The 373,703-nt window shown below is 58.2% G+C and carries 296 protein-coding genes, 1 tRNA gene, 1 other RNA gene, 4 pseudogenes and 4 riboswitches (1 of these 306 only partly in view); of the genes and pseudogenes, 142 read left to right on the forward strand and 160 right to left on the reverse strand.

The features are described from left to right. The 6 genes in view from JK202_RS00210 to JK202_RS00235 are tightly spaced (at most 56 nt apart) and all read left to right on the forward strand, a layout consistent with a single transcriptional unit that may run on beyond the window. A protein-coding gene (locus tag JK202_RS00210) for an MFS transporter (RefSeq protein ID WP_211556898.1) crosses the window boundary here: on the forward strand, positions 1–932 show its 3' portion. It extends 439 nt beyond the left edge of the window; 932 of the gene's 1,371 nt are visible here — the last part of the coding sequence; its start codon lies off the left edge, out of view; its stop codon occupies positions 930–932. Continuing rightward, positions 929–2,449, forward strand: coding sequence for an aromatic amino acid lyase (locus JK202_RS00215; protein WP_211556899.1), 1,521 nt, complete (start codon positions 929–931; stop codon positions 2,447–2,449). Before JK202_RS00210 ends, JK202_RS00215 begins: the two co-directional genes overlap by 4 nt. Continuing rightward, a complete protein-coding gene (locus JK202_RS00220) occupies positions 2,442–3,794 on the forward strand; it encodes a dihydroorotase family protein (RefSeq protein ID WP_211556901.1) in 1,353 nt (450 codons plus the stop codon). The genes JK202_RS00215 and JK202_RS00220 overlap by 8 nt, the downstream gene beginning before the upstream one ends. Next, positions 3,791–5,044, forward strand: coding sequence for a Zn-dependent hydrolase (locus tag JK202_RS00225; RefSeq protein ID WP_211556903.1), 1,254 nt, complete (start codon positions 3,791–3,793; stop codon positions 5,042–5,044). Before JK202_RS00220 ends, JK202_RS00225 begins: the two co-directional genes overlap by 4 nt. 56 nt (positions 5,045–5,100) lie before the next feature. Beyond that, positions 5,101–6,213 (forward strand): DUF917 family protein, encoded by a 1,113-nt coding sequence (locus JK202_RS00230; RefSeq protein ID WP_211556905.1) that lies wholly within the window; start codon positions 5,101–5,103, stop codon positions 6,211–6,213. Positions 6,214–6,216: 3 nt separating this feature from the next. Then, entirely contained in the window at positions 6,217–7,860 is a 1,644-nt protein-coding gene (locus tag JK202_RS00235) for a urocanate hydratase (RefSeq protein ID WP_211556909.1), read from the forward strand. A gap of 70 nt (positions 7,861–7,930) precedes the next feature. On the opposite strand, the gene metF is transcribed toward JK202_RS00235, so the two are convergent. Both metF and metE read right to left on the reverse strand, forming a co-directional pair. Beyond that, positions 7,931–8,812, reverse strand: coding sequence for a methylenetetrahydrofolate reductase [NAD(P)H] (gene metF / locus JK202_RS00240; protein ID WP_249199479.1), 882 nt, complete (start codon positions 8,810–8,812; stop codon positions 7,931–7,933). Positions 8,813–8,903: 91 nt separating this feature from the next. Further along, on the reverse strand, positions 8,904–11,201 hold the full coding sequence (metE, locus tag JK202_RS00245) for a 5-methyltetrahydropteroyltriglutamate--homocysteine S-methyltransferase (RefSeq protein WP_211556911.1): 2,298 nt from the start codon (positions 11,199–11,201) through the stop codon (positions 8,904–8,906). Between the two features lie 109 nt (positions 11,202–11,310). Then, a riboswitch (cobalamin riboswitch) is annotated at positions 11,311–11,512 on the reverse strand. A 62-nt stretch (positions 11,513–11,574) separates the two neighbouring features. Between metE and JK202_RS00250 the strand changes: the two genes are divergently transcribed. Together JK202_RS00250 and JK202_RS00255 are read left to right on the forward strand one after the other, a co-directional pair. After that, entirely contained in the window at positions 11,575–12,528 is a 954-nt protein-coding gene (locus JK202_RS00250) for a metalloregulator ArsR/SmtB family transcription factor (protein WP_211556913.1), read from the forward strand. A 125-nt stretch (positions 12,529–12,653) separates the two neighbouring features. After that, on the forward strand, positions 12,654–14,867 hold the full coding sequence (locus tag JK202_RS00255; protein WP_249199480.1) for a TonB-dependent receptor: 2,214 nt from the start codon (positions 12,654–12,656) through the stop codon (positions 14,865–14,867). A 171-nt stretch (positions 14,868–15,038) separates the two neighbouring features. Here JK202_RS00255 and JK202_RS00260 read toward each other — a convergent pair whose 3' ends face one another. Next, positions 15,039–15,827: a deaminated glutathione amidase gene (locus tag JK202_RS00260; protein ID WP_211556920.1), complete on the reverse strand. Its 789-nt coding sequence runs from the start codon at positions 15,825–15,827 to the stop codon at positions 15,039–15,041. Between the two features lie 634 nt (positions 15,828–16,461). On the opposite strand from JK202_RS00260, the gene JK202_RS00265 reads away from it, so the two are divergent. Next, complete coding sequence (locus JK202_RS00265) at positions 16,462–18,270, forward strand: hypothetical protein (protein ID WP_249199481.1); 1,809 nt, start codon at positions 16,462–16,464, stop codon at positions 18,268–18,270. A 21-nt stretch (positions 18,271–18,291) separates the two neighbouring features. Here the strand turns inward: JK202_RS00265 and JK202_RS00270 are convergent, their stop codons facing one another. The 3 genes from JK202_RS00270 to JK202_RS00280 are packed head-to-tail and all read right to left on the reverse strand — an operon-like array spanning position 18,292 to position 23,840. Next, complete coding sequence (locus JK202_RS00270) at positions 18,292–21,369, reverse strand: efflux RND transporter permease subunit (protein ID WP_211556927.1); 3,078 nt, start codon at positions 21,367–21,369, stop codon at positions 18,292–18,294. A gap of 9 nt (positions 21,370–21,378) precedes the next feature. Then, the gene (locus JK202_RS00275) at positions 21,379–22,548 is read right to left on the reverse strand and encodes an efflux RND transporter periplasmic adaptor subunit (protein WP_211556928.1); all 1,170 of its coding nucleotides are present in this window, start codon (positions 22,546–22,548) and stop codon (positions 21,379–21,381) included. Beyond that, positions 22,545–23,840 carry a TolC family protein gene (locus tag JK202_RS00280; protein WP_249199482.1) on the reverse strand — a complete coding sequence of 432 codons (1,296 nt, stop codon included), beginning with the start codon at positions 23,838–23,840 and terminating at the stop codon, positions 22,545–22,547. The genes JK202_RS00275 and JK202_RS00280 overlap by 4 nt, the downstream gene beginning before the upstream one ends. 181 nt (positions 23,841–24,021) lie before the next feature. Here JK202_RS00280 and JK202_RS00285 point away from each other — a divergent pair, with 181 nt between their 5' ends. Next, positions 24,022–24,705, forward strand: coding sequence for a Fe2+-dependent dioxygenase (locus tag JK202_RS00285; RefSeq protein ID WP_211556930.1), 684 nt, complete (start codon positions 24,022–24,024; stop codon positions 24,703–24,705). 364 nt (positions 24,706–25,069) lie between these two features. Next, on the forward strand, positions 25,070–26,785 hold the full coding sequence (locus tag JK202_RS00290; RefSeq protein WP_349291804.1) for an EAL domain-containing protein: 1,716 nt from the start codon (positions 25,070–25,072) through the stop codon (positions 26,783–26,785). A gap of 55 nt (positions 26,786–26,840) precedes the next feature. On the opposite strand, the gene JK202_RS00295 is transcribed toward JK202_RS00290, so the two are convergent. Continuing rightward, on the reverse strand, positions 26,841–29,147 hold the full coding sequence (locus JK202_RS00295) for a TonB-dependent receptor (protein ID WP_211556932.1): 2,307 nt from the start codon (positions 29,145–29,147) through the stop codon (positions 26,841–26,843). A 233-nt stretch (positions 29,148–29,380) separates the two neighbouring features. On the opposite strand from JK202_RS00295, the gene JK202_RS00300 reads away from it, so the two are divergent. Continuing rightward, on the forward strand, positions 29,381–31,705 hold the full coding sequence (locus tag JK202_RS00300) for a TonB-dependent receptor domain-containing protein (protein WP_211556934.1): 2,325 nt from the start codon (positions 29,381–29,383) through the stop codon (positions 31,703–31,705). A gap of 15 nt (positions 31,706–31,720) precedes the next feature. Here JK202_RS00300 and JK202_RS00305 read toward each other — a convergent pair whose 3' ends face one another. Further along, complete coding sequence (locus tag JK202_RS00305) at positions 31,721–32,374, reverse strand: TetR/AcrR family transcriptional regulator (protein WP_211556936.1); 654 nt, start codon at positions 32,372–32,374, stop codon at positions 31,721–31,723. A gap of 128 nt (positions 32,375–32,502) precedes the next feature. Next, on the reverse strand, positions 32,503–32,979 hold the full coding sequence (locus JK202_RS00310) for a cytochrome c (RefSeq protein WP_249199483.1): 477 nt from the start codon (positions 32,977–32,979) through the stop codon (positions 32,503–32,505). Between the two features lie 163 nt (positions 32,980–33,142). Here JK202_RS00310 and petA point away from each other — a divergent pair, with 163 nt between their 5' ends. From petA to JK202_RS00325, 3 genes are read left to right on the forward strand one after another with little or no spacing between them, the layout of a single operon-like run. Further along, complete coding sequence (gene petA / locus JK202_RS00315; protein WP_211556939.1) at positions 33,143–33,775, forward strand: ubiquinol-cytochrome c reductase iron-sulfur subunit; 633 nt, start codon at positions 33,143–33,145, stop codon at positions 33,773–33,775. An 11-nt stretch (positions 33,776–33,786) separates the two neighbouring features. Further along, complete coding sequence (locus JK202_RS00320) at positions 33,787–34,950, forward strand: cytochrome b N-terminal domain-containing protein (protein ID WP_211556941.1); 1,164 nt, start codon at positions 33,787–33,789, stop codon at positions 34,948–34,950. Beyond that, positions 34,947–35,648, forward strand: coding sequence for a cytochrome c1 (locus tag JK202_RS00325; RefSeq protein ID WP_211556942.1), 702 nt, complete (start codon positions 34,947–34,949; stop codon positions 35,646–35,648). Before JK202_RS00320 ends, JK202_RS00325 begins: the two co-directional genes overlap by 4 nt. Before the next feature lie 15 nt (positions 35,649–35,663). Here the strand turns inward: JK202_RS00325 and JK202_RS00330 are convergent, their stop codons facing one another. Then, positions 35,664–36,011, reverse strand: coding sequence for an STN domain-containing protein (locus JK202_RS00330; RefSeq protein ID WP_211556943.1), 348 nt, complete (start codon positions 36,009–36,011; stop codon positions 35,664–35,666). 219 nt (positions 36,012–36,230) lie between these two features. After that, on the reverse strand, positions 36,231–36,773 hold the full coding sequence (locus tag JK202_RS00335; protein WP_211556944.1) for a cupin domain-containing protein: 543 nt from the start codon (positions 36,771–36,773) through the stop codon (positions 36,231–36,233). Positions 36,774–37,058: 285 nt separating this feature from the next. Between JK202_RS00335 and JK202_RS00340 the strand changes: the two genes are divergently transcribed. Then, positions 37,059–37,409, forward strand: coding sequence for a hypothetical protein (locus tag JK202_RS00340; protein WP_211556945.1), 351 nt, complete (start codon positions 37,059–37,061; stop codon positions 37,407–37,409). Positions 37,410–37,415: 6 nt separating this feature from the next. Here the strand turns inward: JK202_RS00340 and JK202_RS00345 are convergent, their stop codons facing one another. The 3 genes from JK202_RS00345 to JK202_RS00355 form a co-directional block, all read right to left on the reverse strand. Next, on the reverse strand, positions 37,416–38,210 hold the full coding sequence (locus JK202_RS00345) for a sulfite exporter TauE/SafE family protein (RefSeq protein WP_211556949.1): 795 nt from the start codon (positions 38,208–38,210) through the stop codon (positions 37,416–37,418). Further along, on the reverse strand, positions 38,191–39,879 hold the full coding sequence (locus JK202_RS00350) for a bifunctional protein tyrosine phosphatase family protein/NAD(P)/FAD-dependent oxidoreductase (RefSeq protein WP_211556951.1): 1,689 nt from the start codon (positions 39,877–39,879) through the stop codon (positions 38,191–38,193). The genes JK202_RS00345 and JK202_RS00350 overlap by 20 nt, the downstream gene beginning before the upstream one ends. A 61-nt stretch (positions 39,880–39,940) precedes the next feature. Then, complete coding sequence (locus JK202_RS00355) at positions 39,941–40,867, reverse strand: MBL fold metallo-hydrolase (protein ID WP_211556953.1); 927 nt, start codon at positions 40,865–40,867, stop codon at positions 39,941–39,943. Positions 40,868–40,974: 107 nt separating this feature from the next. On the opposite strand from JK202_RS00355, the gene JK202_RS00360 reads away from it, so the two are divergent. The 4 genes from JK202_RS00360 (at position 40,975) to JK202_RS00375 (ending at position 43,684) form a co-directional block, all read left to right on the forward strand. Further along, entirely contained in the window at positions 40,975–41,622 is a 648-nt protein-coding gene (locus tag JK202_RS00360) for a peroxiredoxin (RefSeq protein ID WP_211556954.1), read from the forward strand. Further along, positions 41,619–42,008, forward strand: coding sequence for a helix-turn-helix transcriptional regulator (locus JK202_RS00365; protein ID WP_211556957.1), 390 nt, complete (start codon positions 41,619–41,621; stop codon positions 42,006–42,008). Before JK202_RS00360 ends, JK202_RS00365 begins: the two co-directional genes overlap by 4 nt. Before the next feature lie 127 nt (positions 42,009–42,135). Further along, positions 42,136–42,393 carry a hypothetical protein gene (locus JK202_RS00370; RefSeq protein ID WP_211556958.1) on the forward strand — a complete coding sequence of 86 codons (258 nt, stop codon included), beginning with the start codon at positions 42,136–42,138 and terminating at the stop codon, positions 42,391–42,393. 220 nt (positions 42,394–42,613) lie between these two features. Then, the gene (locus tag JK202_RS00375; RefSeq protein ID WP_211556960.1) at positions 42,614–43,684 is read left to right on the forward strand and encodes a LacI family DNA-binding transcriptional regulator; all 1,071 of its coding nucleotides are present in this window, start codon (positions 42,614–42,616) and stop codon (positions 43,682–43,684) included. A 20-nt stretch (positions 43,685–43,704) separates the two neighbouring features. Here the strand turns inward: JK202_RS00375 and JK202_RS00380 are convergent, their stop codons facing one another. Genes JK202_RS00380 through JK202_RS00400 form a run of 5 tightly spaced genes read right to left on the reverse strand, consistent with a single transcriptional unit; the run spans position 43,705 to position 49,480 of the window. Next, a complete protein-coding gene (locus JK202_RS00380; protein ID WP_211556963.1) occupies positions 43,705–44,370 on the reverse strand; it encodes an HAD family hydrolase in 666 nt (221 codons plus the stop codon). 60 nt (positions 44,371–44,430) lie between these two features. Continuing rightward, entirely contained in the window at positions 44,431–46,605 is a 2,175-nt protein-coding gene (locus JK202_RS00385; RefSeq protein WP_249199484.1) for a family 20 glycosylhydrolase, read from the reverse strand. A 36-nt stretch (positions 46,606–46,641) separates the two neighbouring features. Further along, entirely contained in the window at positions 46,642–47,634 is a 993-nt protein-coding gene (locus JK202_RS00390; protein WP_211556965.1) for an ABC transporter substrate-binding protein, read from the reverse strand. An 8-nt stretch (positions 47,635–47,642) separates the two neighbouring features. Further along, positions 47,643–48,425, reverse strand: a complete 783-nt coding sequence (locus JK202_RS00395) for an ABC transporter ATP-binding protein (RefSeq protein ID WP_211556966.1) — start codon at positions 48,423–48,425, stop codon at positions 47,643–47,645. Beyond that, on the reverse strand, positions 48,422–49,480 hold the full coding sequence (locus tag JK202_RS00400) for an iron ABC transporter permease (RefSeq protein ID WP_211556968.1): 1,059 nt from the start codon (positions 49,478–49,480) through the stop codon (positions 48,422–48,424). Before JK202_RS00400 ends, JK202_RS00395 begins: the two co-directional genes overlap by 4 nt. A 432-nt stretch (positions 49,481–49,912) precedes the next feature. Between JK202_RS00400 and JK202_RS00405 the strand changes: the two genes are divergently transcribed. From JK202_RS00405 to JK202_RS00420, 4 genes are all read left to right on the forward strand, one after another. Further along, positions 49,913–51,247 carry a cytochrome c gene (locus JK202_RS00405; RefSeq protein ID WP_211556973.1) on the forward strand — a complete coding sequence of 445 codons (1,335 nt, stop codon included), beginning with the start codon at positions 49,913–49,915 and terminating at the stop codon, positions 51,245–51,247. A gap of 25 nt (positions 51,248–51,272) precedes the next feature. Continuing rightward, positions 51,273–51,749, forward strand: a complete 477-nt coding sequence (locus JK202_RS00410; protein WP_211556975.1) for a (2Fe-2S)-binding protein — start codon at positions 51,273–51,275, stop codon at positions 51,747–51,749. Continuing rightward, positions 51,742–54,057 (forward strand): xanthine dehydrogenase family protein molybdopterin-binding subunit, encoded by a 2,316-nt coding sequence (locus JK202_RS00415; RefSeq protein WP_211556977.1) that lies wholly within the window; start codon positions 51,742–51,744, stop codon positions 54,055–54,057. Before JK202_RS00410 ends, JK202_RS00415 begins: the two co-directional genes overlap by 8 nt. Positions 54,058–54,251: 194 nt before the next feature. After that, complete coding sequence (locus JK202_RS00420; protein WP_211556979.1) at positions 54,252–54,845, forward strand: DUF4339 domain-containing protein; 594 nt, start codon at positions 54,252–54,254, stop codon at positions 54,843–54,845. A gap of 4 nt (positions 54,846–54,849) precedes the next feature. Here JK202_RS00420 and JK202_RS00425 read toward each other — a convergent pair whose 3' ends face one another. Both JK202_RS00425 and JK202_RS00430 read right to left on the reverse strand, forming a co-directional pair. Then, the gene (locus tag JK202_RS00425) at positions 54,850–55,890 is read right to left on the reverse strand and encodes a glycosyltransferase family 4 protein (RefSeq protein WP_211556981.1); all 1,041 of its coding nucleotides are present in this window, start codon (positions 55,888–55,890) and stop codon (positions 54,850–54,852) included. Between the two features lie 39 nt (positions 55,891–55,929). Next, on the reverse strand, positions 55,930–56,469 hold the full coding sequence (locus tag JK202_RS00430; protein WP_211557399.1) for a hypothetical protein: 540 nt from the start codon (positions 56,467–56,469) through the stop codon (positions 55,930–55,932). 166 nt (positions 56,470–56,635) lie between these two features. Here JK202_RS00430 and JK202_RS00435 point away from each other — a divergent pair, with 166 nt between their 5' ends. Beyond that, positions 56,636–59,338, forward strand: coding sequence for a pitrilysin family protein (locus JK202_RS00435; RefSeq protein WP_211556983.1), 2,703 nt, complete (start codon positions 56,636–56,638; stop codon positions 59,336–59,338). Between the two features lie 152 nt (positions 59,339–59,490). On the opposite strand, the gene JK202_RS00440 is transcribed toward JK202_RS00435, so the two are convergent. The 6 genes from JK202_RS00440 to aroA form a co-directional block, all read right to left on the reverse strand. Beyond that, a complete protein-coding gene (locus tag JK202_RS00440) occupies positions 59,491–60,519 on the reverse strand; it encodes a glycosyltransferase (protein ID WP_249199485.1) in 1,029 nt (342 codons plus the stop codon). A 48-nt stretch (positions 60,520–60,567) separates the two neighbouring features. Then, positions 60,568–63,555 (reverse strand): glycosyltransferase, encoded by a 2,988-nt coding sequence (locus tag JK202_RS00445; protein ID WP_211556985.1) that lies wholly within the window; start codon positions 63,553–63,555, stop codon positions 60,568–60,570. Positions 63,556–63,579: 24 nt separating this feature from the next. Then, the gene (locus JK202_RS00450) at positions 63,580–66,927 is read right to left on the reverse strand and encodes a glycosyltransferase (RefSeq protein ID WP_211556988.1); all 3,348 of its coding nucleotides are present in this window, start codon (positions 66,925–66,927) and stop codon (positions 63,580–63,582) included. A 245-nt stretch (positions 66,928–67,172) separates the two neighbouring features. After that, positions 67,173–68,885 carry a 30S ribosomal protein S1 gene (gene rpsA / locus JK202_RS00455; protein ID WP_211556990.1) on the reverse strand — a complete coding sequence of 571 codons (1,713 nt, stop codon included), beginning with the start codon at positions 68,883–68,885 and terminating at the stop codon, positions 67,173–67,175. Positions 68,886–69,139: 254 nt separating this feature from the next. Further along, positions 69,140–69,781, reverse strand: a complete 642-nt coding sequence (cmk, locus tag JK202_RS00460) for a (d)CMP kinase (RefSeq protein WP_211556992.1) — start codon at positions 69,779–69,781, stop codon at positions 69,140–69,142. Beyond that, positions 69,778–71,106: a 3-phosphoshikimate 1-carboxyvinyltransferase gene (gene aroA, locus JK202_RS00465; RefSeq protein WP_211557410.1), complete on the reverse strand. Its 1,329-nt coding sequence runs from the start codon at positions 71,104–71,106 to the stop codon at positions 69,778–69,780. Before aroA ends, cmk begins: the two co-directional genes overlap by 4 nt. Positions 71,107–71,278: 172 nt before the next feature. On the opposite strand from aroA, the gene JK202_RS00470 reads away from it, so the two are divergent. Together JK202_RS00470 and JK202_RS00475 are read left to right on the forward strand one after the other, a co-directional pair. Beyond that, positions 71,279–71,608 carry a TIGR02300 family protein gene (locus JK202_RS00470; protein WP_211556995.1) on the forward strand — a complete coding sequence of 110 codons (330 nt, stop codon included), beginning with the start codon at positions 71,279–71,281 and terminating at the stop codon, positions 71,606–71,608. Continuing rightward, positions 71,580–72,143, forward strand: a complete 564-nt coding sequence (locus JK202_RS00475; protein WP_249199486.1) for a hypothetical protein — start codon at positions 71,580–71,582, stop codon at positions 72,141–72,143. The genes JK202_RS00470 and JK202_RS00475 overlap by 29 nt, the downstream gene beginning before the upstream one ends. Positions 72,144–72,147: 4 nt before the next feature. Here JK202_RS00475 and JK202_RS00480 read toward each other — a convergent pair whose 3' ends face one another. From JK202_RS00480 to JK202_RS00515, 8 genes are all read right to left on the reverse strand, one after another. Beyond that, the gene (locus JK202_RS00480; RefSeq protein WP_211556996.1) at positions 72,148–72,906 is read right to left on the reverse strand and encodes an SDR family oxidoreductase; all 759 of its coding nucleotides are present in this window, start codon (positions 72,904–72,906) and stop codon (positions 72,148–72,150) included. 2 nt (positions 72,907–72,908) lie between these two features. Beyond that, positions 72,909–73,505, reverse strand: a complete 597-nt coding sequence (gene recR, locus JK202_RS00485) for a recombination mediator RecR (RefSeq protein ID WP_211557000.1) — start codon at positions 73,503–73,505, stop codon at positions 72,909–72,911. Positions 73,506–73,559: 54 nt separating this feature from the next. Beyond that, on the reverse strand, positions 73,560–73,883 hold the full coding sequence (locus JK202_RS00490; RefSeq protein ID WP_211557001.1) for a YbaB/EbfC family nucleoid-associated protein: 324 nt from the start codon (positions 73,881–73,883) through the stop codon (positions 73,560–73,562). Between the two features lie 14 nt (positions 73,884–73,897). Next, entirely contained in the window at positions 73,898–75,850 is a 1,953-nt protein-coding gene (locus JK202_RS00495; RefSeq protein WP_211557003.1) for a DNA polymerase III subunit gamma/tau, read from the reverse strand. Between the two features lie 107 nt (positions 75,851–75,957). Beyond that, an RNA gene (ffs, locus tag JK202_RS00500) (signal recognition particle sRNA small type) lies at positions 75,958–76,054 on the reverse strand. A 74-nt stretch (positions 76,055–76,128) separates the two neighbouring features. Next, positions 76,129–77,928, reverse strand: coding sequence for a gamma-glutamyltransferase (ggt, locus tag JK202_RS00505; protein ID WP_211557005.1), 1,800 nt, complete (start codon positions 77,926–77,928; stop codon positions 76,129–76,131). Beyond that, entirely contained in the window at positions 77,925–78,725 is an 801-nt protein-coding gene (map, locus tag JK202_RS00510) for a type I methionyl aminopeptidase (protein WP_211557007.1), read from the reverse strand. The genes ggt and map overlap by 4 nt, the downstream gene beginning before the upstream one ends. Positions 78,726–78,816: 91 nt before the next feature. Next, positions 78,817–79,863: a D-alanyl-D-alanine carboxypeptidase family protein gene (locus JK202_RS00515; protein WP_211557009.1), complete on the reverse strand. Its 1,047-nt coding sequence runs from the start codon at positions 79,861–79,863 to the stop codon at positions 78,817–78,819. A gap of 244 nt (positions 79,864–80,107) precedes the next feature. Between JK202_RS00515 and clpS the strand changes: the two genes are divergently transcribed. Together clpS and clpA are read left to right on the forward strand one after the other, a co-directional pair. Further along, positions 80,108–80,539: an ATP-dependent Clp protease adapter ClpS gene (gene clpS, locus JK202_RS00520; protein WP_211557010.1), complete on the forward strand. Its 432-nt coding sequence runs from the start codon at positions 80,108–80,110 to the stop codon at positions 80,537–80,539. A 129-nt stretch (positions 80,540–80,668) separates the two neighbouring features. Next, entirely contained in the window at positions 80,669–82,984 is a 2,316-nt protein-coding gene (gene clpA, locus JK202_RS00525; protein ID WP_211557012.1) for an ATP-dependent Clp protease ATP-binding subunit ClpA, read from the forward strand. Between the two features lie 56 nt (positions 82,985–83,040). Here the strand turns inward: clpA and JK202_RS00530 are convergent, their stop codons facing one another. Together JK202_RS00530 and JK202_RS00535 are read right to left on the reverse strand one after the other, a co-directional pair. Next, positions 83,041–83,535 carry a DUF3465 domain-containing protein gene (locus tag JK202_RS00530; RefSeq protein ID WP_211557014.1) on the reverse strand — a complete coding sequence of 165 codons (495 nt, stop codon included), beginning with the start codon at positions 83,533–83,535 and terminating at the stop codon, positions 83,041–83,043. Positions 83,536–83,656: 121 nt separating this feature from the next. Next, on the reverse strand, positions 83,657–84,358 hold the full coding sequence (locus JK202_RS00535) for a polymer-forming cytoskeletal protein (RefSeq protein ID WP_249199525.1): 702 nt from the start codon (positions 84,356–84,358) through the stop codon (positions 83,657–83,659). A 314-nt stretch (positions 84,359–84,672) separates the two neighbouring features. Between JK202_RS00535 and JK202_RS00540 the strand changes: the two genes are divergently transcribed. Then, complete coding sequence (locus JK202_RS00540; protein ID WP_211557016.1) at positions 84,673–85,653, forward strand: adenosine kinase; 981 nt, start codon at positions 84,673–84,675, stop codon at positions 85,651–85,653. 39 nt (positions 85,654–85,692) lie between these two features. Here the strand turns inward: JK202_RS00540 and hpnK are convergent, their stop codons facing one another. The 4 genes from hpnK to JK202_RS00560 all read right to left on the reverse strand — a co-directional run bounded on the left by hpnK (position 85,693) and on the right by JK202_RS00560 (position 89,967). Beyond that, the gene (hpnK, locus tag JK202_RS00545) at positions 85,693–86,529 is read right to left on the reverse strand and encodes a hopanoid biosynthesis-associated protein HpnK (protein ID WP_211557019.1); all 837 of its coding nucleotides are present in this window, start codon (positions 86,527–86,529) and stop codon (positions 85,693–85,695) included. 75 nt (positions 86,530–86,604) lie between these two features. Then, the gene (gene hpnJ, locus JK202_RS00550; protein WP_211557025.1) at positions 86,605–88,029 is read right to left on the reverse strand and encodes a hopanoid biosynthesis associated radical SAM protein HpnJ; all 1,425 of its coding nucleotides are present in this window, start codon (positions 88,027–88,029) and stop codon (positions 86,605–86,607) included. Continuing rightward, positions 88,026–89,237: a bacteriohopanetetrol glucosamine biosynthesis glycosyltransferase HpnI gene (gene hpnI, locus JK202_RS00555; protein ID WP_211557033.1), complete on the reverse strand. Its 1,212-nt coding sequence runs from the start codon at positions 89,235–89,237 to the stop codon at positions 88,026–88,028. Before hpnI ends, hpnJ begins: the two co-directional genes overlap by 4 nt. A gap of 58 nt (positions 89,238–89,295) precedes the next feature. Then, complete coding sequence (locus tag JK202_RS00560; protein WP_211557416.1) at positions 89,296–89,967, reverse strand: ABC transporter substrate-binding protein; 672 nt, start codon at positions 89,965–89,967, stop codon at positions 89,296–89,298. 323 nt (positions 89,968–90,290) lie between these two features. Between JK202_RS00560 and hpnH the strand changes: the two genes are divergently transcribed. After that, positions 90,291–91,487, forward strand: coding sequence for an adenosyl-hopene transferase HpnH (gene hpnH, locus JK202_RS00565; protein ID WP_211557034.1), 1,197 nt, complete (start codon positions 90,291–90,293; stop codon positions 91,485–91,487). A 153-nt stretch (positions 91,488–91,640) separates the two neighbouring features. Beyond that, positions 91,641–92,933 (forward strand): hemolysin family protein, encoded by a 1,293-nt coding sequence (locus JK202_RS00570; protein ID WP_211557035.1) that lies wholly within the window; start codon positions 91,641–91,643, stop codon positions 92,931–92,933. A gap of 9 nt (positions 92,934–92,942) precedes the next feature. On the opposite strand, the gene JK202_RS00575 is transcribed toward JK202_RS00570, so the two are convergent. The 3 genes from JK202_RS00575 to JK202_RS00585 are packed head-to-tail and all read right to left on the reverse strand — an operon-like array spanning position 92,943 to position 94,776. Then, positions 92,943–93,377 (reverse strand): flagellar protein FlgN, encoded by a 435-nt coding sequence (locus tag JK202_RS00575; protein ID WP_211557037.1) that lies wholly within the window; start codon positions 93,375–93,377, stop codon positions 92,943–92,945. Beyond that, on the reverse strand, positions 93,374–93,676 hold the full coding sequence (locus JK202_RS00580) for a rod-binding protein (RefSeq protein WP_211557039.1): 303 nt from the start codon (positions 93,674–93,676) through the stop codon (positions 93,374–93,376). Before JK202_RS00580 ends, JK202_RS00575 begins: the two co-directional genes overlap by 4 nt. Continuing rightward, positions 93,676–94,776 (reverse strand): flagellar basal body P-ring protein FlgI, encoded by a 1,101-nt coding sequence (locus JK202_RS00585; RefSeq protein WP_211557040.1) that lies wholly within the window; start codon positions 94,774–94,776, stop codon positions 93,676–93,678. The genes JK202_RS00580 and JK202_RS00585 overlap by 1 nt, the downstream gene beginning before the upstream one ends. Before the next feature lie 276 nt (positions 94,777–95,052). On the opposite strand from JK202_RS00585, the gene dksA reads away from it, so the two are divergent. Together dksA and JK202_RS00595 are read left to right on the forward strand one after the other, a co-directional pair. Then, positions 95,053–95,466, forward strand: a complete 414-nt coding sequence (dksA, locus tag JK202_RS00590) for an RNA polymerase-binding protein DksA (protein ID WP_041112617.1) — start codon at positions 95,053–95,055, stop codon at positions 95,464–95,466. 52 nt (positions 95,467–95,518) lie between these two features. After that, positions 95,519–95,593, forward strand: a tRNA-Thr gene (locus JK202_RS00595). A gap of 227 nt (positions 95,594–95,820) precedes the next feature. Here the strand turns inward: JK202_RS00595 and JK202_RS00600 are convergent. From JK202_RS00600 to tsaE, 6 genes are all read right to left on the reverse strand, one after another. Further along, a complete protein-coding gene (locus JK202_RS00600) occupies positions 95,821–96,519 on the reverse strand; it encodes a GcrA family cell cycle regulator (RefSeq protein ID WP_211557041.1) in 699 nt (232 codons plus the stop codon). 130 nt (positions 96,520–96,649) lie between these two features. Then, positions 96,650–97,840 carry a ribonuclease D gene (rnd, locus tag JK202_RS00605; RefSeq protein WP_211557043.1) on the reverse strand — a complete coding sequence of 397 codons (1,191 nt, stop codon included), beginning with the start codon at positions 97,838–97,840 and terminating at the stop codon, positions 96,650–96,652. 90 nt (positions 97,841–97,930) lie between these two features. Continuing rightward, positions 97,931–98,257 carry a thioredoxin TrxA gene (trxA, locus tag JK202_RS00610; protein ID WP_062029874.1) on the reverse strand — a complete coding sequence of 109 codons (327 nt, stop codon included), beginning with the start codon at positions 98,255–98,257 and terminating at the stop codon, positions 97,931–97,933. Positions 98,258–98,341: 84 nt separating this feature from the next. Next, a complete protein-coding gene (gene addA / locus JK202_RS00615; RefSeq protein WP_211557044.1) occupies positions 98,342–101,917 on the reverse strand; it encodes a double-strand break repair helicase AddA in 3,576 nt (1,191 codons plus the stop codon). Beyond that, a complete protein-coding gene (addB, locus tag JK202_RS00620; protein WP_211557046.1) occupies positions 101,914–104,964 on the reverse strand; it encodes a double-strand break repair protein AddB in 3,051 nt (1,016 codons plus the stop codon). Before addB ends, addA begins: the two co-directional genes overlap by 4 nt. Beyond that, positions 104,961–105,410, reverse strand: coding sequence for a tRNA (adenosine(37)-N6)-threonylcarbamoyltransferase complex ATPase subunit type 1 TsaE (gene tsaE / locus JK202_RS00625; RefSeq protein WP_211557048.1), 450 nt, complete (start codon positions 105,408–105,410; stop codon positions 104,961–104,963). Before tsaE ends, addB begins: the two co-directional genes overlap by 4 nt. A gap of 102 nt (positions 105,411–105,512) precedes the next feature. Then, positions 105,513–105,713: riboswitch (cobalamin riboswitch) on the forward strand. A 108-nt stretch (positions 105,714–105,821) separates the two neighbouring features. Between tsaE and JK202_RS00630 the strand changes: the two genes are divergently transcribed. Continuing rightward, complete coding sequence (locus JK202_RS00630) at positions 105,822–108,050, forward strand: TonB-dependent receptor plug domain-containing protein (RefSeq protein WP_211557050.1); 2,229 nt, start codon at positions 105,822–105,824, stop codon at positions 108,048–108,050. 10 nt (positions 108,051–108,060) lie between these two features. Here JK202_RS00630 and JK202_RS00635 read toward each other — a convergent pair whose 3' ends face one another. Then, entirely contained in the window at positions 108,061–109,131 is a 1,071-nt protein-coding gene (locus tag JK202_RS00635; RefSeq protein WP_211557052.1) for a glycosyltransferase family 4 protein, read from the reverse strand. A gap of 41 nt (positions 109,132–109,172) precedes the next feature. On the opposite strand from JK202_RS00635, the gene JK202_RS00640 reads away from it, so the two are divergent. Then, positions 109,173–110,195 carry an NAD(P)/FAD-dependent oxidoreductase gene (locus JK202_RS00640; RefSeq protein ID WP_211557053.1) on the forward strand — a complete coding sequence of 341 codons (1,023 nt, stop codon included), beginning with the start codon at positions 109,173–109,175 and terminating at the stop codon, positions 110,193–110,195. Between the two features lie 92 nt (positions 110,196–110,287). Beyond that, entirely contained in the window at positions 110,288–111,544 is a 1,257-nt protein-coding gene (locus JK202_RS00645; protein ID WP_211557054.1) for a D-amino acid dehydrogenase, read from the forward strand. Between the two features lie 125 nt (positions 111,545–111,669). Here the strand turns inward: JK202_RS00645 and JK202_RS00650 are convergent, their stop codons facing one another. Then, positions 111,670–112,005 (reverse strand): hypothetical protein, encoded by a 336-nt coding sequence (locus JK202_RS00650; RefSeq protein WP_211557055.1) that lies wholly within the window; start codon positions 112,003–112,005, stop codon positions 111,670–111,672. A gap of 221 nt (positions 112,006–112,226) precedes the next feature. Continuing rightward, entirely contained in the window at positions 112,227–114,047 is a 1,821-nt protein-coding gene (typA, locus tag JK202_RS00655; RefSeq protein WP_211557060.1) for a translational GTPase TypA, read from the reverse strand. A gap of 170 nt (positions 114,048–114,217) precedes the next feature. Here typA and queF point away from each other — a divergent pair, with 170 nt between their 5' ends. Beyond that, complete coding sequence (queF, locus tag JK202_RS00660; RefSeq protein WP_211557062.1) at positions 114,218–114,718, forward strand: preQ(1) synthase; 501 nt, start codon at positions 114,218–114,220, stop codon at positions 114,716–114,718. 5 nt (positions 114,719–114,723) lie between these two features. Beyond that, a complete protein-coding gene (locus tag JK202_RS00665) occupies positions 114,724–115,536 on the forward strand; it encodes an aminoglycoside N(3)-acetyltransferase (RefSeq protein ID WP_211557064.1) in 813 nt (270 codons plus the stop codon). On the opposite strand, the gene JK202_RS00670 is transcribed toward JK202_RS00665, so the two are convergent. The 4 genes from JK202_RS00670 to JK202_RS00685 form a co-directional block, all read right to left on the reverse strand. Continuing rightward, positions 115,533–116,009: a flavin reductase family protein gene (locus JK202_RS00670; RefSeq protein ID WP_211557066.1), complete on the reverse strand. Its 477-nt coding sequence runs from the start codon at positions 116,007–116,009 to the stop codon at positions 115,533–115,535. The genes JK202_RS00665 and JK202_RS00670 overlap by 4 nt on opposite strands. 77 nt (positions 116,010–116,086) lie before the next feature. Next, positions 116,087–117,352, reverse strand: a complete 1,266-nt coding sequence (locus JK202_RS00675) for an outer membrane beta-barrel protein (protein WP_211557067.1) — start codon at positions 117,350–117,352, stop codon at positions 116,087–116,089. Between the two features lie 81 nt (positions 117,353–117,433). Further along, positions 117,434–118,273 (reverse strand): aldo/keto reductase, encoded by an 840-nt coding sequence (locus tag JK202_RS00680; protein WP_211557068.1) that lies wholly within the window; start codon positions 118,271–118,273, stop codon positions 117,434–117,436. Positions 118,274–118,351: 78 nt separating this feature from the next. Next, complete coding sequence (locus JK202_RS00685; protein WP_249199487.1) at positions 118,352–121,975, reverse strand: PAS domain-containing protein; 3,624 nt, start codon at positions 121,973–121,975, stop codon at positions 118,352–118,354. Between the two features lie 172 nt (positions 121,976–122,147). On the opposite strand from JK202_RS00685, the gene JK202_RS00690 reads away from it, so the two are divergent. Further along, positions 122,148–122,942, forward strand: a complete 795-nt coding sequence (locus JK202_RS00690; protein ID WP_211557069.1) for an SDR family NAD(P)-dependent oxidoreductase — start codon at positions 122,148–122,150, stop codon at positions 122,940–122,942. On the opposite strand, the gene JK202_RS00695 is transcribed toward JK202_RS00690, so the two are convergent. Continuing rightward, positions 122,943–124,784 (reverse strand): FUSC family protein, encoded by a 1,842-nt coding sequence (locus JK202_RS00695; protein WP_349291805.1) that lies wholly within the window; start codon positions 124,782–124,784, stop codon positions 122,943–122,945. It lies immediately after the preceding gene. 95 nt (positions 124,785–124,879) lie between these two features. Next, positions 124,880–125,785, reverse strand: a complete 906-nt coding sequence (locus JK202_RS00700; protein ID WP_211557071.1) for a LysR family transcriptional regulator — start codon at positions 125,783–125,785, stop codon at positions 124,880–124,882. Positions 125,786–126,111: 326 nt separating this feature from the next. On the opposite strand from JK202_RS00700, the gene JK202_RS00705 reads away from it, so the two are divergent. Then, positions 126,112–127,518: a sugar porter family MFS transporter gene (locus JK202_RS00705; RefSeq protein ID WP_283091764.1), complete on the forward strand. Its 1,407-nt coding sequence runs from the start codon at positions 126,112–126,114 to the stop codon at positions 127,516–127,518. A gap of 68 nt (positions 127,519–127,586) precedes the next feature. Here the strand turns inward: JK202_RS00705 and JK202_RS00710 are convergent, their stop codons facing one another. Further along, a complete protein-coding gene (locus JK202_RS00710; RefSeq protein ID WP_062497689.1) occupies positions 127,587–127,772 on the reverse strand; it encodes a YqaE/Pmp3 family membrane protein in 186 nt (61 codons plus the stop codon). Positions 127,773–127,842: 70 nt separating this feature from the next. Continuing rightward, positions 127,843–129,987 (reverse strand): glycogen debranching protein GlgX, encoded by a 2,145-nt coding sequence (gene glgX / locus JK202_RS00715; protein WP_211557072.1) that lies wholly within the window; start codon positions 129,985–129,987, stop codon positions 127,843–127,845. Positions 129,988–130,192: 205 nt separating this feature from the next. Here glgX and glgA point away from each other — a divergent pair, with 205 nt between their 5' ends. From glgA to treZ, 3 genes are read left to right on the forward strand one after another with little or no spacing between them, the layout of a single operon-like run. Next, the gene (gene glgA / locus JK202_RS00720) at positions 130,193–131,830 is read left to right on the forward strand and encodes a glycogen synthase GlgA (RefSeq protein WP_211557075.1); all 1,638 of its coding nucleotides are present in this window, start codon (positions 130,193–130,195) and stop codon (positions 131,828–131,830) included. Positions 131,831–131,839: 9 nt separating this feature from the next. Beyond that, positions 131,840–134,065, forward strand: a complete 2,226-nt coding sequence (gene glgB, locus JK202_RS00725) for a 1,4-alpha-glucan branching protein GlgB (RefSeq protein WP_211557077.1) — start codon at positions 131,840–131,842, stop codon at positions 134,063–134,065. Then, a complete protein-coding gene (gene treZ / locus JK202_RS00730; protein WP_211557078.1) occupies positions 134,062–135,816 on the forward strand; it encodes a malto-oligosyltrehalose trehalohydrolase in 1,755 nt (584 codons plus the stop codon). Before glgB ends, treZ begins: the two co-directional genes overlap by 4 nt. A 4-nt stretch (positions 135,817–135,820) precedes the next feature. Here the strand turns inward: treZ and JK202_RS00735 are convergent, their stop codons facing one another. From JK202_RS00735 to JK202_RS00775, 9 genes are all read right to left on the reverse strand, one after another. Continuing rightward, positions 135,821–137,308: a glucoamylase family protein gene (locus JK202_RS00735; RefSeq protein WP_211557424.1), complete on the reverse strand. Its 1,488-nt coding sequence runs from the start codon at positions 137,306–137,308 to the stop codon at positions 135,821–135,823. Between the two features lie 164 nt (positions 137,309–137,472). After that, a complete protein-coding gene (xdhC, locus tag JK202_RS00740) occupies positions 137,473–138,345 on the reverse strand; it encodes a xanthine dehydrogenase accessory protein XdhC (protein WP_211557084.1) in 873 nt (290 codons plus the stop codon). Positions 138,346–138,347: 2 nt separating this feature from the next. Continuing rightward, positions 138,348–140,663: a xanthine dehydrogenase molybdopterin binding subunit gene (gene xdhB, locus JK202_RS00745; protein ID WP_211557087.1), complete on the reverse strand. Its 2,316-nt coding sequence runs from the start codon at positions 140,661–140,663 to the stop codon at positions 138,348–138,350. Next, on the reverse strand, positions 140,656–142,116 hold the full coding sequence (xdhA, locus tag JK202_RS00750; RefSeq protein ID WP_211557089.1) for a xanthine dehydrogenase small subunit: 1,461 nt from the start codon (positions 142,114–142,116) through the stop codon (positions 140,656–140,658). Before xdhA ends, xdhB begins: the two co-directional genes overlap by 8 nt. A gap of 103 nt (positions 142,117–142,219) precedes the next feature. After that, positions 142,220–143,152, reverse strand: a complete 933-nt coding sequence (locus JK202_RS00755) for an ABC transporter ATP-binding protein (RefSeq protein ID WP_211557090.1) — start codon at positions 143,150–143,152, stop codon at positions 142,220–142,222. After that, positions 143,149–144,102, reverse strand: a complete 954-nt coding sequence (locus JK202_RS00760; RefSeq protein WP_211557093.1) for an ABC transporter ATP-binding protein — start codon at positions 144,100–144,102, stop codon at positions 143,149–143,151. Before JK202_RS00760 ends, JK202_RS00755 begins: the two co-directional genes overlap by 4 nt. Next, the gene (locus JK202_RS00765; RefSeq protein ID WP_211557095.1) at positions 144,092–145,075 is read right to left on the reverse strand and encodes an ABC transporter permease; all 984 of its coding nucleotides are present in this window, start codon (positions 145,073–145,075) and stop codon (positions 144,092–144,094) included. Before JK202_RS00765 ends, JK202_RS00760 begins: the two co-directional genes overlap by 11 nt. Then, positions 145,075–146,043, reverse strand: coding sequence for an ABC transporter permease (locus JK202_RS00770; protein ID WP_408872123.1), 969 nt, complete (start codon positions 146,041–146,043; stop codon positions 145,075–145,077). The genes JK202_RS00765 and JK202_RS00770 overlap by 1 nt, the downstream gene beginning before the upstream one ends. Before the next feature lie 82 nt (positions 146,044–146,125). Beyond that, positions 146,126–146,323, reverse strand: a complete 198-nt coding sequence (locus tag JK202_RS00775; protein ID WP_211557097.1) for a hypothetical protein — start codon at positions 146,321–146,323, stop codon at positions 146,126–146,128. A 322-nt stretch (positions 146,324–146,645) separates the two neighbouring features. Here JK202_RS00775 and cysK point away from each other — a divergent pair, with 322 nt between their 5' ends. Then, complete coding sequence (gene cysK, locus JK202_RS00780; protein WP_211557099.1) at positions 146,646–147,641, forward strand: cysteine synthase A; 996 nt, start codon at positions 146,646–146,648, stop codon at positions 147,639–147,641. Between the two features lie 125 nt (positions 147,642–147,766). After that, positions 147,767–148,435 carry an alpha/beta hydrolase gene (locus JK202_RS00785; RefSeq protein WP_211557101.1) on the forward strand — a complete coding sequence of 223 codons (669 nt, stop codon included), beginning with the start codon at positions 147,767–147,769 and terminating at the stop codon, positions 148,433–148,435. A 21-nt stretch (positions 148,436–148,456) separates the two neighbouring features. Here the strand turns inward: JK202_RS00785 and JK202_RS00790 are convergent, their stop codons facing one another. The 4 genes from JK202_RS00790 to JK202_RS00805 form a co-directional block, all read right to left on the reverse strand. Next, positions 148,457–150,832, reverse strand: coding sequence for a heavy metal translocating P-type ATPase (locus tag JK202_RS00790; protein WP_211557107.1), 2,376 nt, complete (start codon positions 150,830–150,832; stop codon positions 148,457–148,459). Positions 150,833–150,898: 66 nt separating this feature from the next. Beyond that, the gene (locus JK202_RS00795) at positions 150,899–152,617 is read right to left on the reverse strand and encodes an ABC transporter ATP-binding protein/permease (RefSeq protein ID WP_211557109.1); all 1,719 of its coding nucleotides are present in this window, start codon (positions 152,615–152,617) and stop codon (positions 150,899–150,901) included. Beyond that, entirely contained in the window at positions 152,604–154,955 is a 2,352-nt protein-coding gene (locus JK202_RS00800; RefSeq protein WP_249199490.1) for a TonB-dependent siderophore receptor, read from the reverse strand. The genes JK202_RS00795 and JK202_RS00800 overlap by 14 nt, the downstream gene beginning before the upstream one ends. A 154-nt stretch (positions 154,956–155,109) precedes the next feature. After that, entirely contained in the window at positions 155,110–155,322 is a 213-nt protein-coding gene (locus JK202_RS00805) for a heavy-metal-associated domain-containing protein (protein WP_211557111.1), read from the reverse strand. 300 nt (positions 155,323–155,622) lie between these two features. On the opposite strand from JK202_RS00805, the gene JK202_RS00810 reads away from it, so the two are divergent. The 4 genes from JK202_RS00810 to JK202_RS00825 all read left to right on the forward strand — a co-directional run bounded on the left by JK202_RS00810 (position 155,623) and on the right by JK202_RS00825 (position 159,040). Further along, the gene (locus tag JK202_RS00810) at positions 155,623–156,015 is read left to right on the forward strand and encodes a hypothetical protein (RefSeq protein WP_211557463.1); all 393 of its coding nucleotides are present in this window, start codon (positions 155,623–155,625) and stop codon (positions 156,013–156,015) included. An 87-nt stretch (positions 156,016–156,102) separates the two neighbouring features. After that, on the forward strand, positions 156,103–157,911 hold the full coding sequence (locus JK202_RS00815; protein WP_211557116.1) for a copper resistance system multicopper oxidase: 1,809 nt from the start codon (positions 156,103–156,105) through the stop codon (positions 157,909–157,911). Further along, positions 157,908–158,681: a copper resistance protein B gene (locus JK202_RS00820; RefSeq protein WP_211557117.1), complete on the forward strand. Its 774-nt coding sequence runs from the start codon at positions 157,908–157,910 to the stop codon at positions 158,679–158,681. The genes JK202_RS00815 and JK202_RS00820 overlap by 4 nt, the downstream gene beginning before the upstream one ends. Before the next feature lie 41 nt (positions 158,682–158,722). Further along, the gene (locus JK202_RS00825) at positions 158,723–159,040 is read left to right on the forward strand and encodes a hypothetical protein (RefSeq protein ID WP_211557126.1); all 318 of its coding nucleotides are present in this window, start codon (positions 158,723–158,725) and stop codon (positions 159,038–159,040) included. A gap of 13 nt (positions 159,041–159,053) precedes the next feature. Here JK202_RS00825 and JK202_RS00830 read toward each other — a convergent pair whose 3' ends face one another. Further along, the gene (locus JK202_RS00830; protein ID WP_249199491.1) at positions 159,054–159,395 is read right to left on the reverse strand and encodes a metal-sensitive transcriptional regulator; all 342 of its coding nucleotides are present in this window, start codon (positions 159,393–159,395) and stop codon (positions 159,054–159,056) included. A gap of 409 nt (positions 159,396–159,804) precedes the next feature. On the opposite strand from JK202_RS00830, the gene JK202_RS00835 reads away from it, so the two are divergent. The 4 genes from JK202_RS00835 (at position 159,805) to JK202_RS00850 (ending at position 163,859) form a co-directional block, all read left to right on the forward strand. Further along, entirely contained in the window at positions 159,805–160,047 is a 243-nt protein-coding gene (locus JK202_RS00835) for a FeoA family protein (RefSeq protein ID WP_211557432.1), read from the forward strand. A gap of 5 nt (positions 160,048–160,052) precedes the next feature. Continuing rightward, entirely contained in the window at positions 160,053–161,921 is a 1,869-nt protein-coding gene (locus JK202_RS00840; RefSeq protein WP_211557128.1) for a ferrous iron transporter B, read from the forward strand. Next, the gene (locus JK202_RS00845; RefSeq protein ID WP_211557129.1) at positions 161,921–162,109 is read left to right on the forward strand and encodes a hypothetical protein; all 189 of its coding nucleotides are present in this window, start codon (positions 161,921–161,923) and stop codon (positions 162,107–162,109) included. The genes JK202_RS00840 and JK202_RS00845 overlap by 1 nt, the downstream gene beginning before the upstream one ends. Before the next feature lie 277 nt (positions 162,110–162,386). Beyond that, complete coding sequence (locus JK202_RS00850; protein ID WP_211557137.1) at positions 162,387–163,859, forward strand: discoidin domain-containing protein; 1,473 nt, start codon at positions 162,387–162,389, stop codon at positions 163,857–163,859. Positions 163,860–164,128: 269 nt separating this feature from the next. Here the strand turns inward: JK202_RS00850 and JK202_RS00855 are convergent, their stop codons facing one another. Next, on the reverse strand, positions 164,129–165,727 hold the full coding sequence (locus JK202_RS00855; RefSeq protein ID WP_211557140.1) for an alkaline phosphatase: 1,599 nt from the start codon (positions 165,725–165,727) through the stop codon (positions 164,129–164,131). Positions 165,728–165,966: 239 nt separating this feature from the next. On the opposite strand from JK202_RS00855, the gene JK202_RS00860 reads away from it, so the two are divergent. The 4 genes from JK202_RS00860 (at position 165,967) to hpnR (ending at position 172,087) form a co-directional block, all read left to right on the forward strand. Continuing rightward, positions 165,967–166,440 carry an RNA polymerase sigma factor gene (locus JK202_RS00860; protein WP_211557141.1) on the forward strand — a complete coding sequence of 158 codons (474 nt, stop codon included), beginning with the start codon at positions 165,967–165,969 and terminating at the stop codon, positions 166,438–166,440. Between the two features lie 12 nt (positions 166,441–166,452). Then, positions 166,453–167,370 (forward strand): DUF4880 domain-containing protein, encoded by a 918-nt coding sequence (locus JK202_RS00865; protein ID WP_211557144.1) that lies wholly within the window; start codon positions 166,453–166,455, stop codon positions 167,368–167,370. 99 nt (positions 167,371–167,469) lie between these two features. Next, positions 167,470–170,154 (forward strand): TonB-dependent receptor, encoded by a 2,685-nt coding sequence (locus JK202_RS00870; RefSeq protein ID WP_211557145.1) that lies wholly within the window; start codon positions 167,470–167,472, stop codon positions 170,152–170,154. A 379-nt stretch (positions 170,155–170,533) separates the two neighbouring features. After that, positions 170,534–172,087, forward strand: coding sequence for a hopanoid C-3 methylase HpnR (gene hpnR / locus JK202_RS00875; protein WP_211557146.1), 1,554 nt, complete (start codon positions 170,534–170,536; stop codon positions 172,085–172,087). A 3-nt stretch (positions 172,088–172,090) separates the two neighbouring features. Here hpnR and tmpT read toward each other — a convergent pair whose 3' ends face one another. After that, entirely contained in the window at positions 172,091–172,753 is a 663-nt protein-coding gene (gene tmpT / locus JK202_RS00880) for a thiopurine S-methyltransferase (RefSeq protein ID WP_211557434.1), read from the reverse strand. Positions 172,754–172,851: 98 nt separating this feature from the next. Between tmpT and JK202_RS00885 the strand changes: the two genes are divergently transcribed. Beyond that, entirely contained in the window at positions 172,852–174,174 is a 1,323-nt protein-coding gene (locus JK202_RS00885; protein WP_211557147.1) for an ATP-dependent RecD-like DNA helicase, read from the forward strand. On the opposite strand, the gene JK202_RS00890 is transcribed toward JK202_RS00885, so the two are convergent. Then, positions 174,146–175,066 (reverse strand): bile acid:sodium symporter family protein, encoded by a 921-nt coding sequence (locus JK202_RS00890; protein WP_211557148.1) that lies wholly within the window; start codon positions 175,064–175,066, stop codon positions 174,146–174,148. The two genes, JK202_RS00885 and JK202_RS00890, sit on opposite strands and share 29 nt — an antisense overlap. Positions 175,067–175,329: 263 nt before the next feature. On the opposite strand from JK202_RS00890, the gene JK202_RS00895 reads away from it, so the two are divergent. Beyond that, the gene (locus JK202_RS00895) at positions 175,330–176,538 is read left to right on the forward strand and encodes a diguanylate cyclase (RefSeq protein ID WP_211557150.1); all 1,209 of its coding nucleotides are present in this window, start codon (positions 175,330–175,332) and stop codon (positions 176,536–176,538) included. Positions 176,539–176,847: 309 nt separating this feature from the next. Here the strand turns inward: JK202_RS00895 and JK202_RS00900 are convergent, their stop codons facing one another. From JK202_RS00900 to JK202_RS00910, 3 genes are read right to left on the reverse strand one after another with little or no spacing between them, the layout of a single operon-like run. Beyond that, on the reverse strand, positions 176,848–178,314 hold the full coding sequence (locus JK202_RS00900) for a PepSY domain-containing protein (RefSeq protein WP_211557152.1): 1,467 nt from the start codon (positions 178,312–178,314) through the stop codon (positions 176,848–176,850). Then, positions 178,314–178,631: a hypothetical protein gene (locus JK202_RS00905; RefSeq protein ID WP_249199492.1), complete on the reverse strand. Its 318-nt coding sequence runs from the start codon at positions 178,629–178,631 to the stop codon at positions 178,314–178,316. Before JK202_RS00905 ends, JK202_RS00900 begins: the two co-directional genes overlap by 1 nt. Further along, complete coding sequence (locus JK202_RS00910; RefSeq protein ID WP_349291806.1) at positions 178,631–180,811, reverse strand: TonB-dependent siderophore receptor; 2,181 nt, start codon at positions 180,809–180,811, stop codon at positions 178,631–178,633. The genes JK202_RS00905 and JK202_RS00910 overlap by 1 nt, the downstream gene beginning before the upstream one ends. Before the next feature lie 613 nt (positions 180,812–181,424). Between JK202_RS00910 and JK202_RS00915 the strand changes: the two genes are divergently transcribed. Beyond that, complete coding sequence (locus JK202_RS00915) at positions 181,425–182,606, forward strand: MFS transporter (RefSeq protein WP_211557153.1); 1,182 nt, start codon at positions 181,425–181,427, stop codon at positions 182,604–182,606. Between the two features lie 13 nt (positions 182,607–182,619). On the opposite strand, the gene JK202_RS00920 is transcribed toward JK202_RS00915, so the two are convergent. The 9 genes from JK202_RS00920 to JK202_RS00960 form a co-directional block, all read right to left on the reverse strand. Further along, the gene (locus tag JK202_RS00920; protein ID WP_249199493.1) at positions 182,620–183,096 is read right to left on the reverse strand and encodes a hypothetical protein; all 477 of its coding nucleotides are present in this window, start codon (positions 183,094–183,096) and stop codon (positions 182,620–182,622) included. Between the two features lie 134 nt (positions 183,097–183,230). Further along, a complete protein-coding gene (locus tag JK202_RS00925) occupies positions 183,231–184,199 on the reverse strand; it encodes an arsenic resistance protein (RefSeq protein WP_211557155.1) in 969 nt (322 codons plus the stop codon). 119 nt (positions 184,200–184,318) lie between these two features. After that, positions 184,319–185,089 (reverse strand): SDR family NAD(P)-dependent oxidoreductase, encoded by a 771-nt coding sequence (locus tag JK202_RS00930; RefSeq protein ID WP_211557157.1) that lies wholly within the window; start codon positions 185,087–185,089, stop codon positions 184,319–184,321. 10 nt (positions 185,090–185,099) lie between these two features. Further along, entirely contained in the window at positions 185,100–185,879 is a 780-nt protein-coding gene (locus tag JK202_RS00935; protein WP_408872124.1) for an amino acid ABC transporter ATP-binding protein, read from the reverse strand. Continuing rightward, on the reverse strand, positions 185,869–186,840 hold the full coding sequence (locus JK202_RS00940; RefSeq protein WP_211557158.1) for an NAD(P)-dependent oxidoreductase: 972 nt from the start codon (positions 186,838–186,840) through the stop codon (positions 185,869–185,871). The genes JK202_RS00935 and JK202_RS00940 overlap by 11 nt, the downstream gene beginning before the upstream one ends. Beyond that, the gene (locus JK202_RS00945) at positions 186,837–187,517 is read right to left on the reverse strand and encodes an amino acid ABC transporter permease (RefSeq protein WP_211557160.1); all 681 of its coding nucleotides are present in this window, start codon (positions 187,515–187,517) and stop codon (positions 186,837–186,839) included. Before JK202_RS00945 ends, JK202_RS00940 begins: the two co-directional genes overlap by 4 nt. 12 nt (positions 187,518–187,529) lie before the next feature. Further along, on the reverse strand, positions 187,530–188,195 hold the full coding sequence (locus tag JK202_RS00950) for an amino acid ABC transporter permease (RefSeq protein ID WP_211557162.1): 666 nt from the start codon (positions 188,193–188,195) through the stop codon (positions 187,530–187,532). Between the two features lie 56 nt (positions 188,196–188,251). Next, positions 188,252–189,238 carry an ABC transporter substrate-binding protein gene (locus JK202_RS00955; RefSeq protein WP_249199539.1) on the reverse strand — a complete coding sequence of 329 codons (987 nt, stop codon included), beginning with the start codon at positions 189,236–189,238 and terminating at the stop codon, positions 188,252–188,254. Further along, the gene (locus JK202_RS00960) at positions 189,207–192,080 is read right to left on the reverse strand and encodes a TonB-dependent receptor domain-containing protein (protein ID WP_211557440.1); all 2,874 of its coding nucleotides are present in this window, start codon (positions 192,078–192,080) and stop codon (positions 189,207–189,209) included. Before JK202_RS00960 ends, JK202_RS00955 begins: the two co-directional genes overlap by 32 nt. Positions 192,081–192,380: 300 nt before the next feature. Here JK202_RS00960 and JK202_RS00965 point away from each other — a divergent pair, with 300 nt between their 5' ends. Further along, positions 192,381–193,646 (forward strand): hydantoinase/carbamoylase family amidase, encoded by a 1,266-nt coding sequence (locus tag JK202_RS00965; RefSeq protein WP_211557169.1) that lies wholly within the window; start codon positions 192,381–192,383, stop codon positions 193,644–193,646. Between the two features lie 9 nt (positions 193,647–193,655). Next, a complete protein-coding gene (locus JK202_RS00970; RefSeq protein ID WP_211557171.1) occupies positions 193,656–194,582 on the forward strand; it encodes a polysaccharide deacetylase family protein in 927 nt (308 codons plus the stop codon). A gap of 30 nt (positions 194,583–194,612) precedes the next feature. Here the strand turns inward: JK202_RS00970 and JK202_RS00975 are convergent, their stop codons facing one another. After that, a complete protein-coding gene (locus tag JK202_RS00975) occupies positions 194,613–195,584 on the reverse strand; it encodes a D-2-hydroxyacid dehydrogenase (protein WP_211557175.1) in 972 nt (323 codons plus the stop codon). Between the two features lie 101 nt (positions 195,585–195,685). Between JK202_RS00975 and JK202_RS00980 the strand changes: the two genes are divergently transcribed. Then, entirely contained in the window at positions 195,686–196,624 is a 939-nt protein-coding gene (locus JK202_RS00980; RefSeq protein WP_249199494.1) for a LysR family transcriptional regulator, read from the forward strand. A 12-nt stretch (positions 196,625–196,636) separates the two neighbouring features. Here JK202_RS00980 and JK202_RS00985 read toward each other — a convergent pair whose 3' ends face one another. The 3 genes from JK202_RS00985 to JK202_RS00995 all read right to left on the reverse strand — a co-directional run bounded on the left by JK202_RS00985 (position 196,637) and on the right by JK202_RS00995 (position 201,277). Beyond that, positions 196,637–197,959, reverse strand: coding sequence for a dihydroorotase (locus JK202_RS00985; protein WP_211557444.1), 1,323 nt, complete (start codon positions 197,957–197,959; stop codon positions 196,637–196,639). An 11-nt stretch (positions 197,960–197,970) separates the two neighbouring features. Next, a complete protein-coding gene (locus JK202_RS00990; protein WP_211557177.1) occupies positions 197,971–198,726 on the reverse strand; it encodes a class II aldolase/adducin family protein in 756 nt (251 codons plus the stop codon). Positions 198,727–198,823: 97 nt separating this feature from the next. Further along, positions 198,824–201,277, reverse strand: coding sequence for a TonB-dependent receptor (locus JK202_RS00995; protein WP_211557179.1), 2,454 nt, complete (start codon positions 201,275–201,277; stop codon positions 198,824–198,826). Between the two features lie 425 nt (positions 201,278–201,702). On the opposite strand from JK202_RS00995, the gene JK202_RS01000 reads away from it, so the two are divergent. The 5 genes from JK202_RS01000 to JK202_RS01020 all read left to right on the forward strand — a co-directional run bounded on the left by JK202_RS01000 (position 201,703) and on the right by JK202_RS01020 (position 206,651). Then, the gene (locus JK202_RS01000; protein WP_211557181.1) at positions 201,703–203,304 is read left to right on the forward strand and encodes an amidohydrolase family protein; all 1,602 of its coding nucleotides are present in this window, start codon (positions 201,703–201,705) and stop codon (positions 203,302–203,304) included. A 72-nt stretch (positions 203,305–203,376) separates the two neighbouring features. Further along, a complete protein-coding gene (locus JK202_RS01005) occupies positions 203,377–204,144 on the forward strand; it encodes an ABC transporter substrate-binding protein (RefSeq protein ID WP_211557182.1) in 768 nt (255 codons plus the stop codon). Between the two features lie 5 nt (positions 204,145–204,149). Then, entirely contained in the window at positions 204,150–204,809 is a 660-nt protein-coding gene (locus JK202_RS01010; protein ID WP_211557183.1) for an amino acid ABC transporter permease, read from the forward strand. 1 nt (position 204,810) lies between these two features. Then, complete coding sequence (locus JK202_RS01015) at positions 204,811–205,551, forward strand: amino acid ABC transporter ATP-binding protein (protein ID WP_211557184.1); 741 nt, start codon at positions 204,811–204,813, stop codon at positions 205,549–205,551. Beyond that, the gene (locus tag JK202_RS01020) at positions 205,548–206,651 is read left to right on the forward strand and encodes a mandelate racemase/muconate lactonizing enzyme family protein (protein ID WP_211557186.1); all 1,104 of its coding nucleotides are present in this window, start codon (positions 205,548–205,550) and stop codon (positions 206,649–206,651) included. Before JK202_RS01015 ends, JK202_RS01020 begins: the two co-directional genes overlap by 4 nt. Before the next feature lie 62 nt (positions 206,652–206,713). On the opposite strand, the gene JK202_RS01025 is transcribed toward JK202_RS01020, so the two are convergent. The 8 genes from JK202_RS01025 to JK202_RS01060 form a co-directional block, all read right to left on the reverse strand. Then, positions 206,714–207,427 (reverse strand): amino acid racemase, encoded by a 714-nt coding sequence (locus JK202_RS01025; RefSeq protein WP_211557188.1) that lies wholly within the window; start codon positions 207,425–207,427, stop codon positions 206,714–206,716. Next, positions 207,411–208,091, reverse strand: a complete 681-nt coding sequence (locus tag JK202_RS01030) for an aspartate/glutamate racemase family protein (protein ID WP_211557190.1) — start codon at positions 208,089–208,091, stop codon at positions 207,411–207,413. Before JK202_RS01030 ends, JK202_RS01025 begins: the two co-directional genes overlap by 17 nt. Before the next feature lie 36 nt (positions 208,092–208,127). Further along, a complete protein-coding gene (locus tag JK202_RS01035) occupies positions 208,128–209,069 on the reverse strand; it encodes an N-carbamoyl-D-amino-acid hydrolase (RefSeq protein ID WP_211557191.1) in 942 nt (313 codons plus the stop codon). Positions 209,070–209,198: 129 nt separating this feature from the next. Continuing rightward, on the reverse strand, positions 209,199–210,809 hold the full coding sequence (locus tag JK202_RS01040) for an ABC transporter ATP-binding protein (RefSeq protein WP_211557192.1): 1,611 nt from the start codon (positions 210,807–210,809) through the stop codon (positions 209,199–209,201). Continuing rightward, positions 210,806–211,666 carry an ABC transporter permease gene (locus tag JK202_RS01045; RefSeq protein ID WP_249199495.1) on the reverse strand — a complete coding sequence of 287 codons (861 nt, stop codon included), beginning with the start codon at positions 211,664–211,666 and terminating at the stop codon, positions 210,806–210,808. The genes JK202_RS01040 and JK202_RS01045 overlap by 4 nt, the downstream gene beginning before the upstream one ends. A gap of 2 nt (positions 211,667–211,668) precedes the next feature. Beyond that, a complete protein-coding gene (locus JK202_RS01050; protein ID WP_211557193.1) occupies positions 211,669–212,712 on the reverse strand; it encodes an ABC transporter permease in 1,044 nt (347 codons plus the stop codon). Between the two features lie 2 nt (positions 212,713–212,714). Next, entirely contained in the window at positions 212,715–214,337 is a 1,623-nt protein-coding gene (locus JK202_RS01055; protein ID WP_211557195.1) for an ABC transporter substrate-binding protein, read from the reverse strand. 4 nt (positions 214,338–214,341) lie between these two features. Then, the gene (locus JK202_RS01060; RefSeq protein ID WP_211557197.1) at positions 214,342–215,808 is read right to left on the reverse strand and encodes an NAD(P)-binding domain-containing protein; all 1,467 of its coding nucleotides are present in this window, start codon (positions 215,806–215,808) and stop codon (positions 214,342–214,344) included. A gap of 231 nt (positions 215,809–216,039) precedes the next feature. Here JK202_RS01060 and JK202_RS01065 point away from each other — a divergent pair, with 231 nt between their 5' ends. Further along, positions 216,040–216,825, forward strand: a complete 786-nt coding sequence (locus JK202_RS01065) for an SDR family oxidoreductase (protein ID WP_211557199.1) — start codon at positions 216,040–216,042, stop codon at positions 216,823–216,825. Beyond that, complete coding sequence (locus JK202_RS01070) at positions 216,822–217,997, forward strand: alpha-hydroxy acid oxidase (RefSeq protein ID WP_211557201.1); 1,176 nt, start codon at positions 216,822–216,824, stop codon at positions 217,995–217,997. The genes JK202_RS01065 and JK202_RS01070 overlap by 4 nt, the downstream gene beginning before the upstream one ends. 8 nt (positions 217,998–218,005) lie before the next feature. Here JK202_RS01070 and JK202_RS01075 read toward each other — a convergent pair whose 3' ends face one another. Then, on the reverse strand, positions 218,006–218,875 hold the full coding sequence (locus JK202_RS01075) for a LysR family transcriptional regulator (protein ID WP_211557202.1): 870 nt from the start codon (positions 218,873–218,875) through the stop codon (positions 218,006–218,008). Positions 218,876–219,059: 184 nt separating this feature from the next. Between JK202_RS01075 and JK202_RS01080 the strand changes: the two genes are divergently transcribed. From JK202_RS01080 to JK202_RS01110, 7 genes are all read left to right on the forward strand, one after another. Next, a complete protein-coding gene (locus JK202_RS01080) occupies positions 219,060–219,485 on the forward strand; it encodes a VOC family protein (protein WP_211557203.1) in 426 nt (141 codons plus the stop codon). A gap of 694 nt (positions 219,486–220,179) precedes the next feature. Then, entirely contained in the window at positions 220,180–221,070 is an 891-nt protein-coding gene (locus tag JK202_RS01085) for a LysR family transcriptional regulator (protein ID WP_211557204.1), read from the forward strand. Between the two features lie 137 nt (positions 221,071–221,207). Continuing rightward, a complete protein-coding gene (locus JK202_RS01090) occupies positions 221,208–222,812 on the forward strand; it encodes a serine hydrolase (protein WP_211557205.1) in 1,605 nt (534 codons plus the stop codon). Positions 222,813–223,072: 260 nt separating this feature from the next. Further along, positions 223,073–224,293 carry an FAD-dependent oxidoreductase gene (locus JK202_RS01095; RefSeq protein WP_211557209.1) on the forward strand — a complete coding sequence of 407 codons (1,221 nt, stop codon included), beginning with the start codon at positions 223,073–223,075 and terminating at the stop codon, positions 224,291–224,293. A 17-nt stretch (positions 224,294–224,310) separates the two neighbouring features. Next, on the forward strand, positions 224,311–226,698 hold the full coding sequence (locus JK202_RS01100; protein WP_211557211.1) for a penicillin acylase family protein: 2,388 nt from the start codon (positions 224,311–224,313) through the stop codon (positions 226,696–226,698). Further along, positions 226,695–227,978 (forward strand): serine hydrolase, encoded by a 1,284-nt coding sequence (locus JK202_RS01105; RefSeq protein ID WP_211557213.1) that lies wholly within the window; start codon positions 226,695–226,697, stop codon positions 227,976–227,978. Before JK202_RS01100 ends, JK202_RS01105 begins: the two co-directional genes overlap by 4 nt. A 5-nt stretch (positions 227,979–227,983) precedes the next feature. Continuing rightward, the gene (locus JK202_RS01110) at positions 227,984–230,056 is read left to right on the forward strand and encodes a prolyl oligopeptidase family serine peptidase (RefSeq protein ID WP_211557215.1); all 2,073 of its coding nucleotides are present in this window, start codon (positions 227,984–227,986) and stop codon (positions 230,054–230,056) included. A gap of 74 nt (positions 230,057–230,130) precedes the next feature. Here the strand turns inward: JK202_RS01110 and JK202_RS01115 are convergent, their stop codons facing one another. Beyond that, a complete protein-coding gene (locus tag JK202_RS01115) occupies positions 230,131–230,595 on the reverse strand; it encodes a nuclear transport factor 2 family protein (RefSeq protein ID WP_211557216.1) in 465 nt (154 codons plus the stop codon). 92 nt (positions 230,596–230,687) lie between these two features. Between JK202_RS01115 and JK202_RS01120 the strand changes: the two genes are divergently transcribed. Next, entirely contained in the window at positions 230,688–231,635 is a 948-nt protein-coding gene (locus tag JK202_RS01120; protein ID WP_211557218.1) for a GlxA family transcriptional regulator, read from the forward strand. Positions 231,636–231,873: 238 nt separating this feature from the next. After that, the gene (locus JK202_RS01125; RefSeq protein ID WP_211557221.1) at positions 231,874–232,980 is read left to right on the forward strand and encodes a DUF563 domain-containing protein; all 1,107 of its coding nucleotides are present in this window, start codon (positions 231,874–231,876) and stop codon (positions 232,978–232,980) included. Between the two features lie 97 nt (positions 232,981–233,077). Here the strand turns inward: JK202_RS01125 and JK202_RS01130 are convergent. Further along, positions 233,078–233,920: pseudogene (locus JK202_RS01130) on the reverse strand (transposase); the annotation flags it as partial. 215 nt (positions 233,921–234,135) lie between these two features. Between JK202_RS01130 and JK202_RS01135 the strand changes: the two are divergent. Next, positions 234,136–235,986 carry a hypothetical protein gene (locus JK202_RS01135; protein ID WP_211557223.1) on the forward strand — a complete coding sequence of 617 codons (1,851 nt, stop codon included), beginning with the start codon at positions 234,136–234,138 and terminating at the stop codon, positions 235,984–235,986. 92 nt (positions 235,987–236,078) lie between these two features. Here the strand turns inward: JK202_RS01135 and JK202_RS16540 are convergent. Then, positions 236,079–236,524: pseudogene (locus JK202_RS16540) on the reverse strand (IS481 family transposase); the annotation flags it as partial. Between the two features lie 313 nt (positions 236,525–236,837). Then, positions 236,838–237,653, reverse strand: a complete 816-nt coding sequence (locus JK202_RS01140) for a biliverdin-producing heme oxygenase (RefSeq protein ID WP_349291807.1) — start codon at positions 237,651–237,653, stop codon at positions 236,838–236,840. Positions 237,654–237,673: 20 nt separating this feature from the next. Between JK202_RS01140 and JK202_RS01145 the strand changes: the two genes are divergently transcribed. The 4 genes from JK202_RS01145 to JK202_RS01160 are packed head-to-tail and all read left to right on the forward strand — an operon-like array spanning position 237,674 to position 242,725. Beyond that, on the forward strand, positions 237,674–239,953 hold the full coding sequence (locus JK202_RS01145; protein ID WP_211557225.1) for a TonB-dependent hemoglobin/transferrin/lactoferrin family receptor: 2,280 nt from the start codon (positions 237,674–237,676) through the stop codon (positions 239,951–239,953). Beyond that, on the forward strand, positions 239,953–240,897 hold the full coding sequence (locus tag JK202_RS01150; RefSeq protein ID WP_211557226.1) for a hemin ABC transporter substrate-binding protein: 945 nt from the start codon (positions 239,953–239,955) through the stop codon (positions 240,895–240,897). Before JK202_RS01145 ends, JK202_RS01150 begins: the two co-directional genes overlap by 1 nt. Beyond that, positions 240,894–241,922: an iron ABC transporter permease gene (locus JK202_RS01155; RefSeq protein WP_211557227.1), complete on the forward strand. Its 1,029-nt coding sequence runs from the start codon at positions 240,894–240,896 to the stop codon at positions 241,920–241,922. The genes JK202_RS01150 and JK202_RS01155 overlap by 4 nt, the downstream gene beginning before the upstream one ends. After that, complete coding sequence (locus tag JK202_RS01160) at positions 241,919–242,725, forward strand: heme ABC transporter ATP-binding protein (RefSeq protein ID WP_211557228.1); 807 nt, start codon at positions 241,919–241,921, stop codon at positions 242,723–242,725. Before JK202_RS01155 ends, JK202_RS01160 begins: the two co-directional genes overlap by 4 nt. A 114-nt stretch (positions 242,726–242,839) precedes the next feature. Here JK202_RS01160 and JK202_RS01165 read toward each other — a convergent pair whose 3' ends face one another. Continuing rightward, complete coding sequence (locus tag JK202_RS01165) at positions 242,840–243,595, reverse strand: anti-sigma factor (RefSeq protein ID WP_211557233.1); 756 nt, start codon at positions 243,593–243,595, stop codon at positions 242,840–242,842. Beyond that, positions 243,592–244,098 (reverse strand): RNA polymerase sigma factor, encoded by a 507-nt coding sequence (locus JK202_RS01170; RefSeq protein ID WP_211557235.1) that lies wholly within the window; start codon positions 244,096–244,098, stop codon positions 243,592–243,594. Before JK202_RS01170 ends, JK202_RS01165 begins: the two co-directional genes overlap by 4 nt. 173 nt (positions 244,099–244,271) lie before the next feature. On the opposite strand from JK202_RS01170, the gene JK202_RS01175 reads away from it, so the two are divergent. The 9 genes from JK202_RS01175 to JK202_RS01215 all read left to right on the forward strand — a co-directional run bounded on the left by JK202_RS01175 (position 244,272) and on the right by JK202_RS01215 (position 252,918). After that, positions 244,272–245,357, forward strand: a complete 1,086-nt coding sequence (locus JK202_RS01175; RefSeq protein ID WP_249199497.1) for a catalase family peroxidase — start codon at positions 244,272–244,274, stop codon at positions 245,355–245,357. Continuing rightward, positions 245,354–245,881, forward strand: coding sequence for a cytochrome b (locus tag JK202_RS01180; protein ID WP_211557237.1), 528 nt, complete (start codon positions 245,354–245,356; stop codon positions 245,879–245,881). Before JK202_RS01175 ends, JK202_RS01180 begins: the two co-directional genes overlap by 4 nt. Positions 245,882–246,087: 206 nt before the next feature. Beyond that, the gene (locus JK202_RS01185; RefSeq protein WP_211557240.1) at positions 246,088–247,017 is read left to right on the forward strand and encodes a LysR family transcriptional regulator; all 930 of its coding nucleotides are present in this window, start codon (positions 246,088–246,090) and stop codon (positions 247,015–247,017) included. 569 nt (positions 247,018–247,586) lie between these two features. Then, the gene (locus JK202_RS01190; RefSeq protein ID WP_211557246.1) at positions 247,587–248,525 is read left to right on the forward strand and encodes a cupin domain-containing protein; all 939 of its coding nucleotides are present in this window, start codon (positions 247,587–247,589) and stop codon (positions 248,523–248,525) included. Positions 248,526–248,812: 287 nt separating this feature from the next. Beyond that, on the forward strand, positions 248,813–249,262 hold the full coding sequence (locus tag JK202_RS01195; protein WP_211557451.1) for a nitrate reductase associated protein: 450 nt from the start codon (positions 248,813–248,815) through the stop codon (positions 249,260–249,262). A gap of 53 nt (positions 249,263–249,315) precedes the next feature. Continuing rightward, positions 249,316–251,619, forward strand: a complete 2,304-nt coding sequence (locus JK202_RS01200; protein ID WP_211557247.1) for an FdhF/YdeP family oxidoreductase — start codon at positions 249,316–249,318, stop codon at positions 251,617–251,619. A 102-nt stretch (positions 251,620–251,721) separates the two neighbouring features. Further along, complete coding sequence (gene fdhD / locus JK202_RS01205; RefSeq protein WP_211557248.1) at positions 251,722–252,531, forward strand: formate dehydrogenase accessory sulfurtransferase FdhD; 810 nt, start codon at positions 251,722–251,724, stop codon at positions 252,529–252,531. A 24-nt stretch (positions 252,532–252,555) separates the two neighbouring features. Then, positions 252,556–252,654, forward strand: a complete 99-nt coding sequence (locus JK202_RS16545; RefSeq protein WP_408872127.1) for a transposase — start codon at positions 252,556–252,558, stop codon at positions 252,652–252,654. 9 nt (positions 252,655–252,663) lie between these two features. Further along, the gene (locus tag JK202_RS01215) at positions 252,664–252,918 is read left to right on the forward strand and encodes a hypothetical protein (protein WP_211557249.1); all 255 of its coding nucleotides are present in this window, start codon (positions 252,664–252,666) and stop codon (positions 252,916–252,918) included. A gap of 227 nt (positions 252,919–253,145) precedes the next feature. Here JK202_RS01215 and JK202_RS01220 read toward each other — a convergent pair whose 3' ends face one another. After that, on the reverse strand, positions 253,146–254,054 hold the full coding sequence (locus JK202_RS01220; RefSeq protein WP_211557250.1) for a LysR family transcriptional regulator: 909 nt from the start codon (positions 254,052–254,054) through the stop codon (positions 253,146–253,148). 98 nt (positions 254,055–254,152) lie between these two features. Between JK202_RS01220 and JK202_RS01225 the strand changes: the two genes are divergently transcribed. After that, entirely contained in the window at positions 254,153–255,022 is an 870-nt protein-coding gene (locus JK202_RS01225; RefSeq protein WP_211557251.1) for an oxidoreductase, read from the forward strand. Between the two features lie 535 nt (positions 255,023–255,557). Here the strand turns inward: JK202_RS01225 and JK202_RS01230 are convergent. Continuing rightward, on the reverse strand, positions 255,558–256,205 hold the full coding sequence (locus JK202_RS01230; protein WP_211557253.1) for a glutathione S-transferase: 648 nt from the start codon (positions 256,203–256,205) through the stop codon (positions 255,558–255,560). Positions 256,206–256,354: 149 nt separating this feature from the next. On the opposite strand from JK202_RS01230, the gene JK202_RS01235 reads away from it, so the two are divergent. Next, positions 256,355–256,918, forward strand: a complete 564-nt coding sequence (locus tag JK202_RS01235) for a TetR/AcrR family transcriptional regulator (RefSeq protein WP_249199498.1) — start codon at positions 256,355–256,357, stop codon at positions 256,916–256,918. 108 nt (positions 256,919–257,026) lie between these two features. Here the strand turns inward: JK202_RS01235 and JK202_RS01240 are convergent, their stop codons facing one another. The 5 genes from JK202_RS01240 to JK202_RS01260 all read right to left on the reverse strand — a co-directional run bounded on the left by JK202_RS01240 (position 257,027) and on the right by JK202_RS01260 (position 260,660). Then, positions 257,027–257,917, reverse strand: coding sequence for an aldo/keto reductase (locus JK202_RS01240; RefSeq protein ID WP_211557255.1), 891 nt, complete (start codon positions 257,915–257,917; stop codon positions 257,027–257,029). 42 nt (positions 257,918–257,959) lie between these two features. After that, positions 257,960–258,673, reverse strand: a complete 714-nt coding sequence (bdcA, locus tag JK202_RS01245; protein ID WP_211514821.1) for an SDR family oxidoreductase — start codon at positions 258,671–258,673, stop codon at positions 257,960–257,962. Beyond that, positions 258,670–259,122, reverse strand: coding sequence for an SRPBCC family protein (locus JK202_RS01250; protein ID WP_211557257.1), 453 nt, complete (start codon positions 259,120–259,122; stop codon positions 258,670–258,672). Before JK202_RS01250 ends, bdcA begins: the two co-directional genes overlap by 4 nt. 31 nt (positions 259,123–259,153) lie before the next feature. Continuing rightward, positions 259,154–259,915, reverse strand: coding sequence for an SDR family NAD(P)-dependent oxidoreductase (locus tag JK202_RS01255; protein ID WP_211557259.1), 762 nt, complete (start codon positions 259,913–259,915; stop codon positions 259,154–259,156). 163 nt (positions 259,916–260,078) lie between these two features. Continuing rightward, positions 260,079–260,660: a TetR/AcrR family transcriptional regulator gene (locus JK202_RS01260; RefSeq protein ID WP_211557454.1), complete on the reverse strand. Its 582-nt coding sequence runs from the start codon at positions 260,658–260,660 to the stop codon at positions 260,079–260,081. 697 nt (positions 260,661–261,357) lie between these two features. Here JK202_RS01260 and JK202_RS01265 point away from each other — a divergent pair. Further along, on the forward strand, positions 261,358–262,482 hold the full coding sequence (locus JK202_RS01265; RefSeq protein ID WP_249199499.1) for an esterase family protein: 1,125 nt from the start codon (positions 261,358–261,360) through the stop codon (positions 262,480–262,482). 296 nt (positions 262,483–262,778) lie between these two features. Here the strand turns inward: JK202_RS01265 and JK202_RS01270 are convergent, their stop codons facing one another. Then, positions 262,779–263,564, reverse strand: coding sequence for a LysR family transcriptional regulator (locus JK202_RS01270; RefSeq protein WP_249199500.1), 786 nt, complete (start codon positions 263,562–263,564; stop codon positions 262,779–262,781). Positions 263,565–263,725: 161 nt separating this feature from the next. On the opposite strand from JK202_RS01270, the gene JK202_RS01275 reads away from it, so the two are divergent. Beyond that, complete coding sequence (locus tag JK202_RS01275; RefSeq protein WP_211557261.1) at positions 263,726–264,715, forward strand: amidohydrolase family protein; 990 nt, start codon at positions 263,726–263,728, stop codon at positions 264,713–264,715. Between the two features lie 887 nt (positions 264,716–265,602). Here the strand turns inward: JK202_RS01275 and JK202_RS01285 are convergent. After that, positions 265,603–267,273, reverse strand: a complete 1,671-nt coding sequence (locus tag JK202_RS01285) for a DUF563 domain-containing protein (RefSeq protein ID WP_211557265.1) — start codon at positions 267,271–267,273, stop codon at positions 265,603–265,605. A gap of 906 nt (positions 267,274–268,179) precedes the next feature. Here JK202_RS01285 and JK202_RS01290 point away from each other — a divergent pair. The 3 genes from JK202_RS01290 (at position 268,180) to JK202_RS01300 (ending at position 274,161) form a co-directional block, all read left to right on the forward strand. Continuing rightward, the gene (locus JK202_RS01290; RefSeq protein WP_249199501.1) at positions 268,180–271,068 is read left to right on the forward strand and encodes a TonB-dependent siderophore receptor; all 2,889 of its coding nucleotides are present in this window, start codon (positions 268,180–268,182) and stop codon (positions 271,066–271,068) included. A gap of 117 nt (positions 271,069–271,185) precedes the next feature. After that, positions 271,186–272,700: a D-alanyl-D-alanine carboxypeptidase/D-alanyl-D-alanine-endopeptidase gene (gene dacB / locus JK202_RS01295; protein WP_211557267.1), complete on the forward strand. Its 1,515-nt coding sequence runs from the start codon at positions 271,186–271,188 to the stop codon at positions 272,698–272,700. Between the two features lie 165 nt (positions 272,701–272,865). Further along, the gene (locus JK202_RS01300; RefSeq protein WP_211557269.1) at positions 272,866–274,161 is read left to right on the forward strand and encodes an exo-beta-N-acetylmuramidase NamZ domain-containing protein; all 1,296 of its coding nucleotides are present in this window, start codon (positions 272,866–272,868) and stop codon (positions 274,159–274,161) included. Positions 274,162–274,215: 54 nt separating this feature from the next. On the opposite strand, the gene JK202_RS01305 is transcribed toward JK202_RS01300, so the two are convergent. Next, positions 274,216–274,794 carry a TetR/AcrR family transcriptional regulator gene (locus JK202_RS01305; protein ID WP_211557270.1) on the reverse strand — a complete coding sequence of 193 codons (579 nt, stop codon included), beginning with the start codon at positions 274,792–274,794 and terminating at the stop codon, positions 274,216–274,218. Positions 274,795–274,914: 120 nt separating this feature from the next. Here JK202_RS01305 and JK202_RS01310 point away from each other — a divergent pair, with 120 nt between their 5' ends. Together JK202_RS01310 and JK202_RS01315 are read left to right on the forward strand one after the other, a co-directional pair. Beyond that, positions 274,915–275,895 (forward strand): SDR family NAD(P)-dependent oxidoreductase, encoded by a 981-nt coding sequence (locus JK202_RS01310; RefSeq protein WP_211557272.1) that lies wholly within the window; start codon positions 274,915–274,917, stop codon positions 275,893–275,895. 102 nt (positions 275,896–275,997) lie between these two features. After that, positions 275,998–277,113, forward strand: a complete 1,116-nt coding sequence (locus JK202_RS01315; RefSeq protein WP_211557279.1) for a metallophosphoesterase — start codon at positions 275,998–276,000, stop codon at positions 277,111–277,113. A 243-nt stretch (positions 277,114–277,356) separates the two neighbouring features. Here JK202_RS01315 and JK202_RS01320 read toward each other — a convergent pair whose 3' ends face one another. Continuing rightward, positions 277,357–278,550 (reverse strand): MFS transporter, encoded by a 1,194-nt coding sequence (locus tag JK202_RS01320; protein ID WP_211557280.1) that lies wholly within the window; start codon positions 278,548–278,550, stop codon positions 277,357–277,359. A 191-nt stretch (positions 278,551–278,741) separates the two neighbouring features. On the opposite strand from JK202_RS01320, the gene JK202_RS01325 reads away from it, so the two are divergent. From JK202_RS01325 to JK202_RS01335, 3 genes are all read left to right on the forward strand, one after another. Beyond that, positions 278,742–279,374, forward strand: a complete 633-nt coding sequence (locus tag JK202_RS01325) for a TetR/AcrR family transcriptional regulator (RefSeq protein WP_211557281.1) — start codon at positions 278,742–278,744, stop codon at positions 279,372–279,374. 446 nt (positions 279,375–279,820) lie between these two features. Then, positions 279,821–280,204: an SDR family oxidoreductase gene (locus tag JK202_RS16180; protein ID WP_349291810.1), complete on the forward strand. Its 384-nt coding sequence runs from the start codon at positions 279,821–279,823 to the stop codon at positions 280,202–280,204. Beyond that, positions 280,201–280,641, forward strand: a complete 441-nt coding sequence (locus JK202_RS01335) for an SRPBCC family protein (protein ID WP_211557456.1) — start codon at positions 280,201–280,203, stop codon at positions 280,639–280,641. Before JK202_RS16180 ends, JK202_RS01335 begins: the two co-directional genes overlap by 4 nt. A 71-nt stretch (positions 280,642–280,712) precedes the next feature. Here the strand turns inward: JK202_RS01335 and JK202_RS01340 are convergent. Beyond that, positions 280,713–281,682: pseudogene (locus JK202_RS01340) on the reverse strand (carbon-nitrogen hydrolase family protein). 631 nt (positions 281,683–282,313) lie between these two features. Here JK202_RS01340 and JK202_RS01345 point away from each other — a divergent pair. Continuing rightward, complete coding sequence (locus JK202_RS01345) at positions 282,314–283,048, forward strand: DUF72 domain-containing protein (protein WP_211557282.1); 735 nt, start codon at positions 282,314–282,316, stop codon at positions 283,046–283,048. A gap of 332 nt (positions 283,049–283,380) precedes the next feature. Here the strand turns inward: JK202_RS01345 and JK202_RS01350 are convergent, their stop codons facing one another. The 3 genes from JK202_RS01350 to uca all read right to left on the reverse strand — a co-directional run bounded on the left by JK202_RS01350 (position 283,381) and on the right by uca (position 288,912). Further along, positions 283,381–284,097, reverse strand: a complete 717-nt coding sequence (locus JK202_RS01350) for a hypothetical protein (RefSeq protein WP_249199503.1) — start codon at positions 284,095–284,097, stop codon at positions 283,381–283,383. A 6-nt stretch (positions 284,098–284,103) separates the two neighbouring features. Beyond that, a complete protein-coding gene (locus JK202_RS01355; RefSeq protein WP_211557283.1) occupies positions 284,104–285,099 on the reverse strand; it encodes a sterol desaturase family protein in 996 nt (331 codons plus the stop codon). A 213-nt stretch (positions 285,100–285,312) separates the two neighbouring features. Beyond that, positions 285,313–288,912 carry an urea carboxylase gene (uca, locus tag JK202_RS01360; protein ID WP_211557284.1) on the reverse strand — a complete coding sequence of 1,200 codons (3,600 nt, stop codon included), beginning with the start codon at positions 288,910–288,912 and terminating at the stop codon, positions 285,313–285,315. A gap of 106 nt (positions 288,913–289,018) precedes the next feature. Continuing rightward, a riboswitch (guanidine-I (ykkC/yxkD leader) is annotated at positions 289,019–289,122 on the reverse strand. 131 nt (positions 289,123–289,253) lie between these two features. Beyond that, positions 289,254–289,354: riboswitch (guanidine-I (ykkC/yxkD leader) on the forward strand. Between the two features lie 96 nt (positions 289,355–289,450). On the opposite strand from uca, the gene JK202_RS01365 reads away from it, so the two are divergent. The 11 genes from JK202_RS01365 to JK202_RS01415 all read left to right on the forward strand — a co-directional run bounded on the left by JK202_RS01365 (position 289,451) and on the right by JK202_RS01415 (position 304,757). Beyond that, positions 289,451–291,046, forward strand: coding sequence for an amino acid permease (locus JK202_RS01365; RefSeq protein WP_211557286.1), 1,596 nt, complete (start codon positions 289,451–289,453; stop codon positions 291,044–291,046). A gap of 51 nt (positions 291,047–291,097) precedes the next feature. Continuing rightward, a complete protein-coding gene (locus JK202_RS01370) occupies positions 291,098–291,835 on the forward strand; it encodes an urea amidolyase associated protein UAAP1 (protein ID WP_211557288.1) in 738 nt (245 codons plus the stop codon). Between the two features lie 13 nt (positions 291,836–291,848). Next, positions 291,849–292,484, forward strand: a complete 636-nt coding sequence (locus JK202_RS01375; RefSeq protein WP_211557289.1) for an urea amidolyase associated protein UAAP2 — start codon at positions 291,849–291,851, stop codon at positions 292,482–292,484. Positions 292,485–292,510: 26 nt separating this feature from the next. Beyond that, positions 292,511–294,337: an allophanate hydrolase gene (atzF, locus tag JK202_RS01380; protein WP_211557291.1), complete on the forward strand. Its 1,827-nt coding sequence runs from the start codon at positions 292,511–292,513 to the stop codon at positions 294,335–294,337. A 134-nt stretch (positions 294,338–294,471) separates the two neighbouring features. Further along, positions 294,472–295,452, forward strand: coding sequence for a DNA-binding response regulator (locus JK202_RS01385; protein ID WP_211557293.1), 981 nt, complete (start codon positions 294,472–294,474; stop codon positions 295,450–295,452). Between the two features lie 65 nt (positions 295,453–295,517). Next, on the forward strand, positions 295,518–297,092 hold the full coding sequence (locus JK202_RS01390) for a sulfotransferase (RefSeq protein ID WP_211557297.1): 1,575 nt from the start codon (positions 295,518–295,520) through the stop codon (positions 297,090–297,092). 171 nt (positions 297,093–297,263) lie between these two features. Beyond that, the gene (locus tag JK202_RS01395) at positions 297,264–297,686 is read left to right on the forward strand and encodes a DUF1636 domain-containing protein (RefSeq protein ID WP_211557298.1); all 423 of its coding nucleotides are present in this window, start codon (positions 297,264–297,266) and stop codon (positions 297,684–297,686) included. A 116-nt stretch (positions 297,687–297,802) separates the two neighbouring features. Further along, entirely contained in the window at positions 297,803–299,983 is a 2,181-nt protein-coding gene (locus JK202_RS01400) for a molybdopterin cofactor-binding domain-containing protein (protein ID WP_211557299.1), read from the forward strand. Positions 299,984–300,267: 284 nt separating this feature from the next. Further along, the gene (locus tag JK202_RS01405; RefSeq protein WP_211557301.1) at positions 300,268–302,778 is read left to right on the forward strand and encodes a TonB-dependent receptor; all 2,511 of its coding nucleotides are present in this window, start codon (positions 300,268–300,270) and stop codon (positions 302,776–302,778) included. A 134-nt stretch (positions 302,779–302,912) separates the two neighbouring features. After that, positions 302,913–303,863 carry a YncE family protein gene (locus tag JK202_RS01410; RefSeq protein WP_249199504.1) on the forward strand — a complete coding sequence of 317 codons (951 nt, stop codon included), beginning with the start codon at positions 302,913–302,915 and terminating at the stop codon, positions 303,861–303,863. A gap of 147 nt (positions 303,864–304,010) precedes the next feature. Then, complete coding sequence (locus JK202_RS01415; protein WP_211557302.1) at positions 304,011–304,757, forward strand: glucose 1-dehydrogenase; 747 nt, start codon at positions 304,011–304,013, stop codon at positions 304,755–304,757. A 315-nt stretch (positions 304,758–305,072) separates the two neighbouring features. Here JK202_RS01415 and JK202_RS01420 read toward each other — a convergent pair. Further along, a pseudogene (locus tag JK202_RS01420) lies at positions 305,073–305,805 on the reverse strand (SDR family NAD(P)-dependent oxidoreductase). A gap of 275 nt (positions 305,806–306,080) precedes the next feature. Here JK202_RS01420 and JK202_RS01425 point away from each other — a divergent pair. Further along, a complete protein-coding gene (locus JK202_RS01425) occupies positions 306,081–306,974 on the forward strand; it encodes a LysR family transcriptional regulator (protein ID WP_211557303.1) in 894 nt (297 codons plus the stop codon). Here JK202_RS01425 and JK202_RS01430 read toward each other — a convergent pair. Then, positions 306,964–308,196, reverse strand: coding sequence for an FAD-dependent monooxygenase (locus tag JK202_RS01430; protein ID WP_249199505.1), 1,233 nt, complete (start codon positions 308,194–308,196; stop codon positions 306,964–306,966). The two genes, JK202_RS01425 and JK202_RS01430, sit on opposite strands and share 11 nt — an antisense overlap. Before the next feature lie 90 nt (positions 308,197–308,286). On the opposite strand from JK202_RS01430, the gene JK202_RS01435 reads away from it, so the two are divergent. Further along, the gene (locus tag JK202_RS01435) at positions 308,287–308,886 is read left to right on the forward strand and encodes a TetR/AcrR family transcriptional regulator (RefSeq protein ID WP_211557305.1); all 600 of its coding nucleotides are present in this window, start codon (positions 308,287–308,289) and stop codon (positions 308,884–308,886) included. A 91-nt stretch (positions 308,887–308,977) separates the two neighbouring features. On the opposite strand, the gene JK202_RS01440 is transcribed toward JK202_RS01435, so the two are convergent. Further along, complete coding sequence (locus JK202_RS01440; RefSeq protein WP_211557306.1) at positions 308,978–309,868, reverse strand: SDR family oxidoreductase; 891 nt, start codon at positions 309,866–309,868, stop codon at positions 308,978–308,980. 94 nt (positions 309,869–309,962) lie between these two features. Here JK202_RS01440 and JK202_RS01445 point away from each other — a divergent pair, with 94 nt between their 5' ends. Further along, positions 309,963–310,811, forward strand: coding sequence for a helix-turn-helix transcriptional regulator (locus tag JK202_RS01445; protein WP_211557307.1), 849 nt, complete (start codon positions 309,963–309,965; stop codon positions 310,809–310,811). 878 nt (positions 310,812–311,689) lie between these two features. Here JK202_RS01445 and JK202_RS01450 read toward each other — a convergent pair. From JK202_RS01450 to JK202_RS01535, 18 genes are all read right to left on the reverse strand, one after another. Continuing rightward, complete coding sequence (locus tag JK202_RS01450) at positions 311,690–312,562, reverse strand: hypothetical protein (protein WP_211557308.1); 873 nt, start codon at positions 312,560–312,562, stop codon at positions 311,690–311,692. A gap of 159 nt (positions 312,563–312,721) precedes the next feature. Beyond that, entirely contained in the window at positions 312,722–315,217 is a 2,496-nt protein-coding gene (locus JK202_RS01455; RefSeq protein ID WP_211557309.1) for a S8 family peptidase, read from the reverse strand. Further along, on the reverse strand, positions 315,210–316,376 hold the full coding sequence (locus JK202_RS01460) for an AAA family ATPase (RefSeq protein ID WP_249199507.1): 1,167 nt from the start codon (positions 316,374–316,376) through the stop codon (positions 315,210–315,212). Before JK202_RS01460 ends, JK202_RS01455 begins: the two co-directional genes overlap by 8 nt. Before the next feature lie 232 nt (positions 316,377–316,608). After that, entirely contained in the window at positions 316,609–316,827 is a 219-nt protein-coding gene (locus JK202_RS01465; protein ID WP_110581213.1) for a DUF2274 domain-containing protein, read from the reverse strand. Then, complete coding sequence (locus JK202_RS01470; RefSeq protein WP_211557314.1) at positions 316,824–318,020, reverse strand: TrbI/VirB10 family protein; 1,197 nt, start codon at positions 318,018–318,020, stop codon at positions 316,824–316,826. Before JK202_RS01470 ends, JK202_RS01465 begins: the two co-directional genes overlap by 4 nt. After that, entirely contained in the window at positions 318,017–319,018 is a 1,002-nt protein-coding gene (gene trbG / locus JK202_RS01475; RefSeq protein WP_211557315.1) for a P-type conjugative transfer protein TrbG, read from the reverse strand. The genes JK202_RS01470 and trbG overlap by 4 nt, the downstream gene beginning before the upstream one ends. Then, positions 319,015–319,698 (reverse strand): conjugal transfer protein TrbF, encoded by a 684-nt coding sequence (trbF, locus tag JK202_RS01480; protein WP_211557316.1) that lies wholly within the window; start codon positions 319,696–319,698, stop codon positions 319,015–319,017. The genes trbG and trbF overlap by 4 nt, the downstream gene beginning before the upstream one ends. 5 nt (positions 319,699–319,703) lie before the next feature. After that, a complete protein-coding gene (trbL, locus tag JK202_RS01485) occupies positions 319,704–321,098 on the reverse strand; it encodes a P-type conjugative transfer protein TrbL (protein ID WP_211557318.1) in 1,395 nt (464 codons plus the stop codon). Between the two features lie 5 nt (positions 321,099–321,103). Further along, on the reverse strand, positions 321,104–321,841 hold the full coding sequence (trbJ, locus tag JK202_RS01490; protein ID WP_211557320.1) for a P-type conjugative transfer protein TrbJ: 738 nt from the start codon (positions 321,839–321,841) through the stop codon (positions 321,104–321,106). Then, a complete protein-coding gene (trbE, locus tag JK202_RS01495; RefSeq protein ID WP_211557322.1) occupies positions 321,838–324,279 on the reverse strand; it encodes a conjugal transfer protein TrbE in 2,442 nt (813 codons plus the stop codon). Before trbE ends, trbJ begins: the two co-directional genes overlap by 4 nt. Positions 324,280–324,292: 13 nt before the next feature. Next, positions 324,293–324,571, reverse strand: coding sequence for a VirB3 family type IV secretion system protein (locus tag JK202_RS01500; RefSeq protein WP_211557324.1), 279 nt, complete (start codon positions 324,569–324,571; stop codon positions 324,293–324,295). Then, complete coding sequence (locus tag JK202_RS01505; protein WP_211557325.1) at positions 324,571–324,903, reverse strand: TrbC/VirB2 family protein; 333 nt, start codon at positions 324,901–324,903, stop codon at positions 324,571–324,573. The genes JK202_RS01500 and JK202_RS01505 overlap by 1 nt, the downstream gene beginning before the upstream one ends. Further along, complete coding sequence (gene trbB / locus JK202_RS01510; protein WP_211557326.1) at positions 324,900–325,877, reverse strand: P-type conjugative transfer ATPase TrbB; 978 nt, start codon at positions 325,875–325,877, stop codon at positions 324,900–324,902. The genes JK202_RS01505 and trbB overlap by 4 nt, the downstream gene beginning before the upstream one ends. Before the next feature lie 172 nt (positions 325,878–326,049). Next, a complete protein-coding gene (locus JK202_RS01515) occupies positions 326,050–326,487 on the reverse strand; it encodes a CopG family transcriptional regulator (protein ID WP_211557327.1) in 438 nt (145 codons plus the stop codon). 8 nt (positions 326,488–326,495) lie between these two features. Next, positions 326,496–328,484 (reverse strand): conjugal transfer protein TraG, encoded by a 1,989-nt coding sequence (locus tag JK202_RS01520; protein WP_211557328.1) that lies wholly within the window; start codon positions 328,482–328,484, stop codon positions 326,496–326,498. Positions 328,485–328,601: 117 nt separating this feature from the next. Beyond that, positions 328,602–328,898, reverse strand: a complete 297-nt coding sequence (locus JK202_RS01525; protein ID WP_211557329.1) for a DNA -binding domain-containing protein — start codon at positions 328,896–328,898, stop codon at positions 328,602–328,604. 350 nt (positions 328,899–329,248) lie between these two features. Beyond that, positions 329,249–330,154, reverse strand: a complete 906-nt coding sequence (locus JK202_RS01530) for a LysR family transcriptional regulator (protein ID WP_349291808.1) — start codon at positions 330,152–330,154, stop codon at positions 329,249–329,251. A gap of 313 nt (positions 330,155–330,467) precedes the next feature. Then, positions 330,468–331,163, reverse strand: coding sequence for an SDR family NAD(P)-dependent oxidoreductase (locus tag JK202_RS01535; protein WP_211557333.1), 696 nt, complete (start codon positions 331,161–331,163; stop codon positions 330,468–330,470). A gap of 143 nt (positions 331,164–331,306) precedes the next feature. On the opposite strand from JK202_RS01535, the gene JK202_RS01540 reads away from it, so the two are divergent. Beyond that, positions 331,307–332,170, forward strand: a complete 864-nt coding sequence (locus tag JK202_RS01540; RefSeq protein ID WP_249199548.1) for a LysR family transcriptional regulator — start codon at positions 331,307–331,309, stop codon at positions 332,168–332,170. 275 nt (positions 332,171–332,445) lie between these two features. On the opposite strand, the gene JK202_RS01545 is transcribed toward JK202_RS01540, so the two are convergent. The 7 genes from JK202_RS01545 to JK202_RS01575 form a co-directional block, all read right to left on the reverse strand. Further along, complete coding sequence (locus JK202_RS01545) at positions 332,446–334,656, reverse strand: relaxase/mobilization nuclease domain-containing protein (RefSeq protein WP_408872125.1); 2,211 nt, start codon at positions 334,654–334,656, stop codon at positions 332,446–332,448. Positions 334,657–334,735: 79 nt separating this feature from the next. Beyond that, positions 334,736–335,389 carry a lytic transglycosylase domain-containing protein gene (locus JK202_RS01550; RefSeq protein ID WP_211557460.1) on the reverse strand — a complete coding sequence of 218 codons (654 nt, stop codon included), beginning with the start codon at positions 335,387–335,389 and terminating at the stop codon, positions 334,736–334,738. Positions 335,390–335,393: 4 nt separating this feature from the next. Then, positions 335,394–335,729: a DUF736 domain-containing protein gene (locus tag JK202_RS01555; protein WP_211557340.1), complete on the reverse strand. Its 336-nt coding sequence runs from the start codon at positions 335,727–335,729 to the stop codon at positions 335,394–335,396. Continuing rightward, complete coding sequence (locus JK202_RS01560) at positions 335,713–336,318, reverse strand: S26 family signal peptidase (protein WP_211557344.1); 606 nt, start codon at positions 336,316–336,318, stop codon at positions 335,713–335,715. The genes JK202_RS01555 and JK202_RS01560 overlap by 17 nt, the downstream gene beginning before the upstream one ends. Continuing rightward, positions 336,315–336,830 carry a DUF2840 domain-containing protein gene (locus JK202_RS01565; protein WP_211557346.1) on the reverse strand — a complete coding sequence of 172 codons (516 nt, stop codon included), beginning with the start codon at positions 336,828–336,830 and terminating at the stop codon, positions 336,315–336,317. The genes JK202_RS01560 and JK202_RS01565 overlap by 4 nt, the downstream gene beginning before the upstream one ends. Further along, on the reverse strand, positions 336,827–337,945 hold the full coding sequence (locus JK202_RS01570) for a replication initiator protein A (RefSeq protein WP_211557347.1): 1,119 nt from the start codon (positions 337,943–337,945) through the stop codon (positions 336,827–336,829). The genes JK202_RS01565 and JK202_RS01570 overlap by 4 nt, the downstream gene beginning before the upstream one ends. Continuing rightward, entirely contained in the window at positions 337,946–338,215 is a 270-nt protein-coding gene (locus tag JK202_RS01575; RefSeq protein ID WP_211557349.1) for an AlpA family transcriptional regulator, read from the reverse strand. A gap of 305 nt (positions 338,216–338,520) precedes the next feature. Between JK202_RS01575 and JK202_RS01580 the strand changes: the two genes are divergently transcribed. Together JK202_RS01580 and JK202_RS01585 are read left to right on the forward strand one after the other, a co-directional pair. Further along, entirely contained in the window at positions 338,521–340,140 is a 1,620-nt protein-coding gene (locus tag JK202_RS01580; RefSeq protein ID WP_211557351.1) for an anti-phage dCTP deaminase, read from the forward strand. Beyond that, a complete protein-coding gene (locus tag JK202_RS01585; RefSeq protein WP_211557353.1) occupies positions 340,133–340,648 on the forward strand; it encodes a hypothetical protein in 516 nt (171 codons plus the stop codon). The genes JK202_RS01580 and JK202_RS01585 overlap by 8 nt, the downstream gene beginning before the upstream one ends. Before the next feature lie 31 nt (positions 340,649–340,679). Here JK202_RS01585 and JK202_RS01590 read toward each other — a convergent pair whose 3' ends face one another. The 4 genes from JK202_RS01590 to JK202_RS01600 form a co-directional block, all read right to left on the reverse strand. Next, on the reverse strand, positions 340,680–341,165 hold the full coding sequence (locus JK202_RS01590; protein ID WP_211557355.1) for a DUF2285 domain-containing protein: 486 nt from the start codon (positions 341,163–341,165) through the stop codon (positions 340,680–340,682). A 49-nt stretch (positions 341,166–341,214) separates the two neighbouring features. Next, positions 341,215–341,664, reverse strand: a complete 450-nt coding sequence (locus tag JK202_RS16550) for a transcriptional regulator domain-containing protein (RefSeq protein ID WP_408872126.1) — start codon at positions 341,662–341,664, stop codon at positions 341,215–341,217. A 109-nt stretch (positions 341,665–341,773) separates the two neighbouring features. Then, positions 341,774–342,454, reverse strand: a complete 681-nt coding sequence (locus JK202_RS01595; RefSeq protein WP_211557357.1) for a DNA methyltransferase — start codon at positions 342,452–342,454, stop codon at positions 341,774–341,776. 344 nt (positions 342,455–342,798) lie between these two features. Continuing rightward, on the reverse strand, positions 342,799–343,713 hold the full coding sequence (locus JK202_RS01600) for a LysR family transcriptional regulator (protein WP_211557359.1): 915 nt from the start codon (positions 343,711–343,713) through the stop codon (positions 342,799–342,801). Between the two features lie 101 nt (positions 343,714–343,814). On the opposite strand from JK202_RS01600, the gene JK202_RS01605 reads away from it, so the two are divergent. Further along, positions 343,815–344,618, forward strand: coding sequence for an NAD(P)H-dependent oxidoreductase (locus tag JK202_RS01605; protein WP_211557361.1), 804 nt, complete (start codon positions 343,815–343,817; stop codon positions 344,616–344,618). A gap of 91 nt (positions 344,619–344,709) precedes the next feature. Here the strand turns inward: JK202_RS01605 and JK202_RS01610 are convergent, their stop codons facing one another. Continuing rightward, positions 344,710–345,426, reverse strand: a complete 717-nt coding sequence (locus JK202_RS01610) for a DUF2726 domain-containing protein (RefSeq protein WP_211557461.1) — start codon at positions 345,424–345,426, stop codon at positions 344,710–344,712. A 137-nt stretch (positions 345,427–345,563) separates the two neighbouring features. On the opposite strand from JK202_RS01610, the gene JK202_RS01615 reads away from it, so the two are divergent. The 11 genes from JK202_RS01615 to JK202_RS01665 all read left to right on the forward strand — a co-directional run bounded on the left by JK202_RS01615 (position 345,564) and on the right by JK202_RS01665 (position 360,808). Continuing rightward, the gene (locus JK202_RS01615) at positions 345,564–345,770 is read left to right on the forward strand and encodes a hypothetical protein (RefSeq protein ID WP_249199509.1); all 207 of its coding nucleotides are present in this window, start codon (positions 345,564–345,566) and stop codon (positions 345,768–345,770) included. Positions 345,771–345,872: 102 nt separating this feature from the next. Continuing rightward, positions 345,873–346,196 carry a type II toxin-antitoxin system HigB family toxin gene (locus tag JK202_RS01620; protein WP_211557365.1) on the forward strand — a complete coding sequence of 108 codons (324 nt, stop codon included), beginning with the start codon at positions 345,873–345,875 and terminating at the stop codon, positions 346,194–346,196. After that, positions 346,186–346,566 carry a type II toxin-antitoxin system HigA family antitoxin gene (locus JK202_RS01625; RefSeq protein WP_058988011.1) on the forward strand — a complete coding sequence of 127 codons (381 nt, stop codon included), beginning with the start codon at positions 346,186–346,188 and terminating at the stop codon, positions 346,564–346,566. Before JK202_RS01620 ends, JK202_RS01625 begins: the two co-directional genes overlap by 11 nt. 13 nt (positions 346,567–346,579) lie before the next feature. Continuing rightward, complete coding sequence (locus JK202_RS01630; protein WP_211557367.1) at positions 346,580–348,304, forward strand: recombinase family protein; 1,725 nt, start codon at positions 346,580–346,582, stop codon at positions 348,302–348,304. A gap of 743 nt (positions 348,305–349,047) precedes the next feature. Next, complete coding sequence (locus JK202_RS01635) at positions 349,048–350,229, forward strand: NarK/NasA family nitrate transporter (RefSeq protein WP_211556018.1); 1,182 nt, start codon at positions 349,048–349,050, stop codon at positions 350,227–350,229. Further along, complete coding sequence (locus JK202_RS01640) at positions 350,229–351,875, forward strand: alginate export family protein (RefSeq protein WP_211556020.1); 1,647 nt, start codon at positions 350,229–350,231, stop codon at positions 351,873–351,875. The genes JK202_RS01635 and JK202_RS01640 overlap by 1 nt, the downstream gene beginning before the upstream one ends. Before the next feature lie 26 nt (positions 351,876–351,901). After that, positions 351,902–354,802, forward strand: coding sequence for a nitrite reductase large subunit NirB (gene nirB, locus JK202_RS01645; RefSeq protein WP_153431051.1), 2,901 nt, complete (start codon positions 351,902–351,904; stop codon positions 354,800–354,802). A 6-nt stretch (positions 354,803–354,808) separates the two neighbouring features. After that, a complete protein-coding gene (locus JK202_RS01650; RefSeq protein ID WP_211557369.1) occupies positions 354,809–358,732 on the forward strand; it encodes a bifunctional nitrate reductase/sulfite reductase flavoprotein subunit alpha in 3,924 nt (1,307 codons plus the stop codon). A 15-nt stretch (positions 358,733–358,747) separates the two neighbouring features. Beyond that, on the forward strand, positions 358,748–359,329 hold the full coding sequence (locus JK202_RS01655) for an ANTAR domain-containing response regulator (protein ID WP_211557462.1): 582 nt from the start codon (positions 358,748–358,750) through the stop codon (positions 359,327–359,329). After that, positions 359,326–360,306, forward strand: a complete 981-nt coding sequence (locus tag JK202_RS01660) for a CmpA/NrtA family ABC transporter substrate-binding protein (RefSeq protein ID WP_153431053.1) — start codon at positions 359,326–359,328, stop codon at positions 360,304–360,306. The genes JK202_RS01655 and JK202_RS01660 overlap by 4 nt, the downstream gene beginning before the upstream one ends. 28 nt (positions 360,307–360,334) lie before the next feature. Continuing rightward, positions 360,335–360,808 (forward strand): nitrate reductase associated protein, encoded by a 474-nt coding sequence (locus JK202_RS01665; protein ID WP_153431054.1) that lies wholly within the window; start codon positions 360,335–360,337, stop codon positions 360,806–360,808. Between the two features lie 286 nt (positions 360,809–361,094). On the opposite strand, the gene JK202_RS01670 is transcribed toward JK202_RS01665, so the two are convergent. Further along, positions 361,095–362,201: a Fic family protein gene (locus JK202_RS01670; RefSeq protein WP_153431055.1), complete on the reverse strand. Its 1,107-nt coding sequence runs from the start codon at positions 362,199–362,201 to the stop codon at positions 361,095–361,097. Between the two features lie 190 nt (positions 362,202–362,391). On the opposite strand from JK202_RS01670, the gene JK202_RS01675 reads away from it, so the two are divergent. The 6 genes from JK202_RS01675 to JK202_RS01700 all read left to right on the forward strand — a co-directional run bounded on the left by JK202_RS01675 (position 362,392) and on the right by JK202_RS01700 (position 370,970). Further along, entirely contained in the window at positions 362,392–362,988 is a 597-nt protein-coding gene (locus JK202_RS01675; protein WP_211557372.1) for a restriction endonuclease subunit S, read from the forward strand. A 35-nt stretch (positions 362,989–363,023) separates the two neighbouring features. Continuing rightward, positions 363,024–364,550, forward strand: a complete 1,527-nt coding sequence (locus JK202_RS01680) for a type I restriction-modification system subunit M (RefSeq protein WP_211556024.1) — start codon at positions 363,024–363,026, stop codon at positions 364,548–364,550. Further along, positions 364,540–365,748, forward strand: a complete 1,209-nt coding sequence (locus tag JK202_RS01685; RefSeq protein WP_153431057.1) for a restriction endonuclease subunit S — start codon at positions 364,540–364,542, stop codon at positions 365,746–365,748. Before JK202_RS01680 ends, JK202_RS01685 begins: the two co-directional genes overlap by 11 nt. 31 nt (positions 365,749–365,779) lie before the next feature. Further along, complete coding sequence (locus JK202_RS01690; RefSeq protein WP_211557374.1) at positions 365,780–369,076, forward strand: type I restriction endonuclease subunit R; 3,297 nt, start codon at positions 365,780–365,782, stop codon at positions 369,074–369,076. A 2-nt stretch (positions 369,077–369,078) separates the two neighbouring features. Beyond that, positions 369,079–369,816: a M48 family metallopeptidase gene (locus JK202_RS01695; protein WP_211557376.1), complete on the forward strand. Its 738-nt coding sequence runs from the start codon at positions 369,079–369,081 to the stop codon at positions 369,814–369,816. Positions 369,817–369,992: 176 nt separating this feature from the next. Further along, positions 369,993–370,970, forward strand: a complete 978-nt coding sequence (locus JK202_RS01700; protein WP_211556028.1) for a hypothetical protein — start codon at positions 369,993–369,995, stop codon at positions 370,968–370,970. A gap of 241 nt (positions 370,971–371,211) precedes the next feature. Here the strand turns inward: JK202_RS01700 and JK202_RS01705 are convergent, their stop codons facing one another. Both JK202_RS01705 and JK202_RS01710 read right to left on the reverse strand, forming a co-directional pair. Continuing rightward, entirely contained in the window at positions 371,212–372,105 is an 894-nt protein-coding gene (locus JK202_RS01705) for a hypothetical protein (RefSeq protein ID WP_153431060.1), read from the reverse strand. A 445-nt stretch (positions 372,106–372,550) separates the two neighbouring features. After that, positions 372,551–373,339 (reverse strand): DUF6602 domain-containing protein, encoded by a 789-nt coding sequence (locus JK202_RS01710; RefSeq protein ID WP_211556030.1) that lies wholly within the window; start codon positions 373,337–373,339, stop codon positions 372,551–372,553. Positions 373,340–373,703: the final 364 nt, after the last annotated feature.

The raw sequence follows: 373,703 nt of genomic DNA on the forward strand, positions 1-373,703 counted from the left end.
CAGGCAGCCGAAGTGTAACGGCCTCGTTCCTTCAGGCCACCATGGGACTGTCCAACATGCTGGGCGCCACCGTAGCGACCCTCGCGACACTCTGCCTTGACCAGGCACAGATGATCTCCTGGGGATGGCGCCTGCCGTTTGTTGTTGGACTGCTGATCGTTCCAATGGGATTGATCCTGCGGCGCGCACCTGCTTTCGCCGGAACTGGCATTGCTCCGCACCAGTCGGAAATGCCGGTGCTGAAAACCCTGCTGAAACAGTATCGCCCGTCTCTGGGCGTAGCGTTCGGGGTCTCTGTCCTGTGGACCGCGGCCCCCTATGCGCTGGTAATTTACCTGCCGCTCTACATGCAAACAGCGTTCGGGGTTTCTTCCCATACCAGTTTTGCAGCCTATCTGGCTGCGAATGTCGTGCTGGTACTCACGTCGCTTCTTTCAGGCAGACTGGCCGACCGATATGGGGCACGGAATGTCATGCTGGTCGGGATGCTGCTGGTGGTCCTCGCGCCGGCACCACTTCTTCTGCTGGCAGGGGCGTTCAGCAATCCGTCAGTCATTACCCTGGTGATGATGGGGCTGTTCGGCACGGTCGGGCTTTTTGCCGGTGCCGCTCCAGAGAGTCTGGCGGCCCTGTTCCCTCCCGAGATACGCGCCACCGGTATTGCAGCCCCCTACAATGTAGCGGCGGCCTTATTCGGAGGCTTTGCTCCCATGTTCCTGACGTTTCTGGGGCCGCACTGGCATGGAATACCATCCCCTGCACTCTACATTCTGTTGGCGGCCGTTCCAGCTGCACTGGCGCTTTTGTGGCCACGGAGCCAGGGCCAGCTCAGGCCTGACACCGCTATAGGACGTGCAACAGAAAGCATACCCTCTCACGACCCGGATGATGGGACAGTCCGTACAGGATCACGGAAGGGAGAGCAGTTGTGAACGACGTCACACTGACGGGCAGAACCCTGCCGCTCGCCGATCTGGTCAGCATTGCAGATGGCAGACGGATCAGGCTTGCAGAGGCAGGCTTAAGTCAGGTCCGGGCAGGCCAGAACGCACTCGCCGAGGCACTGGCACGTGGCGATGGTGTTTATGGCACGACAAGCATGGTCGGGGCCTTCAAGGACGCCGTGGTGACACCGGAAGACCGTCCACACCACACGCTGCGCCTCATGCGCTCGCATCAGCTTGGCATGGGCGCGCCACTGCCCGTTCGCACTGTCCGGGCCGCCATGGCCATCCGGCTGAATGGTATCCTGAGTGGCCAGACGGGAGCCGGACCAGATCTCGCGCATGCACTGGCGGCTCTGCTCAATGCCGGCATTACGCCGGTTGTTCCGGAATATGGATCCATTGGCTGCGCGGATGTGGGACTGATGGGGCATGTCGGGGCGGTCCTGATGGGCGAAGGCGAGGCTTTCGCGCCGGATGGGACGCGGATGCAGGCTGCTGGTCTGTTGGACCGCTGCAGTCTCAAGCCATTCGTTCCCGGCCCCAAGGACATGATGACCGTGCTGTCCAGCAACGCCCTTGCCGTAGCGGGCGTTGCACTGATCGTGGCGGAGGTCCGCGCGCGGCTGCCGCTCTGGCTCGGGGTCTATACCGTATCCTGCGCCGGGTTCGGAGCGTTCCGGATCCCCTGGGAAGCCGCCAGGCGCACAGGAATGCTGACGGAACAGCGGGTCGCCCGTTTTCTCGAACGCGTCAGCGGGGACGGTGGCTGGACCCCGCGCCGCAATCTTCAGGACCCGCTGAGTTTCCGTTGCATGCCGCAGATCGGCGGCGCGTTTCTGACGGCTCTGGAACGGGTGGAGGCCTCCCTCGCCTATAGTTTCAGCCATTGCGACGACAATCCGATCCTGCTGGACGGACGGGCCCTGACATCGGGAGCCTCGCTTCCGCTTTCTCTGGCGCTGGACGCGCAGGCCTTCGTGCTGGCCCTGTGCCATTACGTCCGGGGTGTTCTGGGGCGCATTCTGGCGCTGTGCCGCAATGACCTGTCCGGTCTTTCACGCAACCTGACTTTCGAACCGGGGCGACAGGTCGCATTCGGCGCGGCCACCAAGCTTGCGGCCGATCTGGCGACATCCATCCTGCGGGAGTCCACACCGGCCTCGCTTTATCAGGTTCCCGTCGCCAACGGCTTTGAGGACGAAGCCAGCTACCTGCCGTCCATCGCCCGCGCACTCAGGCTGCAATGCACGCTTCTTGAACCCCTTGTGGCGCTGGAAGCCATGGCGGGACGGCAGGCTGTCCGGCTTTCAGGCGCCCTGCCCGAAGGCCTGCCCGGCGCGATCATCGCGGCTCTGTCGCAGGACGTTCCCTGGCTCGACGACAGCCACGCGGTGGGAGACGTCGTACAGGCAACCGCGGCTGTCCTTGCAGAGTTCCCGATCCCCTCTGCCCCTGAATTCGCTTCTTCCCAGTCTGACCCGATGGAGTGCCTCTATGCATGACGTATTGCTGAAAGGAACGGTCGTGACCCCTGCGGCTGTTCTGGAAAATGGCTGGGTTGCCATTGATGGCGCCACGATCAGCCGCCTGGGTCAGGGAACACCACCTGCAGCGCGCGAGGTGCATGACCATGGCACGAACCTCATCCTGCCAGGCGGAATTGATGCACAGGTGCATTCGCGCTCCCAGAAGGGACAGGAAGACTTCATCTGGACCACCCGCGCCGCCGCCGCAGGGGGCATCACGACAATCGCCGACATGCCCTATGACGAGGGCTTTCTTGTCTGCACCGCAGACCGGCTGAAGCAGAAAACCGCGGAAGCGGAGGAACAGGCCCGTGTGGACTTCGCCCTGTGGGGGACGATCGCACCGGGCGACAGCCTGCACCATATTGGCGAGATGGCCGAAGCCGGAGCCTGCGGCTTCAAGTTTTCGACATTTGGAACCGATCCCAAGCGCTTTCCGCGAATACCGGCCGATCTTCTGGCGCGCTGTTTTGAAGCCGTGCGCGAGACCGGGCTGATTGCGGGCGTCCATAACGAGGACGATGAAATGGTCCGGGCGCGGCTGGCACAGGTGACGGAGGCAGGCATTACGGACTGGCGGGCGCACGGGCTGTCCCGTCCTCCACTGACCGAAACGCTCGCAATGGCGCAGATCTATGAAACGGCGGCAGGCACCGGATGCGCGGCGCATGTGGTGCACTGCTCCGTCGCGCGGGGCTATGCCCTATGCGCGTCTTACCGCCAGCAGGGGTTCGAGACGACCGCCGAGGCCTGCATTCATTATCTGGTTCTGGATGAAGAGCATGACGTGGCCCGGTTGGGCGGCCGCGCCAAGATCAACCCGCCCGTCCGTCCAAGGGTGGAAGTGGAAGGCCTGTGGCACCATCTGGCCGCCGGGAACGTGACAGTCGTCTCCACGGACCATGTCTCATGGAGTCTGGCCCGGAAATCCGATCCGGACATGCTTAAAAATGCATCGGGCGGCCCCTCGCTTGAAGTGGTCTACCCCCTGTTCCTGACGGAGCTGGGGCGGCGCAACCTGCCCTGGACACATGCCGCACGTCTGCTGGCGGAAAATCCGGCCCGGCTGTTCCGCCTGACCTCACGAAAAGGGGGGCTTGCCGCGGGACGTGACGCAGACATCACGATCGCCCGTCACGAGGAATGGGTTTATGACCCGAAAGCCAGCGGCCACGCGTTCGAAAACTGGAGCCCTTATGAAGGGCGCACGCTGGACTGGCGCATTTCCGAAACCTGGCTTCGCGGAGAGCGCATTTTCGCGGACGGCACCGTTCTGGCCAGGCCGGGGCATGGGCGCTTCGTGAAGCCGGAACAGCCATGAACGCCGCAGAATTCGTCCAGCCGGATCGCCTATGGGCCGATCTCATGGCGCTTGCGGAGATCACTGACCCGGAGCGTCCGCATACCCGCCGCTCCTTTTCCGAACGCTTCCTCGATGGACGCCGCTGGCTGGAACAGCGCTTCACCGAGGCCGGTCTCACCTGCCATCTGGACGACGCTGGCAACCTGATCGGACGCCGCGCCGGTGCCGTTGACGGAGCCGGAACACTCATGAGCGGGTCACATTCGGACACGGTCCCGGACGGGGGGCGTTTCGATGGCATTCTGGGCGTGCTCTGCGCACTTGAAGCCGCCCGCGCCTTCCGGGATGCAGGTCTGGTCCTGCAGCACGATTTCGAAATCGTCGATTTCCTTGCCGAAGAGCCCAGTGATTTCGGGCTATCTTGTATTGGCAGCCGAGGCATGGCGGGCGCGTTGACAACAGAACAGCGCGCTCTTGTCGCCCCGTGGGGAGAGACGCTGGCGCAGGCCATGACGCGGATGGGAGGACGGCCCGAGCATCTGGACACGCCGCGCCGGACCGACCTGCGGGCCTTTCTTGAGGTTCATATCGAACAAGGCATTGTTCTGGAACAGGACGGCCTGCCGATCGGAGCCGTCACGGCCATCGCCGGCGTCACGCGTATCGAAATTCTTTTTGGCGGCCGCGCGGACCATGCGGGCACGACACCGATGGACCGCCGGCAGGATGCCGCCGTGGCAGCAGCGTCTGTCATCACATTCGTCAGCCGGCGGGCGGGTGAACTGGCGCAGTCCGGTCAGGGACATGTGACAGCCACGTGCGGGATCGTCGAGATCTCGCCCAATGCTTCCAATGTTGTGCCGCGTTCGGCGCGGATCGTGGTCGATATCCGGGTTTCGGAACGTGCCGTGGTCGAGGGCTTTGCGGAAGAACTGGAAGCCGCCTGTCGCTCGGCCGCCTCAGAGGCTCATGTGCGGCTGGAGCGTTTCATGCGCCTGTCGGACACAAAGCCGGTTGCCTGTGATGCAGGTCTGGTCCGGAGGATCGGGCAGGCCGCCGGGCAGCTTGGACTGAAATACCGTCTGATGGTGTCCGGAGCAGGCCATGACGCTGCTTTCGTGGCCCGGCTGTGTCCATCAGCGATGCTCTTCGTGCCGTGCCGGGACGGGCGCAGTCATGACCCGGAGGAATGGTGCACGCCGCAGGATGCCGCGAATGGCGCGCGCGTCCTGACGCAGGCGCTTCAGGATATCGATCGCGATTTTTGAATGACGCGCTCTCCCGGGAATGCCGGTGAGACGCAGGACGACAAGGATGACGCAGGATGGGTAGAATTCTGGTTGCAAAAGACGTGGAGGCCGCAATCCTTGGCGGATCGGTCTTCGCCTGTGGTGGTGGTGGCTGGGTCGAGCACGGCCGGATGTTGGGCACGGCAGCGGTCAATACCGGACAGCCGGAACTTGTCTGTGCGGAAGAGATTGAAGACGATGCCATTATTGCCACGGCAGCGGCGATCGGTGCGCCTGCAAGTACAACGGAATGGCAGATGCTGGGTGTCGACTACGTCAACGCCGTAAAGCTCGTCCAGAAAGAACTGGGACAACCGATTTATGGTCTTATGATCGGGCAGAACGGCAAGTCCAGCACGCTCAACGCCTGGCTGCCCGGCGCGATTCTGGGCACGAAAGTCGTCGATGCGGTCGGAGATATGCGGGCCCATCCTACCGGTGACATGGGCTCCATCGGCATGGCCAACTCCCCCGAGACGATGATTCAGGCGGTCGTTGGCGGCAACCGCTCCCGCAATGCCTATATCGAGATGGTCGCAAAAGGGGCGACCGCGCGGATTTCGCCCATCCTGCGGACCGCGTCCGATATGTCAGGCGGCTTTATCGCATCCTGCCGCAACCCGCTTCCCGCATCTTACGTCAAGCGCCATGCCGCGTGGGGGGGCATCTCCCGCGCGCTCGCACTGGGAGAAGCCATTCTCGAAGCATCCGGCAAAAGCGGAAGTGCCGTGATCGATGCCATTGTAAAAACGCTCGACGGAACCATTCTCGCGCAGGGCAAGGTCAGTCGCAAATCGGTCACATACACGTCCGAAGCGTTCGATGTCGGGACCATCACGGTCGGACAGGGCGCATCTGCCGTCACGCTGCATGTCATGAACGAATACATGGCCGTTGATGATGCGCACGGTCAGCGTCTGGCGTCCTTCCCCGACATCATCACGACACTCACGCCGGACGGTTACCCCCTGAGCGTCGGGGAGATCGAGGACGGCATGGAAATCCTTGTCCTGCACGTGGAAAAATCAAAGTTCCCCCTCTCGTCGAGTGTCGTGGATCCCAGCGTTTACCCGCCCGTCGAACGCGCTCTGGGCATCGATCTTGCAAGCTATGCGCTCGCTCCCTCCCCCACTGGCAAGGACTCCTGAGACATGACCAACCGAACTTTCGACGTCACGTCCGGCAACACGCTGCGCTGTCGGGGATGGCGACAGGAAGGGCTGCTCCGGCTTCTGGAAAACGTGCTGTCCGTCGGGGAAGATCCCGACAACCTTGTGGTCTACGCCGCTCTGGGAAAAGCCGCCCGCGACTGGCCGTCCCATGACATGATCGTGCAGAGGCTGAAAACCATGCGTGACGACGAGACGCTCATCGTCCAGTCCGGAAAGCCGATCGGCGTGGTCCGCACGCATGAGCGCGCGCCCATCGTGGTCATGGCCAACTGCAACATGATCGGGCAATGGGCCAAGGCGGACGAGTTCTACAGGCTGGAGAAGAAAGGCCTGATCTGCTGGGGCGGCCTGACGGCTGGCGACTGGCAATATATCGGCTCTCAGGGTGTCATTCAGGGAACCTATGAGATCTTCCGTTGCATCGCCGAGCGCCATTTCAGTTCGAACCTGTCCGGCAAGCTGATCCTGACATCCGGTCTGGGCGGCATGGGCGGCGCGCAGCCTCTCGCCGGACGTCTGGCCGGTGCCGTGATCCTTTGTGTGGAAATGGACAGCACGCGCATCAACAAGCGTATGGAAGCCGGTTATCTGCAGCATCGGGCAGAAACACTCGATGAAGCCCTGACACTGGTTGCTGAGGCCCAGCGCAAGGGCGACGGCTGTTCGATCGGCCTGCTTGGCAATTCAGCCGACATCCTTCCCGAGATCCATGCCCGCGGGATCGTTCCCGACATCGTCACGGACCAGACATCCGCGCATGATCTGGTTTACGGTTATATTCCTGCCGGACTGTCCATCGCAGACGTTCAGACCCTGCGGGAAAAAGACCCCGAACAACTCGCCGGGCTCTCGCTGACATCCATTGCCCGCCATGTTCAGGCCATGCTGGATTTCCAGTCAGCCGGATCGATCGTCTTCGACAACGGCAACCTGATCCGCACGCAGGCCAAAAAGGCGGGGATCGAGAATGCTTTCGATATTCCGATCTTTACGGAAGCCTATCTACGCCCGCTTTTTGCCCGCGCGATTGGACCGTTCCGCTGGATTGCGCTGTCGAACGATGAGGACGACATCCGCAAAATCGACGATTATCTGCTGGAAACATTCGCGGATAATCCGTCCGTTGTGAACTGGATCACACTGGCCCGGGTGCATGTCCCGTTTGAAGGACTTCCCGCTCGTATTGCCTGGCTGGGTCATGACGCCCGAACGCAGGTTGGCCTCGCCGTTAACAGGATGGTTCGTGAGGGCGTTCTGGCAGGGCCTGTCGCCTTCACACGCGATCATCTGGACGCCGGTGCCATGGCCCATCCGAACATCATGACGGAAAACATGAAAGACGGTTCGGACGCCATCGCAGACTGGCCATTGCTGAATGCGATGCTGGCGTGTTCTTCCCAGGCCGATCTGGTTGCCATCCATTCCGGAGGGGGCGGCTATGCCGGCTACATGACCAGCGCAGGCATCACGATCGTTGCCGACGGGTCCAGCGAGGCAGATGAACGGCTACGGATCGCCCTGACGAACGATACCAGTCTGGGCGTCATGCGCTATGCCGATGCCGGCTATAAAGACGCGCATCATGAAGCGGAAGAGCGCGGCATCCGCTGGCTTTCCCTGTAGCCAGACGCCAAGCGTCCTGTCGGCTCACTTTACTGGTCTTCTGAACAGGACCCGCCAGTGAAGTGGCTTTTCAGTTCGCATCTTCCAGCCCGAGAAGCCGACACAGGGCAATCCCCGGTTCAGCCCGGTTCAGCGTATAGATGTGAAAACTCTCGACCCCATGTTGTTGCAATGCGCGGCACATCATGGCGGCCAGCGCAGTCGTGATCTGTGCACAGATTTCCGGCTGTTCCTCCAGGTCACTCACCTGCCTCAGCAGCCAGTCCGGAATATGCGCTCCACACATTCCGGCAAATTTCCGCGCCTGCGACACATTACCGATCGGCAGAATGCCCGGAACAATCTCTGCGGTAATTCCTGCCGCGATGGCGGCGTCCCGAAAACGGAGAAATGCTTCGGGGGTAAAGAAAAACTGCGAAATGGCGCGCGTGGCCCCTGCATCCAGCTTGCGGCGCAGGTTATCCAGATCCGCCTGCGCGCCCTGCGCCTCCGGATGAACTTCCGGATAGGCCGCAACCGAAATCTCGAATGGCGCCACGTCCCGCAGTCCCCGCACAAGCTCCGCAGCCGAGCGATAGCCATCCGGATGGGCTACAAAACCCGCTTTCATATCCGGCGCATCACCCCGAAGTGCCACAATATGCCGCACTCCTGCCTCCCAGTAGGCGCGCGCCACATCATCAACCTCCTGACGGGACGCCCCTACACAGGTGAGGTGTCCTGCGACCGGAACGCCTGTTTTCTGCCCCAGACGCTCGGCCGTGCGGATGCTCCTGTCGCGCGTGGAGCCCCCTGCCCCATAGGTGACGGACATGAACCCGGGCCCATAAGCGGCAAGACGGCGGCCCGTGCTCTCCAGCGCCGCCTCCGAAGCCGGTGTTTTGGGCGGGAAAAACTCGAATGAAACCCTGGGCTTGCGCAACGGCGCCAGCATTGAAAGATCAACGGACATATCATCCTCGGACAGGACTGAAAGATGGAAGACTACAGGCCGAAGAGGAGGCAGCCTGAGCCACCTTCTCTTCGCCTCACGAAACAAAAAATCAGGAATCCACTGCGGTCCGCAAAAGACGCGCCGCAGCCACCATGTTCGCAATCGCAGGCTCGACTTCAGGCCATCTGCGGGTCTTGAGGCCGCAATCCGGATTAACCCAGATCTGCCGGTCTTCCAGACGTACCCGTGCCGCACGCAGCAGTTCGGCCATTTCCCCGACAGTCGGAATGCGGGGGGAATGAATGTCATAAACCCCCGGACCGATTTCAGCGGGATAGGCATCCTGCACAAAGGCGTCGAGCAGCTCCATCTTCGACCGCGCGGTCTCGATGGAAATGACATCCGCATCCATCGCCGCAATGGCGACAATGATGTCGTTGAATTCCGAGTAACACATATGGGTATGGATCTGCGTGCGATCCGCGACCCCTGATGCCGTCAGACGGAAGCTTTCCACGGCCCAGTCCAGATAGGACTTCCAGTCCCTGCGCCGCAGCGGGAGCCCCTCCCGCAAGGCCGCTTCATCAATCTGGATCATTGCGGCACCAGCCACTTCCAGGTCCAGAACTTCGTCACGTATGGCAAGCGCAATCTGGCGGCATGTCGTTGCACGCGGCTGGTCATCACGAACAAACGACCAGTTGAGGATCGTGACCGGCCCCGTCAGCATCCCTTTCACAGGACGCTCCGTCAGGGACTGGGTATAGCGCCACCACTCAACCGTCATGGAGTGCGGACGCGATACATCGCCGAAAATGATCGGCGGCCGGACGTACCGTGATCCATATGACTGTACCCATGCGTGCTTCGTAAACACGAAACCAGAGAGCTGCTCGCCGAAATACTGCACCATGTCATTGCGCTCGAACTCGCCATGCACCAGCACATCCAGCCCGACCTCTTCCTGCCAGCGCACAGCCTTGCAGGTTTCTTCCCGCAAAAATGCCGTATACTGATCGTCTGAAAGAACGCCCTTCGCATGGGCAGCACGCGCAACGCGGATATCCGGCGTCTGGGGAAACGATCCGATGGTGGTCGTCGGAAACAGGGGCAGACCCAGCCGGGCCTGTTGCTCTTCACGACGGGTGGAAAACGCCGCATTGCGGCGGCTGAGTTCCGGCGTGACGGTCATAAGACGCGTCTGAACCGCCAGATCATGAATCCGCGGCGAACTACGCCGCAGACTGGCGGCACGGTCCGAAGCCTCCAGAACATCCCGCACGGCATCCCGCCCCTGCTCCAGTGCCGTCGCCAACGTGCGCAGTTCCCCGATCTTCTGCACGGCAAACGCCAGCCACTGGCCGATTTCCGGGTCCAGATCAGTCTCACGCGCGAGATCGATCGGCACATGCAGCAATGAACATGACGGCGCGAGCACAAGATTGCCGCGCGCCCTGAAAGCAGGCTCAAGCCCGTCCAGCAGCTGGCTGAGATCAGCCCGCCAGACATTGCGGCCATCGACAACACCCAACGACAGCAGAAGATCCGGCCGCGCCTTGCCCAGCACCTCTGCCAGCTGTTCCGGCGCCCGGATCAGATCCAGATGCAGCCCATGAACCGGCAACGAAAGCGCAGTTTCGAGATTATCGTCCAACGCCCCGAAATACGGCGTCAGCATGATCTTCAGAGCCGGAGCAGCCTCCGTCAGAGCTGCATAGGCCGCCTGAAACGCCTCCCGCGCCATATCATCCAGGTCAAGCACCAGCCCCGGTTCATCGAATTGAACCCAGTCCGCCCCTTCTGCGACCAGCTGCTTCAGGACCTGCTCGTAAACAGGCAGGACACGCTGCAGAAGTCCGAGCGGATTGATGTTCTGCTCATCACGGATTTTAGCCAGAAGCAGATAGGTCACAGGGCCCAGCAGTACCGGCCGCGTCTGGATATCCTGCGCTTTTGCCTCCCGATATTCGTCCACAACCTTTGATGTAGACAGCTCGAATATCTGATCCGCCCTCAGATCTGGAACGAGATAATGGTAGTTCGTATCGAACCACTTCGTCATTTCTCCGGCAGTTACGCCGTGTGCACAATCCTTCTGCCCCCCGCGGGCCATTGCGAAATAGGTGAGCGGATCGACAGTCCTGCCTTTCCAGCCATAGGCCTCGGGGACGGCGCCAAGCATGGCCGAAATGTCCAGAACATGGTCATAGAGCGAAAAATCGTTCGACGGCACGATATCCGCGCCATGCTCCTTCTGGCAGGCCCAGTTGATCTTGCGCAGATCTGAGGCGGTGCACAAAAGCGCATCAAGATCCGAACGACCCGACCAGTAGCTTTCCAGTGCGGTCTTGAGTTCACGACGCAAACCGATGCGCGGAAATCCGAGTGAGGCGACACTGACGCCCATGATGACATTACTCCCAAATTACCGGCCGAAGCCGTTTGGGCAGCAGGAGCCATGCGCATCCGACCTTTCCGGACACGGTGGTTCCCTCACTATCCGGACACCCCGCCGGAAAGCGTGCTGCGGCCCTGGCAGGTCTCCTGACTTGCGGGTCATCATCGTCATACCGTCTTCCCGGATACGAAAATCCAGTGACATCGTGGCACCGACTCACCGCTTACAGTTGCGGGGACAGTGCTGGCCTCACACCAGCTTCCCTCTTGGCTCCACCCGGATTCACACCCGGCTGGAGAACCATGGCGTCCCGAGATAGAACCATCCAAAACACACTGTCAAACTAATTGCGTATATAATGATACTGTTATATAGTTAGTTCATGACACAGTCTCTGATCCTCTTCCAGGCGCTGGCCGACGCTACGCGCCTCCGCATCATCGCTCTCCTGCGCCAGATGGAACTCTCTGTGGGCGAACTCGCGCAGGTCCTTGGACAGAGCCAGCCACGGGTGTCACGTCATCTGAAAATCATGGATCAAGCCGGGCTGATCTCCCGCCGCAAAGAGGGCAACTGGGTCTTCCTCACCCTCGGCGACCGGCAGACAGTAGCCCCCGCCCTCGCTGCCATGGACGTCTGGGATCAACATCCTGACGCCGAGCGCCTTGCCGACTGCGCGCGCCTCACGGCCGTGAAAACCGTTCGTGCCACCGAAGCCGAAGACTGGTTTGAAGCTCATGCCGCCGAATGGGACAGTCTGCGTTCCCTGCACGTCCCTGAAGAGCAGGTAGAGACGGCCATCCTGCATAGTCTGGTGGCACAGCCCCTGGGACGCCTGCTGGACATCGGCACGGGAACGGGCCGTATGATCGAACTGCTAGGCCCCGAAGCGGAGCGGGCCATCGGCGTAGACCGTAGCCCCGCCATGCTCAGGCTGGCGCGATCCAAACTTGATGAAAACACGTCCCCCCGCATCGAGTGGCGACAGGGCGACCTCTACGCTCTTCCACTCGGCGCCGCCTCCGTTGATACGGCCGTCATGCATCAGGTGCTGCATTACGCCCAACATCCGGGGGCCGCAATCAACGAAGCCTACCGCGTCCTGACCCCCGGCGGCCGCCTGCTGATTGTAGATTTCATCACCCATAATCACAGAGAGCTCCGCGAACAGGCGGCCCATGCATGGCTTGGCTTTTCAGACGAAAACATGCACCGCTGGCTTCAGGATGCAGGCTTCGAAAACATCCGTACAACCACACTGAAAGGCCAACTCGATGTCATGCTGTGGCTGGCCGAGTGCCCCCCAGCCTCAATCGTGGAAAGCCACAGGTCATAAATATAGCATATTGAATAATATAACGCACATGCTTTAAGGATATCCTGCCCCATCACCATGATGGCTGAAACCCAGTCCGCAGGTTGCCTCTTATGTGTTCCAGTTTGTATAGCAGTTGCTATTTTATGATTGTCTTGCTATTTTCTCGAGCGCGCTTCCACACATATGGCTGGATGGCGATCAGCCTGATCCTTTTCTGCGCAGGCCACGCCTTTGCCGCAACGTCCGAAAAAAAATCCCGGACCGATGAAAAATCCACTTCTCCGAAAGTGCTCCCAGCCTCCGAACGAATCAGTGTCACAGGACATCTGAACGATGAACGCGCCCGCATTTTCCCGGGCCTCGGCGCCGTGGATTACAACATCGACCAGCGCCAGATCACGACCACCCCCGGCGGACAGAACGCAGCCTTCAGCCAGATCCTCCTCCGCGTCCCCGGCGTGGTTCTCGACAGCTATGGCGAAGTCCATGTCCGCGGCGAACATGGCGGCCTGACCTATCGCGTCAACGGCGTGCTGCTGCCGGAAGGGCTGAACGGTTTCGGACAGGAACTCGACACGCGCATCATCCAGTCCGTGGACCTGCTGACGGGCACGCTGCCCGCCCAGTTCGGCTTCCGCACCGCAGGCGTGGTGGACGTCACGACCAAGACCGGCGACAGCCTCAAACACAACCAGGTCTCGCTGTATGGCGGCAGCTACAACACGTTCGTCCCGTCCGTGCAGTTTGGCGGCCAGCATGGAAAACTGGACTATTTCACCACCCTGTCCTTCACCCGCAACAATATCGGCATCGAAAACCCGAGCAACACGTTCCGCGCCATCCATGACGTGACCGAACAGGAAAAAGCCTTCGCGTATCTGTCCTACCATCTCGACGACGCAAGCCGGATCACGCTGCTGACGAGCGCCTCCTACGCGGATTTCGAAATCCCCAACTCGTTCAAGACATTCGATACGACCAGCCCGGACTACACGACGCTGTACAACGTCGCGGGCGTCAATCCGCATGACCCGTCCATGAACTGGGCCAATCTGAACGACAGCCAGACCGAACAGAACTACTATGCCGTGCTGTCCTATCAGCGCACGACCGAGAAGCTGAACCTTCAGGTCTCACCCTATTTCCGCTACGGCCGGATCGACTACACACCGGACCGGGACCGCGACCGCGACCGCGACCTGATCTATCAGGGCGTCTCGGAACATGAAGTCAACGACTTCACCACCGGCGGCATACAGGCCGACCTGTCCTACGACATCGCCCCCCATCACACCCTGAGGGCCGGTCTACTGGGGCAGTACACGTCCGAACGTCTGGATACCAATACGCTGGCCTTTCCCGTGGACGACGCCGGAAACCAGAAATCCGACATCGCAAAACGCATGATCGACAATACCGGAAACTGGTCCGTCGAAGCGGGCGCCTATATTCAGGACGAGTACAAAATCACCCGCACCCTGACCTTCAATTACGGCATCCGTTACGATCGTTTCGCCTCGTCTTTCGACAATGAAGGACAATTAAGCCCACGCGCGAACATGGTCTGGAAGCCCAGCCGCACCACGACGCTGCATCTCGGCTATTCGCGCTATTTCGCCCCGCCTTCCCCGCAATATGTCTACCCGTCCACACTCGCGCGCTTTGCAGGCACCACCAACGCGGCCGCGAACACGATCAACAGCGCTACAAAAGTCGAGAAATCGCATTACGTCGATGGCGGCATCCTCCAGCGCATCACACCCGAGTTCCAGATCACGCTCGATGCCTACGCCAAATGGGCGCATGACCTCACCGATCTCGGACAGTTCGGCCGCGCGGTCATCCTCGCCCCCTTCAGCTACAAACGCGGCCGCGTCTATGGCGCGGAATTCGGCAGCTCCTGGCGGCACGGAGCATGGTCGCTGTTCGGCAATTTTTCGTACGTCAAAACCTCGGCCCGCGACATCAATTCGGCGCAGTACCAGTTCGATCTGGCGGAACTCGCCTATATCCGCAACCATGCGATCCAGCTCGACCATCAGGGCGAATTCACCGCCACCGCAGGCGCCTCATGGACCACGAAACACGACATGGCCTATGTCGATTTCGTCTATGGCTACGGCCTGCGCAGCGGCTTCGCCAATCTGGAAAAAGAGCCGCAATACGACGTCTTCAACGTCGGCTACCAGCACACCTTCATGAAAGTTCCGGTCGGCCATGACATCAAAATCCGCGCGGACGTCATGAACCTGTTCGACAAACGCTACCAGCTCCGCAATGGCAGCGGCGTCGGCATTTATCAGGCCCAGTACGGCCAGCGGCGCGGCACGTTTTTCTCAGTTGTCTCGGAGTTCTGAAACACCTGAGCATGAAGCCCTTATGATCACCCGAGACATCCAGTCCGGCCAGCAGCAATGTAAAACTTACGCTGCATGCTGGCATGTTTTCTACCAAATGCTTGCGACAAGGTGACTTAAAGCAGGCGCTAACGCCTTCTTGGATGATGTATCACAGGTTATGCCTTCGCCTTACTGAGCGGCGAGAACAGGTGGAGCGAAACGACGGTTTTCCAGCACTGGAAGAACATGACGCGCATGAGCAATCCGCTCGCGGTCCAGCGTGGCGAAGCCCAGAGCCGGCGCTTCCCCCAGTGCCAGCGTCACGACACCCAGCGGATCGACAACCATGCTGAATCCGGTATTCCGCGTCCCACACTCCCCGACAGCCACGACGTAGCACGTGTTTTCCAACGCCCGCGCCACCGACATGATTTCCCAGTGACGTTCCTTGCCCGGCCCCCGCACCCATGCGGCTGGCAACAGCAGAACCTCCGCACCCGCAAGCGCCAGATGACGCGCGAGTTCAGGGAAACGCACATCATAACAGGTCATCAGACCAATCTTCATGTCTCCGATCTGCACTACGGGCGGCAGTTCCAGACCGGGAGACGTCCGCTGGGATTCTTTCATGCTGAAAGCGTCATAGAGATGCAGCTTGCGATACGTCGCAATAAAGGCTCCATCACGCAGTACAAACTGCGTGTTGTAAAACCGACCCTGGCCATCAGGAACGTTCACACACCCTGCGACGGCGATACCCTGACTGGCCGCGCGCAGACCTTCCATGAACGGACCATCAAGCGGCTGTGCCGTCTGGGGCAGAAGTTCCGGATTGTTGATGTCCTGCGCCAGGATCCCTTCCGGCAGGACCAGAAGTTCAGCCCCGCCCGCCCGCGCCTGCGCTATCAGATCGAGACACTGCCGCTGGTTGGTTTCCCAGTCCGGCGCGACTGCAAACTGTCCAAGAGCAACCTTCATCACTGCATCCCATTTTCAAAAAAGCTGTTCATGCGTCGATATCTGTCGCGCCAGCATGCCTGACCTGCACGACGGGGTGAAGACAAAAGGCTTTGATACTTTTTCTTACAGGAACAGATCACCTTGCTGAAAATCAGAAGAAAAGATGAATTTGAAGATAATCCGAAGTCGACTTACCGGACGGAGGAACAGATTTAAAGTCTGCAGGATGGTGTCAGACACACACCTGAACAATACAGAAAGTTATTCAGTAACGTAGTTTGCTTATTTTTCCTTTCTACCCCTTTGGGAGCCCATACCCGCATTCGTCCCTTTTAAAATAACTTCACAATTCCGTTACCGGCCCTGCAAAACCGTCAGGAATATTTCCTCCTTCCCCGCCTACCTCCGCAGGCCGTAGAGCTGCAACGCGCACCTGAAAATATTTTTAGGAGCTATCGCACACGAGTTCATGCACATGTTCAGGACATCTTTTGACATGGGGGATTAATTGACTCTGTTGACCTTCCGCACGCTGCGGTCCCTGCGGGTATCGGGACGCGGATATCTGTTTCTCGGAACGACCCTGGGCGTCTTTCTTATTGGAACATCGGCCCGGGCCGATGATGATCTCGTTTCGAGGATGGAACAGGAAATGAGCCGTCTGCAGGCGGCACAGGCTCATGTGCAGGAAGAACAGCGCGCCATCAATCATGATATGGCCGTGCTGAAAGAGGAAATTGCCAAACACCACGCTTCAGGCACTTCTCCGTCCCGCTCCAGTTCGCCTCATGCTGAACAGATTGCCGCTCAGCCAGACCATTACGGGCGTGTTACAACTGCATCCGTCCGCCGCCGTGGTAACAAAACGCCACAGCCATTTGAGCCTTCGGGTTCTGGTCATGAAATGACGGCCGCATCAGGGCAGGAGCCAGTCCGTGGCGCTCAGGCCCGTCGTGACAGGATGTCGCTCTCACCGACGGGACGAGGACTTGTCGACAACGACAAGGGATCAGAGCTCGACGTCGTCGGCCACCGCGCCGAGGATGTTGTCGTTCGTTTTGCTGAAAACGGTGTCGGCCCTCATCCGCGTGAAACGCTGGGCGCACAGGCCGCAGGTGCCGTCGGCGATCACGGCGTTTTCCATCTCGGCCCCGTAACGCTCATGCTCGGCGGCTTCGTCGATACGGCTGCCGTGCTTGAAAACCGGCATGTGGCGTCTGACACGTTCAATTACTGGCAGGACATGCCGTATCCGAACCAGCCGCGTTACCACACCAACAATTTCGACGGAGGCGCACGCTACAGCCGCCTGTCCCTGCTGGCACGCGGCAATATCGACTCTGAATCCACGATCTCCGGCTTCTTTGAATCCGATTTCGGCGCTGGTGCCGTTACGACAGACCCGTATGAGAGCAACAGCTATTCCTTTCGCATGCGTCAGGCCTATCTTGCCTATGACGACAACAAGGAAGGCTGGCATTTCCTGGGAGGGCAGGCCTGGAGCCTCCTGACACCGGGCCGTGCGGGTATCGTTGCCCGTCAGGAAAGCCTTCCGGAAACGATTGAAGCCTCCATGCTCGCGGGCCAGACCTGGTCGCGCCAATGGCAGGTCCGTATCGTGAAGGACTTCTTCCATCATCGTCTGTGGACCGGTCTCTCGATCGAAAACCCTGCCACGCTGTATGATACGACCGGATTTTCCGCAGCCAACGGTGCGGTGTCGATACCCAACGGTTCCACCGTCACGATCGGTGAGAACGGCGTTGGCCTGACCAATGACACGACCAATTTCTCCAATGAGATCGCCCCGGATGTCATTGGCAAGGTCGCCTACGATCCCATCTGGGGTCATTATGAAATGGAAGGCATCCTGCACTTCCCCCATGACCGCGTGACGATGGGCAATACCGGGCATAACAACACCGCCATCGGCGGCGGCACGGGCGGATCAATGATCCTGCCGCTCATTCCCGGCAAGCTCGAACTGCGCATGGCCGGGCTCGCGGGCTGGGGCATTAACCGTTACGGCTCCGTCCTGCTGCCCGATGCCACGCTCAAGGCCAATGGCAGCCCCGATCCGCTCTTTGGCGTGCAGGCACAGGCGGGTGTCATCGCGCATCCTAACCCGCGCATCGACGTCTACGGCTATTTCGGCACGCAGCGCGTCGGCCATTCCTATTTCAACGACAATGGCGCCTCTTACGGCTACGGCAATCCCGGATATTCCAACGCGGGCTGCCTGCAGGAGCTGTCTTCCCTGTCCTGCACGGCCAACACCCGCAGCGTGTCCGAAATCACGATCGGCGGCTGGTGGCGCTTCTTCAAGGGCAAGTTCGGCACTGTGGAAGCAGGCACGCAGCTCGCCTATTCGCGCAGGCAGATCTGGTCCGGCATCGGCGGCGATCCGCATACCAGCATGAGTCAGATCTTCTTCGACTTCCGCTACCTGCCCTTCCAATGAGGGTACACGCTCCGGAGAGGCTTACGCCTTGTCCGGAGCTTCCCGGCCTTCACGGCCGAAGAACCGCGCATAAAGCGTCGGCAGTACGAACAAAGTCAGCAGCGTCGAAGAAATCAGCCCCCCGATTACAACCGATGCCAGCGGCCGCTCCACTTCCGCGCCGGATCCGCCAGAAAACGCCATCGGGAAGAACCCAAGACTAGCCACGGATGCGGTCGCCAGCACCGGTCGCAACCGGCTCCGCGCGGCCTGAAACGCCGCCTCCGCCGCCGCAAGTCCTTCCTGCCGGAACACCCGGATCTGGCTGACCAGCACCACGCCGTTCAGGATCGCCACGCCAAACAGCGCAATAAACCCGATCCCCGCCGCAATGCTGAACGGCAGCCCCCGGATCGCTAGGGCGAAAATGCCGCCCGTCGCCGCCATTGGCAGATTGGCGAAGACCAACGCCGCAGCGCCGAACGATCCCAGAGCCGCCACCAGCAGCAGGAAAATCAGCGCCAGCGCGATCGGCACGACAATGAACAGACGGTGCAGCGCGGATTGCAGGTTCCGGAACTGCCCGGCCCAAACCATCCGGTAGCCCTGAGGCATTTTTATCTTCTGCGCCACGGCCTGCTGCGCCGCCGCTACAAACGAACTCACGTCCCGCCCGCGAATATTGGCCTGCACGATCACCCTGCGATGGATATTGTCCCGGTCAATCCGCGACACCCCATCCGACAGCACGATATCCGCCACCTGCGACAGCAGAACCCAGCCCTGCCCGTCCGCCCTGCGCACCTGCAAATGCCCGATCCTGTCCACGGAACTGACCGCATCCGCCCGCAGCCTCACCTGCGTCGGAATGATCGCGCCCTGTACCGTCACCGGCTTGCCGACATGTCCGCCAATGGCCTCCACAACCGTCAGGATATCCGGCACCGACACACCGAGCCGCGCCGCCGCATCGCGGTTCACATCGATATGCAGGAACGGCACCGTACCACTCCCCTGCAACGCAACATCCGCCGCGCCCTGCACGCTCCGCAGTGTCTCGACCACCTGCCCGGCAATCCGGTTCAGTTCCGAGAGGTCATCGCCATAGATCGAAATCGCAAGCTGCGTCCGCACACCGGCGAGCAGATCGTCCATCCGCATCTGGATCGGCTGCGACCACGAATAGGCCGCATCCGGGCGTGTTTTCTGCAAGACATCATTGATTTTCGTAACCAGTTCCGCCTGCGTGGAGGCCGTTTTCCATTCTTCACGCCGGCGGAGAAAAATGAACGTATCGGTCTCGTTCGTACCCATTGGATCGGTCGGGATCGCCGCCGTTCCCGTACTGCTCACGACCGTCCGGACTTCCGGGAAGGACCGCAGGATCTTCTCTTCTGCCGTCACCCCGTCCAGCACCGTATCAAGCGACGCCCCCGGCAGGCGCGTCGAGGTCAGGACCAGCGAGCCTTCCTCAAGCTGCGGCACGAACTCCCCGCCAAGCCGGCCGCCGATCAGCACCGCCGCCAGAAACGCCACAGCCGTAACGATCAGAAGTCGCCCGCTGTGATGCTCCGTCCAGCGCAGGGCCGGTTCGTAATACCGCCGCACCACCCGCACGAAAGCGGTCTCCCGGTCCGGCTGAACCTTACGCATCAGCATCGCCGCAAGCACCGGAACACAGATGAAGCAGTAAGCCAGTGAGGCCAGCAGCGCCATGATGACCGTCTGCGCCATCGGCCGGAACATCTTGCCCTCGATGCCCTGAAGCGTGAGCACCGGCAGATAGACCATGATGATGACGAAAATCGCGAAACTGACCGGCTGCACTACGGCGCGAGCAGCATCCGCCGTCAGGGCCGCGAAGGAGTGTGGCCCCCTGCTCTCCCCGCGCTCGACCATGATGTGCTCCACCACGACGAGCGAACTGTCCACGATCATCCCGAAATCGATCGCGCCCAGACTCAGCAGATTGGCCGACACGCCAAACAGCCGCATCCCCGCCATCGCGGCGACCAGCGACGCCGGAATAACGGACACGATCACCAGCGCCGCCCGCCAGTCCCCCAGCACCACGACGAGCACAAACAGCACCAGAACCGCGCCGATCAGCAGGTTTTCCTTGACCGTATGGATGGTCTGTCCCGTCAGACTCGCCCGACTGTAGAACGGCTCCAGCGTCACGCCCGGCGGGAGGGACTGCCGGATTGTCGGCAGCACGCGGCCGATCGCATCCAGCGTCGTATTCGAGCTCGCCCCGGTCTGCATCATCACGACGCCAATGACCGCCTCACCCTGCCCGTCGCGCGTCACGGCTCCAAGCCGCGTGCGGGGACCAGCCGAGACAATGCCCATGTCCCGCAGCCGGATCACATGACCGCCCATGCCGAACTTCACGGGAATGGCGCCAAAATCCGCCAGACCGCCTACAAGCGCGCGGCCCACAACGACATTCTGCTCGGCATGATGCGCGATCCAGCCGCCACCGGAGGACGCATTGTTCGTATCGACAGCCTGCACGATATCGCCGACTGAGACGCCGAATGCCCGCATCCGAGCCGGATCAACCGCCACCTGGTATGTCTCGACCGACCCGCCATTGACGTTGACGTCCACCACGCCCGGCACCAGCCGAAGCTGCGGCACGACCGTCCAGGTCATGAGACGGTTCAGTTCCATCAGCGACAGACCGCCGCCCCGGATCTGAAGCTGCATGATCTCACCCATGCCCGTCGCGAGCGGCCCCATCGCGACACTCACGCCCGGCAGGGTGATGCTGTCCCGCGCCGCCTGCAAGCGCTCTGAAACCCGCGTCCGGTCCAGATCGATATCCGTCGCGTCATCGAACTGGAGATAGACCGCCGACACCCCCGTCCGCGACACGGAGCGCAGATCCGTCACGCCGGGAATCCCCGTCAGACTGGCCTCGACCGGGAAAGTGATGAGCTTCTCGACCTCTTCCGTCGCCAGTCCGGGTGCCGTCACGGAAACCATGACCTGTTTGGGCGAAATATCCGGCACCGGCTCGACCGGCAGACCCGGCACGGTCATCACCCCGCCGATCATCAGCGCGACGAGCAGGCCCAGCAGGACGAAACGGTTGGACTGGAAAAAATGCAGCATGAAACCCGGTCAGTCCGTATCCAGCCCGCTGACGAGCGACATGGATTTCAGGGCAAAACTCCCTTCCGTCACCACAGCATCCCCTGCCTTCAGATTCCCCTGAACGACAGCACTCTCATCCGTCGCCAGCCGCACCCGCACCTCGCGCGGGGCATACTGGCCCTCGGCGGTCTGCACATAAACTAGGTCATGCCCCTCGATCGTCTGCACCGCGTTCGACGGCACGATCATGCCGTCCACGGCCTCGCTGGTTTCAAGCGCCGCATCCAGCATGATCCCAGGTCGCAGAAACGCCACCGGCCGGTCCACGACACAGACGACCTTTACGAGCCCTGTCATCGGATCGGCCACGCCGTCAATTGTCGTGATAACCGCCCGGAACGGCTCGACCCGTGCATTGCCGGACGGCCGAACCGTCACAATGCCACCGGGCACCAGCCGGGACACCTCATCCGGCCGCAGATCCGCGACAATCCACACCCCCGACAGATCCACGACCGTCGCCACAGCCTGCCCCGGCGTCACATCCGACGCCACGGAGGTCTGGATGGATTGCACGACACCCCGAACCGGCGAAATCAGCGTGGACGCCTCATCCTGCACGATTTTTTCCGTCACGGAGGTGAACTCCTCCGTCAGGCGATGCTCGATCAGCCCGATATCCGCTTCCCGCGCCACAACCATGCTGCGCGCCTGCTGCACCGCCGCCTGACGCCGCCGCACTTCACCAACGGACACCGTACTGCCCACAAGCGACTGCCCGCGCCGGCATGCCAGTTCAGCCTCCCCGAGCGTGGCCTTCGCAGAGGCCAGCGCCGCCTGATCCTGCTCCATCTGAAGATGCAGCACATGCAGCGAATGATCCGTGTAATCGATGAGCGCCTGCCCCGGCACCACGTTCTGCCCGGGCGTCACCCGCACCGCCGTGACCTTGCCGTCCCCACTCGTGCGGATCACGACCGTCCGGGACAGATCCGCACTGACCCGGGCCAGCGCCGAGACCGTGTCATGCAAAACGCCCTGTCTGACGGGAGCGGTCTGAAGATGTTCGGCCGTCCGCGCTTCGGACCCAAGTTTCAGCGTCTGCATCCAGCCCGGCCCGTCCACGGCCCGCACAGGAGCGCAGGCAAGAGCACATAACGCCGCGCCACCGAGCAGAAAACGCACAAACCGGCTCATGGAATGGTCCCCGTCGCAACACCCATCCGGATGATCGCCGCGTGCCAGGCGATTTCCGCACGATTCAGATCCAGCAGCGCCCGATATGCATCCATCCGGGCCCGCAACGCCTCGATCAGCGGGGTCTCGCCCACCCGCCAGGAGCGCTCCATCCCATCCGCGCGGTGCAGCATGGAACTGGCCTCGACCCGCGAATTGGACAGCGATCCCGTCGCCGCCACCAGATGCGCCCGAACCTGCGCCATCTCGTTCCGCACGGCCCGGCGTGCCTCGACTTCCTGCCGCGTTGCCGCCGCCATACGGTCGCGCGCCGCAGATTCCTGCGGCGTATTCGTCACAGCACTCGGCAGCGGCACCCGCAGATTGACACCCACCTGCGTATCCCACGGGCTGCCAAACTGCCCCTGATCGATGGCATCGACGCCCACTTCCGGATTGGGCATGAAGCTTTTGCGCGCCAGTTTCATCTGGTTCTGCGCCGCAATCACGGCCTGATGCGTCGCCCGTACGCGGGGATCAACATCCTCGACCCAGCGCGCATCATTGGCCCGCGTCAGCCCCAGCCAGTGCTCGTCCGCCTGCGTGATGTCCGGAACACCCGGCAACCCCGTCAGCGTCCGCAACTGGCTCGCCGTAGTCTCGATTTCCTCAGCCGCCATGTCCGCTTCGCTGCGGGCCTGCGCCAGTTGCGCCTCTACCGCCTGCTGGTCCGACACCGCGATCTCGCCCACATGCCCGGCCCGCTGCACATCGGCCTCGATCCGCCGCAGTGCCGCCACTGTCGCCAGCGCCGCTGTCTGCCGGCGCATGGCCATGATCGCAGCGCCTGTCGCATCCACGACCCGCACCGCAATGGACATGCGCTCGACATCAAGGCGGACCGTTGCCGTCTTCGCCTCGGCTTTCGCCACGTTCTCGGTCGCCGTCCCCTGACCCGGCAGCCAGAGCGGCACGGAAACACCGCCCTGCCAGGTGATATACCCATGATTGTCCCCGCTGATGCGGTCATCATAGTAATCGCCCGTCAGCGTCGGACCTCCCGCGAACCAAGACTGCGCCGCCTTTGCCCGTGCGTCGGCAGAGTCCTGGTTAACCTCAAGCTCGATCCGCACGGGGTCGGTTTTCCAGGCGGCGGCGATCGCATCATGAACCGAAAGTGGCGCTACGATACCGCCTTCGGCGCGGCTCTGTTCCGCACCGGCAATACAGACCACCACCATGAGCGCCACGCCGGTCAGCAACCCACGCGACACCCCTGCACACCGCGCAACGCAAAGGGAATGAAATGCCATATTCCGTCTCATCCCCCGTCCCGCCGGACGTGTCAACGAAAGGAAATAAGACCATTGCTCCCTGCTGCGGAACGCAATACCCGCCTCCCGTTCCGATTGCTCCCCTCTCCAAAGGGCCTTATGACTCCATGATAAGAGTCATTCTCATTTCAACTCCGCCCGTTTTCAAGGCCCGACGCTCATGCTGATCCACATCCCGAATGTCCTCTCTCCCGAAGAAGTGCGCTATTTCCGCGACAGGCTGGAAGCGGCGGAATGGACGGATGGGCGCATTACGGCCGGGGAGCAGTCCGCGAAGGCCAAGCTGAACCTCCAGATCCCGCAGGACTCTCCCGAATGTCGTGAACTCGGCGAGATCGTCCTGCGGGCACTCGGCCGCAACCCGACGTTCAACAGCGCCGCCCTGCCTCTGCGGGTCTACCCGCCGCTCTTCAACCGCTACGATACCGGCATGCATTTTGACGCTCATGTGGATAACGCCATCCGCCCCATCCCGGGCGCCGGAATGCGCATCCGCACGGATGTATCCTCCACACTGTTTCTCACCGGGCCCGATGAGTACGAAGGTGGCGAACTCGTCATTCAGGACACTTACGGCATCCAGAGCGTGAAGCTTCCAGCGGGCGACATGGTGCTCTACCCCTCGACCAGCCTGCACAGCGTCAACCGGATCACGAGCGGCAGTCGCTGGGCCTCGTTCTTCTGGTCCCAGTCGATGGTCCGTGACGACACGAAGCGCAGGCTGCTCTACGACTTCGACTGCTCCATCATCGAAACCCGCAAGGCCCTGCCCGACAGTCATCCCGCCGTCCTCGGCCTGACCTCGACCTACCACAACCTGCTCCGTCAGTGGGCGGAACTCTGAATACAATGGAGTGACTTACCGCAAAGTCACGATCCATCAGGCGGCCGGGGAAGCCGATGGAATAGCGGCAGAAGCGCTCGCTCTTTTTTCACGCGCCATGCCTGGAGGTCGCAGGAAACCTAGCCTTGCACAAACACACTGATAAAAAACGTACCTGCCGAGGTAGATCAAATAAAACCTGACCACCTCAATATAAAAAAGACCAAGACATTGCAAAAGATTTCGGGAAATCGAGCTTCAGATCTCCGTAAAGCCTTTTAACGAACGTTTAATTATTGTATGATATTACTCAGGTCTCCTATCGAGAGAGTCAACCTGGGTGATGGAAAAACAAGAGGATGATTTCAGGAAAAGCCTGAATTATGTGAAGAACTGGCCCCAAGAGGCCCGTGATGACTTCGTACTTCACGCTCTGGACTGTTCCGCCATTGTTGCCATTACCGATACTCGCGGTCGTATTCTTTCTGTTAACAGCCGCTTTGAGGAAATCAGCGGTTACACCCGCGAAGAGCTCATCGGCAACGACCATCGAATGTTGCGCTCGCAACAGCACGACAAAAAATTCTTTCGTCAGATGTACCGCACTATCGCTTCTGGTCAGGTATGGCATGGCGAAATCTGTAACCGTCGCCGCGACGGCGCCCTGTACTGGGTCGACACAACAATCGTACCCCATATTTCCGAAAGCGGAAAAGTCACAAGTTACGTGGCAATCCGTTTTGACATCACAGCCCGCAAACAGGCTGAAAACCATTTGAAATCAAGCCGCCAGAAGCTTCAGAATGCTGTCAATACTGACTTCCTGACAAAAATATCTAACCGTCTTCATTTCTCACACACTCTGAGAAAAACACTTCGCACGAGTACCGAAAGTCACATTTGTCTGGCTTTGCTCGATCTCGACACATTCAAAACCATTAATGACACGTCCGGTCATGATTCCGGCGATCGGCTATTGCGCAAAGTTGCCGAAAAACTCCGCGCTTTCCAGAAAGACGGCTGTTTCATTGCCCGCATCGGGGGAGATGAGTTTGCCATCCTCATGACCGGCAACACACCGGCCCTGTTTGAAACGGTGCTTCTGAACATTCTCGAGCAGATGCGTTTCAGCTTCCGAAACCGCACCATGACACATGCCTGCACCGTCAGTATCGGTTACGTCTCCGTCCCTCTTCCCGATGCAAGGGAAAAAGCCCTTCTGAAATGCGCCGATCTTGCGCTCTATGCCGCCAAGACGGGCGGACGCAACCGCATCCGTAAGTACCATCCCGTCATGGAAGAAAAGCTCGATTTCGCAGCACGCCTCCGCAGAAGCGTCCAGACGAACCTGCGCAATCAGAGCATCCAGGTCTTCTATCAGCCCATCTTTTCCCTCAGCATACCTGGCCGTGTTTCTTTCGAAGCCCTCCTGCACTGGGACCACCCGCATCACACGGTGCTTTCCCCTCAGCATTTCCCGGAAGTTTTCGAAGACCCCCGACTGACCCTGACACTGAACACTTTCGTCACCCACCAGGTCATGCGGGATATGCGTCAGTTCCGCGAACAGAACATCCATTTCGAACGCATCGCCATCAACATTACTTCCTGCGACTTCGAAGGCGCCGATTTCTTTAAAAAAATCAGCTCTCTCGCTGACGAAATGGCTGTTCCCCTGAACACACTTGCGCTCGAAATTACTGAGAACATGTTCTCTCGCCCTCATCACAAACAGATTGAGCAGGAACTTGACGTCCTTCACCAGAAAGGAATCCAGATCTCTCTGGATGACTTTGGGACAGGATTTGCGTCCCTGACGCATCTCAAGACCATCACGTTCGACTATGTGAAGATCAACCGGGCATTCGTAGAGGGTCTTGAAAGACACGGAACGGATGCTGCGATTATCAAAGGCGTGATTGATATCGTCCACAGTCTCGGACGCAAGGTCGTGGCTGAAGGCATTCAGAGCGCGGCGCAGGTCCGCGCGCTGTTGGAAATGGAATGTGATTTCGTTCAGGGAGATTTTCTGTGCGAGGCGGTGCCGGTCATGGATATTCCGGCAGCGCTGGAAAAAATCCGGTACAAGGCGCTGCTGTAAACGCCCAGTCTCCGAATTGACCTGACGGGTCTTTTAACCCGTCAGGCTGGTGTCTTCAGAAACGCTGATCAATGCCGGTCAGGATTGTACGACGCAGACCGTACTGCGGCGCGCCCACACCAATGCCACTGCCGTCACGCAGCAGATAGGTCCGGTCGAACAGGTTGGTCACGTCAAGACGAAGCTGGGTCCGCTTGAGGAAAGGCACCTGGAACAGATCCTTGAAGGACTGGACCAGTGACAGGTTGAACGTCGCATACTGCGGAACGGAATCACCGTTCGGCGTGGCACCGTCAGCCCGCAGACCGCTGCCATAGACCATCGTCGCAGACAGACGCAGCGGATGACCCGTCCTGTGGAAGAACGAATAGCTTCCCCCAGCCGAAGCCGTCCAGCGCTGATCATGATCCAGATGGATCCAGTGCTTGCTGGTATAGGCCAGATCGTCCGGATCGAAGTTCCACTGAGCAGTGGTGATGTCCTTGCCGATGGCCCGCGACCAGGAGAAATTCCCGTACACGCTGAAGGCGCCGCGGGTATAATCGGTAGCGAATTCGTAGCCGTTAACCTGTCCGCGACGGTAGTTGAACGCCGACAGGATGACGGGAGAGCCGAACTGCCCTTCATCGATCATGTTCTTGGCCAGCTTCACATACGCATCGAAGGAAGCATGCCAGCCCGGCAGGATCGTCTGGGAGAAGCCCGCATCGAAGTAATGATCGCGCTCGGCCTTCACGTTACTGTTCTGGAATGTACCCGGAGCAGCAGAGGTGTTGGCGAACTTGTTGAGCGATGTTCCGCCCACCAGTTCGAACGGCGGCGGCGTGAAGTAACGGGAATAACCTGCATGGAACGTCCCGCCATGCCAGGGTTTGTAGACGATATTCAGGCGCGGGCTGACCTGCTTGGCATGGGTATATTCATCCACGCCATCAAACCGCAGACCATAATTGATCGTCAGGTTCTTCACAGGGCGCCACTCGTCCTGGGCATAAAGTCCATACATCCAGCCGGTACGGCCCGTGCCATCATGAATGGTGAGCGGGTTGTCGGAATAGACCGCATTACCGTCACCATCCTCACCGCTCTGGGGGTAGACAGTGGAATCCGATTTGGAAACGTTTCGTTCCACATAGATCTGATAGCCGAAGCGGACGGTATGATCCTTCGCGGCCTGCCATGTGGCATCCGACTGCGTTCCGGTCGAGAAGACCGAGCGGGCCGCACGCTGCGCAATACCGTTATAGACGAGATCACCCAGCGGATCGGGCGAGTAACGCAGGGAGCTGTAACGCATGACGGCGGACGTCTGGAAGCTCAGCTTGCCCATGTCCTTCTGCAGGGACAGGATGCCGAAATCCGTGATTTCCTTCTGATGCTCGGTCAGGCTCGAACTGTCGCCATTGCCGGAAAGCTGCTGCGACAGGTCGCTGCCGGCAAAGGAGGGATTGGCGAACTGGCGCTGCTGTCCCGGATTGTTGGGGAGCTGGTATTCGGCATTGGACACACCGGCCGTGAAGCTGATCCGGGTGTTCTCATCGACCGTGTAACGACCATGACCCAGGAAGTGATACTGGTTCGTCAGATCGTGGATCGCATTGAAGCTGGGCGTCGTATTTTCAATGCCCACACGATTGTGCACGAAATCACCCGTCGCGAACCAGTCCCACTTGCCGTGATGGCCGCCAAACTGCACGGACGGGAAGAAATAGTCGCGCGCACCGCCATAGATCGACACGTCACCGCCGGCATCGGAATAGCCGTTCTTGGTGTTGATATCGATTACGCCGGCCTGAAGAAATCCATACTCACTCGGCAGCGCACCAGTGGTGAGCGACATGGAGTGGGCGAAGCGCGTCATGAGCGTCTGTCCGAAAACGCTCATGCCTTCGGGAAGCGCCACACCGTCCAGACGGAACTGCACTTCGTTATGATCGCCGCGAACGTGGATCTGGCCGTAGCTGTCCTGTGCCACACCCGGTGCCTGAAGCAGCAGGGTGTTCATCGTTGCATTATCGCCACCCGGATTGGTTTCGATGGCCTGCCGCGAGAAATTATAGGTGGTTGCGCCCGTTGAAGGTTGCAGCGCAGCGCGGGCGCGTTCGAGATGGGCGTTGACGGTAATGTCATCCGCACCTGTGCGACTGGTTTCCGTCGTTGTCGTTCCATGCTGGTCATCGGTATGGCCAAAGCTGGAACGTGCGGCAGAAGCCTCATCGTCCGTCTGTGTTTCAGCAGGAACCGCAGCCGTCTGGGTAGACGTGGAAGACGGCGTAACCGACTGGGCAAAGGCGGAATCGGCAAGGGCGGTGGTGCAGCCCAGTAGCAGAAGAAAGGAACGGGCAGACACGATAGACGGCATGAAACCTCCGGACAGGAATGCGGCAGAGACGAAGGATTGTCAGAGCGGCTCTCTTATTATGTTATATCATAACAGTTCAAGCGAAATCTGCGTTCCTGGCCGTCCTCGTGCATCGAGCGTTGGCGCTGTTGCACGAGTGCCATATAAGCACCCTGATTTTTCGGGCTTTCCTGTCCTTTTTCAGGCAGGCTACCCACGCTGATACTCCCCTTTTCAGGAAACCTGCCCTTTCCATGACGCTTCGCAAGGCCCTTCTCCTGAGCGCCAGTCTCCTTGGCCCATCCTTTGCTCTCGCGGCCCCGCCGGAGAAGGCAAAGCCTGCGATGGATAAGGCTGGCGCGCGCCAGCCTGCGAGCTCCCGTCCTGCCTCTGCGAAGGCTTCTCCCCGCAAAGCCCCACCGCAGTCCATTCAGGCCCGTGACACCGAGACAATCGCCGTCACCGCCCGCCGCACGGACTTCGCCTTCGCCGCAGCCCAGCACAGCCCCGATGCCGATACCCGCCTGACCGCAGACCGCCTGATCCAGCGCGGCGTCGTAACGCTGCGCGATCTGGAGCGTGTAGCCCCCAACCTGACGATCCAGTCCATCAACGGAACGGCCTCGACCAATTTCTATCTGCGTGGCGTCGGCTTCAACGACTTCACGATGAACAACATCCCCACCGTCATGACCTATTTCGATGACGTACCCTTCGCGTTCTCGACCATGTCGAGCGGCCTGATGTTCGATCTGGCGGATGCCACCGTTACCCCCGGCCCCGTTGGCACCACGCACGGGCAGTCCGACACCGGCGGCGAAGTCCGCCTGCGCACCGCCGACCCAACCAGCACCCTGCATTACAGCGCCAGTCAGGACATCGCCTCCTACGCCCGCAGCCGAAGCGAGGCCTATATCTCCGGCCCAATCGCCAAAGGTCTGGATTTCCGTCTCGCCGGACAGATCCGTCAGGGTGGCGGCTGGCAGACCGATCCGCAGAACGGTGCCCATCTCGGAGATGCGGATTCCTATGCCCTGCGCGGCAAGCTGCGCTGGCACTCGGATGACAACCGCACCACGATCCTGCTCTCCGGCCATTTCGTGCAGGACAACAGTCAGGTCGTTACCAGTCAGGCCATCCATCGGCTGATCGGCACGACCGGCCTGCCCCAGCTCGGTCAGACGCAGGCCGAATGGTCCTCCCGCCCGCAGTTCGCCAACTTGATCGGACGTCCCGAAGGCCTCAAACCCAGCGAGCACAACCAGTTCTGGGGCTGGGATCTGCACATGGACCATGATTTCGGATTTGCGAAAGTCACGTCCGTCACGGCTTTCGAGACCGAGCGGCAGGGCGAATACACCGATCAGGACGGCACCTCACGCTCTGAAGCGGATACCTACCGCACCATCAGCGCCAATGCTTTCACGCAGGAACTGCGTCTGGGATCGAGCAATTCCGACAGCCGCCTGCAATGGGTCGTCGGCGCGTTCTACCAGCGCAGCCGCATGAAACAGCGCTTCTTCTTCGACTATACCGACTATGCGGCGCGCGGTTACATGATGGCCACGTCTTTCACCATGAATCAGGAAAGCACGTCCGAATTCGGCCATGTCAGCTATCGCCTGCCGCATAACGTGACGCTGTTCGCGGGCTTGCTGCACGAGATCGACGACCGAAGCCTGCCCGGCCTCACGTCAGAAATCTTCGGCGGCAAGACCACATCCTTCCAGGGTGAAAGTACGGCTTCGGCGCAGTTTGCGGGGCAAGTCGGCGTGTCTTGGCAGGCGACGAAGAGCACGCTCGTCTATTACAAGATGAGCAAGGGCTTCAAACCCGGCGGCTTCAGCGCCAACAACACCCAGATCCAGGCCCAGCTCGACCCGTTCGGCCCCGAGACGGTGCTGACCTACGAACTCGGCTTCAAGAGCGACCCGATCCCCAACGTCCTGCGCCTCAACGGGGCGGCGTTCTATAATGATTTCCACAACCAGCAGGTCGTGGGCACCGTGCTGATCCCGAATTATGGTCCGCTTAGCGAGATTACAAACGTCCCCAAATCCGAAAGCTGGGGCTTTGAAGGCACGATCGAACTTCACCCGGTGCGCCATGTCTTCGTGACGCAGAATATCGGCTGGCAGCGGGGAAATTATCAGGACTTCCTGAACGTCAACCGGGCCGCCACCAACGCGGCCTATGCCAAGACAGGCGTCTGGCAGGCCGTGAACAGCAATTTTGCTGGGGTGGATAACGGTCAGCCCAAACTAACCCTGAACGGTCAGGCCGAGTGGCGGCAGGCGCTCACACCGGGACTTGGCTTCGATATTGGGCCGGACTGGTCGTATCGCGGCAGTCAGGCCATCGCCGTTGGCGGCACCGGCTTCTATCGCCTGCCGCCATATTTCCTGCTCGGCGCCCACGCGACCCTGCGCCCCTCATCGGGGAAATGGGAAGCCACGATCTACGCATCCAACCTGCTCAACCGCAGCTTTTTCGAAAGCGGCGGCATGGCGACGACGACCTATTTCTACATTCCCGGCCCGCCGCGCTTCATCGGCGGCCGCGTTTCATACGGTTTCTGAGGGGCACCTGAGCGATCAGCAGGAAATCAGGCACCGTGCCAGTGACTGGATTTCCTGAAGATTGCTCTGCGCATCCATGGGCTCGCGCCCCAGCATGTTCATGGCGCGGAAGTGGATCGTGCTGAGGAGCATGTCCAGAACCGTGTCAGCGTGCTGGCAAAAAACCTTCTCACCGCGCTGGCTTGCGCGCTCAAGGAAAAGGGCCATCTGCGCGCGCGCCGGCACCACGCTCACTTCCCACAGCACCTGACCGAATTCGGGGTCATGCACCGCCTCACCCAGCAGGGTTCCGTAAGTCCGGCCAAGCGGCGTGGCGAGGAAGCGGATGCGCGCGGCAATCAGTTCATCCACATCACCCGCAAAACTGCCCGTATCGATCTGCGGTGTCAGATCGTCGCGCCACAGGCGGATGGCATCGAAGAACATCGCCTGTTTCGTGGGCCAGCGCCGATAGACCGTGGCAGTCGAGACGCCTGCAGCCTTAGCCACGCGACTGATGGTCAGGCCCTGATAGCCCTCCTGCACCAGAACCAGCGCGATGGCCGCAAGAATATTGTCTTTCAGTCGCAGATTGACGGGCCGCCCCGGAGCACGAGTGATCGTCCGGTCCCGAGCGGGAACATGAACTGACTTTAGCGGTAAAGTATGCGTCACTACGGTCTGTGACATGATCGTTCCCCTCTCTGGCCATTTTACCGGCTGGCATCATCCCTGAATGAACGCAGCTATTCAGATATGGACCCGCCGTTACAAGACGCATTTGCGTTTGTTTGGTATCAAAAGATGTCCGTTTTCCATCAGGGGATCACATGGCTGGCCTGAAGTGCCGCCCTTTTCGCCTGGACTGCCGTCACATCCAGCGGCGTACCGCGCATAGGCGCCACATCCTGGGCAGAGATTCCCGCAGACGTTCCACCACTCCCCAAACTCGCCGCATATGCCAGCACGGCCGCGATATCGTCATCGGACAAGGCCCGGAACGATGGCATATATCCCTTGTAAGACTGCCCTTCCACCGTGATCGGGCCATGCAACCCATTCAGTAGAACCGCCGCCAGATAGGCCTTGCCATCCGAGTTGCCCACAAGCAGGCCAACGCGGCCTGCAAGCGGTGGAAAAGTCCCCGGACGCCCTGCTCCCGCAGGGCCATGACACATCGCGCATTTCCCGCGATACAACGCCCCCCCATCCGCTGCCATGCCCGAAGACACCATGAGCGGCCCGACGCCCAGAAGCGTCACCAGCATGATCCCGAAGCGGTGTCTTAATGTCATGGCCCGAAGCCTCCCCGAATGTGCATCGCCGTAACGGTCTGGAAAACAGTAGCCGTCACTTTCCTCAAAAGCTACCGGGGCCGCCTTTCTCGAAAGCTCAAACGCGCCTATTCTGCCAGCATCTTTCCTGCCGGATGCCCGGCGCAGTCGGCAAAGGTTCCGCATGCCCCAGAGCGACACGCCCCCTTTCCCGGACAGCACGAAACGGCGCGACCTTCTGGCTACAGGAACTCTGGCGCTCGGCTGTGCAGGCGCCTGTGCCCTGGCTGTCCCTTTCCTCAACAGTCTGAAGAATACCGCCATCACGTCCCTGTCCGACAACACTCTGGAAGTCGATCTGTCCACCCTCGCTCCCGGACAGGGCATGACCGTGCAGTGGCAGGACTGGCCCGTCTTTATCCAGCGCCGCACACCACAGATGCTTGCAGCCCTTCAGGCCCCGGCCCATATCGCCACCCTGCGCGACGCAGACTCGAAAATTCTCCAGCAACCAAAGGATGCCACGAACTGGCACCGCTCGGTCCGCCCGGATTACGGCGTTCTGGTTGGCATCTGCACCCATCTCGGCTGCGTCCCGACTTTCGAAAAACCCGGCTCGGCACCGGAAGCGAAGGGCGGCTATTTCTGCCCCTGCCATGGCTCGCATTTCGACGCTGCAGGCCGCGTCGTCCAGCGTGCGCCCGCGCCATACAACCTGCCCGTCCCGCCCGTAACCTTTCTCTCCGACACGAAAATCCGCATCGGCCATAGTGCCGGTGATCCGGGCTTCAGCATGTCCGACATTCAGCAGATCTGAGAGCGGACCGCATGTCTTCGCCCCCCCAAACACCCGGCTGGCTTGAACAGCGTTTCCCGATCATGAGCGTCCTGCGACGCGAATATGTCGCCTTCCCGATGCCCCGCAATCTCAACGCCCTGTGGAGCTTTGGCGCCTTCCTGATCGTGACGATGGCCTTCATGATCGCCAGCGGCCTGTTCCTTGCGATCAACTATACGCCCGACATCACGCAGGCCTTCGCCAGCGTCGAAGCCATTGACCGGCATATCCCCTCAGGCTGGTTCCTGCGCAGCCTGCACATGGGCGGCGTCACCATGCTGTTCGGCTGCCTCTACATCCATATCGGCCGCAGTCTGTGGTACGGCTCCTACAAGGCCCCGCGTGAACTGCTCTGGCTCACCGGCCTCGGCCTGATGCTCATGATCATGGTTACGGCCTTCGCAGGTTATGTCCTGCCCTGGGGGCAGATGTCCTACTGGGGCGCTACTGTGGTTCTGAATGCCGTACGCGCCGTTCCCCTGATCGGCAGACCGGTCTCCGAACTCCTGCTGGGCGGCGAAAATCTGGGTAACATTGCCCTGCACCGCCTGTTCGTACTGCATTTCACGATGGCTTTCGCCATCCTCGGCACCATCGCGCTGCATGTCGCAGCCCTGCATGTCGTGAAATCGAACAACCCGTCCGGCATCGATCCTACAAGCCCAGGCCAGACCCTGCCGTTCCACCCCTATTACACCAGCCGGGACGGCTTCGCGCTCTGCCTGTTCCTGATGGTCTATGCAGGGCTGGTCTTTTTCCTCCCGTCCCTGCTGACGCTCGCTGACAACTATGTTCAGGCCAACCCGCTCATCACCCCGCGCGACATCCGGCCGGAATGGTATTTCGCTCCGTTTTACGCAATCCTCCGCGCGGTGCCCTCCCGCCTCGGAGGCCTCACTTTCGCGGCAGGGAGCCTCGCCGTCCTGTTCGCGCTGCCCTGGCTGGACCGCTCTACGGTCCGCGTGGCAACGCAGCGCCCGCTGGTACGCTTTTCACTGCCCTTCGCCTTCGCATCCTTCGTCCTGCTGGGCATCGCCGGTATGCAACCGCCTACCGAGACATGGCTGGTCGTCAGTCGCGTAGCGATGGCCTGGTGGTTCATCCATTTCCTGCTCGTCATACCGCTCACCTCTGAACGGGAGATCCCGTCATGACGCCCCGGATCAGAACCGTGCTCCTCGCCGCAGCCCTCGCAGGTGCGCCAGCTTACGCCTCAGCCAGCACCACACCTGCCCAGCGCGGCCTCGTCGTGTTTCAGCAGGTCTGCAGTGCCTGTCACGGCATGGAGCACGTCACATTTGGCGATCTGGCTGGCCTCGGCCTTCCCGCCGACAGCATCCGAAAATGGGCCGCGGACGAGACCCTGCCCGACGGCGTTGACGATAATGGCGATCCGAAAACCCGTCATGCCACACCATCCGATCCCATTCTGGCCCCCTATCCGAACGAGGCCGTGGCACGTCTGGCCAATCATGGTCTTCTCCCGCCAGACCTGTCCCGACTGGCCCTGACGTTGCCCGGAGGCGCAGACGAGATCCGGCGAATTCTCCTCTCCTATGCTCCCGCACCCGAGGGCATGAAGCTCGACGATGGCCGCTACTACAACACCGCGATGAAATGGAAGCATATCGGCATGCCTCCGCCTCTTCAGGACGGCCTGCTGACATACCCCGACGGCCCACCCGCAACCACGACCCAGATGGCCAGCGATGTTTCTGCCTTCCTGAGCTGGGTCGCGCACCCCCATCAGGGCGAGCGCAGAAGGATGGGCTTTTATGTGCTTGCCTATCTCGCCCTGATGGCACTCCTGACTTTTCTGTTGCAACGCCGCGTCTGGAAATCCCGCCGCTGAACCCACTGCCCTGACTTACATTCGGGACGCGTCATCCATCCGATGCGCTGCCCGGTAAGTCAGCGGCATGACAGCAAGCCCCTGAACCGTCTCGATCACATCCAGCTCGGCATTTCCCAGCAGCCGGATCAGCGCTTCGCGGGGCGTATAAAATCCCCTGACGGCAGTACTGCTTCCCCCCTGCAACAGAAGATCATCCATTAGAACAGGGCACTTCGTTTTCCGCGCCAGCTCCGCCACCGCCGCTGCGAGCGTGGTCGTCCGGATCTGTAAATTCGTCTTCTGAATTGGACAGATATTCCGCGTCCGCGTCACGGTCCCTGCCATTCCCGAGCTGTTCAGCACCAGGACGCAGGTCATCATCCCCACGCCCAGTCTCTTCCAAAAAGAGCCGAAGACCGCTTGGACCACTTCATGACGTTCAGGATACGGACGGTCTCGCATGTCCGTGGCTCTCCCCTGGGCCAAGCCGTCCCAGACCGCACAACGGACAGGCTTGCCAGCGGATACAACGCCATTCCAGACAGGAAAACTCATTGCTCCCGTTCTTTTGACCGCCCGAAACGTTTGAAATGAAAAGACTCAGAAGGTCGGTGGGGTACAGGCGCTGATGATTTCGCAACCATCGGGGCTGACACAGCGGAAACGATGCGGCTGGCGACTGTCAAAATGATAGGCGTCTCCCGGCCCCAGAACCTCACACCGTTCTCCAACCGTGATTTCCACACGACCGTGCAGAACAAACCCGCCTTCCTCACCCTCATGGGCATAGACCGCAGATCCCGTATCTGCGCCGGAAGCATAGGTTTCACGAAGGATCTGGAGACTCCTGCCGAACGACGGCGCTCCTACCTGCCGGAATGTCACCCCTCCCTGCTCGAACGTCATCAGTTCAGCAGCCCGGTAAAAGATTTTCTCGCTCCCTTCGGGCGCAATGCTGAAAAACTCTCCGAGTGTTACGGGAATTCCATCGAGCACACGTTTGAGCGTTCCAACGGAAGGGTTCATATCGCCGGATTCAATCAGGGAAATGGTGGAATTGGTCACACCGGTCCGCTTGGCCAGCTCACGCTGGGACAGGTTCCTGGCCGTTCGGACAAAACGCAGGCGTGCTCCCAGATCCATCCCTTCGTATACTCCCCATCCTGTTCTGTATCATCAGTATGTCATATCGAAACAGAAAGGAAACCTTGAAAATCCGCATACCCTGGCGTGGTAATTTTTTCACGCCCGTTCCGCGATCAGGAATGACAACGCCTTGGGAACATCTGGTTTGAAAAGCCGTTCTGGAGTAAACACGCAGTCGGAGCAGCGTTCTCTGCAAGATCTCAAAACAGCCTGGTCTTCCGAATATTCCGGTCCAGGGTTCATGATTATGCGCAGAGACATCAGGAACAGGGTGGATTACAGATGCTATACGCTTCAACGGGATGCTTCACTCTCACAGTGATGATGGGCATCTGGCTCGCAATTTTTGCAGCCCGTTACAAACGCCCCCTGAGCTTCCTCACGCCTCTGCACGTCGGATCGGCCATCGTGGGTGCAGTCTTTCTGCTCTTTGCCCTGAGCAATGGTGACAGCCGCCTTATGCTAAACGTCGTGCTTGCCGTCGCTATCGCGGGCTTCGGTGTTCTGATGGCCTTCTTCCGTCGTCGGGGCGCCATGATCGCGCCGCTTTATATGTGTCACATCCTGCTGGCGGTCATGTTCTATTTCTCGATGGTCTGCTTCACGATATTCCCGAATTTCGGCCTCGACTGACGCCCTTCACAGGGCCGCAAGGCTTTTCCAGATCATGTAGGCCGCAACTGCGAAGATCACGCAGGCAAAGAACGTCGTCAGCGCTGGACCGGAACCCGAAAGACGCTTCGCCGCACGGGTGCCCAGAAAACTGCCGACCACCCCGCCTGCCACGAACAGCGCGCCCATCACCCAGTCCACATAGCCCGAGAGCATGTAGCTCAACGCCGTGCTCGCCCCCAGCGCGGCAACGGCCACCAGTGACGTCCCGACTGCATTGAGAATGGGCATCCGTGTGCAGGCAATCAGCGCTGGCACGATCAGAAACCCGCCGCCGATTCCGAAAAACCCGGACAGCACGCCCGTCCCGGCCCCGGCCATCATGACGCGCGGCATGTTCTGACGGTTACAGGCGGCCCCTGCTTCGCCCTTGTTCCGGCGCCCGCGCAGCATCAGCACACCGACAACGACCATCAGAAGCGCAAAGCACAGCAACAGTTTCTCGCCATTCACGGCCTTGCCGAACGCCGCGCCAATAAGCGCCCCTGCCACACCGCAGGGAGCGAAAATACACGCGCATTTCCATTTGACTGTCCCGGCGCGCGCATGGCTCACCAGTCCGGCCAGAGCGTTGACGGCCACCGCCATTGCGCTTGTTCCGATAGCGACATGGGCGTTCGTCACGCCTACGACATAGACCATCAGAGGCACGGCCAGAATGGAGCCGCCGCCGCCGATCAGTCCAAGCGTAAAACCGATCAGAACACCGCAGGCCAGTTCAAGCGCAATATGCACGATCCGTTCAGCCGCCCTTCTTCGCATTCAGAGGCTTGGGGGCCACCATGATTTCACGCCCCTTGAGCATCCCGTCCCAATACATCAGCGGCATGACGTATTTTTTGAGCCACCAGGCCAGACGCGTCGGCTTCTGGCCGTTGAGCAGCCATTTTGGCATCGTGGGCGCGAGCTTCCCGCCATAGCTGAACTCGGCCAGCACAATGCGTCCGTTTTCCACCGTCAGCGGACAGGCACCATAGCCCTCATATTCCGAAACCGGCGCCTGGTTCTTCAGGAACGCCAGCACATTGGTCGCCACTACAGGCGCCTGCACGCGCGCAGCCGCAGCCGTCTTGGCACAGGACGTGCCAATCACGTCCCCGATGCCGAACACATCCGGAAAACGAACATGCTGCAACGTCGCCGGATTGACCTCAACGAACCCGTCCGAACCCGCCAGTGCGCTTTCGCGGATCACCTGCGGCGCGCTCTGCGGTGGCACGACATGCAGCATGTCGAACTTGCGCTCGACCCACTCCACGCCTTCGCCAACCTTGCGCTCGAAGGTCGCCGTACGGTTCGGGCCGTCCACAGCCACGAGCTTCGATCCGGTGTGCAGCCCGACGTGGTAGCGCTTGATGTACTCCATCAGGGGCGGCACGAATTCCTTCACGCCGAACAGCCCCGGTGTGGCGGTGTCGAACTCGACCGAAATGCTGTCCAGCACGCCCCGGCGCTTCCACGCATCACACGACAGATACACAGCCTTCTGCGGCGCCCCCGCACATTTGATCGGCATGGGTGGCTGCGTGAAGATTGCCGTCCCACCCTTGAGCTGCTGCACGAGCTGCCAGGTATAGGGCGCCAGATCGAAGCGGTAGTTCGACGTCACACCGTTTCTGCCCAGCGTCTCCACCAGACCCGGAATGGCATCCCAGTTCAGGGTAATGCCCGTAGCCACGATCAGCGCATCATAGGAAACAACCGTGCCATCCGTCAGAACCACTTCCCGCACGTCCGGCCGGAACAGTTTGGCTGCCTGACGCACCCAGACGACGTCCTTTGGCATGACATCCGCTTCCTTGCGGCGTGTCTGGGCTGCCTGAAAAATGCCCCCGCCTACAAGCGTCCAGCCCGGCTGGTAGAAATGCTCGTTCGACGGCTCGACCACGCCGATCGACAGATTTTTGTTGCGCTTGAGCAGACTCCCCGCAGCCGACAGGCCACCTGCGCCGCCTCCGATGATCAGAACCTGAAAATGAGCCGCATCTTTGCGCGGCGTCGCCGCAGGTGCCGCAACACGCTCGATCCGCGCCCGAATCCCGCTGATATCCACCCCGGCCTTGTCCGTCGCGGCAAAGATCTCCGCGGCCGGGCGCTTGCCCGCCTCCGCAAGGGCCCAGATCTGCCCTGCCCGCGTCCCGGAACGGCAATAACCCACGACCGGCCCCGGAAGCGTCGCCAGAATCTGACGCGTCCGGGCGATCTGAGCATCGCTCGGCACCGTCCCGGCTTTCACCGGGATCGCGGCAAATGCCAGCCCTGCCTCTTTCGCGGCCACTTCAATAACCTGCATTTCCGGCTGGTCCGGAGCTTCCCCATCAGGGCGGAAGCACAGGATCGTGCGGAAACCCTCTGTCTTCAGATCCGCAATATCCTGCACGGCGATCTGGGGAGAAACGGCATAGCTGTCGGTCAGATGACGGGTTGGCATGGAAACTCCAGAAACGGAAAATATCGAAAATAGAGGCACAACCGTGCCAGGCGATCAGAATTCAGACGCGGTTGACGGGGATCTTGATGTAGCTCACGCCATCAGCTTCGGGCTCGGGCAGATGTCCCCCGCGCATATTGACCTGCACGGACGGCATCAGCAGGCGCGGCATCGCCAGAGTGGCATCGCGGGCCGTGCGCATCTGCACGAACTCCTCTTCGCTCACCCCGTCATGAACATGAATGTTGTAGCCGCGTTCATGGCCGACCGTCGTCAGCCAGACATACTCGTCCCGGCCCGGCGCCTTGTAGTCATGACACAGGAAAAGTCGCGTCTCGACCGGCAGTGACAGCAGCCTGCGGATAGAGCGGAAAAGCTGCCGTGGATCACCGCCCGGGAAGTCTGCCCGCGCCGTGCCAAAATCCGGCATGAAAATCGTGTCGCCCACAAAGGCCGCGTTGCCAATCACGAACGCCATGTCGGCGGGCGTATGACCCGGAACATGCAGCACCGTCACGGGAAGATCTCCGATCCGGAACGTCTCGCCATCCGTGAACAGATGATCGAACTGTGACCCGTCCCGGGCGAACCGCGTCCCGGCATTGAAAATCTTGCCGAACACCGCCTGGACCCGGATGATATCCGCCCCGATCCCGAGCTTCCCGCCAATACGTTCCTGCAGCCAAGGGGCCGCGGACAGATGATCGGCATGGGCATGCGTCTCAAGCTGCCAGTCAACAGTCAGACCTTCGCGCTCTACATAATCAACAATGGCCTGCGCCGAACCATGTGACGTTCGCCCGGCAGCGGCGTCGTAGTCGAGCACACTGTCAATGACGGCCGCGCGCTTCGTGACAGGGCAATGGACAACGTGAGTGGCGGTGTTCGTCGCTTCGTCGAAAAACGTACAGACTACGGGAACAGGAGCCGCGCCTTCCTCGGTTCGCCGGATCTGGCCGGTTGCGGCCTGGATTGCTGCATCATGCATGGCGTTCACCTTCTGGCTGTGGATGCCTTTACGACACTTTCATTAACTGTTAAGTTAATATTGTAAGTGTTGCATGTCAAGCGCCCTGATGCTTTTGGAACCGGATCATGAACGTATCCTCTCCCGCTGAGTCCCCCCTTCCGTCCCTGCGCATCGGTGACCGTGCTCCTGATTTCAGCGCCCGGACCACACATGGTGAATTCATCATGAGCGCCCTGCGTGGACACTGGGTGCTGCTCTTCGCCCATCCGGCCGATTTCACACCCGTCTGCACCAGCGAGTTCATCGCCCTGGCCCGCAGTGCGGAAGAATTCCAGCAGCGGGACTGCGCATTGCTCGGCATTTCGGCGGACAGCCTCCCCGCCCATCTCGCCTGGGTGGATGCCATCCATACACAGTTTGACGTGCATATCCCCTTCCCCATCATCGAAGACCCGTCCCTCGCCGTCGCCCGCGCCTATGGCATGCTCGACTGCGCCGCACAGGACAGCGCCACCGTGCGCTCGGTCTTCATGATCGATCCCACAGGCACTATCCGGGCCATTCTGAACTATCCGGCTACGGTCGGGCGCTCCGTCCCCGAGCTCCTTCGCCTGCTCTGCGCCCTTCAGGAAGTGGACCGCGCCGGCGCTCTCACCCCTGAAAGCTGGCAGCCTGGTCAGCGCACCATCGCACCCCCGCTCCAGACACAGGCGGCCGTGGAAAAAGCCGGAGCAAGGTGGTTCTTTCAGCCGATGACGCGGGAGCGCTCATGACCGTCCTGCTTCCTCTGGAGAAAAGTCGTGAACTGGCGGAATGGCTGCGCATCCTCGCCCAGCCGCAGCGCCTCATGATCCTCTCGGCCCTGCTCGACAGCACCCATGCCGTCAGCGAGATCGAGACCATGACCGGTATCGGCCAGCCCACACTGAGTCAGCACCTCGGCGCCCTCAGGCGTGCCGGATTGATCGAATCCCAGCGCGAATCCCGTGCCATTCATTACTGCTGGGCCGATACGGCCGATGCCCGGCGCGCGCGCGCCCTGCTGATGAGCCTGCAACCCGGTGCACTTCCGCCCGAGCTTCCCTCTCCGGCAGCCAGCACGGATACTGCACCCGGCCCCGCCGCTTCAGCGAGATTTGCCCGTATTCTTCACCCCTGACAGTTCTCAATCAGGAATTATCCGGTCCTTATTGAATAGGAGATCATAATTCCAATTGCGATAAAGTTGTTTCAGACTGAAACTGCAAAAAGCCCCATACGCTTACCTTAGGGTAAGGAGAAAACACATGATCCGTTATTTTATCGCCCTGACTGGCCTGACATTTGCACTGGCACAGGGCGCCTCCGCAGCCACCCGCGAAGAACAGAAGCAGGCCTGCCAGGGCGATGCCATCCGGCTGTGTACGCTGGCGATCCCCAACGAGGCCAAGATTACGGCCTGCATGAAAAAGAAAATCGACCAGCTCTCGCCAAAGTGCCGCGCAATGTTCACACCCGTGCCAAAGCCCAAGTCAGCGCCCGCACCGAAGCCGAAACAGGGCTGATCTTCTGACCGAGGCGCCCGAAAGGCCACTCATTGCATCAGGTTAGGCTGAGGATAGGAAATTTTCTGTTTTCGTAAATCCTCCCGCGCCCGTGACTGGTTTATGTCCGGCAGAATGGGTATGATGTTTCCAGTGATTTTCTAAAGAACACTGACACCATACTGCGAGCGTCAGGATCTGACATGACGGGTCTGGTGTCGTTACTGGACAGACCGAAACCATGACCCGACAGCACGACCGCCGCAAAGTAACCCTCAAGGACGTGGCAGCGCAGGTCGGCGTCTCCCATACAACGGTATCGAACGCCTATATCCGCCCCGGCCAGCTTTCAGCCGCCCTGCGCGAAAAGATTCTCGCTGCAGCCCAGGAGCTCGGATATACTGGCCCCGATCCTGCCGCCAAGCAGCTCGCCACCGGTCGGGCCGGCGCACTGGGTTTTCTCTTCAGCGAAGACCTGCCTTACGCCTTCACAGACCCTGCCATCCTCAGCGTCCTGAACGGCGTTGCCCGGTCCTGCGATGAGCTGGAAACCGATCTGGCCATGATTTCCGCGGGCAGCAACCTGCGCAACCGTGCAGCCCCCGTCTCCCTCGGCAATGCCGCCGTGGACGGATACATTCTCTATTCCGTCGCCCCGGACAGCCGCTGCGTCCTGATGGCCCAGCAACGCAATGTCCCCCTTGTGGTGGTGGATCAGCCCCGCCTCGACGGCGTGCCCTATGTCGGGATTGATGATCGCGGTTCAGCATACCGTGCTGCCAAGACCCTGCTCGACCTTGGGCACCGTCATTTCGGCATCCTCTCGCTTAAAACGGCCCATGACGGCTATTTCGGCCCTCTGACTGCCAAGCGCCGTGCCAACATTGCCCACAGCACCATTGCCATGCGCCTCGAGGGCTACATGCTGGCCCTGCGGGAAGCCAAGATCGCGCCGGAAGACGTCCCAGCCTGGGAAATCCCGATTAATTCCGAAGAAATGGGTGCCGAAGGCGTCCGCCATCTTCTCAACCGCGCCCAGCGCCCGACCGCCATCCTTGCGATGAGCGACCGCGTAGCCATCGGCGCCATGAAGACCATTCGTGCCCTGGACCTCAACATCCCGCAGGATGTCTCGATCTTCGGCTTTGACGACATTCCAGCCGCCGAACGTGCGGATCTGAGCACGGTGCGTCAGCCCCACGAGCGCAAGGGCATGGAAGCTGTTCGCCTGCTGAATGCTGCCGTCGGCAGCGAAAATGTCATTCTGGAAACCGAACTGGTTCTGCGAGGCAGCGTCGGCCCCGCAGCCTGACTCTGTACTCCGGGACGTTTTCAGTCCCGAAGAGTTGTCAGTAGTTCTCCGAAGGAATCAATCCGGATAGCCGGATCCAGTGCCACGCACTGGCTGGATGAGCCGTGCCCATAGCTGGCCCAGCAAGACGCAATCCCGGCATTGCGGGCAAACTGGAGATCCGCCACGGTATCGCCCACCATCAGGAATGCCGAGCGCGGCTGTTTCGGGAAAAGCGGCACAATGCGCTCGTCCATTACACGCGGGTCAGGCTTGTGCGGAAAATTCGGTTCCGACGCCACGACCCCGGTGAAAAACGATGTCAGACCAAACCGCGCAATGCTCGCACACACTGTGGGCGCGTGCTTGTTGCTGAGGATGGCCAGGATTTTCCCTTGCTCTTTCAGTGCGGCAAGAGTCTCCACCACACCATCGAACAGCACCGTCTCTTCGTCGTCCGCCGCCGGGTAGGACGCTCGATACTGCCGGACGAAAGCCGCGGCATCCTGCTCGTCACTCTCAGGCACGATGGCCTGAAACAGTGTCTGGAGCGTCCCGCCCCGCGTCAGTTCCTGCCTGAGAACATCCGTGGGAGGGGCTGTTACGCCAACGGCGCCGAACGCCTCTTTCAGGCTGCGCAGAATGGCCGGCTGCGTTTCCGCCAGCGTGCCATCATAATCGAGGAGAAGGATCGGAAAACGTGTCATTCCCCCTTCTCCCCCGCCGCGCTTCGAAAATCCATCCCCCGGGCGCAATAAGCGGTCAGCTCATTGCGCGTCAGTCGTCCCACCCGTCAGAAGCGCTTGAATTCCCGGAAGAATCGCGATCAGCAGACCACCCGGCGGCTGTGGATTGTGGCGTGAGGCCAGAGTGTCGATAGAAGCTTCGACAGCCTGCTCCTGTTCCTGCAACGTGCGGTTCGCATCCATCCGCCACGCCGTGCCTTCCCGCCCGTTCAGGACACTCAGCCCTGCACGCGATAACAGCCCTACGGCATGAGAAACCGGGACAACGGCCTCAAAAGCCGGTACGTTTTTCGCACTCGCCACAAACGCTGCATCATTGTCAGCCCAGCGCTGCAGCATCTGCTTCAGAGGCACAGCAAGCCCGGTTTCGCCATGAACATAGCGCTGCGCCATCGCATTGAAGCAGAGCGCGACAAACGCATCCGGATCTGCCACCGCGACAGGCGTTGAAAGCATTGCCTCACCCGAAGGGGCTGCAAGATGATTGAGCGCATAATTCCGGACCGGAACGGTCACTTCCGTCAGGATTTTCAATGGCTCCGCATGGCCCGGTGCCATGGCCTGACGCAATGCTTCCTGATGCTGCGTCGCCTGAAGTCCGGTCGCCTCAAGTTCCACCATCACCTCTGGCAGACGCCGCTCCAGATCGGGAACATCGCGTACATCCTGTGGCGACCAGAACCGCTCCGCCAAAGCCGCCATGCGCGGCCAGAGCCGGGCATCCAGCATCTCTTCAGACACCATTTCAGCCCAGAGTGTCCCTTCCGCCCCCATTACCAGCGCCTTCTGCCCGTCATCCAGCGGAGGCGCCTGCTCATCCAGTTCAAAGGGCACTGAAAATTCGGGGTGCTTCGGCGGGTATTTCGCGAGCTGCTCAGGGGTCGTTCCATCCGCCCGGATATCCAGCGGATCGACTGCATAATGCGTGGCAGACGGGCGCAGAAGGTCCAGATAATATCCGGAAGACACCACAACCGGATGCCCCTCCCGCGTTGCAGACCCGACCCATTTGGACCCACGCCAGGTTTCAACAACCACATTCTTCGGGATCGGTGCCTCGCTCACCTCATCCCAGCCCATCATGACATGCCCCTGTGCTGCGATGATTTTCGCAACTTCCGCAGTGAAGGCTGCCTGAAGGGCCGCGGCCGTCTCAAAACCATGAGCCTTCATATAGGCTGCAATGGCAGGGTTCTTCGTCCACTGCGAAGCCACGACTTCATCACCACCGGCATGAACATACCGGTCCGGAAACAGCCCCCCCATCTCTCCATACAGGACCCGTACGAAGCGCAGGGTCAGTGGATTGGTCGGGTCCAGTGCGGCATTGTTGAGGTTCAGCCCCTTGGTGCCCAAGTCCGGCAGGGGCTGCGCGGCCAGTTCCGGATAAGCCTGAAGGATCGCCAGTCCGTGGCCCGGTACATCGAATTCAGGCACAACCCGGATGCCACGATCGGCAGCATAAGCCACCACAGCGCGGACCTGGTCCTGCGTATAATACTGACCATGAGACGCCATCGTCTGAAGCTTCGGGAACATCCTGCTCTCAACGCGGAAGCCCGCCCCGTCACTCAGATGCCAGTGCAGGACGTTGAGCTTGACCAGTTCCATCGCATCAAGCTGCCGCTCTACGGTCTCGACCGTATCGAAATGCCGCGACACGTCCATCAGCAGCCCCCGCCAGGCAAAACGGGGTGCATCCTCGATATGGATGCGCTCAACGACGGCGCCCGCCGGGGTAGGGCGAACAAGCTGAAGCATTGTCGCCAGTCCGTGGATCACGCCTGCAGGGCCGTCCGCTTCGAGACGCGCATCCCTGGCCGTAGTCGTGAGCGCATAACGCTCTTTTTCATTTACACTCAGATAGGACCGGTCCTGCCCCGCTGAGATATGCAGCACATATGGCCTGTCACGCCCCGCAGGCCCGGCGATCGCAGTCAGACGGGTGGTAAAACGCGCCACTGCCCGTTGCAGCAGAGGAGAGGACCGCGTGTCCCATACTATCTGAATTCCACCGCCGATCGACGCCACACCATTGGATACCGAGACAGTCTGCGGCACGGGAAGCAGATTGTCTTCCGCCCGGGCCACACCATCCACAACCCCGGCAAGCACACTCCCTGCCAGAAACAGCCCCACTGCACCAAACGTCCTGCAGGTGGCAATACGGCGACGGGGTGAAGCTGTCTGCATCATTCAGGAGTGTCCTTGATCTGGCCGAGGGTCTGGCGTTCAGTGCGTATCGGAAACGGGAGGGAGTGCATCAAGCATACGCTGCGCATCGCCAGCAGACAGCGCAATACCATAGAAGTCATGATAGAAAGACCGGATCGAGTGGATCATCGCCGGTACGTCCACCTGCCCGGTCTGGACAATCTGCCGCGCCCAGACGACCTGAAGCAGCAGTTCCGGCCCGTAGCGGTCCCACGGGAAAAGCCCTGCAGGATTGCGATAGACCCGCCCGGACTGCACGGCCTTGAGTTTCGACCAGACCGGGTCCTGCTTCAGGGCCGCGGGATCGCCCGCATTGGCTCCGATGATGAGAATGTCCGGATTCCAGGCCAGTACCTGCTCGATGGAGACCGGCTGCTTGTTGCCATGAACACCCTGCGCCGCATTCTGCCCACCCGCGCTGCGGATCCACTGGTCGATAATGCTGTCATCGCCATCCACCCGAAGCGGTTTGACAGACTCAACATGCAGCACATGCGGTCCATTGGGATTGGTCGGTGCCTGCGAAATGACCTGCAGGAACGCCGAGCGATAGGCCTGCGCCCGCTTCGCCGCCAGCGGCGTCTGGAGCAGGGTCGCGGTTCCGTCCACGCAGTCCAGCATCGAATCAAAACGGTCGAACCCTTCCGGGGCCACATTCAGCCCCGCCCGCGTCAACGCATCAGCGGCATGACCCGAGGTCGTGACGAAGACCAGATCAGGATGCAGCGCCAGAAGCTCTTCCGCATTCAGATTGCCGGGATCCAGCGTTTCGGCCCTTGCCAGAGACGGCACCAGCCGGAACATCCAGGGCAACATCGCCGGACGTGCCACGGTCCCCACGATCCGATCCTGCGCACCCAGCATGATGAGCGTCGCATTATGCGCGTACCAGCCTTCTACGATCCGCGCAGGCGGCGCCGCATGGGCCGCAGGACCGGGAAGCGAGACAGCCAGTGTCGTAACAAACACAGTCAGGGCCGAAAGCCGTTTCAGCTTCCGTACCAACGCCATTCCCAGTATCATTTTTCGTCCCTTCCATGATGGAAAAAGCGGTTTCCGGCATAGTCTGTCTGGATCAGAGGCACCCCGTAAAGCGCTGACATCCGTTGCGCCGTCACAACATCCCGTGGTGGCCCGTCCGCTTCAATGCGTCCGTGATCGAGGACCAGGACCCGGCTGGCGCGGACATACAGCTCTTCCGGCCGGTGCGAGGTGAGCATAACAAGCCGGCCTTCCCGCGCAAGATCCGCAAGCAGCGCCATCAGCCTCAACTGATACCCGTAATCCAGCCCGGTCATCGGCTCATCGAGCAACAGCCCCTGCGCGTCCTGCGCGATAGCTCGCGCCAGAACGACCCGCTGACGCTCACCGCCCGAGAGTTCCGTGACCGGACGGCTGGCAAAGCGTTCCAGCCCCATCCGCTCCAGCGCAGCATCCACCGCCATCCGGTCTTCGGAAGCCAGACGCCCCATCAGCCCGGAATAAGGCACGCGCCCCAGCTCCACCATCCGCCGCACCGTATAGGGAAACGTCGCGACATGACTTTGCGGCACGTAGGCCAGATGCCGTGCGATGGCGGAGGCCGACCACGCCTGAAGAGATCGCCCATTCAATAGGATCTCACCCGTTGAGGGCGTCAAAAATCCCATCAAAAGCCGTAGTAGTGTGCTCTTACCCGCGCCGTTAAGCCCCAGCAGCCCGACCAGCTCCCCCTTCTCCAGCGAGAGATCGATGCCTTCCAGCACAAACTCTTCGCTCCGGGGCTGGCGAAACCCCAGCTTTCGGCATGACAGAAGCGTCATGCCACCCCACCCCGCAGACGCCGCAGCACCAGCACGAACGCCACTGCCCCGAACAGCTGCGTAACGATCCCGAGTGGGACTTCCCCGGCCGTCAGACTGCGCGCGCAGGTATCAGCAAGCACCAGCCCGCTAGCCCCCAGCAGCGCAGTGAGCGGCATCATGTTCCGATGCTCCGCACCGGCCAGAAGCCGCGCCACATGGGGCACCAGAAGCCCGATCCAGCCAATGATTCCCGCCATCGAGATCGTCATCGCACAGGCCAGCGTCGCCAGCACGATCAACGCCGGACGCATGACCCGCACTGACACACCTAGGCTACGCGCCTCGTCATCTCCAAGTGACAGCACATCCAACACGGGCGCACACAGAACCAGCGCCACCGTCAGAATGATAAGAGGCCCCGACATCCAGGCCAGTTCCTGCCACCCGCTCGGTGCCAGACTGCCCAGAAGCCAGTTTACAATAGCCGGGAGCTGATCCATCGGATCGGCCACATATTTCACTAAAGACAATAATGCCGTGAAGACCGCGTTCCCAATCAACCCGCCCAGCAACAGGGTCAGGATACCGCCGCCGGGCAGTGTCCTGCTGATGAGAAGCCCGGTCCCGACTGCCAGCAAACCCCCGCCAAACGCCCCCATCTGCACCACGACCGCCGAACCGCCGCTGACAATGCTAAGCGCCGCTCCGAAAGCTGCCCCACTCAGAACCCCGAGCAGATCCGGAGAAACCAGCGGATTGCGGAACACCGCCTGATAGGTCGCTCCTCCGCAGGAGAGCGCGCTCCCGACCAGAAGCGCTGCCAGAATACGGGGCAACCGCGCCTGCATGACGACAACCTGCGCCACGCTGTCACTTCCAGAACGCAGATGCAGCAGAGACCCGAACACACCAGCCACGCGCAGCGGCGACAGTGGATAACGCCCGAGGCAGAGCGCGCACAGCACACTGAGGATAACACCCGCCAACGCAAGGGACCGGATCAGGGCAGGACGGGCGGAAATGGCGGTTCCTCTCGGCAGATACGGCAGACAGATCCACCGCGAGAAGAGCATAAGCCATGCTTTCTTCTGCCACCAGAACCCGCCGCAAGCCCATAACAGCGCGGAGTTTACGTCTGGAACCGACTCTGAAAGTCCGTCAGAAGCATAGGGTATTTTTGGCACCCGGTGTCATAATATTCACTTCGACACATACTTGTCAGGAGAGACAATGTAACAGACTCCCGAACAACGCCATTAATATCCTGACTGCAAACCAACAAAGTCGAGCCTTGGAAATACTACAATCCGGACCGAAATGCTCCCGGATTAACGCGCAGATCTCCGGAAACCTGTGTTATTTTCATGACGGTAATTGCATTTATTTTAAGAAACACACGGTTTTGAGATAACGCAATCTTCCCTTTCACGGCTCCGTGCCCTAGGTTGCACGCAACAGCCACCTTTTGTGGCAAATGATTTCAACACTGCCGGGACAGTTCAAGCATGCTCAAACGGATAGCTGCCGCCGTCATTGGCCTTGGCGCAGTGGGAGGCATCGGCTTTCTTGCCTATGCCTGGTACCCCGCCATCGCCCCGATCCAGCGGCCAGCCGCATCGTCATTCTCCGCAGACGCCATCAGCCGTGGCGCCATTGTCGCGTCCGGTGGATACTGTGCGGAATGTCATACCCGCGTGGATGGCACCCCCGGCCCTGAACTGGCCGGTGACTTCAAGATGGCCACCCCCTTCGGCAACATCTATTCGTCCAACATCACGCCGGACGAAGAATGGGGAATCGGCAACTGGTCGCTGGCTGCGTTCAAGCGCGCCATGAACAAAGGTATCGCCCGCGACGGCTCCCAGCTCTACCCGGCCTTTCCGTTCGACCATTTCACAAAGGTCAGCGATCAGGACGTGTCGGACCTGTATGCGTATCTGATGACGCAGCCCGCCGTGCACATGAAGCCGCGCGACAACACGGTCCCCTTCCCGATCAACATCCGTCTGACCGGTCAGGGCTTCTGGAAACTGCTGTTCTTCACGCCGGGCCGTTACCAGAACGACCCCAAGCATGACGCACAGTGGAACCGCGGCGCGTACCTTGCCGAAGGCAACGAGCATTGTGGCGCCTGCCATACGCCGCGTAACCTTCTCGGTGCCGAGAAGATGAGCAACATCTATGATGGTGCGGTCATCGACGGCTGGATCGCCCCGCCGCTGAACGACCACAATCCGACGCCGGTTGTGTGGACCGAAGACGAGCTGTTCCAGTACCTGCGCTTCGGCGTGGCCCCGCTGCACGGTTCGGCTGCTGGCCCGATGTCGCCCGTCCCGCATCGCTTCCTGTCGAAGATCCCCGAAGCAGACGTGCATGCGATCGCACATTATTATGCGGACGTGGACAAGGCTGCCCAGCGCAGCAGTGGCGATCAGGCCGCGATTGCCCGCGCCATGCAGATGTCCGGCCGTGACCTGACGGGTCCGCAGCCGCTCGATGAAGATGCGCGCCTGTATCAGGGGGCCTGTGGCGCCTGCCATTACAACTCTGGTCCGAACCCCGTTCTGGGTCGCCCGGAGCTGGGTCTGAACAACGCGCTGTGGCTGGATGAGCCGAACAACCTCTATCAGGTCATGCTGCATGGCATCACCGCGGAGGAAGGTCAGGACCACATCTCGATGCCGAGCTTCTATTCCGGCCTGTCCGATCATGACATGGCCCGCATCGCCGCGTATCTGCGTCGCACACGCACCACGCTGCCCCCCTGGACGGATCTGGAAAAGAAGGCCGCGAGCGCGCGCGCCACGCTCGAAGCTCCGCCCATCAACGCTTCGCACTGATCCGGGCAGGACTGGGAAACAGGACATGACCACGAAATTTGAACTCAACGGACAGCCCGTTACGGTCGACGCCCCGGCAGACACCCCCCTGCTCTGGGTCATCCGTGACGACCTGAACATGACCGGCACCAAGTTCGGCTGCGGCATCGGCGAGTGCGGTGCCTGCACCGTCCATGTCGGCGGCCGTGCCACACGTTCCTGCATCACGCCGCTTTCCGCTGTCGAAGGCGCTTCGGTCACGACGATCGAAGGTCTGGACCCGGCCGGAAACCACGTCGTGCAGGTTGCCTGGCGCGACCAGCAGGTGCCGCAGTGCGGCTACTGCCAGTCCGGCCAGATCATGCAGGCCGCAAGCCTCCTGAAAGACTATCCGAACCCGACGGACGATGAGATTGACGGCGTGATGGGTGGCAGTCTCTGCCGCTGCATGACCTATATCCGCATCCGCAAGGCCATCAAGGACGCTGCTTCCAAGCAGCAGGAAGGTGCCAACAATGGCTAAAATCGAACAGATTGCGAAAAAGAGCGACGCCACGCGCCTCTCCCGCCGCAACTTCCTGATGACGGCGGCGGGCTCGGGCCTGATGTTCGGTTTCGCCCGCAAGGCCGGTGCCGCCACGACCCTGCCGTCCGCCATGCCGCCGGAAGCCGCGTTCGAGCCGAACATCTGGTGCGCCATCGCGCCTGACGGTTCGATCAACGTCAACATTGTCCGCGCCGAAATGGGCCAGCACGTCGGCACCGCCCTCGCCCGCATCATCGCGGACGAGATGGATGCCGACTGGGACAAGATCAAGATCACGCAGGTCGACACCGCCCCGAAATGGGCTGGCAAGTATGTCACCGGTGGTTCCTGGTCCGTCTGGGATACCTGGGACACGTTCCGTCAGGCCGGTGCCGCAGCCCGCAGCGTGATGGTCGAGGAAGGTGCAAAGCTCCTCGGGACCACGCCGGAGCGTTGTACGGTCAGTGAAAGCGTCGTCTCGGCTGGCAGCAAGAGCATCTCGTTCGGCGATATCGTCACCCGCGCCAAGCCGACCCGGACCTTCACACCTGAAGAAATGGGCAAACTGCCGCTCAAGCCGGTCACGAACCGCCGCCTGATCAGCAAGCAGGTCCCGGCGTTCGACATTCCGGACAAGACGACCGGCAAGGCGATCTACGGCATCGATGTCAAGCTCGACGGGATGCTTTATGGCCGCCCGAAAATGCCGCCGACCCGTTACGCCGCAAAAGTCATCTCCGTAGACGACAGCGCCGCGAAGAAAATCCCGGGCTATGAGCGTTATGTGGTTCTGGACGATCCCTCGGGCATCGTTCCGGGCTGGGTCGTGGCGCTCGCCAAGACCTATCCGGCCGCCATCCGTGCCGCCGACGCGCTGAAGGTCCAGTGGACTCCCGGCCCGACGATCAACGTCTCCGAAGCGGACATCATCGAGCATGGCCGCAAGCTGACCGTTGACCCGAAGAACGGCACCCGCGTCTTCAACGACAAGGGCGTGGACGAGGCTCTGACCATCCATCCCGGTCAGGTCTTTGAGCGCAGCTATACCTGTGCCTCCGTCGCGCATTACCAGCTTGAGCCGGTCAATGCCGTGGCCCGTCACATCGACGGCATGTGGGAAATCCACACCGGCAACCAGTGGCAGTCCCTCATTCTGCCACAGCTCGCCAAGGCCCTTCAGGTCCCTGAAGAGCAGGTCGTCATGCGCACCTATATGCTTGGTGGTGGTTTCGGACGTCGTCTGAACGGCGATTACTGCATCCCGGCAGCGCTCGCGTCCAAAGCCATCGGTGGCGCACCGGTCAAGCTGATCCTGACCCGCTCCGACGATATGGAGCTGGATTCCATCCGCTCGCCATCGCTCCAGACGATCAAGGTCGCGCTCGACAACGACCGCAAGAAGATCGTGGGCATGGACTATGTCGCGGTCGCGGGCTGGCCGACGCAGGTCATGGCGCCTGCCTTCCTCGCCACCGGCGAAGACGGCCGGAAGTACGATCCGTTCGCCATCGCTGGCGCGGATCACTGGTACGAGACCGGCCCGACCCGCGTCCGCGCCATCAGCAATGACCTCGCCAACGCAACCTTCCGTCCCGGCTGGCTGCGCTCGGTCAGCGCAGGCTGGACCCCCTGGGCTCTGGAATGCTTCCTCGACGAGCTGGCTCATTCCACAAAGCAGGATCCGCTGGCGTTCCGTCTGTCCATGTTCACGGCTGAAGGCCGTAACGCGGGTCAGGCTCCGAACTCCGTGGGTGGCGCAAAGCGTCAGGCTGCCGTGCTCCAGCGTCTGGCCGACAAAATCGGTTACGCCAACAAGCAGCTCCCGGCCGATACGGGCATCGGCATCGCCACCAGCTTCGGTCAGGAGCGCGGCATGCCGACCTGGACAGCCGGTGCGGCGCAGGTCCATGTCGATCGCAAGACGGGCGTCATCACCTGCCAGAAGCTCTGGCTCGTGCTTGATGCCGGAACCATCGTCGATCCGGGCGGCGCGCTCGCCCAGACCGAAGGTGCGGCGCTCTGGGGCCTCAGCATGGCCATGTTCGAGGGCACCGAGATCGTCAACGGCACGATCAAGGACCGCAACCTCAACACCTACACCCCGCTGCGCATCCCCGATGTGCCGGACATCGACATCGAGTTCATCCAGAACACCGAAAAGCCCACGGGCCTTGGTGAACCGGGTGTCACGGTCGTCGCCCCCGCCATCGGCAACGCGCTGTTCAACGCCGTCGGTGTGCGCCTGCGTCACATGCCGATGCGTCCGGCAGACGTCCGCCGCGAACTGAAGCAGCACACAAGCTGAGATAGCCCGCGTGCCACGAAACAAGGCCGTAGTTCCGCCTGGGACTGCGGCCTTTTTCGTACGCGGCTCAAGGGCGGCAGGCTTTGTCTAACAGGATGGGTCTTGCCAAGCCCCCCAGAAGTCGTGAGAGACTATCCCGTTCAGGAACCAGCAGGAGCCGGAACGACGATGCCCCGCCGGGAAAAGGACGAACTGTGAGCTGGTTTTACGAAGACCATGGCACCCGCAAGGGACCCGTGTCTGCTGATGGGATGAAAGCCCTCGTTACGGAAGGCATTATCGGGCATGCCACTTTGTGCTGGACCGAGAGCTTCGGTGGCGAATGGCACCCGGCCGGAAGCTGCGTCTTCTGGCCACCCCAGCCCGAAGGCGTTCCCCCGGCGCTCCCCGCCAGCCTGATCTCAAACCGCTGGCTCTGGCTCAGTCTGGTTGGACCGTTCTTCGGCAGCACGGCCGTCAACATTCTTCTGAGCTTCGGCCTCGTGCCCGACATCGCAAGCAACATTGCCTCCATGGTCGTGAGCGTCGCCATCTTCTACGGCGCCCTCATCATGGACCGCCGCAGCCTGCTGGCCGCAGGCTTCCGCCCCGGCACGATCCTATGGATCCTCCTGCCGCCGCTTTATTTCTGGCGCCGCATCCAGATCGTGGGCCACGGCATGCTGCTTTTCTTCCTGTCGATTCTGGTGTTCCTCTGGGAGTTCGTCCCAACCGTCACGAATGGCTGGCACATCATACCCAGCGAAGGCCTCTCAAGCTACGTCTCCCGCCGTTACTACGAGCTGTAAGCGCTCAGCAGTACCGTCGATAAAACGCCTCGACCTTGCTCGCAGCCGCAGCAATCCGATAGCGCGACATGTTCCACTGGCACGGCGCAGCAGCTTCCAGCCGCTGTAGCCCCGACTTCAATGCTGCCAGACAGCCCGGCGCCACCAGACTTTCCGGTGCATCGGCCAGAATATCCGTCACTCCTCCGGCTGCCGTCGCACAAACCGGCAAACCGGCCTCCATGGCTTCCAGCAAAACCAGTCCAAACGGTTCATGACGGGAGGGCACGACAAACGCGTCGAACGCTGCCAGAAGATCTGGCATATCCGTGCGATACCCGGTGAAGATGATGTCCGGCCGGCCCTGAGCCGCCTGCTCCAAAGCGACACGTTCCGGACCATCTCCCACCAGAACAAGACGCGTCCCGGGCCTGAGATGCGCCTGCTTCCAGGCCTGGATCAGAAGCTGAAAGTTCTTTTCCTCTACCATCCGTCCGGCAGCCCCGATCACCACTCCACCATCGGGAATTTGCCACTCCTGCCGCATCCGCTGCCTCAGTTCCGCACGATATTCGCATGTGGAACGGGGCGGTACGGTCCAGTTAGGAATCAGGGCCGAAGTTTCACGCTGTCTGTCCGGCAGAGTATCGCGTTGCCATGACGCGATACAGACCAGCCCGTCATGGGTGCCGTAACTCCGACCACGATAGCAGGTGTGAAGCGTCGCAACGACCGGGATGGAGCCCGCCAGCCCGGCCAGACGCAGCCAGCTTGCCCGGGCGGATGCCCGACCAAGATGCGTATGGGCGATATCATGACGCCCGCTACGAAGCTCTGAAGCCAGTGCTGGAAGATATCCCGCAGCCCCGGCGCGCACGACTTTCACGTCAGGGCAGAGAAATCCGCTGATATCACCGCCTGTCAGCGGATCGACAGTGTTGCGATCCAGCAGAAGCGTGACATCATGGGTCTGCGCCTGAATGGCGGACAATTCCGCAAGATGACGCTCCGTTCCCGCAAATTCCCGGGTCGAGAGGCAATGCAGAATTCTCAGTCGGGATGTCACGCGCGTTTTCCTTGATGGGCGTGGCGAGGGAACTGAACGTCAGGAGTTGAGCCGACCTCCAGCGCCACCCCATACGCCCTCGATGACCGGGCCGCTTCGGTTAGACATACGCTGATAGGGGGGCCGTGGCTGGCAGGCCACGAGATAAAGGCCGACAGTAAACAGAAGCTGGGAAATCGTGGTCAGCTGGGTCACAAGCCAGATGAAGCCCGGCGCTCCAATCCCGCGAAAAAGCTGATAGGCCAGAAATGCCAGCGAGAGCAGCCGCATGGCCCGCAACAGCGGTCGCAGCGGGTTGAGCATCCCTGGTCGCACCATTGGCGCCGAACGCTTCATGCCCAGGAAGAACGCCAGACTGATGCACCAGATCAGCGCACTGTCGATCATATTGCCCAGACTGGCCCCAAACAGCAGCATCGGCAGCACAAGGGACAGCCCGTCCAGCATGAGAGCACCAAGCTGACAGCTCAGACCAAGGTGCAGCGCCGTCAGGCGTGCAGGAAGACGGTTCGCCACAGGCTGGAACAACCGGTCCAGCAGCCAGTCATCCACACGTGCAATGCGTTCAGGTAAAGTCATCACACACACTTTACCCGTCCTCACGCCCCCCTGCACATAATTTTTTCTTCATCCAACAGACCCGATACAGCCGGGCTTACGCACGATACACATGCTGGACAGAGACTGGCGCAACCGGTTTACTCTTTTGTGAAAACGCGTTTTTCCTCAGGAAAGTTCAGAACTCATGTCCGCACTCTCCCGTCTGTCCCGCCTGTCCCTGCTGGCAGCCACCATGCTGGCGCCTCCAGTGCTGGCGGGAGCCCATGCCGCGCCGGCTGTTGCCCCCACGACAAACGCAGCAGCTCCGGCAACGGTGACACGGGCGACGCTGTCCAACGGCCTGCGGGTGATTGTCGTACGCGACACACTCGCCCCGGTCGTGCAGACCATGCTGAACTACGAGACCGGGTCGGTGAACGCTCCCAAGGGCTTCCCCGGCACGGCCCATGCGCTTGAGCACATGATGTTCAACGGCTCGCAGACCCTGTCGCGCGACCAGCTCTCCACCATCAGCGCGCAGCTCGGCAACAACGACAACGCGGACACCACATCCGACGTCACACAATATTACTTCAAGGCCCCCACCAGCGATCTGGACGTCCTGCTGCGCATTGAGGCGGGGCGCATGCGCGGACTGAACATTACCGAAGCCGAATGGGCCCATGAGAAGGGCGCGATCGAACAGGAAGTCTCCCGCGACCTCTCCAGCCCGATCTACCGCTATCTCTCACAGATCCGCGCGGCCCTCTATGCCGGCACGCCTTACGAGCAGGACGCACTCGGTACGCGCCCATCCTTTGACGCCACGACTGCACCGCTGCTGAAGAAATTTTATGATTCCTGGTACGCGCCCAACAACGCCGTGCTGGTCATCACCGGTGACGTGGACCCGCAGGACACGCTGAAGAAAGTCGAAGCTGCATTCGGCAGCATCCCGGCCTCGACTCTCCCGGCACGCGGCACCGTTTCTCCGACACCCGCCAAAGCCCAGAGCATCGCCCTCGATACCGATCTGCCGATCGGGCTGGTCACGATGGCCTGGCGCATGCCGGGACAGCGCGACCCCGACTATGCCGCAACCACCCTGCTCGCCGATGCCATCAGCAGCCAGCGCGCCGCCCTGTTCGACCTCGTACCTTCCGGCAAGGCACTGGATACGGGCTTCATGTATGACCCTGACGCGCAGGCGGGGCTGGGCGTCGTCTATGCCGGCTTCCCCAAGGGCGCGAACCCGGATGGATTACGGGCCAATGTTGCCGCCATCATGGAGAGTTTCCGTACACACGGCATTCCGGCCGAGCTGATCGAAGCCGCACGCCGCAAGGAAATCGCCTCGCTGGAATTCAACGCCAACAGCATTTCGGGCCTTGCGGAAAGCTGGTCGCAGGCCGTTGCCATCCAGCACCTGAACGACCCGCAGGACATGCTGGCTGCCTTCCGCAGTGTGACCAAGGAACAGGTTGACGCACTGGCGAAAAAGCTGCTCGACCCCGCTCATGCCATCAGCGCAACCCTGACGCCGAGCCCCTCGGGCAAGCCGGTGGGCCAGAAAGGCTTTGGTGGCGCGGAATCGTTCAACACGCCTCCATCTGGCAAAGTCGCGCTGCCTGACTGGGCGCAACAGGCGCTCGCCCGCCTGACGATCCCGGCCGCAGCCCCCCTGCCAGCCGCCTATACGCTGTCAAATGGCCTGCATCTTCTTGTCCAACCTGAACATGTCAGCCACACAATCGAACTGATCGGGTCCATCCGCCAGAACGCGGACCTTGAACAACCTGCGGGACAGGAAGGCGTGGCGGACGTCACCGAACAGATGTTCCTCTATGGCAGCAAGACGCATGACCGTCTGGCCCTCGCCCGCGCGCTCGATGACCTTTCTGCCGATGAGGAGGCCGGGCCGTCCTTCTCGCTCAGCACCCTGACGCCAAACTTCGAAAAGGGCCTTGCCCTGCTGGCCGATCACGAGCTGAACCCTGCTTTTCCGGAAAAGGCGTTCCGCGTGACCCAGATGCAGGCCTCCCAGGCACAGGCTGGCGAGCTTCAGTCTCCGGGATACCGCTTCAGCCGCGCCGCCCGCAAGGCGCTGGTCCCGCCGCACGATCCCACCCTGCGTGAAGCCACCCCCGCCACGATCGGCAAGCTCACGCTTGCGGACGTGCAGGCCTATTACGCCCATGCCTATCGCCCGGACCTGACGACCATCGTCATAGTCGGCGACATCAGCCCCGAAGCCGCGAAAGCGGACGTGGAAAAGGCGTTCGGTATCTGGAAGGCCGTGGGTCCCAAGCCTGTCGTCGATCTGCCCGCAATTCCGCTCAGCCGCGCTTCGCAGGCCGTGGTGGAAGATCCGGGCCGGTCGCAGGATGAGGTCAAGCTGGTCGAGACTATTGGCATGAAAGTCACCGACCCTGACCGCCATGCCCTTGCCGTCGGCAACACGATCCTCGGGGATGGCTTCTCCTCACGCCTGATGCAGGACCTGCGTGTGAAGACAGGTTATGTCTATGGCGCCGGAAGCGGTTTTAACTATTCCCGCACCCGCAGCGGCTTCGGCATCACCTTCGGCGCTGATCCGGACAAAGTCGGGAAGGCCCGCGCGCTCGCCGTTAAGGATGTCGAGGCGATGCGCACTACTCCGGTCTCGCAGGAGAGCCTTGATCTCGCCAAGGCGTCGTTGCTCCGCAGCCAGCCCATGTCCCGCGCCAGCTTCAGTGCGCTGGCCGGCAGCTACCTGTCCCTGATCGCACTGGACCTGCCTCTCGACAGCCCGGCGAAGGCTGCTCAGGCCATCTACGACATGACTCCGCAGCAGGTGCAGGTCGCCTTCCGCAAGTGGGTCCGACCGACCGACCTGTCCCAGATCGTCATGGGTCCGCAACCGAACTGACCAGTCCCTTCCCGGGAACCAAAAAAAAGGCCGCGGACTGCTCCGTGGCCTTTTTTCATGCCTGACTGCTGAATCCAGACAGAAAAAAAGCCGGAGACATGCTCCGGCTTTTTCAGGTTCAGGCAGGGAAGAGCATCAGGTCCGACCGTACCTCAGCCGATCAGCCCCTCGTCCTTGAGCACACGCAGCGCATACTGGATCCGGTGCTGGTACAGATGTTCGGCTTGCGTCCGTGCCTGTGCCTTGCGGGCGATCTTCACGCGCAGCTCATTGTTGTCGAGATAGGTCGCAATCAGCCGCTCGAAATCCACCCGGTTGGAGAAGACCGGGATCTCGTCGGCGGAGTAATAGCGGCGGATCTCATGCGTATCCTCGTGAAACACCTGGAACGCCCCGGCCAAGGCAGCCTCGAACGTCCGTGGGCCCGGCGTGGACGGCGCAATGATGAAGCGCTTGTTCTCGAAGCTCAGTGAGCGCCCAAGGTTCAGAACCAGCTTGGAGCGCCGGTAGAGTTCCACAAGCTGTGACTTCTCGATCCGGGCGTCGGAAAACCCGATCCCCAGTTCACCCCAGCCTGGCCCGACAATCTTGATATTCAGATCACGCAGGGCCGGAAGGAGATTGCGCAGAATGTCTTTGCGGTTGGTGAACGCAACACCACAGAACAGAACATCAATGGTTTTTTCCGAATTATCTTCAATCTCGCCGTAATGAAGTTTCGGACTGGCCGCCAGCGGCAGGTGGAATACCCGCTCGCGCTGATAGAAATTATGCCCCCAGCGGTCACAGGAGAAAATGACGTCGAAATCGTCAGCGATGCGGTAATTCGCATCCTGCTCGTAGGGATCTTCCGTGGCCCAGAAGACCGTCACCGCACCAATCTTCTTTGCCTCGCGGCAGACCTCACCGAAATACGTACTTTCCGGAAGATAGGAGCCGATGGCGAAAACGATCGTCGGCTTGAGAATCCGGATGGAGCTGGCTGCGGCCGAAATATGGACGGCCGTGACATTATCCTCGCCAAAACAGTCCCCCCAGCCGTCCATGATGGACTCACGGATCTGGGCGTTGGCCTGGCTTTCATACCGGCCACCGCTGCACACAAGAACCCGTCCGCCCAACGCGGAAGCGCTGCTGGCATTTTCGGAGGATTCCACGATCGCTTCGTTGACTGCGTCCATAATGTCCCTGCTCTCCCCAAACTTTCCGAACCGGAGGTCTCCGGCACCTTACACAATGCAGCTCTGAACAATTTCCGACAGCGCCTGTCGAAAATGCACAGGAGAACAGTCCCGCTCGACCGCCGCGAGCGCACCTGCCCGCAGTGTCTCCCACAGTTCCCCATCCTGATAAAGTCGTGCCACGGCTGTTGCGAACGCCTGCGGGTCATCAGCGGGTGCAGCCAGAAGCTCGGCCCCGTTCACCCAGCCCAGCTGTTCCTGAAGCAGCGTCGTCACGACCTGCGGCAGGCCGTAAGACGCTGCCTCATGAATCTTGAAGGGAATTCCCCCAGCAAACCGTGTTGGCGCGACAAAAACCCGATGACGGTCAAACAGCTCGTGTGGATCTCCAACAGGCCCTACGATTTCCACCCGGCTGCTCGTTGAAAAGACCGTCATATCCACATCCGGCCCAACGAAGCCGGCGATCGTAAAGTGGACATCCGGCGGTAGAACGTCCTCCAGCAAAGGCAAAACGCAATCCACAAACCAGACAAGACTGTCATGATTGGGAGCACCTTCGTCATGGATTGCGCCAAAGAACAGGATGTTATGCCGGTCTCCGAACGGAGCTGGAGTTGGCCGGGGCTGGAGTTCATGCCCCAGCACCGCAACATTCTCGTAGCCCGCACGTCGCACGAGATCGGCATCATGAGCGGTCACCGTGATGATTTTCTGGCAGAAGCGGGCACAGTCCAGTTCCTGCTGGAGCATGTCATCAAAGCTGAGGTCCGGCTTTGGAAGCTTCAGAACCTGAATACGCTCAAGTGTGCGCGGTGTCGCAATCACTTCGGTGTCCAGGATCGGCGCGGGCGCCGGAAGATAGCGGCTTGATTCATTCAGCAAAGGCAGAAGCCGCGCCATATTATGCGTACGACCGATCCAGACCAGATCGTAATATCCAATGCGCTCCTGAATGAAATCCGCAAAGCTGGAAAGGTCGCGGTCCACGATCAGCTCCACCTTCTCCGGAAAGTCTCCGAACAGGTCGATGACCGTCTGATCCCGGGGGAGTATGGGAAAAACCGTGACCTGATATCCCAGCGCGGCCATCTCACGAATAATATCGTTGGATCGGACATACCCGGATCCAAGACGGCGCAGGGGAAGGCGATCCTCAATGAAAAGGATGCGCCTGCGCTGGCTGAGATGATGTTCGCGGCCGAGAACAGCATTGCGGACATGAGCAGGCTGCTGATGACGTAGAAAGTCGTGATGCAGCCGTGCAAAGGTTTTCAGGTTGCCGCGAATGAGGGCGTGAGACCCGGCGGCACCTGAACTCCCGAATTCCAGATGTTCGATGACCACGCTCGGATCATAAACGATCCGCATTCCGGCCTTGAGAATCCGGATACAAAGGTCAGCATCCTCAAAATAGGCCGGCATATACCGGGAATCATATCCTCCAAGACGACGCAGCAACGTGGTGCGAACCATCAGGAAGGCAGCCGAACAGTAATCAACGTCCCGTACAAAATTGGCGGTTGTCAGGTTTGGATCGTCTTCGCGCAGATAGCCGTAAGTTGCCCCGTCCCGCCAGATAATGGAGCCTGCTTCCTGAAGACGCATGTTCGTTCGAATCAGCTTGCCGCCGACTGCCCCGATATCAGCTTCAGAACGCAGGCGTTTCAGGGCATGGACAATCGCATCCGGATACAGGCGGATATCATTGTTCAGATACAGAACAAAGGGAGCTTCCGCCTTTTCCAGTGCAATATTACAGCCCTGGAGATAGCCGATATTGTGTCTGTAGCGCAGGATTGTCGCGCCACGTACCATCCGGCCGATATGACGCGTCTGGTCATGAGAGCCGGAGTCCACGAGTACGAGCTGAATGGCGCCAGCATAGTTTGCCCGCAGCGAGGCCAGAGCCTGCGCCGTCAGGGCGATCTTGTCATAGACAACCATCAGGACGCTGATTTCGGGGACACCATGAACCGTGAAATCAAGCGGATGCCGGACCAGAGACGGAAGAATGGCTTCGGCTTCGCGTTCAAACAGAAGTCTGGATTGTTCCTCGCTGATCTCGGGAATGGCAGTCAGAGCCGCCCGTTCCTCAGCCTGCCCCGTTCGACCGGCTACGAAATGGGCAAATGCACTGTCATAGAGACGATTGCGCACGTCATTACGCACCTGCACCTGCGCCATATGGGCGGCCAGATCCACAGTTTCCTGCGGAGCGCGGCCTTCATAAACGCCATGACGAACAAAATGATCATAACCGTTACGGAAATAGCCCTGCTCCAGCGAAGGCACCATATCTGGGTGCGCCTGCCTGTAGAACGCCTCTGAGAAAAACTCCTGGGGGTCAAAAAGGCCTGGTGTTTCATTCGTAAGATAATGGTGCAGGGCACTGGAATACTGGCCCGCAGCAATGGCCTGACGGACTTCCGGATATCGGGTCAGATACCAGACAGGATCGAAATACCACGATACGCGCCCGGCATCTGCGACATGAGCTGGCAGTCCAAGCCACGATCCGAACAATCCGATCCGGCTGTCAAAATAATCCGGGAATGTCAGTGCAAGATCCCGGCAGAGGTCATCATCGAAAAAATGATGCCCCCGGTAATAATGACTTTCACCGGCTTCCAGGTAATGGTCGTACCCATTGCGGAAGCCATGCTCGTTCAGGAAACGCTGTGTCAGTTCCGGATATCGACGGCGATACCCGGCTTCATCAAACAGCCAGTGTGGGGAATGGGTCCTGTACCCGGTCGCGATATAATGTTCAAAGCCCGAGACCCACTCTTCGCGTATCAGACCCTGACGCACATCCTTATGGGCATCCCGGTACCATATTTCGTCAAAATAGCGGTTGGGAGAGTGCCCATAGCGCTGGCCTGTCTGCAGGTAAAATGCATACGGCTCAACTTGCCCTTCTTCCTGCATCCAGTCCCGGACCTCAGGATAGCGCAACAGATACCATTGCGCATCAAAGCGAGCCCAACGGGGCTGACGTGTTTCTGAGAGCGGGACTGAAACGGTTTCGGACATCAGGGCAAGCCTCCCGCTCGCAGGTCAGGAAACGACTTTTTCTGCGAGTAGTCGCTCAGCCCGTTCGACATGCGAAGCGTTTACTTCGGCATGCTCTACAGACAGGATGGCTCCATTATCGAAGGTTACGGTGATATCGGTCATTCTTGATCCGAAAACATCTCCAATGACGTTCACCAGAATGAAGCGGTAGACACCGTCAAGCGGGCGGGCATAGCCTTCGCATGGCATGAACTCACCGCTGAAACCCACGCAGAGTGGTGCGTCGCGATAAACCTTTCCGACATCTTCCCGGGCGACCCGTTCGGCGGCAAAGAACACGATCTCGTTCCGGCTTTCCGAAACCAGTCCACCATAGACCTGACCTGCACGGGACAGATTCCGGAAGAACATCCAGCCCCTGACCGTCAGGGGCCCTGCCGGATTGAGCTCTGCCGGCGGATTGCCGATCAAACCGCTGAAATCATCAATGTAATATTCCAGAGCGCCAGACGTGCACGGATGCATCGCGTGCTTTCCGACGCCCGAAAGCTTCACGCCCCGCATCAGACCGTCGCTATGGGAAACACGGCGGAAATCAGAGAGGACAAGGTCGTTGGACGGCGCCGAGCGGATGATATTCCGGATCTGACCGCCTTCGACCTCAATCTGAAGAGTGGTGAGCTGAAATGCACCCTGACCGTTGATGACGTTGATCAGACCAATCCGGAAACGTCCCTCACACCACTTCCCACGCAGGGCAACCTTGCCTGAAAAACCGGCACGACGCGGCGCATTGACAAAGAGTTCGGCGATATCACCGCGTATCTCCCGCTGGCATTCAAGGAAGATCATGGTGCTGTCAGGATCTTCTCCCAGCAGAACCGTAAAGATCTGGCCAGCAGAGCTGACGCCCGGGATAATCATCCACCCGCGAATGTGAAATTCCGGCGCGCCCTCAAATGTCTTTTCTTCCACATCGGAAAAAACATGGTGACAGATATCATCAATATAGCATTCGGCCCCCTGAACGGAGAACCAGTCCGAAACCGTAACAGGCATCTCCACAGTCAGATCACGCGCGGTCGGAGGGTCGAAGATGTGACGCGGGGGAGCCTGATGGCGCCAGGAATTATGGGGCAGAAGATGAACCTGTCCGGCATCAAGACGAAGTTCCGATACACCCATTTCCTGACGGGGCGCGACATCGTGATAGAGCGTCAGAAGCGCATCGGCATAGTCACGCGCATGGGTCCAAAGTGCGGGGGTAATATTCTGCATGATCTGACGACGCACCGGCTCGGAAGAGCGCAGCAGTTCCATACGCTCCAGCACCATACTTGAGCGGCTGATTGGAACCTTGAAACCGTTGACACCGTCCTCGACGCGGTCTCCCAGCGCGCCGACATCGGTCACGATGGGAATGAGGCCATTCTGCCAGGCCTCGGACAGGGAAATGCAATATGTTTCCGGCCAGATCGAGAGATTCAGGGCGACATCCGCCACCTTCAGAGCCTCAATATCGCCCATGTCATAACGGCCGTAGATTTTGACATTCTTGCGCGGAACCGACGTCAGAACGGCTTCGTATTCCGGGTGCACATATCCGAAAATATGGAAGACGAAGTGATCCGGATGAGCGATATCGATCAGGTTAAGGATCGTATCAGCCCCCTTGGTTCTCAGGAAGTTTCCGACAATGGCAACGCCAAGCGGACGGTCTCCAAGAGGCTCATAGGGTTTCATCATGACGGGGACGGTATTGTCAGGACTGGGAATGCCCATCACGATGCTGCGCTTGGTATCGAGGACCGGATAGATCTCGTGAGTCAGATTTCGTGAATGCATTGTCCCGAACAGGATGGCGTCGACGGAATGTAGCATCTTGGCTACAAAGGCACGGCGGGTCTGCTCGCCGCCATGATCCACGTTTTCGGACGCCTTGAGCGTAATATCTGCTGCGAGAACGGAACGAACCTCGTCCTCGATATAGCGGATTTCATGGTTCAGAAGATTATAACGGGCCGAAACCAGCCAGAAATCGTGAGCTGAGAAAATAACCCCAGCACCGTTCGCTTTCGCAATGATCGGCAGTGACAAAGCATGATGGCCAAGGTGCTGAAAATGAACAAGATCGATGTTGTACTGACTGATGACACTGGAGAATGCCATTTCTTCCGGTGAGTCACACATCGCGTCCTGCCAGGGCACTTCCGGGACGTCAAAGCGCTCCAGTTCATGACCATTGGCAGTCGTCAGGCGGCAGAAATTTCCACGGCGCAGCCAGTAAAAGTACTCGACATCGCGCGACAAAAGTGTGCAGAGACCCAGCTGGTAAACTTCGACCCCTCCCCAGGCCTGCTCGTGAATTGTGGAATGAGTGCACATCAGCACACGGAGACGCCGCCGGCGATTCATAGGAGGCAGCGCCTCGGTGCGACGTCCGAAATCGGCTCCCGTAATGTCACGCATCTTCTCAAGGCGATGCTCATACAGGTGCTGCGAAACAACTGATTTCTGCGCCGCCAGTGCTGCGTTGCGACGCGTGCTTTTTTCCTGAAGCAGACGCGCAATCGCATCCACAACCTGATTGGCATCCCGGGCCAGAGAAATCCCATTAACGGTTTCGAAATGTTCGGCGCCCATGCTTTCCGGAGCCTCCACGACCTGCGCGGCACCCGCCAAGGCAAGTTCGAAGAAGCGCGGACCCGGTGCCGTTGCCTGACTGACGTCACCATGGCTGGCATAGTCACGGAACATGGTCAGGGTAACGGCACTGACATTCGCGAAATCAATGAAAGCTTCGTGGCTGATCGGGCGCTGGATAGCGAGTGCAGCGAGATCGGCTGGCAGAGGCGGCAGGAATTCGTTGGTCGGACAGACAAGTTTGAGACGCGCGTCAGGGAAGGCCGCAATAACCTTACGCAGGGTATGGACGCGATTGGGCCACATCGTTCCCGCGAAAAAAATATCATATTCCAGCTCGGCAGCGGGGAGAACGCTGCGTTCGTGAATGGACGGGCTGGCGGCGAGGGGAAGATAGTGGCCCTTACCGTGATAATATTTGGCACATGACGGATCGTTCGTGAAAACGTAATCGAAAAGCTCAGCGTTTTCGACGTTGAAGTCCCGCATGAACGGGTCTTCGAAAGTCCAGAGAATCATGGTTTTGAACGCCGGACGGACTCGGCGGATCAGAGGCAGGTTGATGCGTTGCGCATCAAGGCAGATCAGAACGTCATGCTCGCCAGTAGCGGCGATACCAGCCAGGCTCATGTTGTCTGCAACAGCAACCTGCTCTTTCCCGAAAAGAGCCTGGGCAGCCCGCTGCACGGCTAAAGTCAGATAGGAGTTGGGATTGTGGGTATAATTCGTATTGTAAATGACCGCCATCAATCTCTTGGGCTCTAACGCCCACTCCCATATGCAATATTGGTCCGTCGCCCTGATTTAAACGGGCCGCGCCCTCTAATCACGACATTTTTGTATTAGTGCACCTTCTTGTGTAGCGGATGGCGCCGTCAAGCAAAAGCCCGCCGTGAAAGAATGAATTTTCCATAAAAAAAGGGCCGCCGAAGCGACCCTTTTCATCCTCGTCCGAGAGAGGAAACCCTCCCCCGGCTCACCAGAGCGGAAGCTCAGGCGTCCGTGTTACGGCGACGGATGGCGGCACCAAGGATATCACCCAGGGACGCGCCCGAGTCAGAAGACCCGTACTCGTTGATGGCCTGCTTGTCTTCCTCGACCTCACGGCCGCGGATCGTCAGAGCCAGCTTGCGCGATGCGCGGTCGACGGAGACGACCTTTGCGTCAACCTTCTCACCGACTGCGAAACGCTCCGGACGCTGCTCGGCCTTGTCACGGGCCAGTTCGGCGCGACGGATGAAGCCCTGGAGGACGTCGTCCACCTTCACTTCGATACCGTTGCTCTGAACAGCCGTCACGACGCAGGTGACAACAGCACCCTTCTGGACGCGGGACAGGGTGTCAGCGGCCGGATCTTCCTGAAGCTGCTTGATACCGAGGGAGATACGCTCCTTCTCGGGATCCACATCGAGAACCTTGGCCTTGACGATCTGGCCCTTCTCGTAGTGGGCCATGGCTGCTTCGCCAGCTTCGTCCCAAGAGAGATCGGACATGTGAACCATGCCGTCGATGTCTGCGGAAAGACCAACGAACAGACCGAACTCGGTGATGTTGCGGATCTCGCCTTCGATGATCGAACCGACCTTGTGCTCTTCCTCGAACTGCTCCCACGGGTTGCGCTGAACCTGCTTGAGACCGAGGGAGATACGACGCTTGCCGCTGTCCACGTCCAGAACCATGACGTCGACTTCCTGCGAAGTAGCGACGATCTTGCCCGGGTGGACGTTCTTCTTCGTCCAGGACATCTCGGAAACGTGCACAAGACCTTCGACGCCCGGCTCCAGCTCCACGAATGCACCGTAATCGGTGATGTTCGTGACGCGACCCGTGAAGCGTGCACCAGCCGGATACTTGATGGCGACGTTTTCCCACGGATCAGCTTCAAGCTGCTTCATGCCGAGGGAGATACGCTGCGTGTCCGGGTTGAAGCGGATGACCTGCACGCGAACCGGCTGACCGATCTGCAGAGCTTCGGACGGGTGGTTGATGCGCTTCCAAGCGATGTCGGTGACATGCAGGAGGCCGTCAACGCCGCCGAGGTCAACGAACGCACCGTAATCGGTGATGTTCTTGACGACGCCGTCGAGGATCATGCCTTCCTTCAGGCCCTGGATCAGCTCGGAGCGCTGTTCCGCACGGGTCTCTTCGAGAACGGCACGACGCGAGACAACGATGTTGCCACGGGCGCGGTCCATCTTCAGGATCTGGAACGGCTGAGGCTGGCCCATCAGGGGTCCAACGTCACGAACCGGACGGATGTCAACCTGGCTGCCCGGAAGGAACGCCATGGCGCCGCCGAGATCAACCGTAAAGCCGCCTTTGACGCGACCATAGATCGTGCCGTTGACGCGCTGGTTGTTGCCGAATGCACGCTCCAGGGCGGTCCATGCCTCTTCGCGGCGAGCCTTCTCGCGCGACAGGACGATGGAGCCGTCACGGTCTTCGTAACGCTCGACATAAAGCTCGACAACGTCGCCCGGCTTCACGTCCGGGGCAGCGCCGGCCGGACCAAATTCCTTGAGGGAAACGCGGCCTTCGCTCTTGAGGCCAACATCGACGATTGCGAATTCGTCGGTCAGGCGGACAACGCGGCCGGTGACGACGGAGCCGTCAAAGCCTGTGTCGCGGCCCAGGGTCTCATCGAGAAGGGCTGCAAAATCCTCAACGCCGTGATCGGCCATGGGGGTCTGAGTGGCTGAAGCCATGTAGATACTATATTCCCGGACGCCCGTTCCGTTGTCGGAGCGGATGTCCACGTCTGCGCCAGATCCATGATGGACCGGACGGCTCCCCGCTGCCGATGACCGGTCAGATCGGGTTGTTGGATGTTTGATCTGCCTGCAAGACGCAGAACAGACCATCCCCCTCCCCTTCCGGGGCTGGCGATACGGTGCACCAACACCCTGCAAGGGCGCGGTGTCAATAAAAAAAGGCGTTTTTTGGGTGCGGTTGCGTCTGGTCAGTTTCGCGTTTGCCGCAAGGCCACGGTTTCGCATGCCTTATCAAGGACCTCGGCGGCGGAAAGCGTATCGGTCTCGATCAGCACGGCGTCGGGAGCCTGAACCAGCGGGGCGGTTTCACGCGATGAGTCGCGCTCGTCCCGCGCCACGAGCTCGGCCACCGCAGCCTCCAGCGCAGCCCCTTCCAGCGGAGTCTCTCCCTGGACCTGATGGTGGCGGCGCAGGGCGCGGGTACGGGGGGAGGCCGTGATGAAAAACTTCACGTCTGCATCGGGGAACACGATAGTGCCGATATCCCGTCCATCGACGACCGCACCCGTTTCGGACGCGAAAACCCGCTGCCGTTCGAGCAGCGCCGCGCGAACTTCAGGTTGCGCGGCCACGAGAGAAGCTCCACGGTCGATCTCGGGAACGCGCAGATCCGTGCGGGCCAGATCCGCCTGTTGCAGGGCCTGTGCCTCGGCGGAAGCATCCCCCGCCGGGTCCAGACCTGCATTCACCATCCGGCGGGCCACGGCGCGATACAGCAGACCAGTATCGAGATACGGCAGACCCAGCTTCGCGGCGAGCGCCTTGGCGAGCGTCCCCTTCCCGGCTGCGGCCGGACCATCAACGGCAATGATCAGCGGACGAGCCGTCACGCCACCAGTCCTGCGCCGAGGGCGTTCATCAGGTCCACGAAACCCGGGAAACTGGTTTCGATGAAGGCGGTGTCGTCCACGCTCACGGACTTCTGGGCGGCCAGACCGAGCACAACGGCACTCATGGCAAGGCGATGATCCATATGGGTCTGGACCATACCCCCACCGAGCGGACCGCTGCAGCCCTTCACGATCAGATCGTCGCCGATCACTTCGGTCTCGGCACCGTTCACGTTCAGCAGCGCCACCGTGGAGGCCAGACGGTCGCTTTCCTTCACGCGCAGTTCTTCCAGACCACGCAGACGGGACGCGCCCTCGGCGAAGGCACAGGCCACGGCGAGAACCGGGTATTCATCGATCATGGACGGCGCACGCTCGGGCGGGACATCCACACCCTTGAGCTGGCTGTGGCGCACATGCAGGTCACCAACCGGCTCACCGCCTTCGACGCGCTCGTCCTCAATGGAGAGGCTTGCCCCCATCTCGATCAGCGTCGTGAACAGACCTGTGCGCAGCGGGTTAAGACCCACACCCTCGATCCAGATATCCGAGCCCGGCACCAGCAGGGCGGCGACGATCGGGAAAGCTGCGGAGGACGGATCGCCAGGAACAATCACGTCACGGGCCGTCATTCGGACCGGGCCGGTCAGGGCGATTCGGCGTCCGCTGGCATCAAGGCGGGAGACGTCCACTTCAACACCGAAATGGCGAAGCATGTTTTCCGTATGATCCCGGGTGGCGACAGGTTCTTCCACGACCGTCGTGCCATGGGCGTTCAGACCAGCCAGCAGGATGGCAGATTTGACCTGCGCGGACGCAACCGGAAGGCGATATTCGATCGGCTTTGCGTCGCCCGTACCGCGGACGGCCATGGGCAGGCGACCACCCTCTCGGGTCAGGAATTCAGCGCCATTGGCCGCCAGAGGAGCCGTCACGCGGCGCATCGGGCGTGAGCGCAGGGAGGCATCGCCCGTCATGACGCTGTTGAAAGCGTGGGACGACAGGATGCCGGACAGCAGGCGCGCGGCCGTGCCGGAGTTGCCCATGTCCAGTACATCCGCAGGCTCGGTGAGCGCGCCCACGCCGCGACCCTCAATGATCCAGTCCGCACCATCACGCGTGATGGTGGCGCCGAGTGCGCGCATGGCATCAGCCGTCCGCAGCACGTCTTCTCCCTCAAGCAGGCCGGTCACATACGTGCGACCGGAAGCGAGAGCGGCGAGCATCAGCGAGCGGTGGCTGATGGATTTGTCACCCGGAACACGGGTGCGGCCGGAAAGTCCCTTTGGGGACGCGGAGACGGTCAGGGGGCGCGAGACTTGCATGATGATGTTCTTGCTGGGGTGTCCCACACCTGTCAATCACCTCGTGAATCATGCCGCAGCGGCGCAGTCATGCGCCAGAAAACTGTCAGGAATCATGCTGCGGGATTTGACAGGGGGCGCACAAGCTGGCATGGCCGCGTTCCTTATTCGAGGCATTAGCAGGCTCCGCACAATGGCAAAACCCGAACTTGGTCTGAAACGGACATGCGTTGAATGCAGCGCCCGCTTCTATGACCTGAACCGCATCCCTGCGGTGTGCCCGAAATGCGGCACGACGCAGCCGGACGATTCCCGTCTCAAGCGCAGCGAAGTTCCGCTGCCTGAAGAGAAGGATCCCAAGCCCAAGGCCGCAGAACTTGAGGACGATGTGGATCTGGAAGTCGCCGAAGACGAGGACGACGATGATGTAATCGCTCCGGACGATGATCTGGACGATGACGACGACGATCTCAGCAATGACATCGAAGTGCCGAATGACAAGGACGATCGCGACGACCACTAAGGTCTTCTGCGCTGTTCTTCTGGCGGCACTGATGAGCGGCTGTTCTGATCCGGAAGGCGTTTTCGCCCCGGACAGCGCAGCCGTTCGCGCATTCAGGGCCCGGCTCGACAGCCAGCCCAGCGCAACGGCGGTGCTTCAGGCCCGCTGCCCCTCCCCGATCCGCGTGCTGCGCCTGAGCGTGGACCGGCCGGTGACGGAAGATATCCTGACATTATTACAGGTCACCGAGACCCATCAGGTCACGACGCGGCATGTCCGACTGCTCTGCGGCGAGACCGTGCTGTCGGATGCCTGGAACTGGTATGTGCCCGAACGGCTTTCCCCCGCCATGAACACTCTGCTGGAACAGACTGACACGCCCTTCGGCCGGGCCGTGCAGCAGACAGATTTCCGGCGCCAGAAACTTGAGACCCGATTCCCGGGTGCGGCTTCAGGAATTGTTCTGGAAAACCGCGCCCTTCTGCGGCGCGGCAGTGATAACGCGCCGATTTCGCTCGTTGTGGAAGACTATCTTCCGGCCGCAATCCGCCCCTGAGATTTCAGGACGCGGGCGACCAGTTCAGATGCTGTCCGCCATCCAGAGCCAGCATCTGCCCCGTCACGGATGGCAGGGCGAACAGCGCGAGGGTGGCCTGAGCGATCTCCTCAGGTGAGGAGCCGTGCTGCAGCGGTGTCCGGGCGCACATGCTGTCAAAATGCTCCTGGCTCTGACGCACGGCTGGGAGGACAGGGCCGGGCCCGATCGCGTTCACCCGCACCCGTGGCGCAAGTGCGAGAGCCATGGTCTGCGTCAGGGTCCATAATCCCGTGCGGGACAGTGTGTAGCTGACGAAATGCGGCGTCAGGTTCCAGACACGCTGGTCCAGCATGTTCAGAATCAGCCCCTCCGCCCCTTCGGGAAGCGCCTGCGCCATGGCCTGCGAGAGGACGAAGGGCGCGCGCAGATTGGTTTCCAGATGCAGGTCCCAGCTTTCGCGGGTCACACTGCCCATTTCGTCGCGGATGAAGGCGGACGCATTGTTGATGAGGAGGCCTACCGGCCCGAGTGCAGCTTGGACACGAGGCAGAAGCGCTGCGACTTCCTCTTCGCATTGCAGATCCGCCTGTACGACGCAGCCTTTGCCGCCGATGCGTTCGAGCAAGGCCTCGGCCTCGCCTGTGCTATAACGGCAATGAATGGCGATCACAAACCCCTGTTCCGCCAACATCTCCACCAGAGCCGCCCCGATGCGGCGCGCGCTGCCCGTGACGAGGGCAACACGGGGGACGCGCGGCGGAATCCGGAAGGGCGACACCATGGTCAGAGAGACCGGCGGGCCGTTAGAGCTGCAGCCAGTGTGCCGTCATCCAGCACGTCCAGCGCGCCGCCCATAGGCACACCATGCCCAACGCGCGTGACGGTAATCCCCGTGGGCAACAAACGCTCCTGAAGCCAGTGCGCGGTCGTCGCACCCTCAACGGTGGCGCTCAGGGCAAGGATGACTTCCCGCACCCCGCCCTCCTCGATCCGCTCGAACAGAGGGCGGACATTCAGATCGTCCGGCCCAAGCCCCGCCAGTGCGGACAGGGTACCCCCCAGAACCTGATAGACACCACGATGGACGCCAGCGCGCTCCAGCGCCCAGAGATCGCCCACCGTCTCGACTACACAGATCAACCCCCGATCACGATCTGCATCCGTACAGATATGACATGGATCGACCGTATCGAGATTGCCGCACAGTGTGCAGGTCTTCACGCTCGTGGCCGCGCGCTCCATCAGATGGGCGAGCGGCAGCATCCGGCTCTCCGGCTGGCGCAGAAGGGCCAGCGCAGCCCGACGGGCGGAGCGTGGCCCCAGCCCTGGCAGGCGCGCGAGCATAGTGATTAGCTGGTCGATGTCTCCGTGACCCATCATGGGCGGGATGTCTCCGTCAACCGGGTCAGGAAAGCCGAGGGCAGAAAGGCCAGATCAGAACGGCAGCTTCAGGCCAGCCGGGAGGTCGAGTCCACCAGTTACGTCGCGCATGGCTTCGGAGCTTGCGGCTTCGGTCTTGGCCTTGGCGTCCGTATAGGCCGCGACGATCAGATCCTGAAGCGTCTCAATATCCGTCGGGTCAGCCAGCTGCGGATCGATCTTCAGGTCGCGCATTTCGCCCTTTCCCGTCAGTTTGACCGTCACCAGACCGGCACCAGCGGAGCCTTCGACAATCAGAGTCGCCAGATTGCTCTGGGCGGCTTCCATCTTGGCCTGCATCTGGCTGGCCTGCTTCATCAGTCCGGCAAGGTTCTTCATTGATATCGTCCTAATCAGTTGAGGTTCAGGTCGTCTTCTTCAAGGGAATCGGCATCCAGGGGCGCAAATTCCAGATCGGGAGGCTCGTCATCGGTCAGCGGAACTGTGATTTCGGGCGGCAGACCATATTCATCAAGGGAGTGATCCTGCACATCCCCGATTTTCGCACCGGGAAAGGCTTTCAGGATGGCCTGCACCAAGGGGTGCTGCTCCACCGAAGCCTGATTGATCGCCACGACTTCGGCGCCCTGCTCGTCCAGCGTCGGCTCGCCCGGAGCCGTGGACGCACTGACGCGCCACTGGCCGGGATAGACGCGGTCCAGCAGTTTCTGAAGCTGGCGTTCGATGCGCGCCTGTGGTTCCTCGGCCCGGATCTGCACGTCGGGCGGTGAGAAGCGCACGAGATGAACGGCATTGCGCAGCAGGCCATGCAAAACGGGTTCGCGCTCACGCGCCACCATCGCCACCATTTCACGCCAGGTGCGCGGCGGCGGAAGCTCGGGTTCAGGCTCTGGTTCCGGAAGCGCTTCGGCATAGCCAATGCCGGGTTCGATGATCTCGCCCCCGTTGGCCACCAGCCGAACATGCGCGCGTGGCGCAGGACCACCTGAAGTCTCACTGACACTGCTGGACGCGATGCCGCTAACCGACCCCGAAGCACTGGAAGACGCGCCGCCCCCCGTTGAGCCAGATGGACCCGCCGGAAGCGACAGATCCTGCCCCCCTTCGGTCAACTGGCGAATCAGACGGTCCGGCGTGGGCAGCAGGCTGGCATGACACAGACGGATCAGCACCATTTCGGCGGCCTGACGGCGGTCCGGAGCGGTCTCGACTTCGTGCACACCTTTGAGCAGGATCTGCCAGGCGCGCCCCAGAACGGCATTGGACAGCCGATCGGCCAGAACGCCGCCACGCGTACGCTCGGCTTCCGGCAGATCCCGACCTTCCCGCAGAGACGGAATGGCCTTAAGACGCGAAATCAGGTGCAGCAGATCCAGCAGATCCGCCAGAAGCACACCAAGATCGGCCCCACGGGCATAGGCCTGATCGGTCAGGTCCAGCGCCTCCGCAGGCTTGCCGGCCATCAGAGCGTCCAGCAGATCGAAAACCAGCCCACGATCCGCCAGACCGAGCATGTCAGCCACGGCATCGGCGTCGCTGGCGCCCTGGGCAATGGCCTGATCGAGCAGCGACAGCCCGTCACGCACGGAGCCATCGGCCGCGCGGGCGATGAGCGCAAGCGCGTCTTCGGAAAGGCTTGCCCCTTCCTTGACCGCAATATTGTGGAAATGCCCGGCCAGAAGGGACTGCGGAACGCGGCGCAGATCGAAACGCTGGCAGCGCGACAGGACCGTAACCGGAACCTTGCGCAGCTCGGTCGTGGCGAAAATGAACGTGACCTGTGGCGGCGGCTCTTCCAGTGTCTTGAGCAGCGCGTTGAAGGCGTTGCGCGAGAGCATGTGGACTTCATCGATGATGAAGACCTTCATGCGCGCTTGCATGGGGCGAAAACGGGTGGCTTCGATGATTTCGCGCACATCGTCCACGCCGGTACGGGAAGCGGCATCCATTTCCAGAACGTCGGGATGACGATCCGCGAGAATGGCGGTGCAGTTGGGGCAGACGCCACAAGGATCGGCGGTCGGGCCGCCATTGCCATCCGGGCCGACACAGTTCAGGGCGCGGGCAATGATGCGGGCCGTGGTCGTCTTGCCGACACCACGCACGCCGGTCAGCATGAAGGCATGCGCCACACGCTTGAGTTCAAAGGCGCGGCGCAGGATGCGGACGAGCGAATCCTGACCGATCAGGTCATCGAAAGTCTGTGGACGGTATTTGCGGGCCAGAACGCGATAGGGCGTGGCCTCGGCAGCCGTTGGAGCTGGAGTTTCTGCTGCCGTAGCTTCCCCGAAAAATCCACCGCCACTTTCGGGCGGCAGGGGAAGATCGTCGTTTTCATCAGTCATGGAAATGTCTGACCCTCAGCACGGAGGATGCGACCGTGTAGTAACGGTCGGGACGCTGCGTTCAGTAAGCCGGCGCGTCCGGAAATCTTCCTGGTGATCTGTGTGAGGTAGGAGGCCGGACATTCAACCCGGATAAAACTCACTGCGGCTGCTTCCTTCCGGACCTGACCGGGTTGGCAAGGTATCCGTCCAAAGCCGACCTCCCGGCGCTCTCCTAACACGGAAAGAGGGGTGTCTGACAACCCCCAATCATCAGAGTGCGCCCTCATTATCCCGTCTTATTCTCCGACAGCCGCCCCGCCCATGTGCCGCGGATCAGCCGCCCCATAGATCAGACCGGTCTTTGCCGCAGACAGGCTCGGGTGGTCCGCAAGAATGCCTTCGGCCACACCCCACGGGCGATGCGGCGACAGGGCATAACCTTCGGCCTTGAGGGTCTGCATGGTCTCGTCCGACAGCGCACCGGGTTCCAGTTCGACGGCCGAAGGCTCCCACTGCTCGTGGATTCGCGGCAGATCCACGGCCTGACGGATATCCAGCCCGTAATCGATCACACCAAGAATAACGGACAGCGTGATGGTCGGAATCCGCGAACCACCCGGACTACCGATCACCATGACTGTCTTGCCATCACGCGAGACGATGGACGGGGACATCGAGGACAGGGGCGTCTTGCCCGGCGCGATCGCATTCGCTTCGGAGCCTACAATGCCAAACATGTTGGGCGCGCCCGGCTTGGACGAAAAATCGTCCATCTCGTCATTCATCCAGATACCGGTATGGCCACCCATCACGCCCGCACCGAACCAGCCATTGAGGGTATAGGTCGCGGAAACGGCCATGCCATCATGATCAAGAACGGAGAACTGCGTCGTCTCGTGCTTTTCCTGCGTGTCAGGTGCAGCCTGCGCCACGGGAGCGGGAAGCGGCTCCCCCGCCCTGAGCGTGCTGGACGACAGGGCGCGATCGGTCGGGATGCCCTGACGGATCTGATAGGCATAGGCCGGGTCGATCAGGTGCTCGACGGGATTGTGCACGAAATCCGGATCGCCCAGGTCACGGCGGTCCGAATAGGCGTGGCGCATAGCCTCGATTTCACGCTGCACGGAAGGCGCCGTGTGCAGGCCAAGCGCATGCATGTCATAGCCGGACAGGATGTTCAGGATTTCGCAAAGCGCAACGCCGCCACCGCTCGGCGGGGGCGCGGTATCGATCGTATAGCCGCGATACGTGCAGCGGATCGGTTCGAGATGCCGGATATGATAGGACGTGAAATCGGCAGGCTGGAGCAGGCCGCCGCCTTCCGTGCTGGCGCGCACGATTTCCTTTGCGATCGGACCTTCATAGAAGGCTTTGGGACCATCCTTCACGACCAGCTCGAGGGAGTTGGCCAGATCCTTCTGCACCAGACGGTCACCGGCCTGAAGCGGCGTACCATCGGGGCGCAGATAGAATACACGGGCATACCGATCATTCTGGAAATAGCGAGTGGAAGTGTGCAACAGATCCGCATCGCCCTGATTCAGGATGAAACCGTCACGGGCCAATGCAATGGCAGGCGCCATGACCTTGGCGCGCGGCAGGCGGCCCCATTTCTGCAGGATAGAGTCCAGACCCGCGACCGTGCCGGGGATGGCAACAGCTTTCCAGCCCTCTGTGGACAGACCCGGAATGACCTTGCCCGAGGCGTCCTGATACATTGTTGCTGTTGCTGCGCCGGGTGCATGCTCGCGGAAATCAATGAAAACCGTCTGACCGGTCTTCAGACGCAAGGTCATGAACCCGCCACCGCCAATATTGCCCGCGGCGGGATAGACCACGGCCAGCGCATATCCAACGGCCACAGCCGCATCAACGGCGTTACCTCCCTGCGCGAGGATTTTCGCACCTGCGTCCGAGGCGAGATGCTGCGCCGAGACCACCATACCGTGGCGACCCGAGGCTAGCATCCCTGCGCTCACATGATCCGGACCGAAAGCCAGCGGATCATGGGCGGAGCTAAGCGCTTGGGACGCCGCATTGGCAAATGTCGTGCCGCTGATCAGGGCTGTGGCGAGGAAAAGCGGGAACGCTCTCATGCAGTCTCTCCGTAGGGCGGCTTGGTATAGCCTTTGGGGGACAGGGTAAAAATTTCGCAGCCATCGGCCGTCACGCCGACCTGATGCTCAAACTGGGCCGACAGGGTGCGGTCGCGGGTGACGGCTGTCCAGCCGTCATCGAGGATCTTCACGTCCGGACGGCCAATATTCAGCATGGGCTCGATCGTGAAGACCATACCTTCAACGAGCTTCACGCCCTCCCCCGGCCTGCCGTAATGCAGAACGTTCGGCTCGGCATGAAAGTCCCGACCGATGCCATGTCCGCAGAAATCCTGCACGATGGAGAAACGGTTGGCTTCCGCATATTCCTGAATGGCATGACCGATATCGCCAAGCGTGTTGCCAGGACGGACCTGCGCAATGCCCAGCATCAGAGCATCGTAAGTTACATCAACCAGCTTTTCGGCCTTTTTGGGAACCTTGCCCACGGCATACATGCGCGAGCTATCACCGTACCAGCCGCCCAGAATAGAAGTTACGTCGATATTGACGATGTCACCGTTGGACAGCTTCTTGGAGCCCGGAATGCCGTGGCACACGACATGATTGATCGAGATGCAGCAGGATTTCGGGTAGCCACGATAGTTCAGCGGGGCTGGCGTGGCGCCATGAGCGATCGTAAAATCATGGATAAGCTGATTAAGCTCTTCCGTGGTGACACCGGGCTGCACATGGGGGGTGATCATGTCCAGCGCTTCCGCCGTCAGACGACCGACGCGATGCAGATGTTTGAAATCGTCCTGATCGTAGAGAACGATACCCCGTGCCTTGTCCATATCTGCTGCCCGATCCTTTAATCTTCAAAAAGTCCGAACAAAATGCGTCTGTCCGGGCTGGATCGCAAGGCGGCAGGTCAGATTTTCAGAATCAGCTGTGCCGGGAACGCTTTTTGTGAGCCACGACATGCCGCACGCTGACCATACGCACGGACGCGCCATGGTGGGGAATCCGGCCATAACGGCGCGGGGACGTCGGCGCATCGGCAACTTCCATGGGGCGCGATGACGCCAGCAGGAAACCATGATTGAAACGCCCACGACGACGGGCCGACGCCATCAGGACACCGGAGGGTGCAGCCGGATGGAGCAGCGGCTGAGGTGCTACGCCCTCATCCGCAAATCCCTTGTCGAGCAGTGCCACCATTTCCATGGAACGGCGCGCATTGCTTGAGGAGCCCATGACCACGCCGATCAGGCGTACATTCCCGCGCTGAGCGGAAGTGATGAGGTTGTGGCCTGCCAGATCGGTATAGCCGGTCTTGAGACCATCCGCGCCCGCATAGATCTTCAGCATCGGATCATGATTCGGGACCACACGGCGATGGAAGTAGAACGAAGGCACATTGAAATAGTGATAATACTGCGGAAAATCCGCGATCAGATGCTGTGACAGCAGAGCCAGATCGTGAGCCGTCGTCACCTGATCGGGATCTGGCAGGCCGGAAGCATTGCGGAAGGTCGTGTTCGTCATGCCCAGAGCACGGGCCTGCTGGGTCATGAGCTGGGCAAAGCGTACTTCATCCCCGCCGCCGAGAAACTCACCAAGGGCACAGGCGGCGTCATTGGCAGATTTGGTGACGAGTCCCAAAACGCCCTGCTCCACCGTCAGCTTCGTTCCCGGAACGAGGCCAAGCTTGGACGGAGCCTGAATGGAGGCATGGATGGAGACCGGAACCTGCTCGTCCAGCGTGATCTGATGCGCCTCAAGCGCACGGAACGTCAGATAGAGCGTCATGAGCTTGGTCAGGGATGCCGGATAGCGCTGTAATTCGGCATCCGTCGCCGAAAGGACAGCGCCCGTGCGGGCATCCATCACAAAACTCGAGACATGTCCGGCATATTGGGCTTTCGCCGATCCCAGACCCATGGCTGTCATGGCGCACAACAGAAAAGCTTTCTGGAACGGGAAACGCATTTGTCTGACAGCCTCTGAACGGAACATCGTCGCGGGAAGGATTTTCGGGCTCTGGAGCCACCTGCATTACAGATACTCTAGGCGCATTGAAAACTTCCCGTCCACCAGCTTTGAAGGACTCACCTTAATTTTTCGTAAGCAAACACCAAACGCGGCAACATCGTGGCAAATGGCGCATAAAAACCTCATTTCAGAGGCTCACAGCCCTTCTCAAGATCGAAATTCGCACCATATCATACCCGTCATGTCTTCTTACGATCTTCCCCCCTACCGAAACGGCCTTTCCGCTGTCGCTTCCATGCGACTTGCCTCTCGTATGGGGCCGGAGTCTCCCGACTCCATTCCGCCTCATGGGCCTGACCGGGGAGACGGGGATCAGGATCTTGAAATCAGTGTGGTTGTGCGACCCCGGACCCGGACGCGCAAACCCTCCATGTACAAGGTTCTGATGCTCAATGACGACTACACGCCCATGGAGTTCGTGGTGCATGTTCTGGAGCGTTTCTTTGCCAAAACCCGGGATGAAGCGACGTCCATTATGCTTCAGGTTCACCAGCGCGGCGTCGGCATCTGCGGCGTGTTCACGTATGAAGTGGCCGAAAGCAAGGTGACACAGGTGATGGATCTGGCGCGCCAGAACCAGCACCCCCTTCAGTGCACGATCGAGAAAGACTGACCCGTCTGACAGGCAGAAAAGCCCGGGCGCAGGATAATTTCTTGTTTCCCTCTGCGTTTCTGACTGGCGTTACACGTTACTCCGCGACAAGATACCTTTCCTACGAGAGGTCGAGAGGAGCGCCATCACATGCTGTCCCGTACGCTCGAACAGACGCTCCACCGCGCCCTGACATTCGCAGGTGACCGGCGTCACGAATATGCAACCCTCGAACATCTTCTGCTCGCGCTGACAGAAGACGACGATGCACTGACGGTCTTCCGGGCCTGTGGCATCGATCTCGACAAGCTGCGTTCCGACCTGACGGATTTCCTGGACAAGGATCTAGCGGGCCTCGCTGCAGAACGCCCGACGGAGCCCAAGCCGACCGCGGCTTTTCAGCGCGTGATCCAGCGCGCGGCGATTCACGTCCAGAGCACGGGTCGCGACGAAGTTACGGGCGCGAACGTGCTTGTGGCCCTGTTTGCCGAGCGCGAGAGCCACGCCGTCTATTTCCTGCAGCTGCAGGACATGACGCGACTCGATGCGGTCAATTTCATCTCGCACGGCATCGCCAAGGCTCCCGACCGTGGGACCGGGCGCCGTCCGGCTGCGGCGTCCAAGGACACGTCCGAGCGTGAGGAGCGCAAGGAAGCGGCCAAGGAGGGCGCGCTCGCGACCTATTGCGTCGATCTGAACGAGCGTGCGCGTGAAGGGCGGATCGATCCGCTCATCGGCCGCGATCAGGAAATCGAGCGCACCATCCAGATCCTGTGCCGCCGCACCAAGAACAACCCGCTTTATGTGGGCGATCCGGGCGTAGGCAAGACGGCGATTGCCGAAGGTCTGGCCAAACGGATCGTGGAAGGCGACGTGCCGGAAGTTCTGCTGAACGGCACGATCTACTCGCTCGACATGGGCTCGCTTCTGGCCGGCACGCGGTATCGCGGCGATTTCGAAGAGCGGCTGAAGGCCGTCGTAACGGAAATGGACCAGACCCCTGGCGCCATCCTGTTCATCGACGAGATCCATACCGTGATTGGCGCAGGTGCGACGTCTGGCGGGGCGATGGATGCGTCCAACCTGCTCAAGCCTGCTCTGGCTGCTGGTACGCTGCGCTGCATCGGATCCACGACCTACAAGGAGTTCCGCCAGCATTTCGAGAAGGATCGGGCACTCGTCCGCCGGTTCCAGAAGATCGACGTGCCGGAGCCTTCGATCGAAGATGCCATCAAGATCCTGCGCGGCCTGAAAGGCAGCTACGAGAAGCATCACAAGGTCCGTTACACCGACGAAGCCCTGCGGGGCGCTGTCGAACTGGCGGCCAAGTATGTTCATGACCGCAAGCTGCCAGACAAAGCGATCGACGTGATCGACGAAGTCGGTGCAGCACGGATGCTCGTGCCCGAGAACAAGCGCCGCAAGACGGTGACGCTGAAGGACGTGGAAGAGGCCATCGCCAAGATTGCCCGCATCCCGCCCAAGAGCGTCTCGGCCGATGACCGCGAGACCCTGCGCCATCTGGAGCGGGATCTGCGGAACATGGTCTTCGGACAGGACAAGGCGATCGACGCGCTGGCTGCGGCCATCAAGCTGTCCCGCGCCGGACTGCGCGACGCGGAAAAGCCGATCGGCAACTATCTGTTCTCCGGCCCCACAGGTGTCGGCAAGACGGAAGTCGCCAAGCAGCTTTCGAACTCGCTCGGGATCGAGCTGATCCGCTTCGACATGTCCGAATACATGGAGCGTCATTCGATCTCCCGTCTGATCGGTGCGCCTCCGGGTTATGTCGGGTTCGATCAGGGCGGCCTGCTGACGGATGCTATCGACCAGCATCCGCATGCGGTCCTGCTGCTGGACGAAATCGAGAAGGCCCATCCGGACCTGTTCAATGTCCTGCTTCAGGTCATGGATCATGGTCGCCTGACGGATCACAACGGCAAGGTCGTTGATTTCCGCAACGTGATCCTGATCATGACCACGAATGCCGGAGCTGCGGACCTGTCCAAGGAAACGATCGGGTTCGGTCGTACCGTGCGCAGCGGTGAGGATGAGGAGGCTATCAAGCGCCTGTTCACGCCGGAATTCCGCAACCGTCTGGATGCGATCATTCCGTTCGCCAACCTGACGCCGGAAACCGTGGGCCGTGTGGTCGAGAAGTTCGTGCTTCAGCTTGAGGCTCAGCTTGCCGACCGCCATGTCACGATCGAGATCTCCTCGAGTGCCAAGGAATGGCTGGCCGAGCGTGGATATGACCGCCTGTATGGTGCGCGTCCTCTGGGGCGTGTCATTCAGGAGCACATCAAGAAGCCACTGGCGGAAGAGCTGCTCTTCGGGCGGCTGGCGCAGGGTGGTGCCGTGCGGATCGGTATGAAGAATGGCGCACTCGACTTCGATATCATCGAAGGCAAGGACAACGCCAAGGGCGAGGACGGCGCTTCGAAGAAAGACGAAGCGACCAGCTGAAGCCCGGCTTCAAAAGGAAAGGCCCGGAGAGACAGCGTCTCTGCGGGCCTTTTTTATTACTGGTATCGGGTGCCGTTCACGACGACATAGCCGGACCAGCGCCATTTGCGGCTCGTGCCGTGATGGGTCCAGTCCACGCCCTGACGGCGCAGGCTGTCGTAATAGTACCGGCCCTGCACCTCGACCTGATCGCCCTTGTTGACCCAAGGCCATTGCGGGGCATTCATTTCATCCAGATCGGAGACGATCCGGATGGAGACACCCTGCCCGACCGAAACGTAGAAATAGCCGTGCCAGCCGCTGCGGGTCCGCTTGGCTCTGGGCGATATGGCCAGGACCTGTCCGCACAGATGCTCGGGGAGGTCGATGCGGGTGGGGCCGCTCTGTTCCAGCCCCTGCTGGTCCGCAAGAAACCGGGCATTATCGCAGGTCGCTGGCATGTCATGCGTGCTTGAGCTCGAGACGTTCTGGCCAAACAGGCCCTGGGCAGACGCAGCCAGCGGAACGCACAGAAGCGCCACAGCGAGCGTGGAAAGCAGACGGGATGTCATAATAGGGAGTTCTCCTGTCGGGGCGGTCCTGTGTGATGCTCTGCCGCCTTTACCAATGAACCAGACACAAAAAAGCCCGCCCCAGATGGGAACGGGCCTTTCTGCTGGTCCGGAAGACGGATCAGGGTGCTTCGCTGGCGCCTTCACCGGCGGCAGGCTCAGCCTTGGCGGCTTCGCTAGCGAGCGGGCGGGCCGATGCGCCATCCGTGATCATTTCGAGCTGACCCGTGATCTGGCCACCGTCCTCGACCTGCAGGCGACGGCACTTGACCTTGCCGATCAGACGGCCGGTGGAGCGGATCGTCAGGCTGCCATTGACGGTCAGTGTGCCGTCGATCGTGCCAGCCAGTTCCGCGTCCTCGACTTCAACGCCACCGCGGAAAACACCGCCATGCGTGACCTGAAGCTCGGTCGCCTGGATCATGCTGGACTCGACGGTGCCTTCAACGACGAGACGCTCGGCGTCCTGAACCGAACCCTGGACGCTGATGCCGCGGCCTACGACGAGCGTACGGCGCTCAGGGCCGGTCTGGCGCGGGGCGCCTGGAACGGCGGCCACACCGGGGCGCGGTGCCCCTGCCGGCATTGCGCCCGTCGGAGAATTGGAAGACGGCGGCGCCGGAAAAGGGGTACGACCCATGGGAGCGAGGTCCTTCTGCTGGTTGGGCTGCTGGGCAGGCTGGGGACTGGAGGGAGATCCGGATCCTGACGCGGGAGCCGTCTGGCTGGAAGCGTCCGGCCGGTTGGGGAAAATGGGCTGACCTGCAAGTTTGCCGTTCTCGACAGGCTTGGAGTCATCTTCCGGTTTGCGTCTTCTGAACAAGGAAACCCCGCTGCGGATCTGGAAAAGAACACTCTCTGTCTCGGACGTCTCCCTCACGATCCGCCACGAGGACAGAGCACTCGCAGGCGGAACAACTCGGGGCCGGTCTTTCGACAACGCTACACGCTGACCACCCGGCGGGACAAGACGCGCATTTCCATAAATGTGACGAATGGTCACGGATGAAAATGGCGTCGGATGGACCGGGAGTTGGCGTGAACCCAGAGGGGACCTATGATCGTGTTGATTTAATGGCGCGCTCTGCCCGTTAAATGTTTTTTTCCGAAGTTTTAAGCGACCTGACCGGAGTTCCAATGTCTGCACCCCAGCATGACCTTCTGTGTATCGGCAATGCCATCGTCGACGTCCTCGCCCCTGTGGGCCAGGATCTGATCGACGGGCTTGGCGCTTCTGCCGGGAGCATGACCCTGATTGACGCTCCTACGGCGCATGCCATCGAAAGCCGCGTTGATATCGAAAACGTGACCGGCGGTGGGTCCGGCGCAAACACGGCCGTCGTGGCGGCCCGTATGGGCGCTAAGGTGGCCTATCTCGGCAAGGTCACGGCTGATGAAGCTGGCGACCACTTCACGCGCGACATCCGCGAACAGGGTATCACCTTCCCGTCCGAGCCGCTTCCGGCCGCCGATGGCACGCCCACGGCGCGCTGCATCGTTCTGGTGACGCCGGAAGGCCAGCGCACGATGTTCACCTATCTCGGCGCCTGCACGGAGTTCACGCCCGAGGACGTGAATGAATCCGTCGTGGCCGACGCCGCCATCACCTATCTGGAAGGCTATCTGTACGACAAGCCGCAGGCCCAGGAAGCGTTCGAGCATGCAGCCCGTCTGGCCCGCAAGGCTGGCCGTCAGGTCGCCCTGACGCTGTCCGACACGTTCTGCGTGGAACGTCACCGCGCTGCCTTCCACGAGCTCGTGGCTGGTCATGTGGACATCCTGTTCGCCAACGAGGCCGAACTTCTGGCGCTGTACGAAGTCACGGATTTCGAAGAGGCCGTCACGCAGGTCTCCGCCGAGACGAAGCTGGCCGTCATCACGCGCGGCGAGAAGGGTGCGGTCGTCATTGGCGACGGAGAGCGCCATGACGTGCCGACAACCGAAGTGCAGGTCGTGGACACCACGGGCGCGGGCGATGCGTTCGCAGCGGGCTTCCTGGCCGGTCTGAGCAAGAAGCATGACCTCGTGACCTGCGCGAAGCTGGGCAATCAGGCTGCTGGTGAGATCATTACCCGTTACGGCGCCCGCCCGACCGAAGCGTTCACGCTGACGGCCTGAGGCCAGTCAGAACGCAAGGGGAGGTTTTTCACCTCCCCTTCAGAGATCCGCCCACCCGATGCGGGACACGCCGTACCGGTCAAAGGACGCCCGCACAGCCGGGTCCAGAAGGGCGGCAAGCTCGCCTTTCTGCTCATAGCCCGGCATGAAGCGCTGCATCATGGCGTTCTGGGCCGTGGCGGGGTGGAAATAGATTTCGCTCACACCCGGCGGCAGGCGTGGAACAAGACCGCGGATATGGTCCGGCGTCATATGACCGGACCAGCGCAGACCAAAGCACCAGTCATTGGTTTTTAGCCCCGCTTTGCGGATCTGGTGGCGCAGGACGCCGATCCAGTGACGCAGGGCACGGTCTCCCAGCGTGTCATTGGCCTCAACAGGCTCCGGCGGCTCGAAGGGCGAGCGCACCGCCTGCAATCCATGCTCCAGACCGGACTCGATCAGGAAGCGCCCCACGGTCGGGTGCAGATGCATGTGCTTGTGGGCGTTGGCATGATCGAGCGTCAGCCCGGTAGCGGCGAAGGCCCGGAACTGGGCTTCGATTTCGCGGCGCAGGGCATTGCGCGCCTGCGGGCTGAAGAAATATTCCACGCCCAGACGCAGCTGGTTACGCCCGAACCAGCCCTGCTCATCCGTGATGGCCGGAAGATCAAGAACGGACTTGCCCTCGATCGCCACGACATGCAGTCCGATTTTCAGATCCGGCATGGTTTTCGCACGGCGGATGGCGTCTTCGGCGGCATCGCCTGCGACCATCAGGCTGGCCGTGGAAAGGATGCCGTTGCGATGGGCCTGTTCGATGGCCTCGTTGACTTCAAGGCTCATGCCGAAATCATCGGCGGACACAATGGCGCGGCGAAGGGGGCTGGATGTCATGGCACGTCTCACAAAAAAGGGGCCATGACACAGATGCCATGACCCCTGGATACTGTCTGGTCAGGCGCGCGCCATTCAGGCGGCGTGACGGTCCTTGAGGAACTGGAAGAATTCCACGCCCTCGCGCAGACGGCGCTTCATCATCTGCGGGCTGCGGACCATCTCGTTGACGATCGAGGCGATCTTGGAGCCGCGGAAATAGAACTTGCGATAGAACTCTTCGACGCTCTCGAAGATTTCCGTGTGCGACAGGTGCGGATAATGCAGCGGTGCAATCTGCACACCGCTCTCATCGATCAGCTCGGCTTCCGCCTCGTTCAGCCAGCCGTTTTCCGTGGCCTGCTTGTGCAGGAACGTGCCGGGATACGGCGCGGCCAGGGAGACCTGCAGGGTGTGCGGGTTGATTTCCTTGGCGAACTGGATCGTCTCCTGGATGGTCTCCTTCGTCTCGCCCGGGAGGCCGACGATGAAGGTTCCATGGATCTTGATACCCAGCTTGTGGCAGTTGCGCGTAAATTCCTTGGCCGTCTCGACCAGCATGCCCTTCTTGATGTTGTGAAGGATCTGCTGGTTACCGCTTTCGTAACCGACCAGCAGCAGGCGCAGGCCGTTTTCCTTGAGAACCTTCAGGGTCTCATAGGGAACATTCGCCTTGGCATTGCAGGACCATGTGACGCCGAGTTTGCCCATTTCGCGGGCAATGGCCTCGGCGCGCGGCAGGTCGTCCGTGAAGGTGTCATCATCGAACATGAATTCCTGCACGTCCGGGAAGTACTGCTTGGCCAGACGCACTTCTGCCGCCACATGCTCGGGGCTACGGGTCCGGTAGCGATGGCCACCAACCGTCTGCGGCCACAGACAGAACGTGCAGCGCGACTTGCAGCCACGGCCCGTATAGATCGAGATGTACGGGTGCTTCAGATAGCCGATGAAGTAGTCGTTGATGTTGAGGTCACGCTTGTAGACTTCCGTCACGAACGGAAGGCTGTCCATGTCCTCGATCATCGCGCGATCCTTGTTCGCGATGATCTCACCCTTCTCGTTGCGCCAGGTGATACCGTCCACTTCCGCGAGCGGCTTGCCTTCGGCGATTTCCTTGATGGTGAAATCGAACTCGTTGCGGGCCACGAAATCGATCGGGCTGCCCTTCTCCATGCTCTCGGTCGGCTGAACGGCAACCTTCGCGCCGACCATGCCGATCATGATCTTCGGATTGGCGTCCTTGATCATCTGCGCCACGCGGACATCCGATGCGAAAGACGGCGTGGAGGTATGGATGATGACGAGGTCGCGGTTCTTCACGTCCTCAAGGATCGGGTCCATGCCCATTCTGGCCGGCGGTGCGTCGATCAGACGCGATCCGGGCACCAGAGCAGCCGGCTGAGCCAGCCATGTCGGAAACCAGAAGGACTTGATTTCGCGCTTCGCCTGGTAGCGGGAGCCAGCGCCACCATCGAAACCGTCAAAGGAAGGAGGCTGGAGAAAAAGGGTTCTCATCATGATCGGACACTCCTGTGGGTGGCGCCGGCCTGGAGCGAGGGGGCGCAGGACGCGGAATTACGTTTTCTTCGGGCGATATGGACCGTTCTGCCCCGCCATGCAACGCGTGATCCACGCGCGCTGCCCACCATAATGGCAGCAGACAGCCAGTCGCGGACGACCAGAAGCGGGATTGCGGCAGGGAGCGGACAGTCCGTGGCACGGTCCGTGATGCGACTGCCAATGGCACGGACCAGCCATGTCAGAAGCAGCATGAACCAGGTCCACCAGGCATTCGGACGGAACAGCACGGCCGTAACCGCCCAGAACAGGGGAAGCTGGATGGAGGACAACCCATAACCGACGGGAGCGACGTTCTTGACGGTCCGCCCCCAGCGCAGCTCATGGGCCAGCAGGTCACTGAGCGAATGCTCGCCCACGGTCGTATGGGTCAGGGTCGGCGCGATGACGATGTTCTCGCCCCGCGTCCGGATCAGCTGACCCAGTTCGGCATCATCCGCCACGTGATCGACCAGCGCCTCAAGGCCACCGATTTCCTCAAGGGTCTGCCGACGCAGGGCCATCGTCGCGCCCAGACAGTCCTGACGCCCCAGAAAGCGGGACATCATGACGCCAGGCAGGAAATTATGATTGATCTGGCAGGCGCCGAGCTGCTGCACGAGCGTTCCGGCCGCCGGGCGCCCGGCATAGAGCGTCGTGACCAGACCGGTCCCCTGCTCCTCCAGACTCGTCACGACGTGACGCAGATAGTTGGGGCTGGCATGAATATCCGAGTCGGAGATCACGATAATGTCATGACGGACTTCCCCGTACATGTTCATCAGATTTCCGACCTTGCGGTTCGGGCCATGTTCCTGCGGATCGATCACGATGCTGACTGGAACATGAGGATGCCGCGACCGGAGTCTTTCAATGACTGCCAGAGCAGTATCTTCAGCGTCCTGCACGCCGAAGACGATCTGGAAATCTGGATAATCCTGTGTGAACACGCTTTCCAGCGCATCTTCCAGCAGCGGCTCGTTACCGTGCAGTGGTTTGAGAACCGTCACTGACGGCCAGGTGCGGTCTGAAAAACGCAGAGCTGCATCGGCCCGGCGCTCCGACTGGCGGAAGCGCGCAAGCAGAGTAGCGCCCGCCAGCGCCTGCAGATTGCCGGCGGCTGAGACAAGGGCGCAGAAAGCCGCCGCGATCGTAAGAGGTAAGGGCACGACGGTCTTCTACCCTTCCCGAACGCTTTTGGAAAAGGCTGACGTCGCGGGGCTGGAGTCAGTCATGCAGGAAATGGGCTGTCTTGCTGTCCAGATGATCGGCCAGACCGCTGGCACCCCCCTGACTCAGAGCACCACCGAAATCGGCACGCTGGGCCGCGACCTGACTGATATGGGCATTGAGCAGAACGTCCGTGATCCGCCATCCGGACGCACCATTCGTCATGATGTAGTCGATCGGCGTGACATCACCGCCGTCCATGCCACCGATCGTCGTATCGACGATTTGACCACCAGTCGGGTTGGAGCGCGTCTGCGGGGCGACCGTAAAGGCGGCCTGAGCTTCGGGCTTAAACGAAGAGGCGTAGCGGGCAATCGTGAACTGGCGGAAAGACCCCAGCAGACGGGTGCGGTCGGACGGGCTCAGGCTGTTATAGCGCACGCCAACCGAGCGACGGAGAATCGCTTCCAGATCGAAGGCACGATCTACGGCTGGGGCAATCATCGTCGCACGCTGCTGGGCGGTTTTTCCGGTCTTCTGAGCCGCTTTCAGAGCATCATACAGGGCCGAGATAGGCGCAACGGCCGAACTCGCATCTGCCGGCGCCGTCTCCGTGCCCACCGTCTGGGCCAAGGCCACGGGCGAGAGTGTCGCCATGGCGACAGGCCCCGCCAGAAGGCAGGCAGAAAGAAGGGACAGCGTCACTTTCGGGGAAAAACGGCAAATCATGATCGTGCTTTCGTCCTGTAGGCAGTTCTGGGCATAGAGATCAGGTTCATGACACACTGTATCAAGTTCCCTGTATCAGGTTCTGGCATCCATAGATCCATCTGTGCTCGATTAGCCACAGGGCTGACGCGAATTATGCAGCCTGACATTGAGGCGAACACGACAATGGGTCTATAGGCAGTCAATCTAATGCTCGATGGTCCTTCATGTTTCCCGACTTTCTGAAGTGGGGATAGGGAAGACAGCCACGGGCCATCCACGATGTGCAAGGCCCCGGGCGCCCTATGGGTGCACTCTCCGGAGGCTAGAACCAGAGGATTATAATGGCCGTTCCTTTGATGCAGGCTGTCCGAGTCGGACGGTACGTTGTCAAGCAGCACCTCACGGGCCGCAAGCGCTATCCGCTGGTCCTGATGCTCGAACCGCTGTTCCGCTGCAATCTGGCGTGCGCCGGTTGTGGCAAGATCGACTACCCTGCGCAGATCCTGAACCAGCGTCTCAGCCTTCAGGAATGCCTGGATGCCGACACGGAAGCCGGTGCCCCTGTCATTGCGATTGCCGGTGGTGAGCCCCTCCTGCACAAGGAAATGCCCCAGATCGTCAAAGGTTTGATCGGGCGAAAAAAATACGTTTACCTGTGCACGAACGGCCTGCTGCTAGAGAAGAAGCTCGACGATTACGAGCCCTCCCCGTTCTTCTCCTGGGACGTGCATCTTGATGGCGATCAGGTGATGCATGACGCTTCGGTATGTCAGGACGGCGTGTTCGACCGTGCCGTGGCCGCCATCCGTCTTGCAAAATCCCGCGGCTTCCGCGTCTCCATCAACTGCACCGTCTTTGACGGGACTGTTCCGGAGCGCCTCGCAGCTTTCTTTGATGAAGTCATGGCCTTGGGCGTTGACGGCATCATGACGGCTCCCGGTTATGCCTATGAGCGCGCCCCGGATCAGGAGCACTTCCTGAACCGCCAGAAGACAAAGCAGCTTTTCCGCGATGTCTTCCGCCTCGGAAAAGGCAAGAAGTGGCGCTTCACGCAGTCTCCGCTGTTCCTGAACTTCCTGGCCGGCAACGAGAACTACCACTGCACGCCCTGGGGCAAGCCGCTTCGCACGGTCTTTGGCTGGCAGCGTCCGTGCTATCTGCTCGGCGAAGGCTATGCCAAGACCTTCAAGGAGTTGATGGACGACACGGCCTGGGAGCAGTACGGCACTGGCGCTTACGAGAAATGCGCTGACTGCATGGTGCATTCCGGTTACGAGTCCACCGCCGTCATGGATGCCGTCGCACGCCCTTGGCACATCGCGAAGGTCGCTCTGTTCGGACCTGAAACCGAAAAGCCGATGGTTCCGGAAATCTCGCTCGCCAACCAGCGCCCTGCCGAATACGGCTATGAAGCGCAGGTCCAGCAGCAGATGGAGCGCATCTCCACGGGTGCCAAGCCAGCCCGCGGTCCGCGCGTTCGCGTGAATGGCCGTCCGGCAGCCAACACTGTTTCGGACGCAGCAGACGCGGCAGACTGAGAGGCACTTCTTCTCATTCGCTTTAAAAAACCGGCTCCTCATGAGCCGGTTTTTTTATGGGAAAAGGCCTTTCCTATACCGGGACAGAATGAAGGGCATGGCATCGGCCCATCGTCCTGTTATGATTGAAGTCTTCATTATTTCGGCCGGATCATGCTGACCCCTATTCTTGTTATCTGCCTGCTCATTTTCCTCAATGCCGTGTTTGCCATGGGAGAAATGGCTCTCATCTCGGCGAAGCGGCCACGGCTGGAGGTTCTGGCCAAGCAGGGAGTTCGGGGCGCCACGACTGCAATCCGGCTGGCAGAAGATCCGCACAGCTTCCTGCCGACCGTCCAGGTCGGCATGACGCTGGTTTCGATCCTTGAAGGTACGTTTGGCGGCAGCCAGATGGAAAGCACCGTCACGGCCTGGATTGCCAACATTCCAGCCCTTCGTCCGTTTGCGAGCGAAGTTTCGATCGTGCTCGTCGTGGCCATGATTACCTTCACCATGCTGGTTTTTGGGGAGCTCATCCCCAAGCAGATCGCATTGCAGCAACCTGAAGCCATTGCCTCACGGCTGGCGTGGCTTCTGGTCGGTGTGGCAAGGGTTGCACAGCCGATTGTCTGGCTGCTCAGTGGCACGTCCTCACTGGTACTGCGCCTGCTGCGTGTCGGTCCACTGACCCGTGCCGCCGTAACCGAAGAGGAACTGAAGGCCGTTCTGGCCGAAGGTGCCCGCGCAGGCGTTCTCGAAACCGATGAACAGGCCATGATCGAGCGCCTGCTGCGTCTGGCAGACCGCCCTGTCCGCGCCATCATGACCCCGCGTAATGAGCTTTTCTGGATCGATAGACATGCGGATCAGGAAACACTGGTCCGCAAACTGCGCCAGTCTTCCTATGCCCGGATTGTCGTTTGCGAAGGCGATGTCGATCACCCTGTAGGTGTCATTCTGGCCAAGGACATCATGGACCGGCTGCTGCTGAAGCTTCCAGTTTCCGTGGATGCGGTCCTGCGCGAGCCTCCGGTCATCCCGGATAGTCTCAGCGCCCAGGATATGATTGAGCGCATGCGCGGCGTTAATCTGGGCATCACCTTCGTTTTGGACGAATACGGCTCATTTGAGGGCATCGTGACCCCGTCAGACGTATTCGAGGCCATTGTCGGTGAGGAAAAAACGGAGTCGTCGTCTTCGGAACTTCAAGCTGCTGAAGGTGAAGACGAATATATGTTTGACGGCTTCATGCCCGCGGACGAACTGCGCTCCCGCCTCGACCTGCCGGAACTGCCGGGGGCCGGGGGCTATCATACCCTTGGCGGTGTAATGCTCGCGCTTCTGCGGCGCGTTCCGGCCCGAGGCGACAAGGTGGCGTTCGGGGGGTGGCTGTTCGAGGTCCTGGAAATGGATCGCCGACGCGTCGGAAGGGTCAAGGTCAGCCGACAGGTTCTCGCCGAGGACTGATCTGGAAACTCAGGCCTTGCTAACGAACAGGGCCTGCCTGTCGGCAGCAGGAGCATAACTACCCTGATGACCATAGTTCTGCGGCTGAGACGTCGCAGGCGTTGATGTCAGCAACTCGATGACACGCTTTTGCGCGGTAATCGCCCTTTGCAGAAGCTCACCATTGCGATTGCCCAGCTCTGTCATCTGCTCCAGAAGATCGCGGTAAGGGAAAGCCGCTGAACCTTCCTGTGCCTTGTTTTCCTCGTCCTCCGGGCGACAAGGGCAGAGATCTTCCCTGCGATCATTTGCCGCAGAAACTTCGTCTTCCAGCGTCTTGGCAGCATCCTGCTTGTCGGCAAGGAGAGCCAGAGCATCAGGGATCCGCGCTTCCTCCAGCGCTGAATTTTCCGCTTCAAGAATGGCGATCAGCCGCTGCATGGCTGGAATAATGGAAGCGCTCATTTCTGCTCCTGCATGGCCAGCATCTGACGATCAATCGCGTCAGTCATTCCGATACCGCCGTTATTTTCCATCTGCTTGGCAATCTGTTCCACCAGCATAGGCCGGAACTGCTTTTCCCCTGCCCCGCCGCTGAACATGTTGTCGCTGCTGTCATCCGTAGCGAACATCGGCTGAAGCATCTGGTTGATAGCCATCGACTCGAAATCCTGAGCCGATTTCAGTGTCTTGCCAGGATCTGCCTTCTGCCCGTGTAACGGCAGACCTTGTGATGCAGAGGCGGTGGGCGAGGATACTGTCATCAACGCATCTCCAGTTCTGCCTGCAGGGCGCCATCAGCCTTGATGGCCTGCAGAATGCTGATCATGTCTCTTGGCCCCACACCTAGGGCATTCAGTCCCGAAACAAGCTCCCTGAGCGTTGTGCCGCCAGGCACAACGGCCAGATGGTGTGTCTTGCCCGTATCCACCTTGACGTTGGTGCGGGGCACAACAGCCGTCTGGCCGCCAGAAAATGGCCCTGGTTGGGAGACCTCCGGCGTTTCAGTCACCTGCACCGTCAGATTACCCTGCGCCACAGCAACCGTGCTGATCCGGACTTCCGCACCCATGATGATGGTGCCACTGGCTTCGTCCACCACTACCTTGGCAGGCGTATCGGGCGTCACCAGCAGATCACCAATCCGAGAGAGTGTGGAAACAGGATCATGATTGCTCAGGTCCAGCAGGACCGTTCGTGGGTCCTGAACAATCGCAATTGGTCCGAAAGTGCGGTTGATGATGGCTGCAATGCGACTCGCCGTCGTGAAATCTGGATTTCTCAGACTCAGGTGGAGGTTCGCACGGTGACTGAGGTCAAAGGGTACTTCGCGCTCCACAATGCCACCATTGGCAATATGACCACTGGTTGGCACGTTTCTGGTGATAGAGGCCGCTGCTCCGCGGGCTGAGAACGCATTCGTGGCCAAAGACCCCTGGGCCACGGCATAGACTTCCCCATCAGCAGCCATCAGTGGGGTGACGAGTAACGTACCACCTGTCAGAGACGAAGCGTCGCCCGCCGCCGAGACTGTGACGTCGATTCGGTTACCACCATGAGCAAAAGCCGGAAGATCGGCTGTCACCATAACAGCGGCAACGTCATGCGTCTGAAGCTGCGTTTCCTGGTCGCGGATATTCACGCCCAGTCGGTTCAACATGGAAATCAGCGTTTCGCGGGTAAAAATCGTATTGGTCAGCCGATCGCCCGTACCATTCAGACCTACTACGAGACCATACCCAATCAACTGGTTGCTCCGTACACCTTCCATGTCTGTGATGTCCTTGATGCGGACACTGGCAGCCAAGGTAAAACCAGGCAAAAGGAGCAGTCCGACGCAAACGAATACAGTCAGTCGCTGCATCAGAGAGCGGAAGAAAGACGAAGGTCGCGTTATAAAGCGCATGGTCGACGAGGGGTATCCTGATGCCTGCGAGACAGGTCTGGGGGGCTCAGGTGTTGAGGATGGCCGCATGGGGTAAAGAAACCCCTAACAAAGACGCAGATTTCCGCGCTTTCCGCTAAACAGAGAAAGCGTGTTCGGGGTTGGCGGATCGCGCTGGGGTAGCTATAAGCCGCGCGTTACCGCCTGCGGCTGTTGGAAGCGGACGTTGGCAGATCAGCCAGGGATTGGATGCGCATGATTACGCTGCCGCCGGATTATAGGCCCTCCGACAACGAAGAGTTCATGAACCCGCTTCAGGTGGAGTATTTCAGGCAGAAACTTCTGCGCTGGCGTCTCGATCTGCTCAAGGAAGCGGATGGAACGCTTGCGAGTCTCTCGGAAGGTGGAATCCATGAATCAGACATCACCGACCGCGCGAGCGTCGAAACCGACCGGGCCTTCGAGCTGCGGACCCGGGACAGGGCACGCAAGCTGATCACCAAAATCAACATGGCCCTCGAACGTATCGACGACGGAAGCTACGGTTTCTGCGAAGAGACAGGGGAACCAATCGGGCTGAAGCGGCTCGAAGCGCGCCCGATTGCAACCCTGTCCATCGATGCGCAGGAGCGCCACGAGCGCATGGAAAAGGTCCATCGCGACGATTAAGACTTGCGCTTGGCGCGCTGACCCGTTACGAAGCGCGCCAAGGCAACGGTACGCTGCTGTAGCTCAGTGGTAGAGCACTCCCTTGGTAAGGGAGAGGTCGACAGTTCAATCCTGTCCAGCAGCACCATTTTCCCTTTCTTTTCAGAAACTTGGATATTTCCTTAGTCTCGGGACGTTCCTGGACATAAGGCAGCTGTGAGCAGTCGCTTCTGTCAGCTGGAAGTGAATAAGACGTCTGTATGGCGTTACTCGCACAACTATTCAAAATTGATAGATGGATGGGCTCTCACAGGAGTTCATGCATAAAAAAGGCCGCCTCTCCTTTCGGAGGGCGGCCTTTTTTATGCGATATTTTTAGTCGCGCCGATCACGGATTTTTACATAAGCGATGGCTGCATGTTCAGCACAGTAGGGTTTTCCAGAAAGCGGCGTTGCACCACAAAAGTGAAATCCCGGCGTACCCGGATCACCGATCGGCCAGCAACAGGACGGACCACGACGCGTGGGGCGGTCGATCCCGGCCGTTGAAAAACGCGGCGGTATGGCGGGACGAGGCATAGGAGCCACACGGGGCTCCGGCTTTGCCACCGCTGCAGGCTCCCGACGAGGTGCCACAGGTTCCTTTGGAGCCGCAGGAGCCGGACGTGACGCGACAACAGGCTGAGGTGTCCGCTTGGTGGTTTCCGGTAGGGCGGAAATCGTGTTTTGAGCCTGTGCAACAGACTTTTCCGCTGTCTTCTTGTCTGTAGCGGCCGAGACCACCTTGTCAGAAGAAGAGTCTTTGCCATCTGCAAACAGATCAGACCCGGCAGCATCTGCTGCCTTGGCACGGGACGGGCTTTTGCGACGGGGCGCAGCTTCCGTCGTTCCTGTTTCGCCATCCGCGGCTTTGCGGTTGCGAATGGGAGACGGACGGGGCGGGAGACCCAGACGATGGGCCTTGCCTACGACGGCATTTTTGGTGATGGAGAGCTGGCGGCCGATTTCGGCGGTCGAAAGTCCCTGACTCCACAGATCGCGAAGTCTGGCGATCGTCTCGTCCGTCCACTCCATATGTTCGTTTCCCTGTCCCGCTTCGGTGCCTGGCCCGATATGCTGTTGGTTTCCAGTCCCGGCCCACCTGACCCGGAACGTCTTCGGGAAGTTTCTTACCAGAAACTCCCCGCCGCGTCGAAGGCGGTTCTTACGCGACCGTTTCCGCGACCCGCTGAAGCTCCACAAGACCGTTCACGACGGCCAGTGCGATCTCGCCCCGCACCAGTGCCTGCGCGTCCAGCCCGAAGAGCTCACGACGCCAGCCCTTCAAGGCGCCGACATCGGTTTCGCCAAGCGCAATCAGGTCCAGATCATCCGAAGACGCCACCAGACGGGGCGCGACCTTATGGTCCTCGCATTTGGCGGCCAGCAAAACCCGCAGAAGCGCCACGAGCGCAGCAGACGGTCGGGCACGCTCGGATTTGGAAGGCGGCTTGGGAAGTTCGGACTCCGGAAGGTTCTGGGCAATGCTGATGGCCTCAAGCAGCCCTTTGCCCATTTTACCCTCGGCAAAACCGCGGGTCACGCCACGGATACGCGACAGACCCTCGACCGTATCAGGATGGACAGCCGCGATTTCCAGAAGGCTTTCGTCGCGGATGACGCGCTGGCGGGGAATGTCGGCGTTCTGCGCTTCCTGTTCGCGCCAGGCCGTCACCTCACGCAGGATGGCAAGCATCCGGCGGTTGCTGGTCCGGGCCTTCAGCTTTTCCCACAGGCGACGTGGATCAGGACGGAACGTCTTTTCTTCCGTCAGGACTGCCTGTTCGGAGTCGGCCCAGTGCAAGCGGTCCTGTTCGGCAAGCTGTTTGCGCAGGGCATCATAGACAGTCCGCAGATGGGTCACGTCGGCCGCCGCATAAGCGAGCTGCGCCGCGCTCAGCGGACGGGCCGACCAGTCGCTGAAGCGATGCGCCTTGTCGATGCTACGACCGGTGATCGCGCCCACCAGACTGTCATAGCCAACCTGATCACCAAAACCGGCCACCATGGCAGCAACCTGCGTGTCGAAAACCGAGACCGGAAGGCGATCGAAAATATGGAGGAAAATCTCAAGGTCCTGCCGGGCGGCATGAAAAACCTTGGTGCAGTCCGGCTTGGCCAGAAGGGCTCCGAGCGGTGCCAGGCCGATGCCAGGGGCAAGCGTGTCGATCAGAACGACATCTTCCGTTCCGGCGAGCTGAACCAGGCAAAGCTCCGGCCAGTAGGTCCGTTCCCGGACGAACTCCGTATCGATGGTCACGAAGGGCTCGTTCTGCAGTTTTTCGCAGATACGGGCCACCTCCTCGCTGGAGGTCAGGAGAACGGGGGTCGGGAAGGTCGGAGCTTTCGAGCGCATGAAACGATCCTACACAAAGCGCAGGATCGTGACCACGCCCCCTGAGCGTCCTTCCCTCACCCGTTTTCCGGGTTGATCAAAAAGAGCCGATCAGAGGGACTGGTCGATCCAGGCCTTGAGCTGGCTCTTCGGCAGCGCACCCATCTGCTGGGCGACCGGCTTGCCGTCCTTGAAGACGATCAGCGTCGGGATGCTGCGGACGCCATACTTGGTCGGAGCTTCCGGGTTGGAGTCGATATTGACCTTCGCAACCTTCAGACGGCCCTGATACTCGGCGCCGATTTCTTCAAGCGCCGGGGCGATCATCTTGCACGGGCCGCACCATTCCGCCCAGAAATCAACCAGAACCGGACCTTCGGACTTCAGGACGTCTGCGTCGAAGCTGCTGTCGCTGACGGCAACGGTGTTTGCGCTCATGGGTGTGTTCCTTGTGGCAAATGAAGTTTCTGAAAACGGATATCGGCTGCCATGCCCCTCACTGCAAGGGGCTTTTGATGTGGATCAAGACCTTTGCAACGCCTGATCCAGCAGCGAGGACGGAAGTGTGACAACGGCGGGTCCTTCCGTCCAGACCAGAGAACAGTGAATGTCGTAGCCCGGATGAAGTTGCTCCAGCACGGCACGATAGGCCGCCATCTGACGCAGATAGACGACGGGCGTGCGATCGGCCCGAAGATGCGGATTGCGGTTCGTCTTGTAGTCGCAGATCCAGATCTGCCCGTCCCCGATCCGCAAACGATCGACCTGCCCGAGTACGACATGCCCATTGCTGACACCGGAAATGGGCTGCTCCGCACGGCTTCCGGACGCAAAGAGCGGAGCGAGATCGGGATGAGCCAGAACATCCATGACCTGCTGGGCCAGACGCTGGATTTCCTCTTCCGTCAGACCCAGCGCCCGGCGGGACAACCAGCGCAGAGCCAGGGCCTCGCGTTCTGCAACAGGAGTTTCCGGCAGAAGCTGAAGCAGACGATGAATCATCGTGCCACGCCGCATGGCCTGTTCACGAACCGGCACAGAACGGCCAGCCAGAAGCTCCAGTGGCGAGCGCGCAGCCGGAAGCTCGCCAAACTCCGCACCATCCGGACGACTGGGCGCGAGCGGGCGCGTCAGGGCATCTTCGCGCAGGGCAATAAACGGCTTCCAGTCCGGAGCACGCCCCATCCAGTCCGGCAGCGTCGCACAGGGCGGTTCAACGCCTTTGCCCCGAAATGCGACGGGAGCGAGCGTCCGGGCTTCTTCCAACACGAGCCGTTCGCCCTCCCAGCCGAGATCCATCGGCTCGGAACGCGCATTGGCTAGTTGCTGGAACCCGGCCTCGCACTGCCGATACCAGCTTGTATCCGCAGGCTCGCGCTTGGCCCCGGCCCCACAGATCACCAGCCAGTCACTGGCGCGGGTCAGGGCGACGTAAAGCAGGCGGTTGCTCTCCGCCCGCGACTTTTCGGCGTCCCGTTCCGACAGGGCCGTCGTGACCTGCGTGCCCATGTCCTTTTTCGGCACCCAGAGCGGGAGTTCGAACGCCCCCGCCTCTTCCCACAGGAAATCGCTGCCCGGCGGGGGCTTTGAGGTCGTGTCCGGCATGACGACCAGACGGGCCTGAAGCCCCTTGGAGCCATGCACGGTCATGACGCGAACAGCGCCGAGCTCACTCTCGGCCTCACGCTTGCTGGTGATCTCGCTGGCTTCGAGCCAGTGCAGAAAGCCCTGAAGCGACGGCGGGTGCAGCCCTTCATAGCGCAGTGCCGCCGTCAGCAGTTCGTCCACCGGCTCGGCCGCTTCCGGCCCCAGACGCCGCAGCAGGCGTGTGCGGCCGCCATGCTGGCCCAGTGTTTCGGCAAGCAATCGGTACGGAGACGCATAATCAACGCGCGCATAAAGCGTGGAGAGCATCTCCCACGCCGCCCGCCAGTCCTCGCGTTCCCGATGCCGTTCGCGCAGAACGGTCCAGAGCGGCTGGCCTTTCGGGCCGAGAGCATGAGCCGTGCCATTGCGGGTGGCGAGCGCCATCAGCGAGTCGTCCGTCAGCCCGCCGAGCGGGGATGTCAGAACGGAAGCCAGCGTCAGATCATCCTGCGGCAGGAGCAGGGCCGCGCAGAGCGTCATGAGATCGCGGACCGCGACCTGCTGCGTCAGCCCGACCCGGACCAGCGTCGCGACCGGCACGTTACGCGATTTGAGAGCCCGAATCAGCGAACGCAGGAACGGCGAGCGCCGGGGGACGAGGATCAGCACATCGCCTGCGGTCAGAGGTGCCTGCCCCGGCTGGGGTGGGCGGCCGATCTGCTGGTCGATCCATTCTGCAAGCGCTTCGGCGAGACGCTGGGGCGCGCTGCGCTGTCCCGTATTGGCGGAGGGCGCGCGCCAGGGCGTCAGGCCCTCGTCATCGTCCTCGCCCTGAACGACGGGGACGAGCGGCCACAGTTCCACACGCCCCCCCTGTCCCGGACGGGCCGAGACATGCGGACGGAGCGTCTTTTCGCCTTCTTGCAACAGGCCATGCGCAGCGAGAGGCTGGGAGAACACCGCGTCCACGAAGGACAGGACAGGCGGAACCGAGCGGAAGGAAACGTTCAGTTCCGGATCACGCCACAACAGCCCGGCATTGCGGACGCGGTCCGCGAACTCGGTGCGCCAGCGATGAAACTCTTCAGGCTGGGCACCCTGAAACCCGTAAATCGACTGTTTGTAATCACCGACCGCAAAAATGGTACGCGGACGCGGCCCCATGTCCCACGCGCCCTCACCCGCGAAGAACTCGGAGGTCAGCGCCCCGGCAATTTCCCATTGCAGGCCGGAATTGTCCTGCACCTCGTCCAGCAACAGATGGTCGATGCCGCCATCGAGCTTGTAGAGCACCCAGGCCGCACCCGGATCGCGCAGGAGATTGCGGGTTTCCTGAATAAGATCGTTGTAATCCACCAGACCACGGGCGGACTTACCGTCCTGAAACGCCGTCAGCATGGGTGCGGCCAGACCGAGCAACGCACGGTTCAGCAGCACCAGACGCACGCTTTTGAGGCTGGCCTGAAGATCCACAAGCCGTTGCGCCTCGTCTTCCAGCAAAGGTGCAATGCCCGGAAGGGCCTCCTGCACCTTCTTGGCGACGATCCGGTTCATCTGCCGCGCGGTTCCCTTGTCCGTCAGCAGGCATTTCGCCCAGACGGCAGGTCCCCGCTCGGCCGGTTCCGTCCCGAGCCAGGCCAGCATCTGTTCGACGTTGACGCGGGCGCTAGGGGTCACAAGCCCGAGCACGTCCCGCAGTCCGACCCGCAGATCATCTTCCTTCGGAGGGCGGCAGGCGAGGCTTTCAAGCTCTTCAAGGCTCTGCTGCCCGGCTTTCAGGGCCCTGCGATAGGCACTGACCACGCTGTCCGGCAGGGTCGCCCAGCGTTCCAGCAACGGACGGGCGCGGCTTTCCTCCATATTCAGCGTGCGGATGCGCTTAAAGAAACTGTCCAGCCCCACCGTGCCCGCAACATCCGCAGCAAGCTCCGGCGAACGGGCCAGCCCGTCTTCCATCGCCTCACGCAGGGCCAGCGTGGTGTCGGTCTCTTCCATCAGTGTGAAATGCGGATCGACCGAGGCTTCCAACGGAAACCGCCGCAGCAGGGACTGACAGAAGGCGTGGATCGTCTCGATCCGCAGGCCCCCGGGCAGATCGAGCACGCACAGGAACAAGGCGCGGGCACGGGCGCGGGTTTCATCCGTGTTGGGAACGTCGAGGCTTTCCAGCTCCGCACCCAGCGTCTCATCCGGCAGGGACACCCAGCTTCCGAGCTTCTGCTGAAGCCGGTTGGCCATCTCGGCGGCGGCGGCCTTGGTGTAGGTCAGGCACAGGATGCGCGAGGGATGCGCGCCATCGGCCAGAATGGTGTCGCCGTCCTCGGTCTGGACGTAAAGCGGCAGCATGAGCCGCAGCAGACGGTCGATCAGCAGCTTGGTCTTGCCCGAACCCGCCGAGGCCGAGACGAACACCGAAGCACGCGGATCTGAGGCCTGCCGCTGCGTGCGATCGGCGGCGGCTATGACTTCATCGCGGGTAACGGGACGCGTTACAGGCGGCATATCGTTCATTCGCCCTCTCCTTCCGCATAGGCCGCGCGCCATTCATCCACGCGGGCAAGCTGCGCATAGTCGGTGTAGCGCGGGACATGTCCGGCCCAGGGCTGGGAACGGTAGGGCTGATCGGGCGTGTCGTATTCGTCCACGAGGGTCCGGAGTTTTTCCATGGCCTCACCGATCAGGGTCGGCGCATCCGTGCCGGAGCGGGAGCCAGGCACTTCGCTTTCCTTGCCCGGCTCGTCCCCGCCGGTCAGATGCCAGTAAAGCAGCTGCTTCGTCTCCACGGCTGGAACATCCTTGAAAGCTCCCTTCGCCAGCAGCGCGCCTTCAAGCACGAGCTGAACGGACCAGCCTTCCGCAACATTCTTTCCGCTGGGCGGCTGCCCGGTCTTGTAATCAAAGACCGTCGCCAGACCATCGGCCCCGATATCAATCCGGTCCGCACGGCCCCGCAGTTCGAACGGCGCAAAGGCCGCCTGAAGACGGAAAGATGCCGTGACCTCCACGAACCGGCCCTTCGCCGGGCCGCTCTCTTCCATCTCCAGCCGGTATGCGGCTTCCTTTTCCGCCACCCAGTCCGCGATCCGGGCCAGACGCGGTCCCCACCAGTTCACAAGCGCCGGGCGCATATTGGCCTTCGCCAGTTCCTCGGCAAAGACGCGCCGCAGAATGGTGCTCGCATTGGCGGGCCAGCGTTCCGGGAAGTCCCGCAGAACGCGTTCCATCGCATCATGCACGATCATACCGAAATCAGCGTGTTCCGCACCTTCCTCCAGCGGCGAAAGCGCCCGAAGCTTCAGGACATGCTTGGCGTAAATCGCATACGGGTCGTGCATCCACGTCTCGATCTCGGTGATACTGAGCCCCCGTGGCCGCAGAGCGACGGGCGGCCGCGGTTCGGGCGGCGCAACGGCTTCGGCCCCCGCGAGCGGCTGATCCAGACAGCGCTGCCAGTCCAGCGCGGGATGCACCGGCAGACTCTGCGACCGGCCGCCAAGAAACGCATTCATCCGCACCATCCAGCGCGCCGGAACGCCCGGCGCACCTTCCCGCCGGGCCGAACTGGCGAACACGGCTTCCTGCGACGCCAGAATGGTCGAAACGAAATCATGCGCGCTCACACCCGTCTGCCGTTCCGGGGACCGCAGACCAACCCGCACACGCATCGGGCGACTCAGCCAGGGTCCCGGATCGGTCGCAGGCGGCCAGACGCCTTCGTTCAGGCCGCCCAGCACCACGACATTGAACGCCAGAAGCCGCGCTTCCAGCACGCCAAGGATCGAGACACGCGGATGCGCCAGCTCCACGCCGCCGCGATGCGCGCGCAGACCGGTCAGCATCTGCCCGGCCATGGACGTGTTGAGGAACGAGTCCAAATGCGTCAGGCGCTGTGGCGGAAGGATGCCGGTATTGACGATCAGCGCCGCCAGATGCCGCGACAGCGCCTCACCATCCTCACCCAGCCACAACCGCGCGCCCGGATGGCGCGGTTCGTCTTCCGGCGCGTCCAGCTCTTCCGCAGTGGCTGCCAGAGCTTCCGCCGTGTGGATCAGGCGTTCGAGCAGTTCCGGCAGGGGAATGGCGCCCGCAATGGACAGGAGCGGATCGAACGCCTGCTCGATGCGCGCGATGAAGGCGGCGGGACCTTCCGGCTCATCCGGAGCATCCGCGCTGGCCCCATGATCTAGGGCATGTTTCCTGTCGGTATATTCCCGCAGGGCGGCTTTCAGCCCGCCGATCCCCGGCGCAGGCGCTGGCCCGCGCAGCAGCAGCCGTTCCAGCCGCCGGGCAGAGGCGTGGCAGTCTCCCGGCGTGCGTCCCAGAGCCGCGAGCGGGTGCTTCAGAACAGACAGCAGCGCCACCGGCGACAGACGCGCCTCGGCGGCGGTCGCAATCAGGCGCAGAAACACGGCAGCCGGAGTCTGGGACAGGGACTCGCCCGCACTGTCATCGGCATGGATCCCGAAGCGCAGAAGCTCGGTGCCCACACGCTGCGCCAGAGCCCGGTCGGGCGTAACGAGCGCGCAGGTTTTCCCGGTTTCAGACACGGCATCGCGCAGGATCAGGGCAATGGCCTGCGCTTCCTGCTGCTGGTCCTGCGCGGGCAGAATGGAAAGACCTGCGATATCGCGCGGGCGGCTGTCCTGCCCCCAATGGGCAATGCCCTGCTCCGGCAGCAGAACCTCGCGCAGCATCAGCTCACGTCCGCGATCCCTGCCCCCATCCCAGTCCGTCAGCTCCTCGCGGGACAGGCCCAGATCCGTCAGGATTTCCTTCAGACCGGCCTGCGGATGCGATGGCGGCAGGGCAGCCCAGATCTCGTCCGACATACCCAGATCCACCCCCGGCAGGATCACGAGCCCGGCAGGAAGCCGCGCCACCACGGCCAGAACGTCCGACACCGCCGCAGACCCGTCCGCGAATCCCACACCCCAGACGGGCGTGAGCGGCGGCTTTTCCGCCCAGGCCTGCGCCTGCGCTTTCAGGCGTGCGATCTGCCGCGCCACGGGATTGGATAGCCCCTCCTCTTCCAACCATTTCGGCCAGATGGCAGTCACGATTTCCAGAAATTTCAGCGTCTGCTGCCAGTGATCTGAGAAGCGTTCCTCCACCGCATCCGGCAGACGTTCGGCCAGATCCACGCCACTCCGTTCGGCCTCGTCCATCAGATCCGCCAGCGCCTTGGCAAGCGGCCAGGCACGATCGATCCCCTTGGTACTGTCCACGCCCACACTTACGAGTGGCGTCTGGAGGATCAGCATCGACAGCACGGCCAGACGGCGTTGCGGCTCCACGGCCGGGGGCAGAACGACATCGATCCCGATGGAAGTCAGCGCGTCCTCGTCCACGTCATTGATCGCGACGATGCGCGGCAGGAGTGCGGCCTGTGTGTCCAGAACCCGCAGGAAGGCTTCCATCAGCGCACGGCCCGCGCGACGGCTGGGAACGAGGATCAGACCCGGACCATCCGTTCCGGCCGCCGGGTCCCGTTCCAGCCATTCCTGCGCCACACGGTCCAGAAACGGCTCCGTCCCGCAAATGGTGACGACGCCACTCATTGGTTCACTCCCGTCAGACGGTCTTCAGGCCAGCCCGTCAGGTCAACAAGGCGCGCGTCCTCGGTCTCGCCGGGAGAAAATGTGAGATGCAGCGCGCCTTCCGGCAGCAGGTCCCCGGCCCGCTCCGGCCATTCGACCAGCATGATGCCCTCACACGCTTCGTCCCAGGCCAGTTCATACAGCGCCTCCGGACCGTCCAGACGCCACAAATCATAATGATGGACCGACCCTTTTGGCGTCTCGTAAGGCTGCACGAGCGCGAAGCTCGGGCTCGGCACGTCCATCTGCGGGTCGTGAGCAAGATGGCGCAGGAAAGCCCGGGCGAATGTGCTTTTCCCAGCCCCCAAGCCACCCGAAAGCGCGAGGCAGTCTCCGGGCGCGCAGCGATCGGCGATCAGGGCCGCCAGAGTTTCGGTTGCGAGCTGGTCATCGAGGCGTATCTGCATGGATATCAATGTGGCCTTCCTGCCGCGTGCCAGCAAGCACGTTTGAAGAACATCCAACTCCCACCCGCTAGATGCTTGACTTTCCGGATCCCGGCCGCCCTAAACGGTCCGTATTGTCATGGTTCCTGACGCCTTTCCGGGCGTGAGGCGAAGAGGGAAGCCGGTGCAAATCCGGCGCTGCCCCCGCAACTGTCAGTGGCGAGCGATGGTCCGACGATGTCACTGGAACAGTCCGTTCCGGGAAGACAGGCCCCCCGCGACGACCCACAAGCCAGGAGACCTGCCACGGCACATAACATCCACCGGCGGGGTCTCCGGGCGGGTCGCCTGTCGTCGTGTCCGGTTGTCCGCAGCCAGACTGCGCGGATGTGCGCCTGACGGTTACCTCGCTCTTGCAGCAGAGGATCTGGCGTGCAGCTTGTCACCAGAACAAAAACCCTTCGGTCAGCTTCGGGGTGCAAGCCCGACCAGGGTTTTCAGAACCGTTTTCCATTTTTCCACAATGCCCTGAAGCAGCGGCGCTCCTTCCTGACCATCGTCGTGGCCGCCGCCCTGTCCTGCACGAAGGCACTGGCAGAAACGTCAGAGCGGCCCCCACAGACGCCCCCGAAACCCGCGACCGTCGAGAAGATCGAGGTCACGGCCTCCCGACGCAACCTGACTGGCCGGGCCGATACGGCCAGTGAAGGCTCCATTACCGCCAAGGAGCTTGAACTCCGCCCGGCCTACCGCATCGGGCAGATCCTTGAAGCCATTCCCGGCCTCGTGGTCACATCCCATTCCGGCGAGGGCAAAGCCAACCAGTTCCTGCTCCGGGGCTTCAACCTCGATCACGGAACAGATCTCGCAACCTTTGTTGACGACATTCCCATCAATGGCGTGAGCAACGCGCATGGCCAGGGCTACACGGATCTCAACTTCCTGATCCCTGAACTTCTCTCCGGCGTCGATTACACCAAGGGGCCGTTCCATGCGGAAATTGGCGATTTCGGCGTAGCGGGCTCGGATCACATGAAGCTGGCTTCCGATGTTGCGAACCGTGTGACGTTAAGTGCGGGCACACTGGGGGATTACCGGGCCTATTTCGGAGGTACCGTGCATCTGAAGAACGGGGACCGCTGGGTCAATGCGTTCAATGTCTCACACAGTGACGGCCCCTGGCGCTATCCGGACAACGCCCGCAGCATTCGCGCCATGTCCCATTACACGCATGGCACAGCGCTGAACGGCTTTGACCTGACGGCCATGTTCTATCGCGGCCAGTGGCGCGCCACCAATGACCAGCCGCTTGAAGCGATCGACAGCGGCATGATCGGCCAGTACGGGTCGCTTGATCCGACGGATGGCGGTTTTGCCGAACGCTACAGTCTCTCAGGACATTACCGCTTGGCAGCGGATAACTGGAAATGGCTCACCAGCGCCTATGTCAGTCACAACCGGCTGACGCTGTGGAACGACTTCACCCACTATCTTGATGACCCCATCAACGGGGACCAGCAGCAGCAGGACGAAACGCGCACGACTGTCGGCGGCACAAGCTCCTTCTCGCGGGAAGACCATCTCGCCGGGCTGCGAACCGAAACCACCATGGGTGTGCAGGGACGTTATGACTTCCTTTATGTGGACCGTCGCCATACCCGCCAGCGCATTACCCTTCCCGCCTGTCCGGAAAACCTGACGCCAGGCACGCTGGATCTGTGCAATGGCGATAATATCCGCATGGGATCGCTCGGACTTTACATCAGTAACACTACCCACTGGACGCCCTGGTTCCGGACCGTCATCGGACTGCGGGAAGACTATCAGGGCGGTTCGGATGACAATCTCGTCGACGGCAGCATGACGAAAAAGCATCAGTGGCTTTTCCAGCCCAAAGGAAGCCTGATCTTCGGACCATGGAAAAAGACCGAACTCTATCTGAGTGCGGGCAAGGGTTATCATTCCAACGATTTCCGCTCTGTTTCAGGCTCTTACGCCGCCGACGAATTCGCGAAGGGATCGGTCAGCGTGCCGATCATGACACCAGCCGTCAGCGGAGAAATCGGCGTTCGCACGACGCCCGTCACGCATCTGAACCTTCAGGCGGCAGTGTTCATCATCGATTTCGAGTCCGAGCTCAGCTATGACGGCGATGCGGGTGTGACATCCCCCGGCCCCGCCAGCCGACGCGAAGGTGTGGAATTCTCGGCACAGTACAACCCGCTGTACTGGCTCGAATTCAACACCGATCTCTCTTTCGCACATGCCCGATACCGCACCAGCGATCCAGCCTATTACGGTATCGGAGGCCTATATGTGACGAACGCCCCGACCTTTGTCTGGTCGTTCGGAATGATCGTGGACACCCACACCCACTGGTATGGCGGCCTTCAGGTTCGCTGGCTCGGAGGATATCCGCTGGTAGAAGACGATGCCCTGCGTTCAAAAGGGTATCAGGAGGTCAACATGAATGTTGGCTACCGCTTCACACGCTATCTGCGGACGGAGGTAAGCATTTTCAACATGTTCAACTCCCATGCTTACGCCGCGCAATATGCCTATGATTACCGCCTGACACCTGGCTCAGCCGCACAGTTCGGTGCCACGGGTCATGCGCTGGAACCGATTTCAGCCCGACTCGCCGTCACGGCTGACTTCTGACTCGTCCGAATCAGCCTTCAAGAAGGGCTTGCCAGCGCGCCATGACAGAGGGTTCCTGAAAATCCTCCGCCCGCTGCCGCGCCCTGACCGACATGCTCAGACGCTGCTGCGGATTTCCCATCAGTTCCAGCAGCGCCACGGCCAGAGCCTCAGGCTCTTCGGGTGGGACCAGTGAACCGGTTTCGCCATCGCGGACGATTTCCGCCGGCCCGGTCTCGCAGTCGAACGCCACGACCGGAACGCCAGCCGCCATTGCTTCCAGCAGCACCATCGGCAGTCCTTCATAACGTGATGACGCCACGAAAAGCGCGGCACGAGCGTAGTCGGCATCAATGCTTCCGGTCGCAGGGGCGATCGTCACGCGGTCCAGACCCTGCGCCTGTTGCAGCAGCGTTTCACGATCGGGACCGTCACCACGGATCAGGAGGTCCCAGCCGGCGCTCCGCGAATCCTGCTTCACAATCCGCCAGGCCTGAAGCAGCAGGTCATAACCTTTCTGTTCGGTCAGACGACCTGCCGCCAGAACCAGACGGGACTCAGAAGGATAGGAGCGCTCCGTCACAGCGGGCGCCATGTTCGGAATGGCCGTGAGCCGCGCCCGAACTGTTGCGCCCTCACGCCACAATGCTGTGTCCCGCTGCGTCAGGACAACCACATCATCAGCCCAGCGCGCAGCAATCTGCCGTCCCCAGACACGTTTGCGGCGGTTCAGCGTCACGTTGAAGTTGAAATGCTCCCACACCACGCAGCGCACGCCTGCCAGTTTTGCAGCCGCCACGCCGTAAAGCGCATGGGTCGACTCCACGACCACCAGCGTGTCGATCCGCTCCCGCTTCAGAAACCGCGACAGGCGCCAAACAATCCGGAACCAGGAATTGAAAATCTTTACGGGTCGGTCAAACAGGGACGAGACAGGGATTTCGGGCGACAGCGAAAAGGCCGGATCGCCTACATTGACCAGTTCCACCAGCCGCACATCACTGCCTCGGCGCACCAGTCCGTTCATGACGGCACAGGCCGAGCGCTCCGTCCCGCCGAAGCCCTTCAGGTCCTGAATTACAAACGTATATCGTACGTTCAATGCCCTACCCCAAGCCCTTCAAACCGATTATGAAACAGATCATGACGACTGCATCTCAGACCCTCAACACCGATGTCGCGATTGTCGGCGCCGGTCCGACCGCTCTCTTCGCCGCGTTCGAATGTGGCATGCTCAAACTGTCCTGCGTCCTGATCGACGCACTCGACAGCGTAGGCGGACAATGTGCTGCGCTCTACCCGGAAAAACCGATCTACGACATCCCGGCCCATCCCGCCATCGAAGGCGGCGCGCTGATCGAGGCTCTTGAGCAGCAGATCGCACCCTTCGACGTGCCGCGCCTGCTGGGCTCGCGGGTCGAGACGCTGGAAGGCCATCGCGGGGATTTCACACTGAAAACCGCGCGCGGCGACGTCATCAACGCGAAGGCCGTCATCATCGCCGCTGGTGCCGGTGCGTTCGGGCCGAACCGTCCGCCGCTCGACGGGCTTGAAGCCTATGAGCGCACGGGAGCGGTGCAGTATTACGTCAAAAAGCGCGCGGACTTCACTGGCAAGCGCGTCGTGGTCGCAGGCGGCGGCGATTCCGCGCTGGACTGGGCGCTGTCTCTCTCCGAGGTAGCCGCCCAGGTCTATCTGCTGCATCGCCGGGACCGCTTCCGTGGCGCACCCGAGACGCTGTCACGCATTGAGCAGCAGATTGCGGCCGGGAAGATCGAAAAGGTCGTGCCCTATCAGCTTCATGCCCTGCACGGTACGGACGGCGTGCTTTCCACCGTGGAAGTCACAACCCTTGAAGGCACATCCCGCCATATCGAGGCCGATACACTTCTGCCGTTCTATGGCCTGTCCACCGATCTGGGACCGATCGCGCTCTGGGGACTGGATACCCATCGCAATACCGTCCCCGTCACCCCGGCCACGCTCGAGAGCAGCACGCCGGGCATTTTCGCAATCGGGGACGTGGCGACCTATCCGGGCAAGCTGAAGCTGATCCTTCAGGGTTTCTCCGAAGGCGCCATGGCAGCCCATGCCATCCATGCCATCGTCCACCCCGACACAGCCCTGCATTTCGAATATTCGACCAGCAAGGGCGTTCCGGGCTGACGGAAACAGGCAGCAGGTTCTTTTCGTGGCGCTGAGTCGGTTTTCCTTGGTTCAGCGCGGTTCTACACAGACGACAACGCAGCAGGACAGATATGAAAGTCATCGTCATGGGCGCCGGAGTAATCGGCGTCACCACGGCCTGGTATCTCGCTCAGGAAGGCCATGAAGTCGAGGTGATCGACCGCCAGCCGGGTGTGGGTCTGGAAACGTCCTTTGCAAATGCAGGACAGGTCTCGCCGGGTTATTCAACCCCCTGGGCTGTTCCGGGCCTGCCTTTCAAGGCAGCGAAGTGGATGTTCGAAAAGCACAGCCCGCTTGTCATCCGTCCGCGGCTCGATACGGACATGTTCCGCTTCATGGGCGAACTGCTTATGAACTGCACGGAAAAGGCCTACGACATCAACAAGGGCCGGATGCTGCGGATTGCGGAATATGCCCGTGACCGTCTGGACACCCTGCGTGCGGAAACCGGTATCACCTATGACGGAGCACAGAAGGGCCTGATCCAGCTGTTTCGTACCGATAGCCAGGTCGAATATGCGGCTGAAGACATGCGCCTGCTTGCTGAAAGCGGCGTCGAGCACAAGCTGCTGAGCGTTGATGAGATTCTGGAGCGCGAGCCCGGCCTTGCCCATGCACGCCATCTGCTGAAGGGTGGCCTCCTCCTCCCGGGTGACCAGACCGGCGATGCCCATCTCTTCACACGTCGTCTGGCAAAGATGGCCGAAGAAAAGGGCGTAAAGTTCCATCTCGGCGTCAAGATCGAGGCTCTGGAAGCCGCCAGTGATGCCATCGTCAGCATCCGTACCAGTGCCGGCCGCATGACCGCAGACCGTTATGTTCTGGCGCTTGGCAGCTATTCCCCGCGCTTCCTCAAGCCGCTGGAACTGCGTCTGCCGATCTATCCGGTCAAGGGCTACTCCCTGACCATGCCGATCACGGATGAGAGCCGTGCCCCGGTCTCGACCGTCAATGACGAGACGTACAAGGTCGCCATCACGCGTCTGGGCGATCGCATTCGCATCGGCGGCACGGCAGAGCTGAACGGCTTCAACCTGCGCCTCAGCCCGGATCGTCGTGAGACGCTGGAGCTGTCCTTCAGTGAGATGTATGGTGGTGGTGACCTGTCGGCTGCAAATTACTGGACCGGCCTGCGCCCCTGCACACCTGATGGCACGCCGATCGTCGGCCCCTCCCCACGCTATGGCAATCTGTGGCTCAACACAGGCCATGGCACGCTGGGCTGGACGATGACGGCAGGCTCTGGCCAGATCGTTGCGGACCAGATTTCTGGCCGTCAGACAGCCATTCCGTCTCTCGACCTGTCGCTTGATCGCTACGGCGCCTGACCCGTTTCTGTCCGTAAGCTGACAGGGCTTGCGGACAAAAAACGCACCCAACAAAAAAGGGGCCTGCATGAGCAGGCCCCTTTTTTTGTCTTACCGCTCTGAAACAGAGAACGGGAGACCGTGTCTCAGTTGGAAGGCGCGGCTTCAGTAGGAGCAGCGTCCGTAGCAGCGGAGGTCTTCTTGTGGTGCTTGTGCTTGTGATGGTGCTTCTTGCCGTGATGCTTCTTCGTGGTCGAAGTGGCATCGGCATCAGCAGCCGCCGGGGCAGCTTCGACAGGGGCTGCAGCAGCGGGCGCGGCCGGAGCTTCTGCAGCCGGAGCGGCAGGCGCTGCGGTCGTGGCGGGATCGGCGAATGCCGGAGCGGCCGTCAGAGCCAGGGCGGAAACGGCGGCGATCAGGGAGAGGTTGAAAAGACGCATCTGGAAACGGAGCTCCACAACAAAATAAAGACGAGCCAGCATTCAGTTTTTCTGAAGTGACCATGGGCTTGATATTATCATCCCGGTTTCGCGTGGTCGCGCATTAACTTTATGAAATTTCAGTCGCTTGCGCGTGTAATGAGCGAATACGCCTCAATTCAGACAAACTCTAATAAACGCTCACTCGCATCCCCATAAAAAAAGGCGTGCCCCGGAGATCCGGGACACGCCTTTTCCTTGAAACCTGTCCTGGGAAGGACGGTTCAGTTCGAACGCGACTTGGTGGCGCGCTTACGGTCATGCGGGTCCAGATACAGCTTGCGGATCCGGATGGCAGACGGCGTCACTTCAACCAGCTCATCGTCTTCAATGTAGGCGATGGCCTGCTCAAGGCTCATACGGCGCGGCGGCGTCAGAAGCAGGGCTTCGTCCTTGCCGGATGCACGCATGTTGGTCAGCTTCTTTTCGCGAACCGCGTTGATGTCGAGGTCATTCTCGCGGGAATGCTCACCCAGGATCATGCCCGTGTAGATCTTCTCGCCGGCATCGACGAACATCGTGCCACGGTCCTGAAGGGCAAACAGCGCATATTGCGTCGTCTGACCGTCTTCGGACGAGATCAGCGAGCCGTTACGACGGCCTTCGATCTGGCCGACATACGGCAGATAGCCATGGAACAGGCGGTTCATGAGGCCCGTACCGCGCGTATCGGTCAGGAACTCGCCGTGATAGCCGATCAGGCCGCGCGACGGGATCAGGAACGTCAGACGGACCTTGCCACCACCGGACGGACGCATGTCCTGCATGACGCCCTTACGCAGGGACATCTTTTCGACGACAACGCCCGAATACGGCTCGTCCACGTCCACCAGAACTTCTTCGAACGGCTCTTCACGATCGCCGGTCTCTTCGTTTTCACGGAAGAGAACGCGCGGCCGGCCGATCGTCAGCTCGAAACCTTCACGACGCATCTGCTCGATGAGAACGCCAAGCTGAAGTTCGCCACGACCGGCCACTTCGAACGCTTCGCTTTCCGGGCTTTCCGTAACCTTGATGGCCACGTTGCCTTCGGTTTCCTTGAAGAGACGGTCACGGATCTGGCGCGACGTCACCTTCTTGCCTTCACGACCGCCGAGCGGGCCGTCGTTGATGCGGAAGGTCATGGACAGGGTCGGCGGATCAACCGGGCGCGACGGCAGCGGCACGTCGATGGACGGATCAGCGATCGTGTCAGGAATCGTCGCGTCGGACAGGCCGGCCACGGCCACGATGTCACCGGCTTCGGCTTCTTCCACAGGCACGCGATCGAGGCCACGGAACGACAGCAGCTTCGTCAGACGGCCGGTTTCGACGATGGTGCCGTCCGGACGCAGCACGCGCACCGGCATGTTCACCTTTGCGCGGCCCTGATCGATACGACCCGTCAGGATGCGACCCAGGAAGTTGTCGCTCTCAAGAATGGTGGCAACCATTCCAAAAGGTGCGTCCTTGTCCACGTTCGGCGTCGGCACATGGCGCAGCACCAGGTCGAACAGCGGGGCCAGATCCTTCTTCGGTCCGTCCAGCTCCAGATCGGCCCAGCCCTGACGGCCCGAAGCGTAGAGCATGGGGAAATCGAGCTGGAACTCGTCGGCGCCGAGGGACGCGAACAGATCGAAGATCTCTTCGTGCACCTCGTCCGGACGGGCGTCGGAACGGTCGATCTTGTTGACGACGACGATCGGGCGGATGCCACGGGCCAGCGCCTTGCCAAGAACGAACTTGGTCTGCGGCAGTGCACCTTCAGCGGCATCGACGAGGATGATCGCGCCATCCACCATGCTCAGGATACGCTCGACCTCGCCGCCAAAGTCGGCATGGCCCGGGGTATCGATGATGTTGATGCGGGTTTCTTTCCACACAACGGACGTGCACTTGGCGAGAATGGTGATGCCACGCTCGCGCTCGAGGTCGTTGCTGTCCATGGCGCGATCAGCGACGTGCTGATTGTCACGGAAAGAGCCGGACTGTTTGAGAAGCGCGTCAACCAGCGTGGTTTTGCCATGATCGACGTGCGCGATGATGGCGATATTACGGAGTTCCATGTGGTCTTCCAGACGGGAGGCATCGAAGAGAGGATTTGCGCCGTCTTCTGCACCGAATCCCGCCAATATGCAAACTCTGTCACTGTCTTTTCGTCCTGAAGATGCCTTGAGCCCACGGGAAAGCTGGGCCACATCTCACAAAACACGGCCCCTTTGAGGAGTTCAGCCCCATGTCCGACCACCAGACCGACCATCAGCCAACCGGCCCGTCCGCGCCCGGAGCCGACGCCCTCAGCCAGCTCGGTCGCGCCACCACGACGCCGCAGAGTCCCGAAGAGGCCGTGCTCGAGCGTGTCCCCTCCCCGCATCAGGGGCGGCAGTATGTCGTGCGTTTCACGGCCCCCGAGTTCACATCGCTCTGCCCCGTGACCGGGCAGCCGGACTTCGCGCATATCGTCATCGACTACATCCCCGGCGAATGGATCGTCGAAAGCAAGTCCCTCAAGCTCTTCCTGACCAGCTTCCGCAATCATGGCGCGTTCCACGAGGACTGCTCCATCGCCATTGCCGAACGTCTGGTGGAACTGCTCAACCCGCAATGGCTGCGGATCGGGGCGTACTGGTATCCGCGCGGCGGCATCCCGATCGACGTGTTCTGGCAGACAGGCGAACCCCCAAAGGGTGTGTGGATTCCCGCGCAGGACGTGCCTGGCTATCGCGGCCGCGGCTGAGCACCATGACCGAAGCCGCCGCCATCGCCCGCTCCAGCGGTCCCGTCACACAGGCACGGCTCGTGGTGGACCTTCAGCGCCTCGGGGTCACACCCGGCATGACGCTGCTGGTTCATTCATCGTTAAGTCGGATCGGCTGGGTCTGCGGAGGGGCGCAGGCGGTCATCGAAAGCCTGCTTCAGGCGGTCGGACCGGACGGCACGGTCGTCATGCCAGCACAGTCCAGCGGGCTCAGTGATCCGGCAGGCTGGTGTGAGCCTCCTGTGCCGGAAAGCTGGTGGGAGACCATCCGCATGACCATGCCGCCCTATGATCCGCGCCTCACTGCCACGCGCGGCATGGGCCAGATTGCCGAAACCTTCAGACTCTGGCCTGAAGTACAGCGCAGCCTGCACCCGCAGGTTTCGTTCTGTGCGCTCGGGCCGGGGGCGGCGGATATTCTGGCGCGTCAGCCAATGGATGATCCGTTCGGCACGCAGTCTCCCCTTGCAGCCCTGTCGGACAGGGGCGCGCAGGTTCTCATGATCGGAACGGGCTGGGACACCTGCACGGCTCTGCATCTGGCGGAACGACTGGCCCATCCGGACGGTCCGACATTTCAGGATGGAACATGCATCAGCGTGGAGGGAGAGCGACGCTGGGTCCGGCTGTGTCTACCCGAGACGCAGCCGGAACGCTTCGTACCATTCGGGGCGAAAATGGATGGAAGCGACCTGCTGCTGCACGGTCATATTGGCTCGGCCGCGTCACGTCTCTTTCCCCTCGCCCCGACTGTTGAGATGGCCGTCGAAAGCTGGGCGGTCGTTACAAAACCTTAAAGACTGATGCCAAGCTGGCCCTGGAAATACAGCAGGGGTGCACGGTTTTCATCAAGCTCGAGCGAAGAAGGCCGCGCCATGAAAAGCGCATGCGTACCGCCCTGGAACGTCTCGACCAGTTCGCAGTGCATTTTCACCAGCGAATCCCGGACGAAAGCCGTGCCATCTCCCGCACGCTCGATCACATCCGAGCCGAACTTGTCGGCTGTGCGGCTGGCGAACAGCATCGCCACGTCCTTGTGGTCATTACCGAGGATGCTGAGGCCGAACACCCCGGCTTCCGCAATCGCGCGATAGGTCGCGCTGGCACGGTTGAGACAGATCAGCAGCAGAAGCGGATCGAGAGATACGGACGTCAGGGCGCTGATCGTCGCGCCCTGCTCGCCTTCGCTGCCTTTGGCCGTCACCACGGCCACTCCGGTGGCGAAATGGGACATGGCCTTGCGGAAATCGATTTCGTTCGGAGTCGTCATGACAACTTCCTTGCCATAATCCGGAAGCAAGCGCACCTCCCCCCGCCGAAACGAACTATGGCAGGAATCGCGCTCCCTCAGAACCCCAGCGTCATGTCCGCTCCAAACAGGATACGGCCCATATGGTGCTGGTCATCGAACGGGCGCGTGCTGTTCAGTGACCGGTCAAAGCGCAGTTCCGGCCGGAGCTGAAGCAGCTTGACGTGATGCCCCACATCCGGTCGCCAGACGGTGTTGAGCGTCAAGGCGCCATAGGTCGTGGCGGGAGCGGATTCCGAACGGGTCGGATTGCCAAGCAGAGCCTGCGCATAGCCCTCGTTTTGCGCGAAACTGGCTACGAAACTGCCGGTATTGTCCCGATACAGCTCGGCCCGCGCATTGACAGTCAGGTTCGGATGGATGTGCCACCCGCCCCAGACGACCGCACTCCACGTATCGGCGCGCAGCCCCTCATCGTGAAGTTGGTTCAGCTCCGCCGTGGCGCTCCATTTTTTCGAAAACGTCCAGATGCCATTCAGGTCGTTCCAGTACCGCATGGCGCCATTGGCCCGCGGCCCCAGAGACCGCACGGCATTTTCCGGCCCGACCCGCAGCAGATAGGTGAAGGACAGATGGCCGTCCGCCAGATTATTGCCCGTCACGCCGATATAACCCGCAGGACGGCCATTGTTGTCGCCACGTCCGAAAGACGTCTGATTGCCGGTATCCGCCCCGAACTGAAGGTCGAAATGATCGTCCAGATGAAGCTGGAACATACCGCCCACATGCTCGAACGGCGTGGAATATTCAGTCGTATAGGCCAGCGTATAAAAGGCGCGGGTCGAGGGATCGAGCGTCTCCACGCCCATGGGAGACGTCAGAACACCAATCTGCCCATCCAGCCCTTTGCTCGTGAACCAGGGCATATGAAGCGCGATATTCGCGAAAACGGGCATGGCCTGATAACGGCCATTGATCCAGCGGTCGGAAACCCCGGCGATCGTGTAGCTGCGCGCATCTGAGCCGTAGAGCATCCGCAGATTCATCCCCAGACCATACCCGCCGCCGATCGGATCGACCGGCTTGGTCATGGTGAAAGTAAGCTGGTTCAGCGTCGCCTGATCGGCATAAGGGGAGAGAAGCTGGCCGAAATTGAGGTTGCTGGCGGGATGGCTGGAACTGCCCATCACGCCGCCTTCGATCTGGGCGCCGAAGGAGACGTCGGAAAACCAGCGATCGGTCCAGGCCTTACCCTGCCCGGTCGCGGCCTGCTCCCCCACGGTCTGGGCAGCAGCGGCAGAGATTCCGATCTCTGCAAGAACCGCCAGTATTGCCCCTAAACCCAGACTGAAACGCTGCCTCATGCCATCCACCTTCCGGTTGCATGAGGCAGCCCATACCACAGGCCTGATTTTTTACTTAATGTTGCTAAAGGGGAATATTTCTCAGAATTTAGCCGTATTCGGGTCAGCGCCCATACGGCCGTCTTTGCTATCCATGCCCCCGATGGTCTGCATATCATCCTTGTCCAGCACAAAGCCGAACACATCGAGATTTTCGGCCAGACGCTTCGGATTAACCGATTTGGGAATGACGATCAGCCCGCTTTGAAGATGCCAGCGGATCACGACCTGAGCCGGGGTTCGGCTGTGCTTTTCAGCGATCTTTCCAATCCGTTCGTCGCTCAGCACGCGCCCCTTGCCGAGCGGACGCCACGCTTCCGTGCGAATGTTGTGCTTCTCGTGGAACTCCCGCAGGGCGCGCTGCTGGAAGTCGGGATGCAGTTCGATCTGGTTGACGACCGGCACGACACCCGTGGCGTCCATGATCCGCTCCAGATGTTCCGGCTCAAAATTGGACACGCCAATGGACTTCACGCGGCCGGATTTTTTCAGCTCGACCAGCGCTTTCCATGTCTCGACATACTGACCCTGAGCCGGCATCGGCCAGTGAATCAGATACAGATCCAGAACCGGACGACGCAGCAGGCGCGCACTCTCGTCGTAAGCGCGCAGGGTCTTGTCGTATCCCTGTTCGTCATTCCACAGCTTGGTTGTCAGGAAGATGTCCGGATGATCTTCCAGACCTTTGCCCACACCTTCCTCGTTCTTGTACAGACGCGCCGTATCGACAGAGCGATAGCCGAGCTTCACGGCCTCCTGCACAACTTCAGCCGTCTCATCGGGAGGCGTCTGCCACACGCCCAGCCCGATCTGTGGCATCGTGTTGCCATCGTGAAAGGAAATCACCGTCTGGGCATCGGCGGATGGAACCTGTGACGACATGTCTGTCTCCCTGTGAGAACGAAAAAAACAAGGGCGCATGGCCTGCTGACTGACCAACGCACAGGGCGGATGAAGGGTTCAGTCTCCGTGCAGCAGCACAGCCAGTTTGCGGCTGAATGTCTCAACCGTGAACGGCTTGACCAGCAACGCACAGCCCGGCACCAGCGCCTGACCGCCCAGAATGCTCTGCTCGGCATAGCCGGTAATGAACAACACCTTCAGGGCAGGCCACTGCCTAAGCATCTGCTCGCCCAGTTCCCGGCCATTCATACCACCAGGCATCCCGATATCGCTGATGAGGAGTGCCGGAGGTTCACTCTCCGCAGTCAGGGCTTTTGCCGCAGGTCCATCACATGCCGTCAGTACGACGCCCCCCAGATCCGTCACCATATCCGCCACGATCATCCGCACGGCTTCTTCGTCATCCACAACAAGAACGCGCTGCCCTTCCAGAAGCCGGGACTGCGGCGCAATTGGCAGAGCGCGCGGTTCAGGGCGGATGGTCTCCTGACCTTCATAACGCGGCAGCCAGAGCGCTACGACGGTCCCCTGCCCGGGCGTCGAGCGTATCTCGACCTGCCCTCCTGACTGCTGGGTAAAGCCGTAAATCATACTCAACCCCAGCCCGGTTCCCTCACCGATCGGCTTGGTCGTAAAGAACGGATCAAAGGCACGCTGGACGATCTCGGGGGCCATACCGCAGCCCTCGTCCTGCACCGTCAGCACCACATAATCCCCAGCCCGGACAGACATGTCAGAGGCCGCTTCCGCCGTAAGTGTCCGGTTCGCACTCTCCAGCCGCAATGTCGTGCCACGGTCATGCATGGCATCACGGGCATTGATACACAGGTTCAGAATCGCGTTCTCAAGCTGGTTGGCATCCACACGGGTCAGCCACAGGTCAGGCTGAAGATCAAAGACAAGATCGATCCCCGGCCCCACCGTTCCGCGCAGCAGACTTTCCAGCCCACTGACAAGTGCGTTCATGTCCGTCGGTGTCGGATCAAGGGTCTGGCGTCGCGAAAAGGCCAGCAGACGATGCGTCAGGGACGCCGCCCGGCGGACTGCATCCTGCGAGGCCGTAATGTAACGCCCCAGCCCGTCCGTCCGTCCCTGTGCAAGCCGCAGCCCCAGCAGCTCCAGCCCCCCGCCAATCCCGGCGAGCAGATTGTTGAAATCATGCGCCAGACCGCCCGTAAGCTGCCCGACTGCTTCCATTTTCTGGGCCTGACGGAGCTGCTCTTCCAGCTCGTTGCGCTCGGTCAGATCACGCCCGACCGCATAGATCGCATCGCCCTCGTCGTTGCAGCTCCAGTTATAGGTCCGCCAGGTGCCGTCCGACCGCCGCATCCGGACATCCAGCCCCGCTGTCGGCCAGGGCGTACCCGTGAGCAGACGCTCGAAAGTGTCTAGGACCATGCGCCTGTCATCGGGATGGCACAGCGCGTCCAACCGCAACCCCGCAAGCTCGTCGACCCTGTAGCCCTGCGTGTTCTCCCAGCTCGGGCTGACCGCGACATAATGGCCCTTACGGTCAATAATGATGAACAGGTCGCGGGCGATGTTCCACAGCCGGTCTCGCTCGCGAGTCCGTTGGAGGATCCGTTCCTCAAGCATGACATTGAGATCGCGGATCTGCTGCTGGGTGCGCGCCTGCCGCATGGAAGCATGAGCCCGGTCCGCAACGGCGCGGGTAAAAACGATTTCCTCGTCCGTCCAGACATGCGGCACGTCGTGACACACGAACATCAGCCCTACGAAACGCCCGAACTTGAAAATCGGGATGTTGAGGATCGCCACGATCCCCTCGGCTTCGTAGCGCGCATCATATCCCGCTGTGAGGGGATCAGTGCGGACATCGGTAATGGCAACAGGCTCCCCACGCCCCAGCGCGGGTCTAAACTCTCCATAATCGGCAAACATCCGCACACCCAGCAGCGGACGCCCCGCCTCGGCCACACCGCCGACCGTCATACCGGTCCAGTCGTCGTTCACCATACCGTAGCCCGCGCCACTGGCATCCAGTTCACGACAGATGATGCGGGCGGCGACCTCTTCCATCATACTGGTATCATCCAGCGCCCGAAGCTGATCTCCCAGTTCGACAAGAGCCGCCTGCCGCAGGGCCTGCCGTTTGCTCCGATCGATATCGAAAACGATGCCAGGGAAACGGGCCACGCGCCCCTCGTCCCCAAGATCGCAGCGCCCGTTTCCTTCAAACCAGCGTTGCCCTTCCGGCGTCTCTACCCGAAATTCGAAGCGGCATTTCCCGCCACGTCGCGTCGCCGCCGTCACGGCCTGCACCACCGCGAACCGGTCCCGCGGGTCCACTGAATCGTAAATGACATTCGGCATGACGCCTTCGCGCAGACGGGCCGGATCCAGCCCCAGTGTCTGCGCCAGCCGGGCATCTCCCGTCATGCGCGATGCGCTGTCGTCCCACATCCACGTCCCGGCGATCGCGCCGGCATCGAGCGCGAGCTGAAGCCGTTCGGCAGACTGGTTGGCTTCCGTCAGGTCACGTCCGATTGCCAGCAGACGCTGAACATCACCGTCCTCGCCGAAAACCGGCGTGACGGCGACGTCCCAGAAGCGGCGTTGCCCCTTCATGGTGATGGCATAGCCCTGAAACCGCGCCGTCTCCCCCTCAAGGGCTGTCTGCACCGCCAGAGCAGCCCGGCGACGCGGCTGTCCGCGCCACAGATCGACCCAGGGAAGCCCGTGCTGGATGATCGGGCTTTCCATTTCCATGGACCGGATTCCACCTTCATTGACGAAGCGGATACAGCCATCGCAATCGAGGATATGAATGCAGTCCGGCAGGCTGGAGAGCAGCAACCGCGTGAAAGCCTCGCTCGAACGCAGGGCTTCTGCCGTCATTGACGCAGAAGAGACATCCATCGCCAACCCGACGCTGCGTCGTCCATCAGGGCGCGTTTCATCCTCCCGCCATCCACGCAGCAGGACATGACGCAACAGAGGGCGCCGGGAAGTGCGGGAAGACTGGATCTGCCCGGACTGGGCAGGCACCAGAATCCGGAACCGAAGCTCGTAACACCCGTCGTCCCGCAGATCGTCCTCAAGACTTCCGTCATAAGCCAGACGGTCATCCGGATGCAGGAATGCGACCAGCTCATCGATGGAAACACCCACGGCCAGCCGCTCGGGCGGCAGTCCCCAGATGCTGGCAAAACGCGCATCGCCCGTTACCAGCCGCGTCGCAAAATCGCAGCGATAGAAGGCCACGTCCGCCGTGTCGGCCACACGCTGCATCCGGAGCTGCATACGCTCCACGATCGCATGTTCCCCGGCGACCGGAGCCGCCGCATGTTCACGCAGCAGGTCATCCACCTGAAGGGCACATAAAGCCCGGACATGGTCGAGCGCGGGGGCATTGCGCCGCACGCACAGCCAGACTTCCACAACGCCGGAGCGCACCGGCAGCAGACGCACCGTGCAGGCATCGAGAGACTGGCCGTCCATAAGACAGGCCGCGCCCTCATAGGCGATCGTGCTGCCCTCACCGCCCAGAATGCGTACGCCGTCGGTGTCACGCACCAGAAGCGCTGCCTCACCCCCACCTTCGGCGGCGGCCAGAGCCAGGAGATGAACACACAGCATGGACGCACGACCGCCGGAAGGTTCCGGATGCAGCATCAGCGCTTCGGATTCACCTTCCGTGCCCTCCACGCGATCCATCATGTCTCCCTTTCAGCCCCTGTCGTCCGAACGCATCCCGACCCGGGAGCATGTCACTGCATAGCAGATCCCGCGTTTGCCGCATCCTGTCACGAAACCTCTACAAAAGGATGTGCCACTTTTCGTCATCCCTGACGTTCCTGTCGGGACGTGATCACATTTTCAGGAGTCTGCCATGCTGAACCTCGATCTGAGCGGCCGCACCGCCCTCGTCACTGGCTCGACCGGCGGGATTGGTCTTGCCATCGCCCGGAAGCTGGGTGAGGCAGGAGCCACAGTCATCATCAACGGCCGCAAACAGGACAGCATTGATGCCGCTCTTGAGAAGCTGGCCCAGGCCGTTCCTGGCGGCACATTCCGCAGCGTCGTCGCCGATGTAGGGACCGCCGAGGGCTGCAAGACGCTCTTCGAGGCCGAAAGCAGCGTGGATGTCCTCATCAACAATGCAGGGATCTTCGCGCCCAACGATTTCTTCCAGACGACGGATGAAAGCTGGGAGCACCTGTTCGAGGTCAACCTGTTCTCCGGCGTACGCCTCTCCCGTGCCTATCTGCCGGGCATGAAGGAGCGCAACTGGGGACGCGTGCTGTTCATCGCCTCGGAATCCGCGCTGAACATCCCGGTCGAGATGGTCGATTACGGCGTTAGCAAGACGGCCATGCTGGGCCTAGCCCGTGGGCTGGCAAAACTCATGGCGGGCACGAATGTGACGGTCAATTCGATCCTGCCCGGCCCCACACTGTCCGAAGGTGTCGAGGACATGCTCAAAGCGCAGAACCCGGGCAGTACCCGTCCGGTCGCGGAACTGGCAGCAGATTTTGTGCAGAAGCACCGCCCGAGCAATATCCTGCGTCGCGCCGCAACAGTTGATGAAGTGGCCAATCTTGTGGCCTACGCAGCTTCGCCTCTGGCGTCCGCCACGACGGGCGCGGCCCTGCGCGTCGATGGCGGCACCGTCGATACCATCTGATCAGGCGAATGGGGGCACGTCTCCTGCCAGCCTTTGCAAGGCGGTCCGGACGTCGGGTTCGACGGCCGGGTCGTTCCGCAGCGACTGGGCGACCGTCTGCGCAAGCGGAGCCGCACCATCGCCCTTGCGGAACCATGCCCGCAGGAAAACCTGCAACCGTCTGCGGACCGGCACAGGCGTGGTCTCCACCGCAGCGGCATCGCGCAGTTCGATCACACACATTCCCATCGCCATCGCATTCAGGTGCCGCGCCATATAAGTGAGCATCACATCACGCGGGACGCCCTGACAGGTCCGCACGGCGCGGACCATGCTGGCGGCATTGATCGCCAGCCACTGATGCACCGTCTGCCCGCCACCCCGTGCAATCAGGCGGAGCTGCTGCTCGACCCAGGCCGAAGTCCGCCGCAGATGGCTGTCCGCCCGGAACGGAAACACCACGCCGAACGTGACACGCGTGAAGATCACTGCCCCCAGAAAAGCACTCGCGCCATTGAGAAACGACACCTCGTCATAGCGCATGAGGTTGGACGGCCCGATCAGGACGGGCAGGAACATATTGAATGAAAAGGCACGGTTCACGAGCTTTGGCGCCCGGGCGGCCAACCCACCGATCACCATCGGGATCAGCAGAAGCAGCGCCAGATATTCGGGCGCCGTAACAGCAGGCACGACGAAAAACGCATAGATCCCGGCCACACCCGCGCACCACACCGCCCCGCGATAAAATCCGGACGATGCCAGCGCGGGGATCTCGCGGGTCGCCAGCAACCCGTAAACCAGCGCCACGAAGGACACGAAAGCCGGACCGGACGGCCAGGCCGTCACCTCCCATAAAAGCCACGCCCCCATGATGCCGGTCGCAGCGCGCAGTCCGTTCAGAACGGCTTCGAGCATATGGCGCGGGGAGCGCGTGCGGAACGCGAAACGGTCATGGGGCGGGGGCGCGATAATGGCCTGAATATGATTCCGTGCGGCCTCAAGGTCCCGGTCCACATCAATGCCGGTCGCCCCGCCCTGCGCACGGGCCAGAACGGCCAGCAGACGCGCCAGAACCGCCCTTGCATGATCCGCGCTGCGCCGGGTGCCGGACCCCATTTCAAGGACATCGAACTCGATGCGGGTATTGGCATCGACCAGTTCGGCCAGCAGACGGCCTTCGGTTTCTGGATCGAACCGCCCCGCCCGCAAGACATCCGCATGGGACGCCACCTTCGCCGTGACCTGCTGGAGCTTTCCGAGCAGCCGCGCGCGGGCCTGTTTCTGCACATTCGGCAGGAACAGGACCGCCAGACCCGCTTCGCAGACCGTACCGAGCATGATGTAGGTGCCGCGCGCCATGGCGACATTGAACACATCGTCAGGCTGGCTGATCGCGCCCGTCGCCACGATGGCGGAGGTGAAGCTAATGACCAGAAAGCCGTACCGGCGATACCCGTCCAGAAACGTCGCCCAGCCGCAGCACAGCCCGATCCAGACCGCGAGTGCGATGAAAAACAGTCCGGCCTGCTGGGGGAATGCCGCGATCAGCGCCACGCCCATGCAGCCGCCGATGATCGTTCCCGCAAACCGCCACCGCGCCTTGGACAGGCTTTCCCCGCGCGACGCCGTCGCCACGACCCAGACGGTCAGCGGCGCCCATTGCGGGCTGTCCAACTCCATCCACATGGCAATCAGCAGGGACAGGATCGCCGCTGCCGACGTGCGGACCGCAAAGCCCAGATCCTTCGCGGACGGCGCAAACAGCCATCCCCAGCGTTCGGTCAGAAAATCCCGCAGCTCCGACCCGAATGTTGATCCCAATGCTCCGAGACCGGCCGTTCTCCCACCCAAACCTGACACTCTTCCGCCTGAAAAACCGCAATCTGCCGGGCCGCAACGCGTCCTGTCCAAGATATTGTCATGATCGCATCATAAGCCAGACTTATGAAGATGCTTCAGACAGTCAGGGCGTCTTCCAGAACAAGCTGCGTGGCCACTTCCCAGCTTCGAGACATCAGGGCCGTCTGCACCGGCTGTTTCAGGCGCACCAGACCAACGCCGGGTGAAGGACATGACGCAAGCCTGCGGATCTGAAGCGGATTGGCGGGATCGCGCTGGTCCGGCAGGGCCGCAACCGGCAGGATTGTGGCCAGACGCCCGGCAAGCAGTTCCCCATACAGCAGTTCGAGCGCATTGGTCTGAAGCAGGACGTTGGGTTTGACCCCGGCTTTGGCAAAGCATTCATCCACGATCTGCCGCGTTCGCATGGAATGCCCCAGAAGGCCGAGCGGATGTTCAGCCGCATCCGCCCAACTGAACGTCTTGCGCGATGGCAGGTCCATCCGCGAGCCCGCCACGAAAACATACTGTTCCGAATAAAGCTGATGCGTCTCGAAACTGCCGTCAGCAGGAACCTGATCCAGATAGATCAGCCCCATCTGAAGCCGCTGTTCAGTCAGGTCGTGCAGGATATCGGTATTGGCCGAGACCGTGAGTTCAATATGAAGCGCAGGCACCACCGCACGCAGGCTCTCCATCAGCGGCGGCATGACCTGAATGGCTGGCGGAATGGTGCCGATCGAGAGCGTCCCGCCCGCGACCTCATGCGCGAAATCCGCTTCCTGACGCAGACCATCCAGTGCCGCCACCGTCTGCCGCGCCCAAGCCAGAACGCGCTCCCCTTCGGGTGTAAGCCCCAGAACGCGCCGGTTACGCCGCACGATGGGCACGCCCAGTTCATGTTCAAGCTGACGGATCGCCATCGACAGTGCGGGCTGCGACACGTTGCAGTGCTCCGCCGCCCGGGAAAAATGCCGGTACTGGTCAAGAGCGATGAGATAGGTCAGCTGACGCAGGAACACGAGGTCTTGTCCATGAACACGAAAAGAACCGGAAGTGTGTCGTCGTGATGGGGCATTGGCAATCCGTGACGCTGCCTGGAACGCCTGTGCCCCCCCCCCGATCTGTGGCCCGATTGCATCAAAACAGAAATTCCATTTTGATTATCACATATAATTTTGAATATTTTCCCAAATGTGCGTTATACTTTAAGGCTCAAGATGGCGAATCATCGTGCCTGTCACAGAAGAGCCTTCTCCCTCGGTCCCCGTGCAGGCTGTCCTGCCCGGTTTCGTTTCTGCTTTTCCCCTGACAGGTCTGCCCTGCGGGTCGCCGGAGTTTCCCCGTCATGAGCGACACAGTGCTCAACCCCTCTCCCACCGCTGCCAGAGCGCCCATGGTCGGTCGCATGATGTTCGCCGTCGTTCTGGCCGCGATTGCGGGCCTGATGTTCGGACTGGACGTGGGCGTCATTTCCGGTGCGCTCGGCTTCATCCGCGACGAGTTCCATGCCTCCGATTTCGAACAGTCCTGGATCGTCTCGTCCATGATGTTCGGCGCAGCCGTGGGCGCGGTTGGTGCAGGTCGCATGTCCTATGCGTTCGGACGCAGGCGCGCCCTGATCTTCAGCGCGTTCCTGTTCGTGGCAGGAGGGCTCGTCTGCGCCCTCGCATCGTCTGTTTCGGAACTGATCATCGGACGTACGATGCTGGGTCTCGCGATCGGCATCGGAAGCTTTGTGGCGCCGCTCTACATCTCCGAAGTCTCGGACATCTCCCGGCGCGGCAGTCTGGTGTCGATGTATCAGCTTATGATCACGCTGGGCATTCTGCTGGCCTTCGTGTCCAACGCGATCCTGTCCTACAGCGGATCCTGGCGCTGGATGCTGGGGATCATGGCCATCCCCGGCACCTTCTTTCTGATCGGTTCGTTCTTCCTGCCCGACAGCCCGCGCTGGCTGATGCTGCGGGGCCGTCATGAGGAAGCTCTGTCGATCATGAAGGAACTGCGCCACAACCCAGAACACGCCCAGCAGGAAATCCGCGACATCAAGGGACAGATCCACGACCGTCAGCGCGGTCTGGCAATGTTCCTTGAAAACCGGAACTTCCGCCGCGCCGTCCTTCTTGGCATCGTGCTTCAGGTCATGCAGCAGCTCACGGGCATCAACGTGGTGATGTACTACGCGCCGCGCATTTTCCAGGAAGTCGGATTCGGGGCAAGCGGTCAGATGTGGGGCACGGCGATCGTCGGCGTCGTGAACTGGCTCGCCACGTTCATCGCCATTGCATTTGCAGACAGCTGGGGCCGCCGTCCGATGCTGGTCACGGGATTTGCGATCATGGCAGCGGGGCTTTCCATTCTGGCGACCATCATGTCAGGCGCCGTGGGCAATACGGACCTGTCGCATTACCTCGCGATCTCGGTCCTGCTGTGCTTCATCGCAGGGTTCGCGTTCTCGGCGGGTCCGCTGGTCTGGGTACTGTGCTCGGAAGTCATGCCGTTGCAGGGGCGTGATTTCGGCATCACCTGCTCGACCGTGACCAACTGGATCACGAATATGGTCGTGGGTGCCACGTTCCTCGGCCTGCTCACGACGCTGGGCGCCTCACACACTTTCTGGCTCTATGCCGGACTGAATGCGCTGTTCATCTTCGTGGTGCTGTTCTTCGTCCCGGAAACAAAAGGCGTGTCCCTCGAAGCCATTGAGACCAAGCTCAACCAGGGCGTGACCCTGCGCCGCATCGGGCGCTGAACAAGGCTCTGCAAGACAAAAAAAGCCCCCGCTCCGCAAGGAACGGGGGCTTTTTCATATCCGAAGTATCAGCCGCGGCCTGCGGCGATCTTACGATCAGTGTTGTACTGGCTCAACGCATAGACGGACCAGATGGCAGCCGGAATCCAGCCGATTACCGTGATCTGAAGGATCAGACACACCAGACCCGCAAATGGGCGGCCAATGGTGAAGAACTGCAGCCAGGGCAGAAGCAGGGCAAGAATGAGACGCATGGTGCTCTCCTTTCATAAAGATGCTCTGTCATCAGTGATCGGTGAGAAACGCTCCGGATGCAACTCTGCATCATGAAGTGCCCTGCGGAAGAGGATCACGCCCGACCAGCTCCAGCAGCAGAAAGGAGTATCCCGTTACGACATACTGGTAGTTCTGCGGAAAAATTTCCCGCTCCACGGCGCCACCGTTTTCAGGAATATTGGTATCCAGCAGCAGCTTCCAGCGCCCCTCTCCCGTTTCCGGAAGCGTGAAGTTCACAACATCCTGCCAGCCATTGAACACCAACATAACGGTCGCGTCCGCCCCCCGCTGCTGTATGCCCGTAGGCTGACTGCGCCCGTCAATCATGAGGCCGAAACACTGGGCGGTCTTCCATTCGTCCGGCAGCATGGTGCTGCCATTTGCGTTCAGCCAGGTCAGTTCCTGAAGATCGAGTTCCTGATTGTAAGCCTCCATCAGGAAACGGGCACGATGCAGGATCGGATACCGGTGCCGCAGGGCCGTCAGACGCTGAACGAAAGCTTCAAGTTCCTTCGCCCGATCTCCAAGCGACCAGTCCAGCCATGAAATCGGACTGTCCTGACAGTAAGCGTTGTTATTGCCATCCTGCGTACGACCGAACTCATCCCCCGCAAGCAGCATCGGAGTGCCCTGTGACAGCAACAGCGTGGACAGCATGTTCCGGCACTGACGCCAGCGAATATCGTTGATCTCCGGATCGTCGGCAGGGCCTTCCACACCATAGTTGCAGGAGCGGTTGTCCGACGAGCCGTCCCTGCCGTCTTCCTGGTTCGCCTCGTTGTGACGGTCGTTGTAGGATACGCAGTCCATGAGCGTGAAACCGTCATGAGCCGTCACGAAATTGACGCTGGCCCAGGTCCGCCGTCCGCTGTGATTGAACAGATCAGGACTGCCGAGCACGCGCGGCGCCATGACATCCGCATGTGCTTCACCCCGCCAGAAATCGCGGGTCGTATCGCGGAATTTGTCATTCCACTCTGCCCAGCCCGGCGGAAAATTGCCAACCTGATAACCACCCGGCCCGACATCCCATGGCTCCGCGATCAGCTTGACCTGTGACAGAACCGGGTCCTGACGGCAGACACGCAGGAAACTGGAGTCATTGTGAAAACCGTCTGCCTCACGCGCAAGGATTGTTCCGAGATCAAATCGGAATCCATCCACTCCCATTTCATTGACCCAGTAGCGCAGGCTGTCGGCCACAAACCGGATACAGTTGAGATGCGTCAGGTTGAACGTGTTTCCCGTACCCGTTTCGTTAATGTAATAGCGTGGATTATCGGGCATGAGTCGATAATAGGACGCATTGTCCAGCCCTTTGAAGGACAGCGTCGGACCGAGCTCGTTTCCTTCGGCCGTATGGTTGTAAACCACGTCCATGATGACCTCGAGCCCCGCTTCATGACAGGCCCGGACGAGGTTACGGAACTCCTGTAACGCATTGTCCCGATCATGGGCATAACGGCTGTCGGGAGAGAAAAAACCGATCGTGTTATAGCCCCAGTAATTGGTCAGCCCCTTGTCCGCCAGATACTGGTCCGTCACGAAACTCTGGACAGGCAGCAGTTCAACTGCCGTCACCCCTAGCTGTCTGATCCGCTTCAGCAGATTCCCATCGGTCAGCGCGGCATAGGTTCCCCGCAGCGTTTCCGGCACGTCCGGATGCTGCTTGGTGTAACCTTTGACATGCATCTCGTAGATTACGGTGTCATGCCAGGACGTCCGGGGATGATCGAAATTCTGGGGCGCAGGATCGGTGATGATCCCTTTGGGCACAAAAGCCGCACTGTCACGCTCGTCAAAGCTCAGATCCTTGTCCGCATGATCGAGCTGATATCCGAAAAGCGCGGGGTCCCATTGCAGGTCCCCGTGAAATGCCCTGGCATAAGGGTCCATCAGGAGCTTGTTGGGATTGAACCGATGCCCCGCATCCGGCGCGTAAGGACCATGCACCCGCAGGCCGTAAAGCTGGCCTGCCCCCAGATCCGGGATCCAGCCATGAAAGATCTGATCGGTATATTCCGGCAACCGGATGCGATCGGTTTCGGTTTTGCCGTCCGCGTCGAACAGACAGATATCCACGGCCGTTGCGGCTGTGGAAAAGACGGCAAAATTTACCCCGCCATTCTCCGGTACAGCGCCTGAAACATTCGGACGCCCTTCTTTCAGACCCTTCTGACGTGTGCTGCTCATAAATCCCGTTCCAGAACTGGATCAGGCAGGTCCCTCCACCCGTCTGGCGGGGTGCCCTGCATTCCGAAACGCTAACGCCCCCGAATAGCAGACACGAATATAACATATCCGTGATGGTGTTTCGCTGGGGCCGCTTGCAGCGTTGTTCCTGACACAGGCTCCAAACGTCAGAGACAGCGCCCTCGCGGCCGGAAAGATGTGCGTCATGAACCAGATCCACGGTCCCGCGCAGGATACAACATTGCGGCTTCTGTCCGTGGCAGGAGAAATGTATCCATTCGTCAAAACTGGCGGTCTTGGTGACGTCGTGGGCTCCCTGCCCGCTGTTCTGGCCCAGCATGGTATCGATACCAGAACGGTTCTGCCAGGTTATCCGGCCGTGCTGCGTGCCCTCTCCGCACACCATGAAACGGTTCGGATAGACAATGTTCTTGGCTATGCCGTCACGCTCAGGGAAGGCCGCGCTCACGGGCGGCACCTCTACGTTGTTGATGTTCCGGAACTCTATGACCGTCCGGGAAATCCCTATCTCGGGCCAGACGGACAGCCATGGGCTGATAACGGGATCCGTTATGCCGTGCTGTGCCGCGTGGCGGCACTGATTGGGGCGGGTGAGCTTTCTGACTGGAAACCTGATGCTGTTCTGAGCCATGACTGGCATGCGGGGCTGGTAGCGGCTTATCTGAAATACATGCCCGGCCCGACGCCAGCCGTTGCACATGTCATTCATAATCTTGCATTCCAGGGCCTGTTCCCGCGAGAGATGATGGGAGCGTTCGGGCTGCCCGATCAGGCCTATGACAGTGGGGACGTGGAATTTTACGGCCAGATCGGGTTCATGAAGGCCGCACTTCAGGTCTCTCACCGGCTGATCAGTGTTTCCCCCACCTATGCCGAGGAGATCCAGACCCCCGAGGAAGGCATGGGACTGGATGGCATCCTGCGGGCGCGATCGAATGTCCTCACGGGCATTCTCAATGGCATTGACCTGCGGGACTGGAATCCGCTGACTGATCCTGCGGTTTTCTTTCCCTATGCCGTGGGCGATCTGGCGGCGCGGCGCGCCAACAAGCGCGTTTTTCAGGCAGAATTCGGTCTGCCGCAGAACCCCGATGCTCTCTTGCTCGGCATGGTGAGCCGCCTGACGACCCAGAAGGGCGCGGATCTGCTGGCTGCTCTCGCCCCACGGCTGTTCGAGGACAATATCCAGCTTGCTGTGGTGGGCACCGGCGATCGTGACATCATGCAGGCCTTCATGCAGCTTCAGGCCCGCTATCCCAAAAACTGCATCTGCCATCTGCGCTACAGCGAGACGCTCGGTCACCGGCTGCACTCCGCAGTGGATGCCTCACTCATTCCATCCCGTTTCGAGCCCTGCGGCCTCACACAGTTCCATGCACTGCGTTACGGTTCCGTTCCGATTGCGGCTCGTGTGGGCGGCCTGAGCGACACAATCGTGGATGCAAATTCCGCAGCCGTGATGGAGGGTGTTGCCAACGGCATCCTGTTCGCACCGACCACAGAAGACACCATGCTGCTGGCCATCCGGCGGGCACAGGCCCTGTTCCGTCAGAAAGCCGTGTGGGCGCGGATGCAGCGCAATGGCGCTCTGCACGACGTGTCGTGGGAAACCAAGGGCGCGCACTATGCCCGGCTCCTGATGGACATGACGGGTCGCCACCCCATGGCACGCGAAGCCGAAAACGCCATTGCTCCCCGTCGTGGCGATCCTGTTTCGTCGCCCCAAAACACGACACGCCCCGCAGCCCGCATGCCACGCGGGCGCAACGGCGAACAGGCCAGTTCCATTCTTCCTTTCCCCCGCACCGGCACGCGTGCCTAGAGGTTCTGAATGCAGGCCACCACCTTGTCTCCGCCCTTGCAATCCATGATCGACGCTCTGGTGGCGACCCGCTGTCAGGACCCTTTCGCGCTGCTGGGACGGCACCACGAAGGACGGGCCGATCAGGTCCGGGTCTTCTATCCCGACGCCCTCGAAGTCCGCCTTGTGATCCAGAGCGCCAAAGGCGAGCTTTCTGAAAAGCCCATGCGCCGCATCGACGACCACGGCATCTATGCGGCGGCCCTTCCGAAAACCAGCCGCTACAGCCTGCGGATCCTCTGGGCGGATGGATGGCAGGAGACTCATGATCCCTACAGTTTCGGGCTGCTGCTGGGTGAACTGGACCTCTACCTGTTTTCCGAAGGACGGCATCATCATCTGGACGAGATGATGGGCGCCATTCCCATGACGATCGATGGCATTGCGGGGGTGCGCTTTGCGGTCTGGGCTCCCAACGCCAGACGGGTTTCTGTTATCGGAGACTTCAATATCTGGGATGGGCGCCGTCATCCGATGCGGCTACGACACGAAGCAGGGATCTGGGAGCTGTTCATTCCCGGCCTGCGCTGTGGAGAGCGCTACAAATACGAAATCATGTCACAGGACGGCACGGTACTGCCCGCCAAGGCGGACCCTTATGCCCGCGCCAGCGAGCATCCGCCCGCGACAGCATCCATCGTTGCGGCGCCAAGTGCTTTCGCCTGGCAGGACGGTATCTGGATGCAGGAGCGCGCAGCACGTCAGGCGCCGGAAAGTCCGCTCTCCCTCTACGAACTGCACGCGCCGTCATGGCGTCATCCGCAGAGCGGTCATGGTGTCATGGGCTGGGATGAACTGGCCGCGACGCTGATCCCCTATGTCACGGGACTCGGATTCACACATATCGAACTCCTTCCTGTCACGGAATATCCGTTCTCCGGATCATGGGGGTATCAGCCGCTCGGGCTTTACGCGCCCACCTCCCGACACGGCAGCCCCGAACAGTTCGCCCGGTTTGTGGACAACTGCCACCAGGCTGGTCTCGGCGTCATCATGGACTGGGTGCCGGCCCATTTCCCGGCTGACCAGCATGGTCTGGCCTGCTTTGACGGGACGCATCTGTACGAACATGCCGATCCGCGAGAGGGCTACCATCAGGACTGGCACACGCTGATCTATAATTTCGGCCGGAACGAAGTGCGCGGTTTTCTAACGGGAAGCGCGCTGTACTGGCTGGAACGTTTCCATATCGACGGCCTGCGTGTCGATGCGGTGGCGTCCATGCTGTACCGCGACTACAGCCGTGAGGAAGGCGAGTGGTATCCCAACATCCATGGCGGCCGGGAAAATCTTGAGGCCATCAGCTTTCTGCATCAGCTGTCGGAAACCGTACGCCAGCTCCATCCCGAAACGCTCCTCATTGCGGAGGAATCCACTGCTTGGCCCGGGGTGACAAAGCCGGTTTCTGAAGAAGGGCTGGGCTTTGATCTCAAATGGAACATGGGCTGGATGCATGACACGCTGCGCTACATGGAGCGGGATCCGCTCTGGCGCGGCCATCATGGCAGCGACATCACATTTGGTATGATCTACGCCTATTCCGAGCGTTTCATCCTGCCCCTCTCCCATGACGAAGTGGTGCATGGCAAAGGATCACTTCTGGCTAAAATGCCGGGAGATGACTGGCAGAAACATGCCAACCTGCGGGCCTATTATGCCCTGATGTGGGCCTATCCGGGCCGCAAGCTGCTCTTCATGGGCTGCGAACTCGCCCAACCACAGGAATGGTCCTACGAAGGCGAGATCGCATGGTCCCGGCTGGACGATGCGCTTGGACGCGGCATGCATGACACGATCCGTGCGCTGAACGGATTGTATCGCCGCGAACCTGCCCTGCACCAGCGCGACGATACGCCTTCCGGCTTTCGCTGGCTGATCGCGGATGACCGGGAAAACTGCGTTTTCGTCTGGTTGCGGCAGACTCCCAACCGCCCCCCTGTTCTGGTGGTGTGCAACATGACGCCGGTACCGCGTCACAATTATCGCGTTGGCGTTCCATCAGATGGCAGCTGGCATGAAATCCTCAATACGGACGCCGCGATCTTCGGTGGTTCGAATATGGGTAATGGCGGTCAATGTCAGGCCCAGCATGTCTCATCTCACGGTGAAGGACAGTCTCTTGTCCTGACGCTCCCCCCCTTGGCCACGCTGTATTTCTCTCCCCGGCCCGCAAGCCTGCAAGGATCTTCCTTATGACAGCATTCCAGTACTCGGGCCGTTTTGGCGCGGAACTGCTTAGTCCGGACCGGACACGTTTTTCCTTCTGGGCACCATCCTGCGACACCGTCATCCTTGAAGTCGAAGGCCTGCCACCGCAGGCCATGGAACGAGATGAGGAAGGCTTTTTTACAACCGAAGCCCTCTGTGGCGCAGGGGCGCGCTACCGTTTCCGGATCCGGGACGACCTCTCCGTTCCTGATCCCGCCAGCCGCTGCCAGCCTGATGGCGTACACGGACCAAGCGAGATCCTCGATCCCGGATTTTACCAATGGAAAAACCCCGGATGGAAAGGGCGCCCCTGGGAAGAAACAGTCATTTATGAACTGCATGTCGGGCTTGAAGGGGGATATGAAGGCCTGATGGCGCGGCTGGAGGAACTGGTCGATCTGGGTGTCACGGCCATCGAACTGATGCCGCTCAACAGTTTCAGCGGTCACTGGAACTGGGGCTATGACGGCGTGCTGCTGTTCGCGCCTGATATTTCCTATGGCCGACCGTCCATTCTCAAAACCCTGATCGACCACGCTCACGGGCTGGGCCTGATGGTCTTTCTGGACGTGGTCTATAATCACTTTGGACCGGACGGAAATTACGTTCCCGATTACGCCGAGATCCTTTTTGACCCGGATAATGCAACGGTCTGGGGTGATGGTATTAACTTCCATGATCCTGTCGTTGCGGAATTCTTTATCGACAATGCGATGCTCTGGCTGGCGGAATACCGCTTTGACGGACTGCGCATCGATGCGGCCTGGGCAATCACCGACCGTAACTGGTTTGCCCAGCTTCGGCAGAAAGTGGCTCACCATACCGAGCCAGGGCGCCACATCCACCTGATCCTCGAAAACGAAAACAACGATTCCGGTCTTCTACGGGACGGCTACAATCAGTGGGACGAAGACTGGCACCATGCCCTGACCGTTCTGCTGACCGGCGAAAATGTCGGGTATTTTAAAGCCTTTACCAATGACCCGACCGCCCTGCTACGCCGGGTTCTGGCAGAAGGATTTGCCTGGCAGGGAGAATATTTCGCACCCGCCGAGAAGATGCGTGGCACACCAAGTGCAGACCTGCCTCCCACGAAATTCGTGACCTTCCTGCAGAACCACGACCAGATCGGCAACCGTCCACGCGGCGAAAGGCTGATCACACTCTGCGAACCGGATTCCTTTCGCGCGGCCTACGCCCTGCTTCTGCTTTGCCCGATGACGCCCATGCTGTTCATGGGGGAAGAATGGGGCTGCACAACTCCGTTCTATTTCTTCTGCGATTTCCATGATGATCTGGGCCAAAAAGTCCGCGAGGGTCGTGACAATCAGTTCCGCAAATACTGCGGCATCACTGATCCGGAAGAACTGGAAAGCCTGTCCGACCCGATTGCACGCTCAACCTATGATGCTTCACGCCCCGACCGTCATGAACGCGAAACCGCTTACGGGCAGGAATGGCTCGCCCGCACGAAAGAGCTGCTGGCCCTGCGGCATCATCACATCACCCCGCATCTGAAAGGCGCGCGCAGTGCGGGGGCGGAGGTTCTGGGAGAGAACGCCGTCCGGGCAACATGGCTTCTCAACAACGGAACCCTGCTGAGCACCTCCATCAATCTGGGCTCGCAGATCCTGCCCCTCGTGGAGCCGGGCTCCGTCATTCACCAGAGCACTGTGGGTAGGACGGCAGGCACCCTGCCGCCCCGCAGCATTGTCGTGGGGCTGGAACGCGCTCTCTAGACTGTCAGAGAGACTTTCCGGTCGGGATGGAGGCAGCCGTCTTGGTACGCAGCCAGCCCCCTTCAAACCCTGCGCGCTCCAGCCCGGCGCGCAGATAGGGGTTCTTCTTCATCGTGTTCCACACGAGACCACTGCGCCAGTTCTCCAACATCAGCAGGATCGGACCCTGATCAATACCGAGCTGCTGCCCATCCACCCAGTAGGATTTCTGGTCGGCAAAGGACGGGTTGAAGGCGTCCAGGAACCCATACTTGTTATAGATCCGGTCTCCATAACGGGAACGCATTTCCTTGAGCGCCGGCAGAGCGATTTCCGGCGCAAAGGCAATGGACCCACCCACGGCGGTCGGCGCAATCGTGCCATCATCCAGAATGTAATCCCGCCCGGCACCACGCGCGCTATAGGCCAGATAATGGCGCTGCTTGCCATCATAAACCTGCTGCGCATCGCCTGGACCATCACAGGCAGTGAGCCCCCAAATATTGGAGCCGTAATCCTTCCAGTCGCCCGGATTAGCCTGTGCATAAGCCCGCTGTGCATAGGCAGCTTCGCGGCCGTTCTGGAAATAATCGACGTTATGCGCACGGTCCCAGGAATCCTGCACGCCGCGGAAATCAATCCAGGATTCGCTGTACTGATGGCCGAACATCGGCGCAAAATTCAGCAGCTTGTGGCCCTGAAAGTCGCCCCACTGGTTTTCATAGGTTGCAGTCCACGCCTTCCAGGTCTCGGCCGGCAGCGGATGCGTCGGCGAACCAAGCGCCTGAAGATAGATGATCAGGCCCTCGTTATAGCCCTTCCAGTCGCTCGGCAGGAACGTATGCGGCGGCATCCAGCCCATGCTGAGCCAGGGACCATGCGCCTTCATCCAGGTCCAGTCGATCCGGCGGTACAGAGTGTCCGCGATATCGCGGATTTCTTTTTCCTGCGGCGTGTCATGATCGAAATAGGACTGCGAGAACAATACGCCGCCCATTAGCAGCGCCGTATCGATGCTGGACAATTCGGACCAGTCCGCAACCCGAAGGCCGGTGTTGGGATCGAGGAAATGGTAGAAGAAACCCTTATAGCCCGCAGCGCCCGTCACATGATCGTTCTGCGGCAGGCTGGCTAAAAAACGCAGTGTTGTCAGCGTTCGGTCCACGGCCTGCTGGCGCGTGATGTAGTTGCGCTCCACGCCAATGCCGTAAGCTGTCAGCCCGAAACCGACGCTGGCAATACTGGCCGCCCCATTGGGCAGTGGCGCGCGGTCCGGCACCAGACCATTCTTCGGATTGGCCGTCTCCCAGAACCAGTTGAACGTGCGCTTTTCCAAATCATCGACGAAAGCCGTATCAGCCGCTGGCAGGCTCGCAGGCTGAAGAGCCGGAGAAAGCGCTGTACTGGCCGTCGGAGCAGAATGGGCAGTGTGAAGCGTCAGACCAAGCACCCCAATCGCAAATCCTGTCTGACAGAAACGGGAAATCCGGGATTTCCACCTCTGCCCTGTCATGGCTGCTGGAGAGAAAAACGGGACTTCGGAAGTCCGCTGCGTCCGGTGCTGCATGCTCATGCGGGGAGGATAAGCAGAAGGACAGACCGCCACGCACCCACCGTTACATCAACTTTCCGTGACCGCCGAAAAGTGAAGGAACTCCGCCCTTGTCTTGAAGAACTTTATGACAGGATTGGGGCGAATGTAACATCATCAATATCTGAAATACCCGTCTCCGAAACCCTGACGCCACCATACGACTCTGTCTCGCACAGCATCCGGGCGGCAATTTCCGCCGTCACGAAAGTCGCGATCACCTCGGGCCGCTTGTCCCGCACCCCGAAATCCCCGATCGGACAGACGAGACGGTCGATCTGCTCCTGTGGAATGTCGATCTGGCGAAACGCGCTCTCGAATCGTTTGCGCTTCGTGCGGGACCCGATCATTCCAACATAGCGCAGGTCACCGCGCTCCAGCGCTGCTCCCGTGATGAGCGCATCCAGCGTATGGCTCTGGGTCAGCACCAGCACGCCCGATCCGGCAGGTGCCCCATTCAGAAGACCTTCCCAGCGTTCCGTGACATGCGCCTCCACCCCGGACGGCACGATGCCGAACTCTTCTTCGCGCGCATCCACCCAGACCACCTGCAGCGGCAGAAGCGCCAGCGAGCGCGCCAACGCTCTCCCGACATGCCCCGCACCAAACAGCAGCAGTTGCGGCAGCTTCTCCCGTTCAGCAAGGATTTCCGCCTCAAGAGCCCCGGCATCTTCCACACACTCGATACGAACCGTCACGGCCCCGCCGCAGCACTGGTTGATGGCCGGACCCAGCGGAATATGGCGCTCGACCGGCTCTCCGCCCGACGCCAGAAGCGCCCGCCCCTCCGCCATGCAGTCCCATTCCAGCCGACCGCCGCCAATCGTGCCGGTCTGTTCGGTCCGGGTCAGGAGCATGAACGCGCCTTCTTCCCGAGGTGTGGAGCCCCGGGCGCGGATGACGGTCAGGCGCACCATGGCCTGCCCTTCCCGCCGCCAGCGCAGAACATCCGCCAGCATGGTCAGCCAGCCCGATCCTGCACGGCCATGAGGGTTTTCAGAACCCGCTCGGGCGTGGCCGGTGCGTCAAGCTTCGGGCAGGTCCGGTAATCGTCCAAACTGGCGATCGCGTCCGAAATGGCCTGAAGGACCGCAACCCCATGCACGAAAGGCGGCTCTCCGACGGCCTTGGATCGGAAAATCGTCTCCTCCCGGTTCGGCGCGTTTTCCAGCAGTTCCACATTGAAAATCCGCGGCCGGTCGGAACAGGCCGGGATCTTGTAGGTGCTGGGCGCATGCGTCCGCAGACGTCCGGCTCCGTCCCAGACCAGTTCCTCCGTTGTCAGCCAGCCCGCGCCCTGCACGAACCCGCCTTCGATCTGCCCGACATCAATGTCCGGATTCAGGGACTGTCCGGCATCATGCAGGATATCCACGCGGTCGATGCTATGCTCGCCCGTCAGCAGATCGACCGACACTTCCGCACAAGCCGCGCCATAAGCGAAATAGAAGAAGGGTCGCCCGCGCCCGGTCTCGGGATTCCAAGAAATCTTCGGCGTTTTGTAAAACCCGTTCGAGGACAGCGAGACCCGCGCGAAATAGGCCTGCCAGGCGAGTTGCTGGAAGGTCATGACCTCCGCGCCGACATGCACGCCATCGGGCCGGAAATGGATGTCTTCGGCCGCCACGCCCCACTTCTCAGCGGCAAAGACGATCATCCTATTCTTGATCTTGCGCACCGCATCCAGCACCGCCATGCCGTTCAAATCCGCCCCCGAAGACGCCGCCGTGGCGGACGTGTTCGGCACCTTCCCGGTCGTCGTCGCCGTGATGCGGACGCGATCCGCCGTCAGGCCGAATTCGCGCAGGACGATCTGCACCATCTTGGTGTGCAGCCCCTGCCCCATTTCCGTCCCGCCGTGGTTCACCTGAACCGAGCCGTCCGTATAGACATGCACCAGCGCGCCGGCCTGATTGTAATGCGTGGCGGTAAAGGAAATGCCGAACTTCACCGGCGTCAGCGCAATGCCGCGACGGATGATGCGGCTGGTGCGGTTGAACGCCCGGATTTCGGCCTTGCGCGCCTGATAATCACAGCGCGCGACCAGCTTTGTCAGGATCTCGGCCGTAATCGAGTCCTCGACTGTCATATGATACGGCGTAAGATTACGCGTCCCGGTTCCATAAACATTCCGCAGCCGGACCGCCACAGGATCAAGTCCGGTCGCAAACGCGACTTCCTCGATCACCCGTTCCGCCGCGACAATGCCCTGCGGCCCGCCAAAACCGCGATAGGCGGTGTTGGACTGGGTATTGGTCCGCAAAGGCTCGGATTTCAGACGCACATCGGGATAGAAATAGGCATTGTCGGCGTGAAACAGCGCCCGGTCCGTCACCGGCCCGGACAGATCCGCCGCCCAGCCACACCGCGCGGCCAGAACCATATCCACGGCCAGAATATCGCCCTCATCGGTGAAGCCGACGTCATAGTCGATCAGAAAATCATGCCGCTTTCCGGTTGCCATCATGTCGTCATCGCGGTCCAGACGCGCCTTGACCGCCTGCCCCGTCTGGTTAGCGGCAATAGCGGCCAGACAAGCCCAGGCATTGGCCTGTGTCTCCTTGCCACCGAACGCGCCTCCCATGCGCCGCACTTCCGTCGTGACCAGATGATGAGGACGCCCCAACACGGCCGCGACCAGATGCTGCGTCTCGGACGGATGCTGCGTGGACGACCAGACGCGCATTTCCCCGGCTTCTCCCGGCTGGGCAAGCGCCGCCTGCCCTTCCAGATAGAAATGCTCCTGCCCGCCAATCTCGATCTGCCCCGACAGGCGGCGCGGCGCGGCTTTCAGGCCACGTTCCACATCCCCGCGCTGCATGGTCAGGGAGCGCCAGACCATCGGGCTGCCATTCTCGCGCGCCTGCGCGATGTTCAGGATCGCGGGCTTCTCCTCATATTCAATCTTCGCCAGCCGCACGGCCTGACGCGCCGCCTGACGCGATGTCGCCACCACGGCAAACATCGTCTGCCCCCAGAAATGGACATGATCCGTCGCCAGAAGCGGCTCGTCTTCCCGATGAACCGGGCTGATCTGGTTCTCGCCCGGCACATCTGCCGCCGTTAGCACGCACACGACGCCCGGCGCGGCGCGCACGGCGTCCAGATCCATCGACACGATCCGCGCATGGGCCTTCGTGCTCAGCCCCGGCACGAGATGGAGCGTCCCGCGTGGCTCAGGCAGATCATCAATATACGCCGCCTGCCCCGTCACATGCAGCAATGCGCTTTCATGCTTCATGCTGGTCGAAGCAGCACCCGGCGCGAGATCAGACATGCGCCAGCCCTCCCGTCCGGGCGAGACGCGCCTGCGCACCGCCCGTCGTTTCTTCAAAAAACCGCGTCAGCAGATTGGCGGCCACGGTCTGCCGGTACCAAGCACTCGCCCGCATATCGGTCAGCGGGGCGAAATCTTCCAGGATCGCCGCCCGCGCAACTTCCAGCGCGTCCTGATCCCAGACGCGCCCGAGCAACGCCGCTTCCGCACCCGATGCCCGCTTCGGCGTGGCTGCCATACCGCCATAGGCCAGCCGAACCGCAGTGATCCGCCCCTGACCGTCCGTCTCGATCATGAAAGCGCCCAGAACGGCGGAAATGTCCTGATCAAAGCGCTTGGAAATCTTGTAGGCGCGGAACTGCCCACCCCGCGAGGGAGCAGGAATGCTCAGGGCCTCCACGAACTCGCCGGGCTGCCGGTCCTGCTTTCCGTAAGCGATGAAATAGTCTTCCAGCGCGATGGACCGACGCTCCGCCCCGCGCCGCAGATGCAGCGTCGCACTGGCCGCAATGAACATCGGCGGCCCGTCCCCGATCGGGGAGCCATTCGCGATATTCCCACACACCGTCGCACTGTTCCGTACCTGCGTGGAGCCCAGACGACGGATCATTTCCCCTGCATCCGGCAGCAGTTCCGCAATGGCCATGCGCGCGTCCTGATACGTCACCGCAGCGCCAATCCGCAGCCCCTCGGGCGTTCTGGTCAGACCGCGCAGTTCCGGAACCCGCCCGATCGGCACGACATGCTTCAGGCGACGCATCCCCTTCGTCACCCACAGCCCCACATCCGTGGCCCCTGCAACAATCGTCGCCTCCGGATCGGCCATCAGGATCTCCGCCAGATCATCCGCAGACGCCGGAATGCTGAGCGTGCCCTCCGGCCCCTCAAGCCGCACGCTCTCGCCGTCCTGCAACGCCGTCAGACGGTCGGAAATCGCCTCTACCTGCGCATCAAAACGGTCCGGCCCCGCCGCCAGCGCCTGTTTCATGGCACGCACGATCGGAGCGTATCCGGTGCAGCGGCACAAATTGCCGGCCAGTGCGTCATCAATGGCCTGATCGTCCGCCTTGGCCCCTTCAGTCTTTCGATAAACCGCCATCGACATGACGAAACCCGGCGTGCAGAACCCGCACTGCGAGCCATGCTGCTCGACCATGGCCGTCTGCACGGGATGCGGCGCATCGGCCGTTCCCAAGTCTTCGATCGTAAAGACCTGTGCACCGTCCAGCATGCTGACGAACTGAATGCAGGCATTGACCGCCCGCCAGTTCAACCGCCCGTCCTCAAGCCGGACGACCAGCACCGTGCACGCCCCGCAATCGCCTTCATTGCAGCCTTCCTTGGTGCCGGTCCGGCCACGGTCACGCAGCCAGTCCAGCAGGGTCAGCGTCGGGGACAGATCCCTGAGCGTGCAGAGGTCTTCCCCCAGATAAAAACGGATATTCTGGCGCATCGGGCGGGATCTCAGGCAAAAATACGAGGGGGCGTGCAGACTTCTGTGCCCCACGGCAGGCGTTGCCGTCTATATCCAAGATCGGAACAAACCGTTGCCTTTTTTAGAGCAGCGGATAATGGCAGGCGACCGTGCGCCCTTCCCCGACCCTGTTGAGTTCCGGCCGCTCCTGCGAGCATCGCGGCTGGGCCAGCGGACAGCGCGTATGAAACGCACAGCCCTGCGGCGGATTGATCGGGCTTGGCACATCGCCTTTGAGCGGCGGCGGCAAGGGCCGGTCCGGACGGGGCACCGCATTCAATAGTGCCCGCGTATAAGGATGGGCCGGGGCTTGCAGAACCGCCAGCACGTCCCCTTCCTCCACGATGCGTCCCAGATACATGACGGCAATCCGGTCCGCCATCTGCCGCACGACCGCCAGGTCATGGGAGATGAACACGCACGCCACGCCCAGCGAATTGCGCAGATCCCGCAACAGATTCACGATCTGCGCCTGCACGGACACATCGAGCGCCGATGTCGGCTCATCCGCGACCAGAAGGTCCGGCCCCAGCATCAACGCGCGGGCAATGTTCAGACGCTGCCGCTGCCCACCCGAAAACTCATGCGGATACCGGGACAGAACGGACGACGACAGGCCAACCTGCTCCAGCAGCACCCCGATCCGCTCCACAATGCCGGCCCGTCCATGGATCCGCATTGGCTCCGCCAGCGTGTCACCAATGGTCCGGCGCGGATTGAACGTCGAAGACGAGTCCTGAAATACCATCTGCATCCGGGGCCGCCAGCGCCTTAACGCCCGATCCGACAGTCCGGAAATCCGCTCCCCTTCAAAGAACACCTCTCCCGAACTCGGCGCCCCCAGCCCGATCAGCGTCCGCCCCAACGTGGACTTGCCACAACCGGACTCCCCGACCAGCGCAAGCGCCTCCCCGCGATGCACGGCCAGCGACACATCGCTCACGGCGCGCAGGGTCTCCCCGTGTGACAGACGGTAGTATTTGCTGAGGTTTTTCGCTTCAAGAAGAATGGTCATGCGTCGTACAGCACGCAGGCCACGCGCCGCCCTTCTTCCGGGTCCCGCAACGCAGGACGCACGGCACAGTCCGGTCGCACAAAGCGGCAGCGCGGCGCGAAAACACAGCCTTCCGGCCGGGCATCCGGAGCCGGCGGACGTCCCGGAATGGTTGGCAGCGCCTCCGGCCTCGGGCCATCCAGCGGCGGGATCGCTTCCAGCAGGGCCTGCGTATAGGGATGCAGCGGCCGCGCCATAACCGCCGCAACCGGCCCCTGCTCCACCACCAATCCCGAATAGACGACCGCCACATGCGTGCAGGTCTGCGCTACGACGCCCATGTCATGCGTAATCAGCATCACGCCCGCCCCACTGTCGCGGATTTCGCACAGAAGCGTCAGGATCTGCGCTTGCACTGTCACATCGAGCGCCGTGGTCGGCTCATCAGCGATCAGAAGCGCAGGACCACAGGACAGCGCCATCGCAATCATGGCGCGCTGGCGCAGACCGCCGGAAAGCTGATGCGGATAGCGTTTCGCCGCCGCTTCCGGATCGGGAACACCCATCCGCCCCAGCAGAATCACGGTCCGCGCGCGCGCCTCGCGGCGACTGATGGACTCATGCAGACGGATCTGTTCATCGATCTGCGCGCCGATGGAGCGGACCGGCAGGAACGCCGTCATCGGGTCCTGAAAGATCATGGCCATACCCGCACCACGCAGACGCCGCCACTCCCGATCCTTCATCTCCAGCAGTTCGCGGCCCTCAAAACGGATGGAGCCCGAAGCCTTCAACCCCGGCAGCAGTCCCATGACGCTCATGGCGGTCAGGCTCTTTCCTGATCCGGACTCTCCCACCACGCCCAGCGCGTCCCCGCGCCGCACGTTCAGGGAGACGTCTTCCAGCAGCGCTGTTCCGTTCGGCAGTTCCAGATGCAGGTGATGCAGCGTCAGAAGCACTTCAGCGTCCATGCCGTCCCTCCCTGATCCGCGGGTCCAGCAGGGCATACAGCCCGTCCACCAGCGCATTGGCGATGACGACGAAAACGGCGGCATACATGACCGTCGCCATGATAAGAGGCAGATCGAGCGTCGCCAGCGCCTGATAGGTCAGCCGTCCTACGCCCGGCATGGCGAACACGACTTCCGTCAGAAGCGCACCGCCTCCCAGAAGCTGCGCGAAATCCAGCCCAAACAGTGACACATAACTCAGCCAGGACAACCGCAGACCATGCCACAGCCACACCCGCACCGGCCCCGCCCCCTTGGCGCGCGCCGTCCGGATAGAATCCTCGCCCATCGCCGTCAGCAGTTCGGAACGCAGAACCCGCGCATACAGACCAATAAAACATACGGCCAGCGTCAGAGACGGCAGGAACAGCGCCTTCGCCCAGCCCCAAGGGCTCTGCGAAAACGGCACATATCCCAGCGGCGGCACCCAGCGGAACAGGAACGTGTCATGCCAGCGGCTCTGCGTGACAAGATTGACGACCTCGCCAAGCCAGAACACCGGCATGGACAGGCCGATCAGCCCCAGAACCATCAACAACCGGTCCACCCAGCTGTCGCGCAGCACAACCGCAGCAATCCCGAACACCAGCGATCCGCTGACCCAGAAAAACGCCGCCCACAGCACAAGCGAGAGCGTCACCGGGGCCGCCTGCAACACTTCCGGCACAACACGCTGCCCGTGATTGACGAAAGACGTCAGGTCCCGGGTGACGAACAGCTTTTCCATCATCTTCACGTACTGCACGGGCAGCGGCTGATCGAACCCGTATTCCGCGCGGATCCGTTCCACAACCTGCGGACTGGCCCCACGACCTGCAATCCGCGCCGTCGGATCTGCCCCCGGTGTCGCAAAGAAAATCCCGAAAACGAGGACGGAAATCCCGAAAATGACCAGCAGCATCTGCCCGGTCCGGGAAGCAAGGCTACGGATCATCAGGCCCCGCCTTTCGGATCGAGCTGATCACGCAGCGCATTGCCCAGAACATTCAGCGCCAGAACGGTCAGCACAATCGCAACGCCCGGAGCAATCGCCACCACGGGGCGCGTATAGAGCAGCCCTTCGCCGTCCTGAATGATCGTCCCCCATGACGCCGCCGGTGCCTGCACGCCAAGCGACAGGAACGACAGCGCGGATTCCGCCAACATGCACAGCGCCATCACCAGCGGCGCGAGCACGGCCATGGTCGGCGTAAGCCCCGGCAGGATTTCCCGCCACAGAATGCGAAAATCCGTCGCCCCCATGCCGCGCGCTGCCATCACGAACCCCGCCTGCGACAGGCTCAGCGCCCGCGCCCGAAAAGGCCGGGCGGCATAGGGCACATAGACCAGCGCAATAATCCCGATCGGAATCAGCAGATTATCCGCCCCGATGGTGACAAAACCAAGCTGGATGCCGTGCCCCACCGTGACGACAGACAACGAAATCGCAAACAGATAGACCGGGATCGCCCAGAGCATGTCGAGAATGCGCGACAGGATCAGGTCGATCCACCCCCCGAAATATCCAGCGCAGATTCCGATGCAGGCTGCAAGACACAGACAGAGCGTGGCCGACGACGCCGCGATCAAAAGCGAATTGCGACCACCATACAGAACCCGCGCCGCCACATCCCGCCCCTGCGAATCTGCTCCAAGCGCATACGGCCCCGGTTTCCAGTCCGGTGCAATCGGACTGAGGCCCAGATGAAGCGGATTGTCGTTAGGCTGCATGAGATCGACGTGCTGGCCATTACGGATCGTCGTCCCCGCGATATCGGACGAGAACGGATCTATGCCATTAAGCGCAGCATAAAGCGGAGCAGACAGGCAGGCGAAGATGATGGAAAGAAGAAGCAGGGCCGCAAAAGCGCCATCCCGACGCGTCAGAACTGCGCGGGCAATCCGCCGATAACTTCCTTCCACGCCTGCTCCAATCCGTTCCGGTTCGTGATCTTTTTTCGTTCTACAGCACGAACGCGTCCGGACAGAAGAGGGTCTTCGTCAATCAGACGATTTGATGGACCGGTTTGCGCACATGCTGGCGAATACGCCGCTGAAGCGCGACCAGGTCGGGAAGGAGTTCATTATGGAGCGCACGCACGCTGTCATGTGCAGCGTAGAAGCGCCTTGTGCCACTCGTGCTGACCAGAATAGCCGCGCCGAGAAAGACACCGTTAATTTCGATAATGGTTGAACCAAGCATGATGCCGGACCTTGAAGAAAGAGCCCGACAGTCCAGTTGTCGGGCGTTATGACACGCCGGAGACGATTGTCTCCGGACCTGAAGCGGAGCAGCGTTTGCGCTGCGAGCTACACATTCGACACATCATTGACCGACTGGTCCCGTTGTTGTGGATGCCACTGGAGCAGATTGGATACGACATCCGACAAGGCGCCGTCAATATATAACGTGCGACCATGATGCGATGTCGACAAACCGCGTTTATTGACGTTATTCATTCGTTGTAACGGAAATCATCATTTACCGTCTGCCCTTTCCCCCATTCCCCGTGTTAAGTGAGGCTATGAGCAAGAAGGTTCCGCTGTCCCCCGCCCCTTTCGAAGGTTATGCAGCCCCTAGGGGACGCGTTTTCAACTCCTTTCTGGAGACGGTAGGAGGCACACCACTGGTCGCGCTGCCGCACCTGACCCAGCGTGAGCATCTCAACGGGCGGCTGCTCCTCAAGCTCGAATTTTTCAACCCGCTCGGCTCTGTCAAGGACCGCATCGGCGTGGCCATGCTGCTTGATGCCGAAGCTCGCGGCCTCATTACCCCGGGCCGTACGGTCCTGATCGAACCGACCTCGGGCAATACCGGCATTTCGCTGGCTTTCGCGGCTGTGGCTCTGGGATACCGGCTGATCGTGACGATGCCGGAGAACGCTTCGACCGAGCGCCGCAAGATGATGCGCCTGATGGGCGCAGATACCGAACTGACATCCGCCTCCCGCGGCATGGCCGGCGCAATTGAACGCGCCGAGCAGCTCAACCGCACCCTGCCAGACGCCTGGATGCCGAGCCAGTTCGAAAACGACGCCAATCCGGCCGTACATGAAGCCACAACGGCTCAGGAAATCTGGGAAGATACGGCAGGCAAGGTCGATATGGTCGTGGCCGGGCTCGGAACGGGCGGCACAGCTTCCGGCATTGCACACGGTCTGAAAAAACACCGCAAATCCATCAAGATTTATGGTGTGGAACCCCGGGAAAGCGCAGTCCTACATGGCGATGAGCCCGGGCCCCACGGCATTCAGGGGATCGGCCCGGGTTTCGAGCCCGACACGTTGGATATCAAGGCGCTGGACGGCGTATTCGAGGTATCCGAGCAGGAAGCTGTTGCGACCGCACGTTTGTGTGCTGCAGTTGAGGGCATTCCCATCGGCATCTCTTCAGGTGCGGCCCTGTTTGCTGGGATGGAGCTGGCCCGCAAGCCCTCCAATCGTGGCAAGACGATCGTCGCCATCGTACCGTCTTTCGCAGAACGCTACCTCTCCACGCAGCTTTTTGACGGGCTCTCCTGAAAGAAAATAAAATAACTTTCTGTAAAAGTTATTTTATTTAATACGCATTTATGTTCGTAATTACTTTGAAGTCCTGTTCCGGTCTCTGAGAAAGAGAGTCGGGACGGCTGAGAGGAGATAACGTCATGAACCTGTTTTCCGGCCGTCCCACATCCTTTGATCCCGCCTGGGCTACGCATGGCCTACCCGACACGTCGCGGCAGCAGATTGCAGGAGCGTTCAAACGCCTCGGCCAGCAGGTCGAACTTCTGCTGGTCCCCGGCCTGTTCGGTTCTGGCCCGGATCACTGGCAGTCCCACTGGGAACAGGCTTATGGCCTGAAACGTCTCCACCAGAAGGACTGGGAAACACCCACACCCGCAGACTGGGAAGCGTCACTCACCGCTGCGGTCGAGACCTCGTCCCGTCCGGTTTTCCTGATCGCCCACAGTCTCGGGGCCGTACTGAGCGCGAAATGGCTGTGTCGACACGGTGGACACCGCGTGGCCGGAGCCTTTCTGGTCGCCCCTGCGGATATCGACCAGACGACGCATCCGGACGTTGAACGCATCCGCTCTTTCGGCCCGCTCCCCCATACGCCCCTGCCCGTTCCCACGGCCCTCATGGCCAGCAGCAATGACCCCTGGCTGTCATTGCCGCGCGCGCGCGAACTGGCCGGACAGTGGCAGTCAGATTTTCTGGAGGCGGGCGCTGTCGGCCATATCGGCAGCAGCGAGCCGCTAGGGCTGTGGGAGCATGGCGCAACTGCCATGCTCGATTTCGCCCGCAGGAAACTCCCGTTCCGGGTGCAGTAAAGGCTCCCGGAACGCGCAACCTCAGGATTTTCCGGAGATCGGCTTCCAGCGGTTGAGCAGCAGGGAATTGCTGACCACCGAGACGGAACTCATGGCCATGGCAGCGCCCGCCACGATCGGGTTCAGCATCCCGAAAGCCGCCAGCGGCAGGCCGAGGATGTTGTAGATGAAAGCGAAGAACAGGTTCTGCCTGATCTTGGACAACGTGGCGTTGGACAGGGAAATGGCGTCCAGAACGCCCGTCATCTCGCTTTTCATCAGCACGACATCCGCCGTATCGAGAGCCACGGCAGAGCCCGCACCAATGGCGAACCCGACATCGGCTGCGGCCAGAGCCGGCGCATCGTTGATGCCGTCGCCGACCATACCGACCAGACCGCCTTGCGCCCGGTATTTCGCAACGCCATCCGCCTTGTGCTCCGGCAGCACGCCAGCAATATAGTCATCTACGCCAACCTGCCGCGCCACGACTGACGCCGCGCGTTCGTTATCGCCCGTCAGCATCACGACCCGGATACCCCGTGCCTTCAGAGCCTTCACGGTCGCCACAGCATCGGCCCGAAGCTCATCCGCCAGCGCGATAATCCCCAGAATTCGCTCCCCTTGCGCCACGGCGATGACGGTATTGCCTTCGCTTTCCAGCGCCGCGACCGGCAGGGACGACAGGTCCAGCCCGCTCTCCTGCATGAATTTCGGTGAGCCCAGACGCGCTTCCTGTCCGCCAAGCAGCGCGACAACGCCCTTGCCCGGAACCGCCTGAAAACCCTCGGCCCCACCGGACGCACTCACGCTGTTGCTCTCGGCATAATCCACGATGGCGCGGGCCAGCGGATGCTCGGAATTATGCTCCAGGGCATGCGCAACGCCCAGAAGTGTGTCGACCGGAACGCCCGCCGCGGGATGAACGGCGGCCACCGTGGGACGGCCCTGCGTCAGGGTGCCGGTCTTGTCCACGATGATGGTCTTCAGCTTCTCGGCACTCTCCAGCGCATCGGCATTGCGAAACAGAATGCCCGACTGCGCGCCACGCCCTGTCCCGACCATAATGGCCGTCGGCGTCGCCAGACCCAGCGAACACGGGCAGGCAATCACCAGCACGGACACGGCTGAGACAAGACTCCATGTCGCGGAGCCGGTCACGGCCCAGCCAATCAGGAAGGTGAGAACGGCAATCCCGATCACGGCAGGCACGAAAATGCCCGAAACCCGGTCGGCCAGACGCTGCACATTCGCCTTCGAGCCCTGTGCCTGCTCGACCATTTTCACGATCCGCGCCAGCGCCGTATCCGCGCCCACACCCGTCGCCCGGACACGCAGCGCGCCGTTGGCGTTCATCGTGCCACCAAAGACCTCCTGCCCGACTTCCTTGAGAACAGGAACGCTCTCACCCGTCAGCATGGACTCGTTGACTTCGGAAGACCCCTCGATGATCTCGCCATCCACCGGCACGCTTTCGCCCGGACGCACGACGAAAATATCCCCGACATGCATATCCGCCACTGCGCGATCCATGATCACGCCGTCCCGCTCGACATGTGCAATCTGCGGCTGAAGCTGAAGCAGGCTCTCGATCCCGGCGCTGGTCCGGTTCTTGGCGCGCGTTTCCATGAGTTTGCCGAGCGAGATCAGCGTGATGATGGACGCGCTGGCTTCGAAATAGACATGCTGGTGCAGCCCGAACACCACCACAACCGCACTGAACAGCCAGGCGATGGACGTTCCCAGCACCACCAGCACATCCATGTTGGCCGAGCCGCCACGAACCGCATTCCACGCTCTGCGATACAGATGCGCCCCGCAGACGAACTGCACGATCGTGGCGAACAGGAACTGCACCGGAACCGGCACGATCATGCGGCCGAAAAACATACCGATCATCTCGGCAAAGAGCGGCAGGGACAGGACAAGCGTCAGGATGAACCGGTTGCGCTCCTGCTTCCAGATGGCCTCACGTCTGGCTTTCGGGTCCTCACGCGTGCCTTCATCCAGACGCTCCGCACCAAATCCGGCCTTTTCGATCTTGCCGATCAGGAACGCCGGTTCGACCACACCGGGGATGTAGTTGATATGCGCGCGCTCGGCCGCGAAATTGACGCTGGCCTGTACGGAAGGCTGGCGGTTCAGGATCTTCTCGATCCGCGCCGCACAGGCCGCGCAGGTCATGCCCGACAGCGACAGATCAAGGCTCTGCTCGTCCACGGAGAAGCCCGCACGGCGCACGGCCGCCACGACGCTCTCGATGGAGGACGACGCATTTTCAAAAGCAACCTGCGCACGTTCGGAGGCGAAATTGACTGTCGCCTTCACGCCGTCCTGACGGTTGAGAACTTTTTCAATCCGCGCGGCACAGGCGGCGCAGGTCATGCCGCCGACGGGGAAACTGATCGTTTCTGACATCTGGAAGAGGGTCCTGTCGGCTAGGGATATTCTACAGAGGATGCATGAGAAATATACCCCACCACCCTATTTTTCAAGCATGGAAAAGACAGCATTGTCACCGCCCAGAACAATCTCGTGATCGTGGAAGCTCCGCAGCGCTTCATGATGCGCCACACTGATGAATGTGGTACCGGGCAGCGCGGAAAGAAGAGCCTCATAAAGACGGCGCTCATTGGCCTCGTCCAGCGCCGAGGTCGCCTCGTCCAGAAACAGGATCGCAGGGCGGAACAGCAAAGCCCTCGCCACAGCCAGACGCTGCTGCTCGCCCGGGGACAGCACGGCGCCCCAGTCTGCAACTTCGTCCATGCGATGGCCGTATCCCGCCAGATTGACGGCCTCGAGGGCCTGCTGGCAAGCGAGCGCGTCATAACGGTCCGGTGTTGCGGGATAGCTCAACGCCTGACGCAGCGTGCCGGATGGCACATAGCTGCATTGGGGCAGGAACATGGCCTGTCGGATGTTGAAGGACACATCCCCGCTTCCATGCTGCCAAAGCCCGACAAGCGCGCGCAGGAACGTGCTCTTGCCAGACCCGGACGGCCCCCGGACAAGCCAGCGCTCGCCACTTTCGAGCGTCAGGGTGCCAATCCGCGTGATCGGCGTGTTGTCAGGCAGGTTCAGGACAAGATCGCGAATCTGCACGGCAGGTATTTCAGATGCGAAACGCTCGATTCCGCTCCGGGGCTGCTGGCTGACAACCCGCTCGAACTCGCCCAGACGCTGGAGCACCGAACGCAAAGTCGCCAGATCGGCATAGTTGAAAATGAACCATTCCAGACTGATCCGCACCTGCGTGTAGGCGGAATTGATCTGTGAATAGAGCCCGAAGCTCAGGGCATGCGCCATGGCTTTGGGGGCCAGCATCAGCCACAATGGGACCGTTGCGATACCGGTATAGACTTCCCCGATGAAATTAACCCGCCACGTATAGCGCACGACGCTGCGCCAGTTGGTGGCGATATGGCTCAGATAGCCGGACAGCCGCAGATGCTCGGCATTTTCGCCGCCATAAAAAGCGATCTGCTCGGAATTGCGCCGGATATCCATCAGCCCCGCACGCAGATCCGCATCGAAATGCTGCTGCCGGTAATTCGCACCGATCAAGGGCGAACCGAACCGTTCCAGAATCCCCGAGGCCGTCAGCGTCGTGATGACAGCGCCCACGAATAGATAGCCGGGAATCTGAAAATGATGCCCATGCCAGTCGAAGGACAATACCCCCCCGATGTTCCACAGAACCACCGCGAAGGAGAGCAGCGTGGTCACCGCATCAATGGCGTCCAGACCCAGCTTGAGCGTCTGAACCGTCATCTGCGACAGGTCATCCGCGATACGCTGATCGGGGTTATCCGCCCGGTTCGGCCCATGTTCGAGGCGATAATACGCTTCCTGCGACAGATACTGCCGCAGATAGACCCGCGTATTCCACAACCGCCAGCGCATGGACAGGACCTGCGTCAGATAGGTCTGCGTCACATGCACCCCGACGGAGCCAACCGTCACCAGCAGGTAAAGCGGCAGCATCCCGAGACAATGCCCTACCTGGCCGGCGAAGAACACATCGAAAAACCGGTGATACCAGGCCCCGAACCAGACGGCGGACTGAACGTAAAGCACGGACAGCCCGATGGTACCCCCCAGAAGCGACCAGGCCCACCACTTCTCTTCGGATTTCCAGTAGGGAAAGAGGACTTTCCAGTCTGAAAGGGAATGTGGCGGGGTCGTATCGTCAGTAGTTTGCACGAAGTGTGGCCATGAAGCTGCGGGGCGCGGCGGGGAAGTTGAACTGCCAGACGCCGCTGGCGCGCTCGTAATAATACCGGTTGGTCAGGTTTGTTGCGTTCAGCTGCAACTTCAGGTGCTTGTTGATCTTGTAACCGATCATGCTGTCCAGCGTCATGTAGCCGCCCTGAACGGTCGTCGCATAACTGCCGCGCAAATTGCTGTTGGCATCAATCCCTGCACCGAAATTCAGCCCCTTCAGGCGTCCGCTCGGCACGTTATAATGCACCCAGGACTTGAACATGTGGTGCGGAGAAAAGACGCCGCCGAAATCGCTGACTTTCGAGTTCGAGACCTTCGTATCCAGATAGGTATAGCCGATCGAGACATCGAGGCCAGGCAGGATTTCACCATCGATCTGCGCTTCCCAGCCCTGACGGCGGATCGGCCCTGCGGTAATGTAATACTGCGAGTGATCGGGGTCCTGAACCGGCTGGTTCACACTTTCCATCCGGAAAAGCGCAGACGAAATGTTCAGGCGGCCGTGGAAATACTCCGCCTTGAAACCGGTTTCGACCTGATTGCCTTCCTGCGGTGGCAAACCACCGCCGTGATAGACCTGTCGTCCGACCGACGGCGTGAAGATGCTGGAATAACTGGCATACCACGAGATGTTCGGCGTGATCTGGTAGACTGTGCCCAGATAGGGCGTGAGCTGACCATGGATGTTCGACGTGGTCACCCATTCCGTCTTCGGCCCCGGCGGGATATACTGAAGCTTCTCGTAGAACCGCGACACACGGCCGCCGAGGATCAGCGAGAGATGACGGATTACCTCAAGACGAAGCTGTCCGTAAAAACCCCACTGATAGGCATAGTCGTCCGTGCCATCGCCATCATCGTTCTGCTTGTAGTCGACGCAGTTCGCTGCCGGCGCTTTCACGACACCCGTGTTGTTGATGCTGACATTATTGTAAATGGCGTCACAGTTGACGTTGGCATACTGCGTGAGCTGCTCATAAGAATTGTAGTTGAAGCCGAACAGCGCATGATGCGTCCGGTTCAGAAGACGGAAACTGCCCTGCGCATACACATCCGCCGAACGCGACGTGTTCTTGCCCTTCATCCCGATGATACCGGCATCCTGATACTGCAACAGGCCGGTTTTGGCGTCGATTGTCGTCCAGGGCTCGTTATACAGTGTATTGTAGCTCTGGTCATAGAACGTGGCGCGCGCGGTCGCCGACCAGTCGCCCCAGAGTTTCTGGGTGATGGACGCAATCGTCTGCTGCGTCATGTAGTTGCTGTAGCCCCAGTCCTGGCTCGGATTGGCATCACGTCCGCCGAACCACAGGGTCTTCGCCGTTGTGACAGGCAGACCATAATATGGCGCGGTAATATCCTGCTGCTGGGCCGCGTGGGACACGATAAATGTCGTCGTGGGCGTGACATCCCACTCCAGCGCGCCATAGGCCTGCCATTTGCGCGAATGGGCGTATTTATAGAAATAATCATTATCCTGAAACAGGTCGGCGGTCCGGAAACGGAGCGTCTTCGATCTGTTCAGCGGAATGGTCATGTCCACATCGGCGCGGTAATTGTTGAAGCTCCCGACCGTGGCGGAGCCTTCAACCGCGAAATCCCGTCCCGGCTTCTTCGTGACTTCATTGACGACACCACCTGCGCCACCCCCGCCCTGCAACAGGCCGGACGATCCACGCAGCACCTCGATCCGGTCATACATGGACAGGTCAAAAGCCGCGTTGTTCAGCGTGCCGGACGCGTCGGGCGTGCCGTCCACGGATGTCGTGAGCTGGTAGCCGCGGGAATAGTAGTTCGAATTAGCCGTCGAGCCAGGCAGAACGCGGATCCCGTTAATCTGGCGCATGGCGTCCACCATCGTCAGCATGTTGGAATCTTCCATCCGCTGCTGCGTGATAACGGAAACAGACTGCGGCACGTCTTTGAGCGCCACGGGGCTCTTGCCCCAGGCCTCGACGGCGGGCGCCGTATAAGTGTGGTTGGTCCCCAGAACCTGAATATTTTCCGCCTCGGTCCCGTCCACATCCGCTGATGACTGCGCGGTGGCAGGAACCACAGTGGCTACGGGAACTGCAACAGCGGCCTTCGCAGGCTGCGAAACGGGTCTTGTCGCGGTGTGATGTGAGCCGCAATAAGCCGGTCGCAGCGTCCTGTGTCTGGCATGGCAAGCCGACGGATGATCTTTAGTCCGCTCTGCAACCGTGTCGGCCATGGCCGTTGGGCAGACACCCGCCATCAGGCTGCCCCAGATCAGGGCATTATGGGAAATGGCGGGAAGGCTGAGGCGGCGGCGAACTGAAGTGCCCTGCTGTGTCATAGTGTCTGTCCTAGAGAGACATGCCGGCGCCATGCAACATCCTGCGGCCTGAATGCATTCGTGTAGCGGCATGGAGCCGGTGATGAAACGCTCCTGTTCCGAATCTGGCGGATCTAGACTGCCCTGTCTTTTTCAGAAAGAGGCGAGCCGCGCTTCAGGAGGCAACGTCAAATCCGGTATCTTCAACCACGCCTGTGAATGCGGCGGCCGAAACAACAGCCGGATCATAGGACACCGTCACCTTGCCGCCATCGAGCACGATATTGACGTCCTCCACCCCGTTCACGGCCTCAAGAGCACGCTGGAGCTTGCCGGAACAACCGTTGCAGGACATGCCCTCGACCGTCATGTGGGCTGTTTCTGTCATGTTGTGAAATCCTTTGGGAAAGAGAGTTTGTCCCGAAACAGCCTGTCAACATAGGAGGCTGGGGATATGACGCATGAAGCGAACCCTTCTGGCCGCCTTTGCGCGTATTCCCTTTATGTCCATATGCTTCATATACCATACCGGGGTATCTATTTTTCATATTGCCTCCGAAACAGATTCGACAAGCCATTTTTTCAGGCCCCGAAAAATAATCTTTTCCTATCCCCCGGCAGGGTATAGGTTCAGCTCAGATTCGAACGATGAATCGCTCCGTCTCTTACCCTTCTGTGGTGATTTCTGATGATCAGGACACATGCCCGGATCTGGATCGGCCTGCTGGCCTGCCTGCTGATGCAGGTCGGGCTGCTGCTTGGCACGTCCACCGCGCAGGCCAGATCTGAAGCCCCCCGGATGGCCATGGCAATGCACCACATGGCCCATCACCAGAAGACCCCAGACACGGACTGCTGCAAGACATCAGCGTTCCATGCGATCCCCCATCCGCAACAGTCTTCCGAAGGCTGCTGCCATACGCATGTGGTCTCGACCGAACCCATGCTGACGACGGCGTTCATCCATCCTTCCGGCCCGATCCGTGCGGTATCCCGCGCCTTTGCATCCGGGCTGCATGACCGCTTCAGCGGTACGGACTGGATCCCGGCCTCCCCCCCTCCCAGACTCCGCGCAATCTGACACACGCCTGACAGGCGTGGCTCCGTCCTGCTGCCCAAAACGGGCGCTCAGGATCTGATCCTCTGTGATTTTCGCGGATTTCTCATCATGACCTTTCCGTCCCGCATCCGGGACGGCCTGACACGACGGCGTTTTGTGACCGGGATTGGCGCAGGCGGCCTTCTGGCAGGCCTGCCCCGAACCTCAACCGCGCTCTCGGCCCAGGCCTCCCCCATCAGGGCCTCCTCGGGCATCATCCCGCCGATGCCATCCGACCGGTGGGATCTGAAAATCAGCCATACGCGCATCTCTCTCGACGGCAAGACCATGCACGCGCCGACTGCCGGCGGCACGGTACCGGGCCCGATCCTGCGCTTCAAACAAGGCGATACCGTCAGCATCAACGTCACCAACACGCTGAACGAACCCACCTCGATCCACTGGCACGGTATCCGTACGCCCTCGAACATGGACGGCGTACCGGGGCTGAGCTTTGGCGGCATCGCACCGGGCGAAACATTCACCTATCGCTTCAAGCTCCATCAGAGCGGCACCTACTGGTATCACAGCCATTCGGGGATGCAGGAGGCGATGGGCCTGTATGGTGCGATGGTGATCGACCCGCGCCGTCCTGACCCGAACACATGCGACCGCGATTACGTCATTTTCCTCGCCGAATGGACGGATGTCATGCCCCATGACATCGTCAGCAACCTCAAGATGCAGGACGATTATTACGTCTTCCGCCAGCGCACGGCCGCGTCCTTCCCGAAAGAAGCGCGCGAGGCAGGAAGTGCGGGCGCAGCGCTTGCGGACCGTCTGGCCTGGTCGAAAATGCGCATGGCCGCGACCGACATCGCGGACGTCTCGGGCGCGATCTACACCTACACGCTGAACGGCCACGCCCCGGACATGAACTGGAGCGGCCTGTTCAAACCCGGCGATAAAGTGCGCCTGCGCTTTATCAACGGCTCGACCATGACATTCTTCGACGTCCGTATCCCGGGCCTCGAAATGCTGGTCGTGCAGGCGGATGGCAACGATATCGAACCCGTCCCCGTCGATGAATTCCGCATCGGCGTGGCGGAAACCTATGACGTGATCGTTCAGCCTAAGGACGAGCGCGCCTACGCCATTTTCGCCCAGAGCGAAGACCGCACCGGCTACGCAAGAGGCACCCTCGCCCCGCGCGAGGGCATGATCGCTCCCCTGCCGCCGATGGATCCGCGCCCGGTCCGCACCATGGTGGACATGGGCATGGGGAACATGAAGCCCGGCGAAAGCATGAAGGACATGGATATGTCGGGGGACATGTCCGGCATGAAAATGGACGGCGACATGGCCGGAATGGACATGAAGGGCATGGATATGAGCCACATGGCCATGCCGAAGATGGAAGTGGACGATCCCGGACCGCCGCCCATCAACGTCGAAAACCAGATGCGCGCCATGATGCCCATCGACCGCACCGGCAGCCCCGGTGACGGGCTGGAAAATAACGGCCGCCGTGTCCTGAACTACAAACAGCTTCGCGCCACGCGCCCCGGAGCGGATCTACGGCCGCCAACGCGGGAAATCATCCTGCACCTGACCGGCAACATGGAGCGCTATATCTGGGGCATGAACGGCCGGAAGTTCTCGGAATCCGGCCCCATCCGCCTCAAGCTCGGCGAGCGCGTACGCTTTACGCTCATCAACGACACCATGATGGAACATCCGATCCATCTGCACGGTCTGTGGAGCGAGCTGGAAAACGGTCAGGGCGATTACCGCCCCTACAAGCACACCATCATTTCCCAGCCGGGCTCGAAGCTGAGCTATCTCGTGACGGCCGATACCCCCGGTATGTGGGCGTATCACTGCCATCTGATGTACCACATGGATCTGGGCATGTTCCGCACGGTGATCGTGGCATGAAACACGCCCTTTCTCTCATGGTTCTGGCCCTCGCAGCCCTGTCCGGCACGGCCCGTGCCGATCAGCCAACCTATCACGCCGCCGATGCGCCGGAGGCGACCCCCGTCGTCTATATCGGCAACATCAAGCCCGCCATGGATCAGGGCACCTGGCTGCACGGTATCTTCAACCAGCTTGAAGGCCGCTATGCGCCCGGCGGCACCGACTTCCGCTGGGATGGCGAAGCCTGGTTCGGCGGGGACTACAACAAGATCTGGCTCAAATCCGAAGGCACGCTCGAAAAAGGGCGCCTGAGCGATGGCGACCACGAACTGCTCTATACGCGCTCCATCTCGCCCTACTGGAACCTTCAGGGCGGTGTGCGGATGGATCTCGATGACGGTCCGACCCGCACCTGGGGCGCGTTCGGCATCGAAGGTCTGGCGCTGTACGAATTCGAATTCGGGGCCACAGCCTATGTCAGCGACCGCGGACGTTTCGCCGCCCGCATCGAGGGGTCTTACGACTTCCTGCTGACCAACCGCCTGATCCTTCAGCCACAGGCCGAATTCAATCTGTACACGAAATCCGATCCGGGACGTCAGGCTGGCGCCGGACTGTCGGATGTCGATGCCGGTCTGCGCCTGCGATACGAACTCTGGCGGAAATTCGCGCCCTACGTGGCCGTAACCTACTCCGGATATCTCACACAGGCCCGCCGGATCGCCCGTGACCAGCACGACGACACCGGCTCCGTCCGCTTCAGCCTCGGCGTCCGAAGCTGGTTCTGATCATCCATTTTCCATTAAATCAAAACCGAAAGCCCGACATCATGCGCAAGATTTTCGTCGCCCTGACCGCCCTTCTCGCCACCGGCACGGCTTACGCCGATCCGTCCATGCCCGGCATGGACATGAGCCATATGGATATGAGCGGCAAAAGCAGCATGGCCATGCCCTCCGCCAAAGCGCAGGATCCGATGGCCGGGCTGAGCATGGATCAGCAGATGGTCCTGTGCGCGCATCTTGAGACGCTCAGCAAACAGAAGGGGCCCATGACGCCAAAAATGAAGCAGCAGCGCGCGGCCTGTCAGAAAATGGATATGGGCATGATGAACAAGCCTGCACCGGGCGAAACGCTGGACCGCTGAACGCGCGGATTTTTCAGCGCATCATCCGGCGGACGACCTGGAGAAGCTCGTCAATCGCGTCTTCTCCACCGTCTTCCTGCACAGCCCGTCGCACGCAGCCATTGGCGTGGGACGACAGGATCTGGATGGACACACCATCCAGCGCCGACTTGATGGCGGAGATCTGGGTCAGGATGTCAACGCAGTAGCGATCGTTCTCAATCATGTTGAGAATGCCGCCAACCTGCCCCTCGATCCGGCGGACACGGTTCGTCAGGGCCTTTTTGCGAGGCTGCTCGACGCGCCGGCCGTCATCGTCCAGCGGCGTACAGTTCTCGCAGACATCCGCTGCATGTTCTTTATGGGATAGTGCCATTCCAGGATCCGCCCTCTGCCAGACATTCCGAACGTAACATCATGGGTTCATGCCCGCCCATCCGGCGCCCACAGGCCGGTGTATGCCCCCCTGCGACGGGAATTTCCAGTCCAACGATGCATCTGCGTGTTTCGGGATCGGAAAAAAACCGAGTCCCTCCGCAGAAAAAGCACATCCTGTTTCTACACAGCCAGACAGGCCTCTCCTTTCATTCCGAACGCTTCTTCGGCTTCATGCCGCGCCATCGGGGCTTTCATAAAATTTATTATAGAACCGGGATTTGCCTTCAGTCTGAAGGGCTCTTGATGCAAATCATTCTCACTCCTCTTCCCGGACGGGCAGGATGCGCCTATCTAGGTTGAAGGCCGGAGCCTCTGAGCCCGCGCCATCTTACCGGGGTACCGAACTGATGCTGTATCTGGATACACTGCCTATGGGCACACCTGCCGTGATCGAGAAGGTCGAGCAGCGTGCGTCCCTGGATCCGATCGCCACACGACTGGCAGAGCTGGGCTTCGTCCCCGGCGAAGCCGTACAGGTTGTCGCGACGGGACCGATGGGCCGGGATCCGATCGCCGTGCGTCTGGGAACGTCCCGCTTTGCCCTGCGCCGGGGTGAAGCCGCGCGCGTGGGCCTGCGGACTGCTTCCTGACATCCATGAGTTCGACAGCCTCTCCGCAGACGCCCGCCCCGCCTTTGCATATTGCCCTCGTCGGAAATCCGAACTGCGGCAAGACCTCCCTGTTCAACCAGCTGACGGGCAGCCGGCAGAAGGTCGCGAACTATGCGGGCGTGACGGTCGAGCGCAAGGAAGGATTCTTCAACACACCCCATGGCCGGGCGATCCGCGTGCTGGATCTGCCGGGCGCCTACAGCCTTGATTCGACGAGCCCGGACGAGGACGTCACGCGCGATGTCTGTCTGGGACGCCACCGTTCCGAACCCCAGCCCGAAATGCTGGTGGCCGTCATTTCGGCAACCAATCTACGCCTGCATCTGCGCTTCCTGCTGGAACTGAAGCAGCTCGGCCTGCCCGTCATTGTCGCGCTGAACATGATGGACGAGGCCCGGCGCAATGGCCTTCAGATCGACGTGGCCGGTTTGCAGGCCGATCTGGGCATGCCCATCGTCCCCGTCGTCAGTCTCAACCGCGCAGGCGTGGTGCCGCTTCTGCAAGCCCTCGATCTGCCTCTTCCCGCTCCTCCGGCTCCCCTTCCGGCGGGGATCGACCCTCATATGGAAGTGCGGCGGCTTCTGGCGGCGCATGTCGTTGATCCATCCGCGGGAAAAGACCGGCTGACGGACCGTCTGGACCGGCTGTTCCTGCATCCGGTCTGGGGGCCGGTCATTCTTCTGGTCGTGCTGTTCGTCATGTTCCAGACCGTCTTCGCCTGGGCGCAACCGCTCATGGACGGACTGGACAGCGGGATTTCGACCTTCGGGCAGATCGTTCTCAAGCCATTGCCGGACGGTATCCTCCACAGCCTTCTGGCCGATGGTGTGATCGCGGGTGCGGGCACGGTCATCGTGTTCCTGCCGCAGATCCTCATCCTGTTCCTGTGGATCCTCGCCCTTGAGGAATCCGGCTATCTGCCCCGCGCCGCCTTCCTGCTGGACCGGCTGATGGCGCTGGCGGGGCTGAGCGGCCGGTCCTTTATTCCACTGCTGTCGAGCTTCGCCTGCGCCATTCCGGGCATCATGGCGGCCCGGACGATCCAGAACCCGCGGGACCGTCTGGTCACGATCCTCATCGCGCCGCTCATGACGTGCTCGGCGCGTCTGCCGGTCTATACGCTGCTGATCGGCGCGTTCGTGCCGCATCATACGGTGCTCGGGATTTTCGGGCTTCAGGGGCTGGTCCTGTTCGGGCTCTATGCCGTGGCCATCATCAGTGGCGTCATTGCGGCCCGTGTCATGACGCGGGGCGTGAAGTCCGAAGAACACCCGCTGCTGCTCGAACTGCCGCCCTATCGCCGCCCGAACCTCAAGAGCCTCGCGCTCGGACTGTGGCAGCGCGCGGTGATGTTCCTCTCCCGTGTGGGCACGATCATCGTCTCGCTGAACGTGCTGCTCTGGGCGCTGTCGAGCTTCCCGCTGCCGCCCGCAGGCGCTCCGGGTGCGGCCATCGATTACAGTCTGGCCGGGCGCATCGGCCATCTGATGCAGTGGGTCTTCGCGCCCATCGGCTTCAACTGGCAGATCTGCGTCTCGCTGATCCCGGGCCTTGCGGCGCGTGAAGTGGCCGTCAGTTCACTGGCCACCGTCTATGCCATCGGGGCCACGAATGACGGCGCGGCCGACAAGCTCCTGCCGCTGCTCTCGACGCAGTGGAGCATGGCCACAGCATTCTCGCTGCTGGCATGGTATGTCTATGCGCCGCAATGCATTTCCACGCTGGCTGTCATGCGGCGGGAAACCGGGTCCATCAGAACCGTTCTATGGGCTGCGGCGTATCTGTTCGGGCTGGCCTATCTGGCGGCGTTCCTGACCTATCACATCACCCGCGCCATTACGGGAGTTCCCTGATGATCGAAGTTGCTGTTGCCCTGCTGATCGTCTGCGCTGCCGCCATTTACTGGTATGCGCGGCTCTTCCCCCAGGGCTGGGGCCGCCTGCGCACGGCCGTGGGTCTCTCCGCACCGCGGCCCACCATTGGCAAGGGCTGCGGCGGCTGCTCGGGCTGTGACCGGTCCGGCAAAGGCGGCTGCCACTAACCAGATTTTCGACTTCGAATTTGATCAAGTGACCGTCCTGTATAAACAACAGAAACCATGATTAAAGAACGGAATTATTGTCGAGATAATTCACATAAATACTTTTTAAATTTCAAGATTAAGAGATCAGTAACTTATTTTTCAATAAAAGCCGTCAAATTTCTGATCTGAAATTTCATCTATTTTCGTTTTTCCAGATTATTTTAATCTGATTTGCGTTAGGCTAAAAACAGCCATATTCTGCAAGAAAACAAAAATTAGATTTGGAGAAATAGGAATGATATTTCGCATTAGCGGTTTGGGTAACTTGGGAAACCGAATGATGCAATATATATCTGCATCATATTTTATAAAATTTTTCCCGGATTCTTCTCTTGCAAACGTATATTTGCCTGAATGGGGGATAGAACACAGAGATGTTTCTAATGAAGACTTAAATACACTTAAAATAATGGAAATAGATGATTCATTCAGAAGCGCTTCGGAAATTGTTGATAAGATTAAAAACGAGAATCCAGATGTAGTCTACTTTACAGAATACCTGCAGAAATTTTTTCTATTTGGAGACTTGGAATTCTGGAGGAAAAAATTCACAAACAAAGAAAAAGTCAATATAAATTTTTCGGAAAACGAAATTGTAATAAATATTAGAACAAATGAATTGATGAGAGGTCTATGGCAATATCCTATATTACCTGTTGAATTTATAAAGAAAGTTGTTCGGGAAACAAAATTAGACCCCATATTTGTGGGACAGATCGAAGAAAATGCTTATTGTAATGAGTTAAAAGAACTATTTCCCAATGCAAAGTTCATCCACCACGTATCACCTCTTTTTGATTTCGAAGTATTAAGAAGGGCAAAAAATTCACTTGTAGCCATTAGCACATTTTCGTTTTTAGCAAATTGGCTTTCGGAGTCTTCTAAAATTATACTCCCTATATATGGTTTTTTTAACTTTCCTGCCTCAAATGGAACAATAGATCTTCTACCTATTGGCGACAAAAGGTTCGGTTTTTATTTATTGCCATTTATTGGTGGCCTATCTGAAGCAAAAATGAAAATGATTTCCAAGGAAATTACCATAAAATCCTGTCTGATTTCTGAAAAAGAGCTAATAGATATCAAGTCACGCTTTCTAAGCCATATAGAGCGAAATGATCCAGTTTTTGTGCATCCAGAGTGGTATCTCAGCAAATATCTTGATGCTGCCATGGATATAGCCAAGGGGTATTATTTAAATGCCAAAGACCATTTTCTAAAAAAGGGCATTTGGGAAGGCAGAATACCTGATATCCCCAAAAACGAAGATAAAAAAAATATATCTATAGATAAATCAGCCATTATTAGCTCAATTTCGGAATATAGCACAGGAAAAACAAGAGAAGACCAAGGAAAAAGCTCTATAGATTCTAGCTATGTGGAAAATTATTCTTTTCATACGCAAAAAGAATATCACCCTTGGCTAGAAATAGATCTGGAAAGAGATTATAGCATATGTCGAATAGAAGTTTACAATAGAGACTGCGATCAAATGGTTAAGGAACGATGCATACCATTACACATATATAGCTCAAAAGATAAAATAAACTGGCATTTAGTGCATATAGAGTCAAAATTATTTGGTGGAAATTATAACGACCATTTAAATATTGGCGTATACCCGAATATACAAGCTCGATTTATAAAATTTACCACTCCAAAAGATGATTGTCTCCATCTTAAAAAAGTACATATTTATGGGGAATAATTATATTATCTGATATCAAATCAAAAACCTATAAACGGTATTCTTGGCTAATATCTGGCGCGGTGTGCGCCAGATTATGGCTTCACTCCAAGTTGATTACCAAGCCCGCTTGGATAGGATGGGTAATCAATATCCTTCCTTAATGAAATCCAATAGTCTACTGTCTACTTCCCCTGCCCATACCGACGATAAAACGATCATATTGATTCTGAAAGTACAGAGGGAGAGCAGAGAAGTAGCTTTTTTCGGCTAATAGAGTATTTTCTGCTTCAGGCCTTCTGAAGTCCCGGATTGCCGCGCTCGACGGCGAAGCTGGCATAGGTCGACAGCGCACCGTCCCGCACCATGACGCGGTCGATGATCTTCAGATCGGCATGCCAGACTTCCGGCCCGACATCACACAGAACATAACCGCGCTTGTCCATCGTGGCTTTCAGATGCGGATTCAGACTGCGGGCGATCCGGCTGAAATGATCGTCATCGCCCAGCCCGTCCGCGCCCGATGAAATGGACGTCGCCAGAAACTCGACCGAAACCGGCTTGCCCCGGCCCGGTTCGAGCAGCAGGTCTCCGGCGAAATGCCGGTGCGCGTCCCCCGTCACGTTGACCACATTGCCGGGGCAATGCGTGTCGATGAAGTCCAGCAGGCGCTTGCGGCTGTAAAGATAGCCCGACCACTGATCCATGCTGTAAACCAGCTCGGAATGGGCGGATTTGCGATGCGCCAGATCCATGAGCATGACCTGATGCGCCAGCAGGTTCCACTTCGCGTTCGACTGTCCCAGACCATCGAACAGCCATTCTTCCTGCTGCGCGCCCATCATGCTGCGCTCGGGCGACCAGACATCTTTGCCCTGCGCCGCATTCGTGTCGCCATAAGCCTGATCGCTGCGATACTGGCGCGTATCCAGCACGAACATGTTCATCAGATCACCGAAGCGGAAGCTGCGATAAAGCTGCATGTGGCTGCCATCGGGAATGGATGTCGCCCGCAGCGGCATGTTCTCGTAATAGGCCTGTAGCCCCGACGCCCGGCGCAGACGGAAAATCTCCGGCGGCGTGCCGTCCTGATCGGTATCCCCGGCCCAGTTGTTGTCGATCTCGTGGTCGTCAAAGCTGACGATCCAGGACGTCGCCGCATGGGCGGCCTGAAGATCCGGGTCCATTTTATACTGGGCATAACGGCGGCGATATTCGTCCAGCGAATAACATTCCGGCCCGACATGGCGGCGCAGGACATGGGCTTTCTGGCCGTCGATGTCGCGCAGATGATCCCCGCTGTCCGGGCCTTCGTAAATGTAATCGCCATAGTGAAACACGAAGTCGATCGGCTCGTTCGCGATGGCACGCCAGGCGGTATAGTAGCCATATTCGTAATGCTGACAGCCCGCCACTGCAAAGCGCACGCGCGACAGAGGCGCACCCGGCAGCGGGAGCGTGCGGCCTCGTCCGACAGGACTTGCATAGCCCGCGATATGGAAGCGGTACCAGTACGGACGGTCCGGTTTCAGCCCCGCCACCTCGACATGAACCGAATGGGCCAGCTCGGGATGCGCCAGCGTCTGTCCGCTCTGCACGGGTTTCGAGAAATTCTCATTCTCGCTAATTTCCCAGTTCACCAGAACCGGCTTGAGGACGTCCATCCCGCCCGCCTCTTCCAGCGGGTCCGGCGCCAGTCGCGTCCAGAGCACCAGCCCGTCGGACGCCGGATCGCCGGACGCCACGCCGAGCTGGAACGGGGAGGCTTTGAAGCTCGGGTTCTTTTCCAGATCGCGCGGAACGGCCGCACGCAGGGCACGGACCCGCGTGGACAGGAGGAGACCCGCGCCAAGGCCGGTCAGCAGGCTTCTACGTTTCATGAACACCATGCAGCAGTTCTTTCCTACAGAGCCCGGTTCGCAGCGGAACCGGGCTCCCAGAGGTCTTGGGACACACGCCCTCCGATCTGTGGACACATGGCAAAGGGTTTTGCCCACTCCCCGAAGCGGCATTTCATGAAACTGTCACGAATGAGCGCGCGCGAATTCCCTAAACGCTGATCCGCCGCCGCTCGGACAAACTCCCCGGCGCGGCTGTGATTCGGAAACGTCCAGCAACGGGAACATGGATGCGCTGTCAGCAGGAATGGTTGCGTCTTTATCGCAGGGTGCGTTCCCGGACCCGCCGGGATGATGCGGATGATCATCTTCAGAACGCGTTCATGAGCTATTTCGAGCGCCCTGAAGGCAGCGTGCAGCATCAGGACGCCTATATCACCCGCAGCGCCATCAATTCTTCGCTCAACGCGATCCGCCGCGAGCAGCAGGGATGCGTTCAGGCGGCGGAAGGGTTCGAGACGCTCCTCGACACCCCGGACCCCGCGCCGTCACAGGAACAGATTTATGAATCGAGCCAGAAGCTCGCACATTTTCATGCGGGCTGCGAACAGCTTCCGGACAGGACCCGTCAGATCTTTCTGATGAACCGTGTTGAAAAAATGAAGTACAGCCATATTGCGCAATCACTGACGATCAGTGAAAGCAGTGTTGAAAAACATATCGCAAAGGCGCTGGTCTTCCTTTCAACATGGATGGACCGCTGAAATACCGATCTGATGGATGTCATCAAAACCCGCGCGGCAGAATGGATTGCGCGCCTGCATGCCGGGGACTGCACGCCCCGCGATCATGACAGGTTCCGGGACTGGCTGACGAGCGACCCCCGGAACGGTCCGGTCTTCGAACACATGACCGAACTGTGGGAGCTGTCCGGCGGCCTTTCCCGCCCCGCACCCGTGAGCATCCCCACCCGTGCGACCCGAGGCCCCGCGCTCAGCCGCCGCCATGCGCTGGCCGGACTGGTTGCGACCGTCTTTCTCGCAGCGCCGCCCTGGGAAGGCGCGCATGCCAGCCGGATCGAGGAGACGGGCACCGGCAGCATCCGCGATATCCACATCACGCCCCGCACCCATTGCCGCCTCGACACCCAGACGCGCCTTGTTGTGGGGCTTAACGGACAGCAGGCAAGGCTCTGTCACGGACAGGTCATGCTCTCGACCACCGGTCCGGACCCGTTCCATCTGTCCGCCGATGGCATGACCGTGCAGCTTCACGACCAGACGGCGGCCGATATCCGGATCAACCGGGGCGATACGGAAGTCACGGCCGTCCGGGGCAAGATATTTTTGACTGCTGTGGCCCTGCGCGCGGCCGGACGCTGGGTCATGCCCGGACAGCGCCTGCGGATGTACCGCAATGGGGGCTGGAACATCGACTATCCGGATCTGGAAACGCTGTTGGCCTGGCAGGGCGGCGAGCTTGTGTTCCGCAATCAGCCGCTTGTGGACGTCATTCAGGAAATCAACCGCTATACCTCACGGCAGATCGTGCTGTCCGCGCCGCGTCTGGCGTCGCAGCGTCTGAGCGGCGTTTATCACGTGCGGCAGGGGGACGCGTTTTTGCAGATGCTCCCCCGTCTGCTACCGCTGCGGATCCGGCCCGCGCATAATGCTTACGAAATCGTTGCTTTGTGACGTTTCGATGAAAACCGCTGCATCACGCTGAGGTTTTCGCTTTTTCATCTGTCTTCCTGTCGAGACCGCATTCAGGCCCGACGACAGGAAACGAGCCCCATGACCCCGTCCACCCGTTACCCCCGCCGCACCGCTCTGCTTCTGTCGGCAGGCGCGACCATTCTGACGCAGACGCTGTCCAGCGCCTTCGCTGCCCCGGCTTCGACCGTACATATCGCCCCCCAGCCCATGGGGCAGGCCCTCGTGACGCTCGGGCAGCAGACCGGCCGCAACATCATCTTCACGTCCGAGGCCGTGGCCCATCTTCGCGCACCAGCCGTGGATGGCACGCTGTCGGCGGACGATGCGGTCAAACGCCTTCTGCGCGGGAGCGGACTGAGGGCCGAGGCCATGCCCGATGGCGGCGTCATCATTCGCAAGGACACCTCCGCGCGCCCAAAGCCGCAGCGCCTGCGTGAGACGCAGGCGCATGAGATCGAGCAGATCGTCGCAACCGGCCACCGCACCCGTTCGGTCATGAGCGTCAGCGGTGACGAAATGCAGACGCTCATGCCGGGCCAGAGCCCGATGCAGGCGCTGGATCTGCTGCCGGGCGTGACATTCACCAACGTCGACCCTTGGGGCAATAACGAGCAGAACTCCAGCATCTATGTCCACGGCTTCAACCAGAACCAGCTCGGCTACACGATGGACGGCGTGCCCCTCGGGGCCGGGGCTTATGGCAATTATAACGGTCTGTCTCCGCAGCGCGCGGCCATCAGTGAAGACATCGGGTCAACGTCCCTGTCCTCGGGTGCGGGTGCGCTGGGCACAGCCTCGACCAGCAATCTGGGCGGGACGATCGAGTTCACCATGCGTGACCCGAAGCAGAAGGCCGGTGCCACGATCAACCAGACCTTCGGCAGCTATTCCACGTTCCGCACCTTCGCACGCGTCGATACGGGCAATTTCGGCAATGGCAATTCAGCCTATATGGCGTTCTCCCGTCAGGACGCCCGTCCCTGGAACCTTGGCAACGCCAACCGGCAGGGCGGTTATCAGGTGAACGGGAAGTTCGTCCACAAGGGCGAAAACACCACCATCACTGCCTATTTCGACTGGCAGAACAAGGCCGAGCCAAACACGCAGGGCCTGACGGCGCCCACCGATCTGTATGCGCGCGGTGCGTTCTTCCCGGATCTGAACGCCGCCATGGCGGGATACCCGGCTGAAAGCTCGACCAAAGCCGGACCGGCAACGCCGAACAACAAATATTACTTCTCCGCCGCCCAGCGGACCGACTACCTGACCTATCTGAAGATTTCCCACCGGTTCTCCCCGAACCTGAACTGGGACAACCAGCTTTACTTCCATTACGACGACGGCGCAGGCGTGGTGGCGACATCCATCCGCACGAACGCGATCCTGACGATCCTTGGAAGCTATCTCGACCCGACCGGCACGAAATACATCAAGAACGGCCAGTTCACCTACAGTGTCGCGGGGATCGACCCGAAGGTCTGGAACGCGACCGGGGGCACGGGCTTTGCCGTCCGCACCACGGAATACAGCGATTATCGCGGTGGCCTGACCAGCACGCTGCATTACCGCCTCGGCCATCACAACATCGAACTGGGCGGCTGGTATGAGCGCAACAACAACGAACAGGGCCGCTACTGGTATCCGCTCACCAAGAACGACACGCTGACGCCCTATACGCGCCCGACCAACCCGCTGTTCACGCAGTGGAACAACGCGTTCTACACCAACACTTTTGTCACGCATCTTCAGGACAGCTGGAAAGTCACGCCACGTCTGACGCTGACGGCAGGGTTCAAGTCCGAACTGGTCTATACGAACGGCACCCTGCCGGTCGCCGCCCTGCCGCAGTCGCTGGCCTCGTCGGTGAAGGGTGCGAAGACGATCGTCGATACCAGCACCCAGACCATCGCAGGCGGCACGATCCCGTCCTACAATCCGTTCCTGCCGGCTTTCGGCGCGCTGTGGAACTTCACCCAGCACGAACAGCTTTTTGCGAATATCCAGGAAAACATGGATTCCTTCGCCTCCACCGGATATGGCTCCACCTCTCCCTGGGCCGTGTCCAATCAGGCGGATTTCGAGAAGTTCAAGCGCAGCGGCAAACCTGAGTCCTCATGGACCTATGAAACCGGCATCCGCACCAGCCATCCGATCAATACGCGCATCCTGACCGGGATCAGCGGGCAGCTCGAATATTATCACGTCGATTTCTACAACCGTCTCGGCACCATTTCCCCGCCGGGTCAGGGCATTTCGGGCGTCGGCAATACGGTGGCAAACCTCGGCAGCGTCTCGACAAATGGCATGGACATGTCCTTTACGCTGCGCTTCGGGCCGCATTTCTCGATCTATGATGCCGTGTCCTATGTCAGCAGTATCTACGGCAACGACTTCATGGATGGCGCAACGCTTTATGCCACCAAGGGCAAGAAGGTCCCCGCCATTCCGGCCTGGTCCGACAAATTCGCCGTCAACTACAATCAGGGCGGCTTCAATGCCCAGTTCAGCGGCAGTTATATGGGCGTGCGTCCGGGCACGATCACCAACAGCGTCATGGTGCCACCCCGCGTGCAGCTTGCCTTCAGCTCCAGCTACACGTTCCGCCAGATACCGCACATGAACAGCCTCAAGCTCCAGTTCAACGCCAGCAACCTGACGAATGCGCGGTCGTGGTCTTCGATTTCCGCAGGCGATGCCAACACCTATACCGGCTATCCGACAGCCCCACGCATGTTCTTCGGAACGGTTTCCGCCGCATTCTGAACCAGGTCTTCCGTCCTCGTCTGAGCATGAGCCTCTCTCCGGACAGCATCCTGCTGCTCCGGGGAGAGGCTTTTTTTACGCCAGCCCGCCGGCTGCCAAGAGTCCCGCCGTTCCCTCCTGTCCAACATGACCGCTCACACAGTCGTGAAGGCAAAAATTTTCCCACGCTGCCCCGAACACACGGTCGATCCCACGAACGCGGGTTTACCGGGGACTGTGAACGGAACCTTCTTTCGACGACGCGGACATTCTCCGCCCCAGATCAGCGCAACACGACGCCATCACGGAAGTGTGTCGTTTGATTGCTGAAAACCGAGCGCCTATGTCTCGATGTGTCGAAGTTGTGACGCGACACGCCACAAGAGAATGGGATGACTTCATGAAACTTCTGGCCGTTCACCCAAGTGCCCTGATGTACACGCGCGTGTTTTTGCGGCTCGAACCACTTGGGCTTGAAATTGTGGCAGGTGCTGCACGCAATGAAGGACATGACGTTCAGATCATCGATCTCCAGGTCGAGACCCATGAGGACTATTGGAAACGTCTTGCAGACTTCCAGCCCGATATCGTTTGTTTTTCAGGAAGCTATCTCGCCAACATCCCCGAAATCCTGGACCTGTGCAAGGAAACGAAGCTGCGGATGCCGGGGAAATTCATTTTCGTCGGCGGACATTCGGTCTCGTTCATCGCACCCGACGTCCTGCAACTGTCAGAAGGCGCCATCGACTGCATTCTCAAGGGCGAAGGCGATGCGACGGTCGGGCTGCTGCTGGATGCGATCGAGAAGAAAACCGATCTGCTGAAAGTCCCGGGCGCCATCACGGCCGAAGGTGAAGGCCCTCCCCCCATTTTCGTCAAAAGCCTCGACACCGTCCGTCCGGCACGCGATCTGCTCCATCACCGCAACAAGTATTTCATTGGCACGCTGGATCCGGCGGCTTCAATCGAGTTCGCCCGTGGCTGTCCCTGGGACTGCACATTCTGTAGCGCCTGGACGTTCTATGGCCGCTCCTACCGGACCGTCAGCCCGCAGGTGATTGCCGACGAGCTTGAAGCGCTTAAGGAACCGGGGATCTTTATTGTTGATGATGTCGCCTTTGTTCATGAAGAACATGGCATGGCCATCGCCAATGAAATCAAGAAGCGCGGCATTAAGAAGGAATACTACCTTGAGACCCGCGCGGACGTGCTGCTGCGCAACAAGGAAGTCTTCAAGGTCTGGAGCGAAATCGGGCTGACCTATATCTTCATCGGGCTTGAGGCCGTGGATGAGGAAGGGCTCAAACAGTTCCGCAAGCGCGTCTCTCTGGATGCCAATTTCGAAGCGCTGGACTATGCCCGCTCACTCGGCTTGACGGTTGCGATCAACATTATCGCCGATCCGTCCTGGACGCGTGAGCGTTTCGAGGCCGTGCGTCAGTGGTGCCTCGAAATCCCGGATATCGTGAATATTTCCGTCACGACGCCCTATCCCGGCACCGAAATCTGGCACCGCGAGGCCCGGCGCCTGACGACCCGCGATTATCGCCTGTTCGACATCCAGCACGCCGTCCTGCCGACCACCCTGCCCTTGCCCGAATTCTACAAGGAACTGGTCAAGACGCAGCAGGTGCTCAACACCAAACACATGGGCTGGGAAGCGTTGAAGGGTACCGTCGGGATTGCGACACGTCTTCTGATGCACGGGCAGACGAATTTCGTGAAAATGCTGTGGAAGTTCAATTCGGTGTTCGATCCGAAGCTCCAGCTCTCCGACCACATGCGCAAGCCGCGCTACGAAATGCCGCTCCAGCCGGACGTTGTGGACAAGATCGATCGCAAGGCGCTCTACGTCCATGGTCCCGGTGGGCGCCGGACACGCGCACTTGACGATGCGACGGAAGGCTTTGTGGACGAGACCCGCATGGGCGCGGAAGCCGCAGCAGCCGAGTGAAAGTCAGGACGAAAGTGACAGCGGGCTGAGACGCCAGACGTTTTCGGAGGCCGGGCATCGCCCTTTCAGTCCGCCTTCGACCGTCCGGCTTTCCAGAAGCGTAAAGGCGTAAACGTCGCCGTAACACTCGCGCAGGAAAGCCTCGCTGACGGAGAAAGGCGGCCCCTTCAGGCAAGACTGGTCGTAGTCGAGCGTCACGAGGAGCTCAGGAACCGGGCCGGTCAGCGACAGGAGATGGGCGGCATAGGCCCGGCGCAGCTCTTCGGGCAGGGCAATCAGCGCGGCGCGGTCATAAATGCCGTCCGTCGGGCCGAGCATATCCGGCATAAGATCGAAAATATTACCCGCAAAAATACGGATTTCCCCGGCAGAAAAACAGCGTAATGGCCCTGCTTCCACAATGACAGGCGTGATGCCAAGACCGCTGAAAAACCCGCGCACCGCGATATCGCTGAGCTCACATCCGGTCACGCGATAGCCCTGCCCCGCAAGCCAGACCATGTCCTGACTCATACCACACAAAGGCACGAAAATCTGCGCGCCAGCCTGAAGATCCAGCGCCGAAAGGTGACGGGTCAGGAGCGGATTGGCCTGCGCTTCATGAAAGCCCGTCTCACCGCGTTCCCATTTTTCCTGCCAGAAAACGGCGTTCGATCCTACGTCCATAAGTCTGGCGATCCTCCCTGTCATGCCGGGCCGATCCTGTGCCCGGTTTCCCCGATGAGGCAATGGCATGAGCCGGGAAAATGTGAGAAAAGCCGCTCATGGTCATGCTCACACCCTCCCAGCGGCAGGCGCTTGATGAAATCATTGCCGCACATGCCGCAGGACGGCCGACGCATCTTCTGACGGGGTATGCGGGAAGCGGCAAGACGACGCTGATGCAGGCCGTTGCCCGGCATTTCATGGCCGAAAAGAAGGTAGTCGTCATCACGGCGCCTACCCACAAGGCCACCGCCGTCCTGCGTTCAAAAGTCGATCGGGACGTCGATTGCCGGACAATCCAAAGCCTGCTGAGCCTTCAGCCGTCCTCACAGGGCACGACCACAACCCTCGTGCGCTCCAAGCGGCCGCAGACGATCGCCGATGGGGTCGTGATCGTCGATGAATGTTCGATGCTGTCCGCGGAACTGATGAACTGGATCCGCGACCTGCTGCGCTACTGCTTCGTGCTGTTCGTGGGCGATCCGGCCCAGCTTCCACCCGTGGGAGAGGCTGCGTCCCCGTCCTTTTCCGTGCCGTCACGCTCCCATCTCGAAACCGTCGTGCGGCAGGCGGCGGGTAATCCGATCCTCGAAGCCGCAACCATCATCCGGCACAGTCAGGGCAGTGAAGCCAACTGGAGCTGGGTCCGCGATGCGCGTCAGGACCAGATGGGCCTGTTCCTGCCCAAGGATGTGGAAAGCTGGGTCCGAAAGGCCTTCCTGTCCGATGCTTTTGCCGAAGACAACGACTGGTGCCGCTATCTGTGCTGGACGAATGCGCGGGTGCATCAGATCAACCGGATGGTTCGGCTCTGGCGCTATGGCGGTGAGACGCCCACGCCATTCATGCCCGGCGAGCGTGTGGTGTCCCGCGCGCCCTTCTCCGTCCAGCAGGAAGAAAGCGGCCCGCGTCAGGCCATCGCCACGAACGAGGAAGTCCTCGTCATGGACATCAAGCCCGGTCGGCTGTCGTACAAGTTCGAGCTCTGCAAGGACGTCCCGGCCTGGGTCGCGGATATCGCGTCATGGGAAGTGACGCTGCTGACCATGGCGGGCGAGGAAATCACCGGCCACATCGTGCAGAACCCCAAGGATCTGGAGGCCGTGGACCGGCGTCTGGTGCAGGAAGCGAAACAGCAGCACCGGCGTTGGAGCCACCGTTTCGCGTTTCACAACGCGCTGCTCCAGCTTCAGGCGATCTATGCCATGACGGTCCATACGGCACAGGGCAGCACGTTCAGAAACGTGTTCGTGGATCTCGGCGATATTGGGCGCCGCGCCCGGCAGAACCCGCTGGAGACGCAGCAGCTTTGCTACGTGGCGGTGACGCGCGCGACCGACATGGTATTTCTTGTCAACACTGCGGGTCTTTCCGCACGATAGGACGCGACGCCCACAGCGACGCCAGAATGGACCCCGAGACGTTGTGCCAGATGGAGAAAACTGCTCCCGGCAGCGCCGCCAGTGGCGAGAAATAAAGCCGCCCCAGCGTCGCGGCGAGGCCCGAGTTCTGCATCCCGACTTCCAGCGCCAGCGTGCGACAGACCGTCTCGTCAAATCCGAGCAGCCGCCCGCCCCAGTAGCCGCCTAGAAGTCCGATCCCGTTATGCAGGATGACCGCCAGCAGCATGATCGGGCCAGCCTCTTTCAAAGACGGCCCCACCCCCGCGACGATGGCCCCGATGATGAGCAGGATTGAGACCATGGCCACAAGCGGCAAGGCTGGCTCGACCTGGCGGACAGCGCGGTGGCACAGGGTATTCAAAATCACCCCCGCCAGAACAGGAAGTGCCACCATCGTCAGGATGCTGCGAAACAGCGCCCAGCTATCCACGGCAACGCCCGCCGAGACATAGAACCGCACCAGAAGCGGCGTCGCAACGATCCCGACAAGGGTCGAAAACGCGCTTATGCTCACGGACAGCGCAACATCCCCGCGCGACAGATAGATCATGACATTCGAGGCCGTCCCGCTCGACACGCAGCCCACCAGCACCATGCCCGTCGCCAGCGCAGGCGGCATCGACAGCAGATGCGCAATCCCCCAGGCCGCCAGCGGCATGACGAGATAGTGCAGCCCCACCCCCGCCAGAACGGGCGCGGGACGACGCAGGATGCGGCCAAAATCGGCAGGCGTCAGGGAAACGCCCATCGTGAACATGACAAAGGCCAGAAGCGGCGTAATGGCTGGCACCAGAGTCAGGAACGGTCCCGGCAGAAGGAGAGCGAGGCCGGACACCACGATGGCCCAGATCGGGAAAAGACGCGTCATCATGAAATCGGAACCATTACGGAAAAGTGTTCTTCAGGGGACATGCGGCACATCTGATGAAAATGATAAAGTCGCCCTTATGCCGGGCGCCAGCCACGCCGTCATCCCTTCAGCTAAAAAGCACAGCAAGGAAACAGCCTGAAAAATGCCATTAACCCGGAGGTAAGGTCGGACTGCCTTTATTGCGTTTCCAGGGATTCGAAGACCGTCTGCCTGCCTTTACGGGAGTGGCCTGCACAGCCTGTTTGATAGATTATGCTTCATCAATGAGTCCTGATCCTCCTACCCTGCTTGGATGCAGCGCAGTTATTTTCCTGCTTCTGGGTGTTCATTTCATCCTGTCTGAACTCTCCAGCAGGCAATGGTCGCGTATGGCCTGGTATGCGGCACCTTTTCTTCTGGGATCAGTCTCCGGCCTGTTTTTCACGGTTCCTGCCACGCTGCCTGGCCTGTGGGGACTACGGCTTGGTGCTCTTTTCATGCTCCTTGCGTACGGGACAGCCTGGCAGGCCATGCGGGTCATGCTGGGCTGTCAGTCGCAGCCTCTGATCGTGCTGCTGACCTGCAGCGCGTCTTTCATGCTTTCGATACTGGCCGGTCCGACAGGTCTGGTTCACGTGGTCAGCACGGCCTTTCGTCTGGCCGCCATTGCCAGCTTCCACATTTTCGCGGCCTGCGGCCTGCGACACAACCTTTCGATCAGGACCCCCGCAAGACGCACCCTGCTGAAGCTGCTCAACGTCTATGCGGGATTCCATCTCCTGCTTGTCCCGTTTGTTCTGTGGATACCGGCCCCTCTCGGAGCCGCGCCAACCACCATCTGGGCCGTGACAACCTATAATTTTCTGGCAATCATAGAGGTGGCACTTTTTGCGCTGGCCATGATCGCCATCCCCTGGGAGCAACTGGCATTCCGGCAGCAGGAACTGATCCTGCAGGATCCCCTCTCAGGCGGCAGCAACCGCCGGGCCTTTCAGTCGTGGCTGGAAAATAACGGAAAGATCTGCACGCGTGAAGCACTGCTGATGGTCGATATCGACCATTTCAAGTCCATCAATGATGCTCATGGTCATGCAGTCGGAGATCAGATCATCACCGCCATGGGCCGCGTCTGTACAGACATCCTCTATCCGCCGACAGTTCTGTTCCGCATTGGTGGAGACGAATTTGTCGTGGTGTTCCAGTGTGCCAGCCCCGAGGAGATGCTTGCTACCGCACAACGTCTCAGAAAGGCTTTCCGGACCGAAACACGCATAATCGGAGGTGCAGCAGTGGCGGCAACGCTCAGTATAGGCGCCGCGTTATGCCCCGGCACGGGGATTGCCAGAACAGAGCTTCTGGCCCGCGCAGACAGTGCCCTCTATGCCGCAAAACAGACAGGGCGGGATCGTGTGGTACATTTCCCGTGGGAAGACGAGGAGATGTCTCCCGCCCCTGCCAATGACCCGACAGCCATTGCCGAGACAGGCCTCTGACGCGCACGGAGGCTCACGGCGTCTTTCTGCCCGTAGCAACACGGTGTTCCCTGTATCGCGCGAGCGCTGTCCATCCAAGCGCGACCACAAGGGCAGCCACTGAAAACGTTCCAGACCAGACCAGAATGGCTGTAGACGCCCGATCTGCAAAGCACAGGATGAGAGCCAGAACGGGCAATATAAAACGCAGTCTATCCGCTCCTCGTGGAAAAGATGGCCTCTGCAAATGCGCGAAACGTAACATCTTGGGTTCCTGGAGCGCCTGGAGGAAAAGGCTCAGGCTCCACAGCAGGACGCAGATAAAGATGGTCACAGCCGCCGCGCCACCTGAAACGAGATGAGCGCCAGAACGAGTGCCACCATATCCGTGGCGGCAAAAACCGTCGGCACATGAAAAAGCGTGATTCCGGGCCGGGTTGCAACATCCAGCGGTGTCAGTAACAGGCCCAGTACAGCCAGACAGCACAGCTGGATTTTCCATCCCTGAAATGGCCGGTACAGAATGCTCCAGCCCAGCCCTGCGAGCGCGCTGAGCGCCCAGACAGCAAAAAAGACATGTCCTTCCGCAAAGGGCCGGTCAGGCAGCCCGACTGGCAGGATACGATTGGCCCAGAAAAAGCCCAGTGTGGCGATCGGAAATCCTGCGATACTGCCGATGGCCAGTCCTTCGGCAATCCGGAACACCAGCCTGTGACCTGACTGGCGGCGACGTTTCATCAGGAAGATGACCGATCCGCTCGCAAACATGACGGCCCCCATCGCCCCCGACAGAAAATACAGCCAGCGCATGCCAGGTCCGGTCCAGCGGGCATAATGCAGGCCATCAAGCAGTTGCTGCGTATGGGTGATCGGGCTGGGGAGCAGGACGTGGCGTAGGACATGGCTGTCTATGGGACTGAAATCGACATGTTCACGCGTCAGCAGCGGGCCGGATGCATCAGTCCGGGACACGAGAATACTCTGAGGCAGAAACAGGATGAAGCCGACCTGACCTGCACCAAGAGTCTGTTCGGCTTCCGACAGGATGGGGGCCAGAGGCGGCAATGGAGCGACAGGTCTGGCAGTCGGCTTTTCGGGCACTTCAGGCCCGGACGGCACAGAGGTCCGGAAAGTGTTCTCAATGGACGTCGTGTAGGATACGGGCGGAAAGAGCGTCCGTGCACGGATGAATGTGCCACTATAGGCCATCAGGATAATGAAAGGCAGGAACGGCACGCTCGCCACCACATGCACATCTAGCCAGGCGCGCAGTCTGGCGGCAAAGGGGCGCAGAAGCGTCAGATCGGAGACCAGCCCTTTCAGGTGGATGATGATGCCGGAGCCGATCGTAACCAGAAGTGCAAGCCCGGCGAGCGCAATAATGGTTTCGCCGTAGATCCCGCTCCGCATCGTATAATGGAGATTATAAAAGAAGGTTCCCCCTGCCGTAGCGCGGGCTGTAAGGCGGTCTCCGGTCTGTGGATTGTATGGGACGGTAAGAAACTCGTACCCATCATGATGCTGGAGACGCAGGTAAGGGTCCCGCACAGAGGGGAGAGTTATGAACGGCTTTTCGCCCTGCGCGATCAGATCCTGTACGGCTGGGAGCACATGATCCAGTGATCGGGGGGAAAATTGACCGGTCTGCGGGGGGACTTCCGGCTGGAGCCAGCGCGTCAGTTCGGTGTCGAACATGGCCAGGCAGCCGGTTGCGAAAACGCAGAACAGCACGAGGCCCGCGGCAAAGCCGACCCATGCGTGAAGCCATCCCATCCGGGTCCGGAGCGTATCCTGCATCAGAAACGCAACGTGACGGCCAGAATGGCGACCAGACAGACAGCCCCTGCGATGATGCTGCCCCGTAACGGGCTACGCGTCCCAAAAGCGACCAGAAGCAGGACAGGAAACGCAGCAATAGCAATCATCTGCCCGAAGATCGTCGCATCATGCCGCGCACCCGGTCCCCATTTCGGCGACCCCAGTGTGATGAAATGCGCTGCTGTCCAGGCGAGTGCCAAACCGAGCAGGGCGCGCCAGAGCCATCGCCGGGCTGGCGAGGGCGCACGTGACGCAGAGCGACGGGACGGTGTTTCTGTCGGGACTTCAGGAAGCATCAGAAATTCGAGCGCAGGGTAAACATGAAGTTCCGGGGCTCACCATAGTAGTTGTAGTAATAGAAATTGCCGAGCCGCTGATAATAGCGCGTGTTCGAGATATTGTTGAGGTTCATTGTCAGCGCCAGATAGCGGTTCCACTGGTACCCCACCTGCGCAGATGCCGTGATGTAGCCGGGCTGCGTCACAAGGCGATTGCTTCCGAACGTGCTGCTCTGCGCGTTAATGCCCCCGCCGATGCTCCAGATGTTCTTCTGCGCGCCCTTGTAGGGTTCGAAGCGATAATGCGTCCAGAGCTTCCACAGATGACGCGGCGAGTTCGCGGCATAGGCCAGACCCGCACTGGTGGGCGTGCCGTTATCGACGATGCGGTTGTCGTTATAGGTATAGCTGGCATTGATATCCCAACCTGGCAGGGGACGGCCGATCACTTCGACTTCCGCGCCCTGGCTGCGGGTCTTGCCGGCAGCGACGTAGCAGGTATCAGCATGGCTCGGACCACAGGTGGGGTCCAGATCGCTGTTGGCGATGGCATCGTTGCGCTGGATGATCCTGTAGCCCGCCATCGTGAAGCTCAGCATCTGGTTGAACAGCGCGCCTTTCATGCCGCCTTCAAGCTGACCGCCGCGCACGGGCTGAAGCTGGTGTCCATCGACGCCATAGGCCGATTGCGGGCTGAACGTGTCGGTATAGCTGGCGTAAAGCGTGATATGCGGCAGAACGTGATAGACTAGCGCGGCATAAGGCGTGAGGATACCCTGCTGGTTGATGGAGGTTTCGGTGACCGCGCCCGGCACCAGATCACGCGATTTCTGCACATAGCCGCTGATACGCCCGCCCAGCGTCAGGAAAATGCTCGGCATGAGCTGGAAGCGCCCCTGCCCGTACACGCCCCACTGCTCGGTTGGCTCCCAGCTACGGCTCTTGATGGATGGGAGAATGGCATTTGAAATCGCGCCGTAATCGCTGATCGGCAGACCGGCCAGAGCCGCATTCGTGCGCGAATTGACGCTCGCGCCGCCCCCTTCATAAACATAACGATTGTAGTTCGCGCCAATCATGAGCGTGTGCGTCCGGTTCAAAAGATGGAGCGGGCCAGTTAGGTAACCGTCCACCCCATCATTGGTCTCGCTGTAAATGGAGCGTGCGGCAACGTAGTTCGCGGTCTGGGCGGCGGCCGTGTAGGCGTTGATATAGCTGTATTGCAGGTTGGTATCAGCCGTTCTGTGCCGTCCGGTGACGCGCCCGACCCAGCCCATGCCGAAGCGCCGTTCGAGCTGTCCCATGACTTCGGTGGTGGGCACCTGGCTCTTGTTCCAGTCCGACCCGATGAACGTATTACGCGGCAGATTGAGGTCCGCTCCCGTCCCGGCCAGACGTGGCACACCCATATAGCGCGTCGTGTCATTGGACTGCGAGGTGACGGAGACGGTCAGGGTTGTCCGGCGATCGATATGGATGCCCGTAACGCCATAGATCGTCCAGCGCCGGTCATAGGCGTTCTTATAAAAGGAATCCCGATCGGTGCCGGACATCACGAGGCGGGCGGAGACGATCTTCGAGTTCCCGATCGGACCGCCGAGATCGACCGTGGCGTGGTAATTGTTCCACGACCCGGCGCTGAAGGAGGCATTGCCCTGAAAGGTTTCGGTCGGGCGTTTGTGCACGAAATTGACACTGCCGCCCGGCGCGCTCGAACCCTGTAACACACCGTCGGGGCCGCGCAGAACCTCGATCCGGTCATAGATCGAAAGGTCGAACTGCTGCCCAAGCTGGAGACCGCCCGTTGCGGGGGACCCATCATACTGGGCCGCAAGCTGGAAGCCACGGGACGTAAACCCTGCCGTTCCATCACCGTAAAGATTGACGTTGACGCCCGCGACCTGCTTGAGCGCGTTATCGACCGTGAAAAGGTTCTGGTCCTTCATCTGCTGCGTGCTCAGGACGGAAATCGACTGGGGGACATCTTCCGGCCGCAGCAGCATGCGCGTCGTGGAAACCGCGCTCACGGTATAGGTCCCACTTCCGTCCGTAGATGCTGTCGGGCGATGTCCGTGCACCAGAAGCTGCTCGACACTTCCCGGCAGACTGTCGTCCGGTCGGCTTGCAGAAGACGCAGGTTTTTTCTTCGCAGACGCCTTACCCTGCTCGTATTTCGCAGCCGTAAGATCAGGCGGCACGCTCTGGGCCACTGCCTCCTCCCACCCACCGGACAGCAGCGCGATGGCGTACAGGGTTTTTCTGAACCCTGTTCCCGGGCGAGAACACGAAGCCGGATTAGTCCCTGTCTGCATCATACGCGCTTTCGAGTGGTCGTTTGTCAGTTACATCCCGTAACAGGAGTGAAGTGAACTTATATGAGAATCATTCTCACTAACAGGGCGAATGTGGTGATTTGGTTCCTGGCAATACTTTATATGAAAACAGCCATTCCTCTTTAACGCTCAGGAAATCCGGCTGTCGGCCACATGTCTGAAGCCGGGCGCTCCTTAGCCGGAAACGCCGCATTCTCCTCCCTTCGATCACGTCCCTCATCTCAAGAGGATTGGGCCTTCAGAACGGCACCCTGAAGCAGTCCTGATGAAGCCTCGCGAATCCGTGATTTCCTGCCGACGAACCGAAAACGATAATATCCATAAGTCGCTGAAAAAACGGGCTTTCGCGGAACATTCAGCCCTTCCCAAAACGATCATGACATGGACTTGAATTTTTTGGTTTCCGTCATGCGCTCAAAGTGTCAAAAGCCCTCGCGTTCGGGACGCTCAGGTCGCCGTTCCAGTCAGGAAGTCCGCCGTGTTCAAAACACTTTCCGGTCCGGCGATCGCAGGTCTCTGCGCCCTGTTTGCATCGACCTTCATTGCGGTGACAACCGAGGTCGCGCCGGTTGGCCTGCTGATCGATATGGCCAAATCCTTCGACATCACCGAGGGTCATGCCGGGCTGGCCGTCAGTGCTTACGCACTGCTTGTCGCGTTCGGGGCCGTGCCGATCACGATCGCCACGAGCCGCATGGACCGCAAGATGCTCATGCTGCTTTGCCTTGCAGGATATGTCGTCTCCAACCTGATTTCCGCCATGGCACCCAGCTTTGTCATCGTCTGCGCCGGACGCGCGCTCGGGGGCCTTTCGCATGCGCTGCTGATGTCCATTGCCGCCGCCTATGCTGCCCATCTGGTACCTGAGCGCATGACGGGTCGGGCGATTTCCTTTGTCTTTGGCGGTACGTCGCTGGGGTCGGTTCTGGGCGTTCCGGGCGCGGCTGCGATCAGCCATTTCGCGAGCTGGCGCGTGGCGCTTTATGTCATTGCGGGGCTTGCCGCACTTCTGACGATCTTCATCGCACTCTATCTGCCGCCTGTTCGCGGTGCTGATACCAAGGCTCTGAAGGTTCCGACCATCCGCTCACCGCAGGCGGCACGTATTTTTGGCGTTGTAATCTGCGTGAACGCCGTATTCTTCTTCGCGCATAACCTGCTGTACACTTATGTCTCCCCGCTGCTGCTCGTCCACGGCCTTCCAGAGCATTTGCTCAGCATTGCCCTGCTCGTCACGGGCGCGGTCAGTATTCTTGGCCTGTGGGGAGCGGGACAGGTTGTGGACCGCTGGCCAGCAGCCGGCCTGTTTGGCGGTGGCATTGCCATGCTCGTTGGCATGATGCTGGTTTACGGGCACCTGATTTCCGCATGGCCGAGCGTCGGGGCCGTTGGGCTATGGTGCATGGGTTATGCCGCCATCATTCCCTTCGTCATGTCCGGCGCCATTCGGGCGCGTGCGACCAGTGCGGATGTGGCGGGGGCCGCCATCAACAGCAGCAGCAATTTCGGCATCCTTTTGGGCTCGGCGATCGGGGGGCATCTTCTGAGCACGCTGGGCTTTGCAGTTCTATGCCCGGCCTCAGTCGTGATCGCCCTGGGCGGGATCCTGCTTGCGGCGTTCAATCCCGCCGCTTTCCCCCGCAGACTTCAGCACGACTGAGGCCCCGACACACCTAGCCGATCATGTCCTTTTCCTTCTTTTCGCGCTCCGCCCCGATACTGAGCTTCTGATAGATCCCAAGCGCAATAACCATCCCTGTCGCCACGACCAGCAGGGCGGCGGGATACAGAATGTCGCTCGGGTCCTTGCCGCTGCGCTCGAACACGCCCACCAGCCCTTCGATGAAGACCGCGATGATGACGGTCGTCATGAACTTGGTCAGGCTGACACGGGCCTCGGCAATGGACTGCTTGCCCTTGGGCCGCAGGACTTCTTCCTCGATGAAGTATTTCGCCACGTCGAAGACGGCGATCGAGATCACGACATAGCTGATGGCCTGAAGGATTTCCTCACGCCCCTCCGTCAGGGACGCTACGAAGGCTGTAACGAGACCAATGCCACCGGAGAGAATCAGGAAGCTGGCCAGCAGAATCAAAAGTGCACTGGCGCCCGCAAAAGCCCAGCGGGACAGGGAATGAATATTCGGCATGATGTGTCGCTCTGCATCTCGGGAAAAACTGCAGACGGATCCGGACATTTTCAGCGACAGGGACCATCTGCAGGACAGATACATATTATCCGACCTCACGGCGTGAAGGCGAGCATGATCTTTACGCCACACGATTACAAACGACTGCTTCCCAGCCGGGGCATGACCTGAATGAAGAGCAGTTCCGCAACCAGCTCTACGAGAGTCTGTGTGACGATGACCGCCGGGAGCAGAGGCGCTCCTCCCGGTATGGCCAGCGCAAGCGGCAGCACGACGAGCGAATTGCGCGTCGCCCCACTGAAAGCAATGGCCCGACCAGCCGGCGCCTCCAGCCTGAACAACCGCGAGATGCCCCAGCCCAGTCCGGGCGCAAGCAGGGCAAAGGCTCCATAGACAGGCACAACATTCAGCACGGCTGACGTCGCCTGCCCCAGATGCGGGACCATGGACGCGATGACGATGAACAGGACGATCGCCGTAACCGGCACTGGAAACAGGCCAAGTGCCGTGGCCACATGCTGTCCTGACGAACGTCTCCGCGCCCAGAGCTGGACAAGCCATGCGAGCCCCAGCGGAACGGCAATCAGCCACAAAAAGGCATGCAGGAACGGTCCTTCCTGAACCATTTGCGACATCCCATCCCCCAGAAAAAGGGCAAGCCAGACCGGAAGCGCCACCATCTGCACGACCAGAAGAGCGGGTGTGGATGCCAGAAGGAGTGTGGCATCCCCGCGCCCCATCTGGGTGAACGTCACCACCCAGTCGATGCACGGACAAAGCAGGACCATCAGAAGACCCAGCCGGATCATCCCGTCAGCCGGCGCAAACGGGATCAGCAGTGCGACCAGCGCAGGAACAGCCACGAAGTTCGTCACCAGAAGGGCCATGAGGAACCGGGCGTTGCGAAAGGCCTGTCCCAGTTCCGCAAGTGGGATCTGGAGAAAGGTCACGAACAGCATCACGCCCAGTGCGGGGTTGATGACGATCTCCCAGGATGCCGTCCCTGTTACCAGCATGGCCGTTACCACACCCAGAAAAACGGCAAGAAAATATAGCGCGACCTGATACCGCTCCAGCACGTCGCGCGTCGTGCTGACAGTCATGCCTCTAACCCGTTAGAGCTGGAAACAGGCGGAAAGCACATCAAAGTTCTCTGGGTCTGCATCTTAACGTTGATGCAGGATGTGCGGAGGAGCGGTCAACCCAACGGTCTGTTTAGTGATTATTGGGCCATCCAGCCGCCGTCCACCATCAGATTGTGCCCGGCGATATAAGTTGCCTCGTCACTTGCAAGGAACAGGGCCGCATGAGCGACATCCTTTGGCGTTCCCAATCGGGGCATGGCGGTCCGCTGGCGTGAATATTCCAGTTTCGCGGGATCAATAGCCGAGCCCGTTTTACCGGTCAGGATCTTGCCTGGTGCCACGGCATTGCAGACAATGAAATCCTTCGCATAGTCCGTCGCAACCTGTTTGGTCATATAGACAAGCCCCGCCTTGCTGACGCCATAGGCAAAATCGTCCGGCGCCCCAATCATGCCGTGTTGGGACGTTATGTTGACAATGCGCCCGCGGGTCTCGTTCACGATGTCCTGCCTCAGCATCTGCCGCACGGCCTCCCGCAGGCATAGATAGGCGCCTGTCAGATTGACGTTCATCACCCGGTCCCAGTCCGCCATTTCCGTCTCTGCCAGAGGCAGACCACCCCGGACCATGGCGTTATTGATCAGGATATCGACACGCCCGAAGGTCTCGACGGTTTGTCGAAACAGCGCTTTGACCTCATCCTCGCTGGAAATATCGGTTTTGATGAACACAGCCCGCGATGTGATCTGGCCAAGCGCCTGAATAACTGGTTCGCCACCCTCCACGACATCCTCGGTGATGTCCGCCGCGACGACGGCCGCACCCTCACGCGCGAAAAGAAGTGCAATGGCCCTTCCGATCCCGGAGGACGCACCTGTAACGATTACTGTCTTGTCTAACAGACGCATGACGTAGTCCTCAGTGTCGGATGATCTGTTGAAGAAAAGCGCGGGTACGGTCATGCTGTGGATGCAGAAAGAACGCGTCAGGCGCATTGCGCTCGACGATCTGTCCGGCATCCATGAAGATGACTTCATCCGCGACGCTGCGGGCAAATCCCATTTCATGCGTTACGCAGACCATCGTCATGCCCTCGTCCGCCAGTTCGACCATGACATCCAGAACTTCCTTGATCATTTCCGGATCGAGTGCAGAAGTTGGTTCGTCAAACAGCATGACTTTGGGCTGCATGCACAGTGCTCTCGCAATCGCAACGCGCTGCTGCTGACCGCCTGAAATCGCGGATGGAAGCTTATCGGCATGCTGAGAGATTTTTACGCGTTCCAGATAATGCCGGGCAAGCGCCTCGGCCTCGGCTTTTGATTTTCCACGAACCTTCATGGGCGCAATCATGAGGTTCTGCAGAATGGTCAGATGCGGGAAAAGGTTGAAATGCTGGAATACCATGCCGACCTCACGGCGGATCAGGTCCAGATTCCGGGATTTCCCGTTGATTGGCACCCCTTCCACCAGCAGTTCACCACTATCAAACGTCTCCAGACCGTTCATACAGCGGATCAGGGTGGATTTACCTGACCCCGACGGGCCGCAGATGACCACCCGGCTTCCCTGATCGATCGTAAGGTTGATATTTCGCAGGGCATGATAGCTGCCGTAATGCTTTTCCAGAGACCGGACGTCAATTGCGACCGAAACGTTCGGGACGGGCGGCATAGCGGACGACCTTTCAGAAGTCATTGGGATAGTGCTCCAGCCATGTAAGATAATCGTTCAGCGTGTCGGTGAAGGACGGGATGAAGTCCGTATCCTGACGAAGGCGCGCGATGGAAAGCGGTGCTCTGTCCTGCTTCATGGGAAAATGGATGTTGGCGTCTTCACTCGGACCAGCCAACGAAATGCCGGGTGCGTGCAGGGCTTCCGCCATTGTAGTTCCCCATGTTGCCACAGCGCTGACATGACCATTGCCGACATTGTAAATTGCATGGCGCAAGCGGGTACTCAGCGCGATGGCCGCAAGCGCCGCCCCGGCGTCACGACTGTAAAGCCAGTCTCCCCACATCTCCCTCCCCAGAACGGCTTTTTTGCCAGTCTTCAGGATGCTCAGAACCTGTGCCTGCGGGCTGAGAAGCGGGCGGACCCCGGTATCATGCTCCCACGGCCCGTAGACCGGTCCAATCCGCGCGAGGCGAACATCCATCCCATAAATATCCCCCAGACGGAGAGCCATTTTTTCCGCTGCCAGTTTGGTAATACCGTAAAGCGACTGCGGCGCCAGAAGATGGGTCTCTTTTATGGGGCCTTCCGCCGGCTCAACGGGGCCATAGATTGCCACGCTGCTGGCGATCACGACGCGCCGGACATTATGTGCGTTCTGGAGGACGCAGAGCAGGTTTGCGACCCCGGAAACATTGATCTCGGTAATGCGGGCCGGACACGCCTTTTCGGTAGCAAGATCCGGTGTCATGGCAGCAAGATGGACGACGATTTCAGGCGCGCAGGCTTCTACTGCGGCACCCACATCGGAAGCCGAGCAGACATTGCCCTCAATAAACTTCACGTCCTGAAACGGAGCCCGACTGCCGAACCGGGGCGCAACAGGTGTCGTTGCAAAAAGCACGGGAACATGACCCAGCTTCAGCAATGCTTCCGCGAGTGCCAGCCCAACAAATCCCGTGCCACCTGTTATGAGGATCTTCACGTTCTGGAACGCCCCGAAAGCTCTCTCTGCTCCAGACGCGAAACCCAGTGGGAAAAGGGCCACAACAGAACAAAGAAAATGACCGCAACTGCTGTTAGTGGTGTCGGGTTATAAGTCTGCTCCTGTGCGATCTGGGCAGATCGGAGAAGTTCAGGGATTGCAACAAGCCCCGCAATCGATGTTGTCTTTACAAGTTCGAGAGAATTACTAGCCAGCGGCGCAATCACCTTACGCAGAACCTGCGGCAGAATCAGGTAGATCATGGCTTTGGCGCGATGAAAGCCAAGAGACTGAGCCGCCTCCATCTGCCCTTTGGGAATGGAGTCCAGCCCAGCGCGAAAAATCTCGCTGAAATATCCGGTGTTGTTAAGAACAATCGCCGCCACCACGGCTGCGAAGCTGCCCAGCGTGATCCCCAAAAAGGGGAGACTGTAATAGATCAGGATCAGCATCATGAGCACAGGAAAAGCCCGCATCAGATCGATCAGCACCAAAAGGACCCGACGCAATATCCGACCTGAGAAGCTGTAAAGAAGTGCCAGCGCAAGACCACACAGTAACGACAAGGGCAACGCTGCTGCCGAAAGCAGCAGAGTGAACTTCAACCCCTGCCAGAGCAGAGCCTGAACGGTCATCAGGGACGGAATATTGAAGAAATTATCCAGAAACAGATGCATTTTCAGGCCATCCTAATGCGAGAAATGCCGTTCGAGATAACGACTGAACATGACAAGCGGGATAAAGAACAAAAGATAGAACCCTGCTGCAAGCGTAAGCGGTGACGAATTGGCCTTTATGGACATAACGCTCTGCGCGCTCCCGAGTGTTTCCTGCAACGATACTGCGATGCCAAACGCAGTTCCCTTTGTGATTGCAATCGTACGGTTCGTAACCAGAGGAAGAGCAAGGCGAATGGCCTGCGGAAGAATGAAAAGAAAAAGGGCCTGCGGGCGTCGGAAGCCCAGTGCAGACGCAGCTTCCCACTGCCCCGCAGACACAGCTGCAATGGCAGCCCAAAAAATTTCTGCCGAAAAGGCCGCCAGAACTGCTGACAGCGCAATGACTGTAGACAGAAATGCCGAAAAGCGGATGCCAGCATAAGGCAGTCCGAAGTATATGAAGATTAACACTACAAGCTGAGGGAGCGTCCGGAAAATTTCGACGTAAAACCGGATCGCTGCACCCAGAAGCCGATTGCGCAGACACCGCAGCAAAGCCAGCCCCAAACCGCCACTGACACCCATCGCAATAATGAGCACCGCTGCCCGCACGGTTACCCAGAACCCTGCCAGTACATCCGGAAAGGCCGCCTTCAGGACCTGCAGATTGAAATAGTTTTCAAAAATCTGGTGCATGGACCATCCAGGAAAAGAATATTCCGAAAATGACAGAGAAAGTCATGAAGCCCCGGTCAGTGACATTGAACAGAATGGGGCGCAGGGTCGTAACCGGAAAAACCCGGTGGCCCGAAACCCGGATAAATGGTCATCAGCGGATTGTCCTTCGAAGGAGGCGCGCCGTACCATTTTTTATAAAGGCGCCCCAGAGCGCCTTCCTGTTTCAGGCACTCGATTGCCATTTCTGTCCGGTTCCGCAACTCTACATCGTCCTTGCGAAACGCATATCCAAAATTACGTCCGTCGAAATCCTTGTATCCAACTTCGATAAGAGGATTTCGACTGGCCGCATAAACGGTTGTTGGAATTTCATTCAGTGCTGTAAAGGCGCGGCCCGTCATGACAGCCAGAACCGAGTCAGGAAAAGTCTCATATCGCTGGACCGAAAACCCGTAGCGATCATGGTTCACTGTTGCCCAGGTATCGGAGAGTGTTCCACGGTTCACAGCGAGAACCTTGCCTCTCAGATCCGCCAGTCCTGAGATTTTCTGCCCTTTAAGAACAATAAATCCGTTGCCCGTGGCAAAAATCGGCTCACTGAACAGCAATCTTTCGCTACGATCCTGAGTAATGTTCAGTGGATTGACCATGATGTCGATCCGTGACGAAAACAACGCCGGAAACAATCCAGAGAAATTAATATCTTCGACATCGACCGACCGGTATCCCATCTTCCGTGCAACCATGTTGATGAGATCAATCCCGAAGCCTTCCGGCCCATTCGGACCACGGATGACCCAAGGCGCCACGCCGAAATCAGAACCCACCATCAGCGTGTCCTGAGCAGGGGCGGCCTCACACGTTACTCCTGAAAAGAGCATGCATGCCATGGGCAGAAAAGCGCAGAGAGACCTCCGCAAACGCATGGCATCAGACCCTTTCAAAAACCACATCCAGAATTCGGACCCCAGAATGTTCTGAAAACGGCACAACCCATTTCCAGAACACGCTTTGATTAAGTTACGCTTTTTAGAAATGAGCTCCTGCCTGAAGCCAGACATATCGGCCAATCATTTCTTCAGCGTACAAACCGCTGGCAGTGTTGTAAACGCCGGTCGGAACATATGGAGGCGCCTTGTTGAACATATTGTTCACGCCACCGTCCAGGTGCCATTTGCCGAAATTGTACCCGACAGAGATGTCATGCGACGTGATAGGGCTCACATGGGAGACAGAGTTGGTCTTGGCGGTCAGATCAGTCGAACCATTGTTGAGCTTCATACCACCTGTGAAGTTCATCATGTATGTCAGGCTGAAGTTCCCGTGATACCAGTTGGCGGAGAAGTAGTCCTTGACGCGCGGGAAGCCATAACCAGCGGAATAGATCATCCGGCCGTTATAGTTCAGCCATGCACCACCCGGGCTGTTCTGCTGCAGATAGCTCACCGTTTCCTGCATGTTATTGGCGATCACAACGGTATCATTCATCGATATGTGAATCGGATAACTCACATCAAAGTCGATACCACCAGTCTTTACCCCGCCCAGATTCTGGTAAACTGAGGAAACCTGCGTAATCTGGCCGGAAGAACTCCGCGGGGCAATATTGCTGCAATAAGAGTTGTTCAGACCCTCATAACACTGATCGAGAATATACTGCGGGTTTACGGTATTGATCGTATTCTTGATTGTGTAGTGCCAGTATTCAACAGAGACATTCAGACCGGGAGCAAAGCGCGGCGTGATGACTGTGCCAAAAGTATAGGTACGCCCCTGTTCCGGCCGAAGGGCCTTGTTGCCGCCCGACAGGACCGGGAGCTGCCCCGACCAGGCTGAGGTGAACTTGTTGGCGTTCACGCCCGCCTTTGCGCAATTCGCAACCACCGCCGCCTTGAGACCACCATAGGTGCTCGCCTGTGAGCAGGGATCAATCGCAGAAGTCAGCGCCAGCGTGTTGCCGCCATAGAGTTCATAGATACTCGGCTGGCGATAGGACGTTCCCAGCGTCGCACGGAAGCGAATATCGCGTGTAGGCGCCCAGTTGATGCTGGTCTTCCAGTTCTGCGTATCGCCAAAAGTATTGTACGAGGACCAGCGCCCCTGTGCACCTACTGTCAGGTCTTTGGCGAAAGGAGCATTCTGAAGCAGCGGCACACGAAGTTCGCCATAGACTTCATTCGCGTTGAAGCCACCGCCCGTCGCAGCAGAGCTTTCACCCGCAATCTGTCCGGCAGCAATCAGCGGATCGGGACTGAAACTTCCCTGCTCGCTGCGATGTTCCATGCCAAACGCAAGGCCAATATTACCACCGTTCTGGTAAGGCAGTTTTACGAGCTTGTTGTTGTTGATCCGAAGATTAAAGTCTCTCAACTGATAGTTGGCATGACTATGCTGTGTATAGCTGATGTATTTGGCCGCCTGACCGGACCACGGCATGAAGGGGTTGGCAAGCTGGCAGCCGGCAGCGCTGTTACAAACGGATGGGTTATAGACCACGGCGCTGGACGAACTGGATGGATTGAGCTGCTCTACGCCCAGTTCCTGAAGAAGATGCGCGTAATTGATGTCGTTGGTGGTCTGGAAGGATGACTGGCTTGACCCATAGGCCATGGACGCGTCGTAATTCCAGTTTCCAATGATCTGTCCGCGTGCACCGGAGGTAACCTGATAGGTATCCACGGCTGTGCTCAGCTCACGTGGCCCAAGCTCCGGAAAGCGTTTATAAAGGCCGACATCCTTGCCCCAGACATTATACGGATTTCCTGCCGGAAGGGTCAGAGAGCTCAGCAGCTCGGACTGCGGATTACCACTGCCCGGTACGCCCAGTCCGGTAATGCCCGATGTTGTACGGTGGGCATAATTGACCTGACTATACAGCGTCATATGACGGTTGATGTCGTAGTGGAAATCACCACTCAGATTGGCAGACTGCGTATAGCCCACCATTGTCTGATCCATGCCGTAATTATAATTATCCGACGAATTGTACGGGGAGAACGTACCGTTATTATTGCTGATCAGGTTCATCCCGCTTGGATCGACGCGCGTGCGGGATGTAATAGCTGATCCGAAGATGGCCGCAGCCCCCGGAGCAGGGTTGTTGCTGGAAGGATTGCGGGACCAGGCGCGGTCGCGCTGATACGTCCCGCCCTGCGTCATATACTGGCCGAAGATCGAAATATTACCGCGGTCGTGGTCGAAGTTGAACCCTTTATGCGCAGAAATACGACCCGTGCGGTCATCACCAACATCCGTGATACCACCGCGCATCGAAATCGCCGCATCGTTCACATCATGTTTGAGCTTGATGTTGACGACGCCCGATACAGCATCCGCACCATACAGTTCCGAACCACCGTCCTTGAGAATTTCCACTGAGGCAATCTGATCCGTAGCGATGGCATTCAGATCAACGCAGGCTGTGGAGGTGCCCATTGTCTGGACCTGACGCTTGCCGTCCACCAGGACCAGTACGCGGGACTGCCCAAGATTTCGCAAATCAACGCAGGACAGGCCGTTTCCGGCAATGGACTTTGCGTTTGAACTTCCGGTGGATCCGATGGATGGCAGCCGGAGGAGATAATCCCCGATTGTCGTCGCAGATGTCTTCTGGATATCAGTGGCCTTGATGATCTGGACCGGGTTGGGATCCGCATTGCGACCCGCACCGAGAAAAGAGCCGGTGACGACAATATTCTCGGGCGCCGCGGCCTTCTGCTTCTGTGCCGCCTGCACAACCTGCGTCTTTTTCTTCGCTGGGGCCGCAGGCGGTGTCACACCTTTCGTGGCGATGACCTTCTTCTTTTTGAGGGCATCCACGGTTGTGGTCGCAGCAATAGAGATATCAGGATGCAGTTCGACAGCTGTCGAGCAGATGGCCACACCCAGGAAGAGATACTTCATTCTACTCACGTTTCGATCTCCTTAAGCGCGCGCTCAAAAACGGAACGGCAGATTGTCGTCAGGGCGGGTATCGGTTCCAGATCGCCTGAAGAGCACCCTTTCGTCTCCATGAAGCATAACGGACAAGCACTTCAGACTTCTGAACACGAAAAATCACTCCTCAGAACTACACCATATTGATTCCGGAACGTTATTCGTTTTCCTTGTTTAAGAATATAGTTTATCTATCTTTTCGGGAGAGATTCACCGCTATAGAACATTGTAGGACCATTACGAAATCCAGGAAGGCCGCCGGTCCCCATGAAGCCTGCACATACATTCCTTGAAGATATTTTCGACAAACTCGCTTCCGTCGCGCCAGATGTGCGAGGCGTTTGCCGGGATACCTATGGCAAAGGCGAGCAGGCCGCCCATGATCTGCTGAAGTCAGTCGCGAAAGAGCTGTCCCTGGACATCGCCACGGACGCCGGTGCCAATCTTTATATGACGCTACCCGGCAGGGAACCCGGCCTGCCCGTCGTCATGACCGGCTCACACATGGATTCCGTGCCTGCTGGCGGCAATTTCGATGGGGCGACAGGTGTCATTGCAGCCTTGGAAATCGCGCGGCGGTGGCGTCAGGACGGCTATGTCCCTGATCGATCTCTGGTCATCATGGCAATCCGGGCGGAAGAAAGCGCCTGGTTTCCGGTTTCCTACATCGGGAGCAAAGCCGCTTTCAACCTTCTCAGTGCCAGCGATCTGGAAGCAAAACGCCACGATAATGGCAGCCTTCTCAAAGACGGCATCAGAAGTTCGGGCGGTGACCCGCAAGCCCTTCTGCACGGTCAGCCATTCCTGAAAGCGGCGGATATCCACGCTTTTCTGGAACTCCATATCGAGCAGGGCCCCTGCCTCCTTGAGCAAAGCGATACCGTCATCGGTGTTGTGACAGGTATCTGTGGCAGCACACGCTACCGCTATGCCAGACTTCACGGCACCTATGCACATTCAGGCGCCACTCCCCGGCTGTTCCGTCAGGATGCCGTAGTTGCCCTGTCCGATCTCGTGACCCGGGCACAGGCCATGTGGGCCGAGCAGGAGGCAGAGGGACATCTTTTCACCCTGACTTTCGGGATCTTCTCTACCGACGCTGATCTGGCAAGTTTTTGCAAGATTTCCGGCGATGTTGCTTTCTCCATCGACATCCGTTCCACGTCTTCCGACACCCTTCAGGTCATCGAGACGAAGCTGAAAGAGCTGTGTCTCGACGTGGAAAGACAGTATGGCGTGAGTTTCGAATTCGGTCCGCATTCAGGCTCCAAGCCCGCGATCATGGATAAAACGATTCAGAACGAAATGCTTGAGGCCGCGGCGGGTCTTAGCGTGGGCGCACAGGCGATGCCCAGCGGGGCCGGTCATGACACCGCAATTTTTGCCAATCAGGGAATCCGTTGTGGCATGCTGTTCGTGCGCAATCAGAATGGAAGTCACTGTCCCGAAGAGTTTCTGGATATGGCCGACCTGCGCAAGGCGATTGATGTCTTTGACGTTGTCCTGAAGCAGGAAACATCTCTCTCACTCTGATCGATTTTCATGAAAGAACATCTCATGTTTGGCCCGTCTGACCGCGATTTCGTTGGCTATGCCCGCAATGTGCCCGTGATGCAGTGGCCGGACGGCAGCCGGATCGCCGTTTCCTTCGTCATCAATATCGAGGAAGGCTCTGAGCAGTCTGTCACCGATGGCGATCCAGCAGGTGAATCCCTTGGCGAGGTCGCCCGCTCTCCTGCGCCAGGAGAGCGGGACCTGGCTATGGAAGCGACTTATGAATATGGGGGCCGCGCTGGCCTGTGGCGTGTTCTGAACCTCTTTGACCGCCACGATATGCCGGTCTCTCTCTACGCCTGCTCAGTCGCTGTCGAGCGCAATCCGGACCTTGCGGACTATCTTTCGGGGCCGATCTCTCATGAAATCGTCTGTCACGGATACCGTTGGGAGGACGTAACCCGGCTCGGAGCCGAGCAGGAACGGGAGCATATCCGGCTTGCCATCGAATCCCTGCAGAAAACCACTGGGAAAACGCCTGCTGGCTGGTACTGCCGATATGCGCCCAGCATCCACACGCGCCGCCTGCTGATCGAGCATGGCGGCTTCGAATATGATTGTGATTCCTACGCTGACGACCTGCCATTTACAGTCAATGTCGATGGGCGGGAGTGGTGCGTCGTCCCACATGCCTTCGATACGAACGACATCAAGTTCTGGCGGGGCGGCCTCTCCACAAGCAATGATTTTTTCGAGTATCTGAAAGATTCTTTCGACGTGCTCTACAGGGAGGGCGAAACACATCCAAAAATGATGACGATCAGCCTGCACACCCGGATTATCGGCCGTCCGGGGCGCTTTGCCGCTCTGGAAAAGTTTGTCGACTACATCCGCACGAAAGAAAAAGTATGGGTTTCCACCCGCGGACAGATCGCGTCGGCTTACCGGCAGTCGGTGAGAGAGGATCGGGCCTGAGCCCGGTCCTCTCTCAGCCAGCTTTGATGCTCAGACGACCCTGTTGATCAGGGGTTCATCCGCCTCAAATCTGCGAATATTTTCCAGCAGAAGCCCGGCAACATTGGGAGCATATTTCTCACTGTCGCCGGCATTATGTGGTGTTACAACAACGTTGGACATATCCCACAGGGGGCTCTCCTTCGGCAGGGGCTCAGTCTCGAACGTATCAAGCGCCGCCCCTCCGATCAGCCCCTGATCCAGAGCCGAAATCAGATCCTTTTCGCGAACTACGCGCCCCCGTGCCACGTTCACAAGCCAGGCAGAGGGCTTCATGCGCTCAAGAAATGCCATATCCACCAGCCCTTCGGTCTGTGGCGTCAGCGGGCAGCTCAGAACAACAAAATCAAGCTCCGGAACCAGTGTATCGAGATCACTGTAAAGCGCGGTTTCAACACCGTCCTGTCCATCGCCTTTCTCAGGCAGGCTACGGCGGACAGCCGTCACTTTCATCCCGAGCAGGCGGCACAGCTCACCGATCGTGCTTCCGATTTTCCCATAGCCAATAATACCGACGTGCTTTCCTTTGAGCTCCTGTTGCCGGTTTGGAGAGCCATGCCGGGGGGGATTCCAGTGATGGTTTTTCTGATCGTCGCGAGCCAAATATAACCGCCGGGAGATGTTCAGCAGAAAAGCCAGCGTATGCTCTGCGACCGTGCGGGAATTGGTCCCTCCCGCCGTGCAGAGCGGAATTTTCCGTTCCTTCAGGCGTGCCATAGGAAAGTGATCCACACCCGCACTGATGGACTGGATCATCTTCAGATTTGGCGCCATGTCCAGAAATTCATCACGCCACATCATGGAAATGCAGAGGACTTCCGTCTTCGCCAGCAGAGGCCGCAACATCTCTTCCGTAAAAGCATGTGGTGACGTCATGACCGACGCATCAGGGGGCAGCGCTCCGGTAATGTCGTAAATCGGATGGGCCGAAACGAGGGCGGGTCGGTCTTTGATCCAGAGCATCAGGGCATCCTGTCAGGCTGTAATCTCCAGTGATCGAAGCTGGATACATCATGATATAAACCTCCTGAATGTTCCGCTAGCGCCTTATTTCTGAAATCGATATGATGATTCAGACAGAGACTATTCATGGTGATTATTCAGTGAACCTGCGGCAGCTTGAAATTCTTCGCGCCATCGTACGCTACAACACCACGGTCGCTGCCGGCCATGCTCTCGGTCTGTCCCAGCCTGCTGTCAGTAATGCCCTCAAGGTGATGGAGGAGCAGGTCGGTTTTGCGCTTTTTCAGCGTGTTAATAACCGTATCTTTCCGACCCCCGAGACGAAGATCCTTCTGTCAGAAGCAGAATCCATCTTCGATACCCACAAAAGGCTGGAAAGCCGCATCAAGGACATGCGCGATAACAAGGCCGGACAGCTCCGCCTTATTGCCACGCCTCCTGTTGGTTATGGTGTTCTGGCACGTGCCATCCGCGAAATGCAGATCCGTCGCCCGCGTGTTCGAACATTCTTTGATACCCGTCGGTATGAAGAGGTTCTGGAAAGTATCGAGACCCATCAGGCTGAACTCGGCTTCATCCTTGGTTTTGCGGAGCGTCCCGGCATCTCGTCCGAGGTTCTGTATGAAGGAGAGATGGTCTGTGTGATGCTTCCTGAGCATCCCCTCGCCGCCTGCGAAACCGTTTCGCCGGAAGATCTGCACCAGCACCGGTTGATCGCCCTGGAACAGGAAACCAAACTCGGCGCTGCACTACACCGGGCCTATGCTGAAATGGGCGTAGAGCTGAATTTCGCTGTGGAAGTCCGGTATGGCCTGACCGCCTGTGTGCTTGCTGATCAGGGGGTCGGGGTGGCCGTGGTCGATCCGCTTACCGCAAGCTCTATAGGACGTTTCCGGCTTATCCAGCGTCCTTTCCGGCCATCCATTCCGGTGGCAGCCTCGGCTGTCTGGGCGGAAAACCGCTCCCTTACGCGCCTGGCCAAGACATTCCTTGGCGAGATGCGGCGCCTCCTCGACCCTCAGGCCGAGAAGAACCGCTGAACGAAGCGTTATTCAGGCTTCGGAAAAGGACGCACACTGTCCTGTTGCAGCCCCAAGAACCTCATCATCGCGCATGACAATATTCCCGCGCACAACAGTCATGACCGGCCATCCGGTGCATTCATGCCCGTCAAACGGTGTCCAACCGCAGGGAGAGACGATCCAGCCCGTTGTGATCGTCCGCTGCGCTGCCATATCCACAATCGTGAAGTCGGCATCATACCCGGGCATGATGTGGCCTTTATTGCGCAATCCGTAGACACGCGCCGGCCCGGCCGACATAAGCTGAACCATCTGCTCCAGCGGCAAACGGCCAGCTGAAACATGATCCAGCATAACCGGAACCAGCGTCTGCACACCCGTCAGTCCCGCAGCAGTCAATGGCCAGGGCTGCATCTTCGCTTCAAGCGGATGGGGAGCATGATCCGAACCAATGCAGTCCACCCGCCCTTCCCGAACGGCTTTCCAGATGGCGTCATGATGAAACTGGTCACGGATCGGCGGATTCATGACAGCAAGACCACCCAGCCGATCATAGATTTCCGGTCCGACATGCGTCAGATGATTGACCAGGATTTCGGTCGTCACGAGATGACGGTAAGCCTTGAGATATTCCAGTTCCTCCGCTGTCGAAACATGCAGGATGTGAATTGGACGCTCTGTTTTGACGGCAAGCGCAGTCAGGCGCCGGGTCCCTAAAAACGCACACTCCACATCATGCCATTCTGCATGAAGCCGATGCGGTTCGCCTTCTTCATACATCGCGCGGCGTTTCTGAAGCCGGTCGTGATCTTCAGAATGAAAGCAGATGCGCCGACGACCATGACGCATGATGCGCTCCACGCTCTCGTCGTCGTCCACAAGCATGTCGCCCTTGGATGAGCCCAGAAACAGCTTGATGGCACAGACCGCATCATGCGTCTCAAGTGTTTCAAGCTCAAGCGCATTGCGTTTGGTGGCACCGATATACAGTCCGACATCGCACCAGATCTGCCCGTCCATGGACGCGATTTTCTTCGTGAGTGTCGGAAGGTCCGTTACTGGTTCCGCTGTATTGGGCATGTCGAACAGGGTAGTGATTCCTCCCAAAACCGCTCCCCGTGTTCCATCACTGAAATTCTCGACCGCAGGGTTTCCTGGGTCCCTCAGATGAACATGAGGATCGATCAGTCCTGGAAGAACCATGAGATTCCGGCAGTCCACCTCCTGGTCTGCCGTGGCCGTCCGCAAATCGCCTATCGTACTGATCCGGCCATCTCTACACCCGATATCCGCGACATAACGGCCTTGAGGCGTGACGACTGTCCCGCCCCGCAACACCAGATCGTAATGCATCTTCTGACCCTTCAAAGCAGGTAGCTGGTATCCTGCCTGTCGATCATACGCAGACATGCATCCCAGCCCATCTTTTCAATATGGAGCTGTTTGGGCGTTACAGCCTGTCGGCCCATCCGGTTCTGGATGTCCAGCGGCGGCGTCACCAGCTTCGGGTTGCCCGCAAGTGCCGCGACCTGGATTTCGCAGGCCCTTTCCAGGTTGTAGATCCGGTTCAGAGCCTCAGCCGCATTCTCTCCAACGGCGATCAGTCCGTGATTGCGCAGGATCAGAACCTTGTTATCGGCCAGATCGGCCACAAGACGGCCCCGCTCTTCATGCGACAGCACGAAACCCTCGAATTCATGATACCCGACAGCCCCATCGAACATCATGGCCTGCTGGCTGATGGGTAGCAGGCCATGCTTCTGGGCAGAGACCGCAGCACCAGCGCGCGTATGCGTATGGATCACAAAGCCGATGTCAGGCATCGCTTCGTGAATTGCGCTGTGAATATTGCAGCCTGCATCATTGATGTCCGCATCCTGATAATCAGGAAACGGCACGCCGGCTTCATCAATTTCGATCAGGTTGGACGCCGTGACTTCATCGAACAGCAGGTTATACCGGTTGATCAGCAGAGCGCCGTCGCGATCCTTGATCCGGGCGGAGGCATGGGTGTGGATCAGGTCCGTCATCCGGAAATGGGCAAGAATACGGAAGATCGCTGCCAGTTCCTGCCGTACGGAAAGGCCTGTGGACGTAGAGGGCGCGGCGTTCTGTGTCATGGTCATGTTCCTGTTGTCTGTAACGACAGGATATCGGTCTCGCTTCAGAATGAAATCGATATCCTGCGTGTTATGAGGAAAAGAGTTTCTCCCCTGCTTAAAGCGCAGCAGAGAAAGAGAACATCGCCGTGAAACCAGCCCCGATGATATAAAGCGGGGCAGAGCCAGCGATTGTCGATCCATTCATTGCGCGGGCAGATTTGGCATTGAACTGCGTGCTGTAGATACCGGCAAGGTAATGGTTGTTCGTCAGGTTAACGAGATTGAGCTGGATCTTGGGTGCCTTGACCGGACCGATCTTCGGCAGACGATAGCCCAGCGTCATGTCAACAGTCTTGAAGCCAGGAAGCTTCTCGTCGTTCATGAACGTTGAATACTGGCTCGACGCATAGTGCATCTGGATATTACCAAAAATCCGACTGTCGTTATAGTTTACGCCAAGATTGGCAGTCCATGTCGGCGAACCTGTGGCTGTATTACCGGCCGTCCGGAGGTAGGTCCCCTGGGTCGGAATATTGTTGTCAATTGTCGCATGTAGGTATTCACCTGATGCGAAGATGGAGAAATGGTGAAATGGCGTGGTTCCTACCGAGACATCCGCGCCCCGGCTTGTCTGGCCGCCAGCGTTCACATATTGCGTGACCAGCCCTGCATTCTGAACAACAACGGTCTGAACCTGACGGTTCGTGAAATTGTAGTTGAAAAGCGTCAGCTGGGCGTTGATCAGCTTGCCATTATAGCGATAGCCAAGCTCTTCGATGATCGAGGTCTCGATCTTCTGATCGCGGGACGCACGGCCGGTAATCTTACCCGTGCTGGCGCTTACGGAATCCGCGATCTGGCTCGGGTCCGGAACGCGGGAGTTTACGCCCGCATCCATGAAGATTTCATGCTCGTCGTTGAAATCATAACGTGCGCCAAGGCTCGGCATCGGCGCCGTCTGATTGTTGTTGATGTTATAGCTCACACCCGGAATACGGTTGAAATTCTGCGCCCGATAGAACAGGTACTTGAAGCCGGCTTCGATCGAAAGACGATGGTTCAGATAGGACGCGCGATCTCCAAGAAAGATCTGGTTCGTTTGAATACGGTTCAGCACATCCGAGAAATTATAGAGCTTTCCATTGGGCAGATAGACAGCCGAGGCCTTGCTTCCCCAAAGGCTTTTGGGGCTTCCCGAACTATCCAGATAGTTGAACTGGCCAGCCTGCGACTGCTCAGTGAAGCCATACCAGTCTCCGAAGACCAGACGGTGATGGTCACCGATCTTCCACTCCAGCTTGGCATTGATGCCCGAGCGCATGAACAGTGCTGGGGAATTGGAATACAGCAGTGCCGAGTTGGCCGTAGAGCCGTTTCCTGTCTCAAGCTGAAGCCCCGAGATCTTCTGCGTCCCCTGATAGGCCGAAGAGGCAGACAGGTTCATCGCACCCGGAATGGCAGCCTCTGCCCAGTAGAGATATGGATCAACATCCAGCGCAAGGTTATGCGTCAGCACCAGGTGCTGATTGAGCGTCGCGAACATGCCCTGATAGACATTCTGGTGCAGCTTGTAATAGTTGGTGTCACCAGGCGTGAACGAGCTCGTATAGTTGTAGTTCTTGCCGTAGGTATTCCACGCAGACATGCTTGGCGGACGCTCGAGCTGGAAGTTGAGCTTGGTCCATTCCACTGCAAGAGTGGTCTGATGACCGCCCTGCCAGTCTTTGATGAACTTGGCATCCACATGCTCACGCCAGTTATGACCCGGACCGCGCCAGTCATCACCAACAAAATTGGAGTAGGATACAAAACCGCGTACCCCTGTATTTCCAATATCGCCTGTATCGATACGACCATAGACCTGCCGGGTATTATGGGCACCGTAGGTCACATTGGTCGATGCACCCAACTTGTGGTCCGGGTTGTGCAGAGCCATGCGAATGGTACCCGCTGCACCATTGGAACCCGGCAGATCGAAGCTGGTTGATCCGGGGCTGAGGCGGACTTCCTCGAGGTTCAACGCATCCACCGCTTCCTGCGGATAGAACGTGCCGTCATTGGTGATCGGAGAATTCTCGTACAGCCAGATGATCTCATTGTTGTTCAGACCGCGGACCGTGATGTTTCCCGGCTCGATCCCATAAGGATCCTGCGTCGCCACAACCGCTCCCGGCTGCATCGCCATAAGCTGCTCAGGGTTGGCTGTAGCCGGCTGCGTCTCAATGAAAGCGCGGGTCGTTGCTACGGAAGAGCGGATATCCTTGGTCATGGACAACAGGCCCCCGCCGCTCTGGCGGCGGGTGTGCACGGCAATCGCTTCGATATCTCCCTTGGCGTCCACGCTTTTCGGAGCCTTATGCACGCCCTTGGACTGACCCGGCTTTCCCGCTTTCGCCTGAGGCTGAAGGCTGGAAGCCGAAGCCGAAGCCGAAGCCGAAGCCGAAGCCGAAGCCGAAGCCGAAGCAGCATGCCTGCTTTTGGTGTCCGCTCCATACGCCACGGCGCCAGCCCCGTAAATCAGGCCCGTCGTAGACAGAAGCAGTATTCGTGCAGCTGACCAGTGTCCCATCGCTCTGCTCCCTTTACCATGATGATCGCGTCTTTTACTGTGGCTGTCTCTCTCCCGGGAGCAGATGCCCTGCAGCAATATTAAGCAACGCGAAAATGTTTCCGTTTCGTGATGATATAAGCATCCGAATATTTGGGGCGGCAACAAATTGGTTATTAGGAGATTAGCGGGGCTATATCGTCTCGTGATAGATAGCTCGCAAACGGGATGAAAATATGATGAAAAAGGAATTGGTTTCAGCTATTTAGGATTATTCGTACTGACATTCCCTCTTTTGAACCCTAGAGGTTTTAGTCGGATTCAGCTTTCATTAGGGTAATTTTTGGCAAGCGGGAGAGGGATTCTCTGTAATCGGTTCGGATTCGAATCCATATCAGTGAATGGTATTCGTTCTTTCGTTACAAACATGTGCTGGCATGACAGACATGGCTGCTGAGGTATCCTGCCCACCCGGGCACCGGCTTTGCGGAACACAGATTGATATGGAGCGCGACATGTTGCTTGTGAGGGGTGGCCACGTCATCATCGATACCGGAACGATCCTGAAGGATGCGGCGGTCTGTATCGAAGGCGAGACGGTCAAGGAATTCGGTTCATGGTCCGAGATGCAGGCGAAATATCCTGCTGCTGATGTCATCGGTGATGGAACGTCGCTTGTCATGCCGGGCCTGATCGACGCCCATTCACATGGTCGTGGCCTGTCACCCATCCAGAAAGGCGTACTCTACGACTACCTCGAGAATGCTTTTCTCGACTGGTCGGCCATGGTCTATCTGCCGAACGACCTGTGTTCCGCCCTTTCAGCGGTGCGTCACCTGCGTGGCGGCTGCACGACGATCCATCACACGGGATGGAACGACGAAGGCCCCAAGGCGCTCGAACAGGCCCGTCAGGCCATCAACAGCTATCGCGAAACCGGTATCCGTCTGGCCTATTCGCCAGCAGTTCGTGACCGCAACCGCTTCTGCATTGATGAAGGGGACTTCCTGAAGACCCTGCCGGCGGAACTGCATGATTTCGTTCTGCCTATGACGCGCTATGATGCCCGCGCAATTGCAGACGGCTATCTCGATCTGTTCGAGACCCTGCACCGCGAGGAAGACACCCCCATGAGCCGGGTTCTCCACGGACCTTCATGGGCGCATGGCTCCACGGACGAGTTCTTCACCCGCATCCGCGACAGCGCCAATTCCCACGGCGGCACTCCGATCCATATCCATACACTCCAGACGCCCCATCAGCGCGCCTGGAGCATCAAGACCTTCGGATGCTCCCTCGTGGAACATCTGGACCGCATCGGCCTGCTGGGACCCAACACCACGCTCGGCCATGCCGTCTGGCTGTCGGAGAAAGACATCGACCTCATCGCAGAGCGCGGTGCCAGCACGACGCATCATGGTTCCTGCAACCTGCATGTCCGCAACGGCATTTCCCCGGTCTGGTACATGATGCGCAAGGGCATCAACGTCGCTCTCGGCATCGACGACAAGTCCTTGAACGATGATGATGACGTGCTGATGGAACTGCGGATGTCGGCCATGCTTTCGCGTGTTCCCGGCTTCGATCTGGCGGAGATGCCTCCCCTGACATCAGGCCAGATCCTGTCCATGGGAACGACAAACGCCGCACGGACACTGGGTTTCGAGCAGAGCCACGGGACCCTTCAGGTCGGCGCAACCGCTGACCTCGCCGTCATGGAGACGGGTTCCATGCTTCACGATCCCTGGACTTCGGAAAATCTCTCCATCCCCGATCTGCTGCTGTGGCGCGGAAAGGGACAGGATGTCCGCGATGTCGTTGTCAACGGCCGCATTGTGATCCGTGACCGCAAGTTCCAGACCATCGATGTCGAGGGGCTGTACAGCGAGATCCGCAGCTACGTGAAGCATCACGAAACAAAGGCCGCAACGCCCGAGCGTGTCTCTGCCCTCGCCAAGCTGCGTCCCTACTTCCATGACTGGCACCGCAAAATGCTGGATCACCTCGATATTTCGGAACCGTTCTATCTCGTCAACGGGCGCCGCTGAACCACGATACGCCCGGTTCAAGGGGGCACTGCCCGCAGTGCTCCCCAGTCCTTATCATCGCTGAGGAAAATCATGATGCATCGTCGCTCCCTGCTGACCGGAATGCTCACCCTTGCCGGAACATCCCTGATCGGGAGAGCCCACGCATCAACTCTGGACAGTGTGCGCCAGCAGGGCTTCATGCGCATTGCGACAACAGGCGCCAATGCGCCCTACAGTTTTCTGGACGCCGATGGGACCCTGACAGGCTTCGATATCGAGTGGTCACGGCTGATCTGCAAAGGCCTGGGGATCGAACCTCGGTTTTCTTACCTGTCTTGGAGCGGGATCCTCCCCGGCCTGATGGCTGGCCAGTATGACGCCGCCATGAGCGCCGTGCGCGTCACTCCCGAGCGCAAGGCCAGCTTCGTTTTTTCAGAACCTTACTGCACCGATTCCGCTGCGGTGATCGTACGGGCTGACAACACCACCATTCACGAAGTCGAAGATCTGCACGGACTGACCATTGGCGTCGCATCCGGCAGCATCCTTGAAGACGTGGCCCATGATCAGGCCAAGCCCGGCACGTTACGGTCCTATCCGGGCCTGCCCGACATCATCATGGATGTCATGTCCGGTCGTCTGGACGCCGGGATCGTCGGACGTGGCGGCGCGCAATATGCCATCAAACAGCAGCAGGTGCCCCTCAAGCTCGTCGGACGTGAAATTGATCCCCATCCTCTGGCGATGATCCTGCCATCCGGCTCGGAAACACTTGCTGCGGCAGTCTCGGAACAGATCCGTGCGAGACAGGCAGACGGGCAGGCCAAATCCCTGTCCGATCACTGGTTTGGAGCCTGAAATCCGTGGTGAACTGGCATTTCGTCGCTCATATCATGCCGCGCCTTCTCCGGGCCTGCGGCGTCACGCTCGAAATCAGCGTTGCCGCTCTGGTCATGGCCACCTGTCTCGGGCTGTGTATTGCGCTCGCGCGCCTGTCTTCGGTGCGCGCCGTCTCGCTTCTGGCCTGGGGATATGTGTGGATTCTGCGGGGCACACCTCTGCTGCTTCAGCTCTTCGCGGCCTATTACGCGGTCCCCCAGAGCGGCTTTCGGCTTGATCCATGGAGCGCAGGCATTCTGACGCTCGGCCTCAATTCCGCAGCCTATTTCTCCGAAATTTTCCGCGCCGCCATCCAGTCCGTTCCGTCAGGACAGGCCGAAGCGGCGGCCGCGGTTGGCCTCGCGCCTTTCCAGATCATGCGCCGCATCGTTCTGCCACAGGCGCTCAAACCTGCATTGCCCCCCTATGTGGGACAGGCCATCACACTCATCAAGAATTCGTCGCTTGTGTCCGTCATTGCCGTGCCGGATCTGATGCTGACCGCCCAGAGCATCTATTCCGTAACGTTCAAGGTGACGGAAGTAATGGTTGCAACCGGCATTCTCTATCTGGCGATCACCACGGTTCTCCAGATCGCACAGGCGTGGATCGAACGCCGCCTCAGCTATTACACGGTGCGCTGATATGACCGTCGTTTCCTTTCAGAACGTCTCCAAATCCTTTGGAGACCGCCAGGTCCTTACGGACATCACCTTTGATGTCCCGCAGGGGCAGGTTGTCTCCCTGATCGGGCCGTCCGGTGCCGGGAAATCCACCCTGCTCCGCTGCGTCAACCAGCTGGATCGCCATACCTCAGGCAGCATTTCCGTTGCCGGTCAGCAGATCTCGCCTTCCTGTCGCCAGCGCGATCTCATCCAACTGCGCCGGCATGTCGGAATGGTCTTCCAATCCTTCAATCTGTGGCCTCACCTCTCCGCAATTGGCAATGTGATGGAAGGCCCAGTGACTGTCCTCGGCAAGCCACGCGCACAGGCACGTGAGCAGGCTGCGGCACTGCTGGAGCAGGTCGGTCTTTCCGCCCATGCCGACAAATATCCGGGCCAGCTTTCTGGCGGACAGCAGCAGCGCGTGGCCATCGCCCGCGCCCTCGCCATGCAGCCCAAGGTCATGCTGTTCGACGAAGCCACAAGCGCGCTTGATCCCGAAATGGTGCAGGAAGTGCTCGGCGTCATGGAAAAACTGGCCGAGAGCGGCATGACCATGCTGGTCGTCACACATGAAATGGCCTTCGCACGCCGTATCGGCCATCGCGTCCTTTTCATGGTGGATGGGCAGATCGTGGAAGACGAAAAGCCAGAGGCCTTCTTCACCGCACCTGCCACCGAACGTGGACGCACCTTTCTTTCAAGGGCCCTGCCAGCATGAGCCGCATCGAAGCCGTAGACGGACTGGCCTTCCGCCTTCCTTCAACCCTGACCGGCCAGCCACGGGACGAGGAATGCTTCCTTCTGCGCATCGTCACCGAAGACGGTCTGACGGGATGGGGTGAAGCCCATGGCAGTCCCTTCCTGTCCCGTGCCGTGGTAAACGCACCCAAAACCCACGTCACCGCGCAGGGGCTGCGCTGCATCCTGCTCGGTGCCGATGCATCCGATATTCCGGCCCTGCGCCGCCAGATGGAAAAGGACACCCAGTGGATCGGTCGTGACGGTGTGGTCATGCAGGCGATCGCCGCGGCCGAACTGGCACTGTGGGATCTGGCCGGGCAACGCGCGGGCCTCCCCGTCAGCCGGCTGCTTTCTCCCGAAGCCCGGACATCCATTCCCTGCTACGCGAGCGACAAGGTTGCCGCCACGCCAGAAGGCACGGCACTGCGCATCCGTGCCGAACGTGAGGCCGGCTTCCGCGCCCACAAACTGGGCTGGCCGCCTTTCGGCGCCAGCGAGGAAAGCGACGTCGCCTTCCTTCAGGCCGCACGGTATATCGCCCCGGACGCAACATTGATGGTGGATGCCGCACAGGCTTTCACGCTGGACGAAGCCCTTTCCCGCGCCCGGGCCTTCGAGCCTTTCAGTCTTGCCTGGATCGAGGAACCCCTCAACCGCGACGATCTGGACGGTCAGAAGGCCCTGCACGAACAAAGCGTCGTCCCGATCGCATCTGGGGAAGGCGAGTGCGGTATCATCGGCCTGAGACGGATTGCACCTCTGGTGGACATCCTGCAGCCGGATATCACACGCTGTGGCCTGCTCGCAGCCTGCGAAATTGCCCCACAGGTCCCGCAGGTCTGCAGCCATTCCTTCACGACACCGCTGAACATCGCCATGCATGCCCACTGGCTGGCAGCGATGCCCAATGCGCTGTTTCTGGAATGGCCCATGTCCAAGGCGGCGCTCTGGGCTCCCTACTTCCAGGGGAACCTCGCTCCCGCAAACGGCGAGGTTGTTCTTCCACAGTCCCCGGGCTGGGGCATCCGTCCGGATCTGGACGCGCTGGCGTCTTTCGTCATGCCTGCCGAAGGTTAAACGCATAAAGGGAGGGTGCGAAGCTCCCTCCCTTTTGCAGGCTTATTCTACAACAAAAAAAATCAGTCTTGTCTGGCGTATCGAATACAGGCCTGTGCCAGCGCGCGTGTTGAATCAACATACGGTAGGATATCGCTGATCGCATCGCGCAGCAGGGGCAGTTCTGTGCAACCCAGAATAACCGCATCTGCCCCGCCTGCCTTCAGCCGTCGGCTTACTTCCCGGACCGGTGCAATCGCTGCAGGCGTGTTTCCACCTTTTACAAGACGGATCACCTCGTTGATGAGAGCCTGCTCTTCCGGCTCAGGAATCAGGCATGCAAAACCTGCCTTTTCAAGGCGCTGGCGGTAAAAACCTGACATGATGGTCCCGGCGGTCGCCATAAGAGCAACATTCCGCACACTGCTTCCGGCATGTTGCAGCTGACAGAGATCCTCACAAACAGCATCCGCAATGTGAAGAACCGGGATATTCAGTGCGGCAGCGATATCGGGATGGAAATGATGCGCCGTGTTACAGGGAATGACGAGTGCCGTAGCCCCCGCTTTCTGAAGCCGCAGGGCATGATCCTGCAACATCGGTAACGGAGAGGGCGCCGTAGCATCCAGAATGGACGTGCTGCGATCCGGTATGACGGGGTCGGAGAAGATCAGAAGCGGAATATGGTCCTGGTCCACTCTGGCAGACGTATTGGCGATAACCTGCCCCATGAAATCCGCCGTTGCTGCCGGCCCCATACCTCCCAGAACGCCAATCAGCTTAACAGGCTGGCTCACGACGCTGCCCCTGCCTGAGAATGATCCGACCGATGGCTGCACATACGGCGGACCCCACCGGATCAATGACGCGTACGCCCAGACGCTCTTCCAGAGGCTGCCGGAAATGGGACATGCTGGCACATCCCGTCACGACAATATCGGCTCCTCGCGCCACGAGCTCCTGCCCCGCTTCTACCATACGGTTCAGAAGTTCAGGCGAAGTCGCCTCGACTGCGTTCGACGAGATTCCCTGACTTCCTACATACCGCCCGGCCACACCCATCATACGGATCTTGCGGCGCTGGCGGTACGTGGAAAGGATCGATAAAGAAATGATACCGAACTGATCTGCCTCTGTCAGAGCCTGAAGGATCGCGTTTTCGCCACATCCGAGAATAATTTTCCCGGGAAATGTCTCACGAACTCCATCAAGTCCAGGATCACTGAAACAGGCGATGACATAAGCATCCGCGTCATTCTCTGCGATAATCCTGCGGACCATGGGTGCAATATCATCGGCATCCCGCTGATACGACACTCCAGCAGGAGCTCCGGGTGTACCGCAGACATCGATTGCGACCGGAGACAGAGCACGGAAATGAGCAAGTTCCCGGTCGATCGCAGCTGTGACCAACTCCGAGGAATTCGGATTGATGACCAGTATTCTCGTTGTGTTCATCATGAAAGATCCCCGCTGACAGGTTAGGACAATCGCGCCTTATTTGCGGATGATGGCACCAACCTGCTCGGTAATGGGGGCATACCATTGCGGACGGCGATGCGCTTCGAAGTTGAACATCTTGGACTTACCCTGCAGGCACTGATCCATGTCGCAGTCTGCAACGACGATTTCATCTGCGAGGGTTTTCGTTTCCGCAACAATCTGTCCGTCCGGATCAACGATACATGACCCGCCGATCAGTCCAGACCCGTCCTCGTTACCGGCCTTGGCAACCGCCACACTCCAGCACGCATTCATGTAGGAATTGGACTGCGCGACGAGTTGGGCATGGAACGTCCGCAGTGCTGCACTTTCGGTGTCGCCGCCATTGGGATCGTAAGCTGCCGAGTTGTAGCCGACACAGAGCAGTTCCATACCCTGCAACGCCAGACATCGCCAGGCTTCCGGCCAGCGGCGGTCATTGCAGATCAGCATGCCGACAATGGCATTCTTAAGCTCCGGACCGGAATGCACGACCGGGAAGCCCATATCCCCATATTCGAAATAGCGCTTCTCAAGCTGCTGATAGAGCGCACCGGGACGCGGCTCGACCGAACCAGGGAGATGGATCTTGCGATATTTTCCCATGATCTGCCCTTCCGGGCCGACCAGAACAGACGTGTTGAAGCGCTGCCCTTCCGGAGTCAGTTCAGCGTATCCAAGATAGAACGAAACTCCGAGTTCACGTGCCCGGTCGAAAAGCGGCTGAACATTGGGGTTCGGCATCGACTTTTCGAAATAATCTTCCAGTTCCTGTCCTTCCAGAAGCCAGCGCGGAAAAAATGTCGTCAGCGCCAGTTCCGGAAAAACCACCAGCTCTGCGCCCTGCTCAGCGGACTGTTCCAGAAGCGTTATGAGCCGGGCGAGTGTATCAGCCCGTGAGTCCGTACGCTGGGTGGGCCCCATCTGGGCTGCAGCAATTCTGATAATGCGGCTCATTGTGTTCTCGAAGCTGTATTGGAGGAAATAGGTACTGTGTCTATTTTTTACCTGTCTCGACGTTATGGAAATTCCGTAATCGAATCAATTAAAGGCCTATAATAATTGGGTGGCCTCTATTTGAATTGCTTATACGGAACCCTCTGGATGAAAATGTGGAATGGCCTCCAGAAGCTGTGCCGTGTAGTCACTTTGGGGCGCACGGAAGATATCCTCACATCGTCCAGCCTCCACAATCTGCCCTTTGCGCAGAATGATCGCGTGGTCGCACAACATGCGCACGACATGCAGATCATGACTGACGAACAGGTAGGACATGCCACGTTCGCGACGCAGCCGTTCCAGAAGCGCCAGAACTTCGGCCTGCACCAGAACATCCAGTGCAGCCGTGGGTTCATCAAGTATCAGCAGGTCCGGCGAAACGATGATCGCCCGGGCAATCCCCACACGCGCGCACTGACCACCCGACATCTGGTGCGGGTAACGCTCCAGCATGTCTTCTGACAGCCCGACAGATCGCGCAGTCTGCACGACGAGCTCTGCAAGCGCATCCCCTTCAGGAACCGGCCCCATCCGCAGCAGTGGATCAACAATGGACCGGAATGCCGTGTAACGCGGATTGAGGCTGCCTGCCGCATCCTGAAAAACGAACTGGATCTGCCGACGCTGTGGCGCCCGATAGAAGTCCTCCGCCGGAACCGTACTGATGGGCGTTCCATTGAACAGGATTTCACCTCCGTCCGCATCCACCAGACGACTGACAAGACGGGAAATCGTGCTCTTTCCCGAACCGGACTCTCCAATCAGTCCAAGACATTCTCCCTGACGGATGGAAAAGGACACATCATCCACGGCCCGGAACCCGTTCTGGTATTCCTTCACCAGATTTCGCACTTCAAGCAATAGCGCAGGAGCACTGTCCTGCCGGGCAGCCGCATCCGTCGGTACTTCCAGAAGAGATGTTGCATTGGGACATGCCGCAACCAGCCGGCGCGTATAGTCGTTGCGTGGGTTGCGGAAGAGCGTTTCGGGCGTCCCGCGCTCTACGATTTCACCATGCCGCATGACCGCGACATCATCGCAGTACTGCGCCGCCATCCCCAGATCATGCGTCACGAGAATCATGCCCATGTCCTGCTCGCGCGTCAGACGCAAAAGCAGATCCATCGCCGATTTCTGCGTCAGAACGTCCAGACCCGTCGTCGGCTCATCCGCAATGATCAGATCCGGCGAACACGCCACTGCCATGGCAATGACGATGCGCTGACACAGACCACCTGAAAGCTGATGTGGATACGCATTCAGACAACGCGTCACATCCGTGATGCTCACCTGATGCATCAGTTCCACAAGCCGCTTTTGCAGTGCCGCACGGTCCAGTCTGCGGTGAGCCCGGATCACGTCCGCAAGCTGGTCCCGCACCCGCCGCGTCGGATTGAGCGCCGCACGCGGGTTCTGGAATACCATCGCAATGCCCGCCCCGCGCAGACTGCGTGGAACGTGGTGCGTAATCTCCTGTCCCCGGAACCGGATCGTTCCTTCCGTAACAACTGCCTGTTTCGGCAGCAGCCCCATTGCGGTCAGCCCCGTTACGGACTTTCCCGAACCGCTTTCCCCCACAAGCGCGAGCACCTTACCGCGCTCAACGGACAGGGAAATTCCGTGCAGGACTTCCCTTCTGCTCCGGTCGGACGTGAAGCTGACACGCAGATCGTCGATCGTCAGAAGCGGTTCGGTCATGAGCGTGTCCTCGGATCGAGCAGGTCCCGCAGGCCGTCACCCAGCAGGTTGAAGCACAGGATGGTCACCATCAGCATTCCGCCTGGAAAGACGACCAGCCACCACCGCCCCGAAGACATGAAATGCGCTCCATTGGCGACCATCACCCCCCATTCGGGCGTCGGTACCGGGATCCCCAGCCCCAGAAAGGACAGCCCGGCGGCATTGAGAATAGCCCATCCCAGATTGAGGGAAGCCTGCACGACAATGGTCGGCAAAATGTTGGGCAGCAGGAACATTAGCACGATGCGCGTGGGCGACGTTCCGCTGACATGCGCCGCCTCGACCCAGCCCAGATTGCGCCGCGCCGCAACCTCACTTCGGGCGATCCGGATATAGAACGGGAAATTAATGATGGCCGTCGCATAGATCAGATTGGCGATCGAGTTCCCCAGAACCGCCACAAGCGCCATGGCCATGACGAACAGTGGAAACGCCGTCAGCACATCCACAATACGTCCCGTCACACGGTCCAGCCAGCCGCCCTGATATCCACAGAAACACCCGACCGTCACACCCGCCACAAGCGAGATCGTCACGGCTGAGACGGCAATCGACAGGTCGAGGCGCGCCGCCGCAAGGATCCGGCTGAACACATCACGCCCCAGTTCGTCCGTCCCGAACCAGTGCTGCCCGTCAGGCGCAACAAGTGCATGCGGCACATCGGAGGCAAGCGGGTCATATGGCGAGATTACCGGAGCAAGTGCCGCCAGAAGGACGATGATCGAAAGGCCAGCGATCGCAAGCGCCGTCACCGGCTGCTGACGGATAAAACGTCCGACCCCGAAACGCTTTGATCGCATTGTGAAATTCGTCATGGTCATTCCACACTCACCCGCGGGTCCAGCACACCCAGCAGCAGGTCAATCACCAGATTTACCAGAATGAACAGGCACGCCATCAGCAGGATGAATCCCTGCACCGGCGCATAATCGGATGAAACGAGCGCATCGAGCGCATAGGACGCCACTCCCGGCCAGGAGAAAATCTTCTCAACCAGCACATTCGCCCCCATCATGGTCGAAAATACGATCCCCACCGTCGTCAGGACCGGCATCAGCGCATTGCGCAGCGTGTAGACGATCATGATACGCCAGGTCGGAAGCCCCATGGCCCGTGCCGTCCGGATGTAATCCGCTCCCAACACCGAAATGACCGCTGCCCGTGTCATGCGAGTCAGAGGCGCGATCACGAACAGCGCCATCGTCATGGCCGGCAGAACAAGCTGACCGGCAGCCTCGTGCCATGCTGTCCAGTCTCCCGCCAACGCACTATCGATCAGGAGGAGGCCCGTCAGGCGTGGAGGCTGGGGAAGAAAGATGTTGATCCGGCCTGTGGGATCGGGGGCCACACCCAGCCAGTAATAGAAGACGTAGACCAGCAGGATACCCGAGACGAACGGCGGAATGCAGAAGCAGGCCGAGCAGAAAGCGCGGACGAACTGGTCGTATTTTGACCCGGACCACCAGGCCGCCGTCAGACCCAGCGGCAGGGAAATCAGCAGACTGAAAGCCAGTGCGGTCAGGGTCAGTTCCAGCGAGGCTGGCAGGCGTTCGTGCATATCCTGTGCCACGGACTGGCCAGTCGTCAGGGAGCGGCCGAGATCACCCGTCGCAAGATTCTCGAGATAGTGCAGGAGCTGGACAGGCATGGGCGCGTCCAGCCCCATCTTGTGGCGCAGTTCCTGGATTTCGGCCTGTCCGGCATTGGGGCCGGAAGCAAAATAGACGGCCGGATCCCCGGGAAGCACCCGCATCATGATGAAAGTAAAGAGAATGACGCAGAAGAGCGCGGGAAGTGCCGCGCCCAGACGCAGTCCGATCCGGCGGACCAAAGGCGGGAGGAGATGTTTTTCCGCGGACATGGTCAGCTCCGGGCCAGGGTACGGAAATCGACCTGACGGTAATACTGGTATGTAAAGCCAGTGAGGTCAGGGACGGTCACGGCATCCATGTTGGGCTGCCACAGAAGGATCAGCGGAACCTGATTGACGAGCAGGTCCAGCATGGCCTGACATTCGGCCACATAGGCCGCTTCGTCCGTCTCAAAGCGGGCCTTTTCCACAAGTTCCACCATATGCGGGCTGTTCCAGTTGGAGAAATTCCAGCGCTGGTCGCGGGTGAAATACAGGTAAAAGAAATAATAGGCATGCTCGATCCAGCCAGCCGCTGTGTCGGTGTAGAAATCGAGCTGTCGCCGGGCCTGCATAGTGTTGAACTGCGCATCCGGAAGTTTGTCGATCCTGACCGTAATGCCGATATGACCCAGCGCTTCCTGGATCAGCGCGGCCATGGGCTCGGCTGTGGTCGTCTGGCTGGTGGCATAGGAGAAAGTCGTGTGAAAACCGTCGGGATGGCCGGCTTTCGCCAGCATTTCGCGCGCTTTCTGGACATTCTGCGAGAATGGCAGGGGCTGTGGGAAATCCGGCGCCGGAGACTGCCCTGACCAGTCTGCACCATAAAGGGGTTTGCCGCGGCCAAAGATACTGGCGGCAAACAGGTCCTGATACGGCAGAGCCAGCGCAATGGCACGACGGACAAGCACGTTATTGAACGGCGCGCTCTGGGTATTGAAAGCCAGATGCGTGAAGCAGTTGCTCTCCACGACGGAATCGATATGGACCTTTCCACGGCGTGAAAGCGCCATGATATCATAAGCTTCAAGGTCGATAACGATGTCGGCGTCACCGCGTTCGATCAGCCCGGCGCGGGTTGTGGCTTCAGGAACGGTTTGACTGATGATCCGCTCGAAAAAGGGCGCGACTCCCCCGTGCCAGCCGTCATGACGGGTCAGGGTGACGTTCACGCCGGGTTTGAAATTCTCGACGCGGAAAGCGCCCCCGGCCGCCGTATTGTGCTGGAGCCACTGCTGGGCCCAGGGGTCGTCTGATGTGGCATGCTGTCGGGCCAGCCGGCTGTTGACCATGATGGCGTAAGGCATGGCCAGATTGGCCATCGCCAGACGGTCAGGCTTGGGCAGGGAAATCTCGATTGTACGCTCACCAGCAATGCGAAACTGATCCGGTGTGGTCAGGGAGCCACTGCTGAACTGGGGACGGGCGAGCGAATTGGCCGAGACACAGCGATCGAGGGACCATTTGATATCTTCAGCCGTGACGGGGGTACCGTCATGCCAGACAGCATTGTCCCGCAGATGGAGCGTAAGGTTACGCTGGTCTGCGCTGATCTCGCAGGATTCAGCAAGCTCGCCCTGCAGATGCGTGGGATCAAACGTCGCGAAGGCTCCGATGGGGCGGCTGCCGAATGTCATGAGGCGGTCATAGACATTCATGCTCAGCCCGAAGGACTCACGGGTTGACCCGAGCATGGTGGGATCAAGCGTGTTAACTGCACCGCCTGTGACATGCCGCAGCGTCGCCCTTCGGGACTGGGCCAAAGCGGAACCCTGCGGATACGGCAGGGTCAGGGCAGCGCCCGCACCGAGAGTCGAAGCCAGGAAGGTACGGCGGTTGAGGGGATGTCTGGCCATAGGCTCAGGCATCTTCCAGTGTCATGGGATGACCTGCAGGCCAGCGCAGTTCAGCCTGCCGGATGTCATACCCTTTCAGGTCCTGCCAGTAAGCTTCCACATCGTCGCGGAAAAGGGCGCCGGTAATGCCCGAGACCAGTTTGGGCACGGAAAATTTCATGGCGTTGATGGATGATCCGGACGGGCCAAAACTCATCGTGGCCGCGATGGAGAACAGATGGATGTTCCTCAGCCATGGCGTTTCACCGGGGACGCGCTCCTGAAGCGTGTAGTCGTTGCCCAGATAGGGAAAGGCCGACAGGCGGCTGTTCTGCTCATCCGGCGCAGGCGTAAAGCGGTCTTCCCACCGGGCGATATTTTCGGCAGCACGCGCCAGTTCAGGGCGCTGCGCAGGATTGTGCTCGATGCCGGTCGCACAGATGACGTAATCCGCTTCAAAAGGCCCCTGTGCGGTGTCCAGCAGGACTTTTTCTCCATCCATAGCGGCACCGTTCCAGCCAGCCCCCGTATAAAGACGGAAATTCATATGCTTCGCACAACGGTCCCATGTGGGCTGGGGGAAGCCTTCACGCAGGCCGAGGATGTAGTTCATGAAACGCCATTTCCAGACGTCGTCGAGTTCGGAAAAATGCTTCAGAAAGCCAGTGAAGGTCAGCCACAGATAGGGCTGCACAAGCTGCGGCTCCGCCCGGCGACAGAAGAGATGCACCTCCCCTGCCCCCGCTTCCAGAGCAGTCGCTGCATTGTCGAATGCTGATGCACCAGCCCCGAGGATGGCGACGCGTTTTCCGCGCAGCGCAGCGAAATCAATGCCCTCCGCCGTATGGGCCCGAACCCGTGCAGGCAGTGCTTCGATGAAGCCCGGCATGGACCACCGGCCCAGACTTTCCTGCCCCGTGGCAAGAACAACCTTGCGGGTAAAACGGCGCACCGGTTCAGCACCTGCGCTCTGGAGCAGGACGCACAAACCGCCTTCACAGGGCTCGATGTCCAGAACAGTCGTGTCATTCTGGACGGGAATGCCAACGGTATCACGCAGCCAGAGCAGGTATTCGACCCAGTGCTGCTTGGTGATCAGATGCAGCGCCGTCCAGCTTTGCGGTCCAAACTTTGCTTCATGCCAGCTCTGATAGGTCAGGGACGGAATGTCGAGATCAGGCCCTGTGAAGTCCTTTGGGCTGCGGAGCGTATGCATCCGGGCATAGCTAAGCCACGGCCCTTCCAGCCCCCGGGGGGCCTGATCGACCACCAGAATATTGCGGACCTCATCGCGCATCAGGCCGAATGCCGCAGCAAGACCGCTTTGCCCACCACCCACGATCAGGACATCGAGCATCGCTTCGCCGGAGGGGGCCTCGTGCTGGAATGTCCAGGGGCGCCGCGGATGCGCGATGCGATCAAGGTCGTCACGAACGCGGGCTGTCAGGTCGGCCAGGGCGTGGTCTGTCTGCGGGAGGGCGTCTGAGGTCATTTTGTACACCGCCTGTCATCTGGAATATCGTTTACAGGAGAGAACGAAAATCGGCTGATGTGAACTGTTTTCCCGGCCTTTTCGATTGCGAATCATTGCCGGGTATAAACCTCACCAATACCCTACCGGAATAAAGTACAGGATTGTGATTATTCGTGCCCCTGCCCTGTCGACAGGATGTCAGAAACTGTTTCACAGTGGCGTTGCATACGCCTGGGAAGGGGAAAATCCATGGATCTGGGTCTGAATGGAAAAACGGCTCTCGTCGTCGGGGCAAGCCGAGGGCTTGGACGTGCGATAGCAGTTGGTCTCTGTGCGGAAGGTGTAAGTGTACTGGCTGCGGCACGTAACCCTGCTGATATCGAGGCCTGGCGTGCAGAGCTCCCTGAAGACCAGCGCAGTCGCATTGCGGCCGTTCGGGCCGATCTGGCGGACCGTGCATCCATTATGGCCCTGGCGGATAGCGTTGTGGCAACAGGTGGCGTGGATATTCTCGTCAATAATAGTGGGGGACCACCGCCGGGACCTGTCAGTGGCTTTTCTGACGAGGACTGGGTGACACAGTTTACCGTTATGGCGAGCCGGTTCTTCCTGCTTGCCTCCAGACTGGTTCCGGGAATGCGGGAGCGGAAATGGGGACGTATCCTGACTGTAGGATCATCAGGAATTATGCAGCCGATTGCGGGATTGGGCCTGTCCAATGGAATCCGCGGCGCAATTGCCGGATGGTCCAAAACGCTCAGTAACGAAGTGGCCGCAGACGGGGTGACGGTCAACATGCTTATTCCCGGACGCATCCATACGGATCGTCTTGACCAGCTTGATGGAGCCGCAGCGCGCAGGAATGGAATAACGGTTCAGGAAGTTGCCAGCCGGTCGCTGCAGAATATTCCGGCGGGGCGTTACGGACGCCCGGAAGAGTTCGCGGATGCTGCGGTGTTTCTGGCCAGCGAACGAGCCGCATATATCACAGGCAGCCAGATCCGTATCGATGGCGGCATGATCCGGAGTGTATGATGGCTTCTGACCTCTCGTCCCTGTTGGAGGCCGAGGATTTTCGCAAGGCTGCCCGCAGTTATCTTCCACACGTGCTGTTCGAATACATGGATCGCGGAAGTGAGCGGGAAACCGCTCTGAAACAGGGACGTGCCGCGCTCGATCGTCTGCGGATCGTACCATCCCTCCTGCGGGAAGCAGGTCCATGTGACTTATCCTGCTCCGTTCTGGGAAAGACTTTGGCAACACCCCTGATCGTGGCACCCACCGCCATCGCTGGGATGATCCGTCCAGGCGGAGAAGCGCGCATTGCATCTGCGGCTGCCTCCCATGGGATTCCGGTATGTCTGGCGACGCAGTCGATCGTCCCGATCGAAGCCGTAACGAAGGAAAGCCCCGGCAACGTGTGGTTTCAGCTTTATATCTGGCAGAACCGCCAGCGGATGCTGGATCTCCTGGAGCGCGTAAAAGCCGCCGGCGTGGAAACGCTGGTGGTGACTGTGGATACGGCCGCTCAGCCACTGCGGCATTATAACCGGCGCAATGGGTTCAGCATGGGTTTCCGCCCCACGCCCCGATCGGTTCTGGATATTGCGGCCCATCCGAACTGGGCAGCGAATGCATTGCTCAAGCCACTGGTACAGGGCCGTGGAATACCGGATTTTCCACATTATCCAGAAGGTCTGCGCCCTGATGTTCTACGGCCTCAACAGGATGCGTCCGTAAGGCTGGCAACAGATGTGACGTGGAGGGATATTGAGCATCTGCGCATGGTCTGGAAAGGATCTCTGGTTCTCAAGGGACTGCTATGCGCCGAAGACGTTGCTCAGGCACGACGGACCGGAGTGGATGGAATTGTCGTCTCCACACATGGAGGGCGCAACCTCGATTCAGCACCGGCTGTTGTTGATGTCCTGCCGTCTCTTGCAGATGAAGCCGGAAATATGACAGTGATCGCCGATAGCGGAATTCGTCAGGGAAGCGACGTTTTCAAAATGCTGGCCCTTGGCGCCGATGCTGTCATGATCGGACGTCTGCCGCTTTATGGCCTTGCGGCTGCAGGATCTGCTGGAGTGGAGCGTATTCTGCACATGCTGCTTGAGGAATTACGCATCACCATGGGCCTCAGTGGGAAAAAAAGAATTTCTGATCTGGGAATGGAAACTCTACTGGGTGTCAGAATTCAGGAATAAAGTAGAATTCAACGCTTTTTGACACCAAGAAAAGGTTCAATGGCCTTGATGAGAGTTACCTGCGGTGACGCATGAAGCCATAACAAGCCAATATGGCGGTGTGGCGGCGTCAGGGAAACAGGGATTTTGCGGAGTTTAAGGCCCTCTGGCCAAGGCTTCTTCCAGTCAGGAAGTAACGAGACGCCAATTTCTTCACTGACCATCAGCGCGATGGCTTCGAGTGAGTCCAGTTCGAGCTGATCGCGGGGGAATATTCCATTTTCCTTAAGAAAAGTGTCCGCGATACGACCGCCCCATTGGTTCCGGTCATATCGCAGGAACATGTTTTCCTTAAGAATCGTCAGTGGGTTCGTCTCCGTACAGCTTAGAGGAACCAACATGACAAGCGGCTCTGAAAGAAGTCTTTTCCAGCCGCATGTCTTGGGAATGGCGAATGGGGGTTCAACGATCAGGGCACAGTCCAGACGCCCGTCCAGCACCTCATGATAAAGCTTCACAGACTGCCCCGGAGTAACGTGCAGATCAATCTGGGGATAAGCCAGAAAAAAGCGGCGCAGCATGAACGGGAGAATTCCGGTCAGAGCGGTCGAAATGGCGCCCACTCTCAGCTCTCCGGCAAATTCGTTCTGCGACGCCAGAGCCTTGAGCTCTTCCACTCCCCGAATGAGGTGACGGCTCTTTTCTATGATGGCAAGGCCCGCTGTCGTGGGGGTGACTGTTCGGCCTGCACGGACGAGCAGGGGCTGCTTGATCTGGTCTTCAAGGGCTTTGATACGTTGCGAAACGGCTGCGGGTGTCAGCCCAAGCAAACGGGCCGCTTCAGCTATTGAACCTCGTTCCGAAACAAGAACAAAACTTTCCAGAAACCGTATATCCAAGGCAAAGCGCTCACTTGTTTCGAGAGGGCACGATCCTACTTGAGTTTCGGAAGCGACAACATCAATTCACAGAATATCACATCGAAACGCAATATTTTCTTTCGTCTAAAAACATATATTCGTTTTAGCTGGCTGTTTGTCGAGCATGGTAAGCCAAGGCCCCTTCATCATTTATGGTGCTCGCATGCCCAATCCGTTCCACCTTGCTTTTCCCGTAGACGATCTGGACGCCGCAAGAAATTTTTACGGGACTGTCCTGGGTTGCCCCGAAGGTCGCAGCACGCAGAGCTGGATCGACTTTGACTTTTTCGGGCATCAGATTGTCACGCATCTCGTACCGAGCGCAAAACCGTCAGCTGCGGCTGGTGCTGTTGATGGCCATAAAGTGCCCATTCCTCATTTTGGTGTCGTTCTCGACATGCCGGACTGGAAAGCCTTGGCCGAGCGCGCGCGCAAGCATGGAATTTCTTTCGGCATGGAACCTCAGATCCGTTTCGAAGGCCGTCCTGGAGAGCAGGCCACAATGTTCTTCTGCGATCCGGCAGGCAATGCGTTGGAATTCAAGGCATTTTCTGACATGAAGCAGCTTTTTGCCCTACAGGATGAATGATACCCTTAAATATAGTCCGAAACATTCCTGATTTTAACGGCTGCTCTGCTTGACGCAAAGCAGCCTAGTCATGACAAATACTTTACTACCATAACTAAAAAGAACGTGGTTTCTTCCACATAACAGCTGATTGCGACGGCATGCAGTTTTGGATTCAGACCGCTTCTGGTAAGATCAATCCATCGCTTCCGAGCCCCTTCGCATCTATAGGTAAATCCTCCATCATCTGGCGAAGATGTTTATGCCGTCGTTGTGTTTTCGGGGGGTGTCGGGTGCTTTATGCTCGATATGACCCTCATGTGACGAGCTAGGCTTGTCGAAAAAGACGACCTTTCTTCTCCTTTTCAGTCGAAAAAATAGCATCTTTCCTCTAAAATCATCTCAGATATTAGAGGAACTGCACCAAAACAAAATGTCCGGAAAATTTCTGCGGCATAGCTTCAGGTTAAGGAACTCACGGCAACAGAAGCGTTCGGTGCCGAACGAATAGTACCATTTTCTCTGTCGCAGGTTCATTGATATCCCGAATTGAAAATTTCTCCTTCGGTCATCCCGGCTTATGCAACGCCATTTGCATCTTTTTTTACAAAAGTAAGATAATGAAAGAATTCATTCGCCCGGAAACGTTTTAGGCCTCTCGACCAGCAGTTTTATGAACACTTCAGAAACCCGCCTTTCAAAGCAAGGAACTCCAATGCGCCTGCGCCAGATCGAAGTTTTCTATGCGATCATGACGACGGGTTCGCTCCGACGTGCGGCCGAGTTGCTTCATGTCTCACAGCCCGCAGCCAGCAAGGTCCTACGTTACGCCGAGCAGTCGCTAGGATTTGCGCTGTTTGAGCGGGCAGGTGGCCGACTGGTGCCGACACGTGAGGCTCGGATCATGCTACCGCACGTCAATGCCATTTTCGAGAAATTGTCGGACCTCAAGCGCCTGACCGATAATCTGCGCTACGCGCGTGATGGGCATTCGATCAGTATCGGATGCGTACCGAGTCTGGGGCTCAGCCTGGTTCCACGAGTAGTGCAGCGTTACCGCGCTGATCATCCGGGTATGGAGTTGACGATTGATGCAATGCACGGAACCGAAATCGTGTCACGCATCATGAATCATGACCTCGATCTCGGGGTTGTGTTCGGTGACTATACCTATGACGGACTGACGGCACTGCATATTGCAGATATTCCGCTGATGATGATCGATGGAGAAGACGGGGAAGGCCCGGTCAGTGTTACCGGGATCGATCCCGAGCGCTATATCGGATTAAGCGAAAACGATCCTACGGCCCGTATGCTCGATATGGTCCTGGAAGAAGCCGGCATCCCCGCAAAGGCCCATGTGCGGGTGCGAACCCATTTCATGGCAGCCGAGCTCGTGCGTCTGGGCGGAGGGTGCGCCATCGTGGATGCGGTTACAGCCCTGCATCATCCGGGTCTGTCGCGTCCGCGACCTCTCTCTCCGCCCCTGAGTGTGGCCTGTACAGTCCTGTTCCGGGCCGACCATGCGCTGTCACATATCTCGCAGGATATCCTGGCCCTGTTACGCAGCGAACTGGATGTGGATCTGCTCGCCCTGAAGGAATGATGACGCAGACTTAACTCAGGGTTAAGTCTGCACTGCATCTTAAGGGAGGACATGCGAAACGTTTCGTGCTCTCAATTGATTTCGTTCCTTTAAGGGCTCCACGATCTGGAGCCGGAAATTCGTATTCAGAGCCTTCAATGATCCAGCCCCTTCGACAGTCATGCGTGATCGCCATTTCGGCGGTTGTCCTTCTTTCCACGACATGTGCCACACGCGCCGCGGCTCTTCCGGCGGGACTGACCAAACAGAAAATCAGCACGACGGTGGAACGCGCACGCTCGGCCTTCAACGTACCTGGCGTTGCCGTCGCCGTGGTACAGGATGGCGAGGTTGTCTTCAGCCAGGGTTATGGCCGACGCGCGCAGGACACTGCGAGCGCACCGGTAGACAGCCGCACGCTGTTTTCCATCGGGTCCAACACCAAGGAGTTCACCGTAACGGCGCTTGCCCAGCTCGTCGACCAGGGCAAGTTGGGCTGGAACGACCGTGTGATTGATCACATGCCGGATTTCCGCGTTGCCGATCCGTCAATTACACGCGACTTCCGCGTCTCGGATCTGTTGACGCACCATAGCGGTATGGGACAGGGGGCAGGAGATATGATGCTATTTTCTCACAGCACGTTCACGCGTCCGGAAATCCTGGCTGGCCTGCCTTTCATGCCATTCACCGCGCCGTTCCGAAGTCAGTACGCCTATAATAATCTCATGTACGTTGTTGCCGGTGCACTGGTCGAACGCGTCACGGGCCAGAGCTGGGAAGATGTGATCCAGAAGCAGCTCATTGACGCCGCGGCCCTTCCCGCCTGCCAGAGCACGCCGCCGGTCAAAGATCAGACAAATGTAGCGACTGGTGAAGGTGAAAGTAGTGTTCTGCCTGAGCGAAGCGCTCTCCGGCTGCCCGGCGTGGCACCTGCCGGCGGCATCTGGTGCAGCGCTGATGGCGTGGCACGCTGGGCTCAGACCTATCTCAATGGCGGGCGTGCGCCGAACGGTCGACAGGTCTTCAGTCAGGCCAGCCGCGATGCCATCTGGGCCCCGCATGGTTTGCTGCCGCTACCTGACACAGCAGAGGCGACGAAAACCCACTTCCGCGCCTATGGCTATGGCTGGTTCATGGAAGATTTCTTCGGCCTGAAGCGTATCTGGCACACAGGCAATATCGGCGGCATGATCAGCTATGTGACTTTCCTGCCTGAGCGCAGGACGGCCATCATCGTTCTGAGCAACCATGACGATCCCGGGGCACCTTACGCCATTGCGACAACGCTGAGTGCCTATGCCGCGACCGGAAAGAGCGATGACTGGGTAAAGTATTTCCAGAACGAGGAAAGCTCCCGGCAAGCTGCAAATACGAAGAAGGCCGCTGACAGCGGACCCGGCTCGCCTGCGCGCCCTTTCATTACACTCCCCACGAATGCACAACAGGACTATGTGGGGACCTATCGTGACAACTGGCGCGGCCCAATCACGATCAGCCGTCGGGGAACGGATCTGAGGATGACTTTCAGTCATGCTGATGGCCTGACCGGAACGCTCTCTGCCTTGCCGCATGATCTGTTCGTTGTCCGATGGGATAACCGGGAGCAGGATGCTGAGGATGATTCTTATGTACAGTTTGAACGCGATGTTTCGGGTCAGGTAACTGGAATGACGATGCGTGTAATCGGATCTGATTTCAGTTTTGATGCCCAGGATCTGCACCCGAGAAAAATCAGCTCTTCTGTAACAAAAGCACTCTAGCCCGTGCTCAGCCATCATCCCGTTCTGTCACAGAACGTCCCGACGGAGCTGGATTATGGCGGTTCAGAAGAAATCTAGATTTGAATTTCCCGCATCTCGGTTCGTTTTAAACATAAAACAACGTGTTAACCGTAGGTTATAGGAAGATGGTCTCTTTGCATTAGCCCGACGGGTTTGGGAAATGTAGGTTTTGTACCTGATCATGGCGTAGGAGAACGCAACTTCTCCCTGCGCCCAGCCTCTGGACGCTCAGGAATCTTATGGCCGGCAGACGGACCATCACAATCATCGGCGGAGGCGTTATCGGCCTGACAACTGCCTATGCTCTTGTTCGGGAGGGACATGACGTTTCCCTGATCGAACGACACGATTGCGTCGGGCAGGACGCCAGCTTTGCGAATGGTGGTCAGCTTAGCTATCGTTACGTCAGCCCGCTGGCCGATGCTGGTATTGCCCGGGATGCTCTGGGCTGGCTGTTTCGACCGAAATCCCCGATCGCGCTGCGGGTAAAGGCTGACCCGCATCAATGGCGTTGGCTGCTTGCTTTTCTGTTCGCATGCAATCGACGCACGAACCGACGCAATGCCTCGATTCTGCTTGATCTGGCTTTGAGTGGCCAGGTGGAACTTCAGAAATATCGTGATGACGGTCTGGGCAATTTCCTTTGGCGTCGTCCGGGAAAGCTCGTCCTGTATCGGAATGCTGCGACCTTCCGCAAAGCTGCACGCTCCGTCAGCGATCCGGAGCGTCAACGCGCCCTCTCCCCTTCTGAATGTGCAGAAGTCGAACCAGCATTCGCGAGACTGCGGGAGCAGATTTCAGGCGGGATTTTCTCACCGGAGGACGAGGTTGGAGACTGCTTCCTCTTCTGCACGGCACTGCGTGAGGCTCTGGCGGCGGAACCGGGCTTCCGCTTCGTGCAGGGAGACGCCACGCTCGCCAACGGACCGGGTAACCGATGTGCTGTCAGACTGGATGGCCGACCATTTGAGACCGATCTCGTTGTCCTTGCAGCGGGGATCGCTTCGCGGAAACTGGCACAGCCGCTAGGGATCAACCTGCCGCTTTATGGCCTGAAAGGGTATAGCCTGACTACGCAACCCGGCCCTGCTCTGGTGCCTTCGGTCAGTGTGACGGACTACGATAATCGTGTGGTTTATGCCGGGCTGGGTGATCGGCTACGGGTTGCAGCAATGGTCGATATCGGTTCGGAAAATACCGCCCCCGATCCAAAGCGCCTTGGAGAATTGCGCGCTCTCGTGGCGGAAACGCTGCCGGGGGCTCTGGATCAGGGCGATGATAAACCATGGGCTGGATTACGGCCCGCAACCCCGACCGGTGTTCCGATTATCGGGCGCACCCGATATGACAATCTTCTGCTCAATGTGGGGCATGGTGCCCTTGGTTTCACACTCTCAGTCGGCTCGGGCCTGAGGCTGAAAGAGATCGTGGCCGGGATCGATACCCGCGCTGTCGGGTGAAAAAGGAACTGGTTTTTATGCAGACAACCCGCCGTGCGGTTCTCCTTGGCGGCGTTGCCGCTATCCTGTCTGCATCCATACGCAACACCAGAGCTGCCTCACCGCTCCAGGGTCTGCCAGGCCTCAATCAGCCGGTTGAGATTCTGGAAGATCGCTGGGGCGTGCCGCATGTCCGGGCCCGCAGCATTCCCGATGCATTTTTTGCTGACGGATATCTGGTAGCGCGCGACAGGTTGTGGTCTCTGGATTTCGGTCATCGCCAGTCTCTGGGGCGTTTGGCAGAAGTGTTTGGTTCGGAATTCGTGCCGTCGGACACTGCCAACCGGCTGGTTCTTTTCCGGGGCGATGCTGAACGTGAACTGGCTGCATTTCCACAGGTGGTTCAGGAGTGCGCGCGCGCTTATGTCGCTGGCCTCAATGCGCGGATTGCGGAGGTCATCGCCTCACCCTCACTCCTGCCACCGGAATTTAAAATTTTTGCCGTCACGCCCTTGCAGTGGGACGTTCTGGATCTGATCCGCGTGCGTGCCGAAGTCACGGGCAACACACGCACGGAAATCCGTCGGGCAAGACTGGCGGCGCGTGGCGCACTGGCTTACGACGCGCTCGTCACGCCACTGGAACCTGTCCATGAGCTTCGGACGCCGGAGGGACTGGATACCGCAGCCATTAGCGAGGCTGATCTTGGGCTGTTTGGCGTCCTTCAGTCTCCGCTGCCACTCCATGGCCTCCATGCCGCAGCAGATGACGAAATCCGTCGGCGGAATGAGGGCAGCAATTCTTGGGTCATCGCCCCCGCCCGCACCGCAACCGGTCGCCCGATCCTGGCCAATGACCCGCATCTGTCCTTCGGCGTCCCCGGCCCGCGTCATGTCATCCATCTGACGGCACCGGGGCTGGATGTGATTGGCGGGGGTGGCGCAGGCATGCCCGGCGTCATGCAGGGCCATAACGCGACGATCGCCTTCGGCCGGACCAATTTCCATATCGATCAGGAAGATCTGTTCATCCTGCGCACCGACCCGGCCGACCCGCTGCGTTATGCCCATCAGGGCGGCTGGAAACGGATGGAACAGGTTGAGACGCGGATCGCGGTCCGTGGCGAGGCCGAGCGCGTAGTGAGCCTGTTCTACTCGGTCCATGGTCCGGTCGTCTCGCGCGATCCAGCACGCAACCGCGCCACTGCGGTCTCCGCCACCTGGCTTGCCCCCGGCGCCAATGGTCTGCTGGCCAATATCGGGATCAATCTGGCTCATGACTGGACCAGCTTTCGCGAAGCCCTGCGCGTCCATACCAGCCCGACCAACTTCACCTATGCGGATACCAGCGGCAATATCGGCTGGCAGGCTGCCGGTGGCCTGCCAAGTCGTGCTCCGGGACATGACGGGCTGATGCCCGCGCCGGGAGATGGGAGATACGACTGGCAGGGGCTTCAGCCGCTCGAAGCGCTGCCCAGCAGTTTCAATCCGGCACGCGGCTGGTTCGGAACGTCGAACGAAATGAACCTGCCCCCTGACTATCCGGTCGAGGAACGGCGCGTGAGTTTCGAATGGCGTGATGGCTTCCGCCACGAACGCGTGGCCCAGATGCTGGACGCAACACCGCGTGCGACGCTTGCGGACAGCGTGGCCCTGCAACACGACACATTCTCCGTACTGGCCCTGCAGATGGTCCGGCTCCTCCCCGAAGTTCCGCCGGCTCTCGCCCCGGAAGCTGGCCTGCTGCGGGCATGGAATGGCCGGATTGACGCCGACAGTCCGGCGGCCGCGTTGTATGAGGTCTGGTGGACCAGGCTGGAGCGCGCCTTGCATGCACGCATTATTCCCCCGTCCCTGCATGACCTTCTGCCCGGCCCGGTGAACGCCACCGTCCAGTTGTCGCTGTTCCAGTCGCCGGATTCCCGTTTCGGCACGGAACCTGCCCGGGAGCGGGACAGGATGATGGTCGAACAGTTCGTCGAGGCTGTCAGGGAACTGCGGGACCGGCTGGGCCCCCTTCCCGCCGCCTGGAGATGGGGCGCCCTTCATACTGTGACCCTGCGTCACCCGCTCGCCGCCGTGCCCGCAATAGCAGCGGCTTTCCCTACGATTGGTGAACCATCAGCCCAGAGTGGCGGCGATCCCTATACCGTCATGGCCCGGTGGTACACACCCCTGACTGGCGGAGCGAACACTTATGCTGCAACAGGTGGAGCAAGTTATCTGATGGTGTGTGACGTCGGAAACTGGGATCGATCGCTGTATCTCAACTGTCCCGGTCAATCAGCAGATCCGAAATCGCCGCATTACGCCGATTTCTTTGCTGGGTGGCTTCGTGGCGCGATGCAGCCGCTGCCATTCAGTACACACAGTGTCAATGAGGCTGCCGTTCGACGACTGACACTTCGTCCGGGAGATCAACCATGAGCGGCTGGCAGATACGGGGTGTCGTTCTGGCTGCTCTGGCGGCCTTTTCTTCAGAAGTGCACGCGCAGACCCGCACCGATACCGATCATGAGCTGGATCACGTACTGGCAAACGGCGAGGTGCGCCCACTGGCCGCTATTGCCGCAGTACGTCTGCGCCAGGGTCGGGTCGCTTACAGCTACTATAGTGGTTTTGCGCGGCGGAATGCGGACGGGACGGTCCCCGTGGGCCCGCAGACCCTCTTCCGCATCGCCTCGATCTCGAAGGTCGTCACGACGATCGGAATGATGGAGCTGGTCGAGCAAGGTAAAGTCGACCTTGATCATGATGCATCGGAGTATCTTGGTTTCCAGCTGCGGAATCCGGATTTTCCACAGACGCCCATCACGGTGCGCATGCTGCTCAACCACACTTCCAGCATTCGCGACGCTGACGGCTATACCCTTCCACCGGACCACAGGATCAGCGAATTCTTCGATCCGGCCCGAAAGCCAGATAGCTCTGGATACCATTTTACCCATGGCGACGGGCATGCGCCGGGTACGTGGTTTGAATACTGTAATCTCTGCTACGGTTTGGTCGGAACGATCATGGAGCGTGCCAGTGGCGAACGGTTTGACCGCTACCAGCAGACGCATGTGCTGGGGCCACTTGGGATTGACGGCGGCTACAATCGTATGGCCCTCACCCATCCGGACCGACTGGCCACGCTTTACAGCCATCAGCCCACAGGATGGGAGGCTGAAACAGATATAATACCATCGGCCCCGACCTGGGATGCAGCGTCTCTGACTGCTTACAAGCCAGGGGCCAACGGGACCCTGTTTTCGCCTCAGGGCGGTCTGCGCATTTCCATGGAAGGGTTGACCCGTCTTGCACGCTTCATGCTTGGCCATGGCGCACTGGACGGCGTGCGTTTGCTTTCGGTGCACAGTATCAATCTGATGCTGACACCGACCTGGCAGTACAACGGAAAGAACGGGGAGTGTCCCTATCCCATTCCCAGCTATGGCCTCAGTATGGCGCGACTGACCGGACAGCGGGATCCTTCAGGGCGTGAAACACGGCCCTATAAAGGTTATTCCGGTGATCTGGCCGGACATCTTGGAGATGCCTACTCGTTGCATTCCGGATTCTGGTACGACCCCGCAACTGGTGATGGCTTCCTGTTCGCGGCAGATGGTTTCCCTGACGCCGGCCAGGAACGGCCGGGCGCCTATTCATCATTTACCCGCGTTGAGGAAGAACTCTTCACTTCGCTCGCCGGAGCCGGGAAATAAACCATATGTTCCTTCGATTTTCCCTTTGCAGCGCATCAGCACTTTTGATCGCAATTTTTTCCAGCGCAAACGCTGCTCCGTCAAAGGATGCCACACAGCTGAATGCCCTGCTGGCCATGCCCTATGGCAACGGCCTGACGGGCGCAGCCGCGGCAGATCGCCTGGCCTGGGTGGAACGTCGAAACGGCATCCGCAACATCCTGATTTCGGACGGGGGCGCCACACCTCGTAAAGTCACCACCTACACCCAGGATGATGGAACCGACCTTTGGGGACTTACTCTCAGTCCGGACGGACGGATGCTGGCGTTTGTTGAAGGTGGCGATCCGGAATATCCCAACGATCATGCCCCCAATGCAGGCAACCCGGCTGTGCCAGGCAAGGAGACGGTACATGTCATCCTGCCGGACGGTCGGACCATGGTCGCCGGAGAAGGACATACCCCGAGCTTTTCCCCGGACGGACGGCTGCTTGCCTTTATGCATGGCGGTACGCTGCTGGTCGGGCAGCCCGGCAAGGCGCCCCGCGTAGCCATGGCCACACCGGGCCAGATCACCGCCCTGCACTGGTCTCCGGATGGGAGCCGCCTTGCGATTGAGATCGATCGTGGGTCTCATAGTCTGATTGCATTGTGGCAGAACACGAGTGGAGGCTCTGCACCGGTTTTTCTTCCCGCCGCGTTAGGAAACGATCAGGACGCAACATTTTCAGCGGACGGAAAATCCATTGCTTTCGTCCGTGCGTATAAGCCACTGCTGACGGCCGAACGCGGTAAAGGGCATTTCTGGTCGTTACACGTCTATGACATTGCATCCAGCACCGAACGCACGCTCTGGACAGCACCGGAAGGAGCCGGAAGCCATTTCTGGGCACCGGAGGGTGTGGGTCTGACATGGACTCATGACGGACAGCTTCTTTTTCCGTGGGAAGGAAGTGGCTGGCTTCGGCTCTGCTCCTTACCAACTGCCGCCACGACGATGAAGCTACACTGCCTGACGCCAGATGGAGCTGAAATCGCCTCCTATCGACTGTCAGCAGACGGCAGTCGCGTATATTATACGGCCAATATCGGCGATCCGGATCATTGGCGTGCATGGTCACAGCCACTGAATGGCAGCCAGCCCATTGCCCTGAGCGATACAAATGAGCAGGTCATGGATCTGACAACGGCAGGGTCGGCCATTGCCATGATGGCTACGAGTGTTACCCAGCCTGCGCATCCGGTCGTGCTGCAGGACCACAACCGAAGGCTGCCTGTTACGCCAGTTGTTCCAGCCGGCTTCAAATTTGTGACGCCGCAAGAAGTGAATATCCACAGCGACGATGGTCGTGACATTCACGGGCAACTGTTCCTGCCTCCGGCAGGAGATGCCGGGACCCATCCGGCTCTGGTCTTCGTTCACGGTGGACCACACCGGCAGATGCTCCCGGCATTCAATGCCATGGGCTACTATTCCAATGCCTATGCCATGAACCAGTTTCTGGCCTCACGAGGTTACATCGTCCTGGCGGTGAATTATCGTAGCGGAACCGGCTATGGTCTCTCGTTTAGGGATGCACCTGGTATCGGCCGGGCGGGAGCCAGCGAATATGGTGACGTTCACGCAGCTGGCCTCTTCCTGCGCAATCGTTCTGATGTAACCCCGGGCCGGATCGGGATCTGGGGCGGTAGCTGGGGTGGATATCTGACCGCCCTGGCGCTTGCCCGCAACAGCGATCTGTTCGTGGCCGGAGCCGACTTTCATGGCGTCCATGACATGACCGAACCAGATCATGCCGGGCTGTCCCCCGACGAAAAACAGAGGGAAAAAGAAAGCGAGTGGCGTTCATCGCCTATTGCGGACATCGCGCATTGGCGCTCGCCAGTCCTGCTGATCCATGGAGATGACGACTATAACGTTGAATTCGAACAATCCGTTTTGCTGGCCCGCATGCTCGTAGCGCGGAATATCCCATTCGAAGATCACGTCTTCCCGGGCGAGCGTCACGCCTTCCTGCGCACGCAGGACTGGCAGAGCGCCTATCTGTGGACACTGCGCTTCTTCGACGCGAAGCTGGCCGCAGGCGAGTCCCGATGAGGTTCCGACAAACCCGTCATGCACAATACAGTGCCACTACGTCCTGAGTGAGAAAACGAGGTCTTTCCGAACTGTCACAGCCCCAGTTCGGAAAGACCCGGATGCTCATCCGGCCGCCGGTTTCCCGTCCAGTGAAACAAACGATCTGTTACCAAGATTGACTGATTATTGATCGACGCCATCCGATAACGCATCAAGCCGTTGTCATCGAACTCCCAGTTTTCGTTACCGTGGGATCTGAACCAGTGTCCCATGCCGTCTTGCCACTCATAGGCAAAGCGAACAGCAATACGATTCTCCCGGAAAGCCCAGAGTTCCTTGATGAGCCGATAGTCCTGTTCCCCTTCCCACTTTCGGATGAGAAATGAGACGATCTCTTCCCGTCCAGTGATGAATTCTGAACGATTGCGCCATTTACTGTCAGACGTATAGGCTTGGGCAATCTTTTCGAGATCCTGACTGTTCCATGCGTCTTCAGCGAGGCGGACCTTCAGGCGAGCGGTTTCAGAATCGAATGGCGGAAGCGGCGGTCGTGACATTGGGAGCTCCAGTTCGGGCTAAAAGACTGTGGCTCGATAGACTTCCTGAAATGCAGGTTTGACAAAAGGACAATGATCCCTCATTTCAAGCCATGATCAGACGGATTGGTATTCTCCTCTATCCTGATTTCCAGTTGCTTGATGCTGCCGGAGTGACCGCTGCATTCGAGATTGCAAGCACCCTCGCGGCAGAAATATATGAGATTTCCCCTCTTTCCCGGGAGGGAGGGTCGATCCGCTCTTCTTCCGGAATAGCTCTTGAGACCTGTCCACTCCAAGAGAATGAACAGTTCGATACGCTTGTCATCGTTGGAGGCGAAGGCCACAAAACAGCAATGAGTTGCCCGAAACTTCTGGCATCCATCAAATATCATGCCGCGAAAACAAGACGGATATGCAGCATCTGCTCAGGCGCATTCCTGTTGGCGCAAATCGGTCTGCTGGATGAACGACGTGCAACCACGCACTGGCAATACGCCGAGCGTCTAAAAGCCCTTTTTCCACGCGTGAAGGTCGAAGCTGATGCTATTCATGTTCAGGATGGCACCGTATGGACGTCGGCAGGCATCAGTGCCGGGATTGATCTGACGTTGGCGATGATAACCGAAGATATTGGCGAAGACATCGCACGCCGTACGGCACAACAGATGGTGGTCTTCTATCGGCGTCCAGGCGGTCAATCTCAGTTTTCGACTCTCCTTGAGATGACAAACAGCCATGACCGCTTTGCTGATCTTCTGGGATGGGCCCGGTCCCATCTCAGCGAGCGTTTGACCGTAGAGAGCCTCGCCTGCCAGATGGGGATGAGCCCACGCAATTTCTCACGGACTTTTCAAGCCTCGGTCGGGATCAGTCCCGCCCGAGCGATTGAAAGACTCCGCGTGGAAGCAGCCCGGGAGCGCGTCGAACGATCGAACGTGCCTATTGAAACCATTGCCATGACGAGCGGTTTCCATGATCCAGAACGAATGCGGCGTGCCTTCCTCAGAGCTTTCGGTCAGCCACCTCAGGCTATTCGTCGGAATGCACAAAGAGAATAGAGTCCTAGCGTAAAAAGCTTTCGGGCACTCTCATACAAAGCTTACCTGTATACCCAAAAGAAATAGAAAATTAGAAATATTCTCCCTCAAACACTGCTCCCAGCAGTCCAGACCTCCAAAACAGTTCTATCCAGCCATAGACCAAACGTTTATGGCCGCGTAATTTAAGAAAACTGTTTGCCGTCCATCTTCAGGCGGTTTGATACGCGAATTTTTAAAGGTCCAAGAAATGACATTGATGAGCCGAGACGACATTTTACAACGAAACTTAATAGATCTGGACGCTGCCGTTTCATCTGGTTTAGCAAATTTTCATGTCATCGCAGAAGGAGGGCGCTTTTCAAGCGCGCCATTTTCTTTCCTGTCTGGGAATGTGCCGATACTTTTAATGAAAAGCGTTATGGAGAGGCTTTCTGTCAGTGACATAGGCATATTCGAGGTAGAAAACTCTCATATATTTTACGACGCAACAATCATGACCGAGAATAATATTTTTTTCTCGGAAAAAATAAACTTATCACGAGACCACTGCTCGCAGGTACTAAACTGGATACTCAGCAAAACTGAAAATGTCACCGTCAATTACATACCAGGTCTTGTATGCCCTTTATATGGTCCGGGCTGGCCAACGTGGGGACATTGGTTGGCGGAGTTCTTACCAAGAATATTTTTATTGAAACAACACGGCTATGATTTATCTGAAATAAAATTCGCCCTTCCTATTCAGACTCCCAATTTTTCTCGGATACTCATCGAAAAATGTGGAATAAAAGAAGATAATATCTGTTTTTTCGACCACGAAAAAGAGGTGATAAAATCTGATAAAATTCTAATTACAACAAATATGTCAAATTTTGGAGTTATGCATCCAATATTTTCTGGATACGTCGAATGGATCAGAGATCTATTTTACTCAAATCCGGATTATTCTTCCCCTGCGAAAATTTATCTGAAAAGAACATCTAAAAACCCCTTACGGTCACTTTTGAACCGTGAAAATATTGAAAAAATTGCAGAACATCATGGGTATACCATGCTGGATCCGAACACGATGAGCATTGACCAACAGGTCAGCGCATTTAGAAGCGCAACTCACATTGCTGGAGAATATGGATCTTCACTACACAGCTCAATATTTAGCGAAAAAAATCCGGTTATTATTGCGCTAAGAGGCGGAGATATCGACCCTGGATTCTTACAAAATGGCATTTCCAAAGAATGCAATCAAGAAATAGGGTATGTGTTTGGCGACATGGACTTCAATGTGGGAAATGGAAGCTTTCGCATTAATGAAGATTTATTTAAAATAAGCCTTAATTATGCCGATGTTATTAAGAATATATAATGTTTTCACAAGCCGGAGGGGTCGAAAAACCGCTGATTGATGCACTTGTCTCGTGATCTTGGCTTTCGGTATGTCAATTAATGGCTACCGTAATGACCTTATGATCAGCAAAGGCATGCTTGACACGCAATCGATTGACCGACTTTCCGGCATTGGGTCTCTGGATATGCCGGGGTAAAGGCTTGAAATGCGGCTTTTTCCTGTGGACCTTCGAGACATAGCCCTGCTTTTTTATAAAGTCTTCGTTGACTTGCGAGCAATAGGCTGGGTCAGCCCAGACCGTTGAGGCCGTGTTGGTTTTATCCAGCAGGCCTTCGCGCAGTCTGGCGCCATCACTGGCGGCCGCATCGATTGTTTTCCATTTCCGGATCAGACGAAACTTCCGGTCGATGGAAGGATGCGATCTTTAGCCAGAGAACGGGATGGCGAGATCGGTTGCAGGGAGCGTCCCATCATCCTGACGCTTCGCTTTGGTGAACTTCAATGTCCAGCGGGCGTGCCTGTCCTTGTGGGACAGTTTGGCTGACTTGTTTTACCACTCTTTGGGAATTCGCCCTGCACGTAAATCCACTTTCTCAGTGTTAGTGGTACGTTGCTGGGGGCAGACGCTCGCAAAACAGCCAGACCGCTTTAGTATCAGGCACACGGCTAACAGACCTAATCCCAGAAAACACATGAAGGACAGTCGGTCGTTGATCAGGTATTCCGTCCGCTCGTCGGGCGGATTGGTCAGCGTCTGGATCACCAGAATCTGAATAATCTGCACCGGATCAAACGGCGGACGGCCCCCTTTACTCCCATCTGAATACGCCAGTGCCGTATCCAGATCAGGGCAGAACACTTCAAAATTCACAATCCGGGAATAGCCTTCAAGCTGATCACCGAGCCCAGTCAACCAAGCAAGCCGCTCTTCAACATCAAGGAAACCGGACTGCTTCATCTTCCATTTCCACCACCAACGCAGGAGAAATGGAATCATAGGGAGCGCACCAAAACCAGAAGGTTTTTAGAACCCTCAGCTTGAATTTCCCTTGACTACACGCAGAAATTATGCTTATGTTATATTATTGGCTACTTATATTTCGAGTATAAATAGCTAAACCAATCAATATATTCGCTATTTTATGGGGAATGGCTTTGCACAAATTCCTTAGCATGCCTGCATTTTTTCTGGCTTTATTTCCTTTTTTCGCTGCAACAGCTCAAGATGTTCCGTTAGCCTATAAAGCTAAAAATGGACAATATTTACCCACAACAATAGTTACCAAACTTGACGGAAATCAAAACCCTCTACTTTACACATATAAAGGAAATGATAACCTGTGGCATAATGCGGAAATAAGTGCATTTGCCTGTGGAGTTGACAGTGATGGCCACCCGACAGCGTGCCCTGAACCAGTGTCCATGTCTGCTCTTAATTCTTACATACCGCTGGTTAGCATTAATAAGCCAGCAGGTGTCGCTGGTCTTAATACAAAATCGGCAATAACTGCGCCTTTATCTTCGATTGGATCCAGCAACTTTCTGGATACAAACAATGTATCTGTTTTAGCTGTGAATCCGTCACAAGCAGACGATACCGTTCCTGGACGAAATTATTGGAACCTGATGAAGCCTCATGCCTTTTTGGTTGGAGGCACACGTGTCGGCACTCTGACTGACGGCGATTATGGCGCTGATTCCCAGCTTTATATTGTTGGACATGCCGACGGCATAGGCGGTCAAGGATGCCTTCTCTGCATCCACGATGGCCCGGGCTCCGTCACTGATTTTCTACCAGGCATTTCCACTAACTGGAACACAATTGCTGGCATTGCCTCTTATGGTTCTGCCGACCAGTCTCTGGAATATATTTCTGCAAGCAACCAGCCAAGCACTTTAGAGCTTTCTGTTGCTTCATATACTGCAACAGAAATTGTCCTTGGAACACCGATGACAGCGGAACAAATAGCGCGCATCCATTTTGGAATGTACGTTATGACTAACAGTATCGACACATCCGTAGCTACTCCGGCATTCTCGGCATCTTCTGACCTACCCGCCAAGAATTATTATGCGTCACTCGTAGATCACGTCATTGACAGCACCCATATCGCAGTTATCGGTTGGGCAGTCCCAGGTCAGAATAATGCTACGGTAGGGCAAATTCCCAGCACTTCAAACCTTGATACCGTATGGACAAATTTCGGAACTCCAACCGTCGGAATTGGGGCCAATACAGGATCAGGAATCTTTAACTGGCGGATCGACCACAATGATGTAACCAATAGCTGGGTACATGAATATGGTGCCGAATACGATATCCGGAACTCCGGTCTCGCAGGTTCTTTACGCGTCACGCCATTGACCATTGTTGAAGAAGGCAATGCCCCTTCTGCAAATAGTTGGGGATTTAAAATTAATGCTCCCATGAACCCTGATCTGCTGGAACTGGACGGAGGAGCAAACTCGAAGATTATCAATGCTCCTGGCGCATTCTTTGCTAATGGCAGCGGATCGACTTCTACCAGCACCCCCGACCATGAATTTGGTGAATGGGATGCTTTTCTTGATTCTGTTGATAACATTCGCCTCGCTGCGTTCATGCATCGTAACAGCGGTTCTACAGGCTATGTCAGCGCTGAAGTTTACATCGGAGCACATGCGAATGATGCCTTCGGAAATTCTCCTTACACAGCGACATCCGGCGCCATGATGGGCGCTTTGGGACTGAATGTCGGCGGCAATGTAGGTTCCGCATCTCTCTGTGGCGGCTCCAGTGTCAACGTTCTTACCTGTTCGCTGCGAGTGAACTTTGACGGGGCAATTTATGCCCAGTCCAATATCAATGCTAGCGGAGACGTTATTACCTCTGGGAACATATCCGCAAATAATGGCACTATTAGTACCAAGAATTCAACCGTGAGCGATCAGGCAACATTTTCGAGCCTTTCTGGCACCGGGAATGCCTATGCCTGCCTAGATGCTTCAGGAAAGCTTTATCGTAGTTCAAGCCCCTGCAATTGACGCCTTTGCGATGCATATGCCCCGAATAAATCAATTAAGTTTTTAAGGGAATTTCAGACCGACCAGTATATACTGGAAAATTGATCTGCCTAATCAATAATCACGAAGAGAAACTCCTCATCTTCAACTGCCTGCACTTCCGCGATATCGATGTGGATAAAACCGATTGGGGAGTGTTTGAAGGGCTGCTTTGCAGGTTTGTATCCCTCATACCCAACAGACGAGAAATCCCAGGACGCTTAAAACATCGCTTCAGGGGTGAGTGTGTCAAATAAAGGATGCTGGCCTGTAGGACAGAGAAACAGTCATCCAGATGAGCAGCAGGGTCTGTCACAGAAAGCAACCACCATACTTCGTCCATCTTGGAACAGTGTTGAGCGCGGCTCTTTGGAACGAGTCGTCTGACCCTCAACGCTCAGACGCTTCCGCCACTTTGGCACTCTTTCGGGTTAATTCCGAATTTCTCGCTCAGCACTTCAAGTGAAGCCTGCGGTCGCTGTGTAGCTGCTCGCACTGCGTGTGTGGTCGTAGGGCTTATATGGCGGTCTGCGCCAGAGTCCCTCCTTCCACCAAAGTGAAAATATTCTCACCTTAAATCCCGGGACTGAACACCTCGTTTCCGGCGCAATTACGGAGCGGGACGTCATCGATGGTGTGCGGTGGCAAACCAACGAAGAAGGATACTCCGTTTTCAAAACTATGAATTACGGATGGACTGTCATGGCACATGGCAGTCCTTTCCTCAGGTCGGAATATGTCTCTTTCTCTGTACAGTTCGCGGAGATGGCTGCTCAAGGTTTCATAGACGCATTCCAAAATTTGAAGAACCATCCGCATCGTGACTTAAAAAATCATGGCAATGTTTGAATGTTTTCAGAGTGCGACAAATATTTTCTTACATGTGCGAAGGCATCCTGCGCGCCCTGGATACATAGCTCGGCATCCAGTTTTACAGTCTGATCGATAGCTTCACGAAACATTTTCCACGACGTTCCTCTTCCTTCAGGGTCCGGAGCCAGATGTCGTGCGCCAAAGCTGGATGTAAAACCAATTTTCTGTGCAAGTTTTATCAGAAAACCGGCTCCGAGCTTGGACCCCTCCCCGACATACAGCCATCCGGCTGCAGTAGAGGCATCCTGTGTGGGCAGGGGTGTTTCGTATGCTGGAAGAGGTTCGCCAAGATCTTTCAGATCATCATGAATCATCGAAAAACGGTTTCTGGTTGCAAGATCTGGAATGATGTCAGCAAGCACATGATGGCGGTACAGAGGATCAAGATGCTGGTGAAAACGGTACTGTAGAAGCACAAAGTCGCGATAACCCTGGGTTGTGGCAAACATGTTCCGGGACATGATGCTCTGGTCCAGCGTCTCATGCGTTGTGGTGGTCGCTTCCTTGAGACGGCGCGAGAGGGGCAGCATGCATGTGTCGTTCATCAAACTATGAGCCTTTCGGTGGTATGCCGCTCTTCGGATAAGGAAAAGCAGCGCAGATGCAGATCGGTTTGGTGTAACCAGAAAAATACACTCGTTTTGTTGCGAACGATAATCATAAGCAACAAACGAGAATTCCAGTTGACGGGCGCTTTTCAACAACCCTACATGCGATCGATTCTCATTTGCAAGAGCAAAGGTTTTCCGCAATGCCAAGGTTCTGCCCGCGACCACGTCGCATCTTCTTTTCCCATATGCTGGCAACCACGGCGCTGGCCTGCGCCTGCGTCACACCTGCTCTTGCAGCTCCTCTGGATCCTGATCAGAGGACGTCCAAGTCCGCCGTTTCCACGACCACTCCCAAAACAAACACAGGCTCTACGGTCTCCCCTCAAGCCTCGATTGCATTGCCCACCGTGAAGGTGAAGGGGGCTCAGGACATTATTGATTCAATGAAATTCGATCCCGATGCCGATCACAGTTCTATTGGTATGGCCGGAGTTCTCACTACGACGACCACGTACAAGACGTTCCGCGACCGGCAGATTGACAGTCTGGAAGACTATTCCCGTCGCGTGGATGCATCAGTGAATTACAGTGCCGGAAATTCCAGCATCAACATTCGCGGCCTTGATCAGAACCGTATCCAGACAACCATTGATGGTGTCCGCATGCCTTGGGCGAATGATGGTGCGTATGCCGGGTCGTTCAGCACCGCGCAGGGAGGTGTCAGCGCCTTCGACTTCAACTCCCTTGGTGCCATTGATGTGGTCAAAAGTGCGGATTCCAGCTTCTTTGGTACAGGTTCTCTCGGTGGCGTCATCGCCCTCAGGACACTTGATCCGGAAGATGTTCTCAAACCGGGCAAGACGTTCGGCGGGATTACGAAACTGACCTATAATGGATCTGCGGAAGCCGCTCTTCTCGATCAGGCGTTTGCCGCCCGCTATAAGAACACGGTCTTCCTGCTTCAGGGCGGTTACCAGAACGGGAGCGAAACAGGAAACGAGGGAAACACCTACGGTTACGGGCGTACCCGAACCGCCAAAAACCCGGCCAGCTACAGTCAGGGCAGTTTTCTTGGCAAGATCCGCCATTATTTCGAAGGCGGGCATCGGATCGGCCTGACGGGCGAATGGTTCGATCGCAATTACAATGAACGGACACGGACGTCTGAATCCACTGCCACTGATCACTATACAACCAAAAGCGAAAACCAGCGGTCGCGTATTTCGGGAAATTACGATTATCAGGGCGAGACGCCAACGTCACTCTTTAGCGAAGCTCATTTCCTGGCGTATTGGCAACAGATCAAAACCGATACTGACATTACCAACAATGATACCGCAAAGGCTTCCACCTATACTCACGAACACCTTTCTCTACCGGTGCAATCCTATGGTGTGAAAGGTTCAGCTACGAACAATATCTTTACTGGTCCGCTTCATCACGTCATCACCTATGGTGGTGAAGCCTTCCTGACGGATACATACCAGACCCAGACCGGTCAGCACGCCACATCCAGCCCTTATGTGCATGACAATTTTTCGGACATGCCAAAGGTTCATGGCACCGATCTTGGCGCACTGGTGCAGGATCGTATCGGCATGGGTGCGAACGAATGGTTCCACATTACGCCCGGTTTCCGGTTCGACTATTTCCAGCGTGATCCCCACAATACCGCCTCCTACCGGGCCAATGCCGGCTACACCGGCCTGCCACATGGGGCTCATGGATCGCATTTTTCTCCTAAAGTTCTCGTCGAGGGCAAGGTCACGAAGGATCTGACGCTTTATGGCCTGTACTCGCAGGCCTATCGCGCGCCGTCTGCGACAGAAGAATATCTGAATTACAGTACGGCCCCCTTCTATCAGGTTGTCGGTAATCCCAATCTCAAGCCTGAAAGCAGTAAGGGTTGGGAAGTTGGTTTGAAATATGGGGACTCCGAGCACGGTATCAATGTGTCCTTTTACGATAACTATTATAAAAATTATATCGATATGGATGGTATTACCGGGTGTTCCGGTTATTACCTGTGCTACGGCTATATCAATCTTTCACATGTTCGCATTTACGGTACTGAAGCCAACGTTCACTGGGCCTTTGACAAGCACTGGCACACATGGGGATCGTTTTCCTATACGGACGGGCGCGATACAGACATGAACTTCCATCTTGCTTCCGTTGCACCTTTTCGGGGCATCATCGGCTTTGGATACAAGACGGACCGCTGGGGCAGCGACCTGTCAGCCACTTTCGCCACGCACCGGAATGACGCCAAATATCTGACATCGACCGGCACGCTGACCAGTCAGTGGAAGACGCCAGGTTACGTTCTTTTTGATCTGACTGGCTGGTATAGCCCTTCGTTCTACCGTCCGCTCCGTATTCAGGCCGGAATGTATAATATCTTCAACAAAGCCTATTACAATGCGGCGTCGCTCCCTTATGGCGCATCTTCCTCATCATTGTCCGAACGTTACTACACGCAGCCGGGTCGTTCCTTCAAAGTCACTGCAAGGATTGATTTCTGATGACGATCCGTCAGCCTCACCCGACGCGCCGCAAATTCGTCGTTTCCGTAGGGCTGCCAGCAACGCTGGCCCTGATCGGCGGTACGTTACAGTCGGCATATGCTGACAGTGCACAGCCGCAATCCATCCGCGACTGTCGTGGACGGATCGTCCGGCCTGGCCCTGCTAAACGGATCGTCTGTGTCGGTGGAACCATAACAGAAACACTCTATGACCTTGGTGCAGCAGACCGCATCGTCGGCATCGACATCACTTCGACATGGCCGCCGCAGGCACTCAAGGAAAAGACGTCTGTAGGGTACATGCGTACTCTGTCCGCAGAGGGAGTGCTCTCTTTGCAGCCGGATCTCATTCTGGTCATGAACGATGCGGGTCCGCCTGCGGCACTACAGCAACTGGTGGCATCTGGCACCCCGCTCATCTTTGTGGATGCCACGCCTTCTGCGGAAGCCATTCGAACCCGCACCCTGTTCCTGGCTGGAATTCTGGATGCACGCGACGCGGGGCAGCGATTATGCAGACGGATCGACGACAGTTTCCACGCTCTTGCGGTTTGGCGTGCTGCCCATCCGGTCAGCCGGCGCGTATTGTTTGTCATGCGCATGACAAACGGTCATCCCATGGCAGCAGGGACTGGGACCGCCGCCGATGCGGTAATCCGGCTGGCGAGCGCGCTCAACGCTGGCGAAAGCATGCAGGGCTACAAGATCGTGGATGATGAGGCTCTGGCCACACTGCATCCGGATATCATTCTGACCATGACACAGGAGGAAGCTCATCTTCGCTCACAACTGCTCGCCAACCCGGGGTTCCGGCTTACGCCCGCCGGGCAGCGCGGTGCCGTCATTTCGATGGAAGGTGAGCGTCTGCTGGGTTTTGGACCACGAACGCCGGAAGCTGCCCTTGATCTGGCCCACATGATCGAAGCTGCGGCACCCGCATGATCATTGCCCGTCCTTCGTCCATCATCGTTCTGCTGGGCTTGATGGTTCTGCTAATCATAGCGACTGCCGGGGCTCTGATGGTCGGAGCGACGGGCCTTGGTTTCCGAAACCTTCTGCATGTCGGCATCAATGGAAAGCATGATGCCTCATGGCTGATTGTAACCCAGATCCGTGGGCCCCGGGCATTTCTGGCCATTCTGGCGGGTGCGGCTCTGGCGGCATCAGGAACAGTCATGCAGGGACTGTTTCGCAACCCTCTGGCCGATCCCGGACTGATCGGGGTCTCCTCTGGCGCTGCTCTTGGCGCCGCGATCATGATTGTTTTGGGCGGCGCAGGATCTGTACCGGACTTTCTGTCTGACTGGATGGTCCTGATCAGCGGCATGATCGGAAGCCTTGTCTGCACGACACTGCTCTATGTTTTTGCCACCCGCAACGGCTTGACCTCCACGACACTGATCATGCTCGCCGGTGTGGCACTGGGAGCGTTCTCAGGTGCCATAACAGGCATTCTGATTTTCCGGGCGAATGATACGGCCCTGAGAGATCTGACCTTCTGGACAATGGGAAGCCTGTCCGGTGCGGCCTGGTCACATAATCTCGTCCTGCTGCCTTTCCTGCTGGTTGCAGCAATCCTCATGACTTTAATCGCTAAGCCCCTGAACGCCCTGTTGCTGGGCGAGGACAATGCCAGCCTCATGGGTTACCCGGTTCAGCGCATCAAATGTCTGGCCATGTTTGGTGTCGCCTTCGCAACCGGTCCGGTCGTTGCCTGTGTTGGTGTCATCGGATTTATCGGGGTCGTGGTGCCCCATCTGGTCCGCCTTGTAACAGGACCGGACCATCGTATCCTGTTGCCGGCGAGCGCCCTGCTGGGAGCCTCACTTCTCCTGGTTTCTGACACACTGGCACGGGTAATTGCCCTTCCTGCTGACGTCCCTGTCGGTGTCGTAACGGCCGCTATTGGGGCGCCTGCCTTCATCTGGCTTCTGACCCGCAGCCATCAGGCGGATATTCCGTCATGAGCCTGCAGATGAAGGATGTCTCATATGGGCTTGGTGGTTGCGTGCTTCTGAATGGGATCAGCTTTTCTGTTAACCCGGGCGAGGTCGTTACCGTTATCGGTCCAAATGGTGCCGGGAAAAGCACATTACTGCGCCTGGCAGCAGGGCTTCTGGCGCCATCTGCGGGCCAGATCACCCTTGATGACCGTGATCTTTCGACATTTTCAGGTGCCGACCTTGCGAAACGTCGTGCCATGCTCGCACAGGACTCACAGCTCCGGGCGCGTTTTTCCGTTCGGGAGCTTGCAGTGCTGGGGAGGTTGGGATGTTCTGTTACCCGGCTTTCAGAAGACAGGGTAACGCGGGCTCTGGAAGATGTCGGTCTTGCCCATCTTGCAGAACGGGACATTCTCAGTCTCTCAGGTGGAGAGCGTCAGAGGGCCCATTTCGCACGGGTTCTGGTGCAGCTTCGCAGTACGCATGAGCGCTCACGTCTCCTGCTGCTGGATGAGCCGATTTCAGCTCAGGACCCTGCACGACAGAAACTGATCCTGACTCTTGCGCGCGCCCATGCCCATGAACGTGGCGGGTCCTGTCTGATGGTTCTACACGACCTTAACTGGGCCGCAGCAGTATCGGACCGGATCATTGTCCTCCATGAAGGGCGCATTCATGCAGAAGGCAGCCCTGCGGAAATTTTGACCACGGATATACTGACGACCACCTTCCGTATCGCGGGCCAACCCGTGCATGTTCATGAAGGCTCCGGCAGACCATTCATTATACCACACGACATGATTCACCCGGCTCTTCACGCTCTTTAGGGTGAATTACGCCACCAATACGCCAAGCCCACGCACTCCCTGTGAGGAACAGTCCTGCGGTCGCAGGCTTCATTCCCGGCGATGAAAACATCAGGCTGCAGGACGCCCTGCCCTTCAACTGGCTTTTGCCATCAGATCGCGGGCATGGTCAGCCAGAGTGTGCAGGCTGCTCATGGACGTATCGGCGACCATACTGATCCCCAACCCGTTCTGGGCCCAGAGATAACCCGGCAGATGCTGCATCGGACGCATGGGGGCAGTAACGTCCACACCATACATGGGACGCACAAACAGGGAGATCCGTGCGCCGCTGTTATCTTTATAGAAGAAGACGCAGGCCGGACCATGATCGGTCGTAACCAGTTGTCCGCCCACAAGGTGATAGCCTGCTGCGGACAGATCCGGTGGCTGTACCGGGCGCCCCAACATTTTCCCGCCCCATGCTGTGAGTTGCACAACATTGCTTTCCGTAATCGTGCTCCCTTTGCTGGCCTCACGCACGATGGTCGCTTCCTGTTCAACGGCAGCCAACCCGACGGGTACGCGGCGATCACGGAGGAACCATCCGCTGTCAAACCCTATCGACAGTGCAATGGCGATGGAGGCTGCCATTCGGGGCATGCTGGAATGCATGGCGCTCCGTTGCCGCAGGTTTGAAATATTGAAGCGCGCCGGTATGGGCTGCCGGAGTTCCGCCCCCAGTCCGGCACGGAGGGCCTCACGCTCGTTTTTCCATGTCATGACACGCTGCAATGTCTCGGGATGACTTTCGAGCCAGTCCTCCACTGTTCGCAGGCGTTCGGGAGACAGAAATCCATCAACCCAGGCCTGCAGATCATCTTCGGTCACGGGGCGATCAGGCTGTGTCATTTCACTCTCCGGAGCACAGGGCGTTCTTCATGCTCGACAAGACTGTGCAGGGCAGCACGTGCACGGGAAAGGCGTGACATCACGGTCCCGATCGGCAGATCCAGAATTTCTGCAACTACGCCATATTGAAGCCCTTCAACACTCACCAGCATCATGATCTGTCGATGATCATCAGACAGATGTCCAAACGCCTGAACCACTTCCTGCCACTCCAGATAAGGGAGCTGGTCGGCCTCCTGCAACTGTTCAGGCTGCATGGATTCCGTCCATGACACGAAGCGCCGGAAACGCCGCCAGTGATTGACGTTGAGACGATGCGCGATCGTGAACAGCCACGCGCGCAGGTCAGGTTGGCCACGAACCTGATGCAGGCGCGTGAGGGCTCGCTCCAGACAATCCTGTACGAGATCATCCGCCTGCGACGGGTCGCGGGTCAGGACACGAGCATATCGTCTCAACGCCGGAATGGCGGCTTGCAACCTGAGATGCGCATCATCACTCAACTCCGTCTTTGCCTTTCACAGGGTCACTCTCCCAGACAAAGACGTTCTGGGAGGCAATTTATTCCGCATCAAACAGCCGAATACGAAAATATTTTTCAGTAACGCGTTTTCCTGGGAATAAATCCAGCCTGCCTGACGTCTTTGCGGCAGATAACCGCATTGGATCGAAACCCATGGCTCAAAAACCTGCACGCCCACCCATGCTGGCCCTACGCTGGCTTGGCGTTGGTGCCGTACCTGCGGCACTTGCGTTGGCCTTCCTCTGGACTAGCGCCTGTTTTTCTCCCGCCCGTGTAACGCAGAACCGCCTGATGAGCGAACTGCATAACGCCGGAAGCTACGGACATGGTTTCCGAAGAGCTCACGCCAAGGGAGTCTGTGTCAGCGGATGGTTTGATGCGAGCGGTGAAGCTTCGCATCTGTCACGCGCGGCCGTGTTCCATGAGCAGCATGTACCGGTTATTGGGCGGTTCGCTCTTGCTGTAGGGCAGCCTTATGCGCCGGATAGCACAGCCACCGTGAGGAGTATGGCGCTGCGCTTCACGCCACCCGACGCACCTGAATGGCGGACGGGTATGAATGACCCACCGGTTCTGCCGCTGCGCGATGCGCATGATGTGTCAGATTTTTTTGCATCGCAGCAGATCGATCCGGCAACCGGAAAGCCTGATCCGGCCCGAATGAAAGCGTTTGGCGCGACCCATCCCTGGCTTAAATCCGCAGCCGCAGAAAATGCTCATCGCCTTATTTCATCGGGGTTCGCAGACGATACGTTTCACAGCCTCAATAGCTTTGTCCTGAGCGCCGCAGACGGTACGACAACACCGGTTCGTTGGGCGATGATCCCAACGCAACCGGTTGCGCCAAGTGATGTGCAAGGCGGCGATCATGAATATCTGTTCCGCAAACTTATTGATGACATTCACGGCCACCCCCTGCACTGGCATTTGGTAATAACTGTGGCGGGTGCGCATGACGCCATCAATGATCCCAGCCAGATCTGGGCACAGAATGACCAGACGATCGATGCCGGAACCTTGACCCTGAATTCCATTGAAAGCGAGGATGACGGGCCCTGCACGGGCATCACCTTTGATCCGCTCGTTTTGCCGCCGGGCATTCAACCGTCGGATGATCCGATCCTTCAGGTGCGCTCAGCCGCTTACATGCGGTCATTTTCACTCCGCTCTGGCGAAAAACATAGCCCAAGCGCTGTAACGACCAACCTGATTCAGGCCTCTGAAAGCAAAAAATCATGACCCGGATGGCATCCTTCCCGCTTCTGTCACGCGTCTTGCACTGGCTCATGGCCATCATGATTTTGGCTATGCTGTTTATCGGCCTGTTCATGGCGTCTTCGGTCGGGCCGAATTATCACCGACTGGTAACACTGCATCGCCCTCTGGGCATCGCGATCCTTGTGTTGGCAATCCTGCGCCTGGGAAATCGCCTTCGATCATCCGTTCCGCCCCTCCCAGATGATTTGCCGCGCCTTTTAAGACGTGCTGCTACAGCTTCGCATATTTTGCTGTACGGACTAATGATTGCTCTGCCTCTTGTAGGCTGGGGAATGCTCTCCGCAGGTGGATTTCCCATTCCGCTATGGGGACAGTCCGTTCTTCTGCCTGCAATTCTGCCGCACAATCCGGTGCTTTGGTCCTGGCTTCGCTCTACCCACACGATCCTGGCATTTTCGCTCTTCGGGCTGGTTCTGGCTCATATCGCGGCCGCCCTGTTTCATGGGTTTATCCGCCGTGATGGCGTGCTGAAGAGCATGACCTAGAGTGGCGGGTATTTTCTATGAATACCGGATAGCCTCTATTGGATAGGAAGAGGCTTCCAAACACAAATCTCAGTCAGTCCTTGATGCAGGACACATAACGCGAAAATGACGCCCCATGAGCAGGATAGACGAGGTGAAAACAGCTTAAAGTAATGAGCTCTCCGCAAACATTGGGGCCTGACGAGAGACATTGGAGAAGCGATCACATGGACTATTTCACTGCGCTACGTGTTTTTGTGCGTGCCAGCCAGATCAAAAGCTTTTCTGCCGTCGCGGCTGAGCTCGGGATGGAAGTTTCAACGGTGTCCCGCCATATCAGCCGTCTGGAAACCGATTTGGAAGCCGCGCTGTTCAATCGAACAACACGAGGTCTCCATCTGACAGAGGCGGGCACCTTACTGCAGGAGCGGGCCAGTCAGATCATGACGGATCTGGATCATGCCCGTGAAGAGATAATGTTGCATAACGCCTCGCCACGAGGGCTGCTGCGGATCAACCTTCCTACAGCTTTTGGACGCCGTCATATTATACCATATATGGCGGAGTTTCTGGCTGCCTTTCCCGACATCCGTATTGATGTAACACTGACAGATACGACAGTCGATCTCATCGAAAGTGGTGCGGATGTTGCAATCCGCATCGGTGCTCTCCCTGATTCCAGTCTCGTGGCGAAGCGACTGTCCGGGCAATCGCGCATGATCGTAGGTACGCCCGATTACATCAGAAAAGCAGGTTTACCTGAAGTTCCAGAGGATTTATTTTCACATAGCTGCCTCTTATTTACTCTTCAATCGGGAAATACGTGGCACTATAGAAATAGCGACAAACCGGACTCCCCATTTGAAAAACTGACTGTAGCAGGTCTGATGAAAGCCAATGATTCCGAAGCAATTCTTGAAGCTACGCTCAAGGGTATCGGTCTTGCACTCCTTCCCAACTGGCTGATTGGAAAAGATATACAGGCAGGAAGACTTGTGCGGCTACTGGCCGATTTTGAGTGGGTTCTGGCGCCCGGTGCAGAACGGGCTATATGGGCAGTTTACCCACCCAAAAAAGTCGTGGCCCCGAAAGTTAAAAGTTTCATCCATTTTGTAAGTCGGAAATTCAAAGATCCCATGTACTGGGAACAGAATTAGCCAGGATGAAGAGTCGAAGATCGTTTCCGTCCCGTTTGTGTTGGTCCCAACCAAAGGCTTAGGATTCATTAAGCGTCTTTATGGAAATCTGATGCAGGATCCGTGAGGAGACTGAAGATGAGCGATCCTTTATTTGGCTGACGGACGAACAAATGGAGTGTCCGCCGCCCTTTTTCCAAAGAGCCATGGGGGAGCCTAAGTTAATGATTTCCGACTTTTGAGCGACATCATTTTGTCAAACGGAATGGCCTCGAGATCGTGTTTGGACGCCTTAAGGACTGGCGATGTATCGCAACGCGCTACGACGAATGCCCGACCGTCTTCTTCTCCCCCTTCTCTCCCTCGCTGCAGTCGCTATCTTCTGACCAGAAGTCCTGAGCCGAGAGGCATATCCCAATTGCCCTGAAGACGTGTTGTTGTTGCCTGCTGTCGGGTGCTCCGGAAAAATTGTGCATAGCAATCTTAGCAAAAGTCCTTTGCCGACGGTCCCGTAGCTCGAGCAATGCCAGACCGGATACAAGAGGCATTGCGTGACCTTAATTGGGCTTCACGAAATAACGGAGATCACAATGGACAGTCTGACGATTGATCGCAAAAGCGATGTAAATGACGCCGTTTCTTCGGGGCATTTCTACGAGTACAGCAAGGCTGCAAATCCAATCCGTCCGAGTTTGACTCCCCGGATTCCATATCATTTCTTCTCGCCGTCGCTGTATGCGGACGGTGAGAGTCGGATCGTTCCGCTTGATCTAAGTGTGGAACTGAAATGCCCGAGCCCTGCGACGGGACCTGATCTTTGCGCCAATTTCGTACGCATCAATGCAGGAGATCTGATCGAGATGGCCCCGAATGCGACGTCGATCGTATTCTACGTCATTCGCGGCAATGGTCAGGCACGCAACGGTTCGGCTTCTTTCGAATGGTCGCATGGAGATTTCTTTGCTGTGCCTGCTCTCGACGGCATTGCCATTGAGGCATCGGCTGACGCTGCCCTTTACGCCGTTCATGATGCGCCGCTGCTGACCTATCTGGGTGTCAGCGTCGATACTGCCCGTTTTCGTCCCGTCCTGTTCCGGGCTGCGGATGCGAACCGGGAACTTGAGCGTGTGAAGCATTCTCCCGCTGCTGCTGAACGCAGCCGTATCAGTGTTCTACTGGGTGCAGACGAGTTTCCACTAACCCGGACTGTAACCCATACGCTCTGGGCAATGTATGGAATGATCGGAGCAGGGACTGAACAGAAGCCACATCGTCATCAGTCGATTGCCCTCGATTATATCGCCGATTGCGAGCCCGGCTGCTATTCACTGGTGGGCACCGAGCTTGATGAAGAAGGGCGGATCGTCAATCCTGTCCGCGTCGACTGGGAGGCGGGATGCGCTTTTGTGACGCCGCCGGGTTACTGGCACGCCCATTTCAATGAGTCGGCTTCCGAAGCGCGCCTGATCCCCATTCAGGACGCAGGTTTACAGACTTATCTGCGAACACTCGACATCCGGTTCGTCTGACGAGTGGGGTCTGCAGGGAGATGATATTACACCCTGCAGACCCCCGACGATCCCGGAAGGGCGATAGCGTAACCGGAGGCAGACCTGTCGAACCTGACACGTTGCAGATGCTTCCTGTCACTGCCCGGATCCGCCATGCCGCTAATGCAGTCTCAGTTCTTCCAGAGATGTCTTTTTGTTGTTTTGCATTCTGCCTTCGGATGCCCGTTCCTGCGTGACAGAAGCGAAACAGGAAGCAGAGGGCTCTGCTGCATCAAATCCATATGAGTGAATCGGGATTTACTTTGATGATCTTCAACTTTGAACGCGACTTTTCCGCGTCGCTTCGTTGTATTCCGATGATTGCCCGGCAGAAGCTCGATCTTGTCGGTGTGAAACTCAGTCTGCGGCAATGGAGCCGTTTTACACGAGACGAGCGGGGCCAACTTGCGGAACTCCCCTGTGAAACATCCGATGAACAGGATGTGTATCGCAGCTTTGTTGTGCAACTGATTGAGGCACGAAGTAATGAACCGCCAATATGGCTTACGACACACGGTTTTGAAGACTGGCAGGAAGCGACCCGGATACCTGAAATGGTGAAGGGGCAGGCCTTGGCAGACGGTGTGGCTGCACCAACAGCGGCGCAATGGAAGGCCCTGACACCTCTGCAGCGCTTTGCTCTGGTCAAGCTTGCGCGATCAAAGCATGAAAATGAAAATTTTGTGCCAGCGATGCAGGAATTCGGGATCCTGTAGTCAATACGGTTCCTTATCTTTCAAACCCGACTGCGGCCGAAAGAAGCGCGATCATGAGCAAAGAAAAAAAAGCTGCATTCAAGCCGTACCATCACCCTGCGGGTGGGTGGGGGGCGGCCGGTGCCACTGCAAAGGTGCTCATGGAGCAAAGCGTGCTCGTCAAGGGCTCACGGGGTCTCCTGTCCATGAACCAGCCCGGTGGGTTCAAGTGTCCAAGCTGCGCCTTTCCAGATGCAGATCATCACAAGAAGCTTGAGTTCTGTGAGAATGGCGCAAAGGCACTGGCACATGAAGCCACCAAGGCACGGGTGACCCGCACCTTTTTTGAAAAATACACCGTTACGGAGTTGATGGAACAAAGCGACTACTGGCTGGAAATGCAGGGTCGTTTGACCGAGCCCATGCAATATGATCCGAAGACCGACAAATACATACCGGTTTCGTGGGACGATGCGTTTGCGCTGATCGGAAAGCATCTTCAGGCGCTCGATAGTCCAAATCAGGCAGAGTTCTATACCTCAGGGCGCACTGCTAACGAGACGGCCTTTCTCTATTCGATTTTTATTCGGGAATACGGCACCAATAATTTTCCCGACTGTTCAAACATGTGTCATGAGCCGAGTAGCCGTGGCCTGATGCCGGCCATTGGTATCGGCAAGGGCACGATCGTTCTGGCCGATTTCGAACATGCCGAGGCGATTTTCGTCATCGGGCAGAATACGGGGACCAATTCGCCGCGCATGATGACGCACCTCGTTGATGCGCGAAAGCGAGGCGTGCCGATCGTACTCATCAATCCGATGCCTGAACGCGCGCTGATCCGCTTCACTGAACCAAAGGACATGGTCCAGATGGCGACCTTAGGGTCAACGCCTATTTCGAGCGAATTCGTGCATGTGCGGATCGGTGGCGACCTTGCCGTCTTCAAAGGTATGATGAAGGTGCTGTTTGAAGCCGAAGATGCGGGGGAAGCCGCTCTCGACATGGACTTCATCAATCAGCATACGGCTGGCTTCGACGCCTTACGGGCCGATGTGACGGGCTGCTCGTGGTCGGATATCACCCGGATTTCGGGCATTTCGGAGGAGCAGATCCGGCGGATCGCAGGGATCTATCAGAAATCCAGGGCAACGGTCATCTGCTATGGCATGGGCATTACGCAGCATCAGGAAGGCGCACGTCTGGTACAGCAGATTGCCAGCCTACTCATGCTGCGTGGCAACTTCGGCAAACCCGGTGCGGGCATCGCGCCAATCCGCGGTCACTCCAATGTGCAGGGTGATCGTACCGTCGGGATCGACGAAAAACCGACGCAGGACTATCTCGACCGTGTGCGCGAGGTGTTCGGGTTTGAACCGCCGCGTGAGCACGGCCACCATGTGATTGAGGCCCTTGAGGCCATGGAAGCTGGTACGGCAAAAGTCTTTATCGGCCTGGGGGGCAATTTCGCCCGTGCTGTCCCGGATACCGAGCGTTCCTATGCGGCAATGGCAAAGCTCAATCTGACCGTCGGGATCGCCACAAAACTCAATCGTGGCCATCTGATTCATGGCAGGGATGCTCTTATCCTGCCGGTCGTGGCACGTTCGGAGATCATCCGCACAACGGCTGGTGAGCAGTTTGTGACAATCGAGGACGCCATGTCGAATGTGACGGCATCGCGGGGCGTGTTCGAACCTGTGACGCCGGATGTTCTGCCAGAAACGGAAATTGTCTGCCGCATGGCAATGGCGACCCTGCCAAACTCGAAAATTCCCTGGGATCGTTATATGGCGGATTACGTTCTGATCCGTGATAAAATCGCCCAGATCTATCCAGCGATCTATTCGGACTTTTCCGAGCGGATCAAGGATCCCAAAGGTTTTCACCTGGATATTCCGCCGCGTCACCGGATCTGGAAGACGCCCAATGGCAAGGCCAATTTCCTCGTGCTGCCGGGTCTGGAAGCCAATGTGCCGGTCGAGGACAAGGCCATGTTGCGTCTGGCGACCATTCGCTCGCACGACCAGTACAATACGACGATCTACAGTAATAATGACCGCTATCGCGGCGTTTATAACAACCGGCTTGTAATTTTCATGAACAGGGACGACATGAAGGACCGGGAACTTGAAAACGGGACAGTCATCGGACTTGAGACATATAGTGACGATGGTTACCGCCGCTATGTCGATGGCCTTACGGTGATCGACTATCCAATGCCGCGGGGGGCGATTGCCGGGTATTACCCGGAACTCAATCCGCTACTGCCACTTGGCTATTTTGACAGGATCAGCGGAACACCGGCTGCAAAGTCCATCCCGGTCAGGGTCGTACCCAGCGTCGCATCTGGAGTACCCATGCAGTTTGCGGAGTAAGAAACTGCTAGAGAATAGAGTGCAATAGTATGTTGTCGTGTCGAATGACGTGCAACGCCCCCTCCGTTTGATGGTAAGCTCGGCCGGGACCGGAGAGGGGATATGGTTAAAGAGGCACTGTTTCATACGGCAAAAGTGACGCCTCTCGGTATGCCGGAAGCGCCAATTCTGTTGAATGTCGCGGACGAAGTTCCCATAAGGCTGACCTTCAACGGGATTTTTCCGTATGGGGTCATGATGATGACGCCTGAACATCTGGAAGATTTTGCATATGGCTTCTGCCTGACAGACGAAATCATCCAGTCTGCAGAACAGATACGCTCTGTCAGGGTCACGCATACTGACGACGGTCCTACAATGGACATAACGATTTCTGGAAACTGTCTGACCGCCCTGCTGAGGCGTCGTCCCAGGGCTCAGACAGGCCATACGAGTTGCGGGATTTGTGGGAGCGAAAGTGTGCCAATGGTGGAAACATCGGCCGTCTGCGCTCTTCCGCTAACAGATACGATTACGGCTGATGCAATTCGTAGGGCCCTGAACGATCTCGATATATGGCAAGAACTCAATGCCGTGACCCGGATGGTCCACGCTGCCGCATGGGCTGACATTGATGGGCATATCCAGATGATCCGGGAGGATGTTGGTCGACACAATGCCCTGGATAAATTAATCGGGGCCCGTCTGCGCGATGGCTTAATCGCACAGAACGGATTTTGCCTTCTGACCAGTCGTTATTCATTTGAGATGGCATTGAAAAGCCTGCGTGCAGGCATTGCCATTGTCGTTGCTGTTTCGGCGCCCACACATCAGGCGTACAGTTTAGCGCAAATGATGAACCAGACATTGATTGCCATTGCGCGTCGAGACCGACAGATCGTGTTCTGCGGCGGCGAACGCATCGCTCAATGAATATAGAAAGATACACAATATCGTCTGTATTTCGAAGGCATGATGTGGATTGCCTGCTCCGGATCGCAGTGGCGCCACCTGCCTGATGATTACGGCGAATGGAACAACGTGTTCCGACGCTAATGACGATGGGTGACGACAGGCGTGTTGGATGTGATGCTCGAAATCCTGTCTGAAATGGTCGAGCGGGATATTACTGTCGACATGATCGACAGTACGGTGGTCCCGGGCACATCATTGTGCTATCGGTATAAAATAGGAGCTCAGAAAATCGAGGTGCTTGGCCGATCGCGCGGTGGTTTCACCACCAGAGTGCACGCTCAATACGACGCCAAGGGACACCTTCTCGGTTTTGTCCTGACGCCGGGACAGACCCACGATATCTAGGCTTTCGGTCCGCTGTTCCGCATGATCGCTTATAAGATCGAGGCGTTACTGGCAGACAAAGGTTACGATGCCGACCTCATTCGTGAAGAGCTTACCAAGGCCGGAATCGAAGTCATTCGCGGAAAGAGCCAGCTGGATTGGGGGAAAAGCGGAAGGCCCGGTATTGGAGAATGTCCCCAAGAAAGCAGGCCTCGATTGCTCCTTCATGAGTATCGTGGTGGCGCTTACTAGGACTCAAAATCATGCACGCGGATAAAATCGACAAACGCGCGGAGCGGCGGGGGTAACTGGCGGCGGCCGGAATAGTAAAGCATGGGCCCTGAGAAGGGGGCGGCCCAGTCTTCAAGCAGCACTTCCAGCGCACCGCTTCGGATGTGGGGAGCCAGCCAGTCTTCGAACAGACAGACGATGCCCAGACCCGCTATAGCAGCTTCTACCAGAAGATCGCAGGCCGATCCGGGTTGAACCATTAAGGGCCCTGGTGGATCGAGGCGAATAATCTCACCGTTTTTTTCGAACTCCCACATGGCTGGCGCTCCACTGGAGAAGCGAAGACGCAGACAGGAGTGTTCCAGCAGCTCGCTCGGATGCTGGGGGCGTTCCTTCGCAGACAAATAGGATGGGGCAGCCGCAGTCAGAAGGCGCTGGGTTCGCGGCCCGATAGGAACGGCAATCATGTCCTGCTCCAGCCGCTCTTCATAACGGATGCCTGCATCAGCACCAGAGGCGAGAATATCAACAAAACTGTCCTCGACCGTCACTTCCACGCGAATTTGTGGATAAGCCTTCAGGAAGGGCGACAATATGCCCGGAAGTACAGTCCTGGCGACATTGGCTGGCACATTGAGACGGATCGTCCCCGCTGGCTGGTCAGTTTGCGTATGAAGCGTATCGAGCGCGGCGCTGATCTCGGCAAGCGCAGGCGAGAGCCGCTCGAACAGCCGGGCACCCGTTTCTGTGAGCGAAATGCTGCGTGTGCTGCGATGAAGCAGGCGCGTGCCAAGACGGGTTTCCAGACGGCGTAAAGCGTCACTAAGTCCAGACGCCGAAGAACCTGAAATGCGCGCAGCCTCGCGAAAACCACCTGCCCGCGCAACGGCGACGAACGCTGAAAGATCATCAAGCTCGAATGACATTGTGCGATTTTCCGTACAGACCGTTCACGTTTCACCAACTTATCGATCATTTGAACGTAGTCCATGTCTGGTACGCCCCCCTTATCAAGGAGATACCAATGAGCAGTCGTGCCAATCCCGGAACCTTTACACTCGGCGACCGCATTGTGAACCGTATGGGCTACGGAGCGATGCAGCTTGCTGGCCCTGGTGTCTTTGGACCGCCACGGGACCGCAAAGCCGCTGTTGCCGTGCTTCGGGCTGCTGTGGAAGCTGGCGTCAATCATATCGATACCAGCGACTTCTATGGTCCGCACGTCACGAACCAAATCATCCGTGAGGCGCTGCACCCTTATGCCCACGACCTTGTGATCGTGACCAAGGTCGGTGCGCTACGTGGTGAAGATGCATCATGGAGGCCAGCCCAGAGCGCGGCGGACCTGACCAGAGCCGTCCATGACAATCTGCGTAATCTGGGTCTCGATCATCTTGAGGTGGTCAATCTGCGACTCATGGGAGACGTTCATGCTCCCAAAGAAAGTTCGTTGGCAGAACCATTTTCAGCACTGGCTTCTTTGCGCGAGCAGGGCCTTATCCGCCATCTTGGCCTCAGCAATGCGACGGCTGCCCAGGTAGCCGAAGCACAGACGATCGCGCCAGTCGTCTGCGTGCAGAACCATTACAACCTCGTCCACCGAGACGATAATGGCCTGATTGATGCTTTGGCGGCACAGGGTATAGCCTATGTGCCATTCTTTCCGTTGGGTGGGTTCAGCCCGATCCAGTCGGATGCTCTGTCCCGGATTGCAGACGATATCGAGAGAACTCCGTTGCAAGTGGCGCTGGCCTGGTTGCTGGCCCGGTCACCCAACCTGCTCCTTATCCCGGGAACTTCAAATCCCCTTCATCTGGCCGAAAATCTGTTGGCAGCAACGCTGGAACTGTCCGCTGATATTCAGGCGCGGCTTGATGCTATTGCTGCCCCTTAATCTTCGAAGCAAAACCTACCTGAAACGTGATATTGCAGGCTTACTGCTTGCAGTATCACATACCTAATGTGCGCGGTTCGGGAAGAATAGAATGTCCTAGTGCCCGTAACAGAGGCGCGATAGGACTATTTTTTCGGCACAAGCGTGTGCTTGTTCCGTAACACGCAATATCGATAGAACGACATCCGAAAAATCCTCTGGTACCAGCTACTCCCCAGACACTTTTCTAGGGGTCGACACGAGAAGGATGGCAGCAGCCGAACGATCCGGCAAGACTTGCCGCGACAGTGCTTCAGCTTGTTGCCTCAGACGCGCGCCCCACTGCAACTCCTCTTGGGCAACGGTGCTCTCCGACTGGTTCGTGAATATCTCTCCTGCCGGGAAAAAAGAGAGTGCGGATTGGAAAGAACTAACCCGTTCGACAAACGGTTGAGAGTTTCGGGGAACTGAATGAGCGGTCAAAAAGCGGATTTTGCGAGCTCAATGTCTATCACGAAAGTGAAAGCTGTCCGTGCGTTTGGTGTTGCTTTGCACATCAGTGCTTTGGCGGAACAATAGCCAGTTGCTTCCGAACACTCGGCCGCTCCTGCATTCTCGCGAACCAGGTTGAAAGCGCTACACACTCCTGCGGGATCGGAAATTCTACGATTGCTGCAAATATAAAACCCCCGATGACTGCGATATCCGCCATCGAGAAAGCTTCACCGGCTATGAAGGGCTGCTTTCTCAGCACCGCATCGAAGTAATGCATCCCGCGCAGAGCCTTGTCCCGTTGACGGAGTCCCCATTCCTGATTCTGGTAAAGTTCCACGTCAGGACCAAGACCAGGTGTGGCATGATGAAAATAGACACTAATGGCGTCCAGCATTTCGATCTCGGCGCGTTTGGTCATCATGTGAATAACCCCTTTTTCGCGCGGGGTTTGACCGGTCAATGTGGGTTCCCCATTGAGCGCATCAAGATAGACCGTGATCGCCGTACATTCGGCGAGATACGTTTCATGATCGAGCTCCAGAACTGGCAAGGTTCCGGAATAATTTTTGGCGAGAAAATGAGGTGTCTTATGTTCGCCTTTCCACAAATTGATCGGCACGAATTCGACATCAGATAAGAGATTCTTTTCTGCCAGCGCAATCCGAACACGAGCTGGATAGGGCCCTGTGGGCCAGTCGTAAATTTTCATTGGAGCAACCTTAGTGACATGGAAAGCCAAAATGCCAAGCGTTAAGGTTTTATCTACCTATCACATGGTAGATAAATGATGTGGCTTCAAATTCCTGATGTCAACGGTTATCTATCAGTTGGTAGGTGGGTGATAATGCAACAGTGGGTATGACGATGAATACGGGTTCCAGGGAAGCCATTCTGGCAGCAGCCAGGCGGTCCGCGCAAACCCATGGCTATAACGGCCTGAATTTCCGTGATCTGGCAACGGAAGTGGGAATCAAGGCTGCAAGTATCTATTATTATTTTCCCAGCAAGGCCGATCTGGGGGCGGCAGTTGCTCGACGTTATTGGGAGGATACCAGCGCCGAGCTTGAAGCTATACGGACGGATACCCCTGATCCCCTTATGTGCTTACTCCGGTATCCGGAGATATTTCGTCGCTCGCTCGAAAACGGCAATCGTCTGTGTTTAGGCAGCTTCATGAGCGCCGAGCAGCATGATCTGCCTGAGACCGTGAAACACGAGGTCCAGACGTTTGCCGATATCAACGTGGCCTGGCTGGATACGGTTATATCCGCAATCAATGGAGTATTCCCCAACAGCACAGGCAGGGCACGTGCCATCTTTGCTGCTGTTTCCGGTGCACAGCTACTGGCAAGAAGCCGCTCGGACATCACAGTGTTTGATGAGGTTATTGAGAATTATCGTGAAGTCGGGCTTTTGAAATGAGATTTGTTTTATGCCGTCAACCGCCTGTTTCACTGATCTAAAAGACAGAGTCCGGACAGCCATCCCGGCCTTTCGGCATTGAGGCTCTGACGGTCCGGAAGCGCTCTCCTACACTTTAGAGCGGAACGCCTTACGGCCTTCCATATCCAAGGCCGCGAAGTCTTCGTCGGAGAGTGTGATGTCGGCAGCGGCTACATTCTGTTCCAGATGGGCGACTTTGGACGTGCCCGGAATTGGCAGCATCACCGGGCTGCGTTTCAGGATCCAGGCCAATGCAATCTGGCTTGGATGAGCCTGATATTTTCGCGCCATGACATCGAGGATCGATCCCGGCTTCGCGAGGTCGCCAGCCGCAAGCGGAAACCAGGGGATGAACCCGATGTTTTGTGCCGCGCAATAATCGAGTACGTCCTCACTGGTGCGGTCGACGAGATTGTAGCGGTTCTGGACGGTCGCCACGTCAAAGAACTTCGACGCCGCCTTGATGTCATCGACGGAAACCTCGCTCAGCCCCGCATGACGGATCAGTTTCTGGTCGATGAAGGATCTGATCGTATCGAACTGCTCGTCCACTGGCACTTTGGGGTCGATCCGGTGCAGCTGCCACAGATCGATTTGTTCAACACCGAGATTGCGCAGGCTTTTGTGCACCTGCTGGAGCAGATATTCCGGACGCCCGACCGGCTTCCAGATATCCGGTCCTGAACGGGTCAGACCGCCCTTGGTCGCGATCACCACCCCTTCGGGATACGGATGCAGCGCCTCCCGAATCAGCCATTCCGAGACATCCGGTCCGTAGGAATCCGCTGTATCGATGAAGTTGATGCCGAGTTCGGGAAGACGTTTCAGAGTGCGGACGGCCTCATCACGATCGGCGGGCGGACCCCATATCCCCGGCCCCGTAATGCGCATGGCACCGAAACCAAGCCGGTTGATCTCGAGATAGCCGCCGATCCTGAATGTGCCGGATCGGGAGGCGTTGGAAGTTGAAGCGATCATGTCTTCGGTCCTTGTTTCCCTCTGGGGAAAGCAGCCATTCCGTCAGGCTGCGAAGCCACCATCGATGGTGTACGCGGCGCCTGTGATGATGCCGGCCTCTGGTCCGGCAAGATACGCCACCAGCCCAGCAATCTCCGAGCCGGTGGCATGGCGCTTGATTGCCATGAAACCATGCATCACGTCCTTTAGCGGCCCCTCTGCAGGGTTCATGTCGGTATCGGTCGGCCCGGGCTGGACGACATTGACGGTGATCCCGCGCACGCCGAAATCCCGCGCCAGTCCCCGGGTCATGCCCTGTAATGCCGATTTGCTGGCGCTGTAGGCCGCAAGCCCGGCCATCGGCATACGGTCGGCATTGGCGGAACCGATGAAGATGATGCGGCCCCCGTCGGGCATGGTCCGGGCGGCAGCAACGGCCGCATGATAAGGCGCATGGATATTGATGCGAAACAGCCGGTCGACCTCATCCGGGGGGATATCCAGCGGATCGCCCGCGCCAAGAATGCCGGAATTGACGACCAGAACGTCGAGCGGACCAATTGAGCCGATCAGCGCGATGAGAGCGTCACGGTCGCCACTATCGGCGCGGAGGGCCTCGCTTCCGGTCTCGGTCGCCAGAACTTCGGCATCGTCCGGGGAAGACCAATACGTGAACAGGACTTTCGCTCCATCCGAAGCGAAACGGCGCACGATGGCGGCCCCAATTCCGCGACTGCCGCCAAGCACGAGAACGGATTTACCCTCAAAGCCGCTCATGACTGCGCCTCCCGCGACACCAGGATCTCAGCCAATCTATCAAAGGCTGGCTGATAGATATCTGTTGGCATCCGGGCCTTCATACTGGCGGCGTGCTCAACAGGCGCTTCGAACTGCCCCCGCCACTGAATGAACGTGCCGTCGCTCGCCGTGATGGGAAGGAGGCTGATCGTAGAGCGATAGTTCCGGATCGGCAGAGCGGATTCAACGATCGAGAACGTCACCGCATGATCGACATCGGACAAGGCCAGAAGCTGCTCACGGATGAGGCCGACATCGCCCATCTCAACACGGCGGATTGCCCCGACACGGTCACCGGACTCATCACCTTCAATCACGCAGCTTTTGACGCCCGGCAACCAGCGTCCAAGGGCGCCGAAATCACGGACCAACTGCCAGACGGAGGGAACCGATGCAGGAATGACGCTGCTGGCCATAACATGGATCATGAGGCCTCTCCCGGCTGTGAATGTCTGAGTGTCATAGCGACTGGCCCCCCGTCACCTCGATGCGCTGACCATTCACCCAGCGCATGTCGTCAGACAGAAGGGCACGGATGGCGGCACCAATGTCGTCGGGTTGTCCGACACGCCCGAGGGGCGTGATCTCTGCGAGGCTCTTGTTGATCGTGGCATCGTCACGGACCAGACCACCACCGAAATCCGAGGCGACCGCGCCAGGGGCGACGGCGTTGACGGTAATCCCCCGTTCGCCCAGCTCTTTCGCCATATAGAGCGAGATGACTTCTGTTGCCGCTTTCATGGCCGAATAAGGCCCATGATCCGTCAGGTAGAAACGCGTCGCGGCGGAGGTGATGTTCAGAATGCGACCGCCATTCCGGATCAGGGGCAGGAGAGCCACCGTCAGCAAGTAGGGGCCCTTGAAGTGGATGTTATACTGGTTGTCGAGTTGTTCCGATGTCGCAGCATCGAAGCGAGTGTGAATGATATTGCCCGCGTTCTGGACCACATAACTCAGCGTCTGCTGTCCGAATTCATGGGCAAGAAGTGCTTTGACCTGCTGGGCAAAATCCGCGAACGATTCATGGTCCGCGATATTCAGCCGCAGCATACGCAGTTTTGCGCTTTCGCCAACGAGGGCGGCTTCGGCAGCTTTCGCCTCGTCTTCGTTGGAGTGATAGGTCCCGATCACGTTGATGCCCGAGGCAATCAGATGCTTCGCGATACTGTATCCGATGCCGCGATTGGCGCCCGTGACGAATGCGATGTCCTGTTTGCTCATAACCGGATTCCTTGGCCGAGACACGGCGATATGTTCCGGAATTTAGTTCCGGACCGAACAGTCCATAAAGCGCACTCAAAGCAGGGTCAAGGAATTATGGATCGACCAGTACCGAAGATGCAGCTTTAAGACCCGAGTTGTGCCGGGATCGTTATCATCTGTCTTACTGTTTTCCTGCCTCTGGTGTCACCGCATTGGCATCCCACAACGTCAGAAGAGAGGTAATTGCCGCATCCAGATGCGTTGACGTCATCCCATCCCTGGCTTCGCACGTCATGCCATGGAAAAACGTCGCGAGAATACCGGGCAACGCCTCTGTTGCTGCGCAATCCTGCAACACGCCGTGGGCAATCGCCCGTTCCACGCAGGCCTTGATGCCAGCCCGCGTCCGCTGTCGCTCTTCAGCAAGAAGGACCTGAACAGGTTCGTTTTCGGGCGAACAGTTGCTGGCGCCCGATACGACCAGACATCCGTAGGGATGCGTCCGGGAAGCCTGCATGCGCGCCGAACCGCGCAACGTCTGCTCAATCGCATCGCGCGGCGCCAGATTTTCGTCCCATAAGGGGGCCATGACATGCCCGTAGGTCGCCAGATAATGCTGCACGACTTCGCGGAACAGGGCTTCTTTCGAGCCAAACGCAGCATAGAAACTCGCGGGCGAAATATTGCCCATGCACGACTTGAGCTGCGTCAGGGACGTCGGCTCGTAGCCCTGCGCCCAGAAAAGCGCCGTGGCGGCGTCAATTGCCTTGTCCCTGTCAAACTCACGGGGACGCCCTGTCCGCGCCCATGGTGCTGCTCCTGCTGAAAGACTTTCATATTAAGTGATCCAGAAGTTGTTGCCAAGATTTTGCGGCCGGTGATGGCGTGGACGTCGTATTGTCGATGAACGTCGTCGTCTGGGACAGCGCTATTGCAGGTGCCGGACCGCCAGGCGGGATCATGCTGGACACATGGGAAGCAGCATCTTTTCCCTGGGCCGTGCTGGGGCTCGCAACTGCTGGATTCCCGATCGCATGGCGAGCCTGCTCTCGCGGGTTCCATCGTGGACACAGGCTCGGACATGGACAGGGAATTAAGAATTCGATGTGGATGGGTTGGGGGCACCTTTCTACTTTCCGCAAAAACCAAGAAAAAACGCCTTCTTCATAGCGGATTAGGCATGTGTCCTAGCAGTCTTTTGTTAAGGCTGGATATGCAACTGGTATCGTGCTTGGCTAGGACGCAGTTTTTAATACAGGACGGGACATAAAATATTGGCATCGGGCTTCAGAATACCGGTTTCCTTCTTCGTGGCGATTTGGACAGTTTGTCTTGAGCTGCCTGTTTTTCCCGCTCACGCCGATTGCCAGTCTCTGCACATTCCGCCACCGCCTACTGCCAATACAACACATCCCCTGGAACCATTCTTCATTGATCTTTCGGCGCTGACGCCTGACAATATGTCGCCCCGCCGTGACCCGCATAACCCGCACTATCCACCTGCTCATGATCTGCCCGACAGAACTGTGCCGTTGGACACAGCCAATGGCAATTTCGTGCTGGGGCCAACCCATCCGTTCGCACCCGAGTTAGCCATGACGGCAAATGTGCCTTCCGGACGGATTGTATCCTTCACTATGGAGTCCGGACACAGCATCCAGTTTGATCCTGGCATTGTCCGTGACGACCCCGACAACTGTCCTAACGGCGCGATCTATACGTCTCGTTCCGCTCCCGGAGATCCATCCAACCTGCGGCTGGCAGACAGCCATTCGGGTCCATGGAGACGGCAGGTGGATGTGTATGTACCCGCTCAGTACAAACCAGGGACCAGCGCACCGTTTCTTGTATTCGGCGATGGCGGGGCGGATGGTATTTATCCCGGTCGTGACCTGTTCGCAGTCCTGGATGTGCTGATCGCCAGCCATCGGCTCCCAACGCTGATCGCGATTGGTATCGGTTCTGGCGGACAGGATGCACAGGGTAGCGAACGTGGACGGGAATATGACACGGTGTCAGGCACCTATGCTGAATGGGTTGAACGTGAGGTCCTGCCGCTGGTACAGCAGCATGCCGGAGTTGCCCTGACCCATGATCCTGATGGTCGCGCAACGATGGGCGTCAGTTCAAGCGGCGGCGCGGCATTCGGTATGGCCTGGTTCCATCCGGAACTGTACCATCGCGTGCTGGCCTATTCTCCCACGCTGACGAACCAGCAATGGCCGCATGCTGGTGCCATGCCGGGTGGTGCATGGCAGTATCATTCACCATGGGCAGGCAACCCGACAGCAACAGGCAGTCAGCCCGGTGCGGCCCTGATCCCCAATGCCCCGCGCAAGCCGATCCGCTTCTGGTTCGAGGCAGGAGACAGGGATCTGTTTTATCCGGCTCCGGCCATGCCCGATGGCATGCATGACTGGGTACTGGCCAGTGAAAACATGGCCCGTGTGCTGTCTGCAAAAGGGTATGACTACCAGTTCATTCTATCGCGTAATGCTGGTCATGTGGACGGTCCCACGATTGAGCAGACATTGCCCGAAGCCCTGTTATGGCTATGGCGGGACTATACGCCTCAAGGAAACTGATCCTGGATATCTCAATGATGTCCGGGCATTCAGATGGGCACCCGATCCTTTTCGGATATCTACTTTTAGAAACATTGATAAGGCGTAAGCGAGCCTACTGCCTGCGCCTTCTTGTTGGATATTCAAAACCACTGAGTACTTATTTAAAAGCAGACGTCGTTAACAGGCAAGAACTTGTTTGCAAACTGCCTGTACTATATCGCGAAGCCAGCGGTGGGCCGGGTCGACGTCGAACCTAGGATGCCACATGGCGGAAATAGCGATTTCAGGCGTCTTCACGGGAAGATGGAACAGCTTCAGGCGTGATATCCCTGAGGAATCATCGGAGAGGGCTGTAGACACGATCGCGGGATATGAGTCACCAGATCCGATTGCCGCACGATCTCGAGCGCATCTGGAAACCCTGGCACGACGACCGATACGGTACGTTGGTATCCAAGTTGCTCCAGTGCATCATCAACCGGCCCCCTGAACGCCCCTCGTCGTGAGGTTACGACATGCTGGCATGCGGCGTAGCGCGCCACGCTGATATCCCCATCCAGGAAAAGCGAATGGCCGATGCGTGCCACACCGATGAACGCATCCCGAAACAGGAGCCGGCTTCGGATCTCGGGGGCAGACGCGCCACGGACACCGATTTCCAAATCGATCCGTCCTTCACGAAGTGGCAGTGCATCCTTGTCAGGTTTGGGTGCAAAACGCAGACGAGCCCGTGGCGCTTCTTTCATGATGGCTGTCATCAAAGGTGCTGCAGCAATCTTCAGAAAGCCTTCATTGGCACGAAGGACGAATGTCCGATCCAGCACTTTCAAATCCAGTTCCCGAGGGTGCGGATGTAGAACAGCCTGCACCTCACGGGTCAGGGCATGAACGCGCTCACGCATGTCCGCTGCATAAGGCGTGGGCACAAGGTGTCGCCCCGCCCGCACCAGCAACGGATCGCCGGTAGCCGATCGCAGCCGAGTCAGCGTGCGACTCATAGCGGACGGGCTGAGTCCAAGCTGACGGGCCGCGCCTACTACGCTGGCTTCGTCGAGCAGCACATCCAGTGCCCTCAGAAGATTGAGATCGAGGTTTTTCATCCGACGAGCCTAGCCGACAATGACCGGCGACAAATAGCGCCGCATGCAATGATACATTGATCCTCATGCGTCTGGTGCCTGCTCCGGTTCTTCATCTAATTTCAATAAGGTCAAAACAGGTATTTCCGTCGTAACGGAAGTGCGCGCAAAGGAACCATTCCATGAAGCTGATCGGCATCGAAGAACATTTCCTGACCGCTGAGATAAAGGATGCTTGGTCCGCCATCGGTCTTGAAGCCACTGATCCAAGCGTCGCGTTTCATGGTGGCCCGCTTGAGAAGAGGTTGACCGACCTTGCCGAGGAGCGGCTGGCCCACATGGACGAAGCAGGGCTGGACGTGCAGGTGCTGTCGCTCACCACTCCGTCACTGCACGACCTTGGACCCGACAGTGTTGATCTGGCGCGTCGTGTTAATGATGCCGTGGCAGAGGCGGTCGCCCGTCATCCGGATCGCTTTCAGGCGCTGGCGACGCTGCCCGTAGCGATGCCCGACGAAGCAGCTCTGGAACTCGAGCGTTGTGTCAGGACGCTCGGCTTTAAAGGGACGATGTTGTGCGGGCGGGTGGGACATCGCAACCTGGATCACGCTGATCTGCTCCCGATCTTCCAGGGTGCTGCGGCGTTGAAGGCGCCAATCCTGCTTCATCCCAGAGCGCCAGAACAGACGGTACGAGACGCCTATTATTCCGGGTTCAACCCACAGGTGAACGCTGCATTTTCCTGTTTCGGCCTTGGTTGGCATTATGACGCCGGCATCCAGTTTCTGCGTCTCGTGCTGGCAGGCCATTTCGATCGCTTTCCGGATCTGCAGGTTATCCTGGGCCATTGGGGCGAACTGGTCCTGTTCTATGCCGAGCGTATCGCCAACATAGATCGTGTGTCAGGGCTAAATCATTCCATAGCAACGTATTTCCGTCGCAATCTTTATGTCACGGCGAGCGGCATGTTCCTGCCACATTATCTGGAACAGGCAGCCCGTATCGTTGGTCGTGAGCGACTGCTTTTCTCCACCGACTACCCTTATCAATACCGTCCCGGCCGTGATGCACGACGCTTTGTCGAAATCTGCGGCTTGGATGAGCCGGGCAGACAGGCACTCGCGTATGGAAACTGGGAGCAACTGATAAAAAATTTACCCCACGCATCCTAAGCTGTGTTGACAAGAAGCCTACCCGATCTTCCTGAGGTCTGATCACTTTATTCCTGAAAGGATAACGGGCAGAGAGAACAGACATGGCATGAGGCGATCTGACGGATTACGAATGGTCGATGCTTGGCCCGTTTCCGCCTCCTGAGCGCAGACGTTGGAGCCAACCAGCCAGAAACAACTACCTCTTCTTTCGCGGCATGCTACATGCGCTGCGGGCAGGTTACCCCCTGGCGGGACATGCATGAACGCTACGGCAAGTGGAACTCCGTGCATATCCGGTTCTGTCGTTGGGCTGAACAGGGCGTATGAGATAACCTGTTGCAAGCCTTGGTGGATCTGGGTCTAACGGATAACTGGCAGCATATGATCGGACAGCATCATGGTCCGCGCCCATTAGTAACTTTTAAAGAAAAATCCATGCCCTTGCGACAGTCAGGAATGCTTCTCTTGGCTCTGTCCTCATAGGAGGCCAAGTCTGAGGTTACAAAGGCCCTAAGCCATGCAGGCCGACCGGGAGTATGACAGCGACAGTTTTCGCCAAGACCTGCTGATCCCTTGGCATCCTGCCGGTATCCCAACACGCAGAGGCCACAAGGCCTCCCAGAAAACAGACCAGCCGCGTTAACAGAGAGCGCCACTGCATCGAGCGCATGCTCAACCGGCTCTTAAGCAAATGCGCCGTATTGCAACCCCCTACAACCAGACTGCCCTGTCCTTCACAAGTTCCTCAATCGCGCTGCCGTACGGCTCTGGATCAGGTTTTTTGTCAACAAGGCCCTAGATAAAAAGAGGCCTGAACAGGTTTTTCAAGTATTTTACCGAATGGGCAACCGATTATATATGTTGATATATCACTCACTCACTCACTCACTCACTCACTCACTCACTCACTCACTCACTGTATCTTTCCGATAAAATGCAATCTGCATAGCTGTAAGCGGTTGAATTTTTCCACAAAAACACTCATTTTCGGAGGGAAATATAAATGTACCATCTGAAAATGTCCCAGAAAACTCTACCGCATATTCATTTTTCCATTCATCTAGAATTTTTATTGAGTATCCACATATTGCTTTACCGCTACCAGTAGTTCCTACAAATTTCCCGGCGCTTTTCCATTCGGACCAAACCCCGTCAGCACCATAGTATCTGCTCACAACTTTGTTTTTTAAATCATCACACAATACCAACATGAAGCCTTCTATAGGGTGTGTGGCCCAAGAAGGTCCTGAATTAAGGGAATTTGTGTTTTTAACGTCTCCTAATCCCGACTTATGGACTAAGATAGAGCCCACATTTTCCACATAATTAATATTGAATATATCTTCATCTAACACATCATCAGTATCTAAAGCCATATTTATCCTTGTTTTAATATTACTTTCCTCGATATTTAATTCAGACATATAGAATTTGCTTATTTTATTTTTATTTCCCGTTATAATATCGTCTATAAAATATCTAAATTTGTCGGAATTTATTACCTGTCGGAAGCCACTCTCAAAATTCATATACCATATTTTTTGTTTTTTTAGTTTCGATATTTTGTGCTGAAGATCGCTATTAGGCTCGATGCTTCCAATTTTTGTCCCTGCTTTGGCAAAAACTGCCGTATGTAGGGAAGATCCAGCTATCCCGATAATGGAATCTGCGTTCGCAAATATCCTCATTTGCTCTTTGAGTGGTAATGTCTCGGGCGGAAGTACAGTATAACCAAATTCTTGTGCAGCTATTTTTGCTATTTCCACTTCATTGGGACAAAATGATCCTCTTAGGGACTGCCCCAAAAAAGTTCGCGTTAAAAATACATTTTTTATAGCAGAATTCTTTTCAATTTTTGATTTACTTAAAACATCATCAAAATAAAATTGTGTTGCTGGGTGAAAATCCTTATTAATTAATTGAGTTATTAATACAGATTTTTTCAAAAGAATTTTTTCTATTCGGGAATCATAAAATTCGATCTGAGTTGGCAGAATACCTACTTCTGTTTTTAGGAAATCAATGAACCATCCTGGGGACAAACTATCTATTAAAAATTTTGTATCTGGAATGTATGGAAGAAATTCGGTAAACGCTACCATCAATCTAGGAAGCATCTCTACAATAAGATGTCCATAGATATCAGCCCCCCACCCCATACATACAAAACAGGGATTTTCTATAATTCTTGCTGGGGAATTTAATTTCTCGCTAATTGCAGGCTGCTGGAAGCCGCCTAAAGCGTAACCTTGAGTCACCTCAGGTGAAGAAATTATATGGCCTTTCCACTCCAAAGCGCCATAAAAGGACACATATAAGTCATCAAATATATATGCAGCGACATTATTGGAATCTTCCGGGTGCCCATTTTTGTCCCAGTTTTTCCATTTTTGGAACTCTTCTTGGTTTCGTGCAAATATTACATTGTCGGTCATTAAGGAATTATAATGAGATGGGAACTCTTTATTAAAAACAGCGCACCTAACAGGGCTCTCATTTTTAGATTTTATAAAATCACCAAGCTCGTTTAAAGATATTTTTAAAGAAATAGATTCTATATCCGAAATGTAATTCATTTTCTTTCCCACAAAAATCATAGAATAATTTATATGAAAATTCTTCTAATTCACCAAGGTTTATTGAAAAGAAAGCATATGCCGTGCTTTCTGATGCTACCAGACTTGACCCCTCTAGCTCAGGACATGGCCGGCTGAAGGGCTTCAAAAGGCGCAAGTGCATGTAAAAACAGCGTATCAGAGCGGTTCTCAGCGAAACAAGCATAGTCTTATGCGACTGCAATCTTTGTACCGTATCTGGTGATTGCCGTGCGTGGTTTTTTCTTAGAGCACAGAATATGATCATTTTCTCCTGCAAAATATTAGCAGAAGTGGATCATATGCTGCGGTCTGCAAGCTTTTGTTAAAGTCTTGAGAAGCCGTCCAACGAAGTCCGTCCGATTAACAAAGATCATGGCGCATACCGACCCATTATGGTTTTCCAGAAAAAACAGCTGAAACAACCCATCTGCTTTTCCGTCAGATAATCTTAGCCCAATTATGCCCAGCCTCGTCATGAAGGCTGAAACAAGGATCACACCGTGGATTAAGATGTGTAATCGTAATTAATAAGTATTTATTGCTTTTTAATAATAATATTCCTTAATAAATTCAAATTTTTTAATTTAAGCCTATATTGGAAATAGTCATTTAAAATCTATATTATTAGAACTTATTTTCTATAACTTAAAAATTTTTTTTAATGATAAAAATATTATTAGTCCCCAATCAATTATTATTCATCAATAGAAATAAATTCTTTATTCAAAAAAATTCTTCCATCACCCTGTCAGACGATTGCGCGCACATAACCTCAGGTTATATATCGCGCGCAGTTTCGAAATCGACGATTGCATTACGGACATGCGATGTTGGTTCGATAACGCAACATCATCGCCCAGCGGCGCTTACTGAGGGAACTAGGGTATGCCGGCCAGACTACCCCTGAAGTCTTATTTCCTGTCCTTTGCGGCCCTATCGTCGGGCGCAACCTTTCTTATGCCGCCGCAATCTTACGCTGCTGCAACATCTTCCAAGCTTGCCGACACCGAGGAGCCATCTGCTGAATCCTCAAAAAAGTCTGTCAGTCACAAAAAAACACAAAAGCAAGCTGAGAGCAACCGCGAAGTCATCACCGTTACGGGCAGTCATATTGCGAACTCGCATATCAAGTCCCCAACCCCCATCAGCTCCCTTAGTCAGCAGGAAATCCTGAATCAGGCGCCGAGCAACAATCTCGCTGACCTTGTCAATCAGATGCCGCAGTTCGCAGGAAGCCAGACGCCCCAGAACTCCGCATACTCCCTGAGTGATGGCACGGCCGGCATCAATGCGCTCAACCTACGCAATCTCGGCCCCGTCCGCTCCCTTGTGCTGATGGACGGGCGACGCATCACGCCTTCTGCCATCACCGGCATTGTCGACATCAACACGATTCCCCAGCAGCTGGTCAAACGCGTGGACGTCGTGACGGGCGGTGCGTCCGCACAGTACGGCTCCGATGCCGTTGCAGGCGTCACGAACTTCGTGCTCGACAAGACCTATACGGGCCTGAAAGTCAGCGCGGATTCCGGCATCTCGGACTATGGTGACGGCGAAAACGAACACGCCGCCATCGCCGGGGGCTTCGGCTTTGCTCACGGAAAAGGCCACGTTCTCCTCAGCGGCGACATCGCCCATCAGGACGGCATTTTCCACGTCTCCCGAAGCTGGAACGTGAACGGCAGCCGCATCGTCGCCAATCCCGACTATGTCGCCGGAAATGGCCAGCCCTATTACCTCCGCGTCGGCGATGCAGGCACAAACAACGTCATGCCCGGCGGCATCATCAATGCGTCCACGGGCGGCGTAGCCAACTCCCTGCGCGGGATCTATTTCGGCCCCGGCGGCAGCGTCAACCACTATAATTACGGCTCGTTCTCAACGTCCAGCGTCTCGGTCGGTGGCGACCAGAACCTCGCCAACAACAACAAGAACGTCGGCCTTGAGCCCCAGAGTGACCGCAAGAATCTTTTCGGACGCCTGAGCTATGACGTCGCACCCTGGATGACCCTTTACGCAGAAGGCGCCTATAACGAGAGCGAGTACGTCTACAATTCCGGTCCCCAGTATATCAGCTCGGTTTCGCTGAAAGGGACCAACCCCTATCTCGTTGACGCCCTTGGTGCCGCAGCCCTGCAGAACGTCTCGACCGTCACTGTCGGTACGACCGCGCTCGACATGCCCTATCGCCGGACTGACAACCTCCGCAGCGTCCAGCGTTACACCTTCGGGGGCGAAGGCAATTTCGAGATGTTCGGCAAGCGCGCCTCATGGAGCGCCTATGGGCAGTATGGTGTCACCCATACGCACGAGCAGATCTACAACGTGATGAACACGGCAAAAATCGCCAACGCGACTGACGCCGTCCGTAACTCGGCGGGGCAGATTGTCTGCCGCTCCTCCCTGACCAACCCCGGCAATGGCTGCTCCCCGATCGACTGGCTGGGAACGGGCGTCATGTCTCCCGCCTCCATCGGCTACGTCCTTGACGCACCGTGGCGCAACCAGCGGTTCCAGGAAATCGTCTCCGGCGTGAACCTCTCCACGATCCCGTTTGCCACATGGGCGGGTGACGTGAACGTGGCTGTCGGCGGCGAATACCGTGACGAGCGCGCCTCGGGATATGTCCCGACCGAATACCAGTCCGGCTGGTCCGTCGGCAATTACCGCCCGACATTCGGCCACTACAACGTCAAGGAAGCGTATCTCGAAACGGCGGTTCCGCTGGCGAAAGGCCTGGCCTTTAATGGCGCCGTCCGTGGCACGGACTACTCGACCTCCGGCTATGTCACGACATGGAAAATCGGCGGAACCTGGCAGCCCATCAAAGACGTACTGTTCCGCGCCACCCAGTCACACGACATCCGCGCGCCCAACATCAATGAACTCTACAACGCCGGAACGTCCCAGACGACAAGCGTGCTCGATCCGGTGACCGGCAAGACGGATACTGTCCTCGCCAATACGACGGGCAACACGAAACTGCGTCCCGAGACGGCCAATACGACAGTGGTCGGCGCCGTCATCACGCCGCGTTATGTGCCCGGTCTGGCCATCTCGGTTGACTGGTTCCATACCAAGATCAAGAACGCGATCGAACAGTTCTATCCGCAGTCCATCATCAATGAATGTTACTCGGGATACACCACGTTCTGCTCGGCCATCCGCCCAGACCTGACAGGCACGCGTGATCTGCTGATCAGCGCTTCCCCGTTCAACTTCGCCAAGCTCGAAACCAGCGGCATCGACATCGACGCCTCATACAGCTTCCCACTCCGCCGCCTGCTGCGCGACGCCGACGGAAAAATCACCATCCACGGTCAGGCCACGAACTACCTGAAATACGTGTCTGACTCCGGTGTGGGCTATACTGTCGACACATCAGGGGACATTTCGTCCGGCCCGCCGCGCTGGATCTACCGCTTCTCGGCCACCTACAGCACGTCCCGCTACAGCCTGACGGCCATCGCCCGTGGCATCAGTGCCGGCAACTACTCCAACAGCTACATCCAGTGCTCGGGAACGTGCCCGGCGTATAACGCCAACTATCCGACGATCAACAACAACCGCGTCACGGGCATTTTCTACTTCGACATGAACGCGACCTATAATCTTCCGGTCGAAAAAATCGGCAAGATGCAGCTCTTCCTGACCGTCACCAACCTTGCAAACACCTCGCCGATCCTGCTGCCGGAAGGCGGCGTTGAGGCCGACGAAACCTACAGCAACCTGCTGGGCCGGGCCTATCGCGGCGGCATCCGCATGGAGTTCTGAGCCAGACTCTCCAAACCTGACCTGCCCACGAGGCTGCCTGTTCCCCCGACACAGGCAGCCTCGTAGCTTTTCAAGCGTTCCAGAAACGTCCTAATGTCCACGCAGCCAAGGGCCTTCATGCGTCAGATTCCCAGCCATGCTCCGCACCGTTTGCCCCGGCTTTTCCGGAAGCTGCTTTCCTGCGCCGCCGCCGGACTTCCCATCGCCCTGAGTGCCTGCGCCGTCCAGAGCGCCCCGCCCCCGCTCAGCCCGCATGCGCTGGCAAAGCGCCTCTCCCCCATCCTGCAGACCTCACAGAAACAGGGCGTCCGGTGGGGCATCGTCATTGCCACCCAGGATGGAAAAATCCTGTTCTCCCGCAACGCCAACGGACGCTTCGTGCCAGCTTCGAACACCAAACTGTTCACAACAGCCGCCGCCATGGCCGAGTTCGCAGAACTGGACCATGCAGCAGCCGAACACCCCACAACACTCCTGCTTGCCCCCCGCCGTCACGGTGCACCAGACCTCATCCTGCGCGGCTCGGGCGATGCCGTCCTGTCCGATGACGCTGCCTGCAAAACCGACTGCCTGAAAACACTGGCGGATGCCGTCTCCGCCAAGGGCCTAAGACATATCCACGCCATCATCGCGGACGATCAGCTTTTCGCAGACGAACGCTGGGGCGACGGATGGAGCTGGAACAACTTGCCGACCCAGTGGGGAACCGCAGTCTCGGCCCTGACGCTGAACAACAACGTCGCCGAACTGACCATCGAGCCCGGAACCCACCCCGGCGACCGACCATCACCCCATTGGTCAGCACCCGACGGAGGACTGACGCTGGTCAATCAGGCCCTGACGGTCCCGGACGGCAAATCCGAACTGAGCCTTGAAAAGAAGCCCGGCGACAACCGCGTCATCCTGACAGGAACACTTCCGATCGGCGCGCCTGTCCAGACATTAAAAATCGGGCTCGACGATCCGGCCCTCTCAGCCGCCCGGCACTTCAGATCCCTGCTGCGGGAAACAGGCATCCGGGTCCAGACCGTGCAAGTCAGACACCGCCTGACGAAAACTGCCCTTGATACTCCCGTGCAAGACGCGCGTGTCCTCGCCACCCTGCCTGTCCCCGATCTGAAAGACGACATCCGTCATCTGCTGAAAGTCAGCCAGAACCTCCATGCCGAACTCATTCTGCGCCGTCTGGCCCTCGTGCATGGCAACGGCTCCACTGAAGACGGCCTCACTGAGCGCAAACAGGTTCTGACGACTCTGGGCCTGCCTGCCGCAGGGTTCTCGCTTTACGACGGGTCAGGAATGTCTCCCTACAACCGCGTGACACCTCAGACCGTTATCCAGCTTCTGCGCCTCGCCAACCTCCAGCCCTGGCGCGCAGACTGGCGCGACGACCTCCCTCTGGCAGCGCAGGACGGAACACTTGAACACCGCTTCATCGGTACGCCCGTCGCTGGTCATCTGCATGCAAAAACAGGCACACTCGCAGCGACCCATTCCCTGTCAGGTTATCTTCAAACTACGCATGGCCAGACCCTTCTGATCGCCCTATTTGCAAACGACATTCCGGACGATCTGCCCCACCCCACAAAAATCATGGACGACCTGGTGAGCGCCGTCGCGGAGGCTGAGTAGTCATCCACATGACGCTGGCACACATAACTTCGGGTTATGTGCCAGCACCATCTTGCCACTGGCCAGATGCATCAGGTCTTTATTATCTTAAGATACGGCATTTACGAGCGTTCGTCAGGCAGGGAGATCCGTATCACATGCCCAATACTCATTCCATGACAATGCATGCCTGAAATCTCTGGAACTCCAGACCGCAAAACATCTCTCGGCCGCCGGACCTTCATGGGACTGTGTGCAGGAACGGCGGCATCATCATGGACAACCGCGTCTGGAATGCCCGGCGGATGTTTATCTCCTGTCGCGATCACGACTGGTTATGACGTGCTTGAAGCCGATGGCTATCAGGCCCTCAAAGGTCGAAAAGTCGGCCTGATTGCCAATCCCACAAGCGTTGATCGCCGACTGCGTCATATCGCGGACCAGATGCATGCCGCACCCGGAGTAAACCTGAAGGCCATTTTCGGACCTGAACACGGCTTCCGAGGGTCAGCTCAGGCCGGCCATTCCGAAGCCAGAAGCGTTGATCCCCGTACCGGCATTCCGGTCTACGACATGTACACGCTCTCCGGCCCGAAGCTGGATGCGCTCCTCAAATCTGCGGATATTGATCTTCTCGTCTTCGACATTCAGGATATCGGGGCCAGGTTCTACACCTATATCTGGTCCATGTTCGACGCACTTACGGCCTGCGCGCGGTGCGGCATCGCGTTCATGGTTCTGGACAGACCCAACCCGATCACTGGTCTGAACGCCAGCGGCCCCTCCCTTGATCCCGCCTTTTCATCTTTCGTGGGCCGCGTACCGCTCCTTCTGCGGCATGGCATGACTGTTGGCGAACTGGCACAACTGTTTAACGGCCTGTATGTGCCCCGCCTTACAGGTCACGCCGCCCGATTGAGCATCATTCCCATGACGGGCTGGCGTCGGGACCTTTATCAGGACGAAACCGATCTCGTCTGGGTGCCACCCAGCCCCAACATGCCCGACATCACGACGGCACTCGCCTACCCCGGGACGTGCCTTTTCGAGGGAACAACCCTGTCGGTGGGTCGCGGGACGGCATCCCCCTTCCTGACACTTGGTGCCCCGGGCCTCGCTGCAACCAGATGGGTAGAAGAACTGAACACTGCAAATCTTCCAGGATGTCTGTTTCGCGACGACTGGTTCACTCCCGGATCGGAAGTTGCCAAGAACCAGCTGTGTCACGGGCTTCAACTGGCCATTACGAACCGGAAAACCTTCGACCCGTTGCTGACGAGCGTAACGATGCTTCAGACCGTCATAAAGATATCGGATGACCCGATCTGGAGAAAATCCGGTTCGACCTTCGACATTCTGGCTGGCAGCAACCGACTACGCAGCCAGCTTTCACAAAGGATGTCGGCAGCCGACATCGTCGCAGGCTGGAAACCGAACGAAGAGACGTTCAATACGCAACGTCGCCCCTTCCTGATGTACTGAGCAGCGATGCCCCCTGTCTGAAGAAATCCGTTACGCCGATCGCTGCCTCGAGCCCTATGGCAATATTTTTGAACCGGCAATGAGGATATCGACCAGACGTTTCGCGCTTGTCTCCCAGCCGGGGCCGGCCGAAAAGTTGGAGACACCGGCGAGGGCCCGCAGGAGATCAAGGGGCTCAATGTCCGGATTGATATCCCCACTCGCAATCGCGGCAGCCACAAGTCTGTTGATCGCAGCCTGCAAAACCGTACCGGACTGGGCATAAAGTGCGCTGGTCCCTCCGACGAGCCCGTTGAGTGCGGGAGCAATGACCTGCTTGGCGGCAATATAGTCGACAAACAGCCTCATCCACGCACGAAGAGCCTCCACTGGCGGATGTTGCGTTGCCAGAACCGGAGCAACATCCGCCAGACGATCGAGTTCAGCGCGATACACGGACTCGATCAGGGCATCGCGACTGGGGAAGTGTCGGTAAAGCGTGCCGATCCCGACGCCAGCACGACGCGCAACCTCGTCCAGCGGAATCTCAATTTCTCCTGCTGTGAACGCGGCTCTGGCTGCCGTCAGCAGAAGCTCCCTGTTGCGTTGCCCATCGCTGCGTAACCGGCGGCGCGGTTTTTTTTCGTCTGTCACCGGATCTCCTCTTGTTAAACGGAGCATCCCTCCGCATATCCAAAACGGAGCGATACTCCAGATATCACTCCAAGTGCCCTTTCGGCAAAAACGGGTGTAGCATTTCAGGGAATTCCATCCATGACACAGATTTTTGGCGCAGCTTCAACGACAGAAGACGTCCTCTCGGGCGTGTCCCTGAAGGGCAAACGTGTTCTCGTAACCGGCGTTTCCGCAGGTCTGGGAATTGAAACCGCACGTGCCCTGGCTGGGCATGGAGCGCATGTGGTGGGGGCAGCACGCAGTCTTGCAAAAGCCGAAAGCGCCACTGCGCAGGTCCGCGCGGACGCAGAACATGGGGGTGGCGCCTTCGAATTGATTGCCCTGGACCTCGCCGATCTGGAGAGTGTCCGCGCATGCGCTGATCAATTAAACGCAGCCGGGCTATCTTTTGATCTGGTCATCGCCAATGCTGGCGTTATGGCCACACCCTTTGGTCATACAAATGACGGGTTTGAAACCCAGTTCGGTACCAATCATCTGGGACATTTTGTACTCGTCAACCGGATTGCGGGCCTGATGCGTCCCGGTGCCCGACTGGTCAATCTGTCCTCAGCGGGACATCGTTTTGCAGATGTTGACCTGAATGACCCGAATTTCGAACAGACACCTTATGAACCCTTCGTTGCTTATGGGCGCTCCAAGACGGCCAACATCCTTTTTGCCGTTGCTTTCGATGCCCGCCATCGCGCACGCGGCATAAGGGCCACAGCCGTCCATCCCGGCGGAATCCTGACTGAACTGCCCCGTCATATGCCGGCAGGAGCGATCGAGGCGATGGTCACAGGCATCAACGAACAGGCTGCTGCGGAGGGCAAGCCGCCCTTCCAGTTCAAGACCATTCCTCAGGGCGCGGCAACGTCCGTCTGGGCCGGCGTTATAGCCGAGGCTGACGCGGTGGGGGCCCATTACTGCGAGGACTGCCATGTGAGCGCAGTCGTGCCCGATGAGCTGCCGCTGGGCCTGGGCAGTGAGGGCGTGCGCGCCTATGCCATCGATCCTGCCCATGCCGAAGCCCTCTGGGCGAAAAGCGAGGAGATGGTCGGAGAAACTTTCTCCTAACGCGAGGACAGACATTTCACCACTCTTCAGCCATGCTGCACGACTTGGGCGCAAGGAGACAACCACCGTCTCCCTGCGCTTTGTGTGAGGACACTGATATCTATGCGCCCTGTTATTTTCGGTCTCCCGCTCCTTGTCGTGATCCTGAACTGGCTTTGGCCGCTCCCCCTTCCGCTAACCGTTAAGTTGCTCGGAAGCGTGCTGGTGATAGGGGCAGCACTTTACCATTTCTGGTCCCGTCTTTCCTCGGGATCCGTCTTTACGCCGGAATTCCCTCGTCCGGTGGTCATTCTGTTCAACTGGGCCTTCGGAACGATCCTGTTTCTTACCCTGTTGCAGATCGCGCTTGACCTCTGTGCATTTGTTATCGCGCTGGCGACCTGGCAGCCGGTCCATATCTCTGCCAGTGCGCGTGAAGCCATCGGGGCCATAGCGGGAATGCTCTCTGCCATAGGGGTTGCAAATGCCATCAGAGTCCCTTCGATCCGAAAGATGACCATCACCATTCCCGGCTTACCCCCGGCATTTGATGGATATCAGCTCCTCCAGCTGAGTGACCTGCATCTCAGCCGGCTTTTTCCAGCCAAGTGGGCCGCAGCAGTCGTAAAACGCGCCAATGCGGTCGGAGCGGACACGATCGTCATAACCGGTGATTTCATCGATGGCTCGGTAGACATGCGCCGCGCTGACATTGCCCCACTTGCGCAGCTTAAGGCGCCGGACGGGGTGCTGGCGATCCCCGGCAATCATGAATATTTTTTTGATTATGCCGACTGGATGAAACACCTGTCCGAACTCGGGTTCCACCTGCTGCTGAACCAACATGTGGTCATCGCAAAAGGCAATTTCCGAATTGTATTTGCAGGCGTGACCGACCATTCGGCTCCCGGACACGAGCAGACTGGGCCCGATTTGACAGCTGCCCTCGAAGGGAAACCCGCCGGAGCTCCGGTCGTGCTGCTTGACCATCAACCCGGTGAGGCGCGCGCCGCCGCAAAGCATGGTGTGGCCTTACAACTTTCCGGCCATACGCATGGCGGAATGATTGTGGGGCTCGACCGTCTGGTGGCACGCGGCAACGATGGGTTTGTTTCAGGGCGCTATGATCTGGACGGCATGACACTATACGTCAGTAATGGCACTGGCCTGTGGCCCGGCTTTGCTTTGCGGCTGGGTATCCCGTCTGAAATAACCCTGTTTCGTTTAATCCCGGAATAGGCGTTGCATTCTGCCATCGCGCAAAGGCCCGTTTGCGGCAGCGTAATATGATGGCCTTGTCTGTCAGTAATTGTTCACCTGTTCGTTCGCCAGTTGCGCCAGAACCAGGAAATCACCCCATGAAGGGATGAAACTTTTAAAATCCGCAAGATCGACTATCAAAATCTGTCGTTATTTAAGGGCTGATCTCCCGAACCGCAAAACAAAGCATCCTTGTTTTATTCAGCGAGATTTTCCCAACGATTACCGCGAAAGCCGGTGACCGGCGGGAAATCCGTGTGAACGAGCGCACCATGCAATGACGAAGCCACAGGCCAGAATAAGGATCATGGCCCAGGGAAGGCACCCGGCACCCCACAGATTGAGCAAGCCTCCGCCAAGAAGGCCACCGCCGGCAATGGCGCTGTTCCAAGCCACAACATTCATGGACAGGGCTACGTCCGTGCCGTCTCCGGCCGCATCCGCCAATGCTGTCTGCAATAGCGTCGCAGCTCCACCAAAGGTCAGTCCCCAGAGGCCAACGCCCACCCAGATGACGGCCGGCAGAGCTGCTCCGAAGGTGAAGAAGCCGCAGATCACTGCGAAAACAGCGAGACTGACCAGAACTGTCACTCGAAGCGCATGATCTACCAGCCGCCCGGTCAGTCCAATTCCGCCCAATGCGGCGATCCCAAAAACCAGCAGTACAAGGTCTGTCTTTTGCGTCAGTCCTGAAGGAACAAGAAACGGTACGATGTAGGTGTAAAGGATATTGTGCGCGAGCATCCACGCAATAACAACACCGAGGACGGGGCGAACTCCGGGGGTTTTCAGAACATCCCGGAACGGCAGGCGGTCTGTATGAGACGCTCCTGGAAAATCCGGAACTGTCACCAGCACCCACCCTAGCAACAGTGTTGCAAAGAAAGACATCGCGCCAAAAGCCAGACGCCATCCCAGTGCGGCTCCCAGCCATGTACCAGCTGGCACGCCCAGTGAAAGCGCAATGGGGGTGCCCACCATCGCGATGGCCAAAGCTCGTCCCTGCTGGGCACGTGTCACCATGCGTCGGGCGTATCCCGCCAGCAATGCCCAGGCCAGACCTGCTGCGGCTCCTGCACCATACCGAGCGACAAAAGTGATCCAATAGTGTGCTGAAAGAGCCGTAATCGAATTGAACACCAGAAAGCCTGTAATCGCGAGAAGCAGTACTGCGCGGCGTCGCCATCTCTGTGTGACGAGAGTCAGCGGAATGGCGGCACTCAGGGAGCCCACGGCATAGGCTGTCACCATCTGTCCCGCAGAGGCGGCAGGGACATGCAGGCCTCCACTGATTTCCGGCAGAAGACCGGCTGGCAATGTCTCCGTCATGATGCAGAGAAACCCCGTCATGGCGAGGGCCAGAAGACCGAGGACCGGCAAGCGGCCTTCTGATGAGAGGGGCTGATTTTCAGGCATCTGGATGCTCACATAAACGGACTGGTCGGTACAGATATACGGACATGGCCCAGTGAGGCAATCGATTTCCGGACTGAGTGGTACGAAAGCGTTTCCCGAACGCAGCGTCCAGGTCCCGCACCTACAATGCTGGCAATCTATTTCCGTACTGATTAATATGGAAAACTCTTCATATGGACGGAGACAATTCCATGGCCCGGACAGGACGGCCCCGCGAGTTTGATCGGGACAAGGCGCTTGATGCCGCTCTGGTACTGTTCTGGGAACAGGGCTACGAACCCACATCTCTGAATCAGCTCAAGGCATGTATGGGGAACATCTCCCCGGCCAGCTTTTACGCCGCGTTCGGGTCCAAGGAGGCTCTATTTCGGGAGGTGGTGCAGCGCTATCTGCAAACCCATGGACAGGTCATGGCCCCTCTTTGGGACGAGACGCTCTCCCCACGTGATGCCATTGAGCGCACCTTACGGGCTTCCGCGCGCATGCAAACCACTCGGACGCATCCTCAAGGATGCATGATGGTACTCGGCGCCTGTAACTGCTCGCCTGAAAATCAACCTGTCCAATCCCTTCTGGAAGATGAGCGAGCCCGCAACCGTAGTGGCATTGCAGCCTGTGTCAGGCGCGCCGTTATAAGCGGAGAGCTAGAAGACTCCGCAGCCACAGAAGTCCTGCCAACCCTGTTTGCAACTTTCCTTCACGGTCTGAGCTGCGAAGCCCGGGACGGGAATAAGGCAAAAAAACTGGATACCGCCGTGACGATGCTCATGCAGATCTGGGATAACCTTGCAGAAGCGTCAGGAACTGCTTCCCGGCATTCATAAACTTTCCTGATTTGAGCATTGATCAGCGCCGTACAAGTCTAATCTGCATCATTTGGCCTTTAAGTTTACATCTAACCATTCTGGCGAAATGCACTTTCCGCACCCTGTTCAAAGAAGCAAGCCCAGGACCAGAAAACGTTCCTCTCGTCACGGGTGCCAATCGTGGGATTGGATACAGTATCACGAAATATCTAATCGCTGCCGGCACTCATGCGATCGACACCTATCATACCAATGAAATGACAGCGAATAACGGTTGAGCGCACGTTCATTACGGACATGGCAAAGCTGCGGATGCTCCGGCTTGATATTTCAGCTAGGTCAGGCAGATCCTTGATGAAGAATTTGGCCCGTCCGTATTGAAATATATTGTGCAAAATTTTGGAAATATCATTTGCATCCGCTTTGACGCTGCAACCCCCAAATAAGTCGACAACAAGTACAGCATTCACTTCAAAGGGCTATATCTGTTGATAGCGGCTCTTCTACCAATACTCGGTTATGGTGGCCATACTCTCAATATCACCTCGGCCGTAACACGCTTCTACCAACAGGATCATGGTCTGTATTCGGCTATGAAAGATGCAACCGAAGTCATCTCACTCTACATGGCAACAGAACTGGGCGAGCGTCGCATTGCCGTCAATGCAATCGCACCCGACGCCATTACTTCCGACTTTGGTGGTGGGCAGGTGCACAATAACGCTGAGATCAACCAGAGTCTGTTAGAGATCACGCCTCTCGAACGTGTTGGAAAGCCAGATGATCAAGGTAACGGGAGGCCAACCTCTATGACACTCTCATATCAAAAGCAGAAGAAGGCACGCTGATTGAAGTAATGGCCAGAAGAATTATTTATGCTCCGGTTAACTTGGTCTCGCCACTCATCAGGAATTTTGGTTCGATCGGTGAGGGGCCTCCCGGCTTAAAAAACTGTCTGATCGAAGAAAAAGAAACTGGGGAGCGTGCTGGAGCAATCCGGCGGCTTGATATGGCTGATGCCGGCCTGATCAGAGAGCAGCGTCTTGCTCTATCAGATACGAATTATGCGGCGACATTCTCGATCATAGAATCAGCACTGCCGATCTCGAATTATCGCTCGACACTCAGCCTTCTCTCCGTAACGGATGGCACCCGCACCTTTATCCGTTGGAATGGTCAGTTCGAAGGCGACGCACAGGATGCTGTCGTCATGCAGGCAAGAATGCCAGTGCAGATTTATCAGACGGCTTTCAACAACCTCGTGAGCATAATTCTGAAAAAATGAGCGCTTTGTTCACGCTCACCTTTCTCAAACACAGCCTCTTACCTCAAGAACAATCAACCTGCACGGCTTACCTACTCCGCCTGTTCGTCCGGAATAGGGCGAGTGTCGATCGCCCCGGAAAACGATACAGGATTTCGTAAGTCGTTGTTGACGTGCAGGCTGAAAACATCTGGGCGAGCATAGTGTCCCACAACATCCAGATCATATTTTGCCCGAATGACGTCTTCCAAATCGATATCGGCTGTCAGAATTGCCTCACGGTCATAAACCGGTCCTGCAATAATCTCTCCAAGCGGGCTGACAATGATACTGCCACCCCGGATAAGAACCGTGTTTGGGTCGTTTCCTTGGTGACACTCGTAATTTTCTGGCGCATCCGCACGTGTCATGAACTGGCATGCACTTAAAACAAATGTCCTGCCTTCATAGGCAATATGTCGCATGGACACCTGCCAGATATCACGCTCGTCCACCGTAGGCGCGCACCAAAGGTTAATTCCCCGTGCATACATGCTCTGGCGGAGATCCGGCATATAGTTTTCCCAACAGATCGCCGCGCCAAGACGTCCAATATCCGTGTCAAAACCCGGAATAGTAGATCCGTCCCCCTGCCCCCAGACCAGACGTTCCGTGCCGGTCGGCATCAGTTTGCGATGCTTACCCAGAAGCCCCCCCGTCAGGTCCGAAAAAAAGTGCCGTGCAGTAAAGGGTGGCACCCTCCCGTTCAATAACCCCAACCACCAAGTGCGCCGACATTTTCGCTGCAAATGAGCCAATGCGCTCTGTTTCAGGCCCAGGAACCGCGATGGCTGACTTCCAGTAGCGCAGATAGTCATTACGACCTTCGGGAAAGCGGCTCCCCAGAACAGCGCCGAAGGTCAGTCCCTTGGGATAGCCACCAATATAGGCCTCTGGAAAAACCACCATTTCAGCACCCTGTGCGGCCGCTGCTTCGCAGTGCGCCTCCATTCGATCCAAGGTTGCGGGCGTATCGAATAGCGTACTTCCTGCTTGAATGACGGCAACGCGGAGCTTGGTCATACACGAATCTCTCTTATAATCGGCACGGATAAGTCTTGACGGATAAACGGTTCTTCATAGGAGCGCGACTCTCGAGCATTATTCTCGTGATTTTCTACGCTCCGTACCGGAAATTTTTTCTAGCATTTGAAATGCACCAGTAAGGCAGCAGAACAAAATTATCTCCACGCATTTGTAGAATTTCGACCATTTATTCTGATATTCTGCAAACGGGCAGGCTGTTAAAATCACAGATTTCTGCATAACGAATTGACCGTCTCGAGAATTAAGTCCGAGACGCGGCTATATATTCCGGCAAGAATTACACGTCACTTATACGAGCGCCCTGATTTCAATCACCCACATACTGTCCAAATCTTTAAGCCTGATGGCAACCTTGCCGCAGCAAAATGGTTTTTAAGAGACAGAGTACGACACTGACCGGTCAACACCCTCAAAAGGAGAAAAAAGAGCAGATATGACCGATTAGGTTATATTTGGAAGGCTTGAACACTGGCTGGATGTTGCAACAAGATACGGCTGATGCCCAACCGCCTCCTTTTTGGTAATCCTACTTGAAGAAACCAAAACATTATTTATATATTCTGCGTATATCTTTAATATTAATCAGCATCCATAAAGAAGTGTATTCATGACAATCCATATCGGTGTTGCCGGCTGGTCTATCCCTTCTTTGATAGCAAACTCCTTTCCATCGGAAGGCACCCACCTGGAACGCTATGGTCAACGCTTTTCATGCGTCGAAATCAATAGCAGTTTTTATCGTCCGCATCGCCGAACGACATATAAACGATGGGCTGGAAGCGTTCCAAAATCATTCCGGTTTTCTCTTAAACTTCCCCGAGTAATTACACATGATCGGCGCCTAGTTGATTGCGAAATGCTCATTGAAAAATTTGCAGAAGAGACGAGTGGATTGGGCCATAAGCGAGGTCCCATCCTTGTTCAGCTTGCTCCTAGCTTCATTTATCCGCGTGATGCAGCTGAGCGCTTTCTCGAAATACTAAAAAGCTCTATAGCAGGGCCAATCGTACTTGAGCCAAGACACGCAAGTTGGTTTTCTCCTGAAGTTAACCATATGCTGGAAAGACAACAGGTTTCACGGGTGGCGGCGGATCCAGCCAAACTGATATCGGCTGCAAGTCCCGGAGGATGGCGAAACCTTGCCTATTTCCGCTTTCACGGTTCGCCAGAAATTTATAAATCAAATTATGGAAGTGATGCGATTACAGCTCAGGTAGCAACTGTTACGCAGCTTGTTAGAAAGGGCATCGATGTTTGGACAATCTACGATAATACAACTTTTGGTGCCGCCACACGGAATGCATTGGATCTTGCTGAAACTTTAACCCGCACTACCCTATAGATTCGAAACTCATTCTTTAAGATATAAACGATAATCAAATCCATTTTTTATTCTACCAACATAGCAGAATAAGCCCAGCTATTAAGAGAAGATCTAACTTTATATATGGTCTGATATTGTTAACATCAATTATCAGACACTTCGGTCGCTAAGCATATTTATTAATAATAACCAGAAACTAAGTGTAGAAATTTTCATAGGATTATTAATTCATAGTATTATGTAATCACTACACGTCACGCTGCTTACTCGAGGGATTTGACCTAAATCGACATACTGAAAAAACATAGATCTACCGTCAAAAAGAAGCGCTGTACCACAAATAATTTATTTCAAAATGGGGTTAGTATTCTTGGAATAATAAAAACAAAAACTGCACTTAAGCTTATTACACGCGACAACTCACGCCTTATCAAAAACTGTTCAAGAATACGTCCAATAACATATAGAAATGCGAACAGACCGCAAAAAACATATGCCGCTTTTGGAGATAATTTTTTCTTTATTTTTTCCTGATCACCATTTTCTAAATCATTTTTTTTATCCGGCTCAGGCACGCCAAGAAATTTATCAATGAAATTCATGGGAACAACTGCATCCTTTTTCTGCGTACCTGCTGCTCCTTCAAGGTGAGCAGGCTTCGCAGCAGCCAAAGAAATTGTTGCCTGATGGGCCTTCGTAAATTCGAAAACCTTGCCAAAACCAAAAAACAAAGCTGGAGCCAGAAAACATAATAATAATGTTTTGCTTACAAGATTATAATACAGCCGTTTCCCGTGATTTCCATCTTTAATCTGCAAAATACCTGAGTCAAAAATAGACATCTTATCTTGAGAGGGTTGATTTTTTTTCTGGAAAACCAGCTGCTCATGCTCCCGCGTATATGTCGTCCCCGGAATCTGGAAAAGAACGTCAAGCCTTTCAAAGGCCTCATCAGGCGACATTTCTGGAGCAAGCGGCAGGCTGCCTCTGATGTGCCAGATCCAGCTAATAAAACGTAAGTTCAATTGCATCACCTTTCTGCAGGAACCGCTCTCTGTGCCAAGCAAGACACTCTATTGCCTGCGAACTTGCCCAACCGGAGTTCCAAAACGCTTTCTGAGTTTCTTCCTGACCACCTTGAAACCCTGCAGGTAAGGGTATGTCAGCTGTTCGCGCACTGACATGCGACGTCCTCCCTCCATGCCCAGAAGTTCTGCTTCCCCATCTACACATGTCCCGAAAATGCGGTCGATGAAAATATATGTGTTAGAAAAATTACTGCGACTTGCTTCGAAATCCCGTGAGTGGTGAAGACTATGATGTTCAACCGTATTGAACAGGTATCTCCACCACTTCGGAGTGTTGAAGCGGACGTTAATGTGCTGATAGATAGAGATCGCCATCGTCATTGCGCCAGCAAGCAGAACAGCGCGTGGAACGAAATCGAAAAATCCATCCATTCCCAGTCCGATCAGGAACAGCTCAAGAGGGTTACCCACCGCGCCCTTGTTCACGTTGAGCTGGGTCACATAATGATGAACAGAGTGTGGTAGCCAGAGCGGATACCAGTTGTGCATTCCCCTGTGCATCCAGTACTGACCAAAATCAAAAATAAACGACAGTAAAAACGCCTGTACGAGCAGGGGAAGCCCCATAAACCAATCCAGCTTTCCAAGATGGAAATAACCCTGGATGTAATCAGCCACCGCATCGCTACCGACGTAAATATTGATATATCGGACTAGGGTGTAACCCATGCCGACATAAAATAGGTCCGTCACCAGCTCTTTCCATGTCAGCTGCCAGCTCCTGTAGCGTGGGTTGATCCACTCCAGACAAAGGAGGAACGCCTTAAAAATTACAGAAATCCAGATAGCAGTCGACGCTTTTGCGATCGAATTGGGAGCATAATACCAGAACAAAATCAGTGCGAAGAGTACGGTCGGCTGAAAATAAGTGAAGAAAGCCCGCTTCACGGGGCCGCCTTCGACTCTGGGAATATTTTCCCACCCGATCGTAACGGGGGCCTGCCTTCCGATTACTCGGTTTCCAACGCGAATTCCGTCCATTATCATCCCCTAGAGGCGGTCAGCCAAGTTGGTACGGATACAGATCGATTCGAAGTTAAGCAGAAAGATGTGTTCTGGGTCATTACGTCAATCGACGTATAATTTCCCGGAACACCCTATTGTGAGACTCTAAGTTGCGTTTTTTCGGCTTGCATCCTGCGCCCTGATGCTTGCCACAAAGGCCAATTCACGTGTTGTAGGGCATGCCCCAAGCTAGATATCAGCCACAACCACAACCGCCTGCCCCGCCCGAACAGGTTTCCCTGGTGTTGCCCTGATCTCACGGATAATACCCTCAGACGGAGACTGTACCGAAATCTCGATTTTCATGGATTCCAGAACCATAACGGTCTGCCCGACTTCAACCCGGTCTCCGACTTCTACAAGCACTTTCCAGACATTTCCCGCGACATAGCTTTCGATTGCGACTTCGTCTTCTGCCAGAGGAGCATCTTCTTCAGGCGCGCCGGATGCTTCAAGGCTTTCGAAATGATCCAGCCCGGCGTCGATCCAGTAACGCCGCTCTGCTTCAAAAGCTTCTGCCTGCGTGGTGCCGAAAGATGCGATCTCTCCAGCCTCATGCGCAAGGAAATCCTCATATTCAGACAGAGAAAGCTCGCCCTCTTCTACCCGGAGATCATACCGTCCGATCGGAAAATCACGACGGATTGTTTCCAGAGTCTCCGCAGGCACTGGAAAAAACTGCAGCTGATCGAAGAATCTCAGCAGCCATGGTTTTTCTTTAAAGGCTTTTGGCAGTGTGTATCGCGCCCACATCTGCAAAGTGCGCCCTACGAACTGATATCCGCCCGGGCCTTCCATTCCATACACACAGAGATACGCCCCCCCGATGCCGACAGAGTTTTCAGCAGTCCATGTGCGTGCGGGATTGTACTTTGTCGTTACCAGCCGCTGCCGGGGATCCAGTGGCGTCGCGACCGGAGCACCCAGATAGACGTCCCCAAGCCCCATAACGAGGTAGCGCGCATCAAACACGATATTCCGCACGTCTTCGATGGAGTGCTGTCCATTGATCCGACGGATGAACTCAATATTACTGGGGCACCACGGAGCATCCGGACGGACCGTAGTCATGTATTTTTCGATCGCCAGCTTGCAGGCAGGATCGTCCCAGGACAGGGGGAGATACACGGTTCGGGAGGGCACCCGGATGTCTTTCTGCGCCGTCACCTCGCGCCAGAGGCTTGAGAGATAGGTCAGGATTTCTGAAAGAGGCAGGGAATCTGGCGTAAAGTGTATCTGAAGCGATCGTATGCCTGGCGTGAGATCAATAACGCCCGCTGGTCGCGCTCGCTCTATGGCTTCCATAAGAGCATGAACGCGGAATCGTAGAGCAATATCGAGCTTGGCCTCTCCAATTTCCAGAAGAAGATATGTATCGCCCGCCAGACGGCCGACCAGACACTCACTCCCCTCCCCCGTCTCAAGGACAATCGGAGACTGTAGAGCCCCGCAGCCGGACCAGTTCACGGGCACAGACGACAGCGACGTCATTTCCACATTCTGTGCCCGCGCGATGTCACGGGCCGTTTCCACCGTAACTGGAATAAATCTGATCCGGTCGCCCGCCCTGAGCTGACCCAGCTGCCACAGATCTGCCTCGATCACCGTTGCGGGACAGACAAACCCGCCAAGACTTGGACCGTCCGGGCCGAGAATGACAGGCATGTCACCTGTAAAATCGACTGCTCCAATCGCATACGGATTGTCATGGATATTGGACGGATGAAGTCCCGCCTCGCCTCCACTGTCACGGACCCATTCCGGCCTTGGGCCAATCAGGCGGATACCCGTGCGGTTCGAATTGAAATGAACCTCCCACTCGGCTTCGAAGAAACGGTCGATATAGGCTGGAGTGAAATATTCCGGCGCTCCGTGCGGTCCATAAATGACACGAATCGTGCGTATGTCACCCAGTTTCATCCTCAGGTCAGGCGCAAGGACCTGTCCTTCCGGCGCCTCATTGCAGGCTTCGATGTGGAGCACGTCTCCTGCCAGCAGGGGACGGCCTGCGTGACCGCCGAATTTTCCAAGCGTGAATGTGGAACGGCTTCCGAGATACAGCGGCACATCAATTCCGCCACTCAGACACAGCATCGACCGCGCACCGTTTCGCGTTGTCCCCAGCTGGAGCGTCTCGCCCGAACGGATGCGGAAGACTGTGTCCATCTCGCGGGAGGCCCCGTCGAGATTGATCGGGATATCCGCGCCTGTCACCACGGCAAAAGTATCAGTGTTGAACCTCAGGGTGGGGCCAGTCATGATGATTTCAAGACCCGCCACATCCGGGGGATTGCCAAGCAACGCATTACCAAGGCGAAAAGCACGACTATCCATCGGGCCCGAGGGAGGAACGCCGACGGCCCAGTAGCCCAACCTTCCGGGGAAATCCTGGATCGTTGTCTGGGTTCCGCCTGAAAGAACATCAATCGTCGAAGCGCGATAGACAAGCTGTTCGAGACAGCGGGTCCAGGGAGCGCCGGAAGCAAAGGGGGCGTCGAACAGGATTTGCCGCAAATAATTCTGGTTTGTCTCGACACCATATAAGCGCATGTCTGTCAGCGCAGTATCAAGCCTTGCAATCGCCTGCTCTCGGGTTGGCGCATGAGCGATGACTTTGGCAATCATGGGATCAAAAAACGGTGAAATCTCGGCTCCCGCTTCAAGCCAGGTATCGACCCGCAGCCCATTGTCGTCCGTAACTGGGAAACTGACTTCAGTCAGAAGGCCGGGGGATGGCTGAAAATTCTTTCCCGGATCTTCGGCGTAAATCCGCGCCTCGATCGCATGACCAGAAGGCGTGAGCGCTGCGACAAGGGAATGAAGAGGAGCAAGGGTTCCGGCCGCCAGTTCAATCATCCAGCGGACGAGATCAACACCCCAGACTTCCTCTGTAACGCCGTGCTCGACCTGAAGACGGGTATTGACCTCCAGAAAATAGAAATTTTTCGACGCGGCGTCATAAACAAACTCCACCGTACCCGCACTTCGGTAGTTGACCGCCTTGCTGAGCCGCACCGCCGCTTCGCAAAGAGCATCACCCATTCCTCCCGGCAGACCCGGAGCAGGCGTCTCCTCAATAACCTTCTGGTTACGCCGCTGAACTGAACAATCCCTGACACCGAGGGAAATTACCTCTCCCCGACCGTCCCCGAAAACCTGAACTTCGAGATGACGCGCATGCTCGATATATTTTTCGATAAAAACGCCGGAATCGCTGAAGTTATTTTCCCCCAACTGACGCACAGTATCGAATATTCCGACGAGTTCCGCTTCGCTCTTGCAGACACGCATGCCAATACCGCCGCCGCCGGCAGTGCTCTTGAGCATGACCGGATAGCCAACTTTTTCCGCAGCGGCCTGCGCATCCCTCAGGTTTTGCAGCAGCACCGACCCTTCGAGGAGCGGCACGCCTTTGGCTGCAGCCAGCGCCCTGGCCTCGTGTTTCAGGCCGAACGCCCGAAGCTGGGCCGGCTCAGGGCCGATAAAACTGATCCCTTCGGCCTGACACGCCTCGGCGAACCCAACATTTTCTGACAGGAAGCCGTATCCTGGATGGATCGCCTGAGCTCCCGTTTCCTTTGCGATCTCGATAATTCGTTTCGCATTCAGATATGTCTGGGAAGGCCCCCCTTCACCGAGCGACACAGCGATATCCGCATCACGAACGTGCAGACTTGCTGCATCCGCCTCGGCATAAACCGCGACCGGGCTGATCCCCATTATTCTTAATGTTCTGATGATTCTGCACGCAATTGCACCGCGGTTGGCAATAAGAACGCGATCAAACATAGCGCGGAAATCCAGACTGCAGAGGGATGGTGGAAGAAGTATTCATCATGGTCCTGCAACTCCGATTACACATAAGCCGGGCGGCCTTCCGGGCCACCGCAGCATTATCTCCCGGGCTTTTATCCCGCCGTGTAACCTCGAAGCCGAGGTCGCGTGCTCTCGGACCAGTCTCCCAACATCAGTTGGGGCGGAACCCTAGCGCGCCATTGATTTCAATCTCCTTCCGATACAAAAACGGGTCAAGGAAAATTTCAGGCATCACATCGTCGGGAAAGACTTGAATCAGTTCCGGGGACGGAATCTTTGTTGTTGTAAGCCCGTATCGGTTCCGATATAAAAATTGGAAAGCCGCTAGGGTTCCGATTCAATTCTCTGAATGTCTGGTCCGAGAGCGCGCGGCCTCGGTTTCGAGGTTACACGGCGGGACAAAAGCCCGGGAGATATTGAGATGCCGGAAATGGCGTCGCATATCTTTCGTGATGTGTGCGCCATCTCCGTCTGATTTAGGCCGGAGAAGAATGACGATGACACACCATACATGTCTTCTCGCAAAGACGAGCCCCCGGCGAGGCCGGAGCGCCTGTCCGCTTACGATGTGTGTAACACCGTGAGCCCCGACGGCACGGTCTACAGGGAAACGCCTCCGCTGTCGCTCCGCCCGAAACCGGATAGCGAACGTCTCGCACTCCTTGGTTATCAGCAGGAACTGCGGCGGGATCTCGGGCCTTTTGCATCCTTTGCCGCCGGCTTTTCGTTCGTCTCGGTTCTGACGACAGTGTTTGAAATGTTTCCGCTCGGCTATTCCTTTGGTGGCCCGGCATTCTTCTGGACATGGCCACTCGTTTTCCTCGGACAGTTTTGCGTAGCGCTCTGTTTTGCAGAAATCGCTGCGCATATCCCGGTTGCAGGGGCGATTTACCAGTGGTCGTCACGACTGGCGGTCCGGAACGTGGGATGGCTCGCCGGATGGCTGACGCTGATCGGTTACATCATCAGCGTTTCCGCCATTGCCATTGCCATGCAATCCATTCTTCCCAGCCTGTGGGATGGATTTCAGGTCATTGGCGGAGACCCGAACGTGACAACCCTGACAGGCGCTGAAAACGCGGTCATTCTGGGTACGGCGACCATTCTGGCTAGCACGATCATCTCATGCGCAGGCGTGCGTATTTCAGCATTCGTCACGGTGACCGGAGTTTATGCGGAAATCGCCGGATTATGCGTGCTGATCGTAGCACTTTTCTGCAATACCCGGCGCGGCCTGGCTGTTACCGTCGACACGACCCATATGGCGCCGGGAATGTCATCCTCTGGCGCCTTTCTGGCTTCAATGCTTATGGCCGTCTACGTCATGTATGGCTTCGACAGCGCCGCCGAACTTTCAGAAGAAACGCGCGATCCGGCACGGACGGCGCCCCGCGCGATTATCCGCTGCCTTCTGCTGTCGTTCGTCGCAGGTGGGCTCGTCATTCTGGGCGCCCTGATGGCAGCGCCATCGCTGTCTTCCGGCGAACTTGCGACAGTGGGCGTACCCTACGTCATCAATGCCATCACATCCGGAACCATTGGGCATATCCTGCTGGCCACGGTCGCCATTTCAGTATTTTCAGCAACCATTGCGATCCAGACCTCGGCTTCCCGTGTTCTCTTTTCAATGGCGCGGGACGGCGTCCTGCCCGGAGCCGGGCATCTCGCGCAGGTCTCGTCCCGCACAGGAACGCCGGTTGCCGCCACCGTTTTCGTCGGCGTGTTCAGCGCCGCCTTCCTTGGCGTCAATTACGGCGATTCATCCCTTTTCAGTGCCATTACGTCCTCGGCCGTGGGGGTGACGTATTTCGCCTATCTTCTGGTGACCGTGCCGCTTCTGGTCCGGCGCGTGCAGTGGATGACGTCTCAGGCGCCTTCTCCATTTGGTTTCGAGGAAAAGGGGCGGATCCGTCGCGCACTGATCAATCTGTGTGCGGTGGTGTGCGGAGCGCTGTTTCTTCTGAATACGCTCTGGCCCCGCAGTGAAGTGTTCGATCCGAGCGGAACACGACCTTACATGGTGGCGTTCCCCGCAGCCTTTCTGATCATCGCCCTCGGGACAGGGCTCATCCTTCAAAAATTCCAAAGTACCAGATCCGCACTCTAGGCCATCAGCAGGCGACGGCATGACGTTCGTCAGCGACTAAGGAGTCATTCCATGAATCATTCGGCTGAATTTCCGACCCTCAATCCAACCCTGTATCGGGAAACCATTCCCGGCGGCAGCCATCGCTCCCTGATCCTGCGTGCAGGACAGAAGCTGCGTCTGACGGATATTGAGGGCGGTGGAAACCTCTCCCTCATGGCCCTGAATGCGAAGCAGTTGACCGAGAGACTGAATCTTCCTGACACACTCAAGGCCCAGCACACGGCATTCGTGACCGAAGGCCACTGCCTGTACTCGGATATGGGGCGCGTCCTGCTCGCGATTACTGCGGATACCTGCGGCTGGCACGACTGTTTTGGCGGCGTTCTGAATGCCGAGGAAGCACGCGAGAAATACGGCGCAGGCCGCTTCGGGGATTTGCGCAACGGGTTCCACCGCAACGGGTTCGAAAATCTGCTCGTAGAGATGGGGAAATGGGATCTGGATGCACCGGACATCCAGATGATCGTTAATTTCTTCAGCAAAGTCGCGGTCGCCGATGGAGGATATCTGAACTACGTCCCAGACAATTCCAGTGCCGAGAGCTATGTCGATCTTTATGCGCCGATGGACGCACTCATCGTCATGACGGCACTTCAGCACCCGATGGATCCGTCCCCCCACTACGCGCCCAAACCGATTGAATTTGCTGTGGAAGACGTCCGTGATGCCGGAATTACTGCCGCGTGCCGCCAGTCATGCGCCGAGAACGGACGTGCCTTCTACAACACGGAACTCTTCTGCCTGTAAGGAATTCTGAGCAATGTCCATCACTTCCAGCACGTTCGATCCCGCCGACGCCGTTTCCCGCCATATCATCGGAGCAGGCGAGCCCTATGTCTTTGACGTCAAGAAAGGCCAGACTCTCCGTCTGCTCGATCTCGAAGGCAATCAGGCGGTCGATACGCTCTTCTACAATGCCAATAACACGCGAGAGCGCTATGATGTGCAGCGCACCATCCGCAGGCAGAAGGCACTCTTTCTGACCACTGGAACAGTTCTGTATTCAAATCTCGGTGGTCCTCTGGCGACGATCACCGCTGACACATGCGGACAGCACGACACGCTTGGCGGAGCCTGCTCGCAGGAAAGCAATACGGTCCGTTATGCAACCGACCGTTTTTACATGCACAGTTGCCGTAACAATTTTCTTTGCGGCTGCCTTCAGGATGGCCGCCTGACCAAGCGCGATCTGGCACCCAACATCAATTTCTTCATGAATGTTCCCGTCACGCCGGACGGTACGCTCGTCTTTGCGGATGGCGTCTCCGCTCCCAAAAAATATGTGGAACTGAAAGCTGAAGTCGATCTGATCGTCGTGATCTCGAATTGCCCCCAGCTCAATAACCCCTGCAACGCGTGGAATCCGACCCCGGCAGAAGTGCTCATCTGGGACTGATCCACAAACAGACGAAGGACTGGACGATGTTGACCACTCTGCCTGACCTCGCCCCACAGACGCTGCTGGCCTTGTATCGCGATAACACGCTCACGCCCCGGGCGCTGATTGATGCGTTGCGCATGAAAGCGCTGGCGATCAATGAAGATTATCGCGCCTTCATCCATATCCTCGATGAATCCGAAACCGAGCCTTTTCTGCGCCATCTGGAAGCGAAGGAAAACCGAAGCCTCCCACTCTATGGCCTTCCATTCGTAGTCAAGGATAATATCGATCTCGCCGGAATTCCCACAACCGCAGCCTGCCCGGCGTTTGCCTACGTTCCCGATGAAACCGCAACCGTGGTCCGGCGCCTTATCGAGCTCGGCGCCATTCCGGTCGCCAAGGCCAATCTCGACCAGTTCGCAACGGGCCTGAACGGCACCCGATCCCCTTATGGTGCCTGTCGCAACAGTGTGCTGCCCGATTTTCCGTCCGGGGGCTCCAGTTCGGGCTCGGCGCTGGCGGTCGCACTCGGGATTGCAAGCTTCGCCCTTGGAACCGACACCGCAGGAAGCGGCCGTATCCCCGCCGCTTACAACAATCTCGTCGGACTCAAAGCCACCCGTGGGCTTGTCTCAACGCATGGTGTCGTTCCCGCCTGCAGAACACTGGACTGCACGACACTTCTGACCGCATCCGCAAGTCAGGCCAGCGCATTGTTTTCCCTGATCGCCCAGTACGACCCTGCGGATGATTACAGTCGAAAAAATCCCCAGTGGAATGGGTCCACAGCATTCGGGGCGGTTCGACCAGGCTTTCGGTTCGGCGTTCCGCAAAGCCTCGATTTCGCGGGATGTCCTGAAGGAGACGCTCTTTTCGCTCAGGCCATTGCTCGTCTGGAAGCGATGGGTGGCATCCCGGTGCCCATTGACCTCTCCCCGTTTCTGGAAGCGGCCAGACTTCTTTACGAGGGCCCCTGGGTTGCGGAGCGGTATTTCGTCGTCCGCGACCTACTGGCGCGCGATCCCAAAGCTATCCTGCCCGTCATCCGTGACGTTCTTGAGGCAGCCCCAGGTTACAGCGCCGTAGAGGTCTATGCCGCAACGTACAGGCTTCAGCATCTCAAGACCACCTGTGACGCCATCATGGGCGACCTGAATTGCGTGCTGACACCCACGATGCCCCGGCCCGTCACACTGGCAGAACTGCATGAACAGCCGGTCGCTGCGAATTCTCTTCTCGGCGTCTATACGAATTTCATGAACCTGCTGGACTACGCTGCTGTTGCCGTCCCGTCAGCCTTCATGACCAACGGTTTGCCATGGGGAATCAGCCTCTTCGGACGCGCATTTACGGACCAGTATCTGCTGAGCTTCGCGGATGCGTTCCAGCGGATGTCAGATCTGCCTCTCGTAGGGGAGCAGACACTGGAGGCGCCTGTGACTGGGCGTATTGCTGCAAACGACAAGGCGCGCGTCGTGGTCTGCGGCGCACATCTCGACGGCCTGCCGCTCAACTGGCAATTGCAGGACCGCGGTGGCCGGCTCATCAAAGTCACCACGACAGCACCATACTACCGCTTTTATGTTCTGCCCGGAGGCCCGCCCATGCGTCCCGGACTTGAGCGATGCGATGATGGCGGCTGCGCCATTGAGGTCGAGGTTTGGGAACTGCCTTCCGCGGAACTCGGATCTTTTCTGACGCAAATTCCCGCCCCCCTGGGTCTGGGCAAGGTTGAACTCAGCGACGGAAGTTTTGAAACCGGCTTTATCTGTGAAGGCGCAGCTCTGTCATCTGCCCAAGACGTCACGTCCACCGGCGGATGGCGCGCATGGCTTGCATCGGGAGACCGTCAGAAAACACCGGCCTGAAAAAGCCGGTTCAGCATTTTTCCATCAAATTCCCGGATCTGATTTCCAGCACACAGGGCAGATCCTTTTCCATATCGGTTCCGCAACAGCAGCGCAGATTTACAATCTGCGTGGGCTCGAGCAGGGAGATTACAATGTATCAGGGTTCAACCGACAGGCCTGCGAAAGGTCAGGCAGAAGGACGGGCTCCGCCCCGCTTTCCCTGTATTCTTGTCGCCGATGCCCCCTCACCGGCACTCCGTCTGTTTTCCGATGCGTTGGAACATGCCGGGATGACGGCCATGACAGAGCCTGATGGAAATGCCATGCTCGATACCCTAAGGACGGTGTCCCCTGATCTGGTCGTTATGGAAGTCGCACTACCCGGGTTAGGCGGGTTCGAAGTCGCGACCAGGATCAGGCACGACCCGGCCCTCAGCCATATTCCATTCATTTTCCGTACCAAGCACATGGAAACGCAGAACGTTCTGCGGGGGCTGGAGGTCGGGGGCATCGATTACATTTCCAAGACCCGACCGGTGGAGGAAATGGTTGCACGTATCAAGACTCACCTGCGAGGAGCCATCGAAGCCCGGACCCTGCGTTTGGCACTCGACGCCTGCCACAGACCAATGATTGGCGTTGCTCCGGATGGCTCCCTGTCGTGGTACACCCCTGCCGCCGCCTCTCTGATGTCCGGGGTTTTCGTATCATGGCAGCCGAATACTCTCCTTCCGTCTGCTCTTGGAGACATTTTCATTGAACTGGCAAAATCCAGTCCCCTGCCAAAACACAGGACTGTTGAACTGAATGCCAGCATGGGAAGCACGATTGAAGGTGGAAGCCTCGAATGTATCACGACTGGCCCCATGCCAGATGGGACGATGGGCATTACCCTTCTGCTGCGTCGCCCCGGAGAGGAAGAAAGGCGCCTCGGCGCACGCCACAACCTCACCACGCGTGAAGCACAGGTCCTCTTCTGGATCAGTCGTGGAAAATCGAACCGGGATATCAGTGAGGTGCTTGGCATCAGTTCCAGAACGGTGAACAAACATCTTGAACAGATTTTTGCAAAGCTTGGCGTGGAAAACCGGGCTTCCGCAGCAGCCATTGCCGTTAAAACATCAGCCGAGTGAAGTGGAATTCTGACAATGACTTTCCCCACTAACAGATATTCCACCGCTATCCTGATGCCCGCGATATGAAGACAGAACTGCTACGCGCAAGGTCGCTCCTAAAAGCCGGACGACCAATGGATACGCGCTCAGTCGCCATGGCTGAAACGATCCGGAATCCGGCATCGGCAGAGGCGCGCTTTCTCCTTGGGGTTAGTGAAGCCATGCTGGGAAATATCCGGGAAGGCCTGACGCATCTGCGCAAGGCAACAGATCTGAAGCGCTCTGCGGAATACTATGCACAGCTTGCACGGTGTCTGCTCATGGTCCGCCAGGATCGAGATGCACGCACAGCCTTACAGAATGCGGAACAATGCCTTGCCGTTGGGGAAAGGGTCGATGCATTGACGCGTGACACACTGGGATGCGCCTATGCAAGATTGGGAAACCACACTGAGTCTCTCCCACATTTCGCCGCAGCCGTCCGTATACAGCCTGAAAATACCCAATTCCGCTATAATCACGCCATTGCCCTCAGCTTTGTGGGAGAAGCAGCAGAATCAGAAAAAGCTTTCGAAAGGCTTCTGACACAGGAGCCACACAATGCGCGTGCACATCACGGACTGGCCGGACTTCGCCGCCAAACAGCAGAATGCAACCACGTTCCCCGACTTCGCGCAGTCCGGAATGCAACGCAAGATCCAGACGCTCGCCTTCTGCTCGGATATGCCCTTGCCAAGGAGCTTGAAGACATTGGCGAAGCAGCGGAATCCTTCAGATGTCTGCTTGACGTCAACAAGGAATACCGCCGCCGGATAACATACGACTTCGCCAGCGATGGCGAGATATTTGACGCGATCGAAGCCAGTTGGTCCCAGTTCGCATCTGCGCCCGTCACGCATGCGCCCAAAGATGCGCCAATCTTCATTATCGGGATGCCAAGAACCGGAACAACCCTTGTTGATCGGATTCTGTCTTCACATCCTGACGTAGTCAGCGCGGGGGAGTTGCAGGCTTTTCCACTTGCAGTCAAAGCCGCATCAGGAACACGTACGCGCAATGTTCTTGACCCCGAGACACTCTTTTACGCCGCAGGAAAAGACCTTGGAGGCATCGGCAGATCCTACATGGAACGCGCTGCATCCCATGTTCCAGCAACACCCAAGCGCTTCATCGATAAATTTCCCGGAAATTTTCAATATGCTGGCCTCATCGCACGCGCCCTGCCGCATGCCGCCATCATTTGTTTGCGACGCCATCCCATGGATACAGTTGTCAGCAATTTTAAGAACTTGTTTGCAACCACTTCCCGATATTATCAGTATAGCTATGACATTCAGGAAATCGCCCAGTATTACGTCCGCTTCGACCGGCTCATGAAATTTTGGCAGGCTGCAATCCCTAATCGGATTCTCGAAGTACATTATGAAGATCTTGTCGAAAAACAGGAGGAAACGACGCGTCAAATTCTGGAGCATTGCAATCTGCAATGGTCAGAAAGCTGTCTGACCTTTCACGAAAACACCTCGCCTGTCTCCACTCCGAGTGCTGCGCAGGTCCGACGCCCGATCTATCGGGATGCTGTCGCACGCTGGCGTCGATACGAAAACGCTCTGGCACCAGCCCGCGACGTGTTCGATGCCGCTGGCATTCCTGTTTAGCATGTCCCACCAATCAGAATTTTTAACATCCATCACAGGAACATATCGAATCCGGATTGATAAAAAGCATCCAAAACAGGCAACATCCTGACTGCGAACTGGAAATAGCCTCCGGCTTTATCCTCCACACCATATCTTCGAACTCAACAAAGCCTCACGAGAAAGCAGAACATGTCAGATACCACGTCCTCAACCACCCCGACTGAGCCTGCCGTCCAGCCCGTACTGACGGTCTGTGTAACATGCCGGCGCGGCCTTTCATCCGCCGAAATCGGCGATGCACCCGGGCCAGGTCGTCAGCTTTACGATGCCCTGCTGGCAAATGCCGAAGAATCCGGAATTTTAATTCGGCCAGTCGAATGCATGTCCTTATGCTCTCGGGGATGTACGGCGACAGTTTCGATGCCTGGAAAATGGACACTGCTGCTCGGCGGCCTTGAAATGGAAAAAATTGCTGATTTCAAGGGATGGCTCAAACTCTACAGTGCATCGAAGACCGGGATGGTTCCTGCGTCCAAGCGCCCTCCCACGCTTTCGGATATGGTCATCGCGCGCCTTCCGGCTGACATCGCGTCTCCTGCCAAACCAGCTTAGAAACGGCGCCTTGGCAATCATTAAAAAACAGTTTGCACAGCAAAAGCGATTTTGCCTTTTCCAGCATCCATTGTTTTGGTCGCCTTGAAAACGACTGCGCCTGAGGAACATTCCTGATGTCATCGCCCCTTGTCCGCCGGATCGATACCATCACAAAGCCACTCTCGCGCCGTCGTTTTATCGCTGCTGGAAGCCTGCTGCTGGCTTTCGCAAGCCAACGTCATGCCTATGGCGAGGAAAACTTTGCAAAAGAAACCGATCCACAATCATTCACCACACTAGGGGGCCTCGTCCGTATTGATTCTGACGGACTGATCACCTTGATTGTTCCGAACATTGAGATGGGACAAGGCATCTTCACCGCAGAAGCGATGATGATCGCGGAAGAGCTAGAAGTTGAGCTGGACGCCGTCAAAGTCGTCACGGCTCTGCCTCAGGAGGTAACGGGGGTTGCGCCCGAAATTCTGAGATCGCTTTCGACAGGGGGATCCCGCTCCATTCGCAAGGGTTGGGTTCCTCTCAGACAGGCAGGAGCCTGCGCACGTCTGATGCTGATCGCAGCAGCTGCCGAACAATGGAACCTTCGCCCGGAGACATTGGTGGCAGAGAATGGTTCCGTGCGCGACAAGGCCGGAGTTCACCATGCGACCTATGGCGCTCTCGTTCACGATGCCGCGCGACAGAATATTCCCGACCATGTTGCATTGAAATCACCTTCCGAATGGAAACTTATCGGACGCCCAGTCCCCCGCGTTGACATCCCCGCGAAGGTTAACGGAACAGCTGTCTTCGGAATTGACGTCCGCATCCCCGGAATGGCAACCGCTGCCGTCATAGGGCCTCCCACCTGGGGGGCAACCGTTCACCGCATTGACGCCACAGCGACAAAGGCAATCCCCGGCGTTCTGGACGTGATCGATATCTCGACACATGTTGCCGTGGTTGCAACCAGTTATTGGGCAGCAAAAAAAGGCCTTTCCGCACTCAAAATAAACTGGGCTCCGGGAGGCGGTCCCACCGTTTCCTCCAGTGATATCAGAGAGATCATTCAGAACTCGGTACAGTCCGTTTCTGAAGTCGTCGCATGCGATGATCCGGGCACTGACGCTGCGCTCGAGCGCGGAAAACGCATAGAAAGCACATATGAGCTTCCCTTTCTCGCACACGCACCCATGGAACCGCTCAACGCAACCGTTCACGTGCGTCCCGACAGGTGCGACGTCTGGGTCGGAACCCAGGTACCAACACGAGCTCGCAAGGCCGTCTCAAAAGTTACGGGACTTCCTGAAGATAAAATTGCCATCCATAATCATATAATTGGCGGCAGCTTTGGTCGGCGACTTTCAACAGATTTCATAGAACAGGCTGCAAAGTTCGCCTGCCAAATCTCCCGGCCCGTCAAATTCATCTGGAGCCGGGAAGAAGATCTCCGTCAGGACCTGTTTCGTCCCGCGTATTTTGATCGAATTAAGGCATCTCTCGGCGAGGACGGCCTGCCGCTCGCCTGGTCTCATCAGATCACGGGACAATCCGTAGCCGACCGCTTCACCCCCGGAGGCCTCCCTGAAGGGAAGCTCGATTCAGATGCGGTCGCGGGCGCCATCGAGACTCCTTACACGATCCCCCATCAGCGCATTAGCTGGATCAGGGCCCATACCCCTGTGCCCGTTGGCTGGTGGAGGGGCGTCGGCCCGGCTCACAATGTATATGTCGTCGAAAGTTTCATGGACGAGCTCGCCGCCGCAGTGAAGGCTGATCCGATCGATTACAGGCTACGACTTCTCGGAAATAATCCCAGATCAGTCACTGTATTGAAGAAAGCAGTGCTGGAAAGTGACTGGGCTTCCCCGCTTCCTGAAAACCATGGGCGTGGGGTCGCCCTTCACAATGCTTTCGGCTCTCACTGCGCAATCATAACCGAAATCTTTGTTCCGCCCGGGCAGGCGGTGACAATCCGAAAGGTAACAGCCGTCGTGGATTGTGGAGTGGCGATCAATAAAAATGGTCTGATCGCACAAATCGAAGGTGGAATTCTCTTTGGGTTTTCTGCGGCGCTTCATGGCGAAATCACAATTAAAAACAACGCCATAGAACAAAGTAATTTTCACAATTTCAGTTTGATGCGCATCAATGAGACTCCCGAAATAAATACATTTATTATCGATAGCCATGAAGACGCGGGAGGTATTGGCGAGGTGGGAACAACGGCAGCCTTTGCCTCTCTCGGCAATGCCCTGTTTGATGCGACCGGGCAACGGCATCGATCTTATCCATTCCATCCCGCAAGCAAAAAATAAAATTCTGAATGTTGCAGCTTAAAAGCCGAAGCCGGATTTTGCCAATTATCAGGGATATTCCTTGCAACATCGCTACAGGCGAGCAAACTGCAAAACCTTCTTATTTTTTTATCGTACCAATATCATTAAATCACCAGTTTTTGAGAAATTTCCGCATGCCTGGAGCCGAATAACCCTCGATATTTCTGGCAGATACGTCAAACAACATATATCTATATCAAAACGAAACCCTCAGAGTGAACACAGTCATACAAAGCGTTATCCAGATGCTTCAAGGAGCCAACATGGCAGTGATCTCTTCGCAAAAGCTGCGCCTGCTCTGCGCCACTGCGCTCGTCGGATGCGCAGTAACTCCAGCTTCTCATTACGCCAAGGCCGCGGCGCCTCAACCTGTTTTGCAACCCGAGGCCAAAAAGCAGCAGTCAAGCACCAATAAGGGAAAAGCTGCGGAGAAGACGCCCGGCACTGCAACGTCCACGACACAGGTATCTACCAAGGCCAGATCGATCGAAGCGGCATCCGACGAATCAATTGTCGTAACATCCAGCCGTCGCGCCACCAGCGTGCAGAACGCCCCGACGAACATCACTGCCATCAGTGCCGAAACCATCAAGAGCGAACGGCTGGACGATATCAAGTCCCTAGCCGCACTTCTGCCTGGTGTAACAGTCGTCAATTCCGGCCCGAACGGTGCAGGGACAATCGTCATGCGAGGTATTTCTACAAGCGGAACCAGCACCAACGGTGTATTCAAGAACAATGCAGTTGGTGTCTATATTGGTGAAGTGCCAATGTATCTTGACTTTATGTTGCTCGACATCAATAGAGTTGAGTCTCTACAGGGACCGCAGGGAACACTTTTCGGTCTGGGAACACTGGGCGGAACAATCCGCTATATGCCCAACCGTCCCAACACGGACAAATACTCCATTTCAGTTCATGGACGTGTCTTCGGTCAGTACCATTCTACGTCGCCTGGTGGAGATGAAGACGTCACAATCAATCTGCCCATCTGGAAAGATCACATCGCATTCCGTTCTGTCACCGGATATTATGACGACCCGGGCTACATTGATTATGATTATGTTCTTCGCAAGCCAGGCGTTTCCAATCCGCAGCCCGCCGGCCCCAACAGCTTTGGAAACTCGGCGCAGCAGGCAGAAAATTTCAGCACGCATAGCGGTGTGAATTTCAATCACACTCTGACAACGCGCAATCAGCTGATGCTAAAATATAATGACGACTTAAAGATGTACCTGACGTATGCCCATCAAGAAACAAAGACTGATGGGCGATCTGCCACAGGTGCCGGCGTCATGAACACAGGAAACTGGGACGGCCCATGGCGTTATCTGGAACCGGTCGACAGAAGTGGCGATCTCTATAGCGCTGAAGTCTACGCCAATCTCTTTCATATCGCACAATTCGTTAGCACGACCGCATTTACACATCAGGTTATCGACACAAAATACGATAACACCGATCTGCTGCTCGATCTGGACTACGGATATCAGGCCTTTCCACAGTTCTCGTCATGGAATACTTCACATGACGATTACCGGCAGTTCAATCAGGAGCTGCGGCTGGTATCGACACATAAGGGCCCCTTCAGCTGGGTAGTCGGCGGATTTTATAACAAATTCAACACGAATACAGTCTATCGCGAACACGTTCCAGGCTTCTCGGAATGGGGCGTCGCAAATGGTTTTGGAAATGTTTACCGGCCTGACGAGCTGGAATACGCATCACGCGTTGAAACAGAAACCGCCGAACGTGCCCTATATAGTGAAGGTACGTTACACCTAACGAAAGACCTTCAGATTACAGGCGGCATTCGGTATTTTGACTACGATGCCTCAAATAGCGGCGGATCAGGTCTTCCGCTCTACCAGACTTACCCCGACATTAAGCTATCGAACGCTGGAGGAGGAACGGGCTCAAATGGCATCGTCTGGAAAGCAAATGCATCCTATCGCTTCAATCCGCAATTGATGACATACATCACCTATAGCACGGGATATCGGGTAGGCGGATACAATCGGGTCGCGCCCTGCATTCTCCCGCTCAACACATCAGTACAGAACATCTGCGCCCTTTCCAACGAAATCAGCTATAAGCCCGACACTACTCGTAATATTGAACTCGGATTCAGAGGAAATCTATTCCACAACAGATTTGTCTTTTCGATCGACGGCTATCATATCGACTGGCTCAACGTACAGGTTCCAAGCCAAACAGTTTATGGGGCTGTCGGGATCACGACGAACGGCGGAAGGGCGGTGTCGAATGGCTTCGAATTCTCAGGATCTCTCCGGATTACGCGTCAGTTGCACCTCACCGCCAACTATGCGTATGTCGACGCTCATCTGACGGAGGGAGTTGCCAATCTTGTGAATGGCGTCGCAAATGCTTACGCCGGCGATCGTCTACCGGGTTCTATGAAAAATTCGGGTTCGATTACTGCGACATACATTCTACCACTCGATAACAACCGCAGTGTGAGATTTAACTGGATGGCGGCGTATTCTGGTTCCATTTATTCTACGGTTGGTCTTCACGATTACGGAACTCGCATCCCGAGTTACGTTACCCACCGCGCTTCAATCAGCTATCGCGCAGGAAAATGGAATGCCTCATTTTTCGTAAACAATATCTTCAACCAGAGGGCCATAACCGCGGTTAGCAACCAGAGCAACACACTCAACCAACAGGTAACAGGTGTGACCGAACGTTATTACGCAGAAAGTATTCTTGCCCCACGGGTCATCGGCGCAGAAGCGACTGTTAATTTCTAAATTTTTTAAATTCTTGTGTGCATTCATCTATCGATGAGTGCACACAACATTCATCGGACGAAATTTTTAATGAAATTAACAATTCACATGAATTGTAATAACAGTAACAGCATATCAGGTAGGTTAAAACAGCAATGACTATGCGTCTGTTTTATTGGACAAAGTCAGTCGCACTGACGAGCGGCTTTATTGTTCTTCTGGCGGGATGTGCGGTACAAATCCCGGAAAGACCCAAAGAACACGTGCAAACTGTTCCCGGATTTGCAGATTTTATCGCGATAGACGATGCGACAGTCTGGGTAACAAATAAAGGCCGAGTTGAGCACTGGTCTCGCAACGGTAAACTTTCAGAAGTCGCTATGCATCATCCATGCGGCGCCATGGCCATCGGTTTTGGCGCTCTCTGGGTCGCCGACTGCGCCGATCTGACACTTAACCGCATCGACCTCAAGACTCAAAAACTGTCGGCCACTATAAAAACCGGCATCGCCAATCCTCGAGGGGAAACAAATGTTGTTATTGGAGACGGCTCTGTATGGGTAGCAAGCGACAAGAGTGGGTTAATTACACGCGTTGACCCACATGACAACAGAATTTCTTCAATCATCCACGTCGATGCCGATACATACTACCTCTCTTTCGGCTTGAATTTTCTCTGGGCCACAACGCCCACTGGGCGAGAGCTTGAAAAAATTAATCCCAAAACCAACGAATTAGTGCACAGAACTGCTCTTGGAGGAGATCCCGGTTTTCTGGTTGCAGGCGAAAATGCAGTATGGGTTCAGGAACAGGCTGATGGAACAGTTGCACGTGTCGCTCCCGACACAGGTAACGTAACCGGCCGCGTTAAAGTGTCAGAGACCCTGAAATACGGGGATATTGATGCCGGTGGAGGCAACATCTGGCTTCGTACGACGACAGGACAAACCTATGTTGTAATCAATCCTGGCAATTTAAGCATTCTTGCGAAAGTCGGAAAGGAAAGTGGTAGCGGCGCGTTACGCTACACGACTTCAGGAATATGGACGACTTCACATGATGTACATACATTATCCTGGTGGTCTCCAGCTGTTTCACGCCCTTAACCATACTGGTTAAACCACTAACTGCAGATCAAGTATCTCACCTGAATAACAACCCTGCGCTTTCTAGCGAGGCATACCTTATATTTTTCAACCTTGTTGGTAAAAAGCAGCATTTTGTATGTCGCTACATAAACAGGAATATGTTTTGTGAACAAACTTGCGGGAAAAGTAGCAATTGTAACAGGTGGGTCTAAGGGAATTGGCTCAGGGATTGCCCGAGCATTAGCGGCAGCTGGGGCTGCAGTTATCGTGAACTATGCTTCGAGCAAACCCGAGGCAGATGCCGTTGTGGCCACTATTACCGACACAGGCGGAAAGGCGCTCGCAATACAGGGTGATGTGTCATGTCGGACGGACGCTGGAGCCATCGTCACAAGCGCCATTAACACGTTCGGTAGATTGGATATCCTAGTAAACAACTCTGGCATTTACGAATTCGGACCGATTAGCGACATCACCGATGAGCATTTCCACCGACAATTCAATATAAACGTTCTGGGACTCATTCATATGACCCAGGCAGCCGTTCCTCACCTCGGAAAAGGGAGCAGTATTATCAATATCAGCTCGGTATGCTCTCACGTCACACCGCCTAATGCCACAGTTTACGTCGGCACAAAGGGCGCTGTGGACGCAATCACTGGGGCACTCGCAAAAGAACTTGGCCCAAAACAGATCCGGGTTAATGCCATCAATCCAGGCTTAACAAAAACAGAGGGAACTCATTCGGCAGACATGATAGCAGCTGACAGGGAACTTGCTGTGATTGCGCAGACACCACTCCAACGTGTTGGTGAGGTGTCTGACATTGCCCCGATCGCAGTCTTCTTGGCGTCCGATGATGCTCGTTGGCTAACCGGGGAAATTCTCATCGCTGCTGGTGGCCTTCACTGAAAACCATGAATGCCATTGGTCGTATCAAGCTGGTACGGGCTTTCTCATTTATTGAATATACCAACAAGGCTAGTGGTGTATACTTCCGGCTTGGATAATACAGATTATAGCCGAAGAACGTTGGATACCAATCTTCCAGCATCTGTGTCAGTCTATTAGACTTGACCTGCAATGCCACAGCACCTTCGTGAAGATAAGTCTCCCTGTCACGTCGCGCATCGTAACTGCGGGCAGGCCGACCATTCAGCGCGGAAATCGTTAACGATTGACACGCTAATTCCCGCTGGTCAGCCGCTCCCTCAATTAGGCGCGCGTTCAGATGGCCGAGAAGCCGCCGTCGACGGACAACTCCACCCCATTCACGAAGCTGGATTCATCTGAAGCCAGAAACAGCGCAGCTGCCGCGACTTCCTCGGGAAGGCCCATCGTTCCCCGCGGGATCAGGGATTCGAACATCCGCTTCGCCTCCTCGGTCAGAACCTGGTCCTGCATCGGGGTGGCGATCGGCCCCGGATGCAGCACGTTTACCCGGATGTTCCGGCCCTTTAATTCGTTCAGCCACCCGCGCGCGAAGGCGTGCAGTGTCGCCTTGCTCGCCGCATACACGCTGTAACCAGGAAAACCTTTGATCGACGCAACCGACCCCGTCATGAAGATTGACCCACCGTCGTTGAACAGCGGCAAGGCCTTCTGGACCGTGAACAGCGTGCCCCGCGCATTCAGGTTGAAGGTCGTATCGAAGTGCCGCTCGGTAATCTCGCCCATCGGGAGGGCTTCGCCTGTGCCGGCGCTTGCGTACAGGACGTCGATCCTGCCTTTTTCCCGCTTGACCGTATCGAACAAGCGGTCGAGGTCGTCGAGATTGGCCGCGTCGCCGCGCACGCCGGTCACGTTCCGGCCGATCAGCCTGACGGCCTCGTCCAGCATCCCCTGCTTCCGCCCCGTGATGAACACATAGGCGCCTTCTTCAACGAAACGCTTGACTTGCCAGCGCCAGGCCGCTTGATCCGCCTGTGATGACGGCAACCTTGCCTTCGAGTTTTCCCATGACTTTTTCCTTCAGACTTCATCGTTGATCGTTCGGGGAGGGTCCCGAGAGTCTCAACATGGGTCCGCTGGAGTGAGGCGTTGAGTGCGAAAACGCGCATATCGGTGGTGCGAAATCGATCCGGGCAGTAGATCAATCTTGGGCGAACGATCGGTAATGGCCACTTGAAAGCTGAGGAAAACTGCCCGCTACATGCTATGAAGACGGCTCATCAAGGCGCACGATGTGGTAGATATGGACTTTGGAGGGCGCACCGTACGGTGCCGGAGTGCACCATGATCGATTGGGACGATGTTCGCTATTTCCTGGCCGTCGCGCGCAGAGGCTCGGTACGTTCTGCCTCCGAGCATCTGGGGGTAAACCATTCAACTGTACTGCGGCGGATCGCTCAGCTTGAGGAACAACTCGGGACGCACATGTTCGAAAAGCTGCCTACGGGCTATCGCCTGACGGCAGCGGGCGAAGAGATCCTCGAGTTCGCGAACCAGATGGAAGCCTCGTTGCGCCAATTGGAGACACGTGTTTTCGGTCGCGACCAGAGCGTACGCGGGCTTTTACGCGTGACACTGCCTCCGTTCCTCTCAACACATCTGCTGATGCCGGATCTTGCCGATTTTGCCCGCATGTATCCAGACATTGAGATGGAGATCCTACCTACCGGCGCGGTCGCGAACCTGACGAACCGGGAAGCCGACGTCGCGATCCGTATCGTACTGAACCGGGAAACACTGCCGCCCAATCTTCACGGCCTTCCAGGGCCCGAATTGTCCAGCGCCATCTATATGTCGCGCGCTCACCTGACCGCGTGGCATGCCGGCATGGCCGATCCTCTCCGCTGGATCGTCACAAACACCGATGGACTTCCGGGCTGGGCCCGCGAAGGAAAGATTCATACAAAAGGTGTTCCGTTCAGGACACCGGACGCTGAGACGCAGATCATCGCAACGCGGCAAGGGATCGGGATGACGAAACTGCCGTGCTTTGTCGGCGACGTCGACCCACTGCTAGTAAGGGTGCCCGGCACCGACCTGCACGGGCATGGAACACTCTGGCTTCTCACGCAGGGGGAGACACGCCGGACGAAGCGCGTGCGGCTCTTCACCGAATTCATATCCCGCAGGCTGGCCTCACACGCGCCACTTCTCGCGGGGAGTATCTCTATCGCGTGACTGACGCATAGTCTGGCAGGCACAGCGCACTATGCACTGCCTGTTTAGTGTCATCGAATAGGCCGACCGTCCCGCTCCGCGCGATTTCGGCGAGGACCCGGTCGCGTGTCTCGATATCCTTCTGCGTTCTGGGCAGGAAGAACGCCCCGTTATCGGCGGTGGCCAGTCCCTGGTTCGCCTCGACAAAGGGCCGCGCAAGGCGCTCGTAGGCTGCGAACGCGTCTTGCGGATCGTCATGCGAAGCCAGTTCGCCTGCCAGCACATACGCGCCCACCAGTGCCAGGCTGGTGCCTTGTCCAGAACGGAAAGAGGGCGCGAACGCGGCGTCGCCCACCAATGCCACGCGCCCTTTTGACCAATGCGGCATGCGGATCTGGCTGACGGAATCGAAATACAGATCGTCTGCCTGCGCCATCGCGTCGAGCAGACGCGGAACCTCCCAGCCCATGCCGGCGAAGGCAGCCCGCGTACGCCCGATCTGCTCTTCCACGTCACGACTGGCGGAAACCGGCGCTTCGTCCGTCGCAAAAGCAAGAAAACCGAAGACCTTTGGGCTGTCCTGAACCGCCCAGATAGCGGCCGTCCGTCCTGCTTCGGCATGCACGATCCCGCTATGCGACAAGCCTTTGTCATTGGGCATGGAAAAGAGATTGAAGCAGAAACCGAGAGAACGGTTGAACGACTCCTCGGAGCCGAAAACCAGACGACGCGTTCGTGAGTGCAGCCCGTCCGCGCCGATGACGATATCGTATCGTGCCTTTCGACCACTGGCGTACCCGACATCGACACCCTTACCGTCATCATGGAGGGTATCGAGTGAGTCGTTGAAACGGTACGCGACGCTCCCGTCACGGTTCGCTCCATGGAGCAACGTTGCCAGAGTGCCGCGCGGCAGTTCGACATCACGTTCGGTGTCGCTGCCGATCGCCTCATAGATCGGTACGCTGCCGATAATTTTTCCGGCTCCATCCACGAAGGTCATCGCGCGGGAGGCAATATGCGCAGCTCGTATTTCGGGCAACAAGCCCATCCGCTCGATTACGTCGATCGCCGTGCCGCGAACGTCGATCGGGTATCCGCCGATCCGGAGGGACGATGCCCGCTCGACCACCGTCACGTCGAACCCGTAACGGTCGAGCCAGAAGGCGAGCGCTGGTCCCGCGATGCTCGCGCCGGAGATAAGGACAGATCGGCGACCCTCTGGAATCGTTGGCGTGCTCATGATATCCACTCATAGATAAGATTCCTCGCGCATCTTATAGGGCGCGCAAAGAGAGGCAATAAGATTCTCAATGCATCTTAACGGATCACCATGAGCGTTCGAGGGCAGACACGTCGACGTGGGGCGGCGCTGGAGGAGGCAATCCTTGAGGCCGCCTGGGCCGAATTAATGGAACGCGGTTATGAGGGGCTGACGATGGAGAACGTCGCGCGCCGTGCGGAAACCAGCCGCCCGGTGCTGCACCGGCGCTGGCCCAGCCGCACAGCGCTCGCCACGGCCGCCCTCACACAGCAATTCGCGCGGGCCAATATCGTCATTCCGGATATGGGCAGCCTACGGGACGAACTCCGCTTGCTTCTGCGGTGCATGTCGGATCGTGCCGGGTCCCGAGACCTGCAACTGTTCTTCGACATGCAGAAAGATCTTGTCTCCGAACGGTCAAGCTTTGCCGACATACGGGCGCGCATCGTAGATGGCAGCCAATTTCATGCCGTCATCGGCCGAGCCATCGAACGGGGAGAGATCGACCCGGCCCGCCTCACCCCCCGGATCACGTCGCTTCCGCTCGATCTTGCCCGGCACGAGATGATCATGACGTTCCAGCCGCTCTCTGACGACGCGATCCGTGAGATCGTCGACGACATCTTCCTACCGCTGGTGCGCCGGAGTGTGTCTCCTTCTCAGACGTGACGGCGCCTCCCGCGCAGGTCACTGCCTTGCTCCAATTGTCGCAACAGTGGCTCAGGATTTTGGTAACCGGGCATCTGTAAGCATCGATCGCTCAGCGATCCCTGACCGCAAGCTGTTCAAGATCGGCAATCAATCCCGGACCGTCTGGTTCCCAACCCAATGCCTGGCGCGTCAGTGCGCTGGAGGCGCGCATGTCGAACCCTGCGAACATCGCGAACTGCCCGAAGAAAGCCGGGGCCTCTTCCAGCCCAATGGATCGGACTGGAAGATCCAGACGACGCCCAAGCGTCTCGACAATATTGCGCATCGCAACGCCCTCTTCCGCCACCGCATGCCAGGCCGCACCCGTTGCGCCCTTTTCGATAGCCAGCCTGTAAAGGCGGGCGACATCGAGCACATGCGCAGCAGGCCAAAGATTGCCCCCATCCCCTACATACGCGCAGGTGCCGTTCTGACGGAACGTCTCGATCAGCGGCGTGATGAGCCCCTGCTTGGCTGTATCGTGAACCTGCGGAAGGCGCACCACCGAAGCGCGAATACCCTGCGGGATCAACGCGAGCGCCGCCTGTTCGGACACGCGCGGGAACGGAAAACCCGGCGGAATCACATCCTTTTCGGTCGCCCTCTGTCCTGGTGGGACCAATCCCGCCAGCCCGCCCGTAGCCAGGAGCGGTTTGTGGGAGCCAGCAAGCGCGGCCCCCAGTGCCTCGATGGCGCGGCGATCCGTTTCGCAACTCGCCATGAAGTTCGACCAGTCATGGATAAACGCCAGGTGAATGACGGCGTCCGAAGCCGCCGCGCCCTTTTGCAGACTGTCGAGATCCTCAAGCGTTCCCCGCTGCACCTCAGCGCCTATGGCGGCAAGCGACTGAGCCCCCTCGTCCGAACGAGCTAGACCAATCACCTCATGGCCGGCAGCGATCAGTTCCCTGACGGTCGGCATCCCGATAAATCCAGTAGCACCGGTAACAAATACACGCATGAGCGAAGTCTCCCGTTATCTCGTGAAGACAAATCTCGGTCCATGCTTTATTCTGGTAAAGTAGTGACATTATCGTATTATATAGAATAACAGGATGAGCGAACATCAGGATGGTGGCAAACGGCTCGGCTCCTGGCTGAAGGATCGGCGTGCGCGGCTAGATCCGGCTGCCTTCGGCTTTCCCTCGGAACGCCGCCGCACACCCGGCCTGCGGCGGGAGGAGGTGGCACAGAGAGCCAATATTAGTCCGACCTGGTACACCTGGCTGGAACAGGGGCGTGGGGGTGCCCCGTCAGCCGATGTGCTGGATCGGATCGCACGTGCTCTGATGCTGACCGACGTCGAACGCGAACATCTGTTCCTGCTCGGTCTCGGCCGCCCTCCCGATGCGCAGTATCGCAAAAGCGGCACCATTACGCCGCGCCTGCAACGCGTGCTCGACGCGCTGGATCCCAGCCCGGCCCTGATCCGGACCGCGACCTGGGACGTTCCGGCCTGGAACAGGGCAGCCACCATCATGCTGGGGGATTACAGCGCCCTGCCGCCCGCGGAACGCAACATCCTGCGGATCATCTTCCTCGACCCGCGTTCCCGCGCCATGCAGCCCGACTGGGACAACATGGCACGCTATGTCGTCGGCGCCTTCCGGATCGAGACGGCACGCGCCGCGGCAACGGACGAAATCATCCCTCTGGTAACGGATCTCTGTCGACTCAGTCCCGAATTTCACACAATGTGGCATGAGAATAGTGTTACCGAGGCACCTGTCGACGTCGTCAAGCACATCGACCACCCGGTTCTCGGCCCTTTTGCCTTCGAACATTCGACATTCTCGGTCGATGGCCGGCCGGACCTGACCTTGGTCGTCTACAACCCCGCGACACCGGCCGATGCCGAGAAGCTCAAAGTCACCATCAACGCTCCCCTGCCTCAAGGAACCTGACAACTTGCGCTTTATGGTTGCCTTTCCCTAGCTGGTCGTCATCCTGAACCGGCTCTGAACGTAGACCGGCCTTTTGTGACTGAAGTGCCGGGCGCCATTCTGTTGTTTATGGGGTCGGAATATTATTTCTGGTGCCGGCTTTCTTCGGGATCCTTACTCAGTCCGAATTCTCCCGGCCCTTTATCATCCTGTTCCTGATTCTTTTCCAGATCACGTTCGATCGCGGCGCCCACGGCGGTGGCCCGCGGGTCGATCCCAGATGGCGCTTAAAAACGGAGAACAGCCCAGCTGACCTGCACCGATCATTCCACTGTCTCCTCCCGATACGATGGATACCTCTTCGATATGAGGCATATCCCAGCCCATAACAGGCGATCAAACCAGACCTGCTCTGTTCCATGGTATCACACTGAGCCGACTTCGCTGCCTGCCAGTGACCCGACATAGGCCGTGCGTGCACCTGATGGAGCTGCTGCTGTGTTCAAGGAAGTTTTTTGTGCGGAGTTCACACGTAAAGTGAGCAGGCTACGGATGAACACAGTGCGGGTCTGGTCACCATGCGGGCAGAATTGCCCTACATTGATCGAGAACCGGCAAAATTTCTCCCGCGCTTAAGCGGGTGGACCAATTCAGAAAAATATTGATGACATGAAGCAGCTGGAAACACGAAAGGCCGAAGTGACAGATCGTTTAGCCAATACCGAAGAGCGCCGTCATTTTTCAGATCACGCTCCAGCCGGATGACGCCGAACTGACGATCATCTTGCCCGATGTTTGTGATGCGTTGGCATCGCAAGTTCAGATGGTTGCGGGGGCACGCAGCCCCCGATACCGACAGTCACTTCAGACGAAGATATAATTTATAAATAATATGACACCTAATTACAATTCTTGAGGCCATGTCGAGGTAGAGTAATAACTTGTGTTGGCTGTAGGGACAGGACCGATAATGTAGGATCTGCGGTAATTAAGGTCTTATTACCGATCCCGCGAAGAACGACTTGACCATGGGTCAAGTACCACATGGGACGTGTACCGAGCTTAATTGCACATGCGTCTGGCTTCCGGCCATAAAGGCCCAAACGATTAACGAGTTGTTGGTAAGCATCATCATCGACGATTACCGCCTCAGAACCGCTAGAGCGATATTCCATGACTGACATGACGAGATTCATAAGCGGCGAGAGTGTGTGTGGCATAGCTGCTAACATGCCTATCGCCGCCATGGCTGCGACCCAGCTTAGCTTGCCTGCTGTTACCCATTTTCCATCTGGTGGATCGATAATAGCCATGGTTATGAAGCCCACTATCATAAAATATCCAAATAGATAGGCAATATCATGATCTAATACCCCTGCTACGCTACAAGCTACCAATATACCGAAGAGTAAGAAACACGAGAACGAACCAAGCCCGAGGATCACTCGATCGAACTTGCCCGGTGGAAGCAGAATATGCGTGCCACGCCGCGTTCGTCGCCAAGCAACGATCAGCATGACCAGCCATGCACTACAGATCATTCCATAGAGTAGAGCTACAGTGATAATGATGATCGTCACCGCACCAATAACTGTTAGATTGAGAAGTGACAGATTCTGCGCCATATCCGGGAAGCAGCCATTCTCTAAGCCGTAGAGGATCAATGCTGCCCCACCCGTCGGCACCGCTATAGACGCTGCCAAAGCTAGCGCTTGTCGAATGTTCTTATATTGTTTCTGCAAATTAGAGTTGTCAGCAGAATATTCGTTCATCGGCTTCATTCTCTTTTGTCGTATCTAGCTGTAACGCAGGAGCACACGAAATATCGAGCTACAGAGAGGTAGCTAGGTTAGGTGATTACATGTGCCGCCCAATACACAAACATTGTCGTTGCTATTTAAAGAACTCACTCTGGACGTGATATCTCCTGATCAAACGCGCGGTGTAATACGGGCGGCCGTGCGAATATCGGCGATCTGAGTGCCTATAGCCTGAAGACTCTGGCGCATATCGTTGAATACGGTCCCTTCCCTACCAGGATCACTAATGGTGAGAATAACAGTAAATGGCACACCACCTTCCGGCATTATCTCACCTGCTCGCGTCAAATACTCCACAAACAACCGCCAATTCGATGAAGGACCAACCCCTCGTGCGAAGGTCTTTTCAAATACTTTTACAGGGCTCCATTTTAAATCATGCTCAATGAGAACTGATTCCACTGCAGGAGATGTTCGCGTAGAAGGAAGATACAGAGGGTCAAGCCTGCCTTTCCATCCTTTTTCCTGCTCTTGCTGCAATGTTGCATTAACATTGACCCGAACAAATTCTGAACCGAACCGTGCATCCAGCGGAGGCGTGGACACCAGCGTAAGTTTGGCATGCCCTCGACACTTACCTTCAGGGGTTACCAGAGATGCTGGCCACGAAAATCTAAAATTGATTTGCTGACCAAGTTGAATACGAGACGCGAAAACCAAGGTAATTGAATGGTCGTCTGTCTCCAAGATTTGCTGAGCTGAAGGAGGCATCCCAAAACCGACTAAATGTCGCGCAACAGGCAGAAGTGGCTTTGGCCGCAATGGTTGTGGAATTTCCGCATTATGAACAAGCAACCCAATTAAGGTTTCCCGAGATACCTCACCCTCGATTGCATGATCGAGGACAGCCGCCGTTTTTGCCACCAATGGAGCGGCATAACTGGTACCGCAACCATCGACGATCGTACCATCAGGAAGAACGGAAAACAGGCCATGACCAAGCGTTGATTGTGGTGTGCCAGAACCTCCGACATGGGCCAGATCCGGTTTTACACCAGAACGCAGACCAGGCCCTCGGCGGCTGTAACGTGCCGGGGCAAAGGGTAAACATCCATTTGCACCTGGAGGATTAAGAGCCGCCACTGTTACGTTACGGGCACTTTCTGCCGGAAGAAGCAAATTATCATTTCTAGCTATCGCTAAGTTTGACAGCGCAGTCGATGGATCTGCTGGCCACTCCGGTCGCATATCTTGTGGCTGAATATTGCCGGCTGATACAAACACGACGGCGTTGTTTTCTTCAGCGATGCGGTCAAGACGAATAGCATGCGGACTATATCGATCGGGAGCTGTAGGCTGAAGAATATTCAAGCTCATATTAAATACGCGGACGCCAAAACGAGCGCGTGCATCTGCAACAGATGCATCCAACTCATCAAAAAACTGCGGTAGACCACCTGCGTAATATGCAGGGAAAGCTGTTGCTTTCTGTTGATTTGGAAAAATCGCGAGATCAATAAGCTCCGCGCCATCGGGTTCAGGGCAAGTTTCTGTACCGTTAAGACTGGCCCCAGCTACCGCAAGGCCACCAATAAATGTACCGTGGGAAAGATCCTTGTCTTCATCTGCCAGAATATCCCACCGATCTATCACCCAGTCTGCCAGCGCGGGACTAATCCCACCGTCAATGATACCAATCCTCGGATGAGTTCGCTGTGTATCGCGCACGGGCAAATCCATATGTGTAGGGCGTCCTCGGTTGGAAGCAGAAGGCTGCTCCGAGCGCACAACCATACCAGGCAACTCGATACGCCTCACCAACGGATGATTGTCGAGAAACTCCAGAAGCTGTGTGTGACGTTGGATATCTGAATCGAAAGGTGCCAATTCCCGACGTTCAGTTGTCGGGCCAGTTAAACGCAGCACGGCCCCGTCGCCCGCCTGATCCAAACGAACAGCCAATACCGGAAGTCGATGCTGCCAGCTTGGTAGCCGTTCAACCGACATACTGTATCCAAGGGAAATAAAGCCCTGAATGAAGCTCTCAACCAAGCGACGGTGTGAAGCATCAAGACGGTCCCACTCTGACCGTGGAGGTAGAACATTAAACAGTTCTACCTCGTATGCACTCCCTGTGAGCGGCTTCGAGAGCCAAGCAACAGCCTCTTCTACGGAAAAACGCCGTTTATCGGACGCTCCATACAAATCGAGCCGCTCGATCGCGCCAGTTTCACTTTTCTGCACTGACGGGTGAGGAACTTCTTTTCCCGTCTTGTCATCTAACCGCATGCGCGTCTGTGTTTCGGCCTTTGCGATCTCAGTTTTAACCTGAGCCAGCCCGGAGGGACTACCTTCAACGATCATTACCCCCAGATCTCCACCGCCAACAACTGGTACGCGATCTGGTCGAAAAAGTGCTCCGACGGGCCGATGGCTTTTAGCCCAAGCCTCCTTTTTCAAGGTGACTTTGACATAGCCAATTGGCCCTTGGGACTGCGAGGCAAGAACTCCTGAGATGGTGTCGATCTGCCCCATAAGAGCAGCTTTATGGGCACCGAACTCACGATCGCGCTTCGCATAGAAATCTTTGCGACCACCCCCACCGCCGCTCTCACGCGCTTCCTCGAAATTTTCGGGATTGAGGACGATTTGAATGGGACTAGCCATGCGTCACTTCCTTATCGTCTGCTGCGTTGGCCTGACGGCCAAGCCACCGGCTGACAGTCGATTTATCTTTGCCTGCGATGTCGCCGATATCGGCCATTGAAAACCCCTGGATGGGATCATCACGCATGGCCCTGAAGAGATGAACTGGTTCACCGAATAGCAGTGCGCGACGCTCACTTTGAATACGCGCTGCATTGAGTGTTGCGAACTGTCGCAGCGTATCCAGCAAACCCGGTCGATCCTCTTCTCGCACCGTTGTTGCCTTTTTGTATGTGCGAACCAGTGATTCAATCTCGGCTCCAGTCGAACCTTCAGTAAACCATGCGATCATGCGAAGATGGCTATCCGGGGCTTTTACTGGCGGCATAAAATGAGCAGCAATGGCCTTCCTCACTTCAAAATCAGGAGTAGGAATCTCAAGCTGAATTTCGAAGCGTCTCCATACTGCCGGATCAAGCAATTTTGGATGATTGGTAATGCCAATCGTGAAGCCGATATTCTGCCTTACATCCAAATTTTGGAGCAACGCATTCACAACACGCTTGATCTCGCCGACCTCTTGTGGATCGTCACGAACTTTCGCGATGGCATCGAATTCATCAAGGAGCAAGATGCAACGATATCGATTAACAAATGTAAATAAATTCCCAATATTTCGTGCCGTCGTTCCCAAAAATGATGAAACAAGACCATCAAGTTTCACAAGAACGACAGGAAGATCGAGCTTACGTGCAATCCAAAAAGCCAACCGGGTCTTACCCGTCCCTGGCTTGCCATAAATCAGACAGGTCTTGGCGGGAAGAATATCTACAGTCGCGAGCGCCTCAAAATTTGTCCATTCATCAACTATCGTACCAATGGCTTGCGATACGGTGGCATTAAAAAGGGGCGCAGTTCCGTCAATTTCTCCCGGAAAAATAATCTCTGCCAGAGGCGCAGCCGTCTCACGATCAACCGGCACTGGAGTATTTCGACCAAGTGTTTCTCCCGAAAGATATGCACGGGACCGCTCAATCCGACTGGGGGTTATTTCCTTCAAACGTTCCGCAGCCTTTAGAATTCCCGTAAGCGACGCAGCCTGTTTTTCCTCACCATCCTTAGTCAGTGCATCACGCAGTCGTTCGACCTGCTTACGCAGGGCTGCTGAAGGGTCGGCCATAGCCGACCTGCAAAGCGCCTGAATGATTGAGAAGTGTTCCATGCGCAAAACCCGATCTGATGCAAAATCTCGATTACATGATGCATCTACACCATCCTCCGTTGCTCGTCAACGACGTTTGTTGCACGAAATAGGAAATTAGATGCGCACATGGGAAATTTTGTTGCATTTCATCCCCAGCGGTTGCAGCGCTATAAGGCTGACCATCGTTCGTCGGTTTTTTATCTGATGTTCAATTTATCTTTCTTGCCTTCGCAAACCCTCGATCCGTAGCCATGAAACGCTCCAACATGGGCACAATGAGACGCACGGGATCAGCGGGGGCCTGCCCGGTTCCGCGACCCAAAATTTCGGCATAGGCGGCAAGATCACGATGTAAGGTGGCTGGCAGTTCCAGCGTGACCTTCACGGGCTTGTTGTTCTCAATCGGACCGAGCTTCAGCTTCGTCATGGTCGGAATTCCTTCTCTTTCCAGGGCTTGAGGATAAGGTCGCGATTCAGAATTAGCGTAAACGGCAGGCCGGGCCGGTCTCTCAGCGTCGGCTGAACGTTGAGGCTACGGTCAATCAAACGATTGCCGACCATGGAGAAACCATTGCTGGCACCGCTACGGATGGCCTGCATCAGGTTGTTCTCGTTCCATGACGTCCCGGCTTCGGAGCCGACGCTGAGCAGGGTAGTGACCAGCGCGGCTTTGAAAAGCTGGCCCCAATGGTTGTTCACCTCATCGGAAAGGCCGGACTGACCGGCCGCGTCACCGCCGGGCAGTTTCTCCAGTACTAAGCTCTCGTCGTTCGGGAAGATCAGCCGCGTCCAGATGATCTGCGTGCGCTGCTGTCCGAAGGAGACGCTGTTATTATAGGCCCCGAACAGGGTACTGCCCTGCGGGATCAGAAGATACCGCCCGGTCGGGCTGTCATAGACGTTCTGGGTCACATGGCCCACGATCTGACCCGGCAGGTCGGAACTGACCTTCGTATTCAATGCTCCGGCGATGACCGTTCCTGCCTGAAGGATATATGGGGACGCAGGCGACATAATCCGGTCCGGGCTGACCGTCGCACGGTCCGGCTGGCCTGCCAGAAAGGCGCGATTGCCAGGCTGCTGATCGGTTCCTACCGATGATGCCTGCGCTCCGGACACGGTCTGTCCCGGGACCGCCACCGCCTGTGTGCCCTGCCCCTCCCGGACCTCAATCTGCGCGAAGAGCCTACTGGTGCGCGCGGCCTCGATCTCCTGGTCGCCGCGACGATCCCCCATGCCGGGAACCGGTCCCGCACGTCCCTGCCGCTGCGCGTTGAGGATCGGCCTGCCCAGATCGCCGGGCAGAGGCTGCCCGAGCTTCGGTATATTGGTATAGTCGCTGGGCAAAGCCGACAGCCCGTCGGCCGAGGCGCGCGCGTCGGTATCCTGTGCCGCCTGAACCGGTCCTTTTGGCGTGTTGCTTTGCAGCGCGTAACCCAGCACGAGACCGATGGCGAGCATCCCAACCGCCCCCAGGGTCCAGATGACGGGGCGCGACAGCTTTACGACCGGCGGACGCTGCGCGCGCAGCCGTATATCTGGGGACGGCCCTGCTCCCGTCGCGCTCCCGTCGCCAGTAGCACTCCCGTCCTCATCCCGGCGTTCTTCCGCGCCGCTCATGACTTCCTGCCATCCGTGCGCACGATCCGCACACGCTGCTCGGACTGCTTGTCGCCCAGCCGCAACTCGGCTGCCGCGAACAGGCGATCGACGATCATCCAGTTCTGCCGGACCCGGTAATTGACCAGTTCCGGGCCGCCATCCGCCCCCAGCACAAAGAGCGGGGGCAGTTCGCCCTGCCCTATGCCAGCAGGAAAGGCGATATAGACCTTGCGACCATCATCGAACGCCCGGCCAGGCAGCCAGGGCGGTGTCCCGCCTTTCACCGGCTGGATGGTGTAACGGAAATTCAGCGCGTTCAGGTCCAGTCCCACATCCACAGGGGCAGCATCGTCGGCCGCACTGTCCTGCCGGTGCAGGGCGATCAGATCATCCTCGGGATAATCCCACGACACCGACGCCATGTAGGTGGCGGGGGTGGAGCGCAGTTCGGCCAGATAGGTCCGCCGATCGGTATTGATGATCAGGTTGGTGGTCAGGTCTGCCCGCGTCGGCTTGACCAGGATATGGATGCGTTTCGTCGTCCCTGCCCCGCTCTCGGTATCGCCAATGATCCAGCGTAACGTATCCCCGGCGGCGACCGGCCCGGTGCCGACCAGCTTCTCTCCCTGCTGGAGCATGATGTCGGTGATTTCACCGGGCGACGCATAGACCTGATAGAGCGCACCGGGGCTGTAGGGATAGACCTGCACCGCGTTGATGAACCCGGCTCGCGTGGGCTGGATGCGTGCCGCCAGATTGGCCTGCGTCACGCGCGCGGTCGGATCGGCGACTTCGGGGGCCGGATGTGTGACGCGTCGTGAGGGCAGCGGCTTGAGCTGCCCCGGCAGGGGAAACGGTCTGGGGACTTCCACCACCTGCACCGGTTTCGGCGGGTCCAGCAGACGTGTCGCCTGAACAGCGTCATCGTAGCGGATGACGGGCGGATGGTAATGCTGCGCGCATCCGGCCAGGGGCAGGATCAGCAACGGCAGGACACGAAGAGCGCGACGGATCATTGGCCAAGCTCCTTCGACCAGTTGATGGCGGAGACGTAGATGCCCAGAGGGTTTTTCCTGAGATGATCGGCATCACGGGGCGTGCGCAGAACGACCGAGACAATGGCGGTCCAGCGCTCGGTGCCGGTGAACGCGCCGTCGCGGTAATGACGCTCGGTCCAGGCGACGCGGAAGCTGCCGGGCGAAGCGCGGATCACCGAGGCGATGTCCACCTCGATCTGCTCATGCCCGATGCGCGAGAACGGATCATTGAGGCGGGCATAATCGTTAAGCGCCTGCGCACCCGACGTGGTGGTGAAATCATAGGCGCGGAGCCAGTTCTGCCGGATCACCACGGCATCGGACGACAGAGCGCGTACGTCGTGGACGAACTGCGCCAGATACCAGGCGATCTGCGGATCGGCGGGCATATAGCCCGCTGTCGCGGGGGCCACGACCTGCGCCTGGCCCAGACGGTCCACCTGCACCACCCACGGCGTGATGGTGCCGCGCGCGGACTGCCAGACCAGCCCAGCCCCGAGCCCGGCCGAGAGGAACAGGCTGCCGAACGCCATCAGCCGCCAGTTGCGGGCCTGCACGCGGGCGGACCCGATCCGGTCATCCCACGCCTGTGCCGCTTTCTGATAGGGTGTCACGGCCTCGGGCGTGGTCCCGTAGCGTGTGGTGGAGCGACGGAACATCGTCCTCATTCCTTTTCCGAGAGATCAATGGATGCCGAGCCACCGCCGCCATTGGCGGAGCGGATGACATGCGCCGCCTCGGCGGCATGGGCAGCGGCGTTACGGCGCTTCATCTTCTGCGCCCATCGGGGTGGCGTGCCTTCGGGACCAGAGCCGCCGCCGACGCCAGCATTACCTGATGGGCCGCCTGCCTGCCCGCCGTTCGCATCGGGCGATGACCCACCCGTAAAACGTCCGCCCGTCGCGGTGAAAGCGCCTCGCGCGCCCTCGCCGTAGCTCTGCTTCATGGCGGTCGCCGCGGACGACATTTTACTCTTCACGGCATTTGCGGCAGCACTGCCCGGTGCCTTCGCGACGCCGCCCAACCCCGCTGCCATACGGGCACCGGCACTCCCACCGGCAGCGTTCATGGCCCCCATGGAATAAGCCGTGTTGGCCGCTCCGGCGATCGCGGCACCGCCCCGCGCGGCGGCAGCGGTGGCACCAAGGGCGGCGGTACCGCCAGAGGCGACTGCCCCGACACCGGCGGCCGCAGCAGCACCCATCGCTCCCATCGCCATACCGGTGCCCACAGCCGTTCCCGCGCCAAGCTGTGGGGCGCCAGAGATCAGCCCGTTGGCTATGCTGCCGCCAAAAATGGACAAGCCGACGATTGAAAGTGACGCCAGCACCACCGAGACGGACTGCCCGATCGTGGGAACGTCGCTGCCGTAGGAGGTTGAGAACTGGGCGAACAAAACGGACGCGATGGCGGAGATCACCGCCAGCACCATGATCTTCACGCCAGATGACACGACATTGCCCAGCACCTTCTCGGCCAGAAAAGCGGTGCGGTTGAACAAGGCGAACGGGATCAGCACAAAGCCTGCCAGCGTGGTCAGCTTGAACTCGATCAGCGCGACAAAGAGCTGCACGGCGAGAATGAAGAACGCCGCCAGCACGATCAGCCAGGACAGGCAGAGCACGAAGATCTGGATGAAATTCGTAAAGAACGCGACAGGGCCAAGGAGATTGTGGACAGAGTCCAGTAAGGGCTGGGCCGCATCAAAGCCGGTGGAAGCCAGTCGGCCGGGCCGCAGGAAGTCTCCGAGCGCCAGACTGCCGCCACCGGCTTTCAGGCCAAGGGCTGCAAAACTGTCAAAGACAGTCTTCGACAGACTGGAAAAATTGCTGATCAGGAAGGAAAAGAATCCGATATACAGCGTCTTTTTCACCAGACGCTGGATGATGTCCTCATCCGCAGCCCAGGCCCAGAACAGGCCAGCCAGTACCATGTCCAGCACGGACAGTGTTCCGGCCAGTGAGATCACATTCCCCTTCACCAGACCGAAGCCGCTGTCGATGGTGGTGGTGAAGGTATTCAGGAAAGTGTCGATAACGCCCACATTGCCCATCGCCATGGCGGTCAATTCCCGCTGCTGCCGAACATGGACACTGCGCCGGGCACATAGGCATCATGTTGGGAGAAATGCTGATACTGCGCGTCACTTTCCGCTTCCGTCGCGGCATCGCGCGCCTGTTGCAGGGCGGTCGCCCGACCATTGGCGGCGAGTTCGGCCTGGATGTCGGACAATTGCCGGGATTGCAGGGCCAGAAGCTGATTGCCGGCCTGCGCCGCCTGCAACGCCCCGGTGGAGGTCTGGCTGGCCGACACAAGCTGTGTCATGGCGCTGCTATCAGAGGGAATGTTGCCCACCACCCGCGCCTGGAGCTTCAGGGCATCCTCAAACCCGCCCACGGAATTCTGCCAGCGTGTCTGCGTCTGGCTGAACAGGGCGCTATCGGACATGCCGGACGAGACGGACGTATACGCCTGCTGGTATTGCTGTTCGACGGACTGGACGCTGTAGGCAATATTCTGCGCCTGCGCAAGCAGTGCCGTCGTCTGGGAAATCGTTGATTGCAGCGTCGACAATGTCGAAAGCGGGAGGCTCGCCAGATTGCGACCCTGATTAACCAGCATCTGCGCCTGATTGGCCAGTGACGTGATCTGGTTGTCGATCTGCTGGAGCGTGCGTGCTGCGATCAGCACGTTCTCGACATGGTTCGCCCCGTCATAAACCGCCCACTGGGCATGGGCAGCCGGGGCAGCGGAAGCCGTAAAAGCAATGACCATAACGGCAGGAATCAGACGACATCTCATGGCATGCTCCCTTCCCGCAGAAGGTCTGCCGCCCATGACACGCCACGCGCGTCAAACCAGGCAGGGAGAAAACCGTCCCGCCCATGTTCCGCCAAAACCGCATCAATCAGCCTGTGATCGTCCTTGCCCGACGCCGCGCACAGGGCGAGTGCGACCGGCCCGAGCCCCAGTTCGAACAGCCGGTTCCCCCGCTGCGTCTGGCAGTAATACTCCCGCTTGGACGCCGCACGGGCGATGATCGCGATCTGCCGGTCATTCAGGCCGAAATCGCGATAGAGCGCCATGATCTGCGGCTCAATAGCCCGCTCGTTCGGCAGGAAGATCCGCGTCGGGCAGCTTTCCACCACAGCCGGCGCAATCGGAGAATTGGCGATATCGGACAGGGACTGCGTGGCAAAGATGACGCTGGCGTTCTTCTTACGCAGGGTTTTCAGCCATTCCCGGAGCTGGCCGGCGAAATCCCCGTCATCCAGGACCAGCCAGCCCTCGTCGATCACCAGCAGCGTCGGGTGGCCGTCCAGACGGCCTTCAATCCGATGGAACAGGTAGGACAGCACGGATGACGCCGCGCCCGAGCCGATCAACCCCTCGGTTTCGAACACCACCACATCGGCATCACCCAGTCGCTCGGCGTCCGCATCCAGCAGACGGTCATAGGGTCCGCCGAGGCAGTAGGGTGCGAGCGCCTGCTTCAGAGCGTTGGACTGGAGAAGTGCCACCAGACCGGAGATCGTGCGTTCATGGCCGGGCGATGACGCGAGGGAATTCAGGGCCGACCAGAGATGGGCTTTGACGTCCGGCGTCAGCGCCACGCCCTCGCCAACAAGGATCTGCCCCAGCCATTCGCTGGCCCATTTGCGTTCGTCAGGATCGTCAATCCGAAGCAGCGGCTGGAGTGATACACCACTACCCTGTTCTCCAGCGGCATCCTCCTCGGTCAGACCACCGCCGAGGTCATGCCAGTCCCCGCCCATCGCCAGCGTTGCCGCCCGCATGGACCCGCCAAAATCAAAGGCGAAAATCTGCGATCCCACATAGCGGCGGAACTGCAACGCCATCAGCGCCAGCAGGACGGATTTGCCCGCTCCTGTCGGTCCTGCGATCAGCGTATGACCGACATCGCCGATATGCAGGGAAAACCGGAATGGTGTCGCCCCCGCCGTTTTTCCGTAGAACAGCGGCGGAGCCCTGAAATGCCCATCCTGTTCCGGCCCCGCCCAGACGGCCGACAGCGGGATCATATGCGCGAGGTTCAACGTCGAGACCGGGGGCTGACGCACATTGGCGTAGACATGCCCCGGCAGAGATCCCAGCCACGCTTCCACCGCGTTGAGGCTTTCCGTCATGCAGGTGAAGTCGCGCCCCTGGATGATCTTCTCGACCAGCCGAAGCTTCTCGGTTGCGATACTGGCGCTACCATCCCAGACCGTGACCGTGGCAGTGATGTAAGCCTGTCCGACGTCATCGGCGCCCAGCGACTGCAACGCCAGATCGGCGTCGGCCGCCTTGTTGGCAGCATCATTATCCACCAGCACCGAGGCCTCGTTAGTCATCACCTCGCGGACAATGGCTGCGATGCTCTTACGTTTTGCGAACCACTGCCGCCGGATTTTCGTCAGCACCTTCGTGGCGTCCGTCTTGTCGAGCAGGATGGCGCGGGTGGACCAGCGATAGGGCATCGCCAGGCGGTTCAGGTCGTCCAGAATTCCGGGAAAGGTGCGGCTGGGGAAACCGGCGATCGCCAGGGTCTTGAGGAAGGCATCGCCGAGCTTTGGTTCCAGGCCGCCCGAGAGCGGCTGGTCCACCAACAGGGCATCGAGGTGCATCGGAATTTCCGGCACGCGGACCCGCTGGTTACGGGTGGAGATGGTCGAATGCAGATAGGTCAGCGTCTCGCCGTCATCGAGCCAGACGGCCTCGGGCATGAACCCGTCCAGCAGAGCTAGCAGCCGATCACTGCGATCGATGAAGGCTTTCAGCATACCGTGCGGGTCCGGCCCGTCCCGTTCCCTGCCTTCATAGAGAAAACGCTCGGCACGCCCGGAAGATTCCGCAGGTGGCAGCCAGACCAGGGTCAGGAAATATCGGCTCTCGAAATGCGCGCCCTCATCTTCGAAGGCTTCCCGGCGCTCAAGGTCCACCATGTGCGAGGCGGCATCCGGGAAATCGCTCTCGGGATAGAGCGTGGCCGGAACGCGCTGCGCTTCCACGAACACCGCCCAGCCAGAGCCCAGACGCCGCAGGGCATTGTTCAGGCGTCCCGTCACACCCACCAGTTCGGCGGGCGTGGCGCTATCGAGATCCGGACCGCGTATCTTTGCCGTGCGCTGAAAGCTGCCGTCCTTGTTCAGGACAACGCCTTTCTCAACGAGCGCGGCCCACGGCAGAAAATCGGACAGGAGGACAGCGCGGTTGCGATATTCGCCAAGCGACATCATGGCCCTGCCCTCCCTACGCGCGGAGCCAGGCGGGGTAGCGGAGATGCCGCCGTCCCACCTCGACGAACAGCGGATCGCGCTTCGCTCCCCAGACCGCGAGCGTGTGCCCGATGATCCAGAACACGGCCCCGACCAGCCAGAGCCGCAGACCCAGTGAGATGGCAGCTCCCAGTGTGCCGTTGGCGATAGCCAGAGTCCGGGGTGCGCCGCCCAGCAGGATCGGGTCGGTCAGGGAGCGATGTGCCGGGACATGAAAACCCGGCACCGCATCATCGTCATATCCGGCGGCCATCAGATCAGTGCTCCACCGGAGAAGGAGAAGAACGACAGGAAGAAGCTCGATGCCGCAAAAGCGATGGACAGGCCGAAAACGATCTGGATCAGGCGGCGGAACCCGCCCGAGGTTTCGCCAAAGGCCAGGGTCAGGCCGGTCACGGTAATGATGATCACCGACACAATGCGTGCCACTGGCCCCTGCACGGATTCCAGGATCTGGTTGAGCGGTTCCTCCCACGGCATGTCCGACCCGGACGCCAAGGCCGAGGAGCACCATGCGATAGACAGCAGCAGCATGGCGGAAAGGACAGGCGCGTGCCGACGCACGCGAAACAGCGCGAGGTTCATTGGGGTTCTCCCGAATGCTGGAAGGGATGGATGCAATAAGCGCCGGTAGCGGGGTCGAGCCCGTCCACGGTAGCGAGTTCGGACAACCGGCGCTGCGTGCCCCGCCCGGAGAGGACAGCGATCACGTCGATCGTTTCGGCAATCAGGGCGCGGGGCACCGTGACCACGATCTCCTGGATCAGTTGCTCCATGCGGTGCAGTGCGCCGATGGCGGTGCCAGCGTGAAGCGTGCCAATGCCGCCGGGATGGCCCGTGCCCCACGCCTTGAGCAGGTCGAGCGCCTCGGGACCGCGCACCTCGCCGATCGGGATACGGTCTGGTCGCAGACGCAAAGCCGAGCGGACCAACTCGGACAGGGTGACGATGCCGTCCCTTGTGCGCAGGGACACGAGGTTGGGTGCCGCGCATTGCAACTCCCGCGTATCCTCGATCAGCACGACCCGGTCGTCGGTTTTCGCGACCGCCGCCAGCAGCGCATTGACCAGCGTGGTCTTGCCCGTCGATGTGCCGCCCGCGACGAGGATATTCTTTCTCTCGGCAACGGCCTGGCGCAGGAAATCCGCCTGCCCCACCGTCATGATCCCGGTGGCGACATAATCATCGAGAGTGAACACGGCAACGGCGGGCTTGCGGATGGCGAAGCTCGGAGCCGTCACCACAGGCGGCAGCAATCCCTCGAACCGCTCACCGGTCGGCAGTTCTGCGGATACGCGCGGTGCTGTTTCATGCACCTCCGCCCCGACATGGTGCGCGACCAGGCGCACGATGCGCTCGGCATCGGCGGGTATGATGACGTCGCCCGTGTCGGACAGGCCCTCGGACAGACGGTCGACCCACAGCCGCCCGTCGGGGTTGAGCATGACCTCGACCACGGCGGGGTCGGCAAGGTGCCCCGCGATCGCCGGTCCCATCGCCGTGCGCAGCATCGAGATGCCGCGTGCCTGGCTTTCCGAATTATGGTGCGAAACCGCCATCTACCCCCCGCTCGAACGGGACCGGAACAGACGATCCCCACATGGGGATGATTAAAAGAAGGCCATTTCGGCTCGATTCAACAACTATTCCGAACCGTGCGGTCATCGCGTGCAAACGGCGGCGTTCGGCGGGATTGACGATTCCTTTTGGCAGCCCCACGCAATCTGACGATTACTGGGGGTCTTCACCACCATTGCGCCGCGTGTCGATGTCCCGCGACAGTTCCCTGAGAAAGCGATCTCCAGTGGCCAGTTTCCGCCCGAGCGATTGCAGGAAACCCTCGAACCGCTCGACGCCTTTCGCCCTGGCGGATGCCTGGGCACTGTCAGGCAGTGGCGGGGTGACGGTCAGCCAGAAACGGATGAACAGTGCCAGCGTCTCGCCCATAATGGCGACGTCTTCGTCCATCCCGGCAATCTGGCGATCGATCCTGTCCATGCGTCGGGCGAATGCCGCCTCCAGCCGCTCTGAGGCATCGGCCGAAAGAAAGGACGCGACGGCTGCCTCGATCACCGCCGATTTCGAGACGTTGCGCCGCAACGCCAGCGCCTCGACCTGTTTCAGAAGCTCCGGCTCGAAATAGACGTTCATGCGGGTCTTGCTCGACATGGGCGTCCTCACAGATCGAGGCCATCGGCCGGGTCCATCGTTGCCTGCCGCGCAACGGAGCGGGCCTGCTGGCGTATGGTGCGCGCTTTGGCAGCATCGACATCCGGCTCGTCGTCGAGCACATCGAACTCCTGCACGCCCGGAGGCTCGGGCGGCACGACGTCCTCATGCTCCGGCAATTCCGGTTCGCGGCGGATGCCGGCATTGGCGGGATCGCCATCAGCTCCCATGTTGCTAGCCGGTTCTGGCCCTTCTGATGGAGCTTCCACCTCCATCGCCGACCAATCATCGGACGGGGGAGCGGACCGGCGTTTCGTTCCTGTCGCGGGTGGCGGCAGGACACGCTCCATGAACCGCGCATCCTCGTAATAACGCGCCTTCTTCGCGCGAACGGGCGCCACACCCGCGACCAGCAGCAATTCATCGGTCGGTGGAAGCTGCATCACTTCGCCGGGCGTGAGCAGTGGCCGTGCCGTCTCCTGTCGCGACACCATGAGATGCCCGAGCCAGGGTGACAGCCGGTGGCCGGCATAATTGGTGGAATCGCGCATTTCTGTCGCGGTGCCGAGGGCATCCGACACCCGCCGGGCGGTACGCTCGTCGTTGGTGGCGAAAGCGACGCGGACATGACAGTTGTCGAGAATGCTGTTGGTCGCACCGTAAGCTTTTTCGATTTGGTTCAGACTCTGCGCAATCAGGAAGGATTTGATCCCGTAACCCGCCATGAAGGCCAGCGCGCTCTCGAAGAAATCGAGACGGCCGAGGGCGGGAAACTCATCAAGCATCAGCAGCAACCGGTGCCGATGGGCCGAAACATGCAGATCCTCCGTCAACCGCCGGCCGATCTGGTTCAGGATCAGGCGGATCAGCGGCTTGGTGCGGGCGATATCGGATGGCGGCACGACGAGGTAGAGACTGGCGGGCTGACGACCTGACACCAGATCCGCGATACCCCAGTCGCATCGTGCCGTCACCTTCGCCACCACAGGGTCGCGATAGAGGCCCAGGAACGACATGGCGGTGGAAAGAACGCCCGACCGTTCGTTGTCACTCTTGTTCAGCAGTTCCCGCGCCGATGACGCGATGACCGGATGCACGCCCGCCTTGCCGAGATGCAGCGTGGACATCATGGCACGCAGCGTCGCCTCCACCGGCCGCTTCGGATCGGAGAGGAAATTGGCGACACCAGCCAGCGTCTTGTCCGGCTCGGCATAGAGGACATGCAGGATCGCACCCACCAGCAGGGAGTGCGAGGTCTTCTCCCAATGGTTGCGCCGGTCCAGCGCGCCTTCGGGATCGACGAGGATATCGGCGATGTTCTGGACGTCGCGGACCTCCCTGTCGCCACGCCGGACCTCCAGCAGCGGGTTGTAGGGCGATGAAGCCGGATCGGTCGGGTCGAACAGCAACACACGCCCGTGCCGCGCACGAAACCCGGCGGTCAGCCCCCAGTTCTCGCCCTTGATGTCATGAACGATGGCCGAGCCCGGCCAGGTCAACAGCGTGGGCACGACCAGCCCGACGCCTTTGCCCGAACGGGTCGGGGCGAAGCACAGGACATGCTCGGGACCATTATGCCGAAGATAGTCCCGATCCCACCGGCCCAGCACCACGCCGTCGGGGTCGAGCAGCCCGGCTTCCTTCACTTCACCGACCTCCGCCCAGCGGGCCGAGCCGTATGTGGCGACGTTGTGGGCCTCCCGCGCCCGAAGTATGGACAAGCCGATGGCCACCACGATGGCGATGAGGCCGCCGGACGAGGCGATATATCCGCCCGTCACGAAGATCGACGGCGCGTAGGCGTCGTAGAAATACCACCACCAGAAGAAGGCCGGCGGATAGTAGAACCGCCAGCCCGCCACCATGAACCAGGGGACACCAAGCTGGGACTGAAAGCTGAGACGCCAGGCCGTCCATTCCGTCGCACTCCAGATGGCGACGAAGACGATCAGCAGAACGAGGGCGACCTGCCCCCACAGGACACGGCTTCCGGACATCGGGGCTCCAATCGGCTTGGCGAATGAAACCGATCAGAGAAGGGGCGACCCAGCGGCAGGCAATATATAATGAGTCGCGATCGTACCACCGGATACCATGGCGAAGAAAAAGGACGGTCAGTGCCGGGTTGCGCGGGCGTCGATCACGGCCTTTTCGAGAATCTTCCGATAACCGATTTTCGTCATCCATTGCGCACGGGCGAGATGGCTTTCCCAGCAGGTGCGCGTGCGCTCTGCGTCCGCCGGATCACGATGCAGCACGATCTGCGCCACCTCCGTCCAGTCGGCCCGATCCGCCTCGGCATCGAGCAGGCGGAGATAGGTGATGAAATGCACTTCGTCATAGGTCGTGATCTCCGGCACGGTCGGGGCCAGGTCATCGACATCGGGGGCCAGTTCGGGCCTTGCTGTCATCCGACAGCGCTCCAGCAGGATTGCAGCCAACCATGTCCTAAAATGGGATAATCCCAAATCAGGATTATTGGAACAGCTCCGCAACCCGTCGGAGAGCGTTCCGCATGAAGAAATCCTTGCGCACACCCCGGCAGCTTTTGCTGCAATCACTTCTTACAGAAGCGCGCAAGACTTGGGACATGACGCAGGTGGAACTGGCCGATTGCACTGGCCTGAGCACCAGCTATCTCGGACGCTCGAACGCACGGACATATCGGCAAGCGTTACGATCCTGGAAAAGATTGCATAGGCACTCGACGTGGAACCGGGGGCTTATTGAAAACTGTCCCGTCCTGCTTGCATTAAAAGGATCATTTTGTGGCTAGATTGAGCATGTGCAACAATGCTGGGTTACGATTATGTGGCGACCATATAACATTAAAATGTGCCTCTTCAGGCTCATCAACAATCGTCCGGAACACAACACCAGGAAATGGTATATATGTTGCCGCCTTACTGACGAGCGTAATGCCCTCACCAGCAGCAACCATAGCCATCAGCGTATCTCGTGCGACATTGCAACGGTGAATACGCGAACTGCGCTTCCGTTCACTAATGCGACGTACGACGTGTTCGAATATTTTCGGCCCAGCCCCGCCATGACGGACAAGGAAGGTTTCGTCGGCGAGTTCGATCCATGTGATAATTTCCTGTTCTGCCAATGGATGATCTGTCGGCAGAACCACCATGACCGGCTCAGACCAAAGTTCACGGGAATGACAGTCGGGGGAATTCACTGCGCCAAGGATGAAAGCCATGCCGAGCGTACCTTCCCGGACTAGAGCGATTATTTCTGACTCATTTCCCTCCAACACAGACTGTCTAATCATCGGGTAGTTCGTGCGGAATTTACGGCGCAGATCGGCAAGAAAGCCGGTAGAAATTGGACTATATAGTCCAATCGACAGATGTCCTTCTGCACCGTCCATCAATGCGCCTACCGTGCGCACAGCATGATCGATTTTTGCAATGCCAGTCGATACCTCGGCAACGAAGCAACGCCCAGCATTGGTTAGCCGGACACCACGATGTCGTCGTTCGAAAAGCATGACACCGAGAGCATCTTCCAATCCCTTGATCCGGGCGCTGACACTTGATTGTGTCGTACCAAGTACAGTTGCTGCTTGACGAAAATTCAATACCTCAGCCACGATAACCGCGTGTCGAAGCGAAATTAAGGAAATATTGCGGATAACATTGAGATGTTCGCTTGGCACATTCCGTCGTATTTTCGTCCTACCCCACCGCATTAGAAATTCTTTTCACGTAGCAGGCGCAACATCGTTAACCTGAGCGATAAAACGCTGGGCTGATACATCGCAGTTTCAGCTTATCAGCAGGCTACATTGAGAACATTCTCCCGATTAATCTCTGCGAACTCACGCCACAAAAACCAGCCAAAATGAGCAATGTCATCCATCGGACGTGCAAGAGCATCTCCAATAGGGTATATGGTCATGCCTTTTGGTAAGGTCTTCGAGGTATATAGCGTGCCGCAATAACTTGTTAATTGTTGCACCCAACATCTTCTTACCAAGGAATAATCCTGTTGAAGCGATCAAGGTAACGCAACCCAGGTAGGCCCAGATTGGCCTTGATCGTGTCCACGACGAGTGGGATACTTTCTTCAATCGAGAGCGTTGCCTCGTTTCCGCCCATCTCTGTGCGAACCCAGCCTGGAGCAATAAGTAGGAGAGCATATGCGTCCTCTGCATAGCGGCTCGCAAATTTCTTCATCAGCATGTTGAGAGCGGCTTTACTAGCTGAATAGCATTGCCAACCGTCTTCTGCATTGGTGATGCTACCGAGTTCTGATGTCATGATCGCGATAACATTGCCTCTCGGGACTAGATCTCGCAGAATTTCTGCTGCTCGGACAGGCGAGAGGCTGTTCACCAGCATCATGGATAGAAAGTCAACTTCGTCGATCGTAGCGGGTGTTGCCTCGATCGACCGCGCAATCCCAGCGTTGATGAAAAGAAGATCAAGCTGTTGCCCGTCGAGCCGATCTCGGAGGAGACGAACCTCACCGGCATAGGCGATGTCGACGGTCTCGATGCGCAGAGTTCCAGAAAAGCGCTCTGTCAACTTATCGAGCTCTTGAGAGGGCGTGCGCTGTGTCGCAATGACGCTCCAGTCACGTTCCAGAAACTCTTTGACCAGTGCGAGGCCAAGCCCGCGAGAGGCCCCCACAATCAGGGCGGTCTGCCGCTGTGTCACGTTCATATCCTTTTATCGGGTTGAGTCTGCCTTATCTTTTACGCGTCCGCTATTTTTGATAGTAATGTCGATCTGTCACAACATTATGGACTAGAAGTCACAGATAGATGGCTTACGATGGACGACTTCTGGCGGGTTTGACCGTTTTTATGGCGGTGGTCGAGGCAGGGTCCATGTCTCGGGCGGCCGAGACGCTCCACATGACCCCATCCGGCGTCGGGCGTGCTATTGCTCGGCTGGAGACCCGACTAGGTGTTCGGCTTCTTGACCGGACCACCCGGACGCTACGAATGAGCGACGAGGGGCGCCGGTTCTGCGAACGTGTTGGACCGCACCTCGCTGGCATTGAGGAGGCTGCTCTGGATGTTGCGTGCGCGAGGCAATGTGTGTCCGGTCGACTTCGGGTCAATGTCGATCCGTTTATCTCACGTCTTATATTGGCACGCGGTCTAGCAGATTTTCTGGCAGACTATCACGCTCTTCGGCTTGAACTCGTGATGCGTGACCATGTCGGTGATCTCATCGCTGACGGCTTCGACATGGCTCTACGCTTTGGTCCGCCTCCGGGTGGAAATTTCACGGCGCGGAAAATGCTTGAAACACGGATCCTGACTGTTGCCGCTCCGAGCTATCTTAAGAAACATGGAAAGCTGGAACACCCGCGGGACTTAATGAGTCATGAATGCATTGATTATCGCGATCCGATCACGGGGCGTCCATTCAACTGGGAATTTCGTCGAGGGGAGGAGGTCTTTCCGATCAGGCCGCCCGCTCGGCTTATGGTTTCCGATGTGGAGTCCATGCTAGAGGCTTGTCTAGCAGGTGTCGGGATAGCACAGGTGATGGCACTCGGAACAGAAAAGTTACTTCAAAGTAGCCGCCTCATCGACATTTTCACCGACTGGCCGGACGAAACATTCCCCCTTTTCGCGATCTACCCATCACTCCGCCATCGTGCCGCAAAAGTCCAGGCGTTTACTGACTTTTGTTTACGGTTGTTTGGGAGCGTGTAGGGCTTTTTCAGAACTTTTTATCCTGCGATATCCGATAACACTGTTTCGATTTCCCTAGTCTGGTTTTCCACTAATAAGGCACGCTATTGGATCTGGGATTAATACGAACGCGCAGTCCATAAGATATCCAGCCGAACGGGAAAATGAATTTAACTTATTGAAAGCACTCCTTGGGTGTATCAAACTCTACGCGCATTGTGACGATGCGAGGCGTGTTAAAAAAGTTTGCAATCAGGCTCTCCCAGCAGCGAGAGAGTCTCTCCAGACCTTACATTTCAGCGCCCCACTCCCCTAGCCCGTCCTAACTGCCACGATACCGATCCACCCTGCACTATGCCTGTCACCTCCTGACCGAGATGACGCTCGATCACAGGCCGCCACGGGAGCAGCGTGAACTCATGGGACTTCTCGACGATGGCGAATTTCCCGCTGGATAGCTGGGCAGCTCCAGTGAACTTACCGCTGACTGTCTCGCCATCCACAGCGACCCGAAACGGCACGGATTTTGTTGCCGCCAGTTCCGCCCCAACACGGGCAACCTCCCGATCCTGAAGCGTGGCAAGCAGGTTGCGCCGATAGCTGACACGCCCATCCGGTCGGCGGACAGCATCACCCTGCTCGATCAACCTCTCCCGCCGCTGCTCCATCGCCTCGCGCGCCTGTTCCCCGAAGCCGGCGGGCACCAGATCGGACACCACACCTCCGACCAGCCGCCGGTCGAGCCAGGTCGCGCCATCCGCGCCGACCTGCCTGTCGAGGTCGAAAGTCGACAGGACACGAATATTGGCCCCGCCGCCCCTCCCCGCATCATGGGCAGCAGCACGGATGGCGAAATCCTCGGGAATACGCCACTGGTCGACGTCGATCCGTTCGACGATACCGGCCCGGCTCAGGGCCTCCAACCGCCGGACATGGGAGGCGACAAAACCGTCATAGTCGCCGCTCGGCACGCGCCCCTCGAACCGGGCCTGTTCCAGATGACGGCTCGGCCGATAAACGCCCCCCTCGGCGATGCTGGCAATCGCGCGATCGGAGGGGCGCCCGGCGCTATCAGGCGGGCCAATCTCAACGATGCTGCCAATCCGTGCCTCCACGACACGGACCGGGTCGATGCGGGCGACATGATGCGTGCGGCCATCGATCCCATCGACCACCAGCGTCAGTTCCTCACCCAGTTCGTCGGAGAGGTGCTTGTCGATGACGCGCCCGACGATCGGCGTCGCGGGTTCTGAATCATGGAGCGCGAAGCTCATCGGGTCGCGCTCGGCCCCTTCCGCCCGGAGCGCCTTCTGCATCGTGCGGATGATGTCGCCGCGCTCGCCCATCTCGCGCAGCGTCGGCTCCAGCCGCTCGCTCAGTTCCCACAGCCCCGGCCCGTGCTCCGTGGCAAGACCCATATCGCCCAGCTTGCCAAGACGGCGTAGGCGGAGCGTCCGGTCCGCCTGGCCGCGCGGATCATCAGGCTCGTGGCGCAAGTCGAGAAACCGGTCATTGGCTTCCGCGAGCATCGCCCGATCGATGCGGGTAAAACGATCCTGGTCGATTTCGGCAACCAGCTTACGGCGCTGCTCGACCTCGGTGACGGGGCCGAGTTCCAGCATGACCAGTTCGCTCGCCCGTTCGCGGATGCCGCTGGCGAGATAGTCGCCGTTGATAACCAGATCCTCGCCCAGGTCGTCACGGCCGTTGACGACGACATGCACATGGGGATGGCCGGTATTGTGGTGGTTGACGGCGACCCAATCGAGCTTCGTCCCGACATCGGCTTCAACCTGCGCCATCAGGTCGCGGGTGTAGCCCGTCAGATCGGCAAGATCCCCGGCATCCTCCGGCGAAACAATGAACCGGAACTGATGGCGGTCATCGCGCCCGCGATCGAGAAACGCATCACCATCGGCACGGTCTTCGCTCCCAGAATAAAGCCGTCCCCACTCGCCATCGCGGGCGGTGCCGTCGCGCTGGATATAGCGAAGATGGGCGGCGGCCTTGCCATTCCGCCCGGCAGCGCGGACGGAGCGGGATTTGACGACGACACGGCGACTGCCTGGTCGCCGATGGCTCCAGCCATTCGAGAGGTTCCGGGCACGCACGAACGTTGCCCCCCGACCGCGCCGCACGCCACGCCCGGACGCGATGCTTCCCTCCCCCTTCGGCGTACGGCTGGGACCACCTCCTCGGGGACGTCCGCTCCCGCCGCTCGCCGCCTGCTGCTGGCATGTAACCGTCCGCACCCTGGTCAGGAAACTCCTGGCGCGACCAGCCTTCGGCGTGTCGGCGCGAATGTGACCCAGCCTCGGGCGGAACCGGTTGTCGTCACCCGCGCTCACGGCCGCCGATCCGCCCGAAACTGCCAAAAACAGGCAAGAGTGCCGCGAAAAACGGGGCGGAAACTGACTTTTCCGCCTGTGCAGGCACCATATCCCTTCAAAGGGGGTGCCACCCAAAACAATGTGCAGACAAGGGCTTGCTCGGCGGATCGGACCCATGGGGTGCCGTCCGCTTTAATCTTGCGCTCCCTCTTCTGCCCTCTTTCCGCCTCTCCACCGCCTGCCCTGCACATTGTCATCATGGCCGCGATCCCATGTTGCCAGCCACCACGAACAGACCATCCGAGCGCGGCATGATCCCCGACATATCGCGCACAGACGCGACCCCCGTGCTACGATCCGGCTGCACGATGAAGAGCGGCGCACGGGTCCAGGCAAACCGATCGGCTGCCGCGATCATGACGGAAGCATCGCCGACACCGCCAATAAACGGCGCAATGGAAGCGACATAGGCGCGCGTTTCGAAAGGGAGCGGACGCCCTGCCAGAGACTCCTCATAGCGATCGGGACCAGCATTATAGGCGGCAAGAAAACCCGGCGATCCATAGCGGTCATGCAACTCACGGAGATACGCCGCGCCGGCCAGAATGTTGTCACGCGGATCGTAGGGATTGCGACCGAGATGATGCCGGATGCGCAGATCCGCCCATGTGCCGGGCATGATCTGCATCAGTCCCATCGCGCCCGCCGATGAAACGGCCCCCGGATCGCCAGCACTCTCGGCGCCCATCACGCCCCTGATCCAGGTCGCGGGAATGTCGAAGCGCCGTGCTGCCTCGGCAATCTCGGCGGCATACGAGATGTCGATTGTCTGCGCCGATACAGCGACCGGCACCGTGGCAACGAAACACCCCGCCGCCAGCAGACAGGCGAGCATGGTCTGATTGTGCATGACGTCAGTCTCGCCCATCGCGCTTCGGCGGCCGGCTCCAGTGCAGCGACCAGAGACCGCCATTGCTGCCGTCACGGAACAGATTGGCGCGCAACGGCTGTGCCAGGAGCGGATCGTCGATCAGCAGGGCAACGTAATCCCCGGCACGCTCGCCCGTGCGTTTCCAGGCGGCACCGATCTCCGGGCCATCCTCGTCATCACGATGGATACGATAATCCGGTGCGTTGTCGGAGTCCGATTTGTCTGCCGGCACAATGACGATCTCATGGGAGCCGAGGAAGGTCTGGATACGCCCGGCAAAGCCGGCCTTGTCGCGCGTGAAGCTACCGATCTGCGGCATGGGAAGTCTCCATAGCGATGTTGGGAAAGGACGGCATCGGCCTGTCAGCAAACAGGCCGCGCCAGACGAAATGACCGTCACCGCGCTCGTCGGTGTAGAGCGGCGTCGCCCGGCCGATCACGGCGGCGCGCGGGAGCGGACCGAAATAGCGGCCGTCCAGACTGTCGCGAACGGACGGGTTCATGAGAAAAATCTGATCGGGTGCGATACGGCGGCAGCCCTGCCAGACCGGCAATATTCGTCCGCGCCGGTCACGCTCCTGCGCCTCGCCGAGCGGCACACCATCCACGGTGACGGTACGGCCGACACGGCAAACCTGTTGCCCCGACAATGCCGCGACGGGTTTCAGCAGCGGCACACCCCGCCCGATATAGCCGCGCCTGACCATGAAATCGGCCAGCGGTTTCGGTGGCCTGACGGCGACCAGATCACCGGCCTTCAGCCCGTTCGGCGCTGTAAGGTCGTAGAGGCCGAGGGTCGTGCTGGCGGAGGCGTTCCAGAGCAGCTTCACCGGCACGGGGACGATAGACGCGACGGCGACGCCCATCGCGGTAAAATACGTCGCCATGACATAACCGAAGCGAGTCATGGCCTGATCTCCTGCCGTCTGAGCCAGGCCCGATGACGTGCCATCGTGTAGGGGCGCAGCTGCTCACCCGCGTTCAGCCGGTTGCCAACATGCCGCCAGTGATCGGGCGCGACCGTGCAGGCGTCGATACCGGCCTCTTCCACCCCGTCGATATGGCGGAGCACCTGCTCGACCTTCGGCCAGCCCGCGACCCGCAACAGAATTTCGGCGCCCGGCCGGACGAAAGGCACCGTCTGGCAAGGTTCTCCCGGTACCACGGCGCGCAGGATGTCGATGCGTGACACGATCGTGCCGAAATCATTGGCCGCCCAGCGAACGAAAGCGAAGACGCTGCCGGGACGGAAAGAGAAGATACGACGGCGTCGATCGAGGATCTGTTCCTGAGCCTCATGGCCGAACCTGATCCAGTTCTCGACGCGCTTCTCGATGTGGGTCAGTTCGACATGGGTCAACGCGTCGCGGGGGAACGACAGGGCGTGGCCCCGCGCACGGGACGTTGTGACGCTGGTCATGGCTCGTCTCCCGGTATGGGAGAAAGACCACACGCGTGCGGATCGCAGGTCCTGTCGGCGGCACCGGCACCACGGTCGGCAACCGGTCGCCCCAACATCAAAAAGTTAGAGTCTAAGTTAGACTCTAAGTTAGGAACGCGATTCCGCGTTTCAGGCCAAAGACTTAACTGGGGTTCGTGCGCCTGCAATCCCGATAGTGATGCGCCCGAAGTCCCGATAGTCCCTGCGCCCGAAATCCCGTGTCCGTCCACACCGTCATCCACAGGCACTGTGGATAAGTTGACGGGACAAATATGCAGCAGGTTCCGCCGCCCCTCGCGCCGGATCGCAAGGCGATAACCGGGGAGCGACTGGCGGGCGGCGATGCGGCGCAGGTCGAGCGCGAAATCGGAGACACGCGCCAGGCTGCCGGATTTTTCGTGAAGATGGGCGATCTCGAACAGCCAGCCCTGTGGCTGATGCCCGGCATGCTTGCGGGCGACGCGATAGAGCCAGCGTTCGATGCCGCCTGTCAGGCGGAAATAGGCCGGGTCGATGGTCAGAACCAGCGAACGGTCGATGACGCCGCGATAGAACCACTCCGGCAGAACGCACTCCATGCCTTCGACACGGCCGTCGCGGGTGGTCCGTTCCTCCCATTCGTTGATCCAAGAGAACTGGTGCCGGCGCCAACGCTCGCCGTTGCGGATGGTGGTGCGGATCACGGTCGATTGCAGCCGGGCGAATGCGGCCTTGAGCAACCGGTAGTCCCGTGCACCCGTGGCACGACCAACGGCGGTCAGAAGCTGGTAGGGGGTGAAGCGCAGGAAGCGGGACGTCCTGAGACCACCGTTCTCAGCCTCGACGATCTGGCTGGCGGCCCAGATCAGCACATCGGCATCCCAGATGGTCGCCATGCCGTGCTCAGCCAGACCATGAATCTCGACACGCTGACCGCCTGCCTCGTAGAGGATCGGCGCGACCCGCTTTGCCTTGGAGAGAGAGAAGAAAGGGCGCTCCATCAGATCGCGCTGGTCGCGAGGGCTGGCATCGCCCCCCGCGATCACGAAGGGATCGAGGCGAAGCCGCTCGCTCTCCTGCCCTTGCTGGCCACGCTGCGGCATGACGCCGGCCATTCAGAGGGTCGCCTTTTCGGCCGGGGTCAGGGGACGGGCGGGAAAGACACGGCAGAGTGTCTCATCCGTCGTGGACCTGCGGATACCGTTCTCGACCCAGCCCTGAAGATCTGGGAGGGCGTAGACGATGCGACCGCCGATCTTCCGATAGGTTGGGCCTGTGCCATAGGTACGGTGCTTTTCCAGCGTACGGATGGAAATACCGAGGAAGCGCGCCGCATCGGGCGTGCGCAGGAAACGGGGCGGCAACCCCGTCTTAGGATCGAGCATGATCGGGCCTCCGGTTGGGTTCGGCGGCTGTCGGTCACGACAGCGGGCCATGGCGAACCGTGGCGGAGGATCGACGGTCTGGAGAGTGCCGGAATTATGTAATGATATATTCGGCACCCGGATTTTGTATATAAGTATCTGAAATTAATAATGGAATTTAAAAATCCACCGCTGATTCAGATAGCATAAAAATCGTCACTCAACTTAAACTCGTTTTGTCAAGAGATTATAGCGTCGTGGACGGTTAGCACCAACCTCGGCTATGGAAAGGGAGACGATTCCAACGAAGCGATTTACGGACCATCATGACCTCCATGCCACTCTCAGCTGCCTCGAAACGCACTTCTCGTCCAGCGAGCACGCAAGCTGGTCAAGATGTTTTAAAGGAGCTTCGGACAAACGAAGTCTTCGTTGCGATAGTCGGTCCTGCAGGTGCTGGATCAGGTACAGCGGCGAATATTTTAAAGACCTTCTTTGAAGAAAATGACTTTCAGTCAGAAATAATTAAAGCCAGCTCTACAATACGACGCGCAGCAGAAAGCAAAAATTTTTTAGTACCAAATATCAAAGAAAGAAAATCCCTTGAAAACGTACAAATCATGCAAGACAGAGGTGATGAATTAAGAAAAGGCGATTCATATGGACTACCTGAGGATCATTCAGCCATTGCTAGACTCGTACTCAAAGAAATTGCGGAACGTCGCGCTCAACTACAAGGGCAAACGTTTTCAGGCGAACCCGTAACGCCTGATGGGACGCGAAGAGCATACATCATTGACTCACTTCGCCATCCTGCAGAAGTCGCATTATTTCGTGAAGTCTACCAAGAAGCATTCACACTTTTAGGTGTTGTTTGCGACCCTGCAAAACGTGAAAAAAGAATTAGAGAAAATTTATTTGATCGCGCGCAGTGGAGCGACAAAGGAATTCAAGAACAAGTTAGGATTTTTTTAACTCGTGACGAAAATGCTCCAGAGAAATATGGGCAGCATGTTTCTGATACATTTTATGAAGCAGATTTTTTTGTGGATAACTCACAAGATGCTGGTGATAGTCTCTTGTTAACCGGCATGAACGACCAAATCCGTCGCTTTGTGAATCTTATCACACAAACAAAAATCGTACGTCCGAGCATAGCAGAAACCGCAATGCATCAAGCATGTTCTGCGCAAATGCGAAGTGCCTGCCTTTCTCGTCAAGTCGGAGCAGCCTTGGTCGATATACATGGCAATGTCGTTTCAACCGGCACAAACGATGTACCGAAAGCAGGCGGTGGGCTATATGGTGAGAGCTTTACAACACAAGTCGAGGGCGACGAGAGGTGCGCATTTCGTGATACGAAATTTTGTAGCAGCAATCATGAGCAAAATAAAATAATTAACGAGTTATTTGAAGAATTTCCTCAATTAACTGAAGGGAAAGACAAATCTGAAGTATTAAAAGCCATCCGAAGCACTAGAATCGGCGGTCTCATTGAATTTAGCCGTGCCGTTCACGCAGAAATGGATGCGATCCTCTCTGCCTCGATATCTGGAACATCCCCTCAAGCATGTCGGATGTACGTAACAACTTACCCATGTCATTACTGCGCTCGCCACATAGTCGCTTCTGGAATTGACGAAGTTCAGTTTATTGAGCCCTACCCTAAGAGTAAAGCGACAGAATTACATTGCGATTCTATTACTACAGAGTCTAACGAATGGAAACCTCCCTCAACCGGCGGCTCTCACGTTCTATTCCGTCCCTTTGTCGGAGTTGCCCCCAATCTCTATCGTAGAGTATTTCTTAAAGATAGAAATTATAAAGATAAGATCTCCGGGACGTTTGTCTTTGGCGCACCTCAATGGGGAAATCCAACAGACGTTTACAAAATCGCTTACTCGTCAATGGAGGCCAAATTAGGATTGGAACTGGAGAATGTCTGATTCAAAAATTCGGCTTGTTTACTCCTCTTTACCTTCCTCGAAAGCTGTAAAACAGCGTAACGAGTGGGGCCTTAGACATGCTCAACAACTCGGACTGTTTGATGATTTTGAGGCAGTAAGGGTGATTCTCATTCCAATTTCAAACATGTCTGCCCATTCATTCAGAAGAGCACTCTCTGACTATACGCCCAAGTTAATCGTGGACACGAGAAAGTTTCCCGATTTTTTCTCGATTTTTTCGTCAATTGATAGTGCTTTAGGTGAGTTCAGCGATAGAGGAATCGAATATAATCAGGTTTTATTCAAGGAGGCCGTCAACACGATGGATAGTTGGGAACTTGCAAAAGAAATAAAGGCCGTTTTTATTTCCTATTTTCAAAAGAGAACTGGTGCGCCAGTGTTCGTTCTTGCAAGCACTGAAAAATTATCAAATAGAATTGAAAGACAGCTAGAAGGTTACTTGTCTCAAGAAAATGTAAAAACAAAACTTGAAAGTATTAGTACATAATAAGAAAATCCTTTCGTATCCATATTGATGTTCAATGACCCGCCAGTCGGGTCGGGTAGCGCAACAGGTTCCGATAACCGCCACGAACATAATACCGACCATCAGCGACAAGCCGACGGACCTGATTCTTGCGAGGATCGCTGTCCCAGTTCGCCTTTCCACCTCGAAACGCGAGCAAAATCTCGGCAAGCTTGCGATAACTCGCGCCAGCCTCCCGCCCGTCAAACGCCCGGAGCATCAGGATATGCCGGTCCCGCGTCTGTTGCGGGAAATCATGCGCCCACTTGCCCTCTGGTCGGCCGACCAGCGCGCGCCATAAACGCAGCACGGCCTCCGCGCGAAGCTCCAGCAGCTTATCGAACGGCAGGATCACGACACAGGTGGCGCGCCCATCTGGTGGATGTGTCGGGAGCCAGAATTGATGTGCCGACGAGCCGGGCCGCCAGAAACCATGCCACGCTTCATTTTCATCCAGCCGTGCAACGAGACCAGGTAATTCCGTCAGGTTGATCGGCATGACGGCCGGATCATCCGCGTCCGCAAGTGCTGCGTGCAGTTCAATGACGTCAGGCGAGAGTTCCGGTATCCAGAAGACAGGCGTGCGGCCGGCAGGCTGCGACGGATCGACAGGGAAATCGCAAACCCCATCGTTTGGAAAAGACTTTGCTGCCCCCTGGCTTCGGAACCGGAAGCGTTTTCATCTTTTGGAACGCGCGACGGTATTCGTCGTCACGTCGAAGATATTCCCAGGCCATGCCGGCGGCAGCTATGTCTTGTGCGTGTTCGTAAGCGGCCGGCGACTGCCAATCTGATATCGGCATCGCATTACCCTTCCTCTTGCGCCTGCTTCTGGCAGCAGGAACATCAGGATGCGTAAAGGGAAAATTTTGTGCAGACTGTGTTTGGAGATATGTCGATCTCGTAACGCGATCGCACGACGTTATGGCGTTCGTCCGCGCGTGCCGGAATAGTCCGCGAGCCGGGCACGCACCCGGCGAGTGGCACTTATTTTCCATCTTCCCGTCGCCGATCCGCGAAGTCGGATCGGCGCAAATTTATGCGGACAGATAGGCCAAGGAAGCGGGCACCGCAGAACCGAATTGTCGGCCCTGCGGCGTTCACTCCCTATGCTGCTATTTTCTTCGCCGCGTGCCAGGCCAAGCGCCGGGTCGCCGTTGCCACGTGGTCTGCGTCCAATTCCATCCCCAGCCAGTCACGCCCGAGATGCTGCGCCGCCACCAGCGACGAACCCGAACCCGCAAACGGGTCCAGCACCAGACCGCCTACAGGGCAGAAGGCTTCCACCAAGGGAAGGAGAGCCGCCACCGGCTTTTGCGTCGGGTGCAGTTTGTTGCCCGAATAGGGCATGTCGAGCACGTCCGGGATGGGCTTTGCGGGTGGTGTCACTTTCCCCTTGGCCAGCAGGTAGGCGCTTTCGTGTTCATACCGGAGAAAACGGGAGGAAGATGAATAAGACTTGCGAAAGACAATATGCCCGACCATGCGGAACCCTGCCGCCTTCCAGGCATCGGCAAACAAGTCTATGCGGTTCCAGCCATAGAACGAAACAGCAAACCCGCCCCATTTCAGGACACGGTGCATCTGGTTGAAGGCGGGCCGGAGCCAGCGCGCATTGTCGTCATTGCGAACCTTCCGCCCGTCCCTGCCCGTGTAGTTCACGAGGTAAGGCGGGTCTGTCAGGATGAAATCCACCGCATTGCGGGGGAGTGCGCGCATAAGCTGCACGCTGTCGCCGTTGAGGATGGTGTTGCGGAAATCGGTCGCCGTCGTGGTGTTGCCGGTCATGGTCTTTGCCCTTTGTTCCGCGAGGAACAGCCCCCGCTGTTCCTCTGCCTCGCGGCGAGCAGCGGGGTAGCAACGGCAAGGGCGACCGATGGGGAGGGGTATCTCCCGGTCTGCACGGAGCGCAGCGAAGGAAGATCGGGGACACCCCATCGGACGGCGTCAGCGCGCTGGCGCGAACCCTTGCCGGCGCGAGGGCGGAGCCATTAGCGTTTTCTTCTTTCTTTTCGCCCCTCCTACAGCCTAGAAATGGCACCCATGCGTTGCAATCAGACCGTTCTTCCAGACAATCTGATGAACAGAGAAGGATGTTTCGCGATGCTTGAGATTTCACGGCCATCCGCTCATCAGCGAATACCCGGAATTTCTCCAGCCCCTGACGTGAGGAATTCAATGCAGAGCCGAACCCGCGTCAAATTCGTCCGCTCCGGTGCAATCAGCATGCTCAGCGGTACCGCCGGAAGAGTGTAGTCGGGCAAGACCTGTTCAAGACGACCATCCCGCAGGCAATCCTCCACCAGCCAGCGATGGGCCGGACCGTAACCTCGCCCGGCCAGAAACGCGTCGCGCGCAGCCAGACCATGATCAACGACCAGACGGCCATGAAATGGCACGACATGGTTTCTACCTTCCGCGCTCCGCAGAACCAGCCGCTCCGAGCCCTGCACGCGCGACATCCGCACGCCCTCCCGGTTGCGCAGATCCTCCGGCCGCCGCACCGGGCCATGACGGCGCAGCCATTCGGGCGATGCGACAAGCAGGCGCCCACTCTCGCCCAAGGACCGTAGTTTCATCGCGCAATCGGTCAGAGGGCCGAGGCGGATGGCGATATCGACCCCCTCGCGCACCAGATCGATGCGCTCGTCCGTCAGCCCGAACTCGACCCGTATGCCCGGGTTCCGGTCCTGAAACTCATAGATGAGGCGTCCGACATGCAGCACACCCAGCGCGCCGGTGCAGGAGATACGCACCGTCCCGGCCGTTGCCTGCCGCGTATCGCGCATTTCCTGGCTCGCCTGCTCGACGAGGGAGAGGATCTGCACGCAATGAGCATAATAGCGCGTTCCTTCATCGGTCAGCGCGGTGCGGCGCGTTGTCCGCGTCAGCAGCGACACGCCCAGAGCCTCTTCAAGTTCGTGCAAATGCCGCGTGATGGTTGATGACCCCGCACCGGTTTCCCGCGCGACGGCTGCCAGATTGCCGCGTTCAGCAACACGCACGAAGGTCCGCATGCGCTCCAGCGAGATCAGGGATTGTTCCATTTTCCAGCATTATGCCTTTCGTTCTCATCGTATGGGAGAACGGTAGCCTATCGGCTAGCCTGGGCCGAACACGAAATTTCTTTCCGTGGAAAGACACGCTCATGAATATCCTGATCGTCTTCGCCCATCCCGAACGGCACTCTCTCAACGGCGCTCTGCTCGATGTCGCCATCACCGCGTTGCAGGCACAGGGCCATGAGGTCAGGGTATCCGACCTCTACGCTATGCGCTGGAAAGCGACAGTTGACCGGTCCGACTTCCCGGACATCCCAACGGACGAGCGCCTGAAAGTGGCTTCCGCATCCTCGCGCGAATTCGCCGAGGGCGGCCTGACGGATGACGTGAAGGCCGAGCAGGACAAGCTGCGCTGGGCCGACACGGTGATTCTCCTGTTCCCGCTCTGGTGGTTCGCCATGCCCGCGATCCTCAAGGGCTGGGTGGATCGCGTCTATGCCTGCGGGTTCGCCTATGGTGTCGGCGAACACAGCGACTGCCGTTGGGGTGACCGCTACGGCGAGGGGACGATGGCGGGCAAGCGCGCCATGCTGGTCGTCACCGCCGGAGGCTGGCCGGAACATTATTCCGCGCGCGGGATCAACGGTCCGATCGACGATCTGCTGTTTCCCATCCATCACGGCATCCTGTTCTATCCGGGTTTCACCGTCCTGCCGCCGTTCGTGGCCTATAAGGTGGATCGACTGGATGACACGGGTTTCGACATTCTGGCGGAGCAGCTCCGCGAACGGATGCGGACACTGACAACAACGGCGCCGATCCCGTACCGGCAACAGAATGGTGGTGACTATCAGATCCCCACCATGGAGCTGAAGGCCGGTCTGGAAGCACCCGGTACCGTCGGCTTTGCCCTGCATGCGGCAGGTGACGACGCAGAAATAACCGCATGAGAGCCTGTGATGCTTTGCGTAGCCGTAACCATGACTATGGTCATAGGGGCGGTCCGGGACAAAGTCATCTGATACGCGTCCTGGCACTCCCTTAGCCTGTTTTTACCTTGAGAGCCGACCCGGCTGCCTCGGAAATGGCAGCCATGATTTGAGGTTTGGCCATCTTTTCGGGAATTTCGAGCAGCGGGATACCGGCCTTCTGCAAGGCCAGACGCTTTACCGCCATGCGGTCATCCGCATCGCCGGACAAATCGTGGCCTGTGCCATGATATTCGATCACCATAACTGGCAGCCCATAGCGATCGATTAGCAGGAAATCGACACGCTTGCCGCTATAGGAGCTGAAAGCCTGCTTCTGGCGCGGATCTTCCGGGTCAAAAGTCGTTCTGAGGAACCCACCCATCGAGACTTCGAAGGCGAAACGCCAGTCGGGCTGATACGTCCTGATCCACTCGTCGAGCGCGTAGAGCACCTGCACAGCTTCCTTGTTGACGGGACGAACGGCCCGCAGACTGCACTGACTAATGAAATGTAGCTGATTCTGCGTGTTGGACAGATCGTTGTCCTGAAAATACTGCCGCCGACGCTCTACCTCCTTCTTCTGGTCGGCGGCCTGTGTTTCCAATGTGGAAATCCGGCGGCGTAACGACGAAAGCTCTGTGTCGCGTCCAGATATCTGACGATCCAGACTCTGAAGTCGGGCATTCCTTTCGGCAATCTGCTGCCCGGCCTGTGCCAGGTCGGCCGTCGCGCGGCGATCCCGAACATAGAATCCAAGGGCGTATCCAATCGCCAGAAGAATGATCATTTTTTCCACGACCGATAAGCCTCCCTTTTCTGCGCGATCACCGCCGATTACCGCACGGACTGCCGCATGGTCTTCTCAAATCCCCTTGTCCTGTCCTTCATCGGTCCTGTCGCCCCATGACCTGGAAGGTGGACAGGATGGCACACAAACCCGACAGGATCAGGATCGAGGTGTTCGGCCCCGCCGAGGCGGAAACGGCTGAAGACGCGTTCCGCCCGTCCAATAACACCATTCGCTCCCTCGCCCGCCTGATCGGCCGGCAGATGGCTCGCGAGCAGTTTGAACGTGCCAGCGCCCTGGAGCGGAAACAGGCCCGACAGAACCGATCCCGTTCTCTGCGGTAGCCTCCCCTCCCCGGCTGCGTTTTCTCCCGGCGAACGACCCTTCGTCGGGCTGTCGTGTATTTTTCTTGTGACCATTATGGTCCCGTGATATAAGGCCAGTCAATGAGGATCATCGCCCGTCGCACGCTGAGAGAGTTCGTCGACAGTCTGGCGGGCCAGAAGGAGCAGCCGGCCGTGAAGGCGGCGCTGGACGCCTGGTTCGCCGAAGTCGGCAAAGCTGCGTGGACGAGCACCGCCGATGTGAAGCGGCTTTATGCCACGGCCAGCATCGTCAGCGCCGAGCGGATCGTCTTCAACATCAAGGGCAATGCCTATCGCCTGGTTGTGGCGGTCGATTTCGAGAAAGGCATCGTCTGGATCAAATGGATCGGCACGCATAAGGCGTATGACAGGATCGACGTGACGGAGGTGGAACATGACGGCTGATCTGAAGCCCATCCGCAACGAGGCGGATTATGACGCAGCGCTGGGAGAAGTCGGGCGGCTATGGGGTGCGAAGAGCGGCACACTGGACGGCGACAGGCTCGACGTGCTGGCAACCCTGATCGACGCCTATGAGGCCAAGCACCATCCGATCGACCCGCCCGATCCTGTCGAGGCGATCCGCTTTCGGATGGAGCAGCAGGGGCTCACCCGCAAGGATCTGGAGCCGATGATCGGCCCGCGCAACCGGGTAGCCGACGTGCTGAACCGCAAGCGTGGCCTGTCGATCGACATGATCCGCCAGTTGCATGACGGCCTCGGCATCTCGGCCGAGGTGCTGATCCGGCCCAGCCGGATGGACAAGGTCGCCTGATAAGGAACATCCCATGATCCGCGTCGCCCTGTATGCCCGCTATTCGTCCGACAACCAGCGCGACGCCTCGATCGAGGACCAATTCCGCATCTGCCGTGAACACGCAAAACGAGAGAAGTGGAAGGTCATTGGTGCCTACAAGGACGCAGGCATTTCGGGGGCCAGCATGATCCTGCGCCCCGGCATCCAGACCCTGTTGCAGGACGCCCAGGCCGGACGGTTCGACATCGTACTGGCCGAGGCGCTAGACCGCGTCTCGCGCGACCAGGCCGACGTCGCCACCCTGTTCAAGCACCTGAAATTCGCCGGCGTGCCGATCGTCACCCTGGCCGAAGGTGAGATCAGCGAACTGCATGTCGGCCTCAAGGGCACGATGAATGCCCTCTTTCTGAAAGACCTCGCCGCCAAGACCCATCGCGGACTGCGCGGCCGGGTTGAGGACGGTAAATCCGGCGGCGGCCTGTGCTACGGCTATCGCGTCGTCCGCCAGTTCGACGCCAAAGGCGAACAGATCCGGGGCGATCGCGAGATCGACGCGCATCCGGCGGAGGTCGTCCGCCGCATCTTCCGTGACTTCGCCGCCGGCATTGGGCCACGCGCCATTGCCAAGGCCCTGAACGATCAAGGCATCGCCGGCCCGGAGGGCAAGCTGTGGAGTGACACTACCATCCGGGGCCATGTGAAGCGCGGCACCGGCATCATCAACAATGAGCTGTATATCGGCCGATTGGTCTGGAACCGCCAGCGCTACGTCAAAGATCCGTCGACGGGCAAGCGCGTCTCGCGCCTCAACCCGGAATCGGAGTGGGTCATCACAGACGTACCCGATCTGCGGATCGTCGATGATGCCCTCTGGCAGGCGACCAAGGCCCGCCAGAGCATCATTGCCGAGAAATACGTCAATGTCACCGAGGCTGTTCGCGCCCACCACAAGCGCAACCGGCTGAATGGCACCCGCCGGCCGAAATCCCTGCTGTCGGGCCTGCTGTTCTGCGGCCAGTGTGGTGGTCCTTATACGCTACGGGGTTCAGACCGCTTCGCCTGCTCGTCCCATGTCACCAATGGCTCCTGCGCCAACAGCCGAACGATCCCCCGCCCCGATCTGGAACGCCGCGTGCTCTCTGGTCTCAAGGACCGGATGATGGCCCCCGAGATCGCGGCCGAGGCCATGCGTGCCTATGCCGAGGAGACCAATCGTCTCAACCGCGAGCGTCGGTCCAACGCCGATGTCTGGCAGGCGGAACAGGTGAAGGTCGAGAAACAGATCCGGGGCATCATCGAGGCCATCAAGGAAGGCATGTTCCATCCCAGCATGAAAGCGGAGATGGACACGCTCGAAGCCCGCAAGGCCGAACTGGCTGCCCTGCTCTCCGACACCCCCGACGATGTGCCGGACCTACTGCCGAGCGCTTCAGCGGTCTACGGGCGCAAGGTCGGCCGCCTGACCGATGCCCTCAACCGTCCCGAGGAACGGCTTGAAGCGGCCGAAGCGCTGCGGGCGCTGATCGAGAAGGTCGTGCTGACGCCCGGCCCGAACCGGGGTGAGATCGACGCGATGCTGCGTGAAAAACTGGGCACGATTCTGACCTGGATTGAGCGGCAAACCATTGGAAAGGCTGAAAAAAGAAACACTCCCGGAGCCGGGCTCACGGGAGTGTCGGTATCAGTGGTTGCGGGGGCACACAACCAATGTAGCCTGCACCTTGTGAGCGGTTTCGTGAAGAAGCTCACTGCATGACATTGTCGATTGACAAACCGTTGTTTTTATCAAAATTTTGTTTTGACAGCGGCCTCTGTAGCCTATTCCGCAGCAATACCCGAATACGGAGGTTACATAATGTCCCATTATGCGCTCCCACGCCAATACGCTTACGTTCAGAAAGCGCCTGCCGCCATGTCGCAAAAGCTCACTCGCTTGGTGATCCAGGAAATTCGACTCCTCTATCTGGAGGCCCCACCCCAGGTTCTGATCACACATATCCTCCGATGATCCGTCTTCCGTCGAACCCATCAAGCAGGGGGCGCCTCATACATATTTAAATAAATAATAATTAAATTATTACAAAATACTTACAAAAATAATTTTGATAATTTATATTATTTTTAAGTGTTTCAAAGGATTTCATAGAAATATATTTTCTATAATTATTTTATATAGATGTAATAATTTAGGTATGCTCATTAAAACTTGTTTTCCTCTTAAAAAACCCAAAATTACGCATGATATTATGCGATATTTATTTCTCAGCACTCGAAATTTAACCGTCAGAAGGAATCGTTCCAACCATACTTTATTATTTTGACATCAGATCGTTCTGCAATATAGTCTCTACACACAATGTAACGATACTCTATCAGTGCCGGTGGAGAGTCGGGTTTGTCCGGTCAGGACGGAGACGCATAGGGTGGATCAATGGCGGTCCACTGGCCCTAAATGGGCGATGACGCATCCCTGTTTGATGTGTCGTCTGGAAATGTATTGTGGACAGGGGTTTCCTGAAAGCCGGGCACGCACCAACCCTGCTGGCCGCTTTTCTATATTTCGACGTCTCATTCATGATCTGGGTTTTGTTAGGTCCTCTCGGCATTGCGATTGCGCATGACCTTCACCTGAATGCTGGGCAGAAAGGACTGCTAGTCGCAACGCCTGTGCTGGCCGGGGCCGCCTTTCGTGTGTTGGCTGGGGGCCTGGTGGATATGTTCGGCCCGCGCCGCGTCGCGATTGCCGCACAGCTTACAGTCATTTTCGGCCTTGCCCTGGTCTGGTACCTTGCACCTCATACTTACGGTCAGATGTTCGGACTGGCGGGCATTCTTGGCGTTGCTGGGGCATCTTTCGCCATTGCCCTTCCCCTTGCCTCCGTCTGGTATCCTCCGCAGTATCAGGGAACCGCGCTCGGCATTGCAGGCGCAGGCAACTCAGGAACCGCGCTGGCCTCACTTTTTGCGCCCGGACTGGCGGTTCTGGTGGGATGGCGCAACGTCATCGGCCTTGCGACGCTTCCGCTCATCTGCGTTCTGCTACTTTTCCTTATTCTGGCCAGAGAGCCTGTCAATCGGCCAGCATCTCCGGGCCTGCGCTCATGGGGTCCAGTTCTGGGATCCGGCGATAGCTGGCTGCTGATGTTTTTCTATAGCGTGACCTTTGGTGGGTTTGTGGGTCTTGCGTCGTTCCTCACCATTTATTTCAATGACCAGTACAATCTCTCTCCCACCGTTGCTGGTGCGTGTACGGCATTTGTCGTTTTCATAGGCTCTTTTGTGCGGCCAGTTGGAGGAGCCTTCGCCGACCGTGTGGGCGGCACGAAAGCCCTGACCATCCTGTATGCGGTCGCGGCAGGCTGCTTTTGCGTCATTGCCCTTGGACTTCCGACGATCTATCTCGCATTCCCGGTATTCCTCTTGGGGATGGTAACGCTCGGGCTGGGCAATGGCGCCGTTTTTCAGCTTGTTCCAGCCCGCTTCCCGCGTCAGGTCGGCATTCTGACAGGGCTGGTCGGTATGGCCGGCGGGGTCGGCGGCTTCTACCTGGCGCTCTCACTGGGGGAAGCCCGACAGATCGTCAATTCTTACGGGCCGGGATTTCTCGCTTTCGCCGGGATCTGCCTGATTGCCTGCATCGCCGTTGTACTGTGTCACCATCGCTGGCGGGAGATCGGCTGATGACTGGTCTTTCCGTCTTCTCTCCCCTTCCCTATGCGCCCATGCTGGCAGGTCTTGCTTTGGGGGGGCTGGCATTCTCCAGCCCCGTGAAAGCTGACGATACTCCCAACCCCCATGTCGGGGTTCATCTGTCCGAACGCTCCAGAACAAAAGCCGTCACTCAGCCGGTTCACACCCAGCAAAACCGCTCCGCGCACTCCCCGGACTGGGATGTTTTCAATGCGGGGAACGGAGCCGCATCCGGTTTCGGGTCAATGGCGGGCTTTGGTCAGGTTCGTTGGGCGGAAGACTGGAGCGATATCGTTAATACCCCGCCGGAACAGCGCAGGAATGACTGGTTCAGCCGCCTGAAATATATTCGCCTGAATGAAAGCGGAAGTATCTGGCTTTCTCTGAACGCGGAAGAACGCCTCCGTTATGTCTATGAAAACCAGCCCATGATGGGAACGGCAGGCAAGACCAACGCCAACCGGGTTCTTCTGCGCAATCTTTATGGCGCCGATCTTCATCTGGGAGCGCATGTCCGCGCTTATGCCGAGTTCCTGTACGGCGTCGCAGGAGGCTCCAATACCTACGGATACCAGACAGGGGTGCAGCGGGAACGACTGGATCTCCAGCAGGGTATTCTGGAAGTGAAGGGCAATCTTCTGGGAGCCAAAGCCGGCATTATTGGTGGTCGACAGGTCTTCCTTGATACGCCTGTCTTCATGCAGTCCGCCCGGGACCTGACGAATGCACAGCAGACCTGGGATGGTATCCGTGGCTATGCCATCTGGAAACGTTTTCGGGTGGATCTGTTTGATTTCATGCAGACCAACAAACTGCCTGATGCTGTCTTTGGAGATGGCACGAACTACAGTGCCCGGATGTATGGCGCCATGACGTCCACGGCGCTTCCTGCATTCAGAGCCATGGGAAAGAAGAGTCAGCTTTTCGCAGACGTCTTTTACATCGGCTATCTCTACAGTGGCTCCACAGCATCTATCCCGACGACAACGGGTACAGAGGCAGGTTCCAGCCGTCGGGACAATGTCGGCATGCGACTATGGGGAAATATCGGCCCTTTCTCGACGAGCCTGAGCGGTGTGTTTCAGGGAGGCCAGTTTCGGCCAGCACAGGAAAGGCAGCCCACCCGTGCTGTACGGGCTTATGCTGTTAATGCATCCCTGCTGTATAACCGTCCTGATCTTGCGACCAAGCCGAGCGCTGGTCTGCAGGCCGATCTTTTTTCCGGCGGCTCCTATCATAGCAAGGATGGCGCAGTCGGGACGTTTGCATCCCCTTATTTTCCCTTGCCGTACTATAACGATGTGACGTTGTCCGTAACGTCCCAGAACCTGATCGGTGTGGGGCCTCTGGCGACATTTGCTCTGCGGAAAAACCTTCACATCAAGCTGCATGTGCCTTTCTTCTGGCGGGAAAGCACACAGGATGCGGTGTATGGCACAGGCAAGATCTATTCTTGGCGCAATGGGTTATCTGGCGGCTTTATTGGGGCCACTCCCCAGACGCAACTTGCCTGGAACTTTGCTCCACATTGGACCTGGACTCACGACATCGCAGGCTTCATCGCATCTCGCAGCATGCGCACGGCAGGCGCAAAAAGCGACGCGTTCTACATGCAGACTCTCGAATTCAAGTTTTGACCATGACTGCCTCAGAGAACGGACAGATGACCATGAAAGAGAACATCATCATCATCGGCAACGGAATGGTTGGACATTACTGTGCCGAGCAGCTCGTCATGCACGGTCTGCATGAAACGCATCAGATCCATGTCTTTGGCTCCGAGCGCCACCATGCCTATGACCGCGTTCATCTTACGGAATACATGACGAGTCAGGATGCGCTGGCCCTGCGTTTGCATGAGGAAGATTTTCACTCGGCTCACGGCATCATCATGCATCTGGGTGTTCCTGTCATGCGGATCGACCGTGACGCCAGGGCCGTGGAAAGCGAAGAAGGTATTCTTCCCTACAGCACACTGATTTTAGCGACAGGCTCCGTCCCGTTCGTGCCGTCAATACCAGGCAATACCGGAAGTGCAGGTCTTGTCTACCGCACGCTTGAGGACCTGGACATCATCCGCGCTGCCGCTAAAGGAGCCAGCCATGGAACCGTCATTGGTGGCGGCCTGCTGGGACTGGAAGCCGCTCATGCCCTGAAACTTCTGGGGCTGGACGTCAGTGTCGTACAGCTTGGAACGCATCTGATGTCGGCCCAGCTTGATGAAGAGGGCGGTCGCGCGCTTCGCAGGCGCATTGAGACGCTTGGGATTGATGTGAGAACCTCCCACGCGACCAAAGAGATTGTCGCCGGCGAACAAAAACGTCATCGCTTGGTGTTTGCGAACAGTCCTTCTTTTGAAACCGATATGGTTGTTTTCTCTGCCGGTATCCGCCCGACCGATCAGCTTGGCAGGGCTTGCGGGCTGGCTGTGGGCGCACGGGGCGGCCTCGTGATCGACAATCAGTGCCGGACGTCCGATCCGGACATTTTCGCCATCGGTGAATGTGCGCTCTGGCAGGATCAGGTCTTTGGTCTGGTCGGACCGGGATACACCATGGCGCGGACCGTTGCTTCCCTTTTGGCCGGAGAAGACGCCGCCTTTACGGGCGCGGACATGTCCACCAAGCTCAAGCTTCAGGGTGTGGATGTAGGTTCGATCGGCGATGCGCACGGACGGGAGCCCGGCGCCACGAGCTATCGCTTCATCGGCGAGGCCGATGGCTCCTATCGGCGTCTCGTTCTGTCCGCGGACGGCCAGCGTGTGACAGGGGCGATCCTTGTTGGGGACAATTCCTATTACGACACGATCTTCCAGTATGTTCAGAACGGCATCAAACCGCCGGCTGACCCCGCCGCACTGATCCTGCCGCGTGGTGAAGGGGCAGAGCTTCTGGGCGCGGACGCCCTGCCTGATACGGCCATGATCTGCTCCTGCCACAACGTTACGAAAGGCTCGATCTGTAGCGCCATTGATGCGGGTTGCGCCGATCTGGCCACGCTCAAGCAGAGCACAAAGGCCAGTACAGGCTGCGGCGGCTGCGCGGCTCTGCTCAAGAGCGTGTTCGAAACGGAACTTTCCGCCCGGGGCATCGAGGTCGATCACAGCCTTTGCGAGCATTTTTCCCATACACGTCAGGAGTTGTACTCCCTCGTTCGTGTCCATGGCATCCGCAGCTTTGAAGAGCTGATGACACGCCATGGTAATGGCGGTTTAGGCTGCGATATCTGCAAACCAACCATTGGCTCGATCCTTGCCTCGGCATGGAACAAGCCGATCACCGATCCGCTCTATATTCCTTTGCAGGACACGAACGACACGTTCATGGCCAATATGCAGAAGAACGGGACCTATTCCGTTGTTCCCCGCATTGCAGGTGGCGAAATTACCCCGGACAAGCTGATTGTCCTGGGGCAGGTTGCAAAGAAATATGGCCTCTACACCAAGATCACCGGTGGCCAGCGTGTCGATCTGTTTGGCGCTCAACTCCACCAGCTTCCCGAAATCTGGGGAGAGCTTCTGGAGGCAGGATTTGAGACGGGCCATGCTTATGGAAAGTCCACACGGACGGTAAAATCCTGTGTTGGCAGCACATGGTGCCGTTATGGCGTGCAGGATAGCGTCGGTAAGGCGCTGGATCTTGAGAACCGCTATAAGGGGCTGCGCTCTCCGCACAAGCTCAAATTCGCCGTATCCGGCTGTACGCGGGAATGCGCCGAGGCCCAGAGCAAGGATGTGGGCATTATCGCTACGGAAAACGGCTGGAACCTGTATGTCTGTGGCAATGGCGGGATGCGTCCGCGCCATGCAGAGCTTTTCGCGACCGATCTCGATTCAGAAACGCTCGTGAAATACATCGACCGCTTCCTGATGTTCTACATCCGTACCGCAGACAAGCTCCAGCGCACGTCTGTCTGGCGGGAAGGTCTGGAGGGCGGTCTCGATTATCTCAAAGACGTCATCATCAAGGACAGCCTTGGCATTGCCGAAGAGCTGGAACAGCAGATGCAGCATGTGGTCGAAACATACCACTGTGAATGGAAGGATGCCCTGACGGACGGCGAGAAGCTCAAGCGCTTCCGCACTTTTGTCAATGACAGCCGCCCCGATCCAAACGTTCAGCTTGTTCCCGAGCGCGATCAGGTCAAACCAGCCCCCAATCAGGCTACCCTTTTGGAAGGCGCGGGTCCGGTGGAATGGACGGCCCTGTGCGACAAGAACGATCTGGTCCCACGATCAGGCGTGGTTGCCTGGTATGAAGGTGCGCAGATCGCCCTGTTTTATCTGCCGGAAACGGAAAACACATCCGCCCGCGTTTTTGCCGTGGACAACCATGACCCATTCTCGAAGGCCAATATCATCGGACGCGGCATCATAGGGGATCTGCGGGGGCAGCTCGTTGTCGCCTCCCCGCTTTACAAACAGCATTTCAATCTGGAAAACGGGATCTGTCTTGAAGATTCCAGCAAATCCCTGCGAACGTGGGACACGCGTCTGACCCCCGAAGGCAAGGTTGAAATCCGCGCCAGGGTTATGGAGACCATCGCAGAACGCCTGTCTGCTTAACTGTTCATGACACGGGAAGACATCCGTTCTGTCTGCCCCTATTGCGGTGTCGGCTGCGGCATCGTGCTGGAGGTTGAGAACCATCAGATCGTCAAGGTGCGCGGAGATACCGAGCACCCGACGAATGGTGGTCGCCTATGCACCAAAGGAAGTTCCTGCGACAAACCGGTGTCATCGTCTACACGGCTGGATATGCCGCAGATCCGGCCGCACAGGACGTCTCTGCCCGTTCCCACCCGAATGGACGCAGCCATCAGAGAAACAGCCCGTCGCCTGAAGCAGATTCTGGAAGAATACGGCCCGGATGCGATCTCCCTTTACGTCTCCGGCCAGATGTCTCTGGAAGCGCAGTATCTGGCGAACAAACTCGTCAAAGGATACCTGAGAACCCAGCATATCGAGTCCAACTCCCGTCTGTGCATGGCGGCGGCGGGAGCTGGCTACAAACTCTCCCTGGGCGCAGATGCCCCTCCGGGAAGCTACGAGGATTTCGACTGCACGGACCTGTTCTTCGTGATCGGCGCCAATATGGCCGACTGCCATCCGATCCTGTTCCTGCGCCTGATGGACCGCAAACGTCAGGGAGCTAAACTCATCGTCGTTGATCCACGACGGACCGCTACGGCAGACAAGGCGGACCTGTTCCTTCAGATCCGCCCAGGCACCGATCTCGCCCTGCTGAACGGCATTCTTCACATTCTGGTTCGTGATGACGCGATAGATCCGGACTTTATCGCCAGTGCAACGAAGGACTGGAGCGATATGCCAGCTTTTCTGGCAGATTATTCTCCCGAACGCGTTGCCGGGATTACCGGCCTTCCACAAGATGATATCGAAACAGCCGCCAGATGGATTGCGGAAGCCGATGCGTGGCTGACGCTGTGGACCATGGGACTGAACCAGAGCACTTCAGGAGCCTGGAATACCAACGCGATCTGCAATCTTCATCTTGCCACTGGCGCCATTTGCCGCCCGGGCGCCGGACCGTTTTCCCTCACAGGACAGCCCAATGCCATGGGTGGTCGAGAAATGGGCTATATGGGCCCCGGCCTCCCCGGCCAGCGCTCGGCATTGGTCGATGATGACCGGGCCTTTGTCGAGCAACAATGGAAGCTGCCCGCAGGAACCATTCGCAAAGCAGGTGGCCATGGCGCGATAGCCATGTTCGAAGCCATGACCCGCGGTGAAATCCGTGCCTGCTGGATCATCTGCACAAACCCTGTCGCGACTTTGCCACGCCGTGCCAACGTTACCGCGGCTCTTGAAGCCGCTGATCTGGTCATTGTTCAGGATGCCTACGCCGACACGGAAACGGCGGCTTATGCGGATATTCTTCTGCCGGGTGCGTTATGGGCCGAAGGAGATGGCGTGCTGGTCAACTCTGACCGCACCATGACGCTGGCCCGGCAGGCTGTCTCTCCGCCCGGTGAAGCCATGGCAGACTGGGACATCATTGCACGTGTCGCCTGTGAGATGGGCTTTGAGGAGGCTTTCACTTTCTCATCTTCTACTGAAGTCTTTGACGAAGCCAGCCGTTTCGCCAATCCCAGGACAGGCTACGATATTTCCGGAGTCAGCCACGACCGTCTGAAATCCGGTCCCGTCCAGTGGCCTAGCCAGACGGGAGACGCCCTGCCCCGCCATCCGATCCGCTACCGGCCTGACCCGAATAAACCGCCTGTTTTCGCCACTGACGACGGAAAAGCGGCTTTTCATGCCCGACCTTATCTCCCCTTGGAAGAACAGCCGGACGACGAATTCCCTTTCCTGCTCAACACCGGGCGCCTCCAGCATCAATGGCACACGCTCACCAAAACTGGTCGGGTCGATGGACTTAACAAGCTCAATTCCGGCCCTTTCGTGGAAATCGCTCTTGCTGATGCCGAACGGCTGGGCCTGTGCAAGGACGATCCCGTCGAACTCCGTTCCCGCCGGGGCACCGCAATCCTTCCCGCCCGTCCAACTGACCGCGTTGCGCCGGGAACATGCTTTGCACCCTTTCACTGGAACGACCGCTTCGGCGAAAATCTGACAATCAATGCTGTCACGGCCGATTTCACGGACCCCGTCTCCCTTCAGCCCGGGATCAAACACTGCGCAGTGTCCCTCTCGCGCATCGAAACTGTTTCTGTTCCCGCAGAGGAGAACGCTCCTGCCATGCCGCTTGATTATCTGACACAGCATCTTGGCCTCGCTCGAGCGGAACCCCTGGTCCTGTCCGTTGAAAGTCGCCAGTGGTTGACGGGATTCATGGGCGGCCTGAAACTTGCCCCACCGGCAAACGAGCTTCCCTTTGTTCCCCCGAGTGCTCCTTTGCCGACAGAGCAGAAAGCCAGAATTAATGGCCTTCTGGCTGGTCTGTATGCCCGCAGCCCTGTGTCGAAGGATCCTGCTGTTTCGGAAAGTCCGACCGGTACCCAACCAAGGCTTCTTCTTCGGTGGGCGTCCCAGACAGGTCGGGCAGAAGGTCTGGCTGAAGAACTCGCTGTCTGGCTGAAAGAAAGCGGCTACGGTGTCGATGCCATGAGTCTGGATACCAGCAAACCCGCCGATCTTTGCGGAACGGTCCTCTTCGTCGTTTCCACCTTCGGCGACGGAGATGCCCCTGATAGCGCCAGTGCTTTCTGGGATGAGCTTCGCAATACCCAGGAACTGCGCGAAGATATCCGTTACGCCATGATAGCGCTTGGGGATTCTTCATACGCCAGTTTCTGCGGGTTTGGTCGGGCTCTTGATGACCGCCTGATCGCGCTCGGCGCAACCCCGCTTATGCCACGACAGGATTGTGAGCCCGATTACGAAGAAACCGTTGAGGCTTGGCAGCACAGATTTCTGGCTGCCCTGGGTGCCAAAACGGTCCCAGTCCCAGCCGTTCCGTTACCGGACGCACCAGCCATCACCCGAGCCAACCCTGCGATTGCACGCATCAGCCTTAATCACTGCCTGACGGGAAGGAACAGCGACAAGGAAACACGACAGATCGTTCTGGATCTCTCCGGGACAGGATTGCACTATGAACCTGGGGATGCTCTGGGGGTCTGGCCCTGCAATGCTGACTCAACTGTTGAGAGCGTTCTAAGCTCTCTGGGACTACCTTCCGGCACAACAGTCTCAGTGCGAGGTCATGGAACTGTGTCGCTCGCAGACGCCCTGACCAGACATTTCGATCTGTCCCGACCGTCTCCGGCGTTGCTGGAAAAATTGGGGGCGCCGTCTTCCAGCTACCTGCCGGAGCTGCTGGCAACAGCCAAAATCGGCGTGCAGGCTCAGGATATCCCGAACCTTTTCCGCCGGATGCAGCCTCGCCTCTATTCAATCGCATCATCGCTGAAAGCATACCCTGACAGCGTACACATCACGGTGGGTGTCAATAATGAGCCCTACCCTGGTCTGTGCTCAAACTGGCTGGGAAGTTTACACGAAGATTCCGAGGTCCCGGTTTTCCTACAGACCACATCCCAGTTCCGTTTACCTGACGATCATACCAAATCTGTCATCATGGTGGGGCCAGGCACAGGAATTGCCCCCTTCCGTGCTTTCCTCCAGGAGCGGGCGGCCTGTAACAGCCCGGGCCGAAACTGGCTTTTCTTCGGAGAGCGTCATGCAGAAAACGGGTTTTACTATCGCGAGGAGCTGGAAGGCTTCATGGAACAGGGATGCCTGACACATCTGCATACGGCATTTTCCCGTGATCAGGACCAGCGGATCTATGTCCAGGACCGCATGGAAGAAAACGGCGAAGAACTCTGGAGATGGCTGCATGGAGGCGCATATTTCTACGTGTGCGGAGATGCTGCGCGAATGGCCAGGGACGTCGATAGCGCCCTGCGCCGTATCGTAGCCCGCTATGGCGGTATGTCCACGGAACAGGCCGATGAGTATGTCAGTAACCTTGTAAGAAATGGGCGATACGTCCGTGATGTGTACTGATATAGCTCCATGACAATGAAAATTCTTCTCGCAGACGAGAACTCCCAGCGGGCTGGCGCCCTGTCAGAGATTTTGAAAGCTGATTCTTCATTGGAGGTCATTCGACTTGAAGGGTACGAAAGTCTGATTTCAGCGGTCAAAGCTCACGTTCCTGACATTGTGCTCGTGGACATCTGCCGCGCCGACCGCGACGGACTGGACAGTGTGCGGGCGCTATCCTCCTCCGGGTTGGAGCGCCCCGTCGCCCTGTTTGTCGACGAAGATGACGAAGCGCTCATGGAAGATGCTTTTGCGGCTGGCGTCTGTTCCTACAACGTGATGGATACGCCGCCTCGGGACGTCAAACCCCTGCTTCGGTCGGCGATTGCACTATACCGTCGCTTTCAGGAAACAGCAGCCGAGCTGAAAGCGGCCCGACAGGTCCTTTCGGATCGGGAAACTGTCGATACAGCAAAGAAAATCTTCATGCGTAACGAACGCTGCAGCGAGGCAGAAGCCTATCGCTGGTTCAGACGCCGAGCCATGCAGCAGGCCCGTAAGCTGGTGGATGTTGCCACTGACTACCTCCGGGTTCACACCAAGGATAATGCATCATGAGTTCTGCCATCAGAATAGGCCTGCTGAGGCTGGCAGATAGCGCCCCTCTGATTATCGCCCGCAATCTCGGAATATTTGAAAAACATGGTCTGGATGCGGAACTGATAGTCTCGCCATCGTGGGCCAATATCGCAGATGGTCTTGTCTGGAATGGACTGGACGCTGCGCTGGTTTTCCCTCCTTTGGCGATCATGACGGCGCTGGGTCATCGCGGTCGGGAAATCGGCCTGCACCGGGGTATCCCTATCAGCCGTGGCGGCAACACGGTTGTTCTTCGTGGACAGCACCTCCCACCGTTCCTGGGAACGGATGACGTGACAAAGCACCGAAATTTTGAAAGCTGGCGTACGGGTTTAAGCCGGCGCCCCAAGCTGGCAGTAGTACATCTGTATTCGACCCATTTCCTCATTCTGATGGACTTCCTCAAAAGTTTGCATGCCCATCCAGAACAGGATGTGGAAATCGTCATCATGCCCCCCGACCGCATGATAGATGCTCTGGCCGCTGCGGAAATTGACGGCTTTTGTGCGGGCCCACCTTGGGGAACGGAAGCCGATCTGCATGGTCTCGGATCCATCGTAGCTGGATCCGCCAATATCCATACCGGTCATCTGGAGAAAACTCTCGTGACGACACAACGCTGGGGTCAGAGTGCGCCGGCGCTGACGCAAGCTTTGCAGGCCGCCATTGGCGAAGCAACACGCTTCTGTATGAACCCCAGCAATTCTGCGGAGATCGTTCGTCAACTTTCCAGCCCCCTGGCGAACGGCGGCCTGGCCCTTCCACGCGAAGCGACAGAAAAGATCATGCCTGATCAGCACAACCTCAACGCCATGCAATTCGATTTTTCGGCTTCAGACGTCGATCTTTCAATCAGTTGGATGATCCGGGCCATGCAGGCACAGGGTTGGTTAACCCCTGCGAATATGAAGCGGCTTTACGAACTTGGCTGGCTCACACCGGCCCCTATTTCCTAAGCTACACAGATCTTCCGGAGACAGAACCATGAGCACAGATTTACAGATATTTGAATTCGAACGTGATTTCGCCGATACGCTTCGCTGCATTCCAATGAGCGTGCGCATGAAACTCGATGAATGTGGAATAAAACTCAGTCTCCGCCAATGGAGCCATTTCAGTTACAACGATCGTTACGAACTCTGCTACCGTCCGACAGAATCAGATCCTGATAGGCTGACCTATCGTCGTTTCCTGAAAGACTTGATTCGCACACGCACCAATGAAGAACCTGTTTTTCTTGATCAGCCACAGTCTACTGAATGGCAGGATAGCCAGTCGGTGCCCCTGTGCCTCCAAAAGCAGATTATGGAGAAAGAACTTTCCTCTATACCACTGCAAAAATGGGCAACCTTAACGCCCTTGCAACGCTTTTCGCTTGTAAAGCTTTGCCGATCTGGCCACGAAAATCATAATCTTCCTGTCGCTTTGAAAGAATTTATTTTTCAGGGCCGCGAATAGTATATATTCAAAAAAAATTTTGTGAATGACGGACCAAAATCGATATATTTTACAGTCGATAGATATCCCATTTGTCCTTATACACGGAGAAATTTGGCTGCATATTTGTTAATATTCTTGTTTTTTTGAAAAATAAGTGAATGTTAAAATATTCCTTTTTTGTTTCCACTAACCTTACTTTGGATAATTCTTCGGAAATTCTCTATTGCCGCTACAGAGACGATGAATTGCCTTTCCCGCGATCTGGAGAAAACCAGAGCATTAAATGCAATCCACGGCTCACGCCTCAGGGAAGAACCAGAACATAACTCGTGCTTCTGCCACCCGCCGCCTCCTTATCCAAGACACCGCGCTCTACGAGATCATTGATATCCCGCAGGGCTGTATCTGGTGACGTCTTTGCGAGCTTTGCCCATTTGGATGACGTCAGCTTACCCTCGAACCCGTCCAGCAGACGGTTCAGCATGAGACATTGCCGGTCATTGATTGATTGACCTACCAGAGTGTCCCAGAAGCGGGCCTTCTGAATGACCTTTCCCAGGACCAGTTCAGCACGGTCAAAAGCACGATCCAGAGCCCCCAGAAACCAGCGCAGCCAGGGCGTGATGTCCATGTCTCCTTTCTGGGTGGCCTCAAGAATGGCGTAATACTCTTTCCGCTCCTGACGGATCTGGGCTGACAGGCTGTAGAAACGCTGGTCTGTCTGCTCCGAACGCGCCAATATGAGGTCGCCAATGGCCCGCGCCATGCGCCCGTTCCCGTCCTCGAATGGATGAAGGGTAACAAACCACAGATGTGCAATGGCCGCCTTGAGCACAGGGTCCAACGCCTGCCCAGCATTGCACCAGTCGAGAAAAACCTGCATCTCCGCGGGCACGCTGCTGGCGGACGGGGCTTCATAGTGGACTTTCTCGCGTCCGACAGGCCCTGATACGACCTGCATCGGACCGGTTCTGTCATCACGCCATTCTCCGACCAGAATGCGCGACATGCCGTTTCGGCCAGTCGGGAACAAGGCCGCATGCCATGCGAACAACCTCTCTGCGGTCAATGGATCGGCATAATGCCGGGTCGCGTCCAGCATCATCTCCACGACACCTTCAACGTCCCGATCCACTGGTGCCAGCGCGCCAATATCCATGCCCAGCCGTCGCGCGATGGACGAGCGCACCTGCTCACGATCGAGATTTTCGCCCTCGATCTCGCTCGATTTGAGGACATCTTCCGTCAGGGTCTGGAGCAGGGCTTCCGATCTGAAATCGAACCCCAGACTTTCCATGCGTCCCAGAAGCCGACCCTGTCGGTGACGCACGGCGGCCAGTTCATGGGAAATGATCTCTTTGTCCCATTGAAAATTCGGCCATTCCGCGCGCTGATAGATATATCGCACCATTTTCCCTGCATCCTTTGCGGAGAATATGCCATCTAATCGCCGCAGGGTGCAACGTCAATCACCGCAACAGATGCGGCTATTCCCTCAGGCCAGCGATCCCGAGTTCGTCCCACATGCCCCTTTATGCGTGAATGTCTTTCGCGCATATTTATCATTGACAGATCTACGTTCATGCTCCTTATATAATCGCATGAAACACCTTCACGCATATAAAGCGGTCCTTTCAGACATCGCGGCAGTCGTAGCGGGACACCCGTTCCGAGGGAAAATCGACCCGACCGATGGGGCGGAAACGGCTGTCGTGCAGATGCGGAACACGTCCACGTCGGGCGTGGACTGGACGTCCTGCGTGCGCACCGAAGTGGCCGGACGTCGTGAGCCGGACTGGCTGCGTCCGGGGGATATTCTCTTCCCCGCGCGGGGCAATGTGTCACTGGCGGTTCTGATCGATGAGCGCATTGGCAGCCTTCAGGCCGTCGCCGCTCCACACTTCTTTCTGCTGCGCGTGTCGCGTCCAGACGTGCTGCCCGCCTGGCTGGCCTGGTGGCTCAATCAGGAACCGGCGCAGCGGCATCTGGAGCAGAACGGCCAGAGTTCCACCCTCGTCCGCAACATCGCCCGACCGGTGCTGGAGGCCACGCCTGTTATGCTGCCTCCCCTGCCCCGACAGGAACAGATTGTGGGTCTGGCCAACGCCATGCAGCGCGAGGAAGAGCTTCTGCACCGCCTGCGCCAGACCAACCAGCAGATCATGACCGGGCTTGCCAGAGACCTTCTGGCGGACTGACACTCCCTTGACGTTTTGAAACAGGATTTGACCTCGTGACCGAGCAGATTTCACAGGATACGATTAACAAGGCACTATGGAGCGCCTGCGATACCTTCCGTGGCACCGTCAGCCCCGATACCTACCGCGATTACCTGCTGACCATGCTGTTCCTGAAATACATCTCCGATGTGTGGCAGGACCATTATGACGGCTATAAGAAAGACTATGGCGACAACCCCGCCCTGATCGAAGCCATGATGGCGCAGGAACGCTTTGTTCTGCCCAAAGGTGCGGACTTCTACACCCTCTATAAAGAGCGCAATGTCCCCGGCAATGGTGAGCGAATTGATAAAGCCCTGCACGCCATTGAAGAGGCCAACGGCACCAAGCTGAAGGACGCAGGCAAGAGCGTCTTCCAGGACATCAGCTTCAACTCCGACAAGCTGGGCGACGAGAAGCAGAAGAACACCATTTTGCGCCATCTGTTGGAAGATTTCCACAAGCCGGACCTGAACCTGCGCCCTTCCCGCGTCGGCAATCTGGACGTGATTGGCAACGGCTATGAGTTCCTGATCAAGAACTTCGCTGCCAGTGGCGGGCAGAAGGCCGGGGAGTTCTACACCCCGCCGGAAGTCAGTGAACTGCTGGCCCGTATTCTGAGCCCGAAGCCGGGCGAGACGATCTGTGATCCGGCCTGCGGCTCGGCGTCCCTGCTGATGAAATGCGGACGGCAGGTGACGCAGAACCACAAGGGCAGCCGGGACTACGCCCTGTATGGGCAGGAAGCCATTGGCTCCACATGGTCCTTTGCCAAGATGAACATGTTCCTGCACGGCGAGGACAATCACCGCATTGAATGGGGCGACACGATCCGCAACCCCAAGCTGCTGGATGACAGAAACCACCTGATGCGCTTTGACGTGGTGACGGCCAACCCGCCTTTCAGTCTCGATAAATGGGGACATGACGAGGCGGAAGGCGACGTGCATCACCGCTTTGCCCGTGGCGTGCCGCCGAAAACCAAGGGCGATTACGCCTTTATTCTGCACATGATCAGCACCCTGAAAGACCGCACGGGCCGCATGGGCGTGGTCGTGCCGCATGGGGTGCTGTTCCGTGGCAGTTCGGAAGGCAAGATCCGCCAGAAACTGATTGAGGAAAACCTGCTGGATGCCGTGATCGGCCTGCCGGAAAAGCTGTTCTTCGGCACGGGGATTCCAGCCGCCATCCTGATCTTCCGCAAGGACCGCAAGACGAAGGACGTGCTGTTCATTGATGCGAGCCGCGAGTTCAGGGCGGGCAAGAACCAGAATGTGCTGACCGAAGAGAACATCACCAAGATTGTAGACACCTACCGCGCCCGCAAGGACGTGGACAAATACGCCCACCTCGCCACGCCGGACGAGATCAGGGAGAACGACTACAACCTGAACATTCCGCGTTATGTCGATACATTTGAGGAAGAAGAGGAAATCGACCTGAACGCCGTTCGGGCCGAACGGGCGGAGATTAAGGTGGAACTGGCAACGCTAGAAACACAGATGGACGTTTATCTGAAGGAGCTGGGTTATGCTTCCTGAGGGGTGGAGAAAAGCGTCACTAGAAGATGTTGCCGATATCCGTAGCGGCATTGCCAAAAGTCAGAAGACCATCGTAAATCCGATCAGTCTTCCGTATTTACGCGTTGCAAACGTGCAAGATGGTTATCTTGATCTTAGAGACGTCAAAACTATCGAAATAGATAAAGAGAAAATAAATCGTTTTTCCCTTCACTCCGGCGACGTTCTGATGAACGAAGGCGGTGATTTCGATAAATTGGGCCGTGGAGATGTATGGCGAGGCCAAATAATGCCTTGCCTACATCAAAATCACGTCTTTGCCGTAAGGCCAGACCAGAATAAACTTGATTCTTACTTTCTAGCCAATCTCTCGGCCAGCCCCTACGGCAAAGGATATTTTTTGTCCTGTGCGAAACGCAGCACAAATTTGGCAAGCATCAATTCCACACAATTAAAACAGTTTCCCGTAATCCTCCCCCCACTCCCCGAACAGAAGAAGATCGCAGCGATCCTCTCGACGTGGGATCGTGCGATTGAAGGGACTGAGAAGCTTCTGGCCAACAGTCAGCAGCAGAAAAAAGCCCTCATGCAGCAACTCCTCACAGGCAAAAAACGCCTGCCGGGGTTCACGGGGGAGTGGAAAATTTGCTCTCTTTCAGATGTTGCCACGGTACAAACAGCAACATCTAAAACTCAATATATCTGTGAAAATGGAGAACGATTTATTGTCGATATGGGTTCTGTAAACCGGTTAGGAAATCTCGTTTGCACGAAATCCACTCAGCATAATGCCGACCTTTTGCCAAAAGGTACGTTGGTCATGCCAAAAGATGATATCGGAGGCGGAAATATTATAGGTAGAACTTCTTATATTGATCGAGACGATCTGTATGTGCTGGGAGACCATGTTTATGCCCTCCATATTGGCGATTGTGACAGTAAATTTCTTCACTTTCTAATAAATTCACACCCAATAAATAAGAATTTACGTCGCAGGGCTAACGGCACGGCTCAGTTGGGCTTGGGAAAAAAGGATGTCCTTAGACAAAAAATAAAGATCCCGTCCGAATTTTCTGAACAGAAAGCCATCGCCGCCGTCCTGACCACAGCGGACGAAGAAATCACGGCCCTTGAATCCGACCTTGCGCGCCTGCGTCAGCAAAAGAAAGCCCTGATGCAGCAGCTTCTCACGGGCAAGCGCCGCGTGAAGGTCGATTAAGGTATTTCAGCTTACAGGACATTTGAACATTATGGCTCCCGCCCCAAAATTTCAGGAAGAATACAGCGCCAAGCTTCCGGCGCTGGCCCTCCTCAGCACCCTTGGCTGGCGGTTTCTGTCGCCATCCGAGGCGCTGGCGTTGCGGGGAGGCAAACAGAGCACCGTGGTGCTGGTTCCTCTCCTGCGAGCGGAGCTGAAAAAGCGGCGCTTTACGTTTGAAGGCCAGGAACACAGCCTGTCCGATCAGGCTATTGATGCGCTGGTGTCGCACGTCACGCATCCGGACTTTGTCTCCGGCCTCCGCGATGCCAATGACAAGATGACGACGCATCTGCTGTTCGGAATTGTTGCACACGAGTTCATCGGTGGGCGCAAGGCCAACCCGACCATCGCGCTGATCGACTGGCAGAACCCACAGAACAACAGCTTTACCTTCACGGAAGAATTCAGCGTCCTGCGCACGGATCTGACACAGACCCGCAGGCCGGACATTGTCTGCTTCGTCAACGGCATTCCGCTGGCGGTGATCGAGGCCAAGCGCCCCGATGGTCAGCCGGGCAAAGGCCCGACCGTGGAGGTCGGGATTTCCCAGAGTATTCGCAATCAGAACAAGGATGAAATCCCCCAGCTTTTCGCCTACAGCCAACTTCTGCTCTCCATCACCGGGCATGACGGGCGCTATGGCACCTGCGGCACGCCCAAGAAATTCTGGGCAAGCTGGAAGGAAGAGGACATTCCCGAAAGCCGGATGGAGGCGCTCAAGAACACGCCGCTTTCTGGGGCCCAGAAAGACGCGCTATTTGCCATACGCGAACCGTCTGACCGGACGTGGTTCGATGACTGGGCCTCCCGCCCGCTTGCCATCACGGATCAGGACCGGCTTCTGATCGGCCTGCTCTCCCCTGAGCGTCTGCTGGAGATGGCGCGGTTCTTCACGCTGGTCGACCGCAAGGCCGGCAAGATCGTGGCCCGCTATCAGCAGGTCTTTGGCATCAAACGCCTGCTGGAACGCATCAAGTCCCGCCGCAGCGATGGCGGGCGTGAAGGCGGCGTGGTCTGGCACACCACAGGGTCGGGAAAGTCCTTCACCATGGTGTTCCTCAGCCGCGCCCTCATTCTGGATGACGATCTCAAGCAGTGCCGTATTCTGGTGGTGACAGACCGCAAGGATCTGGAACGCCAGTTGAGCACCACCTTCTCCACCGGCGGCGAACTGGCGGACAAGAAGGACAAGGACGAAGCTCTCGCCACCTCTGGCCGCCGTCTGGCGCAGCAGATCGGGCGTGGGCAGGAGCGCATCATCTTCTCGCTCATCAACAAGTTTCACACAGCGACCACGCTGCCCGAGTGTCATAACGACAGCGCGGACATCATCGTGCTGGTGGATGAAGGCCATCGCAGTCAGGGCGGCGAGAACCATGCCCGCATGAAGCACGCTTTGCCCAATGCCGCCTTTATCGCCTTTACCGGCACACCGCTGCTCAAAGGCAGTGAAACCACCAGTCGGTTCGGCAAGATCATCCATTCCTACACCATGCAGCAGGCCGTGGCGGATGGAACGGTCACACCCCTGCTCTATGAAGAACGCAAGCCTGATCTGGATGTGAACGACCGCGCCATTGATGCCTGGTTCGAGCGCATCACGCAGGGACTGACCGAGGAGCAGGTTACGGACCTCAAGAAGCGTTTTGCCCGCGCCAATCAGGTTTACAAGGCGGATGACCGCATCCGGCTGATTGCCATGGATCTGGCCACGCATTTTGACAACAATATCGACAGCGACCTCAAGGGCATGCTGGCCTGTGACAGCAAGCTCTCCGCCATCCGCTACAAGCAGTATCTGGATGAGGTCGGGCGGTTTGAAAGCGCCATCGTCATGAGCCCGCCCGATACGCGCGAAGGCCATACGGAAGTCGATGAGCGCAAACAGCCCGAGATTCAGGACTGGTGGAAGGATAATGTCGGCAGCCAGAGCGAGGATGACTACACACGCGGCGTCATTGAACGCTTTGAGAAAGACCCGGACCTCAAGCTGATCATCGTGGTCGACAAGCTACTGACCGGCTTTGATGAACCGAAAAATGCTGTGCTCTATATCGACAAGCCGCTGAAGCAACACAATCTGCTTCAGGCCATTGCCCGCGTGAACCGGCTGCATGACCAGAAAAAGCACGGGTTGCTGATTGATTATCGCGGCATTCTGGCGGAACTGGACACCACGCTGGCCCGGTATGACGAACTGGCTGCCGAAAATGTCGGCGGGTATGACCCGAAGGATATTGCCGGGCTGTATAGCCAGATGAGCACGGAATACCGCGAGCTCCCGGCCCTGCATAAAGCACTCTGGGCTATTTTTGACGGTGTGAAGAACAGGAGTGACCTCCAGCAGCTACGTGCCGTGCTTATGCCCCGCATGGTGGAGGAACACGGCCAGATGGTGGACGTGAACCTCAAGCGCCGGGATGACTTCTATGAGGCGCTGACAAAGTTTGCGGCCTGTCTGAAGGTGGCGCTGCAATCCGTGGCGTTCTTTGAAGACACCAGCTTCACGGAAAAAGACCGCGCCACCTACAAGGAGACGCTGAAGCAGATGACCAGCCTCCGCCAAATAGTCATGCAGGATACAGGCGAAACTGTGGACTTCGATCAGTATGCCGAACAGGTGAAGAAGCTGCTGGACCGACACGTCGCCGGGGTGAAGGTTCATGAGTCCGAAGGGCTCTATGCGGTCGGCAAGATGGGGCAGAAGTCGAAAGACAACCAGCCAGAGACCTGGAGCGAGGAGAAAACCCGCAACGAGACGGATCTGATCCGCACCCGTGTGACGAAAATGATCGACCACGAGATGCAGGATGATCCGTATGCGAAGGAGGCCTTCTCGGCCCTGCTGCGCAAGGTGATTGAGGAAGCGGAAAGCCTGTTCGATCATCCGCTCAAGCAGTTCATGCTGTTTCAGGAGTTCGAGGAACAGGTGGCCAACCGAAAGCTGGAAAACATTCCGTCCGTATTTGACGGGCACCGCCACGCGCAGGCCTATTATGGCGTGTTCCTGAAAACACTGGCGGCCATCTTCAACCATAAGCAGACGGATGAGGAGAACCAGCGCTGGATTGATCTGGCGTTTGAGATCGACACCATCGTGGACAAGGCAGTGCGGGAGAACTCACTCAGCCGACCGGATATGGAAAAAGCAGTCAGGAAAGAACTGCTGCCGCTGCTGTTCAGCACGGGCCAGAAAGCAGGCTTTGGTGTCGACAAGGCGCAGGAGATCATCGAGCAGGTTATCCAGATCATGCGGGCCGGGCCTGCTGATACCCTACGCGGCTGAGCATGGAAGAAACTCCCACTCGCATCCTGACCTATGGGGGTGAGCAGATCCGCGTGACCCTGATCCCCCGTGCGCGCCCCGGCACGACGCTGCGCATCAAGGTGCATCCTGACCTGACTGTGCAGGTGATTGTTCCCGAAGGCACAACAGAGGCTGATCTGGACAAGGCGCTGCACCAGAAAACCCGCTGGATCTGGCAGAAACTGCGGGACTTTCGGGCGGTGCAGGAACATGCCACGCCGCGCGCCTATGTCAGCGGGGAAAGCCATTTCTATCTGGGACGGCGGCATCTGCTGAAAGTGCATCATCAGCCCGATGCGCCGGAAACCGTGCGCATGTTGCGCGGACGACTGGAGGTGTCCGTGCAGGACCGCAACGTCTTGCGGATTCAGAAGCTGCTGGAACTCTGGTATTTTACGCGGGCGCAAGAGGTGTTCCGTCACCGCCTGTCAGCCCTTCTCCCCACAACATTGTGGGTCAAAACATCTCCCGCTCTGAAGCTTCAGGTCATGCAGACGCAGTGGGGCAACTGCTCACCGGGGGGCACCATCACACTGAACCCACATCTAGCCAAAGCGCCGCGTGACTGCATTGACTACGTCATCCTGCATGAGCTGTGCCACCTGAAGGAGCACAATCATGGCCCAGCCTTCTGGTCACTTCTAGAACGCGTGATGCCGGACTGGGAACAGCATAAGGCAAGGCTGGACGGGATGGCGGAAATGATGCTGCAAAAATAGCTCTATGTGACTGCAATGGGGGGGCAAGCGGAAGGTCCGTTTTTGGGCAGGAAATTCTTAAAGCAGAATTCTTTGCCCGTCTCAGGCCGATTCAACTCCTTAAGCGCAAGAAACTTGTGCGACGCAATGCAAAACATCAGGCGAAATGAGAGAAAGACAGTGAACGGAGCGGCGGAATGAATGAAGGCAACATGAGCGGTATTTTCGCCAATTCCGTGGCTTCCATCAAAATGGGAATCGAGGACTACGCGCTAGACACGCCGGCCCGCGCTCTGTCGGCAGTGCGCAATTTCTACGCAGGCGTCCTACTGCTCGGGAAAGAGGTACTAATCCGTGCAGTGCCCCTTGCCAATCCTAATGACGTCATTGGCGCCAAGTATGCTCCTGTGCCCGACGGAAAAGGTGGTGTCGATCATGTGATCGAGGGCTACCAGACGGTCGATTTCAACACGCTCAGCAAGCGTTTCAAGGATTTCAAAATCTCGATCAATACAAAGGGGCTTCAGGAACTGAACGTCCTGCGAAACCATATTGAACATCGTTATACCGATCAGCCCGCCCACGCAGTTCGCGAGGCCATTGCTCGCGCTTTCCCGATCACAGTCGCCATGTTCCAACAGGTCGGTGCGCATCCGGCCGAAGTACTCGGCGAGGCTTGGGCGATCATGCTCAACGTGCGCGGCCTCTACGAAGCGGAACTCATCCGATGCCGCGCCACACTTGCCGATGTCGATTGGATTTCAGCGACAGTTGCGGAGAAGCATCTAAGCTGTCGGGAATGTCATTCTGAACTGATCGAGCAGCGCGACAACACCAATACGGAGCAGGAGGCGCTTGAGCTTGTCTGCCGAAGTTGTGGAGCCGAACCCGATTGGAATGACGCGATCGTCGATGCTGTCGATCGCGCACTTTCCAACGAAACGTATGCTCGCGCAAAGGATACCGGTGAACCAGGTCCTGTCTACGACTGCCCAGCATGCAATCGGCACACCTATATCGATTTCGAAAACGCCTGCGCGGCGTGTGGCGAGAGCATTGAGTACGAAACCGAGTGCGCGCGCTGTAGCAACGACATCTCACTTGAAGATGCCTTGGACGGATTGGATGAGGGATTATGCAGCTATTGTTTGTACGTCATGGGCAAGGACGACTGAACCTATGGCGCATGAGGAATTTTGTGCCTTAATTTGGAGGCAATGGTATTGTTTGTCTTCATCCCTATAACCCTCCCGGTTATGCAGCCCGATTTCGATTAGGAGAGACGCTGTGCACCTACATTCAGTTTCGGAAGAGCGCAAAATCCCTCTAAACGACGGATTTTGGGGGAGAAGAGACAGTCTGCTTGCTATAAAAAGGCCAAAAACCAGACATTTATCGGTCGCTTCGCATGAAGCCTCAAACCGCATCTAGATGTCGTCCGACAAACTCTGCGGACGAATCCCAAGCCTTTTTTATGACCCCATTGTCAGGGTCTTTGTACCACGCTTGTCCCCAAGTATTTTGCATATTCCATTCCCATGCCACAGTTTCACCCTCCCGGAAATGGATTTGAGTGCTTGGAAAGATGCGAAAACTCTTAACCATGCCGCCGGCTGAAGTTGTCTCAAGGATTACTCCTTTCGCATTGGCTATTGGTATGAGGCAGTCTTTATCGCGGAAGAGATTGACTCCGGAATGGAAAACAACATTCGTCTCCTTTGGCAACGCGTTAAGTGCGCGGAGAATTGTAAGGCCAGAATCAAGCGCGCTGACCGCGTCGTCATCGGTGGCGGTCTTGCCATGGACGATTTTGTTTCTGACGTCCATGAAGAGCCTTACCGAACCTATTAAATTAGGCGGAAACCCGTAAGCACCAAGCTCTCTGAGTGCCTCAGTTATCGCGACGTGCCGCCGATCTTTTAGAAGTCCTCTCACTGCAAGCTCCTGCCGTGCTTGCTTCTCCAATTCAGCCGAAAGTGCAATTAGAGCCAGCTTTGGGGTAACTTTCGCTTGGTCGAGAATCGTGGCAACTATAGCCTCAAATTTCTCCTCTTTCTCATCAGATCGTTCTGGTGGAGGCGCCGAAACTTGCATATCGCCTACTCTCGCCTCGAAACTGGCGGCTGATGCTGAAGCCTGAAGTTCCTGAAGCTCCTCACGTAGCTCAATTTTCTGACCAAATAGCTCGGCTTTTGAAAGACGTCCAAGTGCACTAATGATGCCTGAACGAAGAACGAATAGGGCAGTGAATGCAAACCCTGCCCACGCCACAGAAGCAACAGCTTGTAAAATTGGCGCAATATTTTCCATACGTTCTAATTCAGCCTATTCGTCGGATCTACTTGGTAATAACCACTTTTTGGCTGCTAACCGGAATGAGTATGGCGACTAGCAGCTCAGGTTAAGCAGGATGCCATTTCAAGGCAAGGTCCGCTTTCGGCAACGTGTGAATTTTGGTCGAGCGTCCGACATGTAGGCGAAAGCGGCTGGTCCGCTTACGCCTACAATCGAGACACTTAAGATCGGTTTGATGTATCCCGAAAGCAGACGATCGCAACGCCGATCTTGGAGATGATCAATATTGCCGCATTGAAGCCCTCGGAGTGAGAGGCTGATTTAAAATTATTTGTCATGATTTCATGATCTTGAGATGCGGCGGGGGAAGAACTGGATCGAGGCGATGAAGAGCCATGCGGTCAAGCTAACCTGCGGATACCATTCAACTTAGTTTCCACCGAGCACTGAGACATGCAATTTATGAACGTATTTTCTCTCCCACATCAGTTATGTCACCAATGGAACCATTATTTGATGTGTAGTTTATTATATTGATAGGATCTGTGGTCGCCTCTGCGAACATCTCCATCATTAACGTGTAGAACGTGAGTAATTTGTTTTCAGTTTTGATATTACACATTTTATCTCCTGGCATGGGGATCGGTCGAACACCGTCTGCACCACGATGCATTATCAGTCCACGATTAAGAATAATTATGCCATCGATTCTTTTGGCGATATGCTCATTGTCCTGTATGGAATTAAGATATTCAGATAATCCCTCCAGCGTATCACCTTCGTAGGCAAATATATAGAACTGAGGCGGCCAGAAATCTGACATAAGATTGTATTGCTTAAACCTCTTTCCAGACTTTTGTTTGTATGATTTCTTTGATAGATTTTTGAAAGATTTCATGTTTTGAAACGAATTATCCAATTCGTTTTTATTCAAATACGTTTTTACTTCGAAAATACCGTACACAGTTTCTATGGGTATAATAGATATGTCTCTTGATGAAAAAACTCTAGGGGTTTTTTCTTTATCAAATAAAATAACATCAGACTGTTTTGATCTATTCCCGTCACTATCGATTACCTCACCAGTACATACATCTAAATGCCCAGGCATGTGCTGAGCCAACCACTCGGACAGAGTATTTTCATTGACGGTGCCTTTCAGGCCCCTGTGCTCAACAGCAGCTCGAGCTCTCTCGAGCTCTAACTGTAATTGCTTTTCTGAAGCGCTAAAAAGAGAAACCCAATCCATGATTATTTTATCCTTCAATCAGATAATTTCTTAGATTATGCGTCAAATTTTCATATGATGAAATTACTAAACGCACCCTGCAAAGATTATTGCTTTCGACATGACGTCAACGAATGAAATATTCGCTTTTTGATATTGGGAATGATTAAGAAAATATCTCATGGAAAATAAATTATTTTTTTCGCATCTATCTGACGTATTTCAATTTATTGAATTTTGATCCGGATATCATAATAATGGCCGAAATATTGGCCGCTTATTCCGAACCGGACATTCCGCTCTCCCCCGACAGTGTTGAAAAAGTCGCGCTTGCTTTGAGAGTGAAGCACTGATTCATTCTTCGCAGGAGGACCCTGCAAATGAT

This window comes from Gluconobacter sp. Dm-62 (assembly GCF_018256155.1).
In the GTDB taxonomy this organism is placed as follows: domain Bacteria; phylum Pseudomonadota; class Alphaproteobacteria; order Acetobacterales; family Acetobacteraceae; genus Gluconobacter.

Excerpts from the sequence above, each read along its gene's own strand:
- JK202_RS00220 (WP_211556901.1), top strand. The coding sequence starts at position 2,442 with ATGCATGACGTATTGCTGAAAGGAACGGTCGTGACCCCTGCGGCTGTT.
- JK202_RS00225 (WP_211556903.1), top strand. The coding sequence starts at position 3,791 with ATGAACGCCGCAGAATTCGTCCAGCCGGATCGCCTATGGGCCGATCTC.
- JK202_RS00230 (WP_211556905.1), top strand. The coding sequence starts at position 5,101 with ATGGGTAGAATTCTGGTTGCAAAAGACGTGGAGGCCGCAATCCTTGGC.
- JK202_RS00235 (WP_211556909.1), top strand. The coding sequence starts at position 6,217 with ATGACCAACCGAACTTTCGACGTCACGTCCGGCAACACGCTGCGCTGT.
- metF (WP_249199479.1), bottom strand. The coding sequence starts at position 8,812 with ATGTCCGTTGATCTTTCAATGCTGGCGCCGTTGCGCAAGCCCAGGGTT.
- metE (WP_211556911.1), bottom strand. The coding sequence starts at position 11,201 with ATGGGCGTCAGTGTCGCCTCACTCGGATTTCCGCGCATCGGTTTGCGT.
- JK202_RS00250 (WP_211556913.1), top strand. The coding sequence starts at position 11,575 with ATGACACAGTCTCTGATCCTCTTCCAGGCGCTGGCCGACGCTACGCGC.
- JK202_RS00255 (WP_249199480.1), top strand. The coding sequence starts at position 12,654 with ATGATTGTCTTGCTATTTTCTCGAGCGCGCTTCCACACATATGGCTGG.
- JK202_RS00260 (WP_211556920.1), bottom strand. The coding sequence starts at position 15,827 with ATGAAGGTTGCTCTTGGACAGTTTGCAGTCGCGCCGGACTGGGAAACC.
- JK202_RS00265 (WP_249199481.1), top strand. The coding sequence starts at position 16,462 with ATGAGCCGTCTGCAGGCGGCACAGGCTCATGTGCAGGAAGAACAGCGC.
- JK202_RS00270 (WP_211556927.1), bottom strand. The coding sequence starts at position 21,369 with ATGCTGCATTTTTTCCAGTCCAACCGTTTCGTCCTGCTGGGCCTGCTC.
- JK202_RS00275 (WP_211556928.1), bottom strand. The coding sequence starts at position 22,548 with ATGAGCCGGTTTGTGCGTTTTCTGCTCGGTGGCGCGGCGTTATGTGCT.
- JK202_RS00280 (WP_249199482.1), bottom strand. The coding sequence starts at position 23,840 with ATGGCATTTCATTCCCTTTGCGTTGCGCGGTGTGCAGGGGTGTCGCGT.
- JK202_RS00285 (WP_211556930.1), top strand. The coding sequence starts at position 24,022 with ATGCTGATCCACATCCCGAATGTCCTCTCTCCCGAAGAAGTGCGCTAT.
- JK202_RS00295 (WP_211556932.1), bottom strand. The coding sequence starts at position 29,147 with ATGCCGTCTATCGTGTCTGCCCGTTCCTTTCTTCTGCTACTGGGCTGC.
- JK202_RS00300 (WP_211556934.1), top strand. The coding sequence starts at position 29,381 with ATGACGCTTCGCAAGGCCCTTCTCCTGAGCGCCAGTCTCCTTGGCCCA.
- JK202_RS00305 (WP_211556936.1), bottom strand. The coding sequence starts at position 32,374 with ATGTCACAGACCGTAGTGACGCATACTTTACCGCTAAAGTCAGTTCAT.
- JK202_RS00310 (WP_249199483.1), bottom strand. The coding sequence starts at position 32,979 with ATGACATTAAGACACCGCTTCGGGATCATGCTGGTGACGCTTCTGGGC.
- petA (WP_211556939.1), top strand. The coding sequence starts at position 33,143 with ATGCCCCAGAGCGACACGCCCCCTTTCCCGGACAGCACGAAACGGCGC.
- JK202_RS00320 (WP_211556941.1), top strand. The coding sequence starts at position 33,787 with ATGTCTTCGCCCCCCCAAACACCCGGCTGGCTTGAACAGCGTTTCCCG.
- JK202_RS00325 (WP_211556942.1), top strand. The coding sequence starts at position 34,947 with ATGACGCCCCGGATCAGAACCGTGCTCCTCGCCGCAGCCCTCGCAGGT.
- JK202_RS00330 (WP_211556943.1), bottom strand. The coding sequence starts at position 36,011 with ATGATGACCTGCGTCCTGGTGCTGAACAGCTCGGGAATGGCAGGGACC.
- JK202_RS00335 (WP_211556944.1), bottom strand. The coding sequence starts at position 36,773 with ATGGATCTGGGAGCACGCCTGCGTTTTGTCCGAACGGCCAGGAACCTG.
- JK202_RS00340 (WP_211556945.1), top strand. The coding sequence starts at position 37,059 with ATGCTATACGCTTCAACGGGATGCTTCACTCTCACAGTGATGATGGGC.
- JK202_RS00345 (WP_211556949.1), bottom strand. The coding sequence starts at position 38,210 with ATGCGAAGAAGGGCGGCTGAACGGATCGTGCATATTGCGCTTGAACTG.
- JK202_RS00350 (WP_211556951.1), bottom strand. The coding sequence starts at position 39,879 with ATGCCAACCCGTCATCTGACCGACAGCTATGCCGTTTCTCCCCAGATC.
- JK202_RS00355 (WP_211556953.1), bottom strand. The coding sequence starts at position 40,867 with ATGCATGATGCAGCAATCCAGGCCGCAACCGGCCAGATCCGGCGAACC.
- JK202_RS00360 (WP_211556954.1), top strand. The coding sequence starts at position 40,975 with ATGAACGTATCCTCTCCCGCTGAGTCCCCCCTTCCGTCCCTGCGCATC.
- JK202_RS00365 (WP_211556957.1), top strand. The coding sequence starts at position 41,619 with ATGACCGTCCTGCTTCCTCTGGAGAAAAGTCGTGAACTGGCGGAATGG.
- JK202_RS00370 (WP_211556958.1), top strand. The coding sequence starts at position 42,136 with ATGATCCGTTATTTTATCGCCCTGACTGGCCTGACATTTGCACTGGCA.
- JK202_RS00375 (WP_211556960.1), top strand. The coding sequence starts at position 42,614 with ATGACCCGACAGCACGACCGCCGCAAAGTAACCCTCAAGGACGTGGCA.
- JK202_RS00380 (WP_211556963.1), bottom strand. The coding sequence starts at position 44,370 with ATGACACGTTTTCCGATCCTTCTCCTCGATTATGATGGCACGCTGGCG.
- JK202_RS00385 (WP_249199484.1), bottom strand. The coding sequence starts at position 46,605 with ATGATGCAGACAGCTTCACCCCGTCGCCGTATTGCCACCTGCAGGACG.
- JK202_RS00390 (WP_211556965.1), bottom strand. The coding sequence starts at position 47,634 with ATGGCGTTGGTACGGAAGCTGAAACGGCTTTCGGCCCTGACTGTGTTT.
- JK202_RS00395 (WP_211556966.1), bottom strand. The coding sequence starts at position 48,425 with ATGACGCTTCTGTCATGCCGAAAGCTGGGGTTTCGCCAGCCCCGGAGC.
- JK202_RS00400 (WP_211556968.1), bottom strand. The coding sequence starts at position 49,480 with ATGCTCTTCTCGCGGTGGATCTGTCTGCCGTATCTGCCGAGAGGAACC.
- JK202_RS00405 (WP_211556973.1), top strand. The coding sequence starts at position 49,913 with ATGCTCAAACGGATAGCTGCCGCCGTCATTGGCCTTGGCGCAGTGGGA.
- JK202_RS00410 (WP_211556975.1), top strand. The coding sequence starts at position 51,273 with ATGACCACGAAATTTGAACTCAACGGACAGCCCGTTACGGTCGACGCC.
- JK202_RS00415 (WP_211556977.1), top strand. The coding sequence starts at position 51,742 with ATGGCTAAAATCGAACAGATTGCGAAAAAGAGCGACGCCACGCGCCTC.
- JK202_RS00430 (WP_211557399.1), bottom strand. The coding sequence starts at position 56,469 with ATGACTTTACCTGAACGCATTGCACGTGTGGATGACTGGCTGCTGGAC.
- JK202_RS00435 (WP_211556983.1), top strand. The coding sequence starts at position 56,636 with ATGTCCGCACTCTCCCGTCTGTCCCGCCTGTCCCTGCTGGCAGCCACC.
- JK202_RS00440 (WP_249199485.1), bottom strand. The coding sequence starts at position 60,519 with ATGGACGCAGTCAACGAAGCGATCGTGGAATCCTCCGAAAATGCCAGC.
- JK202_RS00445 (WP_211556985.1), bottom strand. The coding sequence starts at position 63,555 with ATGTCCGAAACCGTTTCAGTCCCGCTCTCAGAAACACGTCAGCCCCGT.
- JK202_RS00450 (WP_211556988.1), bottom strand. The coding sequence starts at position 66,927 with ATGGCGGTCATTTACAATACGAATTATACCCACAATCCCAACTCCTAT.
- rpsA (WP_211556990.1), bottom strand. The coding sequence starts at position 68,885 with ATGGCTTCAGCCACTCAGACCCCCATGGCCGATCACGGCGTTGAGGAT.
- aroA (WP_211557410.1), bottom strand. The coding sequence starts at position 71,106 with ATGCAAGTCTCGCGCCCCCTGACCGTCTCCGCGTCCCCAAAGGGACTT.
- JK202_RS00470 (WP_211556995.1), top strand. The coding sequence starts at position 71,279 with ATGGCAAAACCCGAACTTGGTCTGAAACGGACATGCGTTGAATGCAGC.
- JK202_RS00475 (WP_249199486.1), top strand. The coding sequence starts at position 71,580 with ATGACAAGGACGATCGCGACGACCACTAAGGTCTTCTGCGCTGTTCTT.
- JK202_RS00480 (WP_211556996.1), bottom strand. The coding sequence starts at position 72,906 with ATGGTGTCGCCCTTCCGGATTCCGCCGCGCGTCCCCCGTGTTGCCCTC.
- recR (WP_211557000.1), bottom strand. The coding sequence starts at position 73,505 with ATGATGGGTCACGGAGACATCGACCAGCTAATCACTATGCTCGCGCGC.
- JK202_RS00490 (WP_211557001.1), bottom strand. The coding sequence starts at position 73,883 with ATGAAGAACCTTGCCGGACTGATGAAGCAGGCCAGCCAGATGCAGGCC.
- JK202_RS00495 (WP_211557003.1), bottom strand. The coding sequence starts at position 75,850 with ATGACTGATGAAAACGACGATCTTCCCCTGCCGCCCGAAAGTGGCGGT.
- ggt (WP_211557005.1), bottom strand. The coding sequence starts at position 77,928 with ATGAGAGCGTTCCCGCTTTTCCTCGCCACAGCCCTGATCAGCGGCACG.
- map (WP_211557007.1), bottom strand. The coding sequence starts at position 78,725 with ATGGACAAGGCACGGGGTATCGTTCTCTACGATCAGGACGATTTCAAA.
- JK202_RS00515 (WP_211557009.1), bottom strand. The coding sequence starts at position 79,863 with ATGCGTTTCCCGTTCCAGAAAGCTTTTCTGTTGTGCGCCATGACAGCC.
- clpS (WP_211557010.1), top strand. The coding sequence starts at position 80,108 with ATGTCTTCTTACGATCTTCCCCCCTACCGAAACGGCCTTTCCGCTGTC.
- clpA (WP_211557012.1), top strand. The coding sequence starts at position 80,669 with ATGCTGTCCCGTACGCTCGAACAGACGCTCCACCGCGCCCTGACATTC.
- JK202_RS00530 (WP_211557014.1), bottom strand. The coding sequence starts at position 83,535 with ATGACATCCCGTCTGCTTTCCACGCTCGCTGTGGCGCTTCTGTGCGTT.
- JK202_RS00540 (WP_211557016.1), top strand. The coding sequence starts at position 84,673 with ATGTCTGCACCCCAGCATGACCTTCTGTGTATCGGCAATGCCATCGTC.
- hpnK (WP_211557019.1), bottom strand. The coding sequence starts at position 86,529 with ATGACATCCAGCCCCCTTCGCCGCGCCATTGTGTCCGCCGATGATTTC.
- hpnJ (WP_211557025.1), bottom strand. The coding sequence starts at position 88,029 with ATGATGAGAACCCTTTTTCTCCAGCCTCCTTCCTTTGACGGTTTCGAT.
- JK202_RS00560 (WP_211557416.1), bottom strand. The coding sequence starts at position 89,967 with ATGATTTGCCGTTTTTCCCCGAAAGTGACGCTGTCCCTTCTTTCTGCC.
- hpnH (WP_211557034.1), top strand. The coding sequence starts at position 90,291 with ATGGCCGTTCCTTTGATGCAGGCTGTCCGAGTCGGACGGTACGTTGTC.
- JK202_RS00570 (WP_211557035.1), top strand. The coding sequence starts at position 91,641 with ATGCTGACCCCTATTCTTGTTATCTGCCTGCTCATTTTCCTCAATGCC.
- JK202_RS00575 (WP_211557037.1), bottom strand. The coding sequence starts at position 93,377 with ATGAGCGCTTCCATTATTCCAGCCATGCAGCGGCTGATCGCCATTCTT.
- JK202_RS00580 (WP_211557039.1), bottom strand. The coding sequence starts at position 93,676 with ATGACAGTATCCTCGCCCACCGCCTCTGCATCACAAGGTCTGCCGTTA.
- JK202_RS00585 (WP_211557040.1), bottom strand. The coding sequence starts at position 94,776 with ATGCAGCGACTGACTGTATTCGTTTGCGTCGGACTGCTCCTTTTGCCT.
- dksA (WP_041112617.1), top strand. The coding sequence starts at position 95,053 with ATGATTACGCTGCCGCCGGATTATAGGCCCTCCGACAACGAAGAGTTC.
- JK202_RS00600 (WP_211557041.1), bottom strand. The coding sequence starts at position 96,519 with ATGGAGTGGACGGACGAGACGATCGCCAGACTTCGCGATCTGTGGAGT.
- rnd (WP_211557043.1), bottom strand. The coding sequence starts at position 97,840 with ATGCGCTCGAAAGCTCCGACCTTCCCGACCCCCGTTCTCCTGACCTCC.
- trxA (WP_062029874.1), bottom strand. The coding sequence starts at position 98,257 with ATGAGCGCAAACACCGTTGCCGTCAGCGACAGCAGCTTCGACGCAGAC.
- addA (WP_211557044.1), bottom strand. The coding sequence starts at position 101,917 with ATGAACGATATGCCGCCTGTAACGCGTCCCGTTACCCGCGATGAAGTC.
- addB (WP_211557046.1), bottom strand. The coding sequence starts at position 104,964 with ATGAGTGGCGTCGTCACCATTTGCGGGACGGAGCCGTTTCTGGACCGT.
- tsaE (WP_211557048.1), bottom strand. The coding sequence starts at position 105,410 with ATGCAGATACGCCTCGATGACCAGCTCGCAACCGAAACTCTGGCGGCC.
- JK202_RS00640 (WP_211557053.1), top strand. The coding sequence starts at position 109,173 with ATGACGACTGCATCTCAGACCCTCAACACCGATGTCGCGATTGTCGGC.
- JK202_RS00645 (WP_211557054.1), top strand. The coding sequence starts at position 110,288 with ATGAAAGTCATCGTCATGGGCGCCGGAGTAATCGGCGTCACCACGGCC.
- JK202_RS00650 (WP_211557055.1), bottom strand. The coding sequence starts at position 112,005 with ATGCTGGCTCGTCTTTATTTTGTTGTGGAGCTCCGTTTCCAGATGCGT.
- typA (WP_211557060.1), bottom strand. The coding sequence starts at position 114,047 with ATGGAACTCCGTAATATCGCCATCATCGCGCACGTCGATCATGGCAAA.
- queF (WP_211557062.1), top strand. The coding sequence starts at position 114,218 with ATGTCCGACCACCAGACCGACCATCAGCCAACCGGCCCGTCCGCGCCC.
- JK202_RS00665 (WP_211557064.1), top strand. The coding sequence starts at position 114,724 with ATGACCGAAGCCGCCGCCATCGCCCGCTCCAGCGGTCCCGTCACACAG.
- JK202_RS00670 (WP_211557066.1), bottom strand. The coding sequence starts at position 116,009 with ATGACGACTCCGAACGAAATCGATTTCCGCAAGGCCATGTCCCATTTC.
- JK202_RS00675 (WP_211557067.1), bottom strand. The coding sequence starts at position 117,352 with ATGAGGCAGCGTTTCAGTCTGGGTTTAGGGGCAATACTGGCGGTTCTT.
- JK202_RS00680 (WP_211557068.1), bottom strand. The coding sequence starts at position 118,273 with ATGTCGTCACAGGTTCCATCCGCCGATGCCCAGACGGTGATTTCCTTT.
- JK202_RS00685 (WP_249199487.1), bottom strand. The coding sequence starts at position 121,975 with ATGATGGATCGCGTGGAGGGCACGGAAGGTGAATCCGAAGCGCTGATG.
- JK202_RS00690 (WP_211557069.1), top strand. The coding sequence starts at position 122,148 with ATGCTGAACCTCGATCTGAGCGGCCGCACCGCCCTCGTCACTGGCTCG.
- JK202_RS00705 (WP_283091764.1), top strand. The coding sequence starts at position 126,112 with ATGAGCGACACAGTGCTCAACCCCTCTCCCACCGCTGCCAGAGCGCCC.
- JK202_RS00710 (WP_062497689.1), bottom strand. The coding sequence starts at position 127,772 with ATGCGTCTCATTCTTGCCCTGCTTCTGCCCTGGCTGCAGTTCTTCACC.
- glgX (WP_211557072.1), bottom strand. The coding sequence starts at position 129,987 with ATGAGCAGCACACGTCAGAAGGGTCTGAAAGAAGGGCGTCCGAATGTT.
- glgA (WP_211557075.1), top strand. The coding sequence starts at position 130,193 with ATGAACCAGATCCACGGTCCCGCGCAGGATACAACATTGCGGCTTCTG.
- glgB (WP_211557077.1), top strand. The coding sequence starts at position 131,840 with ATGCAGGCCACCACCTTGTCTCCGCCCTTGCAATCCATGATCGACGCT.
- treZ (WP_211557078.1), top strand. The coding sequence starts at position 134,062 with ATGACAGCATTCCAGTACTCGGGCCGTTTTGGCGCGGAACTGCTTAGT.
- JK202_RS00735 (WP_211557424.1), bottom strand. The coding sequence starts at position 137,308 with ATGACAGGGCAGAGGTGGAAATCCCGGATTTCCCGTTTCTGTCAGACA.
- xdhC (WP_211557084.1), bottom strand. The coding sequence starts at position 138,345 with ATGCTGGCGGATGTTCTGCGCTGGCGGCGGGAAGGGCAGGCCATGGTG.
- xdhB (WP_211557087.1), bottom strand. The coding sequence starts at position 140,663 with ATGTCTGATCTCGCGCCGGGTGCTGCTTCGACCAGCATGAAGCATGAA.
- xdhA (WP_211557089.1), bottom strand. The coding sequence starts at position 142,116 with ATGCGCCAGAATATCCGTTTTTATCTGGGGGAAGACCTCTGCACGCTC.
- JK202_RS00755 (WP_211557090.1), bottom strand. The coding sequence starts at position 143,152 with ATGACCATTCTTCTTGAAGCGAAAAACCTCAGCAAATACTACCGTCTG.
- JK202_RS00760 (WP_211557093.1), bottom strand. The coding sequence starts at position 144,102 with ATGGACGCTGAAGTGCTTCTGACGCTGCATCACCTGCATCTGGAACTG.
- JK202_RS00765 (WP_211557095.1), bottom strand. The coding sequence starts at position 145,075 with ATGATCCGTAGCCTTGCTTCCCGGACCGGGCAGATGCTGCTGGTCATT.
- JK202_RS00775 (WP_211557097.1), bottom strand. The coding sequence starts at position 146,323 with ATGCTTGGTTCAACCATTATCGAAATTAACGGTGTCTTTCTCGGCGCG.
- cysK (WP_211557099.1), top strand. The coding sequence starts at position 146,646 with ATGAGCAAGAAGGTTCCGCTGTCCCCCGCCCCTTTCGAAGGTTATGCA.
- JK202_RS00785 (WP_211557101.1), top strand. The coding sequence starts at position 147,767 with ATGAACCTGTTTTCCGGCCGTCCCACATCCTTTGATCCCGCCTGGGCT.
- JK202_RS00790 (WP_211557107.1), bottom strand. The coding sequence starts at position 150,832 with ATGTCAGAAACGATCAGTTTCCCCGTCGGCGGCATGACCTGCGCCGCC.
- JK202_RS00800 (WP_249199490.1), bottom strand. The coding sequence starts at position 154,955 with ATGACACAGCAGGGCACTTCAGTTCGCCGCCGCCTCAGCCTTCCCGCC.
- JK202_RS00805 (WP_211557111.1), bottom strand. The coding sequence starts at position 155,322 with ATGACAGAAACAGCCCACATGACGGTCGAGGGCATGTCCTGCAACGGT.
- JK202_RS00810 (WP_211557463.1), top strand. The coding sequence starts at position 155,623 with ATGATCAGGACACATGCCCGGATCTGGATCGGCCTGCTGGCCTGCCTG.
- JK202_RS00815 (WP_211557116.1), top strand. The coding sequence starts at position 156,103 with ATGACCTTTCCGTCCCGCATCCGGGACGGCCTGACACGACGGCGTTTT.
- JK202_RS00820 (WP_211557117.1), top strand. The coding sequence starts at position 157,908 with ATGAAACACGCCCTTTCTCTCATGGTTCTGGCCCTCGCAGCCCTGTCC.
- JK202_RS00825 (WP_211557126.1), top strand. The coding sequence starts at position 158,723 with ATGCGCAAGATTTTCGTCGCCCTGACCGCCCTTCTCGCCACCGGCACG.
- JK202_RS00830 (WP_249199491.1), bottom strand. The coding sequence starts at position 159,395 with ATGGCACTATCCCATAAAGAACATGCAGCGGATGTCTGCGAGAACTGT.
- JK202_RS00835 (WP_211557432.1), top strand. The coding sequence starts at position 159,805 with ATGCTGTATCTGGATACACTGCCTATGGGCACACCTGCCGTGATCGAG.
- JK202_RS00840 (WP_211557128.1), top strand. The coding sequence starts at position 160,053 with ATGAGTTCGACAGCCTCTCCGCAGACGCCCGCCCCGCCTTTGCATATT.
- JK202_RS00845 (WP_211557129.1), top strand. The coding sequence starts at position 161,921 with ATGATCGAAGTTGCTGTTGCCCTGCTGATCGTCTGCGCTGCCGCCATT.
- JK202_RS00850 (WP_211557137.1), top strand. The coding sequence starts at position 162,387 with ATGATATTTCGCATTAGCGGTTTGGGTAACTTGGGAAACCGAATGATG.
- JK202_RS00855 (WP_211557140.1), bottom strand. The coding sequence starts at position 165,727 with ATGGTGTTCATGAAACGTAGAAGCCTGCTGACCGGCCTTGGCGCGGGT.
- JK202_RS00860 (WP_211557141.1), top strand. The coding sequence starts at position 165,967 with ATGCGCTGTCAGCAGGAATGGTTGCGTCTTTATCGCAGGGTGCGTTCC.
- JK202_RS00865 (WP_211557144.1), top strand. The coding sequence starts at position 166,453 with ATGGATGTCATCAAAACCCGCGCGGCAGAATGGATTGCGCGCCTGCAT.
- JK202_RS00870 (WP_211557145.1), top strand. The coding sequence starts at position 167,470 with ATGACCCCGTCCACCCGTTACCCCCGCCGCACCGCTCTGCTTCTGTCG.
- hpnR (WP_211557146.1), top strand. The coding sequence starts at position 170,534 with ATGAAACTTCTGGCCGTTCACCCAAGTGCCCTGATGTACACGCGCGTG.
- tmpT (WP_211557434.1), bottom strand. The coding sequence starts at position 172,753 with ATGGACGTAGGATCGAACGCCGTTTTCTGGCAGGAAAAATGGGAACGC.
- JK202_RS00885 (WP_211557147.1), top strand. The coding sequence starts at position 172,852 with ATGGTCATGCTCACACCCTCCCAGCGGCAGGCGCTTGATGAAATCATT.
- JK202_RS00890 (WP_211557148.1), bottom strand. The coding sequence starts at position 175,066 with ATGATGACGCGTCTTTTCCCGATCTGGGCCATCGTGGTGTCCGGCCTC.
- JK202_RS00895 (WP_211557150.1), top strand. The coding sequence starts at position 175,330 with ATGAGTCCTGATCCTCCTACCCTGCTTGGATGCAGCGCAGTTATTTTC.
- JK202_RS00900 (WP_211557152.1), bottom strand. The coding sequence starts at position 178,314 with ATGCAGGATACGCTCCGGACCCGGATGGGATGGCTTCACGCATGGGTC.
- JK202_RS00905 (WP_249199492.1), bottom strand. The coding sequence starts at position 178,631 with ATGCTTCCTGAAGTCCCGACAGAAACACCGTCCCGTCGCTCTGCGTCA.
- JK202_RS00920 (WP_249199493.1), bottom strand. The coding sequence starts at position 183,096 with ATGCCGAATATTCATTCCCTGTCCCGCTGGGCTTTTGCGGGCGCCAGT.
- JK202_RS00925 (WP_211557155.1), bottom strand. The coding sequence starts at position 184,199 with ATGACTGTCAGCACGACGCGCGACGTGCTGGAGCGGTATCAGGTCGCG.
- JK202_RS00930 (WP_211557157.1), bottom strand. The coding sequence starts at position 185,089 with ATGCGTCTGTTAGACAAGACAGTAATCGTTACAGGTGCGTCCTCCGGG.
- JK202_RS00935 (WP_408872124.1), bottom strand. The coding sequence starts at position 185,879 with ATGACTTCTGAAAGGTCGTCCGCTATGCCGCCCGTCCCGAACGTTTCG.
- JK202_RS00945 (WP_211557160.1), bottom strand. The coding sequence starts at position 187,517 with ATGCATCTGTTTCTGGATAATTTCTTCAATATTCCGTCCCTGATGACC.
- JK202_RS00950 (WP_211557162.1), bottom strand. The coding sequence starts at position 188,195 with ATGCACCAGATTTTTGAAAACTATTTCAATCTGCAGGTCCTGAAGGCG.
- JK202_RS00955 (WP_249199539.1), bottom strand. The coding sequence starts at position 189,238 with ATGTCTGGCTTCAGGCAGGAGCTCATTTCTAAAAAGCGTAACTTAATC.
- JK202_RS00960 (WP_211557440.1), bottom strand. The coding sequence starts at position 192,080 with ATGAAGTATCTCTTCCTGGGTGTGGCCATCTGCTCGACAGCTGTCGAA.
- JK202_RS00965 (WP_211557169.1), top strand. The coding sequence starts at position 192,381 with ATGAAGCCTGCACATACATTCCTTGAAGATATTTTCGACAAACTCGCT.
- JK202_RS00970 (WP_211557171.1), top strand. The coding sequence starts at position 193,656 with ATGAAAGAACATCTCATGTTTGGCCCGTCTGACCGCGATTTCGTTGGC.
- JK202_RS00975 (WP_211557175.1), bottom strand. The coding sequence starts at position 195,584 with ATGCTCTGGATCAAAGACCGACCCGCCCTCGTTTCGGCCCATCCGATT.
- JK202_RS00980 (WP_249199494.1), top strand. The coding sequence starts at position 195,686 with ATGATGATTCAGACAGAGACTATTCATGGTGATTATTCAGTGAACCTG.
- JK202_RS00985 (WP_211557444.1), bottom strand. The coding sequence starts at position 197,959 with ATGCATTACGATCTGGTGTTGCGGGGCGGGACAGTCGTCACGCCTCAA.
- JK202_RS00990 (WP_211557177.1), bottom strand. The coding sequence starts at position 198,726 with ATGACACAGAACGCCGCGCCCTCTACGTCCACAGGCCTTTCCGTACGG.
- JK202_RS00995 (WP_211557179.1), bottom strand. The coding sequence starts at position 201,277 with ATGGGACACTGGTCAGCTGCACGAATACTGCTTCTGTCTACGACGGGC.
- JK202_RS01000 (WP_211557181.1), top strand. The coding sequence starts at position 201,703 with ATGGCTGCTGAGGTATCCTGCCCACCCGGGCACCGGCTTTGCGGAACA.
- JK202_RS01005 (WP_211557182.1), top strand. The coding sequence starts at position 203,377 with ATGATGCATCGTCGCTCCCTGCTGACCGGAATGCTCACCCTTGCCGGA.
- JK202_RS01015 (WP_211557184.1), top strand. The coding sequence starts at position 204,811 with ATGACCGTCGTTTCCTTTCAGAACGTCTCCAAATCCTTTGGAGACCGC.
- JK202_RS01020 (WP_211557186.1), top strand. The coding sequence starts at position 205,548 with ATGAGCCGCATCGAAGCCGTAGACGGACTGGCCTTCCGCCTTCCTTCA.
- JK202_RS01030 (WP_211557190.1), bottom strand. The coding sequence starts at position 208,091 with ATGATGAACACAACGAGAATACTGGTCATCAATCCGAATTCCTCGGAG.
- JK202_RS01035 (WP_211557191.1), bottom strand. The coding sequence starts at position 209,069 with ATGAGCCGCATTATCAGAATTGCTGCAGCCCAGATGGGGCCCACCCAG.
- JK202_RS01040 (WP_211557192.1), bottom strand. The coding sequence starts at position 210,809 with ATGACCGAACCGCTTCTGACGATCGACGATCTGCGTGTCAGCTTCACG.
- JK202_RS01045 (WP_249199495.1), bottom strand. The coding sequence starts at position 211,666 with ATGACGAATTTCACAATGCGATCAAAGCGTTTCGGGGTCGGACGTTTT.
- JK202_RS01050 (WP_211557193.1), bottom strand. The coding sequence starts at position 212,712 with ATGTCCGCGGAAAAACATCTCCTCCCGCCTTTGGTCCGCCGGATCGGA.
- JK202_RS01055 (WP_211557195.1), bottom strand. The coding sequence starts at position 214,337 with ATGGCCAGACATCCCCTCAACCGCCGTACCTTCCTGGCTTCGACTCTC.
- JK202_RS01060 (WP_211557197.1), bottom strand. The coding sequence starts at position 215,808 with ATGACCTCAGACGCCCTCCCGCAGACAGACCACGCCCTGGCCGACCTG.
- JK202_RS01065 (WP_211557199.1), top strand. The coding sequence starts at position 216,040 with ATGGATCTGGGTCTGAATGGAAAAACGGCTCTCGTCGTCGGGGCAAGC.
- JK202_RS01070 (WP_211557201.1), top strand. The coding sequence starts at position 216,822 with ATGATGGCTTCTGACCTCTCGTCCCTGTTGGAGGCCGAGGATTTTCGC.
- JK202_RS01080 (WP_211557203.1), top strand. The coding sequence starts at position 219,060 with ATGCCCAATCCGTTCCACCTTGCTTTTCCCGTAGACGATCTGGACGCC.
- JK202_RS01085 (WP_211557204.1), top strand. The coding sequence starts at position 220,180 with ATGCGCCTGCGCCAGATCGAAGTTTTCTATGCGATCATGACGACGGGT.
- JK202_RS01090 (WP_211557205.1), top strand. The coding sequence starts at position 221,208 with ATGATCCAGCCCCTTCGACAGTCATGCGTGATCGCCATTTCGGCGGTT.
- JK202_RS01095 (WP_211557209.1), top strand. The coding sequence starts at position 223,073 with ATGGCCGGCAGACGGACCATCACAATCATCGGCGGAGGCGTTATCGGC.
- JK202_RS01100 (WP_211557211.1), top strand. The coding sequence starts at position 224,311 with ATGCAGACAACCCGCCGTGCGGTTCTCCTTGGCGGCGTTGCCGCTATC.
- JK202_RS01105 (WP_211557213.1), top strand. The coding sequence starts at position 226,695 with ATGAGCGGCTGGCAGATACGGGGTGTCGTTCTGGCTGCTCTGGCGGCC.
- JK202_RS01110 (WP_211557215.1), top strand. The coding sequence starts at position 227,984 with ATGTTCCTTCGATTTTCCCTTTGCAGCGCATCAGCACTTTTGATCGCA.
- JK202_RS01115 (WP_211557216.1), bottom strand. The coding sequence starts at position 230,595 with ATGTCACGACCGCCGCTTCCGCCATTCGATTCTGAAACCGCTCGCCTG.
- JK202_RS01120 (WP_211557218.1), top strand. The coding sequence starts at position 230,688 with ATGATCAGACGGATTGGTATTCTCCTCTATCCTGATTTCCAGTTGCTT.
- JK202_RS01125 (WP_211557221.1), top strand. The coding sequence starts at position 231,874 with ATGAGCCGAGACGACATTTTACAACGAAACTTAATAGATCTGGACGCT.
- JK202_RS01135 (WP_211557223.1), top strand. The coding sequence starts at position 234,136 with ATGCCTGCATTTTTTCTGGCTTTATTTCCTTTTTTCGCTGCAACAGCT.
- JK202_RS01145 (WP_211557225.1), top strand. The coding sequence starts at position 237,674 with ATGCTGGCAACCACGGCGCTGGCCTGCGCCTGCGTCACACCTGCTCTT.
- JK202_RS01150 (WP_211557226.1), top strand. The coding sequence starts at position 239,953 with ATGACGATCCGTCAGCCTCACCCGACGCGCCGCAAATTCGTCGTTTCC.
- JK202_RS01155 (WP_211557227.1), top strand. The coding sequence starts at position 240,894 with ATGATCATTGCCCGTCCTTCGTCCATCATCGTTCTGCTGGGCTTGATG.
- JK202_RS01160 (WP_211557228.1), top strand. The coding sequence starts at position 241,919 with ATGAGCCTGCAGATGAAGGATGTCTCATATGGGCTTGGTGGTTGCGTG.
- JK202_RS01165 (WP_211557233.1), bottom strand. The coding sequence starts at position 243,595 with ATGACACAGCCTGATCGCCCCGTGACCGAAGATGATCTGCAGGCCTGG.
- JK202_RS01175 (WP_249199497.1), top strand. The coding sequence starts at position 244,272 with ATGGCTCAAAAACCTGCACGCCCACCCATGCTGGCCCTACGCTGGCTT.
- JK202_RS01180 (WP_211557237.1), top strand. The coding sequence starts at position 245,354 with ATGACCCGGATGGCATCCTTCCCGCTTCTGTCACGCGTCTTGCACTGG.
- JK202_RS01185 (WP_211557240.1), top strand. The coding sequence starts at position 246,088 with ATGGACTATTTCACTGCGCTACGTGTTTTTGTGCGTGCCAGCCAGATC.
- JK202_RS01190 (WP_211557246.1), top strand. The coding sequence starts at position 247,587 with ATGGACAGTCTGACGATTGATCGCAAAAGCGATGTAAATGACGCCGTT.
- JK202_RS01195 (WP_211557451.1), top strand. The coding sequence starts at position 248,813 with ATGATCTTCAACTTTGAACGCGACTTTTCCGCGTCGCTTCGTTGTATT.
- JK202_RS01200 (WP_211557247.1), top strand. The coding sequence starts at position 249,316 with ATGAGCAAAGAAAAAAAAGCTGCATTCAAGCCGTACCATCACCCTGCG.
- fdhD (WP_211557248.1), top strand. The coding sequence starts at position 251,722 with ATGGTTAAAGAGGCACTGTTTCATACGGCAAAAGTGACGCCTCTCGGT.
- JK202_RS01220 (WP_211557250.1), bottom strand. The coding sequence starts at position 254,054 with ATGTCATTCGAGCTTGATGATCTTTCAGCGTTCGTCGCCGTTGCGCGG.
- JK202_RS01225 (WP_211557251.1), top strand. The coding sequence starts at position 254,153 with ATGAGCAGTCGTGCCAATCCCGGAACCTTTACACTCGGCGACCGCATT.
- JK202_RS01230 (WP_211557253.1), bottom strand. The coding sequence starts at position 256,205 with ATGAAAATTTACGACTGGCCCACAGGGCCCTATCCAGCTCGTGTTCGG.
- JK202_RS01235 (WP_249199498.1), top strand. The coding sequence starts at position 256,355 with ATGACGATGAATACGGGTTCCAGGGAAGCCATTCTGGCAGCAGCCAGG.
- JK202_RS01240 (WP_211557255.1), bottom strand. The coding sequence starts at position 257,917 with ATGATCGCTTCAACTTCCAACGCCTCCCGATCCGGCACATTCAGGATC.
- bdcA (WP_211514821.1), bottom strand. The coding sequence starts at position 258,673 with ATGAGCGGCTTTGAGGGTAAATCCGTTCTCGTGCTTGGCGGCAGTCGC.
- JK202_RS01250 (WP_211557257.1), bottom strand. The coding sequence starts at position 259,122 with ATGATCCATGTTATGGCCAGCAGCGTCATTCCTGCATCGGTTCCCTCC.
- JK202_RS01255 (WP_211557259.1), bottom strand. The coding sequence starts at position 259,915 with ATGAGCAAACAGGACATCGCATTCGTCACGGGCGCCAATCGCGGCATC.
- JK202_RS01265 (WP_249199499.1), top strand. The coding sequence starts at position 261,358 with ATGTCGCCCCGCCGTGACCCGCATAACCCGCACTATCCACCTGCTCAT.
- JK202_RS01270 (WP_249199500.1), bottom strand. The coding sequence starts at position 263,564 with ATGAAAAACCTCGATCTCAATCTTCTGAGGGCACTGGATGTGCTGCTC.
- JK202_RS01275 (WP_211557261.1), top strand. The coding sequence starts at position 263,726 with ATGAAGCTGATCGGCATCGAAGAACATTTCCTGACCGCTGAGATAAAG.
- JK202_RS01285 (WP_211557265.1), bottom strand. The coding sequence starts at position 267,273 with ATGAATTACATTTCGGATATAGAATCTATTTCTTTAAAAATATCTTTA.
- JK202_RS01290 (WP_249199501.1), top strand. The coding sequence starts at position 268,180 with ATGCCGGCCAGACTACCCCTGAAGTCTTATTTCCTGTCCTTTGCGGCC.
- dacB (WP_211557267.1), top strand. The coding sequence starts at position 271,186 with ATGCGTCAGATTCCCAGCCATGCTCCGCACCGTTTGCCCCGGCTTTTC.
- JK202_RS01300 (WP_211557269.1), top strand. The coding sequence starts at position 272,866 with ATGCCTGAAATCTCTGGAACTCCAGACCGCAAAACATCTCTCGGCCGC.
- JK202_RS01310 (WP_211557272.1), top strand. The coding sequence starts at position 274,915 with ATGACACAGATTTTTGGCGCAGCTTCAACGACAGAAGACGTCCTCTCG.
- JK202_RS01315 (WP_211557279.1), top strand. The coding sequence starts at position 275,998 with ATGCGCCCTGTTATTTTCGGTCTCCCGCTCCTTGTCGTGATCCTGAAC.
- JK202_RS01320 (WP_211557280.1), bottom strand. The coding sequence starts at position 278,550 with ATGCCTGAAAATCAGCCCCTCTCATCAGAAGGCCGCTTGCCGGTCCTC.
- JK202_RS01325 (WP_211557281.1), top strand. The coding sequence starts at position 278,742 with ATGGCCCGGACAGGACGGCCCCGCGAGTTTGATCGGGACAAGGCGCTT.
- JK202_RS01345 (WP_211557282.1), top strand. The coding sequence starts at position 282,314 with ATGACAATCCATATCGGTGTTGCCGGCTGGTCTATCCCTTCTTTGATA.
- JK202_RS01355 (WP_211557283.1), bottom strand. The coding sequence starts at position 285,099 with ATGGACGGAATTCGCGTTGGAAACCGAGTAATCGGAAGGCAGGCCCCC.
- uca (WP_211557284.1), bottom strand. The coding sequence starts at position 288,912 with ATGTTTGATCGCGTTCTTATTGCCAACCGCGGTGCAATTGCGTGCAGA.
- JK202_RS01365 (WP_211557286.1), top strand. The coding sequence starts at position 289,451 with ATGTCTTCTCGCAAAGACGAGCCCCCGGCGAGGCCGGAGCGCCTGTCC.
- JK202_RS01370 (WP_211557288.1), top strand. The coding sequence starts at position 291,098 with ATGAATCATTCGGCTGAATTTCCGACCCTCAATCCAACCCTGTATCGG.
- JK202_RS01375 (WP_211557289.1), top strand. The coding sequence starts at position 291,849 with ATGTCCATCACTTCCAGCACGTTCGATCCCGCCGACGCCGTTTCCCGC.
- atzF (WP_211557291.1), top strand. The coding sequence starts at position 292,511 with ATGTTGACCACTCTGCCTGACCTCGCCCCACAGACGCTGCTGGCCTTG.
- JK202_RS01385 (WP_211557293.1), top strand. The coding sequence starts at position 294,472 with ATGTATCAGGGTTCAACCGACAGGCCTGCGAAAGGTCAGGCAGAAGGA.
- JK202_RS01390 (WP_211557297.1), top strand. The coding sequence starts at position 295,518 with ATGAAGACAGAACTGCTACGCGCAAGGTCGCTCCTAAAAGCCGGACGA.
- JK202_RS01395 (WP_211557298.1), top strand. The coding sequence starts at position 297,264 with ATGTCAGATACCACGTCCTCAACCACCCCGACTGAGCCTGCCGTCCAG.
- JK202_RS01400 (WP_211557299.1), top strand. The coding sequence starts at position 297,803 with ATGTCATCGCCCCTTGTCCGCCGGATCGATACCATCACAAAGCCACTC.
- JK202_RS01405 (WP_211557301.1), top strand. The coding sequence starts at position 300,268 with ATGGCAGTGATCTCTTCGCAAAAGCTGCGCCTGCTCTGCGCCACTGCG.
- JK202_RS01410 (WP_249199504.1), top strand. The coding sequence starts at position 302,913 with ATGACTATGCGTCTGTTTTATTGGACAAAGTCAGTCGCACTGACGAGC.
- JK202_RS01425 (WP_211557303.1), top strand. The coding sequence starts at position 306,081 with ATGATCGATTGGGACGATGTTCGCTATTTCCTGGCCGTCGCGCGCAGA.
- JK202_RS01430 (WP_249199505.1), bottom strand. The coding sequence starts at position 308,196 with ATGAGCACGCCAACGATTCCAGAGGGTCGCCGATCTGTCCTTATCTCC.
- JK202_RS01435 (WP_211557305.1), top strand. The coding sequence starts at position 308,287 with ATGAGCGTTCGAGGGCAGACACGTCGACGTGGGGCGGCGCTGGAGGAG.
- JK202_RS01440 (WP_211557306.1), bottom strand. The coding sequence starts at position 309,868 with ATGCGTGTATTTGTTACCGGTGCTACTGGATTTATCGGGATGCCGACC.
- JK202_RS01445 (WP_211557307.1), top strand. The coding sequence starts at position 309,963 with ATGAGCGAACATCAGGATGGTGGCAAACGGCTCGGCTCCTGGCTGAAG.
- JK202_RS01450 (WP_211557308.1), bottom strand. The coding sequence starts at position 312,562 with ATGAACGAATATTCTGCTGACAACTCTAATTTGCAGAAACAATATAAG.
- JK202_RS01455 (WP_211557309.1), bottom strand. The coding sequence starts at position 315,217 with ATGGCTAGTCCCATTCAAATCGTCCTCAATCCCGAAAATTTCGAGGAA.
- JK202_RS01460 (WP_249199507.1), bottom strand. The coding sequence starts at position 316,376 with ATGGCCGACCCTTCAGCAGCCCTGCGTAAGCAGGTCGAACGACTGCGT.
- JK202_RS01465 (WP_110581213.1), bottom strand. The coding sequence starts at position 316,827 with ATGACGAAGCTGAAGCTCGGTCCGATTGAGAACAACAAGCCCGTGAAG.
- JK202_RS01470 (WP_211557314.1), bottom strand. The coding sequence starts at position 318,020 with ATGAGCGGCGCGGAAGAACGCCGGGATGAGGACGGGAGTGCTACTGGC.
- trbG (WP_211557315.1), bottom strand. The coding sequence starts at position 319,018 with ATGATCCGTCGCGCTCTTCGTGTCCTGCCGTTGCTGATCCTGCCCCTG.
- trbF (WP_211557316.1), bottom strand. The coding sequence starts at position 319,698 with ATGTTCCGTCGCTCCACCACACGCTACGGGACCACGCCCGAGGCCGTG.
- trbL (WP_211557318.1), bottom strand. The coding sequence starts at position 321,098 with ATGGCGATGGGCAATGTGGGCGTTATCGACACTTTCCTGAATACCTTC.
- trbJ (WP_211557320.1), bottom strand. The coding sequence starts at position 321,841 with ATGAGATGTCGTCTGATTCCTGCCGTTATGGTCATTGCTTTTACGGCT.
- trbE (WP_211557322.1), bottom strand. The coding sequence starts at position 324,279 with ATGATGTCGCTTGGCGAATATCGCAACCGCGCTGTCCTCCTGTCCGAT.
- JK202_RS01500 (WP_211557324.1), bottom strand. The coding sequence starts at position 324,571 with ATGGCCGCCGGATATGACGATGATGCGGTGCCGGGTTTTCATGTCCCG.
- JK202_RS01505 (WP_211557325.1), bottom strand. The coding sequence starts at position 324,903 with ATGAACCTCGCGCTGTTTCGCGTGCGTCGGCACGCGCCTGTCCTTTCC.
- trbB (WP_211557326.1), bottom strand. The coding sequence starts at position 325,877 with ATGGCGGTTTCGCACCATAATTCGGAAAGCCAGGCACGCGGCATCTCG.
- JK202_RS01515 (WP_211557327.1), bottom strand. The coding sequence starts at position 326,487 with ATGTCGAGCAAGACCCGCATGAACGTCTATTTCGAGCCGGAGCTTCTG.
- JK202_RS01520 (WP_211557328.1), bottom strand. The coding sequence starts at position 328,484 with ATGTCCGGAAGCCGTGTCCTGTGGGGGCAGGTCGCCCTCGTTCTGCTG.
- JK202_RS01525 (WP_211557329.1), bottom strand. The coding sequence starts at position 328,898 with ATGACAGCAAGGCCCGAACTGGCCCCCGATGTCGATGACCTGGCCCCG.
- JK202_RS01535 (WP_211557333.1), bottom strand. The coding sequence starts at position 331,163 with ATGAACGTGACACAGCGGCAGACCGCCCTGATTGTGGGGGCCTCTCGC.
- JK202_RS01540 (WP_249199548.1), top strand. The coding sequence starts at position 331,307 with ATGGCGGTGGTCGAGGCAGGGTCCATGTCTCGGGCGGCCGAGACGCTC.
- JK202_RS01545 (WP_408872125.1), bottom strand. The coding sequence starts at position 334,656 with ATGGGTCCGATCCGCCGAGCAAGCCCTTGTCTGCACATTGTTTTGGGT.
- JK202_RS01550 (WP_211557460.1), bottom strand. The coding sequence starts at position 335,389 with ATGCACAATCAGACCATGCTCGCCTGTCTGCTGGCGGCGGGGTGTTTC.
- JK202_RS01555 (WP_211557340.1), bottom strand. The coding sequence starts at position 335,729 with ATGCCGCAGATCGGTAGCTTCACGCGCGACAAGGCCGGCTTTGCCGGG.
- JK202_RS01560 (WP_211557344.1), bottom strand. The coding sequence starts at position 336,318 with ATGACTCGCTTCGGTTATGTCATGGCGACGTATTTTACCGCGATGGGC.
- JK202_RS01565 (WP_211557346.1), bottom strand. The coding sequence starts at position 336,830 with ATGACCAGCGTCACAACGTCCCGTGCGCGGGGCCACGCCCTGTCGTTC.
- JK202_RS01570 (WP_211557347.1), bottom strand. The coding sequence starts at position 337,945 with ATGGCCGGCGTCATGCCGCAGCGTGGCCAGCAAGGGCAGGAGAGCGAG.
- JK202_RS01575 (WP_211557349.1), bottom strand. The coding sequence starts at position 338,215 with ATGCTCGATCCTAAGACGGGGTTGCCGCCCCGTTTCCTGCGCACGCCC.
- JK202_RS01580 (WP_211557351.1), top strand. The coding sequence starts at position 338,521 with ATGACCTCCATGCCACTCTCAGCTGCCTCGAAACGCACTTCTCGTCCA.
- JK202_RS01585 (WP_211557353.1), top strand. The coding sequence starts at position 340,133 with ATGTCTGATTCAAAAATTCGGCTTGTTTACTCCTCTTTACCTTCCTCG.
- JK202_RS01590 (WP_211557355.1), bottom strand. The coding sequence starts at position 341,165 with ATGCCGATCAACCTGACGGAATTACCTGGTCTCGTTGCACGGCTGGAT.
- JK202_RS16550 (WP_408872126.1), bottom strand. The coding sequence starts at position 341,664 with ATGGAAAATAAGTGCCACTCGCCGGGTGCGTGCCCGGCTCGCGGACTA.
- JK202_RS01595 (WP_211557357.1), bottom strand. The coding sequence starts at position 342,454 with ATGACCGGCAACACCACGACGGCGACCGATTTCCGCAACACCATCCTC.
- JK202_RS01600 (WP_211557359.1), bottom strand. The coding sequence starts at position 343,713 with ATGGAACAATCCCTGATCTCGCTGGAGCGCATGCGGACCTTCGTGCGT.
- JK202_RS01605 (WP_211557361.1), top strand. The coding sequence starts at position 343,815 with ATGAATATCCTGATCGTCTTCGCCCATCCCGAACGGCACTCTCTCAAC.
- JK202_RS01610 (WP_211557461.1), bottom strand. The coding sequence starts at position 345,426 with ATGATCATTCTTCTGGCGATTGGATACGCCCTTGGATTCTATGTTCGG.
- JK202_RS01615 (WP_249199509.1), top strand. The coding sequence starts at position 345,564 with ATGGCACACAAACCCGACAGGATCAGGATCGAGGTGTTCGGCCCCGCC.
- JK202_RS01620 (WP_211557365.1), top strand. The coding sequence starts at position 345,873 with ATGAGGATCATCGCCCGTCGCACGCTGAGAGAGTTCGTCGACAGTCTG.
- JK202_RS01625 (WP_058988011.1), top strand. The coding sequence starts at position 346,186 with ATGACGGCTGATCTGAAGCCCATCCGCAACGAGGCGGATTATGACGCA.
- JK202_RS01630 (WP_211557367.1), top strand. The coding sequence starts at position 346,580 with ATGATCCGCGTCGCCCTGTATGCCCGCTATTCGTCCGACAACCAGCGC.
- JK202_RS01640 (WP_211556020.1), top strand. The coding sequence starts at position 350,229 with ATGACTGGTCTTTCCGTCTTCTCTCCCCTTCCCTATGCGCCCATGCTG.
- nirB (WP_153431051.1), top strand. The coding sequence starts at position 351,902 with ATGACCATGAAAGAGAACATCATCATCATCGGCAACGGAATGGTTGGA.
- JK202_RS01650 (WP_211557369.1), top strand. The coding sequence starts at position 354,809 with ATGACACGGGAAGACATCCGTTCTGTCTGCCCCTATTGCGGTGTCGGC.
- JK202_RS01655 (WP_211557462.1), top strand. The coding sequence starts at position 358,748 with ATGAAAATTCTTCTCGCAGACGAGAACTCCCAGCGGGCTGGCGCCCTG.
- JK202_RS01660 (WP_153431053.1), top strand. The coding sequence starts at position 359,326 with ATGAGTTCTGCCATCAGAATAGGCCTGCTGAGGCTGGCAGATAGCGCC.
- JK202_RS01665 (WP_153431054.1), top strand. The coding sequence starts at position 360,335 with ATGAGCACAGATTTACAGATATTTGAATTCGAACGTGATTTCGCCGAT.
- JK202_RS01670 (WP_153431055.1), bottom strand. The coding sequence starts at position 362,201 with ATGGTGCGATATATCTATCAGCGCGCGGAATGGCCGAATTTTCAATGG.
- JK202_RS01675 (WP_211557372.1), top strand. The coding sequence starts at position 362,392 with ATGAAACACCTTCACGCATATAAAGCGGTCCTTTCAGACATCGCGGCA.
- JK202_RS01685 (WP_153431057.1), top strand. The coding sequence starts at position 364,540 with ATGCTTCCTGAGGGGTGGAGAAAAGCGTCACTAGAAGATGTTGCCGAT.
- JK202_RS01690 (WP_211557374.1), top strand. The coding sequence starts at position 365,780 with ATGGCTCCCGCCCCAAAATTTCAGGAAGAATACAGCGCCAAGCTTCCG.
- JK202_RS01695 (WP_211557376.1), top strand. The coding sequence starts at position 369,079 with ATGGAAGAAACTCCCACTCGCATCCTGACCTATGGGGGTGAGCAGATC.
- JK202_RS01700 (WP_211556028.1), top strand. The coding sequence starts at position 369,993 with ATGAATGAAGGCAACATGAGCGGTATTTTCGCCAATTCCGTGGCTTCC.
- JK202_RS01705 (WP_153431060.1), bottom strand. The coding sequence starts at position 372,105 with ATGGAAAATATTGCGCCAATTTTACAAGCTGTTGCTTCTGTGGCGTGG.
- JK202_RS01710 (WP_211556030.1), bottom strand. The coding sequence starts at position 373,339 with ATGGATTGGGTTTCTCTTTTTAGCGCTTCAGAAAAGCAATTACAGTTA.